This window comes from Streptomyces sp. RPA4-2, assembly GCF_012273515.2.
GTDB classification, from domain to species: Bacteria; Actinomycetota; Actinomycetes; order Streptomycetales; family Streptomycetaceae; genus Streptomyces; species Streptomyces kaempferi.
The window spans coordinates 5,441,720-5,899,822 of sequence record NZ_CP050975.2 but is presented as its reverse complement, the minus strand read 5'-3'; the positions used below and the strand labels follow the sequence as shown (position 1 = coordinate 5,899,822).

General features: G+C 71.2%; 399 protein-coding genes, 21 pseudogenes and 2 riboswitches (2 of these 422 only partly in view). Of the genes and pseudogenes, 175 read left to right on the top strand and 245 right to left on the bottom strand.

Translation table 11 applies throughout. The features are described 5' to 3' along the window. A protein-coding gene (locus HEP85_RS25945) for an enoyl-CoA hydratase/isomerase family protein (RefSeq protein WP_168530084.1) crosses the window boundary here: on the top strand, nt 1-150 show its 3' portion. Its footprint begins 654 nt before the window's first position; 150 of the gene's 804 nt are visible here — the last part of the coding sequence; its start codon lies off the left edge, out of view; the stop codon is at nt 148-150. A gap of 57 nt (nt 151-207) precedes the next feature. Here HEP85_RS25945 and HEP85_RS25940 read toward each other — a convergent pair whose 3' ends face one another. After that, nucleotides 208-792 (bottom strand): DNA-3-methyladenine glycosylase I, encoded by a 585-nt coding sequence (locus HEP85_RS25940; RefSeq protein WP_168530083.1) that lies wholly within the window; start codon nt 790-792, stop codon nt 208-210. Next, nucleotides 789-1,145, bottom strand: a complete 357-nt coding sequence (locus HEP85_RS25935) for a DivIVA domain-containing protein (RefSeq protein ID WP_168530082.1) — start codon at nt 1,143-1,145, stop codon at nt 789-791. Before HEP85_RS25935 ends, HEP85_RS25940 begins: the two co-directional genes overlap by 4 nt. A 162-nt stretch (nt 1,146-1,307) precedes the next feature. On the opposite strand from HEP85_RS25935, the gene folP reads away from it, so the two are divergent. Next, entirely contained in the window at nt 1,308-2,168 is an 861-nt protein-coding gene (gene folP, locus HEP85_RS25930; protein ID WP_369657839.1) for a dihydropteroate synthase, read from the top strand. 182 nt (nt 2,169-2,350) lie between these two features. On the opposite strand, the gene HEP85_RS25925 is transcribed toward folP, so the two are convergent. Both HEP85_RS25925 and dapE read right to left on the bottom strand, forming a co-directional pair. Then, nucleotides 2,351-3,109: a TIGR00730 family Rossman fold protein gene (locus tag HEP85_RS25925; RefSeq protein ID WP_168530080.1), complete on the bottom strand. Its 759-nt coding sequence runs from the start codon at nt 3,107-3,109 to the stop codon at nt 2,351-2,353. Between the two features lie 107 nt (nt 3,110-3,216). Further along, nucleotides 3,217-4,295 (bottom strand): annotated as a pseudogene (gene dapE, locus HEP85_RS25920) (succinyl-diaminopimelate desuccinylase). Between the two features lie 109 nt (nt 4,296-4,404). Between dapE and HEP85_RS25915 the strand changes: the two are divergent. Then, the gene (locus HEP85_RS25915; RefSeq protein WP_168530078.1) at nt 4,405-5,427 is read left to right on the top strand and encodes a heavy metal transporter; all 1,023 of its coding nucleotides are present in this window, start codon (nt 4,405-4,407) and stop codon (nt 5,425-5,427) included. Nucleotides 5,428-5,779: 352 nt separating this feature from the next. Further along, a complete protein-coding gene (locus HEP85_RS25910; RefSeq protein WP_356010824.1) occupies nt 5,780-6,226 on the top strand; it encodes an ATP-binding protein in 447 nt (148 codons plus the stop codon). Nucleotides 6,227-6,306: 80 nt separating this feature from the next. Here the strand turns inward: HEP85_RS25910 and HEP85_RS25905 are convergent, their stop codons facing one another. Beyond that, entirely contained in the window at nt 6,307-7,398 is a 1,092-nt protein-coding gene (locus HEP85_RS25905) for a bifunctional succinyldiaminopimelate transaminase/glutamate-prephenate aminotransferase (protein ID WP_168530076.1), read from the bottom strand. Between the two features lie 130 nt (nt 7,399-7,528). Beyond that, the gene (fdxA, locus tag HEP85_RS25900) at nt 7,529-7,849 is read right to left on the bottom strand and encodes a ferredoxin (protein ID WP_018089397.1); all 321 of its coding nucleotides are present in this window, start codon (nt 7,847-7,849) and stop codon (nt 7,529-7,531) included. A 140-nt stretch (nt 7,850-7,989) separates the two neighbouring features. Here fdxA and HEP85_RS25895 point away from each other — a divergent pair, with 140 nt between their 5' ends. After that, nucleotides 7,990-9,183 (top strand): GNAT family N-acetyltransferase, encoded by a 1,194-nt coding sequence (locus HEP85_RS25895; protein ID WP_369657838.1) that lies wholly within the window; start codon nt 7,990-7,992, stop codon nt 9,181-9,183. 17 nt (nt 9,184-9,200) lie between these two features. Then, nucleotides 9,201-10,052 carry a transglutaminase-like domain-containing protein gene (locus tag HEP85_RS25890; protein WP_168530075.1) on the top strand — a complete coding sequence of 284 codons (852 nt, stop codon included), beginning with the start codon at nt 9,201-9,203 and terminating at the stop codon, nt 10,050-10,052. A gap of 26 nt (nt 10,053-10,078) precedes the next feature. Here the strand turns inward: HEP85_RS25890 and HEP85_RS25885 are convergent, their stop codons facing one another. The 9 genes from HEP85_RS25885 to HEP85_RS25845 all read right to left on the bottom strand — a co-directional run bounded on the left by HEP85_RS25885 (nt 10,079) and on the right by HEP85_RS25845 (nt 19,315). After that, nucleotides 10,079-10,693, bottom strand: coding sequence for a response regulator transcription factor (locus HEP85_RS25885; protein WP_168530074.1), 615 nt, complete (start codon nt 10,691-10,693; stop codon nt 10,079-10,081). Further along, the gene (locus HEP85_RS25880; RefSeq protein WP_168530073.1) at nt 10,690-11,883 is read right to left on the bottom strand and encodes a histidine kinase; all 1,194 of its coding nucleotides are present in this window, start codon (nt 11,881-11,883) and stop codon (nt 10,690-10,692) included. The genes HEP85_RS25885 and HEP85_RS25880 overlap by 4 nt, the downstream gene beginning before the upstream one ends. Then, nucleotides 11,880-12,620 (bottom strand): ABC transporter permease, encoded by a 741-nt coding sequence (locus HEP85_RS25875; protein WP_168530072.1) that lies wholly within the window; start codon nt 12,618-12,620, stop codon nt 11,880-11,882. Before HEP85_RS25875 ends, HEP85_RS25880 begins: the two co-directional genes overlap by 4 nt. Next, nucleotides 12,617-13,543 carry an ABC transporter ATP-binding protein gene (locus HEP85_RS25870; protein WP_211118066.1) on the bottom strand — a complete coding sequence of 309 codons (927 nt, stop codon included), beginning with the start codon at nt 13,541-13,543 and terminating at the stop codon, nt 12,617-12,619. The genes HEP85_RS25875 and HEP85_RS25870 overlap by 4 nt, the downstream gene beginning before the upstream one ends. Nucleotides 13,544-13,710: 167 nt before the next feature. Beyond that, nucleotides 13,711-15,942 carry a hypothetical protein gene (locus HEP85_RS25865; protein ID WP_369657837.1) on the bottom strand — a complete coding sequence of 744 codons (2,232 nt, stop codon included), beginning with the start codon at nt 15,940-15,942 and terminating at the stop codon, nt 13,711-13,713. 160 nt (nt 15,943-16,102) lie between these two features. Beyond that, on the bottom strand, nt 16,103-16,522 hold the full coding sequence (locus tag HEP85_RS25860) for a DUF6113 family protein (protein ID WP_168530068.1): 420 nt from the start codon (nt 16,520-16,522) through the stop codon (nt 16,103-16,105). Next, complete coding sequence (gene mshB / locus HEP85_RS25855; protein WP_168530067.1) at nt 16,519-17,454, bottom strand: N-acetyl-1-D-myo-inositol-2-amino-2-deoxy-alpha-D-glucopyranoside deacetylase; 936 nt, start codon at nt 17,452-17,454, stop codon at nt 16,519-16,521. Before mshB ends, HEP85_RS25860 begins: the two co-directional genes overlap by 4 nt. 103 nt (nt 17,455-17,557) lie before the next feature. Continuing rightward, nucleotides 17,558-18,436, bottom strand: coding sequence for a helix-turn-helix domain-containing protein (locus HEP85_RS25850; RefSeq protein ID WP_369657836.1), 879 nt, complete (start codon nt 18,434-18,436; stop codon nt 17,558-17,560). 684 nt (nt 18,437-19,120) lie between these two features. Continuing rightward, complete coding sequence (locus HEP85_RS25845; protein WP_148010299.1) at nt 19,121-19,315, bottom strand: hypothetical protein; 195 nt, start codon at nt 19,313-19,315, stop codon at nt 19,121-19,123. Nucleotides 19,316-19,491: 176 nt separating this feature from the next. On the opposite strand from HEP85_RS25845, the gene HEP85_RS25840 reads away from it, so the two are divergent. Beyond that, nucleotides 19,492-21,621, top strand: coding sequence for a S9 family peptidase (locus HEP85_RS25840; protein ID WP_168530066.1), 2,130 nt, complete (start codon nt 19,492-19,494; stop codon nt 21,619-21,621). Nucleotides 21,622-21,791: 170 nt separating this feature from the next. On the opposite strand, the gene HEP85_RS25835 is transcribed toward HEP85_RS25840, so the two are convergent. The 5 genes from HEP85_RS25835 to HEP85_RS25815 all read right to left on the bottom strand — a co-directional run bounded on the left by HEP85_RS25835 (nt 21,792) and on the right by HEP85_RS25815 (nt 27,479). Next, nucleotides 21,792-22,877 (bottom strand): ABC transporter ATP-binding protein, encoded by a 1,086-nt coding sequence (locus HEP85_RS25835; RefSeq protein ID WP_168530065.1) that lies wholly within the window; start codon nt 22,875-22,877, stop codon nt 21,792-21,794. Then, entirely contained in the window at nt 22,870-23,880 is a 1,011-nt protein-coding gene (locus HEP85_RS25830; protein WP_168530064.1) for an ABC transporter ATP-binding protein, read from the bottom strand. The genes HEP85_RS25835 and HEP85_RS25830 overlap by 8 nt, the downstream gene beginning before the upstream one ends. Before the next feature lie 5 nt (nt 23,881-23,885). Continuing rightward, entirely contained in the window at nt 23,886-24,869 is a 984-nt protein-coding gene (locus HEP85_RS25825; RefSeq protein ID WP_168530063.1) for an ABC transporter permease, read from the bottom strand. Further along, nucleotides 24,862-25,785, bottom strand: a complete 924-nt coding sequence (locus HEP85_RS25820) for an ABC transporter permease (protein WP_168530062.1) — start codon at nt 25,783-25,785, stop codon at nt 24,862-24,864. The genes HEP85_RS25825 and HEP85_RS25820 overlap by 8 nt, the downstream gene beginning before the upstream one ends. Nucleotides 25,786-25,847: 62 nt before the next feature. After that, entirely contained in the window at nt 25,848-27,479 is a 1,632-nt protein-coding gene (locus HEP85_RS25815) for an ABC transporter substrate-binding protein (protein ID WP_168530061.1), read from the bottom strand. Nucleotides 27,480-27,960: 481 nt separating this feature from the next. Here HEP85_RS25815 and HEP85_RS25810 point away from each other — a divergent pair, with 481 nt between their 5' ends. The 7 genes from HEP85_RS25810 to HEP85_RS25780 all read left to right on the top strand — a co-directional run bounded on the left by HEP85_RS25810 (nt 27,961) and on the right by HEP85_RS25780 (nt 36,135). After that, on the top strand, nt 27,961-28,989 hold the full coding sequence (locus HEP85_RS25810; protein ID WP_211118065.1) for an ABC transporter permease: 1,029 nt from the start codon (nt 27,961-27,963) through the stop codon (nt 28,987-28,989). 82 nt (nt 28,990-29,071) lie between these two features. Next, entirely contained in the window at nt 29,072-30,832 is a 1,761-nt protein-coding gene (locus tag HEP85_RS25805; protein WP_168530060.1) for an ABC transporter substrate-binding protein, read from the top strand. Nucleotides 30,833-30,933: 101 nt separating this feature from the next. Continuing rightward, nucleotides 30,934-31,914 carry an ABC transporter permease gene (locus HEP85_RS25800; protein WP_168530059.1) on the top strand — a complete coding sequence of 327 codons (981 nt, stop codon included), beginning with the start codon at nt 30,934-30,936 and terminating at the stop codon, nt 31,912-31,914. Between the two features lie 57 nt (nt 31,915-31,971). Next, complete coding sequence (locus HEP85_RS25795; RefSeq protein ID WP_168530058.1) at nt 31,972-33,009, top strand: ABC transporter ATP-binding protein; 1,038 nt, start codon at nt 31,972-31,974, stop codon at nt 33,007-33,009. Nucleotides 33,010-33,035: 26 nt separating this feature from the next. After that, complete coding sequence (locus tag HEP85_RS25790; protein ID WP_329290177.1) at nt 33,036-34,082, top strand: dipeptide ABC transporter ATP-binding protein; 1,047 nt, start codon at nt 33,036-33,038, stop codon at nt 34,080-34,082. 258 nt (nt 34,083-34,340) lie between these two features. After that, the gene (locus tag HEP85_RS25785) at nt 34,341-35,633 is read left to right on the top strand and encodes an MFS transporter (protein WP_168530057.1); all 1,293 of its coding nucleotides are present in this window, start codon (nt 34,341-34,343) and stop codon (nt 35,631-35,633) included. Nucleotides 35,634-35,718: 85 nt separating this feature from the next. Further along, nucleotides 35,719-36,135, top strand: a complete 417-nt coding sequence (locus HEP85_RS25780) for a VOC family protein (RefSeq protein ID WP_168530056.1) — start codon at nt 35,719-35,721, stop codon at nt 36,133-36,135. A 26-nt stretch (nt 36,136-36,161) separates the two neighbouring features. Here HEP85_RS25780 and HEP85_RS25775 read toward each other — a convergent pair whose 3' ends face one another. From HEP85_RS25775 to HEP85_RS25765, 3 genes are all read right to left on the bottom strand, one after another. Further along, a complete protein-coding gene (locus HEP85_RS25775) occupies nt 36,162-36,839 on the bottom strand; it encodes a DUF4232 domain-containing protein (RefSeq protein WP_168530055.1) in 678 nt (225 codons plus the stop codon). Nucleotides 36,840-37,002: 163 nt separating this feature from the next. Beyond that, nucleotides 37,003-37,419, bottom strand: coding sequence for a VOC family protein (locus HEP85_RS25770; RefSeq protein ID WP_168530054.1), 417 nt, complete (start codon nt 37,417-37,419; stop codon nt 37,003-37,005). A 4-nt stretch (nt 37,420-37,423) separates the two neighbouring features. After that, nucleotides 37,424-37,933: a DinB family protein gene (locus HEP85_RS25765; protein WP_168530053.1), complete on the bottom strand. Its 510-nt coding sequence runs from the start codon at nt 37,931-37,933 to the stop codon at nt 37,424-37,426. A gap of 91 nt (nt 37,934-38,024) precedes the next feature. On the opposite strand from HEP85_RS25765, the gene HEP85_RS25760 reads away from it, so the two are divergent. Continuing rightward, a complete protein-coding gene (locus tag HEP85_RS25760) occupies nt 38,025-39,071 on the top strand; it encodes an amidohydrolase family protein (RefSeq protein ID WP_168530052.1) in 1,047 nt (348 codons plus the stop codon). 66 nt (nt 39,072-39,137) lie between these two features. Continuing rightward, the gene (locus tag HEP85_RS25755; protein ID WP_168530051.1) at nt 39,138-39,887 is read left to right on the top strand and encodes a trans-aconitate 2-methyltransferase; all 750 of its coding nucleotides are present in this window, start codon (nt 39,138-39,140) and stop codon (nt 39,885-39,887) included. Between the two features lie 67 nt (nt 39,888-39,954). On the opposite strand, the gene HEP85_RS25750 is transcribed toward HEP85_RS25755, so the two are convergent. The 7 genes from HEP85_RS25750 to HEP85_RS25720 form a co-directional block, all read right to left on the bottom strand. Next, nucleotides 39,955-40,998, bottom strand: a complete 1,044-nt coding sequence (locus HEP85_RS25750; protein ID WP_168534021.1) for an ABC transporter ATP-binding protein — start codon at nt 40,996-40,998, stop codon at nt 39,955-39,957. A gap of 143 nt (nt 40,999-41,141) precedes the next feature. Beyond that, nucleotides 41,142-42,209 (bottom strand): ABC transporter ATP-binding protein, encoded by a 1,068-nt coding sequence (locus HEP85_RS25745; protein ID WP_168530050.1) that lies wholly within the window; start codon nt 42,207-42,209, stop codon nt 41,142-41,144. 19 nt (nt 42,210-42,228) lie between these two features. Beyond that, on the bottom strand, nt 42,229-43,206 hold the full coding sequence (locus HEP85_RS25740; protein WP_168530049.1) for an ABC transporter permease: 978 nt from the start codon (nt 43,204-43,206) through the stop codon (nt 42,229-42,231). Nucleotides 43,207-43,310: 104 nt separating this feature from the next. Then, nucleotides 43,311-45,107: an ABC transporter substrate-binding protein gene (locus tag HEP85_RS25735; RefSeq protein WP_168530048.1), complete on the bottom strand. Its 1,797-nt coding sequence runs from the start codon at nt 45,105-45,107 to the stop codon at nt 43,311-43,313. A 156-nt stretch (nt 45,108-45,263) separates the two neighbouring features. After that, nucleotides 45,264-46,292: an ABC transporter permease gene (locus HEP85_RS25730; RefSeq protein ID WP_168530047.1), complete on the bottom strand. Its 1,029-nt coding sequence runs from the start codon at nt 46,290-46,292 to the stop codon at nt 45,264-45,266. Nucleotides 46,293-46,841: 549 nt separating this feature from the next. Further along, nucleotides 46,842-48,749: a translational GTPase TypA gene (gene typA, locus HEP85_RS25725; protein ID WP_168530046.1), complete on the bottom strand. Its 1,908-nt coding sequence runs from the start codon at nt 48,747-48,749 to the stop codon at nt 46,842-46,844. Nucleotides 48,750-48,977: 228 nt separating this feature from the next. After that, nucleotides 48,978-51,152 (bottom strand): ABC transporter family substrate-binding protein, encoded by a 2,175-nt coding sequence (locus tag HEP85_RS25720; protein WP_168530045.1) that lies wholly within the window; start codon nt 51,150-51,152, stop codon nt 48,978-48,980. Between the two features lie 557 nt (nt 51,153-51,709). Between HEP85_RS25720 and HEP85_RS25715 the strand changes: the two genes are divergently transcribed. The 4 genes from HEP85_RS25715 to HEP85_RS25700 are packed head-to-tail and all read left to right on the top strand — an operon-like array spanning nt 51,710 to nt 55,549. After that, nucleotides 51,710-51,997: a hypothetical protein gene (locus HEP85_RS25715; RefSeq protein WP_168530044.1), complete on the top strand. Its 288-nt coding sequence runs from the start codon at nt 51,710-51,712 to the stop codon at nt 51,995-51,997. Nucleotides 51,998-52,017: 20 nt separating this feature from the next. Beyond that, nucleotides 52,018-52,839: a hypothetical protein gene (locus HEP85_RS25710; protein ID WP_168530043.1), complete on the top strand. Its 822-nt coding sequence runs from the start codon at nt 52,018-52,020 to the stop codon at nt 52,837-52,839. Then, on the top strand, nt 52,839-54,782 hold the full coding sequence (locus tag HEP85_RS25705; protein WP_168530042.1) for a fumarate reductase/succinate dehydrogenase flavoprotein subunit: 1,944 nt from the start codon (nt 52,839-52,841) through the stop codon (nt 54,780-54,782). The genes HEP85_RS25710 and HEP85_RS25705 overlap by 1 nt, the downstream gene beginning before the upstream one ends. Next, nucleotides 54,779-55,549, top strand: a complete 771-nt coding sequence (locus HEP85_RS25700; RefSeq protein WP_168530041.1) for a succinate dehydrogenase/fumarate reductase iron-sulfur subunit — start codon at nt 54,779-54,781, stop codon at nt 55,547-55,549. The genes HEP85_RS25705 and HEP85_RS25700 overlap by 4 nt, the downstream gene beginning before the upstream one ends. Here HEP85_RS25700 and HEP85_RS25695 read toward each other — a convergent pair. Together HEP85_RS25695 and HEP85_RS25690 are read right to left on the bottom strand one after the other, a co-directional pair. Then, nucleotides 55,530-55,838, bottom strand: a complete 309-nt coding sequence (locus tag HEP85_RS25695) for a hypothetical protein (protein ID WP_168530040.1) — start codon at nt 55,836-55,838, stop codon at nt 55,530-55,532. The two genes, HEP85_RS25700 and HEP85_RS25695, sit on opposite strands and share 20 nt — an antisense overlap. 127 nt (nt 55,839-55,965) lie before the next feature. Then, nucleotides 55,966-57,105, bottom strand: coding sequence for a hypothetical protein (locus HEP85_RS25690; RefSeq protein WP_369658135.1), 1,140 nt, complete (start codon nt 57,103-57,105; stop codon nt 55,966-55,968). 247 nt (nt 57,106-57,352) lie between these two features. Between HEP85_RS25690 and HEP85_RS25685 the strand changes: the two genes are divergently transcribed. Both HEP85_RS25685 and HEP85_RS25680 read left to right on the top strand, forming a co-directional pair. Then, on the top strand, nt 57,353-57,520 hold the full coding sequence (locus HEP85_RS25685; RefSeq protein ID WP_369657835.1) for a hypothetical protein: 168 nt from the start codon (nt 57,353-57,355) through the stop codon (nt 57,518-57,520). A 52-nt stretch (nt 57,521-57,572) separates the two neighbouring features. Further along, nucleotides 57,573-59,132, top strand: a complete 1,560-nt coding sequence (locus tag HEP85_RS25680; protein ID WP_369657834.1) for a TPM domain-containing protein — start codon at nt 57,573-57,575, stop codon at nt 59,130-59,132. Here HEP85_RS25680 and HEP85_RS25675 read toward each other — a convergent pair. From HEP85_RS25675 to HEP85_RS25650, 6 genes are all read right to left on the bottom strand, one after another. Then, complete coding sequence (locus HEP85_RS25675; RefSeq protein ID WP_168530039.1) at nt 59,095-61,875, bottom strand: SpoIIE family protein phosphatase; 2,781 nt, start codon at nt 61,873-61,875, stop codon at nt 59,095-59,097. The two genes, HEP85_RS25680 and HEP85_RS25675, sit on opposite strands and share 38 nt — an antisense overlap. 419 nt (nt 61,876-62,294) lie before the next feature. Further along, a complete protein-coding gene (locus HEP85_RS25670; RefSeq protein ID WP_168530038.1) occupies nt 62,295-62,726 on the bottom strand; it encodes an ATP-binding protein in 432 nt (143 codons plus the stop codon). Nucleotides 62,727-62,912: 186 nt separating this feature from the next. Next, nucleotides 62,913-63,428: a (deoxy)nucleoside triphosphate pyrophosphohydrolase gene (locus HEP85_RS25665; RefSeq protein WP_168530037.1), complete on the bottom strand. Its 516-nt coding sequence runs from the start codon at nt 63,426-63,428 to the stop codon at nt 62,913-62,915. A gap of 64 nt (nt 63,429-63,492) precedes the next feature. Then, on the bottom strand, nt 63,493-63,675 hold the full coding sequence (locus tag HEP85_RS25660; protein WP_168530036.1) for an SPOR domain-containing protein: 183 nt from the start codon (nt 63,673-63,675) through the stop codon (nt 63,493-63,495). A 353-nt stretch (nt 63,676-64,028) separates the two neighbouring features. Further along, nucleotides 64,029-64,781 (bottom strand): GntR family transcriptional regulator, encoded by a 753-nt coding sequence (locus HEP85_RS25655; protein WP_168530035.1) that lies wholly within the window; start codon nt 64,779-64,781, stop codon nt 64,029-64,031. A gap of 147 nt (nt 64,782-64,928) precedes the next feature. Next, complete coding sequence (locus HEP85_RS25650) at nt 64,929-66,116, bottom strand: DUF4190 domain-containing protein (RefSeq protein ID WP_248002075.1); 1,188 nt, start codon at nt 66,114-66,116, stop codon at nt 64,929-64,931. Nucleotides 66,117-66,400: 284 nt separating this feature from the next. Here HEP85_RS25650 and HEP85_RS25645 point away from each other — a divergent pair. Continuing rightward, nucleotides 66,401-67,501: pseudogene (locus HEP85_RS25645) on the top strand (pyridoxal-phosphate dependent enzyme); the annotation flags it as partial. Between the two features lie 274 nt (nt 67,502-67,775). Here the strand turns inward: HEP85_RS25645 and HEP85_RS25640 are convergent. From HEP85_RS25640 to ychF, 3 genes are all read right to left on the bottom strand, one after another. Beyond that, nucleotides 67,776-68,030 (bottom strand): Txe/YoeB family addiction module toxin, encoded by a 255-nt coding sequence (locus HEP85_RS25640; RefSeq protein WP_168530032.1) that lies wholly within the window; start codon nt 68,028-68,030, stop codon nt 67,776-67,778. Continuing rightward, a complete protein-coding gene (locus tag HEP85_RS25635) occupies nt 68,027-68,308 on the bottom strand; it encodes a type II toxin-antitoxin system Phd/YefM family antitoxin (RefSeq protein WP_168530031.1) in 282 nt (93 codons plus the stop codon). The genes HEP85_RS25640 and HEP85_RS25635 overlap by 4 nt, the downstream gene beginning before the upstream one ends. A 269-nt stretch (nt 68,309-68,577) precedes the next feature. Next, nucleotides 68,578-69,666 carry a redox-regulated ATPase YchF gene (gene ychF / locus HEP85_RS25630; RefSeq protein WP_168530030.1) on the bottom strand — a complete coding sequence of 363 codons (1,089 nt, stop codon included), beginning with the start codon at nt 69,664-69,666 and terminating at the stop codon, nt 68,578-68,580. A 175-nt stretch (nt 69,667-69,841) separates the two neighbouring features. On the opposite strand from ychF, the gene HEP85_RS25625 reads away from it, so the two are divergent. Then, nucleotides 69,842-70,453 carry a DUF6542 domain-containing protein gene (locus HEP85_RS25625; RefSeq protein WP_211118061.1) on the top strand — a complete coding sequence of 204 codons (612 nt, stop codon included), beginning with the start codon at nt 69,842-69,844 and terminating at the stop codon, nt 70,451-70,453. A gap of 74 nt (nt 70,454-70,527) precedes the next feature. Here HEP85_RS25625 and ppgK read toward each other — a convergent pair whose 3' ends face one another. Together ppgK and HEP85_RS25615 are read right to left on the bottom strand one after the other, a co-directional pair. Further along, complete coding sequence (gene ppgK, locus HEP85_RS25620; protein WP_168530029.1) at nt 70,528-71,277, bottom strand: polyphosphate--glucose phosphotransferase; 750 nt, start codon at nt 71,275-71,277, stop codon at nt 70,528-70,530. 29 nt (nt 71,278-71,306) lie between these two features. Then, on the bottom strand, nt 71,307-72,356 hold the full coding sequence (locus HEP85_RS25615) for a 4-hydroxy-3-methylbut-2-enyl diphosphate reductase (protein ID WP_168530028.1): 1,050 nt from the start codon (nt 72,354-72,356) through the stop codon (nt 71,307-71,309). Nucleotides 72,357-72,497: 141 nt separating this feature from the next. Between HEP85_RS25615 and xseA the strand changes: the two genes are divergently transcribed. The 3 genes from xseA to HEP85_RS25600 all read left to right on the top strand — a co-directional run bounded on the left by xseA (nt 72,498) and on the right by HEP85_RS25600 (nt 75,156). After that, a complete protein-coding gene (gene xseA / locus HEP85_RS25610) occupies nt 72,498-73,706 on the top strand; it encodes an exodeoxyribonuclease VII large subunit (RefSeq protein ID WP_329290145.1) in 1,209 nt (402 codons plus the stop codon). Between the two features lie 9 nt (nt 73,707-73,715). Further along, on the top strand, nt 73,716-73,949 hold the full coding sequence (locus HEP85_RS25605) for an exodeoxyribonuclease VII small subunit (protein WP_168530026.1): 234 nt from the start codon (nt 73,716-73,718) through the stop codon (nt 73,947-73,949). Between the two features lie 616 nt (nt 73,950-74,565). Further along, nucleotides 74,566-75,156 carry a malonic semialdehyde reductase gene (locus tag HEP85_RS25600; protein WP_168530025.1) on the top strand — a complete coding sequence of 197 codons (591 nt, stop codon included), beginning with the start codon at nt 74,566-74,568 and terminating at the stop codon, nt 75,154-75,156. A 45-nt stretch (nt 75,157-75,201) separates the two neighbouring features. Here HEP85_RS25600 and HEP85_RS25595 read toward each other — a convergent pair whose 3' ends face one another. After that, nucleotides 75,202-75,720, bottom strand: a complete 519-nt coding sequence (locus tag HEP85_RS25595) for a DUF4245 domain-containing protein (protein ID WP_168530024.1) — start codon at nt 75,718-75,720, stop codon at nt 75,202-75,204. Between the two features lie 125 nt (nt 75,721-75,845). Here HEP85_RS25595 and glpX point away from each other — a divergent pair, with 125 nt between their 5' ends. Beyond that, nucleotides 75,846-76,877, top strand: a complete 1,032-nt coding sequence (gene glpX / locus HEP85_RS25590; RefSeq protein ID WP_153288832.1) for a class II fructose-bisphosphatase — start codon at nt 75,846-75,848, stop codon at nt 76,875-76,877. Nucleotides 76,878-77,078: 201 nt separating this feature from the next. On the opposite strand, the gene HEP85_RS25585 is transcribed toward glpX, so the two are convergent. Both HEP85_RS25585 and HEP85_RS25580 read right to left on the bottom strand, forming a co-directional pair. After that, nucleotides 77,079-77,450, bottom strand: coding sequence for a WhiB family transcriptional regulator (locus HEP85_RS25585; RefSeq protein WP_168530023.1), 372 nt, complete (start codon nt 77,448-77,450; stop codon nt 77,079-77,081). A gap of 200 nt (nt 77,451-77,650) precedes the next feature. Beyond that, a complete protein-coding gene (locus HEP85_RS25580) occupies nt 77,651-78,343 on the bottom strand; it encodes a DUF1707 domain-containing protein (protein ID WP_168530022.1) in 693 nt (230 codons plus the stop codon). Nucleotides 78,344-78,575: 232 nt separating this feature from the next. Here HEP85_RS25580 and HEP85_RS25575 point away from each other — a divergent pair, with 232 nt between their 5' ends. The 7 genes and pseudogenes from HEP85_RS25575 to HEP85_RS25545 all read left to right on the top strand — a co-directional run bounded on the left by HEP85_RS25575 (nt 78,576) and on the right by HEP85_RS25545 (nt 88,326). Continuing rightward, the gene (locus tag HEP85_RS25575) at nt 78,576-80,243 is read left to right on the top strand and encodes a fumarate hydratase (protein WP_168530021.1); all 1,668 of its coding nucleotides are present in this window, start codon (nt 78,576-78,578) and stop codon (nt 80,241-80,243) included. 244 nt (nt 80,244-80,487) lie between these two features. Continuing rightward, entirely contained in the window at nt 80,488-80,844 is a 357-nt protein-coding gene (locus HEP85_RS25570) for an SH3 domain-containing protein (protein WP_248002074.1), read from the top strand. 245 nt (nt 80,845-81,089) lie between these two features. Beyond that, entirely contained in the window at nt 81,090-81,929 is an 840-nt protein-coding gene (locus HEP85_RS25565; RefSeq protein ID WP_329527294.1) for a DUF2690 domain-containing protein, read from the top strand. 98 nt (nt 81,930-82,027) lie between these two features. Beyond that, nucleotides 82,028-83,431: an aspartate ammonia-lyase gene (locus HEP85_RS25560; protein ID WP_168530018.1), complete on the top strand. Its 1,404-nt coding sequence runs from the start codon at nt 82,028-82,030 to the stop codon at nt 83,429-83,431. A 115-nt stretch (nt 83,432-83,546) separates the two neighbouring features. After that, nucleotides 83,547-84,239 carry a DUF402 domain-containing protein gene (locus tag HEP85_RS25555; RefSeq protein WP_211118060.1) on the top strand — a complete coding sequence of 231 codons (693 nt, stop codon included), beginning with the start codon at nt 83,547-83,549 and terminating at the stop codon, nt 84,237-84,239. Nucleotides 84,240-84,555: 316 nt separating this feature from the next. Next, a pseudogene (locus tag HEP85_RS25550) lies at nt 84,556-86,695 on the top strand (SpoIIE family protein phosphatase). Nucleotides 86,696-86,862: 167 nt separating this feature from the next. After that, the gene (locus HEP85_RS25545; protein ID WP_168530017.1) at nt 86,863-88,326 is read left to right on the top strand and encodes a catalase; all 1,464 of its coding nucleotides are present in this window, start codon (nt 86,863-86,865) and stop codon (nt 88,324-88,326) included. 107 nt (nt 88,327-88,433) lie between these two features. Here HEP85_RS25545 and HEP85_RS25540 read toward each other — a convergent pair whose 3' ends face one another. Next, nucleotides 88,434-90,737: a transglycosylase domain-containing protein gene (locus HEP85_RS25540; protein WP_168530016.1), complete on the bottom strand. Its 2,304-nt coding sequence runs from the start codon at nt 90,735-90,737 to the stop codon at nt 88,434-88,436. Between the two features lie 315 nt (nt 90,738-91,052). On the opposite strand from HEP85_RS25540, the gene HEP85_RS25535 reads away from it, so the two are divergent. From HEP85_RS25535 to HEP85_RS25515, 5 genes are all read left to right on the top strand, one after another. Further along, nucleotides 91,053-92,012: an SPFH domain-containing protein gene (locus tag HEP85_RS25535; protein WP_168530015.1), complete on the top strand. Its 960-nt coding sequence runs from the start codon at nt 91,053-91,055 to the stop codon at nt 92,010-92,012. Next, the gene (locus tag HEP85_RS25530; protein ID WP_369657833.1) at nt 92,009-92,260 is read left to right on the top strand and encodes a hypothetical protein; all 252 of its coding nucleotides are present in this window, start codon (nt 92,009-92,011) and stop codon (nt 92,258-92,260) included. Before HEP85_RS25535 ends, HEP85_RS25530 begins: the two co-directional genes overlap by 4 nt. A 178-nt stretch (nt 92,261-92,438) precedes the next feature. Beyond that, complete coding sequence (locus tag HEP85_RS25525) at nt 92,439-92,966, top strand: PadR family transcriptional regulator (RefSeq protein ID WP_168530013.1); 528 nt, start codon at nt 92,439-92,441, stop codon at nt 92,964-92,966. After that, complete coding sequence (locus tag HEP85_RS25520) at nt 92,963-93,652, top strand: ABC transporter ATP-binding protein (protein WP_168530012.1); 690 nt, start codon at nt 92,963-92,965, stop codon at nt 93,650-93,652. Before HEP85_RS25525 ends, HEP85_RS25520 begins: the two co-directional genes overlap by 4 nt. After that, nucleotides 93,649-95,985, top strand: a complete 2,337-nt coding sequence (locus HEP85_RS25515) for an ABC transporter permease (RefSeq protein WP_168530011.1) — start codon at nt 93,649-93,651, stop codon at nt 95,983-95,985. The genes HEP85_RS25520 and HEP85_RS25515 overlap by 4 nt, the downstream gene beginning before the upstream one ends. 49 nt (nt 95,986-96,034) lie before the next feature. Here HEP85_RS25515 and HEP85_RS25510 read toward each other — a convergent pair whose 3' ends face one another. Beyond that, nucleotides 96,035-97,030 carry a LysR substrate-binding domain-containing protein gene (locus HEP85_RS25510; protein WP_248002073.1) on the bottom strand — a complete coding sequence of 332 codons (996 nt, stop codon included), beginning with the start codon at nt 97,028-97,030 and terminating at the stop codon, nt 96,035-96,037. A 159-nt stretch (nt 97,031-97,189) separates the two neighbouring features. Between HEP85_RS25510 and HEP85_RS25505 the strand changes: the two genes are divergently transcribed. Together HEP85_RS25505 and HEP85_RS25500 are read left to right on the top strand one after the other, a co-directional pair. Beyond that, nucleotides 97,190-97,744, top strand: a complete 555-nt coding sequence (locus tag HEP85_RS25505) for a peroxiredoxin (protein WP_168530010.1) — start codon at nt 97,190-97,192, stop codon at nt 97,742-97,744. Nucleotides 97,745-97,750: 6 nt separating this feature from the next. Continuing rightward, complete coding sequence (locus tag HEP85_RS25500) at nt 97,751-98,284, top strand: alkyl hydroperoxide reductase (RefSeq protein ID WP_168530009.1); 534 nt, start codon at nt 97,751-97,753, stop codon at nt 98,282-98,284. A 258-nt stretch (nt 98,285-98,542) separates the two neighbouring features. On the opposite strand, the pseudogene HEP85_RS25495 reads toward HEP85_RS25500, so the two are convergent. The 4 genes and pseudogenes from HEP85_RS25495 to HEP85_RS25480 form a co-directional block, all read right to left on the bottom strand. Then, nucleotides 98,543-100,011, bottom strand: a pseudogene (locus tag HEP85_RS25495) (AI-2E family transporter). Between the two features lie 137 nt (nt 100,012-100,148). Continuing rightward, entirely contained in the window at nt 100,149-100,865 is a 717-nt protein-coding gene (locus HEP85_RS25490; RefSeq protein ID WP_168530007.1) for a transglycosylase SLT domain-containing protein, read from the bottom strand. 428 nt (nt 100,866-101,293) lie between these two features. After that, nucleotides 101,294-102,619: a PhoH family protein gene (locus HEP85_RS25485; RefSeq protein ID WP_168530006.1), complete on the bottom strand. Its 1,326-nt coding sequence runs from the start codon at nt 102,617-102,619 to the stop codon at nt 101,294-101,296. A 312-nt stretch (nt 102,620-102,931) separates the two neighbouring features. Next, a complete protein-coding gene (locus tag HEP85_RS25480) occupies nt 102,932-103,705 on the bottom strand; it encodes an isoprenyl transferase (RefSeq protein ID WP_168530005.1) in 774 nt (257 codons plus the stop codon). A gap of 198 nt (nt 103,706-103,903) precedes the next feature. Between HEP85_RS25480 and mgrA the strand changes: the two genes are divergently transcribed. Continuing rightward, on the top strand, nt 103,904-104,941 hold the full coding sequence (mgrA, locus tag HEP85_RS25475) for an L-glyceraldehyde 3-phosphate reductase (protein WP_168530004.1): 1,038 nt from the start codon (nt 103,904-103,906) through the stop codon (nt 104,939-104,941). A gap of 427 nt (nt 104,942-105,368) precedes the next feature. Then, complete coding sequence (locus HEP85_RS25470) at nt 105,369-105,704, top strand: DUF192 domain-containing protein (protein ID WP_168530003.1); 336 nt, start codon at nt 105,369-105,371, stop codon at nt 105,702-105,704. Nucleotides 105,705-106,029: 325 nt separating this feature from the next. On the opposite strand, the gene HEP85_RS25465 is transcribed toward HEP85_RS25470, so the two are convergent. Continuing rightward, nucleotides 106,030-106,800 carry a class I SAM-dependent methyltransferase gene (locus HEP85_RS25465; RefSeq protein WP_365219792.1) on the bottom strand — a complete coding sequence of 257 codons (771 nt, stop codon included), beginning with the start codon at nt 106,798-106,800 and terminating at the stop codon, nt 106,030-106,032. 86 nt (nt 106,801-106,886) lie between these two features. On the opposite strand from HEP85_RS25465, the gene HEP85_RS25460 reads away from it, so the two are divergent. Continuing rightward, nucleotides 106,887-107,399 carry a DinB family protein gene (locus HEP85_RS25460; RefSeq protein WP_248002072.1) on the top strand — a complete coding sequence of 171 codons (513 nt, stop codon included), beginning with the start codon at nt 106,887-106,889 and terminating at the stop codon, nt 107,397-107,399. A gap of 37 nt (nt 107,400-107,436) precedes the next feature. Here the strand turns inward: HEP85_RS25460 and HEP85_RS25455 are convergent, their stop codons facing one another. The 19 genes and pseudogenes from HEP85_RS25455 to HEP85_RS25365 form a co-directional block, all read right to left on the bottom strand. After that, nucleotides 107,437-107,934, bottom strand: coding sequence for a GNAT family N-acetyltransferase (locus HEP85_RS25455; RefSeq protein WP_168530002.1), 498 nt, complete (start codon nt 107,932-107,934; stop codon nt 107,437-107,439). A gap of 93 nt (nt 107,935-108,027) precedes the next feature. Further along, nucleotides 108,028-108,900 (bottom strand): LLM class flavin-dependent oxidoreductase, encoded by an 873-nt coding sequence (locus HEP85_RS25450; RefSeq protein WP_329527287.1) that lies wholly within the window; start codon nt 108,898-108,900, stop codon nt 108,028-108,030. A 42-nt stretch (nt 108,901-108,942) separates the two neighbouring features. Then, on the bottom strand, nt 108,943-109,464 hold the full coding sequence (locus HEP85_RS25445; protein WP_168530000.1) for a hypothetical protein: 522 nt from the start codon (nt 109,462-109,464) through the stop codon (nt 108,943-108,945). Next, complete coding sequence (locus tag HEP85_RS25440) at nt 109,461-111,755, bottom strand: hypothetical protein (RefSeq protein ID WP_168529999.1); 2,295 nt, start codon at nt 111,753-111,755, stop codon at nt 109,461-109,463. The genes HEP85_RS25445 and HEP85_RS25440 overlap by 4 nt, the downstream gene beginning before the upstream one ends. A 10-nt stretch (nt 111,756-111,765) precedes the next feature. Next, nucleotides 111,766-112,239, bottom strand: a complete 474-nt coding sequence (locus tag HEP85_RS25435) for a hypothetical protein (RefSeq protein ID WP_168529998.1) — start codon at nt 112,237-112,239, stop codon at nt 111,766-111,768. Between the two features lie 165 nt (nt 112,240-112,404). Continuing rightward, nucleotides 112,405-112,980 carry a dihydrofolate reductase family protein gene (locus HEP85_RS25430; RefSeq protein WP_168529997.1) on the bottom strand — a complete coding sequence of 192 codons (576 nt, stop codon included), beginning with the start codon at nt 112,978-112,980 and terminating at the stop codon, nt 112,405-112,407. Nucleotides 112,981-112,992: 12 nt separating this feature from the next. Further along, entirely contained in the window at nt 112,993-113,646 is a 654-nt protein-coding gene (locus tag HEP85_RS25425) for an OmpA family protein (RefSeq protein ID WP_168529996.1), read from the bottom strand. A gap of 2 nt (nt 113,647-113,648) precedes the next feature. Then, nucleotides 113,649-114,241: pseudogene (locus HEP85_RS25420) on the bottom strand (hypothetical protein). Between the two features lie 15 nt (nt 114,242-114,256). Then, a complete protein-coding gene (locus tag HEP85_RS25415; RefSeq protein ID WP_211118248.1) occupies nt 114,257-114,850 on the bottom strand; it encodes a pilus assembly protein TadG-related protein in 594 nt (197 codons plus the stop codon). 11 nt (nt 114,851-114,861) lie between these two features. Continuing rightward, nucleotides 114,862-115,062 (bottom strand): hypothetical protein, encoded by a 201-nt coding sequence (locus HEP85_RS25410; RefSeq protein ID WP_168529994.1) that lies wholly within the window; start codon nt 115,060-115,062, stop codon nt 114,862-114,864. 102 nt (nt 115,063-115,164) lie between these two features. Further along, nucleotides 115,165-115,896: a response regulator transcription factor gene (locus HEP85_RS25405; RefSeq protein ID WP_168529993.1), complete on the bottom strand. Its 732-nt coding sequence runs from the start codon at nt 115,894-115,896 to the stop codon at nt 115,165-115,167. Beyond that, entirely contained in the window at nt 115,889-117,343 is a 1,455-nt protein-coding gene (locus tag HEP85_RS25400) for a sensor histidine kinase (protein ID WP_168529992.1), read from the bottom strand. The genes HEP85_RS25405 and HEP85_RS25400 overlap by 8 nt, the downstream gene beginning before the upstream one ends. After that, entirely contained in the window at nt 117,343-118,233 is an 891-nt protein-coding gene (locus HEP85_RS25395) for a DUF5936 domain-containing protein (protein WP_282189855.1), read from the bottom strand. The genes HEP85_RS25400 and HEP85_RS25395 overlap by 1 nt, the downstream gene beginning before the upstream one ends. Before the next feature lie 16 nt (nt 118,234-118,249). After that, a complete protein-coding gene (locus HEP85_RS25390; RefSeq protein ID WP_329290100.1) occupies nt 118,250-119,191 on the bottom strand; it encodes a type II secretion system F family protein in 942 nt (313 codons plus the stop codon). A 25-nt stretch (nt 119,192-119,216) separates the two neighbouring features. Next, complete coding sequence (locus HEP85_RS25385) at nt 119,217-120,557, bottom strand: CpaF family protein (protein WP_168529990.1); 1,341 nt, start codon at nt 120,555-120,557, stop codon at nt 119,217-119,219. A gap of 56 nt (nt 120,558-120,613) precedes the next feature. Next, on the bottom strand, nt 120,614-120,925 hold the full coding sequence (locus HEP85_RS25380) for a TadE/TadG family type IV pilus assembly protein (RefSeq protein WP_168529989.1): 312 nt from the start codon (nt 120,923-120,925) through the stop codon (nt 120,614-120,616). Between the two features lie 92 nt (nt 120,926-121,017). Beyond that, a complete protein-coding gene (locus tag HEP85_RS25375; RefSeq protein WP_168529988.1) occupies nt 121,018-122,634 on the bottom strand; it encodes an AAA family ATPase in 1,617 nt (538 codons plus the stop codon). A gap of 39 nt (nt 122,635-122,673) precedes the next feature. Further along, nucleotides 122,674-123,387 carry a Flp pilus assembly protein CpaB gene (cpaB, locus tag HEP85_RS25370; protein WP_168529987.1) on the bottom strand — a complete coding sequence of 238 codons (714 nt, stop codon included), beginning with the start codon at nt 123,385-123,387 and terminating at the stop codon, nt 122,674-122,676. 213 nt (nt 123,388-123,600) lie between these two features. Then, nucleotides 123,601-124,476, bottom strand: coding sequence for a hypothetical protein (locus HEP85_RS25365; RefSeq protein ID WP_168529986.1), 876 nt, complete (start codon nt 124,474-124,476; stop codon nt 123,601-123,603). 388 nt (nt 124,477-124,864) lie between these two features. Here HEP85_RS25365 and HEP85_RS25360 point away from each other — a divergent pair, with 388 nt between their 5' ends. From HEP85_RS25360 to HEP85_RS25345, 4 genes and pseudogenes are all read left to right on the top strand, one after another. After that, nucleotides 124,865-126,556, top strand: coding sequence for a chitinase (locus tag HEP85_RS25360; RefSeq protein ID WP_168529985.1), 1,692 nt, complete (start codon nt 124,865-124,867; stop codon nt 126,554-126,556). 480 nt (nt 126,557-127,036) lie between these two features. Next, a complete protein-coding gene (locus HEP85_RS25355; protein ID WP_168529984.1) occupies nt 127,037-127,471 on the top strand; it encodes a VOC family protein in 435 nt (144 codons plus the stop codon). A 310-nt stretch (nt 127,472-127,781) separates the two neighbouring features. Then, nucleotides 127,782-128,420 (top strand): annotated as a pseudogene (locus tag HEP85_RS25350) (DUF5753 domain-containing protein); the annotation flags it as partial. 11 nt (nt 128,421-128,431) lie between these two features. Further along, on the top strand, nt 128,432-128,608 hold the full coding sequence (locus HEP85_RS25345) for a hypothetical protein (protein WP_168529983.1): 177 nt from the start codon (nt 128,432-128,434) through the stop codon (nt 128,606-128,608). A gap of 12 nt (nt 128,609-128,620) precedes the next feature. On the opposite strand, the gene HEP85_RS25340 is transcribed toward HEP85_RS25345, so the two are convergent. After that, on the bottom strand, nt 128,621-128,989 hold the full coding sequence (locus HEP85_RS25340; protein WP_168529982.1) for a hypothetical protein: 369 nt from the start codon (nt 128,987-128,989) through the stop codon (nt 128,621-128,623). A 172-nt stretch (nt 128,990-129,161) separates the two neighbouring features. On the opposite strand from HEP85_RS25340, the gene HEP85_RS25335 reads away from it, so the two are divergent. The 3 genes from HEP85_RS25335 to HEP85_RS25325 all read left to right on the top strand — a co-directional run bounded on the left by HEP85_RS25335 (nt 129,162) and on the right by HEP85_RS25325 (nt 132,592). Further along, a complete protein-coding gene (locus tag HEP85_RS25335) occupies nt 129,162-129,677 on the top strand; it encodes a SigE family RNA polymerase sigma factor (protein ID WP_168529981.1) in 516 nt (171 codons plus the stop codon). An 89-nt stretch (nt 129,678-129,766) separates the two neighbouring features. Continuing rightward, the gene (locus HEP85_RS25330; RefSeq protein ID WP_168529980.1) at nt 129,767-131,062 is read left to right on the top strand and encodes a hypothetical protein; all 1,296 of its coding nucleotides are present in this window, start codon (nt 129,767-129,769) and stop codon (nt 131,060-131,062) included. Nucleotides 131,063-131,254: 192 nt separating this feature from the next. After that, nucleotides 131,255-132,592: a M14 family metallopeptidase gene (locus tag HEP85_RS25325; RefSeq protein WP_168529979.1), complete on the top strand. Its 1,338-nt coding sequence runs from the start codon at nt 131,255-131,257 to the stop codon at nt 132,590-132,592. 67 nt (nt 132,593-132,659) lie between these two features. Here the strand turns inward: HEP85_RS25325 and HEP85_RS25320 are convergent, their stop codons facing one another. The 5 genes from HEP85_RS25320 to HEP85_RS25300 form a co-directional block, all read right to left on the bottom strand. Beyond that, on the bottom strand, nt 132,660-133,346 hold the full coding sequence (locus HEP85_RS25320; RefSeq protein WP_168529978.1) for a hypothetical protein: 687 nt from the start codon (nt 133,344-133,346) through the stop codon (nt 132,660-132,662). 86 nt (nt 133,347-133,432) lie between these two features. Further along, nucleotides 133,433-134,905: a GntP family permease gene (locus HEP85_RS25315; protein ID WP_168529977.1), complete on the bottom strand. Its 1,473-nt coding sequence runs from the start codon at nt 134,903-134,905 to the stop codon at nt 133,433-133,435. 162 nt (nt 134,906-135,067) lie between these two features. Continuing rightward, nucleotides 135,068-135,478 (bottom strand): RidA family protein, encoded by a 411-nt coding sequence (locus tag HEP85_RS25310; RefSeq protein ID WP_168529976.1) that lies wholly within the window; start codon nt 135,476-135,478, stop codon nt 135,068-135,070. A gap of 8 nt (nt 135,479-135,486) precedes the next feature. Then, nucleotides 135,487-136,245, bottom strand: a complete 759-nt coding sequence (locus tag HEP85_RS25305; protein ID WP_168529975.1) for an IclR family transcriptional regulator — start codon at nt 136,243-136,245, stop codon at nt 135,487-135,489. Continuing rightward, nucleotides 136,242-137,414, bottom strand: a complete 1,173-nt coding sequence (locus HEP85_RS25300; RefSeq protein WP_282189854.1) for a sugar kinase — start codon at nt 137,412-137,414, stop codon at nt 136,242-136,244. The genes HEP85_RS25305 and HEP85_RS25300 overlap by 4 nt, the downstream gene beginning before the upstream one ends. 151 nt (nt 137,415-137,565) lie before the next feature. On the opposite strand from HEP85_RS25300, the gene HEP85_RS25295 reads away from it, so the two are divergent. Both HEP85_RS25295 and HEP85_RS25290 read left to right on the top strand, forming a co-directional pair. Next, nucleotides 137,566-138,843: an amino acid deaminase gene (locus tag HEP85_RS25295; protein ID WP_168529974.1), complete on the top strand. Its 1,278-nt coding sequence runs from the start codon at nt 137,566-137,568 to the stop codon at nt 138,841-138,843. Nucleotides 138,844-138,869: 26 nt separating this feature from the next. Further along, nucleotides 138,870-140,492, top strand: a complete 1,623-nt coding sequence (locus HEP85_RS25290; RefSeq protein WP_248002069.1) for an amidohydrolase family protein — start codon at nt 138,870-138,872, stop codon at nt 140,490-140,492. 19 nt (nt 140,493-140,511) lie between these two features. Here HEP85_RS25290 and HEP85_RS25285 read toward each other — a convergent pair whose 3' ends face one another. Next, entirely contained in the window at nt 140,512-141,450 is a 939-nt protein-coding gene (locus HEP85_RS25285) for a serine protease (RefSeq protein WP_168529973.1), read from the bottom strand. Between the two features lie 365 nt (nt 141,451-141,815). Between HEP85_RS25285 and HEP85_RS25280 the strand changes: the two genes are divergently transcribed. Further along, nucleotides 141,816-143,027, top strand: a complete 1,212-nt coding sequence (locus HEP85_RS25280) for a pyridoxal phosphate-dependent aminotransferase (protein ID WP_168529972.1) — start codon at nt 141,816-141,818, stop codon at nt 143,025-143,027. Between the two features lie 103 nt (nt 143,028-143,130). Continuing rightward, the gene (locus HEP85_RS25275) at nt 143,131-143,544 is read left to right on the top strand and encodes a hypothetical protein (protein ID WP_168529971.1); all 414 of its coding nucleotides are present in this window, start codon (nt 143,131-143,133) and stop codon (nt 143,542-143,544) included. Between the two features lie 79 nt (nt 143,545-143,623). Here HEP85_RS25275 and HEP85_RS25270 read toward each other — a convergent pair whose 3' ends face one another. Continuing rightward, nucleotides 143,624-144,532 carry a helix-turn-helix transcriptional regulator gene (locus HEP85_RS25270; RefSeq protein WP_168529970.1) on the bottom strand — a complete coding sequence of 303 codons (909 nt, stop codon included), beginning with the start codon at nt 144,530-144,532 and terminating at the stop codon, nt 143,624-143,626. Between the two features lie 102 nt (nt 144,533-144,634). Between HEP85_RS25270 and HEP85_RS25265 the strand changes: the two genes are divergently transcribed. The 5 genes from HEP85_RS25265 (at nt 144,635) to HEP85_RS25245 (ending at nt 149,842) form a co-directional block, all read left to right on the top strand. After that, entirely contained in the window at nt 144,635-145,339 is a 705-nt protein-coding gene (locus tag HEP85_RS25265; RefSeq protein ID WP_168529969.1) for an SDR family NAD(P)-dependent oxidoreductase, read from the top strand. Nucleotides 145,340-145,451: 112 nt separating this feature from the next. Beyond that, nucleotides 145,452-146,543, top strand: a complete 1,092-nt coding sequence (locus HEP85_RS25260) for a substrate-binding domain-containing protein (RefSeq protein WP_168529968.1) — start codon at nt 145,452-145,454, stop codon at nt 146,541-146,543. Continuing rightward, nucleotides 146,540-147,712, top strand: a complete 1,173-nt coding sequence (locus HEP85_RS25255; RefSeq protein WP_168529967.1) for a toxic anion resistance protein — start codon at nt 146,540-146,542, stop codon at nt 147,710-147,712. The genes HEP85_RS25260 and HEP85_RS25255 overlap by 4 nt, the downstream gene beginning before the upstream one ends. 35 nt (nt 147,713-147,747) lie before the next feature. Further along, the gene (locus HEP85_RS25250) at nt 147,748-149,247 is read left to right on the top strand and encodes a VWA domain-containing protein (protein WP_248002520.1); all 1,500 of its coding nucleotides are present in this window, start codon (nt 147,748-147,750) and stop codon (nt 149,245-149,247) included. Further along, nucleotides 149,234-149,842 carry a hypothetical protein gene (locus HEP85_RS25245; RefSeq protein ID WP_211118059.1) on the top strand — a complete coding sequence of 203 codons (609 nt, stop codon included), beginning with the start codon at nt 149,234-149,236 and terminating at the stop codon, nt 149,840-149,842. Before HEP85_RS25250 ends, HEP85_RS25245 begins: the two co-directional genes overlap by 14 nt. 210 nt (nt 149,843-150,052) lie before the next feature. Here HEP85_RS25245 and HEP85_RS25240 read toward each other — a convergent pair whose 3' ends face one another. Next, on the bottom strand, nt 150,053-151,876 hold the full coding sequence (locus tag HEP85_RS25240; RefSeq protein WP_168529965.1) for a phosphoenolpyruvate carboxykinase (GTP): 1,824 nt from the start codon (nt 151,874-151,876) through the stop codon (nt 150,053-150,055). Between the two features lie 333 nt (nt 151,877-152,209). On the opposite strand from HEP85_RS25240, the gene HEP85_RS25235 reads away from it, so the two are divergent. From HEP85_RS25235 to HEP85_RS25220, 4 genes are all read left to right on the top strand, one after another. Beyond that, entirely contained in the window at nt 152,210-152,935 is a 726-nt protein-coding gene (locus tag HEP85_RS25235; RefSeq protein WP_168529964.1) for a hemolysin III family protein, read from the top strand. Between the two features lie 209 nt (nt 152,936-153,144). Beyond that, nucleotides 153,145-154,713, top strand: coding sequence for an MFS transporter (locus tag HEP85_RS25230; RefSeq protein ID WP_168529963.1), 1,569 nt, complete (start codon nt 153,145-153,147; stop codon nt 154,711-154,713). Continuing rightward, nucleotides 154,710-155,354, top strand: coding sequence for a TetR/AcrR family transcriptional regulator (locus HEP85_RS25225; protein WP_168529962.1), 645 nt, complete (start codon nt 154,710-154,712; stop codon nt 155,352-155,354). Before HEP85_RS25230 ends, HEP85_RS25225 begins: the two co-directional genes overlap by 4 nt. A 12-nt stretch (nt 155,355-155,366) precedes the next feature. Then, nucleotides 155,367-156,101, top strand: coding sequence for a Mut7-C RNAse domain-containing protein (locus HEP85_RS25220; RefSeq protein WP_168529961.1), 735 nt, complete (start codon nt 155,367-155,369; stop codon nt 156,099-156,101). On the opposite strand, the gene HEP85_RS25215 is transcribed toward HEP85_RS25220, so the two are convergent. From HEP85_RS25215 to HEP85_RS25195, 5 genes and pseudogenes are all read right to left on the bottom strand, one after another. Beyond that, nucleotides 156,098-158,467, bottom strand: coding sequence for a galactose oxidase-like domain-containing protein (locus HEP85_RS25215; RefSeq protein WP_369657832.1), 2,370 nt, complete (start codon nt 158,465-158,467; stop codon nt 156,098-156,100). The genes HEP85_RS25220 and HEP85_RS25215 overlap by 4 nt on opposite strands. A gap of 41 nt (nt 158,468-158,508) precedes the next feature. Continuing rightward, nucleotides 158,509-159,738, bottom strand: a complete 1,230-nt coding sequence (locus HEP85_RS25210; protein WP_369657831.1) for a glycosyltransferase — start codon at nt 159,736-159,738, stop codon at nt 158,509-158,511. After that, nucleotides 159,735-161,392, bottom strand: a pseudogene (locus tag HEP85_RS25205) (ArnT family glycosyltransferase). Before HEP85_RS25205 ends, HEP85_RS25210 begins: the two are co-directional and overlap by 4 nt. Nucleotides 161,393-161,644: 252 nt before the next feature. Next, a complete protein-coding gene (locus HEP85_RS25200) occupies nt 161,645-162,898 on the bottom strand; it encodes a glycosyltransferase (protein WP_168529957.1) in 1,254 nt (417 codons plus the stop codon). A 192-nt stretch (nt 162,899-163,090) separates the two neighbouring features. Beyond that, a complete protein-coding gene (locus HEP85_RS25195; RefSeq protein ID WP_168529956.1) occupies nt 163,091-165,115 on the bottom strand; it encodes a thioredoxin domain-containing protein in 2,025 nt (674 codons plus the stop codon). Nucleotides 165,116-165,212: 97 nt separating this feature from the next. Between HEP85_RS25195 and HEP85_RS25190 the strand changes: the two are divergent. Together HEP85_RS25190 and HEP85_RS25185 are read left to right on the top strand one after the other, a co-directional pair. Continuing rightward, nucleotides 165,213-165,368: pseudogene (locus tag HEP85_RS25190) on the top strand (Uma2 family endonuclease); the annotation flags it as partial. 179 nt (nt 165,369-165,547) lie between these two features. Further along, on the top strand, nt 165,548-168,748 hold the full coding sequence (locus tag HEP85_RS25185) for a tetratricopeptide repeat protein (protein WP_369657830.1): 3,201 nt from the start codon (nt 165,548-165,550) through the stop codon (nt 168,746-168,748). A gap of 389 nt (nt 168,749-169,137) precedes the next feature. Here the strand turns inward: HEP85_RS25185 and HEP85_RS25180 are convergent, their stop codons facing one another. Together HEP85_RS25180 and mca are read right to left on the bottom strand one after the other, a co-directional pair. After that, nucleotides 169,138-169,398, bottom strand: coding sequence for a hypothetical protein (locus HEP85_RS25180; protein ID WP_168529955.1), 261 nt, complete (start codon nt 169,396-169,398; stop codon nt 169,138-169,140). Further along, nucleotides 169,391-170,251, bottom strand: coding sequence for a mycothiol conjugate amidase Mca (gene mca / locus HEP85_RS25175; protein ID WP_168534001.1), 861 nt, complete (start codon nt 170,249-170,251; stop codon nt 169,391-169,393). The genes HEP85_RS25180 and mca overlap by 8 nt, the downstream gene beginning before the upstream one ends. A gap of 201 nt (nt 170,252-170,452) precedes the next feature. On the opposite strand from mca, the gene HEP85_RS25170 reads away from it, so the two are divergent. Both HEP85_RS25170 and greA read left to right on the top strand, forming a co-directional pair. Next, on the top strand, nt 170,453-170,851 hold the full coding sequence (locus HEP85_RS25170; protein ID WP_168529954.1) for a DUF4307 domain-containing protein: 399 nt from the start codon (nt 170,453-170,455) through the stop codon (nt 170,849-170,851). A gap of 178 nt (nt 170,852-171,029) precedes the next feature. After that, nucleotides 171,030-171,527 (top strand): transcription elongation factor GreA, encoded by a 498-nt coding sequence (gene greA / locus HEP85_RS25165; RefSeq protein WP_168529953.1) that lies wholly within the window; start codon nt 171,030-171,032, stop codon nt 171,525-171,527. A gap of 145 nt (nt 171,528-171,672) precedes the next feature. Here the strand turns inward: greA and HEP85_RS25160 are convergent, their stop codons facing one another. The 3 genes from HEP85_RS25160 to ilvA all read right to left on the bottom strand — a co-directional run bounded on the left by HEP85_RS25160 (nt 171,673) and on the right by ilvA (nt 175,016). Beyond that, nucleotides 171,673-172,518, bottom strand: coding sequence for an ABC transporter permease (locus HEP85_RS25160; protein WP_168529952.1), 846 nt, complete (start codon nt 172,516-172,518; stop codon nt 171,673-171,675). Further along, on the bottom strand, nt 172,515-173,525 hold the full coding sequence (locus tag HEP85_RS25155; protein ID WP_168529951.1) for an ATP-binding cassette domain-containing protein: 1,011 nt from the start codon (nt 173,523-173,525) through the stop codon (nt 172,515-172,517). The genes HEP85_RS25160 and HEP85_RS25155 overlap by 4 nt, the downstream gene beginning before the upstream one ends. Nucleotides 173,526-173,786: 261 nt before the next feature. Then, the gene (ilvA, locus tag HEP85_RS25150) at nt 173,787-175,016 is read right to left on the bottom strand and encodes a threonine ammonia-lyase (protein WP_168529950.1); all 1,230 of its coding nucleotides are present in this window, start codon (nt 175,014-175,016) and stop codon (nt 173,787-173,789) included. 164 nt (nt 175,017-175,180) lie between these two features. Here ilvA and HEP85_RS25145 point away from each other — a divergent pair, with 164 nt between their 5' ends. The 3 genes from HEP85_RS25145 to HEP85_RS25135 all read left to right on the top strand — a co-directional run bounded on the left by HEP85_RS25145 (nt 175,181) and on the right by HEP85_RS25135 (nt 176,775). Then, nucleotides 175,181-175,684 (top strand): MarR family winged helix-turn-helix transcriptional regulator, encoded by a 504-nt coding sequence (locus HEP85_RS25145; RefSeq protein WP_168533999.1) that lies wholly within the window; start codon nt 175,181-175,183, stop codon nt 175,682-175,684. Nucleotides 175,685-176,032: 348 nt separating this feature from the next. After that, nucleotides 176,033-176,530 (top strand): sigma factor-like helix-turn-helix DNA-binding protein, encoded by a 498-nt coding sequence (locus HEP85_RS25140; protein WP_211118058.1) that lies wholly within the window; start codon nt 176,033-176,035, stop codon nt 176,528-176,530. Beyond that, entirely contained in the window at nt 176,527-176,775 is a 249-nt protein-coding gene (locus HEP85_RS25135; RefSeq protein WP_211118057.1) for a hypothetical protein, read from the top strand. The genes HEP85_RS25140 and HEP85_RS25135 overlap by 4 nt, the downstream gene beginning before the upstream one ends. A gap of 54 nt (nt 176,776-176,829) precedes the next feature. Here HEP85_RS25135 and HEP85_RS25130 read toward each other — a convergent pair whose 3' ends face one another. After that, nucleotides 176,830-177,984, bottom strand: coding sequence for a cystathionine gamma-synthase (locus HEP85_RS25130; protein ID WP_168529949.1), 1,155 nt, complete (start codon nt 177,982-177,984; stop codon nt 176,830-176,832). A 266-nt stretch (nt 177,985-178,250) separates the two neighbouring features. On the opposite strand from HEP85_RS25130, the gene HEP85_RS25125 reads away from it, so the two are divergent. The 3 genes from HEP85_RS25125 to HEP85_RS25115 all read left to right on the top strand — a co-directional run bounded on the left by HEP85_RS25125 (nt 178,251) and on the right by HEP85_RS25115 (nt 182,898). Further along, nucleotides 178,251-179,369 carry a hypothetical protein gene (locus tag HEP85_RS25125; protein WP_168529948.1) on the top strand — a complete coding sequence of 373 codons (1,119 nt, stop codon included), beginning with the start codon at nt 178,251-178,253 and terminating at the stop codon, nt 179,367-179,369. A gap of 120 nt (nt 179,370-179,489) precedes the next feature. After that, nucleotides 179,490-180,158: a peptide-methionine (S)-S-oxide reductase MsrA gene (gene msrA, locus HEP85_RS25120; protein ID WP_168529947.1), complete on the top strand. Its 669-nt coding sequence runs from the start codon at nt 179,490-179,492 to the stop codon at nt 180,156-180,158. A 307-nt stretch (nt 180,159-180,465) separates the two neighbouring features. Then, nucleotides 180,466-182,898 (top strand): SpoIIE family protein phosphatase, encoded by a 2,433-nt coding sequence (locus tag HEP85_RS25115; RefSeq protein ID WP_168529946.1) that lies wholly within the window; start codon nt 180,466-180,468, stop codon nt 182,896-182,898. A gap of 111 nt (nt 182,899-183,009) precedes the next feature. Here the strand turns inward: HEP85_RS25115 and HEP85_RS25110 are convergent, their stop codons facing one another. Beyond that, on the bottom strand, nt 183,010-183,396 hold the full coding sequence (locus HEP85_RS25110) for a hypothetical protein (RefSeq protein ID WP_168529945.1): 387 nt from the start codon (nt 183,394-183,396) through the stop codon (nt 183,010-183,012). A gap of 177 nt (nt 183,397-183,573) precedes the next feature. Between HEP85_RS25110 and HEP85_RS25105 the strand changes: the two genes are divergently transcribed. Next, nucleotides 183,574-184,371, top strand: a complete 798-nt coding sequence (locus HEP85_RS25105; RefSeq protein ID WP_168529944.1) for a hypothetical protein — start codon at nt 183,574-183,576, stop codon at nt 184,369-184,371. Between the two features lie 330 nt (nt 184,372-184,701). Here the strand turns inward: HEP85_RS25105 and HEP85_RS25100 are convergent, their stop codons facing one another. Then, a complete protein-coding gene (locus HEP85_RS25100; protein WP_168529943.1) occupies nt 184,702-185,085 on the bottom strand; it encodes a VOC family protein in 384 nt (127 codons plus the stop codon). Between the two features lie 112 nt (nt 185,086-185,197). Here HEP85_RS25100 and HEP85_RS25095 point away from each other — a divergent pair, with 112 nt between their 5' ends. Then, the gene (locus HEP85_RS25095) at nt 185,198-186,304 is read left to right on the top strand and encodes a serine hydrolase domain-containing protein (protein WP_369657829.1); all 1,107 of its coding nucleotides are present in this window, start codon (nt 185,198-185,200) and stop codon (nt 186,302-186,304) included. A gap of 165 nt (nt 186,305-186,469) precedes the next feature. Then, nucleotides 186,470-186,616 (top strand): annotated as a pseudogene (locus HEP85_RS25090) (DUF4291 family protein); the annotation flags it as partial. 74 nt (nt 186,617-186,690) lie between these two features. Here HEP85_RS25090 and HEP85_RS25085 read toward each other — a convergent pair. The 3 genes and pseudogenes from HEP85_RS25085 to HEP85_RS25075 all read right to left on the bottom strand — a co-directional run. After that, a complete protein-coding gene (locus tag HEP85_RS25085) occupies nt 186,691-187,284 on the bottom strand; it encodes a DUF4291 domain-containing protein (RefSeq protein ID WP_168529941.1) in 594 nt (197 codons plus the stop codon). Between the two features lie 117 nt (nt 187,285-187,401). Beyond that, nucleotides 187,402-188,175, bottom strand: coding sequence for a hypothetical protein (locus tag HEP85_RS25080; RefSeq protein WP_168529940.1), 774 nt, complete (start codon nt 188,173-188,175; stop codon nt 187,402-187,404). A 129-nt stretch (nt 188,176-188,304) separates the two neighbouring features. Continuing rightward, nucleotides 188,305-188,919 (bottom strand): annotated as a pseudogene (locus tag HEP85_RS25075) (restriction endonuclease); the annotation flags it as partial. Between the two features lie 307 nt (nt 188,920-189,226). Between HEP85_RS25075 and HEP85_RS25070 the strand changes: the two are divergent. The 6 genes from HEP85_RS25070 (at nt 189,227) to HEP85_RS25045 (ending at nt 194,828) form a co-directional block, all read left to right on the top strand. Beyond that, the gene (locus tag HEP85_RS25070) at nt 189,227-189,850 is read left to right on the top strand and encodes a TetR/AcrR family transcriptional regulator (RefSeq protein WP_211118056.1); all 624 of its coding nucleotides are present in this window, start codon (nt 189,227-189,229) and stop codon (nt 189,848-189,850) included. Between the two features lie 114 nt (nt 189,851-189,964). Further along, nucleotides 189,965-190,870: an ABC transporter substrate-binding protein gene (locus tag HEP85_RS25065; protein WP_168529938.1), complete on the top strand. Its 906-nt coding sequence runs from the start codon at nt 189,965-189,967 to the stop codon at nt 190,868-190,870. Between the two features lie 384 nt (nt 190,871-191,254). Next, nucleotides 191,255-191,548, top strand: a complete 294-nt coding sequence (locus HEP85_RS25060; RefSeq protein WP_168529937.1) for a muconolactone Delta-isomerase family protein — start codon at nt 191,255-191,257, stop codon at nt 191,546-191,548. A 221-nt stretch (nt 191,549-191,769) separates the two neighbouring features. Further along, nucleotides 191,770-192,660, top strand: coding sequence for an NAD(P)H-binding protein (locus HEP85_RS25055; protein WP_168529936.1), 891 nt, complete (start codon nt 191,770-191,772; stop codon nt 192,658-192,660). A 91-nt stretch (nt 192,661-192,751) separates the two neighbouring features. Beyond that, nucleotides 192,752-193,261, top strand: a complete 510-nt coding sequence (locus HEP85_RS25050; protein WP_248002518.1) for a DUF4291 domain-containing protein — start codon at nt 192,752-192,754, stop codon at nt 193,259-193,261. 274 nt (nt 193,262-193,535) lie between these two features. Beyond that, entirely contained in the window at nt 193,536-194,828 is a 1,293-nt protein-coding gene (locus HEP85_RS25045) for an alkaline phosphatase (protein ID WP_248002068.1), read from the top strand. Nucleotides 194,829-194,972: 144 nt separating this feature from the next. Here the strand turns inward: HEP85_RS25045 and HEP85_RS25040 are convergent, their stop codons facing one another. The 5 genes from HEP85_RS25040 to HEP85_RS25020 all read right to left on the bottom strand — a co-directional run bounded on the left by HEP85_RS25040 (nt 194,973) and on the right by HEP85_RS25020 (nt 200,331). After that, entirely contained in the window at nt 194,973-196,187 is a 1,215-nt protein-coding gene (locus HEP85_RS25040) for a cytochrome P450 (RefSeq protein WP_168529934.1), read from the bottom strand. Nucleotides 196,188-196,304: 117 nt separating this feature from the next. Beyond that, nucleotides 196,305-197,696, bottom strand: coding sequence for an NAD(P)/FAD-dependent oxidoreductase (locus tag HEP85_RS25035; RefSeq protein WP_168529933.1), 1,392 nt, complete (start codon nt 197,694-197,696; stop codon nt 196,305-196,307). After that, nucleotides 197,693-197,920, bottom strand: coding sequence for a ferredoxin (locus HEP85_RS25030; RefSeq protein WP_168529932.1), 228 nt, complete (start codon nt 197,918-197,920; stop codon nt 197,693-197,695). Before HEP85_RS25030 ends, HEP85_RS25035 begins: the two co-directional genes overlap by 4 nt. A 420-nt stretch (nt 197,921-198,340) precedes the next feature. Next, nucleotides 198,341-199,018, bottom strand: coding sequence for a GAP family protein (locus HEP85_RS25025; RefSeq protein ID WP_329527243.1), 678 nt, complete (start codon nt 199,016-199,018; stop codon nt 198,341-198,343). 269 nt (nt 199,019-199,287) lie between these two features. After that, the gene (locus tag HEP85_RS25020) at nt 199,288-200,331 is read right to left on the bottom strand and encodes an NAD(P)-dependent alcohol dehydrogenase (protein WP_168529931.1); all 1,044 of its coding nucleotides are present in this window, start codon (nt 200,329-200,331) and stop codon (nt 199,288-199,290) included. Between the two features lie 173 nt (nt 200,332-200,504). Here HEP85_RS25020 and HEP85_RS25015 point away from each other — a divergent pair, with 173 nt between their 5' ends. Then, nucleotides 200,505-201,419, top strand: coding sequence for a helix-turn-helix domain-containing protein (locus HEP85_RS25015; RefSeq protein WP_168529930.1), 915 nt, complete (start codon nt 200,505-200,507; stop codon nt 201,417-201,419). Between the two features lie 109 nt (nt 201,420-201,528). Here HEP85_RS25015 and HEP85_RS25010 read toward each other — a convergent pair. The 6 genes and pseudogenes from HEP85_RS25010 to HEP85_RS24985 all read right to left on the bottom strand — a co-directional run bounded on the left by HEP85_RS25010 (nt 201,529) and on the right by HEP85_RS24985 (nt 210,127). After that, a pseudogene (locus HEP85_RS25010) lies at nt 201,529-202,298 on the bottom strand (group II truncated hemoglobin). A gap of 91 nt (nt 202,299-202,389) precedes the next feature. Next, nucleotides 202,390-205,629, bottom strand: coding sequence for a S8 family peptidase (locus tag HEP85_RS25005; protein ID WP_168529928.1), 3,240 nt, complete (start codon nt 205,627-205,629; stop codon nt 202,390-202,392). Nucleotides 205,630-205,893: 264 nt separating this feature from the next. After that, nucleotides 205,894-206,577, bottom strand: a complete 684-nt coding sequence (locus tag HEP85_RS25000) for an ABC transporter ATP-binding protein (RefSeq protein ID WP_168529927.1) — start codon at nt 206,575-206,577, stop codon at nt 205,894-205,896. Nucleotides 206,578-206,650: 73 nt separating this feature from the next. Beyond that, nucleotides 206,651-208,105 carry an ABC transporter permease gene (locus HEP85_RS24995; RefSeq protein WP_168529926.1) on the bottom strand — a complete coding sequence of 485 codons (1,455 nt, stop codon included), beginning with the start codon at nt 208,103-208,105 and terminating at the stop codon, nt 206,651-206,653. Nucleotides 208,106-208,288: 183 nt separating this feature from the next. Next, nucleotides 208,289-209,554 (bottom strand): Ig-like domain-containing protein, encoded by a 1,266-nt coding sequence (locus tag HEP85_RS24990; RefSeq protein ID WP_168529925.1) that lies wholly within the window; start codon nt 209,552-209,554, stop codon nt 208,289-208,291. Between the two features lie 264 nt (nt 209,555-209,818). Next, on the bottom strand, nt 209,819-210,127 hold the full coding sequence (locus HEP85_RS24985; RefSeq protein WP_248002066.1) for a hypothetical protein: 309 nt from the start codon (nt 210,125-210,127) through the stop codon (nt 209,819-209,821). 149 nt (nt 210,128-210,276) lie between these two features. Here HEP85_RS24985 and HEP85_RS24980 point away from each other — a divergent pair, with 149 nt between their 5' ends. Next, entirely contained in the window at nt 210,277-210,606 is a 330-nt protein-coding gene (locus HEP85_RS24980; RefSeq protein ID WP_168529923.1) for an LPXTG cell wall anchor domain-containing protein, read from the top strand. Between the two features lie 36 nt (nt 210,607-210,642). Next, nucleotides 210,643-211,377, top strand: a complete 735-nt coding sequence (locus HEP85_RS24975) for a DUF2625 family protein (protein WP_168529922.1) — start codon at nt 210,643-210,645, stop codon at nt 211,375-211,377. Between the two features lie 103 nt (nt 211,378-211,480). Here the strand turns inward: HEP85_RS24975 and HEP85_RS24970 are convergent, their stop codons facing one another. The 7 genes from HEP85_RS24970 to HEP85_RS24940 form a co-directional block, all read right to left on the bottom strand. Next, nucleotides 211,481-213,139 (bottom strand): DEAD/DEAH box helicase, encoded by a 1,659-nt coding sequence (locus HEP85_RS24970; RefSeq protein WP_329290019.1) that lies wholly within the window; start codon nt 213,137-213,139, stop codon nt 211,481-211,483. Between the two features lie 149 nt (nt 213,140-213,288). Next, the gene (locus tag HEP85_RS24965) at nt 213,289-213,492 is read right to left on the bottom strand and encodes a cold-shock protein (RefSeq protein WP_028803001.1); all 204 of its coding nucleotides are present in this window, start codon (nt 213,490-213,492) and stop codon (nt 213,289-213,291) included. Nucleotides 213,493-213,706: 214 nt separating this feature from the next. After that, nucleotides 213,707-215,245, bottom strand: coding sequence for a histidine ammonia-lyase (gene hutH, locus HEP85_RS24960; RefSeq protein ID WP_168533993.1), 1,539 nt, complete (start codon nt 215,243-215,245; stop codon nt 213,707-213,709). 99 nt (nt 215,246-215,344) lie between these two features. Next, nucleotides 215,345-216,499 (bottom strand): sensor domain-containing diguanylate cyclase, encoded by a 1,155-nt coding sequence (locus tag HEP85_RS24955; protein WP_356010969.1) that lies wholly within the window; start codon nt 216,497-216,499, stop codon nt 215,345-215,347. 78 nt (nt 216,500-216,577) lie between these two features. Continuing rightward, nucleotides 216,578-217,420 (bottom strand): enoyl-CoA hydratase/isomerase family protein, encoded by an 843-nt coding sequence (locus HEP85_RS24950; protein ID WP_168529921.1) that lies wholly within the window; start codon nt 217,418-217,420, stop codon nt 216,578-216,580. A gap of 1,431 nt (nt 217,421-218,851) precedes the next feature. After that, the gene (locus tag HEP85_RS24945; RefSeq protein ID WP_248002065.1) at nt 218,852-220,198 is read right to left on the bottom strand and encodes an adenylate/guanylate cyclase domain-containing protein; all 1,347 of its coding nucleotides are present in this window, start codon (nt 220,196-220,198) and stop codon (nt 218,852-218,854) included. 160 nt (nt 220,199-220,358) lie between these two features. Beyond that, nucleotides 220,359-221,234: a biotin--[acetyl-CoA-carboxylase] ligase gene (locus HEP85_RS24940; protein ID WP_168529920.1), complete on the bottom strand. Its 876-nt coding sequence runs from the start codon at nt 221,232-221,234 to the stop codon at nt 220,359-220,361. 130 nt (nt 221,235-221,364) lie between these two features. Between HEP85_RS24940 and HEP85_RS24935 the strand changes: the two genes are divergently transcribed. Together HEP85_RS24935 and HEP85_RS24930 are read left to right on the top strand one after the other, a co-directional pair. Beyond that, a complete protein-coding gene (locus tag HEP85_RS24935; protein WP_168529919.1) occupies nt 221,365-222,966 on the top strand; it encodes an acyl-CoA carboxylase subunit beta in 1,602 nt (533 codons plus the stop codon). Nucleotides 222,967-222,989: 23 nt separating this feature from the next. Then, entirely contained in the window at nt 222,990-223,199 is a 210-nt protein-coding gene (locus HEP85_RS24930) for an acyl-CoA carboxylase subunit epsilon (protein WP_168529918.1), read from the top strand. A 57-nt stretch (nt 223,200-223,256) separates the two neighbouring features. On the opposite strand, the gene HEP85_RS24925 is transcribed toward HEP85_RS24930, so the two are convergent. Continuing rightward, nucleotides 223,257-224,399, bottom strand: a complete 1,143-nt coding sequence (locus HEP85_RS24925; RefSeq protein ID WP_168529917.1) for an SGNH/GDSL hydrolase family protein — start codon at nt 224,397-224,399, stop codon at nt 223,257-223,259. A gap of 164 nt (nt 224,400-224,563) precedes the next feature. Between HEP85_RS24925 and mmpB the strand changes: the two genes are divergently transcribed. Further along, nucleotides 224,564-224,692 (top strand): morphogenic membrane protein MmpB, encoded by a 129-nt coding sequence (mmpB, locus tag HEP85_RS24920; RefSeq protein ID WP_266701026.1) that lies wholly within the window; start codon nt 224,564-224,566, stop codon nt 224,690-224,692. 37 nt (nt 224,693-224,729) lie between these two features. Beyond that, nucleotides 224,730-225,350 (top strand): nucleoside triphosphate pyrophosphatase, encoded by a 621-nt coding sequence (locus tag HEP85_RS24915; protein WP_168529916.1) that lies wholly within the window; start codon nt 224,730-224,732, stop codon nt 225,348-225,350. Between the two features lie 15 nt (nt 225,351-225,365). Here the strand turns inward: HEP85_RS24915 and HEP85_RS24910 are convergent, their stop codons facing one another. Then, a complete protein-coding gene (locus HEP85_RS24910) occupies nt 225,366-225,866 on the bottom strand; it encodes a hypothetical protein (RefSeq protein ID WP_168529915.1) in 501 nt (166 codons plus the stop codon). A 355-nt stretch (nt 225,867-226,221) separates the two neighbouring features. Between HEP85_RS24910 and HEP85_RS24905 the strand changes: the two genes are divergently transcribed. Next, nucleotides 226,222-227,994 (top strand): biotin carboxylase N-terminal domain-containing protein, encoded by a 1,773-nt coding sequence (locus HEP85_RS24905; protein ID WP_168529914.1) that lies wholly within the window; start codon nt 226,222-226,224, stop codon nt 227,992-227,994. Between the two features lie 504 nt (nt 227,995-228,498). On the opposite strand, the gene HEP85_RS24900 is transcribed toward HEP85_RS24905, so the two are convergent. Together HEP85_RS24900 and HEP85_RS24895 are read right to left on the bottom strand one after the other, a co-directional pair. Then, nucleotides 228,499-229,461, bottom strand: a complete 963-nt coding sequence (locus HEP85_RS24900; protein WP_168529913.1) for a DeoR/GlpR family DNA-binding transcription regulator — start codon at nt 229,459-229,461, stop codon at nt 228,499-228,501. 167 nt (nt 229,462-229,628) lie between these two features. Then, nucleotides 229,629-231,128, bottom strand: a complete 1,500-nt coding sequence (locus tag HEP85_RS24895) for an NAD(P)H-quinone dehydrogenase (RefSeq protein WP_168533989.1) — start codon at nt 231,126-231,128, stop codon at nt 229,629-229,631. 57 nt (nt 231,129-231,185) lie between these two features. On the opposite strand from HEP85_RS24895, the gene HEP85_RS24890 reads away from it, so the two are divergent. The 4 genes from HEP85_RS24890 (at nt 231,186) to HEP85_RS24875 (ending at nt 235,005) form a co-directional block, all read left to right on the top strand. Further along, nucleotides 231,186-231,623: a gamma-glutamylcyclotransferase gene (locus HEP85_RS24890; RefSeq protein ID WP_168529912.1), complete on the top strand. Its 438-nt coding sequence runs from the start codon at nt 231,186-231,188 to the stop codon at nt 231,621-231,623. A gap of 98 nt (nt 231,624-231,721) precedes the next feature. Further along, nucleotides 231,722-232,546 carry a purine-nucleoside phosphorylase gene (locus tag HEP85_RS24885; protein ID WP_168529911.1) on the top strand — a complete coding sequence of 275 codons (825 nt, stop codon included), beginning with the start codon at nt 231,722-231,724 and terminating at the stop codon, nt 232,544-232,546. A gap of 256 nt (nt 232,547-232,802) precedes the next feature. Further along, nucleotides 232,803-234,440, top strand: coding sequence for a phospho-sugar mutase (locus HEP85_RS24880; RefSeq protein ID WP_168529910.1), 1,638 nt, complete (start codon nt 232,803-232,805; stop codon nt 234,438-234,440). Between the two features lie 193 nt (nt 234,441-234,633). Further along, complete coding sequence (locus HEP85_RS24875) at nt 234,634-235,005, top strand: hypothetical protein (protein WP_369657828.1); 372 nt, start codon at nt 234,634-234,636, stop codon at nt 235,003-235,005. Nucleotides 235,006-235,122: 117 nt separating this feature from the next. On the opposite strand, the gene HEP85_RS24870 is transcribed toward HEP85_RS24875, so the two are convergent. After that, nucleotides 235,123-235,752 carry a PH domain-containing protein gene (locus tag HEP85_RS24870; RefSeq protein ID WP_168529908.1) on the bottom strand — a complete coding sequence of 210 codons (630 nt, stop codon included), beginning with the start codon at nt 235,750-235,752 and terminating at the stop codon, nt 235,123-235,125. Between the two features lie 133 nt (nt 235,753-235,885). Here HEP85_RS24870 and deoC point away from each other — a divergent pair, with 133 nt between their 5' ends. Genes deoC through HEP85_RS24855 form a run of 3 tightly spaced genes read left to right on the top strand, consistent with a single transcriptional unit; the run spans nt 235,886 to nt 239,215 of the window. Beyond that, nucleotides 235,886-236,881: a deoxyribose-phosphate aldolase gene (deoC, locus tag HEP85_RS24865; protein WP_168529907.1), complete on the top strand. Its 996-nt coding sequence runs from the start codon at nt 235,886-235,888 to the stop codon at nt 236,879-236,881. A gap of 5 nt (nt 236,882-236,886) precedes the next feature. Next, entirely contained in the window at nt 236,887-238,323 is a 1,437-nt protein-coding gene (locus HEP85_RS24860; RefSeq protein ID WP_168529906.1) for an aldehyde dehydrogenase family protein, read from the top strand. Beyond that, entirely contained in the window at nt 238,316-239,215 is a 900-nt protein-coding gene (locus HEP85_RS24855; RefSeq protein ID WP_168529905.1) for an aldehyde dehydrogenase family protein, read from the top strand. Before HEP85_RS24860 ends, HEP85_RS24855 begins: the two co-directional genes overlap by 8 nt. Nucleotides 239,216-239,259: 44 nt before the next feature. Here the strand turns inward: HEP85_RS24855 and HEP85_RS24850 are convergent. Next, nucleotides 239,260-239,658: pseudogene (locus HEP85_RS24850) on the bottom strand (hypothetical protein); the annotation flags it as partial. A 126-nt stretch (nt 239,659-239,784) separates the two neighbouring features. Between HEP85_RS24850 and HEP85_RS24845 the strand changes: the two are divergent. Next, nucleotides 239,785-240,417 carry a uridine kinase gene (locus tag HEP85_RS24845; RefSeq protein WP_168529903.1) on the top strand — a complete coding sequence of 211 codons (633 nt, stop codon included), beginning with the start codon at nt 239,785-239,787 and terminating at the stop codon, nt 240,415-240,417. A gap of 156 nt (nt 240,418-240,573) precedes the next feature. On the opposite strand, the gene HEP85_RS24840 is transcribed toward HEP85_RS24845, so the two are convergent. After that, the gene (locus HEP85_RS24840) at nt 240,574-241,350 is read right to left on the bottom strand and encodes a SigE family RNA polymerase sigma factor (protein WP_168529902.1); all 777 of its coding nucleotides are present in this window, start codon (nt 241,348-241,350) and stop codon (nt 240,574-240,576) included. A gap of 307 nt (nt 241,351-241,657) precedes the next feature. On the opposite strand from HEP85_RS24840, the gene afsQ1 reads away from it, so the two are divergent. From afsQ1 to HEP85_RS24815, 5 genes are all read left to right on the top strand, one after another. Next, nucleotides 241,658-242,335, top strand: coding sequence for a two-component system response regulator AfsQ1 (afsQ1, locus tag HEP85_RS24835; protein WP_211118247.1), 678 nt, complete (start codon nt 241,658-241,660; stop codon nt 242,333-242,335). Continuing rightward, nucleotides 242,332-243,909, top strand: a complete 1,578-nt coding sequence (locus HEP85_RS24830) for a HAMP domain-containing sensor histidine kinase (RefSeq protein WP_168529900.1) — start codon at nt 242,332-242,334, stop codon at nt 243,907-243,909. The genes afsQ1 and HEP85_RS24830 overlap by 4 nt, the downstream gene beginning before the upstream one ends. Next, the gene (locus tag HEP85_RS24825; protein WP_168529899.1) at nt 243,906-244,535 is read left to right on the top strand and encodes a hypothetical protein; all 630 of its coding nucleotides are present in this window, start codon (nt 243,906-243,908) and stop codon (nt 244,533-244,535) included. The genes HEP85_RS24830 and HEP85_RS24825 overlap by 4 nt, the downstream gene beginning before the upstream one ends. Before the next feature lie 148 nt (nt 244,536-244,683). Further along, nucleotides 244,684-245,235 carry a VanZ family protein gene (locus HEP85_RS24820; RefSeq protein ID WP_168529898.1) on the top strand — a complete coding sequence of 184 codons (552 nt, stop codon included), beginning with the start codon at nt 244,684-244,686 and terminating at the stop codon, nt 245,233-245,235. A 93-nt stretch (nt 245,236-245,328) separates the two neighbouring features. Continuing rightward, a complete protein-coding gene (locus tag HEP85_RS24815; protein ID WP_168529897.1) occupies nt 245,329-245,529 on the top strand; it encodes a PspC domain-containing protein in 201 nt (66 codons plus the stop codon). A gap of 44 nt (nt 245,530-245,573) precedes the next feature. Here HEP85_RS24815 and HEP85_RS24810 read toward each other — a convergent pair whose 3' ends face one another. Both HEP85_RS24810 and HEP85_RS24805 read right to left on the bottom strand, forming a co-directional pair. Then, nucleotides 245,574-245,927 (bottom strand): ATP-binding protein, encoded by a 354-nt coding sequence (locus tag HEP85_RS24810; protein WP_369657827.1) that lies wholly within the window; start codon nt 245,925-245,927, stop codon nt 245,574-245,576. Nucleotides 245,928-246,068: 141 nt separating this feature from the next. After that, on the bottom strand, nt 246,069-247,223 hold the full coding sequence (locus HEP85_RS24805; RefSeq protein WP_168529895.1) for an adenosine deaminase: 1,155 nt from the start codon (nt 247,221-247,223) through the stop codon (nt 246,069-246,071). 113 nt (nt 247,224-247,336) lie between these two features. On the opposite strand from HEP85_RS24805, the gene HEP85_RS24800 reads away from it, so the two are divergent. Further along, nucleotides 247,337-248,098, top strand: coding sequence for a S9 family peptidase (locus tag HEP85_RS24800; RefSeq protein ID WP_168529894.1), 762 nt, complete (start codon nt 247,337-247,339; stop codon nt 248,096-248,098). On the opposite strand, the gene HEP85_RS24795 is transcribed toward HEP85_RS24800, so the two are convergent. After that, nucleotides 248,092-249,099: a LysR family transcriptional regulator gene (locus HEP85_RS24795; protein ID WP_168529893.1), complete on the bottom strand. Its 1,008-nt coding sequence runs from the start codon at nt 249,097-249,099 to the stop codon at nt 248,092-248,094. The two genes, HEP85_RS24800 and HEP85_RS24795, sit on opposite strands and share 7 nt — an antisense overlap. Nucleotides 249,100-249,161: 62 nt before the next feature. Between HEP85_RS24795 and HEP85_RS24790 the strand changes: the two genes are divergently transcribed. Continuing rightward, nucleotides 249,162-250,445 (top strand): MFS transporter, encoded by a 1,284-nt coding sequence (locus tag HEP85_RS24790; protein WP_168529892.1) that lies wholly within the window; start codon nt 249,162-249,164, stop codon nt 250,443-250,445. Between the two features lie 204 nt (nt 250,446-250,649). Next, a complete protein-coding gene (locus HEP85_RS24785) occupies nt 250,650-251,642 on the top strand; it encodes a sigma-70 family RNA polymerase sigma factor (protein WP_168529891.1) in 993 nt (330 codons plus the stop codon). Here HEP85_RS24785 and HEP85_RS24780 read toward each other — a convergent pair. Beyond that, nucleotides 251,544-251,930, bottom strand: a complete 387-nt coding sequence (locus HEP85_RS24780; protein ID WP_168529890.1) for an STAS domain-containing protein — start codon at nt 251,928-251,930, stop codon at nt 251,544-251,546. The two genes, HEP85_RS24785 and HEP85_RS24780, sit on opposite strands and share 99 nt — an antisense overlap. A gap of 147 nt (nt 251,931-252,077) precedes the next feature. On the opposite strand from HEP85_RS24780, the gene HEP85_RS24775 reads away from it, so the two are divergent. Next, nucleotides 252,078-252,998 (top strand): AEC family transporter, encoded by a 921-nt coding sequence (locus tag HEP85_RS24775; RefSeq protein WP_168529889.1) that lies wholly within the window; start codon nt 252,078-252,080, stop codon nt 252,996-252,998. 479 nt (nt 252,999-253,477) lie between these two features. Here the strand turns inward: HEP85_RS24775 and HEP85_RS24770 are convergent, their stop codons facing one another. From HEP85_RS24770 to HEP85_RS24745, 6 genes are all read right to left on the bottom strand, one after another. Then, nucleotides 253,478-254,761, bottom strand: a complete 1,284-nt coding sequence (locus HEP85_RS24770) for a thymidine phosphorylase (protein ID WP_168529888.1) — start codon at nt 254,759-254,761, stop codon at nt 253,478-253,480. 81 nt (nt 254,762-254,842) lie between these two features. After that, complete coding sequence (locus HEP85_RS24765; protein ID WP_168529887.1) at nt 254,843-255,286, bottom strand: cytidine deaminase; 444 nt, start codon at nt 255,284-255,286, stop codon at nt 254,843-254,845. After that, nucleotides 255,283-256,545: an ABC transporter permease gene (locus HEP85_RS24760; protein ID WP_168529886.1), complete on the bottom strand. Its 1,263-nt coding sequence runs from the start codon at nt 256,543-256,545 to the stop codon at nt 255,283-255,285. Before HEP85_RS24760 ends, HEP85_RS24765 begins: the two co-directional genes overlap by 4 nt. Then, entirely contained in the window at nt 256,542-257,672 is a 1,131-nt protein-coding gene (locus HEP85_RS24755; protein ID WP_168529885.1) for an ABC transporter permease, read from the bottom strand. The genes HEP85_RS24760 and HEP85_RS24755 overlap by 4 nt, the downstream gene beginning before the upstream one ends. After that, nucleotides 257,669-259,330: an ABC transporter ATP-binding protein gene (locus HEP85_RS24750; RefSeq protein WP_168533987.1), complete on the bottom strand. Its 1,662-nt coding sequence runs from the start codon at nt 259,328-259,330 to the stop codon at nt 257,669-257,671. The genes HEP85_RS24755 and HEP85_RS24750 overlap by 4 nt, the downstream gene beginning before the upstream one ends. Nucleotides 259,331-259,585: 255 nt before the next feature. After that, a complete protein-coding gene (locus HEP85_RS24745; protein ID WP_168529884.1) occupies nt 259,586-260,635 on the bottom strand; it encodes a BMP family protein in 1,050 nt (349 codons plus the stop codon). 370 nt (nt 260,636-261,005) lie between these two features. Between HEP85_RS24745 and HEP85_RS24740 the strand changes: the two genes are divergently transcribed. Continuing rightward, a complete protein-coding gene (locus HEP85_RS24740; protein WP_168529883.1) occupies nt 261,006-261,350 on the top strand; it encodes a hypothetical protein in 345 nt (114 codons plus the stop codon). Nucleotides 261,351-261,507: 157 nt separating this feature from the next. Here the strand turns inward: HEP85_RS24740 and HEP85_RS24735 are convergent, their stop codons facing one another. From HEP85_RS24735 to HEP85_RS24725, 3 genes are all read right to left on the bottom strand, one after another. Continuing rightward, nucleotides 261,508-262,575: a BMP family protein gene (locus HEP85_RS24735; RefSeq protein WP_168529882.1), complete on the bottom strand. Its 1,068-nt coding sequence runs from the start codon at nt 262,573-262,575 to the stop codon at nt 261,508-261,510. A gap of 392 nt (nt 262,576-262,967) precedes the next feature. After that, entirely contained in the window at nt 262,968-264,215 is a 1,248-nt protein-coding gene (locus HEP85_RS24730; RefSeq protein WP_168529881.1) for a M20 family metallopeptidase, read from the bottom strand. Between the two features lie 495 nt (nt 264,216-264,710). Continuing rightward, nucleotides 264,711-265,154 (bottom strand): ATP-binding protein, encoded by a 444-nt coding sequence (locus HEP85_RS24725; protein ID WP_168529880.1) that lies wholly within the window; start codon nt 265,152-265,154, stop codon nt 264,711-264,713. 240 nt (nt 265,155-265,394) lie between these two features. On the opposite strand from HEP85_RS24725, the gene HEP85_RS24720 reads away from it, so the two are divergent. Both HEP85_RS24720 and HEP85_RS24715 read left to right on the top strand, forming a co-directional pair. Continuing rightward, the gene (locus tag HEP85_RS24720; protein ID WP_168529879.1) at nt 265,395-266,276 is read left to right on the top strand and encodes a DUF5753 domain-containing protein; all 882 of its coding nucleotides are present in this window, start codon (nt 265,395-265,397) and stop codon (nt 266,274-266,276) included. A 3-nt stretch (nt 266,277-266,279) separates the two neighbouring features. After that, nucleotides 266,280-266,477, top strand: a complete 198-nt coding sequence (locus tag HEP85_RS24715; RefSeq protein ID WP_168529878.1) for a DUF397 domain-containing protein — start codon at nt 266,280-266,282, stop codon at nt 266,475-266,477. On the opposite strand, the pseudogene HEP85_RS24710 reads toward HEP85_RS24715, so the two are convergent. From HEP85_RS24710 to HEP85_RS24690, 5 genes and pseudogenes are all read right to left on the bottom strand, one after another. Beyond that, nucleotides 266,471-267,056, bottom strand: a pseudogene (locus HEP85_RS24710) (contact-dependent growth inhibition system immunity protein). The gene HEP85_RS24715 and the pseudogene HEP85_RS24710 sit on opposite strands and share 7 nt — an antisense overlap. Nucleotides 267,057-267,078: 22 nt before the next feature. Then, the gene (locus tag HEP85_RS24705; RefSeq protein ID WP_168529876.1) at nt 267,079-267,390 is read right to left on the bottom strand and encodes an RNase A-like domain-containing protein; all 312 of its coding nucleotides are present in this window, start codon (nt 267,388-267,390) and stop codon (nt 267,079-267,081) included. Next, the gene (locus HEP85_RS24700; protein WP_168529875.1) at nt 267,387-268,061 is read right to left on the bottom strand and encodes a hypothetical protein; all 675 of its coding nucleotides are present in this window, start codon (nt 268,059-268,061) and stop codon (nt 267,387-267,389) included. The genes HEP85_RS24705 and HEP85_RS24700 overlap by 4 nt, the downstream gene beginning before the upstream one ends. A gap of 132 nt (nt 268,062-268,193) precedes the next feature. Beyond that, on the bottom strand, nt 268,194-268,742 hold the full coding sequence (locus HEP85_RS24695) for a hypothetical protein (protein WP_168529874.1): 549 nt from the start codon (nt 268,740-268,742) through the stop codon (nt 268,194-268,196). 45 nt (nt 268,743-268,787) lie between these two features. Beyond that, nucleotides 268,788-269,000 carry a hypothetical protein gene (locus tag HEP85_RS24690; RefSeq protein WP_168529873.1) on the bottom strand — a complete coding sequence of 71 codons (213 nt, stop codon included), beginning with the start codon at nt 268,998-269,000 and terminating at the stop codon, nt 268,788-268,790. Between the two features lie 53 nt (nt 269,001-269,053). Between HEP85_RS24690 and HEP85_RS24685 the strand changes: the two genes are divergently transcribed. After that, nucleotides 269,054-269,248, top strand: a complete 195-nt coding sequence (locus HEP85_RS24685) for a hypothetical protein (RefSeq protein WP_168529872.1) — start codon at nt 269,054-269,056, stop codon at nt 269,246-269,248. A gap of 589 nt (nt 269,249-269,837) precedes the next feature. Here HEP85_RS24685 and HEP85_RS24680 read toward each other — a convergent pair. The 4 genes from HEP85_RS24680 to HEP85_RS24665 are packed head-to-tail and all read right to left on the bottom strand — an operon-like array spanning nt 269,838 to nt 274,639. Beyond that, the gene (locus tag HEP85_RS24680) at nt 269,838-270,968 is read right to left on the bottom strand and encodes a hypothetical protein (RefSeq protein WP_168529871.1); all 1,131 of its coding nucleotides are present in this window, start codon (nt 270,966-270,968) and stop codon (nt 269,838-269,840) included. A 38-nt stretch (nt 270,969-271,006) separates the two neighbouring features. Continuing rightward, the gene (locus HEP85_RS24675; protein ID WP_168529870.1) at nt 271,007-271,942 is read right to left on the bottom strand and encodes an N-acetylneuraminate synthase family protein; all 936 of its coding nucleotides are present in this window, start codon (nt 271,940-271,942) and stop codon (nt 271,007-271,009) included. 13 nt (nt 271,943-271,955) lie between these two features. Next, nucleotides 271,956-273,263 carry an N-acylneuraminate cytidylyltransferase gene (locus tag HEP85_RS24670; protein ID WP_329289956.1) on the bottom strand — a complete coding sequence of 436 codons (1,308 nt, stop codon included), beginning with the start codon at nt 273,261-273,263 and terminating at the stop codon, nt 271,956-271,958. Nucleotides 273,264-273,307: 44 nt separating this feature from the next. Then, nucleotides 273,308-274,639 carry a DUF6716 putative glycosyltransferase gene (locus HEP85_RS24665; RefSeq protein WP_168529869.1) on the bottom strand — a complete coding sequence of 444 codons (1,332 nt, stop codon included), beginning with the start codon at nt 274,637-274,639 and terminating at the stop codon, nt 273,308-273,310. A 198-nt stretch (nt 274,640-274,837) separates the two neighbouring features. Here HEP85_RS24665 and HEP85_RS24660 point away from each other — a divergent pair, with 198 nt between their 5' ends. The 3 genes from HEP85_RS24660 to HEP85_RS24650 all read left to right on the top strand — a co-directional run bounded on the left by HEP85_RS24660 (nt 274,838) and on the right by HEP85_RS24650 (nt 278,624). Then, nucleotides 274,838-275,818, top strand: a complete 981-nt coding sequence (locus HEP85_RS24660) for a glycosyltransferase family 2 protein (RefSeq protein WP_168529868.1) — start codon at nt 274,838-274,840, stop codon at nt 275,816-275,818. Beyond that, nucleotides 275,815-277,149: a polysialyltransferase family glycosyltransferase gene (locus tag HEP85_RS24655; RefSeq protein ID WP_168529867.1), complete on the top strand. Its 1,335-nt coding sequence runs from the start codon at nt 275,815-275,817 to the stop codon at nt 277,147-277,149. Before HEP85_RS24660 ends, HEP85_RS24655 begins: the two co-directional genes overlap by 4 nt. Nucleotides 277,150-277,511: 362 nt before the next feature. Beyond that, complete coding sequence (locus tag HEP85_RS24650; protein ID WP_248002516.1) at nt 277,512-278,624, top strand: acyltransferase; 1,113 nt, start codon at nt 277,512-277,514, stop codon at nt 278,622-278,624. A gap of 178 nt (nt 278,625-278,802) precedes the next feature. On the opposite strand, the gene HEP85_RS24645 is transcribed toward HEP85_RS24650, so the two are convergent. After that, entirely contained in the window at nt 278,803-279,210 is a 408-nt protein-coding gene (locus HEP85_RS24645) for a hypothetical protein (RefSeq protein ID WP_168529865.1), read from the bottom strand. A gap of 317 nt (nt 279,211-279,527) precedes the next feature. Then, on the bottom strand, nt 279,528-280,196 hold the full coding sequence (locus HEP85_RS24640; RefSeq protein ID WP_348772423.1) for a TetR/AcrR family transcriptional regulator: 669 nt from the start codon (nt 280,194-280,196) through the stop codon (nt 279,528-279,530). Nucleotides 280,197-280,264: 68 nt separating this feature from the next. Here HEP85_RS24640 and HEP85_RS24635 point away from each other — a divergent pair, with 68 nt between their 5' ends. Continuing rightward, nucleotides 280,265-281,689 (top strand): FAD-dependent oxidoreductase, encoded by a 1,425-nt coding sequence (locus HEP85_RS24635; protein WP_168529864.1) that lies wholly within the window; start codon nt 280,265-280,267, stop codon nt 281,687-281,689. Between the two features lie 207 nt (nt 281,690-281,896). On the opposite strand, the gene leuE is transcribed toward HEP85_RS24635, so the two are convergent. From leuE to HEP85_RS24620, 3 genes are all read right to left on the bottom strand, one after another. Beyond that, entirely contained in the window at nt 281,897-282,547 is a 651-nt protein-coding gene (leuE, locus tag HEP85_RS24630) for a leucine efflux protein LeuE (protein WP_168529863.1), read from the bottom strand. A gap of 51 nt (nt 282,548-282,598) precedes the next feature. After that, entirely contained in the window at nt 282,599-283,177 is a 579-nt protein-coding gene (locus HEP85_RS24625) for a Uma2 family endonuclease (protein ID WP_168529862.1), read from the bottom strand. 92 nt (nt 283,178-283,269) lie between these two features. Further along, entirely contained in the window at nt 283,270-284,850 is a 1,581-nt protein-coding gene (locus HEP85_RS24620) for a methylmalonyl-CoA mutase (RefSeq protein WP_168529861.1), read from the bottom strand. A gap of 271 nt (nt 284,851-285,121) precedes the next feature. Here HEP85_RS24620 and HEP85_RS24615 point away from each other — a divergent pair, with 271 nt between their 5' ends. Next, nucleotides 285,122-285,976 (top strand): L,D-transpeptidase family protein, encoded by an 855-nt coding sequence (locus HEP85_RS24615; RefSeq protein WP_211118054.1) that lies wholly within the window; start codon nt 285,122-285,124, stop codon nt 285,974-285,976. A 300-nt stretch (nt 285,977-286,276) separates the two neighbouring features. Here the strand turns inward: HEP85_RS24615 and HEP85_RS24610 are convergent, their stop codons facing one another. After that, complete coding sequence (locus HEP85_RS24610; RefSeq protein ID WP_369657826.1) at nt 286,277-287,356, bottom strand: hypothetical protein; 1,080 nt, start codon at nt 287,354-287,356, stop codon at nt 286,277-286,279. Further along, a complete protein-coding gene (locus HEP85_RS24605; protein WP_168529860.1) occupies nt 287,356-288,018 on the bottom strand; it encodes an RNA polymerase sigma factor in 663 nt (220 codons plus the stop codon). Before HEP85_RS24605 ends, HEP85_RS24610 begins: the two co-directional genes overlap by 1 nt. A gap of 503 nt (nt 288,019-288,521) precedes the next feature. On the opposite strand from HEP85_RS24605, the gene HEP85_RS24600 reads away from it, so the two are divergent. Together HEP85_RS24600 and HEP85_RS24595 are read left to right on the top strand one after the other, a co-directional pair. Continuing rightward, nucleotides 288,522-288,788 (top strand): type II toxin-antitoxin system Phd/YefM family antitoxin, encoded by a 267-nt coding sequence (locus HEP85_RS24600; protein WP_168529859.1) that lies wholly within the window; start codon nt 288,522-288,524, stop codon nt 288,786-288,788. After that, nucleotides 288,781-289,044: a type II toxin-antitoxin system RelE/ParE family toxin gene (locus HEP85_RS24595; protein ID WP_168529858.1), complete on the top strand. Its 264-nt coding sequence runs from the start codon at nt 288,781-288,783 to the stop codon at nt 289,042-289,044. The genes HEP85_RS24600 and HEP85_RS24595 overlap by 8 nt, the downstream gene beginning before the upstream one ends. Nucleotides 289,045-289,218: 174 nt before the next feature. On the opposite strand, the gene HEP85_RS24590 is transcribed toward HEP85_RS24595, so the two are convergent. The 8 genes and pseudogenes from HEP85_RS24590 to HEP85_RS24555 all read right to left on the bottom strand — a co-directional run bounded on the left by HEP85_RS24590 (nt 289,219) and on the right by HEP85_RS24555 (nt 295,954). Beyond that, nucleotides 289,219-289,473: a hypothetical protein gene (locus HEP85_RS24590; protein ID WP_211118053.1), complete on the bottom strand. Its 255-nt coding sequence runs from the start codon at nt 289,471-289,473 to the stop codon at nt 289,219-289,221. 35 nt (nt 289,474-289,508) lie between these two features. Further along, nucleotides 289,509-290,174, bottom strand: coding sequence for an RNA polymerase sigma factor (locus tag HEP85_RS24585; RefSeq protein ID WP_168529857.1), 666 nt, complete (start codon nt 290,172-290,174; stop codon nt 289,509-289,511). Between the two features lie 194 nt (nt 290,175-290,368). Next, complete coding sequence (locus tag HEP85_RS24580; protein ID WP_168529856.1) at nt 290,369-291,841, bottom strand: DHA2 family efflux MFS transporter permease subunit; 1,473 nt, start codon at nt 291,839-291,841, stop codon at nt 290,369-290,371. A 113-nt stretch (nt 291,842-291,954) separates the two neighbouring features. After that, a complete protein-coding gene (locus tag HEP85_RS24575) occupies nt 291,955-292,350 on the bottom strand; it encodes a hypothetical protein (RefSeq protein WP_168529855.1) in 396 nt (131 codons plus the stop codon). Between the two features lie 176 nt (nt 292,351-292,526). After that, a complete protein-coding gene (locus HEP85_RS24570) occupies nt 292,527-293,102 on the bottom strand; it encodes a hypothetical protein (protein ID WP_168529854.1) in 576 nt (191 codons plus the stop codon). Between the two features lie 76 nt (nt 293,103-293,178). Beyond that, a complete protein-coding gene (locus HEP85_RS24565) occupies nt 293,179-293,322 on the bottom strand; it encodes a hypothetical protein (protein WP_369657825.1) in 144 nt (47 codons plus the stop codon). Between the two features lie 110 nt (nt 293,323-293,432). Then, nucleotides 293,433-294,170: a DUF4328 domain-containing protein gene (locus HEP85_RS24560; RefSeq protein WP_168529852.1), complete on the bottom strand. Its 738-nt coding sequence runs from the start codon at nt 294,168-294,170 to the stop codon at nt 293,433-293,435. Nucleotides 294,171-294,377: 207 nt separating this feature from the next. Beyond that, a pseudogene (locus HEP85_RS24555) lies at nt 294,378-295,954 on the bottom strand (glycoside hydrolase family 20 protein). Nucleotides 295,955-296,266: 312 nt separating this feature from the next. On the opposite strand from HEP85_RS24555, the gene HEP85_RS24550 reads away from it, so the two are divergent. The 5 genes from HEP85_RS24550 (at nt 296,267) to HEP85_RS24530 (ending at nt 300,559) form a co-directional block, all read left to right on the top strand. Further along, complete coding sequence (locus HEP85_RS24550; RefSeq protein WP_211118052.1) at nt 296,267-296,890, top strand: 2-oxo-4-hydroxy-4-carboxy-5-ureidoimidazoline decarboxylase; 624 nt, start codon at nt 296,267-296,269, stop codon at nt 296,888-296,890. 233 nt (nt 296,891-297,123) lie between these two features. Then, the gene (gene sdhC, locus HEP85_RS24545; RefSeq protein ID WP_148010139.1) at nt 297,124-297,504 is read left to right on the top strand and encodes a succinate dehydrogenase, cytochrome b556 subunit; all 381 of its coding nucleotides are present in this window, start codon (nt 297,124-297,126) and stop codon (nt 297,502-297,504) included. Between the two features lie 5 nt (nt 297,505-297,509). After that, a complete protein-coding gene (locus HEP85_RS24540; RefSeq protein WP_168529850.1) occupies nt 297,510-298,001 on the top strand; it encodes a succinate dehydrogenase hydrophobic membrane anchor subunit in 492 nt (163 codons plus the stop codon). Nucleotides 298,002-298,025: 24 nt separating this feature from the next. Further along, the gene (gene sdhA / locus HEP85_RS24535; protein WP_168529849.1) at nt 298,026-299,780 is read left to right on the top strand and encodes a succinate dehydrogenase flavoprotein subunit; all 1,755 of its coding nucleotides are present in this window, start codon (nt 298,026-298,028) and stop codon (nt 299,778-299,780) included. Further along, nucleotides 299,780-300,559 (top strand): succinate dehydrogenase iron-sulfur subunit, encoded by a 780-nt coding sequence (locus HEP85_RS24530; protein ID WP_168529848.1) that lies wholly within the window; start codon nt 299,780-299,782, stop codon nt 300,557-300,559. Before sdhA ends, HEP85_RS24530 begins: the two co-directional genes overlap by 1 nt. Nucleotides 300,560-300,626: 67 nt before the next feature. On the opposite strand, the gene HEP85_RS24525 is transcribed toward HEP85_RS24530, so the two are convergent. From HEP85_RS24525 to HEP85_RS24515, 3 genes are all read right to left on the bottom strand, one after another. After that, a complete protein-coding gene (locus HEP85_RS24525; protein ID WP_168529847.1) occupies nt 300,627-300,890 on the bottom strand; it encodes a TM2 domain-containing protein in 264 nt (87 codons plus the stop codon). Nucleotides 300,891-301,127: 237 nt separating this feature from the next. Then, entirely contained in the window at nt 301,128-301,535 is a 408-nt protein-coding gene (locus tag HEP85_RS24520) for a DUF2752 domain-containing protein (RefSeq protein WP_168529846.1), read from the bottom strand. After that, nucleotides 301,528-301,983: a TM2 domain-containing protein gene (locus HEP85_RS24515; protein WP_168529844.1), complete on the bottom strand. Its 456-nt coding sequence runs from the start codon at nt 301,981-301,983 to the stop codon at nt 301,528-301,530. The genes HEP85_RS24520 and HEP85_RS24515 overlap by 8 nt, the downstream gene beginning before the upstream one ends. A 263-nt stretch (nt 301,984-302,246) precedes the next feature. Between HEP85_RS24515 and HEP85_RS24510 the strand changes: the two genes are divergently transcribed. From HEP85_RS24510 to HEP85_RS24490, 5 genes are all read left to right on the top strand, one after another. Beyond that, nucleotides 302,247-302,657 carry a VOC family protein gene (locus tag HEP85_RS24510; protein WP_168529842.1) on the top strand — a complete coding sequence of 137 codons (411 nt, stop codon included), beginning with the start codon at nt 302,247-302,249 and terminating at the stop codon, nt 302,655-302,657. A gap of 153 nt (nt 302,658-302,810) precedes the next feature. Further along, nucleotides 302,811-303,218 (top strand): hypothetical protein, encoded by a 408-nt coding sequence (locus tag HEP85_RS24505; protein ID WP_248002061.1) that lies wholly within the window; start codon nt 302,811-302,813, stop codon nt 303,216-303,218. Further along, the gene (locus tag HEP85_RS24500) at nt 303,215-303,733 is read left to right on the top strand and encodes a thiol-disulfide oxidoreductase DCC family protein (RefSeq protein ID WP_248002060.1); all 519 of its coding nucleotides are present in this window, start codon (nt 303,215-303,217) and stop codon (nt 303,731-303,733) included. Before HEP85_RS24505 ends, HEP85_RS24500 begins: the two co-directional genes overlap by 4 nt. A gap of 121 nt (nt 303,734-303,854) precedes the next feature. Continuing rightward, nucleotides 303,855-304,529: a TetR/AcrR family transcriptional regulator gene (locus HEP85_RS24495; RefSeq protein ID WP_211118246.1), complete on the top strand. Its 675-nt coding sequence runs from the start codon at nt 303,855-303,857 to the stop codon at nt 304,527-304,529. A gap of 90 nt (nt 304,530-304,619) precedes the next feature. Further along, the gene (locus HEP85_RS24490; protein WP_168529838.1) at nt 304,620-305,228 is read left to right on the top strand and encodes a Uma2 family endonuclease; all 609 of its coding nucleotides are present in this window, start codon (nt 304,620-304,622) and stop codon (nt 305,226-305,228) included. Here HEP85_RS24490 and HEP85_RS24485 read toward each other — a convergent pair. Continuing rightward, nucleotides 305,221-307,635, bottom strand: coding sequence for an MMPL family transporter (locus tag HEP85_RS24485; RefSeq protein WP_168533977.1), 2,415 nt, complete (start codon nt 307,633-307,635; stop codon nt 305,221-305,223). The two genes, HEP85_RS24490 and HEP85_RS24485, sit on opposite strands and share 8 nt — an antisense overlap. A 162-nt stretch (nt 307,636-307,797) precedes the next feature. On the opposite strand from HEP85_RS24485, the gene HEP85_RS24480 reads away from it, so the two are divergent. The 3 genes from HEP85_RS24480 (at nt 307,798) to HEP85_RS24470 (ending at nt 312,286) form a co-directional block, all read left to right on the top strand. After that, on the top strand, nt 307,798-308,487 hold the full coding sequence (locus HEP85_RS24480; RefSeq protein WP_168529836.1) for a response regulator transcription factor: 690 nt from the start codon (nt 307,798-307,800) through the stop codon (nt 308,485-308,487). Further along, nucleotides 308,484-309,953 carry a HAMP domain-containing sensor histidine kinase gene (locus HEP85_RS24475; protein ID WP_168529834.1) on the top strand — a complete coding sequence of 490 codons (1,470 nt, stop codon included), beginning with the start codon at nt 308,484-308,486 and terminating at the stop codon, nt 309,951-309,953. Before HEP85_RS24480 ends, HEP85_RS24475 begins: the two co-directional genes overlap by 4 nt. Before the next feature lie 155 nt (nt 309,954-310,108). Then, nucleotides 310,109-312,286, top strand: a complete 2,178-nt coding sequence (locus HEP85_RS24470) for a sulfatase-like hydrolase/transferase (RefSeq protein WP_248002059.1) — start codon at nt 310,109-310,111, stop codon at nt 312,284-312,286. A 34-nt stretch (nt 312,287-312,320) separates the two neighbouring features. On the opposite strand, the gene HEP85_RS24465 is transcribed toward HEP85_RS24470, so the two are convergent. Both HEP85_RS24465 and HEP85_RS24460 read right to left on the bottom strand, forming a co-directional pair. Then, nucleotides 312,321-313,670, bottom strand: coding sequence for a metallophosphoesterase (locus tag HEP85_RS24465; RefSeq protein WP_168529832.1), 1,350 nt, complete (start codon nt 313,668-313,670; stop codon nt 312,321-312,323). Between the two features lie 19 nt (nt 313,671-313,689). After that, nucleotides 313,690-313,932 carry an SCO4848 family membrane protein gene (locus HEP85_RS24460; RefSeq protein ID WP_168529830.1) on the bottom strand — a complete coding sequence of 81 codons (243 nt, stop codon included), beginning with the start codon at nt 313,930-313,932 and terminating at the stop codon, nt 313,690-313,692. 91 nt (nt 313,933-314,023) lie between these two features. Between HEP85_RS24460 and HEP85_RS24455 the strand changes: the two genes are divergently transcribed. Beyond that, a complete protein-coding gene (locus HEP85_RS24455; protein ID WP_329527194.1) occupies nt 314,024-315,325 on the top strand; it encodes a D-alanyl-D-alanine carboxypeptidase in 1,302 nt (433 codons plus the stop codon). Here the strand turns inward: HEP85_RS24455 and HEP85_RS24450 are convergent. The 4 genes and pseudogenes from HEP85_RS24450 to HEP85_RS24435 all read right to left on the bottom strand — a co-directional run bounded on the left by HEP85_RS24450 (nt 315,279) and on the right by HEP85_RS24435 (nt 317,884). Beyond that, a complete protein-coding gene (locus HEP85_RS24450; protein ID WP_168529826.1) occupies nt 315,279-316,274 on the bottom strand; it encodes a YihY/virulence factor BrkB family protein in 996 nt (331 codons plus the stop codon). The genes HEP85_RS24455 and HEP85_RS24450 overlap by 47 nt on opposite strands. After that, a pseudogene (locus tag HEP85_RS24445) lies at nt 316,262-316,387 on the bottom strand (GtrA family protein); the annotation flags it as partial. The pseudogene HEP85_RS24445 and the gene HEP85_RS24450, both read right to left, overlap by 13 nt. Nucleotides 316,388-316,443: 56 nt before the next feature. After that, nucleotides 316,444-317,385 carry a decaprenyl-phosphate phosphoribosyltransferase gene (locus HEP85_RS24440; protein WP_168529824.1) on the bottom strand — a complete coding sequence of 314 codons (942 nt, stop codon included), beginning with the start codon at nt 317,383-317,385 and terminating at the stop codon, nt 316,444-316,446. Continuing rightward, complete coding sequence (locus HEP85_RS24435; protein ID WP_168529822.1) at nt 317,378-317,884, bottom strand: phosphatase PAP2 family protein; 507 nt, start codon at nt 317,882-317,884, stop codon at nt 317,378-317,380. The genes HEP85_RS24440 and HEP85_RS24435 overlap by 8 nt, the downstream gene beginning before the upstream one ends. A gap of 243 nt (nt 317,885-318,127) precedes the next feature. Here HEP85_RS24435 and HEP85_RS24430 point away from each other — a divergent pair, with 243 nt between their 5' ends. Both HEP85_RS24430 and HEP85_RS24425 read left to right on the top strand, forming a co-directional pair. Continuing rightward, nucleotides 318,128-319,456 (top strand): FAD-binding protein, encoded by a 1,329-nt coding sequence (locus HEP85_RS24430; RefSeq protein WP_369657824.1) that lies wholly within the window; start codon nt 318,128-318,130, stop codon nt 319,454-319,456. A gap of 42 nt (nt 319,457-319,498) precedes the next feature. Beyond that, nucleotides 319,499-320,254 carry a decaprenylphospho-beta-D-erythro-pentofuranosid-2-ulose 2-reductase gene (locus HEP85_RS24425; protein ID WP_168529818.1) on the top strand — a complete coding sequence of 252 codons (756 nt, stop codon included), beginning with the start codon at nt 319,499-319,501 and terminating at the stop codon, nt 320,252-320,254. A gap of 17 nt (nt 320,255-320,271) precedes the next feature. Here HEP85_RS24425 and HEP85_RS24420 read toward each other — a convergent pair whose 3' ends face one another. Together HEP85_RS24420 and trpS are read right to left on the bottom strand one after the other, a co-directional pair. After that, nucleotides 320,272-320,853: a 2'-5' RNA ligase family protein gene (locus tag HEP85_RS24420; protein WP_168529817.1), complete on the bottom strand. Its 582-nt coding sequence runs from the start codon at nt 320,851-320,853 to the stop codon at nt 320,272-320,274. 158 nt (nt 320,854-321,011) lie between these two features. Next, complete coding sequence (gene trpS / locus HEP85_RS24415; RefSeq protein WP_168529815.1) at nt 321,012-322,025, bottom strand: tryptophan--tRNA ligase; 1,014 nt, start codon at nt 322,023-322,025, stop codon at nt 321,012-321,014. 145 nt (nt 322,026-322,170) lie between these two features. Between trpS and HEP85_RS24410 the strand changes: the two genes are divergently transcribed. The 3 genes from HEP85_RS24410 (at nt 322,171) to HEP85_RS24400 (ending at nt 324,980) form a co-directional block, all read left to right on the top strand. Continuing rightward, a complete protein-coding gene (locus HEP85_RS24410) occupies nt 322,171-322,740 on the top strand; it encodes an RNA polymerase sigma factor (RefSeq protein ID WP_168533973.1) in 570 nt (189 codons plus the stop codon). Then, complete coding sequence (locus HEP85_RS24405; protein WP_168529813.1) at nt 322,733-323,626, top strand: hypothetical protein; 894 nt, start codon at nt 322,733-322,735, stop codon at nt 323,624-323,626. The genes HEP85_RS24410 and HEP85_RS24405 overlap by 8 nt, the downstream gene beginning before the upstream one ends. A gap of 751 nt (nt 323,627-324,377) precedes the next feature. After that, nucleotides 324,378-324,980 (top strand): hypothetical protein, encoded by a 603-nt coding sequence (locus tag HEP85_RS24400; protein WP_168533971.1) that lies wholly within the window; start codon nt 324,378-324,380, stop codon nt 324,978-324,980. 29 nt (nt 324,981-325,009) lie between these two features. Here HEP85_RS24400 and HEP85_RS24395 read toward each other — a convergent pair whose 3' ends face one another. Next, nucleotides 325,010-326,455 (bottom strand): glycine hydroxymethyltransferase, encoded by a 1,446-nt coding sequence (locus tag HEP85_RS24395; RefSeq protein ID WP_168529811.1) that lies wholly within the window; start codon nt 326,453-326,455, stop codon nt 325,010-325,012. Between the two features lie 31 nt (nt 326,456-326,486). Next, nucleotides 326,487-326,574, bottom strand: a riboswitch (ZMP/ZTP riboswitch). Between the two features lie 122 nt (nt 326,575-326,696). Here HEP85_RS24395 and rocD point away from each other — a divergent pair. After that, the gene (gene rocD / locus HEP85_RS24390; protein ID WP_168529809.1) at nt 326,697-327,902 is read left to right on the top strand and encodes an ornithine--oxo-acid transaminase; all 1,206 of its coding nucleotides are present in this window, start codon (nt 326,697-326,699) and stop codon (nt 327,900-327,902) included. 54 nt (nt 327,903-327,956) lie between these two features. Here rocD and HEP85_RS24385 read toward each other — a convergent pair whose 3' ends face one another. After that, nucleotides 327,957-329,141 carry a glutathionylspermidine synthase family protein gene (locus tag HEP85_RS24385; protein ID WP_168529807.1) on the bottom strand — a complete coding sequence of 395 codons (1,185 nt, stop codon included), beginning with the start codon at nt 329,139-329,141 and terminating at the stop codon, nt 327,957-327,959. A 56-nt stretch (nt 329,142-329,197) separates the two neighbouring features. Continuing rightward, nucleotides 329,198-329,554 carry a hypothetical protein gene (locus HEP85_RS24380; protein ID WP_168529805.1) on the bottom strand — a complete coding sequence of 119 codons (357 nt, stop codon included), beginning with the start codon at nt 329,552-329,554 and terminating at the stop codon, nt 329,198-329,200. A gap of 132 nt (nt 329,555-329,686) precedes the next feature. Here HEP85_RS24380 and HEP85_RS24375 point away from each other — a divergent pair. Beyond that, a pseudogene (locus HEP85_RS24375) lies at nt 329,687-330,525 on the top strand (hypothetical protein). Nucleotides 330,526-330,815: 290 nt separating this feature from the next. On the opposite strand, the gene HEP85_RS24370 reads toward HEP85_RS24375, so the two are convergent. Continuing rightward, on the bottom strand, nt 330,816-332,234 hold the full coding sequence (locus HEP85_RS24370) for a PLP-dependent aminotransferase family protein (RefSeq protein ID WP_329527190.1): 1,419 nt from the start codon (nt 332,232-332,234) through the stop codon (nt 330,816-330,818). A 46-nt stretch (nt 332,235-332,280) separates the two neighbouring features. Between HEP85_RS24370 and HEP85_RS24365 the strand changes: the two genes are divergently transcribed. Next, nucleotides 332,281-332,823, top strand: coding sequence for a carboxymuconolactone decarboxylase family protein (locus HEP85_RS24365; RefSeq protein WP_168529803.1), 543 nt, complete (start codon nt 332,281-332,283; stop codon nt 332,821-332,823). 61 nt (nt 332,824-332,884) lie between these two features. Here HEP85_RS24365 and HEP85_RS24360 read toward each other — a convergent pair whose 3' ends face one another. From HEP85_RS24360 to HEP85_RS24340, 5 genes are read right to left on the bottom strand one after another with little or no spacing between them, the layout of a single operon-like run. Further along, the gene (locus HEP85_RS24360) at nt 332,885-333,841 is read right to left on the bottom strand and encodes an ABC transporter substrate-binding protein (RefSeq protein ID WP_168529801.1); all 957 of its coding nucleotides are present in this window, start codon (nt 333,839-333,841) and stop codon (nt 332,885-332,887) included. 1 nt (nt 333,842) lies between these two features. Continuing rightward, on the bottom strand, nt 333,843-335,801 hold the full coding sequence (locus tag HEP85_RS24355) for a proline/glycine betaine ABC transporter permease (RefSeq protein ID WP_211118050.1): 1,959 nt from the start codon (nt 335,799-335,801) through the stop codon (nt 333,843-333,845). Between the two features lies 1 nt (nt 335,802). Beyond that, on the bottom strand, nt 335,803-336,933 hold the full coding sequence (locus HEP85_RS24350; RefSeq protein WP_168529799.1) for a glycine betaine/L-proline ABC transporter ATP-binding protein: 1,131 nt from the start codon (nt 336,931-336,933) through the stop codon (nt 335,803-335,805). Next, nucleotides 336,933-338,468, bottom strand: a complete 1,536-nt coding sequence (locus tag HEP85_RS24345) for a GMC family oxidoreductase (RefSeq protein WP_168529797.1) — start codon at nt 338,466-338,468, stop codon at nt 336,933-336,935. Before HEP85_RS24345 ends, HEP85_RS24350 begins: the two co-directional genes overlap by 1 nt. Nucleotides 338,469-338,518: 50 nt before the next feature. Further along, nucleotides 338,519-340,039 carry an aldehyde dehydrogenase family protein gene (locus HEP85_RS24340; protein ID WP_168529796.1) on the bottom strand — a complete coding sequence of 507 codons (1,521 nt, stop codon included), beginning with the start codon at nt 340,037-340,039 and terminating at the stop codon, nt 338,519-338,521. 230 nt (nt 340,040-340,269) lie between these two features. Between HEP85_RS24340 and HEP85_RS24335 the strand changes: the two genes are divergently transcribed. Next, nucleotides 340,270-341,157: a GNAT family N-acetyltransferase gene (locus tag HEP85_RS24335; protein WP_369657823.1), complete on the top strand. Its 888-nt coding sequence runs from the start codon at nt 340,270-340,272 to the stop codon at nt 341,155-341,157. Nucleotides 341,158-341,200: 43 nt separating this feature from the next. Here the strand turns inward: HEP85_RS24335 and HEP85_RS24330 are convergent, their stop codons facing one another. The 8 genes and pseudogenes from HEP85_RS24330 to HEP85_RS24295 form a co-directional block, all read right to left on the bottom strand. After that, nucleotides 341,201-341,893, bottom strand: a complete 693-nt coding sequence (locus HEP85_RS24330) for a hypothetical protein (RefSeq protein WP_168529794.1) — start codon at nt 341,891-341,893, stop codon at nt 341,201-341,203. 447 nt (nt 341,894-342,340) lie between these two features. Continuing rightward, entirely contained in the window at nt 342,341-342,718 is a 378-nt protein-coding gene (locus HEP85_RS24325; protein WP_329289876.1) for a hypothetical protein, read from the bottom strand. Next, a complete protein-coding gene (locus tag HEP85_RS24320) occupies nt 342,711-344,507 on the bottom strand; it encodes a hypothetical protein (RefSeq protein WP_211118049.1) in 1,797 nt (598 codons plus the stop codon). The genes HEP85_RS24325 and HEP85_RS24320 overlap by 8 nt, the downstream gene beginning before the upstream one ends. A 232-nt stretch (nt 344,508-344,739) precedes the next feature. After that, nucleotides 344,740-345,729 carry a malate dehydrogenase gene (locus tag HEP85_RS24315; RefSeq protein ID WP_168529792.1) on the bottom strand — a complete coding sequence of 330 codons (990 nt, stop codon included), beginning with the start codon at nt 345,727-345,729 and terminating at the stop codon, nt 344,740-344,742. Between the two features lie 490 nt (nt 345,730-346,219). After that, nucleotides 346,220-347,433, bottom strand: a pseudogene (locus HEP85_RS24310) (DUF2690 domain-containing protein). 356 nt (nt 347,434-347,789) lie between these two features. Next, nucleotides 347,790-348,341, bottom strand: a complete 552-nt coding sequence (locus HEP85_RS24305) for a helix-turn-helix transcriptional regulator (protein WP_168529790.1) — start codon at nt 348,339-348,341, stop codon at nt 347,790-347,792. Between the two features lie 277 nt (nt 348,342-348,618). After that, nucleotides 348,619-349,161: a DUF3017 domain-containing protein gene (locus tag HEP85_RS24300; RefSeq protein ID WP_168533967.1), complete on the bottom strand. Its 543-nt coding sequence runs from the start codon at nt 349,159-349,161 to the stop codon at nt 348,619-348,621. A gap of 136 nt (nt 349,162-349,297) precedes the next feature. Continuing rightward, nucleotides 349,298-350,152, bottom strand: a complete 855-nt coding sequence (locus HEP85_RS24295) for a bifunctional methylenetetrahydrofolate dehydrogenase/methenyltetrahydrofolate cyclohydrolase (protein WP_168531814.1) — start codon at nt 350,150-350,152, stop codon at nt 349,298-349,300. 275 nt (nt 350,153-350,427) lie between these two features. Between HEP85_RS24295 and HEP85_RS24290 the strand changes: the two genes are divergently transcribed. Continuing rightward, nucleotides 350,428-351,030, top strand: a complete 603-nt coding sequence (locus HEP85_RS24290; protein WP_168529788.1) for a proline-rich domain-containing protein — start codon at nt 350,428-350,430, stop codon at nt 351,028-351,030. A 148-nt stretch (nt 351,031-351,178) separates the two neighbouring features. On the opposite strand, the gene purH is transcribed toward HEP85_RS24290, so the two are convergent. After that, nucleotides 351,179-352,768, bottom strand: a complete 1,590-nt coding sequence (purH, locus tag HEP85_RS24285; protein ID WP_168529786.1) for a bifunctional phosphoribosylaminoimidazolecarboxamide formyltransferase/IMP cyclohydrolase — start codon at nt 352,766-352,768, stop codon at nt 351,179-351,181. Further along, nucleotides 352,765-353,385, bottom strand: a complete 621-nt coding sequence (purN, locus tag HEP85_RS24280) for a phosphoribosylglycinamide formyltransferase (protein ID WP_168529784.1) — start codon at nt 353,383-353,385, stop codon at nt 352,765-352,767. The genes purH and purN overlap by 4 nt, the downstream gene beginning before the upstream one ends. A 381-nt stretch (nt 353,386-353,766) precedes the next feature. Here purN and HEP85_RS24275 point away from each other — a divergent pair, with 381 nt between their 5' ends. Beyond that, nucleotides 353,767-354,612 carry a hypothetical protein gene (locus HEP85_RS24275; RefSeq protein ID WP_168529782.1) on the top strand — a complete coding sequence of 282 codons (846 nt, stop codon included), beginning with the start codon at nt 353,767-353,769 and terminating at the stop codon, nt 354,610-354,612. Between the two features lie 61 nt (nt 354,613-354,673). Here HEP85_RS24275 and HEP85_RS24270 read toward each other — a convergent pair whose 3' ends face one another. Further along, nucleotides 354,674-356,494 (bottom strand): DUF6350 family protein, encoded by a 1,821-nt coding sequence (locus HEP85_RS24270; RefSeq protein WP_369657822.1) that lies wholly within the window; start codon nt 356,492-356,494, stop codon nt 354,674-354,676. Nucleotides 356,495-356,578: 84 nt separating this feature from the next. On the opposite strand from HEP85_RS24270, the gene HEP85_RS24265 reads away from it, so the two are divergent. Further along, nucleotides 356,579-357,919: a helix-turn-helix domain-containing protein gene (locus HEP85_RS24265; protein WP_369657821.1), complete on the top strand. Its 1,341-nt coding sequence runs from the start codon at nt 356,579-356,581 to the stop codon at nt 357,917-357,919. A gap of 156 nt (nt 357,920-358,075) precedes the next feature. Here HEP85_RS24265 and sucD read toward each other — a convergent pair whose 3' ends face one another. From sucD to HEP85_RS24235, 6 genes are all read right to left on the bottom strand, one after another. Beyond that, nucleotides 358,076-358,960, bottom strand: coding sequence for a succinate--CoA ligase subunit alpha (gene sucD / locus HEP85_RS24260; protein WP_168529780.1), 885 nt, complete (start codon nt 358,958-358,960; stop codon nt 358,076-358,078). A 21-nt stretch (nt 358,961-358,981) separates the two neighbouring features. Then, complete coding sequence (gene sucC / locus HEP85_RS24255; RefSeq protein WP_148010098.1) at nt 358,982-360,160, bottom strand: ADP-forming succinate--CoA ligase subunit beta; 1,179 nt, start codon at nt 360,158-360,160, stop codon at nt 358,982-358,984. Between the two features lie 531 nt (nt 360,161-360,691). Further along, entirely contained in the window at nt 360,692-361,900 is a 1,209-nt protein-coding gene (locus HEP85_RS24250; protein ID WP_369657820.1) for a hypothetical protein, read from the bottom strand. Between the two features lie 131 nt (nt 361,901-362,031). Continuing rightward, nucleotides 362,032-363,285 carry a VWA domain-containing protein gene (locus HEP85_RS24245; RefSeq protein WP_248002053.1) on the bottom strand — a complete coding sequence of 418 codons (1,254 nt, stop codon included), beginning with the start codon at nt 363,283-363,285 and terminating at the stop codon, nt 362,032-362,034. Beyond that, nucleotides 363,282-365,756 (bottom strand): DUF5682 family protein, encoded by a 2,475-nt coding sequence (locus HEP85_RS24240; RefSeq protein WP_369658134.1) that lies wholly within the window; start codon nt 365,754-365,756, stop codon nt 363,282-363,284. The genes HEP85_RS24245 and HEP85_RS24240 overlap by 4 nt, the downstream gene beginning before the upstream one ends. A 189-nt stretch (nt 365,757-365,945) precedes the next feature. Then, nucleotides 365,946-367,133 carry an AAA family ATPase gene (locus HEP85_RS24235; protein ID WP_211118048.1) on the bottom strand — a complete coding sequence of 396 codons (1,188 nt, stop codon included), beginning with the start codon at nt 367,131-367,133 and terminating at the stop codon, nt 365,946-365,948. 134 nt (nt 367,134-367,267) lie between these two features. On the opposite strand from HEP85_RS24235, the gene HEP85_RS24230 reads away from it, so the two are divergent. Both HEP85_RS24230 and HEP85_RS24225 read left to right on the top strand, forming a co-directional pair. Further along, nucleotides 367,268-368,623: an SWIM zinc finger family protein gene (locus HEP85_RS24230; protein WP_369657819.1), complete on the top strand. Its 1,356-nt coding sequence runs from the start codon at nt 367,268-367,270 to the stop codon at nt 368,621-368,623. Between the two features lie 90 nt (nt 368,624-368,713). Further along, nucleotides 368,714-370,339 carry a DUF5691 domain-containing protein gene (locus HEP85_RS24225; protein ID WP_356010475.1) on the top strand — a complete coding sequence of 542 codons (1,626 nt, stop codon included), beginning with the start codon at nt 368,714-368,716 and terminating at the stop codon, nt 370,337-370,339. 191 nt (nt 370,340-370,530) lie between these two features. Here the strand turns inward: HEP85_RS24225 and HEP85_RS24220 are convergent, their stop codons facing one another. Beyond that, on the bottom strand, nt 370,531-370,947 hold the full coding sequence (locus HEP85_RS24220) for a cobalamin B12-binding domain-containing protein (protein ID WP_099942951.1): 417 nt from the start codon (nt 370,945-370,947) through the stop codon (nt 370,531-370,533). A gap of 494 nt (nt 370,948-371,441) precedes the next feature. On the opposite strand from HEP85_RS24220, the gene HEP85_RS24215 reads away from it, so the two are divergent. Together HEP85_RS24215 and HEP85_RS24210 are read left to right on the top strand one after the other, a co-directional pair. Continuing rightward, nucleotides 371,442-372,317: a triacylglycerol lipase gene (locus tag HEP85_RS24215; protein ID WP_168529776.1), complete on the top strand. Its 876-nt coding sequence runs from the start codon at nt 371,442-371,444 to the stop codon at nt 372,315-372,317. A 276-nt stretch (nt 372,318-372,593) separates the two neighbouring features. After that, on the top strand, nt 372,594-374,156 hold the full coding sequence (locus HEP85_RS24210; RefSeq protein ID WP_168529774.1) for a M23 family metallopeptidase: 1,563 nt from the start codon (nt 372,594-372,596) through the stop codon (nt 374,154-374,156). A gap of 114 nt (nt 374,157-374,270) precedes the next feature. Here HEP85_RS24210 and pcrA read toward each other — a convergent pair whose 3' ends face one another. Further along, the gene (gene pcrA / locus HEP85_RS24205; protein ID WP_168529773.1) at nt 374,271-376,829 is read right to left on the bottom strand and encodes a DNA helicase PcrA; all 2,559 of its coding nucleotides are present in this window, start codon (nt 376,827-376,829) and stop codon (nt 374,271-374,273) included. A gap of 293 nt (nt 376,830-377,122) precedes the next feature. Next, a riboswitch (cyclic di-AMP (ydaO/yuaA leader) is annotated at nt 377,123-377,295 on the top strand. A 7-nt stretch (nt 377,296-377,302) separates the two neighbouring features. Here pcrA and HEP85_RS24200 point away from each other — a divergent pair. Both HEP85_RS24200 and HEP85_RS24195 read left to right on the top strand, forming a co-directional pair. After that, on the top strand, nt 377,303-378,463 hold the full coding sequence (locus HEP85_RS24200; protein WP_168529771.1) for an NlpC/P60 family protein: 1,161 nt from the start codon (nt 377,303-377,305) through the stop codon (nt 378,461-378,463). 247 nt (nt 378,464-378,710) lie between these two features. Further along, entirely contained in the window at nt 378,711-379,688 is a 978-nt protein-coding gene (locus HEP85_RS24195) for a tellurite resistance/C4-dicarboxylate transporter family protein (protein WP_168529769.1), read from the top strand. Here the strand turns inward: HEP85_RS24195 and HEP85_RS24190 are convergent. After that, the gene (locus tag HEP85_RS24190) at nt 379,666-380,019 is read right to left on the bottom strand and encodes a hypothetical protein (protein ID WP_168529767.1); all 354 of its coding nucleotides are present in this window, start codon (nt 380,017-380,019) and stop codon (nt 379,666-379,668) included. The two genes, HEP85_RS24195 and HEP85_RS24190, sit on opposite strands and share 23 nt — an antisense overlap. 405 nt (nt 380,020-380,424) lie before the next feature. Between HEP85_RS24190 and HEP85_RS24185 the strand changes: the two genes are divergently transcribed. Then, a complete protein-coding gene (locus HEP85_RS24185; RefSeq protein WP_168529765.1) occupies nt 380,425-381,507 on the top strand; it encodes an NlpC/P60 family protein in 1,083 nt (360 codons plus the stop codon). Between the two features lie 117 nt (nt 381,508-381,624). Next, nucleotides 381,625-382,257, top strand: coding sequence for a hypothetical protein (locus HEP85_RS24180; RefSeq protein ID WP_168529763.1), 633 nt, complete (start codon nt 381,625-381,627; stop codon nt 382,255-382,257). Between the two features lie 100 nt (nt 382,258-382,357). Here HEP85_RS24180 and HEP85_RS24175 read toward each other — a convergent pair whose 3' ends face one another. Next, complete coding sequence (locus tag HEP85_RS24175; RefSeq protein WP_168529761.1) at nt 382,358-383,176, bottom strand: response regulator transcription factor; 819 nt, start codon at nt 383,174-383,176, stop codon at nt 382,358-382,360. After that, nucleotides 383,173-384,462 carry an ATP-binding protein gene (locus tag HEP85_RS24170; protein WP_168529759.1) on the bottom strand — a complete coding sequence of 430 codons (1,290 nt, stop codon included), beginning with the start codon at nt 384,460-384,462 and terminating at the stop codon, nt 383,173-383,175. Before HEP85_RS24170 ends, HEP85_RS24175 begins: the two co-directional genes overlap by 4 nt. Nucleotides 384,463-384,640: 178 nt before the next feature. Between HEP85_RS24170 and HEP85_RS24165 the strand changes: the two genes are divergently transcribed. Both HEP85_RS24165 and HEP85_RS24160 read left to right on the top strand, forming a co-directional pair. Continuing rightward, a complete protein-coding gene (locus HEP85_RS24165; RefSeq protein WP_168529758.1) occupies nt 384,641-386,011 on the top strand; it encodes a PspC domain-containing protein in 1,371 nt (456 codons plus the stop codon). After that, nucleotides 385,998-386,258, top strand: coding sequence for a hypothetical protein (locus tag HEP85_RS24160; protein ID WP_168529756.1), 261 nt, complete (start codon nt 385,998-386,000; stop codon nt 386,256-386,258). The genes HEP85_RS24165 and HEP85_RS24160 overlap by 14 nt, the downstream gene beginning before the upstream one ends. A 274-nt stretch (nt 386,259-386,532) precedes the next feature. Here the strand turns inward: HEP85_RS24160 and HEP85_RS24155 are convergent, their stop codons facing one another. Together HEP85_RS24155 and HEP85_RS24150 are read right to left on the bottom strand one after the other, a co-directional pair. Then, nucleotides 386,533-387,072, bottom strand: coding sequence for a DoxX family protein (locus tag HEP85_RS24155; RefSeq protein WP_168529754.1), 540 nt, complete (start codon nt 387,070-387,072; stop codon nt 386,533-386,535). Nucleotides 387,073-387,379: 307 nt separating this feature from the next. Further along, nucleotides 387,380-388,693 (bottom strand): hypothetical protein, encoded by a 1,314-nt coding sequence (locus tag HEP85_RS24150; RefSeq protein ID WP_168529752.1) that lies wholly within the window; start codon nt 388,691-388,693, stop codon nt 387,380-387,382. Nucleotides 388,694-388,950: 257 nt separating this feature from the next. Here HEP85_RS24150 and HEP85_RS24145 point away from each other — a divergent pair, with 257 nt between their 5' ends. Further along, nucleotides 388,951-389,844: a DUF4429 domain-containing protein gene (locus HEP85_RS24145; RefSeq protein WP_168529750.1), complete on the top strand. Its 894-nt coding sequence runs from the start codon at nt 388,951-388,953 to the stop codon at nt 389,842-389,844. On the opposite strand, the gene HEP85_RS24140 is transcribed toward HEP85_RS24145, so the two are convergent. Then, entirely contained in the window at nt 389,837-390,631 is a 795-nt protein-coding gene (locus HEP85_RS24140; RefSeq protein WP_168529748.1) for a class II aldolase/adducin family protein, read from the bottom strand. The two genes, HEP85_RS24145 and HEP85_RS24140, sit on opposite strands and share 8 nt — an antisense overlap. Before the next feature lie 201 nt (nt 390,632-390,832). Between HEP85_RS24140 and HEP85_RS24135 the strand changes: the two genes are divergently transcribed. Beyond that, complete coding sequence (locus HEP85_RS24135) at nt 390,833-391,309, top strand: pyridoxamine 5'-phosphate oxidase family protein (RefSeq protein WP_168529746.1); 477 nt, start codon at nt 390,833-390,835, stop codon at nt 391,307-391,309. Nucleotides 391,310-391,318: 9 nt separating this feature from the next. Here the strand turns inward: HEP85_RS24135 and guaA are convergent, their stop codons facing one another. After that, a complete protein-coding gene (guaA, locus tag HEP85_RS24130) occupies nt 391,319-392,899 on the bottom strand; it encodes a glutamine-hydrolyzing GMP synthase (RefSeq protein WP_168529744.1) in 1,581 nt (526 codons plus the stop codon). 503 nt (nt 392,900-393,402) lie between these two features. Here guaA and HEP85_RS24125 point away from each other — a divergent pair. After that, nucleotides 393,403-393,696, top strand: a complete 294-nt coding sequence (locus tag HEP85_RS24125; RefSeq protein ID WP_168529742.1) for a chorismate mutase — start codon at nt 393,403-393,405, stop codon at nt 393,694-393,696. Nucleotides 393,697-394,289: 593 nt separating this feature from the next. On the opposite strand, the gene HEP85_RS24120 is transcribed toward HEP85_RS24125, so the two are convergent. Beyond that, nucleotides 394,290-395,474, bottom strand: coding sequence for a hypothetical protein (locus tag HEP85_RS24120; RefSeq protein ID WP_168529740.1), 1,185 nt, complete (start codon nt 395,472-395,474; stop codon nt 394,290-394,292). A 214-nt stretch (nt 395,475-395,688) separates the two neighbouring features. On the opposite strand from HEP85_RS24120, the gene HEP85_RS24115 reads away from it, so the two are divergent. Further along, a complete protein-coding gene (locus HEP85_RS24115; RefSeq protein ID WP_248002052.1) occupies nt 395,689-396,699 on the top strand; it encodes an LPXTG cell wall anchor domain-containing protein in 1,011 nt (336 codons plus the stop codon). A 166-nt stretch (nt 396,700-396,865) separates the two neighbouring features. Here HEP85_RS24115 and HEP85_RS24110 read toward each other — a convergent pair whose 3' ends face one another. From HEP85_RS24110 to HEP85_RS24075, 8 genes and pseudogenes are all read right to left on the bottom strand, one after another. Beyond that, the gene (locus tag HEP85_RS24110) at nt 396,866-398,611 is read right to left on the bottom strand and encodes a GMC family oxidoreductase (RefSeq protein ID WP_168533959.1); all 1,746 of its coding nucleotides are present in this window, start codon (nt 398,609-398,611) and stop codon (nt 396,866-396,868) included. A gap of 156 nt (nt 398,612-398,767) precedes the next feature. Further along, a complete protein-coding gene (locus HEP85_RS24105; RefSeq protein ID WP_168529738.1) occupies nt 398,768-400,405 on the bottom strand; it encodes a succinic semialdehyde dehydrogenase in 1,638 nt (545 codons plus the stop codon). A 238-nt stretch (nt 400,406-400,643) separates the two neighbouring features. After that, nucleotides 400,644-402,569 (bottom strand): serine/threonine-protein kinase, encoded by a 1,926-nt coding sequence (locus tag HEP85_RS24100; protein WP_369657818.1) that lies wholly within the window; start codon nt 402,567-402,569, stop codon nt 400,644-400,646. Nucleotides 402,570-402,683: 114 nt separating this feature from the next. Next, nucleotides 402,684-404,357 (bottom strand): serine/threonine-protein kinase, encoded by a 1,674-nt coding sequence (locus tag HEP85_RS24095; RefSeq protein ID WP_329289815.1) that lies wholly within the window; start codon nt 404,355-404,357, stop codon nt 402,684-402,686. A 185-nt stretch (nt 404,358-404,542) separates the two neighbouring features. Next, on the bottom strand, nt 404,543-406,261 hold the full coding sequence (locus HEP85_RS24090) for a serine/threonine-protein kinase (protein ID WP_168533955.1): 1,719 nt from the start codon (nt 406,259-406,261) through the stop codon (nt 404,543-404,545). A gap of 169 nt (nt 406,262-406,430) precedes the next feature. Continuing rightward, nucleotides 406,431-408,776: pseudogene (locus HEP85_RS24085) on the bottom strand (hypothetical protein); the annotation flags it as partial. A gap of 448 nt (nt 408,777-409,224) precedes the next feature. After that, nucleotides 409,225-409,461: pseudogene (locus HEP85_RS24080) on the bottom strand (hypothetical protein); the annotation flags it as partial. Nucleotides 409,462-409,924: 463 nt separating this feature from the next. Further along, the gene (locus HEP85_RS24075; protein ID WP_369658133.1) at nt 409,925-412,204 is read right to left on the bottom strand and encodes a serine/threonine-protein kinase; all 2,280 of its coding nucleotides are present in this window, start codon (nt 412,202-412,204) and stop codon (nt 409,925-409,927) included. A gap of 253 nt (nt 412,205-412,457) precedes the next feature. Here HEP85_RS24075 and HEP85_RS24070 point away from each other — a divergent pair. Next, nucleotides 412,458-412,856, top strand: a pseudogene (locus HEP85_RS24070) (serine hydrolase); the annotation flags it as partial. Nucleotides 412,857-412,874: 18 nt separating this feature from the next. On the opposite strand, the gene HEP85_RS24065 reads toward HEP85_RS24070, so the two are convergent. Beyond that, entirely contained in the window at nt 412,875-414,581 is a 1,707-nt protein-coding gene (locus HEP85_RS24065; RefSeq protein WP_168529734.1) for a glycerol-3-phosphate dehydrogenase/oxidase, read from the bottom strand. A gap of 261 nt (nt 414,582-414,842) precedes the next feature. Here HEP85_RS24065 and HEP85_RS24060 point away from each other — a divergent pair, with 261 nt between their 5' ends. Further along, on the top strand, nt 414,843-416,051 hold the full coding sequence (locus HEP85_RS24060; protein WP_168529732.1) for a nucleotide sugar dehydrogenase: 1,209 nt from the start codon (nt 414,843-414,845) through the stop codon (nt 416,049-416,051). 214 nt (nt 416,052-416,265) lie between these two features. On the opposite strand, the gene HEP85_RS24055 is transcribed toward HEP85_RS24060, so the two are convergent. The 4 genes from HEP85_RS24055 to HEP85_RS24040 all read right to left on the bottom strand — a co-directional run bounded on the left by HEP85_RS24055 (nt 416,266) and on the right by HEP85_RS24040 (nt 420,997). Next, on the bottom strand, nt 416,266-417,390 hold the full coding sequence (locus HEP85_RS24055) for a GuaB3 family IMP dehydrogenase-related protein (RefSeq protein ID WP_168529730.1): 1,125 nt from the start codon (nt 417,388-417,390) through the stop codon (nt 416,266-416,268). A gap of 139 nt (nt 417,391-417,529) precedes the next feature. Continuing rightward, nucleotides 417,530-419,038, bottom strand: coding sequence for an IMP dehydrogenase (gene guaB, locus HEP85_RS24050; RefSeq protein WP_168529729.1), 1,509 nt, complete (start codon nt 419,036-419,038; stop codon nt 417,530-417,532). A gap of 515 nt (nt 419,039-419,553) precedes the next feature. Next, on the bottom strand, nt 419,554-420,129 hold the full coding sequence (locus HEP85_RS24045) for a sigma-70 family RNA polymerase sigma factor (protein ID WP_148010063.1): 576 nt from the start codon (nt 420,127-420,129) through the stop codon (nt 419,554-419,556). Between the two features lie 256 nt (nt 420,130-420,385). After that, complete coding sequence (locus tag HEP85_RS24040) at nt 420,386-420,997, bottom strand: response regulator transcription factor (RefSeq protein ID WP_003948568.1); 612 nt, start codon at nt 420,995-420,997, stop codon at nt 420,386-420,388. A gap of 390 nt (nt 420,998-421,387) precedes the next feature. On the opposite strand from HEP85_RS24040, the gene HEP85_RS24035 reads away from it, so the two are divergent. Next, nucleotides 421,388-421,717: a WhiB family transcriptional regulator gene (locus tag HEP85_RS24035; RefSeq protein WP_153289078.1), complete on the top strand. Its 330-nt coding sequence runs from the start codon at nt 421,388-421,390 to the stop codon at nt 421,715-421,717. A gap of 139 nt (nt 421,718-421,856) precedes the next feature. Here the strand turns inward: HEP85_RS24035 and HEP85_RS24030 are convergent, their stop codons facing one another. Continuing rightward, nucleotides 421,857-422,753, bottom strand: a complete 897-nt coding sequence (locus tag HEP85_RS24030) for a LysR family transcriptional regulator (RefSeq protein WP_168529727.1) — start codon at nt 422,751-422,753, stop codon at nt 421,857-421,859. Nucleotides 422,754-422,832: 79 nt separating this feature from the next. On the opposite strand from HEP85_RS24030, the gene HEP85_RS24025 reads away from it, so the two are divergent. Next, nucleotides 422,833-423,525, top strand: a complete 693-nt coding sequence (locus tag HEP85_RS24025) for an MOSC domain-containing protein (protein WP_168529725.1) — start codon at nt 422,833-422,835, stop codon at nt 423,523-423,525. 130 nt (nt 423,526-423,655) lie between these two features. Further along, the gene (locus HEP85_RS24020; RefSeq protein WP_168529723.1) at nt 423,656-424,429 is read left to right on the top strand and encodes an SDR family oxidoreductase; all 774 of its coding nucleotides are present in this window, start codon (nt 423,656-423,658) and stop codon (nt 424,427-424,429) included. Nucleotides 424,430-424,614: 185 nt separating this feature from the next. Here HEP85_RS24020 and groL read toward each other — a convergent pair whose 3' ends face one another. From groL to HEP85_RS24000, 4 genes are all read right to left on the bottom strand, one after another. Continuing rightward, nucleotides 424,615-426,243: a chaperonin GroEL gene (groL, locus tag HEP85_RS24015; protein ID WP_168529721.1), complete on the bottom strand. Its 1,629-nt coding sequence runs from the start codon at nt 426,241-426,243 to the stop codon at nt 424,615-424,617. A gap of 114 nt (nt 426,244-426,357) precedes the next feature. Further along, the gene (groES, locus tag HEP85_RS24010; protein ID WP_060901476.1) at nt 426,358-426,666 is read right to left on the bottom strand and encodes a co-chaperone GroES; all 309 of its coding nucleotides are present in this window, start codon (nt 426,664-426,666) and stop codon (nt 426,358-426,360) included. 338 nt (nt 426,667-427,004) lie between these two features. Then, the gene (locus HEP85_RS24005) at nt 427,005-427,781 is read right to left on the bottom strand and encodes a polysaccharide deacetylase family protein (protein WP_329527156.1); all 777 of its coding nucleotides are present in this window, start codon (nt 427,779-427,781) and stop codon (nt 427,005-427,007) included. Between the two features lie 29 nt (nt 427,782-427,810). Continuing rightward, nucleotides 427,811-427,987 (bottom strand): hypothetical protein, encoded by a 177-nt coding sequence (locus HEP85_RS24000; protein WP_168529717.1) that lies wholly within the window; start codon nt 427,985-427,987, stop codon nt 427,811-427,813. Between the two features lie 100 nt (nt 427,988-428,087). Between HEP85_RS24000 and HEP85_RS23995 the strand changes: the two genes are divergently transcribed. Further along, nucleotides 428,088-429,275, top strand: coding sequence for a class I SAM-dependent methyltransferase (locus HEP85_RS23995; protein ID WP_248002050.1), 1,188 nt, complete (start codon nt 428,088-428,090; stop codon nt 429,273-429,275). Between the two features lie 15 nt (nt 429,276-429,290). On the opposite strand, the gene HEP85_RS23990 is transcribed toward HEP85_RS23995, so the two are convergent. Next, nucleotides 429,291-430,559: an RNA polymerase sigma factor gene (locus HEP85_RS23990; protein WP_168529713.1), complete on the bottom strand. Its 1,269-nt coding sequence runs from the start codon at nt 430,557-430,559 to the stop codon at nt 429,291-429,293. A gap of 45 nt (nt 430,560-430,604) precedes the next feature. Further along, on the bottom strand, nt 430,605-430,961 hold the full coding sequence (locus HEP85_RS23985; protein WP_168529711.1) for a YciI family protein: 357 nt from the start codon (nt 430,959-430,961) through the stop codon (nt 430,605-430,607). Between the two features lie 259 nt (nt 430,962-431,220). Here HEP85_RS23985 and HEP85_RS23980 point away from each other — a divergent pair, with 259 nt between their 5' ends. Continuing rightward, on the top strand, nt 431,221-431,808 hold the full coding sequence (locus tag HEP85_RS23980; RefSeq protein WP_168529709.1) for a bifunctional 2-polyprenyl-6-hydroxyphenol methylase/3-demethylubiquinol 3-O-methyltransferase UbiG: 588 nt from the start codon (nt 431,221-431,223) through the stop codon (nt 431,806-431,808). Here HEP85_RS23980 and HEP85_RS23975 read toward each other — a convergent pair. Next, nucleotides 431,801-432,859, bottom strand: a complete 1,059-nt coding sequence (locus HEP85_RS23975) for an LCP family protein (protein WP_168529707.1) — start codon at nt 432,857-432,859, stop codon at nt 431,801-431,803. The two genes, HEP85_RS23980 and HEP85_RS23975, sit on opposite strands and share 8 nt — an antisense overlap. A gap of 196 nt (nt 432,860-433,055) precedes the next feature. After that, nucleotides 433,056-434,084, bottom strand: coding sequence for a LacI family DNA-binding transcriptional regulator (locus HEP85_RS23970; protein WP_168529705.1), 1,029 nt, complete (start codon nt 434,082-434,084; stop codon nt 433,056-433,058). 137 nt (nt 434,085-434,221) lie between these two features. Here HEP85_RS23970 and HEP85_RS23965 point away from each other — a divergent pair, with 137 nt between their 5' ends. The 4 genes from HEP85_RS23965 to HEP85_RS23950 are packed head-to-tail and all read left to right on the top strand — an operon-like array spanning nt 434,222 to nt 439,691. Beyond that, complete coding sequence (locus tag HEP85_RS23965) at nt 434,222-435,529, top strand: ABC transporter substrate-binding protein (RefSeq protein ID WP_168529703.1); 1,308 nt, start codon at nt 434,222-434,224, stop codon at nt 435,527-435,529. A gap of 32 nt (nt 435,530-435,561) precedes the next feature. Beyond that, nucleotides 435,562-436,437, top strand: a complete 876-nt coding sequence (locus HEP85_RS23960) for a carbohydrate ABC transporter permease (protein WP_168533952.1) — start codon at nt 435,562-435,564, stop codon at nt 436,435-436,437. 31 nt (nt 436,438-436,468) lie between these two features. Next, nucleotides 436,469-437,341 (top strand): carbohydrate ABC transporter permease, encoded by an 873-nt coding sequence (locus HEP85_RS23955; protein ID WP_248002514.1) that lies wholly within the window; start codon nt 436,469-436,471, stop codon nt 437,339-437,341. A gap of 49 nt (nt 437,342-437,390) precedes the next feature. Beyond that, a complete protein-coding gene (locus HEP85_RS23950) occupies nt 437,391-439,691 on the top strand; it encodes a glycoside hydrolase family 3 N-terminal domain-containing protein (protein ID WP_168529700.1) in 2,301 nt (766 codons plus the stop codon). A gap of 97 nt (nt 439,692-439,788) precedes the next feature. Here the strand turns inward: HEP85_RS23950 and HEP85_RS23945 are convergent, their stop codons facing one another. The 4 genes from HEP85_RS23945 to tsaB are packed head-to-tail and all read right to left on the bottom strand — an operon-like array spanning nt 439,789 to nt 442,280. Continuing rightward, nucleotides 439,789-440,046, bottom strand: coding sequence for a hypothetical protein (locus tag HEP85_RS23945; RefSeq protein WP_168529698.1), 258 nt, complete (start codon nt 440,044-440,046; stop codon nt 439,789-439,791). Further along, a complete protein-coding gene (tsaD, locus tag HEP85_RS23940) occupies nt 440,043-441,140 on the bottom strand; it encodes a tRNA (adenosine(37)-N6)-threonylcarbamoyltransferase complex transferase subunit TsaD (protein WP_168529696.1) in 1,098 nt (365 codons plus the stop codon). Before tsaD ends, HEP85_RS23945 begins: the two co-directional genes overlap by 4 nt. Then, entirely contained in the window at nt 441,133-441,615 is a 483-nt protein-coding gene (rimI, locus tag HEP85_RS23935; protein ID WP_168533950.1) for a ribosomal protein S18-alanine N-acetyltransferase, read from the bottom strand. Before rimI ends, tsaD begins: the two co-directional genes overlap by 8 nt. A gap of 17 nt (nt 441,616-441,632) precedes the next feature. Then, entirely contained in the window at nt 441,633-442,280 is a 648-nt protein-coding gene (tsaB, locus tag HEP85_RS23930) for a tRNA (adenosine(37)-N6)-threonylcarbamoyltransferase complex dimerization subunit type 1 TsaB (protein WP_168529694.1), read from the bottom strand. Nucleotides 442,281-442,412: 132 nt separating this feature from the next. Here tsaB and HEP85_RS23925 point away from each other — a divergent pair, with 132 nt between their 5' ends. Beyond that, nucleotides 442,413-442,967: a hypothetical protein gene (locus tag HEP85_RS23925; RefSeq protein ID WP_168529693.1), complete on the top strand. Its 555-nt coding sequence runs from the start codon at nt 442,413-442,415 to the stop codon at nt 442,965-442,967. 235 nt (nt 442,968-443,202) lie between these two features. On the opposite strand, the gene HEP85_RS23920 is transcribed toward HEP85_RS23925, so the two are convergent. From HEP85_RS23920 to glmS, 8 genes and pseudogenes are all read right to left on the bottom strand, one after another. Further along, nucleotides 443,203-443,391 (bottom strand): hypothetical protein, encoded by a 189-nt coding sequence (locus tag HEP85_RS23920; RefSeq protein WP_329289783.1) that lies wholly within the window; start codon nt 443,389-443,391, stop codon nt 443,203-443,205. Nucleotides 443,392-443,553: 162 nt separating this feature from the next. After that, nucleotides 443,554-444,087 (bottom strand): tRNA (adenosine(37)-N6)-threonylcarbamoyltransferase complex ATPase subunit type 1 TsaE, encoded by a 534-nt coding sequence (gene tsaE / locus HEP85_RS23915; RefSeq protein ID WP_168529691.1) that lies wholly within the window; start codon nt 444,085-444,087, stop codon nt 443,554-443,556. Next, the gene (locus HEP85_RS23910; protein WP_168529689.1) at nt 444,053-445,291 is read right to left on the bottom strand and encodes an alpha/beta fold hydrolase; all 1,239 of its coding nucleotides are present in this window, start codon (nt 445,289-445,291) and stop codon (nt 444,053-444,055) included. The genes tsaE and HEP85_RS23910 overlap by 35 nt, the downstream gene beginning before the upstream one ends. 170 nt (nt 445,292-445,461) lie before the next feature. After that, a complete protein-coding gene (gene alr / locus HEP85_RS23905; RefSeq protein ID WP_329289777.1) occupies nt 445,462-446,613 on the bottom strand; it encodes an alanine racemase in 1,152 nt (383 codons plus the stop codon). A gap of 115 nt (nt 446,614-446,728) precedes the next feature. Further along, complete coding sequence (locus HEP85_RS23900) at nt 446,729-447,646, bottom strand: L,D-transpeptidase family protein (RefSeq protein WP_168529687.1); 918 nt, start codon at nt 447,644-447,646, stop codon at nt 446,729-446,731. Nucleotides 447,647-447,918: 272 nt separating this feature from the next. Next, a pseudogene (locus HEP85_RS23895) lies at nt 447,919-449,363 on the bottom strand (NAD(P)H-hydrate dehydratase). A 71-nt stretch (nt 449,364-449,434) separates the two neighbouring features. After that, nucleotides 449,435-449,806, bottom strand: coding sequence for a holo-ACP synthase (locus HEP85_RS23890; protein ID WP_168529685.1), 372 nt, complete (start codon nt 449,804-449,806; stop codon nt 449,435-449,437). 138 nt (nt 449,807-449,944) lie between these two features. Further along, the gene (glmS, locus tag HEP85_RS23885) at nt 449,945-451,792 is read right to left on the bottom strand and encodes a glutamine--fructose-6-phosphate transaminase (isomerizing) (protein WP_168529683.1); all 1,848 of its coding nucleotides are present in this window, start codon (nt 451,790-451,792) and stop codon (nt 449,945-449,947) included. A 219-nt stretch (nt 451,793-452,011) separates the two neighbouring features. Here glmS and coaA point away from each other — a divergent pair, with 219 nt between their 5' ends. Then, a complete protein-coding gene (coaA, locus tag HEP85_RS23880; protein ID WP_168529681.1) occupies nt 452,012-452,980 on the top strand; it encodes a type I pantothenate kinase in 969 nt (322 codons plus the stop codon). A gap of 35 nt (nt 452,981-453,015) precedes the next feature. Continuing rightward, entirely contained in the window at nt 453,016-453,954 is a 939-nt protein-coding gene (locus HEP85_RS23875; protein ID WP_168529679.1) for a DUF389 domain-containing protein, read from the top strand. Here the strand turns inward: HEP85_RS23875 and glmM are convergent. The 3 genes from glmM to rplM form a co-directional block, all read right to left on the bottom strand. Then, nucleotides 453,951-455,309 (bottom strand): phosphoglucosamine mutase, encoded by a 1,359-nt coding sequence (gene glmM / locus HEP85_RS23870; RefSeq protein WP_168529677.1) that lies wholly within the window; start codon nt 455,307-455,309, stop codon nt 453,951-453,953. The two genes, HEP85_RS23875 and glmM, sit on opposite strands and share 4 nt — an antisense overlap. A 163-nt stretch (nt 455,310-455,472) precedes the next feature. Continuing rightward, a complete protein-coding gene (gene rpsI / locus HEP85_RS23865) occupies nt 455,473-455,994 on the bottom strand; it encodes a 30S ribosomal protein S9 (RefSeq protein ID WP_168529675.1) in 522 nt (173 codons plus the stop codon). Between the two features lie 42 nt (nt 455,995-456,036). Next, nucleotides 456,037-456,480, bottom strand: a complete 444-nt coding sequence (gene rplM, locus HEP85_RS23860) for a 50S ribosomal protein L13 (protein ID WP_168529673.1) — start codon at nt 456,478-456,480, stop codon at nt 456,037-456,039. A 572-nt stretch (nt 456,481-457,052) separates the two neighbouring features. On the opposite strand from rplM, the gene HEP85_RS23855 reads away from it, so the two are divergent. Next, nucleotides 457,053-457,934, top strand: coding sequence for a hypothetical protein (locus tag HEP85_RS23855; protein ID WP_168529671.1), 882 nt, complete (start codon nt 457,053-457,055; stop codon nt 457,932-457,934). A gap of 103 nt (nt 457,935-458,037) precedes the next feature. On the opposite strand, the gene truA is transcribed toward HEP85_RS23855, so the two are convergent. After that, nucleotides 458,038-458,103 carry the 3' portion of a tRNA pseudouridine(38-40) synthase TruA gene (gene truA / locus HEP85_RS23850; RefSeq protein ID WP_168529669.1) on the bottom strand. Its footprint extends 801 nt past the window's final position, so 66 of the gene's 867 nt are visible here — the last part of the coding sequence; its start codon lies beyond the right edge, outside the window; it ends in the stop codon at nt 458,038-458,040.

The window sequence follows — 458,103 nt, the reverse complement described above, 5'->3', positions numbered from 1 at the left end:
GAGGCCGTCGCGTACGGCCTGACCCACTCTCTGGACGAGACGCTGGAGAAGGAGGACGAGCTGCAGGCGCGGGCGGGGGCGTCAGAGGACCATCTGATCGCGGTGCAGGCGTTCGTCGACAAGGAGAAGCCCAAGTACTTGGGGCGGTGACGGGTCGCGAGCGGGGGCGGGGGGCCGGCCACGGTCGGCCCGCCGCCCCCGACGCTCCTACAGGGTGTCCTTGCGCGCGACGCAGTCCACCAGGTGGTCATCGACCAGGCCGCACGCCTGCATCAGGGCGTACGCCGTCGTCGGGCCCACGAAACGGATGCCGCGCTTCTTGAGGGTCTTGGAGAGGGCCGTCGACTCGTCGGTGACCGCCGGGACGTCGGACAGCTTCGCCGGGGCCGGGCGGGTGTCCGGGTCGGGCGCGAAGGACCAGATCAGCTCGTCGAGCTCGCCGGGCGCCCAGTCGGTCAGCACGCGCGCGTTGGCGACGGTCGCCTCGATCTTCGCGCGGTTGCGGATGATGCCCGCGTCGCCGAGGAGACGCTCCTTGTCGGCGTCCGTGAAGGCGGCCACCGAGGCGATCTCGAAGCCGGCGAAGGCGGCCCGGAAGCCCTGCCTGCGGCGCAGGATGGTGATCCACGACAGGCCCGACTGGAAGGCCTCCAGGCAGAGCCGCTCGTACAGCGCGTCGTCGCCGTGGACCGGGCGGCCCCACTCCTCGTCGTGGTACGACACGTAGTCCTCGGTGGACAGCGCCCAGGGGCAGCGCAGGGCGCCGTCGGGACCGGCGACGGCGTCGCTCAACGCTCCTCGCCCTCGACGTGCTTGTGCAGCGAGGTGGGCCGGGCGGTGTCCGCGCGGGCGCCGGCGAGCGCGGACTCCAGGCCGGCGATCCGGGCGTCACGCTCCGCGAGCTCGGCGCCGAGGCGGCCGAGGGCGTCGTCCACGTCCGCCATGCGGTAGCCGCGGGCGGCGAGCGGGAACCGCAGGGACTCCACGTCCGCGCGGTTCACCGGCCGGGCGGCGGGCAGCGGATCGTCCAGCCGGTCGGGCGTCGCCTCGGGCAGGGGCGCGCTCTCGCCGCCGCCCACCACGGCCAGGGTCACCGCGGCGACCACGACGGCGAGCGCGACGACCAGGAACAAGAACATGAACATCGCTGAGGTCCCCACGCTCTGGTGCCGACGCGGTCGCGTCGGCGCGAAAGTACTGAAGCTCGGTGACGGCGGAACCGTCGGACTCCGATCGTGCCATGCGAGTCTGACAGCTAGGGTCGCAGGCGGCTAAGCAGTGGGATTCACAGGGAGAGGTCACAGGGGATGCTCAGGCTGGGGAAGCACGAATTCGACCCGCACGAGCCGGTGATCATGGCCATCGTGAACCGGACCCCGGACTCCTTCTACGATCAGGGAGCCACCTTCCACGACGAGCCGGCGCTCGCCCGGGTGGAACAGGCGATCGCCGAGGGGGCCGCGATCATCGACATCGGCGGGGTCAAGGCCGGTCCCGGCGAGGAGGTCACCGCCGAGGAGGAGGCCCGTCGTACGGTCGGCTTCGTCGCCGAGGTCCGACGCCGCTTCCCCGACGTGATCATCAGCGTCGACACCTGGCGGCACGAGGTCGGCGAGGCGGTCTGCGAGGCGGGGGCGGATCTGCTCAACGACGCGTGGGGCAGGGTGGATCCGCGGCTCGCGGAGGTCGCGGCGCGGTACGGGGTGGGGCTGGTGTGCACGCATGCCGGAGGTGCGGAGCCGCGGACGCGTCCGCACCGGATCGCGTACGACGACGTCATGGCCGACATTCTGGGCGTGACCGTCGGGCTGGCCGAGCGGGCCGTGTCGCTGGGGGTCGCGCGGGAGTCCGTGCTGATCGATCCCGGGCACGACTTCGGAAAGAACACGCGGCACAGTCTGGAGGCGACGCGGAGGCTGGGTGAGATGGTCGGGACGGGCTGGCCGGTGCTCGTCTCGCTCTCCAACAAGGATTTTGTCGGTGAGACGCTCGACAGGCCGGTCAAGGAGCGGGTGGTGGGGACGCTGGCGACGACCGCGGTCTCGGCGTGGCTGGGGGCGCAGGTGTATCGCGTCCACGAGGTCGCGGAGACGCGGCAGGTGCTTGACATGGTGGCGTCGATCGCGGGCCACCGGCCGCCGGCGGTCGCCCGCCGCGGCCTGGCGTAGCCGCCCCCTGCCTCCGGGGCGGAGCCCGCCAAGGGGCTGCGCCCCCTGGACCCCCGCATCGCCCGAAGGGCTCGTCCTCAAACGCCGGACGGGCTGGGTATGTCAGCCCGTCCGGCGTTTGAGGACGAGGCCGTTCAGGCCGAAGCGGGGGTCTGGGGGCGGCAGCCCCCAGGACACCCGCGTCAGCGGCCCGCCTCCTTCGACACCAGGGCCACCGCCTCCTCCACCTCGTCCGTGAGGTGGAACAGGAGGAGGTCCTTCTCGGAGGCCTTGCCCTGGGCGATGAGGGTGTTCTTGAGCCAGTCGACGAGCCCGCCCCAGTACTCCGTCCCGAAGAGGACGATCGGGAAGCGGGTCACCTTCTGGGTCTGGACGAGGGTGAGGGCCTCGAAGAGTTCGTCGAGGGTGCCGAGCCCACCGGGCAGCACCACGAACCCTTGGGCATATTTAACAAACATCATTTTTCGGACGAAGAAATATCGGAAGTTCAGCCCGATATCGACGTACTGGTTCAGCCCCTGCTCGAAGGGAAGCTCGATGCCGAGGCCGACGGAGATGCCCTTGGCCTCGCACGCGCCCTTGTTGGCGGCCTCCATCGCACCGGGCCCACCCCCCGTGATGACGGCGAACCCGGCTTCGACCAGCCCTCGTCCGAGCGCGACACCCGCCTCGTACTCGGGAGAGTCCACCGGCGTCCGGGCGGAGCCGAACACGCTGATCGCGGCGGGGAGTTCGGCGAGCGTGCCGAAGCCTTCGATGAATTCCGACTGGATGCGCAGGACCCGCCAGGGGTCGGTGTGCACCCAGTCCGAGGGTCCGCCGGCGTCCAGCAGCCGCTGGTCCGTGGTACTCGCCTGGACCTGGCCCCGCCTGCGCAGCACCGGACCCAGCCGCTGCTCCTCCGGTGGCCGCTTCTTGCCCTCGGGGTTGCCAGTAGCCATGTGCGCTCCCTCCGCTTGCAATTGTTCAGCCCCAGGGTAGATCTCAGGGGGTTACGGAGGGGGGACATGCGCATGTCCGCCGCGCACCGTGGTGGTGCGCCCCCGCGTCAGGAGGCCAGCCAGGCCCGCAGCCGCTCCTCGGCCTCCGGGACGGCCGAGGCCCGTACCCGCTCGTCCTCCTTGTGCGCGAGCAGCGGGGCGCCGGGTCCGTAGTTCACCGCGGGCACCCCGAGCGCGCTGAAGCGGGCGACGTCCGTCCAGCCGAACTTGGGGCGGGCCTCACCGCCGACGGCCGCCATGAAGGCCGCGGCGGCGGGTGGGTCAGGCCGGGGCGGGCCCCGCCGGTGTGGTCGTCGACGACGAACTCGTCCACGCCGCAGTCCGCGAAGTAGTCGCGGACGAAGGCCTCCGCCTCCGCCTCGGTGCGGTCCGGCGCGTAGCGGAAGTTGACGACGACGGTGCAGGCGTCGGGGATGACGTTGGTGGCCACGCCGCCCTCGATGCGGACGGCGTTGAGGCCCTCGTGGAAGCGGAGGCCGTCCACGACCGGCGTGCGCGGCTCGTACGCGGCGAGCTTCGCCAGGATCGGGGCCGCCGCGTGGATCGCGTTGGAACCCATCCAGGCCCGCGCGGAGTGCGCCCGCTCCCCCGTGGTCCTCAGGAACATCCTGAGGGTGCCCTGGCAGCCGCCCTCCACCTCCCCGTCCGTCGGCTCCAGGAGGATCGCGAAGTCGCCTTCCAGCCAGTCGGGGTGGGCCTCCGCCACATGCTTCAGACCGTTCAGGTGGGCGGCGACCTCTTCGTTGTCGTAGAAGACGAAGGTGAGGTCGCGGTTGGGGGCGGGGACCGTGGCCGCGATCCTCAGCTGTACCGCCACACCCGACTTCATGTCGCAGGTGCCGCAGCCCCACAGCACGCCGTCCTCGTCGAGCCGGGAGGGCACGTTGCCCGCGATGGGCACGGTGTCGATGTGACCGGCGAGGATCACACGCTCGGGCCGCCCCAGGTTCGTCCGCGCCACGACGTTGTTTCCGTACCGGGCGACCGTGAGGTGCGGCAGCGCCCGCAGGGCGTCCTCGATGGCGTCCGCGAGGGGCTTTTCGCTGCCGCTCTCGGAGGGGAAGTCGACGAGCCGCGCGGTGAGCTCGGCGGCGTCGAGCGTGAGGTCAAGTGGGGTGTCGGCCATGTCCCCGACCCTAGCGCCCCGTCCCGTGGGCACCGGGCGTCGCGGTTCACATCACAGTTGTCCACAACCTCACACACCGTCAACAGAGTCCTCCAGTACCTTGTACGTCGTGCCAGAGCCGTCCCCCACCCCCGCCCGGCGCGGTCGCCTCCTTCGTTTCGGAGCGGCCGTCGCGGTCCTGTTCGCGCTCGCGGGCTATCTCGCCGTGCAGTACCTCACGGGGGGAGCCGGTGAGCCGCGCTGCCGGGTCGTCTCCGGCAAGGGCGACGACGCGTCGTACGAGTTCACACCCGATCAGGCGGTGAACGCGGCGACCATCTCGGCGGTCGGCACCTCCCGCCGCCTGCCCGAGCGCGCGGTGGCCATCGCCCTGGCGACCGCGCTCCAGGAATCGAATCTGCGCAACATCAAGCACGGCGACCGGGACTCGCTCGGCCTGTTCCAGCAGCGGCCCTCGCAGGGCTGGGGCACGACGAAAGAGATCATGGACCCGACGTACGCGGCCGGTGTGTTCTACGAGCATCTGACCAAGGTGCCGGGCTACACACGGCTGCCGCTCACCGTCGCCGCGCAGCGTGTGCAGCGCAGCGGCTATCCGCAGGCGTACGCGAAGCACGAGCCGGACGCCACGATGCTGGCCGCGGCCCTCACCGGTCGCGCGGCGGCCACCCTGACCTGCGAGGGGCGTCCCGGGGCGACGCCGGTCGGCGGCCCTGACTCGGTGCGTGCCGCTCTCGTGCGCGACTTCGGGCACGAGGTGCTCCAGGAGGCGGGTGCCGACATCTCCGCCCAGGACGACTCCTCCGCGCCGGACGGCACGTCGTCATCGCCCTCGGCGGCGTCCGGACCGGCGTCGGCACCGGCATCGGGTTCCCCTTCTTCGACCGTGTCCGCGCGGACCGTCACCGTGCCCGTGCGCGAGGACGCCTCCACCGGGACCGGTGTGCGCGGCTGGGAGCTGGCGCACTGGGCCGTGGCCAACTCCTCGGCGCTGCACATCGAGCGGGTGTCCTACGCGGGGCGGGAGTGGACGGCCGGGCGCAGAGAGGGCGAGTGGCTCAGGTCCGGCACCCAGGGCGCCCCGGCGGCGAAGGAAGCCGCCACCGAGGTCCGTATCGTCACCGCGCAGTAGTACGGAGCGTCACCCTTCAGAGGGACGCGCGGCAGCGCCAGGCACCGGGATGAGCGGGTTTTCGCGCGGGCATGCCCGAATCCGTCGGATCCCTTGCGGACAAAGGGCCGTAAGGATTCAGCAGACTATCCGGTCGGGTGTTCTTTGCCCGTTTTTATCCACAGATGATAATGCGACGCATTACCAATTCTTTGCGTCGAGTCACCGCAACCTTCGCGGGTTTCGAGCGGTAGTCACTGCGTCCGAGCCCGGAACGATCACGGCTCGACCGGCAGCCGGCCGGTCGGAGGCCGGCCGTCAACTCCCGGGCGCGATCGGACACTTCACCGTTCTCTCCCGTCTAAGGAGCATCATGTCCCTCCCCCTGACCCGCCGGATCGCCCGTGCCGCGCTGCTCATCGCGGCGGGAGCGGCGCCCGTGGTCGGTGCGGCCGGCTCCGCCGGCGCGGCGACCGCACTGCCGGCCACTCCCGACCTCGGCGGGCTCACCGCCCTGGACGGAGCGCACGTCGGCAACACGGTCGACGGTGCGACGCAGAACGTCACCGGGCTGGCGGGCACGACCGGTGGCAACACGGTCAAGAAGGCGGTGCCGGCCGCGGGCAGGACCGGCGGCAAGGTCGCCAAGACGGCGACGCCGGCCGCGCAGAAGGTGGCCGGGACCACGGCGGGGCAGGCCGGGAGCCTGCTCGGTGACACCGCCAAGACGGCGACGGGCGGCGGCCTGCCGACCGACGCCGTGACCAAGGGCGGCCTGCCGACGGGACAGCTGCCCCTGAAGGGCCTGCCGCTCGGCTGACCCCACGGTCCGTAGGACCGCGATACGGCGGAGGGACCCGGGAGGTTTCCCGGGTCCCTCCGCCGTTTCCGTGACACGCCCTAGAGGCGTTCCACCGCCGCGGCGACCCGCTCGTCCGTCGCCGTCAGTGCCACGCGGACGAACCTGTCGCCCGCCGGGCCGTAGAAGTCGCCCGGGGCGACGAGGATGCCGAGCCGCGCCAGATGGGCCACGGTGTCCCAGCAGGACTCGTCACGGGTGGCCCACAGGTACAGGCTCGCCTCGCTGTGCTCGATGCGGAAGCCGTGGCGCAGCAGGGCCTCGCGCAGGGCGACACGGCGCGCGGCGTAGCGCTCACGCTGTTCGCGCACATGGGTGTCGTCCGACAGGGCGGCGACCACGGCGGCCTGGGTCGGCGCGGACGTCATCATGCCGCCGTGCTTGCGGATCTCGAGGAGCTCACCGAGGACGGCGGGGTCACCGGCGAGGAACGCGGCGCGGTAGCCGGCCAGGTTCGAGCGCTTCGAGAGCGAGTGGACCGCGACGATCCCCTCGTACGAGCCGCCGCACACGTCCGGGTGCAGGACCGAGACCGGGTCGGCCTCCCAGCCCAGTTCGAGGTAGCACTCGTCGGAGAAGACGAGGACGCCGTGCTCACGGGCCCAGGCGACGATCCGGGTGAGTTCGGATGCGGAGAGCACCCTGCCGGTCGGGTTCGACGGGGAGTTCAGCCACAGGAGCTTGAGGTCCGTGGGGTCCAGCTCGGTGGGGTCCTCGTAGCCGACGTGGTCCGCGCGGGCCAGCCGCGCGCCGACCTCGTACGTCGGGTACGCCAGGCGCGGGTAGGCGACCTTGTCGCCGGGGCCGAGGCCCAGCTGGGTCGGGAGCCAGGCGACCAGTTCCTTGGAACCGACGATCGGCAGCACGTGGTGGTGGGTGACCCCGCGGGCCCCGAGCCGTCGCTCCACCCAGCCCGTGAGCGCGTCCCGCAGCTCGGGGGTGCCCCACACCGTGGGATAGCCCGGCGAGTCCGCGGCCGCGATGAGAGCTTTCTGGATCAGCTCGGGCACGGGGTCGACCGGGGTGCCGACGGAGAGGTCGACGATGCCGCCCGGGTGAGCGGCGGCGGTCGCCTTGTAGGGCTCCAGCTTGTCCCAGGGAAACGCGGGAAGCCGGTCGGAGACTGCGGACACGGGATCGGGCTCACTTTCTCGTACGGACGACCACCCGTACGTGTGACGGTCACGGACTGCCACGGCAAACGCCTCGGTCCCGTACGGCGATGAGGCCGTACGGGACCGAGGCGGCGCGTGTGCGGGCCGCTTACTGGTTCTGCGGCGGCAGCGCTGCGATGAAGGGGTGGTCGCGCTCGATCAGACCGAGCTTGCTGGCGCCGCCGGGCGAGCCGAGTTCGTCGAAGAACTCGACGTTCGCCTTGTAGTAGTCCTTCCACTCTTCCGGAGTGTCGTCTTCGTAGAAGATCGCCTCGACCGGGCACACCGGCTCACAGGCTCCGCAGTCGACGCATTCGTCCGGGTGGATGTACAAGGACCGGGAGCCCTCGTAGATGCAGTCGACCGGGCACTCCTCGATGCACGCCTTGTCCTTGACGTCGACACAAGGCTGCGCGATGACGTAGGTCACGCTGTCGTTCCTCCTCGATAGGGCGCTGGCGGGCCTCCGTAGGCTCCGCCGCCTGGCGCGCGGGAGCGCGGCGTCGTCGATGCCCGCACCTAGTATCTCCGTTCCGGGGCATGATCCGAACAGGAGGGGTGAACTGACCTGTGGAAATCTCTGCGGCCGGACGGCTCAAGGTCCATATCACCACTGCTGACGTGGGCAAACGCGTCTCTGTTCGGCAGATGATCGAAGATGGTGGCGCGGGTGAGAAGTTCACCGACACGGTAGGCGTTCTCACATCATGGGACGACGGCGTGCTGCTGATCACACGACGCGGCGGGGAGAGTGTCCGGATTCCGGAGTCCGCGCTGGTGGCGGGCAAGGTCGTCCCGGCCGCCCCGGCGCGTCGCCGCGGGCCCGCGGCGACGTACGAGGAGCTGGCGCGGGCCGCCGCGCGTGCCTGGCGGCCGGTGGAGAGCGAACGGCTCGGGGACTGGGAGCTGCGGGCGGCCTCCGGTTTCACCCGGCGTGCGAACTCCGTGCTGCCGCTCGGCGAGCCCGGCGTACCGCTGGACGAGGCGCTGACCCGGGTACGGGACTGGTACGCGGCCCGTGGGCTGCCCGCGCGCGTGCAGACCGCCACCGGCGCCGAGGGCACGCAGGAGGCGCTGTGCGCGGAGCTGGAGGCGCGCGGCTGGACGCGTGAGGTGACGGCCGGGCTGTGGGTCGGCCCGCTGGCCCCCCTCGCCGACCGTGCGGCACCCGACGTCGTCCTGTCCCGCACCGCGGACGCCGCGTGGCTGGGCAGCTATCAGCGCAAGGGGCTCAGCGACGTCGCCCTGAAGGTGCTGGGCGGCGGGCCCTCGGTGTGGTTCGCGACGGTTCCGGGCACGGCCGGTGAGGCGCCGGCCGCGATCGGACGGTGTGTCGTGGACGGGCGGTGGGCCGGCTTCGCGGCCGTCGAGGTCGATCCGGCGCACCGCCGACGGGGCCTTGCCACCACCGTCATGGCCGCGCTGGCCGGCCGGGCCCTGGAGGAGGGCGCCTCGGCGGCCTGGCTCCAGGTGGAGTCGGACAACACGGGAGCGCGGGCGCTGTACACCGGCCTGGGCTTCGCCCCGCATCACGCGTACCACCACTACCGCGCACCACGGACACCGGACGAGCCCGGCGGACCCACCGGGACCGGAGCCGACGACACGCCCGGCCGCCCCACCAGGACCGGAGCCGACGACACGCGCGCCACCGCACGGGGCTCCGGACCCGGCGGCACGCACGACGCCCCGGGCGATCCCGGAACCGACCGCTCGCACAGCGCACTCCCCGTGGACGGCGGCGACCGCTCCGCGTCGGCGTGACGGGGGGCGAGGACGCCATGGGTTCCCCTCGTCCGCCGGAGCCGGAGCGTGCCGCGGAGGTGCGGCGGCTGTTCGCCGAGGAGGCGCGGTCCGAGCGGCCCGATCTGGCGCTGCTGTGTCTGCTGGTGGGGGCCGCGGCGGACGGGGAGCTGGACGAGGCGGGGATCGACGCGGCGCAGATCGAGCTGGACGAGTTGGCCGGACAGCTGCCGTTCCGGCCCGGCGGACCACGCTCCTGGGCCACGGCGCTGGCCGGACTGCTCGGCGAGCGCTGCGGGTTCCGGGGCGCGCCCGGCGACTACCAGCGGCTCGAGTCGTCACTGCTGCACCAGGTGCTGCGGCGGCGCCGGGGGCTGCCCATCCTGCTGTCCGTGGTGTGGGTGGAGGTGGCCAGGAGGGCCGGGGCCCCGGTGTACGGGGTCGCTCTGCCCGGGCACTTCGTGGTGGGCTTCGGACCGCCCGAAGAGCAGGTGCTCGCCGATCCCTTCGACGGCGGCCGGGTGCTGAGCGGCCCGGACGCCGAGCTGCTCGTGCAGGGCGCCACCGGTGCGCCCCTGCAGCCGTCGATGCTGGGTCCCGCCGATCCGCTCGACGTGGTCGTACGGGTCCTGAACAACGTCCGGGCATGGGCGGCCGTGCGGCCGGAGCGGTCGGATGTGGCCCTATGGGCCGTCGAGTTGTGCCTGCTGATGCCCTCGCACCCGGCCCGGCTGCGCTACGACCGGGCGCAACTCCTGGTGCAGCGCGGGGACTTCCTCGCGGGCGCGGTGGAACTGGACGCGTACGCGGAGGTCGTGACCGCGGTGGATCCGCCGACCGCGGAGCGGGTACGGGGGCAGGCCCGGGCGGCGCGGGCGATGCTCAACTGAGGCCGCCGCGAAGGCGCGGACCCGGCCTACAGCCAGCCCTTCTCCCGCGCGATCCGTACCGCCTCCGCGCGGTTGCGGACCGCGAGCTTCTGGATCGCCGTGGAGAGGTAGTTGCGGACCGTGCCCTGGGAGAGGTGAAGGGCCTTGGCGAGCTCCGCGTTCGTGGAACCGTCGGCCGCCGCGCGCAGCACCTCGCGCTCGCGGTCGGTCAGCGGGTTGGCGCCCTCGGCGAGGGCCGCGGCCGCGAGGCCGGGGTCGATGACGCGCTCACCGGCGAGCACCTTGCGCACCGCCGTGGCGAGTTGGGCCGCCGGGGCGTCCTTGACCAGGAAGGCGTCGGCGCCGGACTCCATGGCGCTGCGCAGATAGCCGGGGCGTCCGAAGGTGGTGAGGATGAGCAGTTTGATGCCGGGGAGTTCCCTGTGGACCTCGGCCGCGGCCTCGATGCCCGTCTTGCCCGGCATCTCGATGTCGAGGAGCGCCACGTCGACGTCGTTCGCGCGCGCCGCGGCCAGCACCTCGTCGCCGCGTGCCACCTGGGCGACCACCTCGATGTCCGGTTCGAGGCCCAGCAGGGCCGCCAGCGCCTCGCGGACCATCGACTGGTCCTCGGCGAGCAGGACCTTGATCGTGCGGCTCATGCACCGGATCCTACGGGGTGCCCCCCGGCGTCGGCAGGGGCCTCGGCCGGCACCCGGGCGACCAGCCGGAAGCCCCTGCGCACCCGGCCCGCCTCCAGCGTCCCGCCGGCCTTCTCCAGGCGCTCGGTCAGCCCCGTGAGCCCGTTCCCGGGGCCGTCGCCGGAACCGCCCGACCCGTCGTCCTCCACGACCAGTTCGAGCACCGGGCCGTCCAGCGTCTGGCGGCGCACGAGCTCCACCGCGCAGCGCCGGGCCCCGCTGTGCCGTACGACGTTGGTGATCGCCTCGCGCAGCGCCCAGGCCAGCGCGGACTCGGTCTCCTCGGCGACGCCGGCGGCGCCGACGACACCGGCGAGGTCCGGTTCGGTGGGCAGGTCCGCCGTGACACCGGCCGCCGTCAACGCGACCTGGGCGCCCGCGAGTTCGCCGGACAGCCGGGGCCTGCGGTAGCCGGTGACGGCCTCGCGCACGTCGACCAGGGCCTGCCGGCTGACCTGTTCGATGTCGGCGACCTGCTGGGCCGCCTTCTCGGGCTGGCCGGGGAGCATCCGTCCGGCCAGCTCGCTCTTGAGCGTGATGAGCGACAGCGAGTGGCCGAGCAGATCGTGCAGGTCCCGGGCCAGCCGCAGGCGCTCCTCGTTCGCGGCCAGTTGGGCGACCGTCGCGCGGGCCTCGCGCAACGCGATCGTCGTGCGGACCAGTTCGCGTACGCCGGTCATCGCGAACCCGCCGAGGAAGGCCGGGATGAGCAGCCCCGCCAGATACGCCTTGCCGCCCGGGACCGCCAGCGCGATCGCCGTCAGCAGGGCCGACACGGCCGGGATGGCCCAGCGGGACATCCGCAGCGGGAGCACGGCCCCGGACGCGATCGAGACGTACACGAACAGGACGAGCCACTCCCGCCCGAGGCTGAGGGCGAGGAGGCCGGACTGGGCCGCCAGGACCACCAGCGAGCCCAGCACCAGGGGGGTGGCCTCGCCGCGGCCGGTACGGAAGACCAGCACCCCGTACCAGGCGACGAAGACCACCAGGCCGATCCAGCCGAGCACGACGACGCCGGTGCTGTGGCCGCCGTGCACCAGGTCGCTGACGGGCGCGCTCAGATAGACGAGCCAGATGCCCGTCCACACGGCCTTGACCAACCGTTGCCTGTGGTTCCGCGGGGGTTGCCCGATGCCGACGCTGCTCACGCTTTCAGCGTGTCCTTCCGGTACAGCCAGGCCGCGCCGCCCGCGAAGAGGAGGAAGGACACGGCGAGGATGGCGAGGTCCTTCGCGTGCGGGGCGTCGCCCAGCTCGATCGACCGCCCGAGGGCAGCGTACGCGTGGGTCGGCAGCCAGGACGCGATCTTCTGCAGCCAGTCGGGGAATGTGGTCGTGGGCATCCACAGACCGCCGAGCACCGACAGTCCGAAGTACAGGATCATCGTGATCGGACGGACCGCGTCACCGCTCGCCAGATAGCCGACCGCCACGCCGAGCGCGGCGAAGACGAGGCTGCCCGCCCAGATCGCGCCGGTGAGCGCGAGCCACTGCCAGGCGTCCAGCCGTACGTGCTTCACGGCGGCGGCGACCGCGAAGACGACCACGATCGACGGCAGGCTGATGACGGCGGCGCTGGCGGTCTTCGCCAGCACATAGCCGCGGCCGGGCAGCGTGGTGAGCCTGAGCTGCCGTACCCAGCCGCTCTCGCGCTCCTTGGCGATCCGCTCGCTGTTGCCCATCAGGACGGCCGTCAGCGCCCCGAAGGAGGCCATGGAGACCATGAAGAAGGTCGGCAGGGTGAGCCCGGTGCCGTCGACCTTGGTGGTGTCGTCGGCGCTGCCCGCGATCAGGAGGAACAGGGCCGAGGGGTAGATCACCGAGAAGAACAGGAATTTCTTGTTGCGCAGGGCCCGGGTGATCTCGAGCCGGATGAGGCTGTTCACTGCGACTTCGCCTCCTCGGCGGCGGTGATGGCGACGAAGGCCTGCTCCAGGCCGAGTCCGGCGACTTCGAGATTTCGGGGGTAGAGACCGAGCCCGTACAGCGCGTGCACGGTCGCGTCGGCGTCGGAGGACTGGATGCGGACGGTGTGCCCGGAGACGTCGATCGTCGTCAGGAAGGGCAGGGCCCGCAGCGCGGTCTCGTCGATGGGGTCTTCCAGGTCGAAGGCGATCCGGCGGGCGCCGGCCTTCGCCTTGATCTCGGCGGCGGTGCCGTCGGCCAGCAGCCGGCCCCGGTGCAGCACGAGCACCCGGTCGGCGATGGCGTCGGCCTCTTCCAGGTAGTGCGTGGCGAACAGCACGGTCCGGCCCTGTTCGGCCTGTTCGCGCATGGTGGCCCAGAAGGCCTGGCGGGCGGAGACGTCCATGCCCGTGGTGGGTTCGTCGAGCACGATCAGATCGTTGGCCCCGGCGGTGGCGAGCGCGAAGCGGACGCGCTGTTCCTGGCCGCCGGAGAGCTTGTTGACCTTGCGGTCGGCGATCTGCGAGATACCCGCGCGGGCCAGCACCTCGGTGACCCTGAACGGCTTCGGGTGCAACTGGCAGGCGAGTTTGACCAGTTCGACGACCGTCACCTCGTCCATCAGGCCGCCGCTCTGCAGCATGGCGCCCACCCGGCCGCCGACGATGGCCTCACGGGGGCTGGTGCCGAACACCCGGACGGTGCCGCTGTCGGCGTGCTTGAGGCCGAGGAGCAGGTCCAGGGTGGTCGACTTGCCCGCACCGTTCGGCCCCAGCAGGGCGACGGTCTCACCCGGGTGCAGGTCGAGCGTGAGCCCGTCCACGGCGCGCACACTGCCGTACGTCTTGGTCACCTGGTCGAATCCGACCACCGGGGTGGTGGGCGGTGCCGCTGTCGTTGTCATGCCGACCATGGTGGCGGCGGGGACCCCGTGCCCGGCAGTGTCGGCGGTCCCGAGTGCCGGATGACAGATGTCATACGAACCGGGTGACGAGACCGGTGACGGGCCCGGTGGCGGACACGGCGAGGGGGGCGCCCGGTGGACGCCCCCCTCGTGCGGTCAAAACGGGCCTAGCTCGGGTTCGTGGCGATGACCGCGATCCGGTCGGTCTTGCTCATCAGCGCCTGGCGCAGGGCGCCGTAGACGTCCTGGGGCGTGACGGGCGTCTTCTCGCCGTTGCCCCGGGCGATGAGCACACCGTCGAACGTCTGGCCGTAGAGCGCCTTCAGAGCGTTCAGGTCGGGCTTGTCGACCAGCTTGCCGTCGGTGGCCGTCACCCTGAGGAACTTCCACAGCGACTTCTGCGGGCTCAGCGGGATCGAGTGCGCCACGTCCGTCCGCACGGTCACGGGAGCCGACATCGCGGGCTGGGCGAACTTCGCCATCATCCGGTCGACCTCGGCGTCCGAGACGGTCGGCTGACGGGTCGTGGTGGCGACCTTCACCGGGGTGGCGGCGCCGGTCTCGACCTGCGTGCGGTACGCGTCCTCGACGGCCTGGGTGGAGGCCGCCACGTCGACGCCCTTGCCCGTCTTGCCGTAGACCGCGACGGCCTTGCCGGACTCGAACCTGATCGTGCCGTCGTTCGCCGAGCCGGAGCCGCCGGCGACGCGCTCCAGGGCGGCCTGCAGCTTCTCCTTGTCGACGGGCATGTCCGGTTCGACGACGCGCTTCTGGCCGAACAGCGAGCCGATCACGGAGACGGGGTTGTAGTCGCTGCCCGCGGCGGCGCGGACGGTGGCCTGGCTGTCCAGCTGGAGCCCGGACTGGTCCGGCTTGAGCGAGACGGTGGTGCCGTTCACCGCAAGCTTGAGCGGCTTGTTCATACGGGCCCCGAAGGCGTCGTCGAGCTTCTTGACGGCCTCGTCACGGGTGCCGCCGCCGATGTCGACGCCGAGCACGGTGGTGCCCTTGGGCACGTCCGAGTGGTTCATCAGAAGCCCTGCGCCGTAGGCACCACCGGCCAGGACCACCACGAGGACACCCAGCAGGGCCGGCTTGTTGCGGCCCTTCTTCTTGGCCGGCTTGGACGGCGCGGCCGGCTTCGGGGCCGGCGCGGACGCCCTCGGCGGGGTGTGCGGCAGCGGGCCGTCGGTGTGCGTGCCCGGCCCGAACGGGGAGTTCGGGGCGGCCGGCACGACGGGGATGCCACTGGTCAGGGTGTGACCGGAGACGTTGCCCCCGGGGCCGCCGTAGCCGTGGCCGCCCGGGTCGGGCGCGGGCTTCTGCGGGGTGAGGATCGCGGTGTCGTCGCTGAGACCGCCCCCGGAATAGCCGGTCCCCGTGCTCGGCCCACCGAGACCGCCAGGTCCACCCGGTCCGCCATGACCACGCGGGCCACCAGGGCCACCCGCGGCCAGGCTGCCCGGAGCCACGCCGGGGCCGGCCGGGGGCACCAGCGGGCCGTCTCCGGTGACCGGACCGCCGGTCGGGCCCACCGGGCCGCCCATGCCGTTGTCGGAGAAGTTCTCCGCGAAGTACGGGAGGTCGTCGCGGCGCGGTTCGCCGCCCGGACCGCCCGGACCACCGTTGCCGGCCGGACCGCCCGGACCGTCGGTGCCGATGGCCGGGAAGGACGCCGTGTTGCCCAGCGCCGCGGAGACGTCGAAGGAACCGGTGCCGCCGCCGTGGCCGGGGGCCACGGGTCCGGCGCCGGTGGCGCCGGGAAGACCCGCGCCGTTGGTGCCGCCGCCCCCGCCAGGACGGGGGATGTTCGCTCCGCCGGGGCGGACCCCGCCGGTGATGCCCAGCGGACCGGCGCCGTTGCCGCCCGGAGCACCCGGACGTGCGCCGCCGGCTCCCGGGCCGCCCGGAGCACCCGTGCCCGGCGGCAACGCCGGACCCGAACCGCCGGGCAGGCCCGCACCGTTGGTGGACCCGCCGCCCGGGCCGCCCTTGGGCGCGCCGGACTTGCGGGGTGCGAACCAGTCGCTGGACTTCTCCCCGGCCTCGCCCGCACCGTCGGTCGCGGGGGCCGCGGCCGCCGGCGGACTTATGGCGCGCTGCGTCTCCGCGGGCGGTCCCGCGGGGGCCGCGGGCTCGGCGGGCACGTCGGCGTCCCCGACCGGTGTGCGGACGACGACCGGCGGGATGGGCCGCGATCCGGGGATGTTGATCCGGATCCGTGTCGTCAGTGTGGTCTCGGTCTTGCGCTCCTCCGGCGGCGTGCCGCCGGCCGAACGGCCCGCGTCGGCACCGATATCGGAAGCCATGGGGGTCCCGTAAGGGGGCGTCCCCGACGGGTACGCGGCTCCACCGCGCCCGTTGGGCCCGGAGGACGAACTGTCAGTTTCACGACTCAAGGCAGGTTCTCCCGGTTGGCTCCGCCGCCCGTTTACTCGACCTCATCTCGGGCAGCTCGGCGGCGCGCACCACCATACTGGCCGTGTCCGGCCCGCAAACCTCGCCCGCGAAGGAAACTGCCACAGGACCCGCACCCGTCCGATACGGCGAAGTGGTACGTCACTTCCCAAGTCGGACGCCGGAGCCGTCCGGTTGCCGCCCCAGCCCAAGGGTGGCGCAGATCACAGCGACAGCCATCCCGCCGAGCAGGAAGAGGTACGAGCCGAGGCCCGCGCCGAAGAGGAAGTCCCCTTCCGGACGGCTGGCGGTGAGCAGCACCACCGCGACCATCCAGCCCGCCGCGGGCGCGACGGCGCCGGCCCGCGAGCCGGTGGCCCGGGAGCCGCCCAGGAAGAGCCCGGCCGCCCCCGCCAGGGCCAGCAGCAGGCCTCCGGGGAACCAGCCGGACTGCACCAGCGTTCCGGCCGCCCCGACCACGGCGCCGAGCACGAACAGCCCCGTGTAGGCGGCCGCCCGTCCGGGCGAAGGGGTCCGCAGCGGCTGGGCGAGCGCGCTCCCGCGCTGTCCGCTCGTACTCATCGTGTCTCCGTCTCCGTCGTCTCCGTCGTCTCGGTCGTCTCCGTCGGGTCACCGGTGCCGGCGAACAGATCCGTCTCCCGGTCCGTTCCCGCGCGCTCCCCGCGCACCAACTCGTAGTACTCGGTGGTCAGAAGTGGCTGGGCGAGCGCGTTCGAGAGCGCGAACCACGGCTCGGCCACCTCGATCTGGGTGACGTGCGCCCGCAGGGCGGCGGCCTTCGCGGCGGCGTACGCGGTCCCGTCGATCTCGGTGGTGATCACCGCGTCGTCGACGACACCCGGTACGTCGTCCAAGGCGGCCGACGCGTCGAAGGGCAGCCCGGGGAGTGCCTCACGCAGCCGCGCGAAGCCGTCCTCGGCGACCGAGCGGGGTACGCGGTTCCAGTAGACCTTGGCGATCTCCCAGGGTGCGCCGAGGTCGGCGCGGACGGCCGGGTCCGCGGCCATTTCGCTGGCGCGCAGGGCGACGCGGTGCGCCTGGATGTGGTCGGGATGCCCATAACCCCCATCGGGGTCATAGGTGACGAGTACATGGGGGCGTACCTCACGGATCACCTCGACGAGGTGGGCGGCGGCCTCGTCCACGTCGGCGGACCAGAAGGCGCCCGCGCGGTGGTTCTGCTCGACGCCCATCATCCCGGAGTCGCGGTAGCGGCCGGGGCCCCCGAGGAAGCGGTGGTCGGTGACCCCGAGCTCCTTCATGGCGGCGGCCAGCTCACCGACCCGGTGCGGGCCGAGTCCGCCCTCACGGTCGGGTGCGAGGTGCGCGAGTCCGGGCGGGATGACCTCGCCCTCCTCGCCGAGGGTGCAGGTCACCAGCGTCACGAGGGCGCCCTCGGCCGTGTACCTGGCCATGGTCGCGCCGTTGTTGATCGACTCGTCGTCCGGGTGCGCGTGCACCAGGAGCAGACGCCGGTCGGGCAGTTCCGTCATGACACCCACCCTACGAGGCGCCCGTCACGCCGGGTGCCGCCCGACCCCTGGTCACTCGGGGCGGCCTGAGGCACGAGCGGGACACAGAGGCGGCGGCTTCGCATCAGACGGCCGCCCGGAGGCCGGACCGGCAGTCCCGGCAGCGGCCGGGTTCAGGGGCCCGGAAGGCCCTCTCACAGCCGTCGCAGGTCTGGAGCGGGTGCCGGACGCCCGGCGGCCGCGCGGGGGCGCGGAACGGCGGCGGAGGCGGCAGCTGGGCGGCGAGCCGGTGCGCGAGCAGGGCGGCCGGGCGGCGGAGCCCTTCGGGCGGCAGGTCGCTCGTCAGCGCATGGCGTACGGCGCCGGGGCTGACGTCGCGCTCCAGCCAGGCGGCGACGCCGGGGGCGAGGTGGGCCGTGTCGCAGGCGGAGAGCAGCAGGCGGGGATCGTGGCGGCGGAGGTCCCCGAGAAGGTCGGTGGCCGTCCGGAGCAGAGCGGGCGCCGGGCAGACGGGACGGGGTACGGCGGGGAGTGGCCTGCGGGGTGCGCGCTCCTCGCGCTTGCGGGCCGCCGCCGGGCGAGCCGGGGCGGACCGCGCGGGCGCCTCCTCCCGGCCGCGTCCGGGCTGGTTGCAGGAGACCGTGCGGGTGACGATGCGGCCGCCGGGGACGCGTTCGCGAACGCGCCGCAGATAGCGGTGGGCCTCCAGCTCGCGCAGGGCGGCGGCGATCCGGGTCGCGCCCTCGGGGAAGCGCGCGGTGAGGGTCTTGATGTCGACCCGGGCGCCCTTCGGCAGCGACTGGAGGTGCACGGCCAGCCCGATCGCGAGCAGCGAGAGCTCGGAGTGCTGGGCGAGGTGGTTGCCGATCACCGTGAAGCGGGTGGTGTGGCGGGTGTTGTCGTGGGTGAGACCAACGGAGTGCGCCGGGCGCCGGTCCGGGTGCTTGTTACCGACAAGCCCGGGCTGGGCGTGCGGGCGCACGCTAGGGTTCTGCGTATCCATCGGGAAGCTCTTATCTTCCTGGGTGGTCAGGCCCTCGCACTGGGATTGCCGTCCCGGCGGGGGCCGTCGCATGTTTGCGGTTGTGTCGCGCTGAGCGTAGGGCAGGCAACGGCCCCCGAATCCAGCTGAGTCGGTGATGTTCACCCTCGCGGGTGAGAGCGCCCGCCGGGCGGGAGGGGTGGGGCTCGGTCGGGTTCTTTCACCCTCGTGTTCCTTGGGGAAGACCGCTCCTGGCACCGGAGCCCGAGTTGACGGGTTCCGGTGGGAGAGCGAACTCCGCGCACACCGTCTCGCGCGGCGGCGGGCCCGTTACGGCACCCCAGCGGTGGGCAAACACGTCGACGGGGACGAGCCCCCGGCCGGGCGTGCGGGACCGCGCGCCGGACGAGCGGGAGAGGGTCACCGCGTGTGCCGTCGGCCTCGGTGCGGAGGGTGTCGCCGACGGCGTGGAGGGTGAGCCGGAGGTCCCGTCCCGGGGCTCGTCCGTGCGTCACCGCGTTGGCCGCCGGCCGGCCCGGCGACGATGTGCGCCGCCGGGTCCAAGGGAAGCGTCCGGGACCGGAGTTGCCCGACGGCGGGCAGCCGCGCGAGGTGGGCGCCGCTCGGTGCGGGCGACAGGAGCACGCTGACCGGCGACCGTGCGGGTCGGCCGTCCGGACCGCCCGGACGTCGTGGTCGGCCGGGTCAGAACTTGAAGCTGCCGATCATGTCCGCGACGTTCGTCGTGAGGTCGCTGATGGTGGGAGCGACCGTCGAGGAAGCGAGATAGAAGCCGAACAGGACGCACACGACCGCGTGCCCCGCCTTCAGTCCCGACTTCTTCACCAGGATGAAGACGATGATCGCCAGCAGCACCACCGCCGAAATCGAGAGTGCCACGGCGGATCACCTCCAAAGATCCCAGGGACATGGGGGGTTGGTCATGGGGGTCGGTCGTTCCGTACAGCGGGCAGCAGGTTCTTACCCACGCACCGCTAGTGATCATAACTATCCGTACGCGCGCATTGATCGGCGCACGGCCGCACAAGGGGGCGCATGGCCAATATGGTCGGGGCATGACGACCGAGCCTCTTTCCTTCCCGCGCCGGTACGCCCGGACGCAGCGGTTCACCCTGGGCGCGCCCCGCGCGTTCACCGTCTCCCCGGACGGTTCCCGGGTCGTGTTCCTGAGGTCCCCGTCCGGCACGGACCGGGAGAACCAGCTGTGGGTCCTCGATGTGGCGGGCGGGCAGGAACGCGTCGCGGCCGATCCCGGAGCCCTGCTCAAAGGCGCCGGCGAACGCCTCTCCGCCGCGGAGCGGGCGCGCCGCGAACGCAGCCGTGAGGGCGGCGCCGGGGTGGTCGGCTACGCCACCGACAACGCGGTCGAGTTGGCCTCTTTCGCCTTGTCAGGGAGGCTTTTCACGGCGGAGCTGCGGGCCGGTACGGCGCGTGAACTCCGCGTCCCCGGACCGGTGATCGACCCGCGCCCCTCGCCCGACGGGCGGCTCGTCGCGTATGTCTCCAAGGGCGCGCTGCGGGTCGTCGGCGCCGAGGGCGAGGACGACCGGGCGCTCGCGCAGCGGGACCCCGAGGCGGACCCGGAGTCGGTTTCCTATGGATTGGCCGAGTTCATCGCGGCCGAGGAGATGGACCGGTCCCGCGGCTTCTGGTGGTCGCCGGAGTCGGACCGGCTGCTCGTCGCGCGGGTCGACGACGCGCCCGTACGCCGCTGGTGGATCTCCGATCCCGCCCAGCCGGAACACGCTCCGCAGCAGGTCGCCTACCCGTCGGCGGGAACGGACAACGCGGACGTACGGCTCTTCGTGATCGCCCTCGACGGGACGCGCACGGAGGTCACCTGGAACCGGGCGCAGTACCCGTACTTGGCGCATGTGCACTGGTCAGCGGCGGGTGCGCCGCTGATCCTGGTGCAGGCCCGGGACCAGCGCAGCCAGCTGTTCCTGGCCGTCGACCCGGACACCGGGACGACCCGGATGGTGCATGCCGACGAAGATCGACAATGGCTTGATCTTTTCCATGGAGTGCCCTGCTGGAGCCCCGGCGGACAGCTCGTACGGATCGCCGACGAGGGCGGGGCGCGGGTACTGGCGTTCGGTGAACGCCTCCTGACCGGGCCGCAGTTGCACGTGCGCGCGGTGCTCGACGTCTCGGACGACGATGTGCTGGTCTCGGCGTCGGCGGGGGAGGCCGCGGCCTCCCCGGAGACCGGCGAGGTGCACGTCTACCGGGTCAACGAGCTGGGGGTCGAGCGCCTCTCCCAGGAGCCCGGGGTGCACTCGGCGGTGCGTTCCGGGCGGGTGACCGTGCTCGTCTCCGCGGTGCCGGGCGAACCGGGGACCCAGGTGCAGGTGCTCCGGGAGGGCAAGCGGGCGGCGCTCGTCACCTCCTACGCCGAACACCCCGGTCTGTCCCCGCGCGTGACGCTCACCGAGGGGGGCGCACGCAAAATCCCATGCGCCCTGCTTATGCCTACGGACTACGACGGCGAGGGCCCCCTGCCCGTCCTGATGGATCCCTATGGCGGTCCGCACGGCCCCCGCGTCCTGGCCGCGCACAACGCGCACCTCACCTCGCAGTGGTTCGCGGACCAGGGCTTCGCGGTGATCGTCGCGGACGGCCGCGGCACCCCCGGCCGCTCCCCCGCCTGGGAGAAGGCGGTCCGGGACGACTTCACCCTCACCCTCGACGACCAGATCGACGCGCTGCACGGACTGGCCGAGAGGTATCCGCTGGACCTGTCCCGGGTGGCGATCCGCGGCTGGTCGTTCGGCGGCTGGCTCGCGGGGCTCGCCGTACTGCGCCGCCCGGACGTCTTCCACGCGGGCATCGCGGGCGCCCCGGTCACGGACTGGCGGCTGTACGACACCCATTACACGGAGCGGTACCTCGGCGATCCGGCGACGGCGGCGCAGGCGTACGCGAAGAGCTCACTGATCACCGAAGGAGGGCTGTCCGAGCCCGCCGAGCCGCACCGGCCGCTGATGATCGTGCATGGACTGGCCGACGACAACGTGGTGGTGGCCCACGCGCTGCGGCTGTCCTCCGCGCTGCTGGCGGCGGGCCGTCCGCACGAGGTGCTGCCGCTCTCGGGCGTGACGCACATGACCCCGCAGGAGCAGGTCGCGGAGAACCTGCTGCTGCTCCAGGTGGACTTCCTGAAGCGCTCGCTCGGGATGCGCTGACCGGCGTACCGCCGGCCCCGTTCGTGCGACCGGCCGGAGCGACATGGCGCGCTCCGGCCGGTCTACGGCACCCGCACGGCCGTACGCGGCTCAGCCTGGCGCGTCCGTATATCGGTGTCGCGACAGCCGAGTTGCCTGCGTGTTAACGAAGTTGATGCGCATTTATCAGTCTATGTACGCTCGTTCGGCGGGTCGTCCGGCGTTCCGGGCGGTGTGTCGTCCAGTGCTCCCTCGGGCGGCACGACCTGCTTCTCCTCGGCGAAATGGCAGGCCGAGGCGTGCGCGGCCGGCCCCTCGGCGTGGCGGAACTCCGCGGGCACGGCGAGCAGCGGCACCTCCAGCGCGCACCGCTCCTGGGCCTTCCAGCAGCGGGTGCGGAAGCGGCAGCCGGACGGGATGTTCGCCGGTGAGGGCACGTCCCCGCTGAGGATGATCCGCTCACGGTGCTCGCGGGCCTCCGGGTCGGGCACCGGCACGGCGGAGAGCAGGGCCTGGGTGTAGGGGTGCGTCGGATGGTCGTAGATCTCGGCGTCCTTGCCCGTCTCCACGATCCGCCCGAGGTACATGACGCCGACCCGGTCGGAGATGTGCCGGACGATGGAGAGGTCGTGCGCGATGAACACGTAGCTGAGGTCGAACTCGTCCTGGAGCCTCGCCATCAGGTTGATCACCTGAGCCTGCACGGAGACGTCGAGCGCGGAGACCGGCTCGTCCGCGACGATGATCTCGGGGCGCAGTGCCAGCCCCCGCGCGATGCCGATGCGCTGCCGCTGGCCGCCGGAGAACTGGTGCGGATAGCGGTTGATGTACTCGGGGTTGAGCCCGACCACGTCCAGCAGGTCCTGGACGCGCTTCCTGCGGTCGCCCTTCGGCGCGACCTCGGGGTGGATCTCGTACGGCTCCCCGATGATGTCGCCGACGGTCATCCGGGGGTTGAGCGAGGTGTAGGGGTCCTGGAAGACCATCTGGATGTTGCGGCGGACGGCCTTGAGGGCGCGGCCGGACAGCCGGGTGATGTCCTCGCCCTTGTACTTGATCACCCCGGCGGTCGGCCTCTCCAGGTTGACCAGCATCTTCGCGACCGTGGACTTGCCGCAGCCGGACTCCCCGACGATGCCGAGGGTCTCACCGCGGCCGAGGTGGAAGTCGACCCCGTCGACGGCCCGGACCGCGCCGATCTGTTTCTTGAACAGGATTCCCCGGGTGAGCGGATAGTGCTTGACCAGTCCGCTGACCTCCAGCAGTGCCTCAGGCACGGTGGCCTCCCCCGGTGGTCCCGGCGTCGAGCGTCTCCCGCCAGAAGAAGCAGGCGCTGGCGCGTTCCCCGCCCCCCTCGTCCACCTCCGCGAGCGGAGGCACCTCGGCCCGGCAGATGTCCTGGGCCATCGGGCAGCGGGGGTTGAAGGCGCAGCCGGGCGGGATGTGCATCAGGTTCGGCGGCAGGCCCTTGATGGCGTAGAGCTCGTGGCCCTTCTGGTCGAGCCGGGGGATCGACTCCAGCAGGCCCTTCGTATAGGGGTGGGCCGGGGCCTTGTAGATGTCGTGGACCGGCGCCGACTCGACGATCCGGCCCGCGTACATCACGGCGATCCGGTCCGCGACGTCGGCGACCACGCCGAGGTCGTGGGTGATGAGGATGAGCCCCATGTTGAGCTCGCGCTGGAGCTCGGCGAGGAGGTCCATGACCTGGGCCTGGACCGTGACGTCGAGGGCGGTGGTGGGTTCGTCGGCGATGATCAGCGCGGGTTCGAGGGCCAGCGCCATGGCGATCATGATGCGCTGGCGCATGCCTCCGGAGAACTGGTGCGGATAGTCGCGCACCCGCTGGGCGGCTGCCGGGATCCGTACCCGGTCCATCAGCTCGACCGCCTTGGCGCGGGCGTCCTTGCGGGACATCCCGCGGTGCACGGTGAACATCTCGCCGAGCTGGTCGCCGACGCTGAGCACCGGGTTCAGGGAGGACAGCGCGTCCTGGAAGATCATCGCCATCTCGGCGCCGCGCACCTTGCGCCGCTCGTCCTCCTTGAACTTCAGCAGGTCCTTGCCCTGGAAGAGGATCTCGCCGCCGGTGATCCTGCCGGGTGGCATGTCGAGGATGCCCATCACGGCCTGCGCGGTCACGGACTTGCCCGAGCCGGACTCGCCGAGCACGGCGAGCGTCTCGCCCTCGTCCACGCCGTAGGTGACTCCGTTGACGGCCTTGGCGACCCCGTCCCTGGTTCTGAACTCCACGTGCAGATCGCGCACTTCGAGCAGCACGGCGGTCACCTCAGCTTCGGGTCGAGGGCGTCGCGCACCGCGTCGCCGAGCATGATGAACGCGAGCACGGTGATCGCGAGGGCGCCGGCGGGCCACAGCAGCATGTGCGGGGCCTGGCGGATGTACGCGGACGCCGAGGAGATGTCGATTCCCCAGGACACCGTCGGGGGCTTCAGGCCGACCCCGAGGTAGGAGAGCGTCGCCTCCAGCGAGATGTACGTGCCGAGCGCGATGGTCGCCACGACGATCACCGGCGCGATCGCGTTGGGCGTGATGTGCCGCAGCAGCAGCCGGGAGTTGGAGGCGCCGAGGGCTCGGGCGGCCTGGACGTAGTCGTTCTGTTTGGTGGTGATGACGGATCCGCGCGCGATCCGGGAGATCTGCGGCCAGCCGAGCAGCACCATGAACCCGATGACGGGCCAGACCGTATTACTGGTCACCACCGAGAGGAGGACCAGACCGCCGAGCACGACGGGGATCGCGAAGAAGATGTCGGTGATCCGGGACAGGACCCCGTCCGACGCCCCGCCGAAGTACCCGGCGAGACCGCCGAGTACGGAGCCGAGGATCGCGACGCCGAGGGTGGCGCAGACGCCCACGGTGATCGAGACGCGGGTCCCGTACACCGTCCGGGTGTAGACGTCGCAGCCCTGTCCGTCGAATCCGAAGGGGTGGCCCGGCTGCGAGCCCTGCTGGGCCTTGGCGAGGTCGCACTTGAGGGGGTTCTGGCCGGCGATCAGCGAGGGCCAGATGGAGATGACGACGAGGAAGAGGATGACCAGTCCGGCGACGATGAAGACGGGGTTGCGCCGCAGGTCCCGCCAGGCGTCGGACCACAGGCTCCGGGGCTTCTCCTGCGGGCCCGTGCCCAGCGGTCCTCCGGGGGTCTTCTCCAGGGTCTCGGCCTCGCTGGCGGCGAGGTCCATGGCGCCGCCCATCCCGGTCGCGGCGATGGCGCCCTGCTGGTCGAACGGCGGCTGCTCAGGCATAGCGGATCCTCGGGTCGAGTACGGCGTAGAGGAGGTCTACGAGCAGGTTGGCGACCAGGAAGACGATGACCAGGACGGTCACGAAGCCGACGACGGTCTGGGTGTTCTGGCGCAGGATGCCCTGGTAGAGCTGGTAGCCGACGCCGTGGATGTTGAAGATCCGCTCGGTGACGATCGCGCCGCCCATGAGCGCGCCGATGTCCGTGCCGATGAAGGTGACCACGGGGATCAGCGAGTTGCGCAGCAGGTGCTTGGTGATCACCCGGCGCCGGGGCAGGCCCTTGGCGACGGCCGTACGGACGTAGTCGGAGCGCCGGTTCTCCGCGATGGAGGTCCGGGTCAGGCGGGTCACGTAGGCGAGCGACACGGAGGCCAGGACGAGACCGGGCACGATCAGCTCGCCGAAGGCGGCGTCCGGGGAGACCGAGGGTTTGATCCAGCCCCACTCGACGCCCAGCAGGAGTTGGAGCAGCAGACCGGTCACGAAGGTGGGCACGGAGATGACGACGAGGGTGAGCAGCAGGACCCCCGAGTCGACGGGCCGCCCGCGGCGCAGGCCCGTGATGACGCCGAGCGTGATGCCGATGACGATCTCGAAGAGGATCGCGACGATCGTCAGCCGGATGGTGACCGGGAACGCGGACCCCATCAGCTCCGTGACGGGCTGTCCGTTGAAGGCGGTGCCGAAGTCGCCCGTGAAGACGTTGCCCATGTAGGTCAGGTACTGCTGCCACACCGGCTGGTCGAGTCCGAACTCCTTGCGCAGCTGGGTGGCGGTGGCGGGGTCGCACTGCCGCTCGCCGCACAGACCCGCGATGGGGTCGCCCATCACGTTCACCATCAGGAAGATCAACAGCGTGGCGCCGATGAAGACCGGGATCATCTGCAGCAGGCGCCGGATCACGTACCGTCCCATGAGGACTCCGGGGATAGGGGCGGGCGGGCGCCCCGGACTGTCCGGGGCGCCCGCCCTTCGGCTCAGCTGACCTTGATCTCGTTGTAGACGGGGACGCTGAACTGGTTGAGCGCCACGTTGGAGACGCGGTCCGAGTAGCCCGCGCTGCCGTTCTGGTACCAGAGCGGGATGGCGGCCATGTTGTCCCGCACGACGCCCTCGGCCTGCTGGAAGAGCGAGACGGCCTTGGCCCGGTCGGTCTCGGCGTTCGCCCGGTCGACGAGCTTGTCGAAGTCCTTGTTGGACCACTTGCCGTCGTTGGAGGAGGCGTTCGTGTAGTACAGCGGCTGCAGGAAGTTCTGGATCAGCGGGTAGTCCATCTGCCAGCCGGCCCGGAAGGGGCCCGACATCTTGTGCTGGGTGATCTGGTTGCGGAAGTCGGCGAAGGTGCCGATCGGGTTGCCGACGCAGGCCTTGTCGTCGCCCATGGCGTTGTTGACGGAGTGGCAGACGGCGTCCACCCACTCCTTGTGGGAGCCGGTGTCCGCGTTGTAGGAGATCTTGAGCTGGCCGCCGGGCAGACCGCCGCCCTCCTGGATCAGCTTCTTGGCCTCGGTCGGGTTGTACGTGCAGGAGCCGCCGCACAGTCCGTCCTGGAAGCCGCCGGCCTTGCCGAGCACCGGTGAGGTCCAGTCGGTGGCCGGGGTGCGGGTCTTCTGGAAGATCGTGTTCGTGATCTGGTCGCGGTCGATCGCCATGGACAGGCCCTTGCGGACCTTCTCCGACCCGCTCTTGTCCCAGTTCTTGTCATAGAACGGGAAAGCGAGGGTCTGGATGATGCCGGCCGGTGTATTGATGTACCGGCCCCCGAGGTCGCTCTTCACGTTCTTGAGCTGAGAGGCGGGCACGTCGTCGACGAGGTCGAGGTTGCCGGCGATCAGGTCGGTGTAGGCGGTGTTGTTGTCGGTGTAGACCTTCAGGTCCACCCCGTCGTTCTGCGCCTTGTCCGTGCCGGGGTAGCCGTCCCACTTCCGCAGGGACATCAGCGATCCCTTGGTGTACGAGTCGACGGAGTACGGCCCGTTGCCGACCGGCTTCTTCAGCCAGGCCGCGTGGTCGTCGAAGAACGCCTTGGGCAGCGGCGCGTAGGCGACGTAACCGAGGGTGTCGGGGAACGTCGAGAACTTCTGGTTGAGCTTGACGGTGAAGGTGTCGGTGCCGGTGACCTTGAGCCCGGACAGCTTGTCCGCGCTCTGGGTGCCGGTGTCGGGGTGGACCTTGTCGTACCCGTCGATGTAACCGAAGAAGTACGCGTTCTTCTGGTTGTTCTTCAGGCTCGCGCCGTAGTTCCAGGCGTCCACGAAGGACTGGGCGGTGACGGCCTCGCCGTTGCTGAATTTCCAGCCGCTCTTGACCGTGATCGTGAAGTTCTGCGAGTCCGAGGTGTCGATCTTCTGCGCCAGCATGTCCTGGGCCGCGCCGGTCTTGGCGTCGTAACGCTTCAGACCCCGGAAGATCATGTCGAGGACCTTGCCGCCCTGCACCTCGTTGGTGTTGGCCGGCTCCAGCGGGTTCTGCGGATCGCCCCAGGAGGAACTGACGACTCCGGAGCCACCGCCACCGCCACCGTTGCTCCCTCCCCCTCCGCAGGCGGTCGCCGCGAGGGCCACCGCCGCCGCGGCCGCGGCCCATCTGGCGTGCGTCGCTCCACGCATGGAGTGCCTCCTCAAGAGTGCGCTGTACGGACGGCGCCCGGCCGGCGCATGACGGCTCCGGCGCACTACGTCTTTAGCGCCCAATATCCGGGCATGACGGACGTGACGCACATTCACGCCACCCTTCCGGGTGGTCACATCATCCGGAAGCAGGCACTCCGGACCGCAGGCGCAATGGATCTTTACCGTTCGATGCGCAACCGTTGGATTGAACGCCCCGGATGTACGCATTCCGAGACTCCGGCGTCCGCATATCGAACCTCTTGCCCGAAAAGCCCAGTTGGTCCGATTACGGACACGGAACGGCCACAGTGCGCTACACGCGTAGTTACGGTCAAGTCAAGTGGAGGTAAAGAAAGTAAAGAGAAGACCAAGGCGGGCGAGATTTTATTGACCTTGCATGAATTGCGTTGAAAAAGTCCGGCGTAGCTGCGTAGGGAGCGCCCTACGGAGTCGTTGACCCCCTCGGGCCTGGAGCACCATGACCCTCCCCACTCCTTCCGCGGCCGCTTCGCTTGAGGTGACCGACGAGACCGACCTGACCACGGTTCCGTCTTCCACCACCCAGGGCTCCGAAAGCCGCTCCCCGGGACGGCTCGCCTGGAAGCGATTCAAGCGAGACCGCACAGGCGTCATATCCGCCTACATCGTGATCTTCTTCTTCGTGATCGCGATCTGCGCCCCGCTGATAGCCAAGCTGTACGGCAAGAACCCGTACACCACGTACGCCAGCCAGCGGCCGGAGCTCCTCGACGCGTTCGCCTACCCCTCGGGGCCGAACGGCGGGATGAGCTCGGAGTTCTGGTTCGGCATCGAGCCGCAGCTGGGCCGTGACGTCTTCACCTTCCTGCTGTACGGCATCCGTACCTCGCTGGGCATCGCCGTGGCAGCCACCCTGCTGACCACCGTCGCGGGCGTGATCATCGGCGTGACCGCGGGCTACCTGGGCGGCAAGACCGACTATCTCGTCGGCCGGATCATCGACATCCTGCTGTCGTTCCCGTCCACGCTGTTCTTCATCGCCTTCATGCCCGTGGTCTACGGGCTGTTCGTCGCCCCCGACGAGAACATCCCCACGTCGCTGCGGGCCATCTCCCTGATCCTGGTGCTCTCCGCCTTCGGCTGGGCCTCGATCGCCCGCCTGCTGCGTGGCCAGGTACTCGGCCTGAGGGAGCGGGAGTACATCGAGGCCGCCAAGGTCACCGGTGCCTCCCCGGGGCGCATCGTGTTCAAGGAACTGCTCCCCAACCTGTGGACGCCGATCATCATCCAGTCCACGCTGATGCTCCCGGCGTACGTGACTGCGGAGGCCGGGCTGGCGTTCCTCGGTGTCGGCATCATCGACCCGACCCCGGACTGGGGCGTCATGATCCAGCGCGGCGCCCAGTTCTACACCGAGGACCTCACCTTCATGCTCTTCCCGGGCCTGTCGATGGTGATCTTCGTCCTCGCCTTCAACCTGCTCGGCGACTCGGTGCGCGACGCGCTCGACCCGAAGTCCAAGCGGTAGCCATCCCGTTCCACCCCGGCCGGTTCAGTGTCGTGCGGCCGGTCTCATCCGTCCCGATCGTCCACATAAGGCAGGCTCACCCGTGTCCTTTTCCCGTAGAAACTTCCTGATCGCGACCGGCGTGGTCGCGGCCTCGTCGACCGTCCTGACCGCGTGTGGCGGCAGCGGCAGCGGCAGCAAGTCGGACCGGAAGGTCCCCTCGGTCAGCGGCTCGAAGACCCAGGAGATCCCCGTCGGCACCAAGGCCGACTCGACCGGCCCGGCGCCGGAGGTCAAGGGCGCGGTCAAGGGCGGGACGATCTACTCGCTCGACCAGTTCGACATGGACCACCTGGACCCGGCACAGATCTACGTCTCGACCGAGGGCGCCATCACCCGTCCGATCCTCCGTGGCCTCACCGGCTACAAGATCGACGAGAAGGGCGGCGCCACCCTGGTCGGCGACGCGGCCACGGACGCGGGCACCATGAAGGACGGCGGCAAGACCTGGTCCTTCACCCTCAAGGACGGCGTGAAGTGGGAGGACGGCTCGGACATCTCCGGGGACGACCTGCGCCACACCTTCGAGCGTCTCTTCGCCTCCTTCGTCACCGAGGGTCCCCGCTACGTCCAGCAGTGGCTGGTCGGCGGCGACAAGTACAAGGGCCCCTACGAGGGCAAGAGCCTCGACTCCATCGAGGTCGACGGCAAGACCATCACCTTCCGCCTCAACGAGGCCCGCGGTGACTTCAACTTCACGCTCGCCATGCCCGGCTACGGACTGGTGCCGAAGAAGCAGGACACCAAGGAGAAGTACGACAAGCGTCCCTTCTCCTCCGGCCCGTACAAGATCGGCGCCCGCAGCATCGGCAAGTCGCTGACCTACGTGCGCAACGAGCACTGGGACCCGGCGACGGACTCGATCCGCAACAACTACCCGGACAAGTTCGTCTTCCAGTTCGGCTTCGAGCTGCTGGCCTCGACCGACCGCTACATCTCGGACTCGGGCAACGACCAGTACGCGATGTCGATCTTCAACGAGGTCGCCCCCGAGCGCATCGCCCAGGTCCTCACCAACGCCAAGTACAAGCAGCGCATCCTCACCGAGGTCGACACGGTCACGTACTACTGGCCGATCAACATGACCCGGATCAAGGACGTCAAGGTCCGTCAGGCCATCAACTGGGCCTGGCCGCACCAGCAGCTGCAGACGATCCGCGGCGGCGCCTCCACCAGCGAGCTGGCCTCCACGATCCTCTCGCCGGTGACCCCGGGTTACGCGAAGTTCGACCTGTACGGCGTGACCAAGAAGCCCGGCGGCGACCCGGTCAAGGCCAAGGCGCTGCTGAAGGAGGCCGGCAAGGTCGGCCAGAAGCTGGTCATCGCCTACCAGGCCTCGGACAACGCGGTGAAGTCGGCCGTGGCGGTCAAGAACGCGCTGGAGGCCGCGGGCTTCACCGTGGTCAACAAGCAGGTCGACAAGTCGACCTTCTACACCCAGATCGGCAAGATCGACAACGACTTCGACCTGTTCGCCGCCGGCTGGAGCCCGGACTGGCCGAACGGCTACTCGGTCTTCTTCCCCTGCTGGAGCGGCAAGAACATCGGCGACGGCCGCAGCAACTACGCCCAGCTGAACGACCCGAGCATCAACAAGGCCATCGACGCGGCTGCCAAGATCACGGACACCGCGGAGGCGAACAAGGCCTGGGGTGACGTCGACCGTCAGATCATGGAACTGGCCGCGGTGGTCCCGGACTACCACTCCATCCGCAACTGGATGCACGGTTCCAAGGTCGGAAACGTCGTCTACGACAGCGGCAACACCTGCATCGCGCTCACCAAGCTCTACGCGATGAAGTAAGCCGTACGACCCAAGGGGGCGGCCGTTCGCCCGGCCGCCCCCTCCGGCCCCCTCCTTTCACGCCCCCGGCGACGGCGCCCCGTCCGGAAAGTCACGCCCCCATGTCCCGCTTCCTCGTCCGCCGAGTCCTCGGCGCACTGGTCATCCTGCTGATCATCAGCGCCATCACCTTCGGCCTCTTCTACGCCATCCCGCGTGACCCGGCGATGATGTCCTGCGGCAAGAACTGCACGCCGGACATGCTCGCGCAGATCCGGCACAACCTGGGCATCGACCACCCGATCCCGGTGCAGTACTGGGACTGGCTGAAGGGTGTCTTCGTCGGGCGGAACTACCCCGGCTTCGGGAACTGCAACGCTCCCTGCCTCGGGTACTCCTTCGCCAACCGTGAGCCCGTCCTCGGCACGATCATGGACCGCCTGCCGACGACCCTCTCGCTCGCGTTCGGCGCGGCCGTCGTCTTCCTGATCTTCGGCGTCGGCGCCGGCATGCTGGCCGCCGTCAAGCAGGGCAAGTTCCTGGACAAGTTCGCCAGCTCCGCCTCGCTGTTCGGCTCCTCGCTGCAGATCTACTTCGTCGGCTACGTCGCGATGTTCTTCCTGGTCTCGAAGCTGGGCCTGTTCGCGCAGCCGTCGTACACGCCCTTCACCGAGGACCCGGCCGCCTGGTTCTCCGGGCTGCTGCTGCCCTGGCTGACACTGGCGATCATCTTCACCGCCAACTACACCCGTATGACCCGCTCCCAGCTCGTCGAACAGCTCAGCGAGGACTACGTCCGCACCGCCCGCGCCAAGGGCCTGTCCCGTGCGAACGTCTTCTTCCGGTTCGCCTGGCGCGGTGCGATGGGCCCGATCGTCACGGTCTTCGGCATCGACCTGGGCACGCTGATCGGTGGCGCGATCATCACCGAGTCGACCTTCAGCATCCAGGGCATCGGCCGCCTCGCGGTGGACTCCGTGAACAAGAGCGACCTGCCCATGCTGCTCGGTGTCACCATCCTGTCGGCCGGCGCGATCGTGTTCTTCAACATCATCGTCGACGCCGTCTACGCCCTCATCGACCCGCGGATCCGGCTCGCCTGACCCCGGGCAACCCGCCCCGACAGCTACCCCCGGCATCACCCCCTCAGGAGCGTCCCCGTGACGAGCACCGATCAGCAGCCCTTCCTGTCCGTCAGGGATCTGAAGGTTCACTTCTCCACCGAAGACGGCGTCGTCAAGGCCGTCGACGGTCTCTCCTTCGACCTGGCCAAGGGCAAGACGCTCGGCATTGTGGGCGAGTCTGGCTCGGGCAAGTCCGTCACGAACCTGACGATCCTCGGCCTGCACGACCGCGACCGCACCGCCATCGACGGCGAGATCCTGCTCGACGGCAAGGAGCTGCTGACCGCCACCGAGCGGGAGCTGGAGCAGCTGCGCGGCAACAAGATGTCGATGATCTTCCAGGACGCGCTGGCCTCGCTGTCGCCGTACCACACCATCGGCAAGCAGATCGGCGAGACGTACCGCAAGCACACCGGTGCCTCCAAGGCGGAGGCCCGGACCCGTGCGATCGAGATGCTGCGGCGTGTCGGCATCCCGCAGCCCGACGTCCGCGTGGACGACTACCCGCACCAGTTCTCCGGCGGTATGCGCCAGCGCGCGATGATCGCGATGGCGCTGGTCTGCGACCCGGAGCTGCTGGTCGCGGACGAGCCGACGACCGCCCTGGACGTCACCGTGCAGGCCCAGATCATGGACCTGCTCAAGGACCTCCAGCAGGAGTTCGGCACCGCGATCATCTTCATCACCCACGACCTCGGTGTCATCGCGGACATCGCGGACGACGTGCTGGTGATGTACGGCGGCCGGTGCGTGGAGCGCGGGACCAAGAAGGAGGTGCTGCGGGCGCCGCAGCACCCGTACACCTGGGGTCTGCTCGGGTCGATGCCGACCCTGGACGGTCCGGTCGACGTACCGCTGACACCGATCCCGGGCTCACCGCCCTCGCTGCTGAACCCGCCGACCGGCTGCCGCTTCCACCCGCGGTGCACCTTCAAGGAGAAGGTCCAGGGCGGCCTGTGCTCCACCGAGCAGCCACTGCTGGAGATCACGGACGGGCGCGGTGCCGCCTGCCACCTCACCGCGGACCAGCGCCGCGACTACTTCGCCGACCAGACCGCGACCCGGTCGCACTGACGTAACAGAGACGGGATTTCACGATCATGAGCAACACGAACCCCCTCCTGGACGTCACCGGTCTGACCAAGCACTTCCCGGTGATGGGAGGCTTCCCCTTCAAGCGGAAGATCGGCGCGGTCCAGGCCGTGGACGGCCTCGACTTCCAGGTCGCCGAGGGCGAGAGCCTGGGCCTGGTCGGTGAGTCGGGCTGCGGCAAGTCGACGACGGGCCGGCTGATCACTCGCCTCCTGGAGCCCACCGGCGGCAGGATCAGCTATCGCGGCCAGGACATCACGCACGCCGGCCGCAAGCAGCTGGCCCCGGTCCGCTCCGAGATCCAGATGATCTTCCAGGACCCGTACGCCTCCCTCAACCCCCGCCAGACGGTCGGCAAGATCATCTCGGGCCCGATGGAGATCAACGGCATCAAGCCGGCCGGCGGCTTCGAGAAGCGCGTGCGCGAGCTGCTGGAGACGGTGGGTCTCAACCCCGAGCACTACAACCGGTTCCCGCACGAGTTCTCCGGCGGTCAGCGCCAGCGCATCGGCGTCGCCCGCGCGCTCGCCCTGGAACCGAAGCTGATCGTCGCGGACGAGCCCGTCTCGGCCCTGGACGTCTCCATCCAGGCGCAGGTGGTCAACCTGCTCCAGGACCTCCAGAAGGACCTGGGCATCGCGTTCCTCTTCATCGCCCACGACCTGGCGATCGTCCGGCACTTCTCGCAGCGCGTCGCGGTCATGTACCTCGGCAAGATCGTCGAGATCGCCGACCGCGAGGACCTGTACGACAACCCGCGCCACCCGTACACCCGCGCCCTGCTCTCGGCCGTCCCCGAGGCCACGGCGGACGAGGTCCCGGCCCGCGAGCGCATCCTGCTGACCGGTGACGTGCCGTCGCCGCTCAACCCGCCGTCCGGCTGCCGCTTCCGTACCCGCTGCTGGAAGGCGACGGAGAAGTGCGCGTCGGAGGCCCCGCCGCTGGTCCGGATCGAGGGCAACCGCGAGGGTCACCTCACGGCGTGCCACTACCCCGAGGTCAAGGAGACCGTCCCGGCTCCCGGCCTCTCCAAGAACCCCGAGATCACGGCCTGACACACCCCTTTTCGTCAGCCGTGCTCCACGGAGCCAGACTTTCGCCGGCCCATTGACCCGAGCCCGAACGTCCGGTTCCAGGGGAACAGAAGGCCCGTGCACTCCCAGGAGCGCACGGGCCTTCGCGCTGGGCTCCGAGCACTCCGGCGGCCTCCCCCGTCCTCCCGGTCCGGGCACGAGCGGGTGCGCGTCGCCGGGTTCCCCGATCTGCCACGGGGTCTCGTCGGCGTCGGCCCGAGCCGCATAGAGTGCCTGGCCGTGACCGTCTCCTCGCAAGCGCCACCGCTGTGGCGCAACCGGCCCTTCGTACTGCTCACCTCCGCGCGGATCGTCTCCGTGCTCGGCAACGGCTTCGCGCGCGTCGCGCTGGCGTTCGCGGTACTCGCTCTGCCGGGAGCCAGTCCGGGTCGTCTGTCGCTGGTGGTGGCCTGCCAGGCGCTGCCGCAGCTGGTGTTCATCCTGGTCGGCGGAGTGATCGCGGACCGGATGTCACGGTCCCGCTTGATGGCTGTGGCCGACGTACTGGGGGCCGGGGCGTACGCGGGGCTGGCCGCGATGGTGCTGACCGGTCACGCGCCGCTGACGGCGATGTGCCTGCTGGCCGCCGCGGCCGGAACAGCGACCTCCCTGTTCGCTCCGGCGATGGACGGCATCGTGCCGCTGGTCGTGCCCGCCGACCGGCTGCAGCGGGCCAACGGCATGCTGCGGGTCGGCACCAACAGCTCGCTGCTCCTGGGGCTGGCGCTGTCGGGCGTGACCGTGGCCCTGGTCGGCGCCGGCTGGGCGCTCGCGCTGAACGCCGCGTCCTTCGTGATCAGCGCGATGTTGACGGCCCGTCTGCGGACGGCCTCGCGGCCTCCGAAGAGGTCGTCGGGCTGGGCCGACCTGCGCGAGGGCTGGCGGGAGTTCTCGTCCCGTCAGTGGCTGTGGGTCGTGGTCGCCCAGTACGCGATCGTGATCGCGGCCGTCAACGCCAACGTCGGGGTCCTGGGCCCCATGACGGCCGAGGACCATCTGGGAGGGGCACGGGCGTGGTCGGTCATCGTGGGCGCCCAGGCCCTGGGCACCATCGCCGGGGCGGGACTCGCCGCCCGGGTACGGGTCGCACGGCCGCTCCTGGTCGCCGTACTGGCCACCTTCCCGGCGGCCGTGCCGATCGCCCTGCTCAGTACCCGGGCCCCGGTATGGCTGATCGCCGCGGCCATGTTCCTCGCGGGCGTCGCCGGCGACGTCTTCGGGGTGCTGTGGGCCACCACGATCCAGCGCGAGATCCCCGAGGAAGTCCTTTCCCGTGTCAGCTCCTACGACTGGTTCGGGTCACTCGCCCTGGCGCCGCTGGGACTGCTCGCCGCGGGGCCCGTCGCCTCCGCCCTCGGCACCAGCCGCACGCTGGCAGGCTGCGCGGCCCTGGTGGTCCTGGCCACCGCCGCGGCCCTTCTCTCACCCCAGGTACGCACTCTTCGCGCCGCCGCCGGTGCGTCGTCCGAAGCCGCGGTCCCGGCTCCGTCGGGCCCGGCGGAGCATCCCGTCGGCGAGGAGGCGGCGGGCTGAGGGCCCGCTCCACAGGATCGCGCGGGTCCTTCCGGGCATCCGGCCCTGGCCGGTCCGGGTGACCGAGACCTGACAGTATCGGCGGATGACGGACACCCACGTGGACATCAAGGACCTCATCGTCGACTGCGCCGATCCGGAGCGACTGGCCTCGTTCTGGGCCCAACTGCTGGGCAGACCGGTCGCGGCGAGGACGGGCCCGTACGTCTGGCTCGCACGCGGCGATGGCCCCGGGCTCGGTTTCCAGAAGGTCACCGAGCCGAGGGCCGGCAAGAACCGCATCCATTTCGACGTCGCCTCGTCGGACCCCGCCGCCGAGCGGCAGCGCGTCGAAGCGTTGGGCGGTCGGCTGCTTCCGCAGTACGCGGCGGGAGGATTCCTGGTCATGGCCGATCCCGAGGGGAACGAGTTCTGCGTCATCCCCCGCGGGTCGTTCGAACTCGACGACGACGGGCGCGCGAGCTATCTGAACGACAGCGACGGCTCCGCGGACTCCGCCTGAAAGCGGCCTGGTCAGGAGGTCCCTGGTCAGGAGGGCTTGGCCGGGGACACCGCGGTGACCGTCACCCTGTCGTCGCACTCGGCCAGGACACCGTCCTCCAGGGCGACCTGGTGCGATCCGGAGCCCGGGATGCCGACCACCAGGGTCGGGTAGGTGACGGGCCGGGTCCCGGAGACGCAGTAACCGTCGCCCTCGCCCTGGACCTGGACGAACGTCAGCTTCGTCCAGGCCCTCCCGCCCGGCGCGAGGCGCACCGCGGACACGGAGCCCGTGAGGGTGGCCTGGAGCGGATGGCTGCTCTGCGGGGAACCCTGGCCCGCGCCGGCGACGGTCGGACGGCCCCGGACGACGCACGGCTTGCCGGACACGTTGGTGAACTCGACGATCACCGCACCGGTTCCGGTGCCCTGCGGGCGGACGGCGGCCTGGTGCATGGACGCCTCGAGAGCGCCCGCGCCGCACCCCGCGGTCGCGGCCGTGGCGGTGGCCGTGGCGCCCGTGGTCGGGGCGGTGGCGGTGGTAAGCGCGGTGGCGGTGGCGGGGGTGGTCGAGGAGGACCCCGCTCCCCCGGCCGGACGACCCGCGGACGAGGCCGCCGGCCCCGTCGCGTTCCCGCCCGGCTGACATCCGGTCATGAGCAGGGTGGCTGCCGACGCGCTCACCAGCGCCAGCGCCGCCCCGCGGATACCCGTTCCGTAGTTCATGAAGTCCCCCGAAGCAGAAGTTCGGTGCCGGACCCTCATCGGCACCTGCCACTTGAGAGGACATGGCCGGCCTCCGGGGTTCGACGGCGGGACCGTCTGTGACACGACGATGACACGAACGGCTCACCGTCGCGTCGCGGGACACTCCGTCCCGGCCCGTCACCTACTCCGGCGCCGGTTCCGTCACCCGGTCCAGATCCCCGCGCTCCACGCAGAACTCGTTGCCCTCGGGGTCCGCGAGGGTGACCCAGCCGCGGCCGTCGGGCCGGGTGTGGTCCGCGACCTGCCGGGCACCGAGGCCCAGCGCCCGGGTGACCTCCTCCGCCCGTGTCCGGCCGTGCGGCTGGAGGTCGAAATGGATGCGGTTCTTGGCGGTCTTGCCCTCCTCGACGCGTACGAACAGGAGGTTCGGTCCGCCCGAGGGGTCCCGCAGCAGCGCCTCCGGGTCCCCCGGCTTGTCGTCGTCGTCCAGTGGCCGGCCGAGCAACTCGCTCCAGAACAGACCCAGGTCGTAGGGATCGCCGGTGCAGTCGAAGGTGAGGCTGCGGATGGTCGGGTTCAACCCGTGTGTGTCGCCCATGAGTTCAGGATCCCGTCTCGCCGTCGGCCAGCTCGCGCAGAATGTCGATGTGTCCGTTGTGACGCGCGGTCTCCTCGATCAGATGGAGGAGGATCCAGCGCAGGTCGACATGGCGGCCGTCCCGGATGGGGCGCCGTGCCGTGTCGTCGAGAGAGTGCCCGGCCACCAACGTGCGGTAACGCGCGGCCTGTTGCTCGTAGTCCGTCAGGAGGTCGGCCAGCGGCGCGTCGACGGCGATCCGCATCTCGCGGTCGGGGTCCTCGTCCGTCCAGGGTCCCGCGTCCTCCTCGCCGAGGAAGACCACCTGGAACCAGGAGTACTCGACCCAGCGCAGATGGCTGATGAGCCCGCACAGGGTCATCAACGGGGAGCCGGGCAGCGGGGCGCTCCGGGCGTCCTGCGCGGAGACGCCCTCGCACTTGGCGCGGGCGGTGTCACGGACGTAGTCGAGGAAGGTGGCGAGCTGGGTGCGCTCGTCCCATGCGGGAGGCGTGTCTGTTCGCGTCGTCGTCATCGCGGTGAAGCTTCCTCGCCCGTCCGGGCGATGTCGAACGAATTAGCCGGCACTTGTCGGCGCCCCCGGCCGGACGACAGACTGCCACGCCATGGCCTTCCATCTGCGCGGGACCGTACTGCCCGACGGCGTCGTCCGGGACCTCTGGATCCTCGGCGACCGGATCACCTTCGAGCGTCCCTCCGGCGCGGTGGAGACCGTCGCCGACGGCGGTTTCCTGCTGCCGGGACTCGTCGACGTGCACACCCACCCCGGTGTCCGGGACGAGGACGGCGCCTCCTCCTTCGACGCCGGTCTGTTCGCCGAACAGATCGCCGCCCACCGGGACGCCGGGACCACCGCCCTGCGCTTCCCGGGGCTCCTCGGCGAGATACCCGCCGAGCTGCGCGACGCGCCAGGCTCCCCGCGGATGATCACCGCGGGGCGCTGGCTGGCCTGGGCCGGGCTGTCCCGAAGCGCCCCCTTCCACACGGTCGCCGAGGACCTGGTGGCCGCGGCGGTCGCGGAGGCGAAGGCCCACGACGGCTGGTGCAAGCTGATGGGCGACTGGGACTTCGAGGCCGCCGCCGTACCGTACGCGCTGCTGCGGGAGGTCGTGGACGGGGTGCACGCGGTGGGTGCGCGCGTCGCCGTGCACTGCCAGTCCGCCGAGGGGGTGCTGCATGCCGCTCGCGCGGGTGTCGACTCCATCGAGCACGGGATGGGCATGCCCGAGGAGTGCGTCGGGATCATGGCCGCGCACGGGACGACGTTCGTCCCCACCCTCACCGCCTTCGCCGGCAGCGCACCGCGCAGGACCGGGGACACCCCCCGGGACCGGCTGTGGCGCGAGGGGCACCGCACGCTGATCCGTCGCGTCCGCGAGGCGTACGACGCCGGGGTCACCGTCCTCGCCGGAACGGACTCCGCGCCGTTCGGGAACGTCGCCGGCGAGGTCGGGCACCTGATCGCCGCCGGACTGCCCGCCGAGGCCGCGGTCGGCGCCGCGAGCTGGAGCGCCCGCGCGTTCCTCGGCCTCGGCGGCCTGACCGAGGGCGGGCTCGCGGACGTCACCGTTCATGACGCCGACCCGCGCCGCGAACCGGGCGTCCTGCGCCACCCCCGCCGTATCGTGCTGCGCGGCCGGGTGGTGCGCTGAGCGCACGAGTCCCGCGAGTGTGTCGATCTTGCTTCGAGCGGCTCCGGGGGCTGTCAGACTGCTGCGATGGCTGACCGCTCGTTCAGTGACGTCCCGCTCGCCGCCTTGTACGACACGCTCAATCCCTGGGGGCCGAGCGACGACTTCTACCTGGACCTGGTGATGTCCGCGCGATCCGTGCTCGATGTCGGATGCGGGACCGGGCGGCTGCTCGCCAGGGCCCGGGAGGCCGGTCACCGGGGCCGGCTGTGCGGGCTGGACCCCGCCGCGGCCATGCTGGTGCAGGCGCGCAGCCGGGCCGCCTGCGAGTGGGTGCTCGGGGATCTCGCCTGTGCTCGGTGGGAGCGGGAGTTCGACCTCGTCGTGATGACCGGTCACGCGTTCCAGGTGCTGCTGGGCGACGGGGAGTTGCGCGCCGCGCTCGCCGCGGTACGCCGCTCCCTCACCGACGGCGGACGGTTCGTCTTCGAGACGCGCAATCCCGCCGCCCGCGCCTGGGAGCGCTGGACCCCGGAGAGCGCTCGCCACGTCACCGACGCCGGCGGCGAGGTCGTACGCGTGTGGCACGAGGTGGAGACACCGGTGGCCGGGGACCGGGTGACGTTCACCGAGACGTTCGCGCACCCGGCGTGGGAGCGTCCGCGGGTCAGCCGCAGCACGCTGCGGTTCCTGCGGGCGCAGGCCCTGTCCGGTTTCCTCGCGGCGGCGGGGTTCACCGTGGCCGAGCAGTACGGCGACTGGGCGCGGGGGCCGCTCACCCCCGCCGCCCCGGAGATCATCACGACGGCCCGGCCGGACACGGCCCGGGGGTGCTGACGCGCGGGCCGGCCCCCCGTCCCCCGCGTCGGCGGCCCCGCGCGTCCGTGCATTCGGCTCCGGGCACTCAGCTCCGGCCCTCCTCCAGTGCCGCCAGCGCCGGGTCGAGGACGATGTCCTCGGCGCGGGCCTCGATGGTGGGCTCCTCCGGGAAGTGACAGGCCGTCAGATGGCCTTCGGCGTTACCCTCGAGCCGGACCAGCGGCGGTTCCTGCTGGGCACACCTGTCCTGCGCCTTCCAGCAGCGGGTACGGAAGCGGCAGCCGGACGGCGGCGAGATGGGGGAAGGCACGTCGCCCTGGAGCCGGATGCGTTCCTTCTTCTCGGCGTCGACGTCCGCCTCCGGGACGGCCGACATCAGCGCGTGGGTGTAGGGGTGGCGCGGGCCGGTGTACAGCGAGGTGCGGTCCGCGATCTCGACGATCTTGCCGAGGTACATGACCGCGACGCGATGCGAGAAGTGCCGCACGATCGCGAGGTCGTGGGCGATGAAGACGAACGCGATGCCCATCTCCCGCTGGACCTCCTGGAGCAGGTTGACCACCTGCGCCTGGATGGAAACGTCCAGGGCCGAGACCGGTTCGTCGGCCACGATCAGCCTGGGCGAGAGGGCCAGCGCCCGTGCCACGCCGATGCGCTGACGCTGACCGCCGGAGAACTCGTGCGGGAACCGGTTGTAGTGCTCGGGGTTGAGACCCACCGTCTCCAGCAGCTCGCGCACCCGCTTCTCACGGCCGCCGGGCGGATGGACGCCGTTGACCTCCATCGGGGAGGAGACGATCGTGCCGACCGTCTGGCGGGGGTTGAGGGAGGCGTACGGGTCCTGGAAGATCATCTGGATCTCGGAGCGGACCGGGGCCAGCTGACGGCGGGTGGAGCGGCTGATGTCCTTGCCCCGGTACTCGATCGTGCCCGCGCTCGGCTCCAGGAGACGGGTCAACAGCCGTCCCGTCGTGGACTTTCCACACCCCGACTCACCCACCAGTCCCAGGCTTTCGCCGGGGAAGACGTCGAAGGAGACGCCGTCCACGGCCTGGACCGCGCCGACGGTGCGCCTGATCGGAAACCCTCCCTTCACCGGGAAGTACTTCCTCAGGTCGCGTACCCGCATGAGTGGTTCGCCCGGCCGTCCGTCCCGCTGCCCGGGTACCGGACCGGCCGCGGCCCTCCCCTCGTCCACGGCCCCGGTCCGCGCGGCCGCGTCCTGTCCGTCGCCCACGACCGTGCTCTTCTCGTCGCTCACAGTCGGCCTCCTCAGCCCAGCCGGGGCCGGATCGTCCCGGTGAAGATCCTGGTCTTCTGATCCATCGTCAGGTGACAGGCCGCGCCCCGCCCTTGCACGGGCAGGTCCGGCCGGACGTCGACGCACCGGCCGGAGCCATCGACCTCGCCCCGGAAGGCGCACCGCGGGTGGAACGGGCACCCCGAGGGCGGGGTCAGCAGGGACGGGGGCGCGCCCGGAATCGGTGTGAGCGGCTCGTCGACGTCCGCCGAGAGCCGCGGCATGGAAGCCAGCAGGCCCCAGGTGTACGGGTGTTGCGGGGATTTGAGCACCTCACGGACCGTGCCCCGCTCCACCGCCCGGCCGGCGTACATCACGAGCAGGTCGTCCGCCATGTCGGCGACCACGCCGAGGTCATGGGTGATCATGATGATCGCGGAGCCGAACTCCTGCTGGAGGTCCTTGAGCAGGTCCAGGATCTGCGCCTGCACGGTGACGTCCAGGGCGGTCGTCGGCTCGTCGGCGATCAGCAGGTCCGGGTCGCAGACCAGCGCCATCGCGATCATCACGCGCTGGCGCATCCCCCCGGAGAACTGGTGGGGGTAGTCGTCCACCCGCTGCCCGGCGTGCGGGATGCCGACCTTCTCCAGCATCTCGATCGCCCGCTCGCGCGCCTCCTTCCTGGAAGCCCCGGTGTGCTTGCGGAACGGCTCCCCGATCTGCCGGCCCACCGTGTGGTACGGCGAGAGCGCGGTCAGCGCGTCCTGGAAGATCATCGCCATCTTGTTGCCGCGGAGTCGCTCGAACTCGGCCTCGGTGGCGGTGAGCAGTTCCTTGCCGTCCAGGACGATCTCGCCGTCGATGGTGGTCGTCGCCGGGTTGTGCAGACCGAGGACGGTCAGGTTGGTGACGGATTTGCCGGAACCGGACTCGCCGACGATGCCGAGGGTCGTCCCCCGCTCCAGGGCGAAGGAGAGGCCGTCGACCGCCTTGACGACACCGTCCTCGGTGGAGAAGCGCACCCGCAGGTCGCGGACCGAGAGGAACGCGTCGGCTCCGGCGGCGGCCGGGGCGTCCTCGGGCTTGGTGAGTGTGGTCACTGGGAGGTCTCCTCACGCACTAGGACAGCCGCACTCGCGGATCGATGACCGCGTACAACGCGTCCACGATGACGTTGAGCAGGAGGATGAAGGCGGCACTGAAGATCATCACGCCCATGAGCTTGGGCAGGTCCTTGCCGACGACGGAGTCCACGGCGAGCCGTCCGACGCCCGCGAGCCCGAAGGTGAACTCGGTGACGACGGCACCGCCGAGCAGGGCCGAGAGGTCCATGCCGAGGATCGTCAGAATGGGGATGAGCGAGCCGCGCCAGGCGTACCGGAAGAAGACGTACCGGCCGGTCATGCCCTTCGCGCGGGCCGCACGCACATGTTCCTCCTGGAGCTGCTCGATCATCGTCGAGCGCGCCATGCGGGTGTAGTTGGCGGTGAAGATCACGGACATGACGAGCCAGGGGATCAGCAGGCCCATGAACCACTGCGCGGGATTCTCCGTGAGGGGCACGTACTTGGGTTTGTCCAGCCAGCCGGTGCTGTACACGAAGAGGCCGAGAACGACCGGGCCGAGGAAGTAGATCTGCATCGAGCTGAGCACCAGCGAGACGCTGCTGAACGCCTTGTCGAGCCAGGTCCCGCGGAAGCGGGCGGCGATCAGGCCGGTGCCGAGGCCGACGACGAGGAAGACGAGCAGGCCGCCGATGGTGAGGGACAGCGTCAGCGGGAAGCGGTCCATGATCGTGGACCAGACCATCTGCTGGTCGCGGAAGGAGACCCCGAAACAGGGGGCCGGGCAGTGGCCCACCGAGAAGTCCCGCCCGGCGAAGATGCCGACGAGGAACTTCCAGTACTGCACCGGCACCGGATCGTCCAGGCCGAGGTTCTTGTGGATGATCGCGAGCGCGTCCGGAGTGCAGTTCTTGCCGCACGCGAGCGTCGCCGGGTCCTGGGGGATCGCGTAGTACATGAAGAAGGTGAAGGCGCTGATCAGCAGGAGGATGAGCACGGCGCCGAACGTCCGGCGAAGGAGGAATCGAAGCATGGCGGAACGCTGCTCTCAGGACGGCTGGCCAGGGACAGGAGCGGCGCCCGGGGCGCACCCGGCGGCCCGCTGAGCGGAGTGCCGGGTGCGCCCCCAGGCCGTGTTCAGCTCTTGAGGAAGACCCGGGTCGGGTCGGTGTAGCTCGTCACCGTGGAGTAGCGCAGGCCGCCCACGTTGGTGCCGGCGATCTGGAACGTCTTGGTGTAGTAGATCGGCGCCGCCGGGTTGGCCTTCTCGCTGATGTACTGGTTGAGCGCGGTCCACGCCTTGGTGGCCTCGGCGTTGTCCGTGATCTTCAGGATCCGCTGGATCTCGGAGTTCACGTGGTCGTCGTTGATGTGCGAGTAGTTCGACGCGCCGTCCTGGATCTGCTTGCCGTCGTACAGCGGCGGGAAGACGGTGGAGGCGGAGGACCAGTCCTGGCCCCAGCCGGTCATGTAGATGTCGTAGCCGTTGTCGACCTTGCCGACCTGCTCGTACCAGGTGGCGGCGTCGACCTCCTTCTTCTGGACGTCGAGACCGATCTTCGTGAGCGCGTTCTCGATGAGCACGGCCTGCTGCTGGCGGACCGGGATGTTGGAGTAGGCGTAGACGATCTTCTTGCCCTTGGCGCCGGCCTCCTCGATGAGCTTCTTGGCCTTCGCGATGTCACCGTTGGGGTGCTTGGCCCGGTCGAAGGGGTCGTAGCCCTTCTGGTAGCCCGGAGTGGTCGGCGACATCAGGCTGTTGGCGACCTCACCGCCGTACGCGCCGCCGTCGGCCTTGTAGACCGCGGTGGACGGCATGGCGTAGGTGATCGCGTCGCGGATCTTCTTGTCCTTGATGCGGTCCATGTTGAAGTTCATCTGCCACACGTACGGCGCGTAGCCCTGGATCGTGCGCTTCATCGCGGCGGCGTCCGAGACGACCTTCTGCACCTGGGTGGTGGCGACCTGACCGGTCATCATGATGGCGTTCTTGGCGTCACCGCGGTCGGCGAGGATGGTCTTGGTCTGGTCCTCGTCGTCGTGGTTGATGTCGATGGTGAAGCCGTCGACGTACTGGTGCCGCATCGGGTCCGACTTCGGGTCCCAGGTGGTGTTCTTGACGAGCTTCACGCTCTTGCCGGCCTTGAACTCCGAGATCTTGTACGGGCCGACGGCGACCGGCTTGGTGTCGTACTTCGCCTTGGTGTCCGTCTTCTCGGGCACGACCGAGTAGCCGGCCATCGCCAGCGCCTGCGGCAGGTCGGGCTGCGCGTCCTTGAAGTGGAAGACGACCGTCTTGTCGTCAGGCGTCGCGAGGACGGTGTCCGGCAGGTGCTTGCCCTTGAACGGACCCGCGTAGGCCTGGCGGTAGGTGGTGCCCGTGCCGGACAGCCACTGCTGGATGAACGACGGACCGTCCGTGATGAAGGGGTCGTACAGCCGCTCGAAGGTGTGCCGGATGTCGGCCGAGCCGATCACGTGACCGGTCTCGTCCTTGATGCCGTCCTTCAGCGTGTACGTCCAGGTCCTGCCGCCGTCCGAGACCTTGCCCGGGTCGGTGGCGAGGTCGCCGACGACGGTGAGGGCGCCCTTGTCGTCCTCCTTGTACGTGGTCAGACCGCGGAAGATGAGCTTGGAGAGCAGGCCGGCGTCGCTGACGTATATCTGGCCCGGGTCGAGGTGCGAGAAGTCGTCCTCCTCGTACACCTGGATCGTCCCGCCGGGCCGGGCCCCCGTGACCTCCTCGGCGGGGCCCGTGGAGTCCTGCGCGGTGCCCATCTTCACCGCGGCCGACTGCGCGGCGGCCTCCTCCTTGTTCTTGCTCTTGTCCTTGCCGCCGCCACTGTCGGCGTTGCTGCAGCCGGCCAGTGCCAGGGCGCCTGCCGCGACCGCGACGACGGCGGTGCGCGCTCTGCGGGAACTGAGGATGCTCATCGAGTCGAGTCCACCTGCCTGTGAGTAGTGGGACTGTCCGTGCTGAGTGGGCTGCCCGTGCGGGGCGGAGTGAGTGCCGTGCGGAGTGCGTGCCGTGCGGGGTGGGACGGTCCGCGCGCGACGGAACCGCCGTGCGCGGAAGGGGGAACGGCGGGGTCAGCGCCCTGTCTTGGGATCGAACGCGTCCCGGACCGAGTCGCCGAGGAGGTTGAACGCCACGACGAAGACGACCATCGCGATGCCCGGGAAGAACATGTAGACGGGGTCCTGCTCGTAGATGTCCGAGCCGATGGCGAACATCCGGCCCCAGTCGGGGGTCGGTTCGGTGTAGCCGACGCCCACGAAGGAGAGGAACGCGACCGAGAGGATGGTGCTGGGCAGCATGTACGTGCCCTGCACCAGGATCGGTGTGACGAGGTTGGGCAGCAGTTCCTTGCGGATGATCCGCCACGGCGAGGCGCCCGCGACCTTCGCCGCCTCGACGAACTCCCGCTCGCGCAGCGAGAGTGTGACCGCCCGGATGAGCCGTGCGAGGCCCATCCACCCGAGGAACCACAGCACGCCGATGATGGCGAGCGCGTGGATGTAGGTCGGCGTCTCCTCGTCGGGGGCGACGAACACCGCGGTGATCACGGGCATCGACGCAATCATGAACAACTGCTGCGGGAAGGCGAGCAGGAAGTCCGTGAGCCGGCCGAGCCAGTAGTCGACCTTGCCGCCGAAGTACCCGCCGACCAGGCCGATCAGGATGCCCATGAACACCATCGCGGCCGTCGCCGCCAGCGCCGTGTACAGCGAGGTGCGCATGCCGTACAGCAACTGGGTGAACACATCGCGCCCTAGGGTGGGTTCGATCCCGAACCAGTACTCCGACGTGATGCCGCCGTTGGGTCCCGCGGGCATGTTGAAGTCGTTCAGGAGCGTGGGATCGTCCTGCCCGTAGAGCGTGTAGGGATTCTTGCCGTACAGCTTCGAGATCAGCGGAGCGAGGGCGGCGACCAGGAAGAAGAACAGCACGACGTACGCCGAGATCACACCGCTGCGATCACGCTTGAAGCGGCGCCACATCAGCCGGCCGGGCGATCTGCCCTCCAGCGCCGCGGGCTGCTCGGCATCGCCGCGGCTGGTCTTCTCGTGCACCTCCGGAGAGGCTTCCGCGCCCTCGACCTCGATAGGACTCGTCATGATTCGTCCATTTCATGGGTACGCCGAGCCCGCGGCCGCCACAGGGTGCGGGCGGCCACGGTTCGGACCATGCGGATCAGGAGAGACGTATGCCTATCGGTCGCTGCGCGCCGGGGCGCGACTTACGAGAACTCGCAGATGAACACGCGTAGTTGGCATCTGGTGCCTCCTCATGACTCAACCGGTGCACGGACAGGCGGGGTCCATGACTGACCTCCGACACCCCTGACGGAGGGTCAAAAACCCTACGGTGCTCGTGAGTCGGCGCCGCTGCACGGCGCATGACCCATTGACCCGAGCGCTACGCGGCTAACTATCTGACATGAGCCAGAGAGCGACCACAGACTTTAGGTCTCGGTTCAATCACAGCTGAGGTGTACATCTTCTAAAATCTGGACAAAGGTATCCCAGCGAGAAGCCCCCGAAACGGACGTGTTACATGTCTATCGGGCGAGGGGATCCGCATTTCGGACAGCGCGGCCGGAAAATGGGTTGCGAAAAGCCCGGGTGCCCCCACGTCGGGGGCACCCGGGCTCGACAGGCGCTGGATCAGCCGTTCTTGGCGCGGCTCGCGGCGCGGGCACGCTCGCGGCCGTCCAGGTTGACCTTGCGGATACGGACGGACTCCGGGGTCACCTCGACGCACTCGTCGTCGCGGCAGAACTCCAGGGACTGCTCCAGGGAGAGCTTGCGGGGCGGGACGATCGCCTCGAACGAGTCGGCCGAGGACGACCGCATGTTCGTGAGCTTCTTCTCCTTGGTGATGTTCACGTCCATGTCGTCGGCGCGCGAGTTCTCGCCGACGATCATGCCCTCGTACACCTCGGTGCCGGGGTCGGTGAACAGCACGCCGCGCTCCTGGAGGTTCGTCATCGCGAACGCGGTGACGGCGCCGGCGCGGTCGGCGACCAGCGAGCCGTTGTTACGGGTGGCCAGCACGCCGAACCAGGGCTCGTGACCCTCGTGGATGGAGTGGGCGATGCCCGTGCCGCGCGTGCCGGTCAGGAACTCCGTACGGAAGCCGATGAGGCCGCGGGAGGGGACGACGAACTCCATGCGGACCCAGCCCGAACCGTGGTTGGACATGTTGTCCATCCGGCCCTTGCGGACGCCCATGAGCTGCGTGACCGCGCCCATGTGCTCCTCGGGCACGTCGACCGTCATGCGCTCGACGGGCTCGTGGACCTTGCCGTCGATCTCCTGGGTGACCACCTGCGGCTTGCCGATGGTCAGCTCGAAGCCCTCGCGGCGCATCTGCTCGACCAGGATGGCGAGCGCGAGCTCACCACGGCCCTGGACCTCCCACGCGTCCGGACGCTCGGTGTCGAGCACGCGCAGCGAGACGTTACCGACCAGCTCGCGGTCGAGGCGGTCCTTGACCTGACGGGCGGTGACCTTGCGGTCCTTGACCGCGGCCTTGTTCTCGGCGCCCTTGCCGGTACCACCGCGGCCGACCAGCGGCGAGGTGTTCGTACCGATGGTCATGGAGATCGCCGGCTCGTCGACCGTGATGAGCGGCAGCGCGATCGGGTTCTCGGGGTCGGCGAGGGTCTCGCCGATCATGATGTCCGGGATACCGGCGACGGCGCAGATGTCACCGGGGCCCGCCTTCTCGGCGGGCTTGCGGGTGAGCGCCTCGGTCATCAGCAGCTCGGTGATGCGGACGTTGGACATCGTGCCGTCGCGCTTGATCCACGTGACGGTCTGGCCCTTGCGCAGCTCGCCCTGCTCGACGCGCAGCAGCGCGATACGGCCGAGGAAGTTGTCGGCGTCCAGGTTGGTGACGTGCGCCTGGAGCGGGGCCTCCTCGTCGTACTCGGGGGCCGGGACGTGCGACAGGATCGTGGAGAAGAACGGCTCCAGGCTGTCGCTGTCCTGCGGGACCGTGCCGTCCGCGGGCTTGGTCAGGGAGGCGACGCCGTCGCGCGCACACGCGTAGACGATCGGGAACTCGATCTGGTCCTCGTCGGCGTCGAGGTCGAGGAAGAGGTCGTACGCCTCGTTCACGACCTCGTCGATGCGCGAGTCGGGCCGGTCCGTCTTGTTGATGCACAGGATGACGGGCAGGCGGGCCTGCAGCGCCTTGCGCAGCACGAAGCGGGTCTGCGGCAGCGGACCCTCGGAGGCGTCGACGAGGAGGACGACCGCGTCCACCATCGACAGGCCGCGCTCGACCTCGCCGCCGAAGTCGGCGTGGCCGGGGGTGTCGATGATGTTGATCGTGATGACCTCGCCCCCGTCCTTGGGGTGGTACTTCACGGCCGTGTTCTTGGCCAGGATCGTGATGCCCTTCTCACGCTCCAGGTCATTCGAGTCCATCATGCGGTCGTCGAGCGACTCGGCGGCGTGCGCGGCGAAGGCACCGGCCTGCTTGAGCATGGCGTCGACCAGGGTGGTCTTGCCATGGTCGACGTGGGCGACGATGGCGACGTTGCGGATGTCGTGGCGCGTGGCCATATTGAGGCGCTTCTCCCGGAGTGAGTGGACGGCCTCCGCAGCGCGGGGCCTGCCGGGCTGAACACGCCTCGGCCTTACCTCATGGTACGTGGCCCTGACGGAGGCCGCCCCCGCCGGGGGTTTGGGCCCGGCGGGAGCGGCCTGCGGGCGCGGCTCGGCGGGGCCCGGCGCGGGCGCGCGGATGCGCGGGCGCGCGGGCAGCCGCTCGGCGTCGGCGCCCCGTGCCCCTCAGGGGGTGCTGGGGGTCGCCGACGGCTTCGCGCCCTTCTTCAGGAAGCCCATGTCCTCGTAGAGAGGGGTCTGGAATCCGAAGGAGCCGGCGTTGGCGAGGTTCGGGCGGACGGCGGTGAGCTGGGGGCGCTGGTACAGGGGAATCGATCCTGCGGCGGCCCAGATCCGCGCGTCGGCCTTGCGGACCAGGGCCCGCTCCTCGTCCTCGTCCAGCGTGCCGATGGCCTGGTCGAACAACTGGTCGACCTGGTCCGTGCCGACCCGGGTGTAGTTCTGCTCGACGGTGAGGGAGCCGTCGGCGGCCGGGACCGGCTTCGCGAAGATCGGGCGGGCGTCGGTGGCCGGGAAGGCGGAGGCGGGCCAGGAGTACAGCGCCAGGTCGTACTGGCCGGCGGCGATGTGGTCCTTGAAGTAGCTGTCGCCGGCGACCTTGGTCGTCTCCGTACGGATGCCGATGCGCTCCAGCATCCGCGAGATGTGGTCGGCGACGGTGCTCAGCGACTCCGAGCCGGGGCCGGAGGGCAGCACGAAGCGGAGCGTCAGCGGCTTGCCGTCCTTGGCGAGCACACCGGACGCCACCCCCGCGGGGGCGGCCGTGCCCTTGGGCGCGTAGGCGCCGGGAGCCCCGCCCTGACGGGTGTCGTGGTGGGCGTACCGCTTGCCGTCGAACCGCGTGGCCGTCTGTTCGTCCGAGTGGTTCGTCCGCTGCCGCTCGGACTCGCCGGCCGGGTCCGCCTTCGCCCGGTCGAGCCCGGCCGGCTTGTCGTCCCCGCCGACGATGTACGTCCCGTCGTCGGAGTCCGGCTCGGCACCGGGGGCCGCCTTCTTGCCCTCGGGCCCGGCCGCCTTGCCCTTCTCCTTGTCCTTCTTCTCCTCCTTCACCGGCCCCCCGGGCACCCAGCCCGCGTCCAGGAGCAGCGCCTGCGCCTCCTTGGTGTCATGACCGCCGAGCGCGCCGCTGTTGTCGGCGTACGCCTGCTGGCCGGCGAGCGCGAGGTGGCTGCCGACCGGTACGGCGGGCAGGCCCAGCGGCTTGAGCACGGCCTGCGCGAGCGCGTCGCGGTCGAGGGCGCGGGCGACGGCGCGGCGGACGCGTTCGTCGGCGAGGGGGCCCTCGGAGCCGTTCAGGGCGAGCTGGGTGTACGCGGGTTCGAGGGACTTGCGGACGACGAAGCCGCTCAGGCCGTTCTGCTCGGTGGTGTACTGCGCGGCGGAGGGGTGCGGCACCTGGGCGGGGTCGAGCGTGCTGCCCGGGGTACCCGGGCCCTGCATCGGGGCGCTGCCCCTGGTTCCGGCCGCGAGCGTGATCCGGCCGGCCTCCTCGGGATCGACGTCGGCCATGTCGATCTTGTTCGCGGCGAGTGCGGTGGCCCGCTGGTCGCGCGGGACGGCGACCAGCGCGATCTCCGCGAGCTTGGCAGGGCGGCCCCACCAGCGGGGATTGCGGGTGAGGTGGATCTCACCGGTCTTGCTGTCGACGCTCTGCAGGGCGAAGGGGCCGGCGGTGACCTTCAGCTTGCGGCGGGCGCCGTCGTTGAAGGTGGCCGCGGCGCCCATGACGTCCTTCGGGTACAGCGGCGAGAACAGCGACTTCCAGTCGGCGTACGGGCGGCTGAAGGTGACCCGGACCTCCAGGTTGTTCTTGCCGCGCTCGATCTTCTCGATGCGGTCGTACCCGGCGTTGCGGGCCGTCCAGTACGCGCTGTCCTTGCCGGACAGGGCGCGCCACTGGGCCGCGAAATCATCGGCGCCGATCTCGCGGCCGTCGCTCCAGACCGCCTGCTGGTTGAGCTTGTAGAGGACGACCTGCTTGGGCTCCTCGTCGACGACCTTGGCCGATTCCAGGTAGTCGGGGTTCAGCTGCGGGCGGCCGTCGCGGTCGAGCCGGTACAGGGAGGGCAGCACGGCACCGGCGACCCGTGAGGTCGTGGCGTCGGCGTCGGCCTGGAAGGTGTTGAGGGTCGCCGGGACGGCGTCGACGGCCCATCGCAGGGTGCCGCCGTCCGTGACCTGGTTGCGGCCCGCGGGCGCGATGTCCTGCGCGGCGACGGGACTGGCCTTCTCCTCGTCGTCCGCGCTGCACGCGGTCAGGACGGGCACCGCGAGCGCGCCCGCGGTCAGGAACGCGACCGAGCGCATCACCGCGCGCAGTCCGACGCCGTCGTGGGACATCACTGCAACCTCCGGTGGGGGGACAGGCTGGATCTGATCATTTTTGGTCGGATATGCGGTTGATCAGATGTATGCACCCACTGAACGGGAGAGAGGGTGTGCGGAGGTGCCGACACGGCGGGGGCGCGCGGAAGTCCACCCGTGCGGCGCAACGAACGGGCGCGTACCGGCGGGTTCGCGGCCCCCGCGCATCCCGTGCGTGCCCCTCTCGTGGGGTGGGGTCCGCGGATCCGGGACGGGCGAGGTCCGCGGATCCGGGACAGGCCGGGCCACAGAGGCCGGACGGGCGGGGTCCGGGGATGGTCCGGGGATACGGGACACCGCATGGACTGCGGATTCGGGGCGGGGCCCGAGCGGGGCCGAAACACTGGATCACGGCAGGGGATCGGCGGCCCGGCGTACCCGGCGCGTTCAGAGCGTGCGGGGGCGCGCTCCGGAAGGTTCGATCCGGGAATCCGTGCACACGCCTTCACAGGGGCTCGTGTGACGCGCGACACTCGCAGGCGCATGAACGTTGCCGCCTTGGGCCACAGGGCCCGTGGAAGTGAGGGCAAGTCATGTCCGTGCACGATGAACTCACGTCCGTCCAGCGCTGTCTCGACGACCTGCTGAGGTCGATGGGACGCCTGGAGCAGCAGATCGGCGGCGGGCTCGACATGCGCCGCGTCCGCGCCGACGCCGACCACCTGCGGGAGAGCGTGGCGCTGCTGCGCGAGTCCGCACCCGGGCTCACGAAACCCCGGCGCCCCGACCTCGTCTCCATCCCCGACACCCCGTACGACAGCTCGCTGTGGACGGACTCGGACGACGAAGGTCTCGGCGCCCGGGACCGGCACGCCCCCTGACCCGACCGGAGAGTCATAAGTTGGCCACTGGTACGGAACCCCATCCGAACAGCGGCGGCGTACGGACCGGTACGCGCGCCGCTATCGCCGCCCCGCATCTGCGCACCGACCGCTGGTGGCTGGCGCCCGCCGCGACCGCGGCCGGGCTGCTGGCCTTCATCGTGTACTCGACCTGGCGGGCCTTCGCGGACACGGACTACTACGCGGCGCCGTACGTCTCGCCGTTCTACTCGCCGTGCCTGGCGGAGCGCTGCCGGTCCATGGACGCGGGGCCGAACGCGGACCTGTTCGGCAGCTGGTGGGGCATCTCCCCCGCGATCATCATCCTGGTCTTCCCGCTGGGCTTCCGGCTGACCTGCTACTACTACCGCAAGGCCTACTACCGGGGCTTCTGGGCGTCTCCCCCGGCCTGCGCGGTGGCGGAGCCGCACAAGAAGTACACCGGCGAGACCCGCTTCCCGCTGATCCTCCAGAACATCCACCGGTACTTCTTCTACGCCGCGATCCTCGTCGCCGGCACCCTCACGTACGACACCGTGCTCTCCTTCCGCGACGAGCACCACCACTGGGGACACATGGGCCTGGGCACCCTGGTCTTCCTGCTCAACATCACGCTGATCTGGGCGTACACCCTCTCCTGCCACTCCTGCCGGCACATCGTCGGCGGAAAGCTCAGACACTTCTCCAAGCATCCCGTGCGCTACCGGATGTGGCAGTGGGTCGGGAAGCTGAACGCCCGTCACATGCTGCTCGCCTGGGCGTCGTTGGTGAGCGTGGCACTCGCCGACTTCTACGTGTTCCTGGTCGCGTCCGGCGCCTTCGACGATCCGAGGTTCTTCTGATGTCCGTGGTCGACCGACAGGAGTGGGACGTCGTCGTGGTCGGCGCCGGCGGCGCGGGGCTGCGGGCCGCCATCGAGGCCCGCGAGCGCGGCGCCCGTACCGCCGTGATCTGCAAGTCGCTGTTCGGCAAGGCGCACACGGTGATGGCCGAGGGCGGCATCGCGGCCGCGATGGGCAACGTCAACTCCGGTGACAGCTGGCAGGTCCACTTCCGCGACACCATGAGGGGCGGGAAGTTCCTCAACCAGTGGCGGATGGCCGAGCTGCACGCCACGGAGGCCCCCGACCGGGTCTGGGAGCTGGAGACCTGGGGCGCCCTCTTCGACCGCACGGCCGACGGGCGGATTTCCCAGCGCAACTTCGGCGGACACGAGTACCCCCGGCTCGCCCATGTCGGCGACCGGACGGGACTCGAACTCATCCGCACGCTCCAGCAGAAGATCGTCTCCCTCCAGCAGGAGGACATGAAGGAGACGGGCGACTACGAGAGCCGCCTGAAGGTCTATCAGGAGTGCACCGTCACCCGGGTCCTGAAGGACGGCAACCACGTCTCCGGGGTCTTCTGCTACGAGCGCGAGTCCGGGCGCTTCTTCGTCCTGGAGGCGCCCTCCGTCGTCATCGCCACCGGCGGCATCGGCAAGTCCTTCAAGGTGACGTCCAACTCGTGGGAGTACACGGGCGACGGCCACGCGCTCGCGCTGCTGGCGGGCGCCCCGCTGCTCAACATGGAGTTCGTGCAGTTCCACCCGACGGGCATGGTCTGGCCGCCGTCGGTGAAGGGCATCCTGGTCACCGAGTCCGTCCGCGGCGACGGCGGTGTGCTGCGCAACTCCGACGGCAAGCGGTTCATGTTCGACTACATCCCGGACGTCTTCAAGGAGAAGTACGCGCAGTCCGAGGACGAGGGCGACCGCTGGTACGAGGACCCGGACCACAACCGGCGTCCCCCCGAACTGCTGCCCCGCGACGAGGTCGCGCGCGCCATCAACTCCGAGGTGAAGGCCGGCCGCGGATCGCCGCACGGCGGCGTCTTCCTCGACGTGTCGACGCGCATGCCCGCCGACGTCATCCGGCGCCGACTGCCGTCCATGTACCACCAGTTCAAGGAACTGGCGGACGTCGACATCACGGCCGAGGCGATGGAGGTCGGCCCCACCTGCCACTACGTCATGGGCGGCATCGCGGTCGACTCGGAGTCGGCGGCGGCCCGCGGCGTCCCCGGTCTGTTCGCGGCCGGCGAGGTCGCGGGCGGCATGCACGGCTCCAACCGGCTCGGCGGCAACTCCCTCTCCGACCTGCTGGTGTTCGGACGGCGGGCGGGACTGCACGCCGCCGAGTACGCCGCGGGCCGCGCCGGGGACCGCCCGGCCGTCGACGAGGTCCAGGTCGACACTGCCGCCGCGGAGGCGCTGCGGCCCTTCTCCGCGGAGGGCCCGGTGCCCGGCGAGGAGAACGGCCGGCCGCCGGAGAACCCGTACACCCTGCACCAGGAACTCCAGCAGGCCATGAACGATCTGGTCGGCATCATCCGGCGCGAGGCCGAGATGGAACAGGCCCTGGAGAAGCTCGCAGACCTGCGGGTACGGGCCCGCCGGGCGGGCGTCGAGGGGCACCGGCAGTTCAACCCCGGCTGGCATCTCGCCCTCGACCTGCGCAACATGCTGCTGGTCAGCGAGTGCGTGGCCCGCGCCGCCCTGGAGCGCACGGAGTCCCGCGGCGGTCACACCCGCGAGGACCATCCGGTGATGGAGCGGGTCTGGCGCCGGGTCAACCTGCTGTGCCGGCTGACGGACCCCACCGGCGGACTGGCGGCGACCGACCCGGTGCGCGGCCAGATCGACCTCACCCGCGAGAACACCGAGCCCATCCGCCCCGACCTGCTCGCCCTCTTCGAGAAGGAGGAGCTGGTCAAGTACCTCGCCGAAGAGGAGCTCTACGAGTGAGCAGCTACGAGGCCCGCTTCAAGGTGTGGCGCGGGGACATCAAGGGCGGCGGCCTGGAGGACTTCGCGGTCGACGTCAACGACGGTGAGGTGGTGCTCGACATCATCCACCGGCTCCAGGCGACCCAGGTCCCCGACCTGGCCGTCCGCTGGAACTGCAAGGCGGGCAAGTGCGGTTCGTGCTCGGCGGAGATCAACGGACGTCCGCGGCTGATGTGCATGACCCGGATGTCGGTGTTCACCCAGGAGGAGACGATCACCGTCACGCCGCTGCGCGCGTTCCCCGTCGTCCGGGATCTCGTCACGGACGTCGGCTTCAACTACGCGAAGGCGCGGGAGGTGCCCGCCTTCGTGCCACCCGCCGGGCTGGGACCGGGCGAGTACCGGATGCGGCAGGAGGACGTGGACCGTTCGCAGGAGTTCCGCAAGTGCATCGAGTGCTTCCTGTGCCAGGACACCTGCCATGTCGTGCGGGACCACGAGGAGAACAAACCGGCGTTCGCGGGGCCGCGCTTCCTGATGCGGGTGGCGGAGCTCGACATGCACCCGCTGGACGCCGCGGCCGACACCGGCCTGGACCGCAAGCGCACGGCCCAGGACGAACACGGTCTCGGCTACTGCAACATCACCAAGTGCTGCACGGAGGTCTGCCCCGAGGGCATCAGGATCACGGACAACGCTCTGATCCCCCTGAAGGAACGGGCGGTCGACCGCAAGTACGACCCGCTGGTGTGGCTGGGCTCGAAGATCAGGAGGCGGGAGGCGTAGCGGGGCGGCCCGGACGGCGGGCCGCCATCTGGAGCGCCGAGCCCACCAGGAACACGGCGGTGCCGGAGAGCACGTAGGGCGCCATCCTGATGTCGGGCCCGCGGAACGGACCGAGGAACGCGAACACGCCGAAGCCGAGGGCGCTCACCAGTGCTCCGTACCCCCACAGCCTCGGCCTCAGGACCCGGTCGCGGCCGAGCGGCGGCAACCAGCCCGTCGTGATCGCCGCGATTCCGGCTGCCACCAGGCCGCCCAGGGCGAGCACGACGCCCACCGTCACCCACGACATGTCCATCGGTTCCGTCCCCCTGGCGTGCGCACCCGGCACGCCCTCCGATCATGGCACGCGAGGTCCCGGCCCTCCAGACACTTGACCGTCTCCTGACGGGACGCCCTGTCCGGGTTCCGCCGTGGGGTCATCGGACCCATCCCCGCTCGTACTCCGCCCAGTCCTTCTCCCGGGCGGCGAAGTCCACGTAGGCGGCGACGCCGAAGTTCTCGCGGGTGCGGTCGGTTCGGGAGAGACCGAGGCGGGCGCCGCGGACGGCCGCCGCGACCGTCTCCGCGGACCCGTGGTGGTCCATGTTGTCCTCGTAGTAGAAGGGCAGCCCCATCAGCAGGTCGGTCGTCTTCGGCGTGACTTCCAGGGCGAGCGAGGTCTGCTGGGCGACGTAGCCGCCGTACAGGCTCTCCAGCGGCAGCGCCGTGTCGTACGACATCACGGCGATCTGGTCGACCCGGCGGGCGACCTGGCCGAAGAACGCCTGGGACCACCATTTGGGGTGTCCCGTGACGGCGCCTGCGACGGAGTGCAGCGACGGCAACGGGTCGATCTGGTGCGCGGCGACGGAGAGCAGGGCGCCGTGCGCGCGGGTGACACGGCGCAGGTCCCCGAGGAGGGAGAGATAGTCCGCGTCACCGGAGTGCAGCGGTTCCAGGTCGAAGTGGGCGCCGTCGAATCCGGCGTCGAGGACCTGCCCGGCGGAGCGGACCACGGCGGTCCTGGTCGCGGCGCGTTCCAGCCGCAGTCCGACCGGGCCCTCGGTCGCGAGTTCGTCGCCCAGCCAGGCCTGGACGCGGACGCCGGGTATCTCCCGGTGGATCGCCCCGATGAGCCGGCGCGCCCTCGGATACGCGGACGCGGGCAGCGTCCCGTCGTGCTCCAGGGGGCCCGCGTGCACGTACAGGTCCCGGACGCCCGTCGTGCGCAGCCGGGCCGCCAGCGCCCTGACGTCCGCGTCCTTCTTGCGGCCGTCGACCCAGGCGTGGCCCATCCAGAGGGCGTCACGGTGTCTCGTGTACGTGCCGGCGGCCGGGTCCCCGGCGTAGTTGACGCGCAGGGCGATGCCCGCGGCGAGCGGCGGGAGCAGCAGGACGAGGACGAGCGCCGACGCGATGCGCCTGGGCCATCGCAGAGCGGGCCGCCGCCAGACACCGGCCAGACGCTGGAGTACGGCCGGGAGCGGGGTCGGGGACGGGAGCGGGGTCGGGGTCCGTTCGCGGGTCCGGTCCTCCGGTCGACGTGTCCGGCGCTCCCGTTCGTATGTCCGGCTCAGGCGGTGCCGGTGCCGGGATCTGTCCCGGCGCCGGTTCCGGTATCTGTCTCGGCGCCGGTTCCGGTATCTGTGCTGCCGGTCCGTCCTCGGTGCCCGGTTCCCCGTTCCGCCCCGTCCCCGGTTCCGTCCGCTCCGTACCCATCCCCCGTGCCCCCTCCGTACGCCCCTGTATCCCCCGTACCTTAGGTGCGCCCGGCTCGGCGCACCCCGGTCGCGCCCGCGGGCCGACGGTCATACGCTCCCAAATGTGACGTCGCCCCTGAGCCGGACCCGGTCGCGCCGAGCCACGTCCTCCATAGCCGTGCGGGTGGCGCATACCGTGCTCGGGGGGCTGGTGGCGCTGGGGTGGCTGCTGCTGCCCGTCGCCCGGCCGGGTCCCGGGGACTCCGCGGAGTGGCGGGGGAAGGGCCGGTGACCGAGGAGGTGTCGGCGGCGCCGGGGCAGGGGGTACGTCCGCCGACGATCTGGTGCTTCCCGTCGCCGCGGTGGTCGTCGCGGGCTCGCTGGCCGCGTACGCCTCCGTCCGGCGAATACGCCGCGCGCGGACCCGTACGACCCCCGGCAAGGCCGTCCCGGGTACCGTGCCGCTCGCCGAACTCGACCGGCTCGCCCGGCGGTCGCTCGTCGGGACCGACGACTGCGTGCGCACCAGTGCCGAGGAACTCGAGTCCGTGGCGGCCCTGTTCGGCCGGGAGGCGGTCGGAGCCTACGCGGAGGCGGTGGCGTTCGCGCGCTCCGAGCTGATGGTGGCCTTCCGGCTGCGGCAGCGGCTGGACGACACCGCGCCGGACGACGAGGAGGACCAGCGGGAGACGCTGGAGGAGATCCGCGCGCGCTGTGCGGAGGCGGGGCGGCGGCTGGACGCGGAGGCGCCGGGATTCGACCTGCTGCGCGCCCTGGAACGGTCCGCGCCCGCCGCGCTGGAGTCGGCGGAGGCCCGCTTCCGGGGACTCGCCCGCCGCGCGCCCGCCGCGCAGGCGACGCTCGCGGGGCTCCACGGGCGGTACGCCGCGTCCGCGTACCTGCCCGTCGCCGGACACGTCGAACAGGCCAAGGACAGGCTCGTGTTCGCCACGACCCACCTCAACCGGGCCCGGCAGTCCCTCGACCGGAGCGAGGTCGCGCGAGCCGCGGCATATCTGCGGGCCGCCGAGGGCGCCATCGGCCAGGCGGACGTCCTGCTGACCGGTGTCGACCGACTGGCCGCCGAACTCGACGCCGCGGCCCTCCGGTTGCCCGCCGCGCTGGCCGGCGCCGACACCTACCTCGAGCGGGCCCGCGCGGTTCCGGCCGGCGCGGTCGGCGGTGCGCTGTCCGGTCGCGTCGCGCACACCGGCTCGGTCGTCGCGGACGTACGCCGGGAAGCGGCGAGCGGCCCGTACGACCCCTTCGACGCCCTGCGCCGGGTGGTCCGGGCCGCCGCGGCGCTGGCCGGCACCCCGGCTCTCGGCCGGGACGAGGAACGCGACCTGACCCTGCTCGACGAGGCGTGTCCGGTGGCCCGCGGCGCCGTCATGGCGGCGGACGACTTCGTCACGACGCACCGGGCGGTGGTGGGCTCCGAGGCCCGGACCCGGCTGGCGGAGGCGGAACGCCGTCTCGCGCTCTCGTCCCTCACCTTCGCCGACGTCCAGCGGGCCGACGCGCTCGCCGGGGAGGCCCGGCGGCTCGCGGAGCGCGACGTACGGACGTACGGCAATCCGTACGGCGGACCCGGGGGCGGCGACGGAGTCCGCGGCGCCGTGCTCGGCGGGATCCTGCGCGGGGGCTCGGAGCCGGACGGGAACACGGACCCCGGCGGTAGCTCGGACCCTGGCGGAAGCTCGGACCCGGGCGGCGACATCCCCGGTGACGTCGATTCCAGTGACTTCGCTGCCGCCGGCGTCGCTACCGTCGGCGACGCGGCCGGTGGCGACGCCGCCCTCGGTGTCGCGAGCTTCGGTGGCCCGCGTACGCGCTACCGCCGGGCGGTGTCCGCCCCCGCACCGGTCAGAACAGGCTCAGCAACGCCTCCGCCGGGTCCGTGAGCGTCGTTCCGGCGTCCGGGAGGGGCAGTTCGAACCAGACCGTCTTGCCCCGTGGCGTGCGCCGTGAGCCCCACGCGGCGGAGAGCAGGCCGACGAGCTGCAGACCCCGGCCGCCCTCGTCCGTGTCCCGGGCGCGGCGGCGGCGCGGCTGTACGAGGCCCGCGTCCCAGACCTCGCACACGAGTGTCCGGTCGAGCAGCAGCCGCAGCCGGATCTCGCCCTCGCCGTACCGCAGGGCGTTCGTCACCAGCTCGCTGACCAGCAACTCGGCGGTGTCGACGAGCGGCTCCAGGTCCCAGGCGGTGAGCTGGGTACGGGCGTACTCGCGGGCCCGGCCCACGCTGCGCGGCTCACGCGGCAGGGTCCAGTCGCCGACCGAATCGGCGGGCAGTCCCTGGACGCGCGCCATCAGCAGCGCGATGTCGTCCTCACCGTGGTGGGTGTCCAGGGTGTTGAGGACGTGGTCGCAGACGTCCTCCAAGGGCTGGGAGGGGTCCGTCAGCGCTCCGACGAAGGCCTGCAGGCCCTCGTCGAGGGGATGGTCGCGCGATTCGACCAGTCCATCCGTGTAGAGCGCGAGAAGGGCACCTTCGGGTAGTTCGACCTCGACCTCCTCGAAGGGCTCGCCACCCACGCCCAGCGGCATGCCCGGCGGCACGTCGAGCATCAGCGCACTCTCGCCCGGCTCCACCAGGACGGGCGGCAGATGGCCCGCGTTGGCGAAGGTGATCCTGCGGGTCACGGAGTCGTAGACCGCGTACACGCAGGTCGCGAGATACACCTCGGAGAGGTCCGCGTCGCGGGGCTGGCGGGCCGCGCGGGTCGCCTGCTGGACACCGCCGGGGGTGCCCAGGCCGCGGGCGATCTCGTCCAACGCCGACAGCACTTCGGCTGGTTCGAGGTCGAGGAGGGCCAAGGTCCGTACCGCCGTGCGGAGTTCACCCATCGCGACGGCGGCGCGCAGCCCGCGGCCCATGACGTCGCCGACCACCAGCGCCGTGCGGTGACCGGGGAGTTCGATGACGTCGAACCAGTCGCCGCCGACCTCGGTGGCCGCGTTGCCGGGCAGATAGCGGCAGGCGATGTCGAGTCCGGAGGCCTCCGGGTCGCCCGGCGGCAGCAGGGAGCGCTGCAGGATCAGGGCGCGTTCGTGCTCGCGGCGGTACAGGCGGGCGTTGTCGATACAGACCGCGGCGCGTGCCGCGAGCTCCACCGCGAGGGAGCGGTCGCGGTCGCCGAACGGCTCGCTGCCCTTCGTGCGGGAGAACTGCGCGAGTCCCACGACGGTGTCGTGCGCGACCATCGGCACGGCGAGCGTGGACTGGATGAGCCCGCCCTCCTCGGCGGGGACGTGCTGGGGGCGGGCGGCGCGCAGGGCGTCCGCGCAGGGCGAGTTGAACGGGAAGTGGTGGACGGCGCCGACGGCGACCGGGGCGGGCCCGCCGACGAACGGCGCGTCGGAGACGGCGCTGGCGAAGGCGACCCGGCGCAGCTCCGCGCTGCCGTCGGCGAACCCGGGCGGGGTCTCGTCGCCGGCCAGCAGGCCCTGGTAGAGGTCGACGGTCGCGAGGTCGCAGAATCCGGGCACCACGACGTCCAGCAGCTCGCGGGCGGTGGTCTCCAGGTCGAGGGAGTTGCCGATGCGGGCGCCCGCCTCGTTCAGAAGGGCGAGGTTGCGGCGCGCGGCGGCCGCTTCACGCGCCGCGGCACGGCGGCTGGTGATGTCGGTTCCGAGCCAGGCGATACCGATGGGGCGGCCGCTGCCGCTATGGACGCGGTAGAGGTTGACCGACCAGTGACGACGTTCCTCGGAGCCGGGCACGAATCCGGCGACGTGCATGTCCGTGATGGAGTCGCCGGTCTCCAGGACCCGCCGCAGGGTCGCGGCGACGCGCTCGGCCTCGGAGCGCGGCAGATAGTCGTGGACCGTGCGGCCCCGGTGGGCGTCGACATCGCCACCGAAGACCGAGGCGAAACGCTGGTTGGCGCGGCGGACGCGGAGATCCGTGTCGATCAGGAGGAAACCGAACGGAGATTGACCGAAAATCGCCTGCGAGGCGGCGAGGTCCGTCTCGATCCGGCGCAGGGTCCGGACGTCCACGACGATGCAGACGGCGGCCCGCTCGCCGTCCTCCGTCGTGGTGGGCATCACATAGACCTCGGCGAGGCCCTCGGCGCCCTCGTCACCGCTCTCGGAGGGCGGCATCCGGAAGGGGACCACGCCGGTCCACTCACGGCCGTCCAGGATCTCCGCCATCTTGCGCTGCCCGAACTCGCGCCGGTCGGCGGCGACGAACGCCTCGATGGGGTCCATGCCCACGGCGCGCTCCGCGGATATGCCGAGGAGCTGCTCGGCGCGCAGACTCCACTGGTCGACGAGTCCGTCGGCGCCGATGGAGAACGAGGCGACCTTGATGTAGTCGTACATGGAACCGGGTGGACTGCTCTGCCACACCACGTCGCCGACCGCCTCGGCCGCGGGTTCGACGGGTGCCTCGACGGGCACCTCGACGGACGTCCCTGACGTCGCCCGGACCGGTGTCCCGGCCGGGGAGTCGCCCGTGGCTCCGCCGGCGGTGCCGTCTGTCGCACCGTTCGTCGCGTCGTCCGCCACGCCGTCGCTCGGGCCGCCGTCGCCCGCGTCGCCCGGCGCCGCGGCCATGGCGGAATCGCCCGTGGCCTCAGCCCTCGCGCCGTCCGACGGGTCCTCGGACTCCGTGGCCTTCGCTGGTATCTCGCTCACGCGAACCGTCCCCTCCAGCTCACCGCGCCCGGCACCGGTCACCGGGGGCGGCTGCCCGCAGTATCCAGCACTACGGCGCCGCACAACACGGTGTTCACGATCACAGCACGGTCCCGATGGTTTTTGGACCGGCCGCGACATACTCCCAGTCTTCTAACCAGGTGGCGCCCCATCGAATCAAAGACCCCGGACAACACGTGTGGCCCGAAACGATCGACCACCGCGTCCCCCGTCCGACGGACCCTCAGACGGACGACCGACAGGCGCTCGGACGGACGGCGCACAGGCTCTCGGCCGGATGCCCGACAGGCTCTCCGACGGCCCCTCGGTCGGGCACGTTCGGCTCGGCACGTTCGGTACGTTCGGCAGGGCGCGTTCGGCTCGGCACGTTCGGCCGGGCGCGGGTCAGCGGGGCACGTTCACCCGGGGACCGCGAGCTCGAACCAGACCGTCTTACCGGTGTCCCCCGGGCGGGTGCCCCAGCGACGGGAGGAACCGGCCACCAGTTGCAGACCCCGCCCGCTCTCGTCGTCGGCGCCCGCGGCCCGCTCACGGGGCGGGTCGGGCAGCGGGTCGGACACCTCCACCAGAAGGGCGTCCGGCACACCCGCGGGTCTGACGAGGCGAACACCGATGGGGCCGGTGGCATACCGCAGGGAGTTGGTCACCAGCTCGCTGACCAGGAGCGCGGTCACGTCACCGAGGACGTCCAGCTCCCACGTGCGCAGCTGGCCGCGAACGACCGCGCGGGCCGTGCGGACGGCACCCGGCTCCGCGGGAAAGGTCCACTCGGCGCAGTCGCCTACGGTGTCGATCACGCCGATCACTTCCCAGGACAGGAACCCACGCATGTCCGGTTTCGTGGGGTTAATGGGCACATACCCGATATCCACGGCGGCTTACCGTGCGGGCAGGAGCACTGTGGCACAAACGGCGTACGGAACCCCAACCGATCAAGGCGGCTCGCACGCCCTGCCTCCCCACGCCCCCTCACTCACGCCATACAGCGGCGGACGCGGGGTACCGGCGGCGAGGGTCTACGGCCGGCGCTCGCCGCGGTGACCGTCGGCGGATGCGGAGGCGGAGGCGGTTTCGGCTTCGGTGGCGGTGCCGGTGCCGGTTTCGGCTTCGGTGCCGGTGCCGGTGCCGGTGCCGGTGGCCCAGTGGGGCAGCGTGGCCCGCACCGCGGGGACGTCCTGGTCCAGCCAGTCCACGTCCCAGATCTCGTCCGGGGTCAGCCAGCGCAGTTCGTCGTGATCCTCCAGGGGCTCGGGGTCGTCCGAGCCGGGAAGCAGCCGCGCGGTCCACACGCGGAGCACGTACGGCGCCCGAAGGGGCCACTCCCCCGGGACGCGCTCCACGGCCTCGGTCACGACACCGAGTTCCTCGCGCAGTTCGCGTACGAGCGCGGCCTCGGGAGCCTCGCCCGCTTCGACTTTGCCGCCGGGCAGTTCCCAGCGTCCCGCCAGCTCGGGCGGCGCGCTGCGGCGCGCGGCGAGGAGGCGTCCGTCGCTCAGCAGGGCACCGCCCACGACCACGATCGTTTCGTCCATGCGCCGGAGCCTACGACAGGGCACACCGGCCCCGGGCGGTGTGGTTCACCGCCGGGACGGGCCGTCACCTGCTCCCGTTCTGCCCGATCCGCTCGACCCAGTAGAGCTGCTTGTGCCCGCGGTCATCGAGGCTGTCCGCGATCTTCTGGGCCTCGGCCCGGGTCGCGTACCTGCCGACGCGATAGCGGTTGCCGTTGTCGTCCTGCCGTATGACGAGCCAGGGAAGAGTGATCGTGCTGTCGTTCATCGAGCCCCTCCACTTCCCGCCCCCGGCCGGCGCCGTAACCCGCACTCGAACGAAACCGCACTCCGCATATGCCCGAGCCTACGCCTAACCTTCACGCAGCGAATACGGCTTTTCACAAAGAGGTACGCAACCGGCCAGTACAGAGGGGGCGCGTGCCTGCGCGTGCGCCGTCGACCGCCCTCCGTGCGCCCGTCAGGCAGCGCGAACGCCGCCCCCGGCACGGCATTTGAGAAAGGCCAGATTCCAACCGGCGGCGCACGAGGGCCACTTGGCGACGGACGTGACCACGCAGTGGGCGGGGGCGGCGCAGGCCGCGGCTGCGGCTGCGGCTGCGGCTGCGGCTGCGGCTGCGGCTACTTCACCGGCAGGTGGTACGCGACGCGATAACGGTCCGCCGGCACGACGATGTCGGCCGTCTCGACCGGACGCCCCGAGGCGAAGTACGTGCGCTGGATGACGACGACCACGTGGCCGGGAACTCCGCCCAGCGCGAGGAGTTCCTCGGCGAGACCCGGGCGGGCGCCCACTTCCTCCGTGACGTTGTCCACGATCACGTCGATGGCGGCCATCCGCTCCACGACACCCATGCCGCCGAGCGGGCCCTCCTCGGGAAGCATCACCGGCGTACGGCCCGTGACGGCGAGGGGCTCCCAGGACGTGGAGAGCATCATGACCTCGCCCGCGTCCCGGAACACGTACTTCGTGCACATCACGCGGTCGCCGGGCCGGACCGAGAGCCGCTCCGCGATCGCCCCGCTCGCCTCGGCCTGCTCGCTGCGCGACTCCCAGGTGCCGCGCACGGTCAGGTCGGCCTGCTCCTGCCGGAACGGGGTGGCGCCGCTGTCCGGCCGGTACCCGGACCGGGAGACCCGGCGCGGCACCGGCCGCTCCCGCACGTACGTCCCCGAACCCGAGCGCCCCTCGACCAGGCCCTCCGCCATCAGCACCTTGCGCGCCTCCAGCGCGACCGTGTCCGAGACCCCGTACTCCTCGCGGATCCTGGCCTGTGACGGGAGGCGGGTGTGTGGTGGCAGTGAACCGTCGACGATCTTCTTGCGGAGATCACCCGCGACGCGCAGGTACGCCGGCTGCTCACCGAAAGTCACTGGCCGCTCCCATCAGATTGTACAGACAGCAACAGCCTGGCAACCGTGGGTTGTGCCATGCAAGCGAAGGCCAGAGAATCACTCGATGTGATTACTTGTGACTGCCGAGGGCTTTGCCCAGGCACTTTCTCCCCGCTGTAGCCCGTGTCACACCTCGGCGCCGCTGCCGCCCGGCTCGTCGCCCTGTCCGCCCCCGTTCGTACCGTCCGAGGGCGGAGTGGTGGCCAGACCCAGAACCTTGCGTGCCGTGACCGTCCTACTCGGTTCGATGAGCTTCAGGCCCTTCTCGTAGTGGGCGTAGAAGGTGTCCGCGTCGGGGGCGGCGGCCGCCTTCGTCCACTCCTTGCGCGACGCCTCGATGTCCTCGACGAGGGCCGCGACGGGCTTCCCGGCGGCGGGCGACCAGCCATGGCCGCGCAGCAGGCGCGCCTGCTCGTCGAGCGCGCCGGAGACCCTGACCGCCCAGGCCTTGTGACCCGGCAGGTCGTCCTCGACGTACGCCTTGTCCGGTGCCGTGTCCATCGCCTGGTTGAGCACGTCCGCGGCCCGCAGATACGCCGTCTGATCGGCGTTCAGCGTCAGGGCGTCCCTGCGCAGCGATCCCGTCAGCCCGCTCTTGCCGTCCGTGTTCCCGAACATGCAGGTGACCGCGCGGTCGCCACCGCTCCAGCTCTCCCGGGTGGGCGTGAAGTAGTACACGTCGACGTCGTCCGGGACGGCCCAGGCGTCCATCGCGTACGAAGCCCGGAGCGCGTAGCACCTGGTGTCGGCGGCGTCGACGACCCCGCTGTCGCCGGGGTAGTTCCCGCCGCTCATCCTGAAGTCCGCGAACACCTCGGCGTCGTGCCGTCCGGCGCACGGCACCTTGTCGACGTCGTACGCCGTTCCTTCCAGGGAGCCGCCCGGCGCGTCGAAGCAGTCGCCCTTCCTGAGCGAGAAGGCGCTGCCCGTCGAGGTGCCCGCGCCTTCCTTGAAGCCGTCCCAGAACTCGCGCGGGCCGCCGGTGGCGAGGGCGAGCACGAACACCGCGATGCCGAGCGTGGACATCACCATGCCGGTCACCGCCATCGCCGTGCCCCGCTCGCCCCGCTTCCTGATCTGCACGAGGGCGACGATCCCGAGCACGAGTCCGACGGCCGGAAGGAAGCAGAGGATGCCGAGCACGAGGGCGGAGATCGCGAGCCCGTTGAAGGGCGCGGGGCGGTTGTACGGGGAGTAGCCCTGGCCCCAGGTCTGGTACGGGCCCTGCGGGTAAGGAGGCGGGTACGGCCCCTGGCCCGGCGGTGGATACGGGCCCTCGGGCTGATGGGGGCCGGGCGGCGGGGGTATGGCCACGAGTTGCGTTGCTCCTTGTCCGGACGAGGTCGTGCGCTGCCGACGCGGGGGAAGTCGTGCAGAGCCGACGCGGGAAACGGCGTGAAAAACCGCTGACAGTGAAAAACTGAGCCGCCGCAGCACTGGCGTCCGAGGAACAGATGACTGACGTACGGCTGGGCGCATCGTAAGCGGGGCGGGGGCGATGGCGGAATGCCGATCACGAACACGACGATCCGGGCGTCCCCGGAAGCGGTGCGAGAGCCCTGCCGCGACCGGCCGTCGTGCACGCATAACCTGCGCTCATGACAGCTTTGCCGGATTGCTTCTGCCCGGCGGACGGTACGCGCGTCCCCGGCGGCTCGCTCGACTGGTGCTGCCCGGTCTGCCGCGGCCCGCTCGACCTGGACTTCGCGCCCACCCCCGCGTCGCTCAAGTCCCTGACCGGGCGCGTGAACTCGCTGTGGCGGTACGCGGAGTGCCTGCCGCTGTCCGCGCCCACGGTCAGTCTGGGCGAGGGCCGCACTCCCCTGGTGACCCTGCGCGAGGGCGCCGTCTCGGCCAAGCTGGACTTCCTGATGCCGACGCTGTCGTTCAAGGACCGCGGCGCCGTCCTGCTCGCCGAACTGGCACTGCGGCTGGGGCCCCGGCGGGTGCTCGCGGACAGCAGCGGCAACGCGGGGACGGCGATCGCGGCCTACTGCGCGCGGGCCGCGCTGCCCTGCACGGTGTACGTCCCCGAAGGAACGTCGCCGAAGAAGCTGGAGCAGATCGGGGCGCACGGCGCACAGGTGCGTCTCGTGGACGGGGACCGGGAGACGACGGCGCAGGCGGCGCGCGATGCGGCGGACGAGCCCGGCACCTTCTACGCCTCGCACGTCTTCAACCCGTACTTCCTGCACGGCACGAAGACATACGTGCACGAGCTCTGGGAGGACCTCGGCGGACGCCTCCCCGACGTCCTCGTCGTCCCGGTCGGCAACGGGACGCTGCTCCTCGGCGCCGCCCTCGCCGTCGCCGAGCTGCACGGGGCGGGTCTCATCGACCGGCGGCCCGCGCTGTACGCGGTCCAGGCCGCCGCCGTGGCACCGCTGGCGCGCGCCTGGGAGGAGGGCGCGGACGACCTCCTGGACGCCACCCCGACGGCCCCCACCTTCGCCGAGGGCATCGCCGTACCCCGGCCGCCGCGGGCCCGCCAGATCCTGCGCGCGGTCCGTGACTCCGGTGGCGCCTTCCTGACGGTGACGGAGGACCAGATCCGGCACGCCCAGCGGGACCTGGCGTCGCAGGGCCTCTACGTCGAGTCGACGGGCGTGGCGTGCTGGGCGGCCGTACGGGAGGGCGTCCTCGGGACACGGACGGCGGTGGTACCGCTGTGCGGGGCGGGGGCGAAGACGGGGCTGGCCGGGGGTAGGGCCACCTCCGGCGTTGGCGCTCCCGTAGCTCCGGCCTCCCCGAGCGCGCAGCACCGAACCAGGCACCCACCCGCGCCTGCCGGAAACCGACATGCGGTCAAGCCCATGCCGCGTCCACCACCCAGAACGCGGCCGCCTGACCTGTCTGTTTGTCAGCAACACATAGCGACGCCACGGAAGCCGGCGGAACGTCGAGTGCAGAGCTGCTCGCTGCGGAAGCGGCGTTCCGCAGGGGTCTCTCCCAGCACCGTCCCTGCACGGGCCGTCAGTAGTGGTACCGAGCCGCGAGGATGACAATCTCCTTGTCGGTCACCAGGTAGACGAGGCGGTGCTCGTCGTCGATCCGCCGCGACCACGCCCCCGGCAGGTGGTACTTCAGAGGTTCGGGCTTGCCGATCCCTGAGAAGGGGTCACGCCTGACGTCCTCGATGAGCTTGTTGATCCGGGCGAGCATCTTGCGGTCGTTCTTGAGCCAGGACGTGTAGTCCTCCCAGCCCTGATCCTCGAAGACGAGCCTCACGCGGTACCCGCACCTGCGTCCGCCGAATCCGGATCGATCAGCTCGCGCTCCGACACGTTGATGTGGCCCAGCGCATTCTCGTACGCCTTGAGCAGCCGACGGGCGTTCGCCGGAGAGCGCAGCAGATACGAGCCCTCGCGCAGCGCCGCGTAGTCCTCGGCCGAGACGAGCACGGCGTTGCCGTGCTTCGAGACGATCTCGATGGCCTCGTGGTTCTCGTTGACCTTCTTGATCAGCGGGAAGAGCTCCTTGCGGGCTTCGCTCGCAGTTATCGACACGACCTGACACCTTCCACCCAGTGGTACCTAATAACGTACCACTGCTGGTGCCACACGTACTGGATGAACGAGCCACGGGACGTCGCCGCGGCACTAGCCGTTTCAGCCCACACAGGCGGGGTTCGGGACTTGACCTTGCAGATCAGCGCGCCACTCGCCTGCATGTCGTTCTTCTGCGAGCCCATACTCTGTCGGGGCCCGACTCTCAGGAGTCGGACCCCTTCGACCAGCGGATTTGCTGGACCAGTGGCACTGCGGTAACGCGGTGGCTAAACGTTGAAGCGGAACTCCACCACGTCGCCGTCCTGCATCACATAGTCCTTGCCCTCCATGCGGGCCTTGCCCTTCGCGCGGGCCTCGGCGACCGAGCCGGTCTCGACGAGGTCGGCGAAGGAGATCACCTCGGCCTTGATGAAGCCCTTCTGGAAGTCGGTGTGGATGACTCCGGCGGCCTCGGGGGCGGTGGCACCCTTCTTGATGGTCCAGGCGCGGGATTCCTTGGGGCCGGCCGTCAGGTAGGTCTGCAGGCCGAGGGTGTCGAAGCCGACGCGGGCCAGGGTGGCGAGGCCGGGCTCCTCGGCGCCGACCGACTCCAGAAGCTCCATCGCGTCCTCCTCGTCGAGCTCGGCGAGGTCCTGCTCCAGCTTGGCGTTGAGGAAGATCGCCTCGGCGGGGGCGACCAGGGCGCGCTGCTCGGTCTTGAAGTCCTCGTCGACGAGCTCGTCCTCGTCGACGTTGAAGACGTAGAGGAACGGCTTGGTGGTCAGCAGGTGCAGGTCGTGCAGCAGTTCCTCGTTGCCGGAGCCCTGGACGATGCCCTGGGAGAAGAGGGTGTCGCCCTTCTCCAGGATCTCCTTCGCCGACTCGACCGCCGCGACCTTGGGAGCGATGTCCTTCTTGATGCGCGACTCCTTCTGGAGGCGCGGCAGGACCTTCTCGATCGTCTGGAGGTCCGCGAGGATCAGCTCGGTGTTGATCGTCTCGATGTCGTCCTTGGGCGAGACCTTGCCGTCGACGTGCACGACGTTCTCGTCCTTGAAGGCACGGATGACCTGGCAGATGGCGTCCGACTCACGGATGTTCGCGAGGAACTTGTTGCCCAGGCCCTCACCCTCGGAGGCGCCCTTCACGATGCCCGCGATGTCGACGAAGTCCACCGTGGCCGGGAGGACGCGCTGCGAGGCGAAGATCTCGGCCAGTTTGCTCAGCCGGGCGTCGGGGACGCCGACCACACCGACGTTGGGCTCGATCGTGGCGAACGGGTAGTTGGCCGCGAGCACGTCGTTCTTGGTCAGGGCGTTGAACAGGGTCGACTTGCCGACATTGGGCAGACCGACGATTCCGATCGTGAGCGACACGTTGCGACTTCCCGTACGTGAGGATGGGCGAAGGGCCCTTGGACTGCTCGGGCCGATCCACCAGTCTACGGCGTGCGCGCTCCCGTACCGGCGACCTGTCGAACGCATGGCCAAGGTCCGCTCATCGGCGTGTCTGAGGAGCTGTTCCGCACATAAACCGACCTAAGTTGGTCCAGTGGAGCAACACAGGACGCGCCCCCCTCAGTACCGGCAGCGACGCGACGCGCCTCTTCCCGCCCAGGCCGGGCGGAGCGCGTCCGTCGGCCCACAGAAGGGCGCGCCACCCGCACGGCGGCCCGCGCCGCTGCCCGCACAAAGCGGACGGCGGCTGCCGAACCCCCGGCTGACCGGACTCGGCAGCGGACTGTTCTGCGGTGCGGCAATGTTCGTCCTCGCCTGTCTCGACGAGTTGCTGTTCGGGGCGTCGCCGGTTCTGTACGGCGTGCTGTTCCTGCCCGTGTGCGCGCTGACCGCGCTCTGGGTACGGCGCGGGGACCTGGTCAGCGCGCCCGTGGTCGTGCCGATCGCGTTCGCGTTCGGGCTGCTGCCCCTGGCCGGCGGGGGCGGCGGCCTCAGCGGCCGTCTGATGGGGCTCGTCACCGCCCTGGCCACGCAAGCGGGCTGGCTGTACGGGGGGACGCTGGTCGCCGGGGTCATCTCGACCGTGCGGAAGGCACGGCAGATGACCCGCCGGGCCGCGTGGCGGCGGAGTCAGGCCGCCGCGTCCCGCAGGGGCGCCGCACCCGCCACCACCCCCGCGTCGAGGTCGGCCGGACAGCTGGGCTAGGACGGCGGGACGCGGGGCGGGCGGGCCGGTCCGAAGACCCGCGCCCCCGCGTTTCCGCGTCCCGGAGGCCGGGCCTACGACGCCGTCTTCGCCGCTCTCATCGCCGCGCCCACGATCCCCGCGTTGTTCTGCAGCTGGGCCGGGACGATCTCCGCCTTGATGCCCTCGATCAGCGGCAGGAACCTGTCCGCCTTGCGGCTGACGCCACCGCCGATGATGAACAGCTCGGGGGAGAAGAGCATCTCCACGTGGGCGAGGTACTTCGTGACCCGGCGCGCCCAGTGCTCCCAGGTCAGCTCGTTGTCCTCCTTGGCCTTCGTGGAGGCGCGCTTCTCCGCGTCGTGGCCGCCGAGCTCCAGGTGGCCCAGCTCCGTGTTCGGGACCAACTCACCGTCGACGAAGAGCGCGCTGCCGATGCCCGTGCCGAAGGTGAGCAGAAGGACCGTGCCCCGGCGGTCGCGGCCGGCACCGAACTGCATCTCGGCGACGCCCGCAGCGTCCGCGTCGTTCAGTACCGTCACCGGGAGGCCGCCGAGCCGGTCGCCCAGCAGGGCGCGCGCGTCCGTGTCGATCCAGGCCTTGTCGACATTCGCGGCCGTGCGAATGGTCGCGCCGTCGGCGACCACTCCGGGGAAGGTGATGCCGACGGGCCCTGTCCAGCCGAAGTGCCCGACGACCTCCTTCACACCGTCCGCCACCGCGTCGGGCGTCGCCGGATGAGGAGTGAGCACTTTGTGGCGCTCCTCCGTCAAATCGCCGCGGTCCAGGTCCACAGGGGCGCCCTTGATCCCGGATCCGCCGATGTCCACACCGAAGATCTGCATGGCCCTACGTTACGTCGTACGACTGACAGTCACTTCTCGGAAGTACCGGGAATAGCGGACGCCGCGGAGGAACCGGACACCGCGTTCGTCCGCTGGTCAACCAGCGCCGCCGCCTCGGCGCGCAGGTCGCGGCGCAGCTCCTTGGGCAGCGAGAAGGTGATGGACTCCTCGGCCGCCTTGACGATCTCCACGTCCTCGAAGCCACGGGCGGATAGCCACTCCAGGACCTGCTCGACCAGGACCTCGGGGACGGAGGCGCCGGAGGTGACGCCGACGGTCGTCACTCCGTCCAGCCAGCCCTCGTCGATCTCGTCGGCGAAGTCCACGAGGTACGCGTCGCGTGCGCCCGCGAGTTTGGCCACCTCGACGAGGCGTACGGAGTTGGAGGAGTTCTTCGAGCCGACCACGATGACGAGGTCCGCCTCCTCGCCCATCTGCTTCACGGCGAGCTGGCGGTTCTGCGTGGCGTAGCAGATGTCGTCGCTGGGCGGGGAGATGAGCTGCGGGAACTTCTCCTTCAGGGCGTCGACCGTCTCCATCGTCTCGTCGACGGACAGCGTGGTCTGGGAGAGCCAGACGACCCTGGACGGGTCGCGGACCTCGACCTTGGCGACGTCACCGGGGCCGTCCACGAGCGTGATGTGGTCGGGCGCCTCGCCGGAGGTGCCGATGACCTCCTCGTGGCCCTCGTGCCCGATCAGCAGGATGTCGAAGTCCTCGTTCGCGAAGCGGACCGCTTCCTTGTGGACCTTGGTGACCAGCGGGCAGGTCGCGTCGATGGTGGCGAGCTTGCCGGCCGCGGCCTCGTCGTGGACGGCCGGGGCGACGCCGTGCGCCGAGAACATGACGATGGCCCCCTCGGGGACCTCCGCCGTCCGCTCGACGAAGATCGCGCCCTTCTTCTCCAGGGTCCGCACGACGTACTTGTTGTGGACGATCTCGTGGCGGACATAGATCGGGGCCCCGTACTGCTCGAGGGCCTTCTCGACGGCGATCACGGCGCGGTCCACACCCGCGCAGTAGCCACGGGGGGCGGCGAGCAGGACACGGCGGCCAGGCGAAGCAGTCATGCACCCCATCGTAAGGCCGCGCCCGGCAGGTCGAAGATCGCCTCCTCGGCGGGACCGGTGGAGGAACGGGGAGCAGGGCGCGCCGCCCGGCGGGCCGGCCTCCCGGTGCGCGCGGCCGGGTTGTCCGACCCTGCCACTACGCTCGGGCGCATGGCTCTGAACACGTCCGCGGACGCTCCCCTGCCGGTCGGCGAGGTGTCGCGGCTCATCGGGGGATGGATCGACCGGCTCGGCGCGGTGTGGGTCGAGGGTCAGATCACCCAGTTGTCGCGACGCCCCGGCGCGGGTGTCGTCTTCCTGACGCTGCGCGATCCGTCGTACGACATCTCGGTGAGTGTCACCTGCTACCGACAGGTGTTCGACGCCGTGTCGGACGTGGTGACCGAGGGCGCCCGCGTCGTCGTACTCGCGAAGCCCGAGTGGTACGCGCCGCGCGGGCAGTTGTCGTTGCGCGCCACCGAGATCAAGCCGGTGGGGGTCGGTGAACTGCTGGCCCGCCTGGAGCAGTTGAAGAAGTCCCTGGCGGCCGAGGGTCTGTTCGCGGCCGAGCGGAAGAAGGCGCTGCCTTTCCTGCCGCAGCTGATCGGCCTGGTGTGCGGGCGGGCCTCGGCGGCCGAGCGGGACGTGCTGGAGAACGCACGGCACCGCTGGCCCGCCGTCCGCTTCGAGGTGCGCAACGTCCCCGTACAGGGGGTGCACGCGGTACCGCAGGTCGTGCAGGCCGTGAAGGAGCTCGACGCGCTCGACGGCGTGGACGTGATCGTCGTGGCGCGGGGCGGCGGCAGTGTGGAGGATCTGCTGCCCTTCTCGGACGAGCAGCTGGTCCGGGCGGTCGCGGCCTGCCGTACGCCGGTCGTCTCGGCGATCGGGCACGAGCCGGACACGCCGCTGCTGGACCTCGTCGCCGACCTGCGCGCGTCCACGCCGACGGACGCGGCCAAGAAGGTCGTACCGGACGTCGGCGAGGAGTACGAGCGGGTACGGCTCCTGCGTGACCGCGCGCGGCGCAGCGTCCGGTCCTTCGTCGAGCGCGAGGAGCGCGGGCTGGCGCACACACTGGCCCGGCCCTCGATAGAGGATCCGCACCGGATGGTCGACGAGCGGGCGGAGCAGGTCACGTCGCTCCTGGACCGCGGCCGGCGCACGCTCGGGCACCTCCTGGACCGGGCGGACTCGGAGCTGACGCACACCCACGCGCGCGTGGTGGCCCTCTCCCCCGCCGCGACCCTCCGCCGGGGGTACGCGGTGCTGCAGCAGGCCGACGGGCAGGTGGTCCGGGACCCGGACGAGGTGACGGCGGGCGAGGCGCTGCGGGCACGGGTCGCCGAGGGTGAATTCTCCGTACGAGTGGATGCATAGGGTGGGCGTATGACCGGCAAGGTGGACGAGGCGCTCGGGTACGAGCAGGCGCGGGACGAGCTGATCGAGGTCGTGCGCCGCCTGGAGGCGGGCGGTACGACCCTGGAGGAGTCCCTCGCCCTCTGGGAGCGCGGCGAGGAACTGGCGAAGGTGTGCCGCCGCTGGCTCGAGGGCGCGCGGGCGCGGTTGGACGCGGCCCTGGCGGAGGAGGAGTCGCAGGACGGGGACGCGGGCGCCGAGTGACGCCGGACCGCCACGCGGAACGCCCGCGAGGGTCGGACGGCCCCGCCGCGCCCGGCCCCGCCGCGCCGGACGCCGCGAATGACGCGGAGCTCTGGCGCATGACGCGGGGCCCGCAGGCATAACGTCGCACGCACGACGTTCCACGCACGACGCCGCACGCACGACGTCACACACCTGGGAGTGATGCCGGGGCCCCGGTGTCCGGGCGTCGCCGGGCCGTAGTCACCGCGTCGGCCGGCCGTAGTCACCTCTCGGGGCGTCGGACGGCCGCGGTCACCCCGCCGGGGTGCCACCCCGCCGCAGTCGCCGCTCCGGATGCCTCCCCACTGGATGCCGCCCCGCCCGTGGTCCCCCTCCGGGACCGGAGTCCCTCAGGTCGGCACCACGTCGCAACGTCCGACGCCACACGCCGCGCAGGTCTGGCCGAACTCCCTGGTGAAGGGCGCCGCGGCACCCCTTTTCCCGCTCGCCGCCGTGACGTTCCGCGGGGTCTCCCGACCTTGTGAAGCGGATCACCCGGCCGCTTTTTTGGTTGAAGCTTAAATATTCTCGGGTACTGTCGTCCTTGCCAGCCGATCCCCACGGATCCACCGCACGTCCCGAGAAGGTTTCCCCCATGTCTCTTGTCCTTGACCCCGCCGCCCAGGACCTGCTGTTCCGCGAGGCCCGCACCGCGAACACGTTCACCGACGAGCCGGTGACCGACGAGCAGGTCCAGGCGATCTACGACCTGGTCAAGTACGGCCCGACCGCCTTCAACCAGTCGCCGCTGCGCATCACCCTGGTCCGCTCCGCCGAGGCCCGCGAGCGCCTGGTGCAGCACATGGCCGAGGGCAACCAGCCGAAGACCTCGACCGCCCCCCTCGTCGCGATCCTCTCCGCGGACAACGAGTTCCACGAGGAGCTTCCGACCCTCTTCCCGCACTTCCCGGCCGCCAAGGACGTCTTCTACTCGGAGCGCCCGGCCCGTGAGGGTGCCGCCGGCCTGAACGCCGCGCTGCAGGCCGCGTACTTCATCATCGGCGTCCGCGCCGCCGGTCTCGCCGCCGGCCCGATGACCGGCCTCGACTTCGCGGGCGTCCAGAAGGAGTTCCTGGACGACGACCACACCCCGCTGATGGTCGTCAACATCGGCAAGCCGGGCGACGACGCCTGGTTCCCGCGCTCCCCGCGCCTGGGCTTCGACGAGGTCGTCACGACCGTCTGATCGTCGACCACACCGTCACGACCGTCCGCGGACAGCTGCCCGTCACTACGACATCTTCAGCGCCCCGGCCATCTTCGCGAGCTGGGCGAACGTCGCCGTCCCGGTCACCACCGTCGTCGACCCCTTGCCCCGCAGCACGAGGGCGTCGTACTTGTCGCCCTTGTACCGCTGCCACGTCCGGTCGCCGATCCGCTCGGTGCCCTTCGTGGCCGCGGCACCCTGACTGGCCGCGTCGATGAAGACGGGCGCCCGCTGAGTGGACTGCTCGATAGCCACGTACTGACCTTCGGGGTCGCGGAAGCCCAGGTGCCAGGCGTCGAACTCGGCGCCGTCGTAGCGCACCGACGTCGCCTTCCACGTCCCGGGCAGCCCCTCGGGGGCCGCCACCGGATACGCCGCCGCGCGACGCGCCGTGAGCAGCTCGACACGGTAGTCGACGCGCTTGAGGGGAGGCTCGGAGTCGTCGTGCGGGATGAAGATGTAGATGACGCCCGCCATGATCCCGATCAGGCCCAGGGAGAGAAGCATGTCCCGGACCGTCTGCTTGCCTTTCGTACCTGCCACCCCCCTATCGTCGCAGGTGCCCTGGCCTGCTCATCCGTGGGGCCCCCTGCTCATTTTGTCGGCCTGGCGATAGAGTCGGGGCACACCCTCATCCGGCCGTCGTCGTATCAGAAAGGTGCGCTCCGATGACCGAGCATCATCTGCCGTCCGAACTCGAGGTGCCCTCCGAGGCCCCCGACCGTAATCTCGCCCTGGAACTCGTCCGGGTCACCGAGGCCGCCGCGATGGCCGCGGGCCGCTGGGTCGGCCGCGGCGACAAGATCGGCGCCGACGGCGCCGCCGTACGTGCCATGCGCACCCTCGTCTCCACCGTCTCGATGAACGGCGTCGTCGTCATCGGTGAAGGCGAGAAGGACGAGGCCCCGATGCTCTTCAACGGGGAGCGTGTCGGCGACGGCACCGGCCCCGAGTGCGACATCGCCGTCGACCCGATCGACGGAACCACACTGACCGCCAAGGGCATGACCAACGCGATCGCCGTACTGGCCGCCGCCGACCGCGGCACCATGTTCGACCCGTCCGCGGTCTTCTACATGGACAAGCTGGTCACCGGCCCGGAGGCCGCCGACTTCGTCGACATCAACGCACCCGTGTCGGTGAACATCCGCCGGGTCGCCAAGGCCAAGAAATCCACCCCCGAGGACGTCACGGTCGTCATCCTCGACCGGCCGCGCCACGAGGGGATCATCAAGGAGATCCGCGAGACCGGCGCCCGGATCAAACTGATCTCCGACGGTGACGTCGCGGGCTCGATCCTCGCGCTGCGCGAGGGAACGGGCATCGACCTGCTGCTCGGCATCGGCGGTACGCCCGAGGGCATCATCTCGGCCTGCGCCGTGAAGTGCCTGGGCGGCACCATCCAGGGCAAGCTGTGGCCCAAGGACGACGAGGAGCGGCAGCGCGCGCTCGACGCGGGCCACGACCTCGACCGTGTGCTGTTCACCGACGACCTGGTCTCCGGCGAGAACGTGTTCTTCGTCGCGACCGGCATCACCGACGGCGAACTGCTGCGCGGGGTGCGCTACCGCGCCGAGGTGGCGACGACCGAGTCGATCGTCATGCGCTCCAAGTCCGGCACGGTCCGGCAGATCACGTCCGAGCACCGGCTGAGCAAGCTGCGGGCGTACAGCGCGATCGACTTCGACCGCGCGAAGTAGCTCCGCGGACCGCGGGACCACCCCGTCGCCCGTGCCCGGGAGCCGCGGAGCACGGGCACATCGGGCGAGGTGCCCGCGGAGAACGTGCGGAGCGGTACATACCGGTACCGGAGCCGTACATACATACGGAGACCGGAGCCGTACATACGGAGAAGGGGCGCCCCCTGTGCGGAGGGGGCGCCCCTTTCCCGTGCGTTCCGGCTAACCGGCCGCTGCTATCGGGCCGCGCGCGGACTTCTTGAGCTCCAGGTCACGGCGGCGGCGCCGGGCCAGCACCACCCGGCGCTCGGCGGCGGTGAGGCCGCCCCACACTCCGTACGGCTCGGGTTGCAGCAGCGCGTGCTCACGGCACTCGACCATCACGGGACAGCGGGCGCAGACGCGCTTGGCCGCCTCCTCGCGGGACAGCCGGGACGCCGTGGGCTCCTTGGACGGCGCGAAGAACAGGCCGGCCTCGTCCCGCCGGCACACCGCCTCCGTGTGCCATGGGGCTTCCTGATCCCTGTCCCGCACTGGCGCCCGCTGGGCCGGAACGGCAGCTACCTGCAGGGACTGATGCGGCGGTTGCAGCACGGTCTACTCCTGACGACGGCTTCGCGAGCGTGCCGGGCACCGCGGGAACTCCCGCCGCGCCCTCCAAGAGACGATGCAGCAAGGCCTACCCGCTGTGCGCGCGCCTATGCACTGAGTTCCAAGAGCGGAGCCGGTCGTTCACGACGGAGCGCACGCGGCACCGGCCCGGTGCGCCCCGGACGCCGTCGGATTCACGGGCGTCAACGATCCAGGTGCTTGCGCAAACTCCGGTCCACCCGGTCCATCGCGCGGTCGAGGATGTCCGCGACCAGCTTGCCGCGCTTGGGCCGCGCCTCGACGTTGCCCAGGATCGCCAGGCCCTCGACGTAGATCACGGGCGCGTCGGGGTCGCCCGAATCCAGCGTGTCCGCCTCGAAGTTGCCGAGGACCCCGCCTCCGCTGCTGCGCAGTGACACGTTCTCCGGGACGCGGATCTCCACGTTGCCGAAGACCGAGATCGCCTTGATCGCGACCTGCTGGTACTCGAAGATCGCCTCGCTGAGGTCTATCTCGACGCTGCCGAAGACGGCGTACACATGAATACGACGGCCCGCGCGCCAGCGGCCCTTGCGCATCGCGGTGCTGAACACCGCCACCACGTTCTCGTCGGCCTCCGCCGGGATGGCGCCCAGCCGGGGGCGGTTGGGCGCGGTCGTGTACGCGGACGTCGCGCCGCCCGCGTGGGCGGCCGGCAGGTCCCGGACGAACTGGTCGAGCTCACCGACCGTCTTGGTGGCCAGCACCCCTTCGACCCGCTCGGCGTGCTCGTCGGCCGTGAGGCGCCCCTCGGCGAGGGCCTCGCGCAGGATGTCGGCGATCCGGTCGCGATCGGCGTCCGACGCACGCAGTTCGGCGTCGGCGGCACGGGTTTCGGTGCGCTTCTGAAGGTCCACGGCAGCAGCGTACCCAAACGCGATAGATCGCGACCAGGGGTGTGGATGAAGATGTGGACAGCGAACTGAGCCCTACCTCACAAGCTCACCGTCCGCACCAGGTTCTAGGCTGGTGGACGCCCGCCGACGGAGGCCGGCCTCCGCCGAGTGAGCGTGGTCGGGCTCCCGGCAAGGGTCCCGGCGCCCCGGAGGCGAACCGAGCCCCAAGAAATCAAGTGAGGAATGGGCGAAGATGCCTGAGTTCGCGTACACCGATCTGCTCCCCCAGGGAGAGGACACCACCCCGTACCGGCTGGTGACCTCCGAGGGTGTCTCCACCTTCGAGGCCGACGGGCGGACGTTCCTCAAGGTCGAGCCGGAGGCGCTGCGCAAGCTCGCCACGGAGGCCATCCACGACATCCAGCACTACCTGCGGCCCGCCCACCTGTCCCAGCTGCGCCGGATCATCGACGACCCCGAGGCGTCGGCCAACGACAAGTTCGTCGCCCTGGACCTCCTGAAGAACGCGAACATCGCGGCCGCGGGTGTCCTGCCCATGTGCCAGGACACCGGCACGGCGATCGTCATGGGCAAGCGCGGGCAGAACGTCCTCACCGAGGGCGGTGACGAGTCGGCCCTGAGCCGCGGCATCTACGACGCCTACAAGAACCTGAACCTGCGCTACTCGCAGATGGCTCCGCTCACCATGTGGGAGGAGAAGAACACGGGCTCGAACCTGCCGGCGCAGATCGAGCTGTACGCGACCGACGGCGGCGCCTACAAGTTCCTCTTCATGGCCAAGGGCGGCGGCTCCGCGAACAAGAGCTTCCTGTACCAGGAGACGAAGGCCGTCCTCAACGAGTCCTCCATGATGAAGTTCCTGGAGGAGAAGATCCGTTCGCTCGGCACGGCCGCGTGCCCGCCGTACCACCTGGCGATCGTCGTCGGCGGGACGAGTGCCGAGTACGCCCTGAAGACCGCGAAGTACGCCTCCGCGCACTACCTGGACGAGATCCCGGCCGAGGGCTCCGAGCTGGGCCACGGCTTCCGGGACAAGGACCTGGAGCAGAAGGTCTTCGAGCTGACGCAGCGGATCGGCATCGGAGCGCAGTTCGGCGGCAAGTACTTCTGCCACGACGTGCGGGTGGTCCGCCTCCCCCGGCACGGCGCGTCCTGCCCCGTGGCGATCGCGGTGTCGTGCTCCGCCGACCGCCAGGCCGTCGCGAAGATCACCGCCGAGGGCGTCTTCCTCGAGCAGCTGGAGACGGACCCGGCGCGCTTCCTGCCCGAGACGACCGACGAGCACCTCGACGAGTCGGGCGACGTCGTCCGGATCGACCTCAACCAGCCGATGGACGACATCCTCGCCGAACTGACCAAGTACCCGGTGAAGACCCGCCTCTCGCTCTCCGGCCCGCTGGTCGTGGCCCGTGACATCGCGCACGCCAAGATCAAGGAGCGGCTCGACGCGGGCGAGGAGATGCCGCAGTACCTGAAGGACCACCCGGTGTACTACGCCGGTCCCGCGAAGACGCCCGAGGGCTACGCGTCCGGCTCCTTCGGCCCGACGACGGCCGGCCGCATGGACTCCTACGTGGAGCAGTTCCAGGCGGCGGGCGGCTCCAAGGTGATGCTCGCGAAGGGCAACCGGTCCGCGCAGGTCACCCAGGCGTGCGACGCGCACGGCGGCTTCTACCTCGGCTCGATCGGCGGCCCCGCCGCCCGTCTCGCCCAGGACTGCATCAAGAAGGTCGAGGTCGTCGAGTACGAGGAGCTCGGCATGGAGGCCGTCTGGAAGATCGAGGTCGAGGACTTCCCGGCGTTCGTCGTGGTCGACGACAAGGGCAACGACTTCTTCCAGAACCCGGCCCCCGAACCGACGTTCACCCACATCCCGGTGCGGGGTCCCGGGATGGCGTAGCTCCCCAGGGGCGGCGGGGGACGAACATCGCCCCCCGCCGCCCCCTTCGGCACCCTCCCGGCGTCCCGGGCGGCCGTCCCGGGACGCCCTCGCCACGCCGTTCACGCACTCATCCGATGTCCCATTTCGTCCCAGGAACAGTGGGACGGCATCTTTGCGAGCTTTGCCGTGAACACTCCGCAATGACCGGATCACAGCCTGTGATCCGCGGGTCATCTCGGAGGGAAATAGCATGATGAGTCGCATGTTGCGCAACGGTCTCGTGGCCGCGGTCGCGGCTGTCGCCGTCTTCCCGGTGACGGCCGTCGCCTCCACCGCCCAGGCCGCGCACACTCCCGGCAGCCACCACGCCGCCCACCACGTCGTCCATCACGTACGGGGCCGTGTGACGACCCACCACACGCGGCTGCTCGTCCGCTCCGGGCCGGGCACGGCCTACCGGATCGTCGGCTCGCGTCGGGACGGACGACCGGTGGTCATCTCCTGCAAGAAGCGGGGGTCCGCCGTCCGGGGCAACCACCGCTGGTACCGCCTGGCCCACCACCGGGGGTACGTGTCCGCGCACTACGTCCGCACCGGCGGCGCCGTCCGCTGGTGCTGACGGGCGCGCCGGCGCCCGGCTCCTGAGTTCCGACGCCTCCTGACGGGGTGGGGGTCCGCCCCGTCAGGAGGTCCTACGAGTCGATCAGCCGACCACCCGACCACCCCACCGGTGCCGGAACCGCAGGTCAACTTCCTCTCATCATCCGGTTCGCATTCGGGCGACCCTGGTGTGCGCGGGCGCACGGAGAGGGAACGGATCAGGCGGCCACCCCGGCACGGCGAGGGAGCGAGATGGAGAGCCACGTGACGGTCAAGAGACAGCCGCTGCCCGACGCGCTGGACGACGCGGAACGACTCGACGACGAACATCTCCTGCTGGAGCGGCTGCGCGGCCTCAGGCGGCGGACGGGGCTGAGCCTGGCCGCGCTGGCCGCCGTCACCCCGTTCAGCAAGTCGACCTGGCACCGCTATCTGAACGGCGACCAGTTCCCGCCGCGCTCGGCGGTCGAGTCCCTCGGCCGGCTCGCGCAGACCGATCCCGGTCCCCTTCTCTCCCTGTGGGACGCCGTGTCCAGGACCCGGTGCGGGGCGGCCGGCCTGCCCGCGCAGGCCCCGCCCCCACGGGTTCCGTCCACACAGGGCCCGGCCCCGGACGCGCCGGTTCGGGGCCGGCGCGTCCGGCCGCCGAACCGGGCCGTCATCGCCCTCGCCGCGGTGGCGGCCGCCACCATGGCGGTCACCGCGGGCGCCGCCGAGGTCCTCGACACCGACCTCGCCCCGGCGCCCGCCGCAGCCGCCTCCTGCCGCGGTCACGGCTGCCAGGGGCAGTTCCCGACCTCCGAGACCTGCGGCCGTGACGCGCGCACGGAGAGCACGGTCGCGCGCGCGGGGGAGGTCGTGCTGCTGCGTTTCTCCGCGTCGTGCGCGACGGTCTGGGCCGAGGTCCGCACCCGGACCGGCGGTGCGCGGGAGATCTCGGTCCGGGCGGGGCGGGACGAACTGTCCGCCGCCTACCAGGGCGACCCGGCGGACGGCTACAGCAGTCCGATGCTGGCCGCGGCGAGCCCGCGCGGTGCGGAGGCCTGTGCCGAAGTGGCCGGGCGGTCCGCGTGCACCGCTCCCTTCGGCGCCGCACGGCACTGACTCCCGCCGGGAACGAGGGAGCCGCGGGAAACACGGCACCGGACGTCCGGGAACACGTGACACGTCCGCGATGCTGTCCCCACTGGAGGTGACCGGCAATGGCCGATGAACAGGCAGCAGCCCCGTACCGGATCGAGCACGACTCGATGGGTGAGGTCAGGGTGCCCGCGGACGCGAAGTGGCGGGCCCAGACCCAGCGGGCCGTGGAGAACTTCCCCATCTCGGGGCAGCGGCTCGAACGCGCGCACATCGAGGCGCTCGCACGGATCAAGGGGGCGGCGGCCAAGGTCAACGCCCGGCTCGGGGTGCTCGACAAGGACGTGGCCGAGGCGGTCCAGGAGGCCGCGGCCGAGGTGGCCGAGGGGCGCTGGGACGCGCACTTCCCGGTGGACGTCTTCCAGACGGGCTCCGGCACGTCCTCGAACATGAACACCAACGAGGTCATCGCCACGCTCGCCACCGAGCGGCTCGGCCGCGACGTCCACCCCAACGACCACGTGAACGCCTCGCAGTCGTCGAACGACGTCTTCCCGTCCTCGATCCACATCGCCGCCACCGCCGCGGTGACCCGGGACCTCGTCCCCGCGCTCGGCCACCTCGCCGCCGCCCTGGAGCGCAAGGCGGCTGAGTTCGCCGACGTCGTGAAGTCGGGGCGCACCCATCTCATGGACGCCACCCCCGTCACACTCGGACAGGAGTTCGGTGGCTACGCGGCCCAGGTGCGCTACGGGATCGAACGGCTGAACGCCTCGCTGCCCCGGCTGGCCGAACTGCCGCTGGGCGGGACGGCCGTGGGCACCGGGATCAACACGCCTCCCGGGTTCTCCGCCGCCGTGATCGCGGAGGTGGCACGGGACACCGGCCTGCCGCTCACCGAGGCCCGCGACCACTTCGAGGCCCAGGGCGCGCGGGACGGGATCGTCGAGACGAGCGGACAGCTGCGGACCATCGCGGTCGGGCTGACGAAGATCTCCAACGACCTGCGCTGGATGGCGTCCGGACCACGGACCGGCCTGGCCGAGATCAGCCTCCCCGACCTGCAGCCCGGTTCCTCGATCATGCCGGGCAAGGTCAATCCCGTCATTCCCGAGGCCGTGCTGATGGTCGCGGCCCAGGTGATGGGCAACGACGCGACGGTCGCGGTCGCCGGGGCCGCCGGCAACTTCGAGCTCAACGTGATGCTCCCGGTCATCGCGAAGAACGTCCTGGAGTCCGTCCGGCTGCTCACGAGTGTCTCCCGGCTGCTCGCCGACCGCACCGTCGACGGGATCGTCGCGCACCGCGAACGGGCCCGCGAGTACGCCGAGTCGTCGCCGTCCGTCGTGACACCGCTCAACAAGTACATCGGGTACGAGGAGGCCGCCAAGGTGGCCAAGAAGGCACTGGCGGAGCGCAGGACCATCCGCCAGGTCGTCCTCGACTCCGGGTACGTGGAGCGGGGCGACCTCACCCTGGAACAGCTGGACGAGGCCCTGGATGTCCTGCGGATGACGCATCCGTAACGCCGCCTCCGCACCGGCGAACGCCGGATGACACCTCCGTTACGTCCTGCGCGCCAAGGCGCGAACCGTGACGCGCACCGCAGCGTCGTATGCCTGGGGCACCTAATATCTGTTCATGGCAGAGGGCGGAGCGGTGAGACGAGTGACAACGGGTGGGTCGACGGCGTACTGGGCCCCCGGCAGTCACATCCTGTGGCGGTACCGGGAGAACGCCGGCGAGCGCGTCCACATCTGCCGCCCCGTGACCGTCGTACGGGACGACGCGGAACTGCTCGCGGTGTGGATGGCGCCCGGCACGGAGTGCGTCAAGCCCGTGCTCGCCGACGGCACCCCGGTGCACGGAGAACCGCTGGAGTCGCGCTACACCAAGGCTCGTTCGGTGCGCCGGGACCGCTGGTTCGGCACCGGGGTGCTGAAGCTGGCGCGGCCCGGCGAGCCCTGGTCGGTGTGGCTGTTCTGGGAACCGGGGTGGCGTTTCAAGAACTGGTACGTGAACCTGGAGGCCCCGCTGGCCCGTTGGGAGGGCGGCGTCGACTCCGAGGACCACTTCCTGGACATCTCCGTACACCCGGACCACAGTTGGTGCTGGCTCGACGAGGACGAGTTCGCACAGGCGCAGCGGGCCGGGCTGATGGACACCCGGCTGGCCACACAGGTGATGGAGGCGGGACTGCGCGCGGTGGAGGTGATCCGTGCCTGGGGCGCGCCGTTCGCGGACGGCTGGCAGCACTGGCGCCCGGATCCGTCGTGGCCGGTTCCCGCCCTGCCCGATGACTGGGACCGTACGCCCGCGCACGTGTCCTCATGAGACCCTTGATGCGCCCCCGTGGTACAACCGTAGGATCGTCCTCCGCAAGGGCGCACAGCAGCAACTACCGCGGCATGCGCTGGGCTTGACCATACGTCACCGAGGGGCGGCAGGACGTGAGCGAGGGGTACGAAGGCCACGGCGGTACGGTCGACGGACGGCCCGAGGGGTCGCACGGACCCACTGGGGCGACGGCGTTCCCGTCGGCACATGCCGGGCCCGGCTCGCACGACGCGCAGATTCCGTTCCTGGGACACACATTCCGGGTATCGGGGCTGCGGGACGAACTGCACGCACGGCGCGCAGCCCCGGACGGATGGATTCGACACGCGTGACGGAGCACCCCACCTCGCACGAGCGCCGCCAGAGCGGCGCCAGCCTCCACCCCGCGGACCCCGCGGGCGCTCGCACACCCGGAGGCGCTGCGCGCTCCGGGCGCCTTACCCGCGCAGCCCGCCCGCACGGGTGACGCCTCGGCCGGCTCGGCCGCGCCGTACGGCCAGCACGGGACGCCGGACCACCAGGCCTCCGCGAGCACCGACGCACCGTCGCCCTCCGGCACCGGCGCGCCGACACCGCCCGCCTCCCCGGGCCCCGAGCACTCCCAGCCGTCGGCCGCGGAGCCCGATCCGCACCGCCCGCGCCCCGCACCCGAGGGCATTCCGGCCCAGCCGGTCGACAAGGACCGGGCGCCCGGAAGCGGCGGCAAGGACCGGCGTACCGGGCAGGGGCTGCCGCACGCGGGCCCGATGCCGATGCGGCGCGACGGGGACCGGCTGCGTTTCGTGGGCGCGGCGACCCGGCGCATCGCGCGCGGCATCGACCTCGACGAGATCGTGATGGGTCTGTGCCGCGCCACCGTGCCGACCTTCTCGGACGCGATCCTCGTCTATCTGCGCGATCCGCTGCCGGTCGGTGACGAGCGGCCCACCGGGCCCCTCGTGCTGCGGCTGCGGCGCACCGACCGGATCCCGGAGGAGCGCGACACCGAGAACGGTTTCCTGCCCGCGCTGCGGCCCGAGCCCAGCGACCTGTCGGCGATGACGGCCGAGCTGTGCGAGGTGCGTCCCGGTGGTGCCCTCGCGGAGGTGCTGCGCGGCGTACGGCCCGTCTTCGCGGACGCGCCCGCCGCCCGGGCCGCGCTGCCCGAGCTGCTGGGCGACGAGCTGGCGGTGCCCAGCGGCCAGCGCGCGATCCTGGCTCCGCTGCGGGGGCGGCGCCGGGTGATCGGGGCCGCGCTCTTCGTGCGCCGTCCCGAGCGGATGGCCTTCGAGCCCGACGACCTGCTCGTCGCGGCCCAGCTCGCCACGCACAGCGCGCTCGGCATCGACAAGGCGGTGCTGTACGGCCGTGAGGCCTACATCGCCGACGAGCTGCAGCGCACCATGCTGCCCGAGACCCTGCCGCGGCCCACGGGCGTACGGCTCGCGTCCCGCTATCTGCCGGCCGCGGAGACCGCGCGTGTCGGCGGCGACTGGTACGACGCGATCCCGCTGCCGGGCAGCCGTGTCGCCCTGGTCGTCGGGGACGTCATGGGCCACTCGATGACCTCGGCCGCGATCATGGGCCAGCTGCGGACGACCGCGCAGACCCTCGCCGGGCTCGACCTGCCGCCGCAGGAGGTGCTGCACCACCTGGACGAACAGGCGCAGCGGCTGGGCACCGACCGCATGGCGACCTGTCTGTACGCCGTCTACGACCCGGTCGCGCACCGGATCACGATCGCCAACGCGGGCCATCCGCCACCGGTCCTGCTGCACCTGGGCGGCCGGGCCGAGGTACTGCGGGTGCCGCCGGGTGCCCCCATCGGGGTAGGAGGGGTGGACTTCGAGGCGGTCGAGCTGGACGCGCCCGCCGGGGCCACTCTGCTGCTCTACACGGACGGCCTGGTCGAGTCCCGGCTCAGGGACGTCTGGACCGGTATAGAACAGTTGCGCGAGAAGCTCGCCGCCACCGCGCAGCTGACCGGACCCGACCATCCGCCGCCCCTCGAAGCCCTGTGCGACGAGGTGCTCGACATGCTCGGTCCTGGTGACCGGGACGACGACATCGCGCTGCTCGCCGCCCGCTTCGACGGGATCGCGCCGAGCGACGTGGCGTACTGGTACCTGGAGCCGGAGGACGCGGCCCCGGGGCGGGCCCGGCGCCTCGCCCGCCGGGCGCTGTCCCGCTGGGGCATGGAGGACATGAGCGACTCCGTCGAGCTGCTGGTCAGCGAGGTCGTGACCAACGCCGTGCGCTACGCCTCGCGCCCCGTGACGCTGCGGCTGCTGCGGACGGACGTGCTGCGCTGTGAGGTCGGCGACGACGTGCCCCAGCTGCCGCGGCTGCGGCAGGCGCGCGCCACGGACGAGGGCGGTCGCGGCCTCTATCTGGTCAACAAACTGGCCAGGCGGTGGGGTGCGACCCGGCTGAGCACCGGAAAGGTGGTCTGGTTCGAGTTGAACCGGGGCTGACCGGGTACCCGCCCGGCCTCACCCCGGGGCGGCCCGTCGCCATACGGGTTCCGGAACCGGACCAGAGCTGGACCGTGTCCAGATGTTGCCGACATCCCGTCGGCGGAGTTGACTGCTGGGGTGGACGAAGCGACCTAAACACCCTCTTCTTCGACGGGAGGACGCTCGTGACGCAGGCACCCCAGAAGGTTCCGTACACCACGGACAACGTCGGAATTCCGGTGGAGAGCGACGAACACTCGCTGACCGTCGGTCCCGACGGCCCGATTCTGCTCCAGGACCACTACCTCATCGAGAAGATGGCCCAGTTCAACCGGGAGCGGGTCCCCGAGCGTGTGGTGCACGCCAAGGGCAGTGGCGCCTACGGATTCTTCGAAGTCACCAATGACGTCAGCCAGTTCACCAAGGCTGACCTGTTCCAGCCGGGCAAACGTACCGAGATGCTGGCCCGGTTCTCCACTGTCGCCGGCGAACAGGGTTCGCCCGACACCTGGCGCGACCCCCGCGGTTTCGCGCTGAAGTTCTACACCGAGCACGGCAACTACGACATGGTGGGCAACAACACGCCGGTCTTCTTCGTCCGTGACACGATCAAGTTCCAGGATTTCATCCGCTCGCAGAAGCGCAGCCCCGTGACCGGACTGCGCGACAACGACATGCAGTGGGACTTCTGGACCCTCTCCCCCGAGTCCGCGCACCAGGTGACGTGGCTGATGGGCGACCGGGGCGTCCCGAAGACCTACCGCCACATGAACGGGTACAGCTCGCACACCTACATGTGGATCAACGGTGCCGGTGAGCGGTTCTGGGTCAAGTACCACTTCAAGACCGACCAGGGCATCGAGTTCCTCACCCAGTCGGAGGCCGACGAGCTGGCCGGTACGGACGCGGACAAGCACCGCCGGGACCTTTTCGAGTCGATCCAGTCCGGGAACGCGCCGACCTGGAGCCTGAAGGTCCAGATCATGCCGTTCGAGGACGCGGCGGACTACCGCTTCAACCCCTTCGACCTGACCAAGGTCTGGCCGCACGCGGACTACCCGCTGATCGACGTCGGCCGCATGACGCTGGACAGGAATCCGGAGGACTACTTCATCCACATCGAGCAGGCGGCCTTCGAGCCGTCCAACCTGGTGCCGGGCATCGGTCCCTCGCCGGACAAGATGCTGCTGGGCCGGCTGTTCTCGTACCCGGACACCCACCGGTACCGGATCGGCCCGAACTACACGCAGCTGCCGCCGAACCGGCCGCACTCCCCGGTGAACTCGTACGCCAAGGACGGGCCGATGCGCTACGAGCCGTCGAACGCGGCCCGGCCGTACGCCCCCAACTCCTACGGCGGGCCCGCGGCCGACTTCTCCCGCTTCGGTGACCCGGCGAGCTGGCAGACCGCCGGTGAGCTGGTGCGCGAGGCGTACAAGCTGCACCGCGAGGACGACGACTGGGGTCAGGCGGGCACGATGGTCCGCCAGGTCCTCGACGCCGCGGCCCGCGACCGTCTCGTGTCGAACGTCAGCGGCCACCTGAAGGCCGGCGTGTCCCGCCCGGTCCTGGACCGCGCGGTGCAGTACTGGCGCAACGTCGACAAGGAGATCGGCGACCGGATCGCCAAGGAGGTCAACGGCGGCTGAGCGAGCCGCCTCCGGCGACGGGACGGCGGATCGCGGTCCCGTACGAGAGGGAGGGCGCCCGGTGGGTCACCGGGCGCCCTTCTCGTGAGCCGTGAGCCTGTCCGCCGTTATTGCTGCTGCTGGTTGTTCGGGTCGAACGGGCCCGTCGGGTTCTCGTCGGTCGGGGTTCCGCTCGGACTGACCGGGGCCGTCGTCGTCGGGGGGACCGGGGGCTCGGACGTCTTGGTCGGCGGGCTGCTGGTCGTCGGCGGCCGGGTCGTCGGCTTCTCGGTGGTCGGAGTCTCCGACGGCGTCTCGCTGGGCGTCTGGCTCGGCGTGTCGCTCGGGGTCGGCTCCATCGCCGCGCCCTGGGTGGTGTTCAGGTCGAAGGCGGTGACCCTGCCCATCGCGTTGAAGGTGTACGCGGCCCAGATCTGGGCGGGGAAGCCACCGCCGTTGACACGACCGCCGCCCGCGGCGCCCCTCAGCGACACCTGGGTGCCCTGCTTGACCGCCTTGCCGTTCGCGTCCTTGCGGTCCTTGGGCACCTCTCCGAAGAGGCCGACCGAGGTGACCAGGTTGGGCGTGTAGCCGGTGAACCAGGCCGACTTGTTGTTGTCGGACGTACCCGTCTTGCCCGCGACCTGCTGACCGTCGCGGTCGGACGCCTGCGCCACCGACACCTGGGCCGTACCGTCGTTGACGACGCCGGTGAGCACCGAGGTGACCGTGTCGGCCGCCTCGGAGCTGATGACCTGGTCGCCGACAGGGTTCGGGAACGTGACCGTACGGTCCTTGTGCTCGGCGGAGGCCACGACGGCCGGGGTGACCTTGCGTCCGTGGTTGTCGAGGGTCGCGTAGGCCCCCGCCATCTCCAGCGGACTCGCGCCCATGGAGCCGAGCGTCTGCGCGGGCACCGGCTGCAGCTTCTCCGTGTGCATCCCGAGATCGCCCGCGACCTTGAGGACCTTGTCCATGCCGACGTCGACGCCCATCTGCGCGAAGACGGAGTTGATGGACTTGTTCATCGCGGTCTGGACGGTGACGGGCCCGTAGCTCTGGTCGTCCTCGTTGGGCGGCGCGAACCCGATGGTGCTGCCCTTGACGGCACGACCGCTCGTGCCGTCGTACATCGTGTTCGCCGTGATGTCCTGGCCGTCCTGCGTCTTGGCCTGCTGCTCCAGGGCCGCGGCGAAGATGAGCGGCTTGAAGGTGGACGCGGGCTGGTAGTCCTGGCGGGTCGCGTTGTTGACGTAGTGCTTGAAGTAGTCCTCGCCGCCGTACATCGCGACGACCTTGCCCGTCTTGGGGTCGACGGACGCGGCGCCGGCCTCGACGTCACCGTCGACCCGCCGCTTCTTCCCGTCCAGTTTGCGGCTCAGCTTCGTCTTGACGGCGACTTCCAGCTGCGTCTGCTTCTTCTTGTCGATGTTGAGCGTGATCGTCCAGCCACCCGCGTCGACGATCGCCTTGGCGTCCTCGTAGTTCGCGGCGGAACCCTGCGCGACGAGCCGGTTGGCCAGCGCGCTGTTCGCCGCGTCCACGAGGTAGCCGGTCTGGCCCTGCATGCCGGGGACGCCCTTGGGGTCCTGCGGCACGGGGAACTTCATGGCCTGACGCTTGGCCGCGTCCAGCCACCCCTCCTCGACCATGTTGTCGAGGGTGTAGTTCCAGCGGGCCGTGACCAGCCGCTTGCCCGTGTCGGTAGCGACACCCCAGTCGTACTGGCTCGGGGCCTGGAGCAGCGAGGCGAGGTAGGCGCCCTGCTCGACCGTGAGGTCGCTCGCGTCCTTGCCGTAGTACGCCTGCGCCGCGGCCTGGATGCCGTACGAGTTACGGCCGTAGTAACTGGTGTTGATGTAACCCGCGAGGACGTCGTCCTTGGTCTGCTGACGGTCCACCTTCAGCGCGATGACCAGTTCCTTCAGCTTGCGCGTGACGGTCTGGTCCTGGGTCAGGTAGTAGTTCTTGACGTACTGCTGGGTGATCGTCGAGCCACCCTGCTTGCCCTTGCCCGACAGGGTGTTCAGCAGACCGCGGGCCGTGCCCCGCAGGTCGACGCCGGAGTCCTTGTAGAAGGACTTGTTCTCGGCGGCGACGAAGGTCAGCTGGACGGGCTTGGGCACCTTGTCCAGGCCCACGATCTCGCGGTTGACCTTGCCGGTACGGGCCAGGGTCGAACCGTCGGTGTACTTGTAGATGTTGCTCTGCTGCTGCGCGGCCGCGTTGCCCTGGGGTATGGACACGACCATGTAGAGCACGAGGAAGGCGCCCATGCCGAGCAGGCAGAAGCCCAGGAACGTGCCGAGGATCGTCTTCCAGTTCAGGATCCTGCGTATGCCGCTGCGGCGGGGCTTGGTCCCGGAGGAGCCCCCGGCCGCGGCGCGACGGCCACCGCGCTGCCGCGCTCGTCTCTCGTCCGCTCGTCCCATGGCTCCGTCCGCTCCGCTTCGGTCTCGGGTCGCGCTCTCTTGTACGCGTGTCCTGCCGGGTTCACTCACACGTCCGGTGCCGCGTTCGTTCTGGTGCCGCACACAGGTTCGTCGCTGAGGTCAGCTCAGCAAACTAACACCACGTGCTGGGACAAAGTCCCGCCGATCGGCACTTCCACGGACGTGACAATCAGCACGCAATGCGCATCAGCCCCACCAGAACCGACGTACGAAAGGAGTGGAAGGTTGCCGTGCGGGGTAAAGTGATATCACTTAGCTAGGCAAGCGCTATGCCATACGAGACGGGGGCCCACCATGTCCGCGCACGACTCCACGAACGATTCCGGCCACGGGTCCGTGCCCGTCGCCGACGTACCGGCGATACCCGCCCCACGGGTGCGGGAGTTCGCCGCGCACAGCATCGGCGGCGGGCTCGCCCTGCTGCTCGGACTGGTCGGACTGCTGCTCGGGGCCGCGCTGATCGTGGGCGCCACGACGGTCACCGCGGCCGGGGGCAAGGCCGCGCTGATCGTCGCGGGCATCCTGGTCGGCCTCGCCGCGTTCATCGCGATGTGCGGGCTGAACACGGTGGCACCGGGCGAGGCCCGGGTCGTCCAGCTCTTCGGGCGGTACCGGGGGACGATCCGTCAGGACGGCCTGCGCTGGGTGAACCCCTTCACCTCCCGCGTGAAGATCTCGACCCGGGTGCGCAACCACGAGACCGCGGTCCTCAAGGTCAATGACGCCTACGGCAACCCGATCGAGCTCGCCGCCGTCGTGGTCTGGCGGGTCGAGGACACCGCGCGGGCCAGCTTCGAGGTCGACGACTTCCTGGAGTTCGTCGCCACCCAGACCGAGGCGGCCGTCCGGCACATCGCGATCGAGTACCCCTACGACGCCCACGACGAGGAGGGGCTCTCGCTGCGCGGCAACGCCGAGGAGATCACCGAGAAGCTCGCCGTCGAACTGCGCGCGCGGGTGGACGCCGCCGGCGTCTCCATCATCGAGTCGCGCTTCACGCATCTCGCGTACGCTCCCGAGATCGCCTCCGCGATGCTCCAGCGCCAGCAGGCGGGGGCGGTCGTGGCGGCGCGGCGGCAGATCGTCGAAGGGGCGGTCGGGATGGTCGAGGCGGCGATCGCCCGGATCACCGAGCGGGACATCGTCGAGCTGGACTCGGAGCGGAAGGCGGCGATGGTGTCGAACCTGATGGTGGTGCTGTGCGGTGACCGGGCTCCGCAGCCGGTCCTGAACGCGGGGTCCCTGTACCAGTGACGGAGCCATCCGGTGGGGCCGGGCCCCGGCGGCGGCCGCAGCAGCAGCGCAAGCAGGTGCTGCTGCGGCTGGATCCGCTCGTGTACGAAGCGCTGGCCCGCTGGGCGGGTGACGAACTGCGTTCCGCCAACGCGCAGATCGAGTTTCTGCTGCGCAGGGCGCTGTCCGAGGCGGGGCGCCTGCCTGGTGGGGCGGGGCCGATCCCGCGCCGGGGGCGGCCGCCATCCCCCGACCAGCCGGACCCGTAGCCGCTCCCCGCCTTCCCTCGCCCCCGGAGCCCCCGGAGCCCCCGGAGCCCCCAGGGGCGAGGGAACCCGGTGACAGAACCGTGACAATGGCCCCTGACCTGGACACCATCGCTCCCTGCCATGACCTATGCGCAGCATGTATACGCACGGTGTATACCCCGTGTGTAGAGTGCTCCGCATGTCCATCGGTCACACCCTCCTGGGACTCCTGGAGTCCGGACCCCGCCACGGTTACGACCTCAAGCGGGCCTTCGACGAGAAGTTCGGTCACGACCGGCCGCTGCACTACGGCCAGGTCTACTCGACGATGTCGCGACTGCTGAAGAACGGCCTCGTGGAGGTCGACGGGATAGAGGCGGGCGGCGGCCCCGAACGCAAGCGGTACGCGATCACCGACGCCGGTGTCACCGACGTACAGCAGTGGCTCGCGACGCCCGAGAAGCCCGAGCCGTACCTCCAGTCGACCCTCTACACCAAGATCGTCCTCGCCCTCCTCACCCACCGCGACGCGGCCGACATCCTCGACACCCAGCGCTCGGAACACCTGCGCATGATGCGCATCCTCACCGACCGCAAGCGCCGGGGCGACCTCGCCGACCAGCTGATCTGCGACCACGCACTCTTCCACCTCGAGGCCGACCTGCGGTGGCTGGAACTCACCGCCGCCCGCCTCGACAAACTCCGCGAGGCGGTGACGACCCGATGACCCCTCCCCCCGGCTCCCTGCTGACCGCGTCGGAACTCCGTAAGAGCTACGGCCCCACCACCGCCCTGGACGGCGCCGAGTTCTCCATCCACCCCGGCGAGGTCGTCGCCGTGATGGGTCCCTCCGGCTCCGGCAAGTCCACCCTGCTGCACTGCCTCGCCGGCATCGTGCCGCCCGACTCCGGCTCGATCATGTACGCCGGACGCGAGATGGCCACCATGAACGACTCACAGCGCAGCGCCCTGCGCCGCAGCGAGTTCGGCTTCGTCTTCCAGTTCGGCCAGCTCGTACCCGAACTGACCTGCGTCGAGAACGTCGCCCTGCCGCTGCGCCTGAACGGCACCGGCCGCAAGGAGGCCGAACGCACCGCCCTGACCTGGATGGAACGCCTGGAGGTCGACGACCTCAAGTCCAAGCGGCCCGGCGAGGTCTCCGGCGGCCAGGGCCAGCGCGTGGCCGTGGCCCGCTCCCTGGTCACCAGCCCGCGCGTGCTGTTCGCGGACGAACCGACCGGCGCGCTCGACTCGCTCAACGGCGAGCGCGTGATGGAGCTGCTCACCGAGGCCGCCCGCTCCACCAACGCCGCCGTCGTCCTGGTCACGCACGAAGCGCGGGTGGCCGCCTACTCGGACCGCGAGATCGTCGTACGCGACGGCAAGTCCCGTGACATGGAGCGCGTCATATGAACGTGCGCCAATGGTCCAGGGACCTCGCCATGGGGGCCAGGTTCGCCTTCACCGGCGGGCGTGAGGGCTGGATGCGCGCGGTCCTCACAGCCGTCGGGGTCGGGCTCGGCGTGGCACTGCTGTTGCTCACCACGGCGATACCGAGTGCGCTCCAGGCACGCAGCGACCGCGAGAAGGCCCGTACGGACATCACGTTCAGCGATGTGGGCATCCCCAGGGCGTCCGACCGGACCCTGCTCGTCGCGGCCGTCGACGACACCTATCGCGACAAGGACATCCGCGGCCGCGAGGTGCAGCCCGAGGGGTCCCGGGCGCCGCTGCCGCCGGGGGTGAAGAAGAACCCGGCACCGGGGGAGATGGTGGTGTCCCCCGCACTGGCGGACCTGCTGAAGTCCGGTGACGGGAAACTGCTGCGCGAGCGGCTGCCGTACCGCACCATCGGAACCATCGGGGAGTCCGGTCTCGTCGGCGCGAACGAACTCGCCTTCTACGCGGGCGCCGACGGCCTCGCCCCGAGGATCGACGGCTCCCGGGTGACCCGTATCGACCACTTCGGGCAGCCCCTCGGACCGCCCGACCGCCTCGACCCGATACTCGTCCTGCTGATCATCGTCGTCTTCGTGGTGCTGCTGCTCCCGGTCGGTGTCTTCATCGCCGCCGCCGTACGCTTCGGCGGCGAGCGGCGCGACCGGCGGCTCGCGGCACTGCGCCTGGTCGGCTCCGACAGCCGGATGACGCGGCGGATCGCCGCGGGCGAGGCCCTCGCGGGCGCCGTCCTCGGGCTCGTCTTCGGCACGGTCTTCTTCCTGCTGGCCCGCCAACTGGCGGGATCCGTGCAGATCTTCGGCAAGAGCGTCTTCCCGAGCTATCTGAACCCCACGCCCGCACTGGCCGCCCTGGTCGCCGTCGCGGTGCCCGCGGCCGCGGTCCTCGTCACCCTGCTCGCGCTGCGTGGGGTCGTCATCGAGCCGCTCGGCGTGGTGCGTGCGGCCAAACCCGCACGGCGCCGGCTGTGGTGGCGGCTGCTGTTGCCGATCGCCGGACTCGCGATGCTCTACCCGATGATCGGCAAGGGCAACAGCAACGGGAACTTCAACCAGTACCTGGTGATCGGCGGCGTCCTGCTGCTCCTGATCGGGGTCACGGCGTTGCTGCCCTGGATCGTCGAAACGGTGGTCGCCCGGCTCGGATCCGGCTCGGTGTCCTGGCAACTCGCGATCCGCAGGCTCCAGTTGAGTACCGGTACGGCGGCCCGCATGGTCAACGGCATCGCGGTCGCGGTGGCCGGCGCCATCGCCCTGCAAATGCTGTTCGCCGGGGTCGAGGGCGACTACACCAAGAATTCGACGAACGACGTCCAGCGGGCTCAGATGCAGGTCCGTCTGCCGTACGACGTCCCGCTCGACCGGGCCCGCGAGCAGTACGCCCGGACCGCAGGCGTACGGCAGGTCGCCGCGATCGGATCCGGTTCGCTGGGTGACAAGAAGCGGGATCCGGGCACGACCACGTCCATGACCGTCGGCAACTGCGCCTCGCTGCGCGAGGTGGCCACGCTGCCGACGTGCCGCGACGGCGACGTCTTCCTGATCAAGGGCGCCGACGCCGACCCGGACGCGCTGAAGCTCGGCGAACCCGGCCGGACCCTCTACCTCGACCCCTCCTACGACCAGGGCTTCGTGGGCAGGCAGGTCGCCTGGACCGTGCCACAGGGCGTCAAGGTGGCCGGGGTCCGCGCGGACGCGACGAACGGTCTGACCGGCGGCATCCTGTTCACTCCGAGCGCCCTGCCCGCGCGGGGCACGGAGGCGGTCGAGGGCAACGTCTACCTGCAGATCGACCAGTCGGCGCCGGACGTCTACGACCTCGTCCGCAACACCACGGCGAAGCTCAGCCCGCTGGCCCACGCCTGGACATGGGCGTCGACCGAGCAGGACAACCGCTACACGTCCATCCGCACCGGCCTGTCCGTCGGCGCCACCTGCGTCCTGTTCCTGATCGGCGCGAGCCTGCTGATCTCCCAGCTGGAACAGCTGCGCGAGCGCAAGAAACTGCTCTCCGTCCTGGTCGCCTTCGGCACCCGGCGCCGCACACTGAGCCTGTCGGTGCTGTGGCAGACCGCGATCCCGATCGCGCTGGGTCTCGTGCTCGCGTCGGTGGTCGGCCTGACCCTGGGCGTGGTCCTGCAGAAGATGACGAGCGTCTCGGTGCGCGTGGACTGGTCGAGCCTGCTGTCGATGACCGGCATCGGTGCGGGGGTCGTCCTGCTGGTGACCGCGCTCAGCCTGCCACCGCTGCTGCGTCTCATGAGACCGGACGGCCTCCGAACGGAATAGCCGTACGGAACGGTCCCCGCCCTGTCCGGGCGGGGACCGTCACGGCGGTTCAGGCGTCCTGGCCCAACACCCTTACCGGCAGCGGTCGCAGCGCCTCGCGCAGGGCCGCCGCCAGTTCCTCGTACTCCGCCCCCCGCGCCGCCCCCGCGCGCATCACCAGCGCGATCCGCCGGGTCGGCGCCGGGTCCGCGAAGTACCCGGTGAGGAGCTGGTCGCTGCGGGTGGTCTCGACCCTGACGGCGGTTCGCGGCAGCAGGGTCACCCCGAGCCCGCCGGCGACGAGCTGGACCAGGGTGGACAGCCCCGCGGCGGTGGTGGTGACGGGGGCGTCCGCGCGCCCCGCCTCCCGGCAGATGTCGAGGGCCTGGTCCCGCAGGCAGTGCCCCTCGTCGAGCAGCAGCAGGTTGAGCTCGCGCAGGGCGTCGCGCGCGATCCCCTGCCGTCCGCCGAGCGCGTGGTCCAGCGGCGTTACGAGCACGAAGTCCTCGTCGAAGAGCGGGAGTTCGACGACTCCGGGCATGCCGAGCGGCACGGCCAGGAGCAGCAGATCGAGCCGCCCGACCGCCAGTCCGTCCAGCAGGCTGGCCGTCTGTTCCTCGTGGACCTGGAGGTCGAGGTCCGGGTAGCGGTCGTGGACCAGTCCGAGGACCGTGGGCAGGAGGTAGGGCGCGACGGTCGGGATGACGCCCAGTCGCAGGGCCCCCGTGAAGGGCGCCCGGACGGCCTCGGCCTCTTCCATGAGCGCGCCGACCTCGTCCAGAACGGCCTTGGCGCGTACGGCGAGACGCTCGCCCGCGGGAGAGAGCAGCACCTTGCGGGTCGTACGCTCCAGCAGGGTCACCCCGAGCGTCTCCTCCAGGGCGGAGACCGAGCCCGACAGCGCGGGCTGGCTCATGCCGATCGCGGCGGCGGCGTCCCGGAAGTGCAGGTGTTCGGCCACGGCGGCGAAGGCGCGCAGTTGGGCGAGGGTGGGCTGACGGCGCCCGTTCCCCTTGGGAACTCCGGCGCCTTTGGCGCTCGCTCTGCCGCCGACAGGGCTCACCATGGCGGCCGCCTCTCACTCATCGTCACTGATAGTTGCATCCGATCAACGTGACCGAGTGTACCAATTTCACTAATCAATGCAGCTTGTGCCACGATCGGCATCGTCCGACCCAAGGGAAAAGTCCTCAAAAGGGGCGTTCCCTCGCTGCAAGGAGAGCGCGTGCTCACTGTTGGTGACAAGTTCCCCCAGTTCGATCTGACCGCCTGCGTCTCGCTGGAGAAGGGTGAGGAGTTCCGGCAGATCGACCACAAGACCTACGAGGGTCAGTGGAAGGTCATCTTCGCGTGGCCCAAGGACTTCACCTTCGTGTGCCCGACCGAGATCGCCGCCTTCGGCAAGCTGAACGACGAGTTCGCCGACCGTGACGCCCAGGTGCTCGGCTTCTCCGGCGACTCCGAGTTCGTGCACCACGCCTGGCGCAAGGACCACGACGACCTGCGGGACCTGCCCTTCCCGATGCTGGCCGACTCGAAGCACGAGCTCATGCGGGACCTCGGCATCGAGGGTGAGGACGGCTTCGCCAAGCGTGCCGTGTTCATCGTCGACCAGAACAACGAGATCCAGTTCTCCATGGTGACCGCCGGCTCCGTCGGCCGTAACCCCAAGGAGGTCCTGCGGGTCCTGGACGCCCTCCAGACGGACGAGCTGTGCCCGTGCAACTGGACCAAGGGCGAGAACACCCTCGACCCGGTGGCGCTCCTGGCGGGTGAGTGACCCTCCATGTCCCTCGATGAGCTGAAGTCCGCCGTACCGGACTACGCGAAGGACCTGCGCCTCAACCTGGGTTCGGTCATCGGCAACTCCGAGCTTCCGCAGCAGCAGCTGTGGGGGACGGTGCTGGCGTGCGCGATCGCGTCCCGTTCACCGCGGGTGCTGCGTGAGCTGGAGCCGGAGGCGAAGGCGAACCTGTCGCCGGAGGCGTACACGGCCGCCAAGTCCGCCGCCGCGGTCATGGCGATGAACAACGTCTTCTACCGCACGCGGCATCTGCTGTCGGACCCCGAGTACGGGACCCTGCGGGCCGGGCTGCGGATGAACGTCATCGGCAATCCCGGTGTCGAGAAGGTCGACTTCGAACTGTGGTCGCTGGCCGTCTCCGCGGTCAACGGGTGCGGGCAGTGTCTCGACTCGCACGAGCAGGTGCTCCGCAAGGCGGGCGTCGGCCGGGAGACGATTCAGGAGGCGTTCAAGATCGCTGCGGTGATTCAGGCGGTCGGGACGACGCTGGACGCCGAGGCGGTTCTCGCGCAGTAGTCCCACCAGGAGGCCCCGTTCACCACGTCGGTGAGCGGGGCCTTCGGCATGCGTCCCCGTACCTGGGGGCTCCGCCCCCAGACCCCCGTCGGTCTTAAGGGCCTTGTCCTCAAACGCCGGACGGGCTGGGTATGTCAGCCCGTCCGGCGATTGAGGACGAGCCCTTCGGGCGAAGCGGGGGTCCAGGGGCGCAGCGCCCCTGGCGGGGTCCGGGGCGGAGCCCCAGGGACGGGTCGGGTAGGGGCGGAAGAAGCGGGGTCAGCGAGGTGGGCGGGACGATGGGAGTTCCGATGCCGTGGCCCCGCGCGGCTCCGGCGCATGCCTCTGCCCCGGCTCCCGCGCATACGACCGCAGATACCCGACCACCGTGTTGGTGACCGCCACCAGCGGCACGGCCACCACGGCCCCCCGATCCCCGCGACCAGCCCACCCGCGGCGACGGACAGCACCACCGCCAGCGGATGCACCCGCACCGCCCGCCCGAGAATGAACGGCTGCAGGATGTGGCCCTCGATCTGCTGCACGGCGAGCACCACGAGCAGCGTCATCAGCGCGGTGAACACCCCCTGCGTCACGACCGCGACCACGACCGCCAGCGCCCCGGACACCACCGCGCCGACCAGCGGGATGAACGCGAAGAGGAAGATGAAGACGGCCAGCGGAACGGCCATCGGCACATCGAGGAAGTAGATGCCGAGGCCGATGAAGATGGCGTCGATCAGAGCCACTATCACCGTGCCGCGCACATAGGCCGTCAGCGTCCGCCACGCACGCGGCCCCGCTCCCGCCACCCCGGGCCGCGCCGCCGCCGGCACCAGCTTCAGCGTCCACTCCCAGATCCGCTTGCCGTCGTACAGCAGGAACAGCGTCGAGAACATCGTGAGGAGGATGCCGGTCAGCGCCTCCACGATGACCGTGACCCCTTCGAGCCCCGCCGACGTGATCTGGTCGGTGTTCGCGCCGATCGCGTCCCGCAGGTTCTTGGCGATCTCGTTGATCTGTTTGTCCGTCACATGGAACGGGCTGTTGAGGAGCCACTTGCGCAACTCGTCGATGCCGTCCTGGATCTGGTCCGAGAGGTTGTCGATGTTCTCCTGGACCTGCCAGACCACGAACCAGCCGACCAGCCCCATGATGACGAAGCCGAGGATCGCGGTCAGCGCGGTGGCGAGCCCCCTCGGGAACCCGACCCGCTTCAGGCGCGCCACCGTCGGCTGGAGCAGCGCGGTGATGAGCAGCGCGGCGACGAAGGCGAGGACGACCAGTTGTACGGCGCTGATGACGCGCATCAGCACCCACAGGGTGCCCGCGAGGACGAGCAGCCGCCAGCCGGCCTCGGCCGCGACCCGTACACCCCACGGCACCGCCATCGAAGGATCGGGGCGCGCCGCTCCTTCGTACGCCTGGGCGTCGGGAGCAGAGGTGGGTGCGGGCACGGTGTGCCGGGACGCGGGAGCGGGCGTGGCGGCGGAGTCCGGTGCGGGCGTCCGCGCCCGGTCCGGGTCGTCCCCGTACGCGTCGTCGTCCCCGTGGGCGTCGGCGTCCTGCCGCCCGGTCGCAGCGGCGGAGTTCTCCGCGTCCCGTACGGCCCGGGTGCCGAAGGGGTCGTCGGTGTCGAGCGCGCCCGAGGACTCCTTCTCCACCTCGGCGCGGCGTTCGTCCAACCGTTCCCCGAGCTCGGTCAGTCCGGCGCCGAGCCGGCCGAGCCACCCTGGCACTCGCGACATGATCGGTCCTCTTCCCCCGCTCCGCCCCACCACTCCCCCCCTGGAGTCGTCGGCTCCGACCGTACATGGCCGAAGCCCCTCACCCTAGGACGGGGAGGGGCTTCAGAAGGTTGAGCGGCCGGGGTGCGGCGTGGGGCTCAGTACCAGTGGTTGGCCTGCCAGAACGACCAGGCCTCGCACGGGCTGCCGTAGCGGCTGTCCATGTAGTTGAGGCCCCACTTGATCTGGGTGGCCGGGTTCGTCTGCCAGTCGGAACCGACGGTCGACATCTTGGAGCCGGGCAGGGCCTGGAAGAGACCGTAGGCACCGGAAGAGGCGTTGACCGCCCGGTAGTTCCAGCTGGACTCGTGGTCCACGATGTTGCTGAAGCACTGGAACTGCCCGCTCGGGACCATCGAGGACGCCATCGCCTGGATCTGCGCGGTGGTGTACGAGGCCTGAACCGAGAAGGTGGAGGCGTCACGCGTCGCGGAGCGGCTGGCCGCTTCCTTGGCGGCCTTGCGCTCCTTGGCTTCCTTCTCGGCCTTTTCGGCAGCCTTCTGCTTGGCGACCGCGTCCTTGGCCGCCTGCAAACGGGCGGCCTCCTCCGCGTCCTTCTTGGCGCTCGCGTCCGCGGCGATGGCCTGTGCGTCGGCCTGCTGCGTCAGGGACGCGGTCTGCACCTGGGCCTGCTGGCCCGCAGGTATGTCCGCGAGGAGGGTCGAGTCGCTCGCCGTTGCCTCGGCGTCGTTCGACGGCTGTCCAGTGCTGCCCGAGGCAACACCGGTAACGGCACCGACGGCGGTGACTGCGGTGGCCGAAGCCACTGCGAATCCCCGGACCGAAATCCGGCTCACACGGTTTCCTTCCAGCATCGCCCGCTTAGGTGACCCTCGCGGACGCAATCTTGCCCCTGACGCTGGCCTCCGCACTGCATGGTCACGGGAGGCACGGGCCCGGTGGGCAACTCCCTCTCGGGGAGCGCCGCATGGTGCGCGGGCGGCATACGACGGCTCTATGGAGTTCTGAGGTTCCTGTTGTTCCGTACCGCTGGGGGTACAGGTGTGTCGTATGCGGGGCCTGACAGGACTGAGACTCTGCCGTAACCCGACGCGTCGAGGCAATTCTCAGTTGCGTGTGAAAGCTCACACCCCGTTTGCCCCAGCGGTTTTCCGGAAACAAGCGCGCACGAAGACGCCGCCCGGCTAGGCTCTTCGCCTTCTGCCGGACGGCGCCAACTACGGTGTACCCGCCACCTTTTGACCAAGTACGGTCAGAAGGGAACAGGCGGTGCCAGGTGCGGTCAGATCTGTCCGTCCTCCAGCATTTCGGTCACGAGCGCCGCGATCTGGGACCGCTCGGAACGGTTCAGCGTCACGTGCGCGAAGAGCGGGTGGCCCTTCAACTTCTCGACGACGGCGACCACTCCGTCGTACCGGCCGACACGCAGGTTGTCCCGTTGTGCCACGTCATGGGTGAGAACCACCCGTGAATTGGCGCCGATCCGGGACAGAACGGTCAGCAGCACGTTCCGTTCCAGCGACTGTGCCTCGTCCACGATCACGAAGGCGTCGTGCAGCGAGCGGCCGCGGATGTGCGTGAGCGGCAGGACCTCCAGCATGCCGCGCGCGGTGACCTCCTCGATGACCTCCCGCGAGGTGACCGCCGACAGTGTGTCGAACACCGCCTGCGCCCAGGGGCTCATCTTCTCGGACTCGGAACCGGGCAGATAGCCCAGCTCCTGCCCGCCCACCGCGTACAGCGGCCGGAAGACCATCACCTTCTGGTGCTGGCGCCGCTCCAGGACGGCCTCCAGGCCCGCGCAGAGCGCGAGCGCGGACTTGCCGGTGCCGGCCCGGCCTCCCATCGACAGGATCCCGATGTCCGGATCGAGCAGCAGATCGAGCGCGATGCGCTGCTCGGCGCTGCGGCCCTTGATACCGAATGCCTCCCGATCGCCGCGCACCAGGCGGACGTTGCCCTCGGACGTGACGCGGCCGAGGGCCTTGCCGCGCTCCGACTGGATCGTCAGGCCGGTGTGCACCGGAAGGTCGGACGCCTCGGGGACGTAGACGTGTCCCTCCTCGAAGAGGAGGTCCACCTGTTCGCCCGACAGGGTCAGTTCGGACATTCCGGTCCAGCCGGAGGAGCCCGTGATGGCGAGTTCCGCGCGGTACTCCTCGGCGAGGAGACCGACGGACGAGGCCTTGATCCTGAGCGGCAGATCCTTCGATACGACAGTGACGTCGTACCCCTCGGCCTGCAGGTTGCGGGCGACCGCGAGGATGCGGGAGTCGTTGTCCCCCAGGCGGTACCCGCTGGGCAGGACGCTGGGGTCCGAGTGGTTGAGCTCGACACGTACGGTCCCGCCCAGTTCCCCGATCGGAATGGGGGCGTCGAGGCGGCCGAACCGTACCCGGAACTCGTCGAGCAGGCGGAGGGCCTGCCGGGCGAAGTAGCCGAGCTCGGGATGGTGCCTCTTGGCCTCCAGCTCCGTGACCACGACGATCGGCAGCACTACCTCGTGCTCGTCGAAGCGGCTCAGGGCATTGGGATCGGCCAGCAGGACGCTGGTGTCGAGAACATAGGTGCGCCGGTCTGGCATACGGCGCTTTGTGCTGGTCACCACGGAAGGACGTACCCCCTCGGATGAGGTCGGGGAGCGACGAAGGAGATCTGGACCGGTCGACGGCCACGCTGCGCGGGCCGGGGACCGGCCCTCCACTTCGTCCGTGCTGTGACCGCACGGTCGGGCTGGTGCAAAGGGCCTCCCGGGCGGACGGCCCCGTGCCGTCCGCTGAGATACGACACCCGTGGTTCGGGCGTCGACCTGCATGGCTTATGCCCTCGAACGCGCATGGCCATGCAAGAGCATGTGACCACGCGTTCGTTAACTCCGGATGACGTATGTCCCTCGCGGCATCCCGGGTGACCCCGTGGATCAGCCGCCGTAGCGGCGGTGTCGCGCCGCGTAGTCACGCAGGGCGCGCAGGAAATCGACCTTGCGGAAGGCGGGCCAGAAGACTTCGCAGAAGTAGTACTCCGAATGGGCGGTCTGCCAGAGCATGAACCCGGACAGGCGCTGTTCGCCGCTGGTACGGATCACCAGGTCCGGATCGGGCTGGGCACTCGTGTACAGGTGCTTGCCGATGAGGTCGATGTCGACGGAGTCGGCCACGTCGGCGAGCGAGGCGCCCTTGTCCGCGGCGTCGAGGAGCATCGAGCGGACCGCGTCGGCGATCTCCTGGCGGCCGCCGTAGCCGATGGCGACGTTGACCAGTATCCCGTCGACGTGCGCGGTGGCCTCCTCGGCCTCCTTGAGGGCCGTCTGCATCGGGGAGGGCAGCAGATCGGGCGTGCCGACGTGGTGCACGCGCCAGCGGCCGTCGGTGGCCAGGGTGCGCACGACGCCCTCGATGATGCCCAGCAGCGGGACGAGCTCGTCCTCGGGGCGGTCGAAGTTGTCGGTCGAAAGCAGCCAGAGCGTGACGACCTCGACGTCCGTCTCGGAGCACCAGCCGAGGAACTCCTCGATCTTGTCGGCTCCGGCCCGGTGGCCCTGGGCGGCGGTGTTGCCGGCCGCCTTCGCCCAGCGCCGGTTGCCGTCCATGATGACCCCGATGTGCTTGGGCACCTGGTCGTGGTCGAGGTGGCCCTCCACCCTGCGTGTATAGAACCTGAGCAGCAGACGGCGCAGGTTGTCCCGCAGGTTCACGTGTTGTCAGCCCCTCCGTGCGGATCGGACCGGCGCGCCCGAGCGGCCTCGCTCGGCGCAACCCCTGTCCCGATGGCGGTCCCCGGGGGCGAAGCCTACCCCCGGCCATGTCCTGCCGAAGCCCACCCCCGGGCCCCCCGCGGGCCTCCCGCGGGCCTCCCCCGACGGGTTCCGGCACCCTGGCATAGGTTCGTACCCATGAACGACCAGCCTCTTTACCGCGCCTCGACGGAGCGGTACGACTCGATGGAATACCGGCGCACCGGAAGCAGTGGCCTGAAGCTGCCGGCCGTGTCGCTCGGCCTCTGGCACAACTTCGGCGACGACCGCTCGCTCGACTCGCAGCGCGCGATCCTGCGCCGCGCCTTCGACCTCGGCGTGACGCACTTCGACCTGGCGAACAACTACGGGCCGCCGCCCGGCTCGGCGGAGCTCAACTTCGGCAAGCTCCTGAAGCAGGACTTCGCGCCGTACCGGGACGAGCTGGTCATCTCCACCAAGGCGGGGTACCTGATGCACCCCGGCCCGTACGGCGAGTGGGGCTCCCGCAAGTACCTGCTGTCCTCCCTGGACGCCTCGCTGAAGCGGATGGGCGTCGACCACGTCGACATCTTCTACTCGCACCGCTTCGATCCGGACACCCCGCTGGAGGAGACGATGGGCGCGCTCGCGTCCGCCGTCCAGCAGGGCAAGGCGCTGTACGTCGGCGTCTCCTCGTACAGCAGCGAGCAGACCGCGGAAGCGGCCCGGATCCTCACCTCAATGGGTGTACGGCCGCTCATCCACCAGCCCTCGTACTCGATGATCAACCGCTGGACCGAGGACGACGGCCTGCTCGACACGCTGGAGGCGGCCGGCATGGGCTGCATCTCCTTCGTGCCGCTCGCGCAGGGCCTGCTGACGGGCAAATACCTCCAGGGCATCCCGGAGGGCTCGCGGGCCACGCAGGGCAAGTCGCTGGACCCGCAGCTGCTGAGCGACGAGGTGCTGCGCCGGCTGAAGGGGCTGAACGCCATCGCGGCCCGCCGCGGCCAGTCCCTCGCCCAGCTCGCGCTCACCTGGGTGCTGCGTGACGAGCGGATGACCTCCGCCCTCATCGGCGCGTCCAGCGTGGCGCAGCTCGAGGAGAACGTGGCGGCGCTGGCCGGTCCGAGGCTCACGGACGAGGAGCTGAAGGAGATCGACACCTTCGCGGTGTCGACGCCGGGGACGAACATCTGGGCCGGACGGCAGTGAGTCACCGCCCTCGTGTCCCCGAGGTCAGGGGGGCGCACGGGGGCGCAGACACCGGCCCGGCGGGCCGCCGTGTCGGGGCACAAAAAAACGGGCCGGTCCGTGGGGGGGAGACGGACCGGCCCGAGGGGGGGTTTCCACCATAACCCTTCGTAAGTGATGCTGCGTGCATCGGCGTGCCACAACTACTCTCCGAAACCGCCCGACGACGCCACGGTGAGTGCGGAAGCCCTCATTCAGGCCGTGATCTTGGCCGAATCACAACGGATTCAAAGGGAATCACGCGGTATTCGGAGGAATCCACAGGGAATCAGGGGGATCCATGGGGTCCGCGCCCCCTGGCGACCCCCGCACCGCCCGCCCCTACGTACTCCGGGAGAGTGACGCGCGTCCGCGTCGCCCGCTTGACGACGGCGCTAACTTCACAGCCATGGTCATGTTCACCACGGAACGGACGTCCGAACCCGTGCCGCTGGAACTCGCCGAGTCGGCGCGGGCCCGGCGTCGCGGTCTGCTCGGACGGGACGGGGTCGAGGGGGCGTTGCTGCTCGGGCCGGCGAGTGCGGTGCACACCCTGGGCATGCGGTTCACGATCGATGTCGCGTACCTGGACCGGGGACTCAGGGTCCTGGCGGTGCGGACGATGCGGCCGGGCCGGCTGGGGCTCCCCCGTCCGCGTTCCCGGTACGTCCTGGAGGCGGAGGCCGGGGCGATGGAGCGGTGGGGTGTGCGGCGCGGGGCCCAGGTCACCCTGCACGGCCGCTGACCATGCGCCGGACGCGGCACCGCGCAGCCCCCTCCACCGCGCGGTGCCACACACGCGCAGCTTTGCTCACGCGAATTACCTTGGTCTGAACCTACGCGAGGCGATCAACCAGAGCGAGGCGCCCTCGATAACGATGTGGAAACCCCGTGAGCCGGTCCGCCATCCGGAGGAACATCTCGCACATGACGGCCCGCATCAGGGCGTTTTCGGTCAATCGGTTCCGGCAGGTGTCGATCATCCCGTTCGCCCTCGGACCGGGGCGGTGCGGAGGGTCTCACCGAGCCGCCCCTCCGGACGGCCGCGTCGACGGCGGCGGCCCTGATTCCTACGGCCGCGGCTTCCGCGCCTCGATCAGGAAGCGGGTGCTGTGGGCGACGAACGGTCCCTCCGTCTCGATCCGTTCGTGCAGGGAGCGGAGTTGGGGCCGGTACCGGTCGACGGTGAAGCCGGGGACCATCCAGATCACCTTGCGCAGGAAGTGGACGACGGCTCCGATGTCGAGGAACTCGACGCGCAGCCGCTCCGCACGCAGACCGACGACGTCGAGCCCGGCGGACTCCGCGGCGGCGCGGGCCCGGTCGGGGTGCCGGGCGTTCCTGACCTCCTCCGGCTGCGGCCCGAGGAAGTGCTCGACCAGTTCGAAGACGCTCGCGGGACCGACCTGCTGGGAGAAGTACGTGCCGCCGGGGCGCAGGACACGGGCGGTCTCGGCCCAGTGGGTGCTGACGGGGTGCCGGCTGGTGACCAGGTCGAAGGCTCCGTCGGCGAAGGGCAGCGGCGCGTCCTCGGAGGCGGCGACGACCACGGCGCCGCGCGGCTGGAGCAGGGTGGTGGCCTTGGCCAGGTTCGGCGGCCAGCCCTCGGTGGCGACCATGACCGGGGGCAGTTTCGGCGCGGAGGCGAGGACTTCGCCGCCGCCGGTCTGGATGTCCAGCGCGGCGGCGGCCGGCGCCAGCCGCTCCCCCATCGCCCGCGCGTACCCCCAGGAGGGCCGCTGTTCGGTGGCGCGGCCCTCGAACCAGGAGAAGTCCCAGCCCTCGACGGACGCCGCCGCGGCCTCGGCGACGAGGGCTTCGAAGGTACGCGGAACGGTCATGCCGGCGATCCTCCCAACGGCTGCCCACGGAAGCGAGGCGATTTCCGCCGCCTGACGGTGTCGGTGGCCGCTGCTACGTTCCGGGCATGACGACGAGGACCAGGGCCGGGCACATGCCGTACACGGGCGGCGAGAAGGAGAGCCTGCACGCGAGTCTCGACCGGCATCGGGACGCCGTGCTCTGGAAGCTGGAGGGGCTCGACGACGAGCGGCTGAGGCGGGCGATGACACCGTCGGGCACGAACCTGCTGGGCCTGGTGAAGCACCTCGCGTCCGTCGAGTACGGCTGGTTCTGCTCGACCTTCGGGCGTGCCACCGAGCCGCTCTGGTTCGACCCGGCCTCGGAGGAGGACATGCGCGCGGGGCAGGGGGAGACGACGGCGCAGATCGTGGAGTTCTACGGCCGTGCCCGCGCCGCCGCCGACCGCACGATCGCCGAACTGTCCCTCGACGACGTGGGCACGTCGTGGCACGGCACGACGGTCTCCCTGCGCTGGGTCCTCATCCACATGGTCGAGGAGACGGCCCGGCACGTGGGGCACATGGACATCGTGCGGGAGCTGATCGACGGGAGCACGGGGGGTCACCGGCCGGACTGAGGCGGACGTCGGCGCTCCCGACCCGGCGGACGAGGGGTCACGGGCGCTCGGGCGGCTCCTCCCCCGCGGTCCCGCCAGTCTGCTCCAGGACCAGCAGGGCGTGTTCGTCCTCGCCGTGCCGCACCGTCCCGGTGTGCCGGAAGCCGTGCTTCTCCAGCAGGCGGACCGAGGCGGTGTTCTCGGTGAAGGGGTCGGCGTACAGGGGCCGGTTCCGCTCGATGCCGAGGAACAGGCCGAGGGCCCTGCCCCCGATGCCACGGCCCCAGTACGGGCGGCCCAGCCAGTAGCCGATGAACCGCCGGTCGTCCTCCCACCAGGCGACGATGTTGCCCGCCACCTCCTCGTCCACGACGACCGCCTGCACCAGGCCGGTCGCGTCCCCGAGGATCCGCTCCTTCCAGTGGCGCATGAAGGCGTCCCGCGGCCGTGGCGTGAACCTCGAACGCCGCAGGGCCTCGGGGTCGTGCTCGTACACGAGGAAGGCCTCCAGGTCGGCCTCCACGACGTCCCGCAACCGCACGCTGTCCTCTGTCATGCCCGCAAGTCTGGCACCCGGCACTGACATCGGGTCTGCCGCCGGCTGGGGCCGCCGCCCGGCGGCCGCGTGCTCGGCGGTCGCGCCCTCGGTCTACGGGACGAGCGCCCGCACCTCCTCGGCCGCGAACCGCACGAACCCCTCGGGATCGGGTTCGTCGCCCGTGGGCTGGAGGATCACCGCGTCGGCCCCGGCGTCCGCGAGCCGCCGTACGGCCGCGGCGACGGCGCCCGCGTCTCCCGCGACGCCGAGGTCCGGGACCGGGCCGAGGCCCTCCGACTCGAACTCGGCCTTGAGCCGGGCGTCGGCGTCGGGTCCGGTGGCGGTGAGGAGATACACGACGACCCGGTGCGGGTCGCTGCGGCCGGCGGACGCGCGCCCCTCGTCGATGAGCCGGCGTGCGCGCCGTACGCCGTCCGGCGTGGTCGACGAGGTGAGGACGGTGCCGTCGGCGGCCTCCCCGGCGAGCCGGAGCGTACGCGGTCCGGTGGCGCCGGCGAGTACCGGCACGGGGGTGGACGGGGGCCAGTCGAGGGCGACGTCGTCCAGGGTGACGTACCGTCCGCGCGTGCTGAGGCGCTCGCCCCGGAGCAGCGCGCGCAGGGCGTCGAGGTGCTCGCGCAGCAGGGTCAGCGGCGACTCGGGCCGTGCTCCGACCTGCCCCATCCACTCCTGTACGCCGTGCCCGACGCCGAGCACGGCCCGGCCCGGGAACATCCGGTGCAGGGTGGCGGCCTCCATGGCGACGACCGCCACGTTGCGCAGGGGCACCGGCAGCAGGCCGACCCCGACGCGCAGGCGCTCGGTCCAGGCGAGCGCGGCGGCGGCCGCCGAGATCCCGCCCTCCCGGAAACAGTCCTCCCACAGCCACAACTCCTCCAGCCCCACGTCATCCGCGAGCCGGGCGACGTCTCGGAGACGTTCCGGGGGCAACTGGGGGCGGAGGACGGCGCCGAGAGTGGTCATGGGTTCCTCGTATCGGAAGGCAGGGGTGTTGGGCGACTGGTTTCAGGACTCGCAGGGGAGGGTCTTGCGGTAGGCCTCGGAGAACGGGTCGAGGAAGCGTTGGAGCTTTTTGCTCATGTCTCCGTCTGAGTGGATCAACCGCGCCTCGATGGAGAACCGCTCAGACTTGTACTTGGTGTTCTTGCAGTCGACCACGGTGAACGCCTTGTGGTCCTCCAGCGCGAAGCGTCCCTCGTCGGCCGAACGTGAGTTGAAGGCGTGGGCCTTGTCGGCAGCTTGCTCGGCGGTGGTCCCGGCAGGCTGCCAGATACCTTCGACAACGAGCTCGATATCGCCGTCCACGTGCACCGTGCAGTACTGGTCCGGGGCCGCATTGGCCGTCTGTGACTTGACGACCCTCAGCTTGTCACCCCCCGGCAGCAATTCCTTGGTGAGTGCCGGCTTCGCCGGAACACCGCAGAGCTTGTCCGGAACCGCGTAGGCCTTGTCGTCGCCGCTGGAGCACCCGACGAGTGGCAGCAGGGCGAGTGCGCCGAGCACGCCGACGGCCTTGTGTCTGATCACGATGCGTCTCCCGCGCTTTCCATCGTGGCGCCGGCGGTGTGTCCGTCGTCCGCGCCGTTCGCCGCCGAGTTCTTGAGGTCGTTGATGGTGTCCGCGTTGAAGCCGCTGTTACGGGTGGCCGCGCCCACAGCGGTCCTCGCCGAGTCCATCACCGCCGAGCGGCCCTCGTGATAGGTCCGCGTCGCATCCCCTTCGGCCTGGTCCGAGGAGTCCTTCTCGATGCTCTTCATGATGGACTCCTGAATGTCCTCGGAAGCCCACTCAAGAGGAGCGCCAAGAACCGGCACGCGTTCGGCGGCCTTGTCGATTCCCATGCCGAGGAGACGGTCCGCCCACTTCTGCTTGTCGGCGGCGGCTTCGTTGAACTCCTTGTCCGACGCTGTGTGGTAGTCGAGTACGGCGTCGGCCCGCGATTCACTCATGACGCCCGCGACGATTCCCCCCGCGCGCGTGGCGTTGCGCAGCCGCTCGGCGTCCGAGACGGACGAGTCGCTGTCACCGTTGATCACGTCGTTCACAACATTCGCTGTGTACGCCTGTTGAGCACTGGTGATGGAGGCATAGGCATCCGGGTCCTGGCCGACTTCCGCCAGGAACCGGTGTGCGAACTCCGGGTTCAGCCGGGCTGATTCCCCGAAGGACGTGAACTGCTCCCCTCCTCCGGCAAGGGACGACTGGAAGTCCCCCATGTACTCGGCGGTGATGTCCCCGAGGCTTCCCCGCATGGCGTACAGCGGGCCGCTCTCCTCGTCGATGTCCCCGTTCTCGTTGTGCCGGATCAGTCCGGGGTCTTCGCCGAGCTTGTTCACGATGTCGTTGACGAGTTGGGCCCGCTCCGGCGTGTGCCGGATCGCGTCCGCGGTGTCGTCGCTGTCGTACGGGCGGCCCGTCGTCGCCGATTCAAGGGCGTGGCCCAGCGCCTGCGGGCCGTAGCCCAGCGCGGTCTTGGTCTTGTCCTCGTCGGCGAGGATGTTGGTGTCGTTGGTGTCGACGGTCCACTCGAAGTCCTTGTCGGTGAACAGGTCGAGATACGTGTCGAACCCGACCTTGCCGCCCGTCTTGACCGTGCCGTCCTCGTTGTACGCGGTGGGCGGATCGGTGAAGAACTTCTCCGAGGCCTCCGGGCTGTGGCCGAGCGCCTCCAGGACACTGTTGAGCGGGTCGTTGCCGGTGCCGAGCCGGCCGGAGGGGTTGAAGCCGTAGATGTCCTCGCTGCCCATCGGCTTGTTGTTGAGGAAGCGGTACGGGTCTTCCTTGTGGAGCTGGGTGATGTGCTCCGCGATCGGGTTGATGAAGCGGGCGTCGTAGTTCCCGTAGCGAAGGAGTCCGCCGAGGACCTGGTATCCGTACGGCTTGTTCCACTGGCCCTTTTCCCAGCCGATCTCCTGGGTGCCGAGGCGGCGGAAGTCGGCGCCCCAGCTGCCCGGCAGGTGGTGCGCGGTGTCCGGGTCGGTCGCGTTGGCCAGCGCGAAGCCCATGTTCTGCTGGAGGTCGCGTACGGCGTCCAGCCGGACCTTGGTCGCCTCCCCGCCGGTCCCGTCGATGGACATCTCGGCGTAGAACTCCAGCGTCTTCTCCGGCCCGCCGAGTCCCTCGTAGAACTCGGTGGCGAACTCGCCGTCCTTCTCACGCCCGTTGCAGCGGATCAGCCGGTTGAGTTCGGCCAGCTCCTGGTCGGTCATCTTGTCGCCCTTGTGGGCGAGTTCCAGCGCGCGTTCGACCTGGGCGTCGTTCAGGGACTCGTACGCGCTGTGCCCGGCGTTGTGCGGATCGCCGCCGTGGCTCTTGCGCAGGGCGCGGGCCACCGACGCGTCGATCTCCGAGGCGTGGGCGAGGAGTCCGTTGACACGGCCCTCCAACTCCTGCCTGGCGTCGAGCTGTTCCTGCGTCCGTTCGTCCGTGTCGCCCCGGATGTGCGGGAAGAAGCAGCGGACCTTGCCGTCGCCGATGTCCTCGACGCGGATGCCGAGGGCGGGGGCGTCCGTCTGGACCGCGGTCCTGATCTGCTTCTGCAGGGCGGCGAGTTCCGTGTGGGCGTCGTCGAGGACCTGGTAGATGCTGTTGGCCTCGGTGTGGAGGTCGGCTATCTCCTTGGTCGTCTTGCCCACGAACTCCCGTGTCACCGTGGCGTTCACCCCGGCCCAGCGGGCGGCGTCGGACTTGGCCTGCATGCCCTTGCGGGCGTTCTCGGCCTGGGTCTTGAGACCGTCGACGGTGTTCTTCCAGTCGGTGACGGCGGTGGCGAGCCTGCCCAGGTCGACCTCGACGAGGTCCGTGAACGTGAGTGCCATCCGGGCGCCCCTACTTGAAGTACTTGTCGAGTTCGGACACCGACTCGGCCGAGCCGTCCCGGCCCTGGAGCACGGCCGCGATCTCGGCGTCCTGCTCCGCGTGCAGCTTCTTGCTGAAGTCCAGGTGGTTGGAGATGTGCGCGCACGCCTGGAGCACCGACTTGGCCTGGGAGGTCCACACCGAGACCGTCTGCTCCAGAGCCCCGCCCATCTCGAAGCCGTGGGACTTCAGGGCGGCGGCGGACTGCATCGTCGAGCCCGCGCCCCCCTTGTCGGCGCCGGCCCCCGCGATGTCCGTCTTCTTGTGGAGCTCCCCGTAGAGGATGAACGCCTCGTGGCCCACGGCTCCCAGGTCGTCCTGGTTGACCACGAGATCGGCGCCGCCACCGCCGCCCGGGTCGGCGGGCAGTTGGTTCAGCCGCATGTGCGTCGTGCTCCGCCGGGCCGCGTCGGCCTTCAGCTTCTCCCACTCGTCCCAGGCCATGCGACTCGCGCCCTCCCGCGTTCCCTGCTGTCCCCGTGATTTCCGCGATTTTTGTACTGCGGCAGCTGGTCACGGCCCATGAGCGGCCGTCCCCCTTACCGCGTCCTTACCGTAGCAACGGTGCCGTGAGCGTCGATCACTCGAAGGACACCTCACATCAATGCTTCACACTTGCCCCGCCGGCACTCGCTCGTACCGCAGGAGTACGACCCCGTTGCCGAAGGTGCGGGTCTCCGTGAGCTGCAGCGCGGTCAGGGCGTCCGCCTGCGGGAACAGGGGTTTCCCGGCGCCGATCAGCACCGGATGGACGTAGATCCGGAACTCGTCGACCAGGTCGTGCCGCAGGAACGCGGCGGCGAGGTCGGCGCCGCCCAGACCCAGGTCCCCGCCCGGCTGCTCCTTGAGCGCCCGGACCTCCTCCGGTACGACGTCCCGTACCACGGTGGTGTTCCAGTCGGCCCGCTCCAGCGTCCGTGAGTAGACGATCTTCGGGATGTCCCGCCAGATCCCGGCGAACTCGGCCTCGGTGGGGGTGCTCGCGGGGTCCTGGTCGGCGGTCGGCCAGTACGCGGCCATCAGCTCGTGCGTCACCCGGCCGTCCAGCAGGGCGCCGAAGCGGCTGATCTCCTCGTTGAAGTGCCGGTGCAGTTCTGCGTCGACCCGGTGCCAGTCGATCTCGCGGTGCGGTCCCTCGATGTACCCGTCGAGGGACACCGACATCATCAGCACGATCTTTCTCATGGCAGCACGCTCTCAGCTCTGGGTCCCCGACGAGGTACCGCTCGACGCGCCGCGCGGGAAGGTCACCTCGACACGGCGGTTCTTCCGGCGGCCCTGCTCCGAGGTGTTGTCCGCGATCGGATAGTCCTCGCTGTAGCCACGCACCTCGAAGGTGACGTCCGTCGAACCGAGCGCCGCCGCCAGCTCGTCGTGGACGATCTCCGCGCGCTTCTTGGAGAGGGTCAGGCCGTGGGCGTACGAGCCGAGGTCGTCGGTGAAACCGAAGACCCTGACCGTCGTCGCCTTCTGAGCCTTGATCTCGTCCGCGATCGCGTCGATGCGCGCGCGGGCGTCCGGGTTCAGTTTCGAACTGTCCTTGGGGAAGAGGACTTCGGCCTGCAGCGCGAACGTCACGTCCGAGTTGGTGTCCTCACGCCGCTCCTCCCCTCCGAGGTCCTCCACCACCGACTTGATGTCCAGCACCTTGGCGGGGGCGAGGGTGGCGCCGTCGGCGAGTTTGAGGCCTGGGCTGGTGGCGTCCACCGAAGGCGGAGGCGACGTGGTGACGCTGCCCGGGGGCACGCTGGGGTCGGTGCCGTCGGCGTACGCCGGGCCGGGGAGACCGAGGGCGACCAGTACGGCGAGGGCCGTGAGCGTCGTCGCGGCGGAGCGGGGTGGGAGGGCCATGGCTACTCGCCCTCGGAGATCTGGATGGAGGCGGGGGCATGGAGCCGACCTGGAAATCGACGTCGTCGCTACCGGCGGGTGGGGCGGGGAACTGGGCGAACCAGTCGGTGGTCGCGCCCTGCTTGACCCCCCCGGTGAACTGCGTGCACAGACAACGGCCGGACGTGTCCCGGAGGATGAAGTACTTTTTCTTGCCCTTCTGGTCGATCAGAGTGGCACCCGCGATGGAGGCGCCGTTCTTCGCCAACTCTCGCTCGTCTCCACGCCAGTTTCCTGCGATCCAGATGTTGTCGGTGTTGTTCGTGACCGTCCCTTCAACAGTCACGAAGCCTCCCCCGTCGCGCTTGGCGGAGGTGACCGTGAGTGTCAGGCCGTTCTCGCCTTTGACCTCAGCCAGCGGCGGAACGGACTCCGGCGTCTTCGACTGCGCCGTGTCTCCCCCAGTACTGCTCTTCACGGGCGGAGAGGACGACGTTCCCTTGTCGTCCTTCGCGCCGTCTCCACCGCCACAGCCGGCCACCGTGAAGAGCAACCCAGTCGTGATCGCCACCGCGCTCAGCGCCCTGCGGCCCTTCATGGTGTGCCGAAAGTCCATCGGTACGGCTTCCTCTCACTCGGCCAGATGCACAGAGAACAGAACGGACGCGTCCGGAAGGTCGACCGGATCGAAATTTCCGGGGTCGATGTTGACGGTCTCGCCGTCGCAGCTCAGCTCAACGGGCTTCTTGGGGTCCGCGGCCGGATCGAAGTCACAGCGCGGCTGGATGACGGCGACGGCGTGCGCGGTCGCGTGCCTGGTCTCGGTGCCGGGAATGATCGACCTGCCGACCGTGTAGTTGGTCTGGATATCGGCCTGGTACCCGGGATAGCCGTTCCTCTCGACAGCCTGCAGGCCTCGAAGCGTCGAGTCGTTCTCGGCAGCCAACTGCTGGGCCGCGGCGTCGGCCCCCAATCCATCAGGACCCTGTACCCCGTCGAGCCACTCCAGCCAGTTGTCGTCCTGACCGATGGCGGCCCCGAGCTTGTCCATCAGCTCGTCACGGGCGTCCTGCGCTGCCGCCAACGCCGCAGCGTCCGCCGCGGACTGAGCTCCATTGCGGGCGGACGCTGCCAGGGCAAACGCGAAGAAAGCTAAGGCGGCGAAGAGCAGGATCCCCGTCAACCAGATGTAGATCGGGAGGGTCTGCCCGTCGTCACTCCGCAGTTGCGCCGAGGTCAGCCGCCGATCACATCGTTGACCGCGTTGAGGATCGCCGTCGAGATCAGGTTGTCCAGCCCCAGGCTGTCGATCAACGTGAAGATCCCCGCAATGATGATCATCAGGCCCGCATACTCCACGAACCCGGCTCCCGCATCCCGCCGCTCGCCCCGTATCCGAGAGGCGACAGTCCGCTTCCAGCTGTCGAACTTGCTCATCGTCACTGTCCTCCCGCGCGACACCAATGCCAACCCGAGCACCGTATGTGATAGCACGCCTACTCCGGGTGGGCCCAGGGACCCAACTTCCACGGGGTGGAGTCATTGACCCCACCCCCTGCGCGCCGTCCCCAACCAGTGAGCGATCGCTTCACTGCGCGAGGAACTGTGCAACTTCGCGAAGATGCGGTTGATGTGGTTCTTGACAGTCTTCTCGCTGATGAAGCAGGCGGCGGCGATCTGACCGTTGTTCATGCCGGCCGCGATGAGGTCCATCACCTCCACCTCCCTTGAACTCAGCCCGAAGTCAAAACGGTTGGGAACCCGACGCCGCCGCATGGCTCCATGCCCGGAGCGGAGACTTGACGACTGTCCCACAATCGATTGCAAATGCGAAGAGATTTCGTTCGGTTCGTACGAAACACCGAGCGATTCCGGGAAGACGGGGCCACGATGCCCCAACTCCTTAACTGCGATGATGAGTTCAGCGACCGTGAACTCGCCGTGCACGAGATAGCCGACCGCGCCACGACGCAACGCCTCGGCCGCGACCTCGGGTTCGCGGCTGTACGTCAGCATCATCACGGGGGCGAGCCGGGCCAGCTCGGGCAGTGCGGTGAGCCCGTCCGTACCTGGCATGCGGACGTCGAGGAGGACGACGTCCGGCGGATGGGCAGTCGCCGCAGTAACGGCGTCCTCGCCGTTCGCGGCCTGGGCGACGACCTCGATGTCCGGATGGCCGCCGAGCAGCGCGACCAGTCCGGCCCGGACGACGGGGTTGTCGTCGGCCACCAGTACACGGAGGGTCGGGCCGGAAAGTGCCTGGTCAGGCATGTGCGGCCTCCTCTTGGGGGGTGTGGGGTACGGCTTGGGCGAGGGGGAGGGACAGATGGACCTCCGTCCCCCCTTGCGGAGAGCGCTTCAGGTCGAGACAGCCGCCCAGGGACGCGGCCCGTTCCGCCATGCCAAGCAAGCCGAAGTGGCCGGTTCTCGTCAGGTCATCCAGGACAAGTGCCACGGGCAGGCCCTCTCCGTCGTCCTGCACCCGTACGGCCAGTTCGTCCTCCGAGACGTCGATCATGACCTCAGCCCGCCTTGCTCCCGCGTGGCGGAACGCGTTCTCCAAAGCCTCGGAAGCAATCGCAAGTACCTGACGCGTCGTGGCGAACGGGAGGATCGGACGCCCGCCCCGATGCCTGAGCGTCGTCACGAGATGCGTGCGCTCCTGGAACTCGGCGACGCAAGCACTGAGTTCGGCCATGACGTCGGTGTCATAGGTCGCGTGGTCGGCTTGGCGGCGCAGATCCGACAGAAGGTCACGCGACTCCGCCGCCGCCCGGCGGGCCGCCCCCGCCACCGTCGTCGCCTGGCGCTTCAGCGTGCCCGGGTCCGCACCGTCCGCCGAGGCCGAAGCGGCCAGCGCCTCCGCCGCCAGGGCGAGCCCGTGCAGCGTCTTCGCCACCGAGTCGTGCATCTCGCGTGCCAGTCGCGCACGTTCCGACTCGACGGCCTCGGCGACGGCGAGGCGGGAGTTCGCCTCGGACAGTGCCTGGCTCGCCGTGCCGAAGCGGAACATCAGGTTGCGCAGGGTGACGCCGATGATGCCCGCGCCGACGCAGAACCCCGCGATCAGGAGGGTGTTGGCGCCGGCTCCCGGATGGTGCTGCCAAGCCCGGTACACCGTCACCAGGACGATCAGCTGGAGGCCCGTGAAGACGCCCGAGCCGCGCCAGCCGTACAGCAGGCCCGCCAGCAGCGGGGTGCAGACCGTCGCGTAGGCGAGGGGGGACGCGGGGGACGCGGTCAGGAGCAGCACCGCGCCGAAGGTCAGGTCCACGGCCATCAGGGTGGGGTGCGCGAGGAGGCGGGGGCCGAAGCGGTCCCAGTCCCTGAGCATGGCGTACGAGCCCATGACGCCGAGGACGGCGGCGGCCAGGACCGTGTAACGGGACAGGCCGTCGGTCGCGTTGGCCATCGCGAAGGGGGCGCCGATCGCGATCGCGGCGAGGCGGACGGCGAAGGCCTGGCGGCAGAGGGCCTGGAGGGCGTTGAGCTGGAGACGGACGTTGCCGGGGGCGGGGGCGTCGTCGGCCAGATAGCCGGGGCCCGCGCCACCGGGCCAGCTCGACGCCGCCGTCTCCCCGGCTTCCCCCGCCCGCTCCCGCTCCGCCGACGCCCACGGCCGGATCAGCCGGGCCCACAGCCGGCCGGGTGAGGCCGCCCACGGCCGGTGCGGCGCGGGAGGCGACAGCCAGGGCGGGGGCGTACGGCGGGTGTTCATCAGCGGCCCAGGATCGAGCCGAAGTTCGTGCCCGACCCCAGGAACATTCCCGTGGCGATCAGGATCATCGTCGCCGGGAGCATGAAGACGAGGGTGACCATCGTCGCCTTCGGGATGGTCTTGGCCGCGCGGCGGCGGGCGTTCTGGGCGTCCGTGCGGCGCATGTCCGTGGCGAGCTGGATCAGGGTCTCGGCGATCGGGGAGCCGAGTTCCTCGCCCTGCTGCAGTGCCGACACGAACTGGGCGACCTGTTCGGAGGAGTTGCGCCTGCGCAGCTCGTCGAAGGCCTGGCGACGGCTGACGCCCATGTCCATCTGGCGCAGTGTGATGCGCAGTTCGTCGGCCCACGGCCCCTCGTACTTCTCCGCGACGCGGTCCAGGGCCTGGCGGAAGCCGAGACCCGCCGAGACGACGACGGCGAGGACGTCGAGGAAGTCGGGGAGGATGCGGTCGATGGCCTCCTTGCGTTCGCGGACGGCCTGCCAGATGAGGGCGTCGGCGGCGACCAGGCCGAAGGTCAGTGAGAGCGCGGCGAACAGGAGCCGGCCGTTGGTGAGGAAGATCAGGCCCAGCAGGACGCCGAAGATGCCGTACACCGCGCGGCGCGCTGCATAGCGGTTGAGCGTCAGGCCGCCGGGGTTGCCCGCCATGTCTATGCGCCGGCGTTTGGCGTCGACGCGGCGGGGGCCCATCAGGCGCAGCACCGTGGGGGCGAAGCGCATGCCGAGGCGGTCGACGGCGGACTCCGCCTTGGAGACGCGGGTTCCGCCGACCTCCAGGGCGAGCGCGAGGTCGCTGGGCAGTTTGGCGTCGGCGCGGATCATGCGGATGCCCAGCAGGGCGCCCGCGACGGCGGCGGCCATCACGAGGGCGAGCAGCAGGGGGAGCAACGTGATCCCTCCTTCCTCAGACTTCGATCTTGCCGAGGCGGCGGATGACGAAGAAGCCGACGGTGTACAGGCCCAGCGAGATCAGGACGAGGGCCTGGCCGAGGCCGGAGCCCGTGACGCGGGCGAGCGCGCCCGCGTTCGAGGAGTTGATCAGGAGCAGCGAGCCGAGGCCGAGCAGCGGGACCGTGAAGGCCGTCGCGTTGACCTCGGAGAGCATCGTGCGGACCTCGCGGCGGGTCTCCTTGCGGTCCTCCAGGGTCTGGGTGAGGTTGCGCAGGGAGCTGACGACCGAGCCGCCCGCCTTGTTGGCGAGGACGAGTGTGGTGACCAGGACGATCAGTTCGCGGGAGGGGAGCCGCTCGGAGAGCTCGCCGAGGGCGTCGTCGATGGTGCGCCCCATCATCAACTGGTCTGCCACGTGGGCGAGTTCCTCGCCCGCCGGGTTCTCCAGCTCCTCCGCGGCCATCGCCAGCGCGGTCCGCATGGCAAGGCCGGCGGCGGTCGCGTTGGCCAGCAGCCTCGCCACGTCGGGGAGTTGACCGATGAAGGCCTCGATGCGTTTCTGTCGCTGCCAGTTGAGGAATATGACCGCGCTCCACACCCCGACCAGGGCGGCGATCGGGCCGAAGAAGGGGGCCAGCGTCGAGGCGGCGATCAGCCACAGCGCGACGACGACGGCGGTGACGTAGGTGGCGAACTCGCCCGCCGTCACGTCGAGGCCCGTCGCCGACAGACGCAGGTGGATGGTGCGGCCGAGACGGGTGCGGCGCAGCCGGCGGTCGACGGCGGCGAAGCGGCGTACGCGGCCGGCGGCCGTGCGCAGCGGGCCGCCGCCGGCGAGGCGGTCCACGAGGGCCTGGCGCTGGGCGCGCCCGGAGGCGTACGTGTGCACGCCCGCGACGGCGAGGGTGCCGCACAGGACGGTGGCGCCGAGGGCCAGGACGGCGGGGTTGTTCACGGCTCGCTCCTCTCGGTCGTGGGGGTCATCCGATGGCCTGCCTGGGGTCGAGCGCGTCCAGGACCTCGACGACGCCGAAGGCGGGCGGCAGCGGCTCGTTGGCGACGTACAGCTTCTCGGCGACCGGACGGGGCAGCGGAAGGTGCTCGAAGCGGCCGTGGACGACACGGTCGGGGCCGACGGGGCGCGGGACGAAACGGGTGACGGGGACGACCCGGAACTGTTCACGGCCGTGCGAGACCAGCAGGGCGATCTCGGTGATCCTGCGGGAGCCGTCGGCGTGCCGGGACAGCTGGACGACCACGTCGACGGCCGAGTTGATCTGGTCCTTCAGCGCCTCGAAGGGGATCAGGACCTCGGACATCGAGCCGAGGGTCTGGAGCCGCATGAGGGCGTCCTCCGCGGAGTTCGCGTGGACCGTCGCGAGCGAGCCGTCGTGGCCGGTCGACATGGCCTGCAGCATGTCGAGGGTCTCCCCGCCGCGGACCTCACCGACGATGATGCGGTCGGGGCGCATGCGCAGGGAGTTGCGGACCAGGTCGCGGATGGTGATCTGGCCCTTGCCCTCGACGTTCGGGGGCCGGGACTCCAGGCGGATGACGTGTTCCTGCTGGAGCTGGAGCTCGGCGGAGTCCTCGATGGTGATGATGCGTTCGTGGGACGGGATGAGTCCGGAGAGCGCGTTGAGGAGGGTGGTCTTCCCGCTGCCCGTGCCGCCGCTGACGATCAGGTTGAAGCGGGCGCGTACGAACGCGGCGAGGAGCATCAGCATCTGCTCGTCGAGCGAGCCGAGGCCGATGAGCTCGGGCAGGGTGTAGGCGCGGGGGAAGCGGCGGATGGTGAGCGTGGGGCCGGTGAGGGCGAGCGGCGGGATGATGACGTTGACGCGTTCGCCGGTGGGGAGGCGGGCGTCGACCATCGGGTTGGACTCGTCGACGCGGCGGTTGACCGTGGAGACGATGCGTTCGATGGTCTGCATGAGCTGTTCGGTGGAGGCGAAGCGGAGCGGGAGCTGTTCGACCCGGCCCGCCCGCTCCACGAAGATCGAGTCCGGGCCGTTGACCATGATCTCGGTGATCGACGCGTCGGCGAGCAGGGGTTCGAGGACGCCGAGTCCGAGGGCCTCGTCGACGACCCGGCGGATCAGCTGGGAGCGTTCGGCGGAGGAGAGGACGGGGCCTTCGCGGCTGATGATGTGGCCGAGTACGCGCTCCAGGCGCACCCGTCGTTCGGCCGCCGCCAGGCTCGACATCTCGGCGAGGTCGATCTCCTCGAGGAGCTTGGCGCGGTAGACGGCGACGAGGTGTCCGTCCTCGCGGGCGGGGCCTCCCTCGTCGGGGGTGGCCAGTCGGGATCGCAGGCTCATGGGTTCGGCTCCTCCCGGGCGGTCGTGGGTTCAGTCGTGGGGTTCAGTCGTGGGGTTCAGTCGTCGGTGGGCATGGTGGCGCGGCGGGTGACGGTGTAGGGGCCGAAGAGGGGGATGACCCCGGGGACCTGGACGGTGACGGTGGCGGTGGTGAGGTCGGGGCCCGGTGCGGGGTCGACGCGCGGGTCCAGCCATCCGCTCACCGCGGCCTGTCCCGCCGCCCCGCCGTCGCCGCCCTGGGAGGCGACCCGGGCGGCGGCTCGCGCGCCGGAACCGGCCTGGTTGATCCCGTATCCGATGAGGCCGAGCTGGATGGTGGCCATTCCGATGACCAGCAGGATGGGCAGGAATCCGGCGAACTCCAGCATGGAGACGCCCCGGTCGTCCCGGAGGCGACGCCGCGGCCGCCGCTTCGGCCCGGGCCACCGCTTCCGCGTCCGCGTCGGTTCCACGAGGGCCGTCATCCGACGTCCCCCTCCAGCGCCGCGCCCGCCGTCCCTCGCACGTGCCACCCCGCGTCGAAGCCCGGGAAGAAGAGCGGGACGTCGACGTCGACGGTGGCCCTCATCACCGAGCCCGCCGGAGCGCAGCCGATGCCCGCGTCGCTCCAGGAGCCCGGCAGATGCCTGCTGCCCGCCGTCCGGCACGCGCCGCCGACGTCACCGTCGACCGCGTAGGCCGCCGTGGCCGCGCGCGCCGCCTCGTCCGCCGCGTTCCCGGCCAGCGAGTACGAGTAGCCGTACAGCACGCACTGCCACAGGATCGTCATCACGACCAGCAGGATCGGGAACATGCCGGCGAACTCCAGGGTCACCGCGCCCCGGTCGCCGCCCCTCCTGCGCAGCGCCGACGTCCCCCGGTCCGGGGAGGCCTTGCGGCGCCGGCCGCCGCCCCCGCCCTCCTGGGCGACCACCAGTCCCAGTTCCGCCGCCAGTGACCACAGCGCCTGTTTGACGGTGGAGCGGGCGTCCAGGTCCTGGAGGCGGCCCGCGTCCACGACGGACTGGAGCTCCTTGAAGGCGGCGGGGACCGCCGCGCTCGCGACTTTGGTGCCGGTGACGCGTTGGACCAGGGAGGGCTGGATCTCCGTACCGCGGGCGAACCGGTTGACGACCGTGGTCGTCTCCTCCGCCTTGCGGATCTGGAGGCGGTCCCACATACGGACCATGCGTTTGGCGGCGCGGACGGCCACGACGTCCGGGGTGACGAGGAGCAGCGCCTGGTCGGCCATCTCCACGGCCGCCGCGGTCGCGGAGTTCATCTGGGAGCCGCAGTCGACGATCACGACGTCGTGGCGGGAGCGCAGGACCGACAGCACCTGGCGCGTCACCCGGTCCGTGACCTCCTCGCCGCGCTCGCCCTCGGCCGGGGCGAGCAGCAGGCCGACGCCGCTGTCGTGGAGGTAGACGGCGTCCTGGAGGACCCGCGGGTTGATGTCACTGATCCCGGCGAGGTCGGCGACCGACCGGCGGAACTGCACGTCCAGGTACGAGGCGACGTCGCCGGACTGGAGGTCGAGGTCCACCAGGGCCACGTCCCGCCCCGACGCCTTCGACGCCAGGGCGATCTGGACCGCTGTCACGGTCGTGCCGACGCCGCCCTTCGCGCCGGTGACCGTGACGACGGTGCCGCCGGGGCCCGTGTACAGCTCGGGCGTACCGCTGCCGAGGTGGCGCCGCATGCCGAGCGACCATCCGGCCGCGGCCTGGACCCGTTCGGCGAGGGCGTCGTAGCCGAGCGGCAGGCCGATGATGCCGCGCGCCCCGGAGTCCATGGCGGCGGTGAGGACGCCGGTGCCGGGGTCGGCCGTGATGAGGACGACGCCGACCGCGGGGAAGCGCAGCACCAGATCGCGGATGAGGTCCAACGCCGGGACGGGACCGATGCGTTCGTGGACGAGGACGACCTCGGGCAGCTCGTCGAGCGACTCCGCCGCGAGCCGGGCGAGGGTGTCGAGGAGGGCGGTGGAGTCGGCGACGGGTGGGGCGGGTTCGGCGTCGGCGAGCTGGCTGAGCAGGGTGGTGAGTGCTCGGGCGGAGTCGATGTCGCCGACGGCCGGGAGGATACGGATGGTCATCGGCACGGCCCCGGGGGCGTGGACCTCATGCGCGGCCTCCTACTTGTCCTGGTCGAGGGTGTACGTACGCTCGCCGGGGGCGACGGTGGTGTCGGAGCCGCCCGCGACCAGGGCGAGCCGGACGTGGGTCGCGAAGGACTCGGCGTACGCGACTCGTTGGGCGTCGGCGGTGTCGAGCGCGAAGGTGATGGGGACGGCCTGGGTGGCGGTGCGGCTGCGTTCGGCGCTGGACTGGCCGGGGTCGAGGGCGGTGAGTCTGCCGACGTCGATGACGCGCGCGTTCGCCACGATGACCTTGGACTGGTCCTTCTGCTTGTCGTTCTCGGCCTTGAAGGTGGCGTAGATGTTGACCCGCGCTCCCGGGTCGATCTTTCCGGCCACACCGGTCGCGGCGTCGATCATGATGGCGATCTCCTGCTGGCCGGCCTCCAGCGCGGGCCGGTCCACGATCATGTCGCTCTGGAGCAGGGAGCCCTTCTCCAGCTTGGTGACGGCGATCTTCCCGCGGATCCGGGAGAGGTCGGTGACGGCCGTGGAGGACAGCCAGCGCTCGGGCATCGAGATCTTCTGGAACTGGTCGGCCGTCAGTTCCTTGTAGGGCGCGATGTCGTCCTTCAGGCGGTACGCCGAGACCTCCGGGCCGACCTTGGAGTTCACGTCGCGGATCACCGAGAGCACTCCGGCGAAGGCGCCCAGGGCGCACAGGACCGAGAGGACCAGCAGGATGACGCCGCGGCGCTGGCGTGAGTTCATGACGCGGACAACCTCGATCGTGGGGCGGGGACGGCGGGGTCGAGCGGTCGTGCCTGGTGCTGTTCAGGTGCGGTTGAGATGTCGCTGTGGAGCCGTGGAGCCCTGATGCTTCGGAGCTGTGGTGCTGTGAGCGGGGGTGCTGATGAGCGGTGGTGCTGCGGAGCCGTGAGCCTGGATCCGCGCGGCCGGCGCGACCGATGTGACCTATGCGGCTTATGTCATGCCCCGGGGCAGGGCACGCACTGGAGAGGATGCCCGCACCGCGGCGGCCGGAAGCTCCGAGGGCGGTGGCAGCGGCGCGGCACAGAACCCGCAGCGGTCACCGATGAGTTCGAGTCCGCACCAGTGGCACTCCTCCCGCCGGACGGACGACACGAGCTGGTAGAGCACGGAGACGTCGTACAGACCGGCGGCGAACTCGGCGAGCTTGGTGGTGCCCCACCAGCGCCCCGACTCCTCCGGCAGCGGCACGGTCGCGACGCCCTGCACGCGCCAGGCGGGCGCGAGGGTCGCCGTGACCCAGTCCGAGGGCGGCTGCCCGGCGGCCACGAGCAGCCGGGTGCCGAACTCGGGCCCGGCGATGTCGTCCTGACCGATCCGCGCGAGCTGGGGCCGCGGAGTGGCCAGCACGGCGAACTGCGCCCCGGGCACCCATGACTTGGCGTGCGACTTCAGGGTCACCGGCACCCGGTCGAGCTTGGCGACCGAGCCGAGCAGGGCACCGGCGTAGATGTAGTGGGCGAGCAGCCGGGCGGAGGAGGCGAGCACGCCCGGACTGAAGTCGCAGCCGGACAGCTGGCGCAACTGCTGGGCGAGCAGGGCGAGTCCGAGTGGCGGCAGGTCGATGCCGAGCAGCGCGATCCGGTCGCTCTCCAGGACGGAGCGGACGGTGTGCAGGCGCCGGATCACGGCCGCGTCGACCGAGGCCGGGTAGAGCGCGATGACGTACCCGTGCTGCTCGATGAGCGCGTGCATTCCCGTGAGGGAGCCTTCGAGGGTGTCGAGGGGCTGGACGACCGCGGGCGGAGTCTGCCGGTCGTGCGGCGGCAGCACCAGGTCGGAACTGGTGACGGCTATCGCGGTCGGCACGCTGCACACACCCCGTTCGCCGCGGCGAGGTGGTCAACCACCGCCACGGATCGCCCCTGTTTCGTCATGGACCGCCACAGTTGGCCGCAGTTCGTCACTGTGACGTCCCCTCGCATCTCGCATCAGCACCATATCCACGGCATGGCCCGCTCAACACCGAATCCGCCAGATCATCTCACGGAAGGTGCGGGCATGATCAACGGAGAGTAAGGCGAATACGCGACAAGTCGCCCGCGCCGCAAAGGGGTTGGGATTTCCGGCCGTTCCCCGAGGTCTTGACAACAGGATTGGTCTGGACCAACTTGTAATCCAGCGGTGGCCGCCGTTCCGTATCCCTCCCCATCCCTCCCCCACCTCCCCGGAGGACCCAGTGGACCGCGTCACACGCATGCCCGCACGGAGATGGGCGGTCGGCCTCGCCACCGCAGTCACCGCCTCCGTCCTCTCCCTCACCGGCCTGGCGGGCCAGGCCCAGGCCGCCGACGTCAACAACGCCAGGAACGGCGGGTACGAGTCGGGCCTGAGCAACTGGACCTGTTCCGCGGGCAGCGGTACGACGGTCTCCTCACCGGCGCACGGCGGCTCGGCGGCGCTCAAGGCGACGCCGGCCGGGCAGGACAACGCCCAGTGCACCCAGTCCGTCGCGGTCAAGCCCAACTCGACGTACACGCTGAGCGCGTGGGTGCAGGGCGGGTACTCCTATCTCGGCGTGACCGGCACGGGCACCACGGACGTGTCGACCTGGACCCCGGACTCCGCCTCCTGGAAGCAGCTGTCCACCACTTTCACCACCGGCGGGTCGACGACCTCGGTGACGGTCTACACCCACGGGTGGTACGGGCAGGCCGCGTACTACGCCGACGACCTCTCGGTCTTCGGTCCCGACGGGGGCGGAGGCGGCGACCCGGCCCCCACGGTCCCGGCGGCGCCCGCCGGTCTGGCCGTCTCCTCGACCACCTCCTCGTCCGTCTCCCTGACCTGGAACACGGTGTCCGGCGCGACGGGTTACAACGTCTACCGGTCCGGCACGAAGGTGACGGCGGTGACCGGGACCTCGGCGACGGTGACCGGACTGACCGCGTCCACCTCGTACCCCTTCCAGGTCACGGCGACCAACTCGGCCGGTGAGTCGGTGAAGTCGGCGACGGTGACGGGAACGACGAACGCGTCCTCGGGCGGCGGCGGGGGCACCACGCTGCCGAAGCACGCCGTCACGGGCTACTGGCAGAACTTCAACAACGGCGCGACGGTCCAGAAGATCTCCGCCGTCCAGTCCCAGTACGACATCATCGCGGTGGCCTTCGCGGACGCGACCGGCACACCGGGCGCGGTGAGCTTCAACCTGGACTCCGCCGGCCTCGGCGGCTACACGGTCGACCAGTTCAAGGCGGACATCAAGGCCAAGCAGGCCGCGGGCAAGAAGGTCGTCATCTCCATCGGCGGCCAGAACGGCACCGTGTCCATCAACGACCCGACGTCCGCGGCGAACTTCGCCAACTCCGTCTACTCCCTCATGCAGACGTACGGCTTCGACGGCGTCGACATCGACCTGGAGAACGGCCTCAACGCGACGTACATGACGCAGGCGCTGCGCTCCCTGGCGTCCAAGGCGGGCTCGTCCCTGATCATCACGATGGCCCCGCAGACGATCGACATGCAGTCCACCTCGAACGCCTACTTCCAGACCGCCCTGAACATCAAGGACATCCTCACGGTCGTCAACATGCAGTACTACAACAGCGGTTCGATGCTGGGCTGCGACGGCAAGGTGTACTCCCAGGGCTCCGTCGACTTCCTGACCGCCCTCGCCTGCATCCAGCTGCAGGGCGGCCTCGCCCCCTCCCAGGTCGGCCTGGGTCTGCCGGCCTCGACGAGCGGCGCGGGCAGCGGCTACGTCTCCCCGACCGTCGTCAACAACGCCCTGGACTGCCTGGCGAAGGGCACCAACTGCGGTTCCTTCAAGCCCTCCAAGACCTATCCGGACCTGCGCGGCGCGATGACCTGGTCGACGAACTGGGACGCGGCGGCGGGCAACGCGTGGTCGAACTCGGTGGGGGCGCACGTGCACGGACTCGGCTGACGCGCCTGCCTCCACGCCCCCTGAGCACGGCCCGCCCCGCCCGGAACTGTCGTCGCATCCCGGCTCGTTGCCAGGTGCGGACGGTTTCGGCGGTGGCGGGCCGCGGGGTTGTTTCGGCGACCTGCCCTGGGTCGGCGGAACCGTAGCCGGTGAGGTATTCCGCAGGGCCCCGACGACTCGTCGAAGGGGCCCTGCGGAACGAAAGCGTCACCATCAGGTCGCGGGCGGCGTCCCGGACCTGGGAAGGTGTTCGCCATGGAGACCGATCGGACGCCGCACATGAGCGCGGTGACCGTCCCCGCCCGCACAGGAGCATGTACTTCCGGGGCGGTCCGTATGAGGGCGGCCTTTGAATCCCTCGGCCGCAGCCGGTCCCGTAACTGATCTTTGGCATGAGGGTGGTTGGTCAGGACTGGATCCTGTGGGCCACCGATGGGCTCCGCCGCCAGGTGCACGGAATGCCCCTGTTATGGTGCGCCGATGTCAGAGATCAAGAAGTTCCAAGTCACCTTTGACTGCGCAGAACCTGAGCGTCTCGCTCGTTTCTGGTGCGAGGTGTTGGGGTACGTCGTGCCGCCGCCACCGGAGGGTTTTGCCACTTGGGACGATTTCAAGCGCTCGCAGCCATCTGAGCAGCGGGATTCATGGTTCGCCTGCAGTGATCCCTCAGGTGTGGGCCCACGACTGTACTTCCAGCGTGTTCCCGAGGGGAAGGCCGCCAAGAACCGGGTGCATCTTGATGTGCGGGTCGGCACCGGGCTCGTGGGTAAAGAGCGCCTCGCCGCACTTGAGGCCGAATGCTCACGACTGGTCCCGCTCGGCGCGGTACACGTGCGAACGCTGTACGCCGATGCGGAAAACGAGTCGTGCATCCCGATGCTGGACATCGAGGGCAACGAGTTCTGTATCGACTGAGCATTCTCCGAGCCGAAAAGGCGGGGAGCCGCCCCCCATGGACGTCTCTGGTCTCGTATGGGGCGGGAGTCATCCCGTGAGGGCAAGGTTGTGCCGCCTGGCGCAGACGTGCTCGACGCGGGCCCGGACCATGCGGTGAGAGGTGCTGTGATGCGCTCACCCCGCACGCTCGGTGGAGTCGTCATCCGGGGTCGATCGCACTCGACCGCGCACCGTACTCGGCCGCGCTCGCCCGCGGCAGCGTCGCCCACATCCGCGTCCCCCCGCCCGGCTCCCCCGACTCCCCGAAGCCCCAGTCGCGGACCCGGCGTACGTGGAGGCGCTGGTGGCCATGGCTCAGCCCAGCGGTCGAGGCTGGTGGGAGCGGTACCGGGGCTCCCTTCCCTCCAATCTGCTGGACATCGCGGAGTTGGAGTCATATGCGGTCAGGATGCGCACGGCCCACACCATCCATGTTCCGGGGGTACTGCAGACCAGCGATCACGCGCTCGAACTCTTCAGGGCCGTACTGCCACCGCTGCCCGAGCGCGAGGTCGCCCTGCGACTCGCCTACCGAGTGGAGCGGCAGCAAGTGCTGGAAAGCGAGAACCCGCCCAAGTACGTCGGCCTGGTGCACGAGGCCGTGCTGCGCATGCAGTTCGGTGGCCGCAAGGTGGCCCGCGCCCAGCTGGAGCACCTGCTCAGCCTGTCGGAGCGCCCAGCGATCCGTCTCCTGGTCCTCCCCTTCGCCTCGGGGACGTTCCCCGGCGCCGGCAACACGGTCAACTGCCTGGAAGCGTCCGTGCCGCAACTCGACACCGTCCAGGTCGACAACTCGCACGGCCCGGAATTCCTCGGCGGTGCCGCACAGTTGGCCAAGTACCGTGCCCACTTGGACTGGATGGAGCGCATGGCCCTCTCCCCAGAGGCATCACGCGACTTCATCCGCGACATCGCCAACACTCCGTGAGGAGACGCCCGATGGACAGCATCACCTGGGAGGACCCGTTCTGCGGCGAGGGAGCCAGCTGCTTCCGCCTCGGCAACGCCTACATCGCCATAGCCGGCGCCGAGGACACCTACCTCACCGACACCCGCGAAGCGCTCCGCACCATGATTCTCGACATCAAGGCGGGCAGGGCCGACCACCTTCTCTGAGCCGCCGGACGGCTATCCCATCGGCCGGTAGTACCCCAGCACCCACGCCAGCTGTGCGAACCACCCGCGCAACAACTCCCGCGGCTTCGCGGTCACCACGCACTCGTAGACCCTGCCGTCCAGGTGGACCACGGCGACCATCAGGGCCTTGCCATTGGGGCTCGCCTTGTAGTGGACGCTGCGGATCTCGGCCCAGGGGAAGTCGACCGTGATGTCGTACATCTCGAAGGCCACACCCGACACGTCGACAACGACCGAGTTGTGCTTGTCGACCGCCAGGAACTCCGGGCCGGGCGCCGCGGGCTGTGGCGGCTGCGGGGCGTACTGCGGCGGGGGCGGGCCGAAGCCGGGTGGGGTGGAAGCGGGCGGGTGGTCTGTCACTCCGGCAACCTACCCCGGCGTACGCAGACCCCCTCCGAGGAGGGCTCCCCGTGGGCTCCCAGCGGCATCCCCGTGGGCTCCCTCTGGACCTTCTTTCCGTCCACTGAAACATTTCCGGGGGGCCGGCGCATCAATGAGGTGAAGGCGGCGGTACGAGAGACACGGGAGCGGAATGAGACAGATCCGGGGGGACGACTACGCCGAGTTCGCGGCGGCGCGGGCAGGGCACCTCTACCGCTCCGCCTGTCTGCTCACCGGCGGGGACACCCATCTCGCCGAGGACCTGGTCCAGGAGACCCTCGGTCGCCTGTACGTCCGCTGGTACCGGGTCTCCCGCGTCGGCAACCCCGCCGGATACGCACAGACCGTCCTCACCCGTACCTTCCTCGCCCACCAGCGGCGCCGCAGCAGCCGGGAACGCGCCACGGACGAGTTCCCCGACCTTCCCGACCCCCGCGCGGCCGACGCCGACACGCCCCTGCGGCTGACCCTGGTCGAGGCACTCGGCCGGCTGTCCGCCAAGGACCGGGCCGTGGTCGTGCTGCGCTACTGGGAGGACCGCAGCGTCGAGGAGACCGCCGAGGCCATGAACGTCAGCTCGGCCGCCATACGCACCCGCTGCACCCGCGCGCTCGCCCGGCTGCGGCTGCTGCTCGGGGACGCCCTCGGCGAGCACGCCAGACCCTGACGCCGACCCGGCGCCGACGACCGTACCGAGACTTCCGAACCACAGCTCCGACCCACAGCCCTTACGGAGAGCAGAGAGGGTGATTCGCCATGCCCGTTGACGACCGCCATCACGACCACGACCGGTACCACGACCACCACCGGGACAACGACCACGAGGACCGTTTCGAGGAACGGCTCGGCGAGGCCCTGCACCAGGCCGGCGGGGCCTACGAGACCGACCGGCGCGCCCTGGTCGCCGCCGGCGAGACGCGTGGCCACAGGCTGCTGCTGCGGCGCAGGGCCGCCGTCGTGGCGGGCGTCGCCTCGGTCGCGCTCGTGGGCCTCGGCGGGGCACTCCTCGTACCGGGCGGCGACGACGGGCGGCAGTCCGTGGCCACCGGTGCGAAGACCCCCGTCGCTTCGGCCACCCCCAAGGCGTCGTACACCGGCGACCAACTCATCGGCATCCTCGAGAAGCTGCTCCCCCGGGGCGAGTTCGGCTCGGCGGAAGCACGCGGCACGGACGAGCAGCTGCCGCCGTACGCGCAGGTCGTCTACAACGACGGCAAGGGCAAGGCGGCCATCGCCGTCGGCTTCAACCGGGTCCTGCCCGGCAGCGAGCAGGCCCGCCAGACCATCGCGTGCCCGGACAAAACCCTGACGCCGTTCGACAGCTGCGCCGTGACCAGGCTGTCCGACGGCTCGGCGCTCAAGCTCTTCCAGGGTTACGAGTACCCGGACCGCCGCGCGGACACGAAGCTGTGGACGGCGGACCTCGTCACCCCCAAGGGGCAGCAGGTCAGCGTGAGCGAATGGAACGCCGCGGCCGAGAAGGGCGCGCCGGTCAGCAGAGCCGAACCCCCACTGTCCCCGGCACGGTTGAGGACACTCGCCACAGCCGGTGCGTGGCTGGGCGTCGTCGACGCGATCCCGGTGGACCCCAAGGCCCCGACGGCGGCACCCGCACAGCCCTCGGGCATCGACGGCGGCTCGGTCGCTTCCACGCTCGTCTCACTGCTCCCCATGGGCGTCAAGGTGGTCGCCAGGAGCGGCCCGGACAGCGGGGACGCCTATGTCGTCGTCGACGACGGCAAGGGCAGGAGCCTGGTCCAGATCAACGTGCAGCCGAACATGTCGGACGTCGAGGGCCAGCTCTTCGGGGCGGGCGCCGAGACGCTGGCCGACGGCACGAAGGTCGTCACGCACGAGGGACCGGGCGAGAAGGGCGGCGCCGGCGTCGTCATGTGGACCGCCGACACCATCAGGACCGACGGGTTCCGTGTGGTGGTCAGTGCCTTCAACTCCGGCAGCCAGGTGACGGCCGCGACCCGCACCGCCCCCGCGCTCACGACGAAGCAGCTCCGGGCGATCGCCCTCAGTGCGAAGTGGCGCGGTCTGGGCTGAGTTCCCTCACCGCTCTCACGCGTCGGGCCCCGTCGGGCGGACCTGCCGGCGGGGTCCGACGCATGACTGGTTTCTGCCACCAGCTCTTTGTCGTCCCTTGACCTGCTCATGCCAAACACTCACCATGAGCGCCACACCCGCACTCCGTACGTCGCACTGATTCCACCCCCCACACTCCGCCAAGGAGACTTCATGCGACTTCACAGACGCGGCAGGCGCACCGTCACCCTCGCGACCCTGCTCGCGCTCGCCCTCGCCGCCCCGATCACCGCCACCGCCACCCACGCCACGGCGACCGGAACGAAAGCCCCCGCACCCTCGGCCGACGACATACGCCAGTACGAGATCCACCAGAGCACCACCCCGGTGACGCGCACCGCCATCCAGCAGACCGGCGTCACCGTGGACGAGGCCGACGAGGAGACCGTCGTCGTCTCGGGCCGCGCCGACCAGGTCGAAAAGCTGCGCCGACTCGGCTACGAGGTCTCCCTGTTGGGGTCCGCGCCGAACCGTTCGAACGGCGCCGGCGACGTCCGCCTCCTCGACTTCCCCTCAGCCGACTCGAAGTACCACAACTACGCCGAGACGAACGCGGAGATCGACCAGCGGCTCGCGGCCTACCCGAGCATCATGAGCAAGCGGGTGATCGGGAAGTCGTACCAGGGCCGGGACATCGTCGCCGTCAAGGTCAGCGACAACGTGGCCACCGACGAGAACGAGCCCGAGGTCCTCCTCACCTTCCACCAGCACGCCCGCGAGCATCTGACCGTCGAGATGGCGCTGTATCTGCTGCGCGAGCTCGGGGCCGGATACGGCAGCGACTCCCGCGTCACCAACATGGTGAACGGTCGCGAGATCTGGATCGTCCCGGACCTCAACCCCGACGGCGGTGAGTACGACATCGCGACCGGCTCGTACCGGTCCTGGCGCAAGAACCGCCAGCCCAACTCCGGTTCCTCGTACGTCGGTACGGACCTCAACCGCAACTGGAACTACAAGTGGGGCTGCTGCGGCGGCTCGTCCGGCTCCACGTCCTCCGAGACCTACCGCGGCGCCTCCGCCGAGTCGGCGCCCGAGGTGAAGGTGGTCGCCGACTTCGTACGCGGCCGCGTCGTCGGCGGCAAACAGCAGATCAGGGCCGGGATCGACTTCCACACGTACAGCGAACTCGTGCTGTGGCCCTTCGGGTACACCACCGCCGACACCGCGACCGGCATGACCGCGGACGACGCCGCCGCGTTCAGGACCGTCGGGCGGAAGATGGCCGCCAGCAACGGGTACACGCCGGAGCAGTCCAGCGACCTGTACATCACCGACGGTTCGATCGACGACTATCTCTGGGGCTCCCAGAAGATCTTCGATTTCACCTTCGAGATGTACCCGACGTCCAGTTCCGGCGGCGGGTTCTACCCGCCCGACGAGGTGATCGAGCGGGAGACCTCGCGGAACCGGGACGCGGTGCTCCAACTGCTGGAGAACGCGGACTGCATGTACCGGTCCATCGGCAAGGAGGCGCAGTACTGCGCCTGACCGGGGCGGTCCTTGGTAGGGGGGAACCGCGCGGCCGCGTACGGCTGGTCGCGCGGTTCCCCCGCGCCTACGGGGTGTCCTCGGCCGGGGTGTCCTCGACCCGGACGCCCTTGACGCCCTCGGCGGAGGGGTCCTCGGTGGAGGTGTCCTCGGCGGGGATGTCCCCGTCGGGGGCGTCCTCTTCCGGGGCGCCCTCCTCGAAGTAGGCGTCCAGCACGGCGTCGAGCTGGTCCTCCCACTCCTTGAAGCGGGCCCGGGCCGTCGCCTCGATCTCTATCGGGTACCAACGGCGGTCCGGCGTGTGCACCGTGACGGTGAACCGCTTCCCGAAGCGGGGCGACTCCGTCTCCACGGCCCCGATCTCGTCCCAGCGGAACTCCGCCTCCTGGTCGTCCAGACGCAGGTGCACGCCGCTGTGGTCGGCCTTGATCGAGGCGCGCCGGTCGGACGCCTCGAACACCGGTCCGTCCGGGTCGGGTTCGGGTTCGGGCTCGGAGTCCGAGTCGGATTCGGAGGTGGCCTCCTCTCCCGGCTCGGCGGATGCCTTCTCGGCGGCCGGCGTCTCGGGGGCGGCGTCCTCGACAACCGCCTCCTCGGACACGGCCTCTTCGGAGGCGGTCTCCTCGGACGCGGCCTCCTCGACGGCCGCGTCCTTCGGCTCCGCCTTCGCGGGTGACGTGAGCCCGGGGATGTACGCCGGGTTCACCGCGGCGGCGTCCAGGGGCTGGCTCTTCGAACCTATGCGCTGCTCCACAGCGGGCAGTATGGTCGAAGATCCTGTGTCGGACACAGCCAGCCCCCAAGTTGGCAACGCGACTGTTGTACGAAGACGCCCCGTACCTACACGAACAGGCTCACCACCGCCGCCACCGCGAAGCCCGCCACTGACAGCACCGACTCCAGGACCGTCCAGGTCTTGAGGGTGTCCCGTTCGGAGATGCCGAAGTACTTCGCGACCATCCAGAACCCGCCGTCGTTGACGTGCGAGGCGAAGATGGAGCCCGCCGAGATGGCCATGATGACCAGCGCGACGAACGCCTGGGAGTGGTCGCCCTCCGTCAGCAGCGGGGCCACGATGCCGGCCGTGGTGACGATGGCGACCGTGGCCGAGCCCTGGGCGACCCGCAGGACCAGGGAGATCAGGTAGGCGAGGACGACCACCGGCAGGCCGACGTCGTTGAAGGTGTCGGAGAGGGCCTGGGCGACCCCGCTGCCCTTGAGGACCGCGCCGAAGACACCGCCCGCGCCGACCACGAGCAGGATGTTGCCGACCGGCTTGAGGGAGGCGGTGGACACCGTCTCCAGCGACTTGCGGGACCAGCCGCGACGGATGCCGAGCAGGTAGTACGCCAGCAGCAGCGCGATCGTCAGGGCGACGAAGGGGTGGCCGAAGAACTCGATGACCGAGCGGCCGGTGGAGGGGTCGAAGGCGATCGAGGAGAAGGTCGCGAGCAGGATCAGCACCAACGGCGTACCGATGATGGCCAGCACCGTGCCGAGCGGCACCGGCGCCTCACGCGGCGTGACGCCGGCGGTCCGCTGTTCCTCGACCAGCGCGGCCTTCGCCTCGTCGGCGGCCTCGACCATGTCCTGCGGTACGGGGACGAAGATCCGCTTGCCGACCCAGGCGGCCCAGGCCCAGGCGGCGAGCACGGCGGGGATGCCGCAGACGATGCCCATCAGGATGACCCAGCCGAGGTCGACGTGGAGCAGACCGGCGGCGGCCACCGGGCCCGGGTGCGGCGGCAGGAAAGCGTGGGTCATGGACAGGCCGGCGAGCAGCGGCAGGCAGTACAGGAGGATCGACTTGCCGCCGCGCTTGGCGGCCGCGTAGACGATCGGCGCGAGGACGAAGATGCCGACGTCGAAGAAGACCGGGATGCCGAAGATGAGGCCGGTGAGGCCCATGGCGAGCGGTGCGCGCTTCTCCCCGAAGAGCTGGAGCAGCCGGGAGGCCAACACCTCGGCTCCGCCGGAGACTTCGAGCACGGCGCCGAGCATGGTGCCGAGCCCGATGATGATCGCGATGTGGCCGAGGGTGCCGCCCATGCCGGACTCGATGAGCGAGACGGCGTCGGATCGCTGGACGGTGCCGAAGAGTTCGGTGACCGAGAGACCGGCCGCGAGGCCGACGGCTATGGAGACCGCGAGCAGCGCGACGAACGGCTGCAGTCTGACCTTGATGATCAGGAAGAGGAGCAGCAGGATGCCGAGCGCGGCGACCGTGAGGAGGCCGGCGGTGCCGTGGATGAGGGCGATGAGTCCACCGGTGTGGGGTGGGGTCTCGGGCGCGGCGGCGGCGAGCAGGGACATCACGGGGGGACCTCGTAATTCCATGAGTCTTTCGGGGCAGGGGGAATCGCGGTGCGGCGCCCCGGGAACGGGCGCCGCACCGTGATGACGCACGGAGTGCGGGGGAAAGGCGGAAGAGAGCGGAAGAGATCAGGAGAGAGCGGGCGAGAGCGGAGCCCGGCGTCAGCTCAGGACGGCCAGCGCGTCGATCTCGATGAGGAGGCCCGCGGGCAGACCGACGTAGACGGTCGTGCGGGCGGCGGGGGGCGCGGTGAGGCCCTGCTCCTCGAAGTACGTGTTGTAGATCTGGTTCATCTCGGCGAAGTGGTCGACGTCGGTGAGGTAGACGCGGATCATCATCGCGTCGTCCCAGGTGGCGCCGCCCTCTTCGAGGATGGCCCGGACGTTGGCGAGGGTCTGGAGGGTCTGCTCGCGCAGGGTCGGGCCCGCGGGCGTCGGCGGCTCGCCCTCGACGGCGGGCAGGAAGCCGACCTGCCCGGCGACTTGGAGGATGTTCCCCTTCCTGACTCCGTGCGAGAACTTGGCGGGCGGGGTGGTGTGGGTCTTGGGGGTGAGGGCGGTCTTCTCGGTCATGGGGGTCCTTAGCTGGGGTCCTTCGGGGGTCTTCCGGAGTAGTCTCGGCTGATGGCGTCCGCCGTACGGCGCACCAGCGGGAGCAGGGTGAGGAGTTCTTCGGCGGTGACGACGACGTTGGGCGCGGAGACCGACATCGCGGCGGCGACCCGCCCGTCGGCCCCCCGGATGGGCGCGGCGACGCAGTTGATGGACTCCTCGTGGCCACCGAGGTCGGTGGCCCAGCCCTGTTCGCGCACCGTCGCCAGTTCCTTGAGGAAGGCGGGGGCGTTGGGGGTCGAACGGGCCGTGTACAGGGGGTAGTCGAGCTTCTCCGTGAGGGCGCGGCGCTCGGCCTCGGGCAGGTCGGCGAGGAGGAGTTTGGCGACCGCGGCGACGGTGATGGCGACGGGCTTGCCGATCCGGGAGTACATGCGCACCGGGTAGCGGCTCTCCACCTTGTCGATGTAGAGGACCTCGTTGTCCTCGTGGACCGCGAGGTGGACGGTGTGCCCGCACTGCTCGTTGAGGCGTACGAGGTGGGAGTGGGCGATCTCGCGGATGTCGAGGTTCTCGACGGCCTCCTGGGCGAGGGCGAAGAGGCGGGCACCGAGGCGGTAGCGCTGGTCGGACTGGCGGTAGACGAGGCCGTGCTCGTGCAGCGTGCGCAGGAGCCGCAGCGCCGTGGACTTGTGGACGCCGAGGCGGTCGGCGACCTGGCCGAGGTCGGCGGGTCCCTCGGCGAGCAGCGGCAGGATGCTCAGCGCCCGGTCGACGGTCTGGCTCATGGGGTACGTACCTCCTCGTCGGCCCGCGTGTCGGCTTCGGTCCAGCCGGGGCCGAGTCGAAGTGTCCCCCACGCCTCGTCGTCCAGAGCGGCCAGCCGGTCGGCGTGGTCGCGGGACGGCGGCGTGGCGAGGTCGCCGGGGACGGTGAGGGCGGCGGCGGCCGTGAGGTGGCCGTGCCGCAGCCGGTCCCGGGCGGGAAGCCCGCGCAGCGTGGCGGACAGGAACCCGGCGGCGAAGGCGTCCCCGGCGCCGACGGGCGCGACGACGTCGACCCGGAGGGCGGGAACGCGGGTGACGGTGTCCGCGCGGGGCCCGCCGTCGCGGACACCGCCGGGCTCGCCACCGCTGTCGCCGCCGCGCTCGTCGCCGCTGTCGCCGCCGCTGTCGCTGCCGCTGCCGCCGCCGCGCTCGAACAGCGTCGCGCCCCCCGCGCCCTGCTTCACCACCAGTGCCCGGGGTTCGGGCAGGGCGGCGCGGATCGCCTCGGGGCCGCCGGTGACGCCCCAGGCCTCCTCCGCCTCGTCCTCGCCCACGAAGACGAGGTCGCTGCGGCGGGCCAGTTCCAGCAGGACGGTCCGGCCCGTCTCCGGGTGGGGCCAGAGGTGGGCCCGGTGGTTGACGTCGAACGAGAGGAGCGGGCGGGAAGGACGGGGGGCGGTCAGTTCGCGGAGCAGGGTCAGGCAGTCGGCGGAGAGCGCGGCGGTGATGCCAGAGAGGTGCAGGACACGTCCGGAGTCCAGTTCCGCGCGGGGCGTGTTGTCCGGGGACATCGCGGAGGCGGCGGAACCGGCCCGGTAGTAGAGGACTTCGTGGTCGTCCGTGGCCCGGTCGCCCGCGGTGCGGAAGTAGATTCCGGTGGGGCGGTGCGGGTCGCGGCGCACGGCGGAGGTGTCGACGCCGTACGCGGTGATCGCCTCGACGAGATGGTCGCCGAACCCGTCGTCCCCGACCCGGCCGATCCACTTCACGCTGTGGCCGGCGGCCGCGAGGACGCACGCCACGTTGGACTCGGCGCCGCCGATCCCCCGGTCGAAGGAGGGTACGTCGGCGAGCCGCCCCGGCCGGGAGGGCAGGAACGTGACCATGGACTCGCCGAGCGCGACCACGTCGACGGGGCGGGTGCCACCGACGGGACGGGACACGGCAGCTGCGGGTCCGGTGGGGGTCACGATGACGGGGGCTCCTTGCTCGCGCGGCTCTCGCGGTCGACGGCGCCCGGCGGCACCGTTGACCCTGCGTTGGCTGGGATGTTAGACAGCAGTAAGCGACATACGCAATGACCGTTGCATTACCTGCAACGCACCTCATCAGGGAGGCCCCATGGGCGCCGACACCGCAGCAGCACGCCTCGCCGCCCTCACGGCGGACCGCGTGGACCACCGCTACAAGGGGCTGCCCCCGGACGCCCGGGGTCTGACCGTCGGTGAGCTGACCGCCCAGCGCCGCAATCTCTTCGACGGCGGCTTCACCACCCCCGTGCTCGCCCTCTCCGCCGAGCGCCTCACCCACAACCTCGCCCTGATGGAGTCGTACGCCGCCCGCCACGGCCTCGCCTTCGCGCCGCACGGCAAGACCTCGATGGCCCCGCAGCTCTTCCACCGGCAGATCGAGCACGGCGCCTGGGGCATCACCCTCGCCGTGCCCCACCAGGTCTGGGTGGCCCGGGAGTTCGGCGTCCAGCGGGTCTTCCTCGCCAACGAGCTCGTCGACGCGGCGGCCCTGCGCCGGATCGCGGCCGAGCTCGCCGCCGACCCGGACTTCCGCTTCGTCTGCTACGTCGACTCGGTGCGCGGTGTCGAGCTGATGGCCGCCGCGCTGCACGGCTCCACCCGTCCGGTGGACGTGGTCGTCGAGCTCGCCGCCGGCGAGGGGGCCCGTACCGGCGTGCGGACGGAGGCGGAGTGCGCGGCGGTCGCGGACGCGGTGGCCGCGACGACGACGCTGCGGCTGGTCGGCGTGGCGGGGTACGAGGGCGAGGTGCCGCAGGCCGACCCCGACCGCGTGCACGCGTGGCTGCGCCGGCTGACCGCGCTCGCGGTGGACTTCGACAAGGCGGGCCGGTTCGCCGAGGTGCCGGAGATCGTCGTCAGCGCGGGCGGCAGCGCCTGGTTCGACGCGGTGGCCGACGTCTTCGCGGAGATCCCCGAACTCTCCCGTCCCGTCCTGAAGTTGCTGCGCTCGGGCGCGTACGTCTCGCACGACGACGGTCACTACCGGCGGCTGACGCCGTTCGCCCGGGTCCCCGAGGAGGGTGCCCTGCACCCGGCGTTCCAGCTCTGGTCCCAGGTCGTCTCCCGGCCCTCCCCCGAGCAGGCCTTCGTCAACGCGGGCAAGCGGGACGCGGCCTACGACCTCGATCTGCCCGAGGCCCAGGCGGTCCGGCGGGACGGCCGCGAGCGCCCGGCCACCGGGGTCGCCGTCACCGGTCTCTCGGACCAGCACGGGTGGCTGACCACCTCCCCGGAGGCGGACCTGGAGGTCGGGGACTGGGTGGGGCTGGGGCTGTCGCACCCGTGCACGTCCTTCGACAAGTGGCAGCTGATCCCCGTGGTGGAGGCGGACGGGACGGTCGTGGACTACGTACGGACGTTCTTCTAGAACCGGCACGGGAAAGGAAGCACGCCATGATGGATCTCGTCATCCGTGACGCGGAGGTCGTCGACGGCACCGCGGGCCCCTCGTACCGCGCCGACGTGGGGATCGAGGGCGGCAGGATCACCACCGTGGTCAAGGAGGGCGCGGCGGCCGGCTGTCTGCGGCCGGTCGCCCGCCGGGTCCTCGACGCCGAGGGCCTGGCCCTGGCGCCCGGCTTCATCGACATGCACGCCCACAGCGACCTGGCCCTGCTCCGCGATCCGGAGCACACCGCGAAGGCGGCCCAGGGGGTGACCCTGGAGGTCATCGGCCAGGACGGGCTGTCGTACGCGCCGGTGGACGACCGCACGCTCGCCGAGGTCCGCAGGGCGATCACCGGCTGGAACGGGTACGGCGACGACATCGACTTCAGCTGGCGCTCGGTCGGCGAGTATCTGGACCGGCTCGACCACGGCTTCGACGGCGAGGGCATCGCGGTGAACGCCGCGTACCTCGTCCCACAGGGCACCGTCCGGATGCTCGCCGTCGGCTGGGAGGACCGCCCGGCGACGGAACGGGAGCTGGACCGCATGCGACGGCTGGTCGCCGACGGTCTGCGGGAGGGCGCCGTCGGCATGTCCTCCGGCCTCACCTACACCCCCGGCATGTACGCCCAGGACGCCGAACTCACCGAGCTGTGCCGGGTGGTGGCCGGACACGGCGGCTACTACTGCCCGCACCACCGCTCGTACGGGGCGGGCGCCCTGGAGGCGTACGAGGAGATGGTGGCCCTCACCCGCGAGGCCGGCTGCCCGCTCCATCTCGCCCACGCCACCATGAACTTCGGGGTGAACGAGGGCCGGGCGCCCGAACTGCTCGCGCTCCTGGACCGCGCGCTCGCCGAGGGCGCGGACATCAGCCTCGACACCTATCCCTACACCCCCGGCTGCACCACGCTCGTGGCGATGCTGCCCAGTTGGGCGAGCGAGGGCGGCCCCGAGGCGGTGCTCGCGCGCCTGGCGGACGACGGGAGCGCCGAGCGCATCCGGCACCACATGGAGGTCGTCGGCGCGGACGGCTGCCACGGCGTCCCCATCGAGTGGGACACGATCGAGATCTCCGGCGTCACCGAGCCGGCGCTCGCGGAGTACGTCGGCAGCACGGTCCGGCAGTCCGCCGACCGTCTAGGCGAGGACCCCTGGACCACCGCCCGCCGCATCCTCCTCGACGACCGGCTCGGCGCCACGATCCTCCAGCACGTCGGCCACGAGGAGAACGTGCGCGCCATCATGCGGCACCGCGTGCACACCGGCGGCTCGGACGGGATCCTGCGCGGTGACAAGCCGCACCCGCGCGCCTACGGCACGTTCCCGCAGTATCTCGGCCGGTACGTACGGGAGTTGGGTGTCCTCTCGCTGGAGGAGTGCGTCGCCCACCTCACCGGCCGTCCGGCCGCCCGGCTGCGGCTGCCGGACCGCGGTCTGGTCCGCGAGGGCTACCGCGCCGACCTCGTCCTGTTCGACCCGGCCACGGTCGCGGCCGGGTCGACGTTCGAGGCGCCGCGCACGCTCCCGACGGGCATTCCGTACGTGCTGGTCGACGGCCGCTTCGTGATCGAGGACGGACGGCGCACGGACGTCCTGGCGGGGCGGGCGGTCCGCCGTACGGCCTGACCGCCCGCCCCGCCGGGCGTCACGGCTTGGGCAGAGCGCACCCGGTGGCGCTCAGATCGAGCTTGTTGCCGGTCCCGAAGCACGGGACGATCTGGTACGTCTCCTCGGCGTAGTTGATGCCCTGGTGGATGGTGACGTTGCCGCTCGCGTCGACCTCGCACGGGTTGTTCACCGTGCAGGTCTCGCCGTCCTCGTTGCCGGTGTTGTTGACGGCGACGACCTTGCCGGTGGCGTTGTCGATGACGGGCGAGCCCGAGGTGCCGCCGATGGTGTTGCAGGCGGAGGTGTAGCGGACCGAGTCCTTCCAGGTCCAGTCACCCTCCTTCAGGCGGTACACGAACCCGTCGACGTTGCAGCTGTAGATCCGCTTCCAGTAGCCGGAGACCACCTTGATGGCCGTGCCCGCGGTGGGGTGGGTGTCGCTGAGGGTGAGCGCGCTGATCCCGTACGAGCTCTTGATCTGCGCGTAGGTGCGGGTGAGCTGGTAGATCGTGATGTCGGTGTCGGTCATCGTCGAGTACGCGACCTTGCCGGCGCGCAGCGTCGCGACGCCCGTCCCCGCGGAGTTGAGCAGGGTGAAGGAGCGCGTGGAGGTCTGGCCGACGATGACCTCACCCGGTTCCGGGAAGCCCGTCTCCAGGCAGTGCCCGTTGGAGAGCACGAGCGCGGGGTCGCTGTCGGCGGAGTTGGGCATCCGGATGACGGAGCCGGAGCAGTTGCTGAGCGCGACGGTGCCCGCGTAGTTCACGGCCTGGACGGCCGGCGCCCGGACGGCCGACGTCCTCCGGGCCGACGACTCGGCGGCCGATGACCGCGCGGCCGGTGCGGACGCGGGTGCGTGTGCGGGGGTGGCGGTGTGTGCGGGGGTGGCGGTGTGTGCGGGTGCCGCGACCGCGGGTGCCACGCCCGCCCCGGCGATCACCAGGGCGAACAGCGCGGCGACGAGAGGCTTACTCATGTGGGGGTCCCCTCTTGCGACTTGGGTGGCCGGAGGTCTTCCGGCCACGGCCAGTTTTGTCATGCGCATTGTGAGGTGAGGGGACGCGACGGACAAGGAGTCGTTTCCGGCCTCGGGCGACCGCCGCGGGAACCGTGTGGTCGCGGCCACCGACCCGTTCGGGGGAATCCCGTCCGTGGCCGGGAACAGCCCTGCCCCGAGCCCGGCGCGCGCACCGGTCCGGCCGTTGCGCCAGGACACGGGCGGGTACCGCCGGGATCGCGGGGTCCGCGGCGCGCGAGAGGACGAAAGTCACCCAAAACACCACGTCTCACGTGGTGGAAAACACGCCCCGCGAAGCGTTACGCGGCCGTAAGCTCACGGGCATGCAGGTGATCCAGTCGACCAAGCTCGCCAACGTCTGTTACGAGATCCGGGGCCCGGTGCTCGAGGAGGCGATGCGGCTGGAAGCCGCGGGGCACCGGATTCTCAAGCTGAACACCGGCAATCCGGCCGCCTTCGGGTTCGAGTGCCCGCCGGAGATCCTGGAGGACATCCTCCGCAACGTCTCCTCGGCGCACGGCTACGGCGACGCGAAGGGCCTGCTGGCCGCCCGCCGCGCCGTCGTCATGCACAACCAGACCCTCGGCATCGAGACGGACGTCGAGCACGTCTTCATCGGCAACGGCGTGTCCGAGCTGATCGTGATGGCGATGCAGGGCCTGCTCGACGACGGCGACGAGGTGCTCGTACCGGCGCCGGACTACCCGCTGTGGACCGCCGCCGTGTCCCTGTCCGGCGGCACCGCCGTCCACTACCACTGCGACGAGCAGTCCGACTGGATGCCCGACCTCGCGGACGTGGAGCGGAAGGTCACCGACCGCACCAAGGCGATCGTCATCATCAACCCGAACAACCCGACGGGCGCGGTGTACGACGAGGCGATGCTGCGCGGGCTCACCGACATCGCCCGCCGCCACAACCTGCTCGTCTGCTCGGACGAGATCTACGACAAGATCCTGTACGACGACGCGACGCACACCCCCACCTCCGCGGTCGCCCCCGACCTGCTCACCCTCACCTTCAACGGCATGTCGAAGGCCTACCGGGTGGCCGGTTACCGCGTCGGCTGGATGTCGATCTCGGGCCCCCGCGCCCACGCCGACTCCTACATCGAGGGCCTGACGATCCTCGCGAACATGCGACTGTGCGCGAACATGCCGGGTCAGCACGGTGTGGTGGCCGCGCTCAGCGGCCGGCAGACCATCGGCGAGCTCGTCCTGCCGGGCGGGCGCCTGAAGGAGCAGCGGGACGTCGCGTACGAGCTGCTGACCCAGATCCCGGGGGTGAGCTGTGTGAAGCCGAAGGGCGCGCTGTATCTCTTCCCGCGGCTCGACCCGAAGGTCTTCAAGATCAAGGACGACCGGCAGATGGTGCTCGACCTGCTGCGCCGCGAGAAGATCATGGTCGTCCAGGGCACGGGCTTCAACTGGCCGGAGCCGGACCACTTCCGGGTGGTCACGCTGCCGACCGTGGGTGATCTGACCGACGCGGTGACCCGGATCGGCACCTTCCTGGACGGTTACGGCCAGCCCTGACCCTCACCCTGCGTGGCCGCCGGGCCCAGATGCGCGACCTGGCTCAACTTTAGACGGAATCCAAGCTAGGATGGTTTCCTGCGAGCGCACAGGAGGCCGTCCCATGTACGAACCGATCCGCACCAAGTCGGTCCACACCGCGCCCGGCACGCCCTCGGACTTCCCCCACCGGTCACGCGAGGAGGAGCTGGACATCCAGCTCGCCGGGCATCTCGCCGCCCTCCTCGCGGTGACGGACGAGATCCGCGCGCTCGCCCCCTCCCCCGATCTGGACACCGCGGCCGGGCGGCTCGCCGAACAGGTCGCGCGGCTCCGGGGAGGCATGGCCCCGGCGCGCGCGTCCGCGGCCGCCCCCGAGCCGCGCGCCACCGCCCTCCACCAGCGCGCCCACTCCCTCGCCGGACGCGCCCTCGTCGTCGCCGCCTCCCGCGCGGACACGGCCGCCGCGATCCTGGCCGCCGAGCGCATGGACGCCCACGCCCTGGCCACCGACCCCCGCACCCTCGCCTCCCACTGAGCCCAGCGCTCCCCCTTTACGGCCCCGGTCCGCGTGCACCCGCAGCGACGCGCGGACCGGGTGCCACACACCCCGCCCGTCAGCCGGGGGTCACGGCCGTCGTCCGCGGCCCCACCGCCGCGAGCAGCGCCAGCTGCTCCGCCGCCTCCGTGCCCGGCGCCGCCGAACAGACCGTGATCCGCAGATCCGCGCCGGGCACCGTGAGGGTGTCGCAGTCCACGACGATCGTCCCCAGCCCGGGATGGTGGACGGTCTTGGTGTCGGCCGTGTGGAACCCGACCGTGTGCGCGGCCCACAGGGTGCGGAACCGGTCGCTCTCCCGCCGCAGGTCCGCGATCAGCGACCGCAGCCCCCCGTCCTCGGGATAGCGGGCGGTGGCGGACCGCAGATCCGACACGAGGGCCGCCTCCAGCCTCGTCAGCTGCTCCGGCGTGTGCGTGACCCGGGTCGGCAGCCCCGCGAACTGCCGCCACACGTAGTTGCGCTCCCGCCCCCGCCACTCGGAGGGGTCGCCGACCAGCGCGGCCCACAACGGGTTCCACGAGATCAGGTCGTACGCCGCGTCGTGGACCCCCAGCGGGGCGAGCCGCAACTGGTCCAGCAGCCGCTGGACGGAGGGCGGGACGTGCCGCGAGATGTGCCCGGCCGCGGGCGGTGCCTGGCCGGCCAGCCGGAACAGATGCTCGCGTTCCGCCTCCGACAGACGCAGCGCGCGGGAGAGCGCGGTGAGGACCTGGTCGGACGGGGAGGTGGCCCGGCCCCGTTCGAGACGGGTGACGTAGTCCACCGAGAGCCCGGCGAGCTGCGCCAGCTCCTCCCGGCGCAGTCCGGGCGCCCGCCGGACACCGCCCGTCGGCAGTCCGGCCTCCCGCGGCGCGGTCCGGTCGCGCCAGTGCCGCAGCGCCGCGCCGAGCTCCCCGTGCGCTCCGTACTCCCCGTGCTCCGCGTGTTCGCCGTGCTCCCCGTGTGCCGTCCGCTCCGCGCTCATCCCTCCATGGTGCTCCCCCGCGGACCGCGCAGCCTGGTACTGCCGGACCCCCCGATGCCGGGGGCCCTGCCCGCGCGCCCGGACCGCGCGCACAGTGGAGTCATGACCATCACCGTGATCACCGGAGCCAACAAGGGCATCGGATTCGAGACCGCCCGCCGACTCGTCGAGCGGGGCCACACCGTGTACGTCGGCGCCCGCGACGCCGACCGGGGCCGGCGGGCCGCCGACGCGCTGGGCGCCCGCGCGCTCCTCCTCGACGTCACCGACGACGCTTCCGTGCGGGCCGCGGCGGACCGCGTGCGCGAGGAGGCCGGACACGTCGACGTCCTCGTCAACAACGCGGGAGTCAACCAACCCGCCAAGGCCGTCGAGGAGTTCACCGCGACCGACGTCCAACGCGTCTACGACACCAACGTCTTCGGTGTCGTCCGTACCGTGCACGCCTTCCTCCCCCTGCTGCGGAAGGCCGGGGCCCCCGTCGTCGTGAACGTCACGAGTGCCCTGGGCTCGCTCACCGTCAACGCCCTGCCGGACAGCACCACACTGCTGCCGACCTGGGTACCGCTGCTCGCCTACAACTCCTCAAAGGCGGCGCTGAACATGCTGACGGTGCTGTACGCCAAGTCGCTCCCGGAGATCCGGATCAGCGCCGTCACCCCCGGCTTCACCGCGACCGACCTCAACGGCCACTCCGGGACACTGAGCGTCGAGCAGGGCGCCGAGATCGTCGTCGCCACGGCCGCCGCCGGAGCCGACGCGCCCACCTGCGCGTTCGTCGAGGCGTCGGGCCCCGTTCCCTGGTGACGGGCCGCACCGGAGGAGGCACCCGTTCCGGTTGCATACCGGGATAGGTCGGTCACTCCCCGTTCACCCGGTGCCTCCGGGAACGTTGGATTCCGGGAGCATTCTCCTCGGTGTGAGACGCATCGTGGGAATCGTCCTGGCGGTCCTGCTGATCGGCGGCGTGGCAGCAGCCGTCGTAGCGGGCCGCGAAGGTCAGGACACGGGCACGGCAACGAAGACCGTGCATGGAGTGATCGGTTCGGAGAAGGCGGAGTTCTTCGCCGACCCCGACGTGGTGAAGGCCCTCGCCGCCAAGGGCTACACCGTGAAGACGGAGACCTCCGGGTCCTGGGCCATGGAGGGCCTGGACCTCAAGGGGTACGACTTCGCCTTCCCCTCGAGCCAGGCCCCGGCCGACGAGCTCGCCGCCAAGTACCACGCGCGGCAGCCGCTGCCGCGCCCCTTCTACTCGCCCCTCGTGGTCGTCGCCCACCGCAGCGCCGCCGAGGTGCTGGCGGCGAACGGGCTCGCGACCCTCGGCAAGGGCTCCGGCACGCTCAGGATGGCCGCGTACCTCAAGGCCGCCGAGCACGACCGGACCTGGCAACAGCTCAAGGGGGCCGGGGCGCACGGGGAGCTGACCGGCACGCTGTACATCGCCACCACCGACCCCGCCACCTCCAACTCCGGCGCGCTCTACCTCGCCGCCGCCTCGTACGTCGCCGACGGCGGCCGGGTCGCCGCGGACACCGCCGCCGTCACCCGCACCGCGCCCCTCATGCGCAAGCTCATCAGCGTCCAGGGGGCCCAGCAGACCAGCACGGACGCCGCGTTCAGGGACTTCGTCAGCGGGGCCGGAAACCCGCTCGTGCTCGTGTACGAGTCACAGGTCGCCTCGCTGCTCGCCCAGGGCCAGGACGTCGGTGACCTCACGGTCCTGTACCCGGACACCACCGCGAACAGCGACCACACCGTCGTACCGCTGACGGAGGCCGGCCGTGCGCTCGGCGAACTCCTCAGCAGTGACCCGGTTCTGCGCAGGCTGGCCGTCAGGCACGGGTTCCGGCCGCAGGGCGCGAGCGCGGAGTTCACGGCGGCGACCGCCGCCCACGCCACCTATCTCAACCAGAAACTGACCGGCGTCCGGCAGGCGCCCGTGCCCGCCTCCGCGGTGCTGCACGAGATGGCCCGCCGGGCGAAGGGCCAGGGGGGAAGCACATCATGAGCATCGAGGACACGTTCACCCTCACGCCGCCCGAGGCCGTCGCGCCCGTGCCGCGTGAGAAGGCCGGCGGGCTCGTTCCCGTCGACCCGTCCGTGCAGGACGAGATGGCGCGCCGGGCCGCCGAGTACATCGGCGGGCTCGCCTCCCTGGACGCCCGTTCACCCGAGTTCGCGGGCAAGGTCGGGGAGATCGCGGGGCTGGGCGCGAGCGAGATGCGGGGAGCCGCCGCGCAGTCCAACCGGATGCTGGAGCGCACCCTGCGCAGCCTGCCCTCGAAGGGCGAGGACGCGCAGTCGCACGTCGCCGGCTCGCTCGTCGAACTCCGGCGCGTGGTGGAGGATCTGGACCCGCGCGACCTGCCGGCGAGCAAGGGGCGCAAGCTCCTGTCGCGGCTGCCGGGCGGCAACAAGCTGCGCGACCACGTCGCCAAGTACGCGTCCTCGCAGGCCACCCTGAACAAGATCGTGGGCTCCCTGCGCGGTGGCCAGGACGAACTGCGCCGTGACAACGCGGCGTTGCAGACCGAGCGGGTCCGGCTCTGGGAGACGATGGGCAAGCTCCAGGAGTACGTGGTGCTGACCCAGGCCCTGGACACGGCCGTCGAGGAGCACATCGCGGGCGTCGACGCCGCCGACCCCACGCAGGCCGACACCCTCCGCTCGGACGTCCTCTTCCCGGTGCGCCAGAAGCATCAGGACCTGCTGACCCAGCTCGCCGTGTGCGCGCAGGGCTATCTGGCCATGGACGTGGTCCGGCGCAACAACGACGAACTCATCAAGGGCGTCGACCGCGCCGCCACCACCACGGTCTCCGCGCTGCGCATCTCCGTGATGCTCGCCTCCGCTCTCGACAACCAGCGCAAGGTCGTCGACCAGGTCAACGCGTTGCGCGGCACCACGGAGGAACTGATCCGCGGCAACGCCGAGATGCTCGCCACGCAGAGCGGCGAGATCCAGCGCATCGCCGCCGACCCGGCCGTCGGCGCGGAGACCCTCCGTACCGCCTTCCAGCAGATCTACCGCACCCTCGACGCCATCGACACCTACAAGGTCCAGGCCACCGAGTCGATGGCGGCGACCGTGGAGTCCCTCACCTCGGAACTCCAGCAGGCGAGCGTCTACCTGGAGCGCAGCCGGTCGCGCGGCGCCCTGGACGGAGGGTCCGCGTGAGACCACGACTGACCGCTCTCGCCGTCCTCGCGCTGCTGACGGCGTGCACCTCACACCCGCAGCAGGAGCAGCGGTCCGGGCAGAACGCACCCGAACCCGGCACCCTGCGCGTCCTCGCCTCCAGTGAACTCGGCGACATGCGGCCGGTGCTGGAGCAGGTCCGCAAGGACACCGGCATCACGGTCCGCCCCACCTACCTGGGCACCCTCGCCGCCGTGGACCTCCTCGCGCGCGGCAAGGTCGACGGCTCCTACGACGCGCTGTGGCTGTCGTCCAACGACTATCTGCGGCTGCGGCCCGAGGCGGCGAAGAAGGTCGTCTCGGAGACGCCGGTCATGTCGAGCCCGGTGGCCATCGGGGTGAAGCCGGCGACCGTGAAGGCCCTGGGCTGGAGGCCGGACGACGTCACCTGGCCGCAGGTGGAGAAGGCGGTGGCGGAGGGCCGGCTGACGTACGGCATGACCGACCCCGCCCGCTCCAACTCCGGTTTCTCCACCCTGATCTCGGTCGCCTCGGGCCTGTCCGGAGCGCAGTCGGCGCTCACCGAAGGGGACGTGGACAAGGCGACTCCACGCCTCAAGGAGTTCTTCAAGGGCCAGAAGCTGACCTCGGGGTCCTCCGGCTGGCTGGCGAGCGCGTACCGGCGCCGCGGCACCGTGGACGCCCTGTTCAACTACGAGTCCGTCCTCAAGGGGATGAAGGACCTGACGGTCATCCGGCCGCGCGACGGCGTCGTGACCGCCGACTATCCGCTCTCCTCGCTCGCCGCCACGGACAAGAACACCCGGGAGACCGTCCGCCGTCTCACCGAGGCGCTGCGCACCCCGGCCGTCCAGCGGCTCATCACCGAGCGCACCCTGCGCCGTCCGGTGGTCGCCTCCGTCGCCCCGGCGGCCGGCCTCGACACGAGCAGACGGCGCGAACTCCCCTTCCCCGGCAGCCGGTCCGTCGCCGACCGACTCCTCGACTCGTACGAGAACCAACTCCGCCGGCCCTCCCGGACCGTGTACGTCCTGGACACCTCCGGCTCGATGCGCGGCAGCCGGCTCGACCGGCTGAAGAAGGCGCTCACCTCCCTGACGGGCGACTTCCGCGAACGCGAGGAGGTGACGCTGATGCCGTTCGGATCAGACGTCAAGAGCGTCCGCACGCACCTGGTGCGGCCCGCCGACCCGGGGGCCGGACTGGACGGCATCCGGGCGGACACCCGGGCGCTCAGCGCCTCCGGCGACACCGCGATCTACACCTCGCTGGAGAAGGCGTACGAGCATCTGGGTGCCGACGACGACTCGTTCACGTCGATCGTGCTGATGACCGACGGCGAGAACACGACGGGCTCGGGCCCCGGGCACTTCGACGGCTTCTACCGCGAACTGCCGGGCGCGCAGCGGGAGATCCCCGTCTTCCCGATCCTCTTCGGCGACTCCGACCGCGACGAGCTCGGGCACATCGCCGACCTGACCGGCGGCCGTCTCTTCGACGCCCGCAAGGGTTCGCTCGACGGCGCCTTCGAGGAGATCCGTGGCTACCAATAGGTTCGTGGGCTATCTGGAGTCCCGCAAGAACCTGGCCGGGAGCGCCTGCGGGCTCGGCGGGCTGGCGCTGACCTTCACGGGGCTGGCGGGCGTGTACTGGCCCGTCGTCGTCGCGGGTCTGTACGGCGCGGGCGCGCTGATCTCGCCGCCGGAGCGCCCGCCGCTCCCGGACTTCCCGGACCCCTCCGCGCAACTGGAGGAACTGCGGGCCGACTTCACCACCCTGCGCGGGTACCTGGACGGCGTCGAGCTGCCTCCGGCGGCCGCGGGCCGGCTCACCGAGCTGAGCGAACTCCTGGCCGCGCTGCTGGACCCCGGCTGGGTCGCCGAGGTCCTCGCGCGCGACCCGGAGGGCGTGCACGCGCTGTCACGTGCCGTACGGCAGGACATTCCCGAGGCCGTCGACACCTTCGTACGGACCCGGTGGTGGACCCGGCTGACGCCCGGCACGGAGCCGCCGGAACGGCATCTGGAGCGGCAGCTCACCCTGCTGCACGAGGAGGCCGACCGGCTGGCTGGGACCCTGCGGGAGGCGGAGGCGCGGCGCCAGGAGACGCACACGCGCTACCTGGAGGACCGCGGCCGCTCGCAGTGACCGGCCGGGGTTCCCGGGGTTGATGACGGTCGCCGGGGCCCCGCACACGGTCGTGCGGAGCCCCGGCGGGGTGCTGTCACCGCGGCCGGCCCTGGCAACGTCGCAGGTCAGGGCAAGTCCGGCCGGCCGCGGAGCGGGTGGGGGCACCGAGGGCGCGTCGGCCTCTTCCCGCCGGGCGGCCGGCGCCCGGCGGGAAGGGACGGACACGGCCTAGCCCAGACGCTGCACCAGCGCCCGGTATTCGTCCCACAGCTCCTTCGGGGTGTGCTCGCCGAAGGTGTTGAGGTGCTCGGGCACGAGCGCGGCCTCCTCGCGCCACACCTCCTTGTCGACGGTGAGCAGGAAGTCGAGGTCCGACTCGGACAGGTCGAGTCCCTTGGTGTCCAGGGCTCCCTTGGCCGGCAGGACGCCGATGGGGGTCTCGACGCCCTCGGCACGGCCGTCGAGGCGGTCCACGATCCACTTCAGGACACGGCTGTTCTCGCCGAATCCCGGCCACACGAACTTGCCCGCGTCGTTCTTGCGGAACCAGTTCACGTAGTAGATCTTCGGGAGTTTGGCCTGGTCCTTGTCCTTGGCGACGTCGATCCAGTGCCCCATGTAGTCGCCCATGTTGTAGCCGCAGAACGGCAGCATCGCGAACGGGTCGCGGCGCAGTTCACCGACCTTGCCCTCGGCGGCGGCGGTCTTCTCGGAGGCGACGTTCGCGCCGAGGAAGACACCGTGGTTCCAGTCGAAGGACTCCGTCACCAGCGGTACGGCCGTGGCGCGGCGCCCGCCGAAGAGGATCGCCGAGATCGGCACGCCCTTGGGGTCCTCCCACTCGGGCGCGATGATCGGGCACTGGTCGGCGGGGACGGTGAAGCGGGCGTTGGGGTGGGCGGCCGGGGTGCCGGACTCCGGCGTCCAGTCGTTGCCCTTCCAGTCGGTGAGGTGGGCGGGAGTCTCCTCCGTCATCCCCTCCCACCAGATGTCGTTGTCGTCGGTCAGCGCGACGTTGGTGAAGACCGAGTTGCCCCAGAGCGTCTTCATCGCGTTGGCGTTGGTGTGCTCACCGGTGCCGGGCGCGACGCCGAAGAAACCGGCCTCGGGGTTGATCGCGTACAGCCGGCCGTCCTCGCCGAACCGCATCCACGCGATGTCGTCACCGATGGTCTCGACCGTCCACCCGGAGACGGTGGGCTCCAGCATGGCGAGGTTGGTCTTGCCGCACGCGCTCGGGAAGGCCGCGGCGACGTACTTGGACCCGCCCTGCGGCGGGGTCAGCTTCAGGATGAGCATGTGCTCGGCGAGCCAGCCCTCGTCCCGTGCCATGACGGAGGCTATGCGCAGGGCGTAGCACTTCTTGCCGAGCAGCGCGTTGCCGCCGTAGCCCGAGCCGTACGACCAGATCTCGCGGGTCTCCGGGAAGTGCGAGATGTACTTCGTGGAGTTGCACGGCCACGGCACGTCGGCCTCGCCCTCGGCGAGCGGCGCCCCGAGCGTGTGCACGGCACGCACGAAGAAGCCGTCGGTGCCGAGCTCGTCCAGGACGGGCTGTCCCATGCGGGTCATGGTGCGCATGGAGACGGCGACGTAGGCGGAGTCGGTGATCTCGACGCCGATCGCGGAGAGGTCGGAGCCGAGGGGGCCCATGCAGAACGGGACGACGTACATCGTCCGGCCCTTCATCGAGCCGCGGAAGACTCCCTGCTCACCGGTGAAGATCTCCCGCATCTCCGCGGGCGCCTTCCAGTGGTTGGTCGGGCCCGCGTCCTGCTCCTTCTCGGAGCAGATGAACGTCCGGTCCTCGACCCGCGCGACATCGGTCGGGTCGGAAGCTGCGTAGTAGGAGTTGGGGCGCTTGATCGGGTCGAGCTTCTTGAAGGTGCCCTTGCGCACGAGCTCCTCGCTCAGCCGCTCGTACTCGGCCTCGGATCCGTCACACCAGACCACGCTGTCCGGCTGCGTCAGTTCGGCGATCTCGTTGACCCACGAGATCAGGTCCTTGTGCTGGGTGGGAACGGTGGAGGGAGCCGCGATGTCGCGCGCCACGATTGCTCCTAGATGAGGGGTTTTGTTTGTTGTGCCCCTTGGGGGCTGCGACCCGGATGCTTCACGGTGAGGGAACCCTGGCGCTCATCCGGTGCCGACCGCACTCATTTGATCATCCGACGCATCCGCCCATATGTCCAGAGGGCCTCACACCTGAGCGGAGTGAGCATCGCCACGTGTACCCGCGCTTCTTTGCGTCCACACGGGGTTCAGCTGAAGGATTTTTTGCCTGAACGTCGCAGCACGTCAGGAGCGTGAGAAGATGGCTGTTCTTGACCGGTCGGCGCGCCGTACTGATACGTAACTTACGGTTCCGTAGGTACGATTCGGCGTATGACTGCGCCCGTCCCCGACGCGCCCACGGACTCGCCGGCCACAGGCCGCGGCCCCGCAGCGCCACCCCTGTCGCAGCCGGAATCACATCCGGTCAAGCCCAAGCTCCGCGGCTGGCTGCATCTCGGCATGTTCCCGGCCGTCCTGATCTCCGGCCTGGTGCTCACCGCCCTCGCGAGCTCGACCCGCGCCCGCATCGCCTGCGGGATCTTCGTCCTGACCGCCTGCCTGCTGTTCGGGGTCAGCGCGCTCTACCACCGCGGCGACTGGAGCCCGCGCATGGACGGCGTGCTGCGCAGACTCGACCACGCCAACATCTTCCTGATCATCGCGGGCACCTACACGCCGCTGACGATGCTGTTGCTCCCGGAGGCCAAGGGGCAGTGGCTCCTGTGGAGCATCTGGGGCGCGGCGGCGGCCGGCATCGCCTTCCGGGTCTTCTGGGTCGGGGCCCCCCGCTGGCTCTACACCCCCTGCTACATCGCGATGGGCTGGGCCGCCGTCTTCTTCCTCCCGGACTTCATGCGCACGGGCGGGATCGCCGTCCTCGTCCTGGTGATCGTCGGGGGCCTGCTCTACAGCGCGGGCGGAGTGATCTACGGGATCAAGCGCCCCAACCCCTCCCCCCGCTGGTTCGGCTTCCACGAGGTCTTCCACTCGCTCACCCTCGCGGCGTTCGTCGTGCACTACGTGGGCATCTCGCTGGTGGCCTACCAGCACGGCTGACCCCACCGGCCGGCCTCTTCCCGGCACCCTTTCCGGCCACCCCAGGGCCGCGGCTCGCAAGCCGCGGCCCTTTGCCGTGCCCGGAACACCCCGCAGGCACCGGCCGCCCCGACAGGCGCCGGCCGACACCGGCAGGCGCACCCACAGGCGCCGTACCGACAGACACACCCCATTGACAGCTACCATCTTTTGAGAGTTACTCTCATTTCATGGTGACTGTCACTCAGAATGACGCCGTGGGGCGCGACCCCCGCCGCTGGTGGGCCCTGGGGGCCCTGGTCGCGAGCATGCTCGTGCTCGGCTTCGACATGACGATCCTCAACGTGGCACTGCCGACGATGGCCCGTGACCTGGACGCGAGCACGGGCGAACAGCAGTGGATGGCGGACGCCTACGTCGTCGTCTTCGCCGCGCTGATGCTCCCTGCGGGCCTGCTGGGCGACCGCTTCGGACGGCGCCGGATGCTCATCACCGGCCTCGGCGTCTTCCTGGCCGGCTCCCTGGTGGGCGCGCTGGTCGACGACGTCACCCCGCTGATCCTCGCCCGCGCGCTGATGGGTGTCGGCGGCGCGCTCGTGATGCCGCTCGCGATGGCCGTCCTGCCGTCGCTCTTCGGACCCGAGGAGCGCACCAAGGCGGTCGGCGCGGTCTCCGCCGCCTCCGCGCTGGGCCTGCCGCTCGGCCCGATCCTCGGCGGCTGGCTGCTCGACCACTTCTGGTGGGGCTCGGTCTTCCTGGTCAACGTGCCCATGGCCGCGATCGGCATCGCCGCCTGCGTCTTCCTGCTCCCCGAGACCCGCGACCCGGCCTCGCCCAAGGTCGACATCGTCTCCACGGCGCTCACCGCGGCCGGCCTCAGCATCCTCATCTACGCGATCATCGAGGCCCCGCAGCGCGGCTGGGGCGATCCGCTGATCCTCGGCCTCTTCGCCGCCTCCCTCGTCCTGATCGCGCTGCTCGTCGTCCGCGAACGCCGTAGCCCCCGCCCGATGCTGGACCTCTCCCTTCTCACCCGGCGCGGCTTCCTGCTCAACACGCTCGCGGCGACCCTCGTGATGTTCGTGCTGTCCGGGCTGATGTTCGTGCTGCCGCAGTATCTGCAGGCGGTCCTCGGACACGACGCGTTCGCCACCGGGGTGCGGATGCTGCCGATGATGGGCGGACTGCTCATCGCCTCCAGGGGCGCCCAGCCGCTGCTGGCGAGGTTCGGCGCGCGAGCGGTGATCAGCGGGGGCCTGGTCACCCTCGCCTTCGCCGCGGTCCTCGGCAGCCGTACGACCGTCGACGACGGCTACGGCTTCACCGCCCTGTGGCTTTCGATCGCCGGACTCGGCTTCGGCTTCGCCGTGGTGCCCGCGATGTCCGCCGCCCTCGGCGCGCTGCCCCGCGACCGCGCCGGCAGCGGCTCGGGACTCCTGATGACCGTGCGCCAGGTGGGCAGTGCGATCGGTATCGCGCTGCTCGGCTCACTGCTGGCGAGCACGTACGGCGACCGGCTCGACACCTCCGGTCTGCCGCACGCGGCCGCGGACACCGCCGCGGACTCGGTGGTCGGCGCCCACGTGGTCGCGGCACGGCTCGGCGACCACGCGCTCGCCGCCTCCGCGGACGCCTCCTACCTCCACGGCATGGACCTGGTCCTGCTGGTCAGCGGGATCGCGGCACTCGTCACCGCGCTGCTCGCCGCGGCACTGCTGCCCAACCCCGAGCCCGCCCCCGCCCACGCCGCCGAGGAGGACACCGGCATGGCTCCGACGCCCGCCGATGCCCGACAATGAGCGTCATGGCCGCCACCGCACACAGCTCCCCGACCGCCCCGGGCACCCAGCCGGGGCTCAGGGAGCGGAAGAAGATGAAGACCCGGATCGCGATCCGTGAGGCGACGTACCGGCTGATCCAGGAGCAGGGGTACGACGCGACGACCGTCGAGCAGATCGCGGAGGCGGCCGAGGTCTCCCCGTCCACGGTCTTCCGCTACTTCCCGGCCAAGGAGGACATCGTCCTCACGGACGAGTACGACGCGCTCCTCGAGGCGGAACTGCGGGCACGGCCCGCGGACGAGCCGTGGTTCGACTCCCTGCGGTACGTGCTGACGAAGGCCATCGGCCTCGGGAACTCCGAGGAGCCCGAGGTGACCCGGCTGCGGACCCGGCTGATGGTCGAGATCCCCGCGGTCCGCTCCCGGATGATGGAGAGCATGTCCGTCACGGGCCGACTGCTGTGCCGGGCGATCGGGGAACGCGTCGGCCGGGATCCCGACAGTCTCGAAGTGCGCGTCTTCGCGATGTCGCTGATCGGAGGCCTGCTGGAGACCTCGCTGTACTGGGCCGAGGGCGGCCACCGCGAGGACTTCGCCGATGTCGTCGACCGTGCGGTGGACGTCCTGGAGCACGGCCTGCCAGTGGCGAAGGGCTCATGACATCCTGACCGGGTGAACGGACCGGAGATCCTCGTCGCCTTCGCCCCGGAGCTGGGCCTGTTCGTCCCCCACGCGCGGCGTTCCGGCGCCACCGCCGTCGTCACCGACGGCTCCTCGACCCTCGGCCATGTCGTCGAGTCGCTCGGCGTCCCGCTGACCGAGGTCGGCGCCCTGGTCGTGGACGGCCGGGAGGTCCCGGTGTCACACGTCCCGGCGGCCGGCGAGTCCGTACACGTCCGAGCGGTCGAGCGCCCGCAGCGGGTCCCCGGCGCCCCGCTCCGCTTCCTCCTCGACGTCCACCTCGGCACCCTCGCCCGCCGCCTGCGCCTGCTCGGCGTCGACACCGCCTACGAGTCCACGGACATCGGTGACCCGGCCCTCGCCACCCGCTCCGCGGCGGAGCGGCGCGTCATGCTCAGCCGCGACCGGGGACTGCTGCGCCGCCGCGAACTGTGGGCGGGCGCGTTCGTCTACAGCACCCGGCCCGACGACCAACTCCGGGACGTCCTGGGCCGGTTCGCACCCGAGCTGCGGCCCTGGACGCGCTGCACCGCCTGCAACGGTCTGCTCCGGGAGGCCGCCAAGGAGCAGGTCGCCGGCCAGCTGGAGGACGGCACCGAGCGGTCGTACGACGTGTTCGCGCAGTGCCGGGAGTGCGGGCGCGCCTACTGGAGGGGCGCGCACCACGAGAACCTGGAGGCCATCGTGGGGCGCGCCCTCGCCGAGTTCGGACGGGTCGAGAGTTAGGGCCCGTTCACGTCCTCGGCGCCGCAGGCCACACCGTCCCGGTCGGGGTCGAGGCCCAGCGGGTCGTCCTTTCCGTTGACCTCGAGGCGGCCGTAGTCGTTGGCCTTCAGCCACGCGCAACGCGGGGCCGTCGCCTTCTTGACGCCGGCCGGGAAGACCGTCGGCACGCAGACGTTGACGCCGCCGTAGTGCCGGTCGCAGCCGGAGATCGTGGTGCTGACCTGCTGCGCGTTCCGCTTCTTGCCGCCCTTGGTGACCGTGCCCCCCAGGGAGCCGGCGAAGGAGTGGACGTGCGCCGATGCGGTGTCCGTGGCGAGCGCGGGCGGGCCCTGCAGATGCACCCATTCGGCGACCGACGGGACGCCGTTGGCGTCGACCGCGAAGAGCATGTACCAGCCCGGCGGCGCCAGGTCGGGGTTGCTGGTCACGTTCAGGTCGACGTTGTCGCCGTCCACGCTCAGCGGCAGGTCCACGAACCGCTGGTTGGGGTCGGACGAGTGCGTCACCGCGGCGGGCCGGATCAGCTCCGCCTTCACGACGGGCCGGTCGACCGTGATGCGCTGGGTGTCCCCGTACACCCACTCGTTGTCGATCACGGAGGTGATCGCCGGGCGGGTGCCCTTGAGCAGGTAGGGCGGCGTGTAGACGGACACGTTGTGGTTCCAGGTGCCGTTGCCCGGGTTGTCGCCGGTGGCCATGACGCGGCCGTCGGGCAGCAGGAACGCGGAGGAGTGGTAGCCGCGCGCCTCGGGGTCGGCGGCCACCGGGGCGAAGGTGGAGGAGGCCGGGTCGAAGACCGACGCCTCGTAGACGGGGTCGGCCCGGTTGTGCAGACCGCCGCCCGTCTCCAGCACCTTGCCGTCGGGCAGCAGGACGGCGGAGACGTACATCTTGCCCTGCCCGCCCGTCTCCGGGACCTTGCCGTTGCCGAGGTCGACGGTGCCCTGCGGGATCTGGGGACCCATCGTGTACGCCGGGTTCGCGGCCTTGAGATCGATGATGTCGGTGAGCCGGCCCGCGTCCGGGTTGGAGTCGATGTTGCCGCCGCCGAGCGTGAGGACCTTCTGGTCCTGGGCCGGGGGCAGCAGCACGCTGGCGGACTGGTCGCGCTCGTCCTTGTTCCGCAGCCCCGGGATCGCCGTCACCGTGTTCGCGTCGTAGTCGTAGATCGCCGAGCCGGTACCCGGGGTGCCGTTGCCGAAGACGTGACTGCCCGAGTAGAAGAGCCGCCCGTCCTGCATCAGGATCATCGACGGGTACAGACCCCAGTACGACCAGGTCTGGTTGACCTGTGTGAACGGCAGCCACCGCTGCTGCGCCGCCGACCAGCGCTCGGCCGTCACCGACCCGGTGGAGTCCTCGCGCAGGCCGCCGAACGAGATGACGTCACCGTTGCCGAGCTCGGTGGCCGACGGGTACCAGTGGCCGTCGTTCAGGTCGTTCGTCCTGCTGTACGTCTCGGTGACGGGGTCGAAGACGTACGACTCCTTGTACCCCTCGTAGCCGTGCCCGCCCGCGACCGGGAACGCCTTGTTGCCGCTCATCACCAGCACCCGCCCGTCGGCGAGCTGGACGTGCCCCGAGCAGAACATGTCCTTCGGCGTGGGGATCACCTTGTACGTGCCGTTCGCCGGGTCGTAGACCGCGCTGGTGAACGTGCCCGCGTCGAAGTTCTCCTCACTGTTGCCGGACCCGGCGATCAGCAGCACCTTGCCGTTGTTGAGGACGACGGAGTGCATGGAGCGCACCGGGTTCTGGGTGGGAAGCACGTCCCAGCGGCCGCCCGCGCACTGGTCGGCCGGGGCGGTGCAGGTGGCGGGCGGGATCGGGTCGACGACCTGCTCCATCGTGTAGTCGTCGGTGGTCGCCGAGCCGGTGCCGTACACCGAGACACCCCAGGTGATCCGGTCGGTACCGGCCGGGACGGCGGGCGTACGCACGCTCGCCGAGGTCCAGGCCGCCGCCATGTCCAGGGTCTTCAGGTCGGTCCAGTACTGCCAGCCCGCCGTCGTGTCGTGCCGGAAGAGGGTGAGGGCGGCGTCCGGGGTCGTCGTCCTGTACCAGAGGCCCAGGTCGTACTGCCTGCCCGCGGTGACCACCGGCGCGCAGGCCGCGGACTCCGTGATCAGCGCCTTGCGGTCGCCGTCCACGCGCCGGGTCAGGCTGACCTTCATGGCCTTGGAACCGGAGTGCGATCCGCTCACTGTGGCGAACGTGAAGTCGTTGTCGCCCCAGCCGGACTTCTCCCAGCAGTACGGCATGCCGTCCGCACCGGCGGTCTCGAAGCCCGGGTTGGTGACGAGGTTCGCGGCTGAGGCGGGCTGCGGCGGCGAGACGATCAGCAGCCCGGCGGCGAGTCCCGCCACGGCCAGGAGTGAGGTTCTGCGGCGTGGTCGTATCCCGGACTTCACACGTCTCCCCTTGTTGTGTGGCCGCGGCCGCGGCCGCGGCTCCCGCCGTCGGCCTCGGCCGCACGGCTGCGGCGCGGCAGGTAGACCAGCGCCTCGGTGCCGGCGAAACGCAGGACGAAGGTCGTCACCAGGGCCAGGGCGGTGGCGGACAGCGCGCCCATGCCGAAGTGGCGGACGAACAGGGCGATCAGGGGGATGCGCAGCACCAGGTCGGCGTTGGCGAGCAGGGCGAAGCGGCCCATGCGGTCCCACCGGTTGCGGTGCCTGCGGCGTTCACGGAACAGCAGGTGCTCGATGAGCAGGAAGTTCCAGGCGACGCCGAACTGGTTGGCGAGGATCTCCGCCGGCAGGTAGTGCAGGCCGACGGCGGTGAGCATGTACAGACCGAGCAGGTTGGGCAGGAAGCCCGTGGCGCCGATCAGGCCGAAGACGACCATCCGGGCGACCGGTGAGGCGGTGCGCAACCCGGCCAGATGGCGCAGGAAACGGAAGCCCTCCCGCGCGCTCGACTTGGACTCGCCGGCGAACCGGTCCTGGAAGACGAAGGGCACCTCGGTGACCTGACGGGGGCGGCTGCGTACGGCGAGTTCGAGGAGGATCTTGTAGCCGAGGGGCTGGAGGATGTCGGCGGTGACCGCGCTGCGGCGGATCGCGAAGAAGCCGCTCATCGGGTCGCTGATGCCGCGCAGTCGGCGCGGGAAGAGGGTCTTGGTCAGCCAGGTCGCGCCGCGTGACACGGCGATGCGGTAGCCGCCGGCGAGTCCCGCGCGGCTGCCGCCCTTGATGTAACGGCTGGCGACGACGAGGCCGGCGCCGGACCGCTCGCCGGAGCCCACCAACTCCGGTACCAGGGACGGCGGATGCTGCAGGTCGCCGTCCATGACGACGATCCAGTCGGAGGTCGCCGCCCTCAGTCCCTCGACGACCGCGCCGCCGAGGCCGCCGGTGGGCCGTTCGCGGTGCAGCACGGTCACCGGGAACGGGCAGTCCTGCGCGGCCCGGACGATCACGCCGGGGGTGTCGTCGGTGGAGTCGTCCACGAAGACCACCTCGCAGGGCAGCCGGGCCGGTACCGACTCGGTGATCCTGCGCAGCAGTTCGGGGACGTTGCCGGCCTCGTTGAAGGTCGGTACGACGATGGTGACCGCGCCCGGTTCGGGAACCTCCGCCGTTCCTACCGCCGGATCGCCCAGCTCACCGGGGACCGTGCTCTCGAAGCTGCTCATCGACTGCCTCCGGTGCTCGACGTGGTGGCGCTCGTGGTGATCCGCCGGATCTCGATGCGGTCCTCGCCCGTGCCGAAGGTGGCGACCGGCGTGGAGTGCTCGATGGCCGCGTGGACGTTGGGCAGGTCCACCGCGTCGCGCCGTACGGTCGGGGAGGCGACGATGTAGTCGATGTCCTTCCAGCCGCCCGGCATCGTCCTGGTCACCGCGGGGTCGAGGTCCGCCTTGTAGAACCAGATGACCCCGAGGCCGGGCCGGTAACCGTCGTGCACCAGGTCGAGCCAGAGCGCGTCGTCCACCAGGACCCGGGTGGCCGCCGGGTCCCGCACCTCGGTCTTCAGCCAGGAAGCCGCCGCCCGGTAGGGGGCGTTGGCGTCGGCGGTGACGGCGGTGCGGTCGCCGTCGTACCAGCGCGGCAGGACGAACCCGGCGGCCACCGCCACGAGCGCGGCCGCCGTCACCCGCCGCCCCCAGGTGAGGACGGGTGTCTCCGCGGTGTCGCGCCGCCGGCGCAGCACCGCGTGGAGCACGCTCGCGGTGCCACCGGCGAGGACCAGCGCGAGGAACGGCAGCGCCTGGATGACGTACATCGCGGGCAGATAGCCGCTCGGGCGCAGCGCCACCAGGGCCAGGATCGCGACGGTGAGCGCGGGTCCGGCCAGGGCGCGGGCGGTGACCGACCAGCGCCAGGTGACCAGGAGGAGCAGGGCTCCGGCGAGGCCGCCGAGGGGCAGTACGCGGTCGTAGTAGAGCCAGGAGTGCAGGACGCCGTACGAGCCGGAGCCGGGGTCGAGGACGAAGCCGGAGCCGGGGCGGCTCATCTGGTACGTGATGCCGTCCCAGAGCGAGACATGGCCCGCGCCGGGGAACAACTCGCCCTTGAGCAGGGCGAAGAGCGGATAGGCGAGGCCGATCAGGGCGCAGGCGGTGATGGCTCCGGTGAGCGCGAACTTGCGGGTGTCACGGTGGCCGTGCCGCCACATGGTGACGAGCAGGGCGGGGAGGATGACGAGCATCGTCTCCTTGGTGAGCACGGCGGCCGCGGCAGCGATGCCCGCCCCGAAGTGGTGCCACAGGTGCCGGCTCGGGGACGCGGCGAGGCAGAACGCGAGCAGCGTCCACATGACCGCGATGTTGTCGAGGAAGATCTCGCGCTGGAGCACGACCGACAGCGGCGAGAGGCCGAAGAGGACCATCGCGAGCCCGGCCGCCCAGCGCGGCAGGGAGAGACGGCGCGCGAGGACGTACAGCAGGACGGCACTGGCCGCGCCGACCGCCAGCATCGCCACCCGCATCGGGCCGACGGTCATCAGCGAGGGACTGAGGTGGGCGGGGATCCAGGTCAGGGCGGCTATCTGTATCCAGCCGAGGGGCGGGTGGTCGTACCAGTACGTGTAGTGGGCGAGGCCCTTGCCCTGCTGCACCGCCCAGGCCTGGGCGAGATAGGTGCCCTCGTCGTCGCTGAGGGTCGGGTAGTCGGTGATGTTCCAGCCCTGCACGACGATGACCGCCAGCAGCAGTACACCGCACAGGGCGAGGTCGGCGCGCGAGGTGCGCAGCCGCCGCGGCGGAGGGGGACGGGGACGGTTTCGGGCGTGGAGGGCCGCTGCGCGGGGGCCGTGGACGTGGTCGCCGCGGGAAGAGTGGAGGTCACGCGGAAGGTCCTCTCGGGACTTTCGGGTCATATCGACAGGTTGGGGACGTGCGCGAGCAGGACCCCTGGAACCACGGGCATGCGGAACCGACGCCGGTCCGCCGGACGGATCCCCGGCGGGTCGCTTCGGGTCTTGGCGGGTGGCTTCGGGTCTTGGCGGATCGCTCGGGCCCTGGCAGGTGACTTCCGTTCCTGACAGGTGCTTTCGGGTCTCGGCGGGTCGCTTCGGGTCCGGGCGAGTCGCTCCGGGCCCTAGCGGGCCACTTCGGCCTCCGTGAGGTGCGCGCCGACGTGACTGGTCAACTCCCAGTCGTTCCGGCCCCTTTGCTCACGCCACACGGCCCGGACGGCCGCACCGGCGAGGAGCACCTGATAAAAGGGGCCGCCGACGACGAGCTTGAGGTAGTGCACGAAGCGGACACGGAGTCCGTACTGCTTGCCGAAGTCGTGCAGTCCGACGAGTTCGAAGACGAAGGTGACCAGGGCGGTCACGGCCGGCAGGAAGGTGATGAAGGCGATGCCCACGGGTACGTCGAGGAAGAGCGCGACGGCCACGTTGAGCGGGATGACCACACCGGAGAGCGCCTGCAGATACGGCGTCATGAGCGTGTACCGGGCCAGCAACCGCTGCCCGAAGCCCGGCAGTTGCTGCCAGTCCTTCTTGCGGTAGACCTGCAGGAAGCCCTGGTTCCAGCGGGTGCGCTGCTTGAGCAGCGACATCAGACTGCCGGGGGTCTCCTCCCGGGTGACCATGTCGGAGTCGTAGGCGACGACGACCTTCTTGCCGACGCTGGACAGGCGTACCCCCAGGTCGCAGTCCTCGGCGAGGCAGTCGGGATCCCAGCCGTCGGCCTCCCGCAGCACATCCGTCCGGACGAACACGGTGTTGCCGCCGAGCGGGATGAATCCTTTCTGCGCGTGCAGATGGAGCCGTGAGCGGAACCAGAAGAAGTACTCCAGGCAGTTGCGCAGGCTGTACCAGCTGGAGTTGAAGTTGATGAGCTGGACCCCGCCCTGGACGACGTCGGCACCCGTCGTGCGGAACGCGTGGTCGACGTGGGCGAGCAGCTCCGGATGCACCTGGTCCTCGGCGTCGAAGACCCCCACGACATCACCGCGGCAGTGCGGCAACGCCGTGTTCATGGCCTTCGGCTTGTTCTTCCTTTCGTGCTGGTCGACGACGACCCGCACCCGCGGGTCGCGGGCCGCGGCCTGCCGGGCGACCTCGGTGGTCTCCGGATCGTCGTGTCCGACGATGACGATGATCTCGAAGTCCGTGTGGCTCGACTCCAGCAGCCGCTGGACGGTGTGGTCGAGCACGGCCTGTTCGTGGCGGGCCGGCAGCAGCAGCGAGAAGGCGAGCCGGTCACCGCCGTCCGGTCTGCCGAAGCGGGTGGAAGCCAGCACTTCGGGCGTACGCCACGCGTGCATCTGCCACCACAGGGTGAAGGCGGCCATCCAGAAAAGGGCCAGCGAAACGGCAGCGATGAAGACAGACGTGAGCAACAGATCCCCCCAGATCCCCAAATCCCCCAGGCGCGACGGTGTGTCACATCCGCCGCGTCACCGAGCAGAGACTATGGGTGATCTGTGAAGCCCACAGGTTGTTCCGGTGAAGAGCACGTTTCATCACTCTGGGAGGAATTGCTGAACAAATCGAACACTGGTCGCGTTTGAGCCGGTTGGGGACCAGCCGTTTCAGCCGCTCAGAGCCGTGCGGAGACGGTCGGGATCGGTCGTCGGAGCGTCACAGGTGAAGTTACGGCAGACGTACGCGGCCGGTTCCCCGTCCACCAATGGGCGGTCGGCGAGCAGCGGCAGCTCGTCACTCCCCGCGGCGCCCACGGCGACGACGGCACCCGGCGCGGTGCCCAGCAGCGCCGTCCGGTGCAGCGCCCGGGTCATGGCGTCACCGGCCGGTCCCACGACCGCGACCTCGCGCGGCCCGTCGAGCAGTGCCTCCGCGACCGCCAGCCCCCAGCCGACGAAGCGGGGAGCACGCGGCCCGAGCGCCTTCACGACACCCAACGCCCGCTCGGCGGCGGCGCGATGAGGCTCGGAACCGGTGTGCGCGGCGTACGACAGCAGGGCGCCGGCCGCCGCGCTCCAGCCGGAGGGCGTGGCGTTGTCCGTCGGGTCCTGGGGGCGGCGGATGAGCTGCTCCGCGTCGGCCGCGGTGTCGTACAGGCCGCCCGACTCCGGGTCGGTGAACTGCGCGAGCACATGGTCGAGGAGGAACCCGGCGAATTCCAGCCAGACGCCCTCACCGGTCACGGAGGCCAGCGCGAGGAAGCCCTCGGCGACGTCGGCGTAGTCCTCCAGCACCCCCGCGTTCGCGCCCGCACGGCCGTCCCGGCTGGTACGGGCCAGCCGCGCCCGGTCGTCCATGTGCAGACGGACGAGGAGATCGGCGGCGCCGATCGCGGCGTCCACCAGGTCCGGGCGGTCGAAGTACGCGCCGGTCTCCGCGAGCGCGGCGACGGCCAGCCCGTTCCACGCGGCGACGACCTTGTCGTCACGGCCGGGCGCCGGGCGGTCCGACCGGGCGGCCAGCAGCAGCCGGCGCATACCGGCCACCTTCTCGCCGTCGAACACCCCTTCCTGCTGCGGGAGTTGCAGCACGGAGGACCCCTCCTCGAAAGTGCCCTCCGCGGTCACCCCGAAGTACTCGGCGGCGAGTTCGGCGTCGTCCCCCAGGACCTCGCGGAGCTGCTCGGGCGTCCACACGTAATACGCGCCCTCGACGTGCCGGCCGCTCCCGTCGTCGCTGTCGGCGTCGAGCGCGGAGGCGAAACCGCCCTCGGCGGTACGCAGTTCACGCACCATGAAGTCGGCGGTCTCCAGGGCGATCCGGCGGGCCAGCTCGGAGCCGGTTGCACGCCAGAGGTGCGCGTAGACGCGGCACAGCAGCGCGTTGTCGTACAGCATCTTCTCGAAGTGGGGGACCACCCACTCACGGTCGACGGAGTACCGGGCGAACCCTCCCCCGAGCTGGTCGTAGATGCCGCCGCGCGCCATCCGTTCACAGGTGTCCCGCGCCATCTGGAGGGCGCCCTCGGAGCCGGTGCGGGCGTGGTGGCGGAGCAGGAACTCCACGACCATGGACGGCGGGAACTTGGGCGCACCGCCGAAGCCGCCGCGGCTCGCGTCGTACTCCCGGGTGAGCCCGAGCAGGGCTCCGGCCAGCTCCTCCTCGCCGGGCACTTGGTCGTCCCCGAAGCTCATCTCACGCCCGGCGAGGTCCCGCGCGATCTTCTCCGCGACCTCGGCGACCTCTTCGCGCCGCTCGGTCCAGGCGCCGTGCACGCCCTCCAGGATCTGCCGGAAGCCGGGCATGCCGTGGCGGGGAGCGGGCGGGAAGTACGTTCCGAAGTAGAAGGGCTCGGCCTCGGGCGTCAGGAAGACGGTCATGGGCCAGCCGCCCTGGCCGGTGGCCGCCTGCACGGCCTCCATGTAGACCGCGTCGACGTCCGGGCGCTCCTCGCGGTCCACCTTGACGCTCACGAAGTGCTCGTTCAGATACGCGGCCGTCGTCTCGTCCTCGAAGGACTCGTGTGCCATGACGTGGCACCAGTGACATGCCGAGTAGCCGACCGACAGCAGAACGGGTACGTCACGCCGCCGCGCTTCCTCGAAAGCCTCCGGCGTCCAGGGCCACCAGTCGACCGGATTGTCAGCGTGCTGAAGGAGATAAGGCGAGGTCACACCAGCCAACCGGTTCATACGGCCCAGCCTCTCACAACGCCCGTCCCTGTCGTGGGGACCGCACGGGCTCCGCCTCGCCCGGCCGCGCCGGAATGGAGAAGGGGTCGCCGTCCTCTACTGGCGTATCGGACAGGCCGCCACCGGTGTCCCGATCGTCTACACCTACGTTCTCGACCCGGCCACCACGGCCTACGGGGACGGCGAGATGTTCACCGGCGTGATCAAGGCCGCCGCGCCCTTCTCCGTCACCCTGGACCTGGGAACCGTCTGACAGCGCTGGAGGACTGGAAGATCGGCACGCTTCCGCTCTCCCCCGCCCGTCCGGCACGGCGGAGAAGCGCCACGTCACCGGGCGCGTCCCACTCTCCGGTGATCGCCGCCCTCTCGCGCTCACGGCTCCTACCAACGACACTGGGCCGCAAAGGAGTTGCCGCCGGAGGGGGACGTGACATGCGGGACAGCCACCGGGCGGAGGCCGAGCGGCTGCTGGCCCGGGCCGTCGAGGAAGAGGTACGGCGCTCGGGCGGACGTACGGACGGGACCGTGCTCCTGTCACGGGCCCGCGCCGAGCTCGACACCCTGGGCCGGGCCGCCGCCGAGGAGTACGGGGCCTACACCCGCGCCCTCGACGCGGCGGACGCCGGCCGGCTGACGTTCGCACAGCGTTACGCCCGGGAGGGCGCCGGAACTCCGCTGCTGGTGGCGGCCGTTGCCGCGGTCGCGGCCTGCGCGGCGGACCTGGCGATGGGCACCGGCGCGGGCACCGCGGTCGGCGCGGGAGCGACGGTCGCGGTGGCGGCCGCGGCGGCCACCGTGCTCAAGGTGACGGCCGCCCACGTGCCGGCCGCGAGCCGCCGGGCCGGAGCGCTGGGCCGGCCCGGCGGTCCCGAGCAACTGCGCCTGCAGTGGCTGACCGCCCTGGACGTCCGCGGCATCCGCCCCTTCCTCGACCAGCAGCGGGTGGTCAGCGCCTCCGCGGGCGCCAAACAGGGTGCGCCGCAACTGCGCCGCACGGACAAGAGCGCGGCCGCACGCCGGCGCAGCGTGCTGGAGCAGTCGTTCGGGCAACTGCCCGAGCCGGCCGGTCCGTTCGCGGGGCGCCGGACCGAGTTGGCGCGGGTCGCCCAGTGGGTGCACGCGGCACGCGCCGGCACGGAGTCGAAACCGACGGTGGTGGTACTGCACGGCGTGCCCGGCTCCGGCCGCAGCACCCTCGCGATCCGGGCGGCGCACAGCCTGCGGGACCAGTTCCGGGGCGCGTGCGTGGTCGACCTGCGCGGCGACAGCACCGAGGAGGCGCCCCTGACCACCCGCGACGCCCTCCTCCACCTCCTCAACCGGCTCGGCGCACCCCGCGAGCAGCTCCTCTTCCGTGAGCGTTCCTCACCGGACCAGCAGGTCAGACGCCTCAGCGAGCTGTACCACCAGCATCTGACGGGCCTGCCGGTCACGATCGTGCTCGACGACGCCTCCGACGCCGAACAGGTGCGCGCCCTGGTCCCGGAACGCTCGGAGAGCCTGGTCCTGGTCACCTCCCGCACCGCACTCGACCTGCCCGCCGACCTCCCCGCCTGGGTGCACCACCTCCCCGTCGAGGCGCTCGACGCGGCGGGCGCCGAGGAACTGCTGAACGCGGCGTCCCAGGACGCGTCGGACCCGTACGACGCCGAGGCCTCCGACCAGGTGCGGGAGCTGTGCGGCGGTCTCCCGCTGGCGCTGCGCCTCGCGGGCTCCTCGCTCGGCCCCCGCACCTCGCGCGGGCTGGCCGCCGACCTCGGGGCGTACGGTCCCGTGGAGCCGGTCGAGCGGGCCCTGTGGCTGCGCTACACGGACCAGACCGACGCGGCACGGCGGCTGCTGCGCCGCCTCGCGCTGGCCGGCCGGGCCTCGCTGGGCAACGCGGCGGCGGCGTCCCTGCTGGCGACGGACGAACCGGAAGCCACCCGGCACCTGACGGCACTGGCGCGGGCGGGCCTGATCGACCATGTCCGCGGCAGCCGCTACCGTCTGCACGACCTCGTCCGGGCCTTCGCCCGGGCGCGGCTGCTGGACGAGGAGGAACCCTCCGAGCGGACGGCCGCGCAGGAACGCCTGATCGTGAACTACGCCGAGCTGGCGGACTCCGTGATCCGGCTGGTCGACGGCAAGACGTCCACCCGGGCCGACCAGTTCGGCCCGCACGGGTTCACCTCCCTCGACGCGGCCCTGCGCTGGCTGGACGACGAGTCGAGCTTCATCACGGCGGCGCTGCGGCACGCGGAGGGCGTGGACCAGGCGGCCGTACTGCATCTTCTGGGCGCCCTGTGCGACTACTGCCTGCTGCGCGGCGACCTCTACCGCCTGGGCGAGATCAGCGAACTGACGCAGGCGGTCGACCAGGGGCTGCTGGTCCGCTCGGTCCAGTGGCGCACCGGCATCGCGGCCCGCCAGCTCGGCGAACTGGACAAGGCCCACACCACCCTGTCGTCCGTGGTGAACCTCTACTTCGAGGCGCACCACGACGCGGGCGCCGCCCGCGCCCTGTGCTCGCTCGGCATCACCCTGCACCACCAGGGCAACCTCACCGAAGCCGCGGCCAGACTCCAGGAGGCCATGGACCTGCAGGTCTCCCCCGACCTCGCGGCGGACCGCGCCTGGACCATGCACGCACTGGCCGCGGTGGAACGCGACCGCGGCCGGATCGCGACGGCCCTGACCCTGCTCACCGAAGCCCTGGTCCTGCACCGCGAAGGCGAGTCCGTGCACGGCGAGGCCTGGGCCCACTTCCAGCTCGGCCAGCTGGGCCTGCGCATGGGCGACGTACCGCGCGCGGAGCGGGAATTGCGCGAGGCCCTCGATCTGTACGGACGTACCCGCGACGCCCGCGGCGAGGCCTGGGCGCTGACCCAGCTGGCCCGCGCCCGCCTCGTCGACGGCGACGCGTCCACCGCGGTCACGGGCCTGCGCCAGGCGGCCTCCCGGCACCGGGAGAACGAGGACGCGCGCGGGGAGGCCTGGACGGTGTACTACCTGGGCCAGGCGCTGGAGGAGACCGGCGACCTGGACCGGGCGGTCCGTGAACTGGAGCGCTCCCGCTCGATGTTCTCCCGGATGCGGGACGTCTACGGGCTCGCGTGCGCGCGCCACCACTCGGCCCGCGTCACCCGCGACCAGCGCGCCGCCCAGACCGGCTCACTGCGCAACTCGGGCTTCGCCCGCCAGCTGCTGGTGGACGCGCGGGCCGACTTCCACCGCATCGGCGTGGCGCACGGCGAGGCGTGGACGTGCCTGGAGCTGGCGGTGGTCGACGCCGGCAACGCCCGTACGCCACAGGCCCTCGCGCTGTGCGACGAGGCGGCCGGCCTCTTCGCCTCCTACGGCGACCGGCGGGGCGAGGACTGGGCGAGGTTCCTGAGGTGCACGCTGCTGCCGTACGCGTCCGCGGGCGGCCTGGAAGTGGGCAGCGCCGTCGCCCTGGAGGAACTGGCCCAGCTCGCCCGCTCCGGCCACCCCTCCCGCGACGGAAAGCTCGACGACTACGTCGAGGCGTACCAGCTCCTGCTGGAACGGGGGGCCGACCTGGACGCGGGATGGCAGGCCTGGCGCCTGCGGATGGTGCCCGGTAGGCACGCCCGGGAGGTCATGGGGGTGGCGGTCGGGCGGGTCCCGTAGGGCCGGGGGCCGATCGGGGAGAAGCGCGGGGCACGGGTGATCGTCTCAGCGACGGCACCGCGTGGGCAGCGGCGCCCGACGAGGCCGCCTTGCCGAACGACAGGCGGAAAGGGGTGCCGGGACCGACACCGCGTCCGTGACCGCGCCCGCGTCGGTGACTGCGCCCGCGTCCGTTCCCGGGACCGGGCGACCGGTCGGTGGCCGTGTGCGTGCGACGCGGCGGGACCGAGCGCCGTATCCGTACGGCGGCCCCGGCCGTCGCCCCGTCGGTGTCCACGCGTGCGGACGTCCTTGTCCGCGGGAGCGGCCGCGCGGGTGCGCATCCCGGCCTTCCGTGGCCGGAGTACGCCCCTGCGCTGCCGTCCCTGCGGACCACTCGCTACGGGTGCTCAGCCCTTCGCGGGGGAGGCCTTCCCGCCCACCGGGCCGCCGGTCCCCTTGCCGGTGGCCGCGGTGTCCTTGGCCGCGTCCTCCTCGAAGGTGACCTTGCCCAGTCGGCGGTTCATGGACTTCATCAGACCCCACACGGCCAGGGCCATCACCGCGAAGACGATGAAGCCGAGGACGCCGGGGGTGACCTTGTTCTCGTCGACCTCCTTGGCGAGGGGGACGAGGTGCGTCAGTGCCAGGCTTGCGCTCATGTCAGGCATTGTCGCGGATGCCCGCAAAGAGGTCGTCCTCGGGGAGGGAGGTATCGACGAGGGACGTCGCGAGCTCGTACTCCTCGGTCGGCCAGACCTCCTTCTGGATCTCCATGGGGACCTTGAACCAGCCGCCGTCGGGGTCGATCTGGGTGGCGTGCGCGATCAGCGCCTTGTCCCGGATCTCGAAGAACTCGGCACACGGAACATGCGTGGTCAGCGTGCGCTCGGTGCGCTCGAACTCGCTCCAGCGCTTCAGCCAGTCCGCGTACGGCGACTCCAGGCCACGGTCCAGCAGCGCGTGGTGCAGCGCCTCGGTGCGCGGGCGGTTGAAGCCCTGGTTGTAGTAGAGCTTCCGCGGCTGGAAGGCCGGGCCGTACTCGGACTCCGGGTACTTCTCGGTGTCCGCCGCGCCCTCGAACGCCACCATCGAGATCTTGTGCGTCATGATGTGGTCGGGGTGCGGGTAACCGCCGTTCTCGTCGTAGGTGGTGATCACCTGGGGACGGAAGGCGCGGATCTGCTTGACGAGCTCACCGGCCGCCTTGTCCACGTCCTCGAGCGCGAAACAGCCCTCGGGCAGCGGCGGCAGCGGGTCGCCCTCGGGCAGGCCCGAGTCGACGAAGCCGAGCCACTCCTGCTTGACGCCGAGGATCTCGCGGGCCTCGTCCATCTCCTTCTTGCGTACCTCGTGGATGTGCTCCTCGATGTACGTGTCGCCCTGGAGCTTGGGGTTGAGGATGGAGCCGCGCTCCCCGCCCGTGCAGGTCACGACCAGCACGTCCACCCCCTCGGACACGTACTTCGCCATGGTGGCCGCGCCCTTGCTCGACTCGTCGTCGGGGTGGGCGTGCACGGCCATCAGTCGCAGCTGGTCAGTCAAGACTCAATCCTCGGTCAGTCGGCTGTCGCCTGGGTCGGCTGTCGGCGCCCGGCGTGAATCAGCGCGATGGGCGGCTTCTATAGTGACGGAATCGGGGGGCGAATAATTCCGGGGCCCGGTCCCCGGGCCCTCCCAGGACCTCGGCCATGCCCCGGTCCCGGCCCTGCCGAGAGGACGATCATGAGTACGGCGCGCACGCAGCTGCCCGAGGGCCGGTACGGCCGCTCCGCGGACGAGCGGGCCGACCGGAAACTCCGGATCCTCGGCAGCGTGCTGGGGGTCGCCCTGCTCGCCCTGATCGGCTGGTTCGCGTACTACTACGTCGGCGAGAACAAGATCAGCGCCCAGGTGATCACCTTCGACGCCTCGGCCGACTCGGTCCAGGTGCACCTGGAGGTGCACAAGGACGCGAAGGCTCACGGCTACTGCACCCTCCGCTCGCAGAGCGCCGACGGCGCGGAGGTGGGCCGCGCGGACTTCCGCTTCGATCAGGACGCCTCCCGTATCGACAAGGTCGTCACGCTCCGTACGACCTCCCGCGGCAGCACGGCGGAGCTCCTCGGCTGCCACGCCGGCTGACATCGCCGGTCAGCTCAGCCGCGATACCGGCCCTGACCTGGCTTGACGTAATTCTGATGTCTTATGTCCTCCCCCTTGAGCCGCTGAATTGTTAGGCTCGTGGTTTCGCCCACCCGTGAAAGAACATGCTTCTGGGTAGGGCGATGCTTTGTATTCCCAGTACCTACGAGGAGCACCTGTGACCCAGACCAGCGAGAACGTCACCTGGCTGACCCAGGAGGCGTACAACCAGCTCAGGGCCGAGCTGGAGTACCTGTCTGGTCCCGCGCGCACGGAGATCGCCGGCAAGATCGCGGCCGCGCGCGAGGAGGGCGACCTGCGGGAGAACGGCGGGTACCACGCGGCCAAGGAAGAGCAGGGCAAGCAGGAGCTCCGTGTGCGCCAGCTGACCCAGCTCCTGGAGAACGCCAAGGTGGGCGAGGCCCCCGCGGCGGACGGTGTGGTCGCCCCCGGCATGGTCGTCACGATCGCCTTCGACGGTGACGAGGACGACACGCTGGACTTCCTGCTCGCCTCGCGGGAGTACGCCAGCGCCGAGATCGAGACGTACTCGCCGCAGTCCCCCCTGGGCTCCGGCGTGAACGGCAAGAAGGTCGGCGAGGACGCCCAGTACGAGCTGCCGAACGGCAAGCTCGCCTCGGTGAAGATCCTCAAGGCCGTGCCCTACCAGGGCTGAGCTCCCCCACCGGGCACGGCCGAACTCCGGTCCCGGAACCTTTGCTCCGACGGTGCCCCCGGCCCTTGCCGGGGGCACCGCCATGTCCGGGCCCCTGTCACCGGGGCCCGGTCCGCCGACCCGGTTCGCCGGTCCGCCGGTCCGGTCACGCCGTGGCGGACCGGTACTTGCGTACCGCCAGCGTCCGGAAGACCAGGATGATCAGGACCGAGTAGATCAACGAGGCCCAGACGGGATGCTGCATGGGCCAGGCGTCCGACGGGGACAGCCCCGGATTCCCGAAGAGCTGGCGGCATGCCTGCACCGTGGCGCTGAACGGGTTCCAGTCGGCGACATGGCGGAGCCAGGGGGTCATCCTGCTGGAGTCCACGAACGCGTTCGAGACGAACGTGATCGGGAAGAGCCAGATGAGCCCGCCGGACGTGGCCGCCTCGGGGGTGCGTACGGAGAGGCCGATGAGCGCGCCGATCCAGGTGAACGCGTACCCGGTCAGGAGCAGCAGGGCGAAGGCGCCGAGCACCTCCCCGACGTTGGTGTGGGTGCGCCAGCCGACCAGCAGGGCGACGACGGCGAGCACGAACAGGGTGAGGGCCGTCTGCACCAGGTCGGCGAGCGTACGGCCGGTCAGGACCGCGCCGCGCGCCATCGGCAGCGAACGGAACCGGTCGATGAGGCCCTTGTGCATGTCGTCGGCGATGCCCGCGCCGGCGCCCGCGGTGGCGAAGGTGACGGTCTGCGCGAAGATGCCCGCCATCAGGAACTCGCGGTAGGTGGACGGGTCCGTGCTGCCGCCGATGTTCATGGAGCCGCCGAACACGTACGAGAACAGCACCACGAACATGATCGGCTGGATGAGCCCGAAGATCAGCATCTCGGGGATCCGGGACATGCGGATGAGGTTGCGCTGGGCGATGACCAGGGAGTCGCGCACGGACTGGCCGAGGATTCCCTTGGGGACCGCCACGGGGGCTGCGTCTGTCACGGCACTCACTTCACGGACTCCTTCTTCGCCTTGCGAGCCTTCGCGTCCGCGGCCTCGTCGTGCTCCTCTTCCTTCACCTCGGCCACATGGCCGGTGAGGGAGAGGAAGACGTCGTCGAGCGTGGGCCGGCGCAGGCCGATGTCGTCGATCTCGATACCGCGGGTGTCCAGCTCGCGGATGACCTCCGCGAGGAGCTTCGCGCCACCGGTGACGGGGACGGTGAGCTTGCGGGTGTGCTCCTCGACGGTGCTCTCGCCCTTGCCGAAGCCGCGCAGCACCCCGGCGGCGGTCGCCATGTGCTCGCGCTCGTGCACGACGACCTCGACGCGCTCGCCGCCGGTCCGCGCCTTGAGCTCGTCGGCGGTGCCGCGCGCGATGACACGGCCCTGGTCGACCACGCAGATGTCGTGCGCGAGGTGGTCGGCCTCCTCCAGGTACTGGGTGGTCAGCAGGAGCGTCGTGCCGCCGGAGACGAGCTGCTTGATGACCTCCCACAGCTGCTGGCGGTTGCGCGGGTCGAGGCCCGTCGTCGGCTCGTCCATGAACATCACGGGCGGCGAGACGACCAGCGCGGCGGCCAGGTCGAGCCGGCGGCGCATTCCGCCCGAGTAGGTCTTCGCGGGGCGGTCTGCCGCGTCCGTCAGATGGAACTGGTCGAGCAGCTCGACGGCTCGCTGCTTCGCGGCCTTCGACCTCATCTGGTAGAGCCTGCCGACCATCTGGAGGTTCTCGCGGCCGGTCAGGTACTCGTCGACCGCGGCGAACTGTCCGGACAGGCCGACCCTGCGGCGTACCTCGTCGGGGTGTTTGAGCACGTCGACACCGGCGACGATCACCCTTCCGCTGTCGGGTCGCAGCAGGGTCGTCAGGCAGCGGACGGCGGTGGTCTTGCCCGCGCCGTTCGGCCCCAGGAGGCCCAGGACGGTGCCCTCGGGTACATCGAGGTCGACGCCGTCCAGAGCCTTTACGTCACCGAAGGTCTTGACCAGACCCTCGGCGTAGATGGCGCCTGGCATGTGAGTTCTCCACCTCTTTGGGGATTTTCACGCTCTTTGGGGTTTTTCACGCTGAGTTCAGGTGATTTCTGGTGAGATCCAGCGAGAGCTTGTGCGCTCTTGTCGCTTCCGCTGATTCGTCCGCGCAGGTGTGTGACCGCTCCGCACCGTCGCGCAGGGCGGGCGGAAGACACACCGTAACGCGATGTATCGCGTTGCTCAACAGTTTTTTCCGTGGGGCGACGAGAGGATGTCCGATCCGACCCGGACCTGCCTTCGGCCTCAGTCGATGACCGTGTAGCCCGCCTCGCGCAGGGCGCGGCCGACCTCGGCGCAGTGCTCCGGACCCTTCGTCTCCAGGTGCAGCTCGACCTCCACCTCCGTGAGTCCGAGCCGGGGATCGGTTCGCACGTGGCTCACGTCGAGGACGTTAGCGTCCGCCACTGACAACACCCCGAGAAGTGTGGCGAGGGCTCCGGGACGGTCCGTCAGCCGCAGCGTGACCGCCAGGTAGCGGCCGCTCGCCGCCATGCCGTGCCGCAGGATGCGCTGCATCAGCAGCGGGTCCACGTTGCCGCCGGACAGCAGCGCGACGACCGGTCCCTCGAAGGTGTCCGGCTCCTGCAGCAGCGCCGCCACAGGGCTCGCGCCGGCCGGTTCGACGACCAGCTTCGCCCGCTCCAGACAGAGCAGCAGCGCGCTGGAGAGGCTGTTCTCGGAGACGGTGCGCACCTCGTCCACGAGGTCACGGATGATCTCGAACGGAACGTCTCCCGGCCGTCCGACCTTGATGCCGTCGGCCATCGTCGCCGGGTTCGCGACCGGCACCGGCCGACCGGCCGCCAGCGAGAGCGGGTACGCCGCGGCGCCCGCCGCCTGCACACCGACGATCCGCACATCGGGGCGGATCGACTTCACCGCGACCGCGACACCAGCGGCCAGCCCGCCGCCGCCGATCCCGACGACGATGGTGCGCACCTCCGGGCACTGCTCCAGGATCTCCAGTCCCACGGTGCCCTGGCCCGCGATGATGTCGGGGTGGTCGAAGGGGTGGATGAACACCGCTCCCGTGGCGGCCGCGTACTCCTGGGCGGCGGCCAGCGTCTCGTCGACCACCTGACCGTGCAGCCTCACCTCCGCGCCGTAGTCGCGGGTGGCCGCGACCTTCGGCAGCGGGGCCCCGGTCGGCATGAAGACCGTCGAACGCACGCCCAGCAGCGAGGACGCGAGGGCCACCCCCTGCGCGTGGTTCCCGGCGCTCGCCGCGACCACACCGGCCGCGCGCTCCTCCGGCAGGAGCCCCGCGATCCGCACGTACGCGCCACGCAGTTTGAACGAACCGGTGCGCTGGAGGTTCTCGCACTTGAGGTGCACGGGGGCGCCGACCAGCTGGGACAGGTACCTGCTGCCCTCCATCGCCGTCATCCGCGCCACGCCCGACAGCATCTTCTGGGCGCCGCGTACGTCGTCCGACGTCACCCTGGGCAAGGAGTCAGCCGTGCTGTAGCTCATGACCACCAGTCTCGCAGTTCACGCATGGGGGCTCCTTGTGTGACCACCCTCCGAGACTGGTTTCCGCAGCGCCGGTACGACCCGCCTCCCGGCCGCGTACCCTGTCCCCCAACCCAGCTCCCCACGCATGAATTGAGCCCCCGGCCATGCCCACAACACCAGAGATGTCGATGGACATGACGACCGTCGGTGACACCGGTCTTCTCGAAACGCTGCAGCACGAGGTCGCGGTGTTCGCGCGCCGTGCCGAACAGACCCGGCTCGGCGGGGTGGGGCAGGTGCGCAACTCCATGGACCGCGCCGCGTACCTGCTGCTCAACCGCCTCGACAAGGAGGGCCCGATGGGCGTCAAGGCGCTCGCCGCGAGCATGGGCATCGACTCCTCGACGGTCACCCGGCAGGTGGCGCCGCTGGTCGACACCGGCCTCGTCAAGCGCACCTCGCACCCGGAGGACGGTCGCGCCGTGGTGCTCCAGCTGTCGCCGCGCGGGCACGCCCGCCTCGAGGAAGTGCGCTCCTCCAGGCGTCAGTTGATGGCCGAACTGACGGACGACTGGGAGCCGCAGGAGCGCGAGGTCTTCTGCGCGCTCCTCATGCGCTTCAATGGCGCGCTCTCGGCCCGGATGGCGACCACGGGAGTCGCGTCGCCGGACCGGCCGACGTCCTGACGCCCGCCCCTCACCCGCCGCCTCCCCCTGGGCGTCCCCTTCCACGGCTTCCACGGCTTCCCCGGCTTCCCCGGCTCCCCCTGCTCCCCCGGCATCCGCGCCTCGTCCCGGCCTCCCGGGACTCCGCGAACCTCCCGGAGTCGCGCCGGCACCCGGAGTCCCGTGCCCGCGCCGCCACCACACACGCGGGCCGCGCGCCGGGCACGCGCGCGTGATGTGCGCCGGGCTCTTGACCGGAAGGCCACGTCTGGCCTCATATGAGACCGGGCTCCTGTCGCACACGGTGCGGGCTGTCGTACGCGGCCGGAGCCACGTTCCCCTCAGGGTCGCCCTCGGGCGGGAGGCGTGTTGCGAGAACGGCGAGCGTCCCAAGGCGCCCGCCGGGCCCGGGAGTTCGAGGCATTCGTCACGGGCGCGGCAGGGCGGCTGCTGCATGCCGCCACGCTGCTCACGGCGGAACCTCCGGAGGCCAACCCCCGCGCGCGGCGCCTGCTGACGCTGGCGCTGGCGCACACGTACGCCTCCTGGGACCGGCTGCGGGGCGAGGACCCGTACGACCGGGCCCGCCAGCACCTCGCCGTGCGCTTCGCACGCGGCGCCTGGTACCAGTACGGAGGCTTCGGGCGGACCCGCCCCGCCCCCGGCGGGGCCCTGGCGCGGCTGACACCCCAGGAACGGCTGATCCTGGTCCTCAGGCTGTACGAGGGTGTCGCCGAGGAACAGGCGGCGGCCCTGCTCGGGCTGCCCACGGACCGCGTCAGAGCGGTCTGCGCCCGCGCGACGGCGACCCTGCTCCACCCGCCGCGCGGGCCGGCCCCGGTGGTGGTGGAGGTGGCGCCCTCATGACCCTGCACGAGCGGGAGACGGCCGTACGGCGGCTGCTGGAGCGAACGCCGCCCAGGGTGCCGCCCGATCTGTACACGGAGGCCGTGCGCCTCGGGAGTCGCATGCTGCGCCGCAGAACGCTGGCGCGGCGCCTGATGTGGCTGCTGCTGTTCGCGGCGACCGTGGCCTTCGTCGTCTGGGCGGCGACCGCCCGGCCCTGGGTGGAGCCGCCGTCCCAGACGACCCCACCGCTGACGGACTGGTGACCGGCGCGGGACGGACGGTGATCCGGCCGTCCCCCGCGGTTGACCGCCGGGCTCCTAGCCGAGGGCCTGCTGCAGGTCCTGGAGCAGGTCGTCGACGTTCTCGATGCCCACGGAGAGCCGGACGAGGTCGCCCGGTACCTCCAGGGCCGAGCCCACTACGGACGCGTGCGTCATACGCCCCGGGTGCTCGATCAGGGATTCGACGCCGCCCAGGGACTCGCCGAGCGTGAACACCTTGGCGCGGTTGCAGACCTCGACCGCCGCCTCCTCGCCGCCCTCGACCTGGAAGGAGACCATGCCGCCGAACGCCCGCATCTGCTTGGCGGCGACCTCGTGACCGGGGTGGTCCGGCAGGCCCGGGTACAGCACCCGCGTCACGCGCGCGTGCCGGGTGAGCATGTCGGCGACCTTCGTGGCGTTCTCGCTGTGCCGGTCCATGCGCACCGAGAGCGTCTTGGCGCCGCGCAGCACCAGCCAGGAGTCGAAGGGCCCGGCGACCGCGCCCATCGCGTTCTGGTGGTACGCCAGCTCCTCGCCGAGTTCCTGGTCGCCGGTGATCAGCGCGCCGCCGACGACGTCCGAGTGGCCGCCCATGTACTTGGTGAGGGAGTGCACGACGACGTCCGCGCCGAGCGCGAGCGGCTGCTGGAGGTAAGGGGTGGCGAAGGTGTTGTCGACGACGAGCCGGGCGCCCGCCTCGCGCGCGATCTGCGCCACCGCGGTGATGTCGGTGATGCCGAGGAGGGGGTTGGAGGGGGTCTCGACCCAGATCGCCTTGGTCTTCGGGGTGAGGGCGGCCCGTACGGAGTCGGGGTCGCTGGTGTCCGCCACGGACCACTCCACGCCCCAGCGCGAGACGACCTTCGCGAAGAGGCGGAACGTACCGCCGTAGGCGTCGTTGGGGATCACGACGTGGTCGCCGGGGCTGAGCAGCGTACGCAACAGGCAGTCCTCGGCCGCCAGTCCGGACGCGAACGCGAGGCCGCGGCGACCGCCCTCCAGGGCGGCGAGGTTCTCTTCCAGGGCGGTCCTGGTGGGGTTGGCGCTGCGGCTGTACTCGTAGCCGCCGCGCAGCCCGCCGACGCCGTCCTGCTTGTAGGTCGAGACCTGGTAGATCGGCGGGACGACCGCGCCGGTCAGGGGATCGGCGGTGTTGCCCGCGTGGATCGCGAGGGTCTCGAAGTGCTGACTGATGTGCCTGTCGCTCATGGGTCCCGAGCGTAGTGCGCCCGCGGGACTGGTGAGGGCCCACGCCCCCGTCGGGGCCCCGCGCGCCGACCCCAGGGCCCGCGCGGGGCGACCGCGTGAACCGGCGTGGGCGACCGGGCGGGCCCGCGCAAAACGACCGGGCGGACCGGCGCGAGGCATCCAGCAGGCCCGCGCGAAACGACCGGGCGGGCCCGCGCGAGGCAGCGGGATGGGCCCGCTTCCGACCGGGTTGGCCAATTGTCGGACCCGTCTGGTTCGCTTGAGACATGCAAATTCTCTGGGTCCTGATGGCGCTGGCCCTGTTCAGCCTGGTCCTGCTGCCGGTTCTCAGGCGTCGGCGCGCCGGTATTCAGCTGGTCTCGCCCGGCGACCCGGACGCCGCGGACCCGGCGAACTACGGATTCCTGCGGCAGGAGGAGCTGGACATCCGCATGCCGGGCCCGGACGCGGATCTCCTCGACGTCCTGGACGTGGTGCAGCGCACGCAGGACTACCGCGCCGCCGCGCAGCTCCTGGCGGGCACGGAGACCGCGGGCGAGACGCGCTGGCAGCGGGTGCAGGCCTTCGCGGGCGCCGCGTCGCTGGAGCTGCGGCAGCGCCCCGGCGGGGTCAGTGAGACGCCGGGCGGGCAGTGGCTTCGCGTGTGGCGGGCCGAGACCCCCAAGGACGCGGGCGGCGCCGCGGTACACGCGGAGTTCCTGGTGCAGCAGGCGTGGCGGACGTCGACGCCGGGCACGGACGAGTTCCGGATCATCATGGAGGAGGCGAGGTCGGCCTGCGGCGAGGCGGCGCTGCTCGCCCCCGGTGACCCGATCCCGTACATCGTCGAGCTGTCGGTGGCCCGTGGTCTCGCCTATCCCCAGGCGGAGTTCGAGAAGCTGTGGCTGAAGATCCTGGACCGCGCGCCCTCCCACATGGGCGCGCACCTGGCGGCCCTCCACTACTGGTGCGAGAAGTGGCACGGCTCGCGTGAGGTGGCGTACTCGTTCGCGGAGGCCGCCGCCGCGCGCGCCCCGCAGGGGTCCCTGCTCGCGGCCATGCCCCTCTTCGCGGTCTTCGAGCACCTGCCCGAGGTGAACCTGGTCCGCAGCTTCTATCAGAGCGAGGTCGTCACCAAGGCGGTCCACGGCGCGCTCTTCGCGGTGCACGCGGCCCGCCCGGACGACCCGATGCTCGCGCACGTCCGCCACCTCCTGGTGCTCTTCCTGGTCCGCGGCGAGCGGTGGGCGGAGGCCATGAACCAGCTGGTGCACGTCGACGGTCACGTCGGTGCCCTCCCCTGGACCCTCACTCCCGACCCGGCGGCGGACTACGCGGTGTACCGCGCGCTGGCGGTGGCCGGGTACGAGGCGAACGGGGGCAGTCCCGCGTCCCTCCCCCGCTGAGCGGGGCGTCACGCGAGCACCGGGAGCCCCGGCCGGAACGGAATGCCGGCCGGGGCTCCCGCGTTGTAGCCGGCGGACCCCACCCCCCTTCCTCGTGCCCTCGTGACCCGTGGAGACCGCATGTTCCTGTACAGCCGCACCCCGCAGCTCCCGACCGCCGAGCAGGCCCTGTCCGGCCGGTCCGAGCCGATCTTCACGGTCCCCGACCGGCACACGGTCCTCGGTACCACCCTCCTCGGCCCCTACCCCGAGGGCCTGGAGATCGCCGACTTCGGCCTCGGCTGTTTCTGGGGCGCCGAGCGCAAGTTCTGGCAGCTGCCGAAGGGGGTGTACACGACCCTCGTCGGCTACCAGGGCGGCTTCACCGAGAACCCCACCTACGAGGAGGTCTGCTCGGGCCTGACCGGCCACACGGAGGCCGTCCGCGTGGTCCACGACCCGGCCGAGGTCTCGTACGAGGAGCTCCTGAAACTCTTCTGGGAGTCCCACAACCCGACCCAGGGCTTCCGCCAGGGCAACGACTCCGGCACGCAGTACCGCTCCGCCGTCTACACCCACACCCCCGCCCAGGCAGCCGCCGCGAGCGCCTCCCGCGAGGCCTACCAGAAGGTCCTCACCCGCTCGGGCTACGGCACGATCACCACGGAACTGCTCCCGGCGCAGGGCCGCACCTTCTATCCGGCGGAGGCGTGCCACCAGCAGTATCTTCACCGCAACATCGACGGTTACTGCGGGATCGGCGGGACCGGTGTCTCGTGCCCGATCGGCGTGGCCGAGGCGGATGGCTGAGCCGCTCACGCTGGACGTCGCGACGACATCGAACGCGCTGCTGACCGGATCCCTCATACGCGGGTGACCGGCGCGCGTGGTTGCGGCCGCGTGACGGTCGCCCCCGGCCGGCCGGGGCATTGATCGTCATCGGCGTGGCGCCACGGCCAAGTCGTCCCACCGGGACAACGAACGTGATCACCCCCCTCGTCGCCCGCACCGAGCGTCGCCGTGTCGCTCCTGCCGGACCACCGGCCGAGTCGACGGGAGAGTCGCGGACGGAGACCGCTGGGAGGAACATCGAAGTCACGTAGGCAAGGTGGTGGCTATGGGGATGCCGTCGATGCATTTCAGCGAGAGCCCCGAGGATCCGTTCGCCCTCGGGCGCGGCGCCTCGGCCGTGCTCGACCATCGGGGCGCCGTGGTCGGCTGGAGCGCACGTGCCCAGGAATTGCTGGGCTATCCGGCCAAGGAAGTGCTCGGGCGAGTGTGGCAGGACCTCCTCGTGGACGCCCGTGACCTGCCGATCGTGCGGTCCGTCGTCGTGGAGGCCATGCGGACGGGAGGCTGGTTCGGCGTCCTGCCCGTCCGGCACCGCGACGGGCAACGGGTGGAGATGGGTTTCCGGGCCCGCGCGATCACTCGGGACGGGGACGCTCAGGAGTGGTTCCTGGTCGGCGCCCCCGCCGCGGAGGTCATCGCCTGGCAGCGGGACCGCGCGCTGCTCGACGGCCTGTACCGCCGGTCCCCGATCGGCCTGGTGGTCCACGGCACGGACAGGAGAGTGATCCGGGTCAACCGCGCGATCGAGAAGGCGAGCGGTGTCCCGGCCGAGGCGCCGGTGGGCCACCGCCCTCGCGAATTCATGGTCGACGAGGACGCGGGTCCGGCCGAGGAACGGGTACGGCACGTCCTGGAGACCGGCGAGCCGTTGATCTTCACGGAGCAGTCGGCGCGCGCACGCCATGATCCGGGTCGGGAACGGATCGTTTCCGTCTCGGCGTTCCGGATGGAAGACCCCGCGGGCCGGGTCCTCGGCGTGGCCGAGACGATCGAGGACGTGACCGACCGCCACCGGGCCCGGCGCAGGCTCGCCCTGATGAACGAGGCGAGCGCCCGGATCGGAACCTCACTGGACGTGGCGCAGACGGCCCGGGAGCTGGCCGAGGTGGCCGCCGACGGCCTGGCCGACTACTGCTCGGTGGACCTCCTGAAACCGGTGACGCTTGGTGACGAGCCGCGCCCCGGTGTGACAGGTGCGCTGCTCCGCGTAGCCCTCTCGCCCCCGGAACGCCGGGTCCCGTACCAGGAGGGCGAGGTCGTCCCGCTCCTTCCGGGATCCCCGCAGGCGCGGTGCCTCACCGAGGGCCGCCCGATTCTCGAACGGCTGCTGTCCCTCCGGCCCGAGTGGTACGCCATGGACCGGCGGCGGATCGAGATCGCCATGGGTCTCGGCGTCCACTCGCTGATCGTGGTGCCCTTGGTGGCTCGCGGCCTGGCCCTGGGCGTGGTGAGCCTGTGGCGGGTGCGTCATTCGGAGCCCTTCGAGGACGACGACGCCGCGGTGGCCCACGAGCTTTCCTCGCGTGCGGCCGTCTGCATCGACAACGCGCGCCGCTTCACCCAGCAGCAGAGCGCCGCGCTGACCCTGCAGCGCAGTCTGCTGCCGAGCGCCGCGTCCGACCTGCCGGCCGTCGAGGTGGCCTGCCGGTACCTCCCGGCGAGCGGTGAACCGGGCATCGGCGGTGACTGGTTCGACGTGATCCCGCTGTCGGGGGCCCGGGTCGCGCTCGTCGTGGGAGACGTGGTCGGCCACGGGATCCACGCCGCGGCCTCCATGGGCCGCCTGCGCGCCGCCGTGCGCACCCTGGCCAGTCTCGACCTGGAACCGGACGAGGTGGTGGCGCGGCTGGACGATCTGGTCAGTCTGCTGTCCACCGAGCTGGAGGCGAACACCGACGGCGGGTCCGCGGTGGAACAGATGCTCGGGGCCACCTGCGTGTACGCGGTCTACGATCCGGTCTCCCGGCGCTGCTCCCTGGCACGCGCCGGTCACCCGGCACCGATGGTGTCCACCCCGGACGGCGAGGTGACCGTGCTCGACCTGCCCGCCGGTCCGCCGCTGGGTCTTGGCGGGCTGCCGTTCGAGACGTACGAGCTCGACCTCCCCGAGGGCAGCCTGCTCACGCTCTACACCAACGGTCTTCTGGAGGCGCGCAACAGCGACATCGACGCCGCGCTGGAGCGCCTGCAGGAATGTCTCACCCACACCGACGATTCCCTGGACGACACCTGCCGCTCCGTGGTCGAAGCGCTGCTGCCGAAGGAACGCCTCCCCACCGACGACGTCGCGCTGCTCATCGCCCGTACCCGGGTGCTGCCGCCCGAGGATGTCGCCACCTGGCAGCTGCCCCTGGAAGCGACCGCCCCCGCCCGTGCCAGGGAGCTGACCACGGCGAAACTGACCGAATGGGGGCTCGCGGACATGGCCTTCACCACCGAGCTGGTCGCCAGCGAACTCGTCACCAACACCTACCGATACGCGGACGGCCCCGTCACCCTGCGCCTCATCCGTACGCACGGCCTGATCTGTGAGGTGTCGGACGCCAGCCACACCTCCCCTCATCTCCGACGGGCCCTCAGCACGGACGAGGGCGGACGCGGGCTCTTCCTCGTCGCGCAGCTCACGGAGCGGTGGGGCACCCGCTACACCCACGACGGCAAGACCGTCTGGACGGAACAGCCTCTGCCGCACGCATGACCCGCGACGGAGGCGTGGCCCGTTCCACCGGGTGCTGTGGCTCGGTTCTCGTGCGCAGTGCCACCCGTCGCTGGTCACTGCGTTCACCGATCGCAGCGGCGAAACGCCCACTCACCGGGCCGGCATGCCTCCGTGCGGGCTGTTGACCACCACGGGCAGTGACCCTTCGGCGAGGTAGAAGTGCCCGGGGAAGTAGTCGATGTGGAGGTGGCCGCCGCCCTCGGCCGTGGCCATCTCCCGCAGACTCTCCGCGAGTACTGCCCTGCCGGCGGAGTCACCGCTGATCACAAGGATCTGCCGCTCGGCGTCCCGGTGGATGAGGACACCGGGGCCGGAAGTACCTCTGACCTCGACCCCGGCCAAGGCATTCCCACCCGGCGAAAAGGTGGAGCCGACCAGCCCCTCGCCCTGGGCCACCGCGCTCGCCAGCCTCGTCAACTCCTCCGCCGAGGCGGAGAGATCCACTTCGCCGTACCCGGGGTCCGGTACCAGTCTCATGGGCGTCACTCCTCCAGCGTCGGACTCCCATGATGCCTGCCTGCCAAGATCGCCGGTCATCTCTCAGGGGCAGCGAGGATCACCGAACCGGGGACCGTAGGGTGCGTGGACGGGCCCTGCCGTGATCACGGCGCCGGATCTCGCCCCGTGATCACGGATCCGTTAGCCTCTCGGTCCATGTCCGACCTGCCCGGCCCTTCCAGCGCGACCATCGACGCGATAGTCGATCACGTCGGCCGCTCGACGCTTCCCTTCCAGCGAGCTCACCGGGAGGAACAGCACGCGACGGCCTTCTGGTTCAACGAACTCGTGGAGACGACCTCCGACGGCGAGGTCATCCGGCAGTACCTCGTGACCGCCAGTGAACCGGCGCGAGTCGAGTTGGCCGAGTTCACCCTGCGCCCTGAACTGTGCGCACCCGTGATGAGCGCTCAGAAGCTGATGATGCTCGACTTCGCCGAGGGGTGGACGCATCTCGGTGATCTGGGGGTGGCGGTCATGCCGTCCACCGGGCTGCACGCGCACGGCGCCCGCAAGGGCTGGCACTGGACGACCGACGAGATCACCGACGGCATCGCAGCCACGGAACAGGACATCGCCGGCCTCGGTGAATCGCCGGTCCCGGCCTACCTGCTGGGTCACGTCACCGACGGGGACAGCCCTCGGGAGCAGGCTGTCGTGATCGGGCAGATCACACGCGCGGGCGACGGCGTCGTCCGGTGGATCGGAGACCTGCCGCAAGGGTGCGTGGGCGCACCGGTGTTCATCGGCGCGCCCCTCGGTGACAACAGTTTCAAGCTGGTCTGCGTCGGAGTGACGCTGCCATCCGGCGACCATCACACCGTTGCCCCCTTCGACCGCATCCGCGCTGCCCTGACCGCCGTCCCGTCCAACAGCACGTCAGCTCCTGACGAGGCCGGAGCCGCGCCTCGGGCAGCCGGACCGAAGCGGCGCTGGTGGCGGCGACGCAGCTGACGCCGCACCGCACCGTCAGGCCTACGACCACGGTCGACCGGCTTGAACACCGGTGAAGGGAGGGGGCCGTGAACGCGGATCGGCCGCTTGGGCGGTGATCGGGATCGCGGCAGCGACCACCGCCTACGGAGCCGGAACCGTCTACGGGCTCGCCTTCACGAACCCGCTCGGCGAATGCGGGACAGGACCGGCGACGGCCTGTACATGGATGCCGGGCGGGACCACAGCCCGACATCGGTGAACGTGGACGGCTTTCCTCCGTCCATCACCTGCCACTGGACCCGCGGGCCAATCCGGGTGCCCGTGGCCGGAAGGGCCGGGCGCCCGTGGTCAGAGGGGCTGGAGCCGGGTGCGCAGGAGGCAGAATTCGTTGCCTTCCGGGTCGGCCAGGACGTGCCAGTTCTCGGTGCCGGTCTGACCGACGTCGACGGGCGTGGCGCCGAGCGCGAGCAGCCGCTCCAGCTCGGCGTCCTGGTCGCGGTCGGTGGCGTTGACGTCGATGTGCAGTCGGAGCTTGCCGGTCCGCGGCGCGCTGCTGGGGCTGAGGACGAGGGTGGGCTGCGGGCCGCCGAAGCCGGTGTCGGGCGGCCCGATCTCGATGCTTCCGTCGTCCTCCCGGCCGAGTTCGACGTAGCCGAGGACCTCGCTCCAGAAGGCGGCGAGCCGGTCGGGGTCGGCGACGTCGATGACCAACTCGCTGATGCGGCATGCCATGCCCGTCAGTGTACGGAGACGGCCCCGGCCCGGCGCGGCGTGCGTCGAACCGAGTGTCCGCTGCCCGGGAATTCGGCTGCCCCGCCGGGCCGTCGGGGGCTAGAAACCAGGCATGGCCGACATCCAGGGCTCGTACGACGACCTGTTCAACGCCGTGCCCAGCGCGCTGTCCGCGTTGTTGGACGAAGGGGACGCGGGCGCCTCGGTGGCCGTCTTCGTGGACGGCGAACCGGTGGTGGACGTCTGGGGCGGGTTCGCCGACGCGGACCGCACGATCCCGTGGCAGCGGGACACGATCACCAATGTCTGGTCCGTCACCAAGACGATGACGGCGCTCTGCGCGCTGGTCCTGGCCGACCGTGGCGAGCTCGACCTGGCCGCGCCGGTCGGCCGGTACTGGCCCGAATTCGCCAGGGCGGGCAAGGAGAAGGTGCTGGTACGGCATCTGCTCGCGCACACCGCGGGCCTGCCCGACTGGGACGGGCCGATCGAGGACCTCTACGACTGGCCGTCCGCCACGGCACGGCTGGCCGCGCGGACTCCGCAGTGGGAGCCGGGAAGCACGGCCGGGTACCACTCGCTCACCCAGGGGTTTCTCGTGGGCGAGGTCGTACGCCGGATCACCGGCCGTAGCCTGGGCGAATTCTTCGCGGAGGAGGTGGCCGGGCCGCTGGGCGCCGACTTCCACATCGGGCTGCCCGCCGAGCACGACCACCGGGTGGCACTCGCGATCCCGCCGGCCGGCCGGGACGAGGACTACGTCGCGGGCTCGTCCAGCGGCAAGACGCCTCCCACCGCCGCGACCCGTGTACGGCTCCGTGACGGCAACAGCGTGGCCTGGCGGCGTGCGCAGATCCCCGCGGCGAACGGAGTCGGCAACGCCCGCTCGGTCGGCCTCGTACAGTCGGTGATGGCCTGCGGAGGAACGGTGCGCGGGACGCGACTGCTGTCGCGGGCGGGCTGTGACCGTGCGAGGCAGGAGCAGTTCAGCGGCGAGGACCGCGTCCTGGGCATGCCCATCCGTTGGGGCCTGGGCTACGGGCTGTTCGACCACACCTACGGGTGGGGCGGCTGGGGTGGTTCACTGGTCGTGATCGACCCCGAGGCCCGTATGACGGTGGCCTACGTGACGCATCAGATGCGCGAACCCGCGGAAGACAACCGGGGGCTGGAGATGGTGATGGCCGCCTACGACGGGCTCAAGGGTCTGCGGGCCTGATCCGAGGACGGGCGAACCGGCAGCACAGGCGCGCGGCGCAACCACCGGCGGTACCGAGGTCTCGCACAAGGCGCCGGTGATACGCACCCTCGCGCCTCCGAAGTACGGGCGGGACAGCCCGAGTTCGATGGCGGCCCGCACGCGGCGGACGCCACGCTGTACCCCATGGAAGAACCTCAACGCTCAATCCGTGCGGTCCACGGGGAATCCACGGTCACCGTCTACCAGGCGTACTCGCCGGAGATCGGCCTGCCCGCCGCCCGGGAAGGCCGTTTCCCCGCCGCGTGGAAGCGGGACAGGATGACGTGGATCATCAAGCAGCGTTCGCAGACGTTTGCCGCGATGTGGCTTGTGGGTGGTCCCGGCGGTTGTGCTCCTGTTGCCGGTCAGGAACTCAGGTGGGCCAGGACCTCTTCGCCAGCGGGGTATCCCTGCTCCTGAGGAAGTAGTCGGCTCGCCGCGTCCAGGTCTCCGTCCTTGACGAGTGCGTGGATCTCGTGGGCGAGCGGGGTCACGTCACTGATGGAGATGATCCACTCGTCCGCGTACCGCGTCGACGCCTCGCCCGAGAGCCCCAGTTGCAGCGAGCGGTACGGCAGGGGACGCAGGTGCAGATCGCGTTCGGGATCCCACTGGACGCGGGCCGGCGCGCGCTTGAGGTCACGTTGCCAGGCGCTGCGATCGGGATGCAGTCCGCGGACGTAATGCGACAGGCAGGCATGGCGCAGCGCCCAGTCGAATCCGTCGCGGGTGATCTCGACGGCGAGGACAGTCTCCTGACCCTCCTTCATGCCCCAGCCAGAGCGGTACATCATCCACATAAAGCTGGGTTTAATCCACGTCATGCGGTCAGGCTTCCAAGCGGCGGGGAAACGGCCATTGCGGGCGGCGGGGCCGCCTATCTCCGGGCGGTAGGCCTGGTAGACGGTGATCGTGGACGCCGTGTGGAGCGCGCGGATCCTGCGGTGCGGTTCTTCCATGGCGTACAGCGTGAGCCCGGCCGGCTCAGGCGACCACCGAATTTTCGACCGCTGATAGACGTGACGGAGCACGTTGGCAGCAGGCAGCCGCCCGTACTGGCCCAGTGGCGTCCGACGTCAGAACGGGGGTTCCTCCGTACAGCCACCAGTCCAAACGTCACGGACGTACCGAACGCGTGCGGCAACGTCAGCGGGACTCTCCACGGCAGCGATGTCGTAGCCCCAGTTCTTGAGTGCGTCCAGACAGCGGTTGCGGTTGTAGCGGTTGGTACTTGTAGCGAGGAGGCGATGGATGCGGCGTCCAAGTTCGTCTCTGTGGCCAATGAGGGCAGGATGCTCAGTCAAGGGGATGGCGGCGACGACCGCGGCCTCACGAACAGCAGTGTCTTCGTGGCCCAGGAAAGCTGAAACGGCACCGTAGAACGTGGGGCGGTGGTCCAGAAAGACACGCATTTCTGGATAGTCGTCGAGGTCGTCACCATCGAAGTGACGCTCGGCGATGGCAAGGCACTCGTCGTCGGCGTCGTAGGCGAGTGATCCAAGCCAGTCCAGCAGGGACGCCCTCACCGGACAGTCTCTTTCCGAGTCAGCCCGACGGGCAGGCCCGACGGCCGCCGTCGCGGGGTGGGCGAGGATCGCGGCCACGTACAGCGCCACGGGGAGCGTGGCTTCGTAGAAGCTGTTCTGATGACACACCGGCTCCAGCTCGCTGATGGCCCGGATCTGAACCGTCGGGTCCGCATCGAGAAGGCGGGGCAGCGTGGCCGACAGAAATCCGCCGTTCCCTCTCGCGGTGCCGAGTGAGGCCCAAGCCGTGCCCCCCAACAACACCTGGTGATAGGGCAGTTCATCAGGCGTCAGATCGCCAGTCTGCTGGTTCTCGCTGGTCACGAGGCAAAGGCTACGACGTACGCCCAGGATTTGGCATCGGGCCTCGTGAGCGGCCAGGGATGTGTGATGCCAGCCCGCAAAAGGTCTGTGAACACGGCTTGACCTGGATCATCATGCAGCGTTCACACACCTCAGACACAGCTGGCTGCTGCGGGTCGGTGCCGGATCCAGCGCGTCGACGTCCACACCGCCGTCGTTGGAGCGCTGGGTCGTGACCGCCTGCATCCCCATGGCCCGGAAGAGATCGGCGACGAGATCCTCGGCGATCGGATCCATGTCGTACAGGTCAGGTTCCTCATCGCTGCCATGCGCGACCACACGGTTCCCGACATCCCTCGGCCGTACCGGCGAGAGTTGGTCCGGGCGGGCCGAGAGCTGCCCGCGGAGTGCGTCGGCCAGACAGCTGCTCGCGTCCACCTGCGCCAGGTGCAGGCCACGGAACATCGAGCCCGAGGCCATCACGGTCGCCAGGTGGATCTGGCCACACCGGCCCGTCGTAGGGTCATGCCCACCCACAAACCCATTCAATGTCACCGACTCGAGCGCGCCCAGCTCATCCGCGGCGAAGAGCTCGTGCAGAACGAGAAGCATGCACTGCGCGAGCACCTCCCGGTACAGGGCGCGACGCCGGCCCACTGGGCGCGCGGTCTCCTTGTCCTGGTCGGTCCCGGACACGTATCGAACGGACTTCACGTCAGGGACCACGCTGTAGCCGGGCAACTCCCAGTCCAGCACCAGCTGTGCGGTGCGATCGAGCACGGTGACGAACTTCTTGAGGCCCAGGAGACAGAGCCCGGAAGAGGATTATGAGCGAGGCTGGACGTGGGGTCGTCAAAGCGCGTTCACAACCACCTGCACCGCTGGGCCCACAGGAAACCAGCAGGTCAAGCGGACACTTTCGTGGAGATCGCGGACAGAACACGCGTTTCCTGACGGGCTACAAGCCCAAGTCCGCGTGTCTTGACAGTGCGAGGGACGGAAGCCCAATCTGGAAACTATGGAAACCCAACGAGGTTCAGAAGTTTCCGATCGAGATCGGCAGCGTGCCAACGTGATCGCGGAAGCGGCTGGGCGACTGTTCTTCGCTTCGGGTTTCGCGGGGGTGAGCATGGACGACCTCGCGCGCGAGCTCGGGATGAGCAAGAAGACCATCTACCGCTACTTTCCGGACAAGCGCAGCCTGCTGGCCGAGGTACTGGATCGGAAGTTCGCGGCGGTGGAGAGCAGACTGCGGGCGGTCGAGGAGGCAGAGGCACAGCCGTTCGGCGTGCGGGTCGAGCAGTTCCTGATTGCGGCAGGCAGTGAACTCGAACGGATTGGCGCGGCTCAGCTCGCAACTGGACGGGGCGATGCGATGCTGCGCCACTACGTAGAGCAGCGCATGGACGCGGTGGTCTACAGGCGGCTCGACGAGCTGTTCCGGGAGGCACACCTGCGAGGACTGCTGTCGGCGCCGCCCGAACTGCTGAGTGAGATCACCCGAGGCGCATTGGAGCGGCTGGTCACTTCACAGTTGCCGCGCGAGCTCCACTGGACAGCGGCCGATCTGCTGCGAGCGACCGTCAACACTGTTCTCTACGGGGCGATCCGTCCTGCGCACAGCGGCGTCGCCGAGGAAGTGCCCCGAGCGGTCGTTCCAGCGGCCCGCGACGACGAGTACGAGGTGAGCCCGTAACCGGGGCAACCGGCCAGGGTATTCCTCGGCCCGCTGCGGGTTGCTGCGCGTGTCCTTGCTGCGTACGGGATGGCAGGGCCCATCCAGCACACCTTCACACATAGGGAAGCCTTCATGCACATGATCGATCTCGCCTACGTCGGGCGGGGCCCGCACGAGGAACTGGTCACCTACATTGCCGATCAGGAGGACTTCTACGCCGAAGAGGGCATCCACGTGGCCCTGCGCGACGGCTGCACCTGGGATGCAGAGCGACTGCGCCACGGTGCAGTCATCGGGCTCGGCCGGACATTGCTGTCCCGATTGAGGGATGACATCCCCTGGGTCGCACTCAATGTGAACACCTACCGTCCCCTGTTCTGGTTCCTCGCCCGCCCCGGCCTGACCTCGCTGGCAGACCTGCACGGCCGACGACTGGCGGTACACCCCCCGCACACCGGACCTGGCTGCTTCACCCGGATTGTGCTGCGCCAGGCCGGCCTCGACCCGGACCGAGACGTCCAGACCATCGTCCGCTGGCCCGGCGACTACGGCATGGACCTGCGCGGATTGCAGGACGGCAGCATCGACGCCGCTGTGATCGGCGACACCATGGCACCGGCGGCAGTGGCTGGCGAGCACGGCTGGCGGGTACTGGCCTTTGTCGGCGACCACTTCCAAATCCCCACCGTGGGCGTGGCCGTCGACCCCACCTACACCAAGCCGGACGATCCCGCAGTCCAGGCCGTTGTACGAGCCCACCGGCGCGCCCTGCAGGTGATCCACAACGATCCCGACACCACAGTGCGACACCTGCACACGTTCCTTGGCCGACACACCACGGAAGAAGTCCGGGCCCATTACGAGGCGTTCATCGCACCGGCCTTCACCACCGATGGCCAAGTCGACCTCGCCATCGGCATCAACGCAATCACGGCGATCTCTGCCGAACTGGGAGTCCCCGCCACGTTCACGGCAGCCGAGTTCTACCGCACCGCAACCACCACCCCCCAGGCGAGCCCGCCCGAATACGTTCAGTGATCGCGAGTGGCCGGTGCGGGGTCGGCCTGCCCGACCCGGGCCTCGAAGTCGCGCGACACGCCTAAACGGCGGGTTCCGGGTCGCGGTGCCTTAATCCCCAGATGGCGCGCCGTGTTGTCGCGCGTCCTGGCGGGTTGGTCACAGGGCCGTCAACCGACTCGATAGCCAGTGCCTCGGCCCATAGAGCCGCTAAGCCTCCTCGTGCGAGACGTCCACGATATCGCGACGGCCGGCGCGGGCGGTGCCCGCTCGGACGGCTCGGAGGCAATACCCCTACCACCGGCCAGGTGCGAGCCAGGCGTTCGCCGAGAGCCTCCAGCAGGCGGTCTCGAAATCTTGCATCCTCCCGAAGAAATCCCCTGAGAAGCAAGAGAGGAAAAGAAGATGATGGAGTTTTTGGTGGAGGTGACCGTCAACGTGCCTGAAGGAACCGACCAGGCAGAAGTCGACCGTCGCCGCGCCGCCGAAGCTGTGCGAGCCAAGGAGCTCACCGCCGGAGGTCACCTGTCCCGGCTGTGGCGCACGGCCGAGGACCCTCGCGTCATCGCCATATGGCGCGCCGACAACGAGATAGAGCTGCGTGAGAAGGTCCTCGGAAGTCTGCCGCTGTGGCCTTGGGTCACCGCGGTGATCACCACCCTGCAGCCGCATCCCAACGATCCGGGCCTGGCCGGCTGACTTTCCGGTGCGGTGGCCCACCGCCCCGGCTCGGTGCGTCGCTCACGACTGCCGCACCGAGCCGGGATTCGGCCGGTGACGGAGCCGTAGGACGCGCACGCGGGTGAACTGCCGCGCGATCGTACAGCGGAGGAGGGAATCTACCGTATCGACACTTCCGCCAGATTTGATAGGAATCACGGGTGCCGCAGTCGACATCGGCCCCAGAACAAGGGAAATTCATGTCTGACAAGCATTACGCCACGGTGGCGGTCACCGGAGTGACCGGAGCACTGGGCAGCCGGATCGCGGTCCGCCTCGCCGACCGTGGCGTCCCCCAACTCCTCGTCGGACGCAGCCCCGACCGCATGCCCGACCTGCCCGGCGCACAGCGACGCGGTCCCGCCGGCTACGGCGACGCCTCGGCGATGCGCGAGGCGCTGGAGGGCGCCTCGACGCTCATCCTGGTCTCCGGACACCGCACGGGACGCCGGCTGGAGGAACACGCCACGGCGGTCGAGGCCGCGATCGCGGTCGGCGTGGACCGGGTCCTGTACGTGTCCCTCGTCGGCGCCTCGCCCACCGCCACCTACCTGAACGCCCGCGACCAGTGGCTGACCGAACAGTTCCTGGCCGGAGCCGGGATCCGCCACACGGTGCTCCGGGCGGGCTTTTACACGTCGACACCGGCCGCCCTCGCCGACAAGGGATTCGTCGTCAGCGGCCCCGCGAGCACCGGCCGGGCCGCCTTCGCCACCCACGAGGACATCGCGGACGTGATCACCGCCGTCACCCTCGACGAGCGTCCCCGCTCCGAGCACGACGGCGCAATCCTGGAGATCACGGGGCCCGAGGCCCTGACCCTCCACGAAGCGGTTACCCGGATCGCCACGGCCACTGGCCGACCCTACCGCTTCGAACCAGAGACCCTTGAGCAAGCCTTCTCGCGGCGCTGGCGGGAGGGCATGAGCGGGGCACAGATCGAGACCTGGATCTCCTGGTACCAAGCAATCGAGAAGGGCGAGATCTCCTCGGTCACCGACGTCGTCCCCCGACTCACCGGCTCACCGGCGACCCCGATCTCCGACGCGGCCTGGTGGCCGTCACCGAACACCGCGCGTGGCACCCCCTGAGCTCCGGCAGACGCGACGACCGAGTATTCACCGCTCCGCTGGACCCCTTGGCGTCGTACCGGTCGTCCTGAACATGTCGTAAGGCACCTGGATCAGGAAGCAGCCGAACGGGCACCTCCGCGCAAAGGACTATGAACACGGCTTGACCTGGATCAAGCCGAGCTTTCTGTGGATGATGTATCGCTGCGGCTGGGGTTCGAAGGACGGGCAGGAGACTGTCCTTGCCGTCGAGATCACCCGTGAAGGCTTCGAGTGGGCGCTGCGCCACGCGTGCCTTGCGCACTATGCACGTGGGCTGCACGAGAACCGGGCCGCCTGGAGACAGGAGTTGAAGCGGGCGCCCACGCGCGTGCAGTGGGACCCCGAGCGGGACCTGCGGCTGCGGCCCCTGCCGTACCGGTCCCTGCAACTGGGCCTCTCGGGTGAGGCGGCGCGACGCTACGCGGACGAGTGGACGGTCACCATCCGCGACGTCACCCCGCTCGCCCACGAGGTCCACGCCCTCGTCAGCGGCGGCGACCTGGACTCAGCCGCCCGACTGCTGCCCCGGGAAAGCTCCTATACCGGCCAGGACGAGCTCATCGCCCACCTGCGGGGATGACCAGGGTTCCGATCTCGCCCCTCTCCGGCGACTCACCACCCGGTGGGCCGTGCAGGCCGCCCGGTCTTGGGCCGTCGCCGAGATCACCGACGTCGATTCCGGTACTGGCGAGCCCGACGACCTGTCTGGACAAGTACGTGACGCCCGGGACCTGCGCCTTTACCTGCCGCTGAAGATCTCGTCGTGTACTGGCCATCTGTTCTTGGTCAACCTCCCCCCAAAGAACCTTATGTTCACGGTCAAATGATGGGCAAGAACAGCAATGGAGGACGTTGTGTCCCTGGATGCCCGTAGCGCTCGGCGGTTCGCCGCTCCCGCAGCCGCCGCAGTCGCCGCCGCCGTCGTGACGATGGTGGTCAACCCGACGCTGGGCGCCTCGGCCTCGGCTCCGCAGGCCGCGGCCAAGGCGAAGGCCCCGACCGCCAAGAACGTCATCTTCATCAACGGCGACGGCATGGGCGCCGCCATGCGTCAGGCCGCCCGTCTGCACCTGGCCGGCCTGGGTGGCCAGCTCGCGATGGACAAGCTCCCCGTCTCGGGCCAGCTGACCACCGAGCCGGACGACCCGAAGGCCGTCGTCACCGACTCGGCCGCCGCGGCGACCGCGTGGGCCACCGGCGAGAAGACCTACAACGGCGCCATCAGCGTCGACGTGGACGGCAACCCGCTGGCCACCCTCGGCCAGCAGGCCAAGGCGGCCGGCAAGGCCACCGGCCTGGTCACCACCGCGCAGGTCACCGACGCCTCGCCGGCGGCGTTCTTCTCGAACACCGCCAACCGTTCGGCGCAGGACGAGATCGCCCGCCAGTACATCGAGGTCAGCAAGCCCGACGTCATCCTGGGCGGTGGCGAGGACTGGTGGCTGCCCGCGGGCAGCGCCGGCGCGTTCAAGGACCAGCCCGCCGAGGACCCGTCCGAGGCGAGCAAGGGCACCAAGGGCGACCTCGTCAAGAAGGCCAAGAAGGCCGGTTACTCCTACGTCAACAGCGCGGACCAGCTCAGCCGCGCCAAGGGCGGCAAGCTCCTCGGTCTCTTCGCCAACGAGGAGATGTTCCAGCAGCGTCCCGAGGGCCAGGGCGACGTGTACAGCCCGGTGGTCGGTCTCTCCACCATGACCAGCAAGGCCCTGGGCACGCTGGACAAGAACAAGAAGGGCTTCTTCCTCATGGTCGAGGAGGAGGGCACCGACGAGTTCGCGCACTCCAACAACGCCACCCGCACCCTGCAGTCCATGCAGGAGCTGGAGAAGGCCGTGGCCGTGGCCCGCGCGTACGTCGCCACGCACTCCGACACCCTGCTGGTCATCACCGGCGACCACGAGACCGGCGGCCTGGCCGTCGAGGAGTCGGACGCCGCCGACGAGTCCGGCACCGGCGTCTCCGCCGAGGACGGGCCGTTCAGCATCCGCGGCAGCGACAAGAGCTTCTACGTCGACTGGACCACGTCCGGCCACACCGGTGTGGACGTGCCGGTGACCGCGGCGGGCCCGCTGTCCGACCGTTTCACCGGCAAGCACGCCAACACCCACGTGTACGACGTGCTGCGTGAGGCCCTGACGCGCCGCTGAGCGACACACTGACAGAGCGGGGCCCCGGAGCGTGATCGCTCCGGGGCCCCGCTGCTGTCACGGCCCCGCCGCGGCGACCGTCGGCCACGGAATGCCCGGCACGCGGCACGCGGCGCTCTTCGTGGCACTTCGCCCTTCGCGGGCTCAGCTCTGCTCGACGTGCAGGTGGATCGGACCCCGCAGGACGGGGCTGGGCCGGTACGGCGGTGGGTCGACGATCAGCCTGGGCTGTTCGAGGCGGCGTACCAGCTCGGTCAGTGCGATCTGGGTCTCCAGCCGGGCCATCGGTCCGCCGAAGCACAGGTGGATACCACTGCCGAATCCCAGGTGCTGGTTGTCCTGCCGGCCGGGGTCGAACCGGTCGGGGTCCTCGAAGCGGTCCGGGTCCCGGCTGCCCGAGGCGAGCATGAGCATGATCTGCGAGCCCTTGGGGATGACGGTGTCGCCGATGGTGATGTCGCTGTACGCCGCCCGCCAGGGAATGATCTGCACCGGTGGCTCGTAGCGCAGCAGTTCCTCCACCATCGGTACGACCAGCTCCGGTTCGGCGCGCAGACGCCGCAGCATCTCGGGGTGGCGCAGCAGCGTCAGCATGCCGTTGGCGATGAGGTTGACGGTGGTCTCGTGGCCGGCGATGAGCAGCAGGTTGGCGGTGCTGATGATCTCCTCGTCGGTCATCCGCCCGTCGGGCCCGTCGTCGTTGGCCAGCCGGGTCAGCAGGTCGTCACCGGGGCGGCCGTGGCGTTCCTCCAGCAGTCCGCCGAGGTACTGGCGCAGGTCCTTGGTGGCCTGCACCCCGTTGTCCAGTTTCTCCTGGGGATCGGTCCTGGGGTCGTAGTCGATCGACTCGATGATGGCGTTCACCCACACGTGGAACCGGGGTTCGTCCTCGCGCGGCACGCCGAGCAGGTGGCAGATCACGGTGACCGGGAACGGGTAGGCGAAGTCGTCGACGATGTCGATCCGCTGTTCGCCCGCGAAGCCGTCGATCAGGCCGCTGACGGTGGCGGCCAGGTCGGGTTCCATGCCGGAGACCAGTCCCGGGGTGTGCGGCGGCCCGAAGTGACGCATCGCCAGACGTCGCAGGCGGTCGTGCTCGGGCGGGTCGAGGTTGATGAACGACGGCGTGGCGCGTCCCTCGACCGCCGCCATCGGCCGCGTCAGGTTGCGTACGTCGGAACTCAGACGCGGGTCGTGGAGTATGCCGGTGAGCTCACGGTAGGTGCTGATGACGTAGCTGCCGTCCTCCTGCAGGGCCACCGGGGTCTTGCGCAGTTCGGCGTAGAGCGGGTAGGGGTCGGCCCGGGAGGAGTAGTCGAGGATCCGGCGCAGGGTGTCGGGTGTCTCGGTCGTGGTCATGTCGGTTCCCTCCTGATTCCCTGTACCGGACTTCGTCCTCCCACCCGGACTTCTCCCACCGGGCTCGTCCGACGGAGCTTCGTCCCGCCGGGACTTGTCCCACCGGGCTCCGTCCCGCTACCGGCCCTGCCGCATGGCGGTGACGCGCCGTTCGCCCGGATCGTGCCCGGTGACGACGACGGTGGCACCCTGGGCGAGCAGCGCCGGGCCGGGGAAGTCGACGGGCACCGGTTTCGCGTCCACGGGCTGGTCGGGTGTGGGGCAGGGGGGCGGGAAGGGCGCCGCCGTCTCGATCAACTGCCGGTAGTGGTCGAGCCACTTCGCGTTGTTGAAGCTGACCGCCGCGGTGACCCGGCCCTGATAGCCGTACGCGGCGACGAAGCGGCGGTCGGCCACGGATCCCTGGGCGACGACGACCTCGTCGGCGTAGGTCGGTACACCGACGGACTTGATGTTGACACCGAACTGGATCGACCAGAACGCCGGGATCGACAGGTGCGGCCAGCGGTCCGCCTGGGTGCTGACCATGTTGTGGGCCGCGATCTCGGCCTGTTCCACGGCGTTGGCCCAGTGCTCCAGGGAGATGAACCGGTACTCGTAGATCGGGTTGGGACTGCGTGCCACGTCTCCGGCGACGAAGATGTCGTCGGTGACCAGGCCGTTGAGGTCGAAGGCGCGGCAGCCCGTGTCGCAGGCGACTCCCCACACGCCCACGGCGAGGCCCGAGTCCCGCAGCCACTCGGTGTTGCGGATGCCGCCGAGCGCCACCACGGCCACGTCCGCGTCCACCGTGCTGCCGTCGGAGAAGTGGGCGCGGCGCAACCGCCCTTGCGCGTCGCCCTCCAACCGGGTGACCTTGACCCCGCAGCGCAGGTCGACGCCGTGGGCGCGCTGCATGTCGGCGGCGACCTCACCGATCATCGCGCCGAGGCCTCCGACCAGCGGGGCCGGCCCGAGCTCGGCGACGGTCACCGGGAGGCCGCGCTCGCGGCAGACGGAAGCGATCTCGGAACCGGTGAAGCCCGCGCCGATGATCAGGACACGGGAGGGCCCGGCGGCGATCGCCCGCTGCAGACCTTCCGCGTCCTCACGGGTACGGACGACGAACACACCGTCCAGGGCCGCTTCGGCCTCGACGGGCCAGGGCCGGGCCCGTACACCGGTGGCGATCAGCATGCGGTCGAAGGGGATCCTGCGGCCGTCGGCGAGCCGCACCTGGTCGGCCGCCAGGTCCAGGCCGTCGGCGGGGACGCCCAGGAGCCACTCCGCGTCGATGGCGCAACGCCGCGGCAGGGTGGTGCCCCCGGCCGGTACCCATCCGGTCAGTACCTGTTTGGACAGCGGAGGGCGGTCGTAGGGCTCACCCAGTTCGTCACCGATCATGGTCAACGAGCCGGTGAAACCCTCGCCGCGCAAGGCCTCCGCCGCGCGCAGTCCCGCCAGTGACGCCCCGACGATCACGACGCGGCCGTCGCGCTTGAACCTCTGCAGAGTGTGGGCGCTGCTCATGACGGCGACGTCCCCACCGACGTGTCCGGCCCGTCCACCCGGTCGACCAGAATGGCCTGGAGCGGGCAGGCCGCCGCGGCGCGCAGTACCTGCTCACGCTGGGCGTCGTCGGGGTTCGGGGCGTACATCAGCGCTTCCTCGCCATGCATCCGGAACGCGTCCGGGGCCAGGAACGCGCACTGTGCGTACCCCTGGCACCGGGAAAGATCGACGACAACTCTCATCCCGACCTCCATTTCGCAGGGCCGCACGGCAGCGGACCCCGGGGCGGCACCCTCAGGGCGCCCACGCGGCACCACCACGGCGCCCAGAAGCGAGAGTCTTGCCTTCGAAGAAGGGATACGGCTGTCGCCCACCCCTGCGTACCGGTGGAGGAGCACCACGCTCGTCGAAGGTCTCGGTTGAGGAACTGGTCATCACGACTGAGGCTCCGGCGTCTGGAACACCGCCCGGAGAACCTGACCTTGCCGTCGAAAAGCGTATCCCGCACGCAACCGGCCCGCACCCGGGACCGGGGTCCGCGGGCGGTTGCGGATTTCCCTCGGTGCCGTGGTCGCGACCCCTGCCAGGAGACCTGGATGACAGAGGTCAGAAGGTAAGGAGGCCGGGCGGTCACGGAGTCACGGAGTCACATGGTCACGCGGTCACGCGGTCAGGACGGCGATGCCGTCACCGAGCAGTTTCAGCCCCATGACGAAGAACAGGACCGCCATCACGGCGACGTTGTGCCGGGCGGCCCGGTCCTTCCAGCCGCCGAGCGTGCTCCTCGCCCGGTCTCCCCCGACCAGGAAGACTCCCAGCGGGGCCAGCAGGCCCAGGGTGCCGATCAGCACGAAGACGGCCAGCGACGCGATCTGCTGTCCGGCCGGGAGCCCGGCCGCGGCGATCGAGGCGCCCGCGGCGATGGTCAGCGGGGCGTTCTTGGCGTTGAGCGCGGCCAGTGCCAGGCCGAGTCCGAAGACCTTCGGCGGCGTGAGCCGGTCGATCGTGGCCATCCACTTCGGCAGCTTCGCCTCCGAGGCGTCCGTCGGGCGCCGGCGCCACAGCCGGGCGCCGAAGAGGGCGAGCAGACTTCCGAGGGCGAGCTTGAGGCAGCCCACCCAGGTGGCCGGCCGGCCGCCGGACGAGGCGCCCTCCGGTCCGGCGATCGCGAGCACCACCCCGCCCACCACACAGAGCCCGACGACCCAGCCGGCCGCGAACAACAGGCCGTTGAGCCGTCCGCGCGGTGTGGCGAGTACGAGGATCATCGCGATGATCGGGAGCGGGCTGACGGCGACGGCGGCCGCGAAGCCCAGGATGTCTCCGAGCACTTGCCCCATGACGGCCTCCGGCAGGGGATGAGGGTGATCGCACCGGGAAGGGCCGGCGAAGCCGGCCCGGCGGCCCGTGCGAGGAGCGGCCCGTGCGCCGCGGGCCGGGCACCGGCCACGGAACCTCGGGAGTGTCTCCCCCTACATCGTCGACCGCGCGTCGGCCGCCCGCACGACACGGGCCGCGCGGGCCAGGCGCGGGACAGGCGCGGGACAGGAAACGAGGGCGCCGACCGGTCCTGTGACCGGTCGGCGCCCTGCTCACCCGCGTCAGCCCACTAGATCGTCGCGGTGTCGATCACGAAGCGGTAGCGGACGTCGCTCGACAGCACCCGCTCGTACGCGTCGTTGATCTCGGACGCGCTGATCAGTTCGATCTCCGCGCCGAGGCCGTGCTCGGCGCAGAAGTCGAGCATCTCCTGGGTCTCCTGGATGCCGCCGATACCGGAGCCGGACAGCGACTTGCGGCCGCCGATCACGGAGAAGAGGTTGAGGGAGATCGGCTCCTCGGGGGCGCCGACGTTGACCAGCGCGCCGTCCGTCCGCAGCAGCGAGAGGAACGCCCCGAAGTCGAGCGGTGCCGAGACCGTGGACAGGATGATGTCGAAGGTGCCGCGCAGTTCCTCGAAGGTCTTCGGGTCGCTGGTGGCGTAGTAGTGGTCGGCGCCCAGCTTGAGGCCGTCGTCCTTCTTGCGCAGGGACTGCGACAGCACGGTCACCTCGGCGCCGAGCGCGTGCGCGATCTTGACACCCATGTGACCGAGGCCGCCCATGCCGAGGACCGCGACCTTCTTGCCGGGGCCGGCGTTCCAGTGCCGGAGCGGGGAGTACGTGGTGATTCCGGCGCAGAGCAGGGGCGCGGCCACGTCGAGGGAGAGGCCGTCGGGAATGCGGACGGTGTAGTTCTCGTCGACGACGACGGCCTGGGAGTAACCGCCGTAGGTGGGTTCGCCGTCCTTGCCGATCGCGTTGTACGTACCGATCATGCCGCCGCCCGTGCAGTACTGCTCCAGGCCCGCCTTGCAGTTCTCGCACTCGCGGCAGGAGTCGACCATGCAGCCGACGCCCACGCGGTCGCCGACCTTGAACCGGGTGACGCCGGAGCCGACCTCGGAGACGATGCCGGCGATCTCGTGACCGGGCACCATCGGGAAGATCGCCTCGCCCCAGCCCTCGCGGACCTGGTGGATGTCCGAGTGGCAGATACCGGCGAACTTGATGTCGATCAGGACGTCGAACTCGCCCACGGGGCGGCGCTCGATGGTGGTGCGCTCCAGCGGAGCCTTGGCGGCGGGGGCGGCGTACGCAGCAACAGTGCTCATGCGGGGGGTTCTCCTAGAAAATGGTCTGTGGCCGGCTGTCATCTTCCGCCGGGCACGGTCACCAGCCTGCCCCGCCGCGCGCCGTTCACCCAGGCCACGGCTTTGCGTACGACCACTGGTCCTACTACTGGCGGGGTCAGCCTCCGCCGCGTACGACCGTGAATACTGGACGTATGAACGAGCAGCCCTTCCAGGAGATCGCCGGGGAAGCCGGGCAGCCGCTGGACCGGCGGGCCGAGCTCAGTGAGTTCCTGCGCACCCGCCGGGCCCGGCTGAAGCCGGAGGACGTGGGGCTGCCCGACTTCGGACGGCACCGCCGGGTGCCCGGACTGCGGCGCGAGGAGCTGGCGCAGCTGGCCGGGGTGTCCGTGGCGTACTACACACGGCTCGAGCAGGGCAACGGGCGGAACGTGTCGGCGGAGGTGCTCGACGCCATCGCCCGCGCCCTGCGCCTGTCGGACGCGGAGCACGCGCACCTGACCCACCTCGCCAAGCCGAAGCAGCACAAGAAGAAGCAGACGGCCCGGCCGCAGCACGTGCGGGTGGCGCTGCGGCACCTGCTGGACATGCTGGACGGGGTGCCCGCGTACGTCACCGGGCGGCGGGCGGACATCCTGGTCTGGAACCGGATGGCGGCCGCCGTGTTCGGTGACTGGGCGGAGCTGGCGCCCGGCGAGCGGAACTGGGCGCGGCTGGTGTTCCTGCGGCCCGAGTACCGCGAGCTGTTCGTGGACTGGGAGCAGAAGGCGATCGACATCGTGTGCATGCTGCGCATGGACGCGGGCTGTCATCCGGACGATCCGAGGCTGTCGGCGCTGGTCGGGGAGCTCTCCGTCAAGAGTCCGGACTTCCGGCGGCTGTGGGCCACGCACGACGTGAAGGAGAAGAACCACGGCGTGAAGGAGCTGCGGCATCCGCTGGTGGGCGACCTGGACCTGCGGTTCGAGTCGTTCCGGATGGCGGACGACAGTGAACAGGCGCTGATCACGTACCACGCGGAGCCGGGGTCCGCCTCGGCGGAGGCGCTGCGGCTGCTGGCCAGCTGGGGTACGGACGCGACCCGTGCGGGGGCCAACGCCCAGTCGTAGGCGCACCGCGCCCGTGCCCGGCGCCCTGGGAACGGCCGGCGGCCACGCGCCCGGCGCTCACCGGCCCGGCCGCCACGCCGTCAGGCCCTCACCCGCCCGGCCCCCGCCGTCACGCCTGGTACGGCGGTGCCGCCCCCACGTCCACCGCGGTACGGGCTGCTCGGCCGGAGGCACCGCGTCGGGGCCGGAGAAGTACACGGCGAGCCGCGTGCCCCACTCCGCGTAGGCGAGGAACGCGGAGCGGAACTCGGCGTCGGTGGGCAGTTCCGCGTCGTCCGCCGCGTCCTGGAGGACGTTGACCCAGCGCCGGCGCTGGGTCTCGGTGATGTTCCTGCCGAAGTGCTGGGCGACCATGTGGCCGTGGCCGCCCTGGGTCTCGGAGTAGGCGGGTGGTCCGCCGAAGACCTCGCCGAGCCAGAGGGCGACGTGCGCCGCGTGCTCGGGGGCCATGCCGGCGAAGACGGGTCCGAGGACGTCGTCCTTGAGGACCTTGTCGTAGAAGACACCGGTCAGCCGGACGAAGGCCTCCGCGCCGCCCGCCCACGCGTACAGGGTGGGGACCGCGGCGCCGGTGCCCCGTACCGTCGTCGCCTTGTAGTGGCGCATCTCCTCGATGTGGGGGATGTAGGGGCGGATCTCGGCGAGGAAGGCGGGGAAGAGCTCCGAGGTGCGGAAGTCCTGTTCGTGGGCCTCGGTCGAGGTCCAGGTGATCCGCAGGACGAAGTGTTCGAAGTCCTCCTCGCTGCGGGCGAGTTCGTAGTCGACGCACTGCGGGGCGGCGGACAGCTGGGCCGCGGCCCGGGTGTAGGCGGCAAGGAACTCCGCGGACCGTGCCTCGGGTATGTGGTACCGGACGTACTCCACGGTGTGGGCGCTCATGGGGACCACGGAAACACGGACGGCCCGCCGGAAGCTGTTCTTCCGGCGGACCGTTCGCTACGGGCTCATCTCACCCGGGTGGGGAGCGGGCTCACTTTCCGTAGTACGCGTTGTAGATCGAGACCGTCGACTTGTTGCCCTGCTTGTCGGTGATCTTCGCGTGGAAGGAGATGCCCTTGCCCTTCGCCGGGTTCTTGACGGTGATCTTCCCGTCCTTGACCTTGAGCATGGTCCAGGTCTGGCCGTAGTCGTACGAGACGTACACGTACAGCGACTTGAGGTTCCTGCCCGCGGCCGAGCCCTGCACGGTGAGCGGGACGGTGGCCTTCTTGCCGGCCTCGACACGGCTGTCCAGGCCGGTCGCGGCGTTGAAGCGGACCGTGGAGGCGGGCAGCTTCGCGAAGTCGGCCTTCTTGGACTTGAAGGTCCAGCTCGCGTCGATCCGGGTGGAGGCCGCGGCGACTTTCACACTGCGCTTGACCGAGGTCGTCAGCCGGTACTCCGCCTGGGCGGCCGGGACCTTGAACTCCTTGTCGCCGAAGAGCGGGTCGTCGTTCGATCCGACCTTCGTCCCGTTGCGGTAGAGCGTCGTGGTGACCGAGCTGAACAGCGAGGACCCGGCGTGGGTGCTTCCGTCGGCGTACAGCGGCAGATAGCCGACGAGGTGGTCGCCGTCCCGGAAGACACCGAAGTCGGCGCTGATCTTCGGGCCGAAGACGGCCGTGTTGAACCGCTTGGTGCAGCTCGTGCCCGCCTTGAAGGTCTGCGGGACGCCGAGCGTGTAGTAGGCGTCGACCACCGGGAATCCGGTGGCGTCCGTACCGGCGTGCTGCTCGAAGTCGAAGGCCCACTGGATCTTCTCACCGGCCGACAGATAGAGCGTGCGCGCGCTCGGCAGCTTCTGGTCGACGCCGATACCGGCGCTGCCGTCGTCGGGCAGATAGCCGTACGCGGTGATCGCGCCCGTCTTGCCGGTGGCCGCGCCGCCCATGTCCGCCCGGACCTTGGCCAGTTCGCTCGCCTTGTAGTGCTTGACGTGCGCGCCCTGGAGCCTGCTGACCTTGGCGCCGGTGAAGATGTCGTACTCGGCGCCGGCGCCCTTGGTCCACTGTCCGGCCCAGCTCTGGAACAGACCGGGGCTGAGCGCCGGGCCGAGGTGTGCCACCCGCACGTTCCGGAAGGAGTCGAGGCCGAGGCCGATCCCGATGCCCGTGGTGTCGTCGAAATAGTCGACGACCGCCGACAGCGGCTCGGCCCGCGCGTCCGGCACCGTGATGTCGGCGCCCTCGGCGGTGCGGGCGTCCAGCGTCAGCGTGGTGTTCCGGGTGACGTCCAGCCGGGGCCGGACCAGCCAGTCGACCCCGCCCTTCGCCTCGACCAGGTCCTGCACGGAGAGGGAGTTGAGCAGGTACTTGCCCTTGGGCACCCGGAGGGTCACGGTGTCCGCGGTGTTCTGCGACGCGTAGTCCCGGTCGGCGCCGAGCCCGGTGTAGCCCTCCAGGTCGGTGAGGTGCGTGGGCGTCTGGCCGGCGCGGTCGACGTACTTCAGGGTGACGTCGTACGACTCCGGCTCACGCTCGACCGCGACCGCCGTGCGCACCGACTGGCCGCCGCCCGTCGCCGTCACGTACGCGGCGTACGCGCCGTCGAGGGTGCCGCCGAGCCTGGTGTTCGCGTCGACCCCGACGGACGCCTCGCCGCCGGCCGGGACGGTGAGGGTGGGGGCGGCGAGCTCGAAGAAGCCCGCAGGGGCCGCGTGCCCCTTGGGGTCGGTGGTCTTGACCCCGAGGGTCAGGGTGACGTCCTTCGTGCCGAGGTTGCGGTACGTCAGCCGCCGTGTCAGCGCCGTGTCGTCGGCGTGCGGCCACCGCGCGACGCCGAAGCTCACCGAGGACGGGTCGGCGATCACGGTCTGCTTGATCGCCGCGTCGACGGCGATACGGCCCGCGCCCTGCTCGAACGGGGTGTACGAGCCGCCCTTGGCGGAGCCCGTCAGCGCGCCCTTGAGCTCGGTGTACGTCCAGTCCGGGTGTTCCTGCTTGAGGATGGCGGCGGCGCCCGCGACGTGCGGGGTCGCCATCGACGTACCCGAGATGGTCAGGTAGCCCGCGGGCTTCTCGCCGACCTCGGTGTCGATGACGCTGCCCGGGGCGGCGGCCGCGGTGATGTCCACGCCGGGGGCGGTGACGTCCGGCTTGATGGCGCCGTCGCCGAGGCGGGGGCCGGTGCTGGAGAAGTCCGCCAGGTTGTCGTGGTCGTCGACGGCGCCGACGGTGAGCGCGGCGTCCGCGCTGCCCGGCGAGCCGATCGACTCGGGGCCGTCGTTGCCCGCCGCGATCGCGAAGAGGATGCCCTTCTCGGCCGAGAGCTTGTCGACCTCGGCCTCCAGCGGGTCCACGTCGGGGGTGTCCGGGCCGCCGAGGCTCAGGTTGACGACGTCGGCGCCCTGGTCGGCCGCCCACTCCATGCCGGCGAGGATGCCGGAGTCGTCACCGTTTCCGGTGTCGTCGAGAACCTTGCCGTTGAGGATCTTGGCGCCGGGCGCTACGCCCTTGTACTTCCCGTTCGACTTGGCACCGGTGCCCGCCGCGATGGACGCGACGTGCGTGCCGTGGCCGTAGTGGTCGGTGGCGTCGGCGGCGGCGGAGAAGTTCCGGGACGCGATCACCTGGTTCCTGAGGTCCGGGTGGGTCGCGTCGACACCGGTGTCGAGGACGGCGATCTTGACGCCCTTGCCGTCGTACCCGGCGGCCCAGGCCTTGGGGGCGCCGATCTGCGGCACGGACTTGTCGAGGCTCGCCCTGCGCACGCCGTCCAGCCAGACGTGCGCGATGCCGGCGGCCGCCCGCCCGTGGTCGGTGACCGCGGACCACAGCTCGGCCGCGTCCCGCTGCGGCGTCCGCACCGCGTCCGCGTTCAGGGACTTCAGGGTCCGGCGGAGCGTGCCCGACTCGCGGACGTCGGCCCGCGCGGCCGTCGCGGCTCCCTTGTAGCCGACGATGACCTTCAGACCCTGCTTCTGGGAGGCACGGGTCGCGGCCTTGTTCAGTTCGGTGACGTCGAAGAGCCGCCGGTCCACCTTGCCGGCGGCTATCAGCGCCTGCGCGTCGGCCGGCACCACGAGGGTGTGGCCGTGGGCCTTGCGGATCTGGACGGGCACCTGCGCACGGCCCTTGGCCCGCTCGAGGCCGACGACACGCCCCTTGGCGTCGACGACCACCCGGTCGCCGGTGATCAGTGTGATGCGGTGCTTGGCCGTGATCCCGGCCGCGGAAGCACTGTTGACGTGTCCGGCCTTCGCCGGGACCCTCGCGGACGCCGGGCTGGTCATTCCCGCCGCCAGGGCCACGGCCGCCGCCGTGGCAACGGTCGCCGCGCACGCTCTTTTCACTTGTCTGCGCAAGTCTCCCCCTGGAGATGAGGTCCGGGTGAATTCCCCATTCACCCGGCCGAGGGAAATCTCGTACGCATGCACGATCACCCCTCGGAAAGCGCAAGTATGCCGGGGGGTGATCGGCCCCTCAAGAGCGGGGCTGCGGCGAAGAGTTGACGGAATTGTTCCGCTAAGCTCCGGAAATCTCCTTTTTGCGCTCGTTCACGCGCCCGCGTTCTCCTTGACGCTGATCTTTCCCTTGCGGATCGTCGCGACGCGCGGGGCCTTCCTCGCGATAGCGGAATCGTGGGTGACCATGATGAAAGTGAGCCCGCGCTCCTTCCACATGGTCTCCAGCACGTCCATGATCTCGTCGCGCATGGACTCGTCGAGATTTCCGGTGGGCTCGTCGGCGAGGAGCACCTTCGGCTGCTTGACCAGGGCACGGGCGATGGCCACGCGCTGCTGCTGACCGCCGGAGAGTTCGGCGGGCAGATGTCCGAGCCGCTCGGCGAGCCCCACCGACTCCAGGGCCTCGGCGGCCCGCGCGCGCCGCTCCTTTCCCTTCACCCCGAGGGGTACGAGAGCCGTCTCCACATTCTCCTGGGCGGTGAGTGTGGGAATCAGGTTGAAGCTCTGGAAGACGAATCCGATGTTCTCGCTGCGCACCTTGGTGAGCTTCGCCTCGGACAGTTTCGCCAGATCGACGCCGTCGAGTTCGACGCTGCCTCCGGTGGGCCGGTCGAGTCCGCCGAGCATCTGCAGCAGGGTGGATTTCCCGCCGCCCGTGGGCCCCTGGATGACGAGCCGGTCTCCGTCCGCGATGGTCAGATCGATGCCGGCGAGCGCGTCGATCGTGTCCTTGCCCCGCCGGTAGCGCTTGATGACGCCTCTGAGTTCGTACATGGTGCTGCTCCTGGTTGTGCGTGAGGGGGCGGGCCGTGCGGGGTGTGGGCCGCACGGTCCGTGCGGGGCCGGTCTATTCGACGCGGCGCAGGGCGTCCGCGGGCCGAAGCCGGGAGGCGCGCCAGCCGCCGAAGGCACCGGCGATCAGACCGCCGGCGACGGCGAGGGCGACCGCTCCGGCGATGGTGGAGAGACTGACGGGCGCGGTGAGCGTGACGTCCAGCGCCTTGGACGCGACCCTTCGGCCGGGACCGCCGAAGCCACCGAAGCCGCCCTGCCCGCCACCGCCGCCCGATCCGCCCACCTGTGCCTGCAGGTTGGGGCTGATCTCGGTGACCACGTACGCGCCCGCCAGACCGAGCGCGATGCCGAGAACCCCGCCGACCAGACCGTTGACGACGGCCTCACCGACGACCTGACGGGTCACCCGGCCCGACTTCCAGCCGAGCGCCTTGAGGGTGCCGAACTCGCGCACACGCCGGGAGACGGCCGAGGAGGTGAGCAGACCGGCGACCAGGAACGCGGCCACGAGCACCGCGATCGACAGCCACTTGCCGACGTTCGAGGCGAGGTCGGAGGCGGTCGACAGGGAGCCGGAGACGGTGTCCGCGAGGTCCGCGGAGGTGGTGACCGTCGTCCCCGAGATGTTCTTCTGGATGGTGCTCTTGACGCTGGAGATCTGCTGCGAGTCGGACGCCTTGACGTAGATCGTGGTGACCTTGTCCTTGGCGCCGGCCAGCGTCTGCGCCTGCTGGAGCGGCATGTAGAGGTTGGCCGCCGCGTCACCGCTGTCCGGAGTCGCGATCCCGATCACCTTGTACTTGACGCCCTTCACGGTGACCGTGCCGCCGACCGAGAGCTTCTTCTCCTTGGCGTACGACGTGTCGGCGACGACCACCGCGGCGTTCGTCTCGGACGTCGTGAAGGTACGGCCGCTGGTGATCTTCGAGGAGGTCAGCGGGCCGAGCGCCGGCTTGGTGACGTCGGTGCCGTAGACGGAGTAGTTGTTGACGTCGAAGTTGGCGCCGCCGCCCTCCACCCGGCCCTGCGGGGGCTGCTGGCCGCCCTGGCGCCCGCCCCGGCCGCCGCCGCCGTTCCCGTTCTGCTGGAACCGGCCCCGGGTGAACTGTCCGTTGACCCGGATGACCTGGAGACTGAGGCCGCCGACGGAGTCCGCCACGCCGTGCTGCGAGTCGACCTTGGAGACCGTCGAGGCGGCCAGGGTCTGGAATCCCTGGACCAGGACACGGTCGCTGCTCTGCTCCTTGTCGGAGCCGTTGTCGTTCGCGCCGAAGTTGAAGCGCGGGCGCTGACCGGTGGTCGTCGTCGGCGCCGCGGCCTTGGTGACGGTCATGTCCGTACCCAGCCCGTACAGCGACTGGAGGACCTTGCCCTGGGCCTTCTCCATGCCGGACGACACGGAGCTGACCACGATGACCAGGGCGATGCCCAGGGCGAGCCCGGAGGCGACGACGAGCGCCGCCTTCCTGCGGCGGCGCAGTTCGCGCCTCAGGTAGGTGAAGAACATGGCCGCAAGGTAGGTACGGCGCGTGATGAAGCCATAAGGCCGAAATAAGAGAACGATGAGAAGGCTGTGACGGCACGGAAGTTCACCTGTGCGCGGCCCCGGAAGCCGGTGAAAACGCCGATGGCGGCGACCCGTGCGGGCCGCCGCCATCGGCGGGGTTCTTGTGGGTGGCGCGAGCCGGCGTCAGACGGCCGAACCGGCCTTCCACGACGCCCAGTCCAGGTTCCAGCCGTTGAGGCCGTTGTCCGGGGCGATGGTCTTGTCGCCGGTGTTCTTGACGACCACGACGTCACCGATCAGCGAGTGGTTGTAGAACCAGGCCGCGGCGGTGTTCGGGTCGTTGGCACCCTTGGTGTCGGACAGGCCGACACAGCCGTGACTGGTGTTCACCGAGCCGAAGATGGACTTGGCGCCCCAGTAGTTGCCGTGCACGAAGGTGCCGGAGTTCGACAGCCGCATGGCGTGCGGCACGTCCTTGATGTCGTACTCGCCCTTGCCGTCGGAGTTCGTGAAACCGACCGTCGAGCCGTTCATCCGGGTCTCCTTGAACTTCTCGGAGATCACCATCTGGCCCTGGTACGTCTTGTGCTCCGGGGATCCCGAGGAGATCGGGATCGTCTTGATCGTCTTGCCGTCCTGCGTGACCTTCATGGTCTTGGTCTGGGCGTCGACGACCGAGACCTGGTTGCGGCCGATCTTGAACGTGACCGTCTTCTGCTGCACGCCGTACACACCGCTCGCGCCCTGGACGCCGTCCAGGTTCAGCTTGAGGGTGACGGTCGAACCGCCCGTCCAGTACTTCTCGGGACGGAAGTCGAGGCGGTTGGCGCCGAACCAGTGCCCGACGACCTCCTGGCCGCTGCTGGAGGAGACGGTGATCCCCTTCTGCACGGCGGCCTTGTCGGTGATCGCCTTGTTGAAGTTGATCGAGACCGGCATGCCGACACCGACGGTGGAACCGTCCTCCGGCGTGAAGTTGCCGATGAAGCTGTTCGCCGCGGAGACCGTGGTGAACGACGCGTTCTCGTGGGCCACCAGGCCCGCGGAGTCGGTGGCCTCGGCGGCGATCTTGTACGTGGTGGCACGGTCGAGCTGGGCGGCGGGCTTCCAGCTCTTCTTGTCGGCCGATATCTGGCCGGAGACGGCCGTGCCGGCCTCCGTCTTCATGGAGACGGAGGAGAGTGTGCCCTTGGTCACAGTGACCGCGGCGGCGTTGTTGATGGACGCGTTGTCGGAGCCGTCGGCGGGGGTGATCTTGATCTGCGCCTCGGAACTCTTCTGGGCCGCCGCCTCGTCGGCCTGGGCCTGCGAGGACCCACCGCCGTCCGAGGCATTGGCCTTGCTGCCGCCTCCGCTGCACGCAGAGAGCACCAGCACTCCGCCGAGCAGTGCGGACGCGGCCATCAGGCCCCGGCCCCGCTTACTGTCCGTCATCACACGCTTCTCCATCGTTGCCGAATCACCAAATACCGCAAAACCCCGTAGGAACCTTCAACGTACGACCGGTTCGTCCCGTTCCACACCCGTCGGGTATGTGGGACACACCACCTAGGTCAACGGCGCCGACCAGGCCGATCGAGGCCCGCGGGACCTCGTCGGGTGGACCGGCGGCCGGACCGAACCCCATGGTGCGGAAGTGGCCGGTGCGTCGTCTGAGACGAATGAACCCCGGGCGGCGGTTGCCACCCGGGGTCACGAAATTCCCAAGGGGCCTCAGCCGACTCCGACTTCTTCGTCGTCGTCCTCGTCGTCATCATCCTCGTCGAGGTCCCATTCCGGCGAATCGGGGTCGTAGTCGATCGGCTCGCTGCTCCAGGACGCCTGGGCGAGCTCGACCCCGGGCACCTCGCTGACCAGGTCGAACGGATCGACGAGATAGGCGAGGGCTTCGGCAGTGTCTTCCGTCACTGCGTTCTCGGCGTGGGCCCGCTCGTCGGCCTGCATGCCGGAGTCGTCCGCGACGCGACGCAGCGCGGCCTTGGTGACGGCGTCCGCGTCGTCGACTTCCAGCACCAGCTCCACGCGAAGCCGGACAAATCGTGATGTCTCAGGAGTACTCATGAGACGGAGCGTACGGCCCGAGGTCCCCGCGACTTTCCCACGACCCGCGCCTTTCATTAGCATCGGGCCACACGGCCAATTCGCCAGCGCCACAAGGGGATCGATATTACGTGTCCGCCGCACGTCGCTCGTTGCTGACCGCCACCGCAGCGGGGACCCTCCTGGGAGCCCTGTGGTTCGTCCCGTCCGCCAACGCGACTCCGGAAGCGCCTGCTCAGCACGGGTCGGCACCGACCGCCGACCGGTCGGCCGCCACCACAACGGCCACGACGGCCGGAGCGGAGCAGGCCGTCACGGAGCCGAGCGACGACCACACCCGGCTCGCCGACACCGGAAGCGTCAACACGACGCCGTACGTCGTCGGCGGCACCCTTTTCCTCGGCCTCGGTGCCGGCTTTGTGACCTACTCGGTGCGCCGGGAACGCACGGCGGCCTTCTGAGCGCAGCGCTCCGGCCCGGAACCCCACGGGATGCCCATGCGAGACCTGACCGAGCTGACCGATGTCGAGGAGCCCGCGTGGCCCCTCCTGTCCGAGGCGATCTCCACCAGCACGGTGTCCCTGGAGGTGCTCCCGGTGGAGCCGGCCCAGGCCCGCGCGTCCCTGCTGCAACTACAGGTCACCGCGCGCTCCTGGCTCGGCGCCTTCGTCCTCAACTGCGGCGGCGTGTCACTCGACAGCGGCTGGCTGCGCATCTACGGCAGTCCGGGCGACGGATCGCCCAAGGGTCCGCCGGGCATCGCCGACGTCAACGAGTTCCCCGCCCGCTTCGACCCGGCATGGCGGCCGGAGGGCGGGCTCGTCGTCGGCCATGACGTCCTCGGCGGGACCTATGCGCTCAACGGACCCGAGCCGGGCGCGGTGGGCCGCCCCGGGGGGCCCGGCGAGGTGGTCTACTTCGCGCCGGACGCCCTGCGCTGGGAGGCCCTCGGCGTGGGCCACGCGGCCTGGCTCAGCTGGCTCCTGGAAGGCGGCACGGAGGACTTCTACGACAACCTCCGCTGGCCCGGCTGGCGGGCCGAGACAGGGCCGCTCCCCGGCTCCCAGGGCATCACGTTCGACCCGGTGCTGTGGTCCGCCGACGCCCGCCGCGACCTGCCCGCGGCCCGCCGCCGCGCGCTGCACATGACCGAGCTCCTCGACCTCCACCGGGACGTCGGCCTGGAGCTCGACAAGATCGATCCGGGCTTCCTCGGCGACTTCCACCCCTGAGAGACCCGACGGGTCCCGGGCTCCCCAAGGAGCCCGGGACCCGTGAAGTCCGCGGCTGCGGCGTGCGGTCGGGAGCGGGCTGGGCCGGCTCCCGACGGAGCGCCTACGCGGCGCGCCGGCCGCCGCCGCCCTGGCCGCCACGCTCCGTACGGCGCTGCGGAGCACGCCCCCGGGTGCCGCCGCCGGTCCCGTTGCCGCCGCCGGTACGACGTCCACCGGTGGCGCCGCCGCCGGTGGCACCGCCGGTGCCGCGCTGCGGCTGACGCCCCTGCGCCTGCCGGCCCTGCGACTCCGCGGCCGTGCCCGTTCCCGAACCTGTGGAGCGCCGTGCGCCGCCGCCCGTCCGGGGCCGCGACCGGGGCCGCTGCTTCGGCTGCTCGACCGGCTGGGGCACCTCGATGACGACCGGAACCCCGGAGGGCTCGCGGGCGCCGGTGAGGCGGGCCAGTTCCTCGTCGCTCGACTTGACCTGGGCCGAACGCGGGGTGATGCCCGCGTCCGCCATCAGACGCGTCATCTCCCGCCGCTGCTCGGGCAGGACGAGGGTGACGACGCTGCCGGACTCGCCGGCCCGCGCGGTACGGCCGCCCCGGTGCAGGTAGTCCTTGTGGTCGGTCGGCGGGTCGACGTTGACGACCAGGTCGAGGTCGTCGATGTGGATGCCGCGGGCGGCCACGTTGGTGGCGACCAGCGCGGTGACCTGGCCGTTCTTGAACTGGTCCAGGGTCCGGTTGCGCTGCGGCTGGCTGCGGCCGCCGTGCAGCGCGGAGGCCCGTACGCCGTTGGCCAGCAGCCGCTTGGTGAACCGGTCGGCACCGCGCTTGGTGTCCACGAAGAGGATCACGCGGCCGTCGCGCGCGGCGATCCGCAGGGCCACGGCCTTCTTGTCGGTCTCGTCGGCGACGTGCAGCACGTGGTGCTCCATGGTCGTCACCGCGCCCGCCGACGGGTCGACGGAGTGCACCACGGGGTCCGTCAGGAACATCCGGACGAGCCGGTCGATGTTCTTGTCCAGCGTCGCCGAGAAGAGCAGTCGCTGACCGTCCGGCTCGACCTGCTGGAGCAGCGCGGTGACCTGCGGCATGAAGCCCATGTCGGCCATCTGGTCGGCCTCGTCGAGGACGGTGATCGCGACCTGGCCGAGCGTGCAGTCGCCGCGCTCGATGAGGTCCTTCAGCCGTCCCGGGGTGGCCACCAGCACTTCGGCGCCGCGGCGCAGCGTACCGGCCTGGCGGCCGATCGACATGCCGCCGACCGCGGTGACGACACGCAGGTTGACGGCGGTCGCGTACGGCGTCAGCGCGTCGTCGACCTGCTGGGCCAGCTCACGCGTGGGCACCAGGACCAGGGCGAGCGGTGCCCTGGGTTCGGCGCGACGGCCGGCGGTGCGGGCCAGCAGCGCGAGCCCGAAGGCGAGCGTCTTGCCGGAGCCGGTGCGGCCCCGGCCCAGGACGTCGCGTCCGGCCAGCGAGTTGGGCAGGGTCGCGCCCTGGATCGGGAACGGCTCGGTGACACCCTGCGCCGCGAGGGTCTTGGTCAGGGCGGCCGGCATGTCCAGCGCGTCGAATGATTCGACGGCGGGCAGCGCCGGGGTGATGGTCTCGGGCAGGGAGAACTCCTGCGGTGCCGCCGCCTTGCGGGCGGGGCCCTTGCCGGCGCCCCGGCCGCCACCGCGGCCCGCGTTCCTCGCGGAGCCGCCGGTCTGGGCGCCGCCACGCGCATTCGCCGGCCGCTTACGGACGGGACGTTCGGATCGAGTCATGCTGGATCTGGATTTCCTTCCTGGGCCCCACGGACTGCACGCACAGCGCCCGCCGTCCATATGAACGGCATTCATGAGCACTCACAGCACGAGCCGGGACCCACACCCGAAGGTGCGGGCCCCGGCTCTGGAAAAGCGCGTCCCCGAAATCAGGCGGGGATGATGTTCTCCGCCTGCAGGCCCTTCTGGCCCTGCGCGACGTCGAACGAGACCTTCTGGCCCTCCAGCAGCTCACGGAAGCCGGAGCTGGCGATGTTGGAGTAGTGGGCGAAGACGTCGGGGCCGCCGCCGTCCTGCTCGATGAAGCCGAAGCCCTTTTCCGAGTTGAACCACTTCACGGTGCCGGTAGCCATGTTTCTCTCCTGAACAGGTAGGGCCCCAATCCGGAGATGCACCGGGAAATGCCGGAGATGCCGGTAAAACAAAACGCGCCTGCGGAGGATTCCGATCAGGCGCACAAAGTAAATGGGTACCAAAAACGTATCAATGAGACAGTAGCACACTCTGCGGCACCGTGAGGGCGCCGGCCTGGTCGGCGGCGCCCTCAGCGGCGTACGTCGGTGGCGCCTACAGCAGCGGACCGGTGACCGCTTCCACCGCGGTCACCACCTGGCCGCCGCGCACGAAGGCGTCGGCCGCCTCCAGGTCCGGGGAGAGGAAACGGTCGGGGCCCGGCCCCTGGACACCGGCGGCGCGGACGGCGTCGATCACGGCCCGCGACGCCGGGGCGGGGGCGAGACCCTCGCGCAGTTCGATCGCGCGGGTGGCGGCGTACAGCTCGATCGCGACGATGCGGGTCAGGTTGTCCACCGCGGTGCGCAGCTTGCGCGCGGCCGACCAGCCCATGGAGACGTGGTCCTCCTGCATGGCGGAGGACGGGATGGAGTCCACGGACGCCGGTACGGCGAGCCGCTTCATCTCGCTGACCAGTGCGGCCTGCGTGTACTGGGCGATCATCAGACCGGAGTCGACACCCGCGTCGTCCGCGAGGAACGGCGGCAGTCCGTGCGAGCGGTTCTTGTCGAGCAGCCGGTCGGTGCGGCGCTCGGCGATGGAGCCCAGGTCGGCGGCGGCGATGGCCAGGAAGTCGAGGACGTAGGCGACCGGGGCGCCGTGGAAGTTGCCGTTCGACTCGACCCGCCCGTCGGGCAGCACGACCGGGTTGTCGACGGCGGCGGCGAGCTCGCGCTCCGCGACGAGCCGGGCGTGCGCGAGGGTGTCGCGGCCGGCGCCCGCGACCTGCGGGGCGCAGCGCACGGAGTAGGCGTCCTGGACGCGCGGGGCGCCGTCCTGGTGGTGGCCGGTGAGCTCCGAACCCTTGAGCACGGCCAGCATGTTGGCGGCCGAGGCGCTCTGTCCGGGGTGCGGGCGGATGGCGTGCAGCTCGGGGGCGAGGACCTTGTCGGTGCCGAGCAGGGCCTCGAGGGAGAGGGCCGCGGTGACGTCGGCGGACTTGTAGAGCGTGTCCAGGTCGGCGAGGGCCATGACCAGCATGCCGAGCATGCCGTCGGTGCCGTTGAGAAGGGCGAGGCCCTCCTTCTCGCGCAGCTCGACGGGTGCGATGCCGTGCTCGGCGAGGAGCTCGCCGGCGGGGCGGACCGTGCCGTCCGGGCCCTCCGCGTCACCCTCGCCCATCAGCGTCAGCGCGCAGTGGGAGAGCGGCGCCAGGTCGCCGGAGCAGCCCAGCGAGCCGTACTCGTGCACGACCGGGGTGATGCCCGCGTTGAGGATGTCGGCCATGGTCCGCGCGACCTCGGGCCGGACGCCGGTGTGTCCCGAGCAGACGGTCTTGAGCCGCAGGAACATCAGCGCGCGCACGACCTCGCGCTCGACGCGCGGGCCCATCCCGGCGGCGTGCGAGCGGACGATGTTGCGCTGCAGCTGGGCGCGGAGTTCCGGGCTGATGTGCCGGCTCGCGAGCGCGCCGAAGCCGGTGGAGACCCCGTAGACGGGCTCCGGCTTGGCGGCCAGCGCGTCCACGATCTCGCGGGCCGCGGCCAGGGCCGCCACCGCCTCGTCGGCGAGCTCGATGCGGGCGCCGCCGCGCGCCACGGCGAGAACGTCGGACGCGGTCACGCCGGACGTCCCCACCACCACAGTATGCATATCCATATTCAGGAGCGTACGCAGTGAATTCCGCGATGTCACTAGTGGTGTCACTAGTGGATGGCCGGTTCGCCCCTTACTTCGCCGTACGTCCCGACGTCACGGGCGGCGCTGCTCGTGGCGCCCCCGGAAGCGGCGGCGCTCTCCCTCGGCCGGGGGCGGCGCGTCGGCCAGGCGTACCACCGGGTCGTCGGGCCCCTCCCGCCCGGCGACGACGGGCTGTGCGGCGCGTACGGCCTTCGCGCGGTACTGGGCGGCGTCGGCCAGCCGGAAGAGGCGGCGTGCCGAGCGCACCGGCCCGATCGGGTCCCCGGTCGACGCGACCCCGCACGCGACCCCGTCGCCCATCTCCAACTCGGCGGCGCGGCGGCAGAGTTCACCGGCGATGCGCACGACCTCGTCGGCCGGCGGTCCGACCGCGAGAAGACAGAACTCGTCGCCGCCGAGGCGGGCGGCGAGGGTGCCCGGGAGCATCGCCCCGCACAGCGACAGCACCGACCCGAACCGCTCCAGCAGCCGGTCGCCGACGGCGTGCCCCCGGGTGTCGTTCACGCGCTTGAGTCCGTTGAGATCGCAGACGACGAGACTGACCACGACGTCCTCCGCCCGGTGCCGTGCGATCGCCTCGTCCAGACGTACGTCGACGGCACGGCGGTTGGCGAGCCCGGTCAGGGCGTCCGTGAACGCCAGCCGCCGGGCCTCCTCCAACCGCTCGGTCTGGGCGATCCCGGCCGCGACGACGGAGGCGAGGACGGTCGCGAAGTCCGCGTCGGCCCGGTCGAAGAAGGGCTCCGACGCGGGCCGGGCCACGTACAGCTCGCCCCAGGCGCGCCCGTGCAGCACGACCGGGGCGACCACGCAGCAGCCGCGCCCGCGCCTGCGCAGGGCGGCGACCCGCTGGTGGCAGTACCCGGCACGGCCGCCCGCCGGGCCGTCCGCCGTCTCCACCCAGGCGTTCGGGCCGCCGCCGCCGGCCCAGCGCTCGTGCAGGAACTCGGCGATCTCCGGGAACTGGTGCACCGGGTAGGCCTCCCCCTCGGGGAACTCCTCCTCGTCCGGCGCGCGTTCGCCCACGTTCACCAGCACGCGGAGCCGGCCGAGTTCGCGCTCCCACACGGAGAGCGCGGCGAAGCTGCCGCTGAGCGCGTGGCAGGCACCGCGCGCCGCGGCCCGCCAGGATTCGCGTGGGGTGTGCGCCGCCGCCATCCCCTGCGCCAGCTCCACCACGGCCCTCAGCCGTCTGTCCTCACCCATCACTACAGGCTAGGGACATTTACCTTCATTTGGGATATCGGTACCGCGGACAGGGGTCCGAGTGGCCGTACCCGGAAGCTACTGGCCGGGCCACTGCGGCTTGCGCTTCTCGTTGAAGGCCGCGACTCCCTCCGCCCGGTCCCCGGAGAAGGCGACCGACCGCCAGGCGGCGTCCTCGACCTCCAGCCCCGCACGGAGGTCGAGCCCCTGCCCGAGCCGCAGCGCCCGCTTGGCCGCCCGCAGGCCGACGGGCGAGTTGGCGGCGACACGGGCGGCGAGCGCCAGCGCCTCCGCACGGTCCTGCCCCACGTCCACGAGGTCGTCGACAAGCCCCAACTCCCGCGCCTCGGCCGCCTCCAGACGGCGCGCCGAGAAGATCAGCTCGGCCGCGCGGGCCGCACCGACGCGGCGCGGCAGCAACTGCGTACCGCCGCCTCCCGGGATCACCCCGACCGACACCTCGGGCAGCCCGAGCACCGCCGTACGGTCGGCCACGATCAGATCGCAGGAGAGCGCCAGCTCGAACCCGCCGCCGAGCGCGAAGCCGTGCACGGCGGCGACGGTCGGCATCGGCAGCTCCAGAACGCCGGTGTACGCGGCCCGCGCCACCGGGCGCTGCCGCATCAGGTCGGCGTCGGTGAAGGAGTTGCGCTCCTTCAGGTCGGCGCCCACGCAGAAGGCCCGCTCATGGGTGGAGGTCAGCACCACGACCCGTACGCCGGGGTCGGCGGCGAGCGCCGCGCAGGCGCCGGCGAGGGATCGGGCCATCTCCGTGGACACGGCGTTCATGGCCTTCGGCCGGTCGAGGGCGAGCTCCGCGACATGCTCGTGCCGACGCACGACGACGAACTCCCCGAACCGGCGCTCGCCCTCGGACCGCCCCTCGTCCCCGGACCTCGGCTCGTCCCCTTGCTCCGCCATGACACCCTCCCTGTGAACGGTTAACGCGGGTTAACTTCCGCCTCCCCCGATCATCGCAGCCGACGCCGTCCGGCGAAACCCGTCCCTTCGACCGCGCTTCCACGTTCGGGTGACATCCCACCCAACTCCCGCCCCAGGCCCTCAAAAGACGCATAACCTGCGCACCGCCAAGGACATCGGGGAGCGTCCGCACACCGGGGAGGGATGACCATGACGAACGGCACGACGACGGACGTGGCGAGGGGGCCTTGGGTACGGGTGCCCCCGGTCCCGCCGGGGTCCACGGAGCCCACCACCCGCGTGGCGACGCTCTCCCAGGCACTCGGCCCGGCCCGGCCGGGGATTCCCCGCCGCGCCGCCGCCCGCCCGCCCGCGCGGCGGGGAACCGCCCGCCCCGGGCCCGCCAGGGTCCCGACGCCGCCCGGACGGACCCGGGACACGGACACCTCGCCGGGGGCCGCCGAGCGCGCGCCGGAAGCGGAGGAGGCCGCCGAGACCGTCCCCCTCGCGTTCCGGCAGCGCACCGGCCGCGGACGGCACCGCAGGCCGCGGCCGCGCCGGGCGCTCCTCGCGGTGGGCGGGCTCGCGCTGGCCGCCGGGGCGCTGAGCCTGGCGCGGATGGCTCCGGACGGGGTCACCGGGAGCGGCGGGGCGCGGAGGCCGAGCCGAGGCCCGGGGTCGCCGACGACGGGTCGCTCGACACCTCACCGACCGTCTGGGCCGTGCCCTCCGCGCATCCCGCGTCCCCGGTGCGGCCGCCGCGAAGGGCGGGGCGGCCGCGACCCCGACAGCGGGAGCGAGTCCCGGCGCGACGGCATCCGCGGCATCGACGGCGTCGCCGGGACCCGCCGGAGCGGCCGGGGCGCCCGGGGTGACGGACCCGTCGGCCGCGGCACCGCCCGGCGCGCACCCGCCGGGCCGCGCGGGCGCTCCCGTGGACGACGCACCGGACACGACCGGCATCCCCACGGCGCCCGTTCCGTCGCAGCCGCCGGCCGCGCCCGCGCCGCACCCCACGCCGAGCCCCACCACCCACTCCCCGGCACCGAAGCCCGGTTCCCCCGGGCTCTGCGTGCCGATCGTGGGAATCTGCGTCAACAGCCTGACGAACCCGCTGGGACACGGGTAGCCGGGGCCGAGCAGGGCGCTGGGAGCAGCGTGTGCGGGGGAGGACGGCCCGGCCGGGCGCCCGGCCCAGGGCGGTCCCGTGGTCCCCGGCGAGTGCACGACGACAGCCGCCGCGCCTCGCCGCACCTCGCCACACCGCGGGATCACCCGGATCACCCGGACAGGACCACGTCCGAACAGGCCCGGAACGAGGCCCGGTACGAGGCCGGGCAGGAGGACGCCTCTGCGCCCCTGCGTCCTCCGCCCGGCGGACACCCGCGTCCGACGCCGCACGCCCTGCCGGCGGGGATCGCGGAACAGCCCTCAGGGTGTGTCCGACAGCTCCCGCCGGGCCAGCAGCCACGGTTCGATCACGCCGAGGCCGCGGACCGGGCGCTGCCACATCGGCTGGAGGGCGAAGCGGTAGGCGGGCGGCTCCTCGCCCTCCTTCTCCGCGGTGGCCGCCGCCTCGGCGGCCTCGGCCTCGGAGGCGGGGGCGTCCTGGGTGCGTATCAGTTCCTCCGCGAAGGCACCGTCCACCAGGACGGCGTCCCGCGGCGCTATCGACGTGAGCCGGGAGGCGAGGTTCACCGTCGTGCCGAAGACGTCGCCCATCCGGGTCGTGACGGTGCCGAAGGCGATACCGACACGCAGCTCCGGCATGGTCTCGTCGTTGGCCATCGTCTCGATGAGGCGCAGGGCGATCTCGGCGGCGACACCCGCGTCGTCCGCGGAGTACAGCACCTCGTCGCCGAGGGTCTTGATGAGCCGGCCCCCGTGCGCGGCCACCAGGTCGGCGGCGGTGGTCTCGAAGGCCTCGACGAGCTCGCCGAGCTCCTCCTCCTCCATGCGGCGGGTCAGCCGGGTGAACCCGACGAGGTCCGCGAAGCCGACGGCGAGGCGGCGGTCGACCATCTCCTCGTCGTCACCGGCCTGCACCACCCGGCCGGTCGCGGCGGCGAGCTGGCGCCGCCAGACGTAGACGATGAACTCCTCCAGCTCGGGCAGGAGCAGCTCGATCAGGGGGTACGTGACCTCGGTGCGCGTCATCCCCGGTTCGGGGGGCTCGGTCAGCCCCTCCAGGAAGGAGTCGATCTGCCACTCGGCCAGCCGCGCGGTGGTCTGGCCGGTGGAGCGGGCGACCTGCACCGCCATCGCCTCGCTGAGCAGGCCCGCCTCGACGAGACCGGCCAGCCGGCGCAGGGCGAGGACGTCGGCCTCGGTCAGCGCCTTGGCCTGGCCTATGTCGGCGAAGCCCATGGCCCGCCAGAAGCGGGAGGCCAGTTCCATGGAGACACCGGCGCTGCGGGCGGCCTGGAACGGGGTGTAGCGGCGCTCGGCGCCCAGGATGAGCCCCTCCAGGCGCAGGGCGAGGGGATCCTCCCCGGAGTCGGCGGCCTGCTCGTCGAGCCGGTTCTGCGCGTCCAGCCGGCCCTGGCCGTCCAGCCGCCCCTGCGGGTCCGGCGGCGGGCTCGGGGTGTCCGACAGATTGCGGTCCGAACGCGCGTTCGGGTCCGATCGCTCCTGTGGGTCCCCGGCGTCCTCGTCACCCCGCAGGTCCGCGTCGGCGGCCGCGGGCGCCGGGTCGGTGGCCGACCCGGCGGTACGCCCCGGCTCACCGTCGGGAGCGGGGTGCGCACCCGTGCCGGAGCCCGTGTCGTCGACGGTCACGCCTGCTGCCTTTCCGATCTGCCACGGTCAGGTATCGACCGCGCTCAACTCTACGGCAGGTGTGCGCTGGCTCACTCCTGACTCGTACGCCTGACCGGGACCCGGAACCACGATCGGCTCCGGTGCCCATCGCTGAGTACGGCCCGCCGGCCTCCAACGCTCAGGCCGGCCGGAGGTGGACGATGTCTCCCGCGCCCACCGGCTGCTGCACCCCCTCCTCCGTGGCCAGGACCAGACGCCCGTCCCCGTCGACGGCCACCGCCTCCCCGGTGATCGACCTGCCGCCCGGCAGTTCGGCCCGCACCACTCGTCCGAGCGTCGCGCACCCGGCGGCATATGTCTCCTGGAGACCGGAGGCGTCGGGGTCGCCGCCGGCGGCGCGCCACTTCTCGTACCACTGCTCCAGCGAGCGCAGCACGGCCCGCAGCACGGTGTCACGGTCCGTGGTCGTCGCTCCGGCGAGGGCGAGCGACCCCGCGCCCGGCACCGGGAGCTCGTCCTCGCGCAGGGTGACGTTGATGCCGATGCCGACCACGACCGCGTCGGTCCCGGCGCGTTCGGCGAGGATGCCGCCCGCCTTGCGTTCCGCGCCGTCCACCGTCACCAGCAGGTCGTTGGGCCACTTGAGTGCCGTGTCGACACCCGCGACCCGGGACAGGGCCGTCGCCACCGCGACCCCGGTCAGCAGCGGGAGCCAGCCCCAGCGCTCGACGGGGATACCGGTGGGTTTGAGCAGGACGGAGAAGAACAGGCCCGAGCGGGCCGGTGCCGTCCACCGCCGGTCCAGGCGGCCGCGTCCGGCGTTCTGCTCCTCGGCGACGAGGACGGCTCCTTCGTCCGCCTTCCCGGAGACGGCCAGCCCGACCAGGTCGCTGTTGGTGGATCCGGTGCCGGCCACCACCTGGAGATCGCTCCAGAGCCCGCCGTCCGCGCCGTCCCGCACCAGCGCCCGGCGCAGGGCGGTGGCGTTGAGGGGCGGACGGTCGAGGTCGGACCATCGGTTGTCGTTCGCGTCTGAGGCATCTCGCGGCGTCATGCAACCCACCCTAGGTGTGGTAAACGCCGCACTGCCGAACCGTATGGGCACCACTACCCTACGAGTCAGTAGCAACCCCCTGAGCACATCACCCTCATGTCCCACTGAGCAGGCAGGGAGCCGCATCCCGATGTCCGAGCCGGAAGAGCTGCACCACCCCGACATCCACACGACCGCGGGCAAACTCGCGGATCTGCGGCGCCGCGTCCAGGAGGCGACGCACGCCGGCTCGGCGCGGGCTGTCGAAAAGCAGCACGCCAAAGGCAAACTGACGGCCCGTGAGCGGATCGACCTGCTGATCGACGAGGGCTCCTTCGTCGAACTCGACGAGTTCGCGCAGCACCGCTCGACCGACTTCGGCATGGAGCAGAACCGGCCGTACGGCGACGGTGTCGTCACCGGGTACGGCATGGTCGACGGCCGTCCGGTCGCCGTCTTCTCGCAGGACTTCACGGTCTTCGGAGGCGCTCTCGGCGAGGTCTTCGGGCAGAAGATCATGAAGGTGATGGACTTCGCGCTGAAGACCGGCTGTCCGTTCATCGGCATCAACGACTCGGGCGGCGCCCGCATCCAGGAGGGCGTCTCGGCCCTCGGCATGTACGGCGAGATCTTCCGCCGCAACACCCATGCCTCGGGCGTGATCCCGCAGATCAGCCTGGTCGTCGGCCCCTGCGCGGGCGGCGCGGTCTACTCCCCCGCGATCACCGACTTCACGATCATGGTCGACCAGACCTCGCACATGTTCATCACAGGTCCGGACGTCATCAAGACGGTGACGGGCGAGGACGTCGGCTTCGAGGAACTCGGCGGCGCCCGCACGCACAACGCGGTGTCAGGCGTGGCCCACCACATGGCGGGTGACGAGAAGGACGCCATCGAGTACGTCAAGCAGCTGCTGTCCTACCTGCCGTCCAACAACCTCAGCGAGCCCCCGGTGTTCCCGGAGGAGGCGGACCTCGCGATCACCGACGAGGACCGCGAGCTGGACACGATCGTGCCGGACAGCGCGAACCAGCCGTACGACATGCACACGGTGATCGAACACGTCCTGGACGACGCCGAGTTCTTCGAGACGCAGCCGCTGTTCGCGCCGAACATCCTCACCGGCTTCGGCCGGGTCGAGGGCCGGCCGGTCGGCATCGTCGCCAACCAGCCGATGCAGTTCGCCGGGTGCCTGGACATCGACGCCTCGGAGAAGGCCGCCCGCTTCGTCCGCACCTGTGACGCCTTCAACGTCCCGGTCATCACCTTCGTGGACGTCCCCGGCTTCCTGCCGGGCGTCGGCCAGGAGCACACCGGCATCATCCGCCGCGGCGCCAAGCTGATCTACGCGTACGCCGAGGCCACCGTCCCGCTCATCACGGTCATCACCCGCAAGGCCTTCGGCGGCGCGTACGACGTCATGGGCTCCAAGCACCTCGGAGCCGACCTCAACCTCGCCTGGCCCACCGCCCAGATCGCCGTCATGGGCGCCCAGGGCGCGGTGAACATCCTGCACCGCCGCACCATCGCCGCCGTCACGGACCCCGACGAGGCGGAGGCCACCCGGGCCCGTCTGATCCAGGAGTACGAGGACGCGCTCCTCAACCCCTACACGGCGGCCGAGCGCGGCTACATCGATGCGGTGATCATGCCCTCCGACACCCGCTCCCACCTCGTACGGGGTCTGCGTCAGCTGCGCACGAAGCGGGAATCACTTCCCCCGAAGAAGCACGGCAACATCCCCCTGTAGACCCGGGATCCTTGGGAGCGGACATGAACATCAAGGTCGTACGGGGCAATCCGACCCCCGAGGAGCTGGCCGCCGCACTGGCGGTGGTCCAGGTCCGCGCCGCGGCGGCGGCCGGCCCGCCGTCCGGCGCGCCGGGAACCAGGGACGCGTGGGCGGACCCGTCCCGCATCGCCAACCGCCGCCTGCCGCAGCCGGGCGCGTCGACCTGGACCCGGACCTACTGGCCCGGCTGACGGGAGCGCCCCGCGGGGACGCGGGGCCTCGTGCGAGCGGCCGGGCGGGCGCCATGCCTACGCGCGGCCCCGCAGGCAGTCCGCCACCTCTTCGGCCATCACCGCGATCCCGGCGTCGTTCGGATGCAGGTGATCGCCGAAGTCGTACGCCGCCCGCAGCCGGTCCGGATCCGCCGGACCGGCGAGCGCGCGGTGCAGATCCACCACCGCGTCCCACTCCCCCGAGCCCCGGATCCACTCGTTCACCTCGTGGCTCACCCTCGCCGCGCGCTCCCCCCAGTGGTCGGACCCGGCGAACGGGAGCAGCGTCGCGCCGATCACCCGCAGCCCCCGGCCACGCGCCTGCCGTATCAACTCCCGGTACCCGGCGACGAGTTCACCGGCCTCAAGGACCGGTGCGGGCTTGTACGTCGGCTCCCCGGCGGTCTCGCTGAACCCGATGTCGTTGAGTCCGTGGAGCACGACGAGTGTCCGTACGCCCGCGTGTTCGAGGACGTCACGCCGGAGCCGTCCGGTCCCCTTCTCGCCGTACCAGGCCGAGTCGTTCAGCAGCAGGTTCCCTCCGATACCCGCGTTGAGGACGCTGCGCCCCGTGCGCTCGGCGAGCGCGTCGGACCAGCGGCGGTTCGCGCCCGGTGTCGAGCCGAATCCGTCGGTGACGGAGTCGCCGAAGAGCGCGACGCCGTCCGCGCGGTCCGCGTCGACCTCCACGGCCGACAGGAAGTACCAGGACTCGGTCGTCTCGCCGAACGCCTCCCCGCCGATGTCGTCGAGGCGGTCCCCCGCGCCCCGGTAGCTCGGCGTGAAGGCCTGCGCGTGGAAGGTCGCGGGGCCGGTGACGGCGTCGAGGTGGAGGGTGACGGTGACCGACTCCAGCGGTTCCACGGCGAGTCCGGCCGGATCGCTGACGATCTGTCCGCGCGCCGGGATCGTGGCACCGTCCGCGCCCCCGAAGGTGAGCCGCCGCAGTGAGCCGGGCTCGACGGCGGCCCCCTCGCCCGCACGCGCCACCGTGGCCCCGGCGATCCGCAGCGGCGAGGTCCCGTAGGCGTGCGAGAGCCGTATACGGACCCGGCCGCCGCCCGCGCCGACCCGGACGACCTGGCGCAGCGACTGACGCCAGAAGCCCTCCCGCGACCAGTTGGGGGTGAAGCCCTCGCTGGGCAGTTGGGGCGATGCGGTCCAGGCGCTGACGAACACGGCAGTTCCCTCCTTAAAGGGGACCAGGGTTCCTTTAACAACGGACACGACCGTAGCAGGCGCGGCATCATTAAAGGAACCCTGGACCCGTTTACCGGGTGGAGGGCAAGGTTGAGTACGCGTACTCAGGCGCCCGGGACCCGGGCCGCCGCACGATCGGGGACATGCTGTGGTCCGACCCCGAGAACGAGCCGCCCAAGGAGTTGCGCGACATGCAGGACATGTTGCGGCGGCTCGGCGTTCTCATGGCGCTGGCCATGCTGCTCGCGATGATCGTCCTCGGTGTGATGTGAGCGGCGGACGACACGCCCGCGCCGATACGCTGACCGCATGACCGATCAGCCGCGCCGCCGCCTCGTGCTCGCCTCGCAGTCCCCCGCCCGGCTCAACCTGCTGCGGCAGGCCGGACTCGCCCCCGAGGTGATCGTGAGCGGGGTCGACGAGGACGCCGTCTCCGCCCCGACACCCGCCGAACTCGCGCTCGCCCTGGCCGAGGCCAAGGCCTCCGTCGTGGCCGCGCGGCCGGAGGTGCAGGGCGCCCTGGTGATCGGCTGCGACTCGGTCCTCGACCTGGACGGCCAGGCGCTCGGCAAGCCGGCGGACGCCGAGGAGGCCACCGCGCGCTGGAAGGCGATGCGCGGCCGGGCCGGGACCCTCCAGACGGGGCACTGCGTCCACGACACGGCCACCAAGCGCTACGCGTCGGCGACCGCGTCCACCGTGGTCCGCTTCGGCGAGCCGACCGACGCCGAGATCGCCGCGTACGTCGCCTCGGGCGAACCGCTCCACGTCGCCGGCGCCTTCACGCTCGACGGCCGCTCGGCCCCGTTCATCGAGGGCATCGACGGCGACCACGGGAACGTCATCGGCATCTCCCTGCCCCTGGTCCGCCGGCTGCTGGGCGAACTGGGCGTCGGCATCACGGAGTTGTGGACACCGCGGGAGAAGTGACGGCCGCGAGGGCGGTCAGGAGGCGCTGGGCGCCGGAGGGGCCGCGACCGGGGCCCCTCCCTTGCCGCCGTTCGCCCCGTCCGCGCCACCGCTGCCGTCTCCCGGCGCGGCGTCCGCGGGACCCGCCGCGGGACCGAACGCCAGCAGCGTGAACACGATCAGCCCGAGCACCACCATCATGAAGGCGAACGCGCCCCAGCCCACCAGTCCCACCGTGAACGCGCCGAGCAGTGCGTGCACCACGGCGGCGCTGATCAGCAGGACGCGCCCGAAGACCCCCGGAGCGCGGTTGCGCACCCCGACGAGCAGCGCGGCGACCCCGCACAGCGCGAAGTAGAGACCGAAGACCAGTCCCCCGATCTTCGACGAGGCGGACATCATGTCCGAGTCCAGCCCCGCCAGGGACATGTCCTGCCGGTCGACGACCACGCCGAGGAACCAGTTCAGCACCGCGATACCGACCGCCTCCACGAAGAGCACGATCGCCGCCACCCACGCCACCGGTCTGCGTACCACCGGTCCCCACCCACTTCCGAGTGCTGTTACCCCAAGTACGTTCGAGCCACCCTGAACGCTACTAACGGGTAAACCACGGGACAAGGGTTCTGCCGAGGGCAAAGAATCGTTGGGCCATTCGTAGGGACTCCACAAAGAATCGATGTGCGGCGCGGCACAGCCGCACAGAGACCTTGACCACACAGGAGGGCTAGGGTTCAACCAAGGATTCCTGCGTACCGCGGTGTGACAAGGGATCTCGCGGGTCGAGCGAGCCTCGAATCACGCTCCGTGTGGGCAAGCTCACCATTGGGGACGGGTCGATAGGCCGTGTCGGCAGTCCCTAAACTCGGCTTGTTTCAAGGAGGGAGCCATCGTGCGCAAGGTGCTCATCGCCAACCGTGGCGAAATCGCTGTCCGCGTGGCCCGGGCGTGCCGGGATGCCGGGATCGCGAGCGTTGCCGTGTATGCGGAACCGGACCGGGACGCTGTGCATGTCCGAGCGGCGGACGAGGCGTTCGCGCTGGGCGGTGACACCCCGGCTACCAGTTATCTGGACATCGCGAAGGTGCTCAGGGCCGCCGGGGACTCGGGGGCGGACGCGGTCCATCCCGGGTACGGCTTCCTGTCGGAGAACGCGGAGTTCGCGCAGGCCGTCCTGGATGCCGGGCTGATCTGGATCGGGCCGCCTCCGCAGGCCATCCGTGACCTGGGTGACAAGGTCGCCGCCCGGCACATCGCGCAGCGTGCCGGTGCCCCGCTGGTCGCGGGCACCCCCGATCCGGTCTCCGGCGCGCAGGAGGTCGTGGCCTTCGCGAAGGAGCACGGCCTGCCGATCGCGATCAAGGCGGCGTTCGGTGGTGGCGGGCGCGGGCTGAAGGTGGCCCGCACCCTGGAGGAGGTCCCGGAGCTGTACGACTCCGCGGTCCGGGAGGCGGTCGCCGCGTTCGGACGCGGTGAGTGCTTCGTCGAGCGGTACCTCGACAAGCCCCGCCATGTGGAGACGCAGTGCCTGGCGGACGCGCACGGCAACGTGGTCGTCGTCTCGACCCGTGACTGCTCGCTGCAGCGCCGTCACCAGAAACTGGTGGAGGAGGCGCCCGCGCCGTTCCTGTCCGACGCGCAGGTCGCCGAGCTGTACGCGTCGTCCAAGGCGATCTTGAAGGAGGCCGGCTATGTCGGCGCGGGGACCGTGGAGTTCCTCGTCGGCATGGACGGCACGATCTCCTTCCTGGAGGTCAACACCCGTCTGCAGGTCGAGCACCCGGTCACCGAGGAAGTCGCCGGCATCGACCTGGTCCGGGAGATGTTCCGCATCGCCGACGGCGAGGAACTCGGTTACGGCGACCCCGAACTGCGCGGTCACTCCTTCGAGTTCCGTATCAACGGCGAGGACCCCGGCCGCGGCTTCCTGCCCGCCCCCGGCACCGTCACCACCTTCGCCCCGCCCTCCGGCCCCGGCGTCCGCCTCGACGCCGGTGTCGAGTCCGGTTCGGTCATCGGCCCCGCGTGGGACTCCCTGCTGGCCAAGCTGATCGTCACGGGCGCCACCCGCGAGCAGGCGCTCCAGCGCGCCGCCCGCGCGCTGGAGGAGTTCACCGTCGAGGGCATGGCGACCGCGATCCCCTTCCACCGCGCGGTGGTGCGGGACCCGGCGTTCGCCCCCGAGCTGACCGGTTCCGCGGACCCGTTCACGGTCCACACCCGCTGGATCGAGACCGAGTTCGTCAACGAGATCCCCGCCTTCACGGCCCCCGCGGACGTGGACGCCGAGGACGAGACGGGCCGCGAGACGGTCGTCGTCGAGGTGGGCGGCAAGCGTCTCGAGGTGTCGCTGCCGTCCTCGCTGGGCATGTCGCTGGCCCGCACCGGACTCGCCGCGGGCGCCAAGCCGAAGCGTCGCGCCGCCAAGAAGTCCGGCCCGGTCGCTTCCGGCGACACCCTCGCCTCGCCCATGCAGGGCACGATCGTCAAGGTCGCGGTCGAGGAGGGCCAGGAGGTCCAGGAGGGCGACCTCATCGTGGTCCTGGAGGCCATGAAGATGGAACAGCCCCTCAACGCCCACCGCTCCGGCACCGTCAAGGGCCTGACCGCGGAGGTCGGCGCGTCCATCACATCGGGCGCCGCGATCTGCGAGATCAAGGACTGAGACACCGTCGTGCGGACCGGTCCCGGTCCGCACGGCATCCGAAGCGCCCGGTGGACCGGAACGGTCGGTCTGCCGGGCGCTTTGCTGTGTTCGGGTGCAGATACGGGTACAGGTACAGGTGCACGTCGTGGTCCCGGCCCGGCCGGTCCGGTCCCGTCCGCGCGGACGGGTATCGCGCGGGTGAGTGGGGGCGTGACGGAGAGGGTCGCCCGTTCGAGTGAACGCGAGCACCGGCGAGGGCATACCGCGCTTCCAGTGAGGGTGTACGGCTTCCGGCCCCACCGGCGGTCAGAAGGACTCAAGCGGTCGCCTTCGGCCAACTGGGCCGCCACGTACCGTCAAAGGTCACCACAGGCCGTCACGAACCGTCACGACCACGGTGGTCGGTGCCTCGCTCGATGCCGGACGGCGGTGGCTCGGCCCGCGCGTCGGAAGACACCTCGGCCTGTACGTCAGCCCGTACGTCAGCCTGTGCCTCGGGCCGTCCGTCGGTCCGCGGCTCGGTCAGCGGCGGCGTAAATCCGCCACCCGCGCCCGCTCTCCGGGGGACTGCTCCCCCAGGGAGGTCGCGCTGCGCAACTGGGGTCCGGCACCCGGGACCTGACCGCGACGCGGACCGGGGACAGGCACGTCCCGGCGCGGCTGACGCCCCGCCGGGGCCGTATCGCCTCCCGTACCACCGCCCGACTGACCCGCCACCGCGATCTGCACGCCCTGATCCGCCAGCGCCTGCAGTTCGGTGACCGCGCGATCGTCGTGCGCGGGCGGCTCGTCGGTCACCAGACGGGTGATCAGATCGGTCGGCACCGTCTGGAACATGGTGTCGGTGCCGAGCTTGGTGTGGTCGGCGAGGACCACGACCTCCGCGGCGGCCTGCACCAGCGCGCGGTCGACGGACGCCGACAGCATGTTGGAGGTGGACAGGCCGCGCTCGGCGGTGAGCCCGCTGCCCGACAGGAAGGCCCGGGAGACCCGCAGCCCCTGGAGGGACTGCTCGGCACCGCTGCCCACCAGCGCGTAGTTGGAGCCGCGCAAGGTGCCACCCGTCATGACGACCTCGACACGGTTGGCGTGGGCCAACGCCTGAGCCACCAGCAGGGAATTGGTGACGACGGTCAGCCCGGGAACCCGCGCGAGCCGGCGAGCCAGCTCCTGCGTGGTGGTACCCGCGCCCACCACAATGGCCTCGCCCTCTTCGACGAGACCCGCGGCGAGATCGGCGATGGCCGTCTTCTCGGCGGTCGCGAGATGCGATTTCTGCGGAAAGCCGGACTCCCGCGTGAACCCGCCCGGCAATACCGCACCGCCATGCCGGCGGTCGAGGAGTCCTTCTGCCTCCAGTGCGCGCACGTCCCGCCGTACGGTCACTTCGGAGGTCTGGACGACGCGGGCGAGCTCACGGAGCGACACGGCCCCGTTCGCTCGCACCATTTCGAGGATCAATTGGCGACGTTCTGCAGCGAACACGAAACTGACAGTAACCCCAACGACCGTCTGCTTTCAGCAGTTTGCGCCGAATAACAGAAGTTGTTCGCATGGCAGGGTACGAGGTGGTATACGCGTCTACTCGCGCCGCCTATGCCGCGGGAATGGGCGGCAACTCCCCGTGACCAGCGGGAAATCGCTTTCGCCCGTCAGCCCTCGTCGGTCAGCTTACGGGTGTGCAACTGCCGGGCCACCTCGGCGATCGAGCCCGAAAGGGAGGGATACACGGTGAACGCGTTCGCGATCTGTTCGACCGTCAGATTGTTGTCGACCGCGATCGAGATGGGGTGGATCAGTTCCGAGGCGCGCGGGGCGACGACCACACCGCCGACCACGATCCCGGTGCCCGGACGGCAGAAGATCTTCACGAAGCCGTCCCGGATGCCCTGCATCTTGGCGCGCGGGTTGCGCAGCAGGGGCAGCTTGACGACCCGGGCGTCGATCTTGCCCGCGTCGACGTCGGCCTGCGAGTAGCCCACGGTGGCGATCTCGGGGTCGGTGAAGACGTTGGAGGACACCGTCTTGAGGTTCAGCGGCGTGACCGCGTCGCCCAGGAAGTGGTACATGGCGATACGTCCCTGCATCGCCGCCACCGAGGCGAGGGCGAAGACGCCCGTCACGTCACCGGCCGCGTACACGCCCGGAGCCGTGGTCCTCGACACCTTGTCGGTCCAGATGTGCCCGGAGTCCCTGACCTTGACCCCGGCCTCCTCCAGACCCATACCGCTGCTGTTCGGAATGGCGCCGACGGCCATCAGACAGTGCGAGCCGCTGATGACGCGGCCGTCCGAGAGGGTGACCTCGACCCGGTCGCCGACCCGCTTGGCGGACTCGGCGCGCGAACGGGCCATGACGTTCATGCCACGGCGCCGGAAGACGTCCTCCAGCACCGCCGCCGCGTCCGGGTCCTCGCCCGGCAGCACGCGGTCACGACTGGAGACGAGGGTGACGCGCGAGCCGAGCGCCTGGTAGGCGCCGGCGAACTCGGCGCCGGTGACACCGGACCCGACCACGATGAGCTCCTCGGGCAGCTCGTCCAGGTCGTACACCTGCGTCCAGTTCAGGATCCGCTCGCCGTCCGGCTGGGCGTCGGGCAGCTCACGGGGGTGCCCGCCGGTGGCGATGAGGACGGCGTCGGCGACGAGTGTCTCCTCGGTGCCGTCGGCGGCGCGCACGACGACCTTGCGCGAGCCGTCCAGGGACTGCATGCCCTCCAGCCGGCCGCGGCCGCGCAGCACACGCGCGCCGGCCCGGGTGACGGAGGCGGTGATGTCGTGCGACTGGGCCAGCGCCAGCCGCTTCACCCGGCGGTTGACCTTGCCGAGGTCGACCCCGACCACCCGCGCGGACCGCTCCGACGGCGGGGTGTCGTCGGCGACGATGATGCCGAGTTCCTCGTACGACGAATCGAAGGTCGTCATCACCTCGGCCGTGGCGATGAGGGTCTTCGACGGCACGCAGTCGGTGAGCACCGACGCCCCGCCCAGACCGTCGCAGTCGACGACGGTCACCTCCGCGCCGAGCTGGGCGGCCACCAGGGCCGCCTCGTATCCGCCGGGTCCGCCACCGATGATCACGATCCGAGTCACGTACTCCATTGTCCCGCACGCTTCAAGGTGCTGGCGCCCCGGGGGCCGCCGACCGCGTATTCGAGCCGCTTCTGTTACGCGGGAGACGCACGTGTTCACTGCCGTACCCTCGACCACATGTCGCTCTACGCCGCGTACGCCGGCAATCTCGACCCGCGGCTCATGACGCGCCGCGCCCCGCACTCGCCGCTGCGCGCCACCGGCTGGCTGAACGGCTGGCGGCTGACCTTCGGGGGCGAGCACATGGGGTGGGAGGGTGCGCTCGTGACCCTCGTCGAGGCGCCCCGTTCGCAGGTCTTCGTGTCGCTGTACGACATCGCCCCCCTGGACGAGGACTCCATGGACCGCTGGGAGGGCGTGGGCCTCGACATCTACCGCAGGATGCGGGTACGGGTGCACACGCTGGAGGGCGAGGAACCCGCGTGGGTGTACGTGCTGAACGGGTACGAGGGCGGTCTCCCCTCCGCGCGCTACCTCGGTGAGATCGCCGACGCGGCGGAGTCGGCCGGAGCGCCGCACGACTACGTGATGGAGCTGCGCAAGCGCCCCTGCTGACGCGCGCGGCTCTTCGTTGGAAACGACAAGACAACGATCGCAAGACCGTGAGCTCTGTCATCTACGCGCGTAGGCCCGGACCGGCTACCCTCATGCGCGTGAACGCATCTCTTCTTCCGGACGACATCCAGGGCGACCCCTACGCCGCTGCCGACGCCGCCGCCACCCGCCTGCGGGAGCTCACGGGCGCCGAGACCCACGACGTCGCGCTCGTGATGGGCTCCGGCTGGGCTCCGGCCGCGGACGCCCTCGGCACCCCCGAGGCCGAGTTCCAGGTCACCGAGCTGCCCGGGTTCCCCCCGCCCGCGGTCGAGGGCCACGGCGGCAAGGTCCGCTCGTACCTGATCGGCGACAAGCGGGCCCTGGTCTTCCTGGGCCGCACCCACTACTACGAGGGCCGCGGGGTCGCCGCCGTCGCGCACGGTGTCCGTACGGCCGTCGCCGCCGGCTGCAAGACCCTCGTGCTCACCAACGGCTGCGGTGGCCTGCGCGCGGACATGCGTCCCGGTCAGCCGGTGCTGATCAGCGACCACATCAACCTGACGGCGACCTCCCCCATCGTCGGGGCGAACTTCGTCGACCTCACCGACCTCTACTCCCCGCGTCTGCGCGCCCTCTGCAAGGAGGTGGACCCCAGCCTGGAGGAGGGCGTCTACGCGCAGTTCACCGGGCCGCACTACGAGACGCCCGCCGAGATCCGGATGGCCCGCACCATCGGGGCGGACCTCGTCGGCATGTCGACGGTGCTCGAGGCCATCGCCGCGCGCGAGGCCGGGGCGGAGGTGCTGGGCATCTCCCTCGTCACCAACCTCGCCGCAGGTATGACGGGCGAGCCGCTGAACCACGAGGAGGTCCTCCAGGCGGGCCGTGACTCCGCGACCCGTATGGGAGCGCTGCTCACCCAGGTCCTGGACCGGCTGTAGGGATCGCGCGCTCCGGTCCCCCGGTGTCGCCGTACGGCCGCGGGTGGGTGGGGACGGGTCGCGCGGTTCCCCGCGCCCCCAGGTGACCCGGCCCGTCCGGCGTTCGAGGACGGCCGTCCAGGCGGAGGCGGGGTCCGGGGCGGCAGCCCCGAGGACGGGACCGGTAGGGGCGGACCGGCAGGAACGGCGGGGGTGCGGTAAGCCCACCGCGGCCGGGTATACAGCAAGGCACCACAGACAGAGAGGTACACCCGACGTGCAGGACGAACTCATCGCACGGGCCGAGGCGTGGCTGGCCGAGGACCCCGACGCGGAGACCCGTGAGGAACTCGCCAAGCTCATCGACGCCCAGGACGTCGCCGAGCTCACCGCACGCTTCAGCGGCACCCTCCAGTTCGGCACCGCGGGCCTGCGGGGCGAACTCGGCGCGGGCCCGATGCGCATGAACCGCGCGGTGGTCATCCGCGCCGCCGCCGGTCTGGCCACGTACCTCAAGGCCAAGGGCGAGGCCGGCGGTCTCGTCGTCATCGGCTACGACGCCCGCCACAAGTCCGCCGACTTCGCCCGCGACACCGCCGCGGTGATGACGGGCGCGGGCCTGCGGGCCGCCGTGCTCCCCCGTCCCCTCCCCACACCCGTCCTGGCCTACGCCATACGGCACCTCGGCGCCGTGGCGGGCGTCGAGGTCACCGCCAGCCACAACCCGCCCCGCGACAACGGCTACAAGGTGTACCTCGGCGACGGCTCCCAGATCGTCCCCCCGGCGGACGCCGGGATCGCGGCCGAGATCGACGCCGTCACCCGCCTGGACACCGTGCCGCGCCCGGACAGCGGCTGGGAGACCCTCGACGAGGGCGTCCTGAACGCCTACCTGGCCCGTACCGACGCCGTACTCGCCGAGGGCTCCCCGCGCACCGCCCGCACCGTCTACACGGCGATGCACGGCGTCGGCAAGGACGTCCTGCTCGCCGCGTTCGACCGCGCCGGCTTCCCCGCCCCCGTGCTGGTCGCCGAACAGGCCGAACCGGACCCGGACTTCCCCACCGTCGCCTTCCCGAACCCGGAAGAGCCCGGCGCGATGGACCTCGCCTTCGCGAAGGCCCGTGAGACGGACCCCGACCTGATCATCGCCAACGACCCCGACGCGGACCGCTGCGCGGTGGCCGTGAAGGGCCGGGACGGCGCGGACTGGCGGATGCTGCGCGGCGACGAGGTCGGCGCGCTGCTCGCCCGGCACCTGGTCGGCCGCGGAGTCCGCGGCACCTTCGCCGAGTCGATCGTCTCCTCCTCCCTGCTCGGCCGGATCGCCGAGAAGGCGGGTCTGGCGTACGAGGAGACCCTGACCGGCTTCAAGTGGATCGCCCGCGTGGAGGACCTGCGCTACGGCTACGAGGAGGCGCTCGGCTACTGCGTCGACCCCGAGGGGGTGCGCGACAAGGACGGCATCACCGCCGCCCTCCTGATCACGGAGCTCGCCTCCCAGCTCAAGGAGGACGGCCGCACCCTGCTGGACCTGCTCGACGACATCGCCGTGGAGCACGGCCTGCACGCCACGGACCAGCTCTCCGTCCGTGTCGAGGACCTCTCGGTGATCGCGAACGCCATGCGCAGCCTGCGCGAACAGCCGCCGACCCGGCTGGCGGGCCTGCCCATCACCCGGGCCGAGGACCTCACCCTGGGCACGGACAGGCTCCCGCCCACGGACGGTCTGCGCTACACGCTGGACGGCGCCCGTGTCATCGTCCGCCCCAGCGGCACGGAGCCGAAGCTGAAGTGCTACCTGGAGGTCGTGGTCCCGGTCGGCTCGCACGCCGGACTCGCCACGGCCCACGCCAAGGCCGCCGAGCTGCTCACGGCCATCAAGCGCGACCTGTCGGCGGCGGCCGGCATCTGACGCCCGCCCCGCGGGCCCACCGGGCGGGACCCGGTGGGCCCATGGAGCAGGGCGGGGCGGGCCCACGGCGCCAGGACCGGGCAGGCCCGCCGACGACCCCGCACCACGCTTCTACCGCCCTCACGGGTGATTTCCGCCCGGCACTCGACGCAGCGCTCCCGTGCGCCGCCACCCGACCGAGGAACGGTTACCGGTGGCGCACCGCCGAGCCCCAGGAGCCCGGGAAGCGGAGGCCGGCCTGACCCGTCCCACCGGCATCGCGGTCGCGGTCGCCGTCACCGTCACGGCCCTGCTCGGCCTGCGCCACCGCTTCTCCTCCCGGGCCCCCGTGGCCGCCGTCCTCGCCCCCGCGGGCCGGCTCGCGTACGTCGGCCGGGTGGGGTCGCCGCTCGGCCGCTGGGACGGCAGCCTCACCGTCCAGAGCCGGTGGCACAACGAGTGGGACGGCGGCGCCGAGACCCCGCGGCGGATGCGGGAGGTACTCGTCACCGACTCGACGCGGCGGCGTACTGCGGCGCGTACATGGTCCTGGTGTGGCCGAGCGCGCCCTGAACGCCGTCCGTGACATACCGGCCGCGCGCACTCGGTGATCCGGCCACGCGGCGAGGTGCCGTGCCGGAACACCACCCCTCGCTCACCCCCGCGAACGGCCGCCCGTGCACCCTGCACCGCGGTGGCGTCGTCACCCCACCGCGAGCAGGATCGCCAGCACCACGGCGCCCGCGAGCGCGGGACCCATGACCTCGTACGCCCAGCGCACGCTCACCGCGCCCTGCACCCCTTCCGTGGCCGGGTGCGCCTCGGCGAGCTCGCGCAGGTCGTCCATGGCCTGGTCGGCCTGGGCGCGCGCGGGCGCTGCCGGGGCCAGCCGCCCGCGCCTGTCGGCCCCCCGCGCCTGCCGCCTGGCCACGCGCTTGCGGGAGCGCAGCGAGACGGGGATCGCCCACAGCTGGTACTTGGTGCCGTCCGTGGTGACGACCTCGTTGGAGTAGCCGGAGCGCAGCGAGGCGATCGCGCCCCAGGGCAGCACGATGACGCGGAACGGGTTGCGGACGCGCAGCCGGTCCTCGTTCGCGTAGACGGCCGGGCGCAGCGTGAAGGCGCTCACCAGCGGAACCAGCAGGATCATCGCGGCGAGCGTCAGCCACGGGGTGCGCCCGTGTGCCGAGACCAGCGCGTCGATGCCGAGCCAGCCGATGATGGCGAGCAGCAGGACGCCGCCCGCGAGGCCGGCGGGTGACCGGTAGATCCGGTCCCTCGACTCGGGGCGCGGGGCGTCCGGCGGAGGTGGCTGGTGATCGGGCGTCGTCATGCCCCCGATTCTGCCCGACGGCTCGCGCCGGTCTCCCCCGCCCCCGACGCCTCGCCGGTTCCCCCGGTCCCTTCCACACCCACCCCCGGGGCTGTACAGCCGCTACGCGCGTAGATATGCTCGGGTGGTGACCATGCCCACCACTGCACCCTCCCCCAAGCACTCGACATCGCTCGAGCAGGGTGGTGCCCCCACCCACGCACTCGGCGATGTGACCGCGTCCGACAGCACCCTGCGCCGCTTCCTGCACGGGTTGCCCGGCGTCGACGCGGTCGGCCTGGAGGCGCGCGCCGCCTCGCTCGGCACCCGTTCCATCAAGACGACCGCGAAGGCGTACGCGATCGACCTCGCCATCTCGATGGTCGACCTGACGACGCTGGAAGGCGCGGACACCCCGGGCAAGGTCCGGGCGCTCGGCGTCAAGGCGGTCCACCCGGACCCGACCGACCGCACGGCGCCCGCCACGGCCGCGGTCTGCGTCTATCCCGACATGGTGGCCACCGCCAAGGAGGCCGTGGCCGGCTCCGGCGTGAAGGTCGCCTCCGTGGCCACCGCCTTCCCGGCGGGCCGCGCCGCGCTCGGCGTGAAGCTGGCCGACGTGCGGGACGCCGTCGCCGCGGGCGCCGACGAGATCGACATGGTCATCGACCGCGGGGCGTTCCTCGCGGGCCACTACCTGAAGGTGTACGACGAGATCGTCGCGGTGAAGGAGGCCTCGGGCGCCGCCCGTCTGAAGGTCATCTTCGAGACCGGCGAGCTGTCGACGTACGACAACATCCGGCGGGCCTCCTGGCTCGGCATGCTGGCCGGCGCGGACTTCATCAAGACCTCCACCGGCAAGGTGGCCGTCAACGCGACGCCGTCGAACACGCTGCTCATGCTGGAGGCGGTCCGCGACTTCCGCGCGCAGACCGGTGTCCAGGTCGGCGTGAAGCCGGCCGGTGGTATCCGCACCACCAAGGACGCCGTCAAGTTCCTGGTCCTGGTGAACGAGACCGCGGGCGAGGACTGGCTGGACAACCACTGGTTCCGCTTCGGCGCGTCCTCGCTCCTGAACGACCTGCTGATGCAGCGTCAGAAGCTGGCCACCGGCCGCTACTCCGGCCCCGACTACGTGACGGTGGACTGATCACCATGGCATCTGCATTCGAGTACGCACCGGCGCCCGAGTCGCGCTCGGTCGTCGACATCGCCCCCTCGTACGGCCTGTTCATCGACGGTGAGTTCACCGAGGCGGCGGACGGCAAGGTCTTCAAGACCGTCAGCCCCAGCACGGAGGAGGTCCTCTCCGAGGTCGCCCGGGCGGGCGCCGAGGACGTCGACCGCGCCGTGAAGGCGGCCCGCAGGGCCTTCGAGAAGTGGTCGGCGCTGCCCGGTTCCGAGCGCGCCAAGTACCTCTTCCGCATCGCCCGCATCATCCAGGAGCGCTCCCGCGAGCTCGCCGTCCTGGAGACGCTGGACAACGGGAAGCCCATCAAGGAGACCCGCGACGCGGACCTCCCCCTGGTCGCCGCGCACTTCTTCTACTACGCGGGCTGGGCCGACAAGCTCGACCACGCAGGCTTCGGCGCGAACCCGCGTCCGCTGGGCGTGGCCGGCCAGGTCATCCCCTGGAACTTCCCGCTGCTGATGCTGGCGTGGAAGATCGCCCCGGCGCTGGCGACCGGCAACACGGTCGTCCTCAAGCCCGCCGAGACCACTCCCCTGTCGGCGCTGTTCTTCGCGGACATCTGCCGCCAGGCGGGCCTGCCCAAGGGCGTCGTCAACATCCTTCCCGGGTACGGCGACGCGGGCGCGGCCCTCGTCGAGCACCCGGACGTGAACAAGGTGGCGTTCACCGGCTCCACCGCCGTCGGCAAGGCGATCGCCCGCCAGGTGGCCGGCACCGACAAGAAGGTCACGCTCGAACTGGGCGGCAAGGGCGCGAACATCGTCTTCGACGACGCCCCCATCGACCAGGCGGTCGAGGGGATCGTCACCGGGATCTTCTTCAACCAGGGCCAGGTCTGCTGCGCGGGCAGCCGGCTCCTCGTCCAGGAGTCGATCCAGGACGAGCTGCTGGACTCGCTGAAGCGCAGGCTCTCCACCCTGCGGCTGGGCGACCCGCTCGACAAGAACACCGACATCGGCGCGATCAACTCCGCCGAGCAGCTGGCCCGTATCACCTCGCTCGTCGAGCAGGGCGCGGCCGAGGGCGCCGAGCGCTGGTCCCCGGCCTGCGAACTGCCCTCCTCCGGATACTGGTTCGCCCCGACGCTGTTCACCAACGTCACCCAGGCGCACACCATCGCCCGCGACGAGATCTTCGGCCCGGTGCTGTCGGTCCTGACCTTCCGCACCCCGGACGAGGCCGTCGCCAAGGCCAACAACTCCCAGTACGGCCTCTCGGCGGGCATCTGGACGGAGAAGGGTTCCCGGATCCTGGCCGTCGCCGGCAAGCTGCGCGCGGGCGTCATCTGGTCCAACACGTTCAACAAGTTCGACCCGACCTCGCCGTTCGGCGGGTACAAGGAGTCGGGCTTCGGCCGCGAGGGCGGTCGCCACGGCCTGGAGGCGTACCTCGATGTCTGACAAGTCCGAAGAGCAGCGTCTGAGTGTCTTCAAGACCTACAAGCTGTACGTGGGCGGGAAGTTCCCGCGTTCCGAGAGCGGCCGGGTGTACGAGGTGACGGACTCGAAGGGCAAGTGGCTGGCGAACGCCCCGCAGTCGAGCCGCAAGGACGCCCGTGACGCGGTGGTCGCCGCGCGCAAGGCGTTCGGCGGCTGGTCCGGCGCGACCGCGTACAACCGCGGACAGATCCTCTACCGCGTCGCCGAGATGCTGGAGGGCCGCCGCGACCAGTTCGCGCGCGAGGTCGCGGACGCGGAGGGCCTGTCGAAGTCGAAGGCGGCCGCCCAGGTCGACGCGGCCGTCGACCGCTGGGTCTGGTACGCGGGCTGGACCGACAAGATCGCCCAGGTCGTGGGCGGGGCCAACCCGGTCGCGGGCCCGTTCTTCAACCTGTCGACCCCTGAGCCGACCGGCGTCGTCACCGTCCTCGCGCCCCAGGAGTCCTCGTTCCTGGGCCTGGTCTCGGTGATCGCCCCGGTGATCGCGACCGGTAACACGGCCGTGGTGATCGCGAGCGAGAGGTCCCCCCTGCCGGCGCTGTCGCTCGGCGAGGTGCTGGCGACCTCCGACCTCCCGGGCGGTGTCGTCAACGTCCTCTCCGGCAGGACGGCGGAGATCGCCGCTCCCCTCGCCGCGCACCAGGACGTCAACGCGATCGACCTCGCGGGCGCGGACGACGTGCTGGCGAAGGAGCTGGAGATCGCCGCGGCCGACAACCTGAAGCGGGTTCTGCGTCCACAGCCTGTGGACTACGCGGTGGCGCCCGGCATCGAGCGCCTCACGGCCTTCCTGGAGACGAAGACCGTCTGGCACCCGACCGGTTCACTGGGCGCGTCGGGCTCGTCGTACTGAGAGGGTTCCCCGCGCCCCCCGAGGGGCGCGGGAAGCTCACGCACCCCCAGCACCCCCAGCGCCTGCCCCACCACCGGCACACTGCCCAGCGACGGCGCCTGCGCCAGCGGCCGCGTCAGGGACTGCGAGCTCAGCGGCTTGAAGTCGGCCAGCTGGGTGCCGATCCCGTTGTCGAGCGGGTCCACGCCGGTGCCCGCGAGCGGGTTGGGCTTGAGGTTCCCGAGCGGACCCGTGACGTATCCGAGCGTGCCGCTGAGCGCCTGCACGCCCGCCTGCGGGTCGAGGTTGCCCGCCGACGCGGGCCGGGAGCGCATCACGTCGACGGCCGGGGCCGTGTCCGCGGCGGCCGTGGCCGCGCCCGCCCCGAGTGCCGCACCCGCGGTCGCCAGGGCGAGCAGCGCGCGCCGCGCGGTCGGGTTCTTGCCTGATGCGTGTCGTGCCATGACGGGTGCCACCTTCTGCAGCGCAAAGTAATCGGTTCGATGCGAAGGGTAGTTGAGGTGTGATGTGCGCTCCAACGGCGACCCGCAGGGTGGCACCGCGCGCGCGGTGCGTCAGACTGGTGTCTCGTGAGTCTCCCTCCCCCGATACCGACCCGTGTCGCGCTGCTCTGTGGCCCCTCCGGCTCGGGCAAGTCCCTCGTCGCCGCCCACTCCGGCCTGCCCGTGCTGCGCTTGGACGACTTCTACAAGGAGGGTGACGACCCGACCCTGCCGCTGGTGGACGGGAGTTCCGACATCGACTGGGACCACCCGCGGTCGTGGGACGCGGACACGGCGGTCGCCGCGATCGAGGAACTGTGCCGTACGGGACGTACGACCGTTCCCGTGTACGACATCGGGCTGAGCGCCCGTACCGGCACGGAGTCGCTGCGCATCGAACGCACGCCGCTGTTCATCGCGGAGGGCGTCTTCGCCGCCGAGATCGTCGAACGCTGCCGTGAACTCGGCCTGCTGGGCGACGCGCTGTGTCTGTCCCGCGGTCCGGTGACGACGTTCCGCCGGCGCTTCGTGCGGGATCTCAAGGAGGGCCGCAAGTCGGTCCCATTCCTGCTCCGCCGCGGCTGGCGTCTGATGCGCGCCGAACGCTCGATCGTGGCGCGCCAGACCGCGCTGGGCGCACACCCCTGTGACAAGGACGAGGCCCTGGGCCGGCTGGCCACGGCAGCCGGCACCTCGAAACGCTGTACGACAGCGGCATAGGGCCACGGCGACACGCCGGGCCCGCACACGAAAAGAGGTCCAGGCGGACCCCCCGTCCGCCTGGACCTTTTCCGCTTCCCCCCGTGGTTCTCCGCGGGCCCCCGTCGGCTCCCCCCGGAACCGTTCCCCGCGCGAACCGCTTCCCCCCGCTGACCCTCAGGCGACGAGCTCCCCGAAGGACTCCTCCTCGTCACGGCCGAAGCTGAGGACCTCGTCCTCGCGCATCCGGCGCAGCGACCGCCAGATGCTCGACTTCACCGTGCCGACACTGATGTCGAGGATCTGCGCGATCTCCGGGTCCGTGCGGCCCTCGTAGTAACGAAGGACCAGCATGGTGCGCTGGAGTTCGGGCAACCGGGCGAGCGCCTGCCACAGCACGGCGCGCAGCTCGGTGCCGCGCATCGCGTCCGTGTCACCGGCGGTCTCCGGCAGTTCCTCGGTCGGGTATTCGTTCAGCTTGCGGCGGCGCCACGCGCTGATGTGCAGATTGGTCATGGTGCGACGGAGGTAGCCCCCGACCGCGGCCTTGTCACTGATCCGTTCCCAGGCCCGGTACGTCGAGAACAGTGCGCTCTGCAGCAGGTCCTCGGCCTCGAACCGATCCCCCGTCAGGTGGTAGGCGGTTGCGTACAGGGAGGCGCGGCGCTCCTGGACGTAGGCGGTGAACTCCGCCTCCGACAGCGAGCGACGCTCCCCCGTGGCCTCCCCGTACGCGGCTCCCCCGTGAGCTCCGCCGGCCGTTGCCGTGGCGGTGGCCGCCGCGGCGTTCTCCCCCGTGAACCCGTCAACCACCGTCATGTACGCGGTGTGCTGACGCCCGGTGCCGCGAGCGCACCCCCGCGGGCTCACGGCACCGGACTTCTCCGTGCTCCGGGTGACGTCGTGGAGCCGCGTGACAACTGCGCTCGTACTGGTGCTGTGCAGCGTGTCCATCTCGCGCCCCCCGTCGTGGAATCCCGGTTTCTTCCGTACGCGCCCGGTGCCTGTCGTGCTTCGGCCCCGTGCTCGCTCCGTGCTTCCTTGCTTGTGTCGAAAAGCTTGCCCGGGCCACTTCATGGCCGTGTCCGCCGACTGTCACAGACCTGTCACAGGGCCCCTCCCCCGGCGCGTCACAGCGCGATCACGGAGAAGTACGGCGGGGCTTCCCGGACGCCCTCCGATGCGCCCCTTCTGTGCGAGAGATGGGTGGGAGCGCTCCAACTGTCGAAAGACCCCCTCACCATGGGCCAGAATGACGTCCGTGCCTTCCCTGTTGCTGATCGAGGACGACGACGCCATCCGTACGGCCCTGGAGCTCTCTTTGACGCGCCAGGGACACCGTGTGGCCACCGCTGCCACCGGCGAGGACGGTCTGAAACTGCTGCGCGAGCAGCGGCCGGACCTGATCGTGCTGGATGTGATGCTGCCCGGCATCGACGGGTTCGAGGTGTGCCGGCGTATCCGGCGCACGGACCAGTTGCCCATCATTCTGCTGACCGCGCGCAGCGACGACATCGACGTGGTGGTCGGGCTGGAGTCCGGCGCCGACGACTATGTCGTCAAGCCGGTGCAGGGGCGGGTGCTCGACGCCCGTATCAGGGCCGTGCTGCGGCGCGGTGAGCGCGAGGCCACCGACTCGGCGACGTTCGGCTCCCTCGTCATCGACCGGGCGGCGATGACGGTCACCAAGAACGGCGAGGACCTGCAACTGACGCCCACCGAGCTGCGGCTGCTCCTGGAGCTGAGCCGCCGTCCCGGACAGGCGCTGTCCCGCCAGCAGTTGCTGCGGCTGGTCTGGGAGCACGACTACCTGGGCGACTCGCGTCTGGTGGACGCGTGCGTGCAGCGACTGCGCGCGAAGGTCGAGGACGTCCCGTCCTCCCCCACGCTCATCCGTACGGTCCGTGGGGTCGGCTACCGGCTGGACAGTCCTCAGTGACCCCACCGCAGGACAAGCTCCGCGGCTGGGCCGCGGCGCGCAGGGCGATACTGGCGGGTCTGCGCTTCACCAGTCTGCGGCTGCGGCTGGTCGTGGTCTTCGGACTCGTCGCGCTCACCGCCGCCGTGTCGGCGTCCGGCATCGCGTACTGGCTCAACCGCGAGGCCGTGCTGACGCGCACTCAGGACGCGGTGCTGCGGGACTTCCAGCAGGAGATGCGCAACCACGCGAGCCTGCTGCCGGTCCGTCCGGCGCAGGACGAACTGCAGCGCGCCGCCGGGCAGATGGCGAACAGCAGCCAGCGCTTCAGCGTGCTGCTGGTGGCCCGGGACAGCAGCGGCGGGACCGTGGTGGGCAATTCGGAGCTGGACACCTTCACGCTGGAGGACGTGCCCGCGTCCCTCCAGAAGGCGGTGAACAAGGAACAGTCGCTCTCCTCGAACAACAAGTCGGCCTATCACCTGTACTGGCAGCGCGTCACCGACCACGACAAGCCGTATCTGGTGGGCGGCGCGAGGGTGATCGGCGGAACCACGACCGGTTACATGCTCAAGTCGCTGGAGCCGGAGGCCAAGGACCTCAACTCGCTGGCCTGGTCGCTCGGTATCGCCACCGGCCTCGCGCTGATCGGCTCGGCGCTGCTCGCGCAGGCCGCCGCGACGACGGTCCTGAAGCCGGTGCACCGCCTCGGTATCGCCGCCCGCCGCCTCGGCGAGGGCAAGCTCGACACCCGGCTGCGCGTGTCGGGGACGGACGAACTCGCCGACCTGTCACGGACGTTCAACCACACGGCGGAGGCGCTGGAGAAGCGCGTCGAGGACATGAGCGCCCGTGACGAGGCGTCCCGCCGTTTCGTGGCGGACATGTCCCACGAACTCCGTACGCCCCTGACCGCGATCACCGCGGTGACGGAGATCCTGGAGGAGGAGCTGGACGCGGAGACCGGCAGTGTCGATCCGATGATCGAGCCCGCCGTGCGTCTGGTCGTCAGTGAGACACGCCGTCTGAACGACCTGGTCGAGAACCTCATGGAAGTCACCCGCTTCGACGCGGGCACCGCCCGGCTCGTCCTCGACGACGTGGACATCGCCGACCAGATCACCGCCTGCATCGACGCCCGCGCCTGGCTGGACGCGGTGGACCTGGACGCGGAGCGCGGCATCATGGCGCGTCTCGACCCGCGCCGTCTGGACGTGATCCTGGCCAACCTGATCGGCAACGCGCTCAAGCACGGCGGCAGTCCGGTGCGTGTCTCGGTCCGCGAGGAGGCCGACGACCTCCTGATCGAGGTCCAGGACCACGGTCCGGGCATCCCCGAGGACGTCCTGCCGCACGTCTTCGACCGCTTCTACAAGGCGAGCGCGTCGCGCCCGCGCTCCGAGGGCAGCGGCCTGGGGCTGTCGATCGCCCTGGAGAACGCGCACATCCACGGCGGCGAGATCACCGCCGCGAACGCGCCCGAGGGGGGAGCGGTCTTCACGCTCCGGCTCCCGCAGGACGCCTCGGAACTGCTCGCCGACGACGAGCGCGAGCGGAACCGGAACGGGAACGCCACGAAGGGCAGCGCCGGATGACGACCGTACGACGTCGAGGCGCGCTCCGGTGGCCGGCCGTCCCGCTCCTCGCGCTGCTGCTCGCGGGCTGCGGCATCCGTTCCACCCAGGTCCCCACCGACTTCGGCCCGGCGCCCTCCCGGGTCCCGTGCACCCTGTCCGGCCCGGACGTCTCCACCCAGGCCTCCCGCGGCATCCCGGTGCAGGTGTTCCTGCTCTGCTCGGGGCAACTGGTGACGGTCGACCGTTCCGTGCGGGTGCCCGACGGCGCGACGGAGAGCGCGCGGCGCGTCCTGGTGGCGCAGGGGCTCCTCGACGAGCTCGCCGGGTCGCCCTCCACCCCGGAGCAGCAGGCGGGGTACACGACGGACGTGCGCGGCGGTATGACCGTGAGCGGACCCCGCCCCCGGGGCACCGGGGAGCCGGAGGACACGCTCCGGCTGAGCACCCCGCCCCGGGAGCTGACCCCGGCGGCCCTGGCCCAGCTCGTCTGCACCTTCTCCGACTCCGCCGCGGCGCAGGACGACGGTTCGGTGGTCCTCGGCGGCCCCGACGCGACTGCGCCGCGCCGTTACCAGTGCACCTCGGACGTCCGCTCCGACCCCGGCACGAAGGCCCCGCCCTCCACGGCGGTCGACGGCGCCTGACCGTCGGGCCAGGGGTGTGTCCCCGGCCGCCGCGGAGAGCCGGGAGACCGGCCCGGGGACCCGTGGGTGTGGCGCACGCCTCACCTCTGTGCGCCAAGCCCGCCGCCGAGCCGGAACCGATCCGGCCGGCCGCCGCGTCTTGGGAGGCGTGCAACGTCAAGGCGAAGACGGCGGCAGCGCCGTGATCCGCGTCCGTGCGGCAGGAGCTCTCCTCCTCGTCGCGCATCTCGCGCTCGTCGCCTGGATCACGCTGCGGCCGCTGGACGTCCCCTGGGTGAGCCCCGCGAACCTGCGCCCGTTCGCCGGTATCAGGGCGGACCTGGCCCTGGGCGCCGCGCAGGCCGCCCGCCGCATCGGCGAGGGACTGGGGCTGCTCGCCCCGCTCGGTGTTCTGCTCCCGTTGGCGGGTGGCAGACCGGCCTCCTCCCCCCTCGGGTCCCTGGTCCGCACGGTCGCCGCCGGCGCCCTGCTCTCGCTGGGCATCGAACTGCTGCAGACCGGTGTTCCCGGGCAGGTCGTGGACGTCGACTCGCTGCTGCTCAACACCGTCGGCGTGGCACTGGCCCATGTCGCGGTCGTGCCCGCCGCCAGGGTGGGTCTCCGCCGCCGGGCCGAGACCAGGCGCCGTGCGGCCCTTCCCCGGGAGGACACGGCTCAGGGTCGGACCCCGACGATTCCCAGGGTCGGCATCGCACCGTAGAGCGACGCTTCGTCCGCTTCGTCACCGTAGCGTTGAAGACATCGAGGCCGGGCATCCGGCACACGGTCAGGCACGGTTCACGAAGGAGTCCTCATGAGCGCCCTTGCCCGCCCCACCAACGGCCGCATGATCGGCGGAGTGTGCGCAGCGCTGGCACGGCGCTTCGGCACCTCCGCGACGACGATGCGGGTGATCTTCGTACTCTCCTGTCTGCTGCCCGGCCCGCAGTTCCTGCTCTACATAGCGCTGTGGATCCTGTTCCCGTCCGAGGACGAGGTCCGCACCGCCTGGTAGTCACGCGTCGTCGCGTGTACGGGCCGGAGCCCGGACGGCGTGGGTCAGCCGAGCGGCAGTCCGTTCACCGGCAGTCCGTGCGTCGGCAGGCCCTGCAGCGGCAGACCGCCGAGCAGCCCGGCCACCGGCGCGGTGGGGCCGTTCGCGAGCACCTTCGCGGCGGCGGGCTGGGCGGCCGTCACACCCGCACCGAGCGCGCTCTGACCCTGGGCAAGCGCCTGACCCGCGCCCGGCAGCGCATTGGCCACACTCTGCGCGGGCAGCGCCTGGGTGACGGTGTCCAGCGCCGAGGAGGCGTCGGGCACGGCCGGTGCCGCGTTCGCGGCGCCGGCGCCGGCGGCGGCGAAAGCGGCACCGAGAGCGGCGACACCGAGGGTCTTGGCAGCAGACTGCTTCATATGGAATGCGTCCTTGGATCCGTGTGACGGGGATGTGAGCGGTCCAAAACCGTAAACACGCAAAGCGGCACTCCGCAAACATCGAAAACCGGTCGAGTCATGGAGAACGCGTGAAGACCCGACCGTCCCCCGCCACACCGATCAGGCCTGATTCTCCAAGGAACCCCTGGTGGAAGCAGTCTGCTGGAACAGCCATTCGGCCTTCAGCTCGGCATACCCCGGCTTGATCACGTCATTGATCATCGCAAGGCGTTCATCGAAAGGAATGAATGCTGACTTCATAGCATTGACCGAGAACCACTGGAGATCGTCGAGTGAATAACCGAACGCGTCGACAAGGTGCTCGAATTCGCGGCTCATGCTCGTCCCGGACATGAGCCGGTTGTCCGTGTTCACCGTGGCCCGGAAGTGCAACCGCCGCAACAACCCGATCGGGTGCTCCGCGTAGGAGTCGGCGGCCCCGGTCTGGAGGTTGGAGCTGGGGCACAGCTCCAACGGGACGCGCTTGTCACGGACGTACGACGCGAGGCGCCCGAGCGTCACCGTGCCGTCCTCCGCGACCTCGATGTCGTCGATGATCCGGACGCCGTGGCCGAGCCGGTCCGCGCCGCACCACTGGAGCGCCTGCCAGATGGACGGCAGCCCGAAGGCCTCGCCCGCGTGGATGGTGAAGTGGTTGTTCTCGCGCTTGAGGTACTCGAACGCGTCGAGGTGCCGGGTGGGCGGGAAGCCGGCCTCGGCCCCCGCGATGTCGAAGCCGACGACACCCGAGTCCCGGTAGCGGTTGGCCAGTTCGGCGATCTCCAGGGACCGGGCCGCGTGCCGCATCGCGGTGAGCAGCGCGCCCACCCGGATGCGGTGACCGTTCTCCCGCGCCAGGCGCTCGCCCTCCCGGAAGCCCTCGTTGACCGCCTCCACGACCTCTTCGAGGGTGAGCCCGCGCTCCAGATGCTGCTCGGGGGCGTAACGCACCTCGGCGTAGACGACCCCGTCCGCGGCGAGGTCCTCGGCGCACTCGGCCGCGACCCGCACCAGCGCCTCACGGGTCTGCATGACGGCGCAGGTGTGCGCGAAGGTCTCCAGGTACCGCTCGAGGGAGCCGGAGTCGGCGGCCTCCCTGAACCAGACGCCGAGTTTGCCGGGGTCGGTCTCGGGGAGCCCGGAATAGCCGCTCTCCCGGGCGAGTTCGACGATCGTCCCGGGGCGCAGGCCCCCGTCGAGGTGATCGTGCAGCAGGACCTTGGGCGCCCGGCGGATCTGTTCCGAGCTCGGGGTGTTCCGGATCTGGCTCGTCATTCGCGCACTGTAGCCCCTACGCGCGTAGATGTTCCGTCGTCCCGATCCGTCGATATGTAACGGTGACCCGGCGGACGGGTGGCGTACACCGTCACTTCTGACACTGTTCTGTCATGGCACAGCAAGCGACGCCGGTACGCAGCGCCCGGCTGGGGAGGGCACTGGGCCCGGAGCCGACCGCGGTCAGCGGAGTGGTCCTGCTGCTCCCGGGCGGCGACGAGACCTCCGGCCGCCGGCCTTCCCCGATGTGGGCGACCGCCTCCGTACGCGCGTTGGGCCGCCGCCTCACGCGCGCGGGACAGACGGAGGGGCTGGCCGCCCATGTCGTGCACTACCGCTTCCGCGGCTGGAACGGCAGCGAGGCACATCTCGCGGGCGACGCGTCCTGGGCGGCCGACGAGGTCGTACGCCGTTACGGCGACGTTCCCGTCTGCCTCGCCGGGGTCGACATGGGAGGCCGGGCGGCGCTGCGCGCGGCCGGTCACACCGCCGTCAACTCCGTGCTGGCGCTGGCACCCTGGCTGCCCGAGGAGGACGTGGCGGCGCCACCCGAACCGGTGAAGCAGCTCACCGGGCGGCGCGTGCTGATCGTGCACGGCACCAACGACGAGCGCACCGACCCGGAGCTGTCCTTCCGGCTCGCCGCCCGCGCCAAGAAGTCCAACCGGGACGTCTGCCGCTTCGAGGTCCACTCCGACGGGCACGGGTTGCACCAGCACCGGTCCGAAGTCCACGCGCTGGCCGAGGACTTCGTGATGGGGGCGCTGTTCGGGCGCGGGCTGTCGCGCCCGCTGGAGGACGCGCTCGCGGCGCCACCGCCGCTGGGCCTGCGGATGCCGCTCGCCTCGGGCTTCGGGAAGGCGCTGCGTCACTGACGGCCGTCCCGCGCCCTGGAGGGCTGCTCCCGGTGCTCCCCGTACCCCTGGTCCGGGAGCAGGCGGCCCCGTCGTGACAGCAGGAACTTCTTGAAGGCCGCCACGGGCGGGGTGTCGGGGTGGCCGTCCAGCCACGCCACCCCGATCTCGCGGACCGCGCGCGGAGCGGTGACCGTCAGTTCGACGACTCCGGGGCGGGGCACGGCCGGTGGCGGCAGCAGGGCGACGCCGAGACCGGCGGCGACGAGACCACGGAGCGTCTCGGTCTCCTCGCCCTCGAAGGCGATCCGCGGCTTGAATCCCGCCTCCTGGCAGAGGTCGTCGGCGATGCGCCGCATGCCGTAGCCGGGTTCGAGGGTCACGAAGGTCTCGTCGGCGGCCTCGGCCAGCCGGACCCGCCGGCGGCCGGCGAGCCGGTGGTCGGCGGGGACGACGAGCCGCAGCTTCTGCTCGTCGAGGAGGCGGCCGACCAGGTCGGGCGCGTCGGGCACGGGTGAGGTGAGGCACAGGTCCAGCTCGCCCGAGCGCAGTCGCTCCAGCATCGCCTCGCCGTAGTTCTGGACGAGGCTGAAGCGGACCCGGGGGTGGTCGGCGCGGAAGGCCCGGATGAGCCCGGGGACGGTCTCCGAACCCATCGTGTGCAGGAAGCCGAAGGCGACCTTGCCGGTGGCCGGGTCGGCGTCCGCGCGCACCTCGTCGGCGGCGCGCCCGATCTCGGCGAGGGCCCGTTCGACGGACGAGAGGAACGTGCGGCCGGCGGGGGTGAGGGCGACCGTACGGCCACGGCGCGCGAACAGGTCGACGCCCAGGTCCTGTTCGAGCCGGACCATGGCCCGCGACAGGGTCGACTGCGGGACCCCCATCTCCTGCGCGGCCCTCGTCACGTGCTCGGTGCGGGCGACCCCGGCGAAGTGCGCGAGCCGCGGGACGAGGACAGCGACGATGTCTTCTGTGTCACTGGACGGTGACAGGTGACCCTGTGACCTCTGCTGATGCGCCATGGGAACGATTATGGCGATTCCATGCATTGGACGGATGAATGTCGGGACCTTACGTTCGAAGCATGCCTTCCGCCAGTACCGGGGCGTCCACCACCGTGGACGCCGCCGCAGCCGCCGTCCCCGCGTCCGCCGACTCCCGTCTGGCCCCGGGCGGGCCCGGCTACCGCCGGATGAGCTTCGCCCTCTTCCTCGCCGGTGTCGCGACCTTCGCGCTCCTCTACTCCACGCAGGCCCTCCTCCCGCTCATCTCCACGGACCTCGGCGTGACCGCGAGCCAGGCGAGCTGGACGGTGTCGGCCGCGACGGGCGGCCTCGCGCTCTTCGTCCTCCCGATGAGCGCGCTCTCGGAGCGCTACGGACGGCGTACGTTGATGACGGCGTCGCTGGTGGTCGCGGTGGCGGTCGGGCTGCTCGTGCCCTTCGCGCCGTCGATCGGCGCGCTGGTCGCGCTGCGCGCGGTGCAGGGCGCGGCGCTGGCGGGGCTGCCCGCGTCGGCGACGGCGTACCTGGCGGAGGAGGTCCGTCCCAAGGCCCTGATCACGGCGATCGGCCTCTTCGTGGCGGGCAACAGTGTCGGCGGGATGAGCGGACGGGTCATCACCGGCTGGGTCGCGCAGGAATGGGGCTGGCGGATCGCCGTCGCGACGATCGGCGTGATCGCGGTGGCGTGCGCGGTGGCCTTCCGGCTGCTGCTGCCCGCACCCCGGCACTTCACACCGGGCTCGCCGCGGCCGCGGGCGCTGCTCCGCACGGTCCGCGACCACCTCGCCAACCCGCTGCTGTGCCGGCTGTACGCGATCGGCGCGCTGTTCATGATGGTCTTCGGCGGGGTCTACACGGTGATCGGCTACCGCCTGACCGACGCCCCGTTCTCGCTCCCCCAGGGCGTCATCGGCTCCATCTTCCTGGTCTACCTGGTCGGTACGGTGTCGGCGTCGACGGCGGGCCGACTGGTCGACCGCCTGGGCCGGCGCGGCTCCCTCTACCTGGCGGGCGGTACGACCACCGCCGGGCTCCTCCTCTCGCTGGCCGACTCCCTCCCGCTGGTCCTGCTCGGCCTGGTCCTGATCACCGCGGGCTTCTTCGCGGGCCACGCGGTGGCCTCCTCGTCCGTGAGCCACACCGCCAAGGAAGGCCGCGCCCAGGCGTCCGCCCTCTACCAGTCCGCCTACTACATCGGCTCCAGCGCCGGCAGCACCCTCGGCGCCGTCGCCTTCCACGCGGGGGGCTGGGCCGGCACGGTGGCGCTCGGGCTGCTCGCGGTGCTCGGCGTCGTGTCGATCACCCTCTTCGGCTCGCACGCGGCGCGGGTCCAGGCGGCCCACAAGCCGGTCCTGGCCCACTGAGCCGGCTCGCCGGAGGACGTCCGGCGCGGCATCGTCGAACGCGTGGGCGAAGGGCGTGGACGTCCGTTCAGGTCCCGGGGCAACCGGTCCGGCCTGCTCCTTTTCCCACTTCGTGGGCCATTGTCAGTGGGCTGCGGTAGCTTCCGAGGTGCCGGCGCAGCGAAGCGGCGGCGCGACGGGAACAGCCACAGGGGTGGGTTGGCCATGAGCGAGGGCACGGCGACGACGACAGACCTGGACGTCCGGCTGGAGAAGCACCGGGTCGAGCTGACCGGATACTGCTACCGGATGCTCGGCTCCTCCTTCGAGGCGGAGGACGCGGTGCAGGACACGATGGTCCGCGCCTGGCGGAGCTACGACAAGTTCGAGGGCCGCTCGTCGATACGCTCCTGGCTGTACCGGATCGCCACGAACGTGTGCCTGGACATGCTGAACGCCGGCAACAGAAGGGCCCGGCCCATGGATCTCACCGGCCCCTCCCCGCTCGCCCAGGCGGCACTCACCCCGCGCCCGGACAACACCTGGCTGGAGCCGGTGCCCGACGCGCGTGTGCTGCCCACCATCAGCGACCCGGCCGAGGCGGCGGTGGCCAAGGAGTCGGTGCGGCTCGCGTTCATGGCCGCCCTCCAGCAGTTGCCGCCCAAGCAGCGGGCCGTGCTCATCCTGCGCGAGGTCCTCGCGTGGAAGGCGAGCGAGGTCGCCGAGCTGCTGGGCACCACGGTCGCCTCGGTCAACAGCGCGCTGCAGCGGGCCCGCGCCACCCTCGCGGAGCGGGAGGGCACCGCGGGCGCCGTCTGCGACCCGCTCGACGAGGAGCAGCAGAAGCTCCTGGAGCGCTATGTCGCCGCGTTCGAGGGCTATGACATGACGGCCCTGACCGCGCTGCTCCACGAGGACGCGATCATGACGATGCCGCCGTTCGACCTGTGGCTGCGCGGCCCCGGCGACATCACGGGCTTCATGACGACGCTCGGCGCCTCCTGCGCGGGTTCGCGCCTGCTCCCGGTCTCGGTGAACGGCCTGCCGGGCTTCGCGCACTACAAACCGGACCCGGAGAAGGGCGGCTTCGGGGCCTGGGCGATCCAGGCCCTGGAGATCTCAGACGGCCGGATCACCGGGTTCCACTGCTTCCTCGACACCGAGCGCTGGTTCCCGCTCTTCGGACTGCCCCTCCAGCTCGAAGCGGAGGCCCACTAGATCGAGGAGGGCGCGCAGCGGCGGGGCCGGATCGCGCAGACGTATGCGTCCGCCGGCCCGGCGGGCGGCGAGTTCCATCCTGGCCAGGGCGTCGACGGTGGCGAGTCCGGGCGGCCCGAGCCCGGCGACGTCACAGACGACCACTCCGCCGCCCGTCGCCGCCAGCCGCGCGCGCACGTCGTCACAGAGCCGCGGCACCTCGTCGCGGGTGACGGGCGCGGGCAGCACGAGTACGGCGGGTGTCATGGCGTCCACGGTCGGTAGACCGGCCGGAGGGCCCGAACTCATCGGGGCCTCACGGCCGCCCACGCCCGGCCGCGTGCCATAAGGATCACATTGACCCGCGCCCGCCCTTCCCCGGAGGGTTGGGTGTATGCCCCACGAACCCGCGCCCGACCGTCCGCCAGGCCACCTCCCGTCCCACAAGGGGGAGCCGTGCAGGGGGTGTTGACCGGGTTCGCGGTGATCGCCGTCGTCATCGGCGTCGGCTGGCTGATCGGCCGCCGGGGCTACCTCGGGGAGAACGGCCGGGAGGTGCTGACCAAACTCGCCTTCCATGTGGCCTCACCCGCGCTGCTGTTCACCACGCTCGCCCGCGCCGACCTTTCGGTGATCTTCTCCAGCCGGCTGCTGGTCACCGCCATGAGCACCGCCGCGGCGGCCGGCGCCTTCGTCGTGGTGGGCGCCGTACGCGGCTGGGGTGTGGGCCGGACGACGATCGGCGCGCTGTGCTCCAGCTATGTCAACTCGGGCAACCTCGGCATCCCGATCGCGGTGTACGTGCTCGGTGACGCGTCGCTGGTCGCGCCGGTCCTGCTGTTCCAGCAGATCGTGGTCACGCCGGTCGCGCTGACCGTCCTGGACCTGTCGGGGCCGGGCGAGAAGGGTTCGGTGTGGCTGCGGCTCGTCACCCCCCTGCGCAATCCCATCGCCGTCGGCTCGCTCGCCGGGGTCGCCGTGTCGGCGAGCGGTCTGGGGGTGCCGGGGCCGGTCATGGACCCGCTCACCCTGATCGGGAACATGTCGGTGCCCGCGGTGCTGCTGGCGTTCGGCATCTCGCTGTGCGGCAGCACGCTGCCCGGCCGTGGCGCGGACCGGCACCCGGTGCTGCTGTCCGTCGCGCTGAAGGCGGTCGGCCAGCCCGCGGTGGCCTGGGCGCTCGCGGCCGGCGTGTTCGGGCTGCACGGCGCGCCCCTGCTCGACGTCGTGGTCACCTCGGCACTGCCCGCCGCCCAGAACCTCTTCACCTACGCCTCGCGCTACCGCGTCGGCGAGACACTCGCCCGCGAGTCGATCCTGCTGTCGACGATCCTGTCCGTCCCGGCCCTCGTGGTGATCGCGACCACGCTCGGCTGACGCACACGCCGACGATGCCCGGCACCCCCCATTCCCCGCACCCGGCGACGCACGCGAGGGGCCGTGCCGGTACGTCGCAGCCCGTCGCTTACGCCCGGATCGAACAACGGCCCCCCACCCGGCCCACGCCTGATCCAGCGGCGACGGGCTCGACGTACCGGCACGACCCCGCCCCACCACCCCGGCCGCCGCCCGCACCCGCACTCGCACCCGCACCCGGCGACGCACGCGAGGGGCCGTGCCGGTACGTCGCAGCCCGTCGCTTACGCCCGGATCGAACAACGGCCCCCACCCGGCCAACGCCTGATCCAGCGGCGACGGGCTCGACGTACCGGCACGGCCCCGCCCCACCACCACCCGCACCGTCCCCCTCGCCCGCACCGGCCAGAGGTGCGCGCACCGAACGGGGCCGGATCGCAGACGAAGAGGGGCCGGCGCACCCGGCGCCGGCCCCTCCTGAGACGTGTTGCGACGAAACGTCAGGCGATCCGGTCCAGCACGATCGGGTTCGCCTTGAACTCCGTGCCCGGGGCCCCGATGTCGTACGAACCCTCGACCGACTCCAGCGCGTACGCGAAGCGCTCGGGGGTGTCGGTGTGGAGGGTCAGCAGGGGCTGGCCCGCGGTGACGGTGTCACCGGGCTTGGCGTGCAGCTCGACGCCGGCGGCCGCCTGCACCGGGTCCTCCTTGCGAGCACGCCCGGCACCCAGCCGCCAGGCGGCGATGCCGATGTCGTACGCGTCGAGGCGGGTCAGCACGCCCGAGGACGCCGCCGTCACCACGTGCTGCTCGCGCGAGGTGGGGAGTTCGGCGTCCGGGTCACCGCCCTGCGCGGCGATCATGCGGCGCCAGACGTCCATCGCGGATCCGTCGGCGAGGGCCTTCGCCGGGTCCGCGTCCTTCACGCCCGCCGCGTCCAGCATCTCGCGCGCCAGGGCGATGGTGAGTTCGACGACGTCCGAGGGGCCGCCGCCGGCCAGTACCTCGACGGACTCCCGTACCTCGAGCGCGTTGCCGGCCGTCAGGCCCAGCGGGGTCGACATGTCGGTCAGCAGCGCGACCGTGCGCACCCCGTGGTCGGTGCCCAGGCCGACCATCGTGGAGGCCAGTTCCCGGGCGTCCTCGATGGTCTTCATGAAGGCGCCGGTGCCCACCTTCACGTCGAGCACCAGCGAGCCCGTACCCTCGGCGATCTTCTTCGACATGATCGAGGACGCGATCAGCGGGATCGCCTCCACCGTGCCCGTGACGTCACGGAGGGCATAGAGCTTCTTGTCCGCGGGGGCCAGACCGTCGCCCGCCGCGCAGATGACCGCGCCCGTGGTGTCGAGGACGTGCAGCATCTCCTCGTTGGAGAGCAGGGCCCGCCAGCCGGGGATCGACTCCAGCTTGTCGAGCGTGCCGCCGGTGTGGCCGAGGCCGCGCCCGGACAGCTGCGGCACCGCGGCACCGCAGGCCGCGACCAGCGGAGCCAGCGGGAGCGTGATCTTGTCACCGACGCCGCCCGTGGAGTGCTTGTCGGCGGTCGGACGGGACAGCGAGGAGAACTCCATGCGCTCGCCCGACGCGATCATCGCGGCGGTCCAGCGGGCGATCTCGCGGCGGTTCATGCCGTTGAGCAGGATCGCCATGTTGAGGGCGGCCATCTGGTAGTCGGCGACCTCGCCGCGGGTGTACGCGTCGATGACCCAGTCGATCTGCGGGTCGCTGAGCTCACCGCGGTCCCGCTTGGTGCGGATGACGGAGACGGCGTCCATGGCCATGACTTTCCTTCCGAAGACTTCCGAACATCCGCGGCCCCTCCCGACCCGGTCGTCCGGTCGTCGGGAGGGGCCGCGGAGGCGTTACTTGGTGAGATTCTCCGGCCCGAAGGCCTGCGGCAGCATCTCGGAGAGCGGCAGGATCCCGGCCGGCGTCTCCACGAGCAGGTCGGGGCCGCCGAACTCGTACAGCAGCTGGCGGCAGCGGCCGCACGGCACGAGGATCTCGCCCCGCCCGTCGACGCAGGTGAAGTGCGTCAGCCGGCCGCCCCCGCTGTTCTGCAGCTGGGAGACGAGACCGCACTCGGCGCACAGCCCGAGCCCGTACGAGGCGTTCTCGACGTTGCAGCCGGTGACGGTCCGGCCGTCGTCGACGAGCGCCGCGACACCCACCGGGAACCCCGAATAGGGGGCGTAGGCACGGGACATGGCGTCCCGCGCGAGCTCCCGCAGGGCCTCCCAGTCGGCGTCCGCGGATCCGGCTTCCTGAGATCCGGGCGCCGCGGATCCGGCCTCCGGGGAGGTCACTTGCCCTGTCCTCTCCGGTACGGCAGGCCGTCCGCCTTCGGCATCCGCAGATGCTGGGCGGACAGCGAGAGCACGAGCAGGGTCACGACGTACGGAGTGGCGCTCACGAACTGCTGCGGGACCTCGTCGGTGGCGAGGTACCAGACGAACATCAGCGCCGAGACCACGGCGGTGACGACCGCGGGCACGACCCGCTTCTTCCAGGCCAGGTAGGCCACGGCGAACACCAGCAGGATCGCGAGGAGCAGGATCAGCGCGTGCACGTTGGTGCCGCCGCCGCGCAGGTTGAGGCTGTCGGTGTAGCCGAACAGGCCCGCGCCGAGGGCGAGGCCGCCCGGCATCCAGTTACCGAAGATCATCGCGGCGAGACCGATGTAGCCGCGCCCGGCCGTCTGACCGTCGAGGTAGACGTTGGACGCCACGATGGACAGGAAGGCGCCGCCGAGGCCGGCGAAGCCACCCGAGATGATCACGGCGATGTACTTGTACTTGTAGACGTTGACGCCGAGGGACTCGGCGGCCACCGGGTTCTCACCGCAGGAACGCAGGCGCAGGCCGAAGGCCGTGCGCCACAGCACCCACCAGGTCGCCGGGACGAGGGCCACCGCGACGAGGGTGAGCGGCGACAGGTCGGTGACCAGTCCGCCGAGCAGGCCCGCGATGTCCGAGACCAGGAACCAGTGCTTCCCGTTGATGGTGGACAGCCAGCTCGAGAGCCCTGGGATGTCGAAGGTGCCGAGCGAGTCGATCGGCGGGGACTGCTTGGAGGAGCCCTGCGGCGCGTCCTCGAAGGTGAACTTGGAGAGGTAGCGGGTGGTGCCGAGCGCCAGGATGTTGATGGCCACACCGGAGACGATGTGGTTGACGTTGAAGGTCACGGTGGCGATGGCGTGCAGGATGCCGCCGAGGCAGCCGCCGATGATGCCGAAGGCGACACCGGTCCACGGGCCCCACTGGTAGCCCGCCCAGGCGCCGAACCAGGTGCCGAGGATCATCATGCCCTCGAGGCCGATGTTGACGACGCCCGCGCGCTCGGCCCACAGACCGCCGAGACCCGCGAGGCCGATCGGCACCGCGAGGCGCAGCGCCGTGGACATCTGTCCGGTGGAGGTGATGCCCTCGGCGCCGGTGATCAGGCGGACGATCGAGGTCAGGATCAGTACACCCGCGATGACGAGCAGGAGTACCGGTAGGGACATTCGGCGGCTGCCCTTGCCGGGCTGCTGCGCCTGCGGCTTGGCGACGGTCGCGGTGCTCATCGGGCAGCCACCTCCTTCGGGGAGTTGTTGTTGGCGGCGGCCGCGGCGGCCAGTTCCTCGCCGACCCGCTTCTGCTGGCGACGCAGGCCCCAGACACGTACGGCCTCGTACGAGATGACGACCGCGAAGACGATCAGGCCCTGCATGATCGTGGCGATCTCCTTCTCGTACGCCACCGGGGTCGCGTAGTCGAGAGCCGGGGACGCCTTGTCGAGGAAGGCCCACAGGAGTGCGGCGAGGGCGATGCCGCCCGGGTTGTTGCGGCCGAGCAGCGCGATGCCGATGGCGGTGAAGCCGAGGCCGGCGGGGAAGCTCAGGCTGTAGGTGTGGGCGTCGCCGAGGAGAAGCGGCAGCCCGGAGAGACCGGCGATCGCGCCGGAGATCAGCATCGCGGTGAGCACCATCCGCTTGGCGTCGACACCGGAGGCGGCGGCGGCCTCCTCGGAGGCGCCGGTGGCGCGCAGGTCGAAGCCGAAGCGGGTGCGGTTGAGGACGAGCCAGTACAGGACGCCCAGGAGGACCGCGAGGAAGACCATGCCGTAGATCTCGCCGACGTCCGAGCCCAGGTTGATGCCGGGGAACCAGCCGGACTTCTTCATGATGCCGGTCGTGTTGTTGTTGCCGACCTGCACACCCCAGATGTTCTCCGCGGTGAGGTAGCCGATGAGGCTGGTGGCGATCGCGTTGAGCATGATCGTCGCGACGACCTCGCTCACTCCGCGGGTGACCTTCAGGAGGCCCGCGATGCCGGCCCAGAAGGCGCCCGTGCACATGGCGACGATCATCAGCACGGGGATCTGCAGGAAGGACGGCAGCGCGAGGTGCGCGCCGACCACCGCGGTCATCATCGCGCCGAGGCGGTACTGACCGTCCACACCGATGTTGAACAGGTTCATGCGGAAGCCGATGGCCACACCGAGTGCCGCGATGTAGTACAGCGACGCCTGGTTGACGATCAGTACCTGGGTGTCGGAGTACGTCGCCTGCTGAAGCATCAGGGAGTACGGCTCGAACGCGCTCTTGCCCGAGGCGAGCAGCACGACCGAGGTCAGTGCGATCGCCGTGACGAGCGCGATGACCGGGCCGGCCACCGCGAGGAGCACGCGCTCCTTGTCGAACTTCTTCATCGGGCCTCGTCCTCCGGGGCGGCGCTTTCCGCTACGTGCTCCAGGTGTCCGGAGGCGGCGCCGGTCATGGCCGAGCCGAGTTCCTCCGGGGTGACGGTCGCCGGGTCGGCGTCCGCCACGAGCCTGCCGTTGTAGATCACCCTGAGGGTGTCGGACAGGCCGATCAGCTCGTCCAGGTCGGCCGAGATCAGCAGTACGGCCAGGCCTTCGCGGCGGGCCTCGCGGATCTGGTCCCAGATCGCGGCCTGCGCGCCGACGTCCACACCGCGGGTGGGGTGGGCGGCGATCAGGAAGCGCGGCTTGTGGCTCATCTCGCGGCCGACGATCAGCTTCTGCTGGTTGCCGCCGGAGAGAGAGGCGGCGGTGACGTCGATGCCGGGGGTGCGGACGTCGTACTCCTCGACGATCCGCCGGGTGTCCTCCTGGGCGCCCTTGATGTCGAGCCAGAAGCCCTTGGCGTTGGGGCGCTCGGTGACATGGCCGAGGATGCGGTTCTCCCAGAGCGAGGACTCCAGCAGCAGGCCGTGGCGGTGACGGTCCTCGGGGATGTAGCCGATGCCCTGCTCGCGGCGCTTGCGGGTGGGCCAGCCGGTGATCTCCTCGCCGAGGAAGGAGACGGAGCCCGCGTCGGCGTGCTTGAGGCCGATCAGCGCGTCGATGAGCTCGGTCTGGCCGTTGCCCTCGACACCCGCGATGCCCATGACCTCGCCCGCGTGGATGGTGAAGGTGACGTCGTCGAGAACGCGTCGCACCGCGGCGGCGGTCTCGGCCTTGGCTTCCGTGACCAGACCCGCGCCCGTCGGCTCGGCGAGCTCGCCGAGGGAGGCGCCGCCCTCGGCGTAGGCGGTGAGGCCCTCGACCTCGATCACCGGCTTGTCCGTGACGGTCGACTCGGCGGTCTCCGGGGTCGGCAGCTCACTGCCGACCATCATCTCGGCGAGCTGGCGGGGGGTGGTCTCGGCCGGAACGGCGGTACCGACCGTCGTACCGCGCCGGATGACCGTGATCTCGTCGGCGACCGACAGGACCTCGCCCAGCTTGTGCGAGATGAAGATGACGGCCAGGCCCTCGGACTTGAGCTCGCGCAGGTTGTCGAAGAGCGCGTCGACCTCCTGCGGCACCAGTACGGCAGTGGGCTCGTCCAGGATCAGGGTGCGGGCGCCGCGGAAGAGGACCTTGAGGATCTCGACGCGCTGGCGCTCGGCGACGCCGAGGCTCTCGACGAGCACGTCCGGGCGGACGTTCAGCCCGTACCGGTCCGAGATCTCCTTGATCTTCTTACGGGCGCCGCCGCCGATGCCGTACAGCTTCTCGCTGCCCAGGACGACGTTCTCCAGGACGGTGAGGTTGTCGGCGAGCATGAAGTGCTGGTGGACCATGCCGATGCCGCGCGTGATGGCGTCGGCGGGCGACGAGAAGCTGACCTGCTCACCGTCGACGGCGATCGTCCCCTCGTCCGGCTTCTGCATGCCGTAGAGGATCTTCATCAGCGTCGACTTGCCGGCACCGTTCTCGCCGACGAGGGCGTGGACCGTCCCTTTGCGGACACTCAGATGGATGTCGTGGTTGGCCACCACACCCGGGAACCGCTTGGTGATCCCCGCCAGCTCGACCGCTGTCGACTGCGCGGTGAGGGGAGGGCTGCTGGACGCGTCGATGGCGCACTCTCCTTGGAAAAGGGGCCATCTACGCGCGTAGCGCCCCTGCTTTAAATAGTGCCCGGACGGACCGAAGCTGATCACTTTCGATCAGTTCCGATGCGATCCGAGCATTTTGCCGCGCGAACGGGGCGCGAGGAGTCATCCTCCCCACACCCCGTTCCGTGGCCGTAACGCTGCCATTACAGCGTCGCCATGGCCATGGTTTCGACGTCTGGTGATGACGTCGTGACCTGGCGGGGATCGAGACTCGGATCAGGAGGTCTTGACCGTGATCGAGCCGTCCTTGATGCCGGCCTCGGCCTTCTTCAGCGCGGCCTGCAGGTCGGCGTTGTTCTTGAACGCCGGGTTCGAGTCGGCGAGGCCGACACCGCCGGTGGCGAGGCTGGCGCGGACGACGCCGGTCGCGGGCTTGCCGTCCTGCACCGACTTCGCGAGGTTGAAGACCGCCCCGGCGACGTCCTTGGTGGCCGAGGTCAGGATGTAGTCCTTGTACTTGGCCAGCGCGTTCTGCTTGTACTGGTCCGAGTCGACGCCGATGGCCCACACCTTGTGCGCGGCGGCGGACTGGATGACGCCCTGACCGGACAGGCCCGCGGCGGCGTAGAGCACGTCGGCGCCCGCGTCGATCTGACCCTCGGCGGCGTCCTTGCCCTTGTCGGGGCTGGCGAAGCCACCCTCCTGGGGGGTCTGCGTCAGGTACTGCGACTCGATCTTGATCTTCGGGTTGACCGACTTGGCACCCTGGACGTAACCGGCCTGGAACTTGTGGATCAGCGGGATGTCCACGCCGCCGATGAAGCCGATGTGGTCCTTCTTGGTGGACTTGGCCGCGGCCACGCCCGCCAGGTAGGAGGCCTCCTCCTCGTGGAAGACCATGTCCGCGACGTTCGCGGCCTTGTCCTGGTCGTCGTCGATGATGCCGAAGGTGATCTTCGGGTACTTGGCCGCGACTTCCTTGATCGCCGGCGCGTAGACGAAGCCGACGCCGATCACCGGGTTGTAACCCGACTTGGCCAGCTGCTCCAGGCGCTGCACCTTGTCGGCGTCGGACTCGCCGTCCTGCGGCTCGATGTCCCGGCCGCCGATCTTGAGGTCCTTCTCGGCCTTCTGGAAACCGGCGAACGCGGCGTCGTTGAACGACTGGTCGCCCTTGCCGCCGATGTCGTACGCGAGACCGATGCCCTTACCCTTGGCCGAGCCGCCGCTCGAGGCATCGGTGGACGAGCCGCCACAGGCGGAGAGAGCAACGGCGAGGGATGCGGTTGCAACGCCCGCAACCGCGATTCGGGACACCCGGCGCATGAACGTGACTCCTTTTGTGCAGGCGCCCAGACCAGGCGCTGATTCCGCCGCAGCGTAACGCGCGTAGACATAGCAGAGAACCCACCTTGCCAGAGTGTTATCCGACCGTTTTGAACCCTCGGCGAACGGCCGCCGAACACAGAGGACGCGTCCGCTCGGCAAACCCGCCCGGGATCCGGGCCCGCCACGCACCCCTCCGCTGTCATGTACCAGACCGTCACACATCCCAAGATCCTTCCCAGGATGGATCTTTTCGTCAGGTACTCACCGGAAGAATCCCTGTTCGAGATGCGCATCTCCGCAGGCCGGACCAGCCTGCGGCAGCGGGCCGGACCAGCCTGCGGCAATCGCTTCTGATCCAAGGGGGATCGTGAAACTCAACAAGTTCACCGCAACCGCGATAGGTGTCGGTGTGGTGCTGTCGGGCACCGTGGTCGGTGTCGCGACGCCCGCCATGGCCGCGTCGACCTGTAGCACGCGGATCTCCGCGGACCGCTCGACCGGTTACGCGAAGTGCACCGGGGGAAACACCCGCCTCAGCGAGCACCGCGTGAAGGTGGTGTGCATCGGGCCTCGCGGCGACAAGGCCAACGTGTACGGCAAGTGGGTGAGCACCCGCCACGGCGAGACGTCGAAGGCCGTCTGCACCACCGACCCGAGGTCATCCGGCGTCGAGGTGTACAGGATCACCGTCGAGACTGAGGAACCGGTCTAGCCAGGTCTGGCCGACCGGATTCCATGGTCGGCCGGCCTCCATGAGCGCGCCCGGCACTCGTGGACGGCATGGGACGACCGCACATGCACGGGGGAGCCCCCGGCCCGTACAGCGGGCCGGGGGCTCCCCCACGGTGGTCAGCGACCACGGACACGACTCACGGGTTCGTGTTGACGGTGACCTTGCCGTCGATGATGTCCTGCTTGGCCTTGTCGACCGCCGCGACGACGTCCGGCATGGCCTTGTACTTCGGGTTGGTGTCGGCGAAGCCCACGCCGCCCGACTTCAGGTCACCGCGCACGACGCCGTTCAGCGGCTTGCCGTCGACGACGGACTTGGCCAGGTCGTACACGGCGCCGCCGACGTTCTTCAGGGCCGAGCCGAGGATCCAGTCCTTGTACTTGGCCAGAGAGCTCTGCGCGTACTGGTCGGAGTCGACACCGATGGCCCACACCTTCTTGGCGGCGGCCTGGGAGATCACGCCCTGACCGGAGAGACCGGCCGCGTGGTAGAGCACGTCGGCGCCCTTCTCGATCTGACCGGCCGCCGCGTCCTTGCCCTTGTCGGGGCTGGCGAAGCCACCCTCCTGGGGGGTCTGCGTCAGGTACTGCGACTCGATCTTGATCTTCGGGTTGACCGACTTGGCACCCTGGTCGAAGCCCGCCTCGAACTTGTGGATCAGCGGGATGTCCACGCCGCCGATGAAGCCGATGTGGTTCTTCTTGGTGGCCTTCGCCGCCGCGACACCCGCGAGGTAGGACGACTGCTCCTCGTGGAAGACCAGGTCGGCGATGTTCGCCGCCTTGTCCTGCTCGTCGTCGATGATGCCGAAGGTGATCTTCGGGTACTTGGCCGCGACTTCCTTGATCGCCGGCGCGTAGACGAAGCCGACGCCGATCACCGGGTTGTAGCCGGACTTGGCCAGCTGCTCCAGGCGCTGCACCTTGTCGGCGTCGGACTCGCCGTCCTGCGGCTCGATGTCCCGGCCGCCGATCTTGAACTCCGCCTCGGCCTTCTGGAAACCGGCGAACGCGGCGTCGTTGAACGACTGGTCGCCCTTGCCGCCGATGTCGTAGGCGAGACCGATCCCCTTCCCGGTGTAGCCCGACGAGCTCTTCTTGGAGTCGCTGCCCGTGTCGGTGCTCGACTTGCCACAACCGACCGCCGCGAGGGCGATGACCGTGACGGCCACCGCTGCTTGGGAGAACCTGGTCCTCCGAGACATCAGACGCACAGCAAGCACCCTTCATCCCCACGGCCCGTCGCCGGTCCGCTTCCCCAACACGCCGCACCGCAGCGATTTCGGCGCACAGTAACGCGCGTAGAAGGGGAGGGGAACGGGGTTTCTCCTGGCCGTTACCGAACCGTGCCGCCACCGGGTTACGTTTGCGCGCCACCCGTTACGCCGGGGTGACGCAAGTGGACGAAGGGGCACCGATCGGGGCACCGGACGGACCGGCCGCCGGGTACCCCTACGTCATTTATGAGCCATCTCCGAGTGAGCGTCTCGCGCTCGTGGGACCGCGTCCGGGTCCTGTCCGGCGGATCGTGCCGGACAGGACCTAAAGGGCTCACAGGGCTCACAGGACCTACGGGGACCCATAGCCGCTACGGGGCTTAGCGGATCGCGTCCAGCAGGGCCGCCGCGGTGAAGAGCTCGACTCCGACCGTGATGGCCGACTCGTCTGCGTCGAAGTCACCGCGGTGCAGGTCACGGGTGGTGCGCTCGCCCGGTGTACGGACTCCGAGGCGGGCCATGGCGCCGGGCACGTGCTCCAGGTACCAGGAGAAGTCCTCGCCGCCGAGGCTCTGCTCGGTGTCCTCGACGGAGTACGGGCCGCGCCGCGAGGTCATGGCGTCGTGGAGGAGTTCCGTGACCGCCGGGTCGTTGACGACCGGCGGGACGCCCCGGATGTAGTTGATCTCGGACTTGGCGCGGTACAGGTTCGCGATCTCGTCGATGGCCTCGTGCACCAGGTCGGGCGCCTGCCGCCAGGCCTCCAGGTCGAGGCACCGTACGGTTCCGGAGAGTTCGGCGTGCTGCGGGATGACGTTGCACGCGTGCCCGGACTCGATCCGTCCCCAGGTCACCGCGAGCCCACTGCGGGCGTCCACGCGCCGGGCGACGAGGGACGGCACGTCGGTCACGACACGCGCGGCGGCGGTGACGAGGTCGGTGGTGAGGTGGGGGCGCGCGGTGTGGCCGCCGGCGCCGTCGAGTGAGACCTCCAGCCGGTCGCAGGCGGAGGTGATGGGACCGTGGCGCAGTCCGATCCGCCCGGCGTCGACCTTCGGGTCGCAGTGCACGCCGATGATCCGCCCCACGCCGTCCAGTACTCCGGACTCGATGGCGTCGGGCGCGCCCCCGGGCAGGACCTCTTCGGCGGGCTGGAAGATGAGCCGTACGGGGTGCGGCAGCAGTCCCTGGCGGTGCAGCTCGGCGAGGACGAGCCCGGCGCCGAGGACGACGGTCGTGTGCACGTCGTGGCCGCAGGCGTGCGCGCGGTCGGGCACGGTCGAGCGGTAGGCGCAGTCACTCTTCGTGTCCGGGATGGGCAGTGCGTCGATGTCCGCACGCAGGGCGAGCATGCCGCGTCCGCCGTCCACCGCGCCGTCCGGTTCCCCGCTCCCGTCGATCCCGATGTCACAGATGAGCCCGGTCCCGATGTCGAGCACGCGGGGCTTGAGGCCCGCCTGCTCCAGGCGTGCCTTGAGCGCCGCGGTGGTACGGAACTCGTGGTTGCCGAGCTCCGGGTGCATGTGCATGTCGCGCCGGAACGCGATCAGCTCGGCACGCAGGGCGTCGGGCAGGGTGCCGGGGAGCGCCGCTCCCCCGGGGACATCGGCCTCGTGCTCTCGGGACATCAATTGGTTCACCCTTTGAAGGGTAGGGCGACGGGGCGGCCAACTGACCCACGATCAACAAAAGTTCAGCCCGTTAGGGGAAGAAACTTGGCCGCGCGACGCATAGGTTTCAGGTGGGATGGGTACGCTCGCCCGTCTTTCGGGACGATGGAATCTTGAGCCAGACGGTATGCGCGCCCTGGCCGGGCCGCATCCCGGCCGGGGGCCGACTGCCGTGTGCCGGACGACGGCCGACTGCCGCCGTGTCCGAGCCGGTGACCGACTGCGGTGACGGTCCGTGACCACGGGGCGGCGCGAACCCTTGATACGGGCCGCCGTCCCTCTCTCGATCCAGTCCGCCGGGGCTGCCCGCGGACTCCCATAGGGGAACGCTCGGGGTGTCCGAGCCCATTCCCGTACCCTACGGTCCCACAGACCTGAGCAAGATCATGCGCATGGATGCCGGGACACCACTCTTTGTCGACCGGGGTGCGAGCGCTTTGCTGATTCAGCGGGTCAGGCATCGAGGTCCCCGCGTATGTCCAGCTCCGCCCAGACGGTCTTGCCGACGGCGAGTTTCTCCACGGCCCAGCGGTTCGCGAGCGTGCGGACGATGAGGAGGCCGCGGCCGAACTGGTCGTCCGCGCCGGGCGTGCCGGGATGCGGAAGCCGCTCACCTCTCGGGTCGGTCACGGCGACGCGCAGCGTGGTGCCGGTCAGCGACGTCTCGACACGGAACAGACGGTCCCGTAAGCACCCGTGGAGCAGGGCGTTCGTACACAACTCGCTCGCCAGCAGGGCCGCGTCGCCGGCGACGCCGGGGTGGCCCCAGTCGACGGCGAGCTGGGCGACGCGTCTGCGGGCGCGGGAGATGTTGCCCGGGTACGGGGTGTAACTGACGGCGTCGTAACAGTCGTTGCCCTTGGCGGGTCGGGAGGGAGGAGGGCAGGAGTTGGTCACGGGGTGCGTCTCCTTGCGCGAGGGCGGGCGCCGGGTGGGGTGGCTCTGCCGCGCGGTGCCGGTTCGATTGGGGCAGTACGGGGCGCTTACGCCAGCCGGTGCCACTGAGTGGTCGACTGAAAACCGAAGGTAGTGGAGAGGCGATATTCCAGGCAAGGAGTCTCAGGGAAATATGTCTCCAGACTTGGCGGCTCTGCTCGACGACCTGCACACTGTCCGCGACCCAGGAGGTGATCCGACGTGAGCGCAGTCCAGTTCACGCGCGGCAACCGCGTATCCACCGTCCTCGCACGCAAGTTGGGCGGTGAACTGCTGACGCTGCGCGACACGGCCGGCCTGACACAGCCACAAGCCGCGGAGGCACTTTCGGCGACCGCGGCCAAGGTCGCCAAGATGGAACGGGGCTGGGTACCCTTCCGCGATCCCGACATCCAGATCCTGTGCGACTTGTACGGCGTGACCGATCCGAAGGCCGTGGAACGGCTGCTGAATCTCGCCAAGACGGACCGGGAGCGCCGCAAGGCCAAGGGGTGGTGGAACCAGTACCCCGAGCTTCGCTCTCTGGTCGAGTACGTGGCCCTCGAGGACATCGCGACCGGCATCCGTACCTGGCAAGGGGCCTTCGTCCCCGGCCTCTTGCAGACTCCGGACTACGCCCGGGCTCTCGCGATCGGCAACGCCGACTGGGACGACCCCGACGACATCGAGCGCTTCGTCGAGGCGAAGATCGCGCGGCAGGCACGCTTGACGGACACGAACCCTCTCAGCCTGTGGGCTGTCGTGGGCGAGGGCGCACTGCGCCAGCTCGTCGGCGGCCAAGAGGTCATGCGCGCACAACTGGCGCACCTGGCGGAAGCCTCCCGTCTGCCCAATGTCAGGCTTCAGGTGCTCCCCTTCTTCGCCGGTTCCCATCCCGGGATGACCAGCGCCTTCAGCGTCGTCTCGTTCGCCGAACCCGGCGCGATGGACGTGGTCTACATGGACACCACCTCGTCTACCCTGTGGCTGGAGAGCGAGGCCGATGCCGCGCGCCACAACGCCACATTCGAACGGGTTGCCCGGAGCGGACTCGCGCTTCGCGATTCCACCGCACTGATCGAACGTATCCGCAAGGAGCTGTGAGCCGTGCCGCACTTCGAGTTCGCCAAGTCCAGCCACAGCAGCGGCAACGGCGAATGCGTCGAAGTCGCCCGCAACATACCCGGCACCGTCGCCGTCCGTGACTCGAAGGACGTGGACGGGCCCATCGTCGTGGTCACCCCGTCCGCCTGGGCGGCGTTCGCTGTGCACGTGGGGCAGGGAACGGGGCGCGCGCCTCAATGAGCGGTGTCCGGCCCGTAGTCCGCGTCCGCGCGCGGCGACTCGAGTCGTTCGGCGACGAGGGTGAGCCAGGCGCCGGGGCTGTAGGGGGCGGGGGGTCGACCTCCATACCCAGTTCGGCGACGGCCAGCGCGTGGTCGGACTCGTCCAGATCCAGGGCGAGGAGTTCGCGCAGCTCACCGACCAGTCGGGCGACGAGCTGGGGGTGGATGCTTAAGCCGCGTAGTCGTCGACGGTGGCCGGGGGCGGGGCCGCGCCGGTCTCGACGCTGCGCTTGATGTGGTCGGCGAGGCATGACAGCCACTGCTGGATGTCCTGCTCGGGAAGCCCGACGTCCGGGATCACGTAGAACTCGCCGAGACGCAGGCGGAGTCGGCCGGGCGGGTTGCGGGCGTACTCCCGCAGCTGGGTCTCTGCCGTGGCCAGTGCCCAGGGACGGGTGTGCCAGGTGTGGCGGAGGTAGGCGGTCAGGGCCTGGCTGGGCTTGTCCGGGGTGTCGTCGGCGGGCTCCCCGGCGTAGGCGCGGATCACCTGGTCCAGTTCGCCGTGACGACGGTCGTGTTCGAAGGGGCTCAGGGGCACGGTGATCAGCCTCGACTGGTCTCTACAGGTAGACAGGAAGCGTGGCGTGGACGACGAAGCCGTGGGGGCGGGTCGCGTCGCGCTTGAGCACCACGCGGGCCGCGCGTACGTCCACGGGCTCGCGGCCGGCCAGCATCATCGCCTGGATCAGCACCCGGCCGACCGGCTCGGTGCGCGACGGCCACGACGCCTCGATCGTCAGACGGGGGCGGGTGGCCTGGGCGAGCCAGCGGTGGATGAGCTGCGCGTTGGCGGTGACGACCTGCTGGGTGGCCCATTGGGCGGTTTCGCGGTCGGGGTAGGTGGCGGAGCGGTTGGCGTTCGGCGCCGTCATCGTCCTGAGATTCCGTGCAGCTCGGCGAGGTGTTCATTTCCCATCCGGACGATCTCCCGCAAGACGTTGCTGGACACCCACGGAATGCTCTGCGAAAGCATCGAGCGCAGAATATTCGGATCCGGAAAGAGGAGCAGGGCTTCTTGCGCCTGCGCTATGAGAGCCGTTGCCCTGCTCGCGCATTCTCCGGGATGCATGCTGTCGAATCCGGCCGACAGACACGCGTCGAGCTTCTCGAACTCGTCGGTCTCCACCCAGTATTTGAAGTCGATCACTTCCGGAAATGCGAGGCGGGCCTCCCACGGAGCCATGGCAAGCTCCCCGTAACCGGGAACGGTCACGACATCGAGCTTACGGATGGCGGAGGCTGCGTCCGACAGATACTCCTGCACCGGACGGCCGCGGGCCGCGAGGGTCAGCCTCTCCTCGAAACCTGCCGGAAGCCGCGTTCGCAAGGAGCTCGCCAACGCCTCCGCGACAAGGTCCACCGTGGCCGCAGCAGTGGCCAGCGGCAGCGCCCAAGAAGCACTCCCAGTACGCCGCATGCTCCGGCAGAGCCGGGCAATCTCGTGCTCGAAGTCCTCGTCCTCCGAGGTGTTCACGCGAAGAGACAGGTCGAGCAACCGCGCAACAAATCCGTTGTTGAACACTGCCCCGATGTATGTGGTCAACGCTGGCGACACCTTTCTTGCTTCCTCTTGAACGCTCACGGACCCGGCAGTGTCGGCTCACGGCGTCGTGGGTGTGGAGGCGAGGACCACGAACTTCGGTTCCGCGGCTTGTTTGTAGCGCAGCACTGCTCGTCAAATGGGGTTGAACGACCAGAAGACACCGACCTCTTCCGGCGAGACGACGACGAATCCGAAGTCGCCGTCGTACTGAGTGAGAGACACCCAGCCGTCGACTCCGTCGGTGAGATCGGGCGACGGAGTCGCGCGGGCGCGGGTGATGTTGCTGTAGCAGGAGATCTGCTCCCCGTACCGGCTCAACAAGGTCCGGGCATCGGCATTCGCGCCCGCTGCCGCCTCCTCGTCCTGGGGCACCGAGCCCCAGTCGTAGGTCATCGTCACCAGCAGGCGCTCGGCCGTCTCCGGCGTGACGGGGAACAACCGCTCGTCCAAGATCTCGCGGGAGGGCGGGTGGAAGGGGAACGACGGACCGGCGGTCGTCCGCTCCTCCTTGTCCGTCTCCCAGTCGAGGACGTTCCAGCCGCGCGGGTCGTCCACTTCGTGGTTCATCACGGCCAGCACATCGTCCCGCCAGTCGGGGTGGGCGCTCGGGCCGGTCGCCGCGAACGCGTAGACGTCGTCGAGCAGGCGCAGGGAGGCTTCCTCCCATGCGGTTCGGTTCACCGTTTCCATTCTCGTTCCAGATCTCATTCTTCCCGACGGAATTGGTCAGCGTGCCGGCATGGAAGTCATGACGACGAAGGGGGGATCGAGGCTGGAGTCGTACTTCAGGCGGGTATCGATGTTCTTCACCTCCAGGGGCTTGGCGTTCATACCACCCTGCTTGAAGCCGGTCGTCGGATCGTTCGGGTCGTACGGTTGCTTCGTGACGCTCGTACCCGTGACTTCCCCGTCGGGTCCCGGACCGACCAGCTTCTTCACTTCCCCGTCCTGGGGCAGTGGCGGCCCGTCGAGCGTCGACCATCGTCACCAGCGTGCGGCGCAGCTTGCGCGGGGCCACGTCGGAGATGAACAGCGCGGTTCCCACGGCCAGCGGCACGGAGAGCGTCACCGCGACGGCGGCGATCAGCAGGGTGCCGGTGAGCACGGCCGCGATGCCGAAGTGGTGGACGTCCGGCTGCCATGCGGCGGTGGTGAGGAAGGAGAAGCCGGTGGCCTTGAGCGCCTGACCGGCCCTCAGCAGCAGGAAGAGGCCGACTCCCGCCATGATGGCGAGAACGACGACACCGCTGGCCGTCAGTTGATACCGGAAGATCCGGTCACCGAGCCCACGGGCGGCGGCCGGCCGCCTGGGCGCGGGTCTGTCGGAATCCGATCTGTCGGACTCCACATGTGCGGACGCCACGTGTGGTCCCCCCACTACGTCAACGGAACAGGCGTGCGGCGACCGATTGGTGCCGTGCGGGGAGATTCAATGGCCGGATCGTGTCGGCCCAACGCGCGACCTATGGACGAATCGCGAACAGCCTGTGTCTGTTCGGTGCAGTAGGTGTGGAGAAGTTCGGGAAAACCTGTGAGTCGGTGTGCGCCGTCCCGAATGCGGGGCTTGTGGGATTCACCGTCCCGGTATCGCCGAGGTTGTGGCCGAAAGTGCCCCTCGTCCCGTCGGCCGTGACCCTCAACGCCGAACGCCCCGCCCAGAGTCTGGGCGGGGCGAAAATCCGGCGGGTCTCCGCTGGGAGTGGCCGGGCGTCGGTGAACGGGGGACGGTCGTCGCCGTCCGCCGGGTGTCGCGGGCGGGCGCGCGGCGCCGGTTCCCTACGCCGTCGCGACGGAGGACAGCCGGTGTACGTCCCGGGCCGTGCCGGTGACGCCCGAGAGGAACCCCTGGGCGCGCGGGGAAGCCGTCTCCGTCAGCCAGGCCGGGTCGATGTCGCAGACGGCGACCCGGACGTCGGTCCCGACCAGGGCCAGCGGCAGCGTGTGCACGACGGTCGAGGGGAAGCTGAGGATCGTACGGCCGATGGGGCCGCGGCGGGCGATGAGTTCGAGGGGGAGGTCGGGGCGGACGATCTCCAGCCCCGTCTCGACGGCCAGCCGGTGGAGCTTGTCGGTGCTCTCGCGGCGGTGGGCGAAGTAGCGGGTCGCGCCGTGGGTCTTGGCGAGGGAACGGACCGCCTCCAGATAACGGTCGGGGTCCACCACGCCCGTCTCGACCAGGGAGGTGCCGACCAGGTCCGCGCCCTTGGTGATCCGGGGCGGCCCGAAGCGGGCGCGGGTCCAGGAGAAGTCGTTGGCGGTGATGGTGACGCCGTCCGGCGCCGAGTCGATCGGCATGGAGGAGAAGACCTCCACCCGCCGCCCCTCACTCGGGGTGAGCCGGCGGCGGGCAGACGACGAGATCGGGGCGAACAGCACGTCACGGGCGCCGGGACGGCCCCCGCGCCGGTGCCAGCGCACCAGGCGTTCACCGCGGGCCAGCTGGGCGACGAACTCCATCGTCGCCGTGCCGTCGTCCACGACCACCAGGTCGCGTGCCTTCGTGATCGTCAGCAGGAGCTGCACGTAACGGGAGAACGGGTCTCCCATGACGATGCGGCGGGCTCTGCGCAGCAGCGGGGCCAGGCCGCCGATCGTGTGGAAGGGGGCGGTGGTGCCACCGCGCGCCTCCTCCCAGCGGACCTGGTAACCCTCGTCACGGGCCAGTTCGGCCATGCGACGCAACTGACCGCGGGTCATCGGGTCGTTGGGAGAGAGGACGACGAGGGTGAGCCCCGCGCCGGCGGGCCGGACGGACGAACGGTCCGGTCCCGTGCCGGGTGCCCGGTCGCCGGCCTCCGTCGCGTGCGGGGCGTGGACATGCGCCCACTCCAGCACGTTCAGGAGCTGTACCGGGCTCTCGACGAAGGCCAGCGTGTGGGGGCCGGGGGTTCCGGCGCGGGGGCTCATCGGCGTACGACCGTCCCGTCGTAAGGAAATCAGGGCGTTCAGACCGAGACCGGCTCGCCCGCGGCGGCGGCGATCTCCGACTCGGCGACGACGCCGGTGACGCGGCGCAGCTTCTTCATCGGGCCGAGCTCGGACTCGTAGACCTTCTTGACACCGTCACCGAGGGAGGCCTCGATGGTGCGGATGTCGCGGACGAGGCGGGTGAGGCCCTGCGGCTCGACGGAGGCGGCCTGGTCGGAGCCCCACATCGCGCGGTCCAGGGTGATGTGACGCTCGACGAAGGTGGCGCCGAGGGCGACCGCGGCGAGCGTGGTCTGCAGGCCCGTCTCGTGACCGGAGTAGCCGATCGGAACGTTCGGGTACTCGGCCTGGAGGGTGTTGATGACGCGGAGGTTGAGCTCCTCGGCCTGCGCCGGGTAGGTCGACGTGGCGTGGCACATCAGGATGTTGTCGCTGCCGAGGACCTCGACCGCGTGGCGGATCTGCTTCGGCGTCGACATGCCGGTGGAGAGGATGACCGTGCGGCCGGTGCCGCGCAGGGCGCGCAGCAGCTCGTCGTCGGTCAGCGAGGCGGAGGCGACCTTGTGGGCCGGGACGTCGAACTTCTCCAGGAAGGCGACGGCCTCGGTGTCCCACGGGGAGGCGAACCAGTCGATGTTCTTGCTCTTGGCGTACTCGTCGATCTGGCGGTACTCGTCCTCACCGAACTCCACGCGGTGGCGGTAGTCGATGTAGGTCATGCGGCCCCAGGGGGTGTCGCGCTCGATGTCCCACTGGTCGCGGGGGGTGCAGATCTCCGGGGTGCGCTTCTGGAACTTGACGGCGTCGCAGCCGGCCTCGGCGGCGGCGTCGATCAGCTTGAAGGCGTTCTCGAGCTCGCCGTTGTGGTTGATGCCGATCTCGCCGACGACGTAGACGGGCTGGCCGGGGCCGGCCGTCTTCGAACCGAAGGTGCGCAGGCGGGAGTTGCTCATGGTGAGACGTTCCTTACTTGTCGAGGGAGTCGAGAGAAGGGCCGAGGATCCAGCTGGCGATCTCTCGGATCGCGCCGTCGCCGCCGGGGACGGTGGTGACCGCGCGTGCGGCGCCGCGCACGACGTCGTGGGCGCTCGCGACCGCCACCGGCCAGCCCACGAGGGCGAAGCACGGGAGGTCGTTGACGTCGTTGCCGACGTAGAGCACGCGCTCAGGCGCGATGCCCTGCTCCTCGCACCACTGCTTCAGTGCGAGGTCTTTCCGGTCGATGCCGTGCAGGACCGGGATCTTGAGCTTCCGGGCCCGGGCGGCGACGACCGGGTTCTGTTCCGTGGACAGGATCAGCATCGTCAGCCCGCTGTTGCGGAGGGCGGCGATACCGAGTCCGTCCCCGCGGTGCACGGAGACGAACTCCCGTCCGTCGGAGTCGATCAGCACCCTGTCGTCGGTCTGGGTGCCGTCGAAGTCGAGGACGACCGCGTCGATGTCGGCGGCGGTCGGGAGGGTGCCGGGGCGGTTCGCGTCGAAGAGCGGCGCGAGGGCCCTGGCGCGGGCGAGGTCGTGCGGGTCGTCGATCTCCAGCACGCGGGCCGGGTCGGTGCGCACGAGTTCGGTGCGGCCGAAGAAGCGGTGCTTCGCCTCGCGGAAGCCGGTGGCCTCCATCGCGTAGACGGCTCCGGTCTCCAGGAGGTCCTGGGGGCGGTCCTGGCGGCGCGGCCGGAAGGACTTGTCGTGGTTGACGCCGTAGCCGCCGCTGGTGCCGGTGTCCGTGACCAGGGTGTCGGTGCCGCCCGCGACGGCGGAACGCTCGGCGTCGGCCGCCACCGGGACGGCGGGCTCGTCGTCCCCGTCGCGCCAGACGAAGCCGTGGAAGGGGGCCACGGTCAGCGCCGTGTCCGCGTCGTTCGCGACGATCGCGTCGACGACGCCGTCCACGTCCTCGCGGACGATGAACGGGCTGGTGCACTGGACGAGCAGCACCACGTCGACCGGGGAGCCGTGCAGCGCCTCGTGCGCGTCCATGGCGTGCAGGACGGCGGCCTCGGAGGTGGCGGTGTCACCGGCGATGGCGGCGGGACGCAGCACGACCTCGGCGCCGGCCTGGCGGGCGGCGGCCGCGATGGCCTGGTCGTCGGTGGAGACGACGACGTCCGTCACCAGGCGGGCGGCGCGGCACTCGCGCACCGCGCGGGCCACCAGCGGTATGCCGCCGACCGGGAGGAGGTTCTTCGCGGGGACGCCCTTGGAGCCGCCGCGCGCGGGGATCACCGCGAGCACGCGGCGCACCGGCGCCTGTCGGCCCGCTTCCGAGTTGGTCATGCGCTGTTCTCCTTGACGAGGAAGGCTGGAGGGATCGGCGGCGGTCACAGCTCTCCCATCCGCCGGATCACCGGAGCCACGCGCTGCACTCCGTGGCGGTAGGCACCGCGGGCCGCCCGGCGCACGATCTGCCGTACGGGGCTGGGCTCCTTGTCGGCCGTGGGGGCGCCGGGCAGCGGGCTGCCGTCCGGGGCCAGGTGGTGGCGGGCGAGGATCCCGGGCAGATAGCCGGGTGCGGTGACCGGTGTGTAGTAAGGGGTCAGGGGCGGCAGCCCGGGGCCCGTGAGCAGTGCGGCGATGCGGGTGCGCGCCTCGTCGAAGGCCGTCTCGTACGAGCCGTCGGCCGCCACGCCCTGCCGGGCCACCCACGCCGGATCGGGTGCCGGCTGGTGTCCGGTGTCGAGCTGGTCCCAGGAGGCGAGGCAGCCGGAGCCCACGAAGTGGTGGTTGCCGAGCGACTCGCGCACCCCGAGGTCGCTGAGGACGACGGTGGGGATACGGCGGTGCAGGGACTCCAGGGCCGCCGTGGAGCTGATGGTCACCAGCAGGTCGGTGCGGTCGAGCACCTCGCCCATGTGTCCGTACACCAGGCGGAAGTTGGCGGGCAGATCGGTCTTCTGCGCCAGCTTCTGGTAGGGCAGCTCCTCGATGTGCGTGGTGTGCTCGCCCGGCTTGGAGCGCAGCTTCAGCAGCACCTCGCGGTCGGGGTGCAGGCGGGCGTGGGCGATCAGCCGGTCCAGCAGGTACGTACGGTCCTTGCGGCTCTCCGGTACGGAGGGCTGGGCGGCGAAGACGACCGTGTACGGGTCGTTCTTCCGGTAGGCGGCCCCGCCGAGGAAGGGCAGCGCCACCTCCGTCACGGACGAGGCGTCGGCGCCCACTCCCTCGTACACGTCCCGGAAGCGGTCCGCGTCCTGGCGGGAGTTGGCGAGGACCAGGTCCGCGCCGTGCCGCAGCAGCAGGCCGTCGGCGAGCTTCTCGTAGACGACACCGACGTAGCCGGTGACGACCACGGGCCGCTCCTCACGCCCGTCCCAGAGGTGGGCCAGGCCGTGCAGGACCGCCTGGACGGCGCCCCCGACGAGGGCGAGGACCAGGACGTCGTAGCGCTCCCGCTCCATGGCGCGCAGGAATTCGACGGCGGTCACTTCGCGGAGGGAGTCCGCGCGGACGCCGACCTCTTCGAGCTGGCGGGCGGTGGGGGTGGCACGGCCACGCAGGAGGTAGCCGTCGAGGCGGAGGTCCGAATCCTGAATGTCCGTATTGGACGTTTCAGTCGGTGATATGCGGTTCGCGGTGAGCGAACCCCATTTCCACCGTGTGTCGGAATCCGCGAGAACGGCGACCCGCAGGGACTTCCTGGTACTTGCTGGCACGTCCAAGACGCTAGGAAGCCATTCCGAGTAACGGCCCAACCTGAATGCAACAAACGGTTAACAGCACATCGCCGAATGGCGAATCAGGCCGCGAACCATCGAGAAATCAGCCTGGTTCACGGCTTCGCCACGCGTCGTTCACCTGACATCTCACCAACGGCCAAGACGAATGCCGGACCGCCCCCTAACGTCACGTGGGTGGTCAAGCTCTCCGTCATCGTGCCGTTCTACAACGTGCAGCAATACGCACCCGACACCCTGAAGAGCCTGCGTGCGAACGTGCGCGAGGACTTCGAATTCATTCTCGTCGACGACTGTTCGAGCGACGAGACACCGGAGATTCTCGCGCGCGCGGAGCGCGAGCTCCCGGGCGCGGTGCATGTCAGACATGAGAAGAACGGAGGGCTGGCGACCGCGCGCAACACCGGCATCGACGCCGCGCGCGGCGAATACCTCACGTTCCTCGACGGGGACGACTGGCTCGCCCCCGGATACTACGAGCAACTCGTCACCGCCATCGAGGATCTGGGCTGCGACTTCGTCCGTACGGACCATGTCCAGTGCACCGCGCGGGCCCGCACCATCCACCGGGTCCCGCACGGCCGCCGGGGCGTCGTGATGAACCCCCGGGACGCCATACTGCCCTCCGACCGGTCCACCTCCGTCGACTACGCGTACGCCTGGGCGGGCATCTACCACCGCCGCCTGGCCGACCGCGGACTGCTGCATTTCACCCACGGACTGCGTACGGCCGAGGACCGTCCGTGGATCTGGAAACTGCACCGCGAGGCCGAGTCCTTCGCCGCGGTGAGCCTGCTGGGCGTGTTCTACCGGCGTGGTGTCGCCTCCTCCCTCACCCAGATCGGGGACGTGCGCCAGCTGGACTTCATCCGCGCGTTCGACCAGGTCGTGGCGGAGACCGCCGAGGACCCCGACGCGTCGAAACTGCTGCCCAAGGCCGTGCGCACGTACTGCGCGATCATTTCCCACCATCTGGGATCCATGGAAAGGTTCGAGCCGCCCGTGGCGCGGAAACTGAAGTCGATGAGTGCGGCGGCACTGCAGCGCATGCCTCAGGACGTGCTCGACGAGGCACTCGACTCGATGGACGTCCAGCGGGCCACCCGGCTGCGCCGGCTGCGCCGCCGTCCCACCGCGGGCGCAGGGGTGGCAGCGTGACGACCCAGATCTTCATGGCGTCCACGCTGTACGGGACCGCGACGCTCGCCGCGGCCCTGGACGCCGACTGCTTCGGCCCCGCCGACCGGCGCATCCTGCTCGTCTCCAACAACGCGGCGACGCCCGAGACGACACCCGCCGTGGACGAGATGCCCGGCTTCGGCCGGCTGCGCGGCCGCTTCGACGACGTGCTGTCGTGGAACGAGACGATCACGCCGTTCCACCCCGGCGGCTGGGCCCCGCGCCTGGACGACACGCCCCTGTGGGAGCGGCATCTGCGGCTGGCCTGGAACCTCGGCGACGACGACATCGAGCTGGCCGTCGAGTCGATCCAGGTCAACCCCGCGCTCGGCCTCGCCCAGATCTTCACCGGCGCGCCCGTCACCGTGTACGCGGACGGCCTGATGAGCTACGGCCCCACCCGCAACAAGATCGACCCGCTGGTCGGCACCCGGGTGACCCGCCTGCTCCACCTGGACCTGGTCCCCGGTCTGACGCCGCTGCTGCTGACCGAGTTCGGCGTCGAGCCCGAGATCGTGCCGACGGACGCGTTCTCGAAGGTGCTCGCCGAACTGGTCGACACCGGCGACGAGTTGCCGTCGATCGACGAGCCCGCGCTGCTGCTCGGCCAGTACCTCTCCGCGCTCGGCATCCTCACCGCCGAGCAGGAGGAGGACCTGCACGTACGGATGCTCAGGGGCGCCGTCGCGCTCGGCCACACCCGGGTCGTGTTCAAGCCGCACCCCACGGCGCCGGCCCGCTGGTCGCGCGTCCTGGAGAAGGAGGCGGGGAAGCTCGACGTCGACCTGACGGTGCTCGACACCCCCGTCCTCGCCGAGGTGCTGTACCAGCGCATGCGTCCCGCGCTCGTCGTCGGCTGCTTCTCCACCGCGCTGCTCACCGCGTCCGCGCTCTACGGCCTGCCCGTCGCCCGCATCGGCACCGACACACTGCTGGACCGTCTGGTGCCGTACGAGAACAGCAACCGCGTCCCGGTCACGATCGTGGACGCCCTGCTGCCGGAGCTGACCGACAAGGCGGCGGTCGCCGCCCAGCGCGTGGGCATGACCACGGAGGCGCTGAGCGGGCTCGTACGGGCCGTGGGCTACGCGATGCAGCCGAAGATCCTGCCGGACCTCCGCCCGGCCGCCGAGCGCTATCTGACGCAGCACCTGAACACCCACACCTGGCGGTACTTCAAGCGCAAGCGCCTCACCTCGCTGGCGCTGCCCGGCGCGGTCCCGGCCCAACTGGCCTTCCTGCCGCGCAACGCCACGGTCCGCCGTGTCGCGCGCCGGGCACGCAGTCTGCGCCGGGCCGTACGGCGCTGAGCGTCCCACCCAGAAATCCCCGCGGGCGTGGGGGCCGGTTCACGACGAACCGGCCCCCACGCCCGTTTCGCATTCGCCCGTCGGCGGGGTGATCCGCCCGTCGTCGACCGGGTTCGCCCTTTCCCTCTCGCCGACCCGCCCTTTATCCGCGAATTGGGGGTGACCGAGGAAATGGGGAACCGGAAGCGACGGGCGGGTGAACTCATGGCGTCCGTACGGGGAATCGTCACCTGGACAATCGGATGCTTCCTCCGAATCGGACTAGCGTGCTGTGTGTAACCCGTCAGCATGAACCGCCCGCGAAGAGGAATTCCGTGACCAACACCCCCCAGGACACGCGCGTGACGTCCGAGGGTCCGGCGATCCGCGCCGTCCTTCCGGCGCCCGACACCCGCCCGCCGTCGCGCGCGAAGCCCCGGGAGTCCCGTCTGCGCGCCCTGGACGGGCTGCGGCTGATCGCCGCGCTGATGGTGGCGGCGTACCACTACGGGGGCCGCGACGGCGAGGTCACACAGGCCTGGGGCACTTCCCCCAGGCACCAGTTCCCCAGCCTCCACTCGTACTTCGCGTACGGCTGCCTCGGTGTCCAGATCTTCTTCGTGATCAGCGGCTTCGTGATCTGCATGAGCGGCTGGGGCCGGCCGCTCCGCTCGTTCTTCGCGTCCCGCGCGTCCCGGCTGCTGCCCGCCTACTGGGCAGCGGTGATCATCGTGACGGCCGTGTTCGCGCTGCCGGTGGTCGCGTACAAGACGGTCGGACCGAGCGATGCCCTGCTGAACCTGACGATGCTCCAGCAGCCGCTGGGTGTGGACCGGGTGCTGGGAGTCTGCTGGACGCTGTGGGCGGAGGTCCGGTTCTACGCGCTCTTCGCGCTCTTCATCGTCCTGCCGGGCGCCAACCGTCAGCGCGTCATCCTCTTCTGCGCGGGCTGGACCCTGGCGGCGGCGATCGCCCAGACGGCGAACGAACCGCTCCTGAACACCGTCCTGATGCCGGAGTACGCCCCGTACTTCATCGGTGGAGTCGGCCTCTACCTCCTCCACCGCAACCGGCGTGACGCGTACGCCTGGGGCATCGTGGGCGTGAGCTGGCTGATCGGCCAGCACTACGCGGTGGACCGCCTGTGGCACGCGCCGAACCCGGAGTTCTTCTCCTACCGCAGCTCGTACGGCATCATCCTGGTCGTCACCCTCGGCTACCTCGCCGTCGGCGCGATCGCCCTGGGCTACCTGAACTGGGCGAACTGGCGCTGGCTCACGGTCGCGGGCGCCCTGACGTACCCCTTCTACCTGGTCCACGAGCACCTGGGCTGGGTCGTCATCAAGGCCTACCACCGCACCCTGCACATCCCGTCGTACGGCGCCCTCCCGCTGACGGTCGCGACGATGCTGCTGCTGGCCTGGCTCCTCAACCGCTACGTGGAGAACCGGCTCACGCCGAAACTGCGCGCGGCGCTGGCGAAGCCGCGGGCGTAGAGACCCTTCCGACAGGCGAAGACGGTCCCCACCGGGCCCGGTTCACCGGTGCCGAATTCGCCGGCGTAATCGAGTACGACGGGAATCGGCACCGGGCGCGGTATGCGAAGGGAAGTCGAATTCGGACTTTCCCGTTTCCGGGTGGTGCGGTGACCACCCGGAAACATCTGTCCGCGGTTCAGCAGTGGTCGGTGGACGTGCCGTACCAACCGCCCCACGTATTGGTGGCGTAATCGTCGTAGTTGCAGTAGTAGTTTCCGGTCTCCGTCACGACCTTGACGGACTTTCCGACAGAGTCCTCGAAATAGGCGACGAAGCGCAGGGCGCTGCCGTTGCCGGGCATCTCCTTCCAGCTGCCCGCCCCCGACCAGGTGTGCCAGATACTCCCCGACGGCGCGACGCCGAAGCACTCGGACGGCCCGTACTGCCAGGCGACCAGGTCAGCGCCGTACCCGTTGAGGTTCCCCGTGACGCCGAGACACGTGACGGACGCCGCCGCCGCGGGCGTGGCGGAAAGCCCCACCGCACCTCCGGCGGCAAGCGGCAGGGCGGCGAGAACGACCGGCAGTCGGAATCGAGACTTCACGAGCTCTCCTCTGCTGATTCGGTGATGCTGACGTTTTCCCGGGCCGCACGTTACGGAGGTGAAAGCAGATGCCACAAGGGCGATTTCCAGCTCGCCAAGGGAACGGATTCCACGATTCCAAGAAGAGGGAAAGGCCGAGGAATTCAACTTCCCGTCACCCTCTCGACCCGCACACGGCGCACAGCGTGGGCAGCAACCTGAACGCGGGATCGCCGCACGGGAAAAGAGCGTCGGCCCACGTTCCGCCGGGGCCGGCGGCAAAGGTGCCGTCGAGTCGGCCCCGCCGGGAGAGTCCCCGTCCCCCGGCCCCGGCCCGCTCAGTCGATCCCGTAGTGCGCCCCGATGCCCGCGATCACCAGGGCCAGTCCTTCCTCGAAGTGGCGGCCGTAGTCCTCGAAGATCTCCGTGCCCGCCGCGGCCGACAGGGGGAAGTCGGCCATGCGGCGGGCGCGTTCCGTCACGTCGTAGCCCTCGCGGCGCTCGCCCGGCAGGGGCTGGACGCCCTGCTCCTCGGTGACGAAGCCGATCGTGTACAGGTACGTGGTGGACGTCGCGCGGACCGCCTGGGTGAGGGTGAACCCCGCCTGGGTGAAGAGCGTCAGCGTCCGCTCCATCTCGACGGCGTGCAGCGTGCCGGTGAAGCGTGAGCCGCTGAAGACCTTCGCCCCGTCGCGGTAGCCGAGCAGTGCCGCGCGCAGTCCGCGGTTGGCGGTGAGCAGCCGCTCCCGCCAGCCGTCTCCCGGAGCCGCCCCGGCGTCCTCGACCATCCGCCGGTACATCTCCGTGGCCATCTCGTCGAGCAGCTCCTGCTTGTTCCGGAAGTGCCAGTAGAGCGCGGGCGCCTGGACGTCCAGCTCCTTGGCGATGGCCCGCAGGGCGAGGCCGTCCAGGCCCGTCTCGTCGAGCAGCCGCAGGGCGGTCTCGACGACCTGCTTCCTGTCCAGCTTGGGGGATCGCCGGGATCGCTGGGGTCTCTGGGTAGCCACGCTTGACAGTTTAACGCCGTTAAGGGGATGCTCCCGGCATGGAACTTAACGGCGTTAAGGAGAGGCTCGTGAACGTGGACGTACTCGTCGTCGGCGCCGGTCCGACCGGTCTCGCCCTCGGCGTCGACCTGGCCAGGCGCGGGGTGGACGCCCTCGTCGTGGAGCGGGCCGACGGGCTGTTCCCCGGCTCGCGCGGCAAGGGCATCCAGCCGCGCACGATGGAGGTCTTCGACGACCTCGGCGTCCTCGGCGCGATCCGCGCGGCGGGCGGCGACTACCCGGTCGGGATGATCTGGCAGGACGGCCGCCGGGCCGGTGAGCACCTGATGTTCGACCCTGCCGAGGCGGGCGACGACTCGCCGTACACCGCGCCGTGGATGGTGCCGCAGTGGCGCACGCAGGAGATCCTCTTCGCGCGGCTGGAGGAGTCCGGGGGCCGAGTCGCCTTCGGCCGCGAGGTCGTCGCGGTCGCGCAGGACGAGGACGGTGTGACCGTGGAGTTCGCCTCGGGCGCACCGGTCCGCGCCCGGTACGTGGTCGCCGCCGACGGCGGCCGCTCGGCGGTGCGGCGCGCGCTCGGCATCGCCATGACCGGGGAGACCGTCGACCCCCACCCGATGCTGGTCTCGGACGTGCGGATCACGGGCCTGGACCGCACCAACTGGCACGTCTTCCCGCCCCTCGAGAACACCGGCGGCTTCCTCGCGATCTGCCCGCTGGCCGGCACGGAGGACTTCCAGGTCGTGGCGCAGTTCCCGCAGGGCACGGACGTCGACCTCTCCCTCGACGGCATCCGCGGGACCGTCGCCGAGCGCTCCCACCTCTCCCCCGAGGCCGTGACCGAGGTGCGCTGGGCCTCGGACTTCCGGCCGCGCACCGCGCTGGCGGACCGCTTCCGCGCCGGGCGGGTCTTCCTCGCCGGGGACTCGGCCCACATCCACTCACCGGCCGGCGGCCAGGGCCTCAACACCAGTGTCCAGGACGCCTACAACCTGGGCTGGAAACTCGGCGCGGTGCTGAGCGGCGGGGCCCCCACGTCCCTCCTCGACACCTATGAGGAGGAACGTCTGCCCGTCGCCGCCGACATGCTGGGCCTGTCCACCCGGGTGCACCGCGGCGAGGCCCGTCGCGGCGCCGCGACCCGCCAGCTCGGCCTCGGCTACCGCGGCTCCTCCCTCGCGGTGGAGACCCGCACGGACCTGCCGGAGAAGGCCTTGCGGGCGGGCGACCGAGCCCCCGACGCGACCGTGGAGGGCGTACGCCTCTTCGACGTGTTCCGGGGACCGCACTGGACGCTGCTGACCGTCGGCACCGAGGAGGAACCGCCGCCGCTCCCGGGCGTCCGCACCGTGCGGATCGCGTCGTACGACAGGTACGGCACCGGCGTCTTCCTCGTCCGCCCCGACGGCTACGTGGGGTGGGCGGGCACCAGTGCGCGGGACCTGCCGCGGTACGCGAACCGGGTGGGGCTGACCGCCGGTCAAGGGCTGTGACCAAGAAGTCCGCGGGGCCCGCACGAGGCGGGCGCGGGCCGGGCGGTCGGGCCCGGTCGGCTCGGGTCGGGTCGGCTCGGGTCGGGTCGGGTCGGCTCGGGTCGGGCCCGGTCGGGCCGGGCCGGGCCGGGTCGGGTCGGAGGCACCGGCCAGGGCGGCCGACCCGCACGCCCACCGGCTCCGCCCCGGGATCCGGGCGGACAGCCCTCAGGCGCTGGCGAGCGTGAGCTTGACGGCGAAGCCGAGGAAGAGGGCGCCCGCGGCGGTCGTGGCGCCCGCGGACAGCCGCCTGCGGCGCCGGAAGGCCTCCGCGAGTCTCGTCCCGCTGAAGATCAGCGCGGTGAGGTACAGGAAGCTCGCGAGCTGGGCGAAGGCACCGAGGACCACGAAGGACAGGGCCGGATAGGCGTATCCCGGGTCCACGAACTGCACGAAGAAGGCGACGAAGAACAGGATCGCCTTCGGGTTGAACAGGCTGATGACCAGCGCCCGCCGGAACGGCCGCTCCTCGGCCGCCGACTGCTCGGGGAGTTCCTCCTCGACCCGCTCCCGCCGGGTCCGCCACATCGTCCACGCGGCCCGCAGCATCCCGAACGCCAGCCACGTCAGATACCCGGCCCCGGCGTACTTCACGATCCCGAACAGCACGGCGTTGCCCTGCAGCAGCGAGGCGACGCCGGCCGCCGACAGTGTCATCAGCACCGTGTCCCCGCACCACACGCCCGCGGCGGCCGTGTACCCGGTACGCACGCCACGCCGGGCGGCGACGGACAGCACGTAGAGCGAGTTCGGTCCGGGGAGCAGAACGATCAGGACAAGGCCCGCCAGATAGGTGGGGAGGTCGATGACACCAAGCATGAAGAGGAGTGTCGCACGGGGGTACGACACCCCGCGTGCCCGTCCCGCGGTTCAGTCACCGTCGAGGAGCGTGTCCACGGAGAGTTCGAGGGTGACGCCGACGGACTCCGGGATCGGGACACTCTGCCCCCGCCCGTAGCGCTCGGGGGCCGGATACTTGCCGTTGACCGGATCCCGGTGGAGGAGCACCTCGTCGTGCTTGCGGTCGGCCACGAGGTAGACCGGGATGCCGGCCTCGGCGTAGCACTCGACCTTGGGACCGAGGTCGTCGGACCAGTTCGACGAGGTCACCTCGGCGACCAGGCGGAAGACGTTCGGGGCGTAGCAGTTCTTCTGCACGAGGGCGTCCCGGAAGTCCTCGTCGACGAGGGAGAAGTCGGGAATGGCGTAGTCGTCGGGCAGTGTGGGCAGCCAGAGGCCGACGCCCTGGACGTACCTGAGCCCGGCCTTCCGGGCTCCCGCCCTGTCGAACGCCACGACCAACCAGGACAACGACAGTGCATGCGAGCCGTCAGGCGGCGGTGTCACAGTGAGCCTCCCCTGGAGAATCTCCACGCGGTGCCCAGGCAGTGCACGGGAGAGCAGGTCGGCGGCTTCGCTCAACGTCAGCTCGTGTTGCAGTACGGCCACGGCATCCTCCTTTTCAGGGGTCACTCTCCTTGAGCGTATCCGGGGGCGTGCGGCTTTCGCCCCCGATCACCCGTACGGAGGAATCGCCCAGGTCAGAAGGCATCCGTCGGCACGTAGGTCCCCCAGACCTCGCGCAACGCGCCGCACACCTCGCCGACCGTGGCGCGGGCGCGCAGGGCGTCCTTCATCGGGTAGAGGACGTTGGCCGTGCCCTCGGCCGCCGTCTTCAGGTCGGCGAGGGCCGCCTCGACCGCCGCCCCGTCGCGCTCGGCGCGCAGCCCGGCGAGGCGTGCGGCCTGCTGGGCCTCGATGGCCGGGTCGACCCGGAGCGGCTCGTACGGCTCCTCCTCGTCGAGCTGGAAGCGGTTGACGCCGACCACGACCCGCTCGCCGGAGTCGGTCTCCTGCGCGATGCGGTACGCGCTGCGCTCGATCTCGCCCTTCTGGAAGCCGTGCTCGATGGCGCTGACCGCGCCGCCCATCTCCTCGACCCTCGTCATGAGGTCGACGGCGGCCGTCTCGACGTCGTCGGTCATCCTCTCGATGACGTACGAGCCCGCGAAGGGGTCGACGGTCGCCGTGACGTCCGTCTCGTAGGCCAGCACCTGCTGGGTACGCAGGGCCAGACGCGCCGACTTGACGGTCGGCAGCGCGATCGCCTCGTCGAAGGAGTTGGTGTGCAGCGACTGGGTGCCGCCGAGGACCGCGCCCAGGCCCTGGACGGCCACGCGCACCAGGTTCACCTCCGGCTGCTGGGCCGTCAGCTGCACGCCCGCGGTCTGCGTGTGGAAGCGCAGCATCAGTGACTTGGGGTTCTTCGCGCCGAACTCCTCGCGCATCACGCGGGCCCAGATGCGGCGCGCGGCACGGAACTTGGCGACCTCCTCCAGGATCGTCGTACGGGCGACGAAGAAGAAGGACAGGCGGGGAGCGAAGTCGTCGACGTCCATGCCCGCCGCCACCGCCGTGCGGACGTACTCGATGCCGTCCGCGAGGGTGAACGCGATCTCCTGTGCGGGGGACGCGCCCGCCTCGGCCATGTGGTAGCCGGAGATCGAGATGGTGTTCCACTTCGGGATCTCGGTCCGGCAGTACTTGAAGATGTCCGCGATCAGACGCAGCGAGGGTTTGGGCGGGAAGATGTACGTGCCGCGCGCGATGTACTCCTTCAGCACGTCGTTCTGGATCGTGCCGGTCAACCGGGAGGCCGGGACCCCCTGTTCCTCGCCGACCAGCTGGTACATGAGCAGCAGCAGCGCCGCGGGGGCGTTGATCGTCATCGAGGTGGAGACCTTGTCCAGCGGGATGCCGCCGAACAGGATCCGCATGTCATCCACCGAGTCGATCGCGACGCCGACCTTGCCGACCTCGCCGTGCGCGATGGCGGCGTCCGAGTCGTGGCCCATCTGGGTGGGCAGGTCGAAGGCGACCGAGAGGCCCATCGTGCCGTTCGCGATCAGCTGCTTGTACCGCGCGTTCGACTCCACCGCCGTGCCGAAGCCGGCGTACTGGCGCATCGTCCAGGGACGGCCGGTGTACATCGACGGGTACACACCGCGGGTGAAGGGGTAGGCGCCGGGTTCGCCCAGCTTCTCCGCCGGGTCCCAGTCCTTCAGGACCTCCGGTCCGTAGACCGCTTCGATGGGCAGTCCGGACTCCGACTCGCGCGACATTGCTGTGCCTCCCGCTGGGTTACTCACTGGTAGGTCCGACCCTCGCGACGGACTGTAGTGGCGGCCGTGCGCCCGGTGGAGAGACCCGGGCTGGGACCTTGCTCACAGACCGGTGCGCGTACCTGTTCCCCTCTCGTGGCGCACACCTTCGCTCTCCACCATGCCGTGCGGTTCACGACCGGTCACGCGCGGGGAACATCCTCAGGGTGTCTCCCAGGGGTATACCTGGCACATCGGCGTGCGGTGGACGGGTGAGACGACGGGGGTTCGAATGCGCATCACGGGCAGGGGAAGATCACTGGCCGCTCTGCTGGCGCTCATCGCGGTGAGCGGCTGCCGGGCTCAGGCCGTCGACGCGCACGGGACGCGGACGCCTGTGAGGGCGACGACCGGCTCCGCGGCCGCGTCGGACGACGCCAAACCGAGTGCGGGGAGCGCCGTGCCGGGTGCCGCGTCCCGGGATCCGGGCCCGACCGCTTCCAGGACACCACCTCCCAAGGTGCTGTGGTCCCGCGGCGACCGTGGCCGGGACGTCCGCGAGGTCCAGGCCCGGCTGCGCCAACTCGCCTGGCTCTTCGAGGGCCCGACGGGGACGTACGACTTCGCGACGGTCACCGCCGTACGCGGCTTCCAGGGCAAGCGGGGGCTCGCGCGCACCGGCGAGCTGGACGCCGTGACCTGGCAGCGGCTGCTGTCGATGACGCACGAGCCGGCCCGGTGGGAGCTGTACGCGTTCGGCGGACAGCCCGCGGCGCCGCCCGACCCGCGCTGCATGACCGGCCGGGTGCTGTGCGTCAGCAAGACGAGCCGCACCCTGCGCTGGATGGTCGACGGAAGGACCGTCTCGGTGATGGACGTGCGGTTCGGCGCGCAGTACACCCCGACCCGCGAGGGCGTGTTCAGCGTGAACTTCAAGTCCCGCTACCACGTGTCGACGATCTACCACACGTCCATGCCGTACGCGATGTTCTTCAGCGGCGGCCAGGCGGTGCACTACTCCGCCGACTTCGCGGCCCGCGGCTACGCGGGCGCCTCGCACGGCTGCGTCAACGTACGGGACGAGGGGAAGATCGCGGCGCTGTTCGCGCAGGTCCGCACGGGGGACAAGGTCGTCGTGTACTGGTGACGGCGGGTGCGGGGCGCTCAGTGTGTGCGGGGCGCGGGCGGGACCGGGGGAACGTGTCCCGCCCGCGCCGGTGTGCACCGAGCCTGGGTACGGGGGGAACCCCGGCTCGGTGCGACGGCCGATGACCAGTCGGCTCACCCAGTACTGCGTCGACGCGGCCGAAAACGTCACACCGGCGCGGGAAAAAGTTCAAAGAAATACGAAACCGCAGCTCAGGACGAGTGAGTGACGGGCCCTCGCCGGCCGGTGACCGACGGCGGCATCCGCCGTATGGCCGGGAACCGATGGCCGGGAAGCGGCTCAGACGGCCGACCGACGCGGCAACGCGTCGTCCGCCCGCGCGGCGTCCCGCACGGCCGAGGACAGCGCCGACGCGAGCGGCTGCTTCGGTGCCAGGGCGGACGGCGAGGCCGGGGTGAAGACCCCGCTGTGGTGGTGGCCGTTGTCACCCGGGACCATGTGGCCGCCGTCGTCGCCACCCTCGCCGCCGCCGGAGCCGTGCCCGGAATCGTGGCCGCCCTGCCCGTCGCCCTGACCGCCCCGGTCGTCCCGGCCCTCGCCGGAACCGGCTCCCGTCCGGCCCAGGACACGCTTGCAGAACGTCTTCACCCGGCCGCCGCCGCCCGCCGCGTCCGTCAGGACGCGTCTGCGGCCGGCCTCCAGGTTCTTGCCGCCCAGGACCTCCCGGCACGACGAGCGCGTCCTGCTCCACCACTCGTGGGAGCGGGCCGGCCGACCCGGCTCGGACGAGGGGGACTGTCCGCTCGCGGAGCCGCCGGCCACCACGTCGTCGGAGGAGCCGGAACCGGCCGGCCCACTCGCCGTGGCACCGGGCAGCGGTACTTCGGAGCCGTCCGCCTGCGACTCCCCCGGCGACGGCGAGACCATCGGGTGCTGCGGCGTCTGCGCCGCGGAAACCGTGGCGGCCGGGTGCGGCCTGTCATCACGGAACGGAGTCGGCAGCACTCCGGTTCCGGCGGCGACGGCGACCCCGCCGATCATGCCGACGGCCAGCACGGCGGCCAGCCCGAAACGCACCGGCCGACCCCAACGGGCCCGGTGACCGCCCGGACCGGGGCTGCCCAGACGGACCAGACCGGCGTCGGCGGAGTGCGCGGCGGCCCGCGGGTCCCGGCCCGCGGCGAGCTGGGCCGGGACTCCGTCGCGGCCGGCGCGGGCGGCCCGGAACGCGGCCAACGCGGCGGCCTCGCCGGGCAGTTCGGCACCGCCCGGAGCGGGTTTCGCGACCAGCGAGGCGAGCGCCTCGGTGAGCCGCTCCACGCGTTCCTTGGTGCCGGCGTCGACGGTCTCCAGCGGCTCGCCGCGCAGCAGACGCTCCGCGGCCTCGCGGTCCAGCCACCTGTAGTCCTCGTCGGCCATCACATGTCCTTCTGCGTCCGCGAACGCGTATGCGTCACACCGGCGGACGTCACCGCGCGTGTGCGCGACTCTCGTGGTGGGGGGACCGCGCCGAGCGCGACCGCGGATTCCGGATCGCCGCCGATCAGCTCCGCGAGCCGCTTCAGACCCCGGTGCGCCGCGGTGCGGACGGCTCCGGGCCGCTTGCCGAGGGTCTCGGCCGCGGACTTGGCGTCGAGGCCGACGACGACCCGCAGCACCACGGCCTCCGCCTGGTCCTGCGGGAGCTGGGCTATCAGCGAGAGGGTGCTGTCGGTGGTCAGCGCCTCGATGGCCTCGCCCGCGGTGTCCGACTCGGCGGCCTTGCCCGTCAGTTCGGTCTCGTCGCCGCCGATCGCGGGGCGGCGCCCGCGCATGCGTATGTGGTCGAGGGCGCGGTTACGGGCGATCCGGGCGGCCCACCCGCGGAAGCGGTCGGCGTCACCGCTGAACCTCTCCAGGTCACGGGCGATCTGCAGCCAGGCCTCGGAGGTGACGTCCTCCGCGTCCGGGTCACCGACCAGCGTCCGTACGTATCCGAGCAGCCGTGGATGCACCGCGCGGTACACAGTCCGGAACGCGGTCTCGTCCCCGTCCTGCGCCGCAAGCACCGCGGTGGTCAGCTCCGCGTCGTCCCCCAGCACCCGCGCGCCCCTCTTTGCGCCTGAACCGGCGCCGCTCTCGCGGACCGGGCTCTCGCCGTTGTGGTTGCCTGTCCTCCGCGCCCCGGCGCGAATGGCACGTTACGGCCTGAAACAGCTCCCCGTCCACGTCCGTACAACTTGCAACTATGTCGTGACGGAGCGAGGTGTGACACAAAACGCAGTCGCGGCGCTGTAGAGAGTACGGGCCGCCGCGCGGCCCGTGCCGCGCGACGGCCGGGGCCTCTCCTGTGGGGGGTGGCGGCCCCGGCCGTTGCCATCGGCACTCCGGACGGGCGTCCTCGGTACGCCCCCGCCGCCTCTCGTGCGACGCGCCCGGCCCCACCCCGGACCAGGCCCCAACCGCTCCCTCGCTCCTACTTCACCTTCCCCGGCTCCTCCGGCTCCTCCGGCTCCTCCGGCTCCTCCGGCTCCGCCCCGACGTCCGGGTCCCGGCCAGGCCACCGCCGTTGTGTACACATGGAACATCCGGTACCTTTGAGCGCATGACGCAGATGCCCATAGAGTCCATTCGTGACGTCCGCGCGCACCTTGCCGAAGTCGTCGAGCGAGCCGATCGCGATGACCAGCCCACCGTGATCACGCGACGAGGAAAAGAAGTCGCCGCCGTCGTCTCGATCGATGTCCTACGCAAGTACCAGCAGTGGGAAGAGCGCGAGATCAACCGCATCATCGACGAGCGGATGGCGAACCGCTCGGCCGGCGTCCCCATCGAGGACATCATGAAGGAAACCCTGGCGCGCAGTGAGTGAGTACCGCACCGTCTTCCGGCCCGAGGCACAAGCCGAACTCCGGAAAGTCCCCCGCGACACGGCGCTGCGCATCCTGGCCAAGCTGACGGAGCTGGAGAGCGACCCGCTCGGATTCAGCACCACGGCGCTCGTGTCCCAGCCCGGTCGCCGTCGCCTCCGAGTCGGCGACCACCGCGTCATCTACACCATCGACGACGGCGAACTGGTCGTATGGGTCGTTCACGTCGGACACCGCTCCACGGTCTACGAGACGTGAGGTCCCGTCCGGAGAACCGGACGACGGTCCCGGCGGAACCGCTGCCCGTGCTGCGTCGCGCTGACGAGGCCGCTCCCGTCGAGTCCGAACGGACTGCCGTCGGAGCCCACCTGTCTCGACATGCGTCAGGCGGAGCAACGCGAAAAGCAGGCGGCACAAGAGCTGAGTGACCTCCTACTTCTTCTCCCGCTCATCCGGCTCCGCCCCGGCGTCCGGGTCCCGGCCGGTCCGGTCGTCCGTCCAGTCGTCCCGGCGCCGGGGCCGCGCGCCGTGCGCTCCCCGCTCCCGCGCGGCCCGGTACGCGGCGACGGCCCGCCCCTCCGCATCGGGATCGACGGGAGCGGTCCGTACGGCGGCGAGCAGCATGTCGAGGGAAAGGCCGATGGAGAGGCCGGGGAAGGGATCGGTGTCCGCGTGCCGTTCACCCATGTACCCGCCCGCCCCTCACCGACCGCTCCTGGCGTTCATCCCGAATCCCCCAGCGTCCGGCGGCCTTCGGGCGTCACATCGCCCGTCGCGCCGTCGTCCGCGCCCTCGTCCGTGACGTTGTCCGTCCCGTCGGCGCCGATCTGCTGCGCCAGTCGTCTCAGGCCGCGATGGGCCGCGGTGCGCACCGCCCCCGGGCGCTTGCCGAGGACGCGTGCGGCGGCCGGTCCGTCCAGGCCGACGACCACCCGCAGCAGTACGGCCTCGGCCTGGTCGCGGGGCAGCCGGGCGACCAGTTCCAGGGCGCGCTCGGTGCCGAGGGTCTCCAGCGCCTGGTCGTGGGTGCTGTGGTGGCCGGGCAGTTCCAGGGCCTCGTTCTCGAGCGGGGTGGCCCGGGGACGTACTTTCTGGCGCCGCAGATGGTCGAGCGCGCGGTGCCGGGCGATGGTCGCGGTCCAGCCGCGGAACCCGGCGCCGTCCCCCCGGAACCGTCCGAGGTCACGGGCGATCTCCAGCCAGGCGTCGGACGCCACGTCCTCGGCGTCGTCCCCGACGATCCCGCGCAGATAGCCGAGCAGGCCCGGCTGCACCATCCGGTAGGCGACCGCGAAGGCGACCTCGTCCCCCTCCTGCGCCCGCGCCACGGCCGCACCGAGCTCACCGTCGTACACCTGTACGCGGCGGGATTCCCCTCCCTGGCCCAACACTGTCCTCGTTCGTACCGAGTTCGCCTGAATGCGCACCGTGCGACACGGCCGGCCGTGTCGACGTCCCCGTGGTCATCAGCGTCGCCCCCCACGGAAATGTCACAGGCCGTCAGGCCCTCCGCCCCGCCTCGGGTCCGTCGCCGGCCCACACGTCGGCGCGGCCGGTGGCGCGGCTCGCGTACGGGCGTCCGTCAGCCGACGGTGTCCACCGGTTCGGGCACCGGGGCCGGTTGTCCCTGCGCGGCGGGCATCCGGTCGGCGTTCACCACGACCCCGGCGATCAGCGCGGCCAGCAGCAGTGCGCCCATCGCCCACCAGGTGGCGACGTTGAAGCCGTGCACGGCGGCCCGGGAGGCGAGGGCGCGGCGGTCGGCGCCGGGCCCGGCGTGGGCGGTCGCGTAGCGGGTCGTGACGCTCGCGGCGATCGTGTTGAGCAGCGCCGTCCCGATGGAACCGCCCACCTGCTGGGCGGTGTTGAAGGTCGCGGAGGCCGCGCCCGCGTCCCGGGGCGCGACGCTCGACGTGGCCAGCGAGACGCAGGTCATCATCGCCGTGCCCATGCCGAGGCCGAGCATCAGCATGCCGGGCAGGACGTGCGAGGCGTACGCGGGTGCCACGCCGACCTGCGCGATGATCGCCAACGCGCCCGCGGCGAGCAGCAGTCCCGGGACGATCAGGGTGCGCGGCGGGACCCGGTTCAGCAGCCGGGCCGCGACCTGCGTGGAGCCGGTGATCATGCCGACGGTGATGGGGAGATAGGCGAGCCCGGTCCTCAGCGGCGAGTACCCGAGGACGCGCTGGAAGTAGTACGTCAGGAAGAGGAAGACCCCGAACATCCCGATGGTGACCATCAGGATGGTGAGGAACGCCCCGACCCGCTGCCGGTCCCTCACCACCGACATCGGCAGCAGCGGCACCCGGGCCCGGGTCTGCCACAGCCCGAACAGGCCGAGCAGGACGACACCGGCGGCCAGCAGTCCGAGGACCAGTCCGTCGCCCCAGCTCCGCGACTCCGCCTCCGAGAAGCCGTACACCAGCGAGAGCATGCCGGCGGAGCCGAGCAGCGCGCCCGGCACGTCGAGGCGCGCGTCCTCGTAGCGGCCGCCGCCGTCGAGCAGCACCCAGGCGCCCGCGAACGCGACGAGGGCGATGGGGACGTTGACGTACAGACACCAGCGCCAGTCGAGGTACTGGGTGAGGAGGCCGCCCGCGAGCAGTCCGATCGCCGCGCCCGCGCCGACGATCGCGCCGAACACCCCGAAGGCCTTGCCGCGTTCCTTGGGATCGGTGAACGTCGTGGTGAGCAGCGACAGGGCGGCGGGCGCGAGCAGCGCCGCGAACACGCCCTGCAGGGCGCGTGCCCCGAACAGCATCCCCGAGTCGGTCGCGGCGCCGCCCAGCGCGGACGCGGCGGCGAAGCCCAACAGGCCGGTCATGAACGCGAGTCTGCGCCCGGCGAGGTCGGCGATCCGGCCGCCGAGCAGCAACAGGCCCCCGAAGGCCAGGGTGTAGGCGGTGATGACCCACTGCCGGTTCCCGTCCGACATGCGCAGCGCGGTCTGGGCGGACGGCAGGGCGATGTTCACGATGGTCATGTCGAGGATGACCATGAGCTGGGCGAGGGCGATGACAACCAGCGCCCACCAGCGGCGGTTCGCGGCCACGAGGCCTCCCGGGTCCGGCGGTTGTCCTCATGGTCCCTCCGGAGACCGCCATTTGGGAACGGTCGCGTACCTTAAGGGGCGGCGATTCCGCCGGGCCGGCCCGTACGAGCCCGTCAGCGCCGCGCCCTGTCCCCGGTGGCCTCCCGGCACAGCAGTCGCAGCGAGCCGTCGCCCCCGTAGCAGCGGCGGGCCTCGTCGATCGGGTCCCACAGCCGCCCGTCGGGGGTCCGCAGCCAGTGCTCGCCGCCGGTCTCCCACCACTCCGCGCCGGTGTAGCGGGCGACGACCTCGCCGGCGTACGCGCCGAAGCCGCGCAGCACGCTCTCCACGGCGGCGTACGGAGCCCGTTCACGGCGTATCTCGTCGATCAGCCGGTCGACGCGCCACAGACTCTGGGCCGAGTAGTCGAGGCGCAGCCGGGCGCCCTCGCGCATCGTGGCGACGGCGTCCGCCGCCCAGCGCACGGGCTTCGTCGCGGCCTGGGGCCTGGTTGTTCGCTGTGCGTTCACACTCGGGAAAGCGCTCCGAGGACGGGTTTCGTCACGCGTTCCGGGCACATCCGCGACACCGGCCCAGGACCCCCATCCGCCCGCGCAGGACAGTCACAGGAACCCCGCAGGAATCAGGTTTACGTCCGATCCGGGCACTTGCGCCGCGCATCGGGCCCTGGTCGCGGGAGTCCGTGTCACGCCCGTCCGCGGGCCCGTCGCGACACCACCGCGCGCAGCACGCGCCGCCCCTCCGTGGACACCTCCAGCGCGGGACGCAGTCCGCCCGCGCCCCGGCCCGCCAGCAGCTCCAGGACGGTGACCTGGCGGCGCAGTTCGGCCGCGACGAGGGGGGAGATGCCGTCCGTGCGGCCCTCACGGTGCGCCGAGACCGGGCACGTGTCCGTGTCGCCGGCGGCCGCGTCGAGCAGCCGGTGGATCCGCAGGGCCGCCACCGAACACGCGTCGGCCCACTCCCGCAGGTCGGGCGCGAAGGGGTCGTCGGGGGCGGCGGCGAGCATCCGGCGGACCAGGACGGCGGCCTCGCCCTCGCCCGCGCCGGCCCCGTCCTGCCCGGGATCGATGACCTCCAGCTCGGTCCGTGCCCGATCGAGGTACTCACCCCAGGCGCCACCGTCCGCGAGGCTCGACCACAGCGGTCTCAGGACCTCGTCGTCGCCCCCCAGCAGAGGCACACACCGATCCAAACAAGCCAGCCCGCTGGCCGCCAGACCACGCTCGTCGGCCTGAGCGATCAGGTCCACCAGACTCATCACGCCTCCCCTCGACAGGGCGCTCCCCCTTACGGAGCCCGCACTTTCCCTTACTGCGTGCTCAGCAGCGGGAGTGTCACAGGGGTACCACGCCGAGCGGGTCCAGGGGGCGAAAGAGCGGATTTTCGGCCAACGACGCGGCCTCCGCCATCAGAACGGCGAGTGGCAGCTCGCTCCTGCGCACGGCGCCCGCCGTGCCCACGGTGGCCGCCGTGCCCACGGTGGCCACGGTGGCCCACCGGGAAGTAACCCCGGCAGCCCGTGCCGCTCCCCACCCCCGGTGTCCCTACCGGGGGGAGAGTCAGACGGCTGCCGCGACGCCGGTGGGTGTCAGAGGGCGGTCCCGGCCGGTCCGCGCAGCGCCTTCTCGTGCTGCATCCGGGTCAGCCGCAGGACGACGAGGATCGCCAGCAGGGCGGCGGCGATGTCGGCGGCGTCCGCGAACGTCGCCCGGCCGGCCGCGTGCTGGATCTCCAGCGCGGTCCGGGCGTCGCGGTGCTCCGCCGTGGAGTCCCGGTAGGCGACCAGCGAGGCCAGCCACAGCGCCCACCAGACGTTGACCAGGCCGTGCGTGGTCCGAGAGCCCTGCCGGATGCTCGCGTCCCAGATGTCCAGCATGACCCGGCGCGGGCGCCACAGGTTCAGTATCGGCACGAACCAGCCGCCGATCGCCCAGCCGCGGCTCTTGCTGTGACCGAAGGGGTCGAACACCTCGGCGTTGACCCGCGCCCGGTGGAACCAGACGAGGAAGACGACGATCGTCGCGAGCAGGGCGCCCGTCTGCGCGTACCCGGCCGCGGAGTACAGCGAGTCCGCGTGGTCCGCCTTCCGCCGGATGCCCTCCCCGGTCCGGCCGTCCACCAGCGCGGACGCCACGTCGTACATCGTGCGGTCCGCCCAGATCGCGAAGAGGTCGGTCGCGACGACCAGGCCGAGCAGCGCGGCGGTGGCCCTTCCGAGGCCGACCGGCGACCTCAGCCAGGCGGGACCGTGCGGCAGCACCGGGATGCCCGTCGGCAGGGGCGCGGGGACGGGCATGGGCGCACCGGACATAGGCGCATCGGACATGGGTGTACTGGACATAGGGCCCCCCGGATCTCCGGCACGCACGCGAGGCGGTACCGGCACAAGAAGCCGGGTGTGCTCCCTCCCCAGGGGCACACCCGGCACACGAACCATCGGAAGATACGTTCATCCGGCCCCGGCGTCCAACCAATTGCGCCCGGCCCGCGCAGCGGCCGCAGACCGCCGGTCCGGCCGGCCGGCGGGGCCGGTTCAGCCCAGTCGGTCCGCGAGGCTCTTGAAGCCGGTCCAGGAGAGCGCCGGCCGGCCCGGATCCCACAGCTTCTGGATGGTCGCGCGCAACGGCATCCTGATGCCCGCCGCCACCTGGTCCTGGGTCTGCGAGGCCGAGAGATCGCACCAGACGGCGAAGCTCCCGCCGAGGATCTGGCCGTCGTACCTCGACGGGACCGGTGTGGTGCCGCGCAGCACGAGCGGGGTCCACTGCTCGTAGATGCGCCGCCCGGTCGGATAGACGAAGGTCTGCGGTTCACCGAGGACGTAGTAGAGGAACTCGTCGTTGTAGTTGATGAGTTCGCGGCCGGCGCTCAGGTACTCGGCCGGCGGGCGCGCGCCGATCTCCTTCCCGGTCCAGTACGCGACCTCGATGTCCTTGGCGGCCTGGACGCTGCCCCCGCGGAAGAACCCGTCGTTCCAGGCCCGCGAGGTCCGGTCGTGTCCGCGCACCACCGAGGCGCGGTCGTTGAGCCAGCCGGTCGCCAGGTCGGCGACGCTCCCGCCGGCCCCGAAGAGCTTCCTGGCCGCGGTGGCCAGCTGCGGATAGGAGGCCGCCGGGTTCGCCACGGTCAGCGCCTGGTACTCGTCGCCGCCGAGGTGCCAGTACGGGCCGGGGAAGAGACCCGCGTACTCGTTGAGCAGGTCGTCGACGATGGCCGCCGACGCGGGCTTGGAGATGTCGACGGCACCCCGGGTGGGGACCCCCGAGGCGTTCCGGAGCTGGAGGTCGGGGTGGGCGGCGATCACCGCGCCGAGGTGGCCCGGCGAGTCGATCTCGGGCACGACGTGGATGTGCCGGCTCGCCGCGAGGTCGATGATGTCCTTGACCTCGGTCTTGGACAGATGCTGCCGGGACACGATCTCCGGGTGGGTGTCCGACTGGATGCGGAAGCCCTGGTCGTCGGAGAAGTGCAGGCCCAGCTCGTTGAACTTCAGATCGCCCAGTTCGCGGACGCGGTCCTCGATCCAGGCCGCCGTGAAGTGCTTGCGGGCGATGTCGAGCATGAACCCGCGGCGTGGCTTCGCGGGCCGGTCGCGTACGACGCCCTCCGGCGCGGTGCCGCCGCCGTGCACCTCCTGCTTGAGGGTGCGCGTGCCGTAGAAGACGCCCGCCTCGCCGGGCGCGGAGATGGTGACCCGGCGGTTCTTCACCGTCAGGGTGTACGACTCCGGGTCGGCGGCCGTGCCGTTCAGGGCGAGTTCGACGTCACCGTCGCGGGCCTGTGTCCGCCCCGCGTAGGACAGTTTGAGTTCCCCCGCCATCAGCTTCCCCTCGTCGGCGAGGCCGGCGTCGTCCACGACGACCCGGCCGCCCGCGGCGGGACGCCAGCCGGGCCCCCGGGCGGGCGTGTGCTCCCGCACGGCGGGAATCGTGCGGGGGGCCTGGGAGAGGGGTAGACCCGGGTGGGCGAGGCGGACGCGGAGGACCCGCTCGCGGCGGCGGACGTGCTCGCCGAGGACAGGCTCGCCCCGGTCGGCTCGCCGTCACCGGAGGGCCACAGCACCACGGCCGCCACCACGGCGCCCGCCGCCACCACCACTCCGGCGGCCATCAGCGCCGGCCGCCTCCCGCTCCGTACCGGCGCCCGTCGCCGCCTGCCCGTGCTCACCGCACCACGCCCTTCACGATCACGCTCGCGCCCCGGCCGTCGAGACCCGCACCTTCACGTACGCATCCCGCACCCCGTACACCTCACGTCGTACACCCCCCTCATGAACCACGGTCCCCTTCTCCTTCACAACCGTCCACCGCAGGTTCCGAAACTCTCCCTTCCGGGTGAAATTCAGGCATCGGACGGACAGCTCCCGTCAATCGTCGATACCGTGGCGGCACACTTCTCACTTCATCCCCTGCCGCACCACACGTGACGTCCACAGGACGCCACGGCACGCACCCGCCGCCATCCCATCGCCGAGGACCCACGCTGCCCGCGCACCGTCTCCCACGCCTCCCCGGCCAGGTCGCCCTACCCGAGCAGAAGAGCGCGCCACCGTCCCCGGGCCGCCTGCAGCACTTCAACGACGCGCCCGCCGACGACGTCGAGCGCGCCCTGCTCACGTGCTGCCGCAATCCGCGCTGGGCCCACCGGCTGGCCGCCCACCGGCCCTACCCGGACCTGGACGCCCTGCTGGCCGCGGCCGACGAGGCGGCGTACGACCTCACGCCCGGCGATCTCGCCGAAGCACTGGCCGGCGAGTCACTCACCCCGCTCCCGGACGGCGGCTACTCCGCCGCCCACACCGCGCTGAGCGCCGCGCACGCCGCGTACGAAAGCCGCTTCGGGCATGTGTTCGTCATCTGTCTGGACGGCATAGCCCCCGAAGAAGCCCTCGATCAGGTGCTCGGCGCCATCCGGTCACGATTGACGAACGATCGGGAGGAGGAGCGGGTGACGACGGCGGACGAGTTGCGCCGCCTCGCCCGAGGCCGCCTGGCCCGCCTGGTGCAGCACTTCAGCGCGCCGCCCGTACTCGAGCGCCCCCTCTAGAAGCGCCGCCCCCGGGAACCCCGCGGCACGCCGGCCGCGCTCCGGCCCCCGATCCGCGTCCGCAGTAGCCCGTCCGTGCCTGATTGTCTGCCAGTTTGATCACATAGATAGGGCCGCTGTAAACGTTCCGACAAGTCGTCGCTACGATGGCCGGGGCCGGTGGACCGTACCCGGCCGGGCCGACCGACACAGAAGCCGGCAGGCCCCAATCCCCGCTCCCGGAGGGTTCTTCCGTGCCGGCTGGAACGCTGTACCGCGGCCGGGAAGGAATGTGGTCCTGGGTGGCTCATCGAGTCACCGGCGTCCTCATCTTCTTCTTCCTGTTCGTACACGTGCTGGACACCGCTCTCGTCCGTGTCTCCCCCGAGGACTACGACAGGGTCGTGTCCACGTACAAGACGCCGATCGTCGCGCTGTTGGAGTACGGCCTCGTCGCCGCCATCCTCTTCCACGCGCTCAACGGCCTGCGTGTCATCGCCGTCGACTTCTGGTCGAAGGGCCCGCGCTACCAGAAGCAGATGCTCTGGTCCGTCGTCGGTATCTGGGTCGTGCTGATGGCCGGGGCGCTGTACCCCGTCCTCGGGCACGCATTCCGCGAAGTCTTCGGGAGCTGACGCAGATGTCCACCACAGAGACCGCCGCTTCCGGCATCGGCCCCGTCGAGGGCGCGGGCGCGTACTCGGCGTACGGCGTCGACAACCCGGCGCCGCTCATCGAGGCGCCCCGCAAGCGCACCAAGAAGACCCCGAAGTCGACGCGCGGCAATTTCGAGATGTACGGCTGGCTCTTCATGCGCCTGTCCGGCATCGTCCTCGTCGTCCTGGTCCTCGGCCACCTGCTCATCCAGCTCGTCCTCGACGGCGGAGTCTCCAAGATCGGCTTCGCGTTCGTCGCGGGCCGCTGGGCGTCCCCGTGGTGGCAGGCCTGGGACCTCGCGATGCTGTGGCTCGCCATGCTGCACGGCGCCAACGGCCTGCGCACGGTCATCAACGACTACGCCGAGCGCGCGAACACCCGCCTGTGGCTCAAGGGCCTGCTCTACACCGCGACGGTGTTCACCATCCTGCTGGGCACGCTGGTGATCTTCACCTTCGACCCGAACATCCGCTAGGCACGGGGCTGAGGTAACCGACTCATGCAGATCCATAAGTACGACACCGTCATCGTCGGCGCCGGCGGCGCCGGCATGCGCGCCGCCATCGAGGCGACGAAGCGCAGCCGCACCGCCGTGCTGACGAAGCTCTACCCCACCCGCTCCCACACGGGCGCGGCGCAGGGCGGCATGGCCGCCGCGCTGGCCAACGTGGAGGAGGACAACTGGGAGTGGCACACCTTCGACACCGTCAAGGGCGGTGACTACCTGGTCGACCAGGACGCCGCCGAGATCCTGGCGAAGGAGGCCATCGACTCGGTCCTCGACCTGGAGAAGATGGGCCTGCCGTTCAACCGGACGCCCGAGGGCCGGATCGACCAGCGCCGTTTCGGCGGTCACTCCCGCAACCACGGCGAGGCCCCGGTCCGCCGGTCCTGCTACGCCGCGGACCGCACCGGCCACATGATCCTCCAGACGCTGTACCAGAACTGCGTCAAGGAGGGCGTGGAGTTCTTCAACGAGTTCTACGTGCTCGACCAGCTGATCACCGAGGTCGACGGCGTGAAGCGCTCGGCCGGCGTGGTCGCGTACGAGCTGGCGACCGGCGAGATCCACGTCTTCCAGGCGAAGTCCGTGATCTACGCCTCCGGCGGCACCGGCAAGTTCTTCAAGGTGACGTCCAACGCGCACACGCTGACCGGTGACGGCCAGGCCGCGGTCTACCGTCGCGGACTGCCGCTGGAGGACATGGAGTTCTTCCAGTTCCACCCGACCGGCATCTGGCGCATGGGCATCCTGCTGACGGAGGGCGCCCGCGGTGAGGGCGGCATCCTCCGCAACAAGGACGGCGAGCGCTTCATGGAGAAGTACGCGCCGGTCATGAAGGACCTCGCGTCCCGTGACGTCGTCTCCCGCTCCATCTACACGGAGATCCGTGAGGGCCGCGGCTGCGGTCCCGAGGGCGACCACGTCTACCTCGACCTCACGCACCTCCCGCCGGAGCAGCTCGACGCGAAGCTCCCCGACATCACCGAGTTCGCCCGTACGTACCTCGGCATCGAGCCCTACACGGACCCGATCCCGATCCAGCCCACCGCGCACTACGCCATGGGCGGCATCCCGACGAACGTCCAGGGTGAGGTGCTGAGCGACAACACCACGGTCGTCCCCGGCCTGTACGCGGCCGGCGAGGTCGCCTGCGTGTCCGTGCACGGCGCCAACCGCCTGGGCACGAACTCGCTCCTGGACATCAACGTGTTCGGGCGCCGCGCGGGCATCGCCGCGGCCGAGTACTCGGCGAAGGCCGACTACGTCGAGCTGCCCGAGAACCCTGCCTCGCAGGTCGTCAGGCAGGTCGAGCACCTGCGCGACTCCACGGGCACGGAGCGGGTCGCGACGATCCGCCTCGAGCTGCAGGAGTGCATGGACGCCAACGTGATGGTGTTCCGCACCGAGCAGACGATCAAGACGGCGGTCGAGAAGATCGCGGAGCTGCGCGAGCGCTACAAGAACGTCTCGATCCAGGACAAGGGCAAGCGGTTCAACACGGACCTCCTCGAGGCCATCGAGCTGGGCAACCTGCTCGACCTGGCCGAGGTCATGGCCGTCTCCGCGCTCGCCCGCAAGGAGTCCCGCGGCGGTCACTACCGCGAGGACTACCCGAACCGCGACGACGTCAACTTCATGCGCCACACCATGGCGTACCGCGAGGTCGGCGACGACGGCACCGAGTCCATCCGTCTCGACTACAAGCCGGTCGTCCAGACCCGCTACCAGCCGATGGAGCGTAAGTACTGATGGCTACCCCGACTCTCGACAAGGCGGACAGCGCCGGCCAGCCCGAGGCGGGCTTCGCCGACTCGCCGTACATCACCGCCACGTTCCGCATCCGCCGCTTCAACCCCGAGGTCTCGGCGGACGCGGTCTGGGAAGACTTCCAGCTGGAGATCGACCCGAAGGAGCGTGTCCTCGACGCGCTGCACAAGATCAAGTGGGACCAGGACGGCACGCTCACCTTCCGCCGTTCCTGCGCGCACGGCATCTGCGGCTCGGACGCCATGCGGATCAACGGCAAGAACCGCCTCGCCTGCAAGACGCTGATCAAGGACATCAACCCCGCCAAGCCGATCACGGTCGAGGCCATCAAGGGCCTGACGGTCCTGAAGGACCTCGTGGTCGACATGGACCCGTTCTTCCAGGCGTACCGCGACGTGATGCCCTTCCTCATCACGAAGGACACCAACGAGCCGACGCGTGAGCGTCTGCAGAGCGCCGAGGACCGCGAGCGCTTCGACGACACCACCAAGTGCATCCTCTGCGCGGCGTGCACGTCGTCCTGCCCGGTGTTCTGGAACGACGGCCAGTACTTCGGCCCGGCCGCGATCGTGAACGCGCACCGCTTCATCTTCGACAGCCGTGACGAAGCGGGCGAGCAGCGCCTGGAGATCCTCAACGACAAGGACGGCGTGTGGCGTTGCCGCACCACGTTCAACTGCACGGACGCCTGCCCTCGCGGTATCGAGGTCACGAAGGCGATCCAGGAGGTCAAGCGCGCGCTGATCACGCGTCGCTTCTGATCCGCCGCAGCTGCCCGAAGGGCCCCGCTCCATTCCGGAGCGGGGCCCTTCGTCGCGACTGTCGTCGTCAGCCGCGCAGTACGCGGCCCTGCTTGTCGGTGCGGTCGTTGCTCGTGAAGAACAGGATCGCGTCGACCAGGGCCCAGATGCCGAGGCCGCCGCAGGTGAAGAGCTGGCCGAGGGCCACACCGGTGGAACCGACGTAGAAGCGGCCGGCGCCGAATCCGCCCAGGAACAGCTGGAGGACGCCCGCGACGATCTTGGACTTGTCGGAGTAGGGACGGCCCTGCGGGTCGTAGCCGTAGGGGGCGTCAGGGGTGGGGACGGTCATGAAAGCTGCTCCTGGATGGCTGAAATACAACCGGAACAAAGCGCTCCGGCCGGAGTCCAGGAGGGACCTCATGGCAGAGATCACCCATGGATCACGTGCACGCCATCCCCCCTGTGCCGTGGGAGCGTACGGAGATCAACGGCCCAAAGGGGAGAGAAATCGATCAATCGTTCCCATCCCGTGATCATATTCCGGCCACACGCGGTCCCTTGATCGAACCGCCGTCGCGCCCATGCCCTAGACGAGGTTGCGGGCCACCGTCCACGCCACCGCCACGAGGAGGATCAACGCCTGCGTGCGCGGCTTCAGTTCGGGCCTCCAGCGGCGTCCACGCAGCCCCTCGCAGGCCCAGCGCGCGAGCAGCGCGAGGGCGAACGGCGAGGCGAGCAACAGCGCCCTGTTGTCCAGCCAGGCCCCGGCGAAGTGACCGTGCATCAGGTCGTACACCATGCGGGTGCCGCCGCAGGCCGGGCAGAGCTGCCCGGTGACCAGACGGAACGGGCACCCGGGCAGGACATGGCCGGGCTCGTGCGGATCGGTGACGTACAGATACCCCGCCCCGGCCGCCCCGGCGGCGAGCACCGCGAGGGGTGCCGCCGCCGGGTGCCGCAGCGCGACCCCGCGCGCCGCGACGGAATCAGCCACGCAGGACCCGGCCCTCGGAGTCCGTGGCGCTGCTGCCCGTGAGCAGCATGATCCCGTCGATCAGGGCCCATATACCGAGGCCCCCGCAGGTGAGGAGCTGGGCGATGCCGATGCCGACATTGCCCATGTAGAACCGCCCGATGCCGAGGCTGCCCAGGGTGAGCTGGAGGACACCGGCGACGATCTTCGACTTCTCGGAGTACGGGCGGCCGTAGGGGTCGTAGCCGTACGGCGCGTTCGGGTCACCGGTGTACGTGCCGGGCGGAACGGCGCCCATCGGGTAGCCACCGGGCTGCGCGTACCCGTACGGCCCCGGCTGCTGGTAGGGGCCCTGCTGTCCGGGGCCGTACGGGCCGGGGCCGCCGGGCGGAGTCGCGCCGGCGTGCGGATAGCCGTAGCCGGGCGGCTGGTTCGGGGGCTGCTGCGGCTGCTGCGGCTGATCGGTCAAGGTGCTGGCTCCTGGTAGGCGCGTGCGTGGGGACGTTGGACTCACGTACGAAAGTCGGACATGAGTCACGCCATCTTGCAGCAGGAGACCGCGGACGGAGAAGTGGATTCGTCCACACGCGGGCGACGACCTCGTCCCGTCACCGTTTCCGCGCCGCAGACGGTGCGGGGCGCCACCGGCGCGGGGGCCGGGTCTCGGCCCAATGAGTGACCCGCACGGTCAGCCCCCGCGGACGAAGGCGGACGAACACCTAATCTGACGGCATGTCAGATGACGTGTCACATGAGCTGCTCGGACTCGACAACGTACTGCTGCCGGTGGGTGACCTCGGCGCGGCGGTGAGCTTCTACGAACGGGCCGGGTTCCCGGTGGCGTTCCGGCTCGACGAGGCCGGCATCGCCCTGCTGAAGGTGGGCAAGGAGACTCCGGGGCTGCTGCTGCGCCTGGAGGAGGAACTCAGCCCACGGCCGCCGGTATGGGCCTCGGCACGGGTGTGGCTGGAGGTCCGGGACGCGCGGGCCACGGCCGCCGCGCTGACCGCGGCCGGCATCCGGCCGCTCGCTCCCGTGTTCCCGGTCGCCACCGGCAGGACCGTCGAGATCGCCGACCCCTGGGGCAACGTCATCGGCTTCACGGACTACACCAAGCGGCCCGAACTCGCCCGCCGCCCCTGACGGCCGCCGTTCGGATCACACGGCGGAACACCCGCGGAGACTTCGCCGGACGTGACGCCGGGCACATCCCCACTCCTGACTTGAACATGTTCAAAAGCAGGTCTACATTCCTACTCGACAGCGTTTTGAACGCGTTCAAGAAGGGGTGGGGACATGGACCTCACGGTCGTGGCGTACGTCATCTATCTGCTGGTCAGCATCGCGTTGACGGTCTGGGTGGCGCGCACGCTGAGCCACAACGGGCGGATCTTCCTCGCCGACGTGCTGCACGGGAACGAGAAGCTCGCCGAAGCCGTCAACCACCTGTTGGTGGTGGGCTTCTACCTGGTCAACCTGGGCTTCGTCGCGCTCTACCTGAACGGGGACGACGACATCGAGAACGCCCGCGGGGTCTTCGAGGCCCTGTCGACCAAGCTCGGCGTCGTCCTGCTCGTACTCGGTGTCATGCACCTCGGCAACGTGTACGTGCTCAACAGGATCCGGCGGCGGGGCGTGATGGAGCGGGAACAGCTGCCGCCCGTCGGACCGACGGACTGGGTCGCGCCCGCGGCCGGGATGTGACCCCGGTGACCGCCTCCTCGGGCACCCGGGACCGGGACGCCACGCGCGTCCCGGTCCGCGGGCTCACGGTCCTCTACGACGCGCAGTGCTCGCTGTGCGCCTTCCTGCGCGACTGGCTGGCGAAGCAGTCCCAACTGGTGCCGCTGCGGCTGGTGCCGGCCGCCTCCTACGAGGCCCGGGGGCTCTTCCCCGCCCTCGACCACCGGGCCACCCTCGACGAGATCACCGTCGTGGGCGACGCCGGTCAGGTCTACCAGGGGGCCGCCGCCTGGGTCGTGTGCCTGTGGGCGCTGCGCGAGTACCGGTCGCTCGCGCACCGGCTGAGCACCCCGGCGGGTGCCCTGCTCGCGAGGGGCGCGCTGCTCGCCGCCGCCAAGTGGCGCGCGGGCCACCGCCGCGCCGAGGGGTGGGGCGGGCAGGCCTACCGGCGGGGCGACGGCTGGGTGTACGAACCGACCATCGGGTGGCTGTACAACCCTCCCGGCTGTGACGGCGGCACCTGTTCGACTCGTTAGGCTCATGACCGTGCCAGCACCGACAGAGGACCCCGGCCCCGGCAAGGACTCCGAGGGCCCGGACCAGAGCCCGGACCAGAGCCCGGACAAAGGCCCCGCAAAGAGCGAGCAGACCCGCGCCCTGATCCTGGAGACGGCTCTCCGGCTGTTCCAGGAACGGGGGTACGACAAGACGACCATGCGGGCCATCGCCAAGGAGGCCGGGGTCTCGGTCGGCAACGCGTACTACTACTTCGCCGGCAAGGAGCACCTGATCCAGGGCTTCTACGACCGGATCGCCGCCGAGCACCAGGTGGCGGTCCGACCGGTCCTGGAACGCGAGAAGGACCTGGAGGCGCGGATCGCGGGCGTGCTGAAGGCATGGCTGGACGTGGCGGAGCCGTACCACGAGTTCGCGGCGCAGTTCTTCAAGAACGCCGCCGATCCCGACAGCCCGCTCAGCCCCTTCTCGCCCGAGTCGGCCGGACCGCGCGAGGAGTCCATCGCCCTGCACCGGAAGGTGCTCGCGGGGTCGAAGGCGAAGGTCCCCGAGGAGCTGCGGGACGTGCTGCCCGAGCTGATGTGGCTGTCGCAGATGGGGCTCGTCCTGTACTGGGTCTTCGACCGCACGGAGGGACGCGAGCGCAGCTACCGGCTCGCCGAGCGCGGCGCCCGGCTCACCACCCGGGGTGTCTCACTGGCCCGCTTCCGGGTGCTGCGACCGCTCGTCCACGAGGTGCACGAGCTGTTCACGGACTTCCTGCCGGGGATGACGAGGCTGCTGCCCGATCCTGCGGTCAAGGGGCGGACCGAGTGATCACCATCGGGTGAAGCGGCGCGAACCGGACACCGGGGACCCGCCCGCTCTACGATGCTGTCCTCGACACCAGCCCGCAGGAGGTACGTGATGTCCGCAGCATCCGTCGAGCGGCCCCATGGCGACCGTCCGCTGACCGCGGAAGCGAACCGGCTCATGGACCGCAATCCGGGGTACCGCGTCGAGATCCTCGGAGGCTCGATCATCGTGACCCCGCCCCCCAACGTTGCCCACGCCCGTGCTCTGTCCAGGTTGAGGCGCCCGTTCTTCACCGCCGGACTTGACTGCGGCGAGACCGAGGTGCTCGAAGGAGTCGGTCTCTGGCTCCCGACCGGTTCGGAGGACTACGCGGTACCCGATCTCGTTGTCGTCGACGCCGACATCGAGGACCACCTCGTCGAGAACAACTGCTACGACCCGGGCTGCTTCCGCTTGGTCCTTGAGGTCACCTCCAGCAACTACCAGACCGACCTCCGCACCAAAGTCGCGGCGTACGCCGAGGCGAAGATCCCGGTCTATGTGATCGTCGACCGCAGGCACCAGCGGCTCCACGTGCTGACCGAGCCCCTCGGGGACGAGTACGCGAGTCATCGCGTCCACGCCCCCGGGGAACTCGCGGTGCTGCCCGACTCGATCGGCGCCAAGGTCACCCTGGACGTCGACGAGATCCTGAAGGCCGGTCAGCCCACCGCTAGTTGACCGCGTCCACCTCGTCCTCGGTCAACTCCACGTCGTGCACCAGCGGTTCGCCGCCCACGAGTACATGACCGGCTCGGGCCGCGTACGAGGGTGCCGTCGCCGCCAGGAGGTACGTCCCCGGGGCCGGCACCGAGACGATGTACGAGCCGTCGGCCAGTGACGTCACCCGGTCCAGCTGGCGCCCGCCCTTGGAGAGCAGCGTGACGACCGCCCCGTCGAGGGGTTCGCCCGCCGTGTCGCGGACGAAGCCGTGGACGGCCGTCGCTCCTCCACCCTGCGCGGGCACCGGCACCGGCTCCGTCTCCTCCGCCGGTTCCACCGCCAGGTGCGGAAGCCGCTTGTCGAGCCCGGCCGGCAGCCACCAGTTGGAGTTGCCGAGCAGATGCATCGCGGCCGGCACCAGCGCCGTACGCAGGATGAACGCGTCGAGCGCGACCGCCGCCGCCAGGCCGACGCCCGCCATCGCCGCCCCCGAGTCGCCGCTCAGGACGAAGGCCAGGAAGACGCAGACCATGATCAGGGCCGCGGAGTTGATGACCCGGCTGGTCTCCGCGAGACCGACCCGCACCGCCCGCGCGTTGTCCCGGGTGTGCACCCACTCCTCGTGCATCCGGCTCACCAGGAACACCTGGTAGTCCATCGACAGGCCGAAGAGCAGCGACAGCATGATGACGGGCAGGAAGGCGTTGATCGGCCCCTGTTTGCCGAGGCCCAGCAGGTCCAGGCCCCAGCCCCACTGGAAGACCGCGACGAGGACGCCGAAGGACGCGGCGGCCGCGATCAGGTTCATCACGGCGGCCGTCAGCGGCACCACCAGGGAGCGGAAGGCGACCATCAGGAGCAGGAAGCCGAGGCCGATGATGGTCGCGACGAAGAGCGGGAGACGGTCCCCCGTCACCGTGGAGAAGTCCTTGGAGATCGCCGTCACACCGCCCACGTGGGCCTGGGCGCCCGCGTCGGGGATCGCCTTGTCCCGCAGGGCGTCGATGAGCTGGTCCGTCTTCTCGGACTGCGGCGAGGTGGTCGGCACGACCTGGATCACCGTGACGCCTCCGGCGGGCGGCAGCGCGGCGACCCGGGCGACACCGTCGGTCGCGCGGATGTTCCGCACGAGCGCGTCCGTGTCACCGCCGGACGAGACCACCTGCAGCGGACCGTTGAAGCCGGGCCCGAAGCCCTCCGCGAGCAGGTCGTACGCCTTCCTCGTCGTCGTGGTCGCGTCGTCGTTGCCCTGGTCGGTGGCACCGAGCCGCAGCGACAGCACGGGCAGCGCGAGCACCGCCATGACGACCACGGCCATCACGGCGATCGTGCGCGGACGCTTCTGCACACCCGCCGACCAGCGCGCGGCCAGGCCGCTCGCGGACTCCGGCTCCCGCCCTCCCCCGGCGGCCAGCTTGCGCCGCTGACGGCGGCTGAGCACCCGCGGGCCGAGGAAGCCGAGCAGCGCGGGCAGCAGCGTGACCGCCGCGAGCACGCTGAACACGACCGTCAGCGAGGTGCCGATGACCACGCCGTCCAGGAAGCGCAGGTTGGTCACGAGCATCCCGGCGAGCGCGATGCACACCGTGCCGCCCGCGAACAGGACGGCCCGTCCCGAGGTGTTGAGCGCCGTGACCGCCGACTCCTCGGGGTCCGCGCCACGCAGGATGCCGCGCCGGTGCCGGGTGACGATGAACAACGCGTAGTCGATGCCGACGCCGAGTCCGATCAGGGTGGCGAGCAGCGGAGCCAGGTCGGGCACGTCCGTGACATGGCTGACCAGCTGGGTGGAGAACAGCCCGGTGCCCACGCCGAAGATCGCGATGCCGATCGGGAGCAGCATCGCGAAGAGCGAGCCGAAGGCGAGGAAGAGGACGACGGCCGCGGCCAGGATGCCGACCATCTCGGCGAGCCCGGTGGGCGGTTCCTGGACCCGCTGGATCGCCTGGCCGCCCAGGTCCACCCGCAGACCGGCGCGTTCGGCGCCCTGCGCCGTGTCCACGACGCTCTGCACCAGTTCCTTGGGTACGGCGTTGGCCTGCTCGGCGAAGGTGACCTGGGCGTAGGCGATCCGCCCGTCCTCGCTGATCTGCGCCGCGCCCTGCGCGCCCGTGTACGGGCTGGTGACGCCGCCGACGCCCTTCATCCCGCCGATCTTCTCGAGCACCGGCTGGATCCGGGAGCGTACGGCCTGGTCCCGGACCGTGCCCGCGTCGACCTTCCACACCACCGTGTCGGTGTCGCCCGCGCGGTCCGGGAAGGCCTTCTCCATCAGGTCGTACGCGCGCTTGGAATCCGTGTCCGGCAGGGAGAACACGTTCGCGTAGTCCGTGCCCGCGGTGGACGCCGCGGCCCCCAGTCCGAGCAGCGCCCCCACCCACAACAACAGGACCACCAGCCGGTGCCGATAGCACCACCGTGCCAATGTCGCCACGCTCAACGCTCCTTAGTCGGTCGGTCGGTCCCCCAGGTCCTGGAAGAACCATCGACCGGCGTGCTCGCACGATGAACGACCCGGCCATGACTCTCAAGGAACTCCAAGACGGGAGCCGCCCGCCGGCGGGACGCGCGTGCGGATACTGGGGGCATGACCGCTCATGAGGGTGCCACCGTCCTCGTCGTCGAGGACGAGCCGAGCATCGCGGACGTCCTCGCCATCGCCCTGCGTTACCACCGCTTCGAGGTCATGACCGCGGGCACCGTCCGCCGGGCGCTCACGCTCGCCGAGCGCACCCGGCCCGACGCGGCCCTGCTCGACGTGATGCTGCCGGACGGCGACGGCCGGGCCCTGGGCCGTGAACTGCGGATACGGCAGCCCGATCTGGCGGTCGTCTTCCTCACCGCCCGGGACGCGCCCGCGGAGATCGTGGGCGCGCTCGGCTTCGGCGACGACTACATCACCAAGCCGTTCAACATCGACGAGGTCGTCGCCCGTATCACCGCCGTCCTGCGCCGCACCCGCCCCGCCGACGTCCTGCCGCAGCGCCCGCCGCTGCGCTACGGCGAACTGGAACTGGACGAGACGACGTACTCGGTGCACCGCGGCGACCGGACCGTGGAACTCACCCCGACCGAGTACGCGCTGCTGCGCTTCCTGGTGCGCAACGGCGGGCGGATCGTGCCCAAGGAGCAACTCCTGCGGCATGTGTGGCAGTACGAGCACTCGGCCGAGTCGACCGTCGTGGAGACCTACATCAGCTATCTGCGGCGCAAGCTCGAACCCCTCGGACCGCCGGTCATCCAGACCCGGCGGGGTGTCGGGTACGGGCTCGCATGAAGATCCCGGATCGCATCCTCGCGGCCCGGGTGGGCATCCGGCGTCCCCGCCGCCACCACGGGATCCACTCACTGCGCGGCAAGCTGACGCTCGCCAACGTGGCGCTGCTGGCCCTGGGCATCATCGTGGCGACCGCCGTCAGCCTGATGGGCATGCGGCACTACCTGATCGACCAGGTCGACACGGAGCTGGTCAAGACGCGGGACTCGCTGACCGGTTCACAGCTCACGCTGCACCAGATCGACTCGCTGACCGCGCTGTCCTTCGTCCGCAACCACCTGACCCCCCGCGCGGACGGCTCCCCGCAGCCGGACTCGATCTTCGCGGCGGTGGACGGTCAGGGGCGGCCGCTCAGCATCGGCGGGTTCAAGCCGACTGGCACCCAGCGCGCGCTGGTCGCCGCGGTGGACGACCCGCGCGCCCTCGTCCGCGACAGCGCGCTGCACGACATCACCGTGCACGGCGCCGCCTACCGGGCGACCGGGGCCCGGCTCGCCGACGGCACCTCCGTGCTGCTCGCCACCTCCACCGACGCGCTGCAGAAGGGCATAGCCAAGGCCCTGCGGCTCGATCTCGCCGTGGGGACCCTGCTGCTGACCCTGCTCGCGGTGCTGACCATGCTCAGCGTGAGCCGTCGGCTGCGGCCGCTGGAGGACATGGTGGAGACCTCGTCGGCGATCGCCGAGGGGGACCTGACGCGGCGCGTGCCCTCCAGCCATCATCCGACCCAGGAGGTCGAACAGCTGCGGCTGGCGCTCAACTCCATGCTCCAGCAGGTGGAAGCGGCCTACCGGACGCGTGAGCGCAGCGCCGCCCAGCTGCGGCGGTTCGTCGGGGACGCCTCGCACGAGCTGCGCACCCCGCTGTCCGCGATCCGCGGCTACCTCCAGCTGTACGACAAGGGGATGCTGAGCGAGCCGGCCGAGCGGCGGCGGGCCTGGGACCGGATGAACGCCGAGGCCGACCGGATGGGGCGGCTGGTGGACGAGCTGCTCACCCTGGCCCGCCTCGACCAGCGGCCCGAGCTGCGGTTCAGGAACGTCGACCTGAGCCGGCTCGTACGGGACGCCGCCGAGGATCTGCGCGCCCAGCAGCCGGGGCGGCCGGTGACGGTGGGCGCCGACGGCACCCTGCTGGTGCACGCCGACGAGTCGGGGCTGCGGCAGGTGCTGGGCAACCTGGTGGCCAACGTCCGCACCCACACGCCCGCCGAGGTGCCCGTGCGGCTCGGTCTGGAGCGCGCGGACGGGGTCGTACGGCTGTGTGTCGCGGACCAGGGTCCGGGGCTCGCCGAGGACGACGCGGCCCGCATCTTCGACCGGTTCTTCCGGGCGGGCGGCGGTGCGGGCAGCGGACTGGGGATGGCGATCGTGCAGGGGGTGGTGACGGCTCACGGGGGTGATGTGGCGGTGCGGACGGCGCCGGGCGAGGGGCTCGCCGTGACCGTCACACTGCCCGCACGCTGACCTGCTTGAACATATGCGGTGGTGCCCTTGAACATAAGCAGACCTGGGGCATTGAACACGGTCCGCCGTGGTGCCGTACAGAGAAGCAGGTGGCCCGGCCTGTAGGGCCTGGTCCGCCGCGCCATCACCGGGCTTCGCACGGAAGGACCTTCGGGTTGTCGTTCAACACGAGCTCTCGACAGCTGCCGGACACGGACGAGACGCCCGACGAGGCGCGCCCGCGGGAAGCCCGGACGCCGGACGCGCCCGCCGAGCCGGAGACCCCGGAGACCGCCGCCCGCGCGACGACCACCGGTCCCGCCGGGGCCGCCGGACCCTCCGGGACCGAAGCGCCGGGCGACTCCTCCACGGCCACCGAATCCGGCGCCCGCCCGGGGGCCGCCGGACCCACCGAGTCCCCCGAGGAGTCCCCCGAGCCCGCGAAGGCCACCGTGCCCACCGGCTCCCCCGAGGTCGCCGAGCCCACCGACTCGGGCGAACCCACCGACTCTCCCCAGGTCGCCGAGACCGCCGCGGCCGACTCCCCGAAGCCCACCGCAGCCGCCGAACCCACTGAATCCGGCGGGTCCGTGGAAGCCGCCGGGTCCGCGGAGCCCGTCGCGGCCGCCGAACCCGCCGTGCCTGCCGAACCCGCCGTGCCCGGAGACGAAGGCGCCGCCTCCCCGGCGCCGGTCAAAGGGCGGTGGCGGGGGTGGCGGGCGAGGTACCCTGTCGCCGCGCGGGCCCTGACCTGGACCACCACCGGGCTCGCCGCCGTGCTCGTGCTGTTCGCGCTGCTCATGCCGAACAGCAGCGCCGGTTTCCGGCCCGGCGAGTTCGTGCGCATCCCGGTGGAAGCGGTCTTCGGCGCGGCCGTGCTGATCGTCCTGCCCCGCAGGCCCCGGGTGGTGGTGGCGGCGGCCGGCGGCCTGCTCCTGGGCGTGCTGACCATCCTGAACCTCCTCGACATCGGCTTCAACGAATACCTCGGGCGGGGGTTCAACCTCGTCCTCGACTGGTCGCTGTTCGCCGACGCGCGGGCCTATCTCCAGGACACGCTGGGCAAGCAGGCGACGCTCGGCATCGTCGTCGCCCTCGTGCTGTTCGTGATCGTCCTGCTCGCCGTCATGTCGCTCGCGGTCGTCCGGCTCGCCGGCCTGATGTCCCGGCACACCGTGACGGCCACCCGCTCGACCCTGGTGCTCGGCACCGTCTGGATCGCCTGCGCGGCGCTCGGCGTGCAGGTCACCGGCGTGCCCGTCGCCTCCGACCGTACGGCCAAGTCCGTGGAGGACCGCACCAAGCGGGTGCAGGCGACCCTGCGGGACGAGGCGGCGTTCGCCAAGTTCGCCAAGAAGGACGCCTTCGGCAACACCCCGCCGGACCAGCTCCTGACGGACCTGCGCGGCAAGGACATGATGATCACCTTCATCGAGAGCTACGGCCGCAGCGCGATCGAGGACCCGGTCATGGCGCCGGGGGTGGACGCGACCCTCACGGCCGAGAACCAGAAGCTGGTCAAGGCCGGGTTCGCGGCGAAGAGCGGCTGGCTGACCTCGGCGACGTACGGCGGAAGCAGCTGGCTCGGCCACTCCACGTTCCTGTCCGGCCTGTGGATCAGCAACCAGCAGCGGTACCGCACCGTCACCGCCGGCGACCACCTGACCCTCACCAAGGCCTTCAAGAAGTCGGGCGGCTGGGACACCGTGGGTGTCATGCCGGGCGTCCAGAAGGCCTGGCCCGAGTCCAAGTTCTACGGCCTCGACAAGGTCTACGACTCCCACAAGCTCGAGTACAAGGGCCCGAAGTTCAGCTGGTCGACGATGCCCGACCAGTACGCCCTGACCGCGTTCGAACGTCTGGTGCACGGCAAGAAGCACGACAAGCCGCTGATGTCGGAGATCATCCTGACCTCCAGCCACCAGCCCTGGGCGCCGATCCCCAAGCTGGTCCCGCAGGACCAGGTCGGTGACGGCTCGGTCTACAACGCCATCGAGAAGGCCGGCAAGAATCCCGCCGGCATCATCACCGACTCCACGAAGTCGAAGCAGGAGTACGGCAAGTCCATCCAGTACTCGGTGTCGAGCCTGATCAACTACCTGGTCGAGTACGGGAACAAGAACACCGTGCTGATCTTCCTCGGCGACCACCAGCCCATCGCCCGGGTCAGCGGCAACCACGCCAGCCGTGACGTCCCGGTCTCGATCGTCGCCAAGGACCCGAAGGTCCTGGACAAGATCGCCGACTGGGGGTGGACGGACGGTCTCCAGCCCGAGCACAACGCCCCGGTCTGGAAGATGAGCTCCTTCCGCGACCGCTTCATGACGGCGTACGGCTCGACGCCGGCCCCGTGAGTCGGTCACCCCGGGCCGGAACGAACGCCGTCGCTCAGGCCTGCCGGGAGGCCAGCTCCACGATCGTGATGTCCGACGGCGCGCCCACCCGGGTCGGCGGCCCCCAGGCTCCCGCGCCCCGGGAGACGTACAACTGCGTGTCGCCGTACCGCTCGAGGCCCGCGACGGTGGGGTTGGCGAGTTCGGCGACGTAGTTCCCGGGCCAGAGCTGGCCCCCGTGGGTGTGCCCGGAGAGCTGGAGGTCGACACCGTGGCGTACGGCGTCGTGGATCTGCACCGGCTGGTGCGCGAGCAGCACCACGGCCCGCGCGGTGTCCCGGCCGCCCAGCGCCCTGCCGAAGTCGGGGCCCTGTCCCTCGCTCTCACCCGCCACGTCGTTGACCCCGGCGAGGTCGAATCCGGCCAGTTCCGTCCGCGCGTTCTCCAGCGGCCGCAGGCCCAGTTCGCGTACTTCCGCGACCCACTGCGCGGCGCCCGAGTAGTACTCGTGGTTGCCGGTGACGAAGTACGAGCCGTGCCGTGCCCGCAGCCCGGCGAGCGGCGCGGCGGCCGGTCCCAGGTTCTTCACGCTGCCGTCGACCAGGTCCCCCACCACGGCGATCAGGTCGGGCTGCGTCGAGTTGATCGTGTCGACGACGCGCCGGCAGAAGTCCCGGCCGAGGACCGGCCCGAGGTGGATGTCACTGACGACGGCGATCCGGAAGCCGTGCGCGGACCGGGGCAGTCTGGCCAGCGGTACGGTCACCCTCTTCACACGGGGCCCGCGCAGGACGCCGTAGGTGCCGTATCCGACGGTTCCCACGGCGACGGCGGCGGCGGTCCCGCCGACGGCCCGTGAGACGAAGAGCCGCCGCGACGGGCCCGGCGCGACGCCACCCGCACGCCCCGGGTCCGTCGCCTCCCGCGACGGGGCGTCGGGCTGTCCGGGCGCGGCGGCCGACGCGGCGGCACCGGTTCCGCCCGGAGCGGCCGGGACGACCGGCTCCGTGGCCGGGCGGAGAGGTACCGCGGGTCCCGTCGCCGCCCCCACGGCGACGCGCGACGCCTCCGGCCCGTCGGCGGTCCGCCGCCGCACGAGCCGCGTCACCAGGGGCCGTACGGCCTCTCCCGCCACGACCGCGAGCAACAGGTAGAGGGCCAGCGCCATCCACAGGAAGCCGGGCCAGGCCAGCGTCCGCTGGAGCCAGAAGGGCGCGCCCGCGCGTTCCGCGGCGACCGCGCCGACCATGAGCACGGGGCCGGCGACGAAGACCACGGTGCCCGCGCGGCGCGCGGGCCCCGGACCGGTCGTCGTCTCGCGCACCAGACGGCGCCAGAGGTACCGGTGCAGGCCCGCGAACGCGGTCAGGGCCGCCAGGCCCACCAGCAGGAAGACGATGACCACGACCTCGGCTCCCCCGTCGCTATGAGGTCTGTCGCAAGGCGCGCAGTCCGCGGAACCCGATGGCCCCGACGACCGTCCCCAGGACAAAGGAGACTACGGCGAGCGTCAGATGAACCCAGAAGTACGCCGTCGGATCCCCCGCGTCGTCGAACGCGAGCCCGCTGCCGTCCTTCCACAGGTTCTTGACGAAAGTGATCCAGATGACCCAGCTCCACACCCCGAAGGCGAGCAGGAACCAGGAGACGGGGCGGCTGAGCTTCATGGGTCCAGTATCGCGGCCATCAGCCGTCACCCGCCGCCGGGGTGGGCAGGGTGAGAGGACTTCACCGCCGGAGCCATGTACTTTCTCGACCGTGCCCGCCATCAAGAAGACCACCAAGCGATCGTTGTTGGTCACATCCGCCACCCTGTTGTCCCTTTCGCTGACGGCCGCTCCGGTCATGGCCGCCGGCAAGCCGTCACCGTCATCGTCACCGACGCCGAGCGCCACTCCGCCGGCGGACATGTCGACGGTGGGCGGCGCGCGGCTCGGTCTGCCCGGGACCCAGGCCGACCTGGGCAGCGGCGCCCCCGTGCTGCCGAAGGACGTCACCGCGCGCTCCTGGATCGTCACCGACGCCGAGTCCGGGGAGGTCCTGGCCGCGCACAACGCGCACTGGCGGCTGCCCCCGGCGAGCACCCTCAAGATGCTCTTCGCCGACACGCTGCTGCCGAAGTTCCCCCGGACCGAGCGGCACAAGGTCGCCGTCACCGACCTCGCGGACCTCGGCGCGGGCTCCAGCCTGGTGGGGATAAAGGAGAACGAGACCTACACGGTGCACGACCTGTGGCTCGGGGTGTTCCTGCGCTCGGGCAACGACGCCGTGCACGTGCTGTCCGCGATGAACGGCGGCGTCGGGCAGACGGTCAAGGCGATGCAGACGCACGCCGACGATCTGCAGGCCCTGGACACCCATGTGGTCACCCCCGACGGCTACGACGAGAAGGGCCAGGTGTCCTCGGCGTACGACCTGACGCTGTTCGCCCGCTCCGGGCTGCAGAAGAAGGACTTCCGGGAGTACTGCTCGACGGTGCGGGCGAAGTTCCCCGGCGAGACGAAGAAGGACAAGAAGGGCAAGGTGAGCCGTGAGTCCTTCGAGATCCAGAACACCAACCGGCTGCTGACCGGCGACAGCGACATCTCCACGTACCAGGGCATCGCGGGCGTGAAGAACGGCAACACCACCAACGCGGGGGCGACCTTCACCGGTGTCGCCGAGCGGAACGGCAAAGTGCTGCTGGTCACCGTGATGAACCCGGAGAAGCACGAGCACAACGAGGTCTACAAGGAGGCCGCACAGCTGCTCGACTGGGGCTTCAAGGCGGCGGACAAGGTCACGCCGGTGGGTGAGCTGGTACCTCCGAGGAGCGCGGACACCAGTACGCAGGCCGGCTCGGACCCGTCGGGCGGCCCCTCCTCCACCGCGTCCGCCGCGTCCGGCACGGGCAAGGGGTCGACGGCTCCGGTGGCCGCCTCCGCGGGGGCCAAGGGCGGTTCGAGCGGGGCCGGGATCGCGCTGGCCATCGCCGGCGGCCTCCTCCTGCTGCTGGCCGGCAGTGCCTTCCTGGTCAACCGCCGCTGGCCGCTGCCGGACCTGATGCGCCGGCGCCGCTGATCTCACCGGACCCGGGGCCGCCCGGCGCGTCGGCCCCGGGCGCCGGGTCCTCCGGCTCCGGGTCCTCGGGCTTCGGGTCCTCGGGCTTCGGGTCCTCCGGGTCCTCGTGCTCCGTCGCCGTCCAGGACGCGCAGAACAGCAGCAGTTTCGCGGTGAAGTTGATCCACAGGAGCAGCGCGACGGGCACCCCGAAGGCGCCGTACATGCTCTTCGACGCGATGCCCCTCATATAACTGCTGAGCAGCAGCTTGAGCAGTTCGAAGCCCGCGGCGCCGATGAGAGCGGCGACGACGAGCCGGCGGCGGGACGGCTGGACTCCCGGCAGCAGGGTCAGCAGATACAGGAGCAGCAGGAAGTCGGCGAGCACGGCGACCGCGAACGCGGCGGCGTGCAACAGCCCCCCGCCCCAGCCGTTCTGGTCGACGCCGAACAGCCGGGCGGTCCAGCCGACCGTCGTGGAGGCGGCGGCGGAGGCGCCGATGGTGACGAGCACCGCGCCGCCGAGCCCGACGAGGACGCCACCGTCCACGAGCTTGCGCAGCAGCGGGTTCTCCTCACTGTCGGGAAGCTCCCAGACCGCGCGCAGACAGTCGCGCATCTGGCCGACCCAGCCGATGCCGGTCAGCAGCAGAACGGCGCCCGCGATGACACCGATCGTGCCCGCGTTCTGCACCAGCGTGTTGATGTCCAGTTGGTCGGAGATCCCCGGCACCTGCTCGGCGATCTTGTCCTGGAGCTGTTTCTGCTGATGGACGCTGAGCGTGGCGGCGCCGACCGCGGCGGCGACGGTCAGCAGCGGGAAGAGCGCCACGAAACTGACGAAGGTCATCGCGGCGGCGAGCCGCGTCCACTTCACCCGGTCCAGCCGCTCGTACGACCGCCATGCGTGCGTGGCCATCAGGCGGGTGACCAAAGGGCCCACGCCCGGGAGCTTTCTCAGCCAGTCCATGATCCGAATCTGCCCTCGCCTCGGAGAACCAATGTCCGGGTACCCCAAAATCGCAGGACAGTGGCGAACGCCGTGCCGATCCCCGCGCCCGGGACGGTGTCGGCGCGCCGCGAGGCGAACGCGAGGACGTCGTGGCCTACGGCGAGGGCGGCGGTGCGCTGGGCGCGACTCACCAGTTGGCGACCGCGAGGCCGTACATCGCCAGCCACACCAGGGCGATCAGGGCGAGCGGCCGGTCGCGCAGGACGACGTCCTCGGGTTCGCCGGCGGTGCCCCGGTCGGCGAAGACCGCGTACCGCAGGACGGCCAGGATGAAGGCGACCATCGACAGCTGGCGCCAGGGCAGCACACCGGTGCTGTGCACACCGCCGTCCTCCAGGGCCCACAGGCAGTAGCCGAGGACGGAGACCCCGGCCGCGAGCTGCCAGACGAAGCGCAGGTAGCCGGTGGTGTACTCGGTGAGCAGCCCGCGGGTGACCCCCGTCTTCCCGGTCATCTGGACGGCCTCGGAGTACCGTTTCGCCGACACCATGAACAGCGCGCCGAAGCCCGTGGTGATCAGGAACCAGCGCGAGAGCGGGATGCCGAGGGCGAGGCCGCCGATCATCGCCCGCATCAGGAATCCGGTAGTCACGACGACGAGGTCCACGACCAGGACGTGCTTGAGGCTGACGCAGTAGGCGAGTTGCATGCCGAGGTAGGCGGTCAGCAGTGCCGCGGTGACCGGGGAGGACAGCCAGGCGGCGAGGGCGGGACCGAGGACGGCGAGGACGCCGCCGGCCGTGTAGGCGACCCGGACCGGGACCTGGCCCGCGGCGACCGGGCGGTGGCGTTTGACCGGGTGGGCGCGGTCGGCGACGGCGTCCCGGGCGTCGTTGATCAGATACACGGCGGCGGCGCAGGCCGTGAACAGAACGAGGACGAGGCCGAGTTGGGTCAGCGCGTGCCGGGAGAAGAGCCGGCCCGCGGCCGCCGGGGCCGCCGCCACCAGCAGGTTCTTCACCCACTGACGGGGGCGGGCGGTCTTCAGCAGACCGAGCGCGAGGCTGCCGGTGCGCGCCGGCACGGGCGGGGTGCCGCGGTGCTCCAGGAGCACCGTGCGCTCAGCCATGGCCGGTCTCCGCCCCCTCGACGCCCAGCCAGGCCGTCAGGGCTCCTAGGACCACGCCCGCGACGACGTCGGAGGGGTAGTGGACGCCGACGACCAGCCGCGATACGCACATGGCGGCGGCGAGCGGTGGCACCACCCGGGCGCCGAGCCGTCCGAAGACGACCGCGGCGGCCGTCGCCGAGGTGGCGTGCGAGCTGGGGAACGAGTGACGCCCCGCCGTACGGACCAGGGGTGCCGGATGCGCGGGGCGCGGACGGCGCACGATCCGCTTCAGGACCATGCTGGCGAGGTGGGCGGTACCGGTGAGCGCGGTGCCGCGCATCCACGCGCCGCGTCGCCCCCGGTCGACGGCCGCCCCCGTGAGCCCGGCCGCCAGCCACAGCGCCGCGTGCTCCCCGCTCCAGGACAGGGCGCGCGCGACCGCCGCCACCCGTGGATCCGTGCCGCACGCCTGGAATGCCGACAGCACCCGGCGGTCCATGTCGTCAAGGTCGTCCATGTGATCCCACTCTTCTAGAGAGTGACCACAGAATTACGGCAATCTGTGATGACATCTCATTAATCACCCATTTCGGTGAGGAGCGGTTGGCACCCGTGAGAGCGGGGTGTTATGCACCTTTTTCGGCGATACGGTCACGGTCATGCCTGCCGACACCGCCTCCGACGCCGGCTCCGACACCGGCCCCCTCCCCCTCCCGCCCCCGGGCGCGTATCCGTTCCCGTCACGGCCGAGACCGTCACCGTGACGGGCTGGGGCCGCACCGCCCCCACCGCCGCGCGGCTCGTACGCCCGCGCAGCCACGCGGAGGCGGCGGCCGCGGTCCGGATGTGCGGGGCGCGCGGCGGCATCGCACGGGGGCTCGGCCGGGCGTACGGCGACGCGGCGCAGAACGCGGGCGGGGCCGTGCTCGACATGACGGGCCTGGACCGCGTCCACACCGTCGACGCCGTCTGCGGCACCGTGCTGTGCGACGCGGGGGTGAGCCTGCACCGGCTGATGGAGGTCCTGCTCCCGCTCGGCTGGTTCGTACCGGTCACGCCCGGCACCCGCTATGTGACGGTCGGCGGGGCGATCGGCGCGGACATCCACGGCAAGAACCACCACGGCTCGGGCTCGTTCTCCCGCCATGTGCTCTCCTTCGAGCTGCTGACCGCGGACGGCGGGATCCGCACCGTGGAACGCGGCAGCGCCCTCTTCGACGCCACCACCGGCGGCATGGGCCTGACCGGCGTGATCCTGTCGGCGACGGTCCGGCTCCTGCCCGTGGAGACCTCGCTGATGTCCGTCGACACCGAACGTGCGACGGACCTGGACGACCTGATGGCCCGCCTCACCGCCACCGACCACCGCTACCGCTACTCGGTCGCCTGGATCGACCTGCTCGCGCGCGGCCGGTCGACGGGACGCGCGGTGCTGACGCGGGGTGAGCACGCCCCCCTCGACACCGTGCCCGCCCGCGCGCGCAGACAGCCCCTCGCGTTCCGCCCCGGGCGGTTTCCGGCCGCGGCCGCCTTCGTGCCGCGGGGACTGCTCGGCCGGACCACGGTCGGCCTCTTCAACGAGCTCTGGTACCGCAGGGCGCCCCGCGCGCGCACCGGTGAACTACAGACGATCCCGGCCTTCTTCCACCCCCTCGACGGGGTGCCGCACTGGAACCGGATCTACGGGCGCGCCGGTTTCGTGCAGTACCAGTTCGTCGTCGGACACGGCCGGGAGGAGACCCTGCGCCGGATCGTGCGGCGCGTCTCGGAGCGCGGCTGCCCCTCCTTCCTCGCCGTCCTCAAGCGCTTCGGAACGGCCGACCCCGGCTGGCTGTCCTTCCCGATGCCCGGCTGGACCCTCGCCCTGGACATCCCGGCGAACCTGCCCGGCCTCGGCACCTTTCTCGACGAACTGGACGACGAGGTGGCCGGGGCGGACGGGCGCGTCTACCTCGCCAAGGACGCACGGCTGCGGCCCGAGCTGCTCGGCCGGATGTACCCGCGGCTGGCCGAGTTCCGGCGGCTGCGCGCCGAGTTGGACCCCGGCGGCGTGTTCACCTCGGACCTGTCCCGCCGGCTCGGACTCTGAGCAACGCACGTCGCCCCACGCCCCCACCCTCTAGGAGCTGACATGAAGGACGCCTTCGGTGCCCCCCAGTCCCTGCTGATCCTCGGCGGCACGTCCGAGATCGCGCTCGCCACCGCACGCCGTCTGATCGCGCGCCGCACCCACACGGTGTGGCTCGCGGGACGGCCCTCGGCGGCCCTGGAACAGGACGCCGAGCACCTGCGCGGACTCGGCGCGGACGTCCGTACCGTCGCCTTCGACGCACTCGACTGCGAGTCCCACGAGGCGGTGCTCGGCAAGGTCTTCGCCGAGGGCGACCTCGACATGGTGCTGCTCGCCTTCGGGGTCCTCGGCGACCAGGCGCGCGACGAGCGGGAGCCGCTGGCCGCGGCACGGATCGCGCAGACCAACTACACGGGCGCGGTGTCCGCGGGACTGGTGTGTGCCCGGTCCCTCCAGACGCAGGGGCACGGCTCGCTGGTGGTGCTCTCCTCGGTCGCGGGTGAGCGGGCCCGCCGCTCCAACTTCATCTACGGGTCCAGCAAGGCGGGCCTGGACGCCTTCACCCAGGGCCTGGGCGACGCGCTCTACGGCACCGGCGTACACGTGATGGTCGTACGCCCCGGCTTCGTCCGCACGAAGATGACGGCCGGCCTCGACGACGTCCCCCTGTCCACCACTCCGGAGGCGGTCGCGACGGCCATCGAGGTGGGGCTGCGCCGGCGCTCGGAGACGGTGTGGGTGCCGGGGGCGCTGCGTCCGGTGATGTCGGCGCTGCGGCACCTGCCGCGGGCGGTGTTCCGGCGGCTGCCGATCTGACGGGGCCCGGACGGCCCTCAGGCCGTCAGCGTGGTGTCCTGGTCCGCGGGCGCGCAGGCCTGCGGCGGGACGACGGCGCCGCCGAACGCGTACTCGCGCAGCTTGCGCCAGACGCCGTCGGTGCCCTGCTCGTAGAGGGCGAAGCCGGTGCACGGCCACTGGGCCTCGTACCCGGCGAGCTCCTCGTAGGCCCGGTCCATGGCCGCGTCGTCGATGGCGTGCGCCACGGTGACGTGCGGGTGGTACGGGAAGTGGAGTTCGCGGGCCACCGGCCCCGACGCGTCCCTGACCTGCTTCTGCAGCCAGGTGCAGGCCTCGGCGCCCTCCACGACCCGGACGTAGACGACGGGCGACAGCGGCCGGAAGGTGCCCGTGCCGCGCAGTCGCATCGGGAAGGGGCGCCCGGCGGCCGCGACCTCCAGGAGGTGCGTCTCGACCGCCGGCAGCGCCGAGGTGTCCACCTCCGTCGGAGGCAGCAGGGTGACGTGTGTGGGAATGCCACAAGCCGCGGGGTCACCGAAGCCCGCGCGCCGCTCCTGGAGCAGGCTGCCGTGAGGCTCCGGGACCGCGATCGACACTCCGATCGTTACGGTCCCCACGTCGTCTCCTGTCGTTGTGTCGATGTCCGGTGTTCCCGCGCGCGGGAACGACTACCCGTTCGGCTATCGACTGTACGGCGATACGGCCCGATACCGGCCGTCGTACCGGTGTTGCTCTCGTCTCGTACGGACTGTCGAACGGTGTCGCGCGGGCGCTCTCAGTGCTTGGCGGGCAGGAAACCCACCCGGTCGTACGCCTGCGCGAGCGTCTCCCCGGCCACCGCGCGGGCCTTCTCGGCCCCCTTGGCCAGGATCGAGTCGAGCGTCTCCGGGTCGTCCAGATACTGCTGGGTGCGCTCCCGGAACGGCGTCACGAAATCGACCATGACCTCGGCGAGGTCCGTCTTCAGCGCACCGTAGCCCTTGCCCGCGTACTTCTCCTCGAGTTCCGCGACACCGGTCCTGGTGAGGGTCGAGTAGATGGTCAGCAGATTGCTGACACCCGGCTTCAGGTCGGTGTCGTACCTGATGACGGTGTCCGTGTCGGTGACCGCGCTCTTGACCTTCTTGGCGGTCGCCTTGGGGTCGTCGAGGAGGTTGATGAGGCCCTTGGGCGTGGAGGCCGACTTGCTCATCTTGATCGACGGGTCCTGAAGATCGAAGATCTTCGCCGTCTCCTTGAGGATGTACGGCTTCGGGACCGTGAACGTCTCGCCGAAGCGGCCGTTGAAGCGCTCGGCGAGGTCGCGGGTCAGCTCGATGTGCTGGCGCTGGTCCTCACCCACCGGGACCTCGTTGGCCTGGTACAGCAGGATGTCCGCGACCTGGAGGATCGGGTACGTGAAGAGGCCGACGGAGGCGCGGTCGGAACCCTGCCGTGCGGACTTGTCCTTGAACTGGGTCATGCGGGACGCCTCGCCGAAACCGGTGAGGCAGTTCATGATCCAGGCCAGCTGGGCGTGCTCGGGGACATGACTCTGGACGAAGAGCGTGCACCGCTCCGGGTCCAGGCCCGCGGCCAGCAGCTGGGCGGTGGCGAGCCGGGTGTTGGCGCGCAGGTCCGCCGGCTCCTGCGGAACGGTGATCGCGTGCAGGTCGACGACCATGTAGAACGCGTCGTGGGACTCCTGCAGGGCCACCCACTGGCGCACGGCGCCGAGGTAGTTGCCGAGGTGGAACGAGCCTGCCGTGGGCTGGATTCCGGAGAGCACGCGGGGACGATCAGAGGCCATGCCCACCATTCTCTCAGGTGTCGGCGCCCGGTCCGGAACTGGCGCGAAACAGAGGCGGCACGGGTGGGAACCGATCGGCCTTCGGCGGTGTAGCAAGAGTGTGAGGACGCGGGAGGGGGGCCGCATCGTCGTCGACGAGGCCGTGGTGATCGCACGGGTACGCGCCGGGGAGCCGGAGGCGTACGCGGAGCTGGTCCGCGCCCACACGGGCATCGCGATCAGGGCGGCCCGGGCGCTCGGGGCGGGTGCGGACGCGGAGGACGTGGTGCAGCAGGCCTTCCTCAAGGCGTACTGCGCGCTGGGGCGCTTCCGGGACGGCGCGGCGTTCAAGCCGTGGCTGCTCTCGATCGTCGCCAATGAGACGAGGAACACCGTGCGCACGGCGGCGCGGCAGCGGACCCTGGCCGGCCGGGAGGCGGCGTTCGCCGAAGCGGAACCGCTGATACCGGAATCGGTGGACCCGGCGGCCGCCGCGCTCGGGGCGGAGCGTCGGGCGGCCCTGCTGGCGGCCCTCGATCAGCTGAGCGAGGAGCACCGGCTCGTCGTGACCTACCGCTATCTCCTGGAGATGGACGAACCGGAGACGGCCGAGGCCCTGGGCTGGCCCCGGGGCACCGTGAAGTCCCGCTTGAACCGCGCCCTGCGCAAGCTGGGCCGACTGCTGCCGGGCCTCACGCCGGGCGAGCCCCGGGAAGGGGGTGACGCGCATGACTGAGCCGTACGGGGACCAGGGCTCGGGGCCCTCCGGTGAGAGGGAGCGGGCCGCTCGCGAGGGCGCCCCGCGACTCGCGGCGGAGTTGCGCGCGCTCGGGCGGTCGCTGGACGGGCCGGGCGGGGCCGGGGACGAGTCGATGGCCGAGCGGGTGCTGGAGCGGATACTCGCCGAGCGGATCCCGGTCCCGGTGGCCGTCCGGCCGGGGCCCGGTGAGCGTGTGCGCGCGGTGCGTCGCTGGGTGCGGCTCAGGGGGCGGGTGCTGGCCGCGGGCCTGTGCGGCCTGCTGACGGTGCTCGTGCTCACGCCTCCGGTGCGCGCCGCGGTCGTCGACTGGTTCGGCTTCGGCGGGGTCGAGGTGCGGTACGACCCGTCGGCGGTCCCGTCGCCGGGGGCCGAGGTGCCGGGCTGCGGCCCGTCGCTCACCTTGGCCGAGGCGGGCCGGCGGGCGGGGTTCGCGCCGCTCGTGCCCGGCGCCCTCGGGGTGCCGGACGCGGTCACGGTGACACGGGAGCCGAAGGTGCGGTTCCTGACGACCCTGTGCTGGCGCGAGCACGGACACACGATCCGGCTGGACGAGTATCCGGCCGGCCTCGACATCGGCTTCGCCAAGACGGTGCGAGAGCCGCCGGAGTGGGTGTCGCTGGGCGGGGACGGCAGCGGGAGCGGGGACGAGGGCTTCGGTGATCCGGCGTTGTGGTTCCCCCGGCCGCATCTGATCAGCTTCTGGCTGATCGACACGTCCGGCGACCGCTTCACCCGCTCGGAGCGGACCGCGGGACCCACGCTGCTCTGGATGCACGGGGGCGAGGTGACCCTCCGTCTGGAGGGCGTGGCGTCGAAGGCGCGCGCGATGGAGATCGCGCGGTCGCTGGAACGGCGGGCATAGCGGAAAGAGGCGGGCCGGGAGTGGGAACCCCGGCGGGTCGAGCGGTGTACCAGAAGTGACACACGGCGTGCGGGGCCGCGGCGGTGGCGCTGCCGCGGGGCCTGTGAAACCGGCGGCCGGATGCGGGGCGCGGGCGGGCACGAGACACCCGGGCAGGCGAAGACGGTGGGTGAAGTACCAGTACCGGCGGCCGGGCGCGCGAATCGGCTCGGGGCCGGGGAAGGGATGAGGGGCGGTTCGGGCCTACGAGGGTCGGGGGGAACGGATGAGGTGGCGGGTCCTGCGTACGGGCAGCCGAGGGGGCCGGATGGGCGGGATAAGCCCCTCGGGCGGAATTACGGAACAGGGGGACGGAGCGTCGGGGGGACGGCGGGACGGGATACCGGAGTGGGGGAGGGAACGCCGCCGCGACGAAGCGGCCGAGAGCAGGGGCGAGCGGACGGGACACCACCGCGGTGAGACGGCCGAGGACCGCGGCGAGCGGACGGAACACCGCCGCGACGAGCGGGCGCGGCCCGGGGCCGAGCGGGCGGTGCGGTGGCGAGCCGCCGGAGCAGTGGGCCGGGACGAGCGGGCGGCGAGGCGGCGCGAGAGCCGGACGGCGTGGTGGCGAGAAGGCTGGGCGGCGTGGTGGCGGCGGGGTCGAACGGAGTGGTCCGGTGGGCGTGCGCGGTGGTGGCTGCCGCTCCTGGTGTCGTTGGTGCTGGCCGCGCTCGGCGCCTCGCCGGCCCGGGCCTCGGCTCCCGGCGCGATGGCCGCGCGGGCCGACACACCGGACATGGCCCTGGTCGTCGCCGGAGGCACCGGGCACACCACTCTCCTGCGCTCCGGGGACCGGGACTTCGCCCTGCTCTGGCGCCTGCTCGCACCCCGGTTCACGGGGACGGAGAGAGTGCCCGACGCGTGGGCGGCAGGCGACTATCCGCCGGTGCGCGCCACCGTGATCTGGGGGATGACGGGCGTCGGAGGCTGGCCGCAGACGAGCCGGGCACCCGGCGGGGACGTCGCCATCGAGCGTGAGGACCAGGTGTTCCTGGCGCCGGACGGCACTCCCTGGGTGCGGTCGGATCCCTCGCCGGACGTGGCGGACGACGACATCCGCTGGCACCGGGCGCCCCGCTCGGTGTTCGACCGGCTGGTGGAGCGCGGGGGTCCGATCGGTCCGGGGGCCCCGGAGGTGCCCGCGGCGGCGCGGGCCGCCGGTCCGGGCGTGTGCGCGAAGTGGGCGGTGACCGGACTGGCGGTGGGCCTGCTGGGCGGTGCGGGCGGCACCCTGCTGATACGCCGCGCGGCGGCCCGGCGTGACGCTGCCGGACCGCCGCGGGAACCACGACAGGAGCTGATCGACCTGTAGGACAGGTTGGGCCCGCCCCTCCGGGAGGGTCAGCCGAGGTCGATCTCCGGGTACAGCGGGAAGGGGGCCAGCAGATCGGTGGCACGGTGCGAGATCTCGTCGGAGATCTTCGGGTCCAGGACGTGCTGGGCCTTGGACGGGCTGCCCTTGGCGGTGGTGCCGGGCTCCGCGACGGTGAGGACGCGGTCGATCAGGCCGGCGATCTCGTCCATCTCGGCCGTACCCAGACCACGGGTGGTCAGGGCGGGCGTGCCGATGCGGATGCCCGAGGTGTACCAGGCGCCGTTGGGGTCGGCGGGGATGGCGTTGCGGTTGGTGACGATGCCCGAGTCGAGCAGCGCGGACTCGGCCTGGCGGCCGGTGAGGCCGTAGGAGGAGGCGACGTCGATCAGGTTCAGGTGGTTGTCGGTGCCGCCGGTGACCAGGGTGGCGCCGCGGCGCATCAGACCCTCGGCGAGGGCGCGGGCGTTGTCGACGACGGCCTGGGCGTAGTCGCGGAACTCGGGGCGGCGGGCCTCGGCGAGCGCGACGGCCTTGGCGGCCATGACGTGCGGGAGCGGGCCGCCGAGGACCATCGGGCAGCCGCGGTCGACCTGCTCGGCGAGGGACTCGTCGCACAGGACCATGCCGCCGCGCGGGCCGCGGAGCGACTTGTGAGTGGTGGTGGTGACGATCTGGGCGTGCGGGACCGGGTCGAAGTCGCCGGTGAGGACCTTGCCGGCGACGAGACCGGCGAAGTGCGCCATGTCGACCATCAGCGTCGCGCCGACCTCGTCGGCGATCTCCCGCATGATCCGGAAGTTCACCAGGCGGGGGTAGGCGGAGTATCCGGCGACGAGGATCATCGGCTTGAATTCGCGGGCGGACACACGCAGGGCCTCGTAGTCGATGAGGCCGGTGGCGGGATCGGTGCCGTAGGAGCGCTGGTCGAACATCTTGCCGGAGATGTTCGGGCGGAAGCCGTGGGTGAGGTGACCGCCGGCGTCCAGGGACATGCCGAGCATGCGCTGGTTGCCGAAGGCCTGGCGCAGTTCGGCCCAGTCGGCCTCGGAGAGATCGTTGACGTTGCGGACGCCGGCCCTGGCGAGGGCCGGGGCCTCGACGCGGTCGGCGAGGACGGCCCAGAAGGCGACGAGGTTGGCGTCGATGCCGGAGTGCGGCTGGGCGTAGGCGTGCTCGGCGCCGAAGAGTTCGCGGGCGTGCTCGGCGGCGAGGGCCTCGACGGTGTCGACGTTGCGGCAGCCGGCGTAGAAGCGGCGGCCGACGGTGCCCTCGGCGTACTTGTCGCTGAACCAGTTGCCCATGGCCAGCAGCGTGGCCGGGGAGGCGTAGTTCTCGGACGCGATCAGCTTGAGCATGGCGCGCTGGTCGGCGACTTCCTGGCCGATGGCGTCCGCGACCCGGGGCTCCACGGCCCGGATCACGTCGAGGGCGCTGCGGAAGGCGGTGGACTCGGTGGACAGGGGCTGGGACATGACGGCCTCCGGACGTGGCGTTCGGCGTTCACGGGTCGGCCCAGGCGCACGGCACACAGTTCACGGAGCCGCTCCCCGATGGTCGGTCCCATCCCAGCGCGCCAGTCACGGCTCCGCCGTTCACCCTACCGGGCACGCCGGATCACGGGCCACGCGACGCCGGGGGCGCGCGCTCGCCGCCGGCGCCCCGGGCGAGCGACGATGGGAGGAAGGCCCTGGTGCCGCAGGAGACGGAGACTCCGTGACCCTCACCGAACGGCTCATCGCCGCTGCCGACGCGCACGGCGCGCCCACCTACCGTCCGCTGCCGGTCGTCGTGGCGACGGCGGACGGCGCCTGGATGACGGACGTCGAGGGCCGGCGCTATCTCGACCTGCTGGCCGGCTACTCGGCGCTGAACTTCGGACACGGCCACCGGCGGCTGATCGACGCGGCCAAGGCGCAGCTCGAGCGGGTGACCCTGACGTCCCGGGCGTTCCACCACGACCGGTTCGCCGCCTTCTGCGCGGAGCTGGCGGAGCTGTGCGGCATGGAGATGGTGCTGCCGATGAACACGGGCGCCGAGGCGGTGGAGACGGCCGTGAAGACGGCCCGGAAGTGGGGGTACCGCGTCAAGGGCGTTCCCGACGGCCGGGCGAGGATCGTGGTGGCGGCCGACAACTTCCACGGCCGTACGACGACCATCGTCGGCTTCTCCACGGACCGGGAGGCGCGGGCGGACTTCGGTCCGTTCACGCCGGGCTTCGACATCGTGCCGTACGGGGACGCGGACGCGCTGCGGGCGGCGCTCACCGAGGAGACGGTCGCCGTGCTCCTGGAACCGATCCAGGGCGAGGCGGGGGTGGTGGTGCCGCCGGACGGCTATCTCACCGAGGTGCGGGCCCTGACACGCGAGGGGAACGTGCTGTTCGTCGCGGACGAGATCCAGTCGGGTCTGGGCCGGACCGGGAAGACCTTCGCGTGCGAGCACGAGGGTGTGGTGCCGGACATGTACGTGCTGGGCAAGGCGCTCGGTGGCGGGGTCGTGCCGGTGTCGGCGGTGGTGTCGAGCGGTGAGGTGCTCGGCGTGTTCAGGCCCGGCGAGCACGGGTCCACGTTCGGCGGGAATCCACTGGCCTGCGCGGTGGCCCTGGAGGTGATCGCGATGCTGCGGACGGGCGAGTACCAGCGGCGGGCGGCGGAGCTGGGGGCTCATCTGCACCGGGAGCTGGGGCTGCTGGCCGGCACGGGCCGGGTGACCGGGGTCCGCGGGCGCGGGCTGTGGGCGGGCGTGGACATCGCCCCGGCGTACGGGACGGGCCGTGAGGTCTCCGAGCAGCTCATGGACCGGGGCGTCCTGGTCAAGGACACCCACGGGGCGACGATCCGGATCGCCCCGCCACTGGTGATCGGCAAGGACGACCTGGACTGGGGGCTGGCACAGCTGCGTGGCGTGCTGGGCGTCTGAGCGCTGTCCCGTGATCCCCGGCGGGCGCACCTGCCGGCGACCTCGCGGCAGCTCCTAGACGATCACGTGCGGCAGGAAGCGGGCGTACTCGTCGGTGATCAGGCCCGCCGACTCGCGGATACCGAGTCCGGCCGGTTCGTCCTCCACCACCCAGGCGCCGAGCACGACGCGGTTGCCGTCGAAGGAGGGCAGCGGGGCCAACTCCTGGTAGCAGCAGGGTTCGTCCCGCAGGACGGGGTCCGCGCCGGGTTCGTGGACGGTGACGCCGGCGCCCTCGCGGCCGAGCAGCGGCTTGGCGACGTACCCCGTGGTCGCGGCCAGGTCCCGCGGGCCGTCGAGATGGGCGGCCAGCAGGTTGGGGTGGCCCGGGTACAGCTCCCAGAGGATCGCCAGAAGCGCCTTGTTGCTGAGGAGCATCTTCCAGACGGGCTCGATCCACATCGTCGAGCCCGTACCGCCGCCGTTGTCGAGGGTGTCCAGGACGTGGCCGGCGAAGCGGTCGGTGGTGAGCCATTCCCAGGGGTACAGCTTGAAGCAGGCGCGGATGAAGCGGAGCCGGTTGTCGACGAAGCGGCCGGACAGGGGGTCCCAGCCGATCTCCTCGACCGATATCCAGTCGGTGTCGAGGCCCGCCTGTTCGGCGGTCTCCTTCAGATAGGCGACGGTCATCAGGTCCTCGCCGAGCTCGTCCTCCGCGGAGTGCGCGAAGTACAGGGGGCTGCCCGGCGGGAGGAGGGCGGCCTGCTTCCGCCAGGCGGCGACGAGGCGTTCGTGCAGGGAGTTCCACTGGTCGGCGCCGGGGAAACGATCCTCCATCCAGAACCACTGGGGGCTCGCGGCCTCGACGAGCGAGGTCGGGGTGTCGGCGTTGTACTCCAGCAGTCTGGCGGGGCCCGTACCGTCGTAGCGCAGGTCGAAGCGGCCGTAGACGGAGGGCAGTTCGGCACGGCGGTGCCAGGCCTCGGTGACCGCCCGGACGACCCTCGGGTCGGTGATGCCGAGGTCGGCGAAGCGGTTCGCCTCGACGATGTGCCCGGCCGCCGCGAGGCACATGCGGTGCAGTTCCGCGACGGTGTCCTCCAGGGCCTCGACCTCGGGGAGCGAGAAGGCGTAGTACGCGCTCTCGTCCCAGTAGGGGCGCAGGGAGTCGTCCGGGTAGCGGGTCAGCGGGTAGATGAGGCCCTGCCGTTCGACGGTCTGCTGCCAGTCGGCGCGGGGTTCGAGGGGACGGCGTTCCACGGCGTCATGTGTCCGATCGGGTGCTGGGCGGTACGGGGTCGGTGGCGTCGGCGCGCTCAGCCGCCGGAGCCGCCCTTCCCGCCCTTGCCGCCGCCGAAGCCGCCGCGGTCCACGCCGTGGCCGTGGCTGCCTCCGGAGGAGCCGGATCCCTTGCCCAGCTTGGTGAACGAGCCGCCGTCCACCCAGCTGTGCTTCTTGTCGCCCCCGTAGTACCACGTGCCGTGCGTGGCCGACTTCGTGGACGTGCAGTTCTTGTCCGCGACGACCTTGTAGCCCTTGAGCGCCTGGTAGCTGTCCCGGTCGACACAGCGCTTGTCGGGATCCGAGGAGCAGGCGGTGAGGGTCGCCGCGAGCAGTCCCATGCCGCCGAGCACGACCGTGCCGGAGCGCAGTCGCCGTCGTGTGTCCGCCATGTTCGCTCTCCCCGTGGTCCAGATGAGTTCGTCCGGCTCAGCGCCGGCGATCAGCGTAGAGACCGGTCGCGGCCGGTACGCGGTGACCCCCTCCGATTCGGCTTCCCCTACAGTCACTTCGTGCTCTTTGGAATGATGTGCGCGCTTGGTGCGGCGGTCTGTTTCGGTACGGCGACGGTGTTGCAGGCGATCGCCGCACGGACGGCGGCCGACACCGGCACCGGCACCGGCGGCCCGGGCGGGGACGCGGCGCTGCTGCTGCGGGCACTGCGGCAGTGGCGGTATCTCGCGGGGCTGGCGCTGGACGGGCTCGGTTTCGTGTTCCAGATCGCGGCGCTGCGGTCCCTGCCCATCTACGCGGTGGGGGCCGCGCTGGCGTCGAGCCTCGCGGTGACCGCGGTGGTGGCGGCGCGACTGCTGCGAGTGCGGCTCAGCGGGTCGGAGTGGGCGGCGGTGGGGGTGGTGTGCGCGGGGCTCGGGATGCTCGGGCTGGCGTCCGGGGCCGAGGGGACCGGGCGGGCTCCATGACGCTGAAGTACGTGATGCTGGGGACCGCGGTACTGGTGTTGCTGCTGGGGCTGGTGGGCGGACGGCTGTCGGGGCGCGGGCGGGCGCTGGTGCTCGGGCTGGGGGCGGGGTTCGGGTTCGGCGTGGTCGAGGTGTCCGTGCGGCTGATCGACGACCTCGCGCCGGGAACGCTGGTGCGCAATCCGGCGGTGTACGCGCTGCTGGTCGGGGGAGGTGCCGCGTTCCTGCTGCTGACCACGGCGCTGCAGCGCGGCTCGGTGACGACGGCGACCGCGGGCCTGGTGATCGGCGAGACCATCGGGCCGGCCCTGGTGGGCGTGGTCTGGCTGGGTGACCGTACGCGGGAGGGGCTGGAGTGGCTGGCGGTGCTCGGGTTCCTGGTGGCGGTGGCCGGGGCGCTGGCCCTGGCACGGTTCGGGGAGGCCCCGGTGGAGGAGGGCTGACGACAACGACGAGGGAGCGGGCCGGGCGGCCCCCGCGCAGGGTCGGGGCGAGCGTCTTCGCCCGTCTCAAGCGGCAGCCGGCCGGGCGCGGCGTGGACGCCGCCCGTCGCTGACCCCGGCACGGCTCGGCACGGCTCGGCACGGCTCGGCACGGCTTGGTTCGGCTTGGTTCGGCTTGGTTCGGCTTGGTTCGGCTTGGTTCGGCACGACTGGGCTCGGCTCGGCTCGGCTCGGCACGACTCGGCACGGCTCGCCGGTGCGCCGCTCCGTCCCGGACGGCGGTTCCGGGCCTATCCGCCGGCGGCGGAGGCCAAGGTCGCGCACAGTGCCTCCAGCGCCCCGGCCCACCCGTGGTCCGGTGGTGTCCCGTACCCCACCACGAGCGCGTCCGTGCGGCCGGCCGTCGAGTCCGGGTGGCGGTAGCGGTCCAGTCCGTGGACGGCGAGTCCGTGCCAGGCCGCCGCCCGCAGCGCGGGCCGCTCCGTGCCGGGCGGCAGTCGCAGCATCACGTGCAGACCCGCCGCGATCCCGGTCGCCCGGACTCCGGGGGCACGGTCCGCGAGCTGCGCCACCAGCGCGTCCCGGCGACGGCGGTAGCGCAGGCGGGCCGCGCGGACGTGCCGGTCGTACGCGCCCGAGGTGAGGAACTCCGCCAGCGTCAGCTGGTCCAGCACCCCGCAGGACCAGTCCGCCCAGCCCTTCGCCGCGACCATCTCCGGCGCGATCGACGGCGGCAGCACCAGCCAGCCCAGCCGCAGGCCCGGGGCCAGGGACTTGCTCGCCGTGCCCAGGTAGACCACGTGGTCTGGGTCGAGGCCCTGGAGCGCGCCGACCGGCTGGCGGTCGTAGCGGAACTCCCCGTCGTAGTCGTCCTCCAGGATCAGCCCGTCGCCGCGCCGCGCCCAGTCCACCACCGCGGCCCGCCGTTCGGGGTGCAGCGGCAGCCCCATCGGGAACTGGTGCGCGGGGGTCAGCAGCACCGCCCGCGCCCCGGGCAGGTCACCGGCCGTCAACTCCTCCGTGCGCGTGCCCAGTCCGTCGAAGCCGAGCGGCAGTGTCCGCAGGCCGGCTCGTTCCAGCAGGTCCCAGTACACGTCCAGCCCGTACGGCTCCACGGCCAGCGCCCGCGCTCCCCGTTCGCGCAGCACCTGGCCGAGCAGCATCAGCCCGTGCGCGAAACCGGCGCAGATCAGGATGCGCTCCGGGTCGGCGCGGACTCCGCGGGCCCGGGCCAGATAGCCGGCCAGGGCGGTGCGCAGTTCCACCCGGCCCCGCGGGTCGCCGTAGCCGAGGGCGTCGTACGGAGCCGTCGCCAGAGCCCGCCGGGAGGCCTTCAGCCAGGCCGCGCGGGGGAAGAAGGACAGGTCCGGACTGCCGGGCATCAGGTCGTACACCGGCCGGGAGCGGGCGCGGCGCGGTTCCGGGGCGGCCGACGGCGCGGACACCGGACGTTCGGCGACGCTCGTGCCCGAGCCCTGGCGTGCGGTGAGCCAGCCCTCCGCCACCAGGTCGGTGTACACGTCGGCGACCGTGTTGCGGGCGATGCCCAGGTCGGCGGCGAGGGAGCGGGAGGAGGGCAGCCGGGTGCCGGGCGCCAGCCGGCCGCCGCGGACCGCTTCCCGCAGGGCGTCCGTCAGCCCCTTGCGGACACCCGATCCGGTCGGCTCGACATGGAGGTCGATCCCGAAAGTGGCCCAAGATTCCGCCATGGAAATGGACCATACTCCTGGGCTGCCTCATTCGTAGGGTCGAGGCATGACGACGAACGAAGCCCCCACCGACACCGCGACCGACACCGGCACCGGCACCGGCACCGCCGAGGAGTACGCCCCCGAGCACAGCCCCCGGCTGGCCTGGGCCAAGCTGGCCCCCGACGTCTACAAGGCCATGGTCCGGCTCGACACGGCGGCCCAGCAGGGGCTCGACCCGAAGCTGGGCGAGCTGGTGCGGATCCGTGCCTCACAGCTCAACCACTGCGCGTTCTGCCTCGACATGCACACCAAGGACGCGCTCGCCGCGGGCGCGAGCGTCGAGCGGATCGTGCAGCTCAGCGCGTGGGACGAGTCCCGGCACTTCTACACCGAGAAGGAGCTCGCGGCGATCGAGCTGACGGAGGCGGTCACCGTACTGACCGACGGCTTCGTGCCCGACGAGGTCTACGCACGCGCCGCCCGGCACTTCGAGGAGGCGGAGCTGGCGCAGCTGATCGCCTCGATCACGGTCATCAACGCGTGGAACCGGTTCGGGGTGACCTGCCGGCTCGTACCCGGCCACTACACGCCGGGACAGTACAACTGACGGCGGCGGTGACAGCGGCGGCGGCGCCGCGGAGCTCCTCACGGGACTGAGCCGGCCGGGGTCACGACAGCCACGCCCGCCAGGTCGACGCGTGGCTGTCCACCCACTTCTTCGCCGCCTCCTGCGCCGACAGCTTGTCGTTGGCGATCATCAGGGAGACGTCGTTCTGGTCCTCGGTGGTCCACTTGAACTTCTTCAGGAAGGCGGCCGCCTTGCCGCCGTTCTTCGCGAAGTCCGTGTTGAGGTACTTCTGGAGCGGGGTGTGCGGATAGGCGCAGGCGACCTTCGCCGCGTCCGCGTCGCAGCCCTCCTTGTAGGCGGGCAGCCTCACCTCCGTCATCGGGACCTTCTGGAAGAGCCACTGGGGTGAGTACCAGTACGTGAGGAAGGGCTTCTTCTCCTTCGCGAACTGCTTCATCTGGGTGATCTGCGCGGCCTCCGAACCGGCGAACACCACCTGGTAGTTCAGCTTCAGGTTGCCGACCAGCGCCTTGTCGTTGGTGACGTACGACGGGGAGCCGTCCAGCAGTTGGCCCTTGCCGCCGCTCTCCGCGGTGCGCAGCTGTCCGGCGTACTTGTCGAGGTTCTTCCAGTCGGTGACGTCCGGGTGCTGCCGGGCGAAGTACGTGGGCACGTACCAGCCGATGTGCCCGGTGACCCCCAGCCCGCCGCCCGGGACGATCGTCTTCTTGTCCTCGACGTACCGCTTCTCCTGGTCGGGGTGGCCCCAGTCCTCGAGGATGGCGTCGACCCGGCCCTGGCTGAGCGCGTCCCACGCGGGGACCTCGTCGACCTGCACGGTGTCGACGCGATAGCCGAGCTCGTGCTCCAGCAGGTACTGCGCGACACCCACGTTGGCCTGCGCTCCCACCCAGGACTGCACGGACAGGGTCACCGTCCCGGCGCCCTGGGCGCCGGCGAAGGGCGAGGCCTGCTTGGTCATGTCGGCCGCGCCGCAGCCGGTGAGCAGCAGCAGCGCGGACACCCCGGCTGTCACCGAAATCGTACGAAGTCGCATGTCACGCTCCCTTCTTCGTGGACCGCCGGGTCGGCTGGGTCACCCGGTCGAGCATCAGGCCGAGGCAGACGATCGCCGCTCCGGCCACCAGGCCGGTCGCCAGGTCGCCCTGGGCGAGGCCGAACACGACGTCGTAGCCGAGCGCGCCGCCGCCGACCAGGCCGCCGATGATGACGACGGCGAGGACCAGCACGACCCCCTGGTTGACGGCGAGGAGCAGTGCCGGCCGGGCCAGCGGGAGCTGGACCTGGCGCAGCTGCTGGGTGCCGGTGGCGCCGAGCGAGCGGGCCGCCTCCAGCGCGGCGGGGTCGACGGCGCGCAGTCCCTGGGTGGTGATGCGGACGACGGCGGGCAGGGCGTAGACGACGGCCGCGGCGACGGCGGGCGCGCGGCCGACGCCGAACAGCGCCACCACGGGGATGAGGTACACGAACTGCGGCATCGTCTGGAAGACGTCGAGGACGGGCCGCAGCAGCCGCTCGACGCGCTCGCTGCGCGCCGCCGCCACGCCGGTCGCGAAACCGAGGACGAGGGTCACGGCGACGGCCGCGAGCACCTGCGAGAGCGTGTCGAGGGAGGGCTTCCACACGCCCAGGACCCCGATCGCGGCCATCGCGAGGACCGCGGTGAGGGCGGTGCGCCAGGTGCCGATCAGCCAGGCGAGGGCGGCGACGATCAGCAGGATGGACCACCAGGGCAGCGACTGGAGGCCGTCCCGGAGGGGGTCCAGGACCCACGTGGTGAAGTGGCCGGCCCAGTCGGCGGTGCCGCCGAGGTAGGGCACTCCGGAGTAGAGGTGGTCGGTCATCCAGCCGACGACGCGGTTCACGGGCTCGGCGATGTGCAGGGTCCAGGTGCCGGGCCAGTCGAGCCGGCCGGTGAGGCGTCCGGCGAGCGCCACGGCGACGGCCGCGGCGAGGGCGTACGCCCAGAGCAGGGCGGTTCCCCCGGTGCGGGTGCCGAGCCGTTCGCCCGCGGCGCCGGTCACCCGGTCCAGGACGACCGCGAGCAGCACGATCGGGATGCCGGCGGCGAGCGCGGCGCCCACGTCGACGGAGGCGAGGGCCTGGTAGACGCGGTCGCCGAGGCCGCCCGCGCCGATGACGGAGGCGATGACCGCCATCGACAGCGCCATCATGATCGTCTGGTTGAGGCCCAGCAGGAGTTCCTTGCGGGCCAGCGGGAGGCGGGCGGTCAGCAGGCGCTGCCGGGCCGTGGCGCCGAGCGAGGTGACGGCCTCCATCACGCCGGTGTCGGCGTCGCGCAGGCCGAGCGCGGTCAGGCGGGCCATGGGCGGCGCCGCGTACACGACGGTGGCGAGGACGGCGGCGGGGACGCCGATCCCGAAGACCAGGACGACGGGCAGCAGGTAGGCGAAGGCCGGGAGCACCTGCATGGTGTCGAGGACCGGGCGCAGCGCGCGGTAGGTGCGGTCGGAGAGTCCGGCGGCGAGGCCGAGCAGCGCGCCGAGGGCGACGGACGCGAGGACGGCGACCACCATCAGCGCGAGCGTCTGGAGGGTGGGCACCCACATGCCGAGCAGCCCGCAGGCGAGGAAGGCGGCGGTCGTTCCGAGCGCGAGCCGGATGCCGGCGGCCCGCCAGGCGACGAGCCCCGCGGCCACCGTGACGCCGGCCCAGCCCGCCGCGAGCAGCACCAGATAGACGGCGCGTACGCACAGGACGACGGCGTTGCTGACATAGCCGAAGAAGTACAGGAACAGCGGGTGGCTGTCCCGGTTGTCGATGATCCAGTCGCTGGTTCTGCCGAGGGGCGCGGCGAGGTCGACGGTGAGCGCGTGCGGCCAGGTGCCGCTGGCCCAGCGGGAGTCGAGGACCGGGACGAGGACGGCCGCGGCGACGGCGAGCAGCAGGATCTTGGCGACGGCGCGGTGCCGGGTGGCGCTCTTGAGCAGGGCGGAGACGCCGGTGTGCCCGACGGTCGCGGTGACGGCGGCCATCTCAGGCCACCTCCTCACCGCGGGCCGCGGAGTCCGTCCCCGCCACCACCCCGAGCAGGGCCGCCGAGTCCACGACCCCGAGGCAGCGTCCCTTCTCCATGACGCGTGCCGGGGCACCGGAGCGCGCCACCGCCTCGATGGCCTGCGAGACGGTCGTCTCCGGTGCCACCGCCGGGCCCCGTGCGGCCTCGTCCGCGGACGCGGCCCGCATCGCCGTACGCACCGTCATGACCTGCTCGCGCGGCACGTCCCGGACGAACTCGCGGACGTAGTCGTCGGCGGGCGAGCCGACGATCTCCTCGGGCGTGCCGAGCTGGACGATGCGGCCGTCGCGCATCAGGGCGATGCGGTCGCCCAGGCGCAGGGCCTCGTTCAGGTCGTGGGTGATGAAGACCATCGTGCGGCCCTCGTCGTGGTGGAGACGGACGACCTCCTCCTGCATGTCACGCCGGATGAGCGGGTCGAGCGCGCTGAACGGTTCGTCGAAGAGCAGTACTTCGGGGTCGACGGCGAGGGCCCGGGCGAGCCCGACGCGCTGCTGCTGACCGCCGGAGAGCTGGCCCGGCCTGCGGTGTTCCATGCCTTCGAGGCCGACCTTGGCGACGACCCCGGCGGCCCGCTCGCGGCGCTCCGCCTTGCCGACGCCCTGGATCTCCAGGCCGTAGGCGACGTTGTCGAGGACGGAGCGGTGCGGGAGCAGGCCGAAGTGCTGGAAGACCATCGCGGCGCGGTGGCGGCGCAGTTCGCGCAGCCGGGCCCGGTCCATGGCGCGTACGTCCTCGCCGTCGATGGCGATCGTGCCGGCGGTCGGCTCGATGAGCCGGGTCAGACACCGTACGAGGGTGGACTTGCCCGAGCCGGACAAGCCCATGACGACGAAGACCTCGCCCTTGCGCACGTCGAAGCCGACGTCCCGGACGGCGGCGGTGCAGCCGGTGCGGGAGCGGAGTTCGGCGGGGGTGAGGGCGGCGAGTTCGGGGTCGGCGGGGACCCGCTCGGGCCTGGGTCCGAAAACCTTCCACAGGCCGTCTACGGAGAAGACGGGGCTGTCGGCGCCCCTCGCCGTACCGGCACTACTGGCGCTACTGGCACTAACGGCACTACTGGCAGGACTACTGGCGCTGGTACTCATCACGCACCACCTCCGATCAGCTCGGCGCATTTCTCCCCGACCATGAGCACCCCGATCATCGGGTTCACGGCGGGCATCGTCGGGAAGACGGACGCGTCGGCGACGCGGAGGCCGTCGAGGCCGCGCACCCTCAGTTCGGGGTCCACCACGGCGTCGGTGTCCGCCACCGCTCCCATCCGGCAGGTGCCCGCCGGGTGGTAGACGGTGTGCGCGACCTGGCGCGCGTACGCGCTCAGTTCCTCGTCGCCCGTGACGTCCGGGCCGGGGCACACCTCACGCTTGAGCCAGCCCGCGAGCGGCTCGGTCGCCGCGATCTCGCGGGCGATGCGGATCCCGTCGACGAGGGTGCGGCCGTCGTAGTCGTCCTCGTCCGTGAAGTAGCGGAAGTCGAGGGCGGGCTTGACCGACGGATCGGCGCTCGTCAGGTAAAGCCGTCCGCGGCTGCGCGGCTTGGGGATGTTCGGGGTCATCGAGACGCCGTGCGCGGGGCGTTCGTAGCCGATCCGCTCCGGGTTGTCCGTGAAGGGGACCTGGTAGAAGTGGAACATCAGGTCGGGGCCCGCGTGTTCGGGGTCGCGGCGCACGAAGAGACCCGCGTCGGAGTCCATCGCGGAGTTCTCCGGGATGGGGCCGTCCGTCTCCCACACGATGACCGACTCGGGGTGGTCGAGCAGGTTCTCGCCGACGCCGGGCAGGTCGTGGACGACGGGTATGCCGAGCGCCTCCAGATCGGCGGCCGGTCCGATGCCGGAGTGCAGCAGCAGCCGCGGCGAGTCAACGGCGCCCGCGCACAGCACGACCTCGCGCTTCGCCCGTACGAGGATCTCCTCGCCGTCCTTGGTGCGGACGTGCACGCCCGTCGCGCGCGTCCCGGTCACCTCCAGCCGGTGCGCCCACGTCTCCAGCATCAGCGTGAGGTGGGGCCGCTCCTCCATCACCGGGTGCAGATAGGCGACCGACGCGCTGGACCGCTTGTTGTTCTCGGGGTGGTAGGCGAGGTCGAAGAAGCCGGCGCCCTCGGTGAACGGCTGCTGGTTGAAGCCCTCGACGCGAGGAACGCCCAGCGCGGACCGGGCGGCGTCGACGAAGTCGCGGGCGATGGCGTTCCGGTCCTTCTCGTCGACCGGGACGATGTTGTTGAGGAGCCTCGCGAAGTACGCCTCCATCGGCACCGCGCCCCAGCCCTCGGCGCCGGCGGCCTCCCACTCGTCCCAGTCGGAGGGCAGCGGCTTGAAAGCGATGAGCGTGTTGTGCGAGGAGCAGCCGCCCAGCACCCGGGCCCGGCTGTGCCGGATGTGCGAGTTGCCGCGGGGCTGCTCGGTGGTCGGGTAGTCGTAGTCGAGTTCGCCGCCGAGCAGGCCCATCCAGCGGCGCAGGGTGAGGACGTCCTCGCGGCCGACGTCACTCGGGCCGCCCTCGATGACCGCGACGGTGACGTCGGGGTTCTCGGTGAGCCGGGAGGCGATCACGGAGCCGGCCGTTCCGCCTCCGATGACGACGTAGTCGTACGTGTTCTCGTACGTGTTCTCGTGCATGTGGTCGTGCTCCAGGGTGCTGTGTGCGGTGGGGGGTCGCGGCACTGGGGTCAGCCCGCGAACCAGCGGACCGGCTTGGGCGCGAGGTTCTGGTAGACGTGCTTCGTCTCGCGGTACTCGGCGAGGCCCGCCGGGCCCAGCTCGCGCCCCACACCGCTCTTGCCGAAGCCGCCCCACTCCGCCTGCGGGAGGTAGGGGTGGAAGTCGTTGATCCAGACGGTGCCGTGCCGCAGCCGTCCGGCGACCCGGCGGGCGCGGCCCGCGTCGGACGTCCAGACGGCACCCGCGAGCCCGTACTCGGTGTCGTTGGCGAGCGCGACGGCCTCCTCCTCCGTGCGGAAGGTCTCCACCGTCAGGACGGGTCCGAAGACCTCCTCACGGACCACCTTCATCCCGCGGTGGCACTGGTCGAGGACGGTCGGCTCGTAGAAGTAGCCGGTGGCGGGCCTGCTGCCGGAGGGTTCCGGACGCTGCCCGCCGGCCCGCAGCACCGCGCCCTCAGCCAGCGCGGAGGCGACGTACGCCTCGGTCTTCTCCCGCTGCTGCTCGGAGACGAGCGGGCCGCACTCGACACCTTCCTCGGTGCCGCGGCCCAGCCTGATCCGCCCGGCCCGGCGCGCGAGTTCGGCGACGAAGCGCTCGCGCACGGACTCCTCGACGATGAGACGGGAGCCCGCCGAGCAGACCTGGCCGCTGTGGATGAAGGCGGCGTTGAGCGCCTGGTCGACGGCCGTGTCGAAGTCCTCGTCCGTCGCGCAGGCGTCCGCGAAGACGACGTTGGGGTTCTTGCCGCCGAGTTCGAGGGCGACCTTCTTGACGGTGTCGGCGGCGGCCCTGGCCACCTTCGTCCCGCTGACCAGGCCACCGGTGAAGGAGACGAGGTCGACGTCGGGGTGCTCGGCCAGGCGGGCACCGACCGTGTGCCCCGGGCCGGTGACGAGATTGGCGACCCCGGCCGGCAGACCGGCCTCGACGAGCAGCCGCAGCAGCGCGACCGTCGTCAGCGGCGTGATCTCGCTCGGCTTGACCACGAAGGTGTTCCCGGCGGCCAGCGCGGGTGCGACCTTCCAACTGGCCTGCAGCAGCGGATAGTTCCAGGGCGTGATCAGTGCGCAGACGCCCACCGGCTCGTGCACGACGACACTGTGGACGTCCTCGGACCCGGCATCGACGACCCGGCCGCCGCCCTCCCCCACGACGAGATCGGCGAAGTACCGGAAGGCGTCCGCGACGCAGTCGATGTCGACGCGCCCCTCCTCGACCGTCTTGCCCGCGTCCCGGCTCTCCAGCAGCCCGAGCTCCTCGCGGTCGCGGACCAGGAGGTCGGCGACGCGGCGCAGCAGCGCCGCCCGCTCGGCGACGGGGGTGTGCGGCCACGGGCCCGCGTCGAAGGCGGCGCGCGCGGCCGCCACGGCCGCGTCGGTGTCCCGCTCGTCACCCTCCGCGACCACGGCGAACGGCTTCGCATCCGCGGGATCGAGGATCTCGCGGGTCGCGCGGGATGCGGCCGCGCGCCATTCCCCGCCCACGTGGAGAGTCTGTTCTGCCTGCTGAGCCTGGTGTCCGGCCATGGTCGGTGCTGCCTTCCGTTCCTGATCCGTTCCCCTGTGTCACACACGTGTCACTCACGGGGACCGGGAGCGCATGCCCCCCGACCTGGATTGCATGCACGATCGGTGACCGGAAGTGCGCCGTGTCACTGAAAAATCGGTGGAAACGTGACCAGATACGGCGCACGGCGGGGTGGCCGGCCCGGTCTTCCCTCCTTCCCCCTTCCCTCTTCTTTGACTAAGGTCAAAGAATGACGACGGAGGCAGTGTCGGCGGAGGACGTCCGGGCGCTTCGGCGCTTCAACCGGTACTTCACCCGCCGCATCGGAGTCCTGGACGACCGCTACCTCGGACAGGACCGGCCGCTCGGCGAGGCACGGCTGCTGTTCGAGATCGGGAGCGGGGTGTCCCTGCGCGAGCTGCGGAACAGGCTCGGCCTGGACGCCGGATATCTGAGCCGGATGGTCCGGGCGCTGGAGGCGCAGGGGCTGGTTCGGGTGAGCGTGCCGGCCGAGGACAGCCGGCTACGGGTCGCGGAGCTCACGCCGGCCGGCCGCGCCGAGGTCGAGGAGCAGAACCGGCGGGCCGACGCGCTCGCCGAAGGACTGCTCGGCGGACTCGACGAGCGGCGGCGCGACGAACTCACCGCCGCCATCGGCGCCGCCGAGCGGCTGCTGCGGCTGGCGGCCATCACCGTCGAGTCCGTCGACGGCGCCTCCCGCGACGCGCGCGACTGCCTCGCCGCGTACGCCGCCGACATCGACGAGCGGTTCCCGGAAGGGTTCGACCCCGCCGCCCTCGTACGGCCCGACGAGGTGTCCGGGGACTCGGGTGCTTTCCTCGTCGCGTACGAGGAAGGGCGTCCCGTGGGGTGCGGGGCGCTGCGGCTCCTGGGGTCCGGGGTCGGCGAGATCCGCCATGTATGGGTGCGTCCAGGCGCCCGGCGGCTCGGTCTGGCGCGACGGATCCTCCACGGGCTGGAGCAGGAGGCCGCCGGACGCGGTTGCGCGGTCGTACGGCTCGACACGCACGAGGTGCTCACCGAGGCGCAGTCGATGTACCGGGCCTGCGGATACGAGGAGATCCCCCGGTACGACGACAACGTCTACGCCGCTCACTGGTTCGAGAAGCGACTCTGATCGTTCCCGGAGCCGCTGCCGTGGCGGCCGCCGGTGCCTCGGTTCAGCAGGCGCCGGCCAGGCAGAACGACGTCACCGCCGCCTCCTGGACCTGCCGCTGCTCGGGCCACGCGTCGACCGGTCCCGAGGTGAGGACGGCGTACAGCTCACCGCCGCCGGCCGGGATGACCCGGTCCAGGGTGCGCAGGTCGACGCCCCACTTCTGGCTGGGGTGGGAGTAGTCGAGCTCGGCGGCCTCGCCCCGGGCGTCGGGCACGGCCTCGAGACCGTTGCGGTGATAACCCGGGAGCTGTTTTCTGAGGTCCTTCTCGGCCTCCGTGAGCGTGCCGCGCGGGGTGGGGTCGTCCTCGCTGACCCGGAAGACCTGGAGATAGCGGGGACCTCCGCCGGATTCCCTGAAGAAGTAGATCGTGACGCCGTTCTTGCCGCTCTGCGTCTCCGGCTGCCAGCCGTCCGGTACGGCCATGCCGAACTCGCCGTTCGCAACACGGTGGTATCCGGCCGGGAGAGCGCTCGCCGAGGGGGACGCGGAGGTGGCGTCCAGGGTCGGTGCGGGGGTGGAGGCGGAGCCGGGTACGGGTGTGGATTCCTGGGCGCTCGGGCCGGTGGGCGCGGTGGACACCTTGGTACGGGCGTCGTCCTTGTGCGTGCCGCCGCCGTCCCTGCTCCACACGTACCAGCCGCCGAACCCCGCCGCCCCGCCGACGAGCAGGGCCGCGGTCAGCACCGCGACCACGCGCCGCACCGAGGGCCTCGAGGCGGGACCTGGAGCGGGAGGGGACCAGGTGTCGAGTAGGCCGGATAGGGCGGGTGGTATCCGCCCTGGTCGGGGGCCGGGAAGAGGGCGGGGGCCGGGTACTGGCTCCGTTGGTCGTAACCGGGGCCGGAGCCGGAGGCTGAACCGGAGCCGGAGCCGGAATCGCCGGCGGAACCGGACCCGTCCCCCGGGCCCGGGACAGGAGCCGTACCGGGCGCGGGGCCGGGCGCAGGCGCGGGGCCGGGCGCAGGCGCGGGGCCGGGCGCAGGCGCGGGGCCGGGCGCAGGCGCGGGGCCGGGCGGGTGGACCGGCTCGAACCCGGGGCGCGGCGGAGGCGGCGGGGTGTAGCGGCTCTGCGGCGCGCCGCCCGTCTCCCCAGCTCTGCGTCTCGGCGTTCCAGTGGACCTCGTCCTTGCTTGACCACGGTCAGTTCCCCAGCAGCGCGGCGACGGATTCGGCCACCGCGCCCGCCGAGGCCAGCAGCCCGGTCAGCGCGCCGGCGTCCGTGAGGGCCTGCCGGAGCCGGGTGAGCCGGCTCTGCCCCGCCCGGCCCGACTCCTCGATCTCGGCCTGCGCCACGGCGAGTTCGCTGTCCAGCCCGGCGGTCTGGCTGCTGGCGACCAGCCGCCCCAGGTCGGCGCGGAGCTCACGCACCTGCCGCAGCAGCTCCTCGTGCGCCGGGTCGCGTGGCGGCGCTCCGGCGCCCGGCTGATTGACGACGTTGTTCCCGTCGCCGATCGCGAAGGCCCCGCTGACACCGCTGATGTTGATGGATCCTCTTCCGGCGGCCTGCTCGTCAGCCATTCCCATCCCCTCCCGCCCCGTTCGGTGTGCCCGGTGTGCCCGGCGCGTTCGACCCGCCCGGCGCACCGGACGTACTTGGCGCGCCCGGCGCACTCGGCGTAGTCGGTGTACTCGGCGCACTCGGCGCACTCGGCGCACTCGGCGCACTCGGCGCCCTGTTGGTGACGACGTTGTTGTCGCCGAGGGCGAACGCCCCCTGCGCGTTCTCGATCAGGGTGCTGCCGCCGCTCACGTTGACGACCTTCTGGGCGAACTCGTCGGTCCGGTAGCCCGAGTCCTTCAGAACCTGCCGCACTCCCTGCGCGACCCGGTCCTGGATCGACTTGAGATAGCGGGTGACGTCCATGTCCTGGAAGAGCGAGGCGGTGTCCCCGGAGCCCAGCTCGCGCACCGACCGGGCGGGCCCGTCCGGCATCGCCGCGCCGTAGCCCGCGGTGAGGATCCGCCAGGTCAGGGCCACCCCCCGGCCCACCGTCGCGACCGCGAGGGGCGCCGATCGAGGCGTACGGGCGAGCGCCCACACCGCCTTGCCCAGCGGGCTGTTGTGACGGTGCTGGTGGGCGATGCGGTCCGCGTTCTCGAAGTCGGCGCGCACCGGCAGCAGGACGTGCGGGGCGATCTCCAGCATCAGCATGCCGCCCTGGGTGTGCACGCGGACGAAGACGGTGGTGACGACCTCCTCCTCCCAGCCGCCGACCCGTGCCCGCAGGAAGTGCCGGCGGGTCTCGCCGCCCTCCTCGACCGACTCGGCGCTGTGCACGACGAACGCGTCCTGGTGGTACGGCGCGAGGTCCCTGCGGGGCAGCCCCGCCACCGGCAGGAACACGCACTCGTCGATCTCCAGGCGGCGCAGCCGGTCCCGGACCGCGCCCCCGGCGTGCGGCGAGGGCAGCCGCAAGCGCGACAGCAGCTCGTGGATGCGGTCGAGGATCACCCGGTTGTTGAGGGGAAGCGGCGGCTCCCGGCGCTCCGGGTCCGGCCGTAGCTCGACGGCGAGACTCCAGGTGTCGTACGCCCGCCCGGCACCGCAGAAGGGGTGCGCCGCGTGGTACATCACCAGGGGCGAGTGCTGCTCGACGCGGATGCGCTGCCGCAGCCGCTGGAAGCGCCGTCCTTCGGCGAGTTCGGCCGGGTCGGCGGCCATGTCTCCGAAACGCGCCGGGTGCAGCTCGTGCGCGAGCGCCCGCGCGAACTGACTGCGCTGCAGGGCGACGCACACCGCCACCAGCAGCAGGACGAGCAGCGCGGACCACGCGTTGACCGGCTGGATGCGCACCCCGCCGTTCTCGAAGAGCGCCGTCGCCAGCGGGGTGGGGAGGAAGGCATCGAAGAATTCGAAGAGCTCCCGCTGGTCCACGACGCCGAAGGCCGCGCGCACCGTCGTGACCGAGGCGTAGATCAGGAAAATCCGCCCCCACCAGCGCAGCCACCACGCGGGGAACCTCCGGTACCACGGGGGACGTTCCTGCGCGCCCCGGATCCAGGAGGCGGTGGCGAGCACCAGACACGGGAGCAGAAGGGCGGCCAACAGGTAGTTGGAGAGCGGGAAACCCACCGCCCACAGTCCCAGGATCGCCGCCGCCCAGCCCACTTCGAGCCGGCGTGCGCGCAGGGCGTGGGCCAGGACGCGCGCCGCGTCGTGGCCGAGCGAGGGGGCGGCGAGGCGCTCCTCGTGGACGTACAGCTCCTCGATCACCGCGTCGCGGTAGCCCGCGTCCAGGTAGGTGCCCGCGCAGAGCAGCCGCGTCGCCTCACTCGCCCCCGGCGGCACACCCGGCTCGCCGGTCACAGTGGCCCGTGGTGGCCGTGGTTGCTGAGGTAACTGGAATGTCTGCGTCAACGCTGCTCCCCCGAGGCGTGAACTGCCGTGTTCCGCACACGCGTTGGTGTGTCCGGCGTCACAGCATAGGGGTCGTGCGGCATCCCCGCCGCGTTTATTCACAGGAACGGCGCAGGCCCCGCCCGGGAAGGCCGGGCGGGGCCTGCGTGAGGTACCGCGAGGTGCGGTGGGGTGCGAGGGCTCAGATGAGACCGAGACCGCGGACCGCGTCGCGCTCCTCCTCGAGCTCCTTGACGGAGGCGTCGATACGGGCGCGGGAGAACTCGTTGATGTCCAGGCCCTGGACGATCTCGTACTGCCCGTCCTTGGTGGTGACGGGGAAGGAGGAGATGATCCCCTCCGGGACGCCGTACGAACCGTCCGACGGGATGCCCATGGAGGTCCAGTCGCCGTCCGCGGTGCCGTTGACCCAGGTGTGCACGTGGTCGATGGCGGCGTTGGCGGCGGAGGCGGCGGAGGAGGCGCCACGGGCCTCGATGATCGCGGCACCGCGCTTGGCGACGGTCGGGATGAAGTCCTCGGCGAGCCACTTCTCGTCGCCCACGACCTCGGCGGCGTTCTTGCCGGCGACCGTGGCGTGGAAGATGTCCGGGTACTGGGTGGCGGAGTGGTTGCCCCAGATGGTGAGGCGCTTGATGTCCGCGACCGTCGTGCCGGTCTTCTTCGCGAGCTGGGTCAGCGCGCGGTTGTGGTCCAGACGGGTCATCGCGGTGAAGCGCTCGGCCGGTACGTCCGGGGCGGCGGCCTGGGCGATGAGGGCGTTGGTGTTGGCCGGGTTGCCCACGACGAGGACCTTGATGTCGTCCGCGGCGTGGTCGTTGATGGCCTTGCCCTGCGGCTTGAAGATGCCGCCGTTGGCCGAAAGCAGGTCGCCGCGCTCCATGCCCTTGGTGCGCGGGCGGGCGCCGACGAGCAGGGCGACGTTCGTGCCGTCGAAGGCCACGTTGGGGTCGTCCGTGATGTCGATCCCCGCGAGGAGCGGGAAGGCGCAGTCGTCGAGCTCCATGGCGGTGCCCTCGGCGGCCTTCAGCGCCGGCGTGATCTCCAGGAGGCGCAGCCTGACCGGCACGTCCGCGCCGAGCAGCTGGCCGGAGGCGATGCGGAAGAGCAGGGCGTAACCGATCTGGCCGGCCGCGCCGGTGACGGTGACGTTCACGGGAGTGCGGGTCATGGCGTTCTCCGTATGACAGCTGGCGGTGGGGCGTCCCTGCCCCGGGGTGCAGGATCGTCCCGCGTCCACCGCAATGATCGATCAAAGGTGCCGATGATCGATCTCTCGGCGTCAAGAGAGATCCGCCGTCAGGCTATCGCGCATCCGATACCCCCGTCGGCCGGGTCCCGTGTGGCCCACCCCACAGAGCCCCCGAACGGGCGGCCGCCCGCCCCGGGGAGGGGCGGCGGCCGCCGAGGGGGGTGCCGGGTTCCGTCCTCGTGGACGGTGCCGGATCCCGTGGGGGTTATCTGTCCGCCTGCCCCGGCCGGGAGCAACCATGCCCCCCAATTTCCGGGCGCCCCTGTCCCTGGGGGCTCCGCCAAGGGGCTGCCGCCCACTGGACCCCCGCATCGCCCGAAGGGCTCGTCCTCGCACGCCGGACGGGCTGAAAATCCGCAGCCCAGGCCCGCACCATCAGCCCGTCCGGCGCTTGAGGACAAGGCCTACCTCACCGCGTACACCCCCGCTGCCCCGACTTCAACGTCACGCACGCCTTCGCCTCCCCGGCATCCTTGACGGCGATCATCGGCGTGTACGCATCGGTGTCGGTGTCCACCGAACCGGTCTGCCCAGGCGCGCCCCCCGCGGACACCACGACCGAGTCACCGGCCACGGCCTGCGTGATGCGAGCCCACGCCGCGCCACAGGTCTTGCTGTAGCGGACCTCGACCAGCGTCGTACCGACGGTGATGCTGGTGGGGGTGGTCGCCAACTGCCCCCCGCAGCCCATGTTCTCCGGATCCTTGCCCGTACAGTCGCTGCCGCTGCACTTCACCCCGGCCGGCAGGTCGGGACGGACGGAGGCGGACGTCGTGGGCGTCCTGACCGTGCCCTGCTCCTTCTTGTCACCGCCACCGCCCGTGAGGAGAACGGCCACGGCGATGACGACGAGCGCACCCACGACACCCGCGAGGAACATCGTCAACCGCCGCTTACGCCGAGCCCCGTCGGACGACGCGCCGTCCGACGCCGCTCCGACGGACGGCCCGGCACCCTCCGGCGAACCCCCGGCGGACGCGGCGGGCCTGGCCGGACCGGCCGTCACCGGCGGCCCGAACCGCCCCGCGTCCCCGGACGGCGGCGTGGCGACGACCCCCAGCCACCGCCACCCCCCTTCGAAGCCCCTCCGGACGAGGAACCGTCGCGCGCACCACCCGCGTTCGAGGGCGCGGCCCCGGACGCCGAGCCCTCCACGTCCGCCGCGGTCGGTTGCGGCGGCACCGACGGCACCACACCCGCGGGCCCCGCGATCCCGGGCGTCACGGTCGCGCCGCGCCCCTTGCGTGCCTGCTTGCCGTCGCTCCCGTTCACCGCGGCCGCGCCGGACTCCCCGAGCGCGGCCCGCGCCTGGGAGATGCGGATCGCTTCCATGGTCATGTCGTGGCGCATCTCCGAACGGCTCCAGGCACGCTCGGCGAGCTCCCACATGGTGGTGAGATGAATGGGACTGGTCCCGGTCACCTCGGCCAGGGCGACGATCGCGCCCTTCGGCGCGAGGAGCCGGCCGTTGAGGTAACGCTCCCACGACGTCCTGCTGTAGCCCGTACGGTCGGCCAGGGCGGCGATACCCAGCCCGCTCCGGTCGACCAAACGGCGCAGCTGGACAGCGAACTCCTTGACCTGCGGATCGAGTTCATCCGGCAAGGCCTTCCAACGAGGCATTGCTCTTCCCCCCTGCTTCTTTCCCCCCGTGCGTGCCTGACATTTCCCCCGCGCGGCTCCCCCGGGCTCTCCCCCGCACGCGGGCAGGGAAGGGGCCCATCGCCGCCGAGTCCCCGTTCTGGTTACCCACAGGGATGCGTCCGGCCAGGACCCCAGTTCCCGGAACCGGGGCGCACAGGAGCGTTCGGGCCGGGGCATGCGCCGTCGCACGCCCGTCGGGCTGCGGTCCCAGTGTCCCATTTCCCCCGTGCCGACCAAACGGACTCGCGACCTCCGCACGGATGTGCTCTCGGCCTTCGCGCAGGACGCGCGGGAGCGTCCCGGCCGCTCTCACCAACGGGATGGAAGTGCCCGGGTCACCCGAGAGTGACGGCACCCGCGACAGCGGCGAGGAGGAGCGCGAGGACGAGCACGGCCGCGTAGAGGAGGAGACGTCCCGTGCGCGGACCGGGCGGGGGTTCCTCGTCGAGCAGGTCCCACCACGGAAGCGTGGGGTCCTCCTCGTACCCGCACGCGCCCGCACGGTCGTCCACGCCCTGCCGCGCGCCGTCATGCCCGTCGTGTCCGTCGTGCGTGCCGTCACGCCCACCGGGGACGGGCCCGCCCACGGGGAGACGTAAGGGCGCGGGCTCGCGGGGCCAGACCCGTACCGCCAACTCCCAGCGCACGCCGAACCGTTCGGCCTCCGCGCCCGTGAGACCCGCGACCCGGCACAGCGCCGCGACCGCCTGCCGGGGTGGCGGCTGGGTCGCGTTGAGGTACCGCTGCCAGGACGACTTGCTGTACGCGGTGCGCGCGCCCAGCGCGACCAGGCTCAGCCCGGTGCTGTCCTTGAGCAGCCGCACCTGCTCGACGAAGTGCCGTACCTCCATGGGAAGTTCCTCCGGCAGCGGCTGCCAGGCACCCATCGCTCACCCACCTCCTGCGGCGTTCCGGGGGCGTTCGTCCGCCTCCGTCGTTCCCCGTGAGCGAGGGACGGCGCCGGGCGGTGGGACGGTTCCCGTCACGCGGCGCGGACACGGTGGCGGAACGGTCACTTCCGTGCCACAGCGGGCCGTCGGCTGTTGTAAGGCCCCTTCCTGTGCAGAAGGGTTGTCCCCGGGCGGCCCGGCCGCCCGGCCGCGGCCCGTCCTTGCTCGGGGGAGAGGACGGGCCGCGGCGCCGTGCGCGGACGGCGCGTGGGGCTCAGCGCACCGTGAAGTGCAGCGTGTCGTCCAGGAACGGGATCACCAGCCACGGGGTGGGCTGTGCCATCAGCGCCAGCAGCACGATGGCGAGACCCAGCACCCCGTACGTGACCATGTCCGTGAAGCGGGAACGGACCGCGAGCATGCCCACGTCGGGCACCATCCAGCGCATCACGGCACCGCCCAGCAGGGCGGCCCCGATCAGGATCGTGCCGAACCGGAACGCGTCCAGCGCGACCAGCAGCAGGCCGAGTCCGACGGTCGACAGCACGGCCAGGATGGGCCACTGGCGGGCCGGCGCCGGGGCGTCGCCCGATGCCGCCCGGCCGCCGCCCTCGGGCCGCGCGGTGTCCCTCGTGAACAGCGGGAAGCGGCGGGTGGTGCGGCGCGGCCGCCCCTCGGCGTCCGGGGCACTCACGGCGTCGATCACACCGGGGTCGCCCTCCGCGTCGTCCCCGGCCTCCGCGTCGTCCCCGGACCTCGCGTCGTCTACGGACCTGGTGTCGTCCGGGGCCTCGGGCTCGGCCCGATCCCCCGTCACGTCCGGCGCGGCACCCTCCGCCCGCGCGTCACCTTCTGTCTCCGCCCGTGCGGACCCCTCGGCCCGCACGGTGGCTTCCGCCACTGCCTCCGCTTCCCGTACGGCTGATGCGGAGTCGGCCCTCTCGGAGCTGCCCTCAGCCGACACTGCGCTCCGCCGCTTCCACCACGTTGACGAGAAGCTGGGCACGGGTCATCGGGCCGACGCCGCCCGGGTTCGGGGAGATCCACGCCGCGACCTCGGCGACATCCGGGTGGACATCGCCGACGATCTTGCCCTCGGCGCTGCGCGAGACTCCGACGTCGAGGACGGCGGCGCCCGGCTTCACGTCCTCCGCACGCACGAGGTGCGCGGAGCCGGCCGCGGCGACGATGATGTCGGCGCGCTTCAGGTGCGCGGAGAGGTCCCGGGTACCGGTGTGGCACTGGGTCACGGTCGCGTTCTCGCTGCGCCGCGTCAGCAGCAGCGGCATCGGCCGGCCGATGGTCACCCCGCGGCCGACGACCACGACCTCGGCACCCTTGATCTCCACGCCGTAGCGGCGCAGGAGGGTGAGGACGCCGTTCGGGGTGCAGGGCAGCGGGGCCGGCTCGTTCAGCACGAGGCGGCCGAGGTTCATCGGGTGGAGTCCGTCCGCGTCCTTGTCCGGGTCCATCAGCTCCAGGATGCGGTTCTCGTCGATGCCCTTGGGGAGCGGGAGCTGAACGATGTAGCCGGTGCAGGCGGGGTCCTCGTTGAGTTCCCGCACCACCGCCTCGATCTCCTCCTGTGTGGCGGTCGCGGGCAGTTCACGCTGGATGGAGGCGATACCCACCTGCGCGCAGTCGCGGTGCTTGCCCGCGACGTACTTCTGGCTGCCGGGGTCGTCGCCCACCAGGACGGTCCCCAGGCCGGGCGTGACGCCCTTCTCCTTCAGGGCCGCCACGCGGACGGTCAGATCGGACTTGATCGCGGCTGCGGTGGCCTTGCCATCGAGAATCTGGGCGGTCATGGTCCCATCCTCGCGGATGACCCGCTCCCGGTTCCAATCCGGGACCCTCCCGTGCGCCCTCATCTCCCCCGATTCAGCCGTGATCAGTGATGTTGCACTTACACAACACATGCACAACGCAACCGGAAGCACTCTGGACAAATAAGGAAGGCATTGAGAACGATTGAGCGACACAGTGCCGCGGGCAGTACCGGGGGGACGGACCGCTCTGCAGAACTTTCCTCCACACCGTGCCGCGCCTCGTCCCCGCACCAGGCAACGGAGGAATTCCCGCCATGAGTTTCGGCGACCCGAACAACCCCTACGGTCCCCCGGAGGGCCAGCCGTCGGGATACCCGTCCCAGGGCCAGCCCGGCTACGGCTACCCCCAGGGCGCCCCGCAGCAGCCCGGATACGGCTACCCGCAGGCCCCGCCGGTCCAGCAGTCGCCGTACGGCGGCTACCCCGGCGGCCCGATGGTGATGCCCGGCGGAGTGAAGTCCGCGCGCGTGATGCTGTTCGTCATCGCCGGTCTCCAGGTCCTCGGCGCCATCCTGATCGCGTTCTCCGCGGTGGCCGTCTCGGCCGCCAAGAACAACGCGGAGCTCAAGGACGACGTCCGGTTCCAGCAGCTCGCCGACTATTCGGCGGGCGCCCTGTGGGGCGTGACGGTCGCGGTGCTGGCCTGGGGCGTCCTCGCGATCTGGCTCGGTGTGAAGTGCGCCAACGGCGGGAACGGCGTGCGCATCACCGCGATGGTGTTCGGCATCCTGACGGCGATCCTCGGCATCTACCCGTTCATCGTCATCGGTCTGGCGCACACCGTGCTCGCGATCCTCATCGCGGTGTTCGTCGGCAAGTCCGACGGCGAGGCCTGGTTCAACCGACCGAAGTACTGAGCCCCGCCCCCTGCCCGTCGCTCATGGCCCGCTGCCACCGACACCGGTCCGCCAACGCCCTGACGGCGGTTTCCAGCCCTCCCCGGAAGGGAGCCGGAAACCGCCGTCAGGCCCGTGCGCTCGGCGATGAGCGATCGGTGATCAGCGCTCAGTGGAAGAAGTGACGCGTCCCGGTGAAGTACATCGTGATGCCGGCCTTCTTCGCGGCCTCCACCACCAGCTCGTCACGGACCGAACCGCCCGGCTGCACCACGGCCCTGACACCCGCCTCGGCAAGGATCTCCAGACCGTCGGGGAACGGGAAGAACGCGTCCGAGGCGGCGTAGGCGCCACGGGCCCGCTCGGCGCCCGCCCGCTCGACCGCCAGCTTCGCGGAGTCGACGCGGTTGACCTGGCCCATGCCGACGCCGACCGAGGCGCCGTCCTTGGCGAGCAGGATCGCGTTGGACTTCACCGCGCGGCAGGCCCGCCAGGCGAAGGCCAGTTCGTCCAGCTCGCCCTGGCCGAGCGCGTCACCGGTGGCCAGGGTCCAGCTCGCCGGGTTGTCGCCGTCGGCCTGGAGCCGGTCGGTGACCTGGAGCAGCGCGCCGCCGTCGATCTGCTTGACCTCGACCGGGTTGGCGGGCGCCCGGTGGGAGCGCAGGACCCGGAGGTTCTTCTTCTTGGTGAGGGCTTCGAGCGCGCCGTCCTCGTACTCCGGCGCCACGATGACCTCGGTGAAGATGTCCGCGACCTGCTCCGCCATCTCCTTCGTCACCGGCCGGTTGACCGCGATCACGCCGCCGAACGCGGAGAGCGGGTCGCAGGCGTGCGCCTTGCGGTGCGCCTCGGCGACGTTCGACGCGACCGCGATGCCGCACGGGTTGGCGTGCTTGATGATCGCGACGCAGGGGTCCTCGTGGTCGTACGCGGCACGGCGCGCGGCGTCCGTGTCCGTGTAGTTGTTGTACGACATCTCCTTGCCGTGCAGCTGCTCGGCCTCGGCGAGGCCGCCCGTGCCGTCGACGTAGAGCGCGGCACCCTGGTGGGGGTTCTCCCCGTACCGCAGGGTGTTCTTCCGCTCGTAGGTGTGCCCGAGGAAGTCGGGGAAGCCGCTGGTGTCGGCCGCTGCGTAGTCGTCCGCGAACCAGGAGGCGACGGCGACGTCGTACGAGGCGGTGTGCTGGAAGGCCTCCGCCGCGAGCCGCTTGCGGGCGGTGAGGTCGAAGCCCCCCTCCTCGACGGCGGCCAGGACGGCGGCGTACCGGTCCGGGCTGGTGACGACGGCGACGGACGGGTGGTTCTTGGCGGCCGCCCGCACCATCGAGGGACCGCCGATGTCGATCTGCTCGACGCACTCGTCGGGCGTCGCGCCCGAGGCGACCGTCTCGCGGAAGGGGTAGAGGTTCACCACGACGAGGTCGAACGGCTCGACGCCGAGCTCGGCGAGCTGCTCCCGGTGGCCGGCGAGCCGCAGGTCGGCGAGGATGCCCGCGTGGACCCTGGGGTGCAGGGTCTTGACGCGGCCGTCGAGGCACTCGGGGAAGCCGGTGAGTTCCTCGACCTTGGTGACGGGGACGCCGGACGCGGCGATGCGGGCGGCGGTGGAGCCGGTGGACACCAGCTCGACACCGGCCTCGTGCAGCCCGCGCGCGAGCTCTTCGAGCCCGGTCTTGTCGTAGACACTGACGAGCGCGCGCCTGATGGCCCGCCTGGTGCCCGCAGTGCCCTCGGCCGTGACTGTGCTGTCGGCGGTCACTGGATAACTACCTTTCGTCCCTCAATGCGATAGCCGTTGCGGGCGAGCCGCCCCACGACATCGACGAGCAGTTCTCGCTCGACTTCCTTGATGCGCTCGTGCAGAGCGCTCTCGTCGTCCTCGTCCCGGACCTCGACCACGCCCTGGGCGATGATCGGCCCGGTGTCGACGCCGTCGTCGACGAAGTGGACGGTGCATCCGGTGACCTTCGCGCCGTACGCGAGCGCGTCGCGCACACCGTGGGCCCCCGGGAAACTCGGCAGCAGGGCGGGGTGCGTGTTGACGATCCGCCCGCCGAACCTGGCGAGGAACCGCTTCCCCACGATCTTCATGAACCCGGCGGAGACCACGAGGTCGGGCTCATGGGCGGCGACCGCCTCGGTGAGCGCCGCGTCCCACTCGTCCCGGCTGCCGTAGTCCTTCACGCGCCGGACGAAGGTGGACAGTCCCGCCCGCTCGCCGCGCGCGAGCCCCTCGATGCCGTCGCGGTCGGCGCCGACGGCCACGATCCGGGCCCCGTAGCCCTCGGGCCCGGCCTCCGCGACGGCGTCGAGCAGTGCCTGCAGATTCGTGCCTGATCCGGAGACCAGCACGACGAGGCGCTTGGCCTTGGCCACGACGGGGCCCTTTCTCGGGGGAGCGTTTGTACGGTCGTACGAATGCTTCGCGCCCCGGGATACGGGGAAGTCTACGAACCGGCCGACCGTCAGCAACGATACCGGCACACCGGGCAGCCCCCACGGGACGGGGGCGTGGCCGGAAGGTAGCGTCTGGGGAGGAACCTCCCGGGAACACCGTTCGGCATGGGGAACGCCCTGTGTCTGCGGGACGTTGACCAGGGACGGACAGGAACATCCGGGGCACGCCCCGGGGACGAACGTCCGGGGTACGAGCCCTGGGTGCCAGTCCTGGACAGGAAACCCGGGGTACGCGTCGCGAGCACGAAGCCGTGCGGACACGCCGCCCGCCAGAACCACCAAGGGGAAGACGCACACCTGATGCCGGACCGCAGTCTCCGACTCCCTCCGCTCCTGCTGCGCGAGCGGCGCCCTTCGCCCACCCCGCCGCAGGAGAACGGGAACGCGCCCTCGGGCGGGGGCGACTCCTCGGGCGGACGTGGCTCCTCGGGCGAGGGCAACGCCTCGGGCGGGGGCGGCTCGGCAGGTGGGAGCGGCTCGGGGTCCGGCTCCGGCCCCGACGACCACAATCCGTTCGCTCCGCCGCCGGAGGGCACGCCCGACCGGCCCTGGCAGCCCAGACGCCCCGCGGGCGGACAGGACCCGGACGAGAACGGCGGCTCCGGGCAGCACTCCCCCCGGGGCAATCAGTGGAGCGACCAGCAGCCGGGCCGTTCGCCCGGCGGCGGCTTCGGTGAGCGACCCGGTGCCCCCCAGGGCCAGGGCGGCCCGGAAGGACCCGGTGGAGGTCCGGGCTCCGGAATGCGCTGGGACCCGACGGACCCCGCCCAGCGCCGGGCGCGCTACGCGCTGCTCTCCGGCATGTGGGCCTTCTTCTTCGCCCTGTTCAGCTGGCCGTACGTGGCCCTGCTGCTCGGCGCGCTCGCGCTGTACTGGGGTGTCAGCGCCCTGCGCGCCAAGCCTCGCAAGCCGGATCCGGACGCGCCGGCACCCGACCCGACCGGCCGCCCCCAGACGACCGCGGCGGTCAGCGGTCTCGTCACCGCGTCCCTCGCCATCGCCATGGTCGCCGCGATGTTCTCCGCGCAGCTCGTCTACAGCGACTACTACTCGTGCACGAACGACGCGCTCACCCATGCGGCGAAGCAGTCCTGCAACGAGCTTCTGCCGAAGGATCTGCGGGGTCTGCTGGGTACGCAGAACTAGCGCGTCCCCACGTCTGGGGGCTCCGCCCCCAGACCCCCGGTCGGCCTTGAGGGCCTTGTCCTCAAACGCCGGACGGGCTGAAAATCCGCAGCCCAGGCTTAAGCACCATCAGCCCGTCCGGCGTTTGAGGACGAGCCCTTCGGGCGAAGCGGGGGTCCAGGGGCGGCAGCCCCTTGGCGGGGTCTGGGGCGGCGGGGGCGAGGAACCCGTCCGTCACCTCAGCGCTCCGGCTCCGGATCCGGCAGCTCCAGCGACGCCGACGCCTCCCGCAACGCCGCCCACCGCGCCTCCCTGACCACATCCTCGTGCCACGCCATCCCCATGTCGTCGGACGGCAGCAGGTCGTACGGCGCATGACTGGGATCCCGCTCACCCTCCGGGTCCGCCACAAGGACCGACCCCCCGGTCGCCTGCGACACCACGGACCCCGACGCCGCCCCCGACATCGACGCGGACTCCGGCTCCGCCACCCGCGCCCCGCCCTCACGCGCCCGCCACGGAGTCCACGACAACCACGCTTAAGCACGGACACCGCGGACACCACGGACACCACGGACGACGCAGCCGCCCAGGAAATCCGCCGCCGCCCGATCCCCGGCACCACCGCCCCCACCGGCACCCCGACCCCCACCGTCCACACCACCACGGCACCCCCCGCCTGCCACCACACCGGCCCGAAGTGAGCCAGCGCGCCAACCCCCAGCGGCCCGCCCGCCAGCCCGGCGAGCAGCGCCATCACGAGACCGCACAGGACGCCCGCGACCCCCACCCCCGCGACGACCCGCCCCCGGGACCAGCCCTCGTCCCCGCCCATCTCCACGGCCCCGCTGCCCCGAGCCGCCTTCCGCAGGAACCACACCACCGTCACCCCGGCCGCCACCGGCACGGCCGCCCCCGCCAACTCCACGGCCCCCCGGCCTCCGGCACCGCCGCCAACAGGGGAAACGCTTAAGCAGCAACGGCTCCGGCGCCGCCGCGGACAACGGCCCCGCGACCTGTCCGGCCCCCAGCACCACACCGGGACCGAGGGCGTACGCGGCCCCCACACCGCCGCGTTCGGCACCAGCGCCAGACAGAGCAGGAGGACGGCGAACCGCCCCGACCACACCGCGGTGAGCTGCTGGAAGGAGTCTCGCGCCAGATCGCCGTGCCACACCAGCGACACCCCCACCAGCAGCGCCCCGCCCCCGACGAGCACCGCCGCCCCGGCGAGCGCCGCCCGCGCCGAGGCGCCGAGCCACCGTCCGACCCACGGCGCCGGCGGCTCGCCGGTGGCCCAGCGCCGTACCCCGGCGGGTACCGGCGGACGGGCGAGAGCCCGGCCCACCCAGAACGGCACGGGTCCGCGCGGGTGCCCGTAGGCCGTCCACACCCCGGCCCCCGCCGCGCTCGCGGTGAGCAGGGGCAGGCACAGCCCCGACCACGCCCAGGACGGCCGCAGTTCCCCGCCCGCGGTGTAGAGCACCGCCGCCACGCTCAAGGTCAGATAGCCCGCGACGGTCCCGGCCCACACCGTGCGTCCCGAGGCCCCCGCGTCGGCGTCGGCGGCGTCGCGCGCCGCGCGGTGCACCAGCCACGCGGGGAACACCGCCAGGAGCAGCGGGGTGAGACCCACCGGCATGGGCAGGCCCGACAGGGTGTCGGTGCGCGCCAGCTCCACTCCGTGCGCGAGCAGCCACAGCGCGGCCGCGACGTGCAGCGCGCCACCGGGCCCGCTGTCCGGGTACGGCGAGCTGATCCACAGCATCATGACGAGGACGGCGAGCGAGCCGAGCCCGAGCCCCGCCGCGAGCGCACCGCCCAGGAAGCCGGCGGCCAGTCCGGGTGATCGGCGACGCATCCGGGTGATCAGGAGCGACAACGAAAGCCTGTGGTCGGTCATCTGTGTCACCCCGCCATGCTCCCAACGACACGCGCTTTCTCGTCGTAACGGGCAAAGCTTGGATGTGTCGCTCAATATGCAGCTATGTACCTTTTCGTACGGAAGGGCAGTCCGGTGGGGCCCGCAACGCCAGGAGACCCCGTAACCCCCCTGCCCGGCCGCGAGGAGCGCCGCCGGCTGCGCGAGGCCAAGTCGCTGAGCCACGCCGACATCGCGGCCGAGGTGGGCGTCACGGCCGCGACCGTGCGCTCGTGGGAGTCCGGTCGTGCGACACCGTGCGGGCGCGAACGGGATGCGTACGCGCGGCTACTGACGTCCAGCCAGGTGACTGGCCATCAGGAGGGCGTCCGCGGAAACCCCGAGAACCCCGATGCCCCCGACGCTCGCGACGACCACCGGAGCGACCGCCGGAGGATCCGGGGCCTCGGCCGTCGCGGCGACGACGGAGGGGACGCGCGTCCGGGCGGCCCGCGGGACGAGGCCGCCGCCCCCGTCCTGGCCGGCGTCGCCGCCGGCCCCGTACAGCCGCCGCCCAGACCGGCGAACCCGCCGGCGGCACCGACCGGCTCCGGGGCGGAGCCCGCGGCCGGGCCCGAGTGGGGTCCGGGGTACGAGCCCGTCCCCATCGGTCTGACGCCCGCTCAGGCCTTCGACGCGCTCTACGGGTTCTGCGCCCCCGCCCTCCTGCGGCAGACCTATCTGCTCACCGGACGGCGCGAACTGGCGCGCGAGTCGGTGGAGCGGGCCTTCCAGTCGGCCTGGCAGCGGTGGCCCGAGGTGGCCGTGGACCGGGATCCGGCGGGGTGGGTGCGGGCGGTCGCGTACGAGTACGCGCTCTCGCCCTGGCACCGGTTCCGGCCGCGGTACCGGCACGCGGAGCCACCGCCCGCCGACACCGACGACCGCGCGCTGCTCTCCGTACTCCTGGAACTGCCGCCGATGCACCGGCGGACCCTGCTGCTCTACGACGGTGTCGGGCTCGACCTGCCGGAGACGGCGGCCGAGACGGAGGCGAGCACGCCGGCGGCGGCCAACCGGCTGCTGCACGCGCGCGAGACCGTGGCCACGCGACTGCCGGAGCTCGCGGATTCCGAGAACCTGCACCGGCGGCTCGCCGAGGTGGCCGGGACGGAGCGGCCGGACGCCGGGAAACCCTTCATGGTCCGCTGGGCCAGCGAGCGCCGGGTCCTGCGCTGGACGCGTGCGGCGATGGCCTTGACAGCCGTCTTCATCGGCATCACCTCGCTGACCCTCAGGGCCGCCCCCGACCACTACGAACCGCCCCTGGCCCCGGGCGCGACGGTGAACGGTCTGCCGCCGCGGATCGCTCCCGGGCCGCTGTCCCAGGAGGAGCTGGCCCTGCGCGCCCGGCTCAAGGCGGCGACGGCGAGCGGTCCGGAGCGACTGGTCCCGGATCCGCGGTGAGAACGGCGCGAACCGCGCGGACGGCGCGAACGCAGACGGCGCGAACGCAGACGGCGCGAACGCAGACGGCGCGAACGCAGACGGCGCGAACGCAGACGGCGCGAACGCGGACGGGCCCGCACCCCAGGGGGTGCGGGCCCGTCTCGCTGCTGCGTGTCAGCCCTTGAGCAGTTCGCGCGCCAGCTTCGCCGTCTCGGTCGGCGTCTTGCCGACCTTGACGCCGGCGGCCTCGAGGGCCTCCTTCTTCGCGGCGGCCGTGCCGGAGGAGCCGGAGACGATGGCGCCGGCGTGGCCCATGGTCTTGCCCTCGGGCGCGGTGAAGCCCGCGACGTAGCCGACGACCGGCTTCGTCACGTTCTTGGCGATGAAGTCCGCCGCGCGCTCCTCGGCGTCGCCGCCGATCTCGCCGATCATGACGATCAGGTCGGTGTCGGGGTCGGCCTCGAACGCGGCGAGCGCGTCGATGTGCGTCGTACCGATGACCGGGTCGCCACCGATGCCGACGGCGGACGAGAAGCCGATGTCACGGAGCTCGTACATCATCTGGTACGTCAGCGTGCCGGACTTCGAGACCAGGCCGATGCGGCCCGGCTTCGTGATGTCGCCCGGGATGATGCCGGCGTTGGACTGGCCCGGGGTGATGAGACCGGGGCAGTTCGGGCCGATGATGCGGGTCTTGTTGCCCTTCGCCTTCGCGTACGCCCAGAAGGCGGCGGAGTCGTGGACGGCGATGCCCTCGGTGATGACGACCGCGAGGGGGATCTCCGCGTCGATCGCCTCGACCACGGCGGCCTTCGCGAAGGCCGGCGGCACGAAGAGGACGGACACGTTGGCGCCCGTCTTCTCGATCGCCTCGGCGACCGTGCCGAAGACGGGGATCTCGGTGCCGTCGATGTCGACGGACGTGCCCGCCTTGCGCGGGTTCACGCCACCGACGATGTTCGTGCCGTCCGCGAGCATGAGCTTGGTGTGCTTCATGCCCGTGGCACCGGTCATGCCCTGGACGATGACCTTGCTGTCCTTGTTGAGGAAGATAGCCATGGCGGTTGTTTCCCTCGTCCCTTACTTCGCAGCCGCGAGCTCGGCGGCCTTGTCGGCCGCGCCGTCCATGGTGTCCACGCGCTGGACCAGCGGGTGGTTGGCGTCCGACAGGATCTTGCGACCCAGTTCGGCGTTGTTGCCGTCCAGACGCACGACCAGCGGCTTGGTGACTTCCTCGCCCTTGTCGGCGAGCAGCTGCAGCGCCTGGACGATGCCGTTGGCGACCTCGTCACAGGCGGTGATGCCACCGAAGACGTTGACGAAGACGGACTTGACGTCCGGGTCGCCGAGGATGATCTCCAGGCCGTTCGCCATGACGGCGGCGGAGGCGCCACCGCCGATGTCGAGGAAGTTGGCGGGCTTCACGCCACCGTGGTTCTCACCGGCGTACGCGACGACGTCCAGGGTGCTCATGACGAGACCCGCGCCGTTGCCGATGATGCCGACCTCGCCGTCGAGCTTGACGTAGTTGAGGTTCTTCGCCTTGGCGGCGGCCTCGAGCGGGTTGGCCGCCGCGTGGTCGACGAGCGCCTCGTGGTCCGGCTGACGGAACTCGGCGTTCTCGTCCAGCGACACCTTGCCGTCAAGGGCGATGACCTTGCCGGAGGCGACCTTGGCGAGCGGGTTCACCTCGACGAGGAGGGCGTCCTCCTTGATGAAGGTGTCCCACAGAGTCACCAGGATCTCGGCGACCTGCTCGGCCACCTCGGCCGGGAACTTCGCCTGGGCGACGATCTCGCGGGCCTTCTCGATCGAGACGCCCTCGTTGGCGTCGACCGGGACCTTCGCGAGGGCCTCGGGGTTCTCCTCCGCGACGACCTCGATCTCCACGCCGCCCTGTACGGACGCCATGGCGAGGAAGGTGCGGTTCGTGCGGTCGAGGAGGTACGAGACGTAGTACTCCTCGACGATCTCGGGCGCGGTCTCGGCGATCATCACCTTGTGGACCGTGTGGCCCTTGATGTCCATGCCGAGGATGTCCGTCGCGCGGGCGACGGCCTCGTCCGGGGTGGCGGCGAGCTTGACGCCGCCGGCCTTGCCGCGGCCACCGACCTTCACCTGGGCCTTGACGACGGACTTGCCGCCAAGACGCTCGGTCGCCTCGCGGGCTGCCTCAGGCGTGTCAATGACTTCACCGGCCAGCACCGGTACACCGTGCTTGGCGAAGAGGTCCCTCGCCTGGTACTCGAACAGGTCCACGCGCGTCCGTCCCTATCAGTGATCTCGCGGTTCGTTGGATGCGTGGGCGTGCCGCGAAGGGCAACGTGACGTCCGCTGTCACAAGGGTGGCGCACACGATGTCCGAGCGCGCGGCATGTCCGTCTCGCAGGTTATCGCCGTGGGACGCGGGTCCCTAAATCGCAGATCACACCTCAGCGGTGATACCTGTCACAGATCCGGCCGGCCCCTTGGCGGGGCAGGGCCTCACCGGGCTGGGGTTGGCCCGGTGAGGCCCCTTGAACAGGCCCTTGAGGGGCCCGGGACCGGTGTTCCCCACCCCAATGGGGACCACCTGTCCCGTCCGCGGGGTACGGCCGGACGGATCCGACGGGTTTCGGCCGTCCGGGGCTGCGGCCCCGCGGAGTCTGGGTGTGTACGGATGGGTCAGGTGTGTCGGGTGCGCGGGACGGCCGGTTCGGTCATGTCCCGGACATCGCCGTTCGCGGCGGGCGCCTGGTGGGACGCGTGCCGTGCTCGCGGGAGCGGGGCACCGACCAGGAAAGGGGAGTCCTAGCCGGGGAAAACCGGTATGTCCCGGTACCTGTCCCGGGTCCCGGCCGCGGTCACGGCCTCGGACGGAACGGACACGAGCGGCAGGGGCGCGCGGTGGTCCGGGGCGACGGCATACGCGTCGCCGTGCCATGCCCCGCCGCCGTCGACCGCCGGCCGGTCGCCCGGCGCGCCCGAGGAGTCACCGGCCGGCGCCTGACGCGCGGGAGCCGGTCCTGCCACCGGGCCCCGGTTGCGGTGCCGGCCATGTCGGCCGTGCTGTCCGTACCGGCCGTGTGCGCGGTGCGTGGCATCCGCCCGGCCGTCCACGCCGAGGCCCGCGGGGCCGTACGTGAGGACAGCCGCGGAGCCCGGCTCCCTCCCGGCGGCGTCGGGTGCCACCGGGTCCGGAACCGGCGCGCCCACCGCGCCCGCCCGTCGCGGGTGGTCCGGGGACGTGAGCGCACCGGCACGCGACGACGGGGACGGAAGCGACGGGACGGCCGGCACCCGCGGGACCGCCGGGCGTACCGGGGGTGCCGGCGGTACCGACAGTCCCGGAAGGGTGCCCGGCAGGAATGCGACCAGTTTCCCGGTGAGCGTTTCCGCTGGATCGCCGACCGACCGGACGACGGTGTCGGCAACCGGTCGTACGACGCTGCCGACGGTCTCGGTGACCAGGGAGCCGGCACGGTCGGCCGACGACGACATCCGGGCTACTTCCGTCCGTGCCGCGAGGTGCTTCTGCCGCGGCTGCCGTGCCTCCTGCGGCTTCCGCGGCTTCAGAAGCGACTCCGGGTTCGGCTGCGACTTCTGCGGCTTCCGCGACTCCTGGAGCGACTCCAGCTTCTGGAAAAACTCCGGCTCCGGCTGCGACTTCTGGAGCGACTCCAGCCTCTGGAACAACTCCGGCTGCGACTTCCGCTTCTGGTTCGGCTGCGGGCGCGGCCGCGGCTTCCGCTCGGTCGAGTTGCCCGCGGGCTGCCCGGCCGGTGGTCCGGTCGTCGCGGCGCGCATCGGCTGCGCGACCCGTTCCACCACCGAAGCCACTGACGTGGGCGGAGCCGTGGGCGTCCGGCCGTCCACCGCGTGAGCCTGTTCCCCGCAGAGGAAGCCGAGGGCGAACACCCCGCCCACCAGCACCGCCGCTTGCAGCGCACGCCGTCCCGCCGCCGTGCGCAGCAGGCGCAGAGCGGCACCGGCGACGGGCGGTGCGGCGGTCGGGATCAAGACGGGGAGAGCCTCCGTGCGGCGGGCCGGGCGGTACGGGACGGAACGCGGCGCACCGTTCGATTCGAAGAGGCGCTGATCCTCGCACGGGACTCCCGAGGTTGCGCAAGCCCCCTGTTACCGATGGGTATTCATGTCCGGTTTTTCGGCTCTCGTCCCCCGACGTCGGGCACGGGAAGCGGACGCTTCTCGATCGCCGCCGCCATCACGTCGGGAAACAGATCGGGGGTGCAGGCGAACGCCGGTGCGCCCAGCGCCGCGAGTGCCGCCGCGTGCTCCCGGTCGTAGGCCGGCGTCCCCTCGTCGGACAGCGCCAGCAGCGTCACGAACTGCACCCCCGACGCCTTCATCGCCGCCACCCGCTTCAGCATCTCGTGGCGTATGCCTCCTTCGTAGAGGTCGCTGATGAGCACGACCACGGTGTCGGCGGGCCGGGTGATCTGCGACTGGCAGTACGCGAGCGCCCGGTTGATGTCCGTTCCGCCGCCGAGCCGGGTGCCGAAGAGGACGTCGACCGGGTCGTCGAGCTGGTCGGTGAGGTCCACGACGGCCGTGTCGAAGACGACGAGCCGGGTGGCGATGGACCGCATCGACGCGAGGACGGCCCCGAAGACGGACGCGTAGACGACGGACGCTGCCATCGAGCCCGACTGGTCGACGCACAGGACGACCTCCTTCTTCACGGACCGCGAGGCACGTCCGTAACCGATCAGCCGCTCGGGAACGACCGTGCGGTGTTCGGGCAGGTAGTGCTTCAGGTTGGCCGCGATCGTGCGGTTCCAGTCGATGTCGTGGTGGCGGGGGCGGGTGACGCGGGCGCTGCGGTCGAGGGCGCCGGAGAGCGAGGCGCGGGTGCGGGTGGCGAGCCGCTTCTCCAGGTCCTCGACGACCTTGCGCACGACGGCCCGCGCGGTCTCCTTCGTCGTCTCCGGCATGGCCTTGTTGAGGGAGAGGAGGGTGCCCACCAGATGCACGTCGGCCTCCACCGCCTCCAGCATCTCGGGCTCCAGCAGCAGAGCGGACAGCCCGAGCCGGTCGATCGCGTCGCGCTGCATGACCTGCACGACGGACGAGGGGAAGTACGTCCGGATGTCCCCGAGCCAGCGCGCGACCGACGGTGCGGACGCCCCGAGCCCCGCCGAGCGGTCCCGCCCCGACTGCGTCCCGCTCCCCTTTCCGTACAACGCGGTGAGCGCGCCGTCCATCGCCGCGTCCTGCCCGGCGAGCGCGCGTCCGGTGCCGTCGGCCTCGTCGCCGCCGAGCACGAGTCGCCAGCGCCGCAGCCGCTCGTCGGCCGAGGCGTTCGCACGGCGCGCGTCGACCGGCCGGGGCGCGCCGCCGTCGGGTCGGGGCGCGTCGGCCGGGTCCAGCGGTACTGAGGTCATCGGTCCGCCCCCACAAGGTCGTCGGCGTCGGTGGATTCCTCGCCCCCGTTGAATTCGTCTGCGTCGGCGGCTTCGGTGTCGGCGGCTTCGGTGTCGGCGGTTTCGGTGTCGTTGTCGTGAGCGGTCTCGTTGCCATCGACGGTCTCGTTGTCGTCCGGCCCGAGCAGCAGACGCAGCACCGGCAGGACGGCGTCGGCGCGCCCCGCGTCCAGCTCCGGGTCGAACCCGGGTATGCCGGCGGCGGCCGCGGCGCTCCCCCGCGCCCCCGGGCCGCGCCGGACCAGCTCCCCCAACGTCCTGCGCACGCCCGCCTCGTACGCCGAGAACGTGCGCCGCAGCAGCGGGAGCACATCGGTGAACGCCTCCGCCGGCACCCCCGTCAGCCACGCGTCGACCAGTCCGAGCAGCCGCTCGTCGTGCACGAGCAGCATGCCTCCGCCGGAGCCGCCGCCGACGAACCCCTCGATCCACGCGGCCGCGTCCGCCGGCTCCGTGCCCGGCGACAGCACGAGTCCCATGAGCCGGGCGGCCTCCTCCTGCCCCAGCTCGCCGTCGTCCAGCAGCAGTCGCACGGCCCGCCCACGGAGCACGCCGGGGACGGTGTCGCGGCCGGCCAGCACCCGCAGCACGGAGTGCCAGCGACCGCGCATCCCCGTGCCGGGCGGTCCGCCGGCGGACGGTCTTGCCGTGGCCGTCTCTCCCAACAGTCCTGTCTCCCCCAGCAGTCCCACCGCGCCGTGCACCGCGTCCACATGGCGCCGCATGTCCTCGGCGGCCTCGGCGTCGAGTGCCGCGCAGGCCGGCGGGAGACCGACGAAGATCCGCTCGGCGAGGCCCGCGGCGACCTCGGTGAGGGCCTGTGTGTCCGTGCCGCGAACGTCCCCGTAGCGCAGCGAGCGGACCAGCGCGGGCAGCGCCTGCGCGAGGTGGCCGACGTCCGTGTCCAGGGCCGCCCGGTCGGCGAGGACCCGCATCACCACGGGCAGGGCGTCCGTGAGCCCGGCGAGCAGACAGCGCTCGGCGAGTGCCGTGACGTCGGCCAGGGCCGGCGCGGCGACGGCGTCCGCCTCCGCCCTGGCGGTCGCCGCGGACAGCACGGTCGTGCCCCACACCCCGGCCTCGGCGACCCGCACGGACAGCTCCGGCTCCCAGCGCAGCCGCCAGGTCTCCCGGAAGGTGCCGGTGCTGCCACGGGATGCGGCGGGCTCGCCCCAGCCGATGCCGAGCAGCCGCAGCCGGTGCAGGAGCCTGCTGCGCCCCGCGTCGGTCTCGCCCCGCAGGTCGAGCTCCAACTCCCGCTCCAGCGGCTCGGGTTTGATCCGCAGCCGCTTCTGGAGCCGGGCGAGGTCGCGCTGCAGCGGCACCGCGGGGGCGGACCGCGGCACCTCGCCCAGCACATCGCCGACCACGAGCCGGTCGTGCACGAGCCCCAGCGGCACGTCCGAGCCCTCGCACATCACGGCCCGAACGGCGTCGGTGGTCTCGGTCAGTCCGGGCAGCGGGCGGCCCCGTACGGCGGCGAGCGTGCCGGCGAGCCGCACCGCCTCGATGACGTGCGCGGCGGAGACCATCAGGTCCTCGTCGCGCAGCAGCCGGGCCACCTTCGTCATCCATCGCTCGACCGGGCGGTCGGGGGCGCCGAAGAGGTGTCCGTACCAGCCCGGTGAGTCGATGCCCGCGCCGTACCCGCCGGCCCGGGACAGCCTGCGGTGCGTCCACGGCACCCATGTCATGTCGGCCTTGGTCCTGGGCAGCCCCTTGAGCAGCGCCCGGTCGGCGGCGACCGTGGTGCCGCGGCGCAGCGCGGGCACGTGCCAGGCCCCGCACACCACGGCCACGTCGTCCCCGAACTCGCGCTGTGCCGCGCGCACCTGGAGCCGCATGTACGCCTCCCGCTCCGGGTCCCGGTCGTGTCCGCCGCCCCCGTACGCCTCCCGCAGTGCTCCCATCGCCTCCTCCAGGACGGCGAACGGCGCGAACGGATCGGCGCCGGTTCCGCTCCGGTGCTCGACCGCGTCCTCCCACCAGCGCTCGGGGTCGTCGTGACCTGCCGTCTCCGCGAGCACGGCGAGCGGGTCGATCCGCACGGCGTCAGCCGTGGGTTCGGCGGGTGACCGGGGTGGTTCCTCCTTCTCCCATGCCAGCGTGTGCGTGGCCGGCAGGTCGATGAAGCGGGCCGGGACACCGTGGTCGATCGCCCACCGGATCGCCACCCACTCCGGGGAGAACTCGGCCAGCGGCCAGAAGGCGGAGCGGCCGGGCTCGTCCACCGCATGGGCCAGGAGCGCGACCGGAGGACGCATGTCGGGGTCGGCGGCGAGCGGAATGAGAGTGTCGGCCTCCGGGGGTCCCTCGATCAGGACGGTCCGGGGTGACGCGGCGTCCAGGGCGGCCCGTACGGCACGCGCCGAGCCGGGCCCGTGGTGCCGCACCCCCAGCAGCAGCGGGCCACCCGCCCGCGCGGGCGGCATCCGTTCCGCTCCCGCACCGGCCGCGCGTCGCGTTCCTTCCCGCATGCCGGGCTCCTCGGTCTCCGCCCCTTCCCCCGCGCCGGGTTCCTCGCCCCGCGTCCCCTCCTCCCGCACACCGGGCTCCCCCCTCTCCGCCCCTCCCCGCACGCCGGGGCCGCGCTCCTCCGCCGTCCCCTCCCCCTGGTCCGGTCACGCGCTCACCTCCCGGCAGGCCCGGTAGAAGTCCTTCCAGCCCTCACGCTCGCGGACGACCGCCTCCAGGTACTCCTGCCAGATCACCCGGTCGGCCGCCGGATCGCGGACGACGGCGCCGAGGACGCCGGCGGCCACGTCCGAGGCGCGCAGGACGCCGTCGCCGAAGTGGGCGGCCAGCGCCAGGCCGCCGGTGACGACGGAGATCGCCTCGGCGGTGGACAGCGTGCCGCTGGGCGACTTGAGTTTCGTACGCCCGTCCGCCGTCACTCCGTCGCGCAGCTCTCGGAAGACGGTGACGACCCGGCGGATCTCGTCGACGCCGTCCGGGACCGACGGGAGGTCGAGGGAGCGGCCGATCTGGTCGACGCGGCGCGAGACGATGTCCACCTCCGCCTCGGCACTCTCCGGCAGCGGCAGCACCACCGTGTTGAAGCGCCGGCGCAGGGCGCTGGACAGCTCGTTCACCCCGCGGTCGCGGTCGTTGGCCGTGGCGATCAGGTTGAAGCCGCGGACGGCCTGCGTCTCCTGGCCCAACTCCGGTATGGGCAGGGTCTTCTCGGACAGGATCGTGATCAGCGTGTCCTGTACGTCCGCCGGGACACGGGTCAGCTCCTCGACGCGGACCGTCATGCCCTCGGCCATGGCGCGCATGACCGGACTCGGCACGAGCGCGTCCCGGCTGGGGCCGTGCGCGAGCAGCCGCGCGTAGTTCCACCCGTACCGGATCGCCTCCTCCGGCGTGCCGGCGGTGCCCTGCACGAGCAGCGTCGAGTCGCCGCTGACCGCAGCGGCCAGGTGCTCGGACACCCATGTCTTCGCGGTGCCGGGCACACCGAGCAGCAGCAGGGCGCGGTCGGTGGCGAGGGTGGTGACCGCGACCTCGACGATGCGGCGCGGGCCCACGTACTTCGGGGTGATCTCCGTGCCGTCCGGCAGGGTGCCGCCCAGCAGATAGGTCGCCACCGCCCACGGCGACAGCCGCCAGCGGGCCGGGCGGGGCCGGTCGTCCTGCGCGGCCAGCGCGGCGAGTTCGGCGGCGAAGGCGTGCTCGGCGTGCGGCCGCAGCACCTCGTCCGCGTGGCCGCCGGCGCTCCCCGCGCTCCCGCCCGGGGCCGTTCCCCCAGCCTGTTCCGCGGGCGTATCGACGGACGTCGGTTCCACGGACTCGACGGACACGGTCATGGCTCGGTCCCCCCTCCAGCTCGGCCGGTTCGGATCTGGTTCCACCGTGCACCACGCCACTGACAATCGGCTCTGACCTGCGCAAACGTGCTCACGAGGGGCGATTGTCAGTGGTGGGACCTACCTTCGATGACATGACTCAGCAGGGGGTGCGCTGGACGGCGGATCAGGTGCTGGCACTGGCTCCTGACACGGCGTCACGCAGAGCGGGCAGCAAGCTCGGCACCGCCGGGCCGTGGTCGGAAACAGGCAGTTCTGACGAGGGGACGCTATGGGGACTGTGCAGAGGAAGCGGCAGCACGCCTTATCAGACGGTCATCGACATCGCGGACTCCACCGGGCCCGCGTACACGTGCAGTTGTCCGAGCCGGAAGTTCCCGTGCAAACACACGCTGGGACTGCTGCTGCTCTGGGCGGGCGGGGAAGGCACGGTGCCGCGGGGACCTGTGCCGGACTGGGCGGGGCGATGGACAGAGGGGAGAAGGGAGCGAGCGGCGGCGAATCGGACGACGGGCGGGGCATCTGGGACGGCGTCACCGGCTGACCCGGAGGCGGCCCGGCGCAGGGCGGAGCGCCGGGCCGCGCGGATCACCGCCGGTGCGGGGGAGTTGGAGCGGCGGCTGGCCGACCTGCTGCGGGGTGGCCTCGCCGCGGCCGAGCAGGCGGGGTACGGGATGTGGGAGGAGACGGCGGCCCGCATGGTCGACGCGCAGGCGCCCGGACTGGCCACGCGGGTGCGGGAGTTGGGCGCTATCCCCGCCTCCGGTCCGGGCTGGCCCGTACGGCTGCTGGAGGAGTGCGCGCTGCTCCATCTCCTCGACCAGGGCTGGCTGCGCCGGGAGTCGCTGCCGGACGGGCTCGCCGCGACGGTCCGCTCCCGGGTCGGTCTGACCGGCTCCGCGGGCGGCCCCCCACTGCGGGACCGCTGGCTGGTCCTCGCCCAGTACGACACGGCGGACAGCCGTCTCACCACCCGCAGGATCTGGCTGTACGGCGCGGAGTCCGGCCGCACGGTCCGGGTCCTCTCCTACGGGCCGGCCGGCCGCGCGCCGGAGCTGACCCTGCCGGTGGGCCTGGCCTTCGAGGCGGAGGTGTCCGCGTACCCCGGCACGGGACGGCTCCGGGCCGCCCTGGGCGAGCGGTTCACCCTCCCGGCACCCACCCGCACCCGTCCGCCGGGAGTGAGCACACTCCGCGCGGCGACCCGCTACGGCGAGGCGCTGCGGGACGATCCCTGGCTCGACGCCTGCCCGGTCACGCTGTCCCGGGTCATACCCACCCCCGACGGGGACACCTGGCAACTGGCGGACGCGGAAGGCGACTCCGCGCTCCCCCTCACGCCCTCGGCGCTCTCCGGACCCGGGCTGTGGCGGCTGGCCGCCCTCTCCGGCGGCGCCCCCGTCACGGTCTTCGGCGAGTGCGGTCACCGTGGCTTCGCTCCGCTGACCGCCTGGCCGGAGGGGACGGGCGAGGCGGTGCGGCTGTGCTGACCCGCGACACCCCGTCCGCCGCTTGGCCTCCCTCCTCCCGCCCACCGCGCGCTTCCCGCACCCCAGTCCCTCGATAGGGAAAGGACGTTCATGAACGCGACCTCCGCTTCGGCGGGCGCACCCGTCGAGAGCTCCTGGGAAGAGCTCGTCACCGTGGCGCTGCTCGGTACCGAGCGGCGTACACCGCCCGCCTGGGCGGCCGGGCGCGAGGTGCCGGTGGCCGTCCTGGACGCGGCCGCCGTGGCGACCCTGCGGCGGCGGGCCGGGATGCGGCCGGGCCGGGCGGCCGCCCGGCCCGAGCCCGCGGCGCCCGACCCACGACGTCCCCTCCCGCCCGCCGCGGCCCACCGGCTGGCGGTGCTGCTGGCCGACCGGCCCGGCACCGGGGCCGGCCGCCGGGGCACGGCACCCGACCTCATGGAACTGCTGCCCCAGTGGCTCGCGCTGGCCAACGCGCACGGTTTCGCGGCTCCCGCGGAAACGCTGCCCGCACTCCTCGACGCGGCCCGGGGCCGTACGGATCTGCGGCCGGCCGCGCTGGCCTTCGCCGGACCGCGCGCCCTGTGGCTGGCCCGGCTGAACCCGGACTGGCGGTTCGCGCTGCGTTCCCTGCCCGGCGGCGGCGCCGCGCTGCCCGGCCCCGACGAGCCCGGACGCACGGAACAGCTGTGGCAGGAGGGCCTGTTCGCCGAGCGGGTCGCGCTGCTCACGGCGCTGCGGGCCCGTCGTCCGGCGACCGCGCGCGAGCTGCTCGCCACCACCTGGGGGACGGAGCGGGCCGAGGACCGGCTGATGTTCCTCGACTCGCTGCGGTCAGGGCTGGGCCCGGCCGACGAGCCGTTCCTGGAGCGGGCGCTCACCGACCGGAGCCGCAATGTGCGGGCCACGGCGGCGGAGCTGCTGTCCGCACTGCCCGGTTCGGCGCTGGCCGCCCGGATGGCGGCACGGGCCGGTTCGTGCGTGGCCGTCGACCGTACCCGGGGGACGCCCTCGATCGTCGTCGAGGCGCCGCACGAGTGCGACGCGAGCATGGAGCGGGACGGTGTTGTACCGAAAGCTCCGGCGGGACGGGGGGAACGGTCGTGGTGGCTGGGCCAGTTGGTCGAAGCAGCGCCGCTCGGGACATGGCCGCGGCGGCTGGGGGGACGCACACCGGACGAGATCGTCGCGCTTCCCGTGACGGACGACTGGCGGAACGAACTGCACGCCGCGTGGTCCCGGGCGGCGGTACGGCAGCGGGACCCCGGGTGGTCCCGGGCGCTCCTCGGCGCGCCCTCCGCCCCGGAGGCCGGCGGACCGGGGGCGGTGTCGCTGGCGGAGCGCTCGAAGCTGCTCGCCACGCTGGGTCCGGCCGAACGGGCCGAGTGGGTGGCGGGGTTCATCGACACGCACGGCTTGTCCGAGGCGTTTCAGCTCCTGGGGGTCTGTGCGGTGCCGTGGGCCGGGCCCCTGGGGCGGGCGGTGGTCGATGCGCTCGACATCGCGCGCGACGCGGGGAGTTATCCATGGAGCTTCAGTGGGGTGATGGGGCTGGCCGAGCGGTGCCTCGATCCACTGGAGGCGGGTCGGCTCGACGCGCTCACGGCGATCACCGACGAGACGGAGAACACGGCGCCGGGGGCCGGCGGCTACTGGGCCGAGGCCTTCCAGCGCCTCGTCACCACCTTGCGGCTGCGCGCGAAGATGACCGCGGAACTGACGGTGCCGGACCCCTGACGGGCGCCGACGACGCCCTGAACACCGGGGCCGGGGCCCCTGAGCGCCGGAGGGTCCCCAGCGCTCCGTCAGGGGTCCGGGGAACTGCGCGACCAGCCCCCACCCACCCGCGGACAACGACCCCTCGCCCGAGGGCGGGCGGGCGCGGCCAGAGCAGAAGCCCGCACACTCCGACCCCCGCTTACCAGGCGCTACGCTCCCGCGGGCTGCCGTACGTTCGCCCGCACCCACTCCACGATCGACCCGGTCGTCGCGCCCGGCGTGAAGATCTCGGCGACGCCCTTCTCCTTGAGCGGAGCGATGTCCGCCTCGGGGATGATCCCGCCGCCGAAGACCTTGATGTCCTCCGCGTCACGTTCCTTGAGGAGATCGATCACGGCGGCGAACAGCGTGTTGTGCGCGCCGGAGAGGATGGAGAGACCGATCGCGTCGGCGTCCTCCTGGATCGCGGTGTCGACGATCTGCTCGGGGGTCTGATGGAGCCCGGTGTAGATGACCTCCATACCGGCGTCGCGCAGCGCCCGCGCGATCACCTTGGCGCCCCGATCGTGGCCGTCGAGCCCCGGCTTGGCCACCACCACGCGGATCGGACCGGCTGCCACACCCATCACTGCCTCCATGAACCGACTACAACGACCCGTACCGACACATATCGAACATTCCGCCGCTCACCGCGCGGGACGTACCTCTGCGGCACAGGCGCCCCGCACCGCACCGGCCGGGGAAGTGAACGAACGTTATCGTCAGATCCGTGCAAACCACAGTTTCCCGCTGAAGAGCGAGGGGGAAATCACACGGTGGGACACATTCGCCGCGCACCGCTCCGCGCTTCAGCGGCACACGCGCCGCAGGAACCTGCGACGCGCGGGCCACGACCGGAGCCTGCGCAAGGAGAGCCGCCAGCAGGTGGCGGCACCGGCACCACGCCGACGAGGCGCGGCGACGGTGCGGCACACCGGCGGGAGCACGACGGCAGGGATCCCCGCCGCGCCACCGGCGCACCACGCGCCGCGAACGCACCGTCGGCCTCCGCCACCCCGGCTTTCCGCAAGGGCACACGGGGGACAGAGCGGTCCCTTCGCGTGCCGACGGGAGGTCGGCCATGAAGGTCACCGGGACAGAGTCGCCCCTTATCCCGCTCCGTCAGCGCCTGTTGCCAGGCAGGCTGACAGGACTCTCGGTGGCCTTGCTGAAGGCGACGGCTCTGGAGATCGCGATCCTCGCCGGGCATCTCCTCCTCTATCCCTCCGGCATCGTCCAGGAGCGCCGCACCTCCCCCGCGCTCCCTCCGTCCGACGCCACCCGGCTGCCCACCGGGACCAAGCCCCCGGTCGTCCTGCTGCACGGCTTCATCGACAACCGCTCCGTCTTCGTCCTGCTGCGCCGCAACCTCGCGCAGCACGGCAGGCAGCACATCGAATCGCTCAACTACTCACCGCTGACGTACGACATCCGCACCGCGGCGGAGCTGCTCGGCCGGCACATAGAGGACATCTGCGAGCGCACGGGGCGCGACCGGGTGGACATCGTCGGACACAGCCTCGGCGGACTGATCGCGCGGTACTACGTGCAGCGCCTCGGCGGCGACCTGCGGGTCCGCACGCTGGTCACGCTCGGCACACCGCACTCGGGCACCCGGGTCGTCCCGCTGATGAACGCGCACCCGATCGTCCGTCAGATGCGCCCGGGTTCCGAGGTGATCAAGGAGCTGTGCGAGCCGGCGCCCGACTGCCGTACGCGTTTCGTGAGTTTCTGGAGCGACCTCGACCACCTGATGGACCCGCTGGAGACCGCCGCCATCGACCACCCGGACCTGCTCGCGCAGAGCGTCCAGGTGAGCGGTATCGGGCATCTCGCCCTGCCGGTCCACCCCGCCGTCGCCACCGGAATACGCCAGGCGCTCGACAGCGAGGAGACCACCGTCCGCACCGGCGCGTCCGAGGCCGTGGCCGAAGCCGGGGGCCTCACCGTGGCGTGACGCCCTTCGGGCAACCCCCGTCCGGGACCTCTCCCGACGACCGGAGAGGGCCCGGACGGCGGTCGGATGGGGGCCGGACGGGGGCCGGACGACGCCTCGATTTCGAACATTCATCGAACGCCAGGCCAAGCCCGTGCCCGCACTCCCCCGAAAGACGGCCGAATGCCCGTTTCCTGAGCGGAGGAAACCTGCCGAAGATTGTCGCGCCCGCGTACCGCCGGGTACAGTCGCCGCACTGCTCTGCCAGCCCCTGTTGTCGAGGCGAAAGAGAAGTTGGTGAACGACCGTCACCCGTCGGGGACCGTGACCCCCCCGGCCCCGGCTTCCGATGCCGCCTCGGCGCACTACGCGTCGTACGCCGGCCAGGAAGTCCAGTACGGCGACTTCACCGTGTACGACGGCTACAACGGAACCGGCGCCTACGCGACCGCGAGTTTCGAGTCCGACCCTCTCTTCGGCGACATGTCGGGTGGCGACGGCACGGGTTCGTACGACGCGACGCAGTGGAACACCGGCAGCCACCAGACGCCGGCCTACGACCCGTACGCCGCGCAGCACCAGACCGCGTACGACACCGGCGGCTACGACACCACCGCCTGGACGACCGGCTACCAGCAGCTCGCCGACATCCCCGCGCAGCATCCGGGCCCCGACGCCACGGGCCAGTGGGACGCGGCCGCCTGGCTCCAGGCCGAACCGGCCGGCCAGACCCAGCAGTGGAGCGCCCCCACCCAGGAGACGGGTGCGTACGACGCCACGCAGTGGAACACCGCCGGTGAGCACGACCCGTACGAGGCCTACGAGCACCCCCAGCAGGGCGAGTCGCACGAGCACCCGGCCGCCGACGCGTACGAGCACCAGGTCACGGCGGACCCGTACGAGCAGCAGGCCGCCGCCGACCCGTACGAGCACCAGGCCGCCGCCGACCCGTACGAGCACCAGGCCGATCCCGAGCCCTTCGAGCAGCAGGCGACCGCCGCCTTCGAGCAACTGCAGGACGAGTACGACTTCGAGGACGCCGATCCCGCGCACGAGGCTCCGCTGCTCGACGACATGGAAGAGGTCGCTCCGGCCCCCCGTGCCGCGAACCGGCCTGCGTCCCGCTCCCGCCGCCGCTCCCCGGCCAAGCGTTCCGCGCTGCTCACCGTCGCCGTGCCCTCCGCCTGTGTGATGGGCGTCGCGGGTATCGCCGCCGCCTCCGTGGGCACCATCGGCGGGGACGACACCAAGAACACGACGGCCAGCGCGCCCGACGCGACCGCGGTGAAGCCGTCCACCGCCAACAACAAGCTGGACACCCAGCTCCAGAGCCTGTCCGCGGGTGCGGACGACTTCGCCGACCGGGCCAGCCGCACCCAGGAACGCATCGACCTCAAGGCCCAGCGGGCCGCCGAGCAGCAGAAGGCGGCGGCCGCGGCGGCCCGCAAGGAGCGGCTGCGGCCCAAGTTCGTCCTTCCGGTCACGCAGAAAGGACTCAGCGCCTACTTCGGTCAGGCGGGGGTCAACTGGATGTCCGTGCACACCGGCATCGACTTCCCCGTGTCGTACGGCACGACGGTGATGGCCGCGACGGACGGAACCGTACGGACGCAGTGGAACAGCGCGTACGGGAACATGGCCATCCTCACCGCGAAGGACGGCACGGAGACCTGGTACTGCCATCTCTCCAGCTACAAGGTGCCGTCGGGCACCGTCGTGAAGGCCGGTGAGCAGATCGCGTTCTCCGGGAACTCCGGGAACTCGACCGGGCCGCACCTGCACTTCGAGGTCCGGCCCGCGGGCGGCGCGGCCATCGACCCCCTGCCGTGGCTGCGCAGCCACGGCCTGGACCCGACGTGAGCCCCGCCGTGCCCCACTCTCGGTAAACCCACCCGCCGTGACTCACCCGCCGCGGTCCACCGCCGGGCTTCGCGACCGGACGGGAAGCCCCGCCCGGCCTCCGAGCCTCGTGGACTAGAGCTTCTCCACCGGCGCGTACCGCAGCAGCAGCCGTTTCGGCTTGGGCTCTCCGAAGTCGACCGTGGCCTCCGCGTTCGCCCCCGTGCCCTTCACGCCGACCACCGTGCCGAGCCCGAACTGGTCGTGGGTGACCCGGTCACCCACCGCCAGCGAGACGACCGGCTTCTCGGACGCCCCGCGGCGCGTCGCGAAACCGGAGGCCCCGGACGCCGCGGACCGCGAGCGCGAGGACGACAGCGAGGACGACAACGAGGCCGCCACGCCCGAGACCGGGCCGGAGGGCACCGGAGCCGTCGCGCCCGTGCGCTTCCACTCCAGATGCGTGTCCGGGATCTCCTCCAGGAAGCGGGAGGGCGGGTTGTACGAGGGCTGGCCCCACGCGCTGCGCATGGACGAGCGGGTGAGGTAGAGCCGCTCCCGCGCGCGCGTGATGCCGACGTACGCGAGACGCCGCTCCTCCTCCAACTCCTTGACCTGCCCCAGCGCACGCATGTGCGGGAAGACGCCGTCCTCCATGCCGGTGAGGAACACGACCGGGAACTCAAGGCCCTTGGCGGTGTGCAGGGTCATCAGGGTGATGACGCCGTTGCCGTCGTCCTCGTCGGGGATCTGGTCGGAGTCGGCGACGAGCGCGACCCGCTCCAGGAACTCCGAGAGTCCGCCGGCCGCCCCGGCCGCTCCAGCCCCACCGGCCGCTGCGCCCCCGGCAGCCGCTCCGGCACCGTCCTCGCCCCGACCGGACTCCTGCTCGAACTCCAGTGCCACGGCCGCGAGTTCCTGGAGGTTCTCGATGCGGGTCTCGTCCTGCGGGTCGGTCGACGCCTGAAGCTCGGCGAGATAGCCGGTGCGCTCGAGGACCGCCTCCAGGACCGTCGCCGGGCCCGCGCCGGACTCGACGATCGTACGGAGGTCCTCCATGAGCGTGTTGAACCGCTTCACGGCGTTCGTCGAGCGCGCCGCCATGCCGTACGCCTCGTCGACGCGGCGCAGCGCCTGCGGGAAGCTGATCCGCTCCCGCTGCGAGAGGGCGTCGATCATCGCCTCGGCGCGGTCACCGATCCCGCGCTTGGGGACGTTCAGGATCCGGCGCAGCGGGACGGAGTCCTCGGGGTTGGACAGGACCCGCAGGTAGGCCAGGACGTCCCGGACCTCCTTGCGCTCGTAGAAGCGGACACCGCCGACGACCTTGTAGGGCAGGCCGACGCGGATGAAGATCTCCTCGAAGACACGGGACTGGGCGTTCGTCCGGTAGAAGACCGCGACGTCGCCCGCCTTCGCCTCGCCCGCGTCGGTGAGACGGTCTATCTCGTCGGCGACGAACTGTGCCTCGTCGTGCTCGGTGTCGGCGACGTAGCCCGTGATGTTCGAACCCGCGCCCGCGTTCGTCCACAGGTTCTTGGGGCGGCGCGACTCGTTGCGCTCGATGACCGCGTTGGCCGCGGTGAGGATCGTCTGGGTGGAGCGGTAGTTCTGCTCCAGGAGGATGGTCGTCGCGTCCGGGTAGTCCTCCTCGAACTGGAGGATGTTGCGGATGGTCGCGCCGCGGAAGGCGTAGATCGACTGGTCGGCGTCGCCCACGACGCACAGCTCGGCGGGCCCGAGGTCTCCCTCGGCCGGCGGCACGTCCTCGGGGCGGTCGCCGCTCGCCGGGCCCACGAGCTCCCTGACCAGGGCGTACTGCGCGTGGTTCGTGTCCTGGTACTCGTCGACCAGGACGTGACGGAAGCGGCGGCGGTAGTGCTCGGCGACGTCCGGGAAGGCACGGAGCAGGTTGACCGTCGTCATGATCAGGTCGTCGAAGTCGAGGGCGTTGGCCTCGCGCAGCCGCGACTGGTACATCGCGTAGGCCTGCGCGAGGGTCTTCTCGAAACCGTCGGCCGCCTGCCCCGCGAAGTCCTCCTCGTCGATCAGCTCGTTCTTCAGGTTGGAGATCTTCGCGCTGAACGACTTCGGCGGGAAACGCTTCGGGTCGAGGTCCAGGTCGCGGCAGACCAGGGCCATCAGGCGCTTGCTGTCGGCGGCGTCGTAGATCGAGAACGAGGACGTGAAGCCGAGCCGCTTCGACTCGCGGCGCAGGATGCGCACGCACGCGCTGTGGAAGGTCATCACCCACATGGCGTTGGCGCGCGGGCCCACGAGTTGCTCGACGCGCTCCTTCATCTCGCCCGCGGCCTTGTTCGTGAAGGTGATCGCGAGGATCTGGCCGGGGTGGACATGGCGCTCGCCCAGCAGGTGCGCGATCCGGTGGGTGAGCACCCGGGTCTTGCCGGAGCCGGCGCCGGCGACGATGAGCAGCGGGGAGCCGGAGTGCACCACGGCCGCGCGCTGGTTCTCGTTCAGCCCGTCCAGCAGGGCCGCCGGGTCCACGGCGGGCCGGTGGGCGCCGTCGCGGTAGTACGCGTCGCGGTCCGGGGGCACGTCGAAGCGGCCGCCGAACAGGTCGTCCGGAAGCGGCTCCGCCGACTCGTCCTCGGGCGGCGGCGGGGGCTCTTCCTCATGGGCCCCGGAAGGCTTGAGGTCCGCCAGGAAGCTGTCATCAAAGAGGCTGCTCATCGCTCTCCGAGTCTAGGCGGCCGCACTGACAACCCGCCGCCACCCCGGAAACTGGGCCGGATTTCCCACGGGGTCCGGAGCGAAGTGCCATGGAAACCGGGCCGCCCTTCCCGCACCGGCGCGCCCTCACCTTGCGACGTCACGCCGCTACCGTCGGCCACTCCGGGTGTCCCGGCGGCTCAGGTCACGAAAATGTATCGGGCATATCGCACATCAAACTTCACAGAACACTTACGCGTTGGCTAGCGTGCCGGGCAGACCGCTCGACAGCAACCGGCGAACGTCGCCGGGCCGGGCGGCCTCCGCCGAGTCCGGCGCGCCCGTGCGGCGACCGGAGCCGGGGACCCAACCGACTTTGGGGTGAATCGGTCCCACCGCCCCTGGGGCAAGGACCGTAGGGCAAACCTTCCGGAAGCACCCGCCCGAACCCGACAGCTAACCCGGTAGGCGGATGACGGAAGGAGTCGCCTCTCTTGGCGTCGCACCGCAAGTGGAGTCCGCCGGGCACACGCCGGACGGGCATACGGACCCCGGCCCTCGCCACGGCCGCCCTGACCTCCGTGGCCCTGCTCTCGCAGACGGCCGTCGCCGCACCCTCGGCAGAGCCCCGGCCGAGCCTCGAAGAGGTCGAGAAGAAGGTCGACGACCTCTACCACCAGGCCGAGACGGCCACCGAGAAGTACAACGCGACCAGGGAGAAGACCGCCAAGCAGCGCAAGCGCGTCGACTCCCTCCTCGACGACGTGGCCCGGCGCACCGAGAAACTCAACACCGCGCGCGAGGAGCTGGGTTCGTTCGCCGCGGCGCAGTACCGCACCGGGGCGTCCGCACCCGGCAGCGCGAGCCTGCTGCTGGCCGACAACCCGCAGGACTACTTCGACCAGACCCAGTTGATGAACCGTCTGACCACCCGCCAGAAGGCGGCCGTCGACGACTACGTCACCGAGCAGGCAGCCACCTCGAGGAAACGCGGGGAGGCCTCCCGGAGCCTGCGGACGCTCACCACGTCGCAGGACGCGCTCAGGACCTCCAAGGCGGACGTCCAGGGCAAGCTCGCCGCGGCCCGCGAACTGCTCTCGAAGCTGACCGCCGACGAGAAGGCGCGGCTCGCCGCGATCGCGCGGAAGAAGCGGGAAGCGGCCGACCGCGAGGCGGCCGAGCTGGCGGCCCAGCGGGCCGCGGCGGAGAAGAAGGCCCGGGAGACGGAGCCCCAGCAGGGCACGTCGTCCGGAACCACGGGGACTTCCGGGACCCCGGCCACCGACTCCTCGTACGCCACCAAGGCCGGCAAGGCCATCGCCTTCGCCCGCGCCCAGATCGGCAAGCCGTACGTGTGGGGCGCGACCGGGCCCGGCTCGTACGACTGCTCCGGTCTCACCCAGGCCGTCTGGAAGGCCGCCGGCGTCACCCTCCCGCGTACCACCTACGACCAGGTGAACGCGGGCACCACGGTCCCCCTGTCCGCCATCGAGCCCGGAGACCTGGTCTTCTTCTACGACGACATCAGCCACGTGGGCCTCTACATCGGCGACGGGATGATGATCCACGCCCCCAAGCCGGGTGCGTACGTCCGCGAGGAGTCGATCTTCTACGCCGGCGAGTCGATCATCCACAGCGTGGTGCGCCCGGCCTGAGCGCCCGGCGCGGGGCACGCGCGCGTGAGGCCTCCCGGGCTCCACGCGCGCGTGCCCGCGCCCCGCGTCCCCCGCATCGCCGCTCCCCGCATCGCCAGTAACCCCCATCCCCTGCGCCCCGCCCCGCGCCCCTACGTCGTCCCCGTGGCCCCACGACCCTGCGCCCCCTCCCCGTTCCCGTGTTGCCGTGCCCCCGTGTCAGCGCGCCCCGCGGGCAACACGCTCGGAGATCCCTAGCATCGGGGCCATGCCAGCCACCTCGCCGCCCCGCAGCCCGTGGGTCCGACTCCGCACCTGGTGGGCGGAGAGCCCGCCCGCCGCCGCGGCCGCCGTCCTGGCCACCGGCATCCTCTCGGTCGGGCTGCACGAGACCGGTGACGAGATCCTGTCCCGGATCGCGCTGGTCCTGGCGGCCGTCACCTGGCTCGGGTTCGCCGTGGACTTCACGGTCCGCCTGCTGCGGGAGCGGGAACGGTGGCTGGCGGAGGCCGGCACGCCGAGCGCGCTCACCGGGGTCGCCGCGACCGCCGTACTCGGCACCCGGCTGACCGACCTGGGGTGGCTCGGGGCCGCCGAGGTACTGCTCGCGCTCGCCGCGGTGCTGTGGCCGGGGCTGCTCTACCTGCTCGTACGAGGGCTGCGGCTCCGTATGCCCGGAAGCGTGTTCCTCGGGTGCGTGGCCACACAGGGCCTCGCGGTGCTCGCCGCGTCGCTCGCCGAGGCCGCGCGCGCGGACTGGCCGGCGTACGCGGCACTGGTGCTGTTCTGGCTGGGGTTCCTCGTGCTGTACGTGGTGGCGCTGACGTGCTTCGACTTCCGGGAGACGGCCACGGGGGGCGGCGACCAGTGGATCGCCGGCGGCGCGCTCGCGATCTCGGCGCTGGCCGCGTCGAAGCTGGTCCTCGCCTACCAGGCGGACGGCTACCTGTGGAACTACGACGACTACGGCGTGATGCGCTGGGTGTCCCAGGCTCTGATCATGCTGACGCTCGCCTGGTACGCCGTGCTGGCCGTCGCGGAGCTGCTGTGGCGGCGTCCGCGGTACGACGTGCGGCGCTGGGCGACCGTGTTCCCGATGGCCATGACGGCGGCGGCGGCCCTGTCGGTCGCGGACGCCGTCGGCTTCGCCTGGCTCAGGGGGCTCGGGCAGGTACTGCTGTGGATCTCGGTGGCCGCCTGGCTGCTGGTGGCGGCCGGAACCATCAGGTCCACAGCACCGCGATGAAGATGTTCGCGGTCGTCAGCAGCCCGACCAGCCCGAACAGGCCCTTGTCGACCTTCTCGTCGTCCCGCTTCACATAGACCAGCCCGAGGATCACGATCAGCAGGGCCAGCTTCACGCCGATCTTGACGGTGTTGACCGGGTGGTCGTCGGCCTGGTTCAGCCCGACCAGGACGACACCCGTGACCAGCATGGTCAGCGCGCCGTGCAGCATGGCGGGGACGAACCGGGCGGTGCCCCGGCCCATCGCCTTCATCTGGGTGAGGAAGCCGCCGAGCAGCGAGGCGACGCCGATGATGTGCAGGCCCACGAAGAGATGGATGAGTACGTCCATGGGGCCGGAGCCTAATCGGCCAGGGGTGTCCCCCTTGGCACCGGCCCACCCTTTGGCGACCCGTAGCACCTGAGAGTCCCCGATTGTCCCGGAACCGTCCCATCGGTCATCACCCTGTGTGAAGTCGCCGGGGCAGGACCGGGATCACGGTCACATGAGGTCACCCGGCGATCCAGTTACGCCAGTTCCGTACATGGTGTTACCGAGCCCTCGCACTCAGGTTTAGCGTCCTCCACCAGGTGCCCGGCTCCCCACCGCCGCCCGGGCCAGGGGCGGCAGTCGGACACCACCGCCGAGAAAGGTCCGGCGGCGACCCGCTCCCCCTGTGTGGGCCGTCGCCGGACGCCTCACCGATGACCGCGCTCTCCCCGGCGGTCACGTCCCCCGGGAAGGATGTGGGCCCTCGTGGCAGCGCACCGCAAGCCCAGACAGCGCTCACTCGGCGGCCATACGGTCCGCACGGCCGCGACCATCGCCCTCGCCGGCGCGGCGACGACGGCCGGATTCGAGGGCACCGGGCACGCGGAGCCGCAACTGTCCCCGGCGCAGGTGAAGGCCAGGGTCGACAAGTTGTACGAAGAGGCCGAGGTCGCCACGGAGAAGTACGACGGGGCGAAGGAGAAGGCCGACCAGGCGTCACGGCGACTGCACGACCTGCGCGACGAGACGGCGCGCAAGGAGGACCGGCTCAACGCGGCGCGGAACGCACTCGGTTCGATCGCCGCGGCGCAGTACCGCAGCGGAGGCCTCGACCCCGCTCTGCAGCTCGCGCTCTCCGATCGGCCCGACGAGTACCTGGACGGGGCCGCGTTCGCCGAGCGGGTCGGTGACCGGCAGGCCGGGGCGGTAGCCCGGGTACGCAAGCAACTGCGGGAGATCGAGCAGTTGCGCGGGGCCGCGCACGTCGAGCTGGCGTCGCTCACCTCGCGGCAGGCGGAGCTGAAGCGGGCCAAGCGGACGATCACCGGAAAACTGGACTCCGCGCGGCAGCTGTTGTCGCGGCTCACCGACGAGCAGCGGGCGCGCCTCGGGGCGGCCGGCGGTGCGGCGGACACGGTCGGGCACGCCTCCCGCTCCGCCGCGCGGGACCTGGGCCCGGCGCCCTCGTCGCCCTCGTCCGGCTCCGTCGCGGCCCCCAACTCCCGTGCGGCCGCCGCCGTCTCCTACGCCTACGGGAAGCTCGGCAGCCCCTACGTCTGGGGCGCCACCGGGCCCGACGCCTTCGACTGCTCGGGCCTGGCCCAGGCCGCCTACCGCTCGGCGGGTGTCCAGCTGCCACGCACGACGTACTCCCAGATCAACGCGGGCCGACGGGTCTCACGCTCCGAACTCCTCCCCGGTGACCTGGTGTTCTTCTACTCGGGCATCAGCCATGTGGGGATCTACGTGGGCAACGGGATGATGATCCACGCCCCGAACCCCACCGCGCCGGTGCGTCTCGCGCCGGTCGACGAGATGCCGTTCGCGGGAGCCACCCGGGTGGCCTGAGCCCACAGGTCCACCCGGGTGGCGCGAAGACGCCGGGGCGGATCGGCGTAGTGGGGGCGCGGGGGTGGATCGCGGTAGCGTCGACGCGGACTCCGTTCCGTCGTCCGAGAGGTCCTGATGCCCGGCTTCCTGCTGCCGCCGCCTCCGCCGCCCGCGCACATCCGCTCCTGGCCGGACCGGGCGGCACTGCTGGCCGACCGGGGGCGGGCGCTGGAGGAACTGCGCGGGCGGAGCCTCGGGGTGCACCGGGTGCTGCTGCTCTGGCTGCTGGCGCTCGCGGCGATCGTCGGCTGGGCCCTGCTGGTGCTGCCGCTGCAGCAGATCGAGCAGCGCGACCCCACCGGTGTCGTCCTGGGGCCGCTGTTCGCCCTGCTGGGCCTGGCCGCGCTCGCCCTGACGGTCCTCGCCGTCGCCCTGTCCGTGCGCAGCGACCGCCGCATGCACGAACTGCTGAAGGCCTGGACCGAGTTGGACCGCCACCCCGCGACCGACTCCCGGCTCCGCTCCCCCGGGCTCAGCCTGTTCTGGCTGCTCTCCTCGCTCGGCGTCTGCGCGATCGGCGTCTGGACGTCCTACGCCGCGGCGGCACCGGGCGAGTCCGGCCGCGGCTTGTACAGCGATGTCGTCCAGGGCGTCGGGATCGGCCTGATCCTGTGGACGACCGGACTCATCGGCATCGCGAAGGCCGTACGCCACTACCGCTGGGCGCTGCGGATCCTGGGCCCGGCGCCCGCCTCGGAACACCGGTAGGCGTACGGCGCCCACCCGCCGCACCACACCCGCGAAGCCCGGTGTCCACCGCGGAACACCGGCGGACGGCCGGTGTCCGCGCGGCCCGGCGGACGACGTGTCACACCAGCCGTCGCGCCGTCGCCCAGCGTGTCAGCTCGTGCCGGTTGGAGAGCTGGAGCTTCCTGAGGACCGCCGAGACGTGGGACTCGACCGTCTTGACGGAGATGAACAACTGCTTGGCGATCTCCTTGTACGCGTAGCCGCGGGCGATGAGGCGCAGGACCTCGCGCTCGCGCTGGGTGAGGCGGTCGAGGTCCTCGTCGACCGGCGGGGCGTCGGTGGAGGCGAAGGCGTCCAGGACGAATCCGGCCAGGCGGGGCGAGAAGACCGCGTCGCCCTCCTGGACACGGAAGATGGAGTCCACCAGGTCGGTCCCGGTGATCGTCTTGGTGACGTAACCCCGGGCGCCGCCGCGGATCACCCCGATGACGTCCTCCGCGGCGTCCGACACGGACAGCGCGAGGAAACGGACCGGCTGCTCGGCGTCGCCCATCAACGGGGCGCAGCGGCGCAGCACTTCGACACCGCCGCCGCCCGGCAGATGGACGTCGAGCAGCACGACCTCGGGCCGGGCGGCCGTGATGACCGTGACCGCCTGGTCGACGTCCGCGGCCTCGCCGACCACCTGGACGCCGGTCCGCTCGGTCTGTCCGATCTCGGCCTGCACCCCCGTACGGAACATGCGGTGGTCGTCGACGAGGACGACCCGTACGTGACGCCCGCCCGGAGCTCCGGACGGCTCGGCGGCGTCCGCGGCGGCCGGCCCGCCCGTCCCCGGGGACCCGGGGACCGCCCCCGCTCCGGTCGCGGTGTCGCTCGGCTCGTTGGGGCCGGTGTGCCCGGGCAACCCGGCCGTCGGCCCGTTCGCGTCGCTCATGACGTCTTCTCCGCCCTCTCCATTTCCAGCTCGACCTCCGTGCCGCCGTCCGGCACCGCGCGCAGCCGCGCCGTGCCGCCGTTGCGCTCCATGCGGCCGATGATCGATTCTCTGACGCCCATGCGGTCGGCGGGTATCGCGTCGAGGTCGAAGCCGGGGCCGCGGTCGCGGACGGACACGAAGACCGTCGTTCCCTCGACTTCGGCGTAGACCTGTACGGCGCCGCCCTCGCCACCGTACTTGGCGGCGTTCACCATGGCTTCCCGTGCGGCCTGCATCTGTGCGGTCAGGCCCTCGTCGAGCGGGCAGTCGCCGACCACGACGACCTCGATGGGGACGCCGTGCTTGTCCTCGACCTCGGCCGCGTTGCGGCGGACCGCCTCGGCGAGGGTGGCGGGTTCGTCGGCCTCGTCCTTGCCGGTGCCCTCCGGCTTGTAGAGCCAGGCGCGCAGGTCGCGCTCCTGGGCCCGGGCGAGCCGGCGCACCTCGATCGCGTTCTCCGCGTTGCGCTGGATCAGGGTCAGGGTGTGCAGCACCGAGTCGTGGACGTGGGCGGCGACCTCGGCCCTCTCCTGGGCCCGGATGCGCATCAGGCGCTCCTCGGAGAGGTCCTGCGTCATACGGACGAGATAGGGGCCGGCGAGGAGCGCTGTGCCGACGAGGACGGCGAGCGCCGCCTGCAGGACGGAGCCGAGGTGGGCCGCGGAGCCCTGGAGGACGAAGATCCCGGTGACGCCCGCGGTGACGAGCAGGACACCGGCCGCGGACCGCAGCAGCGTGAGCGTCCGACGGCGGCGGCCGACCTCCGCCCAGCGGGCCCGCCGCGCGTTGTCCGCCTGGCGCCAGACCAGGGCGACGCCCGCGCCGACGAGGACGGTGGGCCAGAGATACGCCTTGGCTCCGCCGCCGAGGTTCACATTGCCGACGAAGACCATGGCCACGACGACCATGAGGAGCAGGGCGACGATCTGGCCCCGGTCCGGCTTGCGGGCGACGAGTCTGCGGCGGCCGTCGGGAGCGGTCTCGGTGGTGAAGGCCGACGCGCGCTCGGAGTCGACCCCGCCGACGCCCAGCGGCACGAAGAACCAGAAGGCGGCGTAGAGCAGCGCGCCGAGGCCGTCCGCCATGAACAGGCCGACGAACACCAGCCGCACCCAGATCACGGGCAGCCCGAGATGCCCCGCGAGCCCCCGCGCCACACCGCCGAGCCAGCGTCCGTCACTGCTGCGGTAGAGCTTGCGCGGGGGCCGCGGGTCGTCGAGAGGCACTGCTGCGGCTTCCGGCATGCCAACGATGTTCACACGGCCGGGCGGCCGGAGCATCAGGGTCGGCCCCCGAGACTCCCCTGATCTTCGACGAGCCGGTCCTCGAACGGCTCCCCGCGCACGAGTCAGGGCCGATATCAGGGTTCGGCCAGGGTCGTCCCGACTCCCGTCGCGCCTTCCCGCCCGTCACCATGGACCCATGACAGATCAGCAGCGCGCGGCAGCGGAGCCGCCCCGCGGCTCCGGCGTCCCGCCACCGGGCACCGCCACGGGCGGTGAGCCGCGCGCGCACGACGACGTGGTGGCGCCCGAAGCCCCGCACAGGTTCCGGCGCGACCGGCGGCACAGGATGCTGGGCGGAGTGTGCGCGGGGCTCGGGCGGCAGTGCGACATGGACCCGGTGATCTTCCGGATCGTGCTCGCGGTGCTCTCGGCGACCGGCGGCATCGGCCTCATCCTGTACGGCTTCTTCTGGCTGTTCGTCCCGTACGACGACGAGGACGAGAACGAGGTGCGCAAGCTCCTCACCGGCCGCGTCGACGGCCACGCTCTGACGGCCGTGCTCTTCGCCCTCGTCGGCTGCGGAGTCTTCCTCTCCATGCTCAACAACGGCGGGGTGCTCACCTTCGCCGTGGTCCTCACCCTGCTTCTCGCGGGCGCGGGGTACTGGTCGCAGCAGCGCGGCGCCCCCGATCCGGACCCGCTCGCCGCCCAGGCCGTGGCGGACGCCCCGCCCGAGGCGCAGGCCCCTCCCGTCCCCGCCTCCTACCCCTCCTGGTGGCGTGACCCGATCGTCAAGGACGGTTCGCACGTCGGCGGCACGGGCTATCTCTGGGGCCCGCAGGACGCCCGGGACCGGGATGTCGCGGCGGCGGTCGACATCGCCCGCGGGACGCCCGGCCCGGACCCGCGCGCGACGCGGGAGCCGCGGCCGCGCGGGCCGCGCCGGATCGGCGGCTGGGTGTTCCTGTTCGCGCTCGTCGCGGGCGGCCTCGGCTCGGGCCTGACGTGGCACGACCGGCCGCTCGGTCCGAGCCTGCAGATCGGTCTGTCCTGCGCCCTCGTCGTCTTCGGCCTGGGCATCGCGCTCAGCGCGTTCGTCGGACGTACGGGCGCGGGCTCGCTCTTCCTTGCCGTGGTCACGGCGGCCCTGCTGGCCGGCTCGGTGGCCCTGCCGAAGGACATCGGCACCGACTGGAAGCGGACCGACTGGACACCGGCCGCCGTCGCCGACGTACAGAAGAACTACGAACTCGGCTCCGGCGTGGGCACCCTCGACCTGAGCCGGCTCCACCTCGCCAGGGGACAGACGGTGACAGCGCGCGCGGAGGTGGGGGCGGGCCGCCTCGAGGTGGTGGTCCCGAAGGACGCGACCGTGAGACTGAACATCGACGTGGGCCTCGGGGACATCCAGCTGCCGGGCGACGGCAAGAAGGACGTGGACGTGGAGCCCGGCAAGTCCAAGCAGGTGACGCTGACCCCCGCGGCCGGCACCGGGCACGGCGGAACCCTCGACCTGGACCTGCATGTCGGCGTCGGCCAGGCGGAGGTGACCCGTGGCACGTCATGAGTTCCAGCCGGGAAAGCTGGTCGCGGGCCTCTTCCTCACCACCGCGGGCGTCGTGTACGCCGGTGACGCGGGCGGCTGGTGGGACACCCCGTGGTTCGTGATCATCCCCCTCCTCACCGGCGGCCTCTGCCTGGCCGGAGCGGCGGCGGTGCTGACCCACGGCGTACGGCGACGGCGGGCGGGCTCACGGCGGGCGGCCGCGGGGGCGGCGAACGGAGGCCCCGGGGGCTCGAACGTGCCGGGCTGACCGGGCCGGGGCACAGCACACGAACGGACCGCTCGGCCTTCGGCGCTCGCGCCTCGGCCTCGCGGTCCGGCAGGTGTGCGGTGGTCCGTGGTGGGCGGACCCGCGTACGGGGGCCCGTGGGGCCGGTTGGGCCGGGCGCGCGGGCGGCCGGCAGCGGGAACGCGCCGAGGGCGGAAAGTCCCGTCGTCCGCCCGGAGAGCGTGCCTCGCGGCGTCTGGTGCGTGCTCTCGGCGTGCCAGGCGTCGCGAGGCGGACGGGACTTTCGCCACACGTCCTAGTAGCGGTACTCCCCGGTTCCTTGCCTGCGTCGCGCGCGCCAGACCGCGTCGAGCGAGAAGACCGAGGCGCCCGCGAGGACCAAGGGCAGCCAGGCCATCAGGTAGGCGAGGTCGTTGCCGTAGTAATACGGGTCGGAGGCCCAGCTGACCGTCAGCCACAGGCTGAGGGAGATCAGCGCGCCGCCGAAGGCCGCGAGGCGGGCCAGCAGTCCGATGAGGGTGCCGATGCCGACGGCCAGTTCACCCAGGGCGATGGCGTAGCCGAAGCCGACGGGGCTCTTCAGCGCGAGGTCGACCAGGGCCGGGATCGCCGAGGAGTCACGCACCCCGTGCATCATGGCCCCGATCGAGCCCGTGCCGGAGGCGGAGAGGAAGGCGCTGTTGGTGAGCTTGTCGATCCCCGCGTAGATGAATGTGACGCCGAGGAAGATACGCAGGGGCAACAGGGCGTAGCGCGTGGCCGTCTCGCGCCACCCGTCCCTCCCGCCGCCATCGACATAGGAGCTCTGGGTATCCGTTCGCATACCGTGAGTCATCGCTCTCCGCCGCCTCTCACCCGTATTCCGTTGACCCCTCAACAGACCATACGTACGAGAGCGGGTCCCCGCTCAATGCCCGGGAGCGGTTTTCTTGCCCGGAGGCACATCTCGGCCGCCTCACGGCCGCAAAGTGCCGGGCCGGCCGGGCAGGGATTCCGCCTCGGCCCGCCACCGCCGAACCGGTGACGCGGCCCGGCAGCACACCGGTATCACGCGCCCCAGCCCGTCACTCCTCAGTCCTGGACCCTCGTCCCCGCTCGTCCCTCAGACCGTCAGCCCCTCAGACCGTCAGTCCGTCAGTCCGTCAGTCCGTCACGTCGATCACACACCGGTTGGTCTCCACACCGGCCGCGGTCACCACCTGGACCTCCACCCGTCCCGGCTCCACGTCGACCGGTACCGGCACGGTGAGCACGGCGTCCGTGGGATTGCTGAAGCCGCCCGGCACCGGGACCAGCGGTACGTGCACATGGACCGCGCCGATCCGGACGACCATGCGGGAGAGCCGGTCCGCGGTCTGCGCGCCCGGAGGGACGAAACCGGCCCCCCGGATCTCGATGTCGTCCCCGGTGCGGATCGGGGCGTCGAGGTCACCGGCCTCGCGGGAACGGACGACGGAGAGGATCACGGGCCGGCCGCCCTCGGCGTACTTGCCGGAGAGGTAGGTGGCGGCCGAGACCAGGACGAGCACCGCCAGGCCCCAGGGCAGGTCGGGCAGCTGTTCCGGCCGCCGGGCGAGCCGTACCGCGGCGAAGACCAGCGCGACGGCGCCGATGACGACGTACTGGATGTCGGCGAAGCCGCCCTTGCCCGAGTCGTCCGTGAGGAGGTCGGCGGCACGCGGCCGGTCGGCCCGTACCTTCTGCAGCCGTTGCCCGAGGACCCGCACGCCCACCACGCGGCGTACCAGCACCGCGATCCCGCACACCACCGCGACGACGGTCACGACACCGGCGCCCCGGGCGAGTTCGAGCCCGGCGATCAGGTCGTCGCGCCTGCCGTGGGCGGAGGCCGCCGCCAGCTGACCCACCAGGACGAGCACCGCGTACACCACGAACAGCACCCACCCGGCGGCCATCGCACGCGAGGTGGAGAGACGGTTGTCCTCGCCGATGACCGGCGCGAGGGCACCGCCGCGCGCCCGGTGCAGATAGCCCGCGCCGGTCAGCAGGCCGGCCACCACGACGGCGGCGACCAGCCCCGCCGTCCGCGCCGCCGACCACCCCGCGCCGATAGCGGTGAGCGCCTGCACCACCAGCAGCGCCACGACGGTTCCCCACACCGCGAACGCCGTACGCCGCCACAGTCGCCCCAGCCAGGCCTCGCCGTCGACGCGCCCGCGTTCCGCGACGAGGTCGGCGGACTGGGTGAGTTCGTCCGAGACCCACTGCCGGGACGCGGACGCCGAGTGGGCGACGGCGGCCGGCAGGCCCTGTCCCGACGCCAGTTCGTCGCGCTTGGCGAGGAACGCGGCGACGGCCCGCCGGTGTCCCTCACGCGCCCCGTGCGGGCAGTCCCCGCAGGTGCAGCCGCCACCATGCGCGCCCTGCCCGGCGCCGAGCCCGCCACCGCGCCCCGCACCGCGCTCCGCGCCGTGTCTCGCCTCCTGCACCGCCACGCCCGTTGCCGCCTTCCCCGCACCGGGAACTCCCGTGCGGCCAGATCCTCGTACGTCTGCGTACGCCTGCGTACGTCCTCGTGCGGGGTCGTACGTCTCCGTACGCCCCCGCACGCCTGACTTCCGTACAACTGCCTTACAACTGCCCCGCGATGACAGCGAATTGTGCCGTACGCAACAGCGCCCGCGTCCGGCAGGTCTGGTCAGCGCGGGTGAAGTGCCCGACCCCGTGTTGACCCGGCTGCGAGAATTCCCCCATGGCCGAGATCATCCAGCGCGACGGGACCTGGGCCTTCGACGGCAGCACGGTCAGGATCACGCCGGGGCTGCACCGTTCCGTGCCCTTGTTCCGGCAGACCTACGGGGAGATCACGGTTCCCCTGGAAGCGGTGTCCGGCATCGTCCACGAACCGGAACGCAAGCGCGGCCGGCTGCGGCTGAGGCTGCGCGAAGGAGCCGATCCGCTGCTCCAGGCGACCGGGGGACGGCTTCCGGACGCGGCCGATCCGTACCGGCTGTCGGTCGACGTCGACCGCTCCGGGGTCGCCGAGTACGTCGCCGAGGAGATCCGCCGCGCGCTGCTCCTGGACCAGGTCCCCAAGGAACCGGCGAAGAGCTATCTGCTCGCGGGGCCGCCGGTGCCCGTCTCCGTGCGGTCCAGCGACGGCACGGTCTCCTTCGACGGCGCGCGGCTGCGCATCGACTGGGCGGACACCTCCGACCGGGTCAAGCGCGCGACGGGCCCGCGGATCATCGCCGTCGGTGACCTGGTGCAGGTGGAATGGCTGCCCAACTCCGGCTACGAGGACGGGTTCCTGCGCTTCGTCACGCGCGAGACCGTGTTCTCCAAACTGCCGCCCGAAAAGGATCCGTTCGCGCTCGACCTGTGGGGCAGCGCACGCCGTGACCTGCTCACGGCACTCGTCGCCGCCGCGGTGACGGCCCGGCTGCCCCATCCGTCGGTCCGGGCCGGCGAGTTCACCGACCGGCCCCCGCAGCCGCCCGCCGCCGTGCGGGTACCGGCCCAGGCCGACCATCACGACGTACTCCTGCGCCGGCTGCGTGAGCTGGGCGAGCTGCACCGGGACGGGGTGCTCACGGACGAGGAGTTCGCGGCGACGAAGGCGGCGGTCCTGAAGGGCTTCAGCTGAGGAGATCCGGCTCGCTCCTGCTGATGTCCTGCCACAGGGGCTGGTAGTTGATCCACGCCACCAGGTCGCCCCCGAGCTGCTCCCGGGTCGCGACCGCCTGCTTGTGGTCGATGAGGACCGGGCGTCCTGCGGCCTGCGCGGTGAGCTGGACCTGGCTGGAGCGTTCCATCGACAGGAACCACCAGGCCGCCGCGTCCACCGAGTCGCCGACGGTGAGCAGTCCGTGGTTGCGCAGCACCAGGGCCTTGTGGGTACCGAGCGCGCCGGCGATCCGGCGGCCCTCCTCGGTGTCCACGGCGACACCGCTGTAGGTGTCGTAGAGCGCGTGGTCCTCGTAGAAGGCACAGCTCTCCTGGCTGATCGGGTCGAGGAGGTCGCCGAGGGCGGAGAGCGCGCGGCCGTGCACCGAGTGGCAGTGGGCGACGGCGACGACGTCGGGGCGGGCGGCGTGGACCTGGGCGTGCACGGTGAACGCCGCCTGGTTCACGTGGTAGCGGCCCTCGACCACCTGCCCGTCCTGGTTGGCCATGACCAGATCGCTCACGGTGACGTGCTTGAAGGGCATCCCGAAGGGGTTCACCCAGAAGCAGTCGCTGTACTCCGGGTCGCGCGCGGTGATGTGGCCGGAGACCCCGTCCTCGAATCCGAGCCGCCCGAAGATACGCAGCGCTCCGGCCAGCCGCTCCTTGCGGTGGCGTCGCTCGTCGTCCGGCGAGTCGTACATCGGCGGCATGGCGAACTGGAGCTGGTCGGTCGGTAGGGGCAGGGGCGGCGTGGGCCCTTGCATATGTCCTCCAGCACTGGCGTGTCCGATACGGACCGGAAGTTACCTCCGGGCGCCGTAGGAGAACAGGGCCGTTCGGTGAAGAGAGTGCGCAACCGTTACGCGGGAGTGTCATGGGGGAGCCGTGCGGCCGGTTTCACGGGGGGCAGAGAACCTCCTCCATACCTGACAGAAGATGTCGGGTATCGGCGCGAGACTCCCTGCATGAGTCGTACGAACTGGGCCGCCTTCACCGTCTCCGCACCCGAACTCGCCGGGCCGGCCGAGGAGCGTTTCGCAGCGTTCACCCACCATGTCCTCGCGACCCTCCGCAAGGACGGCGCACCCCGCACCAGCGGCATCGAGGTGCGCTTCCTGCTCGGCGAGCTGTGGCTCGGCATGATGCCGGACTCGCTCAAGGCACTCGACCTGCGCCGCGACCCGCGCTTCACGCTCCAGGCGAACCCGGGGCCGGGCACCGCGATGGGCGGCGGCGACGTACGGATCAGCGGCCGGGCGGTGGAGGTCACCGACGGCGACGCGAAACGGGCGTACGTGGAAGAGGTGGAACCGCCGGAGCCGTTCCACCTCTTCCGCACCGAGCTGACGGAGGTCGTACGGACCTTCGTCGAGGACGACACGTATCTGGTCGTCCAGGTCTGGAAGCCCGGAGAGCCGGTGCGGACTCTCAAACGGACCTGACGGGAGGGGCTACTCCCACTCGATCGTGCCCGGGGGCTTGCTCGTCACGTCGAGGACGACGCGGTTGACGTCGGCGACCTCGTTCGTGATCCGGGTCGAGATCTTCGCGAGGACGTCGTACGGCAGGCGCGACCAGTCGGCCGTCATCGCGTCCTCGCTCGACACCGGGCGGAGCACGATCGGGTGGCCGTACGTACGGCCGTCGCCCTGGACGCCCACGCTGCGGACATCGGCGAGCAGGACCACCGGGCACTGCCAGATGTCGCGGTCGAGGCCGGCCGCCGTCAGCTCCTCGCGGGCGATGGCGTCGGCGTCGCGCAGCAGGTCGAGGCGGTCCTTGGTGACCTCGCCGACGATACGGATGCCGAGGCCGGGACCCGGGAAGGGCTGGCGCTGGACGATCTCGTCCGGCAGGCCGAGCTCCTGCCCGACCATCCGGACCTCGTCCTTGAACAGCTTGCGCAGCGGCTCGACGAGCTCGAACTCGAGGTCCTCGGGGAGGCCGCCCACGTTGTGGTGGGACTTGATGTTGGCGGTGCCGGTGCCGCCACCGGACTCGACCACGTCCGGGTAGAGGGTGCCCTGCACCAGGAAGGCGACGTCCTCGCCCTCCGCGGCCTCGGCGATGATGTCCGCCTGGGCCTGCTCGAAGACCCGGATGAACTCCCGGCCGATGATCTTCCGCTTCTCCTCGGGGTCCGAGACACCCTTGAGCGCGTCGAGGAACCGCTCCTGCGCGTCCACGACCTTCAGCTGCACGCCGGTCGCGGCCACGAAGTCCTTCTCGACCTGCTCCGTCTCGCCCTTGCGCATCAGACCGTGGTCGACGTACACGCAGGTCAGCTGGGAGCCGATGGCCTTCTGCACGAGGGCGGCGGCGACGGCCGAGTCCACACCGCCGGACAGACCGCAGATGGCGCGCTTGGTGCCGACCTGCTCGCGGATGAGGGCGACCTGCTCCTCGATGACGTTGCCGGTCGTCCAGTCCGGCTTGAGGCCGGCACCGCGGTACAGGAAGTGCTCCAGCACCTGCTGGCCGTGCGTGGAGTGCATGACCTCGGGGTGGTACTGGACGCCGTAGAGCTTCTTCTCGTCGTTCTCGAAGGCCGCGACCGGGACGACGTCCGTGGAGGCCGTCACCGTGAAGCCCTCGGGGGCGGCGCTGCACGCGTCGCCGTGCGACATCCACACCGACTGCTCGTCCGGGGTGCCCTCGAACAGGGTGGAGCCCGACTTCGAGACATGCAGGGGCGTACGGCCGTACTCGCGGGCGCCCGTGTTGTCGACGGTGCCGCCGAGGGCCGTCGCCATCAGCTGGAAGCCGTAGCACATGCCGAAGACGGGGACGCCGGCCTCGAAGAGCTCGCGGTCGAGGCGGGGGGCGCTCTCGGCGTACACCGACGAGGGGCCTCCGGAGAGGATGATCGCCGCCGGGTTCTTGGCGAGCATCTCCTGGACCGGCATGGTGCTCGGCACGATCTCGCTGTAGACCCGGGCCTCGCGGACGCGACGGGCGATGAGCTGGGCGTACTGCGCACCGAAGTCGACGACCAGGACGGTGTCGGGGGCGGCGGGGGACGCTTCTGGCACGGTTTGCCTTCCGGCGGTGAGCAGGGGGTGTGGGGTGTCGAGTCTACCGGGGGTGTGCGTGGGGGTGCCGTCCCGCCGTCTTCGCCCCCGCCGCCCCTACCCTCCCCCAAGCTCTCGGCTTCGCTCGAGCAGGGGGGACCCCCATCATCCCGGGGCTCCGCCCCGAGACCCTCGCCAGGGGCGCTGCGCCCCTGGACCCCCGCATCGCCCGAAGCGCTCGTCCTCGAACGCCGGACGGGCTGGAGATGCGGGCCCGGACGTCTGTCTCAGGATCCGAACCCGCTTGGCCCGTGCCGGACGCGCGGGCATACTGGTCCCATGCTCACGCATCACACCTTCGCGTTTACCTATGGCAACCGGCCCACCGGCTGCCATGGTCGTGCTGCTTGAGCAACTGACAAGCGACTCCCCAGGCGCCCCGGGCCGACAAGGCCCGGGGCGTCTGCCGTTTCCGGGCCCGGTCGCTCCGGGGCTCCCCTTCCACCGAACAGAAGGAGCCCACCATGGCCGACGCAGCCGACGTACTCGACAAGACCGGCGCCCGTACCGACGACGCCGCCGGCGTGATCACCGACGCCCGTGACCGCGTCGACGCCCTCGACGACCGGATCATCGGCCTCGTCCAGGAACGCATGGCCGTGTCCGCGGTGATCCAGAAGGCCCGGATCGAGTCCGGTGGCCGGCGCGTGAACCTCTCCCGCGAGATGGAGGTCCTCGGCCGCTACCGGGACGCGCTGGGCAAGCCGGGCACGTCGCTGGCCATGACCCTGCTGGAGCTGTGCCGCGGCCGCATCTGAGCCGCGCGCGGCGGTCGCGGCCCGGTGCGCCCCGTTCGTCGCGCGCACCCCGTCACGCCGCGTACGCACGTACGCATGCCGTCTCACCCGTACGGTGCGTGACCGGGGCGCGGCGGGCTTCGTTGGTCCCGGTGTCCGTGCCAGCCAGGGGCGGGCCCGAAACAACCACGCGTGGCTCCGCTGGGGCGCTGAGACGTACGGATCGTGCCGTGCGTCGTGGGACCTCGCCCCAGGGGTGTGACCGGACGGCAGGGGACAGCGGCCCGGTCACTCAAGAGAACGGCTTACTCCGGGGACGCCCGAAGTACGCAATCGTCCGACCGGCCCGCGCAGCCGGGTCACTTCGACGGACCCCACCCGAAGAAGCTCCTCCCCCACACGTCCCAAGGTCCCAGCTCCCGCCCCGATCCCGCCCCCCGGCCACATGTCCATGTCCCCGTGGACGAACGACCTCGCTCCCTGACCCGCGGCGCACCCCCTCCGGCGCCGCGCCCCAGGCACCGGCGCCGCCCTGGCGTCGGTGCCGACGCAGAAGGGCCCCGCGGCTTCCGTCCCGCGGGGCCCTTCGCGTGTGCGTACGCGTGTCCCGCGGATCAGGTCCTGGAGACCGATCCGCAGGACACGCCGCTGGAGTGCGGAAGCTCCCGGCTCCGGTCGTACGGATCGACTGCGGGCCCACTGGGCGTCGCCCCGGTCGGGGCGGCCGAGTCGAACTGCGGGTGCAGGAAGCCGTCGTAGACGAAACAGGCCGAGTTGGAGAGGTCCTCGTCGTACGCGAGGAGCGCCAGCCTGCCCGGGGTGACCTGGTACTTCCTCGGGTCGGAGACCTCGATGTCGAGGACGCGGCGCACGATGGTGCGGGCCACCTCGGTCGACTTCTGGTCCGCCTGGGCCAGTGGGTAGACGAAGGTGTAGTCGGCGTGGATGACGACGGACGCGTGGGTGCCGGCCTTGAACGTCATATGGCCGCGGGTCTTGACCACGTCCCCGACGAGCCGTACCTCGTGCGGGTCGAACCGGCTGAAGAGCCGGAGCGGATCGTGTTTCACGTCCGGCTTGCGCAGCCAGCTGTTCACGTCGTCGAGCATCTTCGGCTGCTTGGGGTCGAGAAGGGCGAGCGCGCTCGTCGGACGGCCCCCGAGCAGCGTCTTCCGGTCGATGTTCGCGCCGACGAGCAGCGCCTTGGTCTGCCGCAGCGCCCGCGCGACCTGCTCCTTGGTGAGCGGGCCGACCGGTTTCGCGTCCGGCACGACGATGCCGGCCGCGCCGTCGGCGTACCGCTCGGCGGGGGATCCGGCGAACGGCCGCTCGAGGGTGGGTGTGCCGGGCGCGACCGCCGAGGGCGCGGCGGTCGGGGCCGCGGTCTCGGCGGGCAGTTCGCGGGCGGCCTCGGTGGCGCCGGACGACGCGCTGCCGGAGGACGTTTTGAAGGGATCGCCGGGCAGCAGCGACGGCCGTACGGCCACCAGCGCCACGGCCGCCGCGAGGGGGACGCCGATGACCGCCCACAGCCGTCGGCCGCGGGTCGTGCGGCCCTCCGCCTTGCGCATCTCCTGCCAGGCGGGCCCGGTCCGCCACCCCTCCGGCTCGGCGCCCCGGGCCTCCCGTTGCCGCAGCCGTTCGGTCACCATGCGAGCGCGGGCCGACGGCTCCTTCGGGGCCGAGGCCCGGATGTCCCGCTCGGAATCGCGGATGAACCGCTCCCACACCTCGTCGGGAACGGAGGACTCCTCCGGCCGCTCGGGCTCACCTGCCCTTTCGGGCTTCTTCTCAGACACGAGGGTCAGTTCTAAGTGGATAGAACGGGTGTCCACAAGCCGTACCCGCATGTGACCCAGCACACATAAGAATTCCGTGAAGGACCGCACAACCGTTCACAGGGTCCACGGGTCACACCTGGTGAACCAACGGCCACACCCGCGCCCCACACGCGGAGGCCTCACCCATACGCGTACCGCGGCGTCGCGGTACACCGGACTTTCCGAGGTCTTCATGAAGCTTCGCCGTGCCATGGCCGTCGCGGCCGCGACGGCAGCCATAGCTCCACTGGCGCTGCTTTCGGCGCCGGGTGCGTTCGCGGACGACAGCCCTTCCCCGAGCGCGACGGTGTCCGAGTCCGCGAGCGAGACGGCGTCCGCGTCGCCGAGCGACTCCGCTCCCGCGCCGAGCGCCTCCGCGTCCGCGAGCGATTCCGCTCCGGCTCCGAGCACCAGTGCGAGCGCCACCGCCACCACGTCCGGCAAGCCGACCGCCTCGGCCACTCCGTCGCAGTCCGCGGAGCCGTCGGCGTGGCCGACGGAGGACTGCCCCATCGACGACGACGGTGTGGACACCGGCTCCCAGCTGTCGCTGGCCGTCTCCGGACTGCCGGGCAAGATCGTCGCGGGCAGCGGCTGGCACAACTTCACGCTCACCGCCGCCAACCACAGCGACCAGGACCTCGGTCAGGTCCAGTGGCTCGCCACGGTCGACAACTACTCGGACAGCGACGACGAGAACGACTGGCTGAGCACGTTCGCCCAGCTCGAGTACTTCAACCCCACGAGCAAGTCGTGGGAGTCCATCGCGGACGAGGCCGGCAGCGGCGTCTACTTCGGTGAGACCACGCTGGGCGGCAAGCAGACGGTCGCCATCAAGCTGCGCGTCAACATCAGCTCGAAGGCCCCGGCCGGTGACGGCTACGCCCTCGGCCTGGGCGGTTACGTCGACCAGGAGAAGGACTGCGTCCACAGCTCCTTCGCGCTGTACGAGCTCACCGTCCTCGCGCCCGGCAGCAGCAACGAGAACCCGGGCGAGCCCAAGCCGGGCAAGGGCGACAAGCCGTCCGGCGGCACGAAGCCGCAGGGTGGCGCCGACGAGATCCCGGCCACCGGCAGCCTCGCCTCGACCGGGTCCTCGTCCGCCCTGCCGACGATCGCCCTCGTGGGCGGCATCGCCGTCGTCGCGGGTGCCGGCGCGGTGTTCACGGTGCGTCGTCGCAAGTCGGGTGGCGCGGCCGCGTAAGCGGTGAGCGGCACACCCACGTAGGCAGCACGCCTCGTAAAAGAAGAAGGACCTGGGCTCGGAGGGGGGCACAGGTCCTTCTTCGCGTTCACATGAGCCGTCTGCCCTCGTGTACTGCTGATGGCCGGCTGTACTGCTTACGGCCGCAGTGCTGACGGCTGTACCGCTACGGCTTCGGTGGCACCGTCGGCATCCCCAGGAACGGCAGCCTCAGTGCGCCGAAGGCGTCCCCGGGGACGGCGGGCCGAAGCGGCTCGACCGGCTTCAGCCGTTCGTACGCGGCTCCCGGCGCCGGACGCGGGTCCGTCTCCCCCTTGTTGGGCCAGTACGACATCGCGCGCTCGGCCTGGGCCGTGATGGTGAGCGACGGGTTGACGCCCAGGTTCGCGGAGACGGCGGCACCGTCGACCACCGAGATCCCCGGGTGGCCGTACAGCCGGTGGTACGGGTCGATCACGCCCTCGTCGGCACTCGCGCCGATCGGGCAGCCGCCCAGGAAGTGCGCGGTGAGCGGTGTGCCCATCAGCTCGCCCACGTTGCTGCCGGCGAAGCCGTTGATCTCGGCGGCGATGGTGGAGGCGGCCTGCGAAGCCGCCCTGATCTGCTTGGGGTTGGGCGCCCCGTGCCCCTGACGGGCGGTCAACAGGCCCTTGCCCGCGCCCTTCGGCTTGAGATACGTGGTCAGCGAGTTGTCGAGCGACTGCATCACCAGACCGATGATGGTCCGCTCCGACCAGTGCCGGTTGGAGAGCGAACGGGCCACCAGCAGCGGGTGCCGCGCGGCGTTGGCCAGCCAGCCCAGAGCCCTCGACGAGCCCTCCGCGTAGGGGACCTGGAGGATGGAGAGGCTGCCCATCGAGTTCGATCCCCTGCCGTAGCGGACCGGTTCGATGTGCGTGTTCTCGTCGGGATGGATCGAGGACGTGATGGCGACGCCCCGGGTGAAGTCGACCTTCGGCGATCCGGTGGCCCTGCGGTACCGGCGGTTGTCCGTCTGCGCGCCCACCAGCGCCTCCGAGTTGGTGCGGGTCAGCTCACCCAGCCTCGGCGAGAGGCGGGGCAGCTGGCCGCCCGCCTTCATCCGGTGCAGCAGGGTCTGCGTGCCGTACGTACCGGCGGCGATCACGATCCGGCGCGCCGTGAACATCCGGCCCGCGCCCTTGCGTTTCCCGTCCGTGGGCAGCGTGGCGACGGCGTACCCGCCGCGCGAGTCGTCGGTGACGGACACGACGGTCGTCATCGGGTGCACGACCGCGCCCGCCTTCTCGGCCAGGTACAGGTAGTTCTCGTTGAGGGTGTTCTTCGCGCCGTGCCGGCAGCCGGTCATGCACTCACCGCACTCGGTGCACGCCTTGCGGCCGGGCCCGGCGCCGCCGAAGTAGGGATCCGCGACCTCGCCGCCGGGGCCGGCCTCGGCGGCGCCGTCCGCGTCCTTCCCGTCCCCGAAGAAGACGCCGACCGGCGCCATGTGGAAGGTGTCGCCGACGCCCATCCGCTGCGCGGCCGCCTTGAGATGGACGTCGGACGGGGTCATCGTCGGGTTGAGCCGTACCCCCAGCATGCGCCGGGCCTGGTCGTAGTACGGCTCCAACTCCTCCTGCCAGTCAGTGATGTCCTTCCACTGCGGGTCGTCGAAGAAGGCCTTCGGCGGTATGTAGAGGGTGTTGGCGTAGTTGAGCGAGCCGCCGCCGACACCCGCGCCGGCCAGCACCATGACGTTGCCCAGCAGATGGATGCGCTGGATGCCGTACATCCCGAGCCGCGGGGCCCAGAGGTAGTTCCTGATGTCCCAGGAGTTCTTCGGCAGCGTGTCGCGGGTGAAGCGACGGCCGGCCTCCAGCACTCCGACGCGGTAGCCCTTCTCCGTCAGGCGCAGGGCCGTGACGGAACCGCCGAAGCCGGAGCCGACCACGAGGACGTCGTAGTCGTACGCGGAGTCATACGTGGAGTCGTATGCGGAGTCGTCGTGCTGTTCCTGGACGGAGTTCTCCTGTGACACGTGCTGCTCTCCTCGTCGAGAACGGGTGCGGACGTGCGAAGACGCCTCGGGTCAGTGCCCGCCGCGGCACTAGCGAAGCCGCAGCGCCTTCATGGCCTTCAGGCTCCGGCTCATGAACGCCGCGTACTTCTCGTCGTCCATCCCGAGCGACGGCGCCATCGGCAGCAGCCGCTGCTGGGCGACGGTCTGCGCCTCGGTGTACTTGAGGATGCCCTCGGAGCCGTGGCGCCGCCCGAGCCCCGAGTCCTTCATGCCGCCCATGGGCGACTGGACGCTGCCGTACGCGGGCGCGTAGCCCTCGTTGACGTTCACGGTGCCGGTGCGCAGCCGGGCCGCGACCGCGCGTCCGCGCCGCCCGTCCTTCGTCCAGACCGAGGAGTTGAGGCCGTACGCGGTGGAGTTGGCGAGTTCGACGACCTCGTCCTCGGTCCTGAAGCGGTACAGGGAGACCACCGGTCCGAAGGTCTCCTCGTTGCAGACGGCCATGGGTGCCTCGACGCCGTCGAGGATGGTGGGCTCGTAGAAGTAGGGGCCGACGTCGGGACGGGCGACGCCTCCGGCGAGGACCCTCGCCCCCTTCGCGACCGCTTCCTCCACGTGCCGGGTCACGGTCTCCAGTTGCCGCTCCCCCACCAGCGAGCCCATGTCGGCCCCGTAGGCGAGGGAGGTGCCGAGCCGCATGGCCCGGGTGCGGGCGGCGAAACGCTCCGCGAACACGTCGGCGACGGACTCGTGGACGTACAACCGCTCGATGGAGATGCAGAGTTGGCCGGCGGAGGAGAAGCAGGCGCGGACGGCGCCCGCGGCGGCCTTGTCGATGTCGGCGTCCTCCAGGACCACCATGGCGTTCTTGCCGCCGAGTTCCAGGGAGACGCCCACGAGACGGGCCGCGGCGCCCTGGGCGACCTCACGGCCGGTGCGGGTGGACCCGGTGAAGGAGACGTAGTCGGCGTGCTTGACGACCTCGGGCCCGACGACCGGACCGTCCCCGATGACCACCTGGAAGACCTCGGCGGGCAGCCCGGCCTCGATCAGCAGGTCGCGCGCCCAGAGCGCGGTGAGGCAGGTCTCGGTGTCCGGCTTCATGACGACCGCGTTGCCCGCGACGAACGCGGGGAGCGCGTCGCCGACGGAGAGTTCGAGCGGGTAGTTCCAGGGCGCGATCTGACCGACGACGCCACGCGGGTGGCGCAGCTCGGTGACCTTGGTGAGGGTGGGCATCGCGCCGGCGTGCCGCTTGGGACGGAGGTATGCCGGGGCCCTGCGACCGTAGTGGCGCGCGGCCACGACGACGGCCTGCACCTCCTCGTGCGCGTGCAGCCGGGCCTTGCCCGTCTCCAGCTGGATGAGGTCCAGCACTTCGGCCTGGCGCGCGAGCACCAGGTCGTGGAAGCGCAGCAGGACGGCGGCGCGCTGCCGCACCGGGGTGGCGCCCCAGGCCGTCTGCGCCGTGCGGGCCCGCTCGAAGGCCGTGGCGACGTCCTCGGGGGTGGACTCGGGCAGGTCGGCCAGCTTCTCGCCGGTGAACGGGGTGTGGTTGGCCGTCCGTCCGGAGCCGACGACACCCTTGGTGAGCTGCGCGACCAGCTCGGGCGTGACCACGTCGGCAGCGGTGCGGGCGCCCGCGGGGGCGGCGGCGAGGGGGTTGGTGCCGGTCTTTTCCGGCTGGTCCGTACCGATGATTTCCGGGGCCTGCGAGTCCGTCATGAAGCGCAGGGTATGACGGCGCGAGGGCTTTGGGTACCCGTTGGTAACCCGCTTTCACGGGGTGCACACACCATGCCAGTGAGCACTGGCAGCGAATGCGCTGATCAGGGCGTTGTTCGGGGGTCGGCCCGCTTCGGAGTCGATCAGGGACCATTTCGGCAAACGGGAAGGCCCCAGCGGCGGGGGCGGGCCCGGCGACGCGTGGGCCGCCGGGCCCGCCCGACCCGCCGTCGGGTTCTCACCTCTTGTCGATGTCCAGGTTCGCGATCGCCGTCCTCGCGACCTCACGGCCGCGGGCGGTGAAGTCGCCCTTGCCCGGATAGCTGATCGTGAGCTTGTACATGTCTCCCGTGGACGACTTGTAATAGAACATGCGGAGCTCGCGCGGGCGCGGGTTCTGGCTGTCGCTCGTCGTGTAGACGACCGTGTTCTCCGCGGACTGCCTGCCGTGGTACGTGGTCTGCTTCGGCGTCGTCCTCGGCGCCTCGGGCATGTCGAGGGCGTACGCGCCGCTCTGCTTGAAGTCGCCGTTGTCGGCGTACATCTGGGCGGCCGAGGAGTCCTTCATCTGATGGGACGTGTCCTCCGACCTGCGGGCCACACCGAGGCTGATCCAGATACCGCCGCTCCAGTCGGTGTACGTGACCCAGTGGCCCTTGTCCGACGTCCGGTCCGGCGTCGATCTCTGGTAGCCCGCGGGCACCGCGAGCGTCGCGGTGACGTCCTTCTCGTGGTGCTTCCCCCAGTCGTCGGGCAGCGGTCCCGCGAACGGGTTCGCGATCACCAGGTACGCCGTCACGGCCGCCGCGACGACGGCCGCGCCCAGCCCGAACAGGGCCGCGCGCGGTATCCGGACCCCGTTCCGTCCCGTCCCGCCGGTCCGTCCCGCCCCGCCGGTCCCCCCGTCCTCGGGAACCCGCACGACCTGCGTGGGCGCCTGGGCGGGCGGCTCGGCCGCCTCCTCCAGGAGCCGGCGCACCCGGTCGGCCCCGAGGCGGCGGGACGGGTCCTTGTCCAGCAGCCCGTTGATCGCCTCCGCCAGCGGTCCCTTCGCCGAAGCGGGCGGCGCCGGGGTGGAGTTGAGCACGGACTGCAGGGTGGCCGGGGTGTTGCTGCGACGGAAGGGCGAGACGCCCTCCGTGGCCGCGTAGAGGACGACGCCGAGCGACCAGAGGTCGCAGGACGGGCCCGGGCGCTGACCCAGCACCCGTTCCGGCGCGATGTACTCGGGCGAGCCGACGAAGCCGCCGGTGTCCGTCAGGCTGGTCTCGCCCTCGATCTGCGCGATGCCGAAGTCGGTGAGGACCACGCGGCCGTGCGGGCCGAGCAGGACGTTGTCGGGCTTGACGTCACGGTGCAGGATGCCCGCCGCGTGCGCGGCCTCCAGCGCGCCGAGCACCTCCAGTCCGACCCGCGCCGCCTCCCGCACACCGAGCGTGCCTTCTTCGAGGGCGGCGCCCAGTGAGCGGCCCCGCACCAGCTCCATGACGATCCACGGCTGTCCGTCCACGACCGCGACGTCGTGGACGTTCACCACCGCCGGGTGGTCGAGCCGGGCCGCGGCGCGCGCCTCACGCCGCATCCGCTCGAAGGCGTTGGCGCGTTCACGGTCGGGCAGGTGGTCCGGGAGTCTGGGTTCCTTGACGGCGACCTCGCGGTCCACCGTCTCGTCCTTGGCCCGCCAGACCGTCCCCATGCCGCCGTGGCCCAGCTTCGCCAGCAGCCGGTAGCGGCCGGCGACGAGCCGCCCGGTGCCGGGGTCCTGCGGAGGCGAGTCCTGCCGGGACGGCGGCTGCGCGGCCCCTTGGTGGGCGGCCCCCTGGCCGGCGGACTGCGGCTGTGCGGATTGCTGCTGCGGCTGCGGCTGCGGGGACTGCGGATGCACGGGCTGCGGATGTGGTGGTGCGGACTGCGGATGCGCGGGCTGCGGTTGCGGCTGCGCGGGCTGTGGTTGCGGCTGCGCGGGCTGTGGATGCGGCTGCGCGGACCGCGGATGCTGTGGAGGGCCGGCCTGCGTCCGCGGGGCGGCCCTGGCCGGCTCGGCGTACGGATTGCCCGGGTAGGGAACGCTCTGCTGCCCCGCGGGCGCCACCGGCCGCGGGGGTTGCAGTGCAAAACTGGTTGGCTCGTCGGCGCCTTGCGGGACTCCCCCGTCACTGCTCATGGGTCCATCCCTATCGCGGCCCGCGCTCCGGCATCCAGACCCGTCGCGTACCGGTCACAGACCCGTGACGCGACGCACCCCCGATATGCCGCTTATGCACCGCCTACGCGTGGTTCACGCGGCGGTGAAGGTGCCCACCGCCACGTCGAAGTACTTCTTCGCCTCGGTCATCCTGCCGACCGGCGCCGAGACCCACACGTCGTACATCCGGCCGCGCTCCTCCCAGCAGAGGTCGTACGTGTGCCGCGGCCCCTCCGCCTTGCTGAAGCCCTCCCAGGTGAACTCCCACAGCGCGGCGGACCGTCCGGCGTGCGTGGTGGGGGTGACCGTGCCGTCGTGGTACCCCGGGTTCGTGGACGGCCCGTCGGCGTCCGCGTTCCGCATCACCACGAGCGGGCCGCCCACCACGGGATCCGACACCTTGATGCCGATCCGGAAGGTCTGTCCCGGCGACATGTAGAAGATCCGCTCGCCCTGCGGATCGCGGGTGAAGCCGTCGGGAACGGCGAGCGCGTACCCGTCCGGATCGTGCACGGTCCGGTAGCCGGACGGCGCGGTGCGCTCGGAGGCGGTCGGCGTCCGCTCGCGGGTGACGGTGACCGTGGGGTGCGGAGTCGCCGGGGGCGCCTGGCCGCTCACGGACGCCGACGCGCTCGCCGAGGCCCCCGGCGCGGGACTCGCCGACGTGGACGGCGTACGGCCCCCGTTGCCCCCGCCGCTCCCGTCCCGGCCGTCGTGCATCAGCAGCGCGGCCGCCGACACCCCCGCGCCCGCCATCGCGGCGACCAGCGCGGCGACGAGCAGGCCCCGCGGGGAGCGCTTCGCGGTGCGCTCCGGCACGGCGGTGGCGGTCATGCCGGCGGGCACCGGGGGTGCGGCGTCCGGCGGCACGGGTCTGCGCTTCGGCACGTCGCGCTGCGTGGCCGAGTACCCGGGCGGCGCGGGCCGCGGTGTACGGCCGGTCTGCCGGAACGCCCGCAGCAGCCGCTCCGCCTCCACCGCGTCGAGCCGCCGGTCCGGATCGCGCTCCAGCAGCCCCCGTACGACGGGGAGCAGGGGCGCGGCCTGGGCCGGCGGCCTGATCTCGTCCATGACGACGGCGTGCAGGATGCCGCCCAGGGAGTCGCGGCGGAACGGCGACTCGCCGCTCAGCACCGTGCACAGCAGCGCGCCGAGCGACCACAGGTCGGACTCGGGGCCGGTCCGGGCGCCGGACATCCGCTCGGGGGCGGTGTACTCGGGCGAGCCCACGAAGGAGCCGCTCTCGGTGAGCGTCGTCGCCCCCGCGACCTGGGCGATGCCGAAGTCGGTGAGGACGACCCGGTCGGTGCCCGCCTCCATCAGGACGTTCGCGGGCTTGAGGTCACGGTGCAGGATCCCCGCGTCGTGCGCGCGGCGCAGCGCGCCGAGGAGGGCGATGCCGATCCGGGCGGCCTCGCGCGCGTCGACCGGGCCGTCCGCGGAGATCCGCTCGGCGAGCGAGCCGCCGTCGATCAACTCCATCACGATGTACGGGCGTTCGGCCTCCTCCACCACGTCGTGCACGACGATGATGTGCGGGTGGTGCAGCTGGGCGACCGCGCGGGCCTCGCGCAGGGTGCGATCGCGTTGCTGCAGGGCCTCGTCCGCGGAGAGCGAGTCGTCGAGGGGGAGTTCCTTCACCGCGACCTGACGGCTCAGCAGTTGGTCGGTGGCCCGCCAGACGACACCCATGCCGCCCCGCCCGATCCTGGCCTCCAGCCGGTAACGCCCGGCGATCACGCGGACGTTCTCCCCCTCGGTCCCCATACGCCCCATCATGCCGCACCGGACGGGTGCCCTCCGGGATCCGTCTTCCACGGTGGCTGTTATCCGGCCTTGTCAGACCAGTCGGATCAGCCGGACCAGTAAGAGCTCTGAGGCCTTTCAGGCCTGGGAGAGCCGTCGGACCTGTGCGACACCCGCCGGACCGGTTCAGGCGTTGCCGGACCGGTTCAGGCTTTCGGGAGCCAGCCGCGCAGGATCACGTCGAACTGCTGCCGTGCGGTGGCCCAGTCGGCCGCGGGCGCGGACATGTAGATCGCGTACTCGACTCCGTCCCGGCTGAGATATGTCTCCTCGATCGCCCGGCGCGGGCCTGGGAAGGGCGTCTGCTTCGGGAGCGCGGTCCAGGTGAAGTCCCACAGGGAGCCCGGACGGTCGCGGAACGTGTTGGACTCCAGGCTCACCTTGTTGTAGTCGACCAGCTTGGTCAACTGCTGCTCCAGGTCGAGCTGGTGCGCGTGCGGGTCGGGGAAGTCCGGCGAGTCGTCGATGGCTATGCGGACGAAGTGCTCGCCGTTGTCCGGGGTGTAGTCGACCTGGCCATTGCCGGCCTTCCGCTTCCACGTGCTGTCGGGCAGCGGGAGGCTGAACCCCTCGGGGTCCGGCACCCGCTCCCAGCCGTCGGGCAGGGCACCGTCCGTCTCGTGCGACTGCGGGGTCCTGGTGGCGCTGTTCCCGGGCGTGCCGGCCGAGTTCCCCGTGCCGGTCGAGGTCCCCGTGCCGGTCGAGGCGTCGCTGCGCCCGTGCCGGTCGGACAGGTACTTCATGGCCACGGCACCTCCACCGCCGACGAGCACGGCGAGGGCGAGCACAAGGGCGACCGTACGACCGCGGCGGCGCTTCCCGGCGCCCACGGGAACGCCGCCCGTGGATCCGGACGCCGGTCCGTGCAGCATGAATGTCGACCCGTGGGGCGGCCCCCCATATCCCTGGGCGGCCGTGCCATGCCCGGTTCCGTCATGGCCCGTTACGCCATGTGCGGCCGTTCCATATGAGCCCGCCTGAGCGTGCGGTGGCGCACCCCTGCTGGTGTCCATATGTTGCGTCGGCACATACGCCTGTGCCGCGCTCGGTCGGCGCCCTTCCGCGGCCTCGGCGAGCATCTGCTCGGCCTCCTCCGCGCCGGGCCGCTTGGCCGGATCCTTGCGCAGCAGCGCGGCGAGGACGGGACCCAGCGCACCCGCGTTGACCGGTTCGGCGGGTTCGTCCTCGACGACGGCCTGCATGGTGCTGATGGGCGAGGTGCGACGGAACGGCGAGCGGCCCTCCACCGCCGTGTACAGCGTGGCGCCGAGCGCCCACAGGTCGGAGGACGGGCCGGGGTCCTGGCCGCGCACCCGCTCGGGCGCGAGATAGTCGACCGAGCCGACGATCTCGCCCGTGCGCGTGATGGTCGTGTCGCCCTCGACCTGCGCGATCCCGAAGTCGGTGAGCAGCACCCGCCGGTCCGGCGACAGCAGGACGTTGCCCGGCTTCACGTCACGGTGCAGCACGCCGGCCGCGTGCGCGGCGCGCAGCGCGCGCAGCACCCACAGCCCGATCCGCGCCGCCTCGGCCGGTTCGATCCGGCCCCGGTCCTTGACCTCGTCGGCCAGCGAGTTGCCCTCGACCAGCTCCATGACGATCCAGGGCCGGTTGTCGTGCTCCAGCACGTCGTGGATGGTGACGACGGCCGAGTGATTGATCCGGGCCGCGGCCCGCGCTTCGGCATGGGTACGGGCGAGCAGCCGGGCACGGTCGCCCTCCGTGACGTACAGCGCGGCCGTCAGCTCCTTGACCGCGACCGCGCGGTGCAACACCTCGTCGTGCGCGCGCCACACACGGCCCATGCCACCGCTGCCGATGGATTCGACAAGTCGGTAGCGGCCCGAGAGGAGCAGGCCCTGCATCTGATTCACGTTTCCCCGCAATGGTCTTGACAGGGCCAGACTAAAGAGCGGTCACCCCGCAGGGAACCGGCGGGGTCGTACGGAGACCGCACTGTGACGGTTCTCCCTTCCCGGTACGGAAGGGAACCATTCGGCGTTCAGCGTGCCGTGGTGCCAGGCGGCGGGCTCAGCCGGTGACTTGGTAGGTGGCCGACGCCTGTTCGTACAGCCGGGTCACCTCGTCCATCTCGGCCTCCGGGCCGCGCACCTGCACGATGTGGTAGTGCCCACCGGTGACGATCACGAGATTGCGGACGTACAGCTCCTGGCCCGCGGAGTTCTGCCAGGTGAACTGCCCCTCGGCCATGGTCCGTCCGCCGACGTCGATCCGCCGCATCCCGCTGGACGTCGCCCAGGTCGAGTCGCGGAACGGCTGCAACTCGCTCTCCCGTTCCCGCTGATACGTCAGCGGATCACTGCCGTAGGTCGCGGTGCTGTCCCGGCCGGGTACGACGATGAGCTCGAAGTCGCCGTGGGAGTACACCACCTGACCGCGCCCGTTCTTGGGCGAGCGGTCCCAGCCGTTCGCCACCGCGACCTGGAAGCCCGCGGAGTCCTTGCGGAGCGTGAAGCCCGCCGCGGCACCCGGGGCGTTGGACTCGGACGTCGAGGAACTGGCCTTGCCGGAGGGACTCTTGTCGCCGCCCGGGGAGGTCTGGTCGGGGCGTGGCTCGCTGCTCGCGCTTCCGTCGGCGCCGGTGCCCGAGGAGTTGTCCGGTGCGGGGCTCAGCTGTCCCCCGGAGCCGGCCGGCCGATCGGCACCGTTCGTCCGGTCGTTCTTCGGCATGAAGACCATCGCGTACGCGACCGCCGCGACCAGCAGAAGCAGCACCAGGAGGAGCAGATTTCGCCCGAGCCGTCGGGGCCTGTCCTGCCCGGCTCGGCCCGCCGGGCGGACCGGGCGGTCGCTCCTGGCCCGTTTGTGACGGGCGTGCGGGCTGGTCGCGGGCAGTCCGGCACGGCGCCGGCGGACGAGTTCGCCCCTCCTGCGCACGATCGGGAGCCGGCTGGGGTCGACCGGGGGCGCCGCGACGACGTGCGCGCCCGCCTCGGGTTCGGGCGCGGACCGTACCAGCGAGCGCAGCCAGCCGCGCAACTCCTCGAAGTCGAGCCGCTCCGTCGGGTCCTGACGCAGCAGCGACTCCACGACGGGCCGCAGCGGCCCGCACTCCTCCGCGTACGCGGGCGGTTCGGCGCACACCAGTTGCACCAGCTCGGCCGTGTTCTCCTCCGGGTAGGGCGCGTGGCCCTGCACGGCCCGGAAGAGGAGGGCACCCAGGGCCCACAGGTCGGTCGCGGGACCGATCGGCGCCGCCAGCTGCCAGTTCTCGTGCACCGGGCCTGCCTGCTCGGGCGCCCAGCGCTCGGTCACCGGGCCGACGACCGCCATCCGCGCCTGCCGGGCCCGCTCCGCGGCGAGCGCCGTGGCGGGTCCTCGGCGCGGCGGCGTACCGGCGACGAGCTCGTCCCAACGGCCGGTCGGAGGCACGGGAACCGCGGACTGCTGCGGTCCCGGTCCGGGCACCAGGGCCGGTACGCCGCCGCCGGGAAGTTCCGGTGCGCCGAGGCCGTGCCCGGCGCCGCCGCCCGGGAGCGCCGTACGCGACTGGCCGCCGCCCTGGCCGAGGGCTTGCGGGGCGGGGTTCGCGAGGGTCTGACCGGTGTCGTGACCGTAGCCCCGGGTGGCCCCTGGATCGACGCCCTGACCGGGCCCGCGTTCGCCGGCACCCCACCCGGCGTCGTACTCACTTCCCTGGCCGACACCTTGAACGAAGCCCTGGCCGGTGCCCTGCCCGAAACCTTGACCGGTGTTGTGGCCGACGCCTTGGCCGAAGCCGTGACCGGTGCCCTCGCTGAAGCCCTGGCCGACGCCGGCCCCGGCTCCCTGGTCGGTGCCCCGGCCGGGGTTGTGCTCGATTTCCCGGCTCGCGCTCTGGCCGAGCCCCTGACCCGCGCCCTGGTCGAAGCCTTGCCCCGCACTCTGGCCGGGAGCCTGAGCGGGGTCGTGGCCGGCTCGTCCGCCGGCGGTCCGGTTGGCCTCTCGGCCTGGGCCTGGGCCTGGGGCGATGCCCTGGCCGGGGCCCACCGTGCCGGGGCGGGGCTGCGCGCCGTGCCAGGCCCTGGTGTGCGCCACGCCGTACGGGTCGGCGATCTGACCGGGTGGCGGAGTCTCCGGCCGCGGTTCCACGATGTGTCCGGTCGCCTGGGCGGGCGGTGCGGAGGGAGTCGGTAAGCGGGGCCGGGCGGGGCGCGGGCAGTGCGGCGGGGCCGCCCCGTTGTTGTTCGTGCACGCGGGCGGCGGCGCGCGCTCCGGCGCGGTACGCGGCGATGGCTCCGGCCCGCGCCGCCCGGGCGTCGCCCCCGGCGTCAAGTGCCCTGCGGGCCAGGGCCGCGCTGCCCGCGGCGGGCGGTTCCTCCACGGGCGTACCGTTCTCGGCGCGCGCCTCGATCGCGGCCCGCCGCGCGGCCTCGGCATCGATCCCCTGGGCGTAAGCGACCACGGCGCCGAACGTGCCCCCGGGACTCGTGGCCCCCGGCGCTCCGGCCCCGACACCGCTCACGCCACGCGAGGCGCCCGCCCCGGGGCCCGTGCCGGAGTGCGCGCCGGGCGAACCGGTGTTCCACGCCGTCCCGGTAGCGCCGCCCTCACCTCCGGGGGCCCTCGAACCTCGGGGAACCGGCGGGACCTGCGATACCTGCGACGCCCGGGAAGTCCGCGTTCCGACCGGCCCCCGGGCCCCCGGTGTTCCGGGCGCCCCCGGCCCCGCGGGTGTGTCCTCCGCGCCGGCCGGACCTTCGAAGTCCCGTACCGGTACCGGGTCGTACCCGCACAGCGCCTCCTCCGCGGCGCCGGCCGCCAGCCCGGTCAGCATGACCCGGCCGTCGTCGCAGACGAGTACCGTGCGCGCGGTGATGTTGCGGTGCACCCATCCGTGCGCGTGCAGCACCCGCAGCGCGGTGAGGACGTCGGCGGCGACCTCGGCGGCGCGGTAGGGACTCAGTGGTTTCTCGGCGAGCAGCGCGGCCAGCGGCCTCGCGGGCACCAGTTCACTCACTATCCACAGCGAGCCGCCCTCGGCGAACACGTCGAAGACCTGGTCGAGCCGGGGATGGTCGGGAATCTGGGCGGCGGCCTGCGCGGCCTCGATCGCCCGCCGCACCGCGGGTTCGGCCGGCCGGCGCGTGGTGCGTGCGGAGGCGCGGCGCACCCCGCCGTCCCGCGCCACGAACCCCTCGGGCAACCCGTCCGCGTCGAGCACCTCGGCCTCGACGACCTCCGGCAACGGCACCTGCCGGACCAGGACTTCCTGCCCGCTGTAGGTGTCGAACGCGCGGCTCTCGGCGAACTCGTACTCGTCGGACGGCGGCAGCGGGAGGCGATAGCGGTCGGCCAGTACCCGACCCGCGTACTCGTCCACGATGCCTCCCCCGGCCGCCCGGTGGTCAATTCCGTTCGCCTTGCGCCCCGTTACGGCTTGGTACGGTCCGCAACCACTCACGATACGTGCCGGAGGCAACCCGCAATGTGAGGATGCGAGATGTCACCAGCCCGTGACCGAGCCCTACATCAGACACCCCGGGCGAACCGGCCCGAACCTCACGACCCGGGCTCGGACCCGCGTCTCACGACTTCGGCTGGAACGTCTTCGTCAGCGTCTGCCAGGTGTCCTCGCGCAGATCGCTGTCCCAGGCGGAGGCCTTCGCCGTGTACATCAACGCATACCCCTGATGCGCGTTGACAACGAATCCGCGGTCGATCGACCGGTACTTCGTCCCGCCGTCCTGGTAGGTGAACTCCCAGTCGGCGGTGTTCCAGCCGCGGTAGTCCGCCTTCTCTATGCGGATTCTCTGGTAGTGCGGGCGCACCATGCCCCGCTCCTGGTTCTGCCAGTCCGCCACCGGGTCGTTCTTGGGCGTCGTCGTCCAGCCGACGAGCAGCTTCTGCCCGTCGGGGCCGGTGAAACGGGCGCCCGCGTCGTCCGTGGTCCGGTACTTCCACCCCTTGGGCAGCCCGATCGAGAACCCCTGGCTTCCGTGGTAGGTCGACTTCGCGGTGGAGCCGCCGGCACCGGTCTCCTTGCCGCCGCCCGAACCGCTGTCGTCGTCCGAGCCGCTCCCGTCGCCCGAGGCGCCCGTGCTGGGCGTGGCGCCCGACGTGCCGCCCCCGTCCGGCGCGGAGGAGTCGTCCTTCTTGTCGCCGTTGTCGGTGTGCGCGCCCTTGTTCGCGTCCTTGCCGCCGCCGTTCCCTCCGCTGGACGCGGTGGTCTTGGTGCCGCCGCTCTTGCCGCCCTTCGAGCCGTTGCCGTCACCGCCGCCGAGGGTGAGGGCCAGCACGGTCCCGATCACGACGAGTGCCAGGACCACCGCGATGACGACCAGGGTCCGCCGCGGCACCACATCGGTGAGCGGCGCCCTCGGCGCGGGCCGCGGCGGTCGCTCGGGCGCCACCGGCCATCCCGAGCCCTGGGAACCTCCCGAGCCCGAGCCGCCCACGGTCCCGCTCGTACCGGTCGAACCCGTCGAGCCGGCCGCGCCCACCACACGGGTCGAATCCGCCGAACCGGCCGTGTCCTTCGCGCCCGGCCCGCCGACGGGTCCGGAACTCAGCCCCACCGTCGCGCCGTCGCGGGCGCCCGGCTTGCGGGAGACGTCCGCCGCTCCGGCGCGCGGGCCCGGCGTGACCGCGCCCGACGTGCCCGCCCCGGCCTTGCCGGAAGCGGGCTTCGACGGGGTCGCGCCCGCCGGAGCCGGCGGAGCCGTCGGCCTGGGAACGGTCGGCGTCTTCGGAGCCGCGCCCTCGGTGCCCAGCGCGTCCGTGCCCGCCGTACCGGTGGGCTTGGCGCGCGCCGTCGCCGCGGCGGTGGCGGCGCCCGCCGCCGAGGCGGCCTTGCGCACGGAACGCAGCGCGCCGCGGAACCGCTCGCCCGCCTCCTCGCCGCGCTTGGTGCCGGAGCCGCCCGAACTCCCCTTGCGGGAGCCCTCGTCCGGCACCGGCGGCAACGACACGACCTTCGTCGCGTCCACCGGTTCCGGTACGGCCGCGCGGGGTTCGGGGGCGCGGATCACCTCGCTGAGCATCGCCCGCGCACGCTCGTTGTCGAGCCGCTGTTCGGGGTCCTTGGCGAGCAGCCCGTAGATCACGGTCTCCAGCGGGCCCGCGTTCTTCGGCTGTTCCACCGGCTCGGTCATGACCGCGGTGAGCGTCGCGATCGCGGAGCCCCGGTCGTACGGCGGGACGCCCTCGACCGACGCGTACAGCAGTCCGCCCAGCGACCAGAGGTCGGCCGCGGGGCCGGGCTTGTGACCGCGCGCCCGCTCGGGGGAGATGTAGGAGGGCGCGCCCACGAGCATGCCGGTCGAGGTGATCGACGGGTCGCCCTCCACCTGGGCGATGCCGAAGTCGGTCAGCACGACCCGGCCGTCGTCGGAGATCAGCACGTTCGACGGCTTCACGTCGCGGTGCAGGATGCCCTCGCGGTGCGCCGACCGCAGGACGTCGAGTATCGCGAGCCCCACCTCGGCGGCGCGCTTCGGCGTGAGGACGCCGTCCTCACGGATGACCTCGGCGAGGGACTTGCCCTCGACGAGTTCCATCACGATCCACGGCCTGTTGTCCTCGTCGACCACGTCGAAGACCGTCACCGCGCCGTTGTTGCGAATGCGCGCGATCGCCTTGGCCTCGCGCAGCGTGCGCGTGATCAGCCGCCGCTTCTCGTCCTCGTCGATGCTCGACGGGAACCTCAGCTCCTTGACGGCGACCGTGCGGCCCAGCGTTTCGTCCTGGGCCCGCCAGACCGTGCCCATGCCGCCGCGGCCGAGAACATCCCCCAGCCGGTACCGCCCGGCGAGGAGACGTTCGCTCTTGTCCTGACGGGATGCTCCCGCCCGCTCCGCGTCCGACATGCGTCCCCTCATGCAACCCGCCCTGACAGAGCCTTCATTGTCCCTCACCCGACAAGCGCTCAGCGCCCAGGGTGCCCCTCGGAAGGGGACCACCCGGCGCCGGGGCCGTACCGTCCCGCATGCTGGACGGCGAGAAGGAAGGGCCGCCGATGCCACCGCGCCGGACACCTCGGACACTCCTGGTCATACCACTGTCCCTGACGCTCGCGGTACCGGCCTCGGCCGGACTGTTCGGCCTGAACTCGCCCGTCACGGCCGCTTCTCCTGCTCGAACACCGACCACGTCCCGGGCGGCCTGGTCGTCCACCAGGTCACCGGCCGCTCGTACACCGCCGGCGGCGGGGACGTCACCGAACCCGACCCGCGCGTGGCGGGCGCGGCGGGTGAACTCGTCAGCACGGCCTCCGACCTGAACCGCTTGCGCGCGTCCCTCCTTCGCGGCGAGCTGCCTCCCGCCCCACCAGCTCCGCGAGATGCTCAACACCCGCGCCGCGGCCGTCGTCGACGGCCGTCATGTCCTCACCTTCCGCGTGGACACGGAAGGATCGCCGGTCCCGGTCTCGAACCCGCCCCGTCCTCCGCCGAGTTCCGCACCCGGTGGAACGGACGGGACCCGAACGGAGATCCAGGATCACTGCACCCGTTCGAGTGATGTGCCGGGAACCGCGGGTCAGAGGGGCACGATGTCCGGGGCGCCGAGCCGCGCCGCGTCGGCCGTCAGGTCGTCCGGCTGCCGCTGGGACTCCCGCTCGGCCTCGACCCGCTTCTCGTAGTGCTCCACCTCGCGCTCGATCTGGTCCTTGTCCCAGCCCAGGACCGGCGCCATCAGCTCGGCGGCCTCCCGGGCACTGCGCGTACCGCGGTCGAAGGTCTCGATCGAGATGCGGGTCCGCCGGGTCAGCACGTCGTCCAGGTGCCGGGCACCCTCGTGGGAGGCGGCGTAGACGATCTCGGCCTTGAGATAGTCCTCGGCGGCCGGCAGCGGCTCGGCCAGCGCCGGGTCGGCGGCGATGAGGTCGAGGACCTCCTCGGCCATCGCGCCGTAGCGGTTCAACAGGTGTTCCACGCGGACCACATGGAGCCCGGTGCGCTGCGCTATGCGCGCCCGCGCGTTCCACAGTGCCCGGTATCCCTCGGCGCCGAGCAGCGGGGTGTCCTCGGTGACGCACTCGGCGACGCGCTGGTCGAGTCCGTGCACCGCCTCGTCGACCGCGTCCTTGGCCATCACCCGGTAGGTCGTGTACTTGCCGCCCGCCACGACCACGAGGCCCGGCACCGGATGGGCCACGGTGTGCTCGCGCGACAGCTTGCTGGTGGCGTCCGACTCGCCGGCGAGCAGCGGCCGCAGTCCCGCGTACACCCCCTGGACGTCGTCGCGGGTCAGCGGTACCGAGAGCACCGAGTTCACGTGCTCCAGCAGATAGTCGATGTCCGCGCTGGACGCCGCGGGGTGGGCCTTGTCGAGGTCCCAGTCGGTGTCCGTGGTGCCGATGATCCAGTGCCGCCCCCAGGGGATGACGAAGAGGACGGACTTCTCGGTGCGCAGGATCAGGCCGGTCGAGGAGTTGATCCGGTCCTTCGGTACGACCAGGTGGATGCCCTTGGAGGCGCGTACGTGGAACTGCCCCCTCTCGCCCACCATGGCCTGGGTGTCGTCGGTCCACACTCCCGTGGCGTTGACGACCTGCTTGGCGTGGATCTCGTACTCCCCGCCGCCCTCGACGTCCTGCACCCGGGCGCCGACCACGCGCTCGCCCTCGCGCAGGAAGCCGGTCACGCGGGCGCGGTTGGCGACCTTCGCCCCGTACGCCGCCGCCGTGCGCACCAGGGTCGCCACATAGCGGGCGTCGTCCATCTGCGCGTCGTAGTACTGCAGCGCGCCCACCAGCGCGTCCTTCTTCAACGCGGGGGCGACGCGCAGGGCTTTGCCGCGGGAGAGATGCCGGTGGGTGGGCAGTCCGCGTCCGTGGCCGCTCGTCATCGACATGGCGTCGTAGAGGGCGACGCCCGATCCCGCGTACAGCCGCTCCCAGCCCTTGTGCTGGAGGGGGTAGAGAAAGGGCACGGGCTTCACCAGGTGCGGTGCGAGCCGTTCCAGGAGGAGCCCGCGCTCCTTCAGGGCCTCGCGCACCAGCGCGAAGTCGAGCATCTCCAGATAGCGCAGACCGCCGTGGATCAGCTTGCTGGACCTGCTCGACGTGCCCGATGCCCAGTCACGGGCCTCGACCAGGCCTGTGGACAGGCCGCGGGTCACGGCGTCGAGCGCGGTGCCCGCACCGACCACGCCCGCGCCCACGACCAGCACATCCAGCTCGCGCTCGGCCATTCCCGCCAGGGACTCGACACGCTCCGCCGGCCCCAGTTTCGCTGTCCTCACCGCTGCCTCCCGCTGTCTGTCGCGCTGGCCGCACCTGTCCGGCGACGCCCGGCTCACATGCCCCCTGCCCAAAGTCTGACCGTCTTGCCCTTCTTCGGCCACCACGCGCCCTCAGCCTGTGGACAACACTCGCGGAAACGCGCCCGATCAATCCCGCAAATCGGTCATATTTACTCCTAGTCTGACATTGCGCTCGTCCATCCTGTCCACAGGACTTGCGCACCTGTCCCGCTTCGGTTACTGGGAAGGACGGCCCACGCCATGCCCGCAGATCTCGCCGTCATCGGACTCGGTCATCTCGGCCTGCCCCTGGCCCAGGCCGCCGTCGCCGCCGGCGTCTCCACGCTCGGCTACAAGACCGGGCCGGAAGGCGGCTCGCTCACCCCCGCCGAACTGCGCCGGATGCTCTCGGGGGGCTTCCGGCCGACCACCGACCCGGTCGAACTCGGCCGGGTCCGCACCGCCGTCATCTGCGCCCCGACCCCACCGGGCCCGGACGGCGCGCACGACCTGGCCCAGGTGGCCTCCGCCGCCCGCACCCTGGCCGCGCACCTGCGCCCGCACACCACGGTGATCCTGGAGTCGGCGGTGCACCCCGGGACCACCGACGACTTCCTGCGCCCCCTCCTCGAAGAGGGCTCCGGGCTGCGCGCGGGACGCGACTTCCACCTCGCGTACTCGCCCAGCCGGGTCGACCCCGGCAACCGCGACTTCACGCCGGCCAACACCCCGAAGATCATCGGGGGTCTCACCCCCGCCTGCACCGAGTCGGCCGCCGCCTTCTACGGCCGTCTCACGGACAAGGTCGTCCGCGCGCGGGGGCCCCGCGAGGCGGAGACCGTGCAGCTCCTGGAGACCAACTACCGGCACGTGAACATCGCCCTGGTCAACGAGATGGCCGTGCTCTGCCACGACTTGGGCGTCGACCTGTGGGACGTCATCCGCTGCGCCGAGACCAAGCCGTTCGGCTTCCAGGCGTTCCGGCCGGGCCCCGGTGTCGGCGGCCACGGCATCCCCCAGGACCTGACCGGCCGCGCGCCCCGCTCCCTGCGCATGGTCGAACTGGCCCAGCAGGTCAACAACCACATGCCGCAGTACGTCATCCGGCGCGCCGCGGCCCTCCTCAACGAGCACGGGAAGTCGGCCCGCGCCGCACGCGTGCTCCTGCTCGGCGTCACCTACAAGGCCGACCTCGCCGACCAACAGGGCACGCCCGCCCACGAGATCGCCCTGCGCCTGATGGAACTCGGCGCGTCCGTCAGCTACCACGACCCGCTCGTCCCCGCCTGGAACGTCCTCGGCCACCCCGTCCCGCGCGCCGACTCCCTCTACGAGGCCGCCGCCGACGCCGACCTCACGATCCTGCTCCAGCCGCACCGGACGTACGACCTCCAGGGCCTGTCCGTGAAGGCCCAGCTCCTCCTGGACACAAGGGGAGCGACCCCGACGGGGGCGGCACACCGGCTCTGAGCCGCGCCAGGGGCTGTCCCCTGATCCCCGGCGGGCGGGGCGCTCCGCCGACGGACTCGCCACCCCGGGAACGGACCCGTCAGGTGGCGGAGTGTGTGTGGCTGTGGCCAATGGCCTGGCGGGCGGTCCCCTTGGACGCCGAGCACGGAGGTCCGGGCCGCTCGTGAGCGGCCCGGACCTCCGTGTGACGTTGCCCGAACCCGGCTTCGGGCGATCAGCGCTTGTGCTGGGAGTCCGCGACCGTCACCTCGACGCGCTGGAACTCCTTGAGCTCGCTGTAGCCGGTGGTGGCCATGGCGCGGCGCAGGGCGCCGAAGATGTTCATGGAGCCGTCCGGGATGTGCGACGGGCCGGTGAGGATCTCCTCGATGGTGCCGACGGTGCCGAGGTCGACCTTCTTGCCGCGCGGCAGCTCCTCGTTGACCGCCTCCATGCCCCAGTGGTGGCCCTTGCCGGGCGCGTCCGTGGCACGGGCGAGCGGGGAGCCCATCATCACCGAGTCCGCGCCGCAGGCGATGGCCTTGGGGAGGTCGCCGGACCAGCCGACGCCGCCGTCGGCGATCACGTGCACGTACCGGCCGCCGGACTCGTCCATGTAGTCGCGGCGGGCCGCGGCCACGTCGGCGACGGCGGTGGCCATCGGGACCTGGATGCCCAGCACGTTGCGGGTGGTGTGCGCGGCGCCGCCGCCGAAGCCGACCAGCACACCCGCCGCGCCGGTGCGCATCAGGTGCAGGGCCGCCGTGTACGTGGCGCAGCCGCCGACGATGACGGGGACGTCCAGCTCGTAGATGAACTGCTTGAGGTTCAGCGGCTCGGCGGCGCCCGAGACGTGCTCCGCCGACACCGTCGTACCGCGGATGACGAAGATGTCCACACCCGCGTCGACCACGGCCTTGGAGAACTGCGCCGTGCGCTGCGGCGACAGCGCGGCGGCGGTGACGACTCCGGAGTCGCGCACCTCCTTGATGCGCTGCCCGATCAGCTCCTCCTTGATGGGAGCCGCGTAGATCTCCTGCAGACGGCGGGTCGCGGTGTCCGCGTCCAGCTCGGCGATCTCGTCGAGCAGCGGCTGCGGGTCCTCGTACCTCGTCCACAGGCCTTCGAGGTTGAGGACGCCCAGGCCGCCCAGCTCGCCGATACGGATCGCGGTGGCCGGGGAGACGACCGAGTCCATCGGGGCGGCCAGGAACGGCAGCTCGAAGCGGTAGGCGTCGATCTGCCAGGCGATCGAGACCTCCTTCGGGTCCCGCGTACGGCGGCTCGGGACGACGGCGATGTCGTCGAAGGCGTACGCCCGGCGGCCGCGCTTGCCGCGCCCGATCTCGATCTCAGTCACGTGTGTGGCCTTTCCCTCTTCGGTTCTGCGCCTTCCAGTATCCCCGACGCCTACGACGAGAGCGGTCCCGGAACCTCCGGGACCGCCCCTGTTCGGGCTTCACGCACGCGTGGAGCTCTGTACGGCTGCTTGGTGACCGTTACTTGTTACGGCTGTAGTTCGGTGCCTCGACCGTCATCTGGATGTCGTGCGGGTGGCTCTCCTTGAGGCCCGCCGAGGTGATCCGGACGAACCGGCCGTTGTCCTGGAGCTCGGGCACGGTGCGCCCGCCCACGTAGAACATCGACTGGCGCAGACCGCCGACCAGCTGGTGCACGACCGCGGACAGCGGACCGCGGTAGGGCACCTGGCCCTCGATGCCCTCGGGCACCAGCTTCTCGTCGGAGGCGACGCCCTCCTGGAAGTAGCGGTCCTTGGAGAAGGAACGCTGCTCGCCACGGGACTGCATGGCGCCCAGGGAGCCCATGCCGCGATACGACTTGAACTGCTTGCCGTTGATGAAGAGCAGCTCGCCCGGCGACTCCTCGCAGCCCGCCAGGAGCGAGCCCAGCATCACCGTGTCGGCGCCGGCGACCAGGGCCTTGGCGATGTCACCGGAGTACTGCAGACCGCCGTCGCCGATGACCGGGACACCGGCCGCCTTGGCGGCGAGGGAGGCTTCGTAGATGGCGGTGACCTGGGGTACGCCGATACCGGCGACCACGCGGGTCGTGCAGATGGAGCCGGGGCCGACCCCGACCTTGATGCCGTCGACGCCCGCGTCGATGAGGGCCTGCGCGCCGTCACGGGTGGCGATGTTGCCGCCGATGACGTCGACGCCCGCGGAGTTCGACTTGATCTTGGCGACCATGTCGCCGACCAGGCGGGAGTGGCCGTGGGCGGTGTCGACGACGATGAAGTCGACACCCGCCTCGATGAGGGCCTGGGCCCGCTCGAAGGCGTCACCGGCCACGCCGACGGCCGCACCGACCAGCAGGCGCCCCTCGGCGTCCTTCGCGGCGTTCGGGTACTTCTCGGCCTTCACGAAGTCCTTGACCGTGATGAGGCCCTTGAGGACACCCGCGTCGTCGACCAGCGGAAGCTTCTCGATCTTGTGGCGGCGCAGCAGCTCCATGGCGTCGGTGCCGGAGATGCCGACCTTGCCGGTGACCAGCGGCATCGGCGTCATGACCTCGCGCACCTGGCGCGAACGGTCGGTCTCGAAGGCCATGTCACGGTTGGTGACGATGCCGAGGAGCTTGCCGCCGCCGTCGGTCACCGGCACGCCGGAGATGCGGAACTTGGCGCAGATCGCGTCGGCCTCGCCGAGCGTCGCGTCCGGGTGGACGGTGATCGGGTCGGTCACCATGCCGGACTCGGAGCGCTTCACCAGGTCGACCTGGTTGGCCTGGTCCTCGATGGACAGGTTGCGGTGCAGCACGCCGACACCGCCCTGGCGGGCCATCGCGATGGCCATGCGGGACTCGGTCACCTTGTCCATGGCCGCGGAGAGCAGCGGGATGTTCACCCGCACGTTCTTCGAGATGTGCGAGGCGGTGTCGATCTCGTCGGGTGCCATGTCCGACGCGCCCGGCAGCAGCAGCACGTCGTCGTAGGTCAGCCCGAGTGTCGCGAATTTGGCGGGCACTCCGTCGACGTTGGCAGTCATGACACCTTCCCCAAATGGCCTTGATCGGTGCGGATGTCCATGCTAACGGGAAGCGAGGGTCTCCCATTCCACGGTTCGGATCGCCCTCGGGCTTCGTAGGTTCGTACGGGTGGCACGCCGGGACCGTTCACCCGTCGGCCGGGCAGCCTGGTCCCCGGGGTTCGCCGTCCCGTCACCGCGGCGGCGCAGGGCTCCCGCGGCGGGGTTTCGCCCGACGATGCCGCATTCCGCCGTGTCCGTTCTCACGTTTGCGGTAAGAAACCGCCGCCACCGACGGCACCGTGACGGCGCACGACGGAGCGGGACACCGAGCACAGAGCACCGCGCACCGCACCGCGCGGGACCGGGCACGGTCCGACACCGACACCGACACCGACACGGCAGAACCCCGACGCGGGCGAGGCCACCGAGCGAGCGCACGCCCGTAGACGCTCCGGCCCGCATCCGCCCGCACGCCCACGCCTTCGACCGCCCTCGCGCACGCCGGCACGCGGCGCACCCTCCGGCGGCCTTGCCTACTGCTCCGCCAGCGCCCGCAGCCGGCTCAGCGCCCGGTGCTGGGCCACCCGGACCGCTCCCGGGGACATCCCCAGCATCTGGCCCGTCTCCTCGGCCGTGAGGCCCACCGCGATACGCAGCAGAAGCAGCTCGCGCTGGTTCTCCGGGAGGTTGGCCATCAGCTTCTTGGCCCATTCGGCGTCACTGCTGAGCAGCGCGCGCTCCTCGGGACCGAGGGAGTCGTCGGGGCGCTCGGGCATCTCGTCCGAGGGCACCGCCGTCGATCCGGGATGGCGCATCGCGGCGCGCTGCAGGTCGGCGACCTTGTGCGCGGCGATGGCGAAGACGAAGGCTTCGAAGGGCCGCCCGGTGTCCTTGTAGCGGGGCAGGGCGAGGAGCACCGCGACGCAGACCTCCTGCGCCAGGTCCTCCACGAAGTGCCGCGCGTCGCCCGGCAGCCGGGACAGACGCGTGCGGCAGTAGCGCAATGCCAGAGGATGAACATGAGCGAGCAGGTCGTGTGTGGCCTGCTCGTCGCCGTCGACCGCGCGATGGACGAGCGCACCGATCACCGTCGTCTCGTCGTCACGCATCGGTCCATGGTGCCTTGGCGTCGTTCTGTCCGTGGCACCGCGTCCGTAGTTGTGCACCGAAGCGTTATGAGTAGGTGCGCCGGAACTCATCTCCTGCGCCCTCCCCTTCCGCTCGACCGACTCGTCCCCGAGGAACTCCACACCTCAAGGATGCGGCATCGGCGGCGAAACGCGCAGCGGGCACCCGGCGCGCCCCCTTGTCGGCCCCGCCCGCCACACGGCAGGCGGGGTGCGTCGTACCCCCGCGACGGCTCACCTAGCGGACCAGGCCCCACCGGAAACCGAGCGCCACGGCGTGCGCGCGGTCCGAGGCGCCGAGCTTCTTGAAGAGCCGCCGGGCGTGCGTCTTCACGGTGTCCTCCGAGAGGAACAGCTCGCGGCCGATCTCCGCGTTGGAGCGGCCGTGGCTCATGCCTTCGAGGACCTGGATCTCACGCGCGGTGAGCGTGGGCGCGGCACCCATCTCGGCCGAGCGCAGTCTGCGCGGGGCGAGCCGCCAGGTCGGGTCGGCGAGCGCCTGGGTCACGGTCGCGCGCAGCTCCGCCCGGGAGGCGTCCTTGTGCAGATAGCCGCGGGCCCCGGCGGCGACGGCGAGTGCCACACCGTCCAGGTCCTCGGCCACGGTGAGCATGATGATGCGCGCACCGGGGTCGGCGGACAGTAGCCGCCGAACGGTCTCGACGCCGCCCAGACCGGGCATGCGTACGTCCATCAGAATCAGGTCCGAACGGTCGGCGCCCCATCGGCGGAGCACCTCTTCTCCGTTGGCCGCAGTCGTCACGCGCTCGACGCCGGGCACGGTCGCCACCGCACGGCGGAGCGCCTCTCGGGCAAGCGGGGAGTCGTCGCAGACGAGGACGGATGTCATGGCCGCCCTCCGCAGCTGATGCGCGTCACCTTGAGCCTCCAGGCTGGTACGAATCGTCACCTGTGCGGTCGACACTCGCCGACGGAAACTGCCGTCTGCCCGAGCGCTTGTTCCTTCAACCGCCTCAGCACTCTCAACGATGGTCACTCGAAAGAGTTACGGGGCTGCCAGTCATCTTCGGCACTCTACGTGAGGGCACGGACACGGTGCAGACATGCACAACGGACCCTCAATCTTTCAACACAACCTATGCCCCATTCAGCCTGTTTTCTTCCCATTTACTGGTGTCTGCGGCTAGATTCGCAATGAGTCATATTTTCATCTCCTTAGATCGTAGATGTACGGTCGGTGGGCACAGAGCATCCCAGAACGGCAATAAGGGGACACGCAATGGCAGATTTCTCCCGCCTTCCCGGTCCGAACGCGGATCTCTGGGACTGGCAGCTCCTCGCGGCATGCCGTGGGGTCGACAGCTCGCTCTTCTTTCATCCGGAGGGCGAGCGCGGTGCGGCACGGAGCGCTCGCGAGAACTCGGCCAAAGAGGTCTGTATGCGATGCCCGGTACGCGCCCAGTGCGCCGCTCACGCGCTGGCGGTGCGCGAGCCGTACGGGGTGTGGGGCGGGCTGACCGAGGACGAGCGCGAAGAACTCATGGGACGGGCACGGAACCGGCTGGTGACGGCGTCGGCCACCGGGAGCGGTTCCGCTTCGAACACTTGAAGGAACGTTTCTGCGTTGATGAGTCCGCAGCCGGGCGCCTTGGCGTGCCGCTGAGCGGGCGCACGTTGGCATGCCCTCGTACGGGCGCGCACGCGCGCGTCCCCGACCTGTGTGCGGCGCCAACGGCCCTCCGCCGCCGTCAGCGGGCCGCGGCCCTGGCCAGCTGGTCCAGCGTCGCCGCCACCGCCGGCACCTGGGAGAGATCCGGCAGCGTCAGCGCGACGATCTCCCGCCGCACCGCCGGCTCCACGGTCACGGCGCAGGCGCCCTTGGGGCGTACGGACTCGATCGCGAGCTCCGGCAGCACGGCGACCCCGAGACCCGCGCCGACCAGTCCGACCACCGCCGGATAGTCGTCGGTGGCGAAGTCGATGCGGGGCACGAAACCCTCGCGGCGGCAGACCTCCACCAGTTGCCCCCGGCACCGCGGGCAGCCCGCGATCCACGGTTCCCCGGCGAGTTCGCCGATGGCGACCGACCCCGCGCGGGCGAGCCGGTGTCCCTCGGGGACCAGCCCGACGAGCCGGTCGCGCAGCAGCGGCCGTACGACCAGGTCGTCCCACTCCTCGACGCCCGCCGCCCCCTCGTACCGGAACGCGAGCGCGATGTCGCAGTCCCCGTCGCGGAGCTTGTCGACGGACTCGGGCGGCTCGGCCTCCTCCAGGGAGACCCGGGTGCCGGGATGCGCGGCGCGCAGGGCGGCCAGGGCCGTGGGGACGAGCGTCGAACTGCCGCTGGGGAAGGAGACGAGCCGGACCCGGCCCGCGCGCAGGCCCGCGATCGCGGCGACCTCCTCCTCGGCGGCGGTCAGCCCCGCGATGATGCCGGCCGCGTGCCGGACCAGCGCCTCGCCCGCCTGGGTCAGGCGCATCTCACGGCCCGTGCGGATCAGCAGCGGTGTGCCGACGGACGATTCGAGCGCCTTCATCTGCTGGCTGACGGCCGGTTGGGTGCAGCCCAGTTCGCGTCCCGCCGCCGAGAAGGAACCGGTGGCGGCGACGGCGCGCAGAACACGGAGATGACGGGCCTCGATCACCCCTCGAGCATAAGCGAGACTTGGGTACGGTGGCGAATATCGCGTCGACGCTTTGGCCTCCATCGCCTAGCGTGCTGCCATGCAGCTTCTGTCTCTGAACCTGGGCCGCGTTCTGTCTCTGAACCTGGGCCGCGCGCACGCCGTCCCGTACACGGACCAGGCCGTGGGTGTGACCGGCATCGACAAGCGGCCGGTGGCCGGGCCGGTGCGGGTGACGGCCCCCGGGCCCAAGGGGGTCGGCGCGAGCGGTCTGGCCGGGGACACGGTGTGCGACCTGCGCCACCACGGCGGGAACGACCAGGCCGTCTACGCGGTCGCCCGTGAGGACCTCGACGACTGGGAGCGCGAGCTCGGCCGGCCGCTGGTGAACGGCGCCTTCGGCGAGAACCTCACGACGCGGGGGCTGGACGTGTCCGGTGCGCGGATCGGTGAGCGCTGGCGGGTCGGCTCCGTGCTGGTCCTGGAGGTCACCTCCGGACGCATCCCCTGCCGTACGTTCCAGGAACACCTCGGGGAGCGGGGCTGGGTGAAGCGGTTCACCCGGAAGGCCGCGCCCGGCGCGTATCTGCGGGTCATCGAACCCGGCGAGATCCGCGCGGGCGACCCGATCGAGGTCGTGCACCGGCCGGAGCACGAGGTGACGGTCGCGGTCGAGTTCCGCGCCATGACGACCGAACGAGAGCTGCTGCCAGGGCTGTTGGCCGCGGGCCCGGCACTGCATCCGGAGGCGTGGGCGGCGGCGGAGAAGTACGTGGCGCGGCAGGGCGGGTAGCGGTCGCGGCGGCACGCGCGGGACACGGTCGGTGACGGCCGCGACACCGGCCGCGCGGCACGCGTGGAGCGGGGCCGGGGACCGGGAGGCGGGGGCGCGGTGCGCCTGGTCAGGTCACTAGCCTTGGGCCATGACAACGGCTCTGATTACGGGATCGACCGCGGGCATCGGCGCCGCCTTCGCGCGCCGCCTCGCGGCTGACGGCCACAACCTCGTGCTGGTGGCGCGCGACACCGAGCGCCTGGCCGAGCAGGCGACGGAACTGCACGACCGGCACGGCATCGAGGCGGAGGTGCTGACGGCCGACCTGGCGACGGACGACGGCATCGAGACGGTGGCCAGGCGGCTGAGCGACCGCAGGAACCCGGTCGACCTGCTGATCAACAACGCCGGTTTCGGCAACAAGGGCCGCTATCTCGAGGTGTCGATGGCCGACGAGCTGACGATGCTCAAGGTGCACTGCGAGGCGGTGCTGCGGCTGACGTCGGCGGCGACCGCGGCCATGCGGGAGCGCGGCCGGGGCGGGGTCGTCAATGTGGCGTCGGTGGCCGCGTTCGTCCCGCGGGGTACGTACGGGGCGTCCAAGGCGTGGGTCGTGCAGTTCACGCAGGGCGCGGCGAGGGACCTGGCGGGCAGTGGCGTACGGCTGATGGCGCTGGCCCCGGGCTTCGTGCGCACCGAGTTCCACCAGCGCGCCGGGATGGGCACGGACAACATCCCGAACTGGATGTGGCTCGACGCGGACAAGCTGGTCGCGGCGGCGCTCGCGGACCTGGCCCGCGGCAAGTCGCTGTCCATCCCCGACCCGCGGTACAAGGCGCTGATGGGTGTGGTGAAGGTGGCGCCGCGCGGGCTGCTGGGCGGGATCACGTCGAAGACGGGGCGCAAGTACGGGCCGCAGTAGAACAGCGCAGCCAGGGAACAGCGGGAACAGTACGGCGGTGGAGCGGTACGGCGGTGGAGCAGCGGGACGGTAGGGCCCGTACGTGCCCGCCACAGCGCTGAGGCCCAGCATCCCCGAAGGGAGCTGGGCCTCAGTGCTGTCCACCGGTGTGGACGCCTGCCGGTGCGGGCGTCCGACCGGGTGCGTCAGTGGGAGTGACCGTGGCCGTGGCCGTGGCCCGCGTCGGCCTCTTCCTCGGCCGGCTTCTCGACGACCAGGGTCTCGGTCGTGAGGAGCAGGGAGGCGATGGAAGCGGCGTTCTCCAGAGCGGAGCGGGTGACCTTGACCGGGTCGATGACACCGGACTTGACCAGGTCGCCGTACTCGCCGGTGGCGGCGTTGAAGCCCTGGCCCTTGTCGAGCTCGGCGACCTTGGAGGTGATGACGTAGCCCTCCAGGCCGGCGTTCTCGGCGATCCAGCGCAGCGGCTCTACGGCGGCGCGGCGGACGACCGCGACACCCGTGGCCTCGTCGCCGGTCTTGCCGAGGTTGCCCTCGAGGACCTTGACCGCGTGGACGAGCGCGGAGCCACCACCGGAGACGATGCCCTCCTCGACCGCGGCGCGGGTCGCGGAGATGGCGTCCTCCAGACGGTGCTTCTTCTCCTTGAGCTCCACCTCGGTGGCGGCGCCGACCTTGATCACGCACACGCCGCCGGCCAGCTTCGCGAGGCGCTCCTGGAGCTTCTCGCGGTCCCAGTCGGAGTCCGTGTTCTCGATCTCGGCCTTGATCTGGTTGACGCGGCCCACGACGGCGTCGTGCTCGCCGCCACCGTCCACGACGGTGGTGTCGTCCTTGGTGACCGTCACGCGGCGGGCGGTGCCCAGCACGTCCAGGCCGACCTGGTCGAGCTTGAGGCCGACCTCCTCGGCGATGACCTGACCGCCGGTGAGGGTGGCGAGGTCGCCCAGCATGGCCTTGCGGCGGTCGCCGAAGCCGGGGGCCTTCACGGCGACGGCGTTGAACGTGCCGCGGATCTTGTTGACGACCAGGGTCGACAGCGCCTCGCCGTCGACGTCCTCGGCGATGATCAGCAGCGGCTTGGAGGCGTTGGCCTGGATGACCTTCTCCAGCAGCGGCAGCAGGTCCTGGATGGAGGAGATCTTGCCCTGGTGGATGAGGATGTACGGGTCCTCGAGGACGGCCTCCATGCGCTCCTGGTCCGTCACGAAGTACGGCGACAGGTAGCCCTTGTCGAAGGCCATGCCCTCGGTGAAGTCCAGCTCCAGACCGAAGGTGTTGGACTCCTCGACGGTGATGACACCGTCCTTGCCGACCTTGTCCATCGCCTCGGCGATGAGCTCGCCGACCTGGCTGTCCTGGGCGGACAGGGCGGCGACGGCGGCGATGTCGGACTTCTCGTCGATCGGACGGGCGGTCGCGAGGAGCTCCTCGGACACGGCCTTGACCGCGGCGTCGATGCCCTTCTTGAGCAGCGCCGGGGAGGCACCCGCGGCGACGTTCTTCAGACCCTCGCGGACGAGCGCCTGGGCCAGCACGGTGGCGGTGGTCGTACCGTCACCCGCGACGTCGTTGGTCTTGGTCGCCACCTCCTTCACCAGCTGGGCGCCGAGGTTCTCGTACGGGTCGTCGAGCTCGACCTCGCGGGCGATGGTGACGCCGTCGTTGGTGATGGTGGGGGCGCCGAACTTCTTGTCGATGACGACGTTGCGGCCCTTGGGACCGATCGTCACCTTGACGGTGTCGGCAAGCTTGTTGACGCCGCGCTCAAGGGCGCGACGGGCGTCCTCGTCGAACTTCAGGATCTTCGCCATGGGAGCGGTTCAGCCCTCTCGGAAAACGTGGGTGAAAACGAACCGCGCCCCCAGCGCCCGGCTTCATAAGGTCGCGGGGGCCAGGGGCGCAGTTCACTGCAGAACTGTGGTGAATTACTTCTCGATGATCGCGAGCACGTCGCGGGCCGAGAGGACGAGGTACTCCTCGCCGTTGTACTTCACCTCGGTGCCGCCGTACTTGCTGTACAGCACGATGTCGCCGGTGCTGACGTCGAGCGGCAGGCGCTCGCCGTTCTCGAAGCGGCCCGGGCCCACGGCCAGGACGACGCCCTCCTGGGGCTTCTCCTTCGCGGTGTCCGGGATGACCAGGCCAGAGGCCGTGGTCTGCTCGGCGTCCAGCGGCTGGACCACGACACGGTCCTCGAGCGGCTTGATGGCAACCTTGGAGCTGGTGGTCGTCACGATCCGACCTCCCCCTTCGGAGATCTCACGGGGTTAACTGTCTGAGGTGGCGACCAGGTGGATCCGTCGTCGCGGGTGCCGGACCTGCCCGTCGCTATTGGCACTCTCCAGTGGGGAGTGCCAGGCCTGAGACTATGACCGCGATTAGCACTCGGTCAAGCGGAGTGCCAAAGGCCTGCGGCGTGGCGTGGAGTTCTGGGCACCGTTCGCCGGTGCGGGCGTCGCTCCGGGGGCTGCCGCCCCCAGGCCCCCGCTTCGGCCTGGACGGCCTCGTCCTCAAACGCCGGACGGGCTGAGGGTGCCTGCCCTCGCCGGAAGGTGCCGCCCGGTCCGGTGGGTCAGAGGTAGTTCTCCAGGCGGGCCGGGGTGAAGCCCTCCGCCTGGATGCGGCGGAGGAGTCGGGTGGTCGCCGCGATGAGGTTCGGCTCCTCCGAAGCGGACAGGATGTCGCCGGGGCGCAGCCGGTGGGCGTCGGGCACCCTGCCCAGGACGACGGCCGCGACCCCGCAGTCGGCGGCGGCGCGCAGGGTGGTGGCGTCGTAGGTGCCGTAGGGGGGCCGGAAGAGCCGGGGGCGGATGCCGAAGCGGGCCTTGAGCTTGTCCTGCTGGCCGCAGATCTCGGCCCGCTGGCCGGCGTACGGCAGTCCGCGCAGCGAGGCGTGGTCGAGGGTGTGGTTCTGGACGCTCGCGCCGACCTCCCGCAGCCGCGCGAAGTGGCCGTAGCCGGGTCCGACGACATGGTCCGTGAGGAACATGCTGACCGGCAGCCGCAGTTCACGGACCATGTCGACGAACCGCGGATCGCGCTCGACGCCGTCGTCGTAGGTCAGGAAGACCACCCTGTCGTGGGTGGGCACGCGGCCGACGACGGGGACCGGCCCCGTCCGGTCGCGGCGCACGCCGCTGCGGGCGGGCGGCCGCGGTGCCGGGGCGAGCGGGGCGGACAGCCCCCAGCGCCGGTACGTCGCCGACGCCGGACCGTGCGGGTGGGTCCTGCCCACCTCTTGCGCGGCCTTCTTGCCCAGGCGCTCGATCGGGTCCACGGACTGGGCGCAGCCGGCCAGCAGGACCGCGGCGAGCACTGCGGCCGACGCGGCGGCCGCCCGCGCACGCAATCGGGCGGCCGGAGCCGGCGACCCGCCTCTCACAGGCCCGTCATCCGCAGGCCGTGCGCGGGCCTCGGCTCCGCGGCCCCACCGCCGGCACAGCCGGAGGCGAGACCGATGACGGCGAGGGCGGCGAGGGCGGCGAGGGCGGCGATCCCGCTTCGGACACTCGTCCGGTTCGCGTCATTTTTATCGGCTTGTCGTACTGATCGCATGGTGTCGGATCCTCCCAGGTCACGGCCCGTAGGGGCCCCCGACACCGCGACCGGACGCGCACCGTCCACCGACTGGCCCACACTGACCGACAATGGGCCGGTGAACGACGTCTCCTTCGCCTCCCTGCTCACCCCCGAGGGCCACGCGCTGCTCGACGAGGTGCGCGGCACCGACCCGGCCCAGGAGCTGGCCGTCGCCACCCGGCTGCGCCGCACCCATCCGGCCGAGCTGGTGTCCGCGGCGCTCGGACAGGCGCGGCTGCGGCAGCGGGCGGCGGCGAAGTTCGGCGCCGAGGACGCGGACCGGATGTTCTTCACGCCGAACGGGGTCGAGCAGTCGACCCGTACGACGGTCGCCACGCACCGCGCGGAGCGTCTGCGCGCGCTCGGTGTGCGCTCGGTCGCCGACCTCTGCTCCGGTATCGGCGGCGACGCGATCGCGCTGGCCCGCGCCGGGATCCGCGTCCTCGCCGTCGACCGGGACCCCTTGGCGGCCGCGGCCGCCCGCGCGAACGCCGAGGCGCTCGGGCTCTCCGGCCTGATCGAGGTGCGCGAGGCGGACGTCACGGAGGTGGACACGGCCTCGTACGACGCCGTCTTCGTGGACCCGGCACGGCGGGGCGGCAGGGCGGGCGGACGGATCTTCGACCCCGAGGCGTACTCACCGCCGCTCTCCTGGGCGGTCGGGGCGGCCCTGAAGGCCCCGCTCGCCGCCCTGAAGATCGCCCCGGGCATCCCGCACGAGACGGTCCCCGCCGAGGCGGAGGCCGAGTGGATCTCGGACGGCGGGGACGTGAAGGAGGCCGTGCTGTGGTTCGGCACGGAGCCGGGTCTGGTGCGGGCCACCCTGCTGCCGGGCCCCCGTGCCCTGCGCGGCCGGGGTCTGCCCGACCCCTCGGTGCGGCCGGTCGGGCGCTATCTCTACGAGCCGGACGGCGCCGTGATCCGCGCCCATCTGGTCGCCGAGGTGGCCGAGGACCTCGACGGCGGGCTCCTCGACGAGACCATCGCGTACATCACGGCGGACTCGCTGCGCCCGACCCCGTACGCCACCGCGTACGAGATCACCGACCGCCTTCCCTTCAACGTGAAGAAGCTGAGGGCGCTGCTGCGGGAGCGGGAGGTCGGCGTGCTGACCGTGAAGAAGCGGGGCTCGGCGGTCGAACCGGAGGAGCTGCGCAGGAAGGTCAAGCCGCAGGGCCCGCACACCGCGACCGTCTTCCTGACCAGGGTCGCGGGGGCACCCACGATGCTGGTCGGTCACCCGGCCCGGCAGCACTCCGCCTGACGCCACCGCACGCCGCTAACGGCACTCCTTCGCGCGCGCCTCCAGCAGTTTCCGCTCGCGTTCGTTGCGGGCCAGGCCCGCGGCCCGCTCGAACTCCGCCCGCGCCTCCCGCGTGCGTCCCAGCCGGGCGAGCAGGTCCCCGCGGACGCTGGGCAGCAGGTGGTAGTCGCGCAGGGCGGGTTCGGCCGCGAGCGTGTCGACGATGGCCAGGGCGGGGCCGGGGCCGTCCGCCATCGAGACGGCGACGGCACGGTTGAGTTCGACGACGGGCGACGGGGAGCGGGCCGCGAGGAGCCCGTACAGGGTGGCGATCTGCCGCCAGTCCGTGTCCTCGTACGTGTATGCCTGGGCGTGGCTGGCGGCGATGGCGGCCTGGAGGGCGTACGGACCCGGGGCGCGCGTGGTGACGGCGTTCGCGCGGGCCAGGGCGGCGAAACCGCGGTGGATCAGCAGGCGGTTCCAGCGGCGGCGGTTCTGGTCCCTGAGGAGGACCGGCTCGCCCGAGGGCCCGGTGCGGGCGGCGGCGCGGGACTCCTGGAGCTCCAGCAGCGCGGCGAGCCCGTGCACCTCGGGCTCCTTGGGCATCAGTTCGGCGAGGACGCGGGCCAGCCGGAGTGCCTCCTCGCACAGCGCGGGGCGCAGCAGGTCGTCGCCGGCCGTGGCCGCGTACCCCTCGTTGAAGACGAGGTAGATGACCTCGAGGACCGAGCCGAGCCGGCTCTCCCGGTCCGGGCCGTAGGGGACTTCGAAGGGGACCCCCTTCGTCGCCAGCGTCCGTTTGGCGCGCACGATGCGCTGGGCGATCGTCGCCTCCGGCGCGAGGAAGGCGCGGGCGATCTCGGGCGTGGTCAGCCCGCCGAGCAGGCGCAGCGTGAGGGCGATGCGGGCCTGAGCGGACAGCACCGGGTGGCAGGCGGTGAACACGAGCCGGAGCAGGTCGTCGTCGATGTCGTCCGGGTCGGAGGGTTCCTCGAAGGGGACGGTCGCCTCCAGGTCGCGCCCGATCTCCTCCAGCTTGCGCGCGTAGCGCTCCCGGCGGCGTACCAGGTCGATGGCCCGGTGCTTGGCCGTGGCCATGAGCCAGGCGCCGGGGTTGTCCGGTACTCCGTCCCGTGGCCACTGCTCCAGCGCCGCGACGAGGGCGTCCTGGGCCAGTTCCTCGGCGATGCCGACGTCCCGGACGACACGGGTGACGCCGGCGATGATCCGGGGCGACTCGATCCGGAAGATCGTCTCCACGGTCTCGTCGGCACCGGACGGGGTGACGGTGGGCTGCTGTTCCACAGCCCACCATCAGACACCAGCGGACCGGCTGGGCCAAGCCGCCGCTCAGCCCTCGGCGATCTCCCGCACCTCGCAGGTCACGGTCCAGTGCTCCTCGTGCGTCTTCAGGAACCGCTTGGTCCACTCCAGTGCCTCGGCCATGTCCTTGCACTGCATGAGCGCGTAACCGCCGACGACCTCCTTGGACTCGGTGAAGGGGCCGTCGGTGACGGACAGCTGGCCGCCCTCCCAGTGCACCCGCTTGCCCTGGACGGTCGGCGTCAGTCCGGCGGTGTCGAGCATGACCCCCGCCTTGGTGATCTCCTCGATCAGCTCGCCCATCCGCTGCATCAGCTCGGGGCTCGGGCCCTCGGCGGGGGCGGTGGTCTCGTCGATACGGACCAGGGACAGATAGCGGGGCATGGTGGCTCCTTCGGTGCGGAGGGCGGGGCTTCTCCCCGCCTCTCATCCCTGCGTCGATCGGAGGGCGCCGGTTTCGACACCGTCCCCGGAAAACCTCGAAGATTCTTTTCGGGCGTTGCCGGACGGTTTGCCTTCCCGAAGGCTCCCCGGGCGGCTGACGGGACAGTTCCCGCAGCGCCTGGGGCGGCCGGTGGACAGCTGAAGGACGGCTGTCCTGGGAGCACTACCGTCCGTACCCGCCGTGTGCGAGTTTTCCCGTATGCCCTTCGACCACAACGACCACTACCACCGGCTCCTGCTGCGGAAACTGCCCGGTCACGGGCGCACCGCGCTGGACGTCGGCTGCGGCACCGGCCGCTTCGCGCGGCGGCTCGCCGCGCACGGCTACGAGGTGGACGCCGTCGACCCGTCCGCGGAGGTGATCGCCGTGGCCGAACGGATCGGCGGCGGGCCCCGGTTCCGGCGGACGGACGCCGCCTCCGCCGCGCTGCCGAAGGCGCACTACGACGTCATCACCTGCCTCGCGAGCCTGCACCACATGCCCTTCCGCACGGTGACCAGGTTCCGCGACGCGCTGGCGCCCGGCGGGGTGCTTCTGGTGCTGGGCTGCTACGCGGGGCACAGCTGGTGGGACCTCGCGGCCGTGCCCGCCAACGCGGTGGTCAGGGCCGGGGTGTCGGCGGGCGAACGGCTGCGCGGGAGCGGGCCCGCGGTGGTCCCGGCGCCGGTGCGCGTGCCGCGGATGTCGCTCGCCGCCGTCCGCGACGAGGCGGACCGCCTGCTGCCGGGCGCCCGCGTCCGCCAACTCCTCTACTGGCGCTATCTGCTGACGTACACGGTCACTTGAGCGACGCCCACAGCTCGCCCGCCGCCGGCTCGCGCGCCACCACCCGGTTGGCGTCCGAGGGAGCCGTCACCACCGGCATCATGACCGTCCTGACGTGGTCGGCGGAGAGGGACCTGAGGCTCTGGCCGAGCTTCGTCAGTTCGCCGAGGGAGTCGAGGCCGGTGTCCGTGGTGAGGCTGCCGGTGACCGCGTCGGCGACCTGGTAGAGCTGGGCGGGGCTGGTCAGCAGGGACGTCGAGGAGATCTGTTCCAGCAGTGCCTTGACCAGCTTCTGCTGGAGCCCGATGCGGCCGAGGTCGCTGCCGTCGCCTATGCCGTGCCGGGTACGGGCCAGCGCCAGGGCCTGGGTGCCGTCCAGGAGATGGGTGCCCGCCTTCAGGCGCAGATGACTCTGGTCGTCGTCGATGTCCTCGTCCGTCGTGACCGTGACCCCGCCGAGCGCGTTCACCAGCTTCGCGAAGCCCGAGAAGTCGATCTCCAGGTAGTGGTCCATGCGGACGCCCGTCAGGGACTCGACGGTCTTCACGGCGCAGACCGGTCCGCCGAGCGCGTACGCGCTGTTGAACATCGTGCCGTACGCCACCGAGGTGGTCCCGCCGGACGGGGTCGGGCAGGACGGGCGGGTCACCAGGGTGTCCCGGGGGATGCTCACCACGGTCGCCGTGGTGCGGCCCTCGTCGATGTGGACGACCATCGCCGTGTCCGAACGTGCGCCCGTGCTGTCGCCGCCGCCGAGTTCGGCGTTCGCCTTCCCGCTGCGCGAGTCGGAGCCGAGGACCAGGATGTTCAGGGACCCGCTCGGCAGCGGGGAGACGGACGCGGACGAGGAGGGTGTCGGTACCGCTTTCGCCGGGCGGTTGTCGCCGAGCGCCCCGTCGATGTCGACGCTCCTGATGTTGTGGTTCAGGTGCCAGTAGGCCCAGCCCGCCGTGCCGATGCCCAGCACCAGGACTCCGGCCAGGGTGAGGCCGACGGCCTTCAGCACCCGCCGCCGGACCACCGGCTCCGTCCCGTCCCCGCTCTCGTCGTGTTCCGTCACGACGAGGAACATAAGTGCGAATTATGTCGAGCAATGACGCGGAGGGAGCTTTTCTTCGGAAAATCTCACTTTTCTCAGACCGCCATCACCCCACGGACACCGCAGGCACGGCAGGCACGGCAGGCACCGAACGCCGCCGCCCCTGTCCGAAAGTTTCGACGGCACGATCGACAGGCTTCGACAGGCACGGAGGGTGCACTCTCACCGCTCACGCCGGAGGCGCCCCCGTGCTGCTGCGGACGACCAGGCTGGTCGCCAGCTCCATCCGCGTTCCGGCCGCGGGCCTTTCCTGACGGCCCAGTTCGAGCACCAGCTTCGCCGCCGCCTCGGCCATCTCCATGAGCGGCTGCCGTACGGTCGTCAGCGGCGGCCCCACCCAGCGCGCCACCGGCAGATCGTCGAAGCCGACGACGCTCAGGTCCTCGGGGACGCGCAGCCCCAGCTCGCGGGCCGCCTCGTAGAGGCCGAGCGCCTGGAGGTCGTTGCCGGCGAAGACGGCCGTGGGCCGGTCGGTCATGCGCAGGAGGTCGAGTCCGGCCCGGTAGCCGCTCTCGTGGTGGAAGGTGCCGGGGCGGATCAGCCCGGAGTCGACGGGCAGCCCCGCCGTCTCCAGCGCCGCCCGGTAGCCGTCGACCCGGGCGCGGCTGCACATCATCTGCGAGGGTCCGGTGATCGCGCCGATCCGGGTGTGACCGAGCTCGATCAGATGACGCGTCGCGGCGAGCCCGCCCTGCCAGTTGGTGGCCCCGATGGACGGGACGTCGTCACCCGGGTCACCGGCCGGATCCATCACCACGAACGGGACGGACCTGCTGGTCAGCAGCGCGCGCCCGGACTCGTCGAGCCCGGACAGCACGAGGATCACTCCGTGCGGGCGGCGCGCCGCGACCTGGTCGGCCCAGGTCCGGCCCGGAGTCAGCCGCCCGGCGCTCTCGGACAGCACCACGCTCAGCCCCTCCTCCCGGGCGACGTTCTCCACGCCCCGGATGACCTCCATCGCCCAGGCGCTCTCCAGCTCGTGGAAGACCAGGTCGATGAGGGGCGACCGGCCCCCCTCTCCTCCGCGCCGCCGGTATCCGTGGCCGCGCAGCAGTTCCTCGACCCGGGTGCGGGTCGCGGGGGCGACATCGGCGCGGCCGTTGAGCACCTTCGAAACAGTCGGAGCCGAGACCCCGGCCTCACGGGCGATCTCGGCGAGCGTCGCGGTCCGCGCTTCCACGGAATTCCCAGGCTTCATGTCCGCGATCGTATCCCTGCGCGACCCCTTGACGAACCCTCAGGATCGCCCTACGTTCCGGAACATTCGAATTTAGAATCGAAACATTCGCGTGGACTCGTCGTGGAGTCCTCGCGCATACCGAGAGGTGCCGTCCCATGGAGTCCTACAGCAGGCGTTGGTTCCTCGGCGCGGGCGCGACCGCCCTGGCCTCCGTCGGCGGGCTCACCGCCTGCGGCTCCGGCGGCGGTTCGGGCGACGGCGGCACGCTGACCGCGTTCGTCTACGGGGACGACGCGGCGAAGATCCAGGTCAAGTCCGTCGACCGGTTCAACGCGTCGGCCGCCGCGAAGAAGGCCAAGGGCACGGTCAAGCTCCAGAAGGTGCCCGCCACGGACTACCCGGCGAAGCTGCGCACCGCGATGGGCTCGCCCAACGCCCCCGACGTGTTCTTCAACTGGGGCGGCGGCTCGATCAAGGCGTACAAGGACGCCGGCCAGCTGGTCGACCTGACCGACGTCATCGCGTCCGACCCGGTGCTCAAGAGCGGCTTCCTGCCGTCGGTGCTCAGCGCGGGCGGCCTGGACGGCAAGAACTACGGCGTGCCCATGCGGGGCATGCAGCCCGTGATCCTCTTCTACAACAAGACCGTCTTCGAGGAGCACAAGCTCCAGCCGCCCACCACCTGGGACCAGCTGCTCGACATCAACGCCAAGCTGAAGAAGGCGAAGATCACCCCGTTCGCGCTGGGTGGCTCGGACATCTGGCCCGAGCTGATGTGGCTGGAATACCTGGTCGACCGGATCGGCGGCCCCGACGTCTTCGACAAGATCAAGAACGGTGACGCGTCCGGCTGGGGCGACCCGGCCGTCCTCAAGGCCGCCCAGACCGTCAAGGAGCTGATCGACGACGGAGCCTTCGGCAAGGGCTACAGCTCGGTGGGCTACGGCAACGGCGGCGCCCCCGCGGTCTTCGCCAAGGGCAAGGCGGCGATGCACCTGATGGGGTCGTGGGAGTACTCCACGCAGCTCGGCAAGTTCCCGGACTTCGCCAAGAAGAACCTGGGATGGTGCGCGTTCCCGAAGATCGAGGGCGGCGCCGGCGACATCCGCAACGTGGTCGGCAACCCCACCAACTACTGGTCGGTGAACGCCCGTACCTCCAACAAGGACGCGGCGATCGCCTTCCTGCGGGACAGCGCCTCCGAGGCCTACACCAAGGAACTCATCGCCAACGGCGACGTGCCGGCCACCTCGAACGCGGCGAGTCTGCTGGACGCCTCCCCCAACCCGGAGTTCGCCAAGTTCCAGTACCAAATGGTGCAGGACGCACCGGCGTTCACGCTGAGCTGGGACCAGGCGGTCGCCCCGAACGTGTCGACCCCGATGCTCACCGAGGTCAACAAGCTGTTCGTGGGCAAGTCCTCGCCGGCGCAGTTCGTGTCCGCGCTCAAGGGGCTGAAGTGAGCACAGCGCACGTCAAGGGCGGCCCGCGCACCGTGGGCCGCCCCCGCTCCGCCGCACGCAACAGGGCCGGCCGCCCGAACGCCGCGCTGGCCCTGCCCGCCATCCTGTTCTTCGCGTTCTTCGCCGTCGCCCCGATGGTCCTGGCCTTCTACCTCTCGTTCACCCAGTGGAACGGCCTGGGCGACCCCCGTCCGGTCGGCCTGGCGAACTGGCGCAAGCTGCTGAACGACGACCGGCTCACCCAGTCGTTGACGGTCACCGTGGTGCTGACCGTGGTGAGCTGGGCGTTCCAGACGGTGCTCTCGCTGCTGCTGGGCGTGTGGGCGGCGGGCAGGCAGCGCAACCGCGCGGTCCTCTCGGCGATCTTCTTCACGCCGTTCCTGCTGTCGTCGACGGCGATCTCGCTGCTGTTCTACGCGCTGCTCGACCCGAACTTCGGCATCATCCACGCGGACACCCTCGGCACGACCAGCGGAGCGTTCCTCGCGATCGTCTTCGTCGGCGGCTGGCAGTTCATCCCCTTCCACACGCTCATCTACCAGGGTGGCGCACGGCAGATCCCCGAGGTGCTCTACCAGGCGGCGGCCATCGACGGCGCCGGACGCCTGCGGCAGTTCTTCTCGATCACCCTGCCGCAGCTGCGCAACACCGCCACCACGTCCGGTGTGCTGATGATCGTCGGTTCGCTCACCTACTTCGAGACGGTCCTCATCCTCACCCAGGGCGGCCCCGGCACCGACACGGCGATCCTGCCGTACCTGATGTACCAGGCGGGCTTCAAGAGCTACGACTTCGGCTACGCGAGCGCGGTCGCCTCGTTCCTGGTGATCGCCGCGACCGCGTTGTCCCTGCTGATGGTGCGGCTGTCCGGCTTCGGCGCGATGCGCAGCACCCGGGAAGGAATGTGACGACGTGTCACACGACACCTTGCGGCGCCCTGTGAAGACCGCCCCCGCTCCGGGCCCCGACCGGACCGCGCCCCGCCGCAGGCACTGGTCCCGGCGTGCCAACCCGCTCGCCGGAGCCGGCTCGGTGATCTGGCTGGCCGTCGTGATCGTCCCGGTCTACGCGATGATCTCGGCCTCGCTCACCCACCAGAGCGAGGCGCTGGGCCACAACGCCCTCAAGCCGCCGTCCCACCCGACGCTGGACAACTACGACACCGTCCTGCACAACGGCTTCGGCCACCTGCTGTGGAACACCGCGCTCGTGGCGGCCGCGGTCGTCGTGATCGTCCTGGCGCTGTGCGTCCCGCTCTCCTACGTCGCCGTACGGACCCGGAGCGTGTGGTCGGGGGCCGCCTTCCGGCTGTTCCTGCTGGGCGTCGCGATCCCGGCGCAGGCCGTCGTGGTCCCCCTCTACCTGATGATCGCCAAGCTGAACCTCTACGACAGCCTGCTCGCGATCATCCTGCCGACGGCCGCCTTCGCGATGCCGGTGTCGGTGCTGATCCTCACCGGCACACTGCGGGACATCTCGGAGGACCTGTACGAGGCGATGGGACTGGACGGCGCCTCCACCACCCGGATGCTGTTCCAGCTGGTCATCCCGCTGGCCAAGGGCGGCATCAGCACCGTGGTCGTCTACGCGGCGCTCCAGGCCTGGAACGGGCTCCTCTTCCCGCTGATCTTCACGCAGTCCGACGGCCCCCGGGTCCTGACCCTCGGCCTGTTCAACTACGTGAGCGAGTTCGGCGTGAACATCCCCGCGCTGCTGGCCTCCGTGGTCCTCTCCGGTGTCCCGATCTTCGTCGTGTACCTGGTGGCCCGCCGCGCGCTGGTCGGCGGCCTGATGGGTGTGGGCGGCAAGTGAACGTGTACGACCGGGGGCAGTCGAACCCCTCTTCCCTGACAGGAGTTTCATGACCACCGCTCCCTGGCGCGACCCTTCACGCACTCCGGCGGCCCGCGTCGACGACCTGCTCTCCCGGATGACCGTGGAGGAGAAGGCCGCCCAGCTGTACGGCGTGTGGGTGGGCGCGGCGACGGACGGCGACGGAGTCGCCCCGCTCCAGCACGAGATGACCGCCGACCAGGACTGGGACGAGCTGATCACCTTCGGGCTCGGCCAGCTGACCCGCTCCTTCGGCACCGCCCCGGTGGACCCGGCGCTCGGCGCGCGCGCTCTGGCCCGCGCCCAGCGGGCGATCGCCGACGCCGGCCGCTTCGGCATCCCCGCGGTCGCCCACGAGGAGTGCCTGGCGGGATTCACCGCCTGGCGCGCGACGGCCTATCCCGTCCCGCTCGCCTGGGGCGCCACCTTCGACCCGGAGCTGGTCGAGGAGCTGGGCGGACGCATCGGCGACGACCTGCGCTCGGTCGGCGTGCACCAGGGCCTGGCGCCCGTCCTCGACGTGGTCCGCGACCTGCGCTGGGGCCGGGTGGAGGAGACGATCGGCGAGGACCCCTACCTCGTCGGCACGATCGGCACGGCCTATGTGCGGGGCCTGGAATCGGCCGGGATCGTCGCCACGCTGAAGCACTTCGCCGGGTACGCGTCGTCGGCGGGGGCACGGAACCTGGCGCCGGTGCGAGCGGGCGCGCGCGAGTTCGCGGACGTCACGCTCCCGCCGTTCGAGATGGCGCTGCGCGAGGGCGGCGCCCGTTCGGTGATGGCGGCGTACAACGAGACGGACGGCGTCCCGGCGTCGGCGGACGCCCGGCTGCTGACCGAACTCCTGCGGGAGCGGTGGGGCTTCACCGGAACCGTGGTCGCCGACTACTTCGGCGTCGGTTTCCTCCAGACCCTGCACCGGGTGGCGGGAAGCCCGGCCGAGGCGGCCCACGCGGCGCTGGAGGCCGGCATCGACGTCGAACTGCCGACGGTGAACTGCTACGGAAAACCGTTGGTGGACGCCGTACGCGGAGGAAGCACCCCCGAGTCGCTGATCGACCGGGCGGCCCGCCGCGTACTGCTGCAGAAGTGCGAACTGGGCCTCCTGGACGAGGACTGGGAGCCCGAGCGCCAAGGCCCCGTCGACCTGGACTCGACGGCCAACCGGGCCCTGGCCGGCCGGCTGGCGGAGGCGTCGGTGGTCCTGCTGGACAACCCGGCCGGGCTGCTGCCGCTGGCTCCCGGAACCCGGGTCGCGGTCGTCGGCCCCCGCGCCGCGGACCCGCTCGCGATGCTCGGCTGCTACTCCTTCCCGTCCCACGTCCTCACGCACCACCCCGACGTGCTGATGGGCATCGACATCCCCACCGTCCTCGACTCGCTGCGCGCCGAACTCCCGGACACCAAGGTGACGTTCGCGGAGGGCTGCGGCGTCACGGACCCCGATCCGTCCGGTTTCGCCGAGGCGGTGGCGCGGGCGTCGGAAGCCGATGTGTGCGTGGTCGTGCTCGGCGACCGGGCCGGGCTGTTCGGCCGGGGCACGTCCGGCGAGGGCTGCGACGCCTCCGACCTCCGGCTGCCCGGCGTCCAGGGCGAGCTGCTGGACGCGCTGGTCGACACCGGCGTCCCGGTGGTGCTGGTCCTGCTGACCGGCCGCCCCTACGCGCTGGGCCGCTGGGACGGCCGTCTGGGCGCCGTGGTGCAGGCGTTCTTCCCGGGCGAGGAGGGCGGCCCGGCGGTCGCCGGTGTGCTGTCCGGCCGCGTCAACCCCTCGGGGCGCCTCCCGGTGAGCGTGCCGCGGCTGCCCGGCGGCCAGCCGTGGACCTACCTCCAGCCCCCGCTCGGTCTCGCGAGCGAGGTCAGCAACCTGGACCCCACCCCGCTCCACGCCTTCGGCCACGGCCACTCGTACACGACGTTCGCCTGGGAGGACTTCCGGGGAACGGACGCGGAGATCGCGACGGACGGCTCGTACGGCCTCTCGCTCACCGTCCGCAACACCGGCGACCGCGACGGCACCGAGGTCGTCCAGCTCTACCTGCACGACCCGGTGGCGTCGGTGACGCGTCCGGACGTGCGGCTGATCGGCTACCAGCGCCTGCGCCTGGCACCCGGTGAGGCCCGCCGGGTCACCTTCGGTTTCCACGCGGACCTGTCGGCCTTCACCGACCGCTCGGGCGAGCGGGTGGTCGAGCCGGGCGCGCTGGAGCTGCGGCTGGGGGCGTCGAGCGCGGAGACCCGGCACACCGCGCGGTTGTCGCTGACCGGGCCGCGACGGGTACTGGGCTCGGACCGGCGACTGCGCTGCGAGGTGTCGACGGACGACTGAGGCACCGCGCGGACACGGGCGGAACACTGCCGGAGGTGTCCGGGCGCCGACCGTCACCGGCCCATCGGGGGCGGTCGGAGGACCTCAGCGACCCCGGTCAGTCCTCCGTCACGGACTCGAACCGCCACCGGTGGACGGCGCGGGTCACCAACTCGCCGTCCGGCTCGGGCAGTTCGGGCAGGTCCGCGTCGTAGTCGGCGTCCCACCAGGTGATGACGAGGACCCGGTCCCGCGGCGCCCGCAGGATCTCGCGCCGGACCGGCTCCCCCGCGGTCTCCTGCCGTCGCACCCAGGCGAGCAGGTCCCCACCCCGCCCGTCGACGGCACGGGCCTCCCACATCAGCGCGACGGTCACGAGTAGAGGTTCTCCTTGCTGACCTCGTGCACATGATCGTGCGTGTGCGAGTGCCCCGGCACGTGCGGGTCGGTCACCGGCAGGGACGAGTCCGCGGACAGGTCCCAGTCGGAGGCGGAGCGCCCGCGCGCGACCATCTCCGCGCCCAGCGCCGCGACCATCGCGCCGTTGTCCGTGCACAGCTTCGGCCGGGGCACCCGCAGCCGGATCCCGGCGGCCTCGCAGCGCTCCTGGGCCAGGACGCGCAGCCGGGAGTTCGCGGCCACACCGCCGCCGATCATCAGATGGTCGACGCCCTGGTCCTTGCAGGCCCGTACGGCCTTGCGGGTCAGCACGTCCACCACCGCCTCCTGGAAGGACGCGGCCACGTCGCGCACCGGCACCTCCTCGCCCGCCGCCCGCTTCGCCTCGATCCAGCGGGCCACGGAGGTCTTCAGACCGGAGAAGGAGAAGTCGTACGCCGGGTCGCGCGGGCCGGTGAGCCCGCGCGGGAAGGAGATGGCCTTCGGGTCGCCCTCCTTGGCGTACCGGTCGATGACCGGGCCGCCGGGGAAGCCGAGGTTCAGCACGCGTGCGATCTTGTCGAAGGCCTCGCCGGCCGCGTCGTCGATGGTGGCGCCCATCGGCCGTACGTCGGAGGTGATGTCGGTGGAGAGCAGCAGCGAGGAGTGCCCGCCGGACACCAGCAGCGCCATCGTCGGCTCCGGCAGCGCGCCGTGCTCCAGCTGGTCCACGCAGATGTGCGAGGCGAGGTGGTTGACGCCGTACAGCGGCTTGCCCAGGGCGTACGCGTACGCCTTCGCCGCCGAGACCCCGACGAGCAGCGCGCCGGCGAGTCCGGGCCCGGCGGTCACCGCGATCCCGTCGAGGTCACGGGCGCTCACCCCGGCGTCCTTCAGGGCGCGTTGGATGGTCGGCACCATCGCCTCCAGGTGCGCGCGGGAGGCGACCTCCGGCACGACCCCGCCGAAGCGGGCGTGCTCGTCGACGCTGGAGGCGATGGCGTCCGCGAGCAGGGTGGTGCCGCGGACGATGCCGACGCCGGTCTCGTCGCAGGAGGTCTCGATGCCGAGGACGAGCGGTTCGTCAGCCATTGATCTCGGTTCCTTGTACGCCGTTTACTGAGGTGGAAGGGTCGTTGAGGCGCATCACCAGGGCGTCGACGTTCCCCGGCTGGTAGTAGCCGCGCCGGAAGCCGATGGGTTCGAAGCCGAAGCGCTCGTACAGCTTCTGCGCGCGTACGTTGTCGACGCGGCACTCGAGCATCACCTCGGCGCACTCGAACGCGGTCGCGGCCCGCAGCAGTTCGGCCAGCAGCCGGGCGCCGAGGCCGGTGCTCCACTGGTCTCGGCGGACGGCGATCGTCTGCACGTCGCCGAGGTCACCGGCGGCGGCGAGCCCCGCGTACCCGACGAGCCGGTCGCCGTCGAGGGCGACCACGTACCGGCGCGTGGCCTCCGGCCCGCGGGCGTGGGCCAGTTCGGACCAGAACATCCCCCGCGACCAGGCGTCCTCGGGGAAGAGGTCCTTCTCCAGCGCCAGGACGGGATCGATGTCCCACCAGCGCATCTCGCGCAGCACGACGGTCACTTGGGGGTGACCACCTTGTAGTTCTTGGGCACCTGGGCGTCCGGGCGGCGCAGATAGAGCGGCCGGGGCGGCTCCAGTTCCTCGCCCGCGGCCAGCCGCTCCGCCGCCAGCGACGCCAGCGCGGCCGCCGAGACGTGCTCGGGCGCGCGGGCGTCCGGGAAGGTGTCGGGGTAGAGCAGGGCGCCCGCGCCGACGGCGGGCAGGCCGTCGAGGGCGAGGTCGCCGGGCCGGTCGACGGCGGGCTCGGAGACGCGGGTGCGCGAGTCGGCGTACCGGGCCCAGTACACCTCCTTGCGCCGCGCGTCCGTCGCGACGACGAAGGGGACGTCGAGGTCGGCGGCGTAGGCGAGCGCGTCGAGGGTGCACAGGCCGTGCACCGGGACGCCGAGCGCGAGGCCGAAGGTGTCGGCGGTCATGAGGCCGACGCGCAGCCCCGTGTACGGGCCGGGGCCGACGCCGACGACGACGCCGGTGACGGCGTCGAGCCGCAGGCCGGCCTCGGCGAGCACGCGGTCGACGGCGGGCAGCAGCAGCTCTCCGTGCCGGCGCGCGTCCACCTGGCTCGACGAGGCGATGACGGACGTGCCGTCGTGCAGGGCGACGGTCACGGCGGGGGTGGCGGTATCCAGAGCGAGCAAGAGCACGCAAACAGCGTACGGCGCCCGGGGGGTGTCCGGCGGACGGAAGCACGGCCGCCGTGGTCTGCCGGACCCGTGCTGCTACCGTCACCACACAGGACATACTGGGCACGATCAAGGTACGAGAGGTGGCACAGGGTGGCCAGGAGCAGCTCGGGATTCGTGGCCGGGCTCACCGCCGCGGCTGTCGCCGTGGTCGGCTTCCTCGCCTACCAGGCGTCGGCGAACGCGCCGGACCACCTGGCCGGGCCCCGCGTGGGCACGTCCCCCGCGGTCTCCACCACGAAGGCACCCCGGGACCGGAAGAACCCGGCGGCGCTGCCCGGTGACTCCGGCACCGGCGAGCGGGTCGTCTACTCGATCGACGACGACCGGGTGTGGCTGGTCGGGGAGAACAACAGGACCCAGCGCACCTTCGCGGTCACGCCCGGCACGCTGGACCCGGTCGTGGGCACGTACGAGGTCACCTCACGGGGCAGGATCGTCACCGGATCGGACGGCGCGCAGATCGAGCACGTCGTGCGGTTCAGCGTGGTCGACGGCATCGTGATCGGCTTCAGCGCGGCCACGGACGGCTCGACGGCCGCCCCCGACCCCGGGAAGAAGCTCGGCGGCATCCGCGAGTCCCGCGCCGACGGCGACGCGATGTGGACCTTCGCGACGGTCGGCGTCAAGGTCGTCGTCATCCAGTAGACCGACCCGGCCGTCACCGAGCGATCGACGCCCAACAGAACGCCCGTCAGAGGCGCGGGGAACTGTGCGCCCACCCGGCACCGGCTCGGAGTCGACCCCGCCGTCACCGAGCGATCGACGCCCAGCGGAGCGCCCCGTCAGGGACGCGGGGAACTGCGCGCCCAGCCACACTCCACCCGCACCCGCAGAACCCACCCGTGGCCGACCGACCTCGTCACCACACCCAGCGGAGCGGCTACGCGGCGTCGCGGGACCGCTCGTCCCCCCGACCGGCCTCCGACAACGGCGCCCGCGGCGCCCGGGGCGGCCTCGACACCGCCTCGGCGGCGGCGCACGACGCCAGCAGGTCCCGCATCGACACCCCGGCCACCGCACGCGGCTGCTGCGCCGGCAGGTCGCGCCCGTCACGTTCTGATGCCGACATGGACGCCTCCTGGGGCTTCGGGGGCAAGCGTGGTTAGGTACACCTAACTACGGCCTGATCTCCATGTGACCACGGCCGGGATGCCGAACGCAACATCTTGCCGACGACTTGTCGGAACCCGTACGAAGAACGCGCGGCCCGCGTCGGAGCCCGAAGCCCTGGCTACACCGTGAGCCCGCTCAGGTCGGCGGCCGCCCAGCGCGCGCCGAGCCCGGTCAGTGTGACGTGCCGTACCTCGTCCGTGGTGTCGCCCACCGCCCGGTGGATGACGACGTGCAGGCGGTCGTCGGTCAGCTCCTCGACCTTGCCCTCGCCCCACTCCACGACGATCACCGAGTCGGAGAGCGACACGTCGAGGTCGAGGTCCTCCATCTCGTCGAGCCCGCCGCCCAGGCGGTACGCGTCCACGTGCACGAGCGGCGGGCCGTCGCCGAGGGAGGGGTGCACGCGGGCGATGACGAACGTCGGGGACGTGACGGCGCCCCGTACGCCCAGCCCCTCGCCGAGTCCGCGGGTCAGGGTCGTCTTGCCCGCGCCGAGTTCCCCGTTGAGCATCACCAGGTCACCCGCGCGCAGCAGATCGGCCAGGTGAAGACCCAGCTCCCGCATCTGCTCGGGCGAGTTGACGGTGATCCGGACGCCGGCCCGCGCGGCGGCGGGCTCAGCCGGGTTGTGCGGTGCTGCTGGTGCTTCCATAGCCGCCCACGGTAGCCCCTGCCGGGACGGCGCCCGCGCGCATCAGAAGGTCGGCGAGGCGGTCCATGACCACCTCGGGGCGCTCCAGCATGACCAGGTGTCCGGCGTCCGGTACGAGCACCAGCTCGGCGTCGGGCAGCAGGTCGGCGATCGCCTCGCTGTGCTCGCTGGGCGTCACCATGTCCCCGACGCCGGCCAGCACCAGCACCGGCATGTCGGCGAAGTGCGCCAGTGCCTCGGTCTTGTCGTGGTCGGTGAAGGCCGGGTAGAACTCCGCGACCACGTCGATCGGTGTGCCCTCGATCATCCGCTCGGCGAACCGGGCGATGGCCGGGTCGACGTCCCGGGAGGCGAAGGAGTACCGCTTGATGATCCCCGCGAACAGGTCGGCCGTGGCCCGCCGTCCGCGCTCCACCAGGGCGGCCTGCTGACCGAGCGCCTTCAGCACCCCGGGCAGCACCCGCCGTACCGCGTTGACGCCCGCGACGGGCAGCCCGAAGTTGACCTCACCGAGCCGCCCGGACGACGTACCGACGAGGGCGACGGCGACGACCCGGTCCCTGATCAGCTCGGGGTACTGGTCGGCGAGGGCCATGACGGTCATGCCGCCCATCGAGTGCCCGACCAGCACCACCGACCCCTCGGGCGCGGCGGCGTCGATGACGGCCTTCAGGTCCCGGCCGAGCTGGTCGATGGTGACCGGCGTGCCGTCCGTCGACTGGGCGACCCCGCGCCCGGAACGGCCGTGACTGCGCTGGTCCCAGTGCACCGTGCGCACCACCCCGCGCAGCGCGGCGCGCTGGAAGTGCCAGGAGTCCTGGTTGAGGCAGTAGCCGTGGCTGAAGACGACCGTGACGGGGGCCGGGGCCTTGCGGCCGAAGAGCCGGCGGCGACGCGGGGTGAACGTGACGTCCTGCTCGATGTCGTCCACCTCGTAGTACAACTCGGTGCCGTCGTCCGCGTACGCCTTGCCCGGGGTGCCGCGCAAGGAGCCGTACGGGCCGGTCGAGTCGAGCGCGAGGCGCGCCTTGCTGCGCATGCCGCGGCCGACCGTGAGCCTCTCTATGGCGACTCCGGCCGCGGCCCCCGCGGCGACCACGCCTATGGCGACACCGGCGATACCGGCCTTGCGCCAGTTCCCGGCGGCGGAGGCGACGGCCGCCGCGGCGACGTCCGTCACGGCCTCCGCGCTGCTCTCGCTCACGTACCGCTCCTCTTCGCCGGGATCTCGTCCACTGATGCGTCCGTTGGTATCGGTGGTGCTGTTGCTCTTGCTGTTGCTCTTGCTCTGGTTGTTCCTGTTGCTCTTGCTGTGACTGACACCGCCACCGGTGTCGGCATGTCCTGTTGTCCTGCACGGGACACTCTGTGCGGTTACCCGTCCTGTTCCCTGTTCACGTGTACGCGTGGCACCCGGGTTCCGATCCGGGTGACGATCTCGTACGCGATCGTGCCCGCCGCCCGCGCCCAGTCCTCGGCGGTCGGCTCACCGCGGTCGCCCGGACCGAAGAGGACCGCCTCCGTGCCGGGCGCCGGCTCGTCCCCGCCGAGGTCGACCACGAACTGGTCCATCGCGACCCGGCCCGCGACCGTCCGCCATTTGCCGCCGACCAGCACCGGTCCGGTACCGGAGGCGTGCCGGGGGATGCCGTCCGCGTAGCCGACGGGGATCAGGCCGAGGGTGGTGGGCCCCGGAGTGACGTAGTGGTGCCCGTAACTGACACCGTGTCCACCCGGTACGTGCTTGACCAGCGCCAGCGACGCGCTCAGCGTCATCACCGGGCGCAGCCCGAAGTCGGCCGGGGTGCCGATCTCGGGGCTGGGCGAGATGCCGTAGACCGCGATCCCCGTACGGACGAGGTCGAAGTGGCTCTCGGGCAGGGTCAGCGTCGCCGGCGAGTTGGCGATGTGCCGCACCTCGGGGCGCACGCCCCGCTCCTCGGCGTACGCCACCATCTCGCGGAACAGGGTCAGTTGGGCCCGCACGGACGGGTGGCCGGGCTCGTCGGCGCAGGCGAAGTGCGACCAGAGGCCGGTGATCCGGATCCGACCCCCGGCCTCTGCGCGCAGGGCCTCCGCGACCAGCTCGGGCCAGTCGGCGGGCTGGCAGCCGCTGCGTCCGAGTCCGGTGTCGGCCTTGAGCTGGACGCGGGCCGGGACGCCGGCGGCCGCGGCCGCCGCGACGACCTCCCGCAGTGCCCACATCCCGCTGACCGACACGTCGAGGTCGGCCTCCACGGCCTCCCGCCAGGGACCGCCCGGGGTCCACAGCCAGCACATGACGCGCCCCGGGATGCCCGCCGCCCGCAGGGCGAGGGCTTCCTCGGGGGTGGCGGTGCCGAGCCAGGTGGCGCCGGCCTCGAGCGCCGCGCGGGCGCACGGGACCGCGCCGTGGCCGTACGCGTCGGACTTGACCACGGCCATCACGGCCGCGGACGGCGCGTGGGCGCGCAGGGTCCGCACGTTGGCCCGCAGGGCGGCCAGGTCGATCTCTGCGCGGGCGCGCAGCGGTGCTGTCTCGTTCATCGCGCCCCCAGTGTCTCAGAGGGGTCCGACGGCCCCCCTGTGCCGGTGCCCTTCGGGCGCCCCGGACGGTCTCGGACGATCTCCGGCTCCGACGGCCTCGGACGCCGCCGGACGGTCAGGTACCGGCCCTGCGGCCCCAGACGGACACCCGGTCGCCCTTCTTGAGCACGTTCCACAGCGTGCGGGCGTCGGCGAGGCGCAGATTGACGCAGCCCCACGAGCCGTGCGGGTCGTAGATGCTGCCGTAGACGGCGTGGAAGGCCTGGCCGCCGCTGAAGAACTGGCTGTACGGCATGGGGCTGTTGTACAGCGTCGACCAGTGGTTCTTGTGCTTCCAGTAGATCTTGAACTGGCCGGTCCTGGTCCGGTAACCGGCCCGCCCGCTGCGCATCGGCACCGGTCCCCACAGCACCTTCTTCCCCTTCTGCACCCAGGTGAGCTGACGGGTCAGGTCCACACAGGCGACGCGGGAGGAGCGGACGTGGCACTTCCCGGCCGCGTTCGGATTCTTGCGCGCGGACAGCAGCTGCATACGGGCCCAGGTCACGGGTCCGGCGAAACCGGTGGCCGGCTTGATCCCGTGGCGGGTCTGGAAGGTCCGGATCGCGCGGCAGTCGCCGCCGGACTGCTTCCCGTCCGCCTTCAGCTTCAGCCAGCGCTCGACCTGGCGCTGGTAGGGGCCGGTCCGCCTGCTGCACGACAGGGCCTTGTCGGCGGCATCGCCCGGCGGGACGTACTCGATCAGGGCGTCCGCCTCGGGGGCGGCGTCCCGCGGTTCGACGGCGTCCTCGCGGGCGCTGGGCGTGTACACCTCCGGCGCGAGCATCTGGTCCGGCGTGTCCGCCGGCCCCTGCCACGACTGCCGCGGGCCGGGCGCCACACCGGGCACCAGGCTCCCCACGGCGGACGCCGCGCCGGGCACCAGCGGGCTTTCCGGGCCGGGGGTCAGGGGGCCGTCCGCTTCGGCCAGGGCGGTCTGTGCGGGCAGTACGGTCAGCAGCGCCAGCATCACCGCCGCGCTTCGCCAGGCCATTCGTCTGCTCATCATCATGCACTCAGCGATACGCAACGTGGGGGCGGGAGGGGGTGAGCCGCGCGGACGGGGTCCCCCGTAATGGGCAACGCACCAGCCTCTTTCGCCCCCGGACCCCCGCAGCGCCCGAAGGGCTCGTCCTCAAGCGCCGGACAGGCTGAAAATCTCCAGCCCAGGCCCGCACATCCGGCCCGTCCGGCGTTTGAGCCAAGGCCCTTGAGGCCGGAGCGGGGGTCCGGGGGCGGCAGCCCCCAGGTACGGGACGGCCGGGGTCACCCCGTCACGTCGCGCCACGCGTCCCGTACCGCCTCCGCCACGTCATGCGCCCCCACCGGCGCGCCCTCCGCCGCGAGCCGCCCCGCCAGCCCATGGAGATACGCCCCCGCACTCCCGGCGTCCAGCGCCGACAGCCCCGACGCGAGCAACGACCCGGCAAGCCCGGACAGCACATCCCCGCTCCCCGCCGTGGCCAGCCACGCGGTCCCCGTCGGATTGACCCGCACGACCCCGCCCCCCGGATCGGCGACCAGCGTCGTCGACCCCTTCAGCAGCACCGTCGCCCCGTACCGCGCCGCCAGCTCGCGCACGGACGCCAGCCGGGCGCCCTCCACCGACTCCCGCGACACCCCGAGCAACGCCGCCGCCTCGCTTAAGCATGCGGGGTCAGCAGCGTCGGCGCGGTACGCGCACGCACCGTCGCGCGATCGGCCAGCCGCAGCCCGTCCGCGTCGACGAGCACCGGCACCTCCGCCTCCAGCACCTCGGCCACCGCCGACGCGTCGTCCCCGGCACCGGGCCCGACCACCCACGCCTGCACCCGCCCGGCCCGCGCGGGCCCCAGGTCCGACACCAGCGCCTCGGGGAAACGGGAGATCACGGCGTCCGCCGCGGGCCCCACGTAGCGCACCGCCCCGGCGCCACCGCGCAGCGCGCCGGAGACGGCGAGCACGGCGGCCCCGGGGTACCGGGCGGACCCGGCCGCGATCCCCACCACGCCCCGCCGGTACTTGTCGCTCTCCGCCCCCGGCGCGGGCAGCCGCGCCGCCACGTCCACGTGCTGCAGGGCCTCCAGTTCGGGCGCGTCGGGCAGATCGAGCCCGATGTCGACGAGGCGTACGGAACCGGCGTACTCGCGCGCCGGATCGATCAGCAGCCCCGGCTTGTGGGTGCCGAAGGTCACCGTCAGATCGGCGCGGACCGCCGGGCCGTGGACCTCTCCGGTGTCCGCCTCGACACCGCTCGGCAGGTCCACTGCGACGACCACCGCGCGGGAGTCCGCGGCGTATTCCGCGAGCGGCGCCGCGTCGGGCCGCAGTCCGCCCTTGCCCCCGATCCCCACGATGCCGTCGACGACGAGGTCGGCCCGCCGGATCTGTTCCCGCGCGGTGCCGAAGCCGTCCCCGCGCGCGACCGTGGCCCCGCCGGCCCGTCGCAGCGCTGCCAGCCCCCCGGCATGGGTGCGTTCGGGCGCGAGCAGCAGCGCGGTGACGCCGGCCCCACGGCGGGCGAGACGCGCGCCCGCGTACAGCGCGTCCCCGCCGTTGTCCCCGCTGCCGATCAGCAGCACGACCCGGCTGCCGTACACCCGCCCCAGCACGTCCGCGCAGGCGGCGGCGAGTCCGGCGGCCGCCCGCTGCATCAACGCCCCCTCGGGGAGCCGTGCCATCAGCTCCTGTTCGGCGGTCCTCACGGTCTCCACGCTGTACGCAGTACGCATGGACCGAGTCTCCCGTACGGAGCCCCTCCGTGCCGCCCCGGCCGCCCCGGCTCGTGCCGCGGCCGGCCCCGCTATCCCTCCGCGATCACCACCGCCGAAGCCACGCCCGCGTCGTGGCTGAGCGACACATGCCACGACATGACGCCCAGTTCGGCCGCGCGCGCCGCCACGGTGCCCCGCACCCGCAGCCGCGGCCGGCCGCTGTCCTCGACGTAGACCTCGGCGTCCGTCCAGTGCATTCCGGCCGGAGCGCCCAGCGCCTTGGCGACCGCCTCCTTCGCGGCGAATCGCACGGCGAGGGACGCGATGCCCCGCCGCTCCCCGCTCGGCAGGTGCAACTCCTGTTCCACGAAGAGCCGTTGGGCCAGTCCCGGCGTACGCTCCAGCGACGCGCGGAACCGGTCGATCTCGGCCACGTCGATACCGACCCCGATGATGCTCATGCCGAGCACCCTACGGCCGTCCGGCCCACCGTCCCGATATCTGCCGCCGCCGTCCTGTCACGGCTCCGCTCCGGCTCCGGGCGCGGGCCCGGAGCGGACGAACCGCGGTGGAAGCGGTCCGGCGGCCGCCGGACGCGCTCACTCCACCGTCACCGACTTCGCCAGGTTGCGCGGCTGGTCCACCTCGTTGCCCCGCGCCGTCGCCAGCTCGCAGGCGAACACCTGCAGGGGAACCGTGGCCACCAGCGGCTGGAGCAGCGTCGGGGTCACCGGGATGCGGATCAGGTGGTCGGCGTACGGCACCACCGCCTCGTCGCCCTCCTCCGCGATCACGATCGTGCGCGCGCCCCTGGCCCGGATCTCCTGGATGTTGGACACGATCTTGTCGTGCAGGACGGACCGGCCGCGCGGCGAGGGCACGACCACGACGACCGGCAGATCCTCCTCGATCAGCGCGATCGGCCCGTGCTTCAGCTCCCCCGCCGCGAAGCCCTCGGCGTGCATGTACGCCAGTTCCTTGAGCTTGAGGGCACCCTCCAGCGCGACCGGGTAGCCGACATGCCGGCCGAGGAACAGGACGGTCCGCTTGTCCGCGAGCGTCCGCGCCAGTTCCCGTACCGGCTCCATGGTCTCCAGGACCCGCTCGACCTCGCCGGAGATGTGGGACAGGTCCCGGATCACGGCCTGGATCTCGTCGCCCCACTTGGTGCCGCGCACCTGGCCGAGGTACAGCGCGACCAGGTAGCAGGCCACCAGCTGGGTGAGGAACGCCTTGGTCGAGGCGACCGCGACCTCCGGGCCCGCGTGCGTGTAGAGCACCGCGTCCGACTCGCGCGGGATCGTCGAGCCGTTGGTGTTGCAGATCGCCAGCACCTTGGAGCCCTGGTCGCGCGCGTGCCGCAGTGCCATCAGGGTGTCCATGGTCTCGCCGGACTGGGAGATCGCGATGACCAGCGCCCGCGCGCCCAGGATGGGATCCCGGTAACGGAACTCGCTGGCCAGCTCCACCTCGCACGGGATACGCGTCCAGTGCTCGATGGCGTACTTGGCGATCAGCCCGGCGTGGAAGGCCGTACCGCAGGCCACGATGACGACCTTGTCGACCTCCCGCAGCTCGCGCACGGGAATGCGCACCTCGTCCAGGCGGAGCGAGCCGCCCGCGTCGATGCGGCCGAGGAGCGTGTCGGCGACCGCCTTGGGCTGCTCGGCGATCTCCTTGAGCATGAAGTAGTCGTAGCCGCCCTTCTCGGCGGCCGCCGCGTCCCAGTCCACGTGGTAGGAGCGCACCTCGGCGGGCCGCCCGTCGAAGCCGGTGACCGTCACCCCGTCCCGGCGCAGCTCCACCACCTGGTCCTGGCCGAGCTCGATCGCCGAACGCGTGTGGTCGATGAACGCGGTGACGTCCGAGGCGAGGAAGGCCTCGCCCTCGCCGACCCCCACCACGAGCGGCGAGTTGCGGCGCGCGCCCACGACCACGTCCGGCATGTCGGCGTGCACCGCGACCAGCGTGAACGCGCCCTCCAGGCGCCGGCACACCAGCCGCATCGCCTCCGCCAGGTCGGCGCAGACCGAGAACTCCTCGGCGAGCAGGTGCGCGACCACCTCGGTGTCCGTCTCGGAGGCCAGCTCGTGGCCGCGCTCGGTCAGTTCGGCGCGGAGCTCGGCGAAGTTCTCGATGATCCCGTTGTGGACGACGGCGACCCGGCCCGCGTTGTCGAGGTGCGGATGCGCGTTCGCATCCGTGGGGCCGCCATGGGTGGCCCAGCGGGTGTGCCCGATCCCGGTCGTCCCGGTCGGCAGCGGCCGGTCGACCAGCTCCTTCTCCAGGTTGACCAGTTTCCCGGCCCTCTTCGCCGCGGCCAGTCCGCCGTCCGCCGGTACGGCGACACCCGCCGAGTCGTACCCCCGGTACTCCAGTCGCTTCAGTCCGGCCATCACCACGTCAAGCGCCGACTGCGACCCCACGTATCCCACGATTCCGCACATGCGCGCAGCCTAAGGGCCGACACCCGCCACATCTCGGCATCTCGTGCCCGATATCGGAAATTCCAGCCGCCTTCCCGCACCCTCCCCGGGGCCCCCGGCCGCCCCCGGACGCTCCGGAGCGCCCACCGGAGCCATCCTGACGACCTCGCGTGACGGACCCCACGCCCCACCCCGTCCACACTCCCGTAACAATGGACTGTGATCTCTCCGGTCTCCCCGATGCCCCGGAGCGCCCACCGGCACAAGCCGGAGGCGACTCCCTACGTCGACCTCACCCGTGCCGAGTGGAGCGCGCTGCGCGAGAAGACGCCGCTGCCGCTGAACGCCGAGGAGGTCGAGAAGCTGCGCGGTCTGGGCGATGTCATCGACCTCGACGAGGTGCGGGACATCTATCTGCCGCTGTCCAGACTGCTGAATCTGTACGTCGGTGCCACCGACGGGCTGAGAGGGGCGCTGAACACCTTCCTCGGCGAGAAGGGCTCGCAGTCCGGCACCCCGTTCGTGATAGGCGTGGCGGGGTCGGTCGCCGTCGGGAAGTCCACCGTCGCCCGCCTTCTCCAGGCCCTGCTCTCCCGCTGGCCCGAACACCCACGCGTCGAACTCGTGACCACCGACGGCTTCCTGCTCCCCACCAAGGAGCTGGAGGCACGCGGCCTGATGTCGCGGAAGGGTTTCCCCGAGTCGTACGACCGCCGTGCCCTCACCCGGTTCGTCGCCGACATCAAGGCGGGCAAGGACGAGGTCACCGCCCCCGTCTACTCCCACCTCATCTACGACATCGTCCCCGGCCAGAAGCTCACGGTCCGCCGTCCCGACATCCTCATCGTCGAAGGCCTGAACGTGCTGCAGCCCGCCCTGCCGGGCAAGGACGGCCGCACCCGCGTCGGCCTCGCCGACTACTTCGACTTCAGCGTGTACGTCGACGCCCGCGCCGAGGACATCGAGGCCTGGTACCTCAACCGCTTCCGCAAGCTGCGCGCCACCGCCTTCCAGAACCCCTCCTCGTACTTCCGCAAGTACACCCAGGTCTCCGAGGAGGAGGCGCTCGACTACGCCCGCACGACCTGGCGGACCATCAACAAGCCCAACCTGATGGAGAACGTGGCCCCCACCCGCGGCCGCGCCGCCCTCGTCGTCCGCAAGGGCCCGGACCACAAGGTGCAGCGCCTTAGCCTGCGCAAGCTGTAGTCCCGCGCCGGGCGTTCGGCACTAGCCTGCACGGCATGCTGCATCTGCGTCTGATCACCCCGGCCGGACGGACCGACGAGGTGGTGCGCCTGATCGGGCGTACGGTCGGCACCACCCATCTCGTCGTGCTGCCGGGCGCCGCCCGCGACCCCGTCGGGGACGTCGTGATGTGCGACGTCGCACGCGAGGCGGGCGACGAACTCATCGGCGCGCTGCGGGAGTTCGACCTCGAACGGACCGGCTCGATCGCCGTCGAGAACATCGATCTGTCGCTCTCCAGCCGCGCCGACGAGGCCGAGGAGGAGGCGCCGGGCGAGGGTGCGGACGCGGTGCTGTGGGAGCACCTGGCGGACGCCTCGCACGAGGAGTCGACGCTGAGCGTCACGTATGCGGCGCTGCTCGCGGTCGCGACGATGCTCGCGGCCTGCGGTGTGATGCTGGACAACGCGATCCTGATCGTCGGCGCGATGGCCGTGGGACCGGAGTTCGGGCCGCTCGCCGGGATCTCGACGGCGCTGGTGCGGCGCGCCCCGCACCTGGTGTGGCGGTCGCTGTGGGCGCTGCTCGCGGGGTTCGCCCTCGCCATGGTGCTGACCGCGGGCTTCAGTCTGCTCCTCGACGGCCTGGGCCTGTTCGAGAAGGCGATGGTGGAGGCCCCCCGGCCGAACACGGCCTTCATCTGGAAGCCCGACTGGATGTCCTTCGTCGTGGCCTTCCTCGCGGGGATCGCGGGCACCCTGTCCCTCACGTCCGCGAAGTCGGGCGCGCTGATCGGCGTCGCGATCTCGGTGACCACGGTCCCGGCGGCGGCGAACGCGGCGGTCGCCCTCAGCTACGCGGACTACTCCCAGACCTGGGGCTCCACCTGGCAGTTGCTCGCCAACCTGGGCGGCATCGTGCTCGCGGGCACGCTCACCCTGCTCGCCCAGAAGTGGTTCTGGGCGAGACAGCGTGCGGTGACACCCCTCGGTTAGCCGAGCGAGGACTTCACGGCGTCCGCGAGCCGACCGGCCACCGACCGGGCGTGGTCGATGTCGGCGGCCTCGACCATGACCCGGACGAGCGGCTCGGTGCCGGAGGGACGCAGCAGCACCCGCCCGGTGGTGCCGAGTTCACGCTCGGCCTCGACGACCGCGGCCGCCAGCTCGGCGGAGCTGTTCACCCGCGAGCGGTCGACGTCGGGGACGTTGATGAGGACCTGCGGCAGCCGCTCCATGACGGACGCGAGGTCGTGGAGCGTACGGCCCGTCTGGGCGACCCGGGCCGCCAGCATCAGGCCGGTCAGCGTGCCGTCGCCGGTCGTCGCGTGGTCCAGGATGATCACGTGGCCGGACTGCTCGCCACCGAGCGCGTAGCCGTGCTGCTTCATCTCCTCCAGGACGTAGCGGTCACCGACCGCGGTCTGGATGAGGGCGACGCCCTCCCGCTCCATGGCGAGCTTGAAGCCCAGATTGGACATGACCGTCGCGACAACGGTGTCGGAGCGCAGTGCGGAACGCTCCCGCATCGCCAGCGCGAGTACGGCCAGGATCTGGTCGCCGTCCACCTCGGCGCCCGTGTGGTCCACGGCGAGGCAGCGATCGGCGTCACCGTCGTGCGCGATACCGAGATCGGCGCCGTGCTCGACGACGGCGGCCTTGAGGAGGTCGAGGTGCGTGGAACCGCAGCCGTCGTTGATGTTCAGGCCGTCAGGGGCGGTACCGATCGTGACGATCTCCGCGCCGGCCCGCGTGAAGGCCTCCGGGGACACCCGGGCGGCGGCACCGTGCGCCTCGTCGAGGACGACCTTGAGACCGTCGAGACGGTTCGGGAGGACACCGATCAGGTGGGCGACGTACTGGTCGAAGCCCTCGTCGTACGAGCGCACGCGCCCGACGCCCGAACCCGTCGGCCGGTCCCACGGAGCACCGGTGCGGTGCTCGTCGTACACGGCCTCGATCCTGTCCTCCAGCTCGTCGGCGAGCTTGTGGCCGCCGCGGGCGAAGAACTTGACGCCGTTGTCCGGCATGGCGTTGTGGCTGGCCGACAGCATCACACCGAGGTCGGCACCCAGCGCACCGGTGAGATACGCCACCGCCGGGGTGGGCAGCACACCGACGCGCAGGACGTCCACGCCCGCGCTGGCCAGACCCGCGACCACGGCGGCCTCCAGGAACTCCCCGGACGCGCGCGGATCCCGCCCGACCACTGCCACCGGCCGGTGGCCCTCGAACGTACCCGCCTCGGCCAGCACATGCGCCGCCGCGACGGAGAGACCGAGCGCCAGCTCGGCCGTCAGATCCGCGTTGGCGACACCGCGCACGCCGTCCGTGCCGAAGAGTCGTCCCACTGGTGTCCTCCTGATGATGCTCAGTATTCGGAAGTCATCCGATCATGCAAGCCTTTGAGCGCCTTGTGCCGTTATACGCCCTGGGCTGGTGATAAACGAACGCCCCGACGGCACACAGCGTGCCGCCGGGGCGAACGGTCGTACGAAAACCAGCAGGCGGTGATTAACGCTTGCTGTACTGCGGGGCCTTACGGGCCTTCTTGAGACCGGCCTTCTTGCGCTCGACCGCACGGTCGTCGCGCTTGAGGAAGCCGGCCTTCTTGAGCGCCGCGCGGTTGTTGTCGACGTCGGCCTCGTTCAGCGCGCGGGCGACACCGAGACGGAGCGCACCGGCCTGACCGGAGACGCCGCCACCCGAGATGCGGGCGATGACGTCGTAGCGGTTGTCGAGCTCGAGCACCTTGAAGGGCTCGTTGACTTCCTGCTGGTGCACCTTGTTGGGGAAGTAGTCCTCAAGGGTGCGACCGTTGATCTTCCACTTGCCGGTGCCCGGGACGATCCGGACGCGGGCGATGGCGTTCTTGCGACGGCCCAGGCCGGCGGCCGGCTGCGGGTCGCCGAAGCGGCCGGCGAGCGACTCCGAGGTGTACTCGCCCTCGACGGGGACCTCGGACTCGGTGGTGTAGTTCTCGATGTCGACGAGCTCAGTCTCTTCGACCGGCTGCTCAACGGTGGTCTCGGCCACGATTCTCCTCAGATTCTTTTTCGTCTTAGGGGGTGGCCGGAACTACTGCGCGACCTGGGTGATCTCGAACGGGACCGGCTGCTGCGCAGCGTGCGGGTGGTTCTCGCCCGCGTAGACCTTCAGCTTCGAGAGCACCTGACGGCCCAGGGTGTTCTTCGGAACCATGCCCTTGATGGCCTTCTCGACGGCCTTCTCGGGGTTCTTCGCCAGCAGCTCGTCGTAGCGGACGGAGCGCAGACCACCCGGGTAACCGGAGTGGCGGTACGCCAGCTTCTGGGTCTTCTTGTTGCCGGAGAGGTGCACCTTGTCGGCGTTGATGATGATGACGAAGTCACCAGCGTCGACGTGGGGCGCATAGATCGGCTTGTGCTTGCCCCGCAGGATGTTCGCTGCAGTGGTCGCCAGACGACCCAGGACGACATCCTGGGCGTCGATGACGTACCACTGGCGAGTGATGTCGCCGGGCTTGGGGCTGTACGTACGCACGGTCGTAGCCTTCGCTTCTTCAGTGAGTGGGTCCTGACATGGCCACCACGGACGATCACGACAGCCCTGACCGCACCTCGGTGACGCATACCGAGTGCTGGTCGCTGGTCATCGGCCCCGGTGGACCGGTGTAAGGGCCCCTCACGTGAGAATGAGCAAGCCAATACACATAACGAACTGCAAGAGTACCCGCGCTTCCCCGGACGGGTCAAAACGCGGCTCTTGCGGCAGGCGTCACGGGCGGTCGTCCGGGCGGATGGGACATCCCTCGGCTCCGGGCGCTGTGCGCGCCCCGAGGCCGCTTTCCGGCCGCACAACCCATTCGCAGCCTGCGTACCCAGCGTAAGCCAGTCACATAGGACACGCCGCGTCACCGGCCTGGCGCCCGTGTGAGGAACCCCACGGAATCCGCCTTCGCGCGACGCTCCGCGCCCCGGCGCGCCGCCGGGGGGCGTGACGTACCAACCACCCGGAGATGTGAGTTTTGCCCGTGCGCGGTCGGGTCACGCCAGGGACTCAGGTATCCCCCGGTGCGGAACGGCACCCCCCAACGCCCGTCTAAGATGCGCCCCATGAGCTATGGGCAGGGTGGGCAGGGGGAGCCCCCGTGGGATCCGTGGAAGCCTGGTTCTCAGCAACCCGACTGGGGCAGTGGGAACCGGACTCCGGACTGGGCGGCACTCGCCGAGGCGTCCGAGACGCGCAACAGGCGCCGCAGGCTGCTGGTGATCGGCGGCTCGGCGATCGCCACGCTCGCGGTCGGCGCGGCCGTCGCCGTGGCCGTCGTCTCCGCGAACGGCGACAACACGGCGTCGAACCAGTCCGGCAAGCTGCCCAGCACCACGGCCCTCCCGAGCGACACCACCGCGCCGACGCCCTCGTTCGCGCCGACCTCGGCCCCTCCGCCGCTGGATCCGATGGACTTCATATCCAGCGCAAAGAAGGACACCGCTCCGCTCAGCCCGGACATCCTCTTCCCCGGTTCGCAGCTGACCGTGGGTGACCGCGTCTACCGCAAGGGCCCGACCGCCTCGACCACGAAGTGCGCGACGGGCGTGCAGAGGACGCTCCCCAAGGTCCTCACCGACAACGGCTGCACCCGGCTGCTGCGCGTCACCTACAGCAAGGACGGCGTCGCCGTGACCGTGGGCGTCGCGGTCTTCGACACCAAGGCCCAGGCGGACAAGGCCAAGGCCCAGGCGGACAGCAAGAGCATCATCACCTCGCTGCCCGGCCAGGGTGTCGCCACCTTCTGCCGTACGGCGGTCTGCCGCTCGACCACCAACTCCGTCGGCCGCTACGCCTACTTCACCCTGGCCGGCTTCACCAACGGCAAGGACGCGACGGCCAAGAGCGCCGAGGTCTTCAGCACCGGCGACGACCTGGCCGAGTTCGCCTTCCGCCAGATCCGCCGACGCGGCGAGGCCCAGGCCTCGTCGGCGGCCAACCAGTAGTCACCGGCCGGCCGCCGCGGGTGGACGGGGCCGCTCCCGGCCACCCCCACCGGGCGGCCGGACACCCGCGCGGCGCACCCGAGCCGTCCAGGGCCCGGAGGCCCTAGCAGTTGTCACACCCCGGCGCCCCGGGAAGGGTGCGCTTGTTGCGCGCCTCCTTGTTGCGCGC

What these genes read in the sequence shown, in the direction of transcription:
- HEP85_RS24335 (WP_369657823.1), top strand. Translation starts at nt 340,270, where the DNA reads ATGACGACGGAGGCAGTGTCGGCGGAGGACGTCCGGGCGCTTCGGCGC.
- HEP85_RS24060 (WP_168529732.1), top strand. Translation starts at nt 414,843, where the DNA reads ATGCCCGCAGATCTCGCCGTCATCGGACTCGGTCATCTCGGCCTGCCC.
- HEP85_RS25060 (WP_168529937.1), top strand. Translation starts at nt 191,255, where the DNA reads ATGATGGAGTTTTTGGTGGAGGTGACCGTCAACGTGCCTGAAGGAACC.
- HEP85_RS25520 (WP_168530012.1), top strand. Translation starts at nt 92,963, where the DNA reads ATGACCCCTCCCCCCGGCTCCCTGCTGACCGCGTCGGAACTCCGTAAG.
- HEP85_RS25055 (WP_168529936.1), top strand. Translation starts at nt 191,770, where the DNA reads ATGTCTGACAAGCATTACGCCACGGTGGCGGTCACCGGAGTGACCGGA.
- HEP85_RS24755 (WP_168529885.1), bottom strand. Translation starts at nt 257,672, where the DNA reads ATGAAGAAGTTCGACAAGGAGCGCGTGCTCCTCGCGGTGGCCGGCCCG.
- HEP85_RS25430 (WP_168529997.1), bottom strand. Translation starts at nt 112,980, where the DNA reads ATGAGAAAGATCGTGCTGATGATGTCGGTGTCCCTCGACGGGTACATC.
- HEP85_RS24045 (WP_148010063.1), bottom strand. Translation starts at nt 420,129, where the DNA reads ATGCGTGACGACGAGACGACGGTGATCGGTGCGCTCGTCCATCGCGCG.
- HEP85_RS24490 (WP_168529838.1), top strand. Translation starts at nt 304,620, where the DNA reads ATGTCCGCAGCATCCGTCGAGCGGCCCCATGGCGACCGTCCGCTGACC.
- HEP85_RS24230 (WP_369657819.1), top strand. Translation starts at nt 367,268, where the DNA reads ATGACTCAGCAGGGGGTGCGCTGGACGGCGGATCAGGTGCTGGCACTG.
- HEP85_RS25555 (WP_211118060.1), top strand. Translation starts at nt 83,547, where the DNA reads ATGGCAGAGGGCGGAGCGGTGAGACGAGTGACAACGGGTGGGTCGACG.
- HEP85_RS24840 (WP_168529902.1), bottom strand. Translation starts at nt 241,350, where the DNA reads ATGGACACGCTGCACAGCACCAGTACGAGCGCAGTTGTCACGCGGCTC.
- HEP85_RS25385 (WP_168529990.1), bottom strand. Translation starts at nt 120,557, where the DNA reads ATGAGCCTGCGATCCCGACTGGCCACCCCCGACGAGGGAGGCCCCGCC.
- deoC (WP_168529907.1), top strand. Translation starts at nt 235,886, where the DNA reads ATGCCCACCACTGCACCCTCCCCCAAGCACTCGACATCGCTCGAGCAG.
- HEP85_RS24315 (WP_168529792.1), bottom strand. Translation starts at nt 345,729, where the DNA reads ATGACCCGCACTCCCGTGAACGTCACCGTCACCGGCGCGGCCGGCCAG.
- HEP85_RS25135 (WP_211118057.1), top strand. Translation starts at nt 176,527, where the DNA reads ATGACCCTGCACGAGCGGGAGACGGCCGTACGGCGGCTGCTGGAGCGA.
- ilvA (WP_168529950.1), bottom strand. Translation starts at nt 175,016, where the DNA reads ATGAGCTACAGCACGGCTGACTCCTTGCCCAGGGTGACGTCGGACGAC.
- HEP85_RS25560 (WP_168530018.1), top strand. Translation starts at nt 82,028, where the DNA reads ATGGCCGATGAACAGGCAGCAGCCCCGTACCGGATCGAGCACGACTCG.
- HEP85_RS24510 (WP_168529842.1), top strand. Translation starts at nt 302,247, where the DNA reads ATGTCAGATGACGTGTCACATGAGCTGCTCGGACTCGACAACGTACTG.
- guaB (WP_168529729.1), bottom strand. Translation starts at nt 419,038, where the DNA reads ATGACTGCCAACGTCGACGGAGTGCCCGCCAAATTCGCGACACTCGGG.
- HEP85_RS25825 (WP_168530063.1), bottom strand. Translation starts at nt 24,869, where the DNA reads ATGCCTGAGCAGCCGCCGTTCGACCAGCAGGGCGCCATCGCCGCGACC.
- HEP85_RS24590 (WP_211118053.1), bottom strand. Translation starts at nt 289,473, where the DNA reads ATGGGTGAACGGCACGCGGACACCGATCCCTTCCCCGGCCTCTCCATC.
- HEP85_RS25860 (WP_168530068.1), bottom strand. Translation starts at nt 16,522, where the DNA reads ATGAGTACGAGCGGACAGCGCGGGAGCGCGCTCGCCCAGCCGCTGCGG.
- hutH (WP_168533993.1), bottom strand. Translation starts at nt 215,245, where the DNA reads ATGCATACTGTGGTGGTGGGGACGTCCGGCGTGACCGCGTCCGACGTT.
- HEP85_RS24935 (WP_168529919.1), top strand. Translation starts at nt 221,365, where the DNA reads ATGTCCGAGCCGGAAGAGCTGCACCACCCCGACATCCACACGACCGCG.
- HEP85_RS25400 (WP_168529992.1), bottom strand. Translation starts at nt 117,343, where the DNA reads ATGAACACCCGCCGTACGCCCCCGCCCTGGCTGTCGCCTCCCGCGCCG.
- trpS (WP_168529815.1), bottom strand. Translation starts at nt 322,025, where the DNA reads ATGGCCTCTGATCGTCCCCGCGTGCTCTCCGGAATCCAGCCCACGGCA.
- HEP85_RS24670 (WP_329289956.1), bottom strand. Translation starts at nt 273,263, where the DNA reads ATGACCAACTCGGAAGCGGGCCGACAGGCGCCGGTGCGCCGCGTGCTC.
- HEP85_RS24800 (WP_168529894.1), top strand. Translation starts at nt 247,337, where the DNA reads ATGGCACAGCAAGCGACGCCGGTACGCAGCGCCCGGCTGGGGAGGGCA.
- glmS (WP_168529683.1), bottom strand. Translation starts at nt 451,792, where the DNA reads ATGTGCGGAATCGTGGGATACGTGGGGTCGCAGTCGGCGCTTGACGTG.
- HEP85_RS24705 (WP_168529876.1), bottom strand. Translation starts at nt 267,390, where the DNA reads ATGACGGCGCCGAACGCCAACCGCTCCGCCACCTACCCCGACCGCGAA.
- HEP85_RS24780 (WP_168529890.1), bottom strand. Translation starts at nt 251,930, where the DNA reads ATGAGTTCGGGCCCTCCGGCCGGTCTACCGACCGTGGACGCCATGACA.
- HEP85_RS24040 (WP_003948568.1), bottom strand. Translation starts at nt 420,997, where the DNA reads ATGACATCCGTCCTCGTCTGCGACGACTCCCCGCTTGCCCGAGAGGCG.
- HEP85_RS24810 (WP_369657827.1), bottom strand. Translation starts at nt 245,927, where the DNA reads ATGAAGCAGTCTGCTGCCAAGACCCTCGGTGTCGCCGCTCTCGGTGCC.
- tsaD (WP_168529696.1), bottom strand. Translation starts at nt 441,140, where the DNA reads ATGGCTGACGAACCGCTCGTCCTCGGCATCGAGACCTCCTGCGACGAG.
- HEP85_RS25780 (WP_168530056.1), top strand. Translation starts at nt 35,719, where the DNA reads ATGACGGACACCCACGTGGACATCAAGGACCTCATCGTCGACTGCGCC.
- HEP85_RS24425 (WP_168529818.1), top strand. Translation starts at nt 319,499, where the DNA reads ATGAAGGACGCCTTCGGTGCCCCCCAGTCCCTGCTGATCCTCGGCGGC.
- HEP85_RS25815 (WP_168530061.1), bottom strand. Translation starts at nt 27,479, where the DNA reads ATGCGTGGAGCGACGCACGCCAGATGGGCCGCGGCCGCGGCGGCGGTG.
- HEP85_RS24195 (WP_168529769.1), top strand. Translation starts at nt 378,711, where the DNA reads ATGCCAGCCACCTCGCCGCCCCGCAGCCCGTGGGTCCGACTCCGCACC.
- HEP85_RS25425 (WP_168529996.1), bottom strand. Translation starts at nt 113,646, where the DNA reads ATGGCCCTCCCACCCCGCTCCGCCGCGACGACGCTCACGGCCCTCGCC.
- HEP85_RS25330 (WP_168529980.1), top strand. Translation starts at nt 129,767, where the DNA reads ATGCCCGTTGACGACCGCCATCACGACCACGACCGGTACCACGACCAC.
- HEP85_RS25380 (WP_168529989.1), bottom strand. Translation starts at nt 120,925, where the DNA reads ATGCTGGAGTTCGCCGGATTCCTGCCCATCCTGCTGGTCATCGGAATG.
- HEP85_RS24395 (WP_168529811.1), bottom strand. Translation starts at nt 326,455, where the DNA reads ATGTCCCAGCCCCTGTCCACCGAGTCCACCGCCTTCCGCAGCGCCCTC.
- HEP85_RS24140 (WP_168529748.1), bottom strand. Translation starts at nt 390,631, where the DNA reads ATGCAAGGGCCCACGCCGCCCCTGCCCCTACCGACCGACCAGCTCCAG.
- HEP85_RS25085 (WP_168529941.1), bottom strand. Translation starts at nt 187,284, where the DNA reads ATGGAAGAACCGCACCGCAGGATCCGCGCGCTCCACACGGCGTCCACG.
- HEP85_RS23875 (WP_168529679.1), top strand. Translation starts at nt 453,016, where the DNA reads ATGCTGCATCTGCGTCTGATCACCCCGGCCGGACGGACCGACGAGGTG.
- HEP85_RS24145 (WP_168529750.1), top strand. Translation starts at nt 388,951, where the DNA reads ATGGCCGAGATCATCCAGCGCGACGGGACCTGGGCCTTCGACGGCAGC.
- HEP85_RS24560 (WP_168529852.1), bottom strand. Translation starts at nt 294,170, where the DNA reads ATGTCCGATGCGCCTATGTCCGGTGCGCCCATGCCCGTCCCCGCGCCC.
- HEP85_RS25290 (WP_248002069.1), top strand. Translation starts at nt 138,870, where the DNA reads ATGATGGATCTCGTCATCCGTGACGCGGAGGTCGTCGACGGCACCGCG.
- HEP85_RS24105 (WP_168529738.1), bottom strand. Translation starts at nt 400,405, where the DNA reads ATGACGGACTCGCAGGCCCCGGAAATCATCGGTACGGACCAGCCGGAA.
- HEP85_RS24290 (WP_168529788.1), top strand. Translation starts at nt 350,428, where the DNA reads ATGAGTTTCGGCGACCCGAACAACCCCTACGGTCCCCCGGAGGGCCAG.
- HEP85_RS24915 (WP_168529916.1), top strand. Translation starts at nt 224,730, where the DNA reads ATGACCGATCAGCCGCGCCGCCGCCTCGTGCTCGCCTCGCAGTCCCCC.
- HEP85_RS25750 (WP_168534021.1), bottom strand. Translation starts at nt 40,998, where the DNA reads ATGCGGGTACGCGACCTGAGGAAGTACTTCCCGGTGAAGGGAGGGTTT.
- HEP85_RS24165 (WP_168529758.1), top strand. Translation starts at nt 384,641, where the DNA reads ATGACAGATCAGCAGCGCGCGGCAGCGGAGCCGCCCCGCGGCTCCGGC.
- HEP85_RS24680 (WP_168529871.1), bottom strand. Translation starts at nt 270,968, where the DNA reads ATGAGCCCCCGCGCCGGAACCCCCGGCCCCCACACGCTGGCCTTCGTC.
- HEP85_RS25275 (WP_168529971.1), top strand. Translation starts at nt 143,131, where the DNA reads ATGTACGAACCGATCCGCACCAAGTCGGTCCACACCGCGCCCGGCACG.
- HEP85_RS24175 (WP_168529761.1), bottom strand. Translation starts at nt 383,176, where the DNA reads ATGAGCGACGCGAACGGGCCGACGGCCGGGTTGCCCGGGCACACCGGC.
- HEP85_RS24870 (WP_168529908.1), bottom strand. Translation starts at nt 235,752, where the DNA reads ATGACGACGCCCGATCACCAGCCACCTCCGCCGGACGCCCCGCGCCCC.
- HEP85_RS25455 (WP_168530002.1), bottom strand. Translation starts at nt 107,934, where the DNA reads ATGACAGAGGACAGCGTGCGGTTGCGGGACGTCGTGGAGGCCGACCTG.
- HEP85_RS25345 (WP_168529983.1), top strand. Translation starts at nt 128,432, where the DNA reads ATGGACAGCATCACCTGGGAGGACCCGTTCTGCGGCGAGGGAGCCAGC.
- HEP85_RS24090 (WP_168533955.1), bottom strand. Translation starts at nt 406,261, where the DNA reads ATGCAGGGCCTGCTCCTCTCGGGCCGCTACCGACTTGTCGAATCCATC.
- HEP85_RS24035 (WP_153289078.1), top strand. Translation starts at nt 421,388, where the DNA reads ATGGCAGATTTCTCCCGCCTTCCCGGTCCGAACGCGGATCTCTGGGAC.
- HEP85_RS24730 (WP_168529881.1), bottom strand. Translation starts at nt 264,215, where the DNA reads ATGTCCCGAGAGCACGAGGCCGATGTCCCCGGGGGAGCGGCGCTCCCC.
- HEP85_RS25515 (WP_168530011.1), top strand. Translation starts at nt 93,649, where the DNA reads ATGAACGTGCGCCAATGGTCCAGGGACCTCGCCATGGGGGCCAGGTTC.
- HEP85_RS24235 (WP_211118048.1), bottom strand. Translation starts at nt 367,133, where the DNA reads ATGACCGTGTCCGTCGAGTCCGTGGAACCGACGTCCGTCGATACGCCC.
- HEP85_RS24270 (WP_369657822.1), bottom strand. Translation starts at nt 356,494, where the DNA reads ATGACCGACCACAGGCTTTCGTTGTCGCTCCTGATCACCCGGATGCGT.
- HEP85_RS25735 (WP_168530048.1), bottom strand. Translation starts at nt 45,107, where the DNA reads ATGAGCATCCTCAGTTCCCGCAGAGCGCGCACCGCCGTCGTCGCGGTC.
- HEP85_RS25535 (WP_168530015.1), top strand. Translation starts at nt 91,053, where the DNA reads ATGTCCGCGCACGACTCCACGAACGATTCCGGCCACGGGTCCGTGCCC.
- HEP85_RS25225 (WP_168529962.1), top strand. Translation starts at nt 154,710, where the DNA reads ATGAGCGTCATGGCCGCCACCGCACACAGCTCCCCGACCGCCCCGGGC.
- HEP85_RS24970 (WP_329290019.1), bottom strand. Translation starts at nt 213,139, where the DNA reads ATGACTCGATCCGAACGTCCCGTCCGTAAGCGGCCGGCGAATGCGCGT.
- sucD (WP_168529780.1), bottom strand. Translation starts at nt 358,960, where the DNA reads ATGGCTATCTTCCTCAACAAGGACAGCAAGGTCATCGTCCAGGGCATG.
- HEP85_RS24025 (WP_168529725.1), top strand. Translation starts at nt 422,833, where the DNA reads ATGCAGCTTCTGTCTCTGAACCTGGGCCGCGTTCTGTCTCTGAACCTG.
- HEP85_RS24620 (WP_168529861.1), bottom strand. Translation starts at nt 284,850, where the DNA reads ATGTCGCGCGAGTCGGAGTCCGGACTGCCCATCGAAGCGGTCTACGGA.
- HEP85_RS25110 (WP_168529945.1), bottom strand. Translation starts at nt 183,396, where the DNA reads ATGAGACTGGTACCGGACCCCGGGTACGGCGAAGTGGATCTCTCCGCC.
- HEP85_RS25180 (WP_168529955.1), bottom strand. Translation starts at nt 169,398, where the DNA reads ATGCCTGACATGAGCGCAAGCCTGGCACTGACGCACCTCGTCCCCCTC.
- HEP85_RS25005 (WP_168529928.1), bottom strand. Translation starts at nt 205,629, where the DNA reads ATGACCAGCCCGGCGTCCGCGAGGGTCCCGGCGAAGGCCGGACACGTC.
- HEP85_RS25790 (WP_329290177.1), top strand. Translation starts at nt 33,036, where the DNA reads ATGAGCAACACGAACCCCCTCCTGGACGTCACCGGTCTGACCAAGCAC.
- mmpB (WP_266701026.1), top strand. Translation starts at nt 224,564, where the DNA reads ATGCTGTGGTCCGACCCCGAGAACGAGCCGCCCAAGGAGTTGCGCGAC.
- HEP85_RS25130 (WP_168529949.1), bottom strand. Translation starts at nt 177,984, where the DNA reads ATGAGCGACAGGCACATCAGTCAGCACTTCGAGACCCTCGCGATCCAC.
- HEP85_RS25890 (WP_168530075.1), top strand. Translation starts at nt 9,201, where the DNA reads ATGGGTTCCCCTCGTCCGCCGGAGCCGGAGCGTGCCGCGGAGGTGCGG.
- HEP85_RS25460 (WP_248002072.1), top strand. Translation starts at nt 106,887, where the DNA reads ATGACGACGAGGACCAGGGCCGGGCACATGCCGTACACGGGCGGCGAG.
- HEP85_RS24770 (WP_168529888.1), bottom strand. Translation starts at nt 254,761, where the DNA reads ATGGCCATGGACGCCGTCTCCGTCATCCGCACCAAGCGGGACCGCGGT.
- HEP85_RS24785 (WP_168529891.1), top strand. Translation starts at nt 250,650, where the DNA reads ATGAGCGAGGGCACGGCGACGACGACAGACCTGGACGTCCGGCTGGAG.
- HEP85_RS24340 (WP_168529796.1), bottom strand. Translation starts at nt 340,039, where the DNA reads ATGGCCGGACACCAGGCTCAGCAGGCAGAACAGACTCTCCACGTGGGC.
- HEP85_RS25705 (WP_168530042.1), top strand. Translation starts at nt 52,839, where the DNA reads ATGTCCGTGGTCGACCGACAGGAGTGGGACGTCGTCGTGGTCGGCGCC.
- HEP85_RS24460 (WP_168529830.1), bottom strand. Translation starts at nt 313,932, where the DNA reads ATGAAGCTCAGCCGCCCCGTCTCCTGGTTCCTGCTCGCCTTCGGGGTG.
- HEP85_RS25155 (WP_168529951.1), bottom strand. Translation starts at nt 173,525, where the DNA reads ATGCCAGGCGCCATCTACGCCGAGGGTCTGGTCAAGACCTTCGGTGAC.
- rimI (WP_168533950.1), bottom strand. Translation starts at nt 441,615, where the DNA reads ATGCGCTGGTGGGACATCGATCCCGTCCTGGCGCTGGAGAAGGACCTC.
- HEP85_RS25065 (WP_168529938.1), top strand. Translation starts at nt 189,965, where the DNA reads ATGCACATGATCGATCTCGCCTACGTCGGGCGGGGCCCGCACGAGGAA.
- HEP85_RS25435 (WP_168529998.1), bottom strand. Translation starts at nt 112,239, where the DNA reads ATGGCCTGGGACGAGTGGGAGAAGCTGAAGGCCGACGCGGCCCGGCGG.
- HEP85_RS25770 (WP_168530054.1), bottom strand. Translation starts at nt 37,419, where the DNA reads ATGGGCGACACACACGGGTTGAACCCGACCATCCGCAGCCTCACCTTC.
- HEP85_RS24020 (WP_168529723.1), top strand. Translation starts at nt 423,656, where the DNA reads ATGACAACGGCTCTGATTACGGGATCGACCGCGGGCATCGGCGCCGCC.
- HEP85_RS24275 (WP_168529782.1), top strand. Translation starts at nt 353,767, where the DNA reads ATGCCGGACCGCAGTCTCCGACTCCCTCCGCTCCTGCTGCGCGAGCGG.
- HEP85_RS25410 (WP_168529994.1), bottom strand. Translation starts at nt 115,062, where the DNA reads ATGAGCAAGTTCGACAGCTGGAAGCGGACTGTCGCCTCTCGGATACGG.
- tsaE (WP_168529691.1), bottom strand. Translation starts at nt 444,087, where the DNA reads ATGGAAGCACCAGCAGCACCGCACAACCCGGCTGAGCCCGCCGCCGCG.
- HEP85_RS24095 (WP_329289815.1), bottom strand. Translation starts at nt 404,357, where the DNA reads ATGGGGACCGAGGGGGAGAACGTCCGCGTGATCGCCGGGCGTTACCGG.
- HEP85_RS25285 (WP_168529973.1), bottom strand. Translation starts at nt 141,450, where the DNA reads ATGAGTAAGCCTCTCGTCGCCGCGCTGTTCGCCCTGGTGATCGCCGGG.
- HEP85_RS24600 (WP_168529859.1), top strand. Translation starts at nt 288,522, where the DNA reads ATGACGCAGATGCCCATAGAGTCCATTCGTGACGTCCGCGCGCACCTT.
- pcrA (WP_168529773.1), bottom strand. Translation starts at nt 376,829, where the DNA reads ATGAGCAGCCTCTTTGATGACAGCTTCCTGGCGGACCTCAAGCCTTCC.
- HEP85_RS25270 (WP_168529970.1), bottom strand. Translation starts at nt 144,532, where the DNA reads ATGAGCGCGGAGCGGACGGCACACGGGGAGCACGGCGAACACGCGGAG.
- HEP85_RS25720 (WP_168530045.1), bottom strand. Translation starts at nt 51,152, where the DNA reads ATGTCCCACGACGGCGTCGGACTGCGCGCGGTGATGCGCTCGGTCGCG.
- HEP85_RS25325 (WP_168529979.1), top strand. Translation starts at nt 131,255, where the DNA reads ATGCGACTTCACAGACGCGGCAGGCGCACCGTCACCCTCGCGACCCTG.
- HEP85_RS23985 (WP_168529711.1), bottom strand. Translation starts at nt 430,961, where the DNA reads ATGCCCCGCTATCTGTCCCTGGTCCGTATCGACGAGACCACCGCCCCC.
- HEP85_RS25570 (WP_248002074.1), top strand. Translation starts at nt 80,488, where the DNA reads ATGTTGCGCAACGGTCTCGTGGCCGCGGTCGCGGCTGTCGCCGTCTTC.
- HEP85_RS24360 (WP_168529801.1), bottom strand. Translation starts at nt 333,841, where the DNA reads ATGCGACTTCGTACGATTTCGGTGACAGCCGGGGTGTCCGCGCTGCTG.
- HEP85_RS25440 (WP_168529999.1), bottom strand. Translation starts at nt 111,755, where the DNA reads ATGGCACTCACGTTCACGGACCTCGTCGAGGTCGACCTGGGCAGGCTC.
- HEP85_RS23965 (WP_168529703.1), top strand. Translation starts at nt 434,222, where the DNA reads ATGGAGTCCTACAGCAGGCGTTGGTTCCTCGGCGCGGGCGCGACCGCC.
- HEP85_RS25105 (WP_168529944.1), top strand. Translation starts at nt 183,574, where the DNA reads ATGTCCGACCTGCCCGGCCCTTCCAGCGCGACCATCGACGCGATAGTC.
- HEP85_RS23900 (WP_168529687.1), bottom strand. Translation starts at nt 447,646, where the DNA reads ATGGCCTGGCGAAGCGCGGCGGTGATGCTGGCGCTGCTGACCGTACTG.
- HEP85_RS25870 (WP_211118066.1), bottom strand. Translation starts at nt 13,543, where the DNA reads ATGACAACGACAGCGGCACCGCCCACCACCCCGGTGGTCGGATTCGAC.
- HEP85_RS25490 (WP_168530007.1), bottom strand. Translation starts at nt 100,865, where the DNA reads ATGCTGGAAGGAAACCGTGTGAGCCGGATTTCGGTCCGGGGATTCGCA.
- HEP85_RS24480 (WP_168529836.1), top strand. Translation starts at nt 307,798, where the DNA reads ATGACCGCTCATGAGGGTGCCACCGTCCTCGTCGTCGAGGACGAGCCG.
- HEP85_RS25615 (WP_168530028.1), bottom strand. Translation starts at nt 72,356, where the DNA reads ATGGGGTGCATGACTGCTTCGCCTGGCCGCCGTGTCCTGCTCGCCGCC.
- xseA (WP_329290145.1), top strand. Translation starts at nt 72,498, where the DNA reads ATGGCTCTGAACACGTCCGCGGACGCTCCCCTGCCGGTCGGCGAGGTG.
- HEP85_RS25715 (WP_168530044.1), top strand. Translation starts at nt 51,710, where the DNA reads ATGTCCGTGCACGATGAACTCACGTCCGTCCAGCGCTGTCTCGACGAC.
- ppgK (WP_168530029.1), bottom strand. Translation starts at nt 71,277, where the DNA reads ATGCAGATCTTCGGTGTGGACATCGGCGGATCCGGGATCAAGGGCGCC.
- HEP85_RS24475 (WP_168529834.1), top strand. Translation starts at nt 308,484, where the DNA reads ATGAAGATCCCGGATCGCATCCTCGCGGCCCGGGTGGGCATCCGGCGT.
- HEP85_RS24615 (WP_211118054.1), top strand. Translation starts at nt 285,122, where the DNA reads ATGCGCATCACGGGCAGGGGAAGATCACTGGCCGCTCTGCTGGCGCTC.
- HEP85_RS24220 (WP_099942951.1), bottom strand. Translation starts at nt 370,947, where the DNA reads ATGGGTGTGGCAGCCGGTCCGATCCGCGTGGTGGTGGCCAAGCCGGGG.
- HEP85_RS24370 (WP_329527190.1), bottom strand. Translation starts at nt 332,234, where the DNA reads ATGGCGGAATCTTGGGCCACTTTCGGGATCGACCTCCATGTCGAGCCG.
- HEP85_RS24795 (WP_168529893.1), bottom strand. Translation starts at nt 249,099, where the DNA reads ATGGCGCATCAGCAGAGGTCACAGGGTCACCTGTCACCGTCCAGTGAC.
- HEP85_RS24075 (WP_369658133.1), bottom strand. Translation starts at nt 412,204, where the DNA reads ATGTCGGACGCGGAGCGGGCGGGAGCATCCCGTCAGGACAAGAGCGAA.
- mshB (WP_168530067.1), bottom strand. Translation starts at nt 17,454, where the DNA reads ATGACGGAACTGCCCGACCGGCGTCTGCTCCTGGTGCACGCGCACCCG.
- HEP85_RS24940 (WP_168529920.1), bottom strand. Translation starts at nt 221,234, where the DNA reads ATGACGCCGCGAGATGCCTCAGACGCGAACGACAACCGATGGTCCGAC.
- HEP85_RS24295 (WP_168531814.1), bottom strand. Translation starts at nt 350,152, where the DNA reads ATGACCGCCCAGATTCTCGATGGCAAGGCCACCGCAGCCGCGATCAAG.
- HEP85_RS25800 (WP_168530059.1), top strand. Translation starts at nt 30,934, where the DNA reads ATGTCCCGCTTCCTCGTCCGCCGAGTCCTCGGCGCACTGGTCATCCTG.
- HEP85_RS24610 (WP_369657826.1), bottom strand. Translation starts at nt 287,356, where the DNA reads ATGGCCGACGAGGACTACAGGTGGCTGGACCGCGAGGCCGCGGAGCGT.
- HEP85_RS24355 (WP_211118050.1), bottom strand. Translation starts at nt 335,801, where the DNA reads ATGGCCGCCGTCACCGCGACCGTCGGGCACACCGGCGTCTCCGCCCTG.
- glpX (WP_153288832.1), top strand. Translation starts at nt 75,846, where the DNA reads ATGACCGAGCATCATCTGCCGTCCGAACTCGAGGTGCCCTCCGAGGCC.
- HEP85_RS23855 (WP_168529671.1), top strand. Translation starts at nt 457,053, where the DNA reads ATGAGCTATGGGCAGGGTGGGCAGGGGGAGCCCCCGTGGGATCCGTGG.
- HEP85_RS24365 (WP_168529803.1), top strand. Translation starts at nt 332,281, where the DNA reads ATGACGACGAACGAAGCCCCCACCGACACCGCGACCGACACCGGCACC.
- HEP85_RS25100 (WP_168529943.1), bottom strand. Translation starts at nt 185,085, where the DNA reads ATGGCATGCCGCATCAGCGAGTTGGTCATCGACGTCGCCGACCCCGAC.
- HEP85_RS25265 (WP_168529969.1), top strand. Translation starts at nt 144,635, where the DNA reads ATGACCATCACCGTGATCACCGGAGCCAACAAGGGCATCGGATTCGAG.
- HEP85_RS24115 (WP_248002052.1), top strand. Translation starts at nt 395,689, where the DNA reads ATGAAGCTTCGCCGTGCCATGGCCGTCGCGGCCGCGACGGCAGCCATA.
- HEP85_RS25210 (WP_369657831.1), bottom strand. Translation starts at nt 159,738, where the DNA reads ATGAGCAGCTTCGAGAGCACGGTCCCCGGTGAGCTGGGCGATCCGGCG.
- HEP85_RS25670 (WP_168530038.1), bottom strand. Translation starts at nt 62,726, where the DNA reads ATGCGTGGGTTCCTGTCCTGGGAAGTGATCGGCGTGATCGACACCGTA.
- HEP85_RS24760 (WP_168529886.1), bottom strand. Translation starts at nt 256,545, where the DNA reads ATGAGCACCGCGACCGTCGCCAAGCCGCAGGCGCAGCAGCCCGGCAAG.
- HEP85_RS24400 (WP_168533971.1), top strand. Translation starts at nt 324,378, where the DNA reads ATGGCCGCGCGGGCCGACACACCGGACATGGCCCTGGTCGTCGCCGGA.
- HEP85_RS24125 (WP_168529742.1), top strand. Translation starts at nt 393,403, where the DNA reads ATGGCCGACGCAGCCGACGTACTCGACAAGACCGGCGCCCGTACCGAC.
- HEP85_RS25660 (WP_168530036.1), bottom strand. Translation starts at nt 63,675, where the DNA reads ATGAACGACAGCACGATCACTCTTCCCTGGCTCGTCATACGGCAGGAC.
- HEP85_RS25185 (WP_369657830.1), top strand. Translation starts at nt 165,548, where the DNA reads ATGCGGGACAGCCACCGGGCGGAGGCCGAGCGGCTGCTGGCCCGGGCC.
- HEP85_RS25095 (WP_369657829.1), top strand. Translation starts at nt 185,198, where the DNA reads ATGGCCGACATCCAGGGCTCGTACGACGACCTGTTCAACGCCGTGCCC.
- HEP85_RS23950 (WP_168529700.1), top strand. Translation starts at nt 437,391, where the DNA reads ATGACCACCGCTCCCTGGCGCGACCCTTCACGCACTCCGGCGGCCCGC.
- HEP85_RS25025 (WP_329527243.1), bottom strand. Translation starts at nt 199,018, where the DNA reads ATGGGGCAAGTGCTCGGAGACATCCTGGGCTTCGCGGCCGCCGTCGCC.
- HEP85_RS25170 (WP_168529954.1), top strand. Translation starts at nt 170,453, where the DNA reads ATGAGTACGGCGCGCACGCAGCTGCCCGAGGGCCGGTACGGCCGCTCC.
- HEP85_RS25000 (WP_168529927.1), bottom strand. Translation starts at nt 206,577, where the DNA reads ATGTACGAACTCAGAGGCGTCATCAAGCGCTACCGGCGGGGCAAGGAC.
- HEP85_RS24170 (WP_168529759.1), bottom strand. Translation starts at nt 384,462, where the DNA reads ATGCCGGAAGCCGCAGCAGTGCCTCTCGACGACCCGCGGCCCCCGCGC.
- HEP85_RS24180 (WP_168529763.1), top strand. Translation starts at nt 381,625, where the DNA reads ATGCCCGGCTTCCTGCTGCCGCCGCCTCCGCCGCCCGCGCACATCCGC.
- HEP85_RS24325 (WP_329289876.1), bottom strand. Translation starts at nt 342,718, where the DNA reads ATGGCTGACGAGCAGGCCGCCGGAAGAGGATCCATCAACATCAGCGGT.
- HEP85_RS24305 (WP_168529790.1), bottom strand. Translation starts at nt 348,341, where the DNA reads ATGGGTGCCTGGCAGCCGCTGCCGGAGGAACTTCCCATGGAGGTACGG.
- HEP85_RS24860 (WP_168529906.1), top strand. Translation starts at nt 236,887, where the DNA reads ATGGCATCTGCATTCGAGTACGCACCGGCGCCCGAGTCGCGCTCGGTC.
- HEP85_RS25695 (WP_168530040.1), bottom strand. Translation starts at nt 55,838, where the DNA reads ATGTCGTGGGTGACGGTGGGCGTCGTGCTCGCCCTGGGCGGCCTGGTG.
- HEP85_RS24525 (WP_168529847.1), bottom strand. Translation starts at nt 300,890, where the DNA reads ATGACCGTCCCCACCCCTGACGCCCCCTACGGCTACGACCCGCAGGGC.
- coaA (WP_168529681.1), top strand. Translation starts at nt 452,012, where the DNA reads ATGCCCCGGAGCGCCCACCGGCACAAGCCGGAGGCGACTCCCTACGTC.
- HEP85_RS25510 (WP_248002073.1), bottom strand. Translation starts at nt 97,030, where the DNA reads ATGGTGAGCCCTGTCGGCGGCAGAGCGAGCGCCAAAGGCGCCGGAGTT.
- leuE (WP_168529863.1), bottom strand. Translation starts at nt 282,547, where the DNA reads ATGCTTGGTGTCATCGACCTCCCCACCTATCTGGCGGGCCTTGTCCTG.
- HEP85_RS24100 (WP_369657818.1), bottom strand. Translation starts at nt 402,569, where the DNA reads ATGAGCAGTGACGGGGGAGTCCCGCAAGGCGCCGACGAGCCAACCAGT.
- mca (WP_168534001.1), bottom strand. Translation starts at nt 170,251, where the DNA reads ATGGCCGTGCACGCCCACCCCGACGACGAGTCGAGCAAGGGCGCGGCC.
- mgrA (WP_168530004.1), top strand. Translation starts at nt 103,904, where the DNA reads ATGAACGACCAGCCTCTTTACCGCGCCTCGACGGAGCGGTACGACTCG.
- HEP85_RS23970 (WP_168529705.1), bottom strand. Translation starts at nt 434,084, where the DNA reads ATGAAGCCTGGGAATTCCGTGGAAGCGCGGACCGCGACGCTCGCCGAG.
- HEP85_RS25235 (WP_168529964.1), top strand. Translation starts at nt 152,210, where the DNA reads ATGACTGCGCCCGTCCCCGACGCGCCCACGGACTCGCCGGCCACAGGC.
- HEP85_RS25230 (WP_168529963.1), top strand. Translation starts at nt 153,145, where the DNA reads ATGGTGACTGTCACTCAGAATGACGCCGTGGGGCGCGACCCCCGCCGC.
- HEP85_RS25375 (WP_168529988.1), bottom strand. Translation starts at nt 122,634, where the DNA reads ATGACCATCCGTATCCTCCCGGCCGTCGGCGACATCGACTCCGCCCGA.
- HEP85_RS24000 (WP_168529717.1), bottom strand. Translation starts at nt 427,987, where the DNA reads ATGCGATCAGTACGACAAGCCGATAAAAATGACGCGAACCGGACGAGT.
- HEP85_RS23890 (WP_168529685.1), bottom strand. Translation starts at nt 449,806, where the DNA reads ATGAGCATCATCGGGGTCGGTATCGACGTGGCCGAGATCGACCGGTTC.
- cpaB (WP_168529987.1), bottom strand. Translation starts at nt 123,387, where the DNA reads ATGAACTCACGCCAGCGCCGCGGCGTCATCCTGCTGGTCCTCTCGGTC.
- HEP85_RS25315 (WP_168529977.1), bottom strand. Translation starts at nt 134,905, where the DNA reads ATGTCCCTGCTCGCCGCCGCCGCGCCCGAGACCCCACCCCACACCGGT.
- HEP85_RS24890 (WP_168529912.1), top strand. Translation starts at nt 231,186, where the DNA reads ATGTCGCTCTACGCCGCGTACGCCGGCAATCTCGACCCGCGGCTCATG.
- HEP85_RS25925 (WP_168530080.1), bottom strand. Translation starts at nt 3,109, where the DNA reads ATGGCTACTGGCAACCCCGAGGGCAAGAAGCGGCCACCGGAGGAGCAG.
- HEP85_RS25600 (WP_168530025.1), top strand. Translation starts at nt 74,566, where the DNA reads ATGTCTCTTGTCCTTGACCCCGCCGCCCAGGACCTGCTGTTCCGCGAG.
- HEP85_RS24735 (WP_168529882.1), bottom strand. Translation starts at nt 262,575, where the DNA reads ATGTCTCGGAGGACCAGGTTCTCCCAAGCAGCGGTGGCCGTCACGGTC.
- HEP85_RS24265 (WP_369657821.1), top strand. Translation starts at nt 356,579, where the DNA reads ATGTACCTTTTCGTACGGAAGGGCAGTCCGGTGGGGCCCGCAACGCCA.
- HEP85_RS23920 (WP_329289783.1), bottom strand. Translation starts at nt 443,391, where the DNA reads ATGTCGGCATCAGAACGTGACGGGCGCGACCTGCCGGCGCAGCAGCCG.
- HEP85_RS25540 (WP_168530016.1), bottom strand. Translation starts at nt 90,737, where the DNA reads ATGGGACGAGCGGACGAGAGACGAGCGCGGCAGCGCGGTGGCCGTCGC.
- HEP85_RS25040 (WP_168529934.1), bottom strand. Translation starts at nt 196,187, where the DNA reads ATGACCACGACCGAGACACCCGACACCCTGCGCCGGATCCTCGACTAC.
- HEP85_RS24975 (WP_168529922.1), top strand. Translation starts at nt 210,643, where the DNA reads ATGCGAGACCTGACCGAGCTGACCGATGTCGAGGAGCCCGCGTGGCCC.
- HEP85_RS25255 (WP_168529967.1), top strand. Translation starts at nt 146,540, where the DNA reads ATGAGCATCGAGGACACGTTCACCCTCACGCCGCCCGAGGCCGTCGCG.
- HEP85_RS25755 (WP_168530051.1), top strand. Translation starts at nt 39,138, where the DNA reads ATGGCTGACCGCTCGTTCAGTGACGTCCCGCTCGCCGCCTTGTACGAC.
- HEP85_RS25280 (WP_168529972.1), top strand. Translation starts at nt 141,816, where the DNA reads ATGCAGGTGATCCAGTCGACCAAGCTCGCCAACGTCTGTTACGAGATC.
- HEP85_RS25500 (WP_168530009.1), top strand. Translation starts at nt 97,751, where the DNA reads ATGTCCCTCGATGAGCTGAAGTCCGCCGTACCGGACTACGCGAAGGAC.
- HEP85_RS25115 (WP_168529946.1), top strand. Translation starts at nt 180,466, where the DNA reads ATGGGGATGCCGTCGATGCATTTCAGCGAGAGCCCCGAGGATCCGTTC.
- HEP85_RS24215 (WP_168529776.1), top strand. Translation starts at nt 371,442, where the DNA reads ATGAAGGTCACCGGGACAGAGTCGCCCCTTATCCCGCTCCGTCAGCGC.
- HEP85_RS25335 (WP_168529981.1), top strand. Translation starts at nt 129,162, where the DNA reads ATGAGACAGATCCGGGGGGACGACTACGCCGAGTTCGCGGCGGCGCGG.
- HEP85_RS25820 (WP_168530062.1), bottom strand. Translation starts at nt 25,785, where the DNA reads ATGGGACGGTACGTGATCCGGCGCCTGCTGCAGATGATCCCGGTCTTC.
- HEP85_RS25730 (WP_168530047.1), bottom strand. Translation starts at nt 46,292, where the DNA reads ATGACGAGTCCTATCGAGGTCGAGGGCGCGGAAGCCTCTCCGGAGGTG.
- HEP85_RS24450 (WP_168529826.1), bottom strand. Translation starts at nt 316,274, where the DNA reads ATGGACTGGCTGAGAAAGCTCCCGGGCGTGGGCCCTTTGGTCACCCGC.
- HEP85_RS24965 (WP_028803001.1), bottom strand. Translation starts at nt 213,492, where the DNA reads ATGGCTACCGGCACCGTGAAGTGGTTCAACTCGGAAAAGGGCTTCGGC.
- HEP85_RS24245 (WP_248002053.1), bottom strand. Translation starts at nt 363,285, where the DNA reads ATGACCTCAGTACCGCTGGACCCGGCCGACGCGCCCCGACCCGACGGC.
- HEP85_RS24350 (WP_168529799.1), bottom strand. Translation starts at nt 336,933, where the DNA reads ATGAGTACCAGCGCCAGTAGTCCTGCCAGTAGTGCCGTTAGTGCCAGT.
- HEP85_RS24825 (WP_168529899.1), top strand. Translation starts at nt 243,906, where the DNA reads ATGACGACCGTACGACGTCGAGGCGCGCTCCGGTGGCCGGCCGTCCCG.
- HEP85_RS24955 (WP_356010969.1), bottom strand. Translation starts at nt 216,499, where the DNA reads ATGGGTGAGGACAGACGGCTGAGGGCCGTGGTGGAGCTGGCGCAGGGG.
- HEP85_RS24950 (WP_168529921.1), bottom strand. Translation starts at nt 217,420, where the DNA reads ATGGCGGAGCAAGGGGACGAGCCGAGGTCCGGGGACGAGGGGCGGTCC.
- HEP85_RS23980 (WP_168529709.1), top strand. Translation starts at nt 431,221, where the DNA reads ATGCCCTTCGACCACAACGACCACTACCACCGGCTCCTGCTGCGGAAA.
- HEP85_RS24790 (WP_168529892.1), top strand. Translation starts at nt 249,162, where the DNA reads ATGCCTTCCGCCAGTACCGGGGCGTCCACCACCGTGGACGCCGCCGCA.
- HEP85_RS24505 (WP_248002061.1), top strand. Translation starts at nt 302,811, where the DNA reads ATGGACCTCACGGTCGTGGCGTACGTCATCTATCTGCTGGTCAGCATC.
- HEP85_RS25910 (WP_356010824.1), top strand. Translation starts at nt 5,780, where the DNA reads ATGTCCCTCCCCCTGACCCGCCGGATCGCCCGTGCCGCGCTGCTCATC.
- HEP85_RS24345 (WP_168529797.1), bottom strand. Translation starts at nt 338,468, where the DNA reads ATGCACGAGAACACGTACGAGAACACGTACGACTACGTCGTCATCGGA.
- HEP85_RS25810 (WP_211118065.1), top strand. Translation starts at nt 27,961, where the DNA reads ATGACCCTCCCCACTCCTTCCGCGGCCGCTTCGCTTGAGGTGACCGAC.
- HEP85_RS24380 (WP_168529805.1), bottom strand. Translation starts at nt 329,554, where the DNA reads ATGGCGGACACACGACGGCGACTGCGCTCCGGCACGGTCGTGCTCGGC.
- HEP85_RS24815 (WP_168529897.1), top strand. Translation starts at nt 245,329, where the DNA reads ATGAGCGCCCTTGCCCGCCCCACCAACGGCCGCATGATCGGCGGAGTG.
- HEP85_RS24540 (WP_168529850.1), top strand. Translation starts at nt 297,510, where the DNA reads ATGTCCACCACAGAGACCGCCGCTTCCGGCATCGGCCCCGTCGAGGGC.
- HEP85_RS25125 (WP_168529948.1), top strand. Translation starts at nt 178,251, where the DNA reads ATGCAAATTCTCTGGGTCCTGATGGCGCTGGCCCTGTTCAGCCTGGTC.
- HEP85_RS25470 (WP_168530003.1), top strand. Translation starts at nt 105,369, where the DNA reads ATGGTCATGTTCACCACGGAACGGACGTCCGAACCCGTGCCGCTGGAA.
- HEP85_RS24530 (WP_168529848.1), top strand. Translation starts at nt 299,780, where the DNA reads ATGGCTACCCCGACTCTCGACAAGGCGGACAGCGCCGGCCAGCCCGAG.
- HEP85_RS24675 (WP_168529870.1), bottom strand. Translation starts at nt 271,942, where the DNA reads ATGAGCAACTCCCGCCTGCGCACCTTCGGTTCGAAGACGGCCGGCCCC.
- HEP85_RS25355 (WP_168529984.1), top strand. Translation starts at nt 127,037, where the DNA reads ATGTCAGAGATCAAGAAGTTCCAAGTCACCTTTGACTGCGCAGAACCT.
- HEP85_RS24435 (WP_168529822.1), bottom strand. Translation starts at nt 317,884, where the DNA reads ATGGACGACCTTGACGACATGGACCGCCGGGTGCTGTCGGCATTCCAG.
- HEP85_RS24930 (WP_168529918.1), top strand. Translation starts at nt 222,990, where the DNA reads ATGAACATCAAGGTCGTACGGGGCAATCCGACCCCCGAGGAGCTGGCC.
- HEP85_RS25765 (WP_168530053.1), bottom strand. Translation starts at nt 37,933, where the DNA reads ATGACGACGACGCGAACAGACACGCCTCCCGCATGGGACGAGCGCACC.
- folP (WP_369657839.1), top strand. Translation starts at nt 1,308, where the DNA reads ATGCTCAGGCTGGGGAAGCACGAATTCGACCCGCACGAGCCGGTGATC.
- sdhA (WP_168529849.1), top strand. Translation starts at nt 298,026, where the DNA reads ATGCAGATCCATAAGTACGACACCGTCATCGTCGGCGCCGGCGGCGCC.
- HEP85_RS24990 (WP_168529925.1), bottom strand. Translation starts at nt 209,554, where the DNA reads ATGGAGAAGCGTGTGATGACGGACAGTAAGCGGGGCCGGGGCCTGATG.
- HEP85_RS25525 (WP_168530013.1), top strand. Translation starts at nt 92,439, where the DNA reads ATGTCCATCGGTCACACCCTCCTGGGACTCCTGGAGTCCGGACCCCGC.
- HEP85_RS25740 (WP_168530049.1), bottom strand. Translation starts at nt 43,206, where the DNA reads ATGCTTCGATTCCTCCTTCGCCGGACGTTCGGCGCCGTGCTCATCCTC.
- HEP85_RS25775 (WP_168530055.1), bottom strand. Translation starts at nt 36,839, where the DNA reads ATGAACTACGGAACGGGTATCCGCGGGGCGGCGCTGGCGCTGGTGAGC.
- msrA (WP_168529947.1), top strand. Translation starts at nt 179,490, where the DNA reads ATGTTCCTGTACAGCCGCACCCCGCAGCTCCCGACCGCCGAGCAGGCC.
- HEP85_RS25015 (WP_168529930.1), top strand. Translation starts at nt 200,505, where the DNA reads ATGAACGAGCAGCCCTTCCAGGAGATCGCCGGGGAAGCCGGGCAGCCG.
- HEP85_RS25305 (WP_168529975.1), bottom strand. Translation starts at nt 136,245, where the DNA reads ATGAGCCAGACCGTCGACCGGGCGCTGAGCATCCTGCCGCTGCTCGCC.
- HEP85_RS24745 (WP_168529884.1), bottom strand. Translation starts at nt 260,635, where the DNA reads ATGCGCCGGGTGTCCCGAATCGCGGTTGCGGGCGTTGCAACCGCATCC.
- HEP85_RS25360 (WP_168529985.1), top strand. Translation starts at nt 124,865, where the DNA reads ATGCCCGCACGGAGATGGGCGGTCGGCCTCGCCACCGCAGTCACCGCC.
- HEP85_RS24225 (WP_356010475.1), top strand. Translation starts at nt 368,714, where the DNA reads ATGAACGCGACCTCCGCTTCGGCGGGCGCACCCGTCGAGAGCTCCTGG.
- HEP85_RS24135 (WP_168529746.1), top strand. Translation starts at nt 390,833, where the DNA reads ATGAGTCGTACGAACTGGGCCGCCTTCACCGTCTCCGCACCCGAACTC.
- HEP85_RS25605 (WP_168530026.1), top strand. Translation starts at nt 73,716, where the DNA reads ATGACCGGCAAGGTGGACGAGGCGCTCGGGTACGAGCAGGCGCGGGAC.
- HEP85_RS25195 (WP_168529956.1), bottom strand. Translation starts at nt 165,115, where the DNA reads ATGAACCGGTTGGCTGGTGTGACCTCGCCTTATCTCCTTCAGCACGCT.
- HEP85_RS25145 (WP_168533999.1), top strand. Translation starts at nt 175,181, where the DNA reads ATGTCGATGGACATGACGACCGTCGGTGACACCGGTCTTCTCGAAACG.
- HEP85_RS25760 (WP_168530052.1), top strand. Translation starts at nt 38,025, where the DNA reads ATGGCCTTCCATCTGCGCGGGACCGTACTGCCCGACGGCGTCGTCCGG.
- HEP85_RS24805 (WP_168529895.1), bottom strand. Translation starts at nt 247,223, where the DNA reads ATGACGAGCCAGATCCGGAACACCCCGAGCTCGGAACAGATCCGCCGG.
- HEP85_RS24190 (WP_168529767.1), bottom strand. Translation starts at nt 380,019, where the DNA reads ATGGACGTACTCATCCATCTCTTCGTGGGCCTGCACATCATCGGCGTC.
- HEP85_RS24995 (WP_168529926.1), bottom strand. Translation starts at nt 208,105, where the DNA reads ATGTTCTTCACCTACCTGAGGCGCGAACTGCGCCGCCGCAGGAAGGCG.
- HEP85_RS25405 (WP_168529993.1), bottom strand. Translation starts at nt 115,896, where the DNA reads ATGCCTGACCAGGCACTTTCCGGCCCGACCCTCCGTGTACTGGTGGCC.
- HEP85_RS25935 (WP_168530082.1), bottom strand. Translation starts at nt 1,145, where the DNA reads ATGTTCATGTTCTTGTTCCTGGTCGTCGCGCTCGCCGTCGTGGTCGCC.
- HEP85_RS24240 (WP_369658134.1), bottom strand. Translation starts at nt 365,756, where the DNA reads ATGCCGCCCGCGCGGGCGGGTGGCCCGCTGCTGCTGGGGGTGCGGCAC.
- HEP85_RS25575 (WP_168530021.1), top strand. Translation starts at nt 78,576, where the DNA reads ATGCCTGAGTTCGCGTACACCGATCTGCTCCCCCAGGGAGAGGACACC.
- HEP85_RS25665 (WP_168530037.1), bottom strand. Translation starts at nt 63,428, where the DNA reads ATGGACGAAACGATCGTGGTCGTGGGCGGTGCCCTGCTGAGCGACGGA.
- HEP85_RS25850 (WP_369657836.1), bottom strand. Translation starts at nt 18,436, where the DNA reads ATGGATACGCAGAACCCTAGCGTGCGCCCGCACGCCCAGCCCGGGCTT.
- HEP85_RS25465 (WP_365219792.1), bottom strand. Translation starts at nt 106,800, where the DNA reads ATGACCGTTCCGCGTACCTTCGAAGCCCTCGTCGCCGAGGCCGCGGCG.
- HEP85_RS25840 (WP_168530066.1), top strand. Translation starts at nt 19,492, where the DNA reads ATGACGACCGAGCCTCTTTCCTTCCCGCGCCGGTACGCCCGGACGCAG.
- HEP85_RS24405 (WP_168529813.1), top strand. Translation starts at nt 322,733, where the DNA reads ATGACTGAGCCGTACGGGGACCAGGGCTCGGGGCCCTCCGGTGAGAGG.
- HEP85_RS24440 (WP_168529824.1), bottom strand. Translation starts at nt 317,385, where the DNA reads ATGGCTGAGCGCACGGTGCTCCTGGAGCACCGCGGCACCCCGCCCGTG.
- typA (WP_168530046.1), bottom strand. Translation starts at nt 48,749, where the DNA reads ATGGCCACGCGCCACGACATCCGCAACGTCGCCATCGTCGCCCACGTC.
- HEP85_RS25295 (WP_168529974.1), top strand. Translation starts at nt 137,566, where the DNA reads ATGGGCGCCGACACCGCAGCAGCACGCCTCGCCGCCCTCACGGCGGAC.
- HEP85_RS24570 (WP_168529854.1), bottom strand. Translation starts at nt 293,102, where the DNA reads ATGAGTCTGGTGGACCTGATCGCTCAGGCCGACGAGCGTGGTCTGGCG.
- HEP85_RS24155 (WP_168529754.1), bottom strand. Translation starts at nt 387,072, where the DNA reads ATGACTCACGGTATGCGAACGGATACCCAGAGCTCCTATGTCGATGGC.
- HEP85_RS25450 (WP_329527287.1), bottom strand. Translation starts at nt 108,900, where the DNA reads ATGACCACTCTCGGCGCCGTCCTCCGCCCCCAGTTGCCCCCGGAACGT.
- HEP85_RS25020 (WP_168529931.1), bottom strand. Translation starts at nt 200,331, where the DNA reads ATGAGCACTGTTGCTGCGTACGCCGCCCCCGCCGCCAAGGCTCCGCTG.
- HEP85_RS25310 (WP_168529976.1), bottom strand. Translation starts at nt 135,478, where the DNA reads ATGACCGAGAAGACCGCCCTCACCCCCAAGACCCACACCACCCCGCCC.
- groL (WP_168529721.1), bottom strand. Translation starts at nt 426,243, where the DNA reads ATGGCGAAGATCCTGAAGTTCGACGAGGACGCCCGTCGCGCCCTTGAG.
- HEP85_RS25030 (WP_168529932.1), bottom strand. Translation starts at nt 197,920, where the DNA reads ATGAGAGTTGTCGTCGATCTTTCCCGGTGCCAGGGGTACGCACAGTGC.
- alr (WP_329289777.1), bottom strand. Translation starts at nt 446,613, where the DNA reads ATGAACGAGACAGCACCGCTGCGCGCCCGCGCAGAGATCGACCTGGCC.
- HEP85_RS24855 (WP_168529905.1), top strand. Translation starts at nt 238,316, where the DNA reads ATGTCTGACAAGTCCGAAGAGCAGCGTCTGAGTGTCTTCAAGACCTAC.
- HEP85_RS23975 (WP_168529707.1), bottom strand. Translation starts at nt 432,859, where the DNA reads ATGTTCCTCGTCGTGACGGAACACGACGAGAGCGGGGACGGGACGGAG.
- HEP85_RS25035 (WP_168529933.1), bottom strand. Translation starts at nt 197,696, where the DNA reads ATGAGCAGCGCCCACACTCTGCAGAGGTTCAAGCGCGACGGCCGCGTC.
- HEP85_RS25885 (WP_168530074.1), bottom strand. Translation starts at nt 10,693, where the DNA reads ATGAGCCGCACGATCAAGGTCCTGCTCGCCGAGGACCAGTCGATGGTC.